This window comes from Variovorax sp. V35, from assembly GCF_041154465.1.
GTDB lineage: Bacteria > Pseudomonadota > Gammaproteobacteria > Burkholderiales > Burkholderiaceae_C > Variovorax > Variovorax boronicumulans.
Map to the genome: position 1 here is coordinate 5,855,168 of NZ_AP028666.1, position 449,705 is coordinate 6,304,872.

Consider the following 449,705-nt stretch of genomic DNA (forward strand, 5'->3'; position numbering starts at 1 on the left):
CACCAGCTGCTCGGAGAGCGCCTGCACCTGCGGCTGCGTGCTGACCGTGTGCAGGGTCTGCGCCAGCAGCGCCATCGCGTTGAGCGGCTGGCGCAGGTCGTGGTTGGCCGAGGCGAAGAAACGCATGCGTGCCGCCACGGCTTCCTCGGCGGTCTGGCGGGCCGAACGGCTGCGCTCGTTTTCGGCGCTCAGCGCGGTCACCAGTTCGGCATTGCGTCGACGCTGCGCCTGGATCTCGTGCAGCGCGCGCGAGAGCTCCCGGGAACTCAGCAGCGTGTAGACGCCGATCAGCGTCACGATCATTGCCATGGCCAAGTGGTAGCTGCCGCCGAACCAGATGTCGCGCAGCACCAGCGGACCGAGGATGAGGCCCACATAGACGATGGCCGACCGCTCCATCGTCGAGAGCCGGATGGCGCCGCCGAGCGAGACGGTGACCATCGTGATGTGAAGGATGGCCTCGGCCTGCGCCGGCCCGTCGTTCTGCAGCAGGACGCACAGAACGCCCCACGACAAGGCCAGGCTCTGGCTGCTGGCCATGAGGGGCAGCGCCATCGCCGCGAGGTTCGACCGAAGGCCCGGCCGCAGCGCCCATGCCACCCAGATGCCGCCCCGCACGGCCACGAGGAAGCAGTAGACGGCGAACCACGCCTGCATGCGCGCGCCGTCCGCGCCCGTCGCGTATTCGCGGTAGCACAGGTACCCGCCAAGCGCGGCCAGCATCCACGCCCACGGCGTGGTGCGGATCATCTGCTCGACCTGCTGCAGCTGGAGGTCCGAGAAGCGCAGGCACGCGGCAATGAGGCCGCGCACACCGGGGTCGCGCGGCGCTTTCAGCGGGGATGCGAGAGCGGCAGGCACCGAAGGCTTCATCGCGACTCCAGCAGCAGCCCCGCGCGCCGCGCCTGGACCAGCAGGTGGGTGCGGTTGCGCGCGTCCATCGTGTCGAGCAGCGCCGTGATGTGGAGCTTGACCGTGCGCTCCGCGATCGCCAGCTCGGCGGCGATCTGCTTGTTCTGGCGGCCTTGCGCCACCAGCAGCAGCACTTCGAGCTGGCGCGGCGTGAGGCTCGCCACCGGCAGGCCGGTGCGCGAGACCAGCACGTCGAAAGACTCGCCACCCGCGGCCACCTCGTCCAGCGCCGCTGCGATGTGCGCCACCGAGCGCGACTTGCCGATGAAGCCGGCCGCACCCGCGGCGCGTGCGCGGGCGGCGAGTGCAGGTTCTTCGTCGCCCGAGATCATCAGGCGCGACACGAGGGGATGCCGGGCGCCGAAGAGACGCAGGCCCTCGAGGCCGTCTTCACCGCCCAGGCGGTAGTCGATCAGCACGATGTCGGGCGCGCATTGCGAGGCGCGCGCCACGCCTTCGGCCAGCGAGAGCGCGGTCTGCACTTCGAAGTCGGGGCGGGCGTGCGTCAGCGCATGGGCAAAGCCGACACCGAACAGCGGGTGATCGTCGACAAGCAGGAGTTTCATGGTGCCGTGATCCTCGGGTGCGGGCCCGGCCCGCGCCCTCTCCTCGTAGGGCGCCATTGTTGTCCACGCCGGCGCGTCGGTGCCACGCCGGCTTTCGCGAAGCCTCAGTTGCAACGGCCCGCCGCGCGCAGCAGCGCATTGCAGGCTGGCGCGGGGCTGGTCGCCGGCCGCGTGGCGGAGCGGCGCGCGGACGCGGGGGCGTCGCTCTGGCGCATCTCCTGGCAGATGGCATCGCTGACCACCCGGCCCACGACCGACACCGAACCCTCCACGTAGCAGCTGTAGACCCGTCCGCCGTCGGTGCGGGCCTGGAAGGTCGTCTGCACACCGCTGTCGGCCCGGTTCGAGATCGTGAACGCCTGCGGCGGCAGGCCCAGCGCCCGCGAGGTGTTCGTGACGATGGCGTCGTCGGTCACGGCGTGCGAAGCGCAGCCACCCGCCAGAACGGCAGCCGTGAGAAGCCAGGGCAGGCAGAAGAGCGTGCGTGAAGAGGTCATGCAGGGAGCCTATCGGGACACCTTGCAGCGGCCCATAGCACCTTCGGGCAGGTGCCCGAAGGTGCTATGGGCCGCACGCGCAGCCGTCCCTACGATCCGCCCCTCTTGAACGGACAAGCAAGCACAAAAGGCGCCGGGCCCCGGCGCCAGCAGACGAGGAGGAACACGGACATGACGAAGACGAGCAGCTACGGACGGTGGATGGTGTGCGCAGGGGCGCTGGCCCTGCTGGCGGCCTGCGGCGGCGGTGGTGGCGGATCAGGCGGCGGCGCGTTGCCACCCCTGGGCATCTTTCCGCCCGCGCCCCCACCGGTGGCAGTGACCCATCGCCTGGAGGTCGGCATCACCGGCAACGGCCGCGTCGGATCGCAGCCCGCAGGCATCGACTGCCCCGATCGCTGCAGTGCGGATTTCAGCGCGGGCACCGAGGTCATCCTCGCAGCCACGCCGGCCGCAGGACAGGTGCTCGGCAACTGGGGCGGCGCCTGCAGCGGCAGCGCCGGCACCTGCACCGTGCGGATGGACGCGGCACTCGGCGTGACGGCCACTTTCGTGGCCGCACCGCCCGTGATCGGCTGGGGCGATGCAGCGGCGCTGTCGGCCGGCGGCGCCAGCCTGCCGAAGACCGCGATCGATGCGCAGGGGCGCGCGCTGGTCGTGTGGCGCCAGGTCGAAGGCAACTCGCAGGTGGACCGCCTATGGGGCAGCCGCTACCTGCCCGGCAGCGGCTGGACCGCACCGCAGCGCCTCGAGGCCAACGCCGGCGGCGTGCGCGACATCCGCATCGCCATCGACAAGCCCAGCGGCCGCGCCGTCGTGCTGTGGACCCAGCTGAGCTCCGTGACCGGCTACGACCTGTGGGCGCTGCCCGTCGACCCGGCGGGCGGTTGGGGCAGCCCCGCGCTGCTGGAAACCGGCACCGGCATCGTCGGCAACGCCAGCGTGGGCATCGACGCCAACGGCAACGCCGTCGCCGTGTGGTCGCAGATCGGCCCGGCCACGCGCTTCAGCATCTACGCCAACCGCTACACCCCGGCCGGCGGCTGGGGCACCGCCGCGCTCATCGAGACCAACGAGGTCGTGGGCAGCGTCGACGGCGACCCGGCGGTCGTGGTCGCCGCCTCCGGCGAATCGGTCGCGGTGTGGAAGCGCTCCGACGGCAGCAGCGCCTCGCTCTGGACCAACCGCGCCAACGCAAGCGGCACCTGGACCACGGCCACCGAACTCGTGCCCGACACCGGCACCGGCCACTCGATCGGTGCCCACGACCTGGCGATCGACGCCGCCGGCAACGCCCTGCTCGCCTGGGGCCAGGCCGACCTGCCCGGCGGCAGCAACCTGTGGGAAAGCGCCGTGTGGTTCAAGCACTTCTCGGCGGGCGCATGGCAGAGCGGCACTGCACGGGTGGGCGCACCGTTCGTCGCCACGCAGGCGTTGTTGAGCACGCCCGTGCTGCGCATGAATGCGGCGGGTGCGGCGGTCGTGAGTTGGGGGCGGCTGGACAACGCGCTCATGGCGGCGACGGCGGCGCCGGGGGCTGCATTCGGCGCGGACCGTGTGGTGCGGGCGGCGGCCTCGCAGGCGTTGGCGAGCTTGCCTGCATTGGGTGTGGACGATGCGACCAATGCGTTGGTGGGTACGCAACCGGCAAACTCATCTTGTGTGAGTCTCTCGGGGGCCGGGCTTGGTGCCGATGAGGGGTACGTCACAAGGGTCCACCTCCTCACATCGCAGGCGAGCGACTTCAACTGCGGCCATCAATTCGCACGTCACTGCAGGGTTTGACTGCCCGCCCTTTGCAATTCGATTGATGTCTTGCAGGACGGCTTCAACAGCAGTCTCCCAAGCCGCCCAGGCCTGCTGAATCGGCTTGCTCGTCGTAACGGGGATCGTTGCCATGCAGCGATGGTGGCACTTCCTGGTCTCACGTTCTGTGCGCTACCCCACATAAGGACCGGACGCGCAGCCGCAGATCACCGTCGGCGAATGCAGTGAATCAACGCGCTGTTGCCGCAGGTCGCCAGTGATGTGGCAGGAGCTCGGCGATCTGACTATCGCGCTGCATCGGCAGTCGAGTCAGGACGTCCTTGAGATAGGCATAGGGGTCGTGTCCGCTGAGCTTGGCCGACTGGATCAAGCTCATGACTGCTGCGGCGCGTTGGCCGGCGCGCAGGCTCCCGGCGAACAGCCAGTTGCCTCTGCCCACGGCGATGGGCCGGATCTGGTTCTCTGCCCAGTTGTTGTCCGCAGGCAAGCTCCCGTCGTCCAGGTAGCGCGTCAGCGCAGCCCAGCGCTTCAGGCTGTAGTTCAGCGCTTTGGCTGTTCCTGAGCCTTCCGGAACCTTCTGCCGCTGGGCGATCATCCAGGCATGCAGCGCCTGCGCGATCGGTCGTCCCCGCGCTTGGCGGATCCGTCGCCGTTCATCAGCATGGAGGTCCCTCACCTCGCGCTCGATCTCGTAGAGCCGGGCGAAGTACTGGATGCCAGCCTCTGCGATCTGGCTCTTGTTGGCCGTGTGCAGCTCGACGAACTTGCGCCGGGCATGGGCCAGGCAGCCAGCTTCGACGACGCCCTCGGCCAGCAGGGTCTTGTAGCCCGAGTAGTCATCACACACGAGTGCACCGCGCCATTCGCCCAGGAAGTCCCGCGCATGCTGGCCAGCCCGACTGTCGGCGAAGTCGTAGACCACCGCCTTCATGCCTTCGAAGGCGCCTGGCGTGTAGGCCCACAGGTAGGCACGGTGCGTCTTGCCTGTCCCTGGCTTGAGCATGGCCACGGGGGTCTCGTCGGCGTGCAGCACGCGGTGGGTAAGGATGGCTTGCTTGAGCGCATCGACCAGCGGTTGCAGACGTACGCCACAGGCGCCGACCCACGCGCCGAGCGTCGAACGCGGGATGGCGAGGCCGGCGCGCCCGAAGATGGCTTCCTGCCGGTAAAGCGGAAGGTGGTCGGCGTACTTGGCCACCATCACCTGCGCCAGGAGGCCGGCCGTGGGGATGCCCTTGTCGATCACCTGGGCCGGCACCGGCGCCTGCATCAGCGTCTGGCACTTCGCGCAGGCCCACTTACCGCGGACATGCCGCTCAACGGTGAACACGCCGGGAACGTAGTCGAGCTTCTCGGCCACGTCTTCGCCGATGCGTTTGAGCTCGCAGCCGCACGCACAGGTGGTCGACGCGGGCTCGTGGCGGACATCGACGCGCGGCAGGTGGGCGGGCAGCGGCATGCGGCGCGGCTGCTGCTTGTCCTCCGGCTTGGCTGGTGGGGAGCGAAGCTGCTTCAGCTCTTCTTCGATGGCCGCCAGGTCAGCGTCAAGCGTCTCCTCCAGAAGACTGGCCTGCGCCGCATCGAGCTTCTCGCTGCTCTTGCCAAAGCGCAGACGCTTGTACTGTGCGAGCTCGTGGGTGAGTTGGTCGACCTTGGTGGACTTGAAGGCGATCTCGCGCGTGAGCGTCTCGATCGATTGGTCCTTGGCCTCGAGCTGGCGCTGTTGCTCGGCGAAGCCATCGATGAGCCGGAGGGTCACCTCGTACAGTTGCTCTGCACGCAGGCCCTTCAGTTGTTCGGCATCCACCATGAATACGTAGAGTGCCGCGCGATCGTGCGACTGTCATCGGCGTTTGCCGCAATTGCACGGCTGCCGCGCGATCACACCACGGTGATGATGCCTGCTGAACCTACGCGCTGCCAGGGCAGCCCAAGCACGAGCGCATCAAGCTGCTCACGCGTCATCGCCATCTGCGTGCCCAGGCTCGCGTTGGCCCATAGGAATCGACCCTGGTTCAATCGACGTGCGCACAGCCAGAGACCAATGCCATCGTGCACGAGGACCTTCATGCGGTTGGCCCGCCGGTTGGCGAACAGGTAGGCGTGGTGCGGGTGCGCGGCCCCGAAGACCTTCACGACACGCGCCAGCGCCGTCTCCGTCCCGGCTCGCATGTCGATCGGCTCGGTGGCCAGCCACACGGCGTCAATGCGGATCAACGCAGCCATTCGCGCAGCCAGGCTGCGCACGACGAAGCCGACTCCACCGGCCAGTACACGACTGCGGTGGCGCTGCCTCTCTTCAGTTCAACGCGGATGTCGCGCATGGGCACCTCGGCTTCGGGCTGCACATCGAGTGCGATGAAACCGGGCATCGGCAAGGTCGGAGCTTCGGCCGCCTTCGACGCGGCCGCCTTCCGATCGTCGGCACGCCACCGGTGCACCACGTTCGCGTTCAGGTTGTACAACCTCGCGATCGCTGCGGCAGAGGCATCCGGTTGCCGGCACGCCTCCAGGACCTCGGCCTTGAGTTGCACGCTGTGCTTGCGACGGGTGGCCCGCTTAACCACACCATCTATCGTGTCCACATCATTCATCGCGGACACGATGCCTGTCGGCTCTCACGCGATCAAGATGACTTCACTGCGCGCTTACGTTGGTGGCGTGGGCGCAGGGGAATGGGGTGGGGACGAGCGATCTCTATGCGGCCCGGCACACGTCGGCGGATGGCTGGGGGACGCCTGTGGCTCAGGAGGGCACAGACGAGATTGCGACTTCGCCGGATCTGGCGATGAATGAAGTGGGGAATGCGGTGTTGGCTTGGCAGCAGTTTGAGGCTGCGGCTGGGACGCGCATTCTGGTGCGGTGGTATGAGTCGGGGAGGTAGGGTGGGTGAGGGGGCAAGTGGCTTGCCCCAAATCACGAGCCCGCATGAATAGAGGCTAATGGCAGAAAGCGCCTACAAGATATCTAGGCCTCATGCGGGTTGCGCGGGCGTTTTTCTTTCTCCTCCGATCATTCGCAGCAATAACGAGCTTTCGGGCCCGCAGTCGAGCATCTCGTCAATTCGTCTCGCCCCCACACATCGAGTGACCATCAGGCGGAGACGCCAAAACGTGTCATACCAACTCATATATGCGCGCTCCATCGAAGGCGGGCAATCGTCGGCACCATCAGTGCGTCGCACCCGAACTCGCTCAATCGCACAATTGAGTCCGTATGCCGCTTTGCAGCGTGAGTTGCCGCTCGAGCCATTTTTCCGGCCGGCAACTTGCGGCAGACAGCCACTCACAGCCCACGCCAACACGTGTGGGTCGACTTCGCCCGTGACCCGATACAGACGCAGCCGTCCGAGCGGCATGCGTCAAGTTTCAATCAAGCAATTTCGCTGCCATGAAGTCCTCAATCGGCCGTCTTCATGTGACTGACTATGTGCTGCGCCCGGTCGACAACTCTGCCTGCTTGAGCACGAGCTGTGCTGCTTCCTCTGAAAGGTCCGGCGGATAGCCGTACATCGCCAGCAACCGACGAACCTTGCGCCGCAGATCGGCCCGTACGCTCTCCCGCTGGGTCCAATCAAGCCGAGGCATCTTCTTCACCATTTCCGCCAGCTCTCGAGCCATCAAGCGAAGCTGGTCTGACCTCATAACCTCTTTGGCGGATCCGTTTTCCGCCAAAGCATCGTAGAACGCCGTCTCCTCGTCGCTCAGGCCAAGGTCTTGCCCATGTCGCTTTGCTTCGCGGACCCACTTCGCCAGTTCTAGCAACTGCGCGATCATTTGGGCTGTCGTGATCTGCTTGTTCGTGTAGCTGAGCATCGCTTTCTCTAGCGCCACACGGAACTTCTGCGCTTGCACGAGATTGGACCGTTCACTGAGCTTAATCTGGTCGGCCAGCAGTTTGCGCAGCGTTTCCAGCGCCAAGTTCTTCTGCTCCAGGGCAGACACCCGTTCCAGAAACTCGTCGCTGAGAATGTCCAGCCGCGCTGTGTCGAGCCCGGCGGCGGCGAACAGGTCGATCACCTCGCCCGCATTCACCGCACCGCCGATCACCTGCCGGACAGCGGCATCGATGTCGGCAGATCCATCGCTTCGTCCATCTGCTGGTCCGCGCTCGTCGGTGAGCCGCTTGCGGATCATCGCCACCACGCGCTGGAAGAACGCCAAGTGCGGCGCGACTTCCCGTGTTTCCTCCCGTGGCACGGCCAATGCGAACGCCGTCGCCAGCCGCTTTACCATGTCGCCAAACCGCTGCCAGCCAGTTTCGTCGCCCACGTTGTGCTTCATGTCCAGCACGTGGTCGATGGCACCCAGGTACACACGCAACACGTCCGCGGGCGCTACGTGTAACGCCGCCACATAGTTGAAGTCGTGGAAGAAGGCGCGCAGTTGCTCAAAGGCCGACTGCATGGCCGGGATCGCCTCGTCCTGTAGTTCCTGAACCGGCTTATCTGTCTCACCCGTCGCGTTCGCGTAGGTCGCCAGCGCGTCCGCTAGCGGGTCGGCAAGTCCGATCAGGTCCACGACCAAGCCGCCGGGCTTCTCACCGTACACGCGGTTCACGCGCGCAATGGCCTGCATCAGATTGTGCCCGGCCAGGGGTTTGTCTAAGTACATCGTGTGCGCGCTGGGCACATCGAAACCGGTGAGCCACATGTCCACGACGATCGCCAGCCGGAAATCGTCGACCGGGTCCTTGAACCGGTCCGCCAATAGCTTGCGTTGCGCCTTACTCCGCGCGTGTAGCGCCATGTACTCTGGGTCGTCCGATCCGCTGGACATGATGACCTTCATCGCACCCTTCGCGTCGTCCTCGTCGTGCCACGCCGGATGCAATTTGCGGATCTCGTCGTACAGCCGAGCGGCGATATCGCGGCTCATTGTTACGAGCATCGCCTTACCTTCCATCGCGGCGCGGCGCTCGTCCCAATGATCGGCAACGAACCTCGCTACGCGCTCCAGCCGCTCTGGTGCGCCATACAGCTCCTCCAGCGGAATGCGAATGCTCTCTGGCGTCTCCTGCCCGTTCTCGTCGCGGGTCGCGTACTGCGCGATTCTTGCCTCCGCCTGCTTTGCGCCTGCTTCGTCGATCGAGAGCTTTACGATACGCGGCTCGTAGTAAATCGGCACTGTCGCGCCGTCAGCCACCGCTTGACGAATGTCGTAGACGTCGGCGTACTCGCCAAACACATTCCGGGTGACACGGTCGCCAGCCGTCAATGGGGTGCCGGTGAAACCGACGAAGGTCGCGTTGGGGAGTGCCTCGCGCATCCACCGCGCCCCGCCTTCGACGAAGCCGTACTGGCTGCGGTGCGCTTCGTCCGCCATCGCGACGACATTCGCCCGCTCACTGATCGTGCCGTGCGCCTCGGTGAACTTATGGATCGTCGTGAACACCACCCCGCCGCTGGCCCGGTCTAGCAGTTGCCGTAGGTGCTCACGGCTGTCAGCCTGTACCGGGTGTTGCCGCAGCAGCGCGCGGCCCATCGCGAAAGTGTCGAAGAGCTGGTCGTCCAGGTCGTTGCGGTCGGTGACGATCAACACCGTCGGATTGGCCATCTCCGCCGCGCGTACCAGCGTGCCGGCCAGCATCAGCATCGTCAGGCTCTTGCCGCTGCCTTGCGTGTGCCAGACGACTCCGCCCTTGCCTGCCGCATCGTCACTGCGGTCCGGCGACTTGATCGCTCCAACCACGCTAGCCCGTGCCTTACGCATTGCGCGGAACTGGTGATATCCCGCCACCTTCTTGACGATATTCCCACGCTCGTCCTCTTCGAACGCTACGCAAGACCGCAGATAGTCCAATAGCGCCACTGGATTCAGCAGCTCGCGGATCAATGCCTCCAGAGTCGGCTCGCCGCCATTTGCAGGTCGCCACGGCGTGAAGCGCTGCCGACCACTGGTGATGCTCCCCACCCGGGTTAGCAGCCCATCGCTGGCGACCAGCAGTAGGTTTGGCACGAACAGATCGGGCGCCATAGTCTTGTACCGCTCGAGCTGGTCAATTGCGGTGTCCAACGTTGCCGCAGTGTTGGCCGGATCCTTCAGCTCGATCACGACCAGCGGCAAGCCGTTGACATACAAAACCAAGTCCGGCCGAATGGTCTTGCCGTTTGTCCCTGCGACGGTGAGCTGCCGCACGACCAAGAAGTCGTTGTTTGCGGGGTTATCAAAGTCGATCAACCGCATCCGCCCGCCGCGCGTCTCTCCCGTGACGGTGTCCTTGTACTCGACGGGCACGCCACTGGTGAGCAGATCGTGAAACCAGCGGTTGTTCTCTATGAGCGTGGGGTGAGGCGGTCGTCTGGCCTCCAACGAAACTTCCGCGCTGATCGAGTGCGGCAGACTTGGATTAATACTTTGCACGCGGTCAACGAGTCGACGCGGAAGAACACCACTGCTGATGTCTGGGCGCTCACGATTGTCGAAGTCGAGGCCTAGCGTCAGTTCGCAATGAATCCCCATTTTTTCGAATATTCGGGCAGATTCCTCCTCGATGAAGCGCTCGGAAATACTAATCATCGCCGACACCCCCCTGGCTCCCGACCACCGCGACTTCGCAGTGGGCGAACTCGTGAGCGTGGAGAGTTGCCGCTGACATCAGAGGAAGAGAGTCACCAACTACTTCTAGGTGGCACATACCCGCCGCTCGCTTCTTAAAGAACGCGATACGGGTGTGATGTCCCGAGTCGTCATCGCAAGCATAGAAATATGGAGACAAATCAAGACACCGTGAACGTACTTTTGCGAGTACGCGGTCGTAGGATCCAACTTTCCCCGCTTGCATCACAACTTTTTGCGCATCTGCATCCAATTCCAAGTCGCTGACATGGCGTGCTGTCGAGTGGCCGTTTAACCTGTCCACTTCCGCTGAAGGTGGAGATCCTGGTGTCATTTTAATTAGACGAACAAGCTGCGTATCAGCTAGGAAAAGGCAGTCCACTAGTGCGTCGTGCAGTATGGGCCGACTCTCCTCGACCAAGTGGGTTGCTTGCATGTCCGAGAGCGTGCCCAAATGCGAGAATCCATTGCGCACCGAATTTAGACGACGCAGTTCAGCGGGAAGTCCAATCGGAATCAAGTCAGCCAAGACTGCCCGTACGCCGGAGCCTCGCCAGCTTTCAAGTATTCCTTCTATCATGCCAATACGAATGGAAATCTTGTCGCTCCGCAAATCCTTGTGTTTGATAGCGCGCCTCGAAGCCGACTCGATCACCTGTACGGGAGGTACGCCTACCCCAACTATTTTGGCCTCAGCAATTACCATAGCGGAGAGTAAATTGATCAACCCCTCCCACGTGTCGCGCATACGTGTCAATCGACGCAGAGGATCGCGCGGTCCGGAGATGGCTTGTTGATAGGGGATTGCGAGGGGCGAAGGAAACTGACTGCAGATCGTTTCGTCATCTTGTTCCAAGAGTTGAGATTTGCACTCCGCTATTGTTTTATCGACCACGTCTGACCTAAGGCGCAGAACTTCGGCCGGATGAAACTCATGCTCACCAACCCTGACATATCCTTCGAATGCATCTAAGCACCATTGGCGGTAACGATCCGCGTCGCGCGTCTCACGCCACTGGAGCAATGCTTCGGCTGGACTCTTGGAATCCGGTTCGGCGTGGTCTCTCGCAGACGAATCGCTCATGGGCGTACCTTCACCGCGCCAGTCATTAATCGCGGGAGCAGATAGCTTCTCATATCTTTGAGTGAGAAAGACTCTCGTGCATTCGCTTCAATAAGATCGAACAAACTCGCCGTGAAGTTCTCGAATGCTTGCACTACGACGACGGAAGGCAGAATGGCTGGTATCGGACGGAACGCACCTTTACTGATTTCGGGAAAGGTCGTGCCGCTCGCTCGTGATTTGATTTCTCCGAGCATGGATCTGGTCCAGTGAAGCACGTAATGTGGGGGAAGCGGTCCATTGCATGTCATCGCAATGAACCCCTGGTTCACTGCCACGGGCACTTTAGCTAGAGCGGTGTATCCGACCGGCGCACGCGACGACAACAGCACCGTGTTCTTTTGCAAAACGCCGGAACTGATGCATGCAGCCCCCGCGTTGGTAATGCGTCGGTTGGTTTCGAGCAGCACTGGGTCTTGCAGACCCGAGAGATCTTTCGGCGTCGCCCAGAAGTGAATGCCTCCGTCCCAATACTCGGCGACTTTCGTACTTGGCGTGCCCCCACCCTTAACCGTCACGAGATCCCCAATCGGTCGTATCTCCCACCCCTGCGGCACCAGTCCGAGCGGTGAGTCGACTAGGCGATCAGGAAGGGCGGCGAAAGCAGCGGGGGGCATGCCCGGGAAACTGGTCTGCCCGGCGGCCTTGACCTTGACCGGCTCGAAGTCTACAAACCACGCCTTGAACGTGGCCCGCGCCAACTCCTCCAATGACCGACACGTTCGATGGTTCTGCCCGATCTTGTCGTCTAGCGAGCGCAGCGTGTACCCAATCCCTTCCTGAATCTTTCGATCCGGCAAGACGATCTGAAGCCGGCTCAGCATGTCATTATTCAAGCTGGCTCGCGTTGATAACGATGAGAACCCGCTCATCTCACCGCGAAACAGTGGACTGCGAAGGTAATAGGCCGCGTACTCGGGAACGATCTGCTGGGTACTCTTTGGCCTCAGCCTCTTCGTAAAGCCATTGAACGTAGCGCCTTCGTAGTCTCGCAATGCGACGCTACTCATCCCCAGGTCTTCCTGCGTTTCACTCGTCCTGGTGAGGAAAACATCGCCGCGCCGAACATCGGATAGTTCTCGTTCCGTCTCGCTTGATCGCACAAGGCTTCCAAGCTGCTCGGGCAAGAAGTAGTTGTCGAGTACGTCCTTAAAAGTAACGAACGGAAAGCCCGACCCGAATTCGGACGCTGGCTTCGACAAGCCGGACCGGATGTCGAAAACATCCGTCAGAGCGAAGCTTGGCCAAGCCGGTCGACCGTCAGTCCGCATCGCTTACCTCTGAAAGCCGTTGCCGTATGACATTCGCCAACCGGGCCCCCTCCGCCAGCTGTTGCTCCAGCTCCGCCACTAGCCGTGGGTACTTCTCGGCGAACGGCTCTGCATCGACCTCTTGCTCCTCCGTGCCGACGTAGCGGCCAGGAGTGAGGACGTGGCCGTGCTTGGCAATTTCGTCGAGCTTCGCGGGCTTGGCGAAGCCGGGGGTCGGCGCAAACGACCACACGCCGTGCTCGTCCTCGTCCCACCACTCTGGGGAGGGCTCGCCGCGCCAGCGGCGGTAGGCGTAGACGATGCGACCAACGTCGGATGCGGGCAGCGGGTCGCCCGTGCCAGGGACGCTCTCGGCATCTTCGGTGCCAGCGAGCACGCGCAGCACGCGGGTCTCCATCGTCCCAAGCTTGCGGGCATCGATAAAGAGAGTTTCGCCCGCACGGCCCCCGGGGCGGTTCGGCGTGCCACGACGGATGTTGTGGCCGGTCTTGTCGCGGGTGAGAAACCACAAGCACACCGGAATCCCGGTGGTGAAGAAGAGCTGCGCGGGCAGCGCGACGATGCAATCAACAAGGTCGGCCTCGATGATCTTGCGGCGGATCTCGCCTTCGCCGCCGGTGTTGCTCGACAAGCTGCCGTTCGCCATCACGAACCCGGCCGCGCCCCCACCCTTGCCGTTCGGATAGGCGAGGTGGTGAATGAAGTGCTGGATCCAAGCGTAGTTAGCGTTGCCGACCGGCGGGTCGCCGTATGCCCAGCGCCTGTCGCCACGCAACAGTTGGCCGGACCAGTCGCTCACATTGAACGGAGGGTTGGCGAGAACAAAGTCGGCCTTCAGGTCGGGGTGCTGGTTGCGCAGGAACGTGTCAGCGGGCTGATCGCCAAGCTTGGCCTCGATGCCGTGGATGGCAAGGTTCATGTGCGCCAAGCGCCATGTTGTGGGGTTGCTCTCCTGCCCAAAGATGGATACGTCGGTGCGCTGGCCGCCGTGCGCTTCGACGAATTTCTCCGATTGGACGAACATGCCGCCGCTGCCGCAAGCAGGGTCGTAGATGCGGCCTTCGTAGGGCTCCAGCATTTCAACCAGCACGCGCACCACGCTGCGAGGCGTGTAGAACTCACCGCCCAGCTTACCCTCGGCAGAGGCGAACTTTCCGAGGAAGTACTCGTAGACTCGGCCCAACATGTCGCGGGCTCGTCCGCGACTGCCCTTGAACCCGATGTCAGCGATGAGATTGATCAACCCGGCCATCTTGACCGGCTCAATGCCGCGGCGAGCGTAGTCGCGGGGGAGCTTACCCTTGAGATTGGCGTTGTCCCGCTCCACCGCGAGGATGGCGTCGTCGATCAGCGTGGCGATGTCGGGGCGCGTCGCCTGGTTCTGGATGTTCGACCATCGCGCCTCTGGCGGCACCCAGAACACCCGCTCAGCAGTGTACTCGTCGCGGGATTCGAGAAGGCGCTCGAGCTGTTCGCCTTTGATTCCGTCGTTCGTTAGTTCGGCCCGCAGATCGTCGCGACGGCCCTCGAAACTGTCGGAGATGTACTTGAGAAAGAGCAAGCCCAGGACGACATGCTTGTATTCCGCTGCATCGACTTGACCGCGGAGGGTGTCAGCGGCCTTCCAGAGTGTGTCTGCGTAGTTCAGGTCGCTGGTGATCGCTTCGTCTTTGGTCATCGTTCTTCAGTGGTTGCCATCGGCTGCGATCTTAGCGGTGCATCGAGTGCGTCCCGCAACCACTGACCCCGCTGCCGGCAAATAGCTGGTAGCGACGCCCGCACCGCCATGAGAAACTTATGACGCCAGAGGAACTGGCCGAACGCGCAAGCCTGCATGTGAACTACATCGGCTCGCTGGAGCGAGGCGAGCGCAACGTCTCGGTGTTCAACATCTGGCTGATCGCCAATAGCCTCGGCCTAACCTCCCCGAACTACTTGCTGATCCGTCCCTGCCACGCGCGAAGGCCAAGCGACCGCAGGCTAGTACGGCCCCTCACGACGCGCCATCCGCTAAGCTCGCATCGGTCGAGAGGATGATTGACTGGAACAAGCACAGCACATTGACTCCACGTCGATCACGTCAGAGACATCCAAGCCGTCGGCATGGCCGACTCAACTGGTCGAATAACTATGAAGGACAACCGCCATCAAACGGCGGTCACTCTATGAGCGTTCCGACTTACGACAAGTTCATCGAACCCGTCCTTCGATTCCTCGCGCAGCATCCTGAAGGAAGCCCCGCACGCGATGCCCATGAAGCGGCGGCTGACGCCCTGCACATCTCGAGCGAAGCCCGACAGGAATTGCTTCCCAGCGGGACGCAGCCCATCTACAAAAATCGCGCCGGGTGGGCTCACGACCGCTTAAAGCGGGCGGGGCTGTCCAGTAGCCCGCGCCGCGGATTCTGGCAACTGACAGATCAAGGTATTGCATTCGTCCATCAGCATTCGGCCCCGCTATCGGCAACCGACGTGGAGCGCTTGGCGATTGGATTCATGGATGTCCGGCTGAAACCCAGTTCTGGCGAATCATTGGCATCGCCCGAGCTGACGCAGCCAACTTCGGAGGGATCGGCGACAGCAAGCCCAGATGACAGACTGGGGCAAGCGTTGGCCGAGCTACGCCACTCAGTAGCGGCCGAAGTCCTGGAGTCCTTGGCCTCCGTCTCGCCCACATACTTCGAATCCATAGTCCTCGACCTCCTCCACCGAATGGGCTACGGCGCGAGCCGATCGGACCTACAGCGCGTGGGAGGTTCAGGTGACGGAGGAATCGACGGCATCATTTCGCTGGACAAGCTCGGGCTTGAAAAGGTGTATGTCCAAGCGAAGCGCTGGCAGAACACCGTGGGGCGACCCGAGATTCAGGCCTTCTACGGGGCACTGGCTGGTCAACGAGCCAACAAGGGCGTATTTATCACGACCTCCAGCTACACCACCCAGGCCATCGAATTCGCGAAGTCGGTCGAACGGATCGTCCTTGTCGACGGACCACGGCTTGCTGAACTGATGATCGATCACGAGGTTGGTGTGTCTGCCCGGACCGTCAAAGTCCCGAAGCTCGACAGCGACTACTTCGACGAGGAGTCGACTTAGCTCCCTTTTGCCTTCACCTCCTCTTATCCCGCCACACTGTCGACGGATAGGTACATCGATAGGCAAGGATATCGAACTGCCCGAGCGTCGATGAGAGTGACTGGCGGAGAGTGTGTCCGCAAACTATCCAGCATCCACGCGGATTTTTAGAATTCGCTCCATCATTTCCACCATCTTTGCCATCAAAAGCGAAGCCTCTGCTTGAGGTCGCCCTTGAGCAGCCCTATACTTGGGGTGACGGTCAAGCGCAGCAAACTGTAGAGGCCCCTGAGAGGGGGCAGCCCTCACGGGTGGGATCCTCGAAGCTGGGGACTGTCACCAATTTTCAAATGCCGCACTTAGATGCGGCATTTTTCCTTTCAGGTCATCCAGATTCGACAGGAACTTGACGCCGTAGCCAAAGCAGTGATTCTTCCGGCGGTACACCTGGCCTCGGAGGCGCGTCATGTAGCTCGGGTCTGAAATTCCGAATCGGCTGAGCTTGATCGCGTAGTACACGCTCGTAGCCACGGCATCGGCTACCTGCAACCCCGCAAGCTGCGTGTGCGCAACGGCTCGAATTTTCTCCGTGATGACTGCGGGCCAGTGAATCTGAATACTGGCGCTCATCTGGGACTGCGTGCGCAACAGTTCGATGTACTCCCTCAAGTCCGCATACGACATCGAAGCTCGGTCAGAGAAGATCAGCTCCACGCTGCCATCGCCTTGGCCTTCCACCCTGTGGTCTCGACAGAGCCATGACACTCGCTCAAGGAGAAGCCGGGTCAGGTAGCGATAGAGCAAGCACTTGTTTGCTTGGTAATGCTCTGGGTTGGGAATGTCGGGCTTGTAGCTGATGATGCTGACGGTTCGAAACCCAATCTTCGAGATTTCATCGAGAAGCACAAGCCGGTGTTCGTGCCTCATCTCGCTGAAATGAAAGGGCTTTTTCGCCTCCCACTTGATGCGTTCTCTTGCCCTCTTCAGCGCGGCGATCGTCTCGAGGTCCTTCGGCCGGCGAAACACTACAGCACTCAATACGAACCAGCGCGAGCTTCCAGTTCCATCTTCTCGGAATGTGAAGCCCTCATCCCCTGACTCGTCAATGTACGCAACGAAACTTGAGGTCATCGGTTGCTGATTGCTCACTCAATGTTCACTGCACGTCAAAGCCGTAGGGCGAGTCGAGCGACATGATGCGTTGCGCAGCCGATGCGTCAAGTACCTGATAATTGTCAAGCCCCGGGTAGAAACCGAGTGACCGCCAAGCACGAAGCTTCAAGATGTCGACGTCTTCGAGCGTCATCTCATTTGCCAGATGAGTGAAGTGCTGCGCCAACTTCGCACTCTTGTGCTTAGCTCCCTCGACTGCTGCAAGGCGCATATTTTCCAGCGCATCGTTCAATGTCGGATCATCATTGCGCGGACCATGGTAAGGCATCGAGACGATAAGCAACTTCTCAATTTCGGCCCCACCCTCCAGGCGCTCCGGCCAGATCAGATAGGCATGTATCGAGCGGCGGCCGATGCCCGACTCGCGCTCAGACAGAATGAGCAAAGGCTGAAGGCCCAACTTAAAAATCCGGATGGTGTTGATCGTCACAGGCATCGTGTCGTCTCCTCGGTTGTGCTCGCATCATAGAGACACCAACTGCGAGCGTCACGAAACCATGGACTGCGCTGCACAGTCTGGGCGCTACGATTGCGAGATAACCGAGGAGAGAGACGATGGCGATTGAATGGCTGCAAACAGTGCAGGCGGGAGGCCGCTACCTAGTCGACAACCCCACCATCATTGCAGCGGCGATCGCCGGGATCGTAGCGATCGTTGCGACTCGCACCACGCTCCATGGAGTGAAGCTCTCACTCGCGGCAAGCGAGGCGAAAACCAAAGCAGAACTCGCTCACTCAGTCGACCAAGAAAACCGCAACCGTGAGCACTCACGCACTGAAGCTGCTCGTGAACGCGAACTCGATGCAGCCAAGGATCGGCATGGCCGGCTAGTTGCCATGCGTCGAGAAGTTTATCTCCATGCAGTCAGTCAGATGGTGAAATTTCAAGGAGCTATCGGAGCGCTTGCAAGTAAGGATATTGCCTCCTCGGACGTTCTAGCCACCATCACCGACCTTTCGCTATCTATCCAGCGCGTTACCCTTGTGGCCGAACAAGAAACCGCCGTTTTGGCCCGCGAGACATTCAATGTCTACATGCGCATTTTTATGTCCGCAATGACGAAAGTCATTCCCATCGGCGGCACTATCGCGGCTATCAAAACTATCGAGACATTGCGCACACAATCGCTACAGCGAGGTGAAACATATCTCGAGGCTATGCGGCAGTTCAATTTAGCCCAACGCAAGGACTTCGACGCGCTTGCAGCGATCCAGGCGCAGCACAAGATGACGCTCGACGAAGTCAGCTCTTTCGGAGAGCAATTGCAGCACCTCTTCCAGCAGCGGAGTAGCGCCGAGCTTGCCTACGGCGATTTTGTTAGGCGAAGTCTCCGAGAAGATGTATCAGATCGATTGGACCGACTCGCCGTAGCCATACGGACAGAGCTAGAGCTTCCAAGCGACCTTGACGTCTTTCGAGCACAGTCGCAAAAGACCCACGATGAGGTCGAAGCGGCCATGCTGGAGTTCAAAGCCGCTCTGGCAGCGCACATGGTCCCCCACTAGTCAACCCGAGGCACCCAACGGACGAAATCGTCCTTGAGAAGTGGGTCAGATAGTTTCTAGGGGCTCTCCAACTGATATTTACGAAAGAGAACGTGATGACTAAACAGCCATCTAAGGCGGTGACCGTGCTCAGAGACGAAGGCCTCGTTGAGGTCGGGAAAGAGTACGCCGAACTCGTCATTGACACGTTTATGAGCGACGGATTTCTGAAGGACGTGCCGGTGGTTGGAACCCTAGTTGCCCTCTGGAAGGGCGGGCAAACCGTCAGCGACCAGATCTTTTTGCGAAAAATTGACGCCTTCTTGCAGGGCTTCGACGGGCAGGAAAAGGAAAAGATCAAGGCGATGGTAGATCGACTGAACACTGATGAAAGTTTTAGGGGGCGAGTCGGTGACGTACTGATCGACCTGCTGAACAAGATGTCGGTCGAGAAGCAGCCGCGCATGCTGGCCATGGCATTTCGAGCCTATGCAGATGCTGAGATCACAGGGTTAGAGCTCCGCCGTCTCGCCGTTGCCATCGAACGATTTCCTTCATTCGAACTAGGATCACTGCGCCCCTTCTATGAAGCTGAAATCCCGGAAAAAGTGAAGGCTGACAAGTCCTTTCTCTTAGCCCTGAGCGCCGCCGGGCTTGCAATGAACAACGGCGGTTTTGATGGGGGCGTCTCGTTGCCGACTCCCACATTTGATCTTTTCATGCAGCTTGGGCTTGACACGATCTGACGGGTTCGACGCCGCGACGATGCACTCTTCTGTCGTAGCGGGCCTGAGCCTGGAAAGTCGGAGGAACTGAGATCGTTTGCCGCACATCATTTCCTTCGGCAGAGCTATGTGCCATCGTCGTATTCACTGCTGCGGACGCGGGGGATGCTTGATACAAGCCCCGTGCTGGCTTGCCAAGCGGGCCGTTTTGGCCGCGCGAGATCCGTGATGCGACGGACCACTCCTATTATTTTCGATAGTGGCGCAGCGGACACTCGCCACCGATCATCTGTGCATGTGGAAGCCCAAGAAGCCCATTGTGATCGACGGCACAGCGTTGACCGCCAAGGAGGCGTGGTTTCAAGAGTTTGCTAGCGAGTTCTATGAACGGTGCGAGGGCGAGGCAGAAAGCGACGAATGGGTCGCAGGGTTGGCAGCCAGGCTCTACCCGTCGAACAGCGGTCGCCCTCGACGCGAGGCCGCTAAAGTCGCATTCCTCACCTTGAGCTACGAGCTCTCACGCAAAGAGCGTGCGCAGTTGCTCTCTTGGCACCTGTCGCGCGACGACTAGAAGGTCGACGGCGTTAGGAAGCCCGCTTACGCAGCAGCCCTGCCATATGTGCGGCTGCGGCCCAGGCCAGCCACCAGGCGGCGCTCGGACCCGGCGACTGCCTGCTTGACCTGCGCCGGCTGCTCGACTCCGCCGAGCGCGTGAAATCGGGCGTCGTTTCGAGCCGTGCTTGATCCGTACTCAGCGCGACAGATGTGTCTCAATCACGAATACCCGAGTGACAGTTTTGTCTTCTTTGACCGAGGCGAAATTGCTAAGTAGTCTGCGGGCGCGCGTGGGCGCGAATGCCTCGCATGAGAGCGAGCGCCAATCCGGAAAACTAGCCTGACCGCGTGGGCCTGGGATCGGAATACTCGGTCCACATGAGCCGCCCGAAGACCCGATGGACCGAAGACCAGTTGAATCTGGTCCGCGAGCTCTACCCCCTGGGCCGCATCGATGAAATCTCCCAGCGCACCGGACGAAGTCGGCAGGCCGTCAAGCACATCGCCATCGTCCTTGGACTGAGTGGTCGATACCACTGGCGCGGCACACCGAGCCCCGTGGGGGCAGAGGTGCACCGTCAAGGCGTGAACTCCTATGTGATGGTGAAGGTCGTTAATGACCACGGTGCCGCGGTCTGGGTACGAAAACACCATCTCGTCTGGAAAGACCACACAGGCTCGCTTCCACCCAAAGGCACGCGCCTCGTGTTCAAGGACGGGGACCGTCGCAACTGCGCTTACGAAAACCTCGAACTCATCACAGACCCCGAGGCCGCAATTCGCATGACCGAGCACCGGTCATATCCGCCTGCACTGCAGGAAACCATCCGCCTTCTTGGCGACCTTAGGAAAGTGCTCTATGACCGTGAAAAGCATGGCTGATCTTCGCAGCGAGTTGTTCGAAGTGATGCACGAACTGAGGACCTCCGCGACACCCGACCTAGCCAAGGTGCGCGCGTACTGTGAGGTCGCGACCGTCACGGTGAACGCGATCCGTACGCAGGTCGCCTACGCAAGCATCATCAAGGGCGATCTTGAGCTGCCGTTTATGGAAGAGCCGCCCAGCGAACCCGATCGAGGAGCAGGATCGCCAGCAGAACCGAATCCGCTCGCCGCGGGCCCATCGCAAGACCATCCTTGGCGCCGAGTTCATCGCATCGGCCGAACCTGAAAGCGACCTCGCAACCAAATTGCGGCCGAATCAATGATGTCACTCGAGGCGGCAGGTTGAACCGCCCAATCGCGAAGTAGCATCCGCCCATGTGGAAGCCCGCCAGCCCCATCGTGATCGCCGGTCGCGCCCTGACCGACCGGGAGGCATGGTGGCACGAATTTCGAGAAGAGCTGCGCGCACAGTGCAACGGCAAGCTCGACGGCGATTGGTTCACCATGGCCTGCAACGTCGTCCACGCCATCGCCCTCAATGATGACCCTCGACATATCGCCAGGCTGGCGCATGCTGTCTTTGGGCTCCAAAGGTCGAAACCCAGCAGTGCGGCGAGCAGAGCACATATGCGCCGACCACGGTCGAATCAGTGCAGGGGCGCCTCTCGGCCTCGACGATAGAAGTCGCTCGTTGTGAGCCATCTTCTACTCCTCGGCAGACCTGGGCCTCGGGCATACTGGAGCACCGCCGAGAGCGACGCTGCCAAGCGTGCAGGCGACATCTTGAATGCACTCGCGAGAACGTGCGCATGAAATTGAGTTGGTCATATCGGTTGCCGAAAGAGCGCCAGATCGGCACCAGAGCCCCAGTCGCCTCTGCCGATACGGTGCTCGTCGCCTTTCACTACGACAAGGCGGATTTTTTCGAGAGCACGCTCGTTGCATTCGAGCGCATGACCGGTGAGGAGCGCTGGCGCACCACCATCCCCCATGTGATCAATGAGCCTGTGCTGGCACAAGATGGCTCCGTGTACGTCAGCAGCTTCTCCGGAACGGTCCACGCCTTCGACAGCAACGGAAAGAAACTTTGGGACTGCCGATGCGGTGATCGCAACATGGGCAAGCCCTGCCTCGTCGCAGGCGATCGCCTCGCAGTCGCGGAAACGGGTGGCGGTGCGTCGAAGACGTGGTGCCTCGATCTGCGCACGGGCTCGATCGCCTGGGCTTTCGAGAACCATGGGCACAGCTATGGCCTTTCCACGAACAACGGCCGCCTCGTCCATGCCACGGTGCTCGCAGAGGGCGCAGGGGTTCGCCTGCATTGCGTGGAGACGTCAAGCGGCCGTTCGCTATGGGCCGCCGACAGCGCAGAGTGGCTGTTTCAGCCGATTGTGCAAGACCGGGCCGTCCTCATCGGTGCGAGGGGATCTCTGCGAGCCTATTCATTGCAGTCGGGCGATCTGCTGGCACGGTTGAACCTTGAGGATCAGGAGGCGATCGATAGTCAGATGCTGAGCGCGGGCGATCGCATCTACTTCGGCACAGATTCCGGACGTGTTGGTTGCGCTTCGTTGCAGAGCGAACGATCTTTCTTCAAGGTCAAGCACTCGCTCCAGAGCGTGTGGTTCGCTGCCTTCGAAGGCAGCATTCGTGGACGGCCGACCATGGCCGGGAACGCCGTGGCTGTGCTCTCGCAGGAAGAGGGCATTGTCCTTCTCGATCCGGCCGCAGGGAATCGGCTCTCCGCACTCAAGATGAGCAAGGGCAACGGTGGTGGTCTGCTGTACCACCGCGATTGGCTTTACGGATCGTTGGGGGCGGAAGTCCGAGCTTTTGGTCCTGGGTGAGGCTGATGCGCCCGCCCAGGCTGCCCGCGTCGCATTCGGCCCGGGTCGGGCGCTAACGCGAGCTTTGAAATTGCAGCATCGCCAGGCTCCTGACCTGCACGATGTACGGCATCAGCGCTCGCCGCACCATCGACGCGGGCGCGCTGCAGGTACTCGGGTGCCAGGTTCTTGACGCCTGCGCCCACGGCCATCCCCGTGGCTCGCGCCCGGGCGAGCGTTTGCGCGTGGCCGCCGTGACGCCTCCCAGCACCGCATCGCGAACGCCGGAGCCCGACTTGACGTAGCGCGTGAATTAATACGTTAGACTTACTTCGCGATTCCCATCTCTCTATCCTCCCTCCTCCGGGGATCGCCTTGCCCGCCTTCGTGCGGGCTTTTTCTTGACTCAGGCACTGTGGCAACCGGGTTCCGTGGGCTCCCACAAATGGGGTATTGGGTCTACAAGACCTTCCACTAGATTTGGCCATTCCTAGTTGGAGGAGATAAGGATGAGGGTCAATCACCTCTTTGCGCTCGCAGTCTTGCTTTGGGTCGGCTCGCCGGGTCACGCATCCCCCTCAAGTGACACTTCCATTGCGTCGCCTCACGGCTGCGAAGTCATGGCGAAAGATTTGGAAGGAATGAACAGCCTTCCGAATACCCTGGAGGTAAACACCGAGCGTGCGGCGAAGTTGTACGCATACGCCCACCGAGGCTGCGGAAAAGCCACCGAGGCCCACAAGAAAGAATTTCTAGACTCGTATCGCCAACTTTCAGCAGAGTGCAAGCGAGCCAGAGGCAGAAACTGCGACCCTTTGAATGCTCTTGAACGCCCAACGGTTCAGGCGAGCGGGGCCAATTCCGTGCCCCCGGATAACAGCAGAAACCGCCTCAAGGCCGGGAGCCCTGCGACAAATGCCAGTAGCGGCGCGCGCCCTATCTGGCCGTCCGACATGGAACCCGGCAACGTCTATTTCGTTGTTGAAACCGGAACCGGACAAGAAGAGTATGCGCCAATCATGGTTTCTGCCCTTAGCGGACAAGAGGCGGTGGCGCGGGTACAAGCTGCTCGGGCGAAGGACCGCTCTATGACCGCTGGTAGCTACAAACTCCTCGCAGGCCGCGAGTGCATCGGTCCGGCATGGGGCGCCGTGGTCCAAATACACAGCGCTTGGTGGGGCGGCGCCTGCGCCAACACCCCGGCTGCAGCCATCGAAGGGGCTTACATCGCTTGTCGGCAGCGATCCCCCCAAGGCCAGGACTGTGGGCAATCTCAAGTCGACATCGTGCTGGTGCTGAGCGGCAGCACCTCCTGGAATCCAGCAATCTATCAGATGGGCAATTCCGAGTTCGGAGGATTTGGCTCCTACGCTGCGCAGACCTATATGTCTCAGTACACGACTCGTCCCGTTAAAAACATGCAACAAGCTCTCTCCGGTTTCGATAAGGCGTGTGACGATAGGCGGCCCTGCTACAAGACCTCATCGAACATGCGCTGCTTACACGAGACGCCGACTTCGGAGAGCGTGGAGAAATGCATGGACAGGAAGCTAACACCAGCTGGGCTGAGTGGATCAATCCGCAACCGCATGCGCTAAGGGAATACTGGTTCCCCCTGGACACGCCCTCAATTGAGAGGGGTGCCGCAGGCGCGCTCATGAACTATTCTGCAGCCGGCAGCGCACGGTCGATTCACATGCCGCCAAGCAGGCGCTCCACTTCGTCGTCCCGCTAGTCACCAAACCAGAGGAGCACCCATAAACCGACGGAGCCATATGTGACGAGCATGACCATTGTTTCGCCTTGAAGAGCAACGCGCGCGCGCCGCAAACGAATGCGAATCATCATTTCAACCCCCCATCTCCTCGGATGCTCCCCTCGTCGAAGATTGCGCGAGGCCCGCCCATTCGTCAATCCGAAGATAGTTCATACATCGGGCGGCGACTCAGCGTGCCGCAGGTCGCCAAGGCGGTTGGAGACGGCCCGCGCTCGACTCCTACGGCGCGCAAAGCGCCCGGTCGGCCTCCACCTGCGCCTTCAATGCCTTCACTTCGCTGTCTCGCCGTGCGACGATGCTGCGAGCTTCCTCCTGAAGGTCTGCAGATCGAGCAAGTAGCTCTCCTGCTTCGCCAAAAAGGCTGTCGACGGCGCCGGGTCGATCTCCTGAATCTCCCGCGCCAGCGGCGTGGGCTGCGGCCTCTTCGCGATCACGGGCGGCGAAGGCTGTGAAGGCGTCGCGCAGCCCTGCAGCGAGCTGGCCATTGCTGCGCTCAGCAGCAATACGAGCAGCGGTTTCTTGAGCGAGTGCATGGGTGAGTCCCTGTTGTGCGGCCGCGTGCGCAGCCATCTTTTCGGACGAGCGTAGCGCATCGGTCAGCGCCACGCGGTAGCGAGCCGAATCTTCCTGGGCGCGTTCGCGCTTTTCGCTTGCAAGGTCAGCGCGCGCATCGGCCGCGCGCGTGCGCTCAATGCCGGCCGTTGCCAGCGCGGCCACGAGCCCCAGGCCGAGCACCCAGAGCAGCGGGGTCTTGAGGTCGGGAAGCAGGCTCATACCGTCCTCCGTTCAGCGCACACCCGGCACTGGATGCGCGTCGCCACTCCAAGGAACACGCGATTGCAGTCGCCGCAGACGTTCCAGCAGGCGGCCTTGTCGAGGTCCTCGGGCCAATCGCGCGGCTGCGCGGCACCAGGGCTCACGACGCCGCGCACGTCTCGGCCTCGTCAGCCCGCCGGTTGGCCAGGCCCTGCACGAACTTGAACCGAGGCGAGCCGTCCGCGTTCTTGCCGTCGCGAACGAAAGACCAGACCAACTGGCCGTCATCCCCGCGCGCAATGCGCTGGCAGCCGCGGGCCCACTCGCCGCGGTTCCAAGCCTGCATCGCCCCGCTGCCGCAGGTCGCGGCTGACCCGAGGTTCCATGCGTGGCTCGTGGCCATGTCGAAGACCGTCTGCGGCGGCGGGCGGCGGAAGCACGGCGCCAGGCGCTGCTGCACGGCGACGACAGCGGCCCTCTCTTCGCCCTCGCACTGCTCATCGGTCCAGCGCTGGCCGACGATGATCGGCGTCGTGGTGACGTGGCGCGTGAGACCATTGCAGACGGTCGGCAGGCCGCCGGCCAGCGCATCGGCGTACACCACCAGCACGCGAGCCTTGCCGCTCTCCCACTTCTGCAGGAAGCCCATGAGGTACGGACTGCCCGCCACCAGAGTGGCGCCCGCGACGACGATAGTGCTGATGACCTTGGTCTTGGCGCTCATTTGATCGTCGTCCCCGCTTTGAATGCGGTCCACAGACTCAGCACTGCAGCCGCGGCGCCGACGATGTAGCCCAAAGGCTTCGCGAACTTGCCAATCCAGTTCAGCACCTTGAAGGCACCCTTCAGGTTGGAGAAGGCCTCCACCAGGTCTGACGTGTTCGCTTCGATGCGCTTCGTGGCCGCTGTGTTGTCGGCCAGTTCGGACTTGAACGTATCGAAGCCCTCCTCCAGATTGCCGACGCGCCCGCTGAGCTCGCCGAACTCGGATGCCGTGGGATCGTTGGTGACGATGTCGCTGAGATCTCTTTTCATGCCGTCCTTTCAGGCGTTAAAAAACCCGCCGAAGCGGGTTGGGGGCGGGTGAATGCTGGCGGTCTATGCAAGGACAACAGCAGAGGCGAGCAATTGCACGTCCCATTCGATGGTTGTGGCTGCCGCTCCAGTGACGGTTATCGTCAGGCAGCCCAAAGTCGTGTTTGCAGTGACGGCGACAGCCCAGCCGCTGGCGCCGGCAGCCGCCGCCAGCGTGGTTACTACTGGTGTCCCCACGATAGAAGTTGCCGCAGCGTTCGTGCCTCGAACTGCCCCCCCCCTCCACCTTGAAGTGAGCCGTATCAGTGCTCCCCGATTTTTTTGCGGTGACCAGGGCAGAGAACGTCATCGCAGAATTGTTCTGAAGCGTGACCTGGTTTGATGTGCTGGGCGAGCCGGTGAAAGCGAAGGCAACCGTTGGCGTTGCGTCCACGGTGTTGGCCTGCAGTCCATGGTTCTCGCGCTGATGCTTGCCAAGCGTGGAGCTTGTGCCAAATACATCCGCCATGTGAATGCCGCGCGTGGACCCATATGCACCGCCAACACGAGAGCGATTGCCTGTGGCCTGGCAGGACAGCCCGCCAACGTTGACTGCGTAGTCGCCGGATGCGGTGTTGCTGGTGCCGCCTAGGATCTGCCCGAAGTCCGCAGAAACGACGTTGCCAGCGCCGCCTGCGATGACGCCATACTGGTTGTTGGCGCCGACCGGAAACTGAGCCAGTTTTGTACGTAGTGCCGAAGTAAAAGTGAGCCAGGTGTTCAACCTACCCTGCTGTTTATTTAAGCGGCGGGGTTCGAGGAGTGATCACCATGGACATGATTGGCAAGATCCGACGGCTGCACGCGAGGGACAAGCTGTCGGAGCGAGAGATTGCGCGCAGGACGGGGCTGTCTCGCAACACGGTGTCGAAGTGGCTGCGCGCACCAGTGAAGGAGGCGCCGAAGTACCGGCGCGAGCCGCGCCCGAACAAGCTCAGCCCGTTTGAGGAAGCACTCAAGCAGGCATTGACAGCCGATGCCAGGCGGCCCAAGCACGAACGACGCACGGCACGCGCGTTGCACGCCGAGATCAAGGCTGCGGGCTACAACGGCGGCTACTCAGCCATCACTGACTTCGTGCGGACGTGGCGCCAGGGTGAGGGGCAGACAGTCAACGTCACGGCGTTCGTACCGCTGAACTTCGAGCTGGGCGAAGCCTTCCAGTTCGATTGGAGCGAAGAAGGCCTGGTTGTCGGCGGCATCTATTACCGCATGCAGGTGTCGCACCTGAAGCTGTGTGCGAGCCGTGCGTTCTGGCTGGTGGCGTACCCGAGCCAAGGCCACGAGATGCTGTTCGACGCCCATACGAGATCGTTCGCAGCGCTGGGCGGTGTGGCGCGCCGCGGGATCTACGACAACATGCGCACCGCAGTGGACAAGGTTCACAAGGGCAAGGGCCGCACCGTCAATGCCCGCTTCGCCGTGATGTGCGCGCACTACCTGTACGACCCCGACTTCTGCAACGTGGCCTCGGGCTGGGAGAAGGGGCGTGTGGAGAAGAACGTGCAGGACAGCCGTCGGCGCATCTGGATCGAGGCGGCCCGGCGTCGCTTCGGCTCCTTCGTCGAACTCAATGCCTGGCTGGCGGAGCGCTGCCGGGCGCTGTGGAACGAGGTCCGGCATCCCGAGCACAGCCAGTTCAGCGTGGCCGAGATGCTCGAGCACGAGCGTCCCCACCTGATGCCCATGCCTGAGCCCTTCGATGGCTACGTAGAGAAGCCAGCGCGGGTGTCGAGCACCTGCCTGGTGTCGGTGGCACGCAATCGCTACTCGGTGCCATGCGAGCTGGCCGGGCAGATGGTCAGCACGCGGCTGTACCCGGGCAACGTCGTGGTGGTCGCAGAAGACGCGGCGGTGGCGCGCCACGAGCGCCTGAGCGCCTCTGGGGGCACTCGCTACGACTGGCAGCACTACATTCCGCTCATCCAGCGCAAGCCTGGTGCATTGAGGAACGGTGCGCCCTTCGCAGACATGCCCGAAGCGCTGCAGCAACTGCGCCGCGGCTTGCTGCGCCAGGCCGGTGGAGATCGCGTGATGGCCCAGGTGTTGGCCATCGTGCCGACGGCGGGGCTGGACGCGGTGATCGTGGCGGTCGAGTTGGCGCTGGAGAGCGGTCCGCCGTCAGGACGGGTCAGCGTGGAGCACGTCGTCAATGTGCTCGGCCGGCTCACCGCGCCGGCAACACCGCAGAGTGCCGAGACAGCGCTGCAGATCGTCACGCCGCCGCTGGCCAACACGGCACGCTACGACAGCCTGCGTGGACAGGAGGTGGACCATCCGTGATGTGACCGTCGAACTCAAGGCACTGCGCCTGCACGGCATGGCCAGTGCCTGGTGCGATCTGGCGGAGCAAGGAACTGCGTCCGGCCTGGATGCCTCGCGCTGGCTGGTCGAACATCTGCTGCAGGCTGAGACCACGGACCGGTCGATGCGTTCAGTGCAGCACCAGATGAGCTCGGCGCGCTTCCCCGTGCACCGGGATCTGGCGGGCTTCGACTTCGACGCGTCGGTGGTCGACCAGAAGCTGGTTCACCTGCTCGCAATGCTGGAGTTCACCGAGGCCGCGCACAACGTTGTCTTGGTCGGTGGTCCGGGCACAGGCAAGACCCATCTGGCAACGGCTCTGGGCGTGTCGGGCATCACGCGCCACGGCAAGCGCGTGCGGTTCTACTCGACGGTCGATCTGGTCAATGCACTGGAGCAGGAGAAGGCCCAAGGCAAGGCCGGTCGTATCGCGCTGAGCCTGCTGCGAATGGATCTGGTGATCCTGGACGAGCTGGGCTACCTGCCGTTCAGTCAGGCCGGCGGCGCGCTGTTGTTCCACCTGCTGTCCAAGCTGTACGAGCACACCAGCGTGGTGATCACAACCAACCTGGACTTCGCCGAATGGTCGACGGTGTTCGGCGACGCCAAGATGACGACCGCGTTGCTCGACCGCCTCACGCACCACTGTCACATCGTGGAGACGGGCAACGAGAGCCATCGATTCCTGCACAGCAGCGCCACGGCGAAGAAGCGCATCAAGGCCAGGGAGCAGACCCGCAAGACAGGCGCCAAGGCCGATCCAACAGACGCCGCTGATTGACCGCCGCCGCGCGTGGCAAGGCGCTACGGGCTACGCCCTTCGCGCCTTATGAGTTCGATCACAGAAGCGAAAGGAGGTCACAGAACAAGGCAAGACATACACTTATCCACAGCCGACCATTGCTGCGTCGGCTTCCACCCCTGGCTCACGATTCAAGCGGCGCGGTGGCTCAGTTCTACTTCGGCGCGGACACTCAGTGGGATCGTTGAAAAACTCAGTCGATCTCGCCCTGAGGCGCGGCGGTCATTCTTTCGCCTTGTCGATCGCCTTGGCGAGCCAGTCCATCCCGAGCCGGCGAAGTTTTGCCCATCGTTCAGGAGTTAAACGCACCGAGCCATTCACCTTTTTTTCTTCTGCGGGTAGTGGCGGCCGCCCCATCCGGGCCTGCGTTTCAAGTTCTCGTTTCATCATGAACTTAATGTAATGAAAAAAGCCCCCTGGAAGGAGACTTTTTGTAATGAATTAAGTATCGAAAACCCTATGCCGTTTTGATAGACACCACGCTCCCCGATTTCGGGATCGCGTCGCAGTAGTCGGCCCATGCCTGCATCATCTTCAGGCGCTTGGCGAGCATGTCGCCACGACGATAGGCAGCCTCCACCGCTGAATCGATGGTGTGCGCAAGTGCCATCTCGGCCATGTCACCGGGGAACGAGGTCTTCTCCGATGCCCAGTCCCGGAAAGTGCTGCGGCAGCCGTGAGGCACACAGATCCTGCCCTTCGAGTCCGTGTAGCCCATGCGGCGCATGCAGACACTCAGAGACATATCGCTGAGCGGCTGGAGAGGCTTGCGGCCCGGGAAAACGAGTTCAGGGCCGTCGATGCGGGGCAGAGCCTCCAGGAGCTGCATTGCCTGCTTCGACAGCGGCACGCGGTGTTCCTTCTTCGCCTTCATCCGCTCGGGCGGAATGATCCACAGCTTCGCGTCAAGGTCGATCTCTGCCCACCGAGCCCCACGCACTTCGCCCGACCTGGTGGCGGTCAGCACGGCCAGCTCAAGGGCCCTAGCACTCATTCCCTCTACCCCACGCAGATCGCGCATGAAGGCCCCTGTCTGCTCAAGCTGCAACGCGGGGTGATGTACGACCTTCTTGATCTTCCGCGGCCGGCCAAGCAGCTGGTCGAGGTGGCCACGCCAGCGGGCTGGGTTCTCGCCCTTGCGGTAGCCGCGCACGGTAGCCCAGTCGAGCACGGTTTCAATTCGGCCACGCAGGCGCGAAGCGGTTTCGGTCTTGGTGGTCCAGATAGCCTCCAGCACCATCAGCACATGGGACAGCTCGATGTCCTGCACCAGCATCTTGCCGAGGGTCGGTTTGGCGTAGAGGTCGAGCGTGCTGCTCCATTGCGCCCGATGCTTGGCGTTCTTCCACTCGCTGGATTTGGCCTTCAGGTAGGCGTCGACGCACTGTTCGAAGGTCCGAGCCTTGGCGCTGGCCGCCGCAACGGCGCTACGGGCGGCCTGCCGGGCCTGGATGGGGTCTTCCCCTGCGTGGATCTGATCGCGTGCAGCCCTGGCACGCTCCCGGGCCTTCGCGAGGGTCACATCGGGAAAGCCTCCGAGCCCCATATCGCGGATCTTGCCGGCCACGGTCGCGCGTAGCACCCATGACCGAGCCCCGGCGTCGTTGATCTTCAGCTTGAGGCCCGCCACGCCGCCGACAGCGTGCGTGCCGGGCTTTGTCAGGCGGCTCACCTGTAGGGCGCCTAGCTCTGCTGCTTTTTTAGGCATATCGTCCTTTCCACCATCTATGCCACTATAAATGACGGCACTGGGCAGGACGAAGCAGAACCGCCCGGAACGAATATTTCAGGCTTCTCAGAGGGGGAAGTGGGAATTTCGGGACAAAGCGGACCGTTGCGGAACGCTCAAAATGCGGAGAGTGTGAGATTCGAACTCACGGACGCTTTCACGTCGGCAGTTTTCAAGACTGCTGGTTTAAACCACTCACCCAACTCTCCGGAACCGTCGATTTTATGCCGACGGCGCAGCCTTATTCGTCATCGGGCAGGAACAGCGTCTGCAGATCGCTCAGGAAGTCGAGTCCGCGCTCGGTGGGCCACACGCGGAACAGGTCGCGCGCGACGAGCCCCTTGCGCTCGGCCTCTTCCAGGCCGCGCTGGATCGACGTCATCGCCAGGCCCGTGCGCTCGCTGAACTGGGGCAGCGTGAAGCCCTGCTTCAGCCGCAAGGCATTGAGCATGAACTCGAACGGCAGGTCGGCCAGCGCCACTTCGTCGCTCTGCGACACGGCCATGCCGGCGCGCGCGTTCTCCATGTACAGGCGCGGTTCGCGATAGCGCACCTGCCGCACGATGCGGTGCGCGAAGCTCAGCTTGCTGTGCGCGCCGGCGCCAATGCCGAGGTAGTCGCCGAACTGCCAGTAGTTGAGGTTGTGCGCGCATTGATGCCCGTCGCGGGCATAGGCCGAAACCTCGTAGCGCGACATGCCGCTCGCGCCCGTGCGCTCGGTGATGCGGTCGAGCATGGCGTAGGCGATGTCGTCCTCGGGCAGCGTGGGCGGGAACTTGGCGAACCAGGTGTTGGGCTCGATGGTGAGGTGGTAGATCGAGATGTGCGGCGGCGCCAGCGCCAGGGCCTGGGTCAGGTCGGCGTCGAGGCTTTCCATGGACTGGCCCGGCAGGGCGTACATCAGGTCTAAATTGAAGGTGTCGAAGGCGCTTGCGGCCTCTTCCACGGCGGCGATGGCCTGGGCGCGGTCGTGCACGCGGCCCAGCGCCGTCAGGTGCTCGTCGTTGAAGCTCTGCACGCCCACCGACAAGCGCGTGACGCCGGCCGCGCGGTAGGCGCGGAAGCGATTGCGCTCGAAGGTGCCGGGGTTGGCCTCGAGCGTGATCTCGCACTCGGGCGCGAGCTTGAGGCGCGCGCGCACGTCGCCGAGCAGCCGGTCGATGGCCTGTGGCGAGAACAGGCTGGGCGTGCCGCCGCCGATGAAGATGGTGTGGACGGTACGGCCCCAGATCAGCGGCAGCGCGGCGTCGAGGTCGGCAATCAGCGCGTCGATGTAGGTGGCTTCGGGAAGGCCGTCGATGTCGGCCTCGCTGGTGGCGCGCCACTCGTGCGAGTTGAAGTCGCAGTACGGGCACTTGCGCAGGCACCACGGCAGGTGGATGTACAGCGACAGCGGCGGCAGCGCGGCGAGTTGCAGCGGGCCGGGGCGCATCCAGTGCAGCACGTCATTGGCCTGGGGGGCGCCGCCGGCTTGGGCGGGCTGGATCGGGAAGACGGTGGCCATGGGTCAGAACCAGCGCTCGCGCATCAGGACGAGCATGGCCTGCGCGGCGCGGCCGCGGTGGCTGTTGGCGTTCTTCACGTCGGGCGGCAGCTGGGCGAAGGTCTTGCCGAAGGTCGGCAGGTACATGACCGGGTCGAAGCCGAAGCCGTTGTCGCCGATGGGCGCGGGCGCGATCTCGCCGACCACGCGGCCGACGGCGATGAGCGGCTCGGGGTCGTCGTGGCGACGCAGCGCGACCAGCGTGCTGACGAGCGCGGCGCGGCGGTTGACCACGCCGTCGAGCTGTTCGAGCAGTGCCTTCACATTGTTGGCGTCGCCCTTGGCGTAGCCGAACTGCGTGGCGTAGTACGCGGTGTCGACCCCCGGCAGGCCGCCGAAGGCATCGACACACAGGCCGGCGTCGTCAGCAATGGCGGGCAGGCCGGTGGCGGCGCTGGCGTGGCGCGCCTTGGTGAGCGCGTTCTCGACGAAGGTGCGGAAGGGTTCTTCAGCCTCGCCCACGCCCAGTGCCGACTGCGGCACCAGGGTGACGGACAGCTCGGCAAACAGCTGCTGGAGTTCGGCGAGCTTGCCCGCGTTGTTGGAAGCCAGAACCAGTTTCATGGAAAGTCAAAGATGGCTGTGGCGCCCGATGAATGAACGGGCGCCAGTAGCTAGTGGTTGTGGTCGTCGTTCGTTCAGTTCGAAAGCAGGGCCTGCTGCTGCAGGCTCACGAGTTCACCGATGCCCTTCTCGGCCAGGCCGAGCAGCAGGTTCATTTCGTCGCGCGTGAAGGCCACGCCTTCGGCCGTGCCCTGCACTTCGACGAAGTGGCCGGCGCCGGTCATGACGACGTTCATGTCGGTGTCGCAGGCCGAGTCTTCGGTGTACTCGAGGTCGAGCAGCGGCGTGCCGTCGACGATGCCCACCGAGATGGCGGCCACCTGGCCCTTGATGGGCGAGGTCTTGAGCGCGCCGGAGGCCAGCAGCTTGTCGACAGCGTCCTGTGCGGCCACGAAGGCGCCGGTGATGGCCGCGGTGCGCGTGCCGCCGTCGGCCTGCAGCACGTCGCAGTCGAGGTGGATGGTGCGTTCGCCCAGAGCGGCGAGGTCGAACACGGCGCGCATCGAGCGGCCGATGAGGCGCTGGATTTCCTGCGTGCGGCCGGTCTGCTTGCCCTTGGCGGCTTCACGGCTGCTGCGGGTGTGGGTGGCGCGCGGCAGCATGCCGTATTCAGCGGTCACCCAGCCTTCGCCGCTGCCCTTCTTGTGTGGCGGCACTTTTTCTTCGACCGAGGCGGTGCACAGCACGCGGGTCTGGCCGAACTCGATGAGCACGGAGCCTTCGGCGTGGATGGTGAAGCCGCGGGTGATGCGCACGGGGCGCAGCTGGTCGGCGGCGCGGCCGCCGCTTCGTGTGAAAGCAGTCATGTGTCTGGAGGAAACCGAAAAAGAAAAAGAAAAACCGCGAGACCCGATCAAGAGATCAGGTCTTGCGGGCGGCGGAGCGGCGGATGGCTTCGTTGATCTCGGCAATGGAACGCTCGATGGCGTCTTCGTCGAGGTCGTCGATCTCGCTGTCGGACGGCATGCCGGCCTGGATGGTCGAGGCGAACACGCCGTCGTCGATGGTTTCGGTGGACACGCCGCGGTCGTCGCCGGGCGTCTCGGGCATTTCCCACTCGAGCGCGATCAGCGTCACGTTGTCGCTGTGGGCACCGCCCTTGCGCAGCGCCATCTCGGCGAGGTCGGGCGCGGCGTCGGACACGGGCTTGCCGGACGAGAGGGTGTGCACGATGACGGCGTCGTCGAGCACGCCCCAGACGCCGTCGGAGCACAGCATAAGGCGGTCGCCGCGCTGCAGCGGCAGCGGCGCCGACACGTCGAACAGCGGCGTGGTGGGCGAGCCGAGGCAGGTCAGCAGCAGGTTGCGGTTGACGGGCGCGTCGGTGGCACCGTGGGGCTTGGGGCGCTCGGCGTGCGAGTGATCGCGGGTGCGGGTCAGCAGGCGGCCGTCGCGCACGACGTACAGGCGCGAGTCGCCGCAATGCAGCCAGGTGGCGGTGGCGTTCTGCAGCACGGCCGCGACGACGGTGGTGCGGGGCGTGTCGAGCATCGCCTTGTGGCTCGCGTACCGCATGATCTGCTGGTGCGCCGACATGGCCGATTCGGCCAGAAAGGCCTTCACGTCCTTCACGGTGGGGCGCGCCTCGCGCTGGTACAGCGCGGCGATGGTCTGCAGCGCCAGCTGGGCCGCCACTTCGCCTTCAGGATGGCCGCCCATGCCGTCGGCGAGCACGAACAGACCCGACTCCCGCGTGTAGCAATAGCCCATGCGGTCTTCGTTCTTGAGACGGCCGCCCTTGCGGCTGACCTGGAACACGGAGAACTTCATGTCGATCAGGCCGGTCGGGTGGTGGGCGCGGCGGCGCGCGGCAGGCTCTTCTTGTCGAAGGAGCGGATGTTGTCGATCGACAGGCGCACCTTTTCGCCGACCGTGAGCTTGGTGTAGCGGCGCTCGCCTTCGCGGCTGAGTTCCTTTTGCAACGCGAACACCGACTGCGGGCGCGAAAGCGGGTCGAGCGACATGCACCACTCGACCACCTCGATAAGGTTGTCGGAGTACACGCCGCGCAGGCGCGAGAGCGACAGGCTCAGGCGGTCTTTCTCGATGCGCCGGGGTGCGTCGTTGGGCGGGTAGCCCTGCATGCAGGCGTAGATGCAGGCGCCGATGGCGTAGATGTCGGTCCAGGGGCCCATCGACGAATCGCGTCGGTACATCTCGGGCGCGGCGAAGCCGGGGGTGTACATGGGGCGGATGAAGATGCCCTCTTTGCTGAGCACTTCGCGCGCGGCGCCGAAGTCGATCAGCACGGCGCGGTCGTCGTCGGTGACGAAGATGTTGGCGGGCTTGATGTCCAGGTGCAGCATCTTGTACTGGTGGACGATGCGCAGGCCGCGCAGGATTTCGTCGAACAGCGAACGGATGGTCGATTCGCGGAACACCTTCTGCCGCTTCAGGTCGCGCGCCGTGACCACGAAATCCTGCAGGGTCGCGCCCTCCAGGTAGTTCATGACCATGTAGACGGTCTCGTTTTCGCGGAAGAAATTGAGCACGCTGACCACCGACGCATGCGAAATCTGCGCGAGCGAGCGGCCTTCTTCGAAGAAACTCTTGAGCCCCAGGCGGTACAGCGACAGCTTCTCGGGCGGCACCTGCGGCGCCAGCTCGCCGGGGCCCCGCGTGGCGAGCGACGAAGGCAGGTATTCCTTGACGGCGACCTGCTGGCCGTTCGGGTCGATCGCGAGGTAGACCACGCCGAAACCGCCCGCGGAAAGCCGGCGAACGACGCGATATCCGCCAATGACCGTATCGGGCAACAGGGGCGTAGGCTTGACCTTTGACATAATCCGGGAGTTTCGCCCGAAGGCGATGGTGCGGCAAGCGAACGCTGTACCGACGCCTCGGTGCTTGCAAGCAAAACCACAGTGAGGCGCAATGCCAGTTTACAGCATGACCGGCTACGCCAGCGGCCAGAACGGCCCCGCAGGCAGCCACTCCGAAGCCGATGCACGGCCCTCCGCCGCGGGCCGGCTCGGGGTCGAAATCCGCTCGGTCAACAGCCGCTTTCTCGACCTCACCTTCAAGCTCCCCGAGGAGCTGCGCCAGCATGAGACTGCGCTGCGCGAGCTGCTCACGGGCAAGCTCAAGCGCGGCAAGGTCGAGGTGCGCGCAGCCATCGAGAACACGTCCCAGGCGGGCGTGGTCGAGCCCTCCGTCAAGCTGCTTCAGCGGCTGAACGGCGTGCAGGACGGCATCCGTGCCTGGCTGCCCGGTGCCCGCGAGCTCAGCGTGGCCGACGTGCTGCGGCTGGCCGGCGGCGACGGCGCCACGCGCGGCGACTGGGGCCCCGACCTGCTCGACGTGGCAGGCAAGGCGCTCGAGGCGCTGATGTCGGCCCGCCAGCGCGAAGGCGCCCGGCTGGCCAAGATGCTCGAGGCCCACCTGGCCCAGCTGCGCACCCTGGTGCAGCAGGCCGGCCCGCTGGTGCCCCAGCTGGTCGAACAGCAGCGCAACCGCTTCCTGGAGCGCTGGCAGGAGGCCATGGGCCTGACCGCCGGCACGGGTGGCACGCTGCCCGAAGCCGCCCAGGACCGCGCCCTGACCGAAGCCACGGCCTTCGCGATCCGCATCGACGTGGCGGAAGAGCTCACGCGGCTGAATTCGCACCTCGACGAGATCGAGCGGCTGCTCAAGAAGGGCGGCGACATCGGCAAGCGGCTGGATTTCCTGATCCAGGAGCTGCACCGCGAAGCCAACACCCTGGGCTCCAAATCGGCGGCCCTGGAACTCACGCGCATCGGTGTGGACATGAAGGTCCTCATAGAGCAGATGCGCGAGCAGGTGCAGAACATCGAATGACGACGAGCCTACCCATGGACTACCCCGGCAATATCTTCGTGGTCGCCGCACCCAGCGGCGCTGGCAAATCGAGCCTGGTCAAGGCGCTCATGGAGCTCGACTCGGCCGTCCAGCCCTCGGTCTCCCACACCACGCGCCCCCCGCGCGGGCAGGAAAAGCACGGCCGGGAGTACTTTTTCGCCTCCCCGACCGAGTTCGACGCCCTGATTGCGGCCGACGGTTTCGTGGAATGGGCCCATGTGCACGGCCACCGCTACGGCACGTCGAAAAAAGCGGTCGAGGAGCGGGTGGCCCTGGGCACCGACGTGATCCTCGAAATCGACTTCCAGGGCGCGCTGCAGATCCGCAAGACCTTTGCGAACGCGGTCATGATCTTCATCCTCCCGCCCAGCTGGGAAGAGTTGCGCTCCCGCCTCGAGCGGCGCGGCGAGGACAGTGCGGCGGTGATCGAATTGCGCCTGAAGAACGCGGCCGAAGAGATGGCCCAGGCCGGAAAATTCGATTTCGTTATAATCAACGAGTTATTTGAGCGCGCGCTTTTCGATCTCAAGGCGATCGTCCACGCGCAGCGGCTGCGGTATTCCGCACAGCGCAGAGCCCGTGCCGATACGTTCGCCGCACTGAACATCCCTTGAAATCCCCGCTCACCGACCGAAAGAATTCATCATGGCCCGCATCACCGTCGAAGATTGTCTCGTTCAGATCCCGAACCGCTTCCAGCTCGTTCTCGCCGCCACGTACCGTGCGCGCATGCTGAGCCAAGGCCACGCACCCAAGATCGAGAGCAAGAACAAGCCCGCCGTCACGGCCCTGCGCGAAATCGCCGAAGGCAAGATCGGCATCGAGATGCTCAAGAAAGTGCCGGGCTGATCTTCTGACGCAGCCCTGCAACGAAAAGGCACCGCATTGCGGTGCTTTTTTTACGTCTGGACGCGTCCACAGAGCGGTCACGCTAAAGTGGTAGCCATGAGCGCGGTCGCCAAACCTCCGTCCCCCACGCCGAAACCGAGTCCGGCGGCGCTGAACGCGGCCGCCGCGAGTTTTGCCGCGCTGACGGCCCGCCTCGACTACCTGAGCCCCGAAGACACCGAGCTGGTGCGCCGGGCCTACCGCTTCGCCGACGAGGCCCACCTCGGGCAGTTGCGCAACAGCGGCGAGCCGTACATCACCCACCCCATCGCCGTGGCGGCGCAGTGCGCCGAATGGAAGCTCGACGCCCAGGCGCTCATGGCCGCGCTGCTGCACGATGCCATCGAGGACTGCGGGGTCACCAAGCCGGAACTCATCGAGCGCTTCGGCGCCCCGGTTGCCGAGCTGGTCGACGGGCTCACCAAGCTCGACAAGCTGCAGTTCAACACGCGCGAAGAGAACCAGGCCGAGTCCTTCCGCAAGATGCTGCTGGCCATGGCGCGCGATGTGCGCGTCATCCTGGTCAAGCTGGCCGACCGCACGCACAACATGCGCACGCTGGCCGATGCGCCGCGCGAAAAGTGGGCCCGCATCTCGCGCGAAACGCTCGAGATCTACGCCCCCATCGCGCACCGGCTGGGCCTGAACCAGACCTACCGCGAGTTGCAGGACCTGTCGTTCCGCCACCTCAAGCCCTGGCGCTACGCCACGCTGGCCAAGGCCGTGGCCAAGGCGCGCGGACGACGACGCGACCTGATCCAGAAGGTGCAGAAAGAGGTCGAGACGGCCTTCTCCGCCGCCGGCATGACGCTGCGCATCGCGGGCCGCGAGAAAACGCTCTATTCCATCTACCGCAAGATGGAAGAAAAACACCTGAGCTTCGCGCAGGTCACCGACATCTACGGCTTCCGGCTCATCGTGCCGAACGTGATCGCCTGCTACACCGGCCTGGGCATCCTGCACCAGATGTACAAGCCGCTGCCGGGCAAGTTCAAGGACCACATCGCGATCGCCAAGCTCAACGGCTACCAGTCGCTGCACACCACGCTGGTGGGCCCTGCGGGCGTGAGCGTGGAGTTCCAGCTGCGCACCGAGGCCATGCACGTCGTGGCCGAATCGGGCGTCGCCGCGCATTGGCTCTACAAGGCCGCCGAACCCAACGCTGCGAGCAACGACCGGCTGGGCACCAAGTGGCTGCAGTCGCTGCTCGACATCCAGGACGAAACCCGCGACGCCGCCGAGTTCTGGGACCACGTCAAGGTCGACCTGTTCCCCGACGCCGTCTACGTCTTCACGCCCAAGAGCCAGATCATGGCGCTGCCGCGCGGCGCCACGGTGGTCGACTTCGCGTACGCGATCCACAGCAACATCGGCGACCACACCTCGGCCGCGCGCATCAACGGCGACCAGGTGCCGCTGCGCACCGAGCTGAAGAACGGCGACGTGGTCGAGGTGATCACCGCGCCCGTGTCTACGCCCAACCCCGCGTGGCTGGGCTTCGTGCGTACCGGCCGGGCACGCTCCAAGATCCGTCACTACCTGAAGACGCTGGCGCATGCCGAGTCCGAAGGCCTGGGCGAGAAGCTGCTGGCGCAGGCGCTGCGCGCCGAAGGCCTGAGCAAGCTGCCCGAGGAAGACGACGAACACCAGGCGCTGTGGGAGAAACTGCTGCGCTTCACCGGCAACCGCACCCGCGCCGAACTGCTGACCGACATCGGCCTGGGCAAGCGCATCGCGAGCATCGTCGCTAAGCGGCTCATGGCGCTATTGGCCGAGATCGGCGAGCGCCCCGACGCCCTCCTCCTGAGCCGCGAGCGCTTCACCTCGCACGAGGCCGTGTCGCAAGGCGCGGTGACGCTCGACGGCAGCGAGAACTCTTCCGTGCGCTTTGCACAATGCTGCCGGCCCATTCCCGGCGACCAGATCGTCGGGTACCTCGGGCACGGCGAAGGGCTGGTGGTGCACACCGACGACTGTGGCGTGGGCCAGCGCCTGCGCAACAAGGACAGCGAGCGCTTCTTCGCGGTCGAATGGGCTGACGAGCCCACGCGTGCCTTCGAGACCGGCGTGGTCATCACCGTGCGCAACGACAAGGGCGTGCTGGCCCGCGTGGCGGCCACGCTGGCCGATGCCGAGGCCGACATCACGCACGTGGAAATGGCCGACGAGACCCCGCAGGACTCGACCGACCTGCGCTTCGTGATCGCGGTGCGCGACCGCACGCACCTCGATGCCGTGCTGCGCGCCGCGCGCCGGACCGCGTCGGTGCTGACCGCGGCGCGGACGATTCCTGCGCCCTGACCTTCTTCGTCAGTTCGCCGGCGTGCGCGGCGCCGGATAGCTCACCGACAAGATCTCCACCTCGTGCGCCCCGCCGGGCGTCACGAGCTTCACCACGTCGCCTTCGCGCGCCTTGAGCAGCGCACGCGCGATCGGCGAGATCCAGCTGACCTCCGACTTGGCGCTCTCGGCCTCGTCGATGCCGAGGATCGTGACGCTGCGCTCCTCGCCGGTCTCGTCGACATAGCGGACGGTGGCGCCGAAGAAGACCTGGTCGCGGCCGTGGTGCACCGACGGGTCGGTGATCTCCGCGATCTCGAGCCGCTTGCCGAGGAAGCGGATGCGCCGGTCGATCTCGCGCAGGCGCTTCTTGCCGTAGAGGTAGTCGCCGTTCTCGGAGCGGTCGCCGTTCTTCGCGGCCCAATGCACGGCCTCGACGACCTTGGGGCGCTCCTCGTCCATCAGCTGCAGCAGTTCGTCGCGCAGGCGCGCGTAGCCTTCGGGCGTGATGTAGTTCTTGCTGCCTGCCGGCAGCGCGGGTGCGGCGCCGCCTGCGCCGTCATCGTCGTCGTCCGCATCGGCGTCCGACTCCTTGGTGAATGCCTTGTTCAATGCAGAGCCCTTCAAATCGGAAATACTGGGCGCCCTTGCCGCGCCCTACAAGCCGGTGAGTTTGCCGCAACCGCCATGCCCAGGAGACAGGAGCCCCCGTGATCGCCATCGGACATTTCCCCTGCCGTCGCCTCCATGCCTCGGCGGGGCTTCATTTGTACGCTCTCGCGGTCCTTGCTGCCGTACTGGGTTTTCTTCCCTTCGACACCCACGCCAGGACGCAGACCTGCTTCGTCGTGAGCATCCACAGCGGCGACACCCTCACCGCCCGCTGCGGCGACGCGGCCAGCGCGTGGCGTCGCGTGCGCCTGCAGGGCATCGAGGCGCCGCAACCCGGGCAGCCCTTCGCCGAGCAGGCCCGGCAGAAGATGCACGACATGGTCCGCCTGAAGCCAGCGGACGTCGACTGCGACGCTTCCACATCCCATGCCCGCGAGCGCATCTGCCGCGTGATGGTGACGCCGGACTCGGCACCCCATGGCCCCCGAACGCTCGACGCAGGCCTGGCACTGCTGACCGTCGGATTGGCACGCTGGCAGCCTGCGCAGGCGCAACGCCTGTCGCCTCAGGAGCGCGGGCAGTATGAATTCGCGGAGGAAGAAGCCAGGGCCAAGCGGGCCGGCCTCTGGAAGGACGTACAACCGACGCGTCCTTGATGCGGACACGGCGCAATGACCGACCAAAGAAAAAGGGTTAGCTCGAAAAACGAGCTAACCCTTGAAGAGTGGTGCGGCTGGCAGGAATTGAACCCACGACCCCTTGGTTCGTAGCCAAGTACTCTATCCAACTGAGCTACAGCCGCACAGCTTTCGATTATAGCGTGTTTTTTCGCCCATCCCAACCTTTGTGATCGAAAGCTGAAAATACGGACAACGGCAGCCCGCAATGGGGCCTGTTGCAACACATCCGGCCCATGCCGTTTCAAAGAGGCCCTTCCGACCCGGTACACTCCGCCCCGCCCGGAATAAGCCTGGGCCGCCGTAGGCAACACGGCGCCATACCATCCAAGGAATACTGAATGAACCGCATCGAACTGGTCGAGAAGATCGCCACCACCCACAACCTGAGCAAGGCCGAGGCCGCACGCGTCCTCGAAACGATCACCAGCAGCGTCGTCGCTGCCGTGAAGAAGGGCGATTCGGTCCAGCTGGTCGGCTTCGGTACTTTCAAGCAAGTCGCACGCGCTGCACGCTCGGGCTTCAACCCCCAGGCCGGCACCAAGATCAAGATCGCCGCCACCAAGGTGCCGAAGTTCGTCGCCGGCGCTGCTTTCAAGGCCGCCATCGACCCCAAGGCCGCCAAGCGCAAGGCTGAGAAGGCTGCTGCTGCACCCGCTGCCAAGAAGGCCGCCGCTCCGAAGAAGGCAGCTGTCACCAAGGCTGCTGTCACGAAGGCAGTCGTCGCCAAGGCTCCCGCCAAGAAGGCCGTCGCCAAGAAGAAGTAAGACGCATGGTGCGACGCTGCGCAGGCCCGGCCTGGCAGCTGTCCGTATCGACGTCAAAAAAGCCGCCCTCGGGCGGCTTTTTTTGTGGGCGCCTGCCGCGCAGCGAAACCCTCTGTGCGAGGGCCCCAAACGAAAATAGCCTGGAAGAGAAACTCTTCCAGGCTATTCGAGAGATGGTGCGGCTGGCAGGAATTGAACCCACGACCCCTTGGTTCGTAGCCAAGTACTCTATCCAACTGAGCTACAGCCGCGCAGCCTTGAATTCTACCCCGCCGAAAGCGCTGTTCCGGCGAGGCCTTCAAAAAAGCTTCACGGCCTTGCGATGCGACGGCCTCAGGCCACCGGTTCGCCGCCCTCCTGCGCCTTGCGCCCCATCAGCCTTGCGGCCACGCGCTTCACCAGCAGGTAGAACAGCGGCACGAAGAAGATGCCCAGCGCCGTCGCCGCGAGCACGCCGCCGAACACGCCGGTGCCGATCGCGACCTGGCTGCCCGAGCCCGCGCCGGTGGCCACGGCCAGCGGGATCACGCCCGCCAGGAAGGCCAGCGAGGTCATCAGGATCGGCCGCAGCCGCAGGCGCGCGCCTTCGGCCACCGCTTCGAGCAGCGGCACGCCACGGCGCAGCGCCGCCTCCGCGAACTCGATGATCAGGATCGCGTTCTTGGCCGACAACCCGATGGTCGCGAGCAGCCCGACCTGGAAGTAGATGTCGTTCGACAACCCGCGCAGCGCCGCCGCGATCACCGCGCCGAGCACGCCCAGCGGAATCACCAGCATCACCGACACCGGCACCGACCAGCTCTCGTACAGCGCAGCCAGGCATAGGAACACAACAAGGATCGACAGCGCGAACAGCAACGGCGCCTGCCCGCCCGACAGCCGCTCCTGGTACGACAGGCCGCTCCAGGCCTGGCCCGTGCCGCTCTGCTTCTTCGCGAGGGTCTCGATGGCCGCCATGGCCGTGCCCGAGCTCGTGCCCTGCGCGGCCGCGCCCTGGATCTGCACCGCGGGCAGGCCGTTGTAGCGCTCCAGCTGCGAGGCGCCCTGCGACCAGCGCGTGGTGGCAAAGGCCGAGAACGGCGTCATCGCGCCCGTGCTGCCGCGCACGAACCACCGGCCGATGTCGTCCGGCGCCGAGCGGTACGGTGCATCGGCCTGCACGTACACGCGCTTCACGCGGCCGCGGTCGATGAAGTCGTTGACGTAGCTGCCGCCCCAAGCAATGCCCAGCGTGGTGTTCACGTCGTCCAGCGACAGCCGCAGCGCCGAGGCCTTTAGCTGGTCGATGTCGACCTGCAACTGCGGCGTGCCCGCCACGCTGTTGGCGCGCACCGACTGCAGGCGCGGGTCCTTGTTGGCCTCGCGCACCAGCTTTTCGCGTGCCTGCAACAGCCGCTCGGCGCCCATGCCCGAGGTGTCCTGCAGCCAGAACTCGAAGCCGTTCGATTCGCCCAGCCCTTCGATGGGCGGCGGCACCATGCCGAAGACCTCGGCGTCGCGCTGCTGCTTGGCCAGCGCCTTGCCGGCACGCTCGACGATGGCGTGCGCACGCTTGTCGGCGCTGGCGCGTTCGGACCAGTCCTTCAGCGAGACAAACGTCATGCCCATGTTCTGCCCCGAGCCGCTGTAGCTCCAGCCGGTGAGCGTGAAGATGGTGTCGGTCGTGTCCTTCTCGGTCTCGAGAAAGTGCTTTTCGATAGTGCGGTTCACTTCGTCGGTGCGGCCCGAAGTGGCGCCGGCCGGCAGCGTCGCGATCACCATCACGCTGCCCTGGTCCTCTTCCGGCAGGAAACCGCCGGGCAGGCTCAGGTACAGCAGGCCCATGCCGGCCACGATGGCGACATACACCGCCGTGAAGCGCAGCGGCTTGCGCAGGATGCGGCCCAGCACGCCCACGTAGCGGCCCTGCGCAGCATCGAAGCGGCGGTTGAAGGCGCCCAGAAAGCCGCGCGTGCGCGGCGGCACGCCGGCCTTCAGGAAGCGCGCGCACAGCGCTGGGATGAGCACGATGGCCACCACCACGGACAGCACCATCGACGCGATGATGGTCACCGAGAACTGCCGGTAGATCACCCCCACCGAGCCGCCGAAGAAGGCCATGGGCAGGAACACCGCCGACACCACCACCGCGATGCCGACCAGCGCGCCGGTGATCTCCTTCATCGATTTGATCGTAGCGGCCTTCGCATCGAGCCCCTCTTCGTGCATGACGCGCTCGACGTTCTCCACCACCACGATGGCGTCGTCCACCAGCAGGCCGATGGCCAGCACCATGCCGAACAGCGTGAGCACGTTGATCGAATAGCCGAAGGCCGCCAGCACGCCGAAGGTGCCCAGCAGCACCACCGGCACGGTGATCGCGGGGATCACCGTGGCGCGCCAGTTCTGCAGGAAGAGGAACATCACGACCACCACCAGCGCGATGGCCTCCAGCAGCGTCCGGATGACCGACTGGATCGAGATCTTGACGAAGCGCGTCGTGTCTTCCGCGTAGGCCACGCGCAGGCCGGCGGGCAGCGAGCGTTCGAGCTCGGCGATGCGCGCCTTCACCGCGCGGGCGGTGGTCAGCGCGTTGGCGCCGGGCGCCAGCATCACGGCCGAGCCCGCGGCCGGGTGGCCGTTCAGGCGCGTGGTCTCGGCATACGACTCGCTGCCGATCTCCACGCGTGCCACGTCACCCAGCCGCACCACGGCGCCGTCGGCCTGCGTCTTGAGCACGATGGCTTTGAACTGGTCGGGCGTCTGCAGCCGCGACATCGCGGTGACGGTGGCGTTCAGGTGCTGCGTCGGCGCCGACGGCCGCGCGCCGATCTCGCCCACCGACACCTGCGTGTTCTGCGCGGTGATGGCGGCCGTGACGTCGGACGGCATCAGCTGGTAGCTGGCCAGCCGGTGCGGGTCGAGCCAGATGCGCATCGCGTACGCCGCACCGAAGGCCTGCACCGAGCCCACGCCGTCGACGCGGCTGATCGGGTCGCGCAGGTTGCTGGCCATCCAGTCGGCGATGTCGGTGTCGGTGCGCTGGCCGGTCTCGTCGTAGAGCGCCACGATCAGCAGGAAGTTGTTCTGCGACTTGGCGACCGTCACGCCCTGCTGCTGCACCGCCTGCGGCAGCCGGCTGGTGGCCTGGCTGACCTTGTTCTGCACCTGCACCTGCGCGGTGTCGGGGTCGATGCCCTGGCGGAAGGTGACGTTGATCTCGGCCCAGCCGGCGGCGCTGCTGGTCGACTTGAAATACATCAGGCCGTCGATGCCCTTGAGCTGCTGCTCGAGCACCTGCGTGACGCTGTTTTCCACCGCCTGCGCCGAGGCGCCGGGGTAGTTGGCCGACACGACCACGGTCGGGGGTGCGATGTCCGGGTACTGCGACACCGGCAGCGTGCGAATGGCCACGCCGCCGGCCAGCATGATGAGGATGGCAATGACCCAGGCGAAGACGGGCCGCTGGATGAAAAAATGAGCGATCACGGGAGGTTGTCGCTTCTGATCAATCGGCCGGCGAAGGCGCAGCAGCGGACGATGCACCCGCCGTGGACACCGGCACCGGCTTCACTTTTTCGCCCGGGCGTGCGCGCTGCAGGCCGTCGACCACCAGGCGGTCGCCCTCGCGCAGGCCCCGGGTCACGACCCAGTGCTCGCCCTCGGTGCTGCGCACCTCGAGCGCGCGCAGCTCGACCTTGTTGTCGGCCGCCACCACCAGCGCGGTCGGCTCGCCCTTCTCGTTGCGGGCCACGCCGCGCTGCGGCGCCAGGATGGCCTGGCGCTCCACGCCGGACTCGACCTGCGCGCGCACGTACATGCCCGGCAGCAGCAGACCTTGCGGGTTCGGGAACTCCGCGCGCAACGTGACCGAACCGGTGGCCTCGTCGACGGCCACTTCGGAGAACTTCAGCGTGCCGGCATGCGGGTAAGGCAGGCCGTCCTCCATGCGCAGGCGGACCTGGGTGCTGGCCGGCGCCATGTCGCCCGAGATGAAGCGGCGCTTGAGCCTCGTCAGTTCCAGGCTCGACTGCACCACGTCGACGTAGATCGGGTCGAGCCGCTGGATCGTGGCCAGCGCCATCGCCTGGCCCGGCGCCACGAGCGCGCCCTCGGTCACGCCCGAGCGGCCGATGCGCCCCGCGATGGGCGCGGTGATGCGCGTGAAGTCGAGGTTGATGCGCGCCGCCTTCACAGCCGCCTGCGCGGCCTTCACGCCGGCTTGCGCCTGCACCAGCGCAGCCTGCGCTTCTTCGTGCTCCTGCCTGCTCACGGCATTGGCCTTGACCAGTTCGCCAAAGCGATCGGCCTTGCCGCGCAGGCTGGCGATGGTGGCCTGCGACGTGGCCAGCGTGGCCTGCGCCTGCTCGTGCGCGGCCTCGAACGGGCCGGGCTCGATCTCGTACAGCACCTGGCCCGCGCGGACCATGCCGCCCTCTTCGAACAGCCGCTTGCGCACGATGCCGTTGACCTGGGGCCGCACCTCGGAGACGCGGTAGGCGGCCGTGCGGCCCGCGAGCTCGGTGTGCACAGCCACGTCGCTGGCGTGCAGCGCCACCACGCCGACTTCGGGCGGCGCGTCATCGGTGGTGGGGGCCTGCTTGGCGCCGCATGCAGCGAGCGCGAGCAGGGACATCGGAAGCAGGAGCTTGAAAAGCGGGGTCATGGCCATCGGGAATCGCAGTGCGGCGTGCGCAGGGATCACCCGGCTCGTTACATTTGCACTCAAATGGTGCATTCTGCCTTCGATGTTGCGTTGCAACCTGAAGGAATCCTGTGTTTGCCGTAGGTGAAATCGGCGGCGGCCGCTAACCTCGCTCGCGCCCTCGCGGCTGCAAAGAAAAAGGCCGCGCAATGCGGCCTTCATCGGAGTGTCTACAGAGGGGGAATGTGTGGTGGTAGGCCGTGAGTGGCTTGAACACTCGACCAACGGATTATGAGTCCGAGATGAATGAATCTTGTCGTATCTCGTCGCACGATAGAATCGACATAAGCTATTGATTTATATGAATTCTTCGTGCGAGAGCGTGCAGTGCCATCCACCACCATAGATCGAAATTCTGGCAATATTCTGGCAACGAAAAATGAGGGTAGCGAAGCCTTAGACGCGAGGCCCGCGCCTGTCGCTAGCGTGGGCCGCTTTCTCAATGAGTTGTCTCCCGGCACGTTTAAAACGCTCCAGAAGGTTCAGCCGAGCGGCGCACTCCAGGCACGCAAGAACAGCAGCAGCGCCATCTTGTTCTTCTGGCGCTACAGCATCGGAACCAAGAGCGAGCGAGTCCCAATCGGGCTCTACGACCCTTCGGCACCGCCAAAGAGCCTGACCGCGACCGCCAAGGGGTTCTCCGTGGCCGCTGCGATCCGCGCCGCCGAAGCGCTGGCGCTCGAACACCACGACCACAGACGGGACGGTGGCCGCCCTGCCCTACTGGAAGCCAAGCGCAAGGCCGACGAGGCGGCAGCCAGGCGCGCCACCAAGGCCGGCAAACACACACTGGAAAACCTGCTTGATCACTACGCCGACCATCTGGAACGGCTGGGGCGGCGCTCACACAGCGACGTGCGTTCGATCTTCCAACTCCACGTCAAAGGTCCATGGCCCGATGTGGCGAGACTGCCGGCCAAGGAAGTCACCGGCGAGCAGATCGGGGACATGATGCGGCGCGTGGCAGACGCCGGTAAGGGCCGCACGGCCAACAAGCTACGCAGCTACGTTCGTGCGGCGTATCAGACCGCGCGGGCCTCACGGTCAAAAGCGTCGGTCCCCGTCCACTTCAAGGACTACGAGATCACGCACAACCCCGCAATGGACACGGAGCCAGACGAAAGCCACAACCGCGCAAAAAAGCAACCTCTGCTCGAAGACGATATGCGCAGGTACTGGCGGCAGATCGACTCCACGCAGGACTTCAAGGGGGCTGTGCTCAGGCTGCACGTATTGACCGGTGGACAGCGCATTGAGCAGTTGGTGAACTTGCGCACCGAGGATGCTGGGACCGACGAGATTCTGCTGTTCGACGGCAAGGGCCGGCCTGGCAAAGGTGCGCGCCACAACCCGGTTCCACTTATTCCGGCCGCCGCAAAAGCGTTGGCGGCCTGCGAGCCGAACGGTGTCTATGCCATCTCATCGGACGGCGGAGAAACACATCTCGCAGCCACCACGCTCAGCCGATGGGCGAAGGACGCGGCGGCAGCAGTCGGCATTAAGGACTTCCAGGCCAAACGCATTCGCTCAGGTGTCGAGACGCTGTTGGCCAAGGCCGGGGTGAGCGTGGAGATACGCGGCCGACTGCAGTCGCATGGTATCTCTGGCGTGCAGGCGCGGCACTACGACGGCCACGACTACATGCCCGAAAAGTTGAAGGCTCTTGAGAAGCTTTTTTCCCTTTTGAATCAGGGAAAGTAAGACGGATCAACGCTGCGTGTCCTGCGGTTGTACTCACAAGTCGGCAATACTGGCTTCTGGCTCACCAAAGATCATTTCATGAACGCAGAAAATACCTCAGAGAGCAACCTGGCCACGACGCCAAGCGAGATCGACAGTTCGAGTCCGGCAATCACCACGCCGCTCGAGCGGCCAGATTGGGGATTCTGGCGTCGTCGGTCCTACTGCCGCATTTGGCAAGCAGTCTTGCTTTCGCTCAATGTCGAGCCCTCCAGCGCGAATAGAGAACAACTGGAGCTGGCAGAGCCCGAAAAATTCGTCGAGTTCAAAAAGCGTCGCGAAATTTTGATCGTCAATCGCGGCTACCACGACCTCCTTCCGACGATGGACCACGAAAGGGCAGGAAAAAAGGCGGGGGAGAAATACGTCGAGCTTGCGGACGTACTGAAGCTTGCCAAGCACCAACGATGGTCAGCAATCGAACCGTTTGAGCGTGGAATGTCATCCGAGTACGACGAAACTATCGAACTCCGCTCCATCATTCACGAGGTCGACGAAGAAGAGTTTGACGTGCACAGCATGCCCCGCAAGGGAGATCGATACACCATGGTGCGCATGGGCGCTGTACTTACTCTCCTTGAAGAGATTTTGAGATCAGACCCGAACTGCGCAGACGAGTATCTGGGAGGGGACGGTCTGAACCAATCCGCCGTCGGCAACAAGATGACCGAGATCATCAAGAGTGCCTCAGGAGGCGCATATCTTGGGAAAAATTTTGGCGACGGCAATAGAAAGTCCGTGGGTTTCGCACTGCTTGCACTGAAGCAGTTCCACACTATCGCGCCCGTCCGAACTGGAAAGTTGAAGCGGTGAAAGTGGATAGTTGAGGCTTCCTCGGTGGAAACTTCAACTGAACTGTGGATACTTTTCCGAAAAGTGGCAAGTTGATCTTCAGAGGTGCGCGGCCATATTCCAATGAATCCATCGCGATGCTGATGGGTTCGACGGGACTCATCGAAAGGTTCAGCAACTACTTTCATGAGGAGCCCGCAGTGGCACAAGAACTCCAAGCCCTTCTTCGCAAAAAGAAGGTTCTCGAACTCACAGGGCTGTCCAACAGCACCTTCTACGCTCGTATTCGAGATGGCTCGATCAAGCCAGGTGTGCCGGTTGGTCCGCGTATCAAGGCGTGGCCGGCCGAAGAAATCCACGCGTTCATCGATAGTTGCATCGCAGCTCGCAATGCGACCTCGTCAACCGATATGGAAGCGAGGAAGGCATGAAGATCGACGGTCGAACTGAATTGAACCGCTGCTCATTGAAGGCACTCTTTCTCGGCGCCGACGCAGAGCGTCATCTACGCAAAGTCTACGAGGATGCTGGCGTGCCCAATCTTCCAACAGAGAAGACTAGGCAACGGATACCTCCACTGCTGGATTACGGAAACATCCACATCACGGACGCGACAGAGAGTGACTTTTACGAGGGAATCGATTTGTTGGCCCTAGCGGGGTATTGCCGAGACAGCATCGCTGTGTCACGGCGCGAAGGAGCCGCGCCGGTGCAATCGCTATATGACACTCACGGCGTTGTGTATTCGTACTATTGGCAGCAGAGCCTGCACGTCGTAGGTCTTTCCTGCATGCGCGCCGATGGTCGATTGGAACGTCGTACTCTCATCTGTCGGGAACCGCTCTGCGAAGTGCTGTTCTACGCGCCAGTTGAGCTTCTTGCTGCAGCGAACGCCAATCAAAAGGCTTGGGTTTCAGAATTGCATGAGGACGAAGGCGAAGAGTTTGACCTTCTTCTGGACGAGGAAGTTGAAGACGCGAATCAATCTGGTGCTGTGGAACCGGCGCCATTAGCGCGATTGCTATCTCAACGCCGACCAGTGTCGCGCAAAAAAGTTCGCCCCAGTGCGTCTTTCGCGGTCAAGAAGAAACCGGTCGCAAAACGCCCCAAGGTTGCGACCTTGCGCTTAGTCAAACCGAGCGATCAAAGTCTGTAAATACAGATCGACGATCACCATCGCTGATCCGCACTTTCTCGGAGAGTGCGGAAGAAGCTGGCAATGAAACTCTAGCCAAGTAGAGCACCAACGCCAGCCCCTACTCCACTAGGCGAACCTCGCTCGCCAGAGCATTTGCGGAAACTGCAAATGTCTTTGGGCCAGCAGGCTTCCGCTCGCCTTCCCTTCTCTCGAAAAAAAAGAAAAGCCAAGTACGCACACGGGTGGAAGAGGTGGAGCTTTTTTTCATAACTCTTTGAAGAAGAACAAGCACGCTGGTGCAGCAGAAATCAATTTCTTGAGAAATCTTCCACCTCTTCAACCGTCTCCATTCTCTATCTGCTCCGGGCAATCGACCCAGATAAACACACATTGAACACTAATCATGAAAACCCCGTCCAATCTTGCGCTACGCAAACAGCGTTCAGAGCAACTATCGCGTTCGCGCCTCAAGCCCGATACGAAGCAGATGCGCGAGTTCATCAGACTCTTTCACCCATTGGCCGACGTGCTGGTCTGGTTCCAGACCTATAGCAAATCGGTTGATCTGGTCAAGAAAAGTAAGAGCTTTTGCTCGACGATTGATCGCAAACTGCGCGATCGTCTTCTCTCCGAGAACACCCAAGGCATGAACATCAGCGTTGCGGTCAACCACATAGAGGGCGGCAGCCGGAAGGCCGAAAACGTGTCCAAGATCAACGCAGGGTTCATCGACCGCGATGGCTCTGGCGTGTCCCTCGAAGAACTGTTGGATCTTCCGCTGCCACCGAACTTGGTGGTGCAGACTTCGCCCAAACATTTCCATGCTTACTGGTTGCTCTCGGACTGCCCGTTGGAATGTTTTTCAGCGGTGCAGTCCGCGTTGGCGGCGCGCTTTGGTACGGATGCCAACGTCACCGATGCAGGCCGCGTGATGCGCCTGCCTGGCACCGTCAACTGGAAATATGAGAAACCGTATCTAGCTCGAATTGTTCACCGGCTCAAGCGCAAGCCCGTCGCATTGGCCAAGCTCGCCAAACTGCTGGAGCTCGATGTCAAGCCTCCGGCTTCAGTTGAGACTGTCGTAGTTACTCGTCGGCCGGCACCCAATCTCGCCGAAGTCATCCCCGGGCAGGTGCGCTTCGCTTTGGAGCGCATTGGTGCTGACGACCGAGTAACGTGGCTCCGCGTAGGTATGGCCATCCACAGCGAATTCCCCGACGAGCAGGGCCTGTTACTCTGGACAGATTGGTCCGAAGCGAGCGGCAAGTACGATGAAGCCGATCAGCGACGGACATGGGCGACTTTTAAGCCCGGTGCCGGCATCAACATTGCAACGTTGTTCTGGTTGGCCGGCGAGCATGGCAAGACCGGCAGCATGGATGTCATGCGCTTGGGAAAGCTTTTTGTCTCGAACTACGCTGACAAGCTTCGCTACGACACCGCGACCGGCCACTGGTACTTGTTCAACGGCGTGGTGTGGGCCGTGGACAAGCAGGCGCCGATGCGACTGGCCAAGGCCCTGGTAGAAGACCTGAGCGCGGGTGATGGCCGCAAAGAAGAAGGGCTTAGTGCACATCGCAACCCAAGTGGTTTGAGCAGCATCCAGCGCATGGCCGAGTTGGAAGAGCACATGGCGGTCAACGAGAAGATGTTTGACTGCGATCGCGATCTGTTGTCCGTCAAGAACGGGGTCATCAACTTGGTGACGGGCGAGTTCCGGCAAGCTCGGCCTGAGGAGTTCTTGCGTCGCCAAGCCAATGTTGTGTATGAGCCGCGAGCCGAGTGCCCGCAATGGAAGGATTTCATCAGCAAGGTCACACGCGGCGACCGCGAGCTTGCGCGATTTCTGCGGTTGGCCGTGGGCTACACGCTGTTCGGGCACGCCAAGGCGCAGGTCTTTTTTGTGCTCGATGGATCGGGCGGCAATGGCAAGGGCGTGTTCCTGCACGTTCTCGCCGGGCTGCTCGGCCAGTACGGTGCAGAACTGGCGCCCAATTTGGTGACGTCCGCGTACAGCAGCAACCCCAACGCGTCGTCCTCGGCCCTGATGACGCTTAAGGGCATTCGGCTGGGCATCGTGACCGAGTTACCGAGAAAACGCGGCTTTGACACGGCTTTCGTAAAGCAGTTCGCTGGGGGCGACTCTCTCACGGCGCGTCCGAACTACGGCGAGATGATCACCTTCAAGCCCGAGGGCAAGTTGTGGATCAGCACCAATGACATGCCGGAGATTTCGTCCAACGACGTGGCTATGTGGCGCAGGCTCGTGCCGATCCCGTTCAAAGCGAACTTCCCGGTTGGCAGCCGCGACGAGCATCTGGAGGACAAGCTGGTGGCCGAATGGCCTGGCATTTTGAATTGGGCGCTGGCTGGCGCTCGCGAGTACGCGAAGGCCGGCGTGCTTGGAACCTGCGATGCAGTTGAGCAGCACAAGGGCCGTTTGCGCCGCGATGCGGATGTATTTGGAAGTTGGCTATCTGAACACTGCGTGCGCAGCCGAAACGCGGTGGTCGCGTCGAGCGCGCTGTACGGCAGCTATGGCACCTTCGCAAAGAAGCTAGGGCGCGAACCGATGGGCATGCCGGCGTTCGGAAAGCGCATGGTTAAAGAGGGCTATCAGCGTAAGAGCACGAAGCACTACAACGGTTTCGTTGGGCTGAATCTGAAGGAGGTAGCCAAGTAGTGTTTGGCCGGGCGGCGTGGATACCAATCGCAATCCAAAAGGTCGCCCGGCAAGTCCGCAGGTTCTGGCACGACCGTCAAGCCACGTGGCGCAAGCCCGGGCCCACGCGGCAGCAGGGCTGTGACGCGCTACGGGTGCGCGGATTGTTTCTGGCCGAGGCGTTTGACGACGACGAGCTACCGATGCAGCCGCTGCCGGTGTCGGCGCAAGCGAAAAAACATCGATAGCCCGCGGCATTCGCTCTTTGTCAGCTATTGCGACGCCTCTCGAAGTCCTCAAGAATCTCTGCCCGCTTCAGTTGCTCACGCGCTTCGTTCTTGCGATTGCGCCGGAGCACGCGCACCGCAAGGCAGGTGTATTCGTGAAAGACAAACATGAACTTGTTGTTCTTGGTGTAGATGATGCAGTCTCCGTCCGACAAGACCTCGGAATATGCGTTCTGCTCAAGGTCTCGAAACGGATTGCTTTCATGCCATGCTTCGTAGCTGAATTCGATCGTCTGCATGACCTGCTTGTTGAAGAAGTCGAACAGCATGACGTGCGTGCTCGACTGGAAGACGGTGCCGAACTTCTTGAAGTATTGGCCTTTTCCCAAGAAAGTCATGTACTCCAGCAACTCGGTGCCAGAGAGTGGCATCGTCAGATGAACGTCGCCGTCATCGGCGTGCTCTGCCGTTTGCAGCATCTCGATGAATCTCCCTGACCGCCTGTCGTCGGCGGTCACCACGTCGATCAAGGCTTGCGCCGCAAACTCAGGGTCTTTCGACTGGCTTCTGGCAATGATGGCCAGTACATGATCCATGTGGCTCTTGCGCCCGTTGCAGCGTCTGCATGCGTAGAAGTCGCCTTCGCCGTTGTTGCGTGCGTGCCGAAGCACAGTGTTGGGGACCATGTGCTCGACCGAGCGCGCGTTGGGCAGATTCTCGACTTTGAGCATCAGAACGCCGCAGTATGGACAGAGAGTGTTGTAGATCATCGGGACTGCCGAAAACGGCTTAGCTCTGCACTTTCCCTGGCACGTATGCCTGGGCGTCCGAAATCTTGCTTTGCCCGTCAAACACGAACGCGATGCTGTACCTGGCTCGCGTGACGCCCACATACATCTTGGCTAGGCCCTTCTCGATGTGGGTCAAGCTGCCGCTGCTAAGCCATTTTTTTGCAAGTCCATGAGGAAAGATGAGTGCCCGATCGAAGGTCATTCCCTTGGATTCGCCGAAATTGAGTGCGGGGAGTCCATTGCACTGAGTCTTGCGATCCAGACGAAGAACTTGCGGCGAATAGGCCTCAACGTATTGATCGACATGAGCAGACGGGACGAGAAAGATCCCATCGTGCCCAGTGTTCTTACTATTGAGTGACGTCGTCTTGGGTTCGGCGGGATAGAAGCTATCACCCAGATCGGCGATGTGCTGATGGCACCGGTGCGTGTGTTGCTCATACGTGAGTTGTGCCAGGCCAGCCTTGCTCCATTGCCTAAACTTTCCAATGATCTTGACGCCCGAAAAAGCGGAGTTCTGTTTGCCGTGATTGGTCTTGAAGGTCGCCTGTCTATGATCACCCACCAGAGTCAATCGGATTCCGGCCTTTAGCATCCGCTCAAGTAGATCGAGGTCGTAGCCGGCCATATCTTGGATTTCGTCCACAAAAATGTGGTCGAAGCGCATTGCTAGTCGACGCATGACCGCACCATCAGTTGCTCGATCACACTCACAGATAAATTTCGCAAGCTTGTCCGAATAGATCAACTGATCCTTCGTAAAGTAGTGGGCGCCAATCTGCGAAGCAGGTACAAACTGGACGGAACGCCCCTCCACCCACATGAGCCCTTCAATCCGATGAGGATGCAATGCACGTCCGTAGGGGCGTGCCATCTCGTGTAGCAGGAAGCCAAACCAGGTCGTCACTTCGATGTTTGAAGGGATAACTGGCCCGTGTGCATACAGCTTGTGTTCGATCTCGTACTCGTTGTTGCGCGTGTAGGTCACAAGGACGGCCCGCGAGTTGGGCTCCTCAATGGCCTGACTCACGATGCGGGTGGTCTTTCCGCCGCCGGCCGCGCAGATGACGATACGGCTATGCGATGGCATTTGCAATGTATTCGGGCACGACCCATGGCTCGTTCGTGCTGAAGAATTTCAACGCGCCGTCTGCCTTGTGTTCCTTCATGTAGGCAAGCAGTTCGTCGTCTGAAGCAAAGGTCTTCCCAAGAATTTTCTGAATTGCAGCCCGGCCGTTGGCTTTCAGAAGCTGAGGCTCCAGCGTTGGAAAGGCTTCGTCGCTATCGAAGTGAATGGATATGCCGGGCTTCCCGGCGTAGTCGGCGTACTTGGTTGTCAGCGCTGCCACCTTGCCATCGTTGTCCGTCACGACGGAAACTGTCCGGTTCAGTCGAGTCGCTATCTCCAAGAAGCGCTTGAAGGCAAGTGAGTTCACAGAAATGACATCGATCCCTGCCTCCAACGGCATTTTTCCGTGCTTCTTCCTAAATGCTGCCGATACGATCAGTTCGTCGGAAGGGCCTTCCACGAGGATTGACCGTTTAGCCAAGATCAGGCGCAACGTGTCATGACCTGGCAGTCGCATGAAGTAGTCTTGTGTTCCAGTTTTCAGCTCTGTAAGGCGCATGGACGCCCCGCGGTGGAAAAGTAAAACGGACTCCACGCCGAGCTTGTTGAGTACAAAGCTGCTGTGGCTCGTCATGAGCATTTGCCGGTTGCCACGATGACTGGAAATGTGACTGACGAGTGCGTTCAGGTTTGAGAAGGAGAGATGATTTTCTGGCTCCTCGACCAAGACCAAGTGCGAATCGGCCGACGATTCCATTGCTAACTTGATCTTGATGGCGTTCTGCTCGCCTTTTCCGACCAAGGGCAAAGGAAGATCGTCGAGGTGAGGCATCACGCCAGACTCCCACGTTGCGCGCGAAGAATTGTCGAGAGAGACGGACAGTGTCTTTTCCGAGATGTCCCCCTTCTTCTTCGCCAGAGTTTCGTTGATACCCTTGACCTTGACGTCTTCCAGGAAGGCATCCTTCATCATTCGATAGGACAACGCGAGATCGACTTTCTCAGCTTTACTCAGGCTGTCTCGAAGAATGTCCACTACATAGCGGCTGGCCGCCACGTTGTTGCGGATTGTGCTGGCATCAATAAAAGCCGGCTTGATCGGAATCGCTCGCGCCGTGATCTCATTGTCCGCAAAGCTACGCCACCTCACAACGTAGTATTCGATAGGAAGGGTGCGAATAAGCTTCGGGTCTGCGACGTATGCTTTGAACTCCTCTGCATAGTCCTTGTTGAATTCGATGGAGAGAGCTACACCCGGTAAGTCTTCTCCGAGGCTGTTGGCGATGCCTTTGAGCTTCGCCAGAGCTGGGTCGTCGTGAAGGTACAGTTCAATCCGTATGGCAGGAGGCGGAACCGCTGTTTGTGCGATCAACGCTTCGACGTAACCAGTCACTGTGTCGGCATTGAAAAGGTGCGGATGCAGTTCCGTCTGGATAGGTCTTCCGTTTAGCTGGCCGCTCAATGCCAGATGAATCGCCTCCAACAGGGTGGATTTCCCACATTCGTTGTTTCCGACAATGATATTGAGATCAGGGTTGAGCGTCACGTCTGCCGATTTAAGGCAGCGATAGTTTTCGACAAGTACACGCGAGATGAACAACGTTCCCTCCCTTTTGATGTTTCGTGATCCCGAAAGTTATCATAGAGCGATGGCGTATGCCGGCAAAGTGCGCGAGCGAGCGGTCCTTGCATTCGGACATACTCACTGCACGACAATATCTATATGGCGACTCAGCAGACCGAGCGCGCAGGAGTGATCCGCGCGATGGAGATCTTTAACAGATATGGCTGGCTTTTCCGCGAGCAGTTTGTGCACGACTATGGGATCGATGCCCACGTCGAAATGATCGAGGAGGGGCAAACATATCCAAATGGAAAGCTATTTGCTCTGCAAATCAAGTCGGGAACGAGCTTCTTCGAGGAGGTGACCGCAACCGGCATCGTGTACAGGGCTGCAGAGAAGCATGTGCGTTATTGGCTGAACCACAGCATGCCGGTGCTGCTCCTGTTGTTCAATCCAGACACTGATCAACTGCACTGGCAGCAGGTCAACACGGAGACAGTCGAAAGCACTGGCAAGGGCTGGAAGATCGTCGTGCCTCAGTCGAATGTTCTTGATCCGGCACGAGTGCCTCGAGAATTTTCAAAGATGTGGCAACCAGAGCCATACATCAGGCGGCTCAATCGACTACGCGTGGACAAACAGTGGATGAAGCTGCTTGCTGAAGATAAGGAAGTCGTTCTGGAATTCGACGACTGGGTCAACAAGTCACTTCCGCGCTTCAAGGTCGCGATCACAGGTGGCGGTCAATCTCTGATGTGGCCTACTGTTTACGCCCCTGGTCGGCGCATCGAAGATGTCCTGAAGCACTACATCTCCTGGGCTGACTACGAGAGCGATGAAGAGCCGTACCGCGAATACCAAGAATCAATCTGGAGTGCCGAGTGCTACATGGGCCACGATCGAGAGACCGGCACGACCTACTACAGCATGCCATTTGAGGAGTGGTATGAGCGACCAAGCGGTCCATTGTTCGCCGTACCAAACGAAGGTGAGGTCAACTCCTATCGGCTGATTCTCTCGCTCAACGATTTCGGAAAAGCATTTCTCGAACTCGACAGATTTCTCGAGCAGGCTTCACCGCTAGAGGTTGGCACATTCACGATCGACGATCTTTTGACTTCTCTCAAGTCTTGACCAGAGCGCACTTTGTCGGCGCCTTTGATCCCGGCGTGTATCGGCATCTTCCGTGTCAGAAGCGAGTCAATTGGGGTGGCGTGCAGCGAGGAACGCTAAAGGACAAGCCTGCATGCTCTAGCAAAGGGAAAACTGTTCTTCGTCGACTGCCAGGGGCGAGGTGATTCCGATCTTTTCGTCGTCGAAATACCTGATGATCAGTTGCTGTGTTGGTGAAACGCTGTTGTCTAGAACGAATTGATGAGGATGTGCCCCAGCATTTCGACCGGCTCTGAGAGCGTAGATGACGCAGCGATGCCGTGATCTTGAGAGCGATGGCATGGCCGGCTGTGCTGGCTAATTTGAGAGTACCGGTAACTCTCAATTTCAGACCATGCCTCAACTTCCAACCTCGTCGAAGAAGTCACCCATCGCCACCGCTACCAAGCCTCGCAGGCCCTACAACCGTAGCCCGTATCGCGAGAAGACGGTGGCGGTGCGTGTGCCCGAGTCGATGCTTCCTCAAGTTCGCAAGATGCTGAGCCGGCGCCGAGACCAGACGGCGCGCCACGTCAACGTTGAAGTCAAGGGAAAGCCGAAGCTGAGTCCAAAGCGCAAGCTCATGGGTAACGTCACGGCTCAGCGCAAGGATCGGCGGTGACTGCGGCGTACGTGCGCCTCCCAGCTCTCCTCCGTGTGCGAAATGTCCGGCCACCGTCCGTAAGTGGAGGGCCTGGTCATGGACAGCGCACGTGACCGCCAGACCAGCCACATCATCGATGCGGAGCAACTGTGGGACATGGAGGTCATCGATAGAGGTGGCTTCGTTTGCCCCGACTGTGCGGTCGATGTGTTCCCGGCGTCGTACCTCAAGGACATCAACAAGCGGCGGCCGTATTTCAAGATCGGCAAGGGCAGTGCTCATGCTCACGGCTGCGGCATCGCGGGTTTCTTGAGCGCGAAAACACCGACCGCTCGCAAGCGCGGCATGACGCGTGCTTCCGGCGGGCTGCCGATTCCCTTCCCCTCGCGATTGGTCATGGACTCTGTGGTCGAGACTGTTCTTGCGACCGCGCCGCACCGTGCCATGCAGTCGATGGCTGCAAAGCTCAGACGTTCGCCGCCTGACCTTCCGCACGGAGTCCCCATTTATCACGGCCACACGGTCACGACACTGCGACCGATCTGCCGAATCTTCATGGAGTTCCCAAATGACCGAAAGCAATTGGCGATCCGAATCCCCGGAGTGGCAGGTCGTACGTATGGCACGGCATTCAGACAACTTGGCTTCGCTGGTGTTCGTGCTCAACCTGTGCCAACTGGCTTGTTCTATGCTCCTTTGAGCTGGGACTTTGCGACCAAGGGTTCTGGCTACGAAGAGTGGACACTCAACGCCGGTGCGTGGCCGAAAGGGGCCAAGCGGCCTACTGCGCAATACCGCGTGCGCCTCAACTGGTCGAACTGGACCAGCTTGCAGCGCGCGACGCTGCGACACGAGCTTCAGCGTGCGCGAAAGGAGGTCGTTGGAAAGAAAGGTCTCCGCGAGAAGGCCTGGCTGTTCTTCGTCGGCAGCCAAGATCGGGCCGATCCTGGTCTTTTCGTCGTCGACCGGTACCCGCTGATCAGTTGCCGCGTCGGAGAGATGCGGTGGCCTAAGAAATCGAGGACGAGCTAGCAGAGCGGAAGGCCGGGTGTTCGCCTTTACCCATTGCCAACTGGAGGCTGCGAACGGCAGTTCGTGGCACAAACAGAGAGCCGAGCGCAATGCGTTGAGGCCACCTATTCGGAGGCCGAAGACCGCGCAAGCCAGAATTTGGCACTGAAATTGTTCAGCCCTCGAGTATAGGAATCAGCTTTCGCCTGGAACGTTTGCGGGATCGCCGCTCCGTCACCGCCCTCGCGGAAATATTCTCTGACTGAATGGAGACCCAATTTCATAAGGTGGTTCCATTCGTTATACAGCTTCTCCTGTCGATCCCGCTCCTGTTTGGCGGCGCTCGGCTTCCGGCTTAGTTGAGGCAAGGTGTAGTCAGGCCGAGAGTTGACATCGTGGACAAAAGTTATGCTGCCGTATGCCCACTTTTCCTCCACTGATCGGCGCCAGCTGTAGTTCACCCGAACTGTCACCCGTTCGCTGAAGCGGGAGGGCGCAATGATCAGGTCGTCGACGTAGAAGTACTGCCCTTCTTTCTCTTCCGTTGCTACGAGATCCTTCATCCGCTGGACGGCATCCACCAGATCACTGCCGGCGCGACGAGCGCGATATCCCGTCTCCGCACGCTTTTTTTCTGCCTTCGCCTTGCCGTGCTCTGCCAGCGCCGTCTCGTACTGCTGAAGCCGGAAAACGACGTGCTGTCCACAATTCTCGAGTCGGAGTCCCCGTAAGGCATACGGCCGCTCTTCACGCAGGCTCTGCTCGATGAGTTTTCTCAGCGCCTCGGTGTCAACTGCTCTCAAGGCTTCCTGCTCGGCGCGCGGAATGTTGATCTCACCCATATCTTCTCCCTCCTTGGTCATTGAATTGAGGCGATTGCAGGCCCGATTTCCTGGCCGGCGGTGATCACGGTCTTCAGCATGTAGCTCGGAAAGCTCACTTGCAATCCATGTCGACGGAGGCTGGCCACCTCGCAGACGGCGCTAGCTTGATGTCTAACGCGGTCTGGTGACTGCCAAGATGCCAAGCAAAGAATGCTCAGCTTTCCGTACCTCCGTGCGTTTCTCGTTCCACTTGGTTGCAATCCCGATGGACCCGGCTCCAAGAGCTGCAAGTGCCGTGGCAGCTGGAATCGCAACGCCTAGCAACGGGGACAAGCTAGGCAGCAAGAATGCCGTAGCGGCCACTGCCAACCCTCCGCCCGCTTTAAGGTAGATTTCTTGCATTGCCGCTGCATACTTTTTCTCAAGTTCGCTCATCGCTTTCTGTTGAGTCTGAACCAAGCTGGCGATTCCGTGGTTCACCTCGCGGACTACCTCGCTCAAATTCGCAGTACCCACGCTCGACAGTTGCGTCGTACATTTATTGAGTTCCTCTCGGAACCAGTGATGCTCATTATTTCGGACGACTTCGACCAAGCTGGCGATGGGTATGTTTGCGAGCCATGAAAGGCTGTCGTCTTGGGCTGCTCGCAAGGTCTGCAACGCTTGCTCAGTAAGAACTTCTTTTCTGCGAAGTTCAACTGCCGATGCGTTCGCCGAACGCTCGAAGTAATGCCAATCCACAGGGCGTGAAAGAAGAGGTTGAGCGCCAAACTCATTGGCGTTCTCCATCAAATGGAACTGGGGTGCTAAGCGCTCTGAGATGTTCAGAAGTACGGCTACGCTGGGCGTGAGCTTCTTCAACTGATCTACATCCTCTGCAGCTCGAATACCTTCCACGCTTTCGACGTATGCCTTGAAGGCTTCGTCGGGCGTCCAAATCCTTTCTGGGTCTGCCCCCGAGGGTACGAACAAGCGATTGGCGAATGCTGCGCGCATGAACCCTTCACCTTGGCTCTTCGCATAGTCAAAAAGTTCCTCGATGCTGGAAACTTGCCCGTCGCAAATAGGACTCACCACGCGAAGAATCAGATTCTCAATGCCCTTTTTTGTATGGGCGTCCGAGTGCTCCAACTGCTTCTCGAAGCTTGGGAAAAGATAGATTGGAGGGACGGGCAATCCCGCGTCTACTAGCGGGGCTAGCTGCAGCACATCATGTAGCGCAATCGCCAACTGAAGATGAAGTGCATTGAGGCGGAGGTCCTCCGCAAGAAATGGATAGATAGGATCTGGAATCAACTGCGTGTCGGCATAGAGTGCGGTGATGCGTACCGCACTCAAACTCGAACTACTGAAGCTACGCTGACCGCCGCTGACCAGCCGCATTCCCCCAAGAGCCTTCGCACGCGAGAAAGTATCTCTTGCATAAGCTCGATAGAACTGCCCAAGCTCTTCGACCGCCGCGTTGGCGTTCCGCTCCATCTCAGCTGGCGCGTGGCGCAGATAGTCCAGCATGATGTCTTTGAGTTGCGCGGTGTGTCCAACATCCTTTATGGCTCTACCTGTGAGGCCGACAAACAGCTGCGTGAACAAGCGAAAAAGTTCCGCCTGTGATTCGGAAATCGACATGGTTTGCGGAGCAAGGGCTGCTTCTCTGGGCATGGTGAAACGAAGCGCGAGTGCTGTAACTCGGGCAAACGAGATGACCTCATCGGGAAGGGCGCGTGCGTCAACAATGCCCAATCCGGTCATAGGCGCAGCCAGAAGATGCGCAGCCAAGTGCGCATGCTCAGGCAGAACATGCAGCCGACCTGCTTCTAGAGCCTGCCTTACCGTCAATAGTTTTTGAGCCGTAGAGATATCGGGGTTTTCGGATGCCATGTGAGCCCTGTCAGATTGTGCTGGATGACGTTCTTTGGTGGTGCGTTGCTCTCTGTTGCGGCAGATAGATGTGGTTCCACATGCGCGAGGCCGATATCAATCAGGAGGCTACGGCCTGCCCGAGTATCTCAGCGCGCTGCAGTCGGCCTAGCTCAACGAGTCGGCCACCCTGTCCTGGCGCCGCTACTACAACAACGGCAGTCACGCCGGCTTCGTCTTGTACGTGAGCGACTCCGCTCAGAAGCAGGAGGACATTGATGCGATACGCACGGCGCTCAAGGAAAGCAAGAGGCCGGGCAATTTCCGAAACCTGTTCCTCTATTCGCCCAACAGCAAGAAGGACGGCATCCAGCTGATCCCCATAAGCGAGGTGGCTGCGAAAGACAAGTTCTTCAACATCAAGGCCGTCAGCCGCGACGACATGCTGGCCGCGCACCGCATCCCGCCGCAGCTTCTGGGCATCGTGCCCAGCAACACCGGCGGCTTCGGCGCCGTGCTACCGGCAGCCCTGGTGTTCGCGCGCAACGAGATCAAGCCTCTGCAAGAGCGCTTTCGCGAGATCAACGAATGGCTCGGCGATGAGGTGGTTAGCTTTGCGAGCTATGAGGTGCCAGTAGACCCGGCTTCGGGAGCTTGATCCGAGGAGCCTAGCACTCCCAATCGACCATCGGTCGTCGGAGTTTTCGCAGTCGCGTAGTTCATGGCGGCAAGAATGGTCTCGCCTACTTCGGGCGAGCTCAAGAGCCTTGAGAGTTCGCGTTCGAGACCGGCCCTATTCTCGCAATGCATTACATCGCCACCGAGGGCAATCGTGCACGGATAACCATGGGGATCTTGTTTCCACCGCGCGATCTGCCAAGAGCGTGTTGGTTCACTTTTGCTCTGAACTAGGAGTGCGGGAACACGCTTGTTGGACATGAGTGCGGCGATGCCTGCCCCCAGCGTGTCGGTCGTGGCATCCAGAACTGAGCCACGCACGATTGCGATTTTTTGGTCAGTCGAGTCGCTGATCTGTTCGTTCAGTTCTTTGAAAACGGCAGTTACTTCGGCCCGGTTGAGCTCAGCACGTTTTGCAGCAGCAATGCCCTTCTGAAGTGAAGATGAAAAGTCAGCCATTTTCGGTCGTCCTTCTTTGAATTTGTCCCATGATTGGAAGATGGTCAAAGCAGCTCTTCGCGGATTTGACTAGGGCGGTGTAAGCGGGGATGTCGAGTACTCGGGTGTTTCTTTCCACTAGTTGCCAACCGGTGTTTCCCAAGAACGAGGAGGAGAAAATCATCTGATCAAAGGTGCGCCATTGAGTGGACTCTCCTGCGTTGTGAAAGTAGCTTCCATGGTCACCGATCGAGTCAGCCGCCTCCTCGATTGCTGAAGAAAAATGGCGCCAAAATGGGTTGTAGAGAAGATGCTTTCTTCGTTCAGCTAGGGCTCGATCACGCGTCGCCATGAGATTGTCGGCGATCGATGCATCGAAAGGCTCGTCGTTGTAGTCCCCTAGCAAGATGATCTTCGCATCGGCCTGTGATCTCCGAATGGCATCGATGTGGTCTCGCAGCCGAGTCCCCAGGACTTCGCGACCAGGGTCGCGTTGAGGCAGGTTCAATCGGCTAGGCCAATGTGAGAGGAAAATATGAAAGAGCTCATCGTCATCTCGAATAGCGATGGTTAAGCGATGGCCAACACGGACTGTGCGTTCACCTCGGGTCGAGGTAATGTTCTCCGCATCCTCTGCAATTGAAATCTTGTCGGCCCTATACACAACGCACATGTCGAATGCACTTCGACCGGCACGACCGGAGACGCGGTGAACTCGGTAGCCCGTGGAAAGGCATTTCTCCTCGATGCGATCTATGTCGTTGGGCGACACTTCACAGAGGGCAATGAAATCAACTGGAGCGGTCACCGTCAGTATTTGAATTATTGACACCGCCGTTTGCCACTCCTCGGGATTTGACCTGTCTTTTTTTCGGGTGGGAGATAGACCGGTGTTCCACCACACTAGCGAAACGTGCATATAAATTCTCTTGGGGGCTGTTCTGCTCAGCCAAGGCCAAGTTCTTCGGCTGTGAAGTTCGGCGCGTGAACGCGAGCTGCTTTCTCGCATTCATCGATCGCGATCCGCAGGATGACGATGGTTTCGCTCGCCCTGTGCCCCCAAGTCTTGAGCCACGCGTCGCGGAGGTCCTGGTTGGATGTGTGCCAGACGGCACCTGTCGCTTCCATGTCGCCGACGATGTTGACTAGTTCGCCGACTGCGCGGCCAAGGCGGCTCGCGCAGTAGTTGGGAAGGGGCAGCAGCTGTGCGAGCACATCAACATCGATGCCTCGCAGATCGTTGCGCCAAGACACGGGCAGTGGTATTTCGAATTGGTTCGCGCGGGCAAATGACCCGCGGCCGTGTTCCATTACGGTGCTGATCTGCTTGGCACCGAAGTAAATGCTCCGCAGGCGTCCCAGATTTCGAGCCGCGACAAGACCAGCTCGAGCCTCGGCGTCTTCGGCGGCCTTCTTGGCCGACGCGCGCGACAGCTTGAGCGCGACCACAACTGCGCCCCACGTGCCGACCACCGCGAGTGTGTCGAGCACGAACTTAAAGATCTCCATCCGCCCCATGGTGTTCCTCCTGTTGGAGTGGCGAGTATGTGCGCAGCGGCCAGGGGCCGGCAGACGCGTTCAGCCAGCCCCGCAGCTCAACGTGCCTTCATACGAGCCGTCGGGAATGGTTGCGGCTGAGGCCAATGACGCAAGGCCAATCAGTGCCGCTGCGAGAAGACCAGCGCGCACACGAAGGAATGGTTGGTTTTTATTCATTTTTCAATCGTTCTCGTCTTCAATTTTCTTGGCCGCTTGGAGCACAAGGCCTCGCCAACCAGGAAGGTCAGCGTCAACCTGATATCGCTCACTCACTATTTTTTTGGCCTGGCGCTCAACCTCCGGGTCAAGCACCGTGCCGAGCATTCGTTTCGCTGGGCGATTCTTCCCACTTCCAATGGCCGAGGCTTGGGCACGCTGCTCGAAAACTGCCTTCAATGCGCGCAGCTTCTGGCTGCTTTCTTCTTGGTGCTGCTCGTGTTCGACCTTCAGCTTTTGCAGAAGACTTTCAGTGTTCGACTCAAGCTGTGCTCGCTCCTCAGCAGTCAACCGTCTGTCAGTCGTCGTGTACGCCGCAGCACGTTGCTTCGAGGTCCAGCCAAACAGTTTTCCGCAGCACTGCGAACCGTAGAGCTTCAGGCCTTCGTCAGCTTGAATCACGTGGATGGCGCGATAGACACCGTGGTTGCACCCAGGAGCTTGGCAGCGAATACGTTGCTCTTTCTCAACCTCCACCACGGCCAGGAGAGTTGGTTCAGGCACGGGTTGAGCCCTCCCGCAAAGCTGTCAGATAGGTCTTGGCGACCCGTACACGAAAAAAACTCACGCTCTCCCCCCGTCCCGACGAAAACAAAAGGCTGTAAGCTAGTGTAAACAGGCGTAAGGGCGCCAGGAGGGAAAAATGTTCAGGTTGTTGGTGATAGCCGCCTTGCTCTTCGGTGCCTGGAAAGGGTACGAGCACTACCAGGCCAAAAATCTCGCTGAGCGCACACCTGCCTCAGCCCCATTCAGCCTCACCTCCACGAGTCAGCCCTCGGCTTCCTTCTCGTGCGACGGTCGAACGTACTGTTCACAAATGACCTCTTGCCAGGAAGCCACCTACTTCTTGAAGAACTGTACAGGCGTGAAGATGGACGGCAACAATGACGGCGTGCCCTGTGAACAACAATGGTGCCGGTAGAAATGAAGGCCATGCGAAAACTAACAGTTAGCCTGGCGCTCGCAGGACTGAACAGTGTGGCCTTGGCAGACGCCCCACAGTTTCAGATGTTCGCCTCGGACTTGAATAACGTTCTGAGCTGCAAATACACCAAGACCACGCCTCCTGATGAGCTCGGCGGTGCTCTCTACATGTGTATCGCGGGCAAGGCCGAAACCGCCAAAGTCTTTATCAACAAGGACGAGAGAACCGGCAAGGTCTTGAATCTCAAAATCATGTGGAATGATTGGTTCAAGGACCTGGGCTACGGCATTCACCCCGATAAAAAGGAAGCAATCGATTTCATCACTCTGCTGGGAAAACGCCTTTCTCCGGCTGTCACACCTCAGATGCTCAAGGCCTTCGAAGGCAAAACCCCTGCCACTTTCACCACAGATGCCTGGGTGGTGAAGTACACCTACAACCGAGGGCCGGCGATTGACGAGCGGTTGCTCGTCTTCACGCCGAAGTAGACCGTTGTTGATATCGTTGTAACTCCAGAGAAGGCAACTGAGCTCAACGCCGCCGGAGGAGACCGATTCATGACGATAGCAAGGAAGACTCCGGCCACCACAGCAGTTGTCGCCGCCCTCAAAGAAAAAGCCATGTCCTATCGTCTACGAGTTGGCGTCCTGACCACCGCTTGCGCCCTCTTCAGCCAGGCATACGCACAAGAGGCCTGCAGCTCATTTGACGGCCAAATTGTGCAGCCCGTGCGCGCCAACGTCCTTTGGAAGCGCCTCGCGAGTATCCCCAACGTCAAGGGTGAGTACGAGACCACCGCAGCCTATGAGGCACGTGTGGCAAACGCCCTAGGCGACTTGGCAGGGCAAGTCATTGTTGACGTCCCGATTGATTCGAAGTTCATGCTCTACGACGCCGATGCCAACCGACTCGATGTTCAAAGTTATGCCTTCTCCAATGGGACCACAAAGTACAGCGGCGTCTTCGGTTACGGCACACCGTTCGACGGGAAAATCAAGTACGGGATGAGCGACAACAAGGATGTCGTCTACCCCTCCGAAGAAGTCCGGCTCGGTAGCTACATCGGTGTCACGGCACTGGGCGCCAAGGTGCGAGTGTCGAAGATTCGCCGCACCACCAAAGCCATTTTCGAGCGTGAGGCTCGATGGAATGAAGGGCTCTTTGCCAACCCCAAGGCGGTCATGTCATTTGACAACATCACGCCGGCGACCGCTCGACAGATGAAGGCCACCGCCAAGGCTGCAATCGTCTATTCACCCAAGGCGCCCTACTTCGCGAAAGGCAAGTTTCCCTGGGGTGAGCCAACAATTGAAGGTCCGATGGACATTGACGAGACCATCGAGGTGGCTATTGGCACCATTCAATGCGCACTCCTTCTAGACGGCACTGGAAAGGTCTACGCCGCAGCCGCGACCGTGAGTACCGGGCATCCTCGAATAATTGAGGCCCAGAAGGAGCTACTTGGCCTTAGCGGCTACGCCGGAAGAATCGCAGCAGCAGTGCGCCCCAACATCACCTTCCCTGAGGCGGATGGCATTCAAGGCAACCCAGCAGTGGAGCTTGAAGCTCTTCTCGCACCAGACGGCACCATCACGAGCTCTCGAATCGCCAAGTCCAGTGGCAACGATGCATGGGACACAGCCGCTCTGCGCGGTCTTCAAAGAACAGCCAGACTTCCTCGCGATGTCGATGGAAAAGTTCCCTCGACGTTGACGCTCAGCCTTCGCCCAAAGCGCTGACCGGCAACTCGCTCAGTTCTTGTTTGTGTTGGTCAAGATTGCGATTTCCGACATCATGGAAGCCTTCGAGTTGGGCCTCATTGAGCATTTTCCTGAGCGTCCGGCGACCTACTTGACGCTGGAATCCCAGTCAGAACGACAACGCTGTGGGTTGCCCCACGCCGCTAGCTAGCGCCGACAACGGGCGCGCAAGGAAACCACGCCTTTGCCGAGGGCGAAAATACCTGACAAAATTTAGCTGACGCCAGCAGGCGTTGGCAGGGCGGCCGCTGAGATTTTTCATCTCGGTGCGGCTGGCCGGTCCAGGTCCAGCACTCTCCTGGACTTTTCTCTCCAAATCTCCCTCGTCTTTGACGATCCGTCGCCGGTACGCGCTCCGCAGCCAATGCGGGTTCGCTACCGGCTTTTTTGCGTCTGCCGCTGGGTATCGAGAAGCCACACTTTTCGATACTCAGCCGCGCGCGCTTCTTTTCCTGAGAACTTTTATGGAAAAACCACAAGGTTCGCCCGCGTCCGTCTTGAAAAACGGGCAAGAAACTCAGAATTCCACCCTGTCCGCCACAGCATCCGAATCGACTCACGTCGACAGCGCCGCCAAGCTGTCGAATCCGATCGATGACACGCCGTCGGTGCTCGCCAATGGCTACATGGCGGCATCGCAATCGAGTGCTACAGCGGCCGCCTATGCGCTCGACGAGAAAATGTTCCGTGCGGCCGGGGGAACGATACCGGCGAGCCCGTTGCAGATCGTGGAATTCTTGGCCGCGTTCGCTGGGAAATTGGCCGTGGCAACCTTGGAACGGCGGCTTATCGGTATCCACCATGCGCATGTCGAGCGCGGCTTGGTTTCGCCGGTGCATCACCCCGTAGTGAAGAAGACCATGGCCGGCATCAAGCGCACATTTGGCGTGCGCCAACGCCGCGTCCGGCCGATCCTAAAAGACGACTTGGTGGCGATGATGGTGATGTCCGACCGCCAAAGGCCAAAGAAAGCCGCGCGCGACAAGGCGCTGCTATTGATCGGATTCGCAGGCGCGTTCCGCCGCAGCGAGTTAGTTGCCATCAAGCGCGAACACGTGACCGAGCACAGCAACGGCTTTGAGATTCTGCTTGTTCGTTCCAAGACTGATCAGAGCGGGGTAGGACGAACCGTCTTCATTCCGCAAGCCAACGGTGATCGCTGCCCCGTGTTGGCGCTCCAAGAATGGCTGACCATCTCCGGCATCGGCACCGGCCACATCTTTCGCGGCGTCGACCGTCACGACCGCGTCGCCAATGAGCCTCTGACGGCGCAGTCGGTGGCGTTGATCGTCAAGAACGCGATCGAGAGAGTTGGTGGCCCCAGGGCCGACGTATCCGGCCACTCGATGCGCGCTGGCTACTGCACACAAGCGGCAATTGCCGGGCTCCAGCCGTTCCAGATCAGGGAACAGACCGGCCACACATCCGACGCCACGCTCGCGCGATACATCCGGCCCGTGGCGAAGCGCAAGATTCCGTCGTTACTGTAGCCAGGCATACCGGTCGGTCTGCGGTCAGCTGATGATGGGTCGCCAGGTTGGGACGTGACTGCTTTGCAAACCTTCGACGGTCTCGAAAAGGCCCACTGCGGTCGCGCGGGTCTCGTCGGCCAATGCCCGCTTGGCAGCGCTTGCCGACATCCCTCGGTCTCGCGCGAATGGGTACTATCGGCCAGAAGCAGACATACGAGGACGCAGGATGGTTCAGGTGAAATATCCCGAGATGCGGAGGGAACTCGAAATGGTTGTGGAGGGGCTTGCCGATCCCGCATACCAACGCCGGGTTTGGGTCGACGGGCAACCTGAGGACGGCGTGGAGCACGACGAATTCGGACTTGCGGTGCATTTCCTGTTCGACGACAGCTCCCTCGCCCAGGATGCTCTCTCGACAATCGGTTGGATTCTGAAGGACGCCTCAGAGGCCGAATCTGTCACTGCGCTGGTACGCGCTATCGATGTTGTGCTCAATCGCTACGGAACGAATCTCTCAGACGCCGAGTACATCGAGGTTCCGGAATGGCGCTTCGTGGTTGTTGCCGCCAAAGCTACGATGGCCGTATTGGCGGGCCGCTAACCCAGCACGCCTTTCAGATTGCCGCCGCTGAGGTGGCGCTTAACAACAGCGGTGCGGTCAGCTAGCTTTTTGGACCAAGCCTGCCCGCTCTTGGCCTGAACGCCGCCATCGGAGCGAGGTCAACTTAGGGCCCACAGGCGACTTCCACAGTCCTGAAATCGGCGAACCGAAGCTGCCATTCGAAGTCGCAGATAGGCGAGCAGCGCAGTCTGCCTACGCCGTACATATACGACACTTGCCAGTGTGGGAAACGAGCTGAGCAGCCCATGATCGGGCGGTCGGTGGAAGCTGCGACATGATTGCAATGTTTCATGGGGCCACGGGTGGCGAAGACGATGCGAACTGAGCAAGAAATCTTTGACGAGTTGGCCGGCCTCTGCGCCTCGCCCGGCTACGCGCATGCCATCGCCTATCTCTGCTCCCGCGACAACATGATCCGGTACTCGGGCGAGATGAAGGCCGAGGATATGCAGCACCTCTTCTCGAAGAGCCGGCTGATCCGTACCGAGACATCGACCCTCATCGGGCTGATGCTCAAGAACTCGATTGACTACACGCTCCCGGCACCCCCGGTCCTTGAAAAGTACATCGAAGCCACGGAAGCTCTGCTGGAGGAGATCCATCACACGATGACGGCGTCGTTTTGGCAGGACATTGATCCTGCCAAGATTGCCGAACCAGGTTTCAATCCCTTCACCAACGGCGCCGCGCTGCGCGAACCGATCTTCTATGGCGGGGAGTCCGCCTACAGCTTTCAGTACCGTGATTTCTCGCCTGCCAAGTACGCGAATGATGACCCTTGGCTCCTTGCCAACAAGGGCTTCTCAGTACAGGTTGCCCGCAACGTCGTCCTTGCCGTGTCGCGATTGCAGGATGAAAAGTCGATCCGAATTATGCGCGCCATGCACGGAACGCCCCAAGAGACATGGACCTTCCTGCCCGGGAATGCGTTCTCGGTGCAAGAGGTCGCCGACTTCGGGCACATCGATCCGACAATCGTCGATAAGGTCCTATCGGCATTTGCCGTCCCGCCGGGCGCACACAACGAGCAGTTCAAGGCGCTGCACGATTTCAATGTTGCCAACGCCAGCCCACTCATCCGCATGCCGGATGGCAACTTCCTACTCTTCCACATCTACAGCCTCGTGGAAGCGCTGTATGAAGCGCCGTTCTACTGGATGGGTGCTGACAAGGCCTATGTCAGCACCGCCATGCAGAACCGCGGCGTCTTCACCGAGCAGTTTGCGGTCGAGCGCCTGCGGCAGGTCTTCGGCTCGGAGAACGTGCTTGCCAACATCGACATCTATGAGTCAAAGGACACCAAACTCGCTGAAATTGACGTGCTGGTGCTGTTCGGCAATCGTGCCCTGGTCCTGCAGGCCAAATCCAAACGCCTGACGCTTGAGGCCCGGCGCGGTAATGACCTCCAGATCAAAGACGACTTCAAGAAGAGCATTCAGGATTCCAGCGATCAAGCCTATCGCTGCGCAAAGCTGATCGAGGAAGGCAAGTGCACACTCAAAGACGCCGCCGGCAATGCCGTGACGCTACCGACAGGCCTCAAGCGAATCTACGTGATCTGCCTGATCTCAGATCACTACCCGGCCTTGAGCTTCCAGGCCCGACAGTTCCTGAAGTTCGCGGCGACCGACACGATCTCGCCGCCTTTCGTCATGGACGTTTTCGCGCTCGACGCGATGACCGAAATGCTCAGCTCCCCGCTGCATTTCTTGAGCTATGTAGATCGCCGGACCGGGTACACCGACAAGCTGATGGCGTCGCACGAGCTGACGATTTTGTCCTACCACCTCAAGCAGAATCTTTGGGTGGACGACGAGCATGACATGGTCATGCTGGAGGACGACATCTCCGCCGACCTCGATCTGGCGATGTTGGTTCGGCGTGAGGGCATCCCAGGCAAGGGCACCCCTGAAGGCATCTTGACGCGGTTCAGCGCGACGGCCCTGGGACGCATGGTCAAGGCAATTGGAGCCCGGCCTGATCCCGCAACTATCGACCTTGGCTTCACGCTGCTGACGCTCGGCGAGGACACCGTGCTTGAGGTCAGCGCGGGCATCGATCAGCTTGCCAAGCAGGGCATCGCTGATGGCAAGAATCACGATGTCACCGTAGGGCTGGGCAGTGGTGGCACCGGCCTAACGATTCACTGCAACGACGACCCGATAGAAGTTGCCGGACCGACGCTGCAAAGGCACTGCCATGCCAGGAAGTACACCGAGCATGCCCAGACCTGGTTCGGGGTGTGTGTGCGGCCAAGCGATCAGGCGCTGCGCTTCGGGCTCAATCTGGACTTCCCATGGGAGCAAGACGACGCCATGGACGCGCTGACGAAGAACATGGGCAAGCCGGGCAACTTGAGGGCCTTGCTCCGCGAAGCCGCCAAGGCGCGAGTCAAGGTCGGCCGCAATGCCCCCTGTCCTTGCGGCAGCGGCAAGAAGTACAAGAAGTGCTGCTTTGGCTGACGCTACTGGTCACCAGCCACCGAGTGTTCTTCAGGCAGTCAAGTTTCGCTGGGATCTGATTGATCGTCGCGATCCCTGGCGGAGCACAGTTCGGTATGTCCGAGTAGCGTTAAGGACCGACAGGGGTAATGCCAAGGTTCGAAGGGGCCAGTAGCCGCAAGGGAAACGAATGTCAAAGAATTCGTCGCGTAAGCGAAAGAAGCAGCGAACGGGCCGACCGCGGGAGCTACGGCAGGACGAGCTAGTTAGTTCTGATGCTCCTGATGTCGAGTTCGAGAGGCGACGGGACGCGCTGCGGGAGTTCCTGTGCCGGTTCAATGCTCTCGATGTACTGGTCTCCATTGGGGTGTCGGAACTGTGGCTGCCCAATCGGTCGAGCCAGGTCAAACATCTGCTTGCTTTGAACATCGCCCTGGCGACGCCAGAGCCAGCGTTCGCCCGGGATGTACGACTCGCGACCTACGAACAGTTTTGCGAGTTCCACGCCGAGCTTCAGCGGCTTCTGCCGAGGTTCCCGATGATGGAGGACTTCGTCACGGAGGCCGATTGGGGCGAGGTGTGCGTGGAGGCGGTTCAAGGCTTCGCTCCGGCCTTCTTCGGCGGCAGCGTCGAGCGAATACCCGACTTCATCGAGGCATTCCGGGTTCTGCGCGGTGACGATCCCCAGGCGCTCGATGACATGCATCTTGCACTGGCAATTCAGGCACACATCATTCGTGGAGTAGATGCAGATGCTGTGGGTCACAGGGAGCACATCGACCCTGGTCACTTGGAAACGCCATCGGCCGAGTTCTGGGGTGCATGCAGTTCGGCACTGCTGTCGACTGCGGATGCGCCATTCGTTTCATTCGACACTGCCAGCCCGTCCTTGATAGCGGCAGAACTTGGCTTTCTGCGTCAGCCCCGGAGCTTCGCAGAGTTTAGCAATGCCGTCATGACGGGCTCAGTCGTGCCCCTGCTTGCCGTCAGAGTCGGCTCGCGGCATGTGCCGATTTCACTCAGAAGCGGCCCAAGCGTCGTTGTGGATCACTGGGATGCGGCCCCGCCGGCAGCTTCTCCAGCACGGGCACTGAACCTGAGTCGCAGGGTCGCTCGATTCGTGTCTCTAAGGCTCCGGGACCGCGAGTTGATGGTTGGGCCTTTGGAGCTCCCATTTCAGATCGACGGTCGGGACTGGTTCGTCGCCGCGGCATTAATGTGCGGCGACAGGATCCAACTCGTCGTTCCGGTTCAGCCGCAGGACCTTCCAGCAGTCGGGCACATTGAGCGCCGCGTGAAGCGGCTTGCGAGTCAGCCGAAGCGCTGGGGGTTGCGGCTCCGAGATCACGGTCAGGTCGTGGAGTTTCGCGGCGCAGACGGATCTCGCCCAGGGGCTGGGCACTTCGACGTCTTGGCGGTCCTGGCTAAGGTTGGAACCGCACCCTATCGTATGGTCTCGCCAGGTAAGAAAGTTCGGGTGCTGGGGTTGCCAGAATTCGTCACGATCTTCGACTCGCTGGAGGACGTCGATGAGTTGCGACGCTTCTGGGGCTACGTCGACGGGCTCAATCCAATCGTCGGAGGCATGAGCGGCGTCACAGACCACTTTGCGTCGTTCCGTGACACCGACGAACTGTTGATCGGTGGCGCGACGCAGCCTACCTTCATCAGCTTGGATCCGCATTGGAATTCGAGCTGGCGCTTTAAGAGCCTGTCCGAGTTCTGGGAGAGTGCGCCTCGCCACTTCCCCGATGGCAAGGCCACCTGGGTGATCGATGAGATGAGCGATGGTCTCACGGTGCTGAGGGCCAAGGGCCCGCTAGCCCTGGCCTGGTCTGGTAGCGCGGGTACGTGCACTGTACAGGCCATTCTCGAGGTCAGTGACGACGTGGATCCGGCCAATGGCCGCCTTGTCGAACTCTTCGTGCATTGCCTGGCGGATGCGACAACGCAGCGAAGCGCTCTCATCGACAAGAGCGAACCCTTCCTTCGCGATCACATCGTCGTTCGTTGCCATGCCGACCCCGACACGTTGGTGGAAGCGGATCAAGAGCCAAGGTCTGAAGTTGCGTCGCGTCCGTTGCTTAACGGCTGGAAGATTGAGCCCGCAAGCCGCAGTGACGGCTTAGTGGTCTCTGTGCGCGTCAATCTTGCGCGCCTCAGGACCAAGCTCGACCAGGCGAACGACGCATCCTTTGAAGCGGAGAGCCTTGAGAGTCTGATGATCGGAATCTGCGGTCTACTGGGCGTTCAACCGTCGCCGGAAGTGTTGGGCCGAGTCCGGGGGACAGCGTCGAGGCAACCGAGATTCAGGATGCAAACGTCACGTCGCACTGTCGACGTCCCGGCGCATGCCGACCCCGACCTGCCAAAGCCTCAGCAATACAAGCTGGCGCGGCGCGACCTTGCTTTAGTGCTCAAAGACCAGGGAGTTGGGGCTCCGTCCAGGCATGAACTGGAGCCGGCGAAGCTGGTTATCAACGGCGCGCGGGATGCGCTTCGCAAGCTCGTTCACACGCGCATCGCTCGTTTCGACCGAAGCAAGCTGCTTCTCTTCTGCATCGCGCAGCATGACCAGGTAACTGCGAAGTATCAGCACGAAGTGACGAGGCTTCAGCTGAGCATGAAGCACCAGGTCTCGTTCGATCGAAAAGAACTGCTTGCGAAAGCGCACGAGGAGCTGACCACTGCTGGGAGGAACTACCGATACCTGTTGGAGTGCTGCTTCAGTTTGCAAGCCTTAGGAAATGCCACCGTGCGATCGAATGATGTCGTGCAGCTGATAGCCGACGTCGATTGGTTGGCAGTGTTGTATGGCGCAAGCGATACATTGCACAACGACATCGACGTGGGCGGACTCGAAGTGGATGACCAATTCATTCCCACTGTGTTCTTCTCCGAGGGGCGCGAGGAGCAGGAGCGGCTCTTCCTTGAAGAGTTTGCAGCCGCAAAGCTAGGGATCGACCTTAACGAAGGTGACGAGGTGATCTCTGAACAGGAGGATGGCGTCAACTTGGAAGCGATCAACGAAGCCTTTGTCGCCGACGCTGGCTTTTCGCTCTCACATCTTGTCCAAACCTTGGAAGTGCTGTCACGCTGGTACTCCGTAGGTGGCGCGGAAGATCTCCAGTTCTCCTACCAAGCGTCCCCCGCAGCTGTTGCGAGAAAACTTGTTGAGAGGCTCCCAGAAGTCACCACGGGCATGGCCGAGCGCATCGTTGATTTCCTGACTCTGGACCCGGCTGGGATACGAAAGTTGGCAGGCAAGGACACCGACGAGCCGGATGTGCCGACCTGGGAGCACAACAAGCGAGTCCATCGGTACCTCATCCGACCTCTGGTGGAGGTTCAAGAAGACTTGCTGGCCTGGGGTGCCGCGACGGTCAAGCGGAGTTCGGCCATCTGGCTGGGAACCCTCACCAATGGGTACCTGCCTGCCGACTTCGCATGGCCGAACGTCATATCCCAAGTCAGAGGCATCAAGGCCAAGCTCGAAGCGAAGCTCGAAGTTAGGGCTTTTGAAGTTTGCTTGCGAACGACGCCGTTTGCTATCCATGGCATTGACTTCAAGCGGCGCTTTCCGAAAGAAGGGTTCGATGATGTCGGTGACTTCGACGTCTTGGCCTACTGGCCAGCACGCAATCTTTGGCTCGGCGTGGAGTGCAAGTACAACCAGCCACCGTTCTGTCTGAAGGACGGGCGAAGGCTGCGAGAGCGGATCTTCGGTGCTGGCAAGGACCACGGCCAGTTCCAGAAGATCGAAAGACGGCGTGTCTTTCTTTCCCAGAACGTGGCGCAGCTTCGCGAGCTTCTGAAGTGGCCGGAAGGTGCGGCAGGGCTCAAGCCGAGGTTCTTAGAGGTGTATGTCAGTCGAGACATCTACTGGTGGATGAGAAATCCGCCATACGTTGTGCCGACAGAGTTTGTGCGAGTCGACGCGCTCGAAAACTGGCTCCGCTCACGCGTTGGTGCGGCAGCAGACTTAGGGCGTGTAGACGGGATGTGAGGCCCTGATGGATTCCAAAAGATTGGCCGCTCCGATCTCTGCCAGCTACCGGTTGGACTGCCCCCAAGCAGCCGGTCGCGAACGACTCTTGATGGCCGTCTACGGTCGTTTCGATGGGTCTGCGACTATCTGCTTAAGGTGCTCCCGGTAGCCGTTGCGTAGGTCTTTGGGGATGTACACGTACTTCAACAGCTCTTCAAGCATGTCTGGGTACAAATGCAGCGGCGAGTTTGCGGCATTTAGATTGTGTTGCAACCTCACAGTCGGCCGCCGGCGGCTGCCGAAGAAGGCGTTTTGCCAAAGGAGCGCGCTCCTGGACGGATGCTTCGCGTTGTCGATGACTTTCTCCAAGTACCCACCATGGAGACGGAACTCATGCGGAGGGCATTCCGTGCTTCCCCTCAACATCGCGTGGGCCTCTCTTAGCAACCGCTGCTCAACTAGCGGCAAGACCTTTCCGAAAACATCAAGCACTTGGCAATACCTACGGATGTCCCATACCGTCATGTCGAGTTCAAGAATGGGGTACCCGACGACGAAGTAGGACACGTCCAGGTAGCGGTACTCGCCATAGGCGGCGATGTGCTCCAGGAACTCTCGGCTTTGCGGCCGCAGGACAGGCTTCCACGGCAGCTTCTCGACGAGGCGCAAGGCAGCACTGATGTCATGGCGCACATCTGCTGCTGGGACGCGATTCACGAGAAGGATGTACTTCAGGTACTTCTCTAGCGCCTGTTGCGCAGACCACATTGCCTGAGGCATGAGCTCCGCGCGATAGGCAAGCCTGGCGGCAATGTAGTCACCATCCGCGATGTCTCGGAACGAGCGCGTAGCGAAATCGTTGATCCTGCGGTCCAGCTGGTCTTGCTTGTCCATCGCGCACCTTAAGGCGGTTTTTCATCCGTGCGGGCCTGCTCTTTGACGGTCCGGCTGAGGGCGAATTCTGCCTCTATGCCGGCCGGCCGCTCATGGCCGACTGTAGCCGGTGGCGCCGCCGTCGTGGGCAGGCCCGAAGAAGCTGTCGGATGTCATTGCGAGGCAAAGAGGCGTACTCAATTTTGGTGATGCGAACTTCCGCTCAATTCGATCAGAATTTTCTATACCTTTCGAAAGATCACCATGCAACGATTCTTCCTGAGCATATTGGCGACCGCGCTCTTGGCCGGTTGTGCAAGCGCACCCTCCTTGACGTCTGTACCGTTGCCACCGGACGTCGCGATCTCGACCCCTGACAACACGCTCCCGGCGGAGCGTCGTGCCTTCTCCGGTAAGTGGGCGGGAAAGTGGCGCGGACTCGCAGGCGGACAGCAACAAGAGACAGTGCTCATCGTGGAGAACCTGACGGCAGACGGAGCCACGGTTGTCTATGCACAAGGTGACCACAGCCGGTTCCCCGCGTTCTTTCGGCGCACCCAGGCGCGTTTCGTCGGCACCAAGCTGAATTTCTCTTTCGAGCAAAGGACACCCGTTTCCTTCAGCTATGAACTCCAGCCAGACGGGACGTTGAAGGCTGAATCACTGTCCAGAGGATTCACGGCGGTCTCCACCTTGAATCGCGTCAACTCATAGGCTGGTCAGCACGCACTCAATGCCGAACGTTCAACGCAGTTCGGACCAGATCGACTTGCCTCGAGCAATCGATCTTGATCATCAACGCTGCTACCTGCTTGCGCACGGTATGGATGGAGACGCCGTTGCTCTCGGCATAGTTACTTACCGAAAGCCCCGAGGCCAGCGCGTGCAAGACCCGCGCCTCGGCCAGCGTGATGCCGAGAGGCTGCATGAGCCGCTCGGGCGACGCCACTGCTTGCTGTCCAGCGCGTCGAAGTCGAATGAAAACCAATGGCTCGCGGCCCATGCGAAGCAAAGGGTTCGCGCACACTAGTTCTAGATGAACTGGTAGACCGGTGCGGCTGTCTCGGAAAACAAGCTGCTGCACCTTATCGGTGACGCCTGCCGAAAGCAAGCTCGCCTGCAACTGCGCACGATCTTTCGGATCGGGATGAGAAATTCGACCACCCGTAACGATAACGCTGCCGCGCGAGTCGAAAAGCTCCTTTGCCGCTGGCGATGCATGCACGATCTGTCCCGAACTGTGTGCCAAGCAACTGGCTTCAGCCAGGGCGTCAAAGGCGTGATCAGTGGTTGCCAACCATGAGGCCGCGTGAGCGCGCCGCCGTTCAACGGCTTGTTGGAGCGCCTGGGTATAGGTGCGAATTCTTTCACCGGCAAGGAAAGACGACAGTCCATCCCATGCGGACTCCCGCTGAAACCCCAAACTGGTCCGTCGATCAGGGCTGTTTTCGATAATGAACGAGTAGAGCTGCCTCATGCGGTGTTTGCACATGAAGTCGACGTAATAAGCGCTGCGTTGCCGTCTTTGTTCTGGAAGAAGGATCTGCGTGTCGAGCCAAGTACCCGGAGGCTTGACTACGCTCGGTAGCGTCATCACATCTTCGGTATGAAAATGCCCCGCATAGTCTCGGACCGCTGCCGCGTCCGCACCCGACTGCTGTACGTCGACGACACTTTCGCCATTGAAGACGATGAGTACGGCTGCATCGCTTCCGACCAACCGATTGGCCGTCGAAAGAACAGAGTTCCAGGAGGGCGATTGCTCCGAGAGGCCGCGAACCGCTTCCAGTGCTCTGCGCAATTCCATATCGGGTTGCATGCGAACTTCCCTCCTACACGGGAATGATGCCTCAAGCTGATCATTTGATGGACGCGTATTTCGGCACGTTCTGCGATATGAAGTGCGGGGACCTCACCTGATGATCGTTTCAGCGAGTGTATTCCCGCGACCGGCAGAATCCGTCGCGAGAACCCGTCATTCGACCGCGGGGTCGAGGTCTGGCGGTTCGCCCCGGGTTAGCGCGCCGTGCGATACCTGAACTCGAACTTGGATTCCTCTCCTAGGACAAATGCCCTCCAACAATCAGTCGCTTTGTCTCATGCAAAGGAGAGATCGCTGCGCTAGTGTTGATCATGGGCCGCACGCAGCCGCCCTGTCACCCAAAGGCTGCCAACGGAAGGACATGGCGATGAAGTCAATCACGATCCTCGCACTGGCGTTGGCTGGCAACGCTTTTGCCGGTGACGCCGCATACAAATGCGTCGGCGCGGATGGGAGTGCTTTCTACCGTAGCCGTCCCTGTCCAGGTACCAGCATTTCAATCGCGCCCGTCATCGGAGGTGCGGGGGGGTACGCAGTCGTGCCTGGGCCAGTGCGCCAGGAAGAGGTTGCGCGATCGCAGGCCTGCCAATCGGCTCAGGAGAAATGGAATCGAACGCTCAGTCACGCCAGCAGCCGAGGTCATCAGATTCCATCTGACTACGCGAACAAAGCACAGGCCAACATTGCGGCGCTGTGCTACTGATCGGCTGAGCACTTGCTGTCGTACTCATGGACAACGAGGCGCGGCGATGAAGAAGTTTTTCAAGCAGCTTTTTGTTTGGATTGAGGCTGCAGATTCACCGATTATTCTTGTTGCGGAGGCGAGGAACCGAGAGGCTTCCTACTTTCCCACGCCCCTCCGAACGTCGGACGTTTCTGCCAAAGAAGTTAGGCACAAACGCCCACTGCTCGCGACTGACGACGATGGGATGCTTCAGACATGGCGGTCGCGAGTCCTGTGGTCCCAAATTGGATAGAGCTCACAAAATGGCGCATCTCAGCCTCACAGAAGCGTTCGCCCGATACGGAGCCACCCTAAAGAATCCAATGTGGTCGGTCTCTGCTTGGACGATGCAGGGAGAACTAGTGCTGAGCCAATGGGCACACCACTACCGGAGGGGGCCGGAGAATTCGGCCGAGTACTGGGGCCGCACTACGCGCTGGGAGGGGCCTGGCAAGAACGAATTCAAGGCCAATCTCGAAAGAGCGAAGGCACAAGGAAGTCGGGTCCGACTTGTGATCGTAAGCACAAAGGAGGTCGCGCGAGTTGAGGCCGGCGAGGACGCGAGCAAGTTGAAGAAGGAATTTGACGTTCGGCCTGATTTGGTCGGAGAAGTGGCAGAGCTAGATGGGGACGACTATGTCATCCGCTTCCGCCGGACGTGATCTCTTCTAGGGCCTTGATGCAGCGAGCTCTAATGGGTCGTTCGACACGGACGGCCCATCGGCGGGCCTGGTCCGACTATTGGCCGCCGGCCAACTCCGACGTTAGTTGCTACAGACACCATACTTATTATGCTGTCGCCGTTAGTGCTGCTTAGGTGAGAAGAGATTTCCCGCTCATTCATTTTGATGAGACTGCACAGCCGACCGGAGGCGTTAGGCAGCCCGCCTCATCATGTTCACGATGTCCCAACCTCGCACGGCATTGGATGGATATTGAGAAAGGGCTTTCTCCATGTTTGATGCTTCCATCAATTCTTCTTTGAACACCCTCATGTATTCGAGGTATCCGTCGACGGTCGCAGCATGCTTGCGAGACGACCTGATTCTTCGATCCCACATAGGAAACAGGGTGGGTGCCGAGAAATGCAAGTACTTCGACATGGCAACAGGTCCGAAGGGCGGAAAAAGCACTGAAGCTATATTGCGCAGGGAGCCTTCAAGCTCTTCAAGATTCGCTTTCTGAAGTTCAAGTGACTGAACGGCAGCGAACTCGGAATCAACGGTTTTCGTCAAGCGCTCGATATCTTCAAGTGAGAAGGCCGACCATTTGGTTCCACCACCCGCGTGCTTGACGCTCATGAGCGTTTGAGGCATCCACGAGTAGATGCACATGACCTTTTTCGGGATGTCTCTAGAGAAGGTCCTCCAGTCCGCCAATTCTTGAATGACTTCGTAGGTGTGCCCATACCAAGGGTTGTATTCAGCAGTAGTCATCGTGACGTTGGATTCTCAGAGCTTGGCGCCGCAGGTCGTGCAGAACTTCGCCGTCGTGGGGACGTGGGCGCCACACGCCGAGCAGGCCTTTGAGTTCGCTGCGTCCATGTATGTGGTGCGCATGTGTGCCAGCTGCACTACACACGGAATCGTGATGCGATAGGCTGGACTTGCCAATCCAGCGGCCGACCAAAGGCCCCCCAGCATGATTCCGACCGGCCCAGCAAAGGCCGAGATGGACGGAACCAGCGCCGGTGCAGCGAACACGAGCGTCCGGCCAAGGGCCTGTTGTGCCAATCCTCCAGCTACCATGGCCCCGATTGCGGCTGCGGAGACTGCCGCGAGAGCCGGGCCCGCGGCTGCAATTGCTCGCTCTGTCGCCCCCACCGCTTTAAGTGCAGCTTCCCGGTCCGTCTTGCTCAGGGTGTCGAGGCTCTTTCGGAAGAGTGTCAACAGAATCGCTCGCTCCACCGACTGAACGTCCGCTTCCGTGTGCACACCGGCTCCAATTTGCTTTGCGACGTCGTGGACCAACTCGCGGTAGGTAATCGTGGCGTCTCGGTTGCTATTGGACGCAGCGCTCCAGAGACTCCGAAAAGCATTGGCTACGGAGTTTCCCCCATAGAGCAATACTTCCTTTCCGATGAGCACTCTCTCGGGGCTCGTGAAACTCCCTCGCTTTGCTGCAGCGACGAGCTTGGAGCAAACATCGCTGTCCAGGGACACCCGACCTTCGCCGCTATCAGTGATGTAATCCGTGAGCACGGAGAGGTCTTCAACTCGGGCAACCTCGAGCAGCGGATAGAGGCTGTTCGGCTCTTTGAGAAGGACGGAGTATTCAGACATCGCTGCCTCTGGTATCGGTTCGTTGGGATGCTGAGCGTTCTTGTTTCGCTCCAAGGTGAGCCTCCTGCTCGCTGAGGAATCTAGATTTTGGTGAAGACGTGGCTACCACTGAGGCAACAACGAGAGCAAGACCACGAGCTTCAGGAGGAAGGTCACGCAGTGGCATCGCCAAGCTGACGTTCGCGATTACGGATGCTGCCTGGCGCACCGCTGAGCGCCCCACATCGGTCATGCCGGCAATGGCCTGAGCATCTCGAATGATGTCGACCGGCTTGCACGCGTAGTCTGGGCTGGCCACGGTCTTGTCGACGTAGTCATGGAACTGGCTGCGACCATGCAGCGAGCTTTGGTAGGTATGGAAGGCCGTGAATAGACGCGTCCAGTCATCTGCCGTCATCAGCAAAAACGCAGGGGGAATGCTGAGTTCCTCTGCCAATCGACACACGCTTTCGAGCACCGGATTCGGCGGAGCATCCGCCTCCATGTACTTCCCCAGGGCCGCACGAGACACGCCGGCGCTGTGACTCAGCATCTGCCAAGAGCGCGACTTGTGGTCCCCATCGGGGTCCGCCGCAGAGAACGGAACAACCCGCCGCAAAGCCCGTTGAAACTGAGCGACGGTGCGCTCGAACAAGGGACTGGACCGCTTTTTCTTCGGTGCTCTCTTGCCACCATCTTGTAGTTCAAGGTCAGGAGATCGGGCTGTCATGGTTTTCGTTTCTTGTGGACATGCATGCCGCTGAAAGGCGCGCACCTACTCCTGTTTCTATTTTCCGGGACGCACGATGCGAGTGTAGAGGGCGAGTGCCGCAACGCTCGCAGCCCCGGCGACAAAGCAGATTGCGAAAGCAGCGAGTTGTTCAAGCGGGTTCTGGTTGACCATCTGGACTCCACAAGCGTTTCAGGCAGATTTGCGAAAAGGCATGCTGTCGTTTGATGCGGGATCGCCGCCATCGCGGTGATCAAGGTCCTTCGCATCAGGGACGACGATAGGTGCGCGAGCTGCGGTAAGGCCCAAAGCAGCAGACTCGAGCACCTGTGTGGCAAAGGTGTGCCGCTCATGGCTGGCGTACATGTCTCGAAGAGTCGGCGTCGGGAACAGCATGGGTAGTTGCTCGACGAGCGCGGCTTGCTCCAGCTCCGTCAGCAGATACGCATCACTGACCTCGGAGATGAGGGGCAGCACGATTTCCAGCATTTCGGCGGCATCGTCCTTCACAACATGTCCCATCGCCCATCGTGCGCCTGAGCCAAGCGCAGTGGAAAGACTCAGACTGCCGACGAGACCGCCGACCACGGCGCCGACGACATTCCCCGCACCAGGCAACACCGATCCGTAAGCCGCGCCCACCGCCGCACCGGTCACCCAGCCCACCGATCCGCCGGTGACCTGGGCGCCGTTGCACACCAGGCTCTTGCCCGCTTGGGCCCAGGAGCCGCGCTTGGTAAAGGCCGCCCGGTAGATGTCCGGCACGGTCGTCACGACAGTCGTGGCCATCGCTGCAGCTCCGGTGTGCGAGAGCACCTTTGTGCACTGAGTCACCGCGGCACCACCGAGCATGGGTGTTCGGGAGCTCGCGCGCGCGATTGCCTCAACCATCGTGCGGCCCTTTCCTGTTTTCGCCAAAGCCTTGACGCCGTGGCGAATGCCGATTCGGGCCTTACGCCAAAGGGTCGTTCGCACAAGCTGGGCGGCGACTACATAGGAGGCCATGGCGGCGGAGCCGCTGTCCATCGCCGTCCGGGTCATCGAGCGCAGCGCCTCCTTTTCCGACGCCCCGCTCCAGCGGACTTGGGCGTAGTCGATGCAAGCCGCAAAGCCTGCGACGCACAGGCACACGACCGCCCCCGAGGTGACGTCAAATCGAAGGGAGTCGATGGTGCCCGCCTTCGCGGTGTTCGCCACCTGTTCGTATGTGTACGAGCTACCGCGAATCATGTTCTCCGCTTCTTTTGGATCACTGACCCCAGGCACCTTTCCCGAGAGGATCTGCTTGCGCATGAGGTCACGCGCTTCGAGAACTTGGTCCCGAGGGACTTCCAGCTGCTGCGTGCCGTAGCGATAGGTGCCACGTTCGTCAAACGCCGACAGAACAGTTCGCCTCGCAGAGTCAAAGCACTTCGACTGGATGGCTATGCCGTCGACAACTCGGTCGGGGCCGTTGAGCTGGTTGGTATGACCCACTTGCTCAGCCGCGTGCCCTGCACGCCGGTCCTGCAGCGTATTGAGGTCTTCGAATGCAAAGCCGGTCCCTCCTTTTGTTCCGAACTTGTGCAATTGCGTCTGAGACATGGATAGCCCCATTGCGCTAGGTCCATTTGCCTTTGTGGCTGTAGTGCTCGCCTCTTCATTACGCATCTCATCTCCTTTGAGCCAATCAGGCCCTGTGAAAGTGAGCGAATTATGAAAAGAGGCTAGGCGCTCGCCAATAGCAATTGAATTTCAAGTCCATCGGATTGGACTTGCATTCAAATAATTCTCTCAGTCCATCTAAGTAGACTGCGCCATCTTCCGTTTCAATCCTCAATTTGGTAATTGATGTGGAGTGTCTTGGAAGCAGTTTTACTTGCGTAGTCCACCAAAATGGACTTCGATGCTATTGAAGGGGGCCTGAAGGGGGATAGACTCCATCCACGCTTGAAATCTTCTGCAACACAAAATGTGGGGACGACTCCTTCTAGACCGGAGGGACAAGCTCAAGTGCGGCGCAGGGCGTGCCGTTACAAAAACCGACGATTCACAAGGATGGAGAAGGTATGAACTTTAGCGAAGACCACGATCAGACTTGGGCACTGCTGCGCGACATCGCGGAGCCCGACGATTTGGCCGTGCTGGTGGACTACATCACAGACAAAGGCGAGGGTCGGGCTGCGCTTGACTCCGACGTCAAGACTATGCTCGTCACGGCGAAGAAGAACAGGTATTACGCCGAACACGTTCGTAGCAAGATTGACGACGAAATTCGCGAGTTCGGCGGCAATTCTCTCGCCAACGCTTTCCGTAGCCTGAAGGGAAATGGGCCCATTTCCTACAAGGAGGTTGCGACCGATGTTGCGAAGCGACTTAAGGCGCCGATCACTGAAAGTATGAGCGTCGTTGAGATCGAGACGGCAATCTTGCAGAAAATCTTGAGAGATTCCATTGACAAGATGACTGAGGAAGAGCGTAAAGCGTTGCTTGAAGCGCTGAACGTAACGGACTTCTCGCTTGCAGGCCCCGCTCTAACAGCGATGCTGTTGAAAGCTGGTCAACTGGGGGGCTTCAAGACGTTTCAGCTGGCCATGATTGTTGCCAACGCTGTGGCCAAGGCTGTGACAGGATCCGGTCTAAAGTTTGCCGCAGGGCCCGTGATCAACAAGACGCTATCCATCGCCATGGGGCCTATTGGCTGGGTGATCACAGGTCTTTGGACAGCTTTCGACCTTGCCAGTCCTGCACTTCGCGTCACTCTGCCTTGCGTGGTCCAAGTGGCTTACATCCGCCAGAAAGCGATTGCAGCGCTCATGGAGAACCGCTGTGCCAAATGTGATCAGGACAACGCACCTCAAGCTAAATTCTGTGGTGCGTGCGGCAGCGAGCTGAACGGACCGGCGCACGCAAGGGCGGCATGACGGACTTCAGCTCTCTTGCGCTCAGGCGTTGTGAGGCTTGACGCTTGACGATTGGAGCACTGCACTCAGCCTTTCGAAGCTCAACTCTTTGGGCGCGGTTGCCGAGTGAGCGCTGATGGCGGTTGCAACAAACTGGTCAACGGGCTTTGTGCCAGCTTTGTGCAATGAAACGACAACAGATCGAGGAGCGCATGACTCAAGCGGAAGAAGTGGGCGGTGTGATGCTCAAGGCCAGCGAAATCGAGCGCTTGCTCGAAAAAGCTGGCGCTAGCGGAAATGGCATTGCGCAGATGCTTGCATCGAGGGAAGGGAAATGGCCTGTGGCGGTGGAATCCAACATCGGCAAGGTCATGACCGTGAGAAACCGGGCTGCGCACAACCCTCAAAACCTCACAGATCGAGACATTCGCGAGTTCCATGCCACAGCGAATATCGTCGTGGGCGCACTGAAAGCCCCCCGCGCAGAGGCTGCACGGCCCCTCGAAGGATTGTTGGAGGAGTACGCGCGCACTCGCCCATCTGTGAGTGTGGCGGGAGCAGCCGCCGCACGGCCGCGAGCCAAATCTTGGGACGTTGAGGGCCAACACGTTCTTGTTCGAGGTGCAGTCAAGATCGTAGAGATGTGCGGCAGTGACAACAAGTTGGTCAAAACTGCGGGGTACGCCAGTGTTGTCGCCATAGCTGGCGTGGTTGTCGGCGCCGCCAAGCTCTGGTGGAACGACGAACTCTAGATCGTCTCCCCGGGCATTTCCCCCTTCTTGATACGTTTGGACGGTGGCAAACGCATGTCAGGCGACCAAGATGTTGGCGGCGCGTAGTCGTCATCTCGGTCTCGCTGGGGCCAGATGCCTCTCAGCTCCAGTTTTTTCCGGGCCAGCACTTGGCGCTGTCGAAAAATCGTTCTCGACGGCCTTTGACGTCTTAATCACCGACTTATGTGAAAAATTCCACTCTCCTCGCATCTTCAATTGATATTTCAAGAATTTATCGAATGCGAGTCTCAATCTGACGTTTTTTAAATTGATTTCATTTCAACGAAATTCATGATAAAATGAAGAAAATAGCCGGATTTTATCGAAATCCACTGTTTTCGGCTTGAAATAGCGTGATTTGAGCGGTTTTTTGATGGTTTTTGACCGGTTTTCGAGTCTGCGGTCAATTACGCCGGCTCGGAGCGACAGCCTGGTCGTCGGCGGCTTTCTACCGTCGCTTTTCACTTTCCCTGATCGTTTCTGACCGCTTCGTCGGCCGCCTTGTCGTGGCCGACGCCAGCGCGTCTGACGTCCCCGTTTCTCACTCATTCCCGGAGCTTTTATGACCGACACCTCGTCCGGTGGCGCAGCCGTGCCTGAAGCATTGGTTGCTGCGCCCCTTGTCCTGCCCTTTACCGTGCCTGAGCACCCCAGCAATGTGGCATTTCGCCAGGCCCAAGCAGCCCGAATGCTTCAGACCCTTGGCATGAATCTGCATCGCCTGGTCGATGGGGATGCTTTTCAGCGGGCGGCACGTCATGTCCAGAACTTCTTTGCCCCTGAGCTTGGCATCGCCAACGCCCGCACTTGCTCGTTCGATATCCCACACTTCTTGCTCGCTGCCGACCATCCTGCCGAGCCCTTGATTGACTCGGTGTCGTTCACCGCCGAGATCGCGGCCTTGACCGTGCCGGAGCCCGATGGTGAGTGCGCCGTGGCTCGCAATCTCGCCTGGCTGGCGGAACTGCTTCATCTGACCCCGGTCGAGCGCAAGCTCTTGCTTTGGGCGTACTGCGCCGAAACGCAGCACCCAGCCATGCTCAATCGGGTGCTCGGATACGTGCCGTGCGAGAACTGGGCCGATGTCATCGAAGCACTGTCGATCCTGCTGGAAGAGCCGGTCATCGCGGTCGCCGAATCTCTGGTCTTGCCGTGCCGGCTGCAGGCCATGCGCTTGATCCTGACCGAGACGCAGCGAGCGCCCTCAAGTTTGTGTCAGTGCCTGGAGCCCAGCGACACGTTGATCGAAGTGCTGGAGACGGTCCACCGATCGAAGAATGCATTGCTCTTCGACCTGCTGGAGCCGCGGTTGCCGCATTGGTCGTTACAGCCGCAGAACGATGTGCCGGATGCAGCGCTCCTCGAGTGGCACGAGCAGCCGGTGGCCGATGCGTTCATCGCCAGCTTGAGTGGGCGCCCACTAAGCGCAGCGAACCTCTCGGCAGCCTTCACCTGGCTCACCGGCTGGCAGGTGCCGGATGCGCAGTGCGAGCCGCTGGCTGGCCATCTGCCGTTCGACGCCATTGAGCGGACGGTCCAACGCTGCTTCGTCGAACACGGCCAACGCAATGAGCCGGTGACGGTGCTGGCATTGATGCAGGCGTTGTATGCCGCTGCCAGCTAGTGCGCCATCCGGCTTCCCGAACAAGCGGTCTTTCAGGCCGCTTTTTTTATGTCTCGACGTGTCCATACGGTCTGCAGATCGAAGGCCGGCATACGTCCATTCCGATTACTTCATCACCGCCATCGAAAGAAAAATCATGTGCAATCTCCTGGACCCCAACGTTCGCAAACACCGTTGCACGCCAGCGGCACCGCAGAACGTTCAACCGCTGTTCGCGCTCGGCCGAACACTGGCAACGCCAGGCGCTCTGGAACTGCTGGAAAAACATGCAATCGGCCCCGCATGCTTGCTGGTGCGACATCAGAGCGGCGATTGGGGTGACGTCTGCACGGACGATGCGGCGAGCAACGTGCTGGCACTGGCCGACGGTGGCCGCATCTTCTCCGTATACCGGCTGCTCGATGCCGCGACGCTGGAACGTATGACCGGGCAAGAACGGCGGCGCACGCCGACCGTGTGGTGCATCACCGAGGCCGACCGGTCCAGCACGACGCTGCTCTGCCCCGACGAGTACTGACGTGGCGCGTTCGACGAACAACGGATTTCGCGTTCAGCGGTACCACGCTGCGCTCACTGTCGGAAGCGTGCTGACGACCAGGAGCCGGCGTCTCGAACCGGTTTCGGTTCACATTCGTCAGAGTGAGATGGATAGTGCTTGTGCGTTGCATTGCCTCGCAATGGCGCTGGTGATCCTCGACGTGGCGAAGCGCAGTGCGCTGCTTTCCATGGCTCACCGGAAGTACGGCGTGGCGGCAGACCTCTATGCGGTGCTGGGCGATAGCTGGCTCGAAGGGGCGTACGCGCAAGACGTCGTGGACGCGCTTGAAGCGATGGAGTTGCCGCTCACTGTCCGGTCAGCGGACGGCTTCGACCGCGGCGTCGATCTGTTCGCCGTCGAGTCGCTCATGAAAGGACAACTGACGTTGCTGGCGTACGAGAGTTTCAAGGACGGCCGATACCGTCACTTTGTGCTGGGTGTTGGATGCGGCGGCCTGATGCTCGGCCAGAAATTCACGGTCGATTCGTTGCTGGTACTGGACCCCTCGGCCGATGCTCCGCCGTTTTCGTGCGGAAACGGGATGCTGAAGATCGACAGACCAATCGACTTTAAGCGCAGGCGCAAGTCGGTGGAGTGGCGTTACGAAAGTGCCGGTCACAGCGAGCCGGTGAGGCTGATGTCTGCCATCTCAGTGGTGAGCAACGGCGGAGTCTTCGGTGGCGAAAAGACTGCGAGCTGAGTGTGGCTGAAGTCGAAAAGCCGTCTCGACGGCTCCGATGAACGTGAAGCCTCTTACCGGAGGCGTCGTGTCGAAGACGTTCTTTTTTGTCCTGCGGCGCGACGGATCGGCGCAGCGGGGTCCGCCCAGTGCGGCTTCAGGTTCGTTCGAATTGGAGCAAGCAGCTCAGACAGAGTGATCTTGAGGACAAAGCAAATGATCGAAAGCGTCATCAGTGACGGATTCGCGACACCCCGCTCGATTCGGCTGATCAATGTCCGATCCACCTCTGATTTGTCCGCCAGCTCTTCTTGAGACAGCTGACGGTCAATTCGCAGAGTCTTGAGGTGCTTTCCCAGTTGCAGTGACACCGGATTGGTCTCGCGCTCAAGGCGTGCGGCGGCGGTGCTACGCGATTTTGAGCCGGATTGCGGTGGTGGAGCGGACGGCGTCGCCGAGCGGGAAGCGGTTGTCATCCGTGGCGAATCTGCCCGGACGTAGCACGAACAACCACGCAGTATGCGCGTCGATGCATATACTGCGCATGAATATGTAAATCAAAGCTACTCGCTCGCTGAGAGCGGGCGACTTGAAAGTCAACTGGAGGAGAACTCGAATGACCGCTCTCGTGCATTGCCGCGCGTGTGGCGAGCCGCTGCACGCCCTGGCCATGGCATGTCCCCGCTGCGGTGCTCCGCAGCCGAACGTCGCCGGCGGCGCTGCCTCGAAACCGGCCGGCAGCCCGGTTCTGGCCATCGTCTCGTGCGTGCTCGGCGTTCTGACGCTTTTGGGCCTCCTGAGTGACGGTAGTCCGGCCGATCGCGACGAGCTGCTCGGCGCCCTCGGTTTCTCACTCGGCGCCACCGTTTGTGGCGCTCTGAGCATCTATCACCAGAAACCCGGCCGCACCGCCGCCGTGGTTGGTCTCGTGACGGCAGGCATCAGTCTGCTGGTCTGTCTCGCCAATCTTTAACAACTGAAGAGGAGAACTTCGATGACTACGTTCGTGCATTGCCGCGGCTGCGGCGCACAGATTCATGAAACGGCGCCGACGTGCCCCAAATGTGGCGCACCGCAAGTCGTAGCTGCTGCGACCGGAGCGACCGTGGCTGCACCGTTGGCCGGTACGCCAGGCGCATATTCCCTGGTGCCGTGGTACCGCCGCCGTTGGTTCGTGATCACGTCATTTCTGACGATCCCTGCGGTCACCGGCTTGATCGCGCTGACCGGCTCGATGCACTACGACGCCAAGGGATCCGTGAAGACGTTCCCCAAGAATTTCAAGACCGGCATCATCATCACGTCGGTGTACTACCTGTACACGCTGACGACGCCGATCGGATCGACGCAGCAGATCCTGTGCTTCTTGATGACGCTGGTCATCTCGCTGGTCATGGGGTTCAAGCGATGAACACGCTCGAGAGCTGGAGGCGCTTCGTAGCGCCATTGGTACTGGCAGGTACAGCCATGCTCGTTGGCTGTACTGACGATTCTCTACCTACCTGCTCGGACCCAACAGCTCAGAATTTGCTCAAGAAGATTCTGGTCAATTCGGTCGCGAAAGGGTTGGACCTTTCTACGCGCGAGCCTGGTTGGTTGGAAAAGGTCGAGAGAGCAACGGAGGTCAAGTTGACGATGGTCCGGACGACCGGAACCGATGAGGAGTACCGCAAGCGCAGTTGCGCAGCTCAACTCCAGATGATTGTGCCGAGCGGCACCGAAGTCTCGTCAGTCGAGTACACGATTCAGCAAACCGACGACAGGAAGGACCTGCTAGTCGAGATGCGGGGGCATGACTACCTCGTGCTGTCTCTCGGAGTAATGACCGGTGATGCGGCGTTCAAGCGAGCGATCGCTAACATGCCCGTCCAGAAGCAGACGGCCACGACTGGCGCCGCGCCTCCTGCTCCGTCGACCCCATCGACGCCTGCTGCCGCTGCGCCATCGGCTCCCGCGCCAACAGCGACAGGGCCAACGAAGACGGTCGCGGATGCCACGCTGATCTGGCTCAACTGCGAGGACTTGTGTCATCTCCAGTACAAGACGGCGCAAGGCGAGTTGAAGTCGGCGCTCTGTACTGAAGCTCTGATTTGCCGCACGTGGGCGGAGAGTCCACCCGAGTTCAACAAGCGGATTGGATCGCGCGCGACATTGACGCTCGGCAGTCAGTTCGTGCCAGAAGGCGGTGTGACGCTAGACAGCCTGCACGGGATTGAGTGGAAATCGTGACCGCCGACGCGAGACGGCGTGGCGATGCGCGCTAGCAGAGGGGGCGTCAGCCGCATTGGACTCCGCGACGGCGTCTGAAGTCCGAGATGTTGCGAGAATACGTGCAGAAGCAATGCCAACGACACCGACCGCTTGAAGTCAGCACGTATGCCTGATGCCCTTGTCAAGACAGCCCACCGCTCGGCGATTCAGCTCGAAATTCTTGAGGTGCTTGAGCGCGCGGCACGCATGTACGCTGAACAGGGTGATCCGAACAGCGATCTTCGCGATGCACCGGAATACTTGATCAACGTCAATCTTGCGCAGGGCTTGGTCGCTGCGTTTCCGACGTTGAGATTCCGACTGGAACATCCGGCGGCCATGTATGAGAACTCGGCTCGGCAGACGGTGGATGCTCGGACTGCGATCGGCAAGGACACCGCTCGCTTCGACGTCGTGTTGCTGAACAAGCAGACGGGAATTCCGCGGTACATCATTGAGGTGAAGCGCGGCACCAAGATCATCGGTGACGCGCAGCGCATCATCTCGATGGCGGCTCTGAACTCTGGCCGTAAGCGCTGGCGTCACGGCTACTTGGTGACGATTCTTCGACGTTCGGAAACAGAGGTCGCGCGGATCGTCAAAGAGCTTGCCGAGGAGATTGAGGCAATCCGATCCACAAAGAGCGCAGAGCTGCCGGATCATCAGCAGGTCATTGTGAAGTGCATTCACAAACGGATCGGGGATTCGCGCCAAGAGCCCAAGACCAAGGCGATCTATGGCGTTGTGTTCCAGGTCTCGCTGGTTGATCGGACCGTCACAGAAGCTGCTGAGGAAGCAGAGTTCGACGCTTGAGATATTGGCCTGCACAATGCGGGCATGCCAAATATCGCATCCATCCTGAAAGCCGAAATCTCCCGCGTAGCTCGCAAGGAGGTTCGCACCGAGATTGAAACGCTCAAGAAGGCATCGGCACAGCACCGTAGCTCGATAGCCGCGCTGCGCCGTCAAATCGACAGCTTGGAGAAAGAGCTTCGGCGGGTCAGCAAGGGCTCGGCGCGAGTGCGGTCCACACCGGATACGACGGAGCCGGCCGAGCAGGGGACGGCACGCCGTTTCAGCGCCGGTCGGTTGGCCGCGCATCGCAGCAAGCTCGGACTGTCTGCTGCGGCCTACGGCAAGCTGGTGGGCGTCTCGGGTCAGACGATTTACCACTGGGAACAGGGCAAGGCTCGACCACGCGCTGCTCAGCTCGAATCTCTGGCTTCGGTTCGGAGCTTGGGCAAGCGGGACGTAGCGCAGCAGCTTCAGGAATAGAAGGCGCAGCCTTCCTTCAGGCGCATCGCAACTCCAATGCCCGGCGTCGACGCAGAGCTTCGATTTCTATGGTGATCCAAATGGCTTTCCATCGGGGACCGCTTCATTCATGACGCATCAGCGCATCGTCCTTTCATTGCTGAGCGTCGTCTTGTCCGCCCCGGCCACTTGTCTGGCTCAACTGAAGCTCGTGCGACCCGTCGATAGCACGCCACCGCTTGCCACGACGCTGGATTCGTCTGCGCCCCTGGGCTCTAGAGCGAATCCCGTGCGGTCGGCCGGACCGATAGGTGAGCGTGACTACCTGCTGCGACTGCGTTGCCCAGAAGGCGATGCGCCGACTTTCGAGCGCCGGAGCAGCCTCGGGCCCGGGCCGTACGGCAACACTCTGGACGACTACACCGTCTCATGCGCGTCAGGGCGCAGGACCAGCGTGATCATGGACATGTACCACCGACACCGCGAGCTAAGTGCCGCGTCGGGTTTCACCGTGCTGCCTGAGCATCCGGCTCGCCTGGCTAAGGGCTGTCCCCCGGAAGTACCGGGAGTTGCACCCGGCCAGTACGTCTTCAACACACTCGAGGTCGAACGCACGGCCCGTGCCATCAGCTTGAGCACGAATCTGAACGGCATCGGTGTCCGAGACAGTGCCTTAACCCGATTCGTTGTCGGTGCCGATGGGCAGGTTGATCCGGGCACGGTCCAGTTTCCCTATCCACCGGTCGCCCCCGCGCTGGACACAGCCATCAGAGATCAGTTGGCGATCGCACGCTTTGAGCCGGCGGTGCATTCGGGCGACTGCGCCGTCCCGCAGAGGGTTGAGTTGCGGTTCACGTCCTCCGCGTCCAAGTAAGTCCTAGGGACGCGGTGTTGGACTCAGAGCGGCATGGGCTTCATTGCGCAACAGCCGGTGCGGTGAGCCGTGCTGCTCCCGGTCGGCGACAAGGGTCGCCGAATTCCATCACTCCGGGGTCGCAGCAATGAGGGCATTCGCTACCGCCAGGTCCAGCGGAGCTTGTCTTTCGAGCCAATCATCCATCTATGATTCCAACGAGCCGTGTCGGTCCGGAAAGTAGCATGCCGTCGGCGGCACTCGGCCACAACCTGCCGTTCACGTGAAGGTTGATTTCCTTCTCTCCCCCGGCTGTGACCAATGCCAACACCAGCGCTCTACTCAAAATACGCAACCAGTTCCGCCTCCTTCTGGAGGCAGCATCGGTGGCCGCTTGTCTTCGTGCTCGTGGTTCTATCGTTCACTCCTGCCGTATTGGAGCGCCTGGCCCCGTCTGTTGGTTCTGCGCCGGGTAGGGTGCTTTTCGTTTTCATGTTGGCGTACTTCGCCGCCGTCATGCCACTCCTAGTGTTTCGTCGCCCTCTGCCAGTCAAACCCTGGCCCAACGGCGTGGCACTTTGGGCTTGGGCCCGCTCGACAATTTGCACCGCGTGGATTGCGCTCTGCATTTGGTTCATTTGGTCCGCATTCGACCGCTAAGCAAGACATTCGCGTTCTGAAGGGCGGCTTTCGGGAAGGCCCAACGTCCGGAATGGGCCCCTTCGCGAAGGCAGAGTCACCGGCTACAGTCGGCCAAGACCGGACCTTCGTCATGGCCGTCTACTCTCTCGTCATAAGCATCATTTACCTATGAAGCCGTACGCAGAAAATCGAGGACGCAGACCGGATTTCTTCGTGAAGTACCGCCTTTATCCGGCATCCGAAGGTGGGCGGAAAGTCACGTTTCAACATCTTCGCTGCGATTTCATGTACGCAGGCGACGATCCACAGAAGGATGGAATTTTCATGATCCATCCGGAGTTCCTTGATGAACACAACGTACCAATTGGAGAGGATGTGATCGTCCCCCTGACAGGTAGGGCATCAATGTGGATCTTGAGCCCCGAGATGCGCTCTGAGGTCCACAGAGCCCGAGCCGCCGTGGGGGTGCGCGGCCACTTCATGGAGGGCGCGAGAAAAGTCGCGGACGTGGAGATCGACGCCATCGCAGCCCTCCATGAAGACCCTTCCACATAAACTTGGCGAAGGCTTCAGTCGGCCAGAACCAGTCCTTCGTCACCGAGCTCTGATTCACCGCACAGCGGACGTTCGCAGCGCCGTCGCAAGACGCTGGATGGTATTTGGCCCGCTCCTGCAGGCGCGTTCTTCAGTAGGAGCCCGGAGGCGGAATGTGCTTCAAGCGTCGGGTCGTGGTCAGGCTGATGAATCGGGCGCGCGCGACACCGAGCCGCGCGCGCCCGGCGCCGACCACGCCGCCAACGGTCGATTTGACTGCGTCCGCGGTCGGCGACTCTCCCGGGTACGAGGGTGACAGGCCGCACTTTCGCATCAGCCGGTTCACCTGATGAATGCGGGCCACCTCGCGCGTGACTGCGGTGTAGAAGGTCACCCCGATCGAGATCGACAGGCGATTGCCAGCGGTGGTTCGGTCAACCAAGGATCTCGTCATGTGGGGCGAGGTGCTCGGGAAGTACACGGCATCCCCCGGGTGTGCATCGAACTCCTGTCCGCGCGGCAGGAAGGATTCATCGAAGCGCACTTTCTTGAGCGACTGCGTGACGATGAAGTCCTCCACGGCATCGGCCGGCACGATGCTGCGATCACGGTGATCCCATACGTTGAGGAGCTTGTGCCCATGCAACTGCAGCCAGAAGTTGTTCTCGCGATCGATGTGAAAGGGCGTGACGGAAGGCGGGGCAGAGAAGAAGACGAATCCATTCACCCTGAAGATGTTCGGTTGCTCGCGCTCCACGAGGGAGCGCATGGAGTTCACCACCAGCATCAGGAGCGCTTGATAGCGGGGGATGACCTCGATGTTGTAGAAGGCAACCGACGAACCCGGCTCTTCCATGCGTTGGAAGAATTCCTCGATGCTGCGCCCGTCGGGATGCCGGTTGTCGTGCGCGAGCGAGGACGAGACCGTTCTGTCCGGACTCATGAACCTGCATTGGTCCGTCTTCGAGAGTTCAATCCCGAGCTTCACAAGTTCGGGCACTTGAAACAACGGGTGCTCGTGAAAGTTGTGGTGCATCGGCGTGATCCTCTGGGTAGAGAAGTTCCCGGGATCGTCCATCCACACACGGTATGTCGTTTCCGAGGTCCCGACAGAACTCATGCTGGTTGCGTGCATCGCACCCTCCAGATCGCTTTCGGACTCCCGCCCCCTTGAATGGGGTCGGGGTGAAGTCCGGGGGCAAAAGCAGTACTTTCAGGATCGATATTGGGGTGAAATTCTGAATACTTCCTGACTACAGGGCGACGTCTCCTTGAGACCAGCCTCAACGAAGGACGTTGGGGTCTTTGTGCTGGAGGATCAGTGAGTGCAGTCGAGCGGCTCGATCTCCATCTTGGGCACCTGAGCGAAGGTCTTGGGGGCGCACGGACCGGTGCGCGGGCCTTCGTGGTTACTGCACGGGTCTGATGCTCCCCCTGTCGAGCAGGACCGTGGCGCCCATGTCCTGCGAGTGCCGCACACCTGACCGCGGACGTTGCGCCTACTGCATTTCGCCGTCTGAACGACCTGGCTCAGAACCTTCTCCAAAACAGCGAGCGTGATGCAGCCGTGGAGGTGAGACCATCTTCGTATTGACTGCCCAGGGGAGGGTAAGGCAAGCTCAACCGAGGGGGCGTTCGCGGAGAAGATGAAGGGGAAAAATGTTGTCTGCTATTCGCTCATTGGGTGTGCGCGTCTCTTTGTGGTCGCGCGAGACTTTCGACATGCTGGTGGCACTCGCCTTTGTCGGCGCGTGGCTCGTGCTCTGGTTCGGCGAGTAGGCGAGGCGTCCTGTGACATGCCAACGTCACAGCCCCTTGACCGATGGTTCCACGATCAGCCCCGAATCTCTGCCTAGTAATCGCACCCCGGCTGGATCGCCAGGGCTGGTGTTGCCGTCAAACCGCTTTGGGGCCCATTTCGGCCGCTCCGTTTAAGTGACCGCTTTTGGGAAGGCTTGGTGTCTGCCATGGGCCCCTTTGCGACATTCGCATCGCTCCAGAGCGGTCATCTGAGTGCTTGCTCACCACCACACAGCTTCGTCGTCGTTCCCCACAGTAAGCTCCACTCGTTGAACACAATCTTTTGGGGGGAACACAGAAAGTGCGAAAGGGAACTCGTCGCAAACCAGTAACGGGATTGAACCTGTTCCAAAAGGCCGAAATCCGTCGAGCCTGGCAGGCCGATCATGTCAAGGCCAGCATTCATGCGCTGATCGGCGACGATGTTCAGGCTCTCGTGCAACAAGCCGGGGCAATCATCTACGGGGTGGTCTCCGCATGCGAGGACGCTGGGATTGATGGGGATGACGCCGATTTGTGTGCCGTGCACGACGCTGCGAAAACGCTAGTGGGGCTGTCGGCTGAGAACGAAATCCAGGGGGCGGCAAGGGTGCTGATCGTCGACGGCTTGGCGGCATGCGAACGGCTGCAACCGAGGCTGAGCCCCGCGTCTATTCAGCGCGCTGCCGGGGAAGTCCTGAAGGTCAACGAAGAACAGGAAGACTGCGCATAGCCAGAACCATCCCCACAAGTGCCAACGCGAGCAAGTTGCCGACGGTCCGGACTGGCGACGAAACGTGCGGCACAGTGCGGTTGAATGCAGCAGCATCCGGATCAAATCTGGCAACAATCTGGCAACGGATCGGCCATGAAAAAAGTCCGCTATCTTTTGAATAGCGGACTTCTCAGCATTAATGCGGCTTCGGTGGTAGGCCGTGATGGGCTTGAACCATCGACCAACGGATTATGAGTCCGCTGCTCTAACCAACTGAGCTAACGGCCCACGCGGGCCCGATTCTATGCGCCGCGCGCGGCCGCTTACTTGCGGTGGCTCAGCGCGTTGCTCACCAGCCGCGACGTGATGTCGACGATCTGGATCATGCGGTCGTACGGCATGCGGGTCGGGCCGATCACGCCCAGCGTGCCGACCACCTGGCCGTCCACCTCGTAATTGGCGCTGACGATCGACAGCTCCTCGAAGGGCACGACCTGGCTTTCGCCACCGATGAAGATGCGCACGCCCTCGGCCTTGCTCGACACGTCGAGCAGCCGCATCAGCTGCGCCTTCTCCTCGAAGAGATCGAAGGCGCGCCGCAGCTGCCCCATGTCACTGGAGAAATCGGTCACCGACAACAGGTTGCGCTCGCCGGAAATCACGACGTCGTCGGCCTGGGCATCGGTGAGCACTTCGGAACTGACCTGCACCGCGGCCTGCATCAGCGCGGCGATTTCACCGCGCAGCTTCTCGACCTCGGACTGCAGGCGGTCGCGCACCTGCTCGATCGTCAGGCCCGCGAAGTGCGCGTTGATGTAGTTCGAGGCCTCGACCAGCTGCGACTGCGAGTAGTCGGATTCCGGGAAGATCACGCGGTTCTGCACGTCGCCGTCGGGCGACACGATGATCACCAGCAGCCGCCGCTCCGACAGACGCAAAAATTCGATCTGCTTGAACACCGAGACGCGCCGGGGCGCCATCACGACGCCCACGAACTGCGACAGGTTCGACAACAGGTGCGCGGCATTGGCGATCACCTTCTGCGGCTGGTCGGCCGCCAGGCTTGGCGTGCTCATCTGCTCGCGCTGCGCGGTCAGCATGGTGTCGACGAAGAGCCGGTAGCCGCGCGTGGTCGGCACGCGCCCGGCTGAGGTGTGGGGGCTGGCAATGAGCCCCAGCGCCTCGAGGTCGGACATGACGTTGCGGATGGTCGCGGGAGACAGGTCCAGCCCCGCCGAACGCGAGAGCGTGCGTGATCCGACGGGTTGCCCATCGGCGATGTAACGCTCGACCAGCGTCTTCAACAGCAACTTGGCACGGTCGTCCAGCATTGCAAGATTTTAGTGTTGTAATTTGTGAGCTATGACCTCACGCTTTCGTCACGTCGCCCTGATCGGCAAATACCAGGCTTCCGGCGCCCGGGCGCAAGCCGATGCGCGCGACGGCGTGATGGAGGGCATCGGCGCCTTCCTCGAATCGCAGGGTTGCACGGTGTTCGTGGAGCGTTCGTCCTGCGAGGACACCGACGCCCCGCCGCACCCGCGCTACCAGGCGCTGTCGGTCGAGGAAATCGGCCAACGCTGCGACCTCGGCCTCGTGGTCGGCGGTGACGGCACCATGCTCGGCATCGGCCGGCAGCTCGCGTGCTACGGCATCCCGCTCATCGGCATCAACCGCGGCCGGCTGGGCTTCATCACCGACATCCCGCTGGACAACTACCAGGCCACGCTGATCCCGATGCTGGCCGGCGAATACGAAGAAGACCACCGCAGCCTGATGCACGCGCAGGTGCTCCGCGACGAGGCCGTGGTGTTCGACGCGCTCGCGATGAACGACGTGGTGGTCAACCGCGGCGCCACCTCGGGCATGGTCGAGATGCGCGTGTCGGTGGGCCGCCATTTCGTGGCCAACCAGCGCGCCGACGGGCTGATCATCGCGTCGCCCACGGGCTCGACGGCCTACGCGCTGTCGGCCGGCGGGCCGCTGCTGCATCCGGCGGTGCCGGGCTGGGTGATGGTGCCGATCGCGCCGCACACGCTGTCCAACCGCCCCGTGCTGCTGCCCGACGCCGACGAGATCGTGATCGAGCTGGTGAGCGGTCGCGACGCCAGCGCCAACTTCGACATGCAGTCGCTCGCCTCGCTCGCCATCGACGACCGCGTGGTGGTGCGCCGCTCCGACTTCCGGGTGCGCTTCCTGCACCCGCGCGGCTGGAGCTACTTCGACACGCTGCGGAAAAAACTCCATTGGAACGAAGGGGGCTCCTGAATGAAGGACCACGCCCCCAGCTTGAGGACGAACTGAGATGGCTTTGCGACGCATCGCACTGCGCGACTTCGTGATCGTGCGGTCCCTTGAACTCGACCTGTCCGCCGGCTTCACGGTGCTGACCGGGGAAACCGGCGCCGGCAAGTCCATCCTGATCGACGCGCTGCAGCTGGCGCTGGGCAACCGCGCCGACGCCGGTGCCGTGCGCGAAGGCGCCGAGCGGCTCGACGTGAGCGCCGAGTTCGACGCCGATCCGGCCCTGGCCGGCTGGCTCGACGAAGGCGGTTTCGAGGCCGGCGACGGCCTGCTGCTGCGCCGCACGGTCGACCTGCAGGGGCGCAGCCGCGGCTGGATCAACGGCAGCCCCGCCACCGCCACGCAGCTGCGCGAACTGGGCGACCGCCTGCTCGACATCCACGGCCAGCACGCCTGGCAGAGCCTGACCCGCCCCGAGGCCGTGCGCGGCCTGCTCGACGCCTACGCCGGCGCGCGCACCGACGCGCTCGACGCCGCCTGGCAGAGCTGGCGCCAGGCGCTCTCGGCGCTCGAGCACGCACGCTCGGCGCAAGACTCGCTGCAACGCGAGCGTGAGCGGCTGCAGTGGCAGATTTCCGAAGTCGCCAAGCTCGCGCCGGGTGCCGACGAGTGGGATGAGCTCTCCGCCCACCACTCGCGCATCTCGAACGCGCAGGCCCTCATCGACGCCGCCCAGGGCGCGAGCCAGGCGCTCGAAGACGACGACAACGGCGCCCTCGCCGCCCTCACGCGCGCCGCGACGCTGCTGCAGAACTGCGAGCACATCGAGCCTGAATTCCGCACGCTCGGCGAGGTGCTGGCCTCCTGCGTGGCGCAGGCTTCGGACGCGGCCCACTCGCTGCACGGCTACCTGCGCGACACCGACACCGATCCCAAGACCCTCGCCGAACTCGACGAGCGCATGGGCCTGTGGATGTCGCTCGCGCGCCGCTACAAGCGCACGCCCGCCGAGCTGCCCGCGCTGCTGGCCGGCTGGCAGGCGGAGCTGCAGGCGCTCGACGCACAAAGCGACCTCGAAGGCCTGGAGCGTGCCGAGCAGAACACCCAGCAGGCCTACATGAAGGAAGCCAAGGCGCTCGGCAAGATCCGCAAGCAGGCCGCACCGCGCCTGGCCCAGGCCGTCACGCAGGCGATGCAGGGCCTGGGCATGCAGGGCGGGCGCTTCGACGTCGAACTGCAGCCGCTGGCACAGCCCGGCCGCGCCGGCCTCGAAGAAATCTCGTTCCTGGTGGCCGGCCACGCCGGCAGCACGCCGCGCGCCATCGGCAAGGTGGCCTCGGGCGGTGAGCTCTCGCGCATCGCACTGGCCATTGCCGTGACGACCAGCGAACTGGGCGCCGCGCAGACGCTGATCTTCGACGAGGTCGATGCAGGCGTGGGCGGCGCCGTCGCCGAGACCGTGGGCCGCCTCATGAAGCAGCTCGGCCGCGACCGCCAGGTGCTCGCCGTGACCCATCTGCCGCAGGTGGCGGCCTGCGCCGACCACCACCTCGTGGTCGCCAAGCGCCAGACGACGGCGGCCGGCACGGACGGCCCGCGCACCGAAAGCGGCGTGTCGCGCCTCGCCGCCGACGACCGCGCGCGCGAAATCGCCCGCATGCTGGGCGGTGAAAAGGTGTCGGCCACCTCACTGGCCCATGCGCGCGAAATGCTGGGCCACAAGACGCCGGCGACCGCCCCATGAACATGAACCTCGACCTCGTCCTCATCACCGGCATGTCGGGCTCCGGCAAGTCGGTGGCGCTGCACGCGCTGGAAGACGCCGGCTACTACTGCGTCGACAACCTGCCACCCGAACTGCTCACGGCCTTCATCGCCCTGCAGCACGAGCAGCAGGCCACGCGCGTGGCGATCGCGATGGACGTGCGCAGCGGCGTGTCGCTGCCGATCGTGCCGCAACAGCTCGAGGCACTGCGCGCCGACGGCGTCTCGCTGCGCTCGCTGTTCCTCGACGCGACCACCGATGCGCTCCTGCGCCGCTATTCGGAAACGCGCCGACGCCACCCGCTCTCGCGCCAGGAAAGCCGCACCGACGTGCCCGAGCAGCACCGCGTGCTGGTGCAGGCCATCGAACTCGAACGCGAGCTGCTGGCCGACCTGCGCGACGGTGCCGACGTGATCGACACCAGCCTCATCCGCCCCGCGCAGCTCCAGAGCTACATCAAGGGGCTGATCTCGGCGCCGCAGAACGCGCTGACGCTGGTGTTCGAATCGTTCGCCTTCAAGCGCGGCGTGCCGCTCGATGCCGACTATGTGTTCGACGTGCGCATGCTGCCCAACCCGCACTACGTGCCGGCGCTGCGCGCACTCACGGGGCGCGACGAGCCGGTGATCGAATGGCTGCGCGAGCACGACGACGTGGCGCGCATGTTCGACGACATCGAGCAGTTCCTGACGCACTGGCTCGACGCACTGGCGCGCGACCACCGCAGCTACGTGACGGTGGCCATCGGCTGCACGGGCGGGCAGCACCGGTCGGTGTTCCTGGTCGAGCAGCTGGCGCGCGCCTTCGGTGCCCGCTGGGGCGCGCTCAAGCGCCACCGCGAACTCGACGCCTGACGACGAAGGCCGTTCAGGCCTCGGCGGTTTCCAGCAGCTTGCGCATCGGGGCGGGCAGCCCCAGCCGGCTCCACTCCTGCGCCTCGACCCAGCGCGCGCCCTCGCCTTGCGGCTGGACGCCCTGGAGCAGCACGGGGTGCAGGTGCAGGTCCTTGTGGGTGAGCACGTGCACGAAGGGTGGCAGTTCCTGCGTGTCGTGCGCCGCACCCGACGGCAGGGCCGCGAGCAGGTCGTCGTGGCTGTCGAATACCGGCAGGCAATGCAGCCCCGCCCAGATGCCCTTGGCGGGCCGCTTCTCCAGCCACACGCGCCCTTGCGCGTCGCGCGCCAGCAGCACCCACAGCGACTGGGCGCTGCGCTTGAGCTTGCGCGTCTTCACCGGATAGCGCTCGGGCGCGCCCTGGCGCAGGCCCACGCAGCTGGCGTTCACCGGGCAGATCATGCAGCTGGGCTTGCGCGGCAGGCAGACCGTGGCGCCCAGGTCCATCAGGCCCTGCGTGTAGTGCGCCACCGCCTCGCGCTGGCCGTCCGGCGGCAGCAGCTGCGTGGCAAGGTCCCACAGCGCGCGCTCCTGCGCCGATGACGACATGTCGCCGTCGAAGCCGAGCACGCGCGTCAACACGCGCTTCACATTGCCGTCGAGGATGGCCACGCGCTCGCCGAAACAGAAAGCTGCAATCGCGGCGGCCGTGGAGCGCCCGATGCCGGGCAGGGTCACGAGTTCGGCGGCGGTGTGCGGAAAGGCGCCGCCGAAGCGCGCGACCACCTCCTGCGCGCAGCGGTGCATGTTGCGCGCGCGGCTGTAGTAGCCCAGCCCGCTCCACAGGCCGAACACCTCGTCCTCGGTGCCGGCGGCCAGCGCCGCCACGTCGGGGAAGCGTTCGAGAAAGCGCGCGAAGTAGCCGAGCACGGTCGTGACCTGGGTCTGCTGGAGCATCACCTCCGAGAGCCAGACGCGGTACGGATCGCGCGTGTTCTGCCACGGAAGTTCGCTGCGCCCATGGCTGCGCTGCCAGCGCACGATCTGTGCGGCGAAATCGGGGGGCAGCGACAGAGATGGGGAAACGGCCGCCCGCGCGGCGTTGCGCTCAGGCCGCACGCAGTTGCTCGCCCGCGATGGCGGCGGCCGCGGCAGGCGGCTGGCTGCCGTGCTGCGCGATCAGCGAGGTGAACTCGTGCAGCCGCTCCTGCAACGCGGCCAGGTGGCTTTCCTGCGCGGCGATCTCGGCCAGCCGGTCGTCGAGGCTGCCCGCGGCGTTCTGGATGCGTTCGATCGCCTCGATGCGCTTGCTGAAATTGCGGCGGCGCTCCTTGAGCTGCGCATCGATCTGCGCGCTCGCGCCCTTGCTCCAGCGCTCGACCTCGGTCATGGCGGCTTCGTTGACAAGCCGCAGCCGGCTGGCCAGCGCGCGCACGAGCTTGTCGCAGAAGTCGGCCTGCGCGAGCTTGATCAGGTTGCCCACGCCCAGGTAGTGGATGTGGCTGCGCTCGATCTGGCCCAGCTCCTGCTCGAAGCCGCTCAGGTCGGGCTCGGCCGGCGCCTGCAGCGTGAAGCCCTGCTCGGCGTTGAGCTGGCGGAAGGTGGCGTGCAGCATCGACTGGATCTCGGCCGTCGTCGCCTGCACTTCGCGCAGGTTGTTGCGCAGCGCATCGAAGGTTTCGCCGTACACCTTGCGCACGTTGAACTTGACGCCGGGGCGCTTGAGCGCCGCGGCCAGCTTGACCATGTCGGCCTTGAGCGCCGTGCGCCCGAGCACCGCGTACACCTCGCGCAGCAGCTTGCCCTGCACCGAGCGCAGCGCCAGGATGCGGGTGTTGCTACCCTCGAATTCGGCGTGTTCCTGGTCGATGCGCGCACGCATGTGGCGGATCACCGACACGTTCTTGCCGCGCAGGCCCTGCAGTTCGAGCGCCTGTTCCGACAGGTCGCGTTGGCGCACCTTCAGCAGGCGCTCGGCCTCGGTGCGCAGCGCGGTCATGCCGGCGTCGACCGCCAACCGCAGCATGGTCTCGCGCTTGCCGAGCACGCCTTCGCCGAGCAGCGCCTCGAGCGCCGGCAGCCGGCTGGCGTCGAGCAGGGCCGCGTCGTGGCCGATCTTGGCCTGCAGGCCCTTCTGCGCCGACACCGGCAGCACCTGCGCCAGCGGCACCTCGAGCAGCCGGGCCGCGCCTTCGCGCTGGCGCTCGATCTGTTGCGCGATCTGCGCCGGGGTGCTCAGCGTGTCCCACAGCGTGTCGATCTTGTTGAGCACCACGAAGCGCGTGTCGTGGCTGTCGTCGCCGGTGATCAGGTGCTCGCGCCAGATGGACAGGTCGGAACGGGTCACGCCGGTTTCGGCGCCCAGGATGAAGACGACGGCATGCGCCTGCGGGATCAGGCTCACGGTGAGTTCGGGCTCGGCACCGATCGCGTTCAGGCCGGGCGTGTCGAGGATCACGAGGCCCTGCTCGAGCAGCGGGTGCGGCATGTTCAGCACCGCATGGCGCCAGCGCGGAATCTCGACGCGGCCTTCGGCGTCCTGCACCGGGTTGTCATCGGGCGTCTCTGGGTTCCAGAAGCCGAGCGCGCGGGCTTCGTCCTTGCTCACCCAGCGGACTTCGGCCACCTTGCCCATGGCCCGGGCCAGTTGCTCGGCGTCACCCACCTCGATGGGCAACTCGGTCCAGCGCGTGAGCCGCTCGCGCCAGTGGGCGAGCGAATGCGGCTCCAGACGGGTTTCGATGGGCAGCAGGCGCAGCTTGGGCGCCAGGGCGGCGTCGTAGCCCAGCTCGGTCGGGCACATCGTGGTGCGCCCGGCGCTGGCCGGCATGATCCGCCGCCCGTAGCCGGCGAAGAAGATCGCATTGATCAGCTCCGACTTGCCGCGCGAGAACTCGGCCACGAAGGCCACCATGACCTTGCTGGTGCGGATCTGGTCTTCGAGGGCGCGCAGCCGTTCGGCCACGGCCTGGTCGAGCAGCTCGTTGTCGGTCAGCCAACGGGACAGCCACTGAAGGCGGCGGGCGAAGTTGCTCCGCCAGGCGCCGTGCTGATCGAGCTGTTGGTTGAAAGAGCGGCTCAAGGGGAAGATGTAAGTAAGAATTTACAAATATAACATCGCCACATGGCGAACGGGGTACCAACAGGAGTTTGCCCCGAAGCAGCCGCCACCGGGCGCGCCCTCCCTAGGATTTCTGGCAATAGGGGCAGTAATAAGTAGAACGCTGCCCCTGTTTCAGCTGCCGGATCGGCGTGCCGCACACACGGCACGGCTCGCCCGCGCGGCCGTAGACGGTCGCTTCGAGCTGGAAGTAGCCGCTTTGCCCGTCCACGTTCGAGAAGTCGCGCAGGGTGCTGCCGCCCTTCTCCACCGCCCGCGCCAGGATGTCGCGCACCGCCGCATGCAGCTTCGCCGCGCGCGGCCGGCTGATGCGCGCCGCCGACAGGGTCGGCCGGATGCCGGCCATGAACAGCGCCTCCGACGCGTAGATGTTGCCCACGCCCACCACCACGTCGCCCGCGAGCAGCACCTGCTTGATGGCCGAGCGGCGTTTCTTCAGCCCGGCATGGAAGGCGTCGAGGTCGAAGGCATCGCCCAACGGCTCCATGCCCAGTCCGCCGAGCAGCTTGAGGGCCCAGGGCGCCTCTTCATCGTCCACGTAGACCACGGCGCCGAAGCGGCGCGGGTCGTTCAGCCGCAGCGTGCCAAGCTCGGTGACGAGGTCGAAGTGGTCGTGCACGCCGGGCTCCGGCAGGTGGATGTCGAAACGCAGGCTGCCCGACATGCCCAGGTGCAGCAGCAGCAACCCGCGGTCCAAGTCGATCAGCAGGTACTTGCCGCGACGGCGCACCTCGCGCACGCGGCGCCCGACGAGCGCCTGCGGCACCACCATCAGCGCCCAGCGCAGCGGCTTGCCGATGCGCACGGACTCGATGCGCGCACCGGCGATGCGGTCGGCAAAGCCGCGCCGGGTGACTTCGACTTCGGGTAGTTCAGGCATGAAAAGTAAAACTCCGGCAGCGACGAAGCCCCATGCGGCACTCGTTCAAATGGCTGGATTATTATGGTCAGATGAACCCATCGCCCCGCCGTCACCGCCTTGCGGCGGCCGCGTCTCTCGTGCTGCTTGCCTACACAACGCACGCACAATCTCTTGAACCCACCGCCGCCGGCAACCCGCCTCCCGCCATCGAGCGCACGGCACCGCCGAAGCCGCCGGTGCGCCCCCGGACGACCCCTGCGGCCGCCAAGCCGGCCGCCGAAGCCGCGCAGCCGTCGGCGCTGACGGCCGACCTGTTCTACGAAATCCTCATGGGCGAGATCACCGCCCGCTCGGGCGACCCCGGCTCCGGCTATTCGCTGGTGCTCGACGCCGCCCGGCGCCTGCGCGACGGCAAGCTGTTCCAGCGCGCGGTCGAAATCGCGCTGCAGTCGCGCTCCGGCGACGCCGCGATCTCCGCGGCGCGCGCCTGGCAGGAAGCCTTGCCCAATTCACGCGATGCCCGGCGCATCGAGCTGCAGATCCTGATCGCGCTGAACCGCATCAGCGAAACCGTCGAACCGCTGCGCGCCGAAGTGGCCGCCACCTCGCAGATCGAACGGCCCCTGTTGATGGCGGTGATCGCGCGCACCTACGGCCGCGCCGCCGACAAGAAGCTCGCCGCCTCGGTGGTCGAGCAAGCGCTGGTCGACGAGCTCAAGAGCCCTACGACCGGCGGACTGGCCTGGGCCACCGTGGGCCGGCTGCGCCTGAACGCCGGCGACCCCTCGGGGGCGCTGGACGCCGCGCGCAAGGGGCAAGCCATCGACCCGTCGTCCGAGGCACCCTCGGCGCTGGCGCTCGAGCTCATCGACCCGGGCCAGCCGCTGGCCGAGCCGATCGTCACGCGCTACCTCGCGAACAACCCCAAGGCCTCGCCCGACCTGCGCATCGCCTATGCGCGCACGCTGGTCGAGAACCGCCGCTTCAGCGACGCCAGCACGCAGCTGCAGACCCTGACCGCCGCACGCCCCGAGCTGGCGGAGCCCTGGCTGCTGCTCGGCAGCCTGCAGATGCAGGCCCGACAGGAAGCGGCGGCCGAAACCTCGCTCAAGCGCTACGTCGACCTGATGACCGCGCCGGGCCAGAGCCAGGACGCCGGTGACGTCGCGGACCGCAAGCGCGGGCTGACGCAGGCGTATCTCGTGCTCTCGCAGCTGGCCGAGCGGCGCAAGGATTTCCAGGCGGCCGACCGCTGGATCACGCGCATCGACAGCACTGACAACCAGAGCGCCATCCAGGGCCGCCGCGCCAGCCTGCTCGCCAAGCAGGGCAAGCTGCCCCAGGCCCGCGAGCTGCTACGCGCGCTGCCCGAGCGCACGGCGGAGGAGCGCAAGCAGAAACTGCTGGCCGAAACCCAGCTGCTGCGCGAAGCCAAGCAATACCAGGCCGCCTACGACCTGCTGGCCCAGGCCTCGGCCGCCGCGCCGGACGACGGCGACCTCGTCTACGACCAGGCCATGATGGCCGAGAAGCTCAATCGCCTGGACGACATGGAGCGGCTGCTGCGCCGCCTCATGACGCTCAAGCCCGAGAGCCAGAACGCGTACAACGCGCTGGGCTACTCCTTTGCCGATCGCAAGATCCGGCTCGACGAGGCCCGCACGCTCATCCAGAAGGCGGTGCAGCTCGCGCCCGAAGACCCGTTCATCGCCGACAGCCTGGGCTGGGTCGAGTTCCGGCTCGGCAACACGGCGGAGGCGATCCGCATCCTCGAGGCGGCCTACAAGTCGCGGCCCGACCCCGAGATCGGCGCGCATTTCGGCGAAGTCCTGTGGTCGGTCGGCCAGAAGGACCGCGCGGTCGCGATCTGGAAAGAATCGCTGCTGACCGACGCCGAAAACGAGACGCTGCAGGAAACCCTCAAGCGCCTGCGCGTCAAACCCTGAATGGCATCGATCACGCACACGGCTCCCGCGCGGGGCGATGGGTCCTTCACCCGCCGCGCGGCGCTGGGCACGGGCGGCGGTGCACTGCTGCTGTGGCTCGCGGGCTGCGCCCAGCTCTCGGGCGGCCCGACAGCCGCGCCCGGGCGATCGGCCAGCTGGAGCGGGCGCATGTCGCTGCGCATCGACAGCGAACCGGTCCAGACCTTTGCCGCCCTGTTCGAGCTGCGCGGCTCGGCCGAAACCGGCGACCTGACGCTGACCACGCCCATCGGCAGCACGCTCGCGCAACTGCACTGGGCGCCGGGTGAAGCCCTGCTGAAGAACGGCAGCGAGACCCGCCGCTACGACTCCGTCGACGCGCTGATCGAAGCCGCCACCGGCGCCGCCATTCCGGTGGGCGCCCTGTTCGGCTGGCTCGACGGCCGCGCCGACCCCGTGCCCGGCTGGCGCGCCGACCTGGGCCAGCTGTCGAACGGCCGCCTGCAGGCCACGCGCGAATCTCCGGCGCCCCGGGCAGACCTGCGCATCGTGTTCGAACGCTCATGAAGGCGATCTACGACCTTCCCGCGCCGGCCAAGCTGAACCTGTTCCTGCACATCACCGGGCGGCGCGACGACGGCTATCACCTGCTGCAGTCGGTCTTCATGCTGATCGACTGGTGCGACACGCTGCACGTCGAGCTGCGCAACGATGGCCAACTGAGCCGCGAAGACCTCACCACGCCGCTGCCGGCCGACGACCTCGTGCTGCGCGCCGCCCGTGCGCTGCAGGCGCATGCCGCGCCCGGCCAGGGCGCGCACATCGGCATCGCCAAGCACGTGCCGGCGCAGGCGGGCATGGGCGGAGGGTCGTCGGACGCGGCCACCTGCCTGCTCGCGCTCAACCGCCTCTGGAACCTGAACCTGCCGCTGTCGCGCCTGGCGCAGATCGGGCTGAAGCTGGGTGCGGATGTGCCTTTCTTCCTCGGCGGACGCAACGCCTGGGTCGAGGGCATCGGCGAGGAAATCACCCCCGTGAACCTGCCGCCGGCACGCTTCGTGGTGGCCAAGCCACCCGAGGGACTCGATACCCGATTAATTTTTTCTGCGGATGATTTGGAACGGGCAACTCCTGTTGCTATAATCTCAGGCTTTGCTGCAGATAGCGAACAGCTAGAAGCCACAAACCTCGGTAACGGGGTTTACGACTTCGGTCACAACGACCTGCAGCCGGTTGCCCAACGGCTTTGCCCCGCAGTCACCGACGCCATCGAATGGCTCGGACTGCAAGGATTGAAGGCCCGGATGACCGGCTCCGGAAGTTCGGTGTTCGCGAAGATGCCGCAATTGCCGCAGGAAGCGGAACTGCTCGAAGCCCCCCGGGGATGGCAGGTTCGACAATGCGACAATCTGGCAGTTCATCCACTCTGGGGATGGGCAGCCTGAAGAGATAATCGGAACGCTCTGCGGTTCGATGCGACATATATCGGTGGATGGTGCAAACCATCAACCTGTGTAGGGGAGTCGCCAAGCTGGTTAAGGCACTGGATTTTGATTCCAGCATGCAAAGGTTCGAATCCTTTCTCCCCTGCCAAATCTCTCAAACTGCGGCCTGATGGCCGCAGTGCTTCTTTTGCAGTCCACCGGCTGCAATAATCGGCGGCCCACACAGGCCGCCACGACTCGAAACCTTTGGCGGCTTTCCCGCAAGCCCATTTGCACTGCCCGGACGCGCTCATGCAGGCCAATCACCCTGATTTCTTGGTTTTCACCGGCAACGCCAATCCCGGCCTTGCTGCAGAAATCGCGCACAACCTCGGCACCTCGCTGGGCGCCGCACGCGTCGGTCGCTTCTCCGATGGCGAAGTCACCGTCGAGATCAACCAGAACGTCCGTGCCCGCGACGTGTTCGTGGTGCAGTCGACCTGCGCGCCGACCAACGAAAACCTGATGGAACTGCTGATCATGGTCGACGCGCTCAAGCGCGCCTCGGCCGAGCGGATCAGCGCCGTGATTCCCTACTTCGGCTACGCCCGCCAGGACCGCCGCCCGCGCTCGAGCCGCGTGCCGATCTCGGCCAAGGTGGTCGCCAACCTGCTGGAAACCGTGGGCGTCGAGCGCGTGCTCACCATGGATCTGCACGCCGACCAGATCCAGGGCTTCTTCGACATTCCGGTCGACAACATCTACGCCTCGCCCGTGCTGCTGGGCGACCTGCGCCAGAAGAACTACGAAGACCTGATCGTGGTCTCGCCCGACGTCGGCGGCGTGGTCCGCGCCCGTGCGCTGGCCAAGCAACTGAACTGCGACCTCGCCATCATCGACAAGCGCCGCCCGAAGGCCAACGTCAGCGAAGTCATGAACGTGATCGGCGAAATCGACGGCCGCAACTGCGTGATCATGGACGACATGATCGACACCGCCGGCACGCTGGTCAAGGCAGCCGAAGTGCTGAAGGAACGCGGCGCCAAGAGCGTGTACGCCTACTGCACGCACCCGATCTTCTCGGGCCCGGCCATCGAGCGCCTCTCCAAGGGCACGGCCCTGGACGAAGTGGTCGTCACCAACACCATCCCTCTTTCCGACGCGGCCGTCGCGTGCGGAAAGATCCGCCAGCTCTCCGTGGCACCGCTGATCGCCGAAACGATCCAGCGCATTGCCAAGGGCGAGTCGGTGATGAGTTTGTTCTCGGACCAGGACAACCTGTTCTGAGCTGAGAGCGAAAAAGCAGGCCTCCTTCGGAGGCCTTTTTGAACCAGAGTCGCACTGGTCGCGGTGGACTCTCACAGGAGCTAGTTATGAAATTCGTCGCTTATGAGCGCGCAAAGCAGGGCACGGGTGCGAGCCGCCGTCTCCGCATCACGGGCAAGACCCCGGGCATCGTCTACGGTGGTGACACCCAGCCGCAACTGATCGAAATCGATCACAACGCGCTGTGGCACGCCCTGAAGAAGGAAGCCTTCCACTCGTCGATCCTCGAAATGGACCTCGCCGGCGCCGTCACCAAGGTGCTGCTGCGCGACGTGCAGTACCACCCGTTCCGCCAGCTGGTGCAACACATCGACTTCCAACGCGTCGATGCCAAGACCCGCATGAACATGAAGGTGCCGCTTCACTTCAAGGGTGAAGAAGAGTCCGACGCCGTCAAGCTGGATCACAACCTCGTGAACCACGTGATGACCGAACTGGAAATCAACTGCCTGCCCAGCGATCTGCCTGAATTCATCGAGATCGACCTCTCGGGCCTGAAGAAGAACGCCACGCTGCACGTCAACGACATCAAGCTGCCCAAGGGCGTGAAGTTCGTGAGCCACGGCAAGACCAACCCCGTCATCGTGTCGGCCGTGCCGCCGCTGGTCTCGGAAGAGCCCGCACCGGCCGCCGAAGGCGCAGCCGCTGAAGGCGCTGCTGCTGCCGCTGGCAAGCCCGCCGCCAAGACGGCCAAGAAGAAGTAATCCTCTTTCTTTCCGTCCACGAACAGAAGGCCCGCCCCGTGCGGGCCTTTTGCTTTGTGGGGCGGCGAGATAATTCCCGCCATGATCAAGCTGTTTGTCGGTCTCGGAAACCCGGGCCCTGAGTACGAAGCCACGCGCCACAACGCGGGCTTCTGGTGGATCGACGCCCTCGCGCGCGACTGGAAACTCAACCTCGTGCCCGAGCGCGGCTACCACGGCCTTGCGGCACGCGCGAACATCGGCGGCCAGAGCATCTGGCTGCTGGAGCCGCAGACCTTCATGAACCTGTCGGGCAAGTCGGTGGCCGCGCTGGCGCGCTTCTTCAAGATCGCGCCCGAGGAAATCCTCGTGGTGCACGACGAACTCGACGTGGTGCCCGGCCAGGCCAAGCTCAAGTTCGGCGGCAGCCATGCGGGCCACAACGGCCTGCGCGACATCCACGCGCAACTCGGCACCGGCGACTACTGGCGCCTGCGGCTGGGCATCGGCCATCCCGGCGTGAAGTCGGAGGTGGTCAACTGGGTGCTCAAGAAGCCGCTCAAGGAGCAGCGCGAAGCGATCGAAGACGCCATCGTGCGCACCCTGCATGCCGCCCCCGCGCTGGTGGCCGGCGAGATGGAAAAAGCCACGCTGATGATTCACACGAGCAAACCGCCGCGGCCCAAGCCGCCGAGGCGGGAGCCCGGCGACGGAGGCACGACGCCTGCCGCCACCTAGCCGGCCACGGGAGTGCAGGGAGGGAGAGCAAACAAGAAATGAGAAAAAGAAGAACGACGACGAAGAACAAGAAGACCGCAGGAACAGCGGCAATCGCTATATTTTCAATAGCACTGTCCGCCGCCTCCATGGGCGCTTCAGCCCAGACCTGGCGATGCGGCAACACCTATTCCGACCAGCCGTGCGAAGGTGGGCGGACCGTGAAGGTGGACGACCAGCGCAGCGATGCGGACCGCAAGGCGTCGGAAGACGCCACGCGCCGCAACGAACACAGCGCGGGTCGGCTGGCACGCCACCGGGAGTCGCAGGCGCGGGAGGCGCTCGGCCGGCGCAGTCCCACGACCTTCGATGCGGGGCGCTTCGCCACGAACGCGCAACCGCTCACGCCCGCCGAACAGGCCGCCCAGGCCCGTCAGCGCAAGCACACGGCCGAGCCCCGCCCGACGAGCGCGCGCTTCAACAGTCCTTCGACCGGCGACGAGGCACCGAAGGACACAGGCAAGAAGAAAAAGAAGAAGAAACCCGGCTCAGGCGGCGCCGGCTGACGACGGCGAGGCGGCAGCCGAAGCTGGCGCTGCCGCCTTGTCCGCCGTGAGGCGCACGTACTTCTGCATCAGCGTCTCGCGGGTCTCCACATGGTCCGGGTTCACCGGGATGCAGGCCACCGGGCAGATCTGCACGCACTGCGGCTCGTCGAAGTGGCCGACGCACTCGGTGCACTTGTGCGGATCGATCTCGTAGAACTCGGCGCCCATGTAGATCGCATCGTTCGGGCACTCGGGCTCGCAGACATCGCAGTTGATGCATTCGTCGGTGATCATGAGGGCCATCCTGCGATTATCGACGGAGCGGGCGAACACCCCGCCACGGGCCTTGCGGAGCCCCCGCCAGCGTCAGGGCGGTCCGGCGAGGAGCGACAAAGTTTACAGCCAGGGCACGGTTGTTGCACCAGTCAGTTATGCTGCGGCCCGCCCCATGAGTCTGTTTCTATTCAAGCGCATCGCCACGCTGATCGGCACCCTGATCGGCGCCTCGGTCATCGTTTTCCTGGTCCTCGAGATCCTGCCCGGCAATGCCGCGCAGATGCTCATGGGCCCCGACGCCTCGCCCGACGCCGTCGCCGCCCTGGCCACCAAGCTCGGCTTGGACCAGCCCGCGTGGACGCGCTACTGGCACTGGATCGGCGGCCTGCTCACCGGCAACCTCGGTGACAGCTATGCCTACAGCTCGCCCGTCATCGACCTGATCCTGGAGCGCCTGGCGCTCACCGTGCCACTGGCCGTGATGGCCATGGCCCTCACCGTCGTCATCGCCCTGCTCGTGGGCGTGACGGCCGCGGCGCGCCACAACAAGCTCGGCGACGTCGGCCTCATGGGCATGGCCCAGGTCGGCATCGCCATTCCCAACTTCTGGTTCGCGATCCTGCTGATCCTCGTGTTCTCGGTGCAACTGCAGTGGTTCTCCGCGGGCGGCTTCGAGGGCTGGGGTGAAGGCATCTTCGCGGGGCTCAAGTCCCTGCTGCTGCCCGCGCTATCGCTCGCGGTGGTGCAGGCCGCGATCCTCGCTCGCATCACGCGCTCGGCGGTGCTCGAGGTGATGCGCGAAGACTTCGTTCGCACCGCGCGCGCCAAGGGCGTGTCGCAGCGCATGGTGCTGTGGACCCACGTGCTGCGCAACGCGATGATCCCCGTCATCACCGTCATGGGCATGCAATTCTCCGAGCTGCTGGCCGGCACCATCGTGGTGGAGAACGTGTTCTACCTGCCCGGGCTCGGTCGCCTGATCTTCCAGGCCATCAGCAACCGCGACCTGATCGTGGTGCGCAACTGCGTGATGCTGCTCGCGGCCATGGTCGTCATCGTGAACTTCGTGGTCGACGTGCTGTACGCCGTCATCGACCCGCGCATCAAGGCGAGCGACGTATGAGCACGACCACCGTTCCCAGCGCCGTCGTGCTCAAGGTGCCGGGCTTCTGGCGCCGCGCCCTGCACCACCGCAGCTTCGCGATCGGCGGCGTGCTGAGCCTGCTGCTGTTGATCGCTGCCGCGCTCTCCCTGGTCTGGACACCCTGGTCGCCCTACGCGATGGACATGGCAAACAAGATGCAGGGCCCTTCGGCCACGCACTGGCTCGGCACCGATGCCTTCGGGCGCGATGTGGCCTCGCTGCTGCTGGTGGGTGCACGTGCGTCCATCCTGGTGGGCGTGATTGCCGTCGGCATCGGCCTCGTGGTCGGCACGGCGCTGGGCCTGCTCGCTGCTGCGAGGCGCGGCTGGGTCGAGGAAGCGGTGATGCGCCTGTCGGACTTCACGCTGGCCTTCCCCGCGATCCTCTCGGCCATCATGATGACCGCCGTGTTCGGCGCCGGCATCGTCAACGCCATCATCGCGATCGGCATCTACAACATCCCGACGTTTGCACGCATCACACGCGCTTCAGCCAACGCGATCTGGTCGCGCGAGTACGTCGCCGCCGCGCGCGCCTGCGGCAAGGGCAGCTTCGCGATCACGATGCAGCACGTGCTGCCGAACATCTCCGCCGTGCTGATCGTGCAGATCACCATCCGCTTCGCCATCGCGATCCTGGCCGAAGCTGCGCTGTCGTACCTCGGCCTCGGCACGCAACCGCCGCAACCTTCATGGGGCCGCATGCTCAGCGAAGCCCAGACCCTCATGTTCCAGCAACCGCTGCTCGCGGTGTTCCCCGGCATGGCCATCGCCCTGGCGGTGCTCGGCCTGAACCTGATGGGCGACGGCCTGCGCGACCTGCTCGATCCGCGCCTGGCGCGCGCGAGGTAAACAAGCACGCCATGGCGCTTCTCGAAGTCAACGACCTCCACATCGGCCTGCAGACCCAGCGCGGCCCGGCCGAAGCCGTGCGCGGCATTTCCTTCTCGCTGGAGCGCGGCGAAACGCTGGGCATCGTCGGCGAATCGGGCTGCGGCAAGTCGATCACCGTGATGTCGCTCATGGGCCTGCTGCCCGCGACCGCGAAGGTCACGGGCAGCATCCGCTTCGACGGCACCGAGCTGGTCGGGCACGACGAAAAGGACATGTGCCAGATCCGCGGCAACCGCATCGGCATGATCTTCCAGGAGCCGATGACGGCGCTGAACCCGGTGCACACCATCGCGCGCCAGGTCGGTGAGCCGCTGCGGCTGCACCGCGGCCTGTCGAAAGCCGAGGCGCGCAAGGAAGTGCTCGCGCTGCTCGACCGCGTCGGCATTCCCGATGCGGCCTCGCGCCTCGATGCCTACCCGCACCAGTTCTCCGGCGGGCAGCGCCAGCGCATCGGCATCGCGATGGCGCTGGCCTGCGGGCCCGACCTGCTGATCGCCGACGAGCCCACCACCGCGCTCGATGTGACGATCCAGAAGCAGATCCTGGAGCTCATCCAGGGCCTCGTGGCCGAGCGCGGCATGGCGCTGATCCTGATCTCGCACGACCTCGGCGTGATCTCGCAGACGGTCTCGAAGATGCTCGTGATGTACGGCGGCAGCGTGGTCGAGAGCGGCCCCACCGACGCCGTGTTCGCCAAGCGCGCCCACCCCTACACGCAAGGCCTGTTCGCCGCGCGCCCCGCCATCGGTGCGCCGCGCGGTCTGCGCCTGGCCACCATCCGCGGCAACGTGCCCGAGCTGGTCGACCTGCCGCCGGGCTGCCCGTTCGCGGGCCGCTGCGCGTACACGGTCGACGCCTGCCACACCACGCGGCCGTCCGCCACGGTGCTGCCGCCGGACCATGCGGTGCGCTGCATGCGTCTCGAAGAAATTGCAGCCGCGCAGGCTGTTGCGCCATGAATCCATCGACCCCGTTGCTGCAGGTGACCGACCTCGTGCGGCACTACGCCCTGCCGCGCGAAAAACTCTTCGGCCCGCCGCCCACCGTGAAGGCGCTCAACGGCGTGAGCTTCAGTGTGCAGGCCGGCAAGAGCGTGGGCATCGTCGGCGAATCGGGATCGGGCAAGTCGACCATCGCGCGCCTCGTGATGGCGCTGGACACGCCCACCTCGGGCAGCGTCGCACTCGAAGGCCGAAACCTGCACACGCTGTCGAAGGCCGAGCTACGCACCGCGCGGCGCGACTTCCAGATGGTGTTCCAGGACCCGTACGGTTCGCTCGACCCGCGCCAGACCGTCGCCCGCATCGTCGCCGAGCCGCTCGAAGCACTGGCCGAAACACGCCGCGCCGAGCAGCGCGAACGCGCCGCCGAAGCGCTCGCCGCCGTGGGCCTGCGCACCACCGACCTCGACAAGTACCCGCACGAGTTCTCCGGCGGACAGCGCCAGCGCATCGCGATCGCACGCGCGCTCATCACGCGGCCCAAGCTCATCGTCGCCGACGAGCCCGTGAGCGCGCTCGATGTGTCCGTGCAGGCCCAGGTGCTCAACCTCATGCAGGACCTGCAGCAGCAGTTCGGCATCAGCTACCTACTCATCAGCCACGACCTCGCCGTGGTCAACCACCTGTGCGACGAGGTGTGCGTGGTGTTCAAGGGCCAGATCGTGGAGCAGGGGCCGCCGGCCGAGCTGTTCCATCACGCGCAGCATCCGTACACCCGCACCCTGCTGTCGGCGGTGCTGCACACGCCGCCCGGCGGCACGCTGCGCGCGGCCTGAAGTCGCCGGGGCGCGGCCTCGGACACATCGGTCATGAGCATCTGGTGGCGCAAGCGGTTGGCTTCGCGCAAGATCGCTCGCCCATCCGGGAACGTCCCGAGGAAAAACCGCCCGCGCCGGCGCGCACCGGAGGGCCTGCTGCGAGAGAATGATCCGCTGCACGTGGCATCTTTCGTGCTGTGTGTCTTTCTTTCGTGGCGCTGCGCTTCCCCCTGGGGCACGGTGCGCGCCGAAGCAGTCATTCGACACTGACCGTTTTCCGGAGATCACCCCGTATGTTGAACCGTCGCACGCTCCTTACCACCGCCGGCGCCACCGTCGCCCTGGCCACCCCGCTGGCCGGCATGGCGCAGGGCCGCAAGGACGCCATCGTGATCGGCATGGCCCTGGAGCCGCCGGGCCTGGACCCGACCACCGGCGCCGCCGCCGCCATCGCCGAGGTCGTGCAATACAACATCCTGGAAACGCTGACCAAGATCAACGTCGACGGCAGCGTCACGCCGCTGCTGGCCGAGAGCTGGGAAATCTCGCCCGACCTGAAGACCTACACCTTCAAGCTGCGCAAGGGCGTCAAGTTCCAGAACGGCGAGCCCTTCAACGCGTCCACCGTCAAGTTCGCGTTCGACCGCGCCGGCGGCGAGAAGAGCACCAACAAGGACAAGCGCACCTTCGCCAACCTCGCCACGCAGGTGGTCGACGAGCACACGGTCGTGGTCATCAACAAGGAGATCGACCCCGACCTGCCCTTCGTGCTGGGCCAGGCCACGGCCGCCATCGTCGAGCCCAAGAGCGCCGAGGGCAATGCCACCAAGCCGATCGGCACCGGCCCCTACAAGCTGGACAACTGGGCCAAGGGCTCGTCGATCACGCTGAGCAAGTGGGAGGGCTTCCGCGCCCCCGCCGTCGCCAAGATCAACAAGGTCACCTTCCGCTTCATCTCGGACACCGCCGCGCAGGCCGCCGCCGTGCTCTCGGGCGACGTGGACGTGTTCACGCGCATCGGCACGCGCGCCGTGCCGCAGTTCCGCAACAACCCGCAGTTCCAGACCATCCTGGCCGGTTCACGCGCCAAGACCATCCTCTCGATCAACAACAAGAAGAAGCCCCTGGACGACGTGCGCGTGCGCCGCGCCATCCTCGCGGCCATCGACCGCAAGGCCTTCATCGAGGGCGCGGCCGACGGCCTGGGCGTGCCGATCGGCAGCCACTACGTGCCGGGTGCCGCGGGCTACATCGACACCACGGGCATCAACCCCTTCGACATCGAGAAGGCCAAGAAGCTGCTGGCCGAAGCCGGCGTGAAGACCCCGCTCGAACTGCGCATGACCCTGCCCCCGCCGCCGTACGCGCGCCAGGGCGGCGAAGTCATCGTGGCCCAGCTCGCCAAGATCGGCATCAACGTGAAGATCCAGAACGTCGAGTGGGCGCAGTGGCTCAGCGGCACCTACACCAACAAGGACTACGACCTGTCGATCATTTCGCACGTCGAGCCCTTCGACCTGGGCAACTACGCCAAGCCCGACTACTACTGGGGCTACCAGTCGAAGGCCTTCGACACGCTGTTCGACAAGATCAAGTCCACCGGCAACGCGGCGGAGCGCAACAAGCTGCTGGGCGAGGCGCAGAAGCTGCTGGCCACCGACGCGGCCAACGGCTTCCTCTACCAGCCGCAGTTCCCGACCGTGGCCAAGAAGAACGTCAAGGGCCTCTGGAAAGAGAACCCGATCTTCGTGAACGACCTGTCGGCCCTGTCGTGGGGATGAGCCCCGCAGTGCCTGACCCTTCCCTGCCTTCGTTGAGCGACCTGTCGGCGCAGGAGCTCTCCGCGGCCTACCGCGAGAAGCGCCTGTCGCCGGTCGAGGTGACGCGCGCCGTCATCGCGCGCATCGAGCACTGCGAGCCCCGGCTGCAGGCCACGTGGCTGTTCCGGCCCGAAGCCGCGCTGGAGCAGGCGCGTGCATCGGAGCAGCGCTGGCAGCGCGGCGACGCGCGCGGTCCGCTCGACGGCGTGCCGACCACGATCAAGGAAAACATCGCCACGCGCGGCGACCCGCTGCCCGCGGGCACCGCCGCCGTCGACCTCATGCCCGCCGCCGCCGACGCCCCGCCGGCCGCGCGCCTGAAGGAGGCCGGCGCGGTCATCGTCAGCAAGACCACCATGCCCGACTACGGCATGCTGTCGTCGGGGCTGTCGAGCTTCCACACGCTGGCGCGCAACCCCTGGGACCTGAGCCGCACGCCAGGCGGCTCCAGTGCTGGCGCCGGAGCCGCGGCGGCGGCGGGCTACGGCCCGCTGCACCTGGGCACCGACATCGGCGGCTCGCTGCGGCTGCCCGCCAGCTGGTGCGGCATCTTCACGCTCAAGCCCAGCCTGGGACGCATCCCGATCGACCCGCCCTACATGGGCCGCGCCGCCGGCCCCATGACGCGCACCGTCGGCGACGCCGCGCTCATGATGCAGGCGCTGGCCCGGCCCGACGCGCGCGACAGCATGAGCCTGCCCGCGCAGGACATCGACTGGGCCGCGTTCGACGTCGCGCCCGACCACCTGCGCGGCCTGCGCATCGGCCTGCTGCTGGACGCCGGCTGCGGCCTTGCAGTGGAACCCGAGATCCAGGCCGCGGTCGAGCAGGCGGCACGCCTGTTCGAAAAGGCCGGCGCCACCGTCGAGCCCATGCAGCCCTTCATGTCGCAGGCCCTGCTCGACGGCATGGACCACCTGTGGCGCATGCGCTCGCTGGTGGACCTGAAGGCCCTGCGCCCCGACCAGCGCGCCAAGGTGCTGCCCTACATCCGCGAATGGGCCGAGAGCGCCGCCGAGTTCAGCGGCGAGCATGTGTTCCGCAGCTTCAGCCAGTTCCATGCCACGCGCGTCACCACGGTGAACGCCTGCGCGCGCTTCGACTACGTGATCTCGCCGGTGTCGCCCAACATGCCCGCAGCGGCCGAGGCGCCCTCGCCCACCAACGACCCGCTGCGCCCGCTGGAGCACATCGGCTTCACCGTGCCGTTCAACATGTCGGAGCAGCCGGCGGCGTCGGTGAACTGCGGGTACTCGGCCGGCGGCCTGCCGATCGGGCTGCAGATCGCGGGACAGCGCTTCGACGACCTCGGCGTGCTGCGCGTGGCGCGTGCGTTCGAGCAGATCCGGGAAGTGCAGCGGCCCTGGCCGCAGGTCTGAGCGCGGCCTTCATCAGGCCAGCTGCAACGACAGCATCTCCCGCGCCCGCGTCACGAACGCGGTCTCGCCCCGCCGCGCGGGCAGCCATTGGAACGCCACGCGCGGCAGCGCCGGCAGCCCGTGGGGCGGCGCGAGCCGCGCGATGCCCTCCCCGATCGCCGATTCGTTGAGGCAAGCCACGCCCAGGCCCGCGGCCAGGGCCGACTGCAGGCCCGCCACGCCTGACGCCACGTGCGCCAGCACGTAGGGCACGCGGCGGCGGCGCAGCAGGGACACGGTGAACTGGTGCAGCGAGCAGGTGTCGGGCAGCGCCAGCAATCGCACCGGCTCGCCGCGCACCACGCGCAGGCCGGCCGCACCGAGCCACGCCAGCGATTCGCGCCGCAGCACCGCACCGCTGCCGGCCGCGGCCGCATTCGCCCCCGCGATGTTCATCGCCAGCCCCACGTCGAAATCGCCGTGCGCATAGGCGGTGCGCAGCGCGTCGCTCTTCAGGATGGTCACGTGCAACCGCACCTGCGGATAGCGCTCGCCGAGCCGGCCCAGCAGGCGGGTGAGGTCGCCGGGGCGGAAGTAGTCGGTCACGGCCAGCCGCAGCTCGCCCTGCAGGGTTTCGCCGCGCAGGTCGCGAAAGGCCTCGTCGCTCAGCGCGAGGATGCGCCGCGCATGCCCCAGCAGCCGCAGGCCCGCCTCGGTGGGCGCCACGCCGGCCTTGCTGCGGGTCAGCAGCGACTGGCCGGCGCGCTCCTCGAGCTTGCGGATCTGCTCGCTCACCGACGATTGCGACAGGTACACGCGCGGCGCCGCCGCCGTGAGGCTGCCGGCGTCGGCCACCGCCACCAGGGTGCGCAACTGTTCGAGGTCGAAGCCTTGCATGGCGCCTGCCTATCCATTCGCTGATCCGATGGATTCCATCATATCTTCCCGCTTTTCCGATGATTAGCGAAATCCCACAATCACCCCATCGACCACCCGTTCTTCAACGCAAAAGGAGTCCACCATGCCCCACATCGTCGTCCACCTCTCCGGCCAGCCTGACGCTGCCCTCACCCGCAAGACCGTCGACACGGTCGCCGAGCTCACGCAGAGCGTGCTGGGCAAGGCACTGCCGGTCATCGCCGTCACGGTGCAGTACATCGCCGCCGACAGCTGGTTCATCGGCGGCCAATCGCTGGCCGAACTCGGCAAGTCGGCCTTCCACCTGGACATCAGCGTGACCGACGAGACCAACACCAAGGCCGAGAAGGCGCGCTACCTGCGCGAGGTGCACGCGGCCATGGCCCGGCTGCGGCCCGACCTGCACGAGGTCTCGTACATCCACGTGATCGATGCGCGCGGCGCAGCCTACGGCTACGGCGGCAAGACGCAGGAGTACCGGCACCAGCAAGCGGGTGTCTGAGAAGACTTCTTGAAAGACGCCGGGGGCATGGCACCATGGCGCCATGCCCTCCCACGGAACCCCGCACGCCGCCGACAGCCTCGGCAATCCGCTCACGCTCGACGACGCCGCCAGCCTCGCGTTGGTCGACGACTTCGTCATGGGCTTTCTCTCGACCGAGGCACGCGCCGTGAACCTGCTGGCGCTGGCCGAGCGCGATGCCAGCCCGATCGTGCAGGCCTACTGCGCGACGCTGCACCTGTTCGCCGAATCGCGCGAGGCCGCGGCCAACGCGCGGCCCTTCCTCGACAAGGCCCGCGCCGGTGCGGCGCGCGCCACGCCGCGCGAGCAGCGCTACATCGCCGCCGTCCAGGCCTGGGCCGACGGCGACATCGCGCACGCCATCGCGCTGCATGCCGAGCAGGCGCGCGAGCATCCGCGCGACCTGGTGTCGGTGAAGCTGGGCCAGTACCACTGCTTCAACACCGGCGACTGCCCCGGCATGCTGCGGCTCGCGCTCGCGGCGCTGCCGGCCACAGCCGAGGTGCCCTACGTGCACGGCATGGCGGCCTTCGGCTACGAGCAGTGCCACCTGCTGCGCGAAGCCGAGGCCAGCGCGCGCCGCGCCATCGGCCTGTGCCGCAAGGAGCCCTGGGCGCACCATGCGCTGGCGCACGTGATGCTCACCGAAGGCCGGCTGGCCGAGGGGCTGGCGTTCATGCAAAGCGTGAGCGACACCTGGACCGGGCTCAACTCCTTCATGGTCACGCACAACTGGTGGCACGTGGCGCTGTTCCTCATCGACCTGGGCCGCGACGCCGAGGCGCTCGCGGTGTACGACGAGCACGCCTGGGGCGTGGTGAAGGACTACTCGCAGGACCAGATCGGCGCCGTGTCGCTGCTCGCGCGGCTCGAGCTGGCGGGCATCGACGTCGGTGCGCGCTGGGACGACGTGGCCGACCACCTGCGGCAGCGCCAGGCCGACCATGTGCTGCCCTTTCTCGACCTGCAGTACCTCTACGGCCTGGCGCGCGCCGGCCGGCCCGAAGCCGAAGTGCTGCTGCACAACATCGAGGCCTTCGCGCCCGTCGCACCGACGTCCACGCGCGCCGCGTGGCAGCGCGTGTGCGTGCCGGCCGCGCGCGGCCTCGTGGCCCATGCGCGCGGCGACGTGGCGGGCGCGGTCGAGGGCCTGGGCGTCGCGCTGCCGCGCATGATCGAGATCGGCGGCAGCCATGCGCAGCGCGATCTGTTCGAGCAGCTGTACCTCGACGCGCTGGTGCGCACCGGCACCGAGTCCGCGCTCGCGGGCGCGCAGGGCCTGCTGCAGCAGCAGCTCAACGGCCAGCCCGAATCGCTGCGGCTGCGGCGGCAGGCCGACGCGGTCTACGCGCAACTGGGACTCGGGCAGATCACGGCGCGCTGAGCGGCGCACGGCACCACCCATGCCTTCCGGTCATGGGGCGTGCCGCAAAAGGAATTAACGGCTGCGCGGGAGCGACTCCTAAACTGGCCGCTCCTCCCGCTCTCCTCCCGTTCGCCCATGCAGCGCTCCCTCGTCACGCTGGCCGTTCTCGCGGCCCTCGCCTCGCCCTTCCACACCACCGCCGCTGAAGCCACTGTCGAGCTCGACCTGCTGCTGCGCGGCGGCACCATCTACACGGGCGACAGCGACACGCCGGTGGTCGGCGACGTCGGCATCGCGGGCGACCGCATCGTGTTCGCGGGCCGCGCCATGCCGGCGCAGTTCAGCGCACGTCGCACCATCGACGCCACCGGCCTCGTGGTGGCGCCCGGCTTCATCGACGCCCACACGCACGCCGACGCCGACCTGCTCTCGAGCGACGCGCGCAAGCGCCTGAACATTCCCTTCCTCACGCAGGGCGTGACCACGGCCGTGATCGGCAACGACGGCTTCGGCGGCTACGACATCGCGGCGCAGACGCAGAAGCTGCGCGCCGTGCCGGTTGGCACCAACGTCGCGATGTACGCGGGCTTCGGGCCGCTGCGCATCAGCCAGCTCGGCGAGGCCAACCGCGCCCCCACGCCCGCGCAGATGGACACCATGAAACAGCACCTGAGCCGCGCGATGTGCGACGGCGCGCTCGGGCTGTCGACGGGCCTGTTCTACCCGCCGCAGAATTTCTCGAAGACCGAGGAGGTCATCGAACTGGCCAAGGTAGCGGCCGCGCACGGCGGCCTGTACGACAGCCACATCCGCGACGAGGCCATGTACAACATCGGCCTCAAAGGCTCGATCGACGAGGTGATCCGCATCGGCCACGAGGCCAAGCTGCCGGTGCACGTGGCGCACATCAAGGCGTTGGGCGTGGCGGTGCAGGGCCAGAGCGGCGACATCATCCGGCGCATCGAGAAGGAGCGCGCCGCGGGCCTGGACATCACGGCCGACCACTACCCCTGGACCGCGTCGAGCACGCGCTTCTCGGCCGCGCTGCTGCCGCCCTGGGCCAACGAAGGCGGCCGCGCGGCCACGCTGCAGCGCTTCGACGACGCGGCGCAGCAGGAGCGCCTGCGCAAGGACATGCGCGAGAACCTGCGCCTGCGCGGCGGGCCCGAGGCCATCCTGTTCTCGGCCGGCAGCACGACGTACGTGGGCAAGACGCTGGCCGACGTGGCCAAGGCCTCGAACGCCGACCCGATCGACGCCGCCATCGCCGTGCTGCGCGACGGCGACCTGATGATCGCCTCGTTCAACATGAGCGACGACGACGTGCGCGCCTTCATGAAGCGGCCCTGGGTCATGACCTCGTCCGACTCGTCGCTGGGCCATCCGCGCGCCTACGGCACCTTCGCGCGCAAGTACGACCAGTACGTGGTGAAGGAGCGCACGATCTCGCTGGCGCAGTTCATCCGCAGCAGCAGCGCGTACACGGCCGACACGCTGGGCCTCGTGCAGCGCGGCCACCTGCGCCCCGGCTACCACGCCGACGTGGTGGTGTTCGATCCGAAGCGCTTTGCGGCCAAGGCCACCTACACGCAGCCGACGCTGCTGTCCGAAGGCGTGGTCACGGTGCTGGTGAACGGCCGCCTCGCGGTGGACGGCGGCCAGCCCACGGGCGTGGGCGCCGGCGTGCCGCTGCTGCGCACGCCGAAGGCGGGCAGCTGCCCGGCTTGAACTGGAAGATCAGTCTTTCTTGAGGTGCCGCCGCTGGTCGTAGGTCGGCTGCGGCGGCAGGTCGGCGAGGTGGCGCGTGTCGGCCCACTCGACGATCTCGATGGCGTCCGGCGCGGCCGGGTCGGCGATGCGGATGCGGTTGAAGCCCGCGTTCGGGATCTCGCTCTGGCGCGGGCCGCTGAGGCTCAGGCCGCGGGCGGTGCGCCAAACCATGTCGAGCACGCCGCCGTGCGTGACGACGATCAGGCGCTGGCCACGATGTGCAGCGGCGACGGCGCCGAGCGCGCCGATCACGCGTGCATGGAACTCGCGCGCGCTCTCGCCCTGCGGCATGGCGTGGTCTTCGCGGAACTCCAGCCACTCTTCCCAGGCGCGCGGATGCTGGCTCTGGATCTCGTCGGCCCGCATGCCCTCGACCACGCCGAAGTGCTGCTCGCGCAGCGCCACCGAAGTGACGACCGGCAGCGCGAGCTGCTGCGCCGCGGGCGCCGCGGTCTGCTGGGCGCGCATGAGGTCGCTGCTGATGAGGTGCTGTACCGTCTCGCCCGCGAGCCGCAGGCCGAGGCGGCGCGCCTGCTCGTGGCCGATGTCGTTGAGCGGGACGTCCGCGTGGCCCTGGAAGCGCAGCTCGCGGTTCCAGGCGGTTTCGCCGTGGCGGATCAGGATGAGGTCGGTGGGGGCGGAGTCGGGGGTGGTGGTGGACATTGCATGCATTGTCCCCCGAGTGCATGACACGGCGGCTTCGTGCCAACCCGCTGTTGCACGGTCGCCACCGCGTACGGGCCGTGCGCCGGGCGCGTCCGATCGCGCAAAATCGGCCCATGCCCCATCTTGTCCTGCTGCCCGGCCTTGCCTGCGACGAACGCCTCTGGGAGGCCCAGTTGCCCGCACTTCCCGCCGCCTTCGGCGCCCGCGTGAGCGACGTCCAGACGCGCCACGACACCATCGAAGGCATGGCCAGCGCCGTGCTGCGCGAGCACGACGGCCCGCTGGTGCTGTGCGGTGCCTCGATGGGCGGCATGGTCGCGATGGAAGCGGCGCGCCAGGCGCCCGAGCGCATCGCCGGGTTGATGCTGCTGGGCACCAGCGCGCGGCCCGAGACGCCCGACATGTTCGCGCTGCGCGAAGGCGCCATCGAATGGTTCGAGCGCGGCGAGGTGCGCGAGATCATCGAGCCCAACGTCGCCTTCGCCTTCCATCCCGCGCAGGCCGCCAACCCGGCGCTGGTGCGGCGCTACCTGGACATCGTGCTCGGTGCCGGCGCGGCCCAGCTCATCCGCCAGAACCACGCCGTGATGCGCCGCCCCGACGCGCGCACGCACCTGGCCCTGCTGCGCGCGCCGGTGCTGCTGATGTGCGGCGACGACGACCGCCTCGCGCCACCCGAATGCACCCGCGAGATGGCGGCGCTGCTGCCGCGCGCCCAGGTGGTGTGGGTGCCGCAGTGCGGCCACATGCTGACGATGGAGAAGCCTGCGTTCGTCAACACGGCGCTCAACGCCTGGCTGGGCAAGCACTTCCCCAGCGCTTGAGAACCCCGGTCAGTGCAACTGGCCGCCCGTTTCCGCGACGTCCTGCTTCACGGCCAGCGCGGTCTTCACGGTGATGCGCAACGCATCGACCAGCGTCTCGAGCGACATGCTCGGCGCGCCCGGAAAGCGCGCCGCCTGCGCCGGCAGGTAGGGAATGTGGATGAAGCCGCCGCGCGCGCCCTTCGCCGCCGCGTGCGTCGCGAGGCGGTGCATCAGCCCGTAGAAGAGGTGGTTGCACACGAAGGTGCCCGCGCTGTTCGACACCGAGGCCGGCACACCGCCCGCGCGCAGTTCGCGCACGATGGCCTTCACGGGCAGGCTCGAGAAGTAGGCCACGGGCGCGCCGGGCACCACGGGCACGTCGATCGGCTGGCGGCCGAGGTTGTCGGGCACACGCGCGTCGTCGACGTTGATGGCGATGCGCTCCGGCGTGAACTCGGCGCGGCCGCCGGCCTGGCCGATGCAGATCACCAGCGTCGGCTGGAGCTCGTCCATCGCGCGGTCGAGCGCGGTGAGCGCCTCGCCGAAGACGCAGGGCACGAGGCGCGCATGCACGGTGGCGCGGCCGCACTTCCAGCCATCGAGCGTGCGCACCGCCTCCCATGATGGATTGAGCAGCTCCTGCTCGAAGGGCTCGAAGCCCGTCAGCAGGACGTTGGGAGAAGCGCGCTTCGCCGGCATCCTGTTCAGGCCATCGCGCGAACGTCGATGCCTTCCTGCTGCAGCCGTTCGCGGATGCGCCGCGCGAAAGCCAGCGCGTGTGCGCCGTCGCCGTGCAGGCACACGCTCTGGGCGTTGACTGGCACGGTGCTGCCGTCGATGGCGACCACGCGGTGGTCGCGCACCAGCGACAGGGTCTGCGCGAGCGACTGCTCCTCGCTCTCGATGAGCGCGCCGGGCTGGCTGCGCGGCACGAGGCTGCCGTCGGGCATGTAGCCGCGGTCGGCGAACACCTCTTCCACAGGCTGCAGGCCGGCACGGCGGGCCGCGTCGATCATGTTGCTGCCGGCCAGGCCGAAGAACTTGAGCGAAGGGTCGAAGCGGCGCACCGCCTCGCACAGCGCCTCGGCGAGTTCGGGCTCTTTCACCGCCTGGTTGTAGAGCTGGCCGTGCGGCTTCACGTGCGCGAGCCGGCCGCCCTCGGCCTTGACGATCGCGGCCAGCGCGCCGACCTGGTAGAGCACGTTCGCCACGATCTCCTCGGGCGGCAGGTGCATGGTGCTGCGGCCGAAGTTCTCGCGGTCGGGAAAGCTCGGGTGCGCGCCGATCGCCACGCCGTGCGCCATGGCCCAGCGCACGCACTGCTGCATGGTCCTGGCGTCGCCCGCGTGCCAGCCGCAGGCGATGTTGGCGGAGCTCACGAGGCCGAGCAGCGCTTCGTCGCTGCCGGCGCCTTCGCCGAGGTCGGCGTTCAGGTCGATCTGCATGGGATGTTCTCCGTCTCGTGGGGCAGGTGCGAAAACGACCTGCGCGAGCCGACAGTCTAGGCCGCGCCGGGCCAGCCCGCAGCGGCGAGCCCTTGCGCCACCTGCGCCAGGTAGCGCTGCTGCCCGGCCCAGGCCGCAAGCGCATGCGTCAGGTCGGTGCGCACCAGCCGCAGCCGGCCACCCAGCGGCGCCTGCGCGAGCTTCCAGAGGTCGGCGCGGATCACCACGCCGATGCGCGGGTAGCCGCCGGTGGTCTGCGCGTCGCCCATGAGGATGATCGGCTGACCCGAAGGCGGCACCTGGATCGTGCCGGGAATCACGCCCGAGGACAGCATGTCGCCGCCCGCCTTGCGCTGCAGCTCCGCGCCGGCGAGCCGGCTGCCCATGCGGTTGCTCTGCGGCGTGATGCGCCAGCGCTCGCTCCACAGCAGCGCCTGTGCGTCGGGCGTGAACAGGTCGAACTCGGGGCCGGGCAGCACGCGCAGCGCGAAGGCGCCGTCGGGCTCGGCCGTGCCCCAATCGGGCGCGCGCAGGCCGAAGGAACGGCGCGCGTTCTGGTCGGCACCGAGGCGCGAAGCGCCCAGCGCGAGCCGGTCGCCCTTGCGCAGCGCGCGGCCCTCGTGGCCGCCGAAGCCGGCCTTGAGGTCGGTGCTGCGCGAGCCGAGCACGGGTGCCACGTCGATGCCGCCGGCCACCGCGAGCCAGCTGCGCAGGCCGGCCTTCGGCGTGCCGGGCGCGTTGGCACCGGCCAGGCGCAAGGTCTGGCCAGCACGCACCGGCACGCTCCAGCAGGGCCACAGCGGCACGCCGTCGAGCGTGGCGCCGAAGTCGTCGCCGGTGAGCGCGATGCGGGTGTCGACTTCGAACTGCAGCTCGCAGCCACCCATGGTGAATTCGATGCCCGCCGCCGCGTCGGCGTTGCCGGCCAGCCGGTTCGCCAGCGTGAGCGCGAGCATGTCGAGCGCACCGCCCGGGCAGATGCCGAGCTGGCGCAGGCCGGGCCGCCCGAGGTCCTGCACCGAGGCATGCACGCCGGGTTTGCGCACGAGGATCATGTCTGCAGGCTTTCGACGACGAAGCGCACGCGGTCGCCCGGACGCAGCAAGGTGGGCGACTCGGTCGAAGGATCGAACAGCTCGAGCGGCGTGCGCCCGATGAGCTGCCAGCCGCCCGGCGACACCAACGGATAGATGCCGGTCTGCTCGCCGCCGATGCCGACCGAGCGCGCGGGCACGGCGGTGCGCGGTTCGGCGCGGCGCGGTGTCGCGAGTTCGGGCGGCAGCCCGCCCATGAAGGCGAAGCCCGGCAGGAAGCCGAGCAGGTAGACCACGTAGTCGCCGCCGCTGTGGCGACGCACCACCTCGGCCGCCGACAGCCCGGTGTGGGCCGCCACGTCGGCGAGGTCGGGGCCGTGCTCGCCGCCGTAGGCCACGGGAATCTCGATGCGCCGCCCTTCGGCGGCATGGGCCGCGAGCCCCGGCCAGGCCTGGAGCACGCGCGCCGCGAGTTCCTCGAACGCCACGGCGGTCGGGTCGAAGGTCAGCGTGAGGTTGTTCATGCCCGGCAGCGCCTCGCCGACGCCGGGCCAGGCCAGCACCTCGGCGGCCAGCGCCCAGATGCGCTGCTGCTGCGCCAGCGTGGCGGGCGCGGGCAGGTCGCACACCAGCGCCGCATCGCCCAGCGGATGCAGGCGGGGCAAGGGGGTGGCGCTCACCTCAGCGCGAAGCCTGGGAGCGGGCTCATTCCCTACCGAGGCTGCGGACCTTGGCGGTCAGCTGCTGCTCGACGTTCGGCGAGACGAACTTGTTGACCTCGCCGCCGAGCATGGCGATCTCGCGCACGAAGGTGCTGGAGATGAACTGGTACTTGTCGCTCGGGGTCAGGAACACGGTCTCGACGTCGGGCATCAGCGAGCGGTTCATGCCGGCGAGCTGGAACTCGTAGTCGAAGTCGGTCACGGCGCGCAGGCCGCGCACCATGGCCTTGCCGCCGCGCGCGACGACGAAGTCGCGCAGCAGGCCCGAGAAGCTCTCGACCGTCACCTGGTCGCTGTAGGGCTTCACGGCCTCGCGGGCCATGTCCATGCGCTCGGAGAGCGTGAACAGCGCCTTCTTGTGGTGGCCCGCCGCGACGGCGACGATCACCTTGGAGAAGAGTTGGGTTGCACGCCGCACCACGTCCTCGTGACCGAGGGTGATGGGGTCGAAAGTGCCGGGATAAACCGCGATCACGTTGCTGGCCATGGTTGCTTCTTCCTCATGCTGCCGGTGCGGCTTGTCCGGCGGATTATGCAGGCACGGACACGGCGCGGCGCAGCAGATGGGCATGCACGGCGCCGGCCTTCAGGTAGCGGAATTCGGCCAGGCCCAGCGCGGCGAGCTCCTCGGTGGCCCAGCGGCGCGGCGCCTCGAGGTAGATCGCGCCGTCGGCGTGCAGCGCGCGCGCGGCGGCGCGCAGGGCCGGCTCGTACAGCGCGAGGTTGTCGAAGGGCGGATCGAGAAACACCGCCTGCAGGCTGCCCGCCGCCGCACGCTCGAGCGCGGTGACGCCGTTGCCGCGCTCCACGCGCACGGCCTCGGCCGAGAGCTTGGCCTTGGCGGCCTGCAGCTGGGCGACCAGCGCGGCGTCCTGCTCGCACAGCAGCACGTGGGCCGCGCCGCGCGAGGCGGCTTCGAGGCCCAGCGCCCCAGTGCCCGCGAAGGCATCGATGCAGTGCCAGCCCGGCAATGCACCACCGCCCACGCCGGCCAGGCTCGCAAGCCAGTTGAACAGCGTTTCGCGCACGCGGTCGGGCGTGGGGCGCAGGCCGGGCTTGTCGGCCACGGCCAGGCGGGTGCGCTTCCATTCGCCGCCGATGATGCGGACCTCGCTGGGCCGCGACGGGCGCTTGGCGGCGGGGGCGCGCGAGACGGGCGCGGCGGCGTTCTTCTTCGAGGGCTTCTGGGGCATGCGGCGAGCTTAACGCCGCAGCTGGCCCCCCTTCACTCAGTAGCCCATGAACGCGCGGCGCGCCAGCAGCGCGGCCAGCACGAGCATCGTGCCGCCGATGAGCGCATCGAGCATCTGCCAGGCGCGCGGCCGCGCGAACACCGGCGCCAGCAGCCGCGCGCCGAAGCCCAGTGCGGTGAACCACAGCACGCTGGCCAGCGTCGACCCGACCACGAACCAGGCCTTGAGCAGGCCCGGGTACTGCGCCCCGGCCGTGCCCACGAGCAGCACGGTGTCCAGGTAAACGTGCGGGTTCAGCAGCGTGAAGCCGGCGGCCTGCGCGACCACCGCAGCGCGCGAGCGCGAGGCGCCCTGCGACACCGTCTGCAGCGCGCCCGGCTGGCGCGAGCGCCACAGCGCGCGCAGGCCGTAGCCGCAGAGAAAGGCCGCGCCGAAGCCCGCGAGCAGCGTCGCCAGCATCGGCCGCCCCTTCAGCGCCTGCGCCATGCCGGCCACGCCGGCGGCGACCAGCACCGCGTCGCAGACGGCGCAGAACAGCACCACCGCGCTCACGTGCTCGCGGCGCAAGCCCTGGCGCAGCACGTAGGCGTTCTGCGCGCCGATGGCGACGATGAGCACCAGGCTCATGAAGAGCCCGTTGAGGAAAGCGGTGGAGGCGTGAACGGCGGTCATGGTCCGAGCTTGCCGTCCGCCCGGCATTCAATCAAACTAAACTTTCTAACGCTGATTCAGTTTTACTTCATTCACCACCATGCTCGACTACGCCGCCCTGCACGCCCTTGCCGCCGTGGTGCGCGAAGGCAGTTTCGAGCGCGCTGCCCGCGCGCTGCACGTCACGCCCTCGGCGGTGTCGCAGCGCGTGAAGCTGCTCGAGGAGCGCACCGGCGGCGCGCTGCTGGTGCGCGGCCAGCCCTGCGTGGCGACCGAGGCCGGCCTGCAGCTGTGCCGGCACGTCGAGCGCGTGGGCATGCTGGAGCACGAGCTGCGCGAGGCCCTGCCCGCGCTGGGCATGGGCAGCGGCGAGGCGCACGAGCGGGTCACGGTGCGGGTGGCGGTCAACGCCGACAGCCTGGCGACCTGGTTCATGGCGGGCGCCGCGGCCTTCGCAGCGCAGGCGCCCGACGCGCTGCTCGACCTCACGGCCGACGACCAGGACCACACGGCCGAGCGGCTGCGCAGCGGCGCCGTGCTGGCGGCCGTGACCGCGCTGGCCCAGCCGGTCACCGGCTGCAACAGCGAGGCGCTGGGCACGGTGCACTACGTGGCCGCCGCGAGCCCCGGTTTCGTGGAACGCTATTTCGCCAAGGGCGTGGGCGCGCGCACGCTGGCCGCCGCGCCGAACCTGGTGTTCGACCGCAAGGACCGGCTGCAGGCGCGCTGGGTGCGCCGCATTTGCCACCGCAACGTGGAGACGCCGCGCCACTGGGTGCCCTCGCCCGCCGCCTTCGTGGAGGCGGCCTGCCGCGGCATCGGCTGGGGCATGCACCCGACCAGCATGGTGGCCGATGCGCTGCGCGACGGCACGCTGGTCGAACTGGTGCCCGGCGCGACGCTGCCGGTGCCGTTGTACTGGCAGCACGCCCGCGCGGCGCCGCGCCTGCTGGCGCAGCTCGGCGCCGCGGTGCGCGAGGCCGCGCGCAGCGGGCCGCACGCGCTGGCCTGAGCTTTTCTTTTTCTCTTGCTTACTGCGCCGCAGCGGCCTGCTTGCCGCCCACCACCACCGTCACCATGCGCTGCGGCTGCAGCTTGCGGGCGAACGCGGCCTGGATGTCGGCGGCCGTGACCGCGTTCATGCGCGCGGTCCAGGTGTCGAGGTAGTCCAGCGGCAGGCCGTACCAGGCGATGTTGGCGACGTTGCCGATCAGCTTGCGATTGCTGTCCAGGAGCAGCGGGAAACCGCCGATCAGGTTGTCCTTGGCGGCCTTGAGCTCCTTCTCGGTCGGGCCTTCGGCCACGAACTTCGCGAGCACGTCGCGCGAGACCTTCGTCGCCGCCTCGGCCTGGTCGGGCCGGGTCTGGAAGCCGATGCGGAAGGCGCCCGCGTCGAGCCCCGGCGCAAAGCCGCTGTACACGCTGTAGGCCAGGCCGCGCTTCTCGCGCACCTCTTCGGTCAGCCGCGAGACAAAGCCGCCGCCGCCGAGCACGTAGTTGCCGAGCGTGAGCGCGAAGTGGTCCGGGTCCTGACGCGGGTAGCCGGGCTGGCCGATGAAGACATGGGCCTGCGCCGAGTCGAACGCGATGCGCTCGTCCTTCGGCGCCGTGAGCGCCACCACCGGCGCGATGGCCGGCAGCGGTGCGCAGGCGGCGGGGCTGGGCAGGCGCGACAGCAGCGTGGTCGCGAGCGCCTCGGCCTCGGCGCGCGTGACCGCGCCCACGATGCTGAGCTTGGCGCGGCACGGCAGGATCAGCTGCTCGTAGCGCTGGCGCATGGCGGCGGTGTCGATGCGCGCCAGCGTGGCTTCGGTCACTTCCTGGCCGTAGGGGTGCGTGCCGTACACAGCCTGCGCGAAGGCGCGGCCGACCACGGTGGCTGGCTTGGTGTTGGCTTCCTTGATGGCGGCGTTGATGCGCTCGCGCTCGCGCGGCCAGATGTCGTCGGGGAACGAGGGCTCGCCGATCTCGCGCGCGGCCAGGGCCACGGCCTTGGTCAGCAGCGCCGGGTCGGACAGCGTGCGCAGCGTGTAGCTGGTGCGGTCGGTGCCGGCGCTCACGTCGAAGCTGGCGCCCAGGTCGGCCCAGGCCTCGCCCAACGCATTCTGGTCGAGCGCAGGCTCGCCGTTGCGCCCGGCACGCACGCCCTTCTCGACCATCGCGGCGCTGGTGCTGGCCAGCCCGGCCTGCGCGGCCGGGTCGCGCCGGCTGCCAGCGTCGAAGTCGATCTGCACGTCGACGATCGGCAATGCGTTGGTCGACACCAGGTACACCTTGGCGCCGTTGGCCAGCGTCCAGTGCTGGATGGGCAGCGCGGCCTGCGCGCTGCCCATGCCGAACAGCGCGGTGATGCCCGCCAGGAGGGCGGTGCTTGCAATCTTTTGGAGGTTCTTCATGGAGGGATCCGGTGCCTTTCAGCGCATCTCGCCCGCAGGGGCTGCGAAGCCGCGGCCGCGCTTGGGTTCGGGCGGCAGGGGCCGCAGCGTGGCGACCGTGAGCTGGTCATCGCCGAAGTACTTGGCGGCCACGGCCTGCACCTGCGCCGCCGTCACGGCCTGCAGCCGGGCGACGATGCGCTCGCTGGCGTCCAGCGGCAGGCCCTGGATCCAGTTGCTGCCGAGTTCGCGCGCCTGCGCCATCACCGAATCGCGCTTGTAGGTTTCGCTCGCCACCCACTGCGTCTTGACGCGGGCCAGCTCGGCTTCGCCGACACCCTCTTTCGCCACGCGCGCCACCTGGGCACGCAGCGCGGCCTCGACCGTCTCGGCGGTCTTGCCGGCGGCCGGCACGCCGTCGAGCATGAACAGCTGCGGACCGCGGCCGATGAAGCCCGCGTACGCGCCGGCCGAATCGGCCACGCGGCCGGGGCCCTGCGTGAGCGCGCGGTCGAGCCGCGCGCCGGCATAGCCGTCGAGCACGGCCGAGAGCACCACCAGCGCCCAGGCGTCGCTGTTGGCGTCGTCGATGTTCGTGAGCTGCGGCACGCGGAAGGCGAGCGACACGTACGCCTGCTCGGCCGGGGCCTTGAACTCGAGGCGGCGGATGCCGCGCTGCGCGGGCTCGGTGCGCGGCTTGCGCTCCGGCACGGCGCGCGCGGGAATGCCGCCGTAGTACTTCTCGGCCAGCGCGCGCACGCGCGCCACGTCGACATCGCCGGCCACCACGAGCACGGCGTTGGCCGGCACGTACCAGCGCTGGAAGAAGGCGCGCGCGTCGGCCGGCGTCATCGATTCGAGGTCGCTCATCCAGCCCACCACCGGACGGCGGTAGGGCGACGAGGTGAAGACGGCCGCGTTCTGCTGCTCGCCGAGCAGGGCGCGCGGCTGGTCGTCGGTGCGCAGGCGGCGCTCTTCCTTGACCACCTCGATCTCGCGCTTGAACTCGTCGTCGGGCCACTGGTTGTTGGCGAAGCGGTCCGATTCGAGCTTCATCACCTGCTCGAGGCTGCCGACCGGGATCTGCTGGTAGTAGCCGGTGGCGTCGCGCATGGTGAAGGCGTTTTCCTGGCCGCCCAGCGCCGCCACGCGGCGCGAGAACTCGCCGGCCGGCACGCTCTTCGTGCCCTTGAACAGCATGTGCTCCAGCACGTGCGCCACGCCCGAGGTGCCGTCGACCTCGTCCATGGAGCCGACCCGCACCCACACCATCTGCACCGCGGTCGGCGAGCGCCGGTCGGTCTGCACGATCACGGTCATGCCGTTGGCGAGGGTGAATTGCTGGGGGCCCAGGGCCGCGGCGGCAGGGGTCGACGCGGCGGGAGCGGGGGTGGACTGGGCCTGCGCGGGCACGGTCCACAGCGCCGAAAGCGCCAGGGCCAGCACCGCACCAGACGCAGCGCGGCGTGGCGAGAGGTGTTTCATAGAATGGGTCGGATTGTAAAAAGCTCCCGATGTTCAGTTTCTTCAAGAAAAAACCACCTGCCGATGCCCCGGTGACACCGGCCCCGCCGCCGACCGCCGAACCCGCGCCGCCCCCGGCCGCGGAACCCGCACCGGCACGCTCGGTGTTCTCGCCGTCGAGCTGGTTCGGGTCGAAGCCTGCGGCGGAAGCACCTGCGCCCCCACCTGCACCCGCACCGACCCCCGAGCCGACACCGGCCGCGCCCGTGGTGGCGCCGGCGCCCGCGCCAGTTCCGGTCGCTGCACCAGCGCCGATCCCTGCGCCAGCGCCCGCCCCCGTTCCTGCACCCGCTCCTGTCATTGCGCCACCGCCGCCCCCTCCGGCGCCCGTGCCCGCACCGCCTCCCGCGCCGGTCGCTGTTGTCGCCGAACCGGCCCCCATCGCCACCGAGCGCAAGAGCTGGTTCGACAAGCTCAAGACCGGCCTGCGCAAGACCGGCACCGGCATCCAGGCCGTGTTCGTCAACGCGCAGATCGACGACGCGCTGTATGAAGAACTCGAATCGGCGCTGCTCATGGCCGACACCGGCGTCAAGGCCACCGAGTTCCTGCTCGACGACCTGAAGGTGCGCGTCAAGCGCCAGATGGCCACCGACGCATCGCAGGTCAAGCGCCTGCTGGCCGACGCCGTCACCGACCTGCTCAAGCCGCTTGAGAAGCCACTGGTCATCGGCGAATACACGCCCACCGTGATCATGGTGGCTGGCGTCAACGGCGCGGGCAAGACAACCTCCATCGGCAAGCTCACCAAGCACCTGGCCACCGAAGGCGCCTCGGTGCTGCTGGCCGCGGCCGACACCTTCCGGGCGGCGGCGCGCGAGCAGTTGCTGGTCTGGGCCGACCGCAACACCGTCGAGATCGTGAGCAACGAAGGCGGCGACCCCTCGGCCGTGAGCTTCGACGCGGTGAACGCCGGCAAGGCGCGCGGCAAGGACGTGGTGCTGGTCGACACGGCCGGGCGCCTGCCGACGCAGCTGCACCTGATGGACGAGCTCAAGAAGATCAAGCGCGTCGTCACCAAGGCCGACGCCACCGCACCGCACGAGGTGCTGCTGGTGATCGACGGCAACACCGGCCAGAACGCGCTGGCGCAGGTCAAGGCCTTCGACGAGACGCTGGGCCTCACGGGCCTCATCGTCACCAAGCTCGACGGCACCGCCAAGGGCGGCGTGCTGTGCGCCATTGCGCGCGAACGGCCCATTCCGGTGTACTTCATCGGCGTGGGCGAAAAGCTCGAGGACCTCGAGACCTTCAACGCGCGCGAGTTCGCGCAGGCATTGCTCGGCTGAGGCTTTCGCTTCGGATAAAAAAACGGCCCCCGGCTTCCGCCGGGGGCCGTCAGCTCCCTGTCTTTCTTATTTCTCCCTTGTATTCCCCCTGCGTGTGGCCTGTGCGGCGTCGCGCCTCGTGTGCGAAGGCACCGGTGGTCGACGCCTGCAACGCCCCCTGATTTCGCTTCCCTGAAACCCGAAATTACGACGGGAGGCGAACGCCCGGCAGTGCCAAAAGTCATTGCATGTGTGGCCAACCGATGGGATCGGCACGCAATGAACTACAACGTATTCACTTTCAGCCGCAGGCTGTGTGCCAAACGCTACGGTGCCGCCGCAAGCCCCGCCATGGCCTGCAGCAGCGCATCCGGCGCCACGGGCTTGAACAGCACGGGCACACCCGACTCGCGCACGCGCTGCAGGCGGTCGGGCGAGGTCTCGCCGGTGATCAGCAGCAGCGGCAGCTCGGTGCCCAGGTGCCGACTCAGGCGCAGGCCCACGTCGAGGCCGTCGACGCCGTCGGCCAGGCGGTAGTCGCACATCAGCAGGCCGAAGGGCCGGCCTTCGGCGCGGGCCTGGTGCAGCGCCTCGGCCGCGGCGGCCTCGTCGGCGACGGCGTGCGCATCGATCGCGTGCGAGCGCAGCAGGCCGGTCATGGCTTCGCGGATTTCAAGTTCGTCGTCCATCAGCAGCACGCGACCGGGCAGCGTGGCCGCGCGCCGACGTGCAGCCAGTTCGACACTGCCGGCCGGAAACGGGCCCACGAGCGCACTGACCTGCGGCGGCACGGTCGGCAGCACGACGCGAAAGTGCGTGCCGCGGCCCGGGCGCGAATGCATCTGCACCGGATGGCCCAGCAGCCGCGACAGGCGGCGCACGATCGACAGGCCGATGCCCAGGCCACGCGCGCGGTCGCGGCCCGGGTTATCGATCTGATAGAACTCTTCGAAGATGCGGTGCGACTGCTCGGGCGCGATGCCGATGCCGGTGTCGCGCACCTCGATCCACACGGTGTCGCCGCGGTCGCGCGCCGTGACGGTCACGCCGCCCTGCACGGTGTACTTGAGGGCGTTGTCCATCAGGTTGGACAGCATGCGGTGCAGCAGCTGCGGATCGCTGCGCACCCACAGGCCGCTGGCGCGCACGCGCAGCTGCAGCTCCTTCTGCTCGGCCTGCGCCGAGAAGGTGTGGTTGAGCGGCAGGAACAGCGCGTCGAGCTCCACCGGCTGCGGCGACGGCGTGATGACGCCGGCGTCGAGCCGGGACACATCGAGCATGGTGTCGAGCGACGCGCCCAGGGCGTTCACGGCGCGCATCAGGCGCTCCGCGTTGCGGCTCTCGGGGCGGCCCCGCAGTTCGTTCTCGAGCGCGGCACCGAACAGCGCGATGGCATGCAGGGGCTGGCGCAGGTCGTGGCTGGCGGCGCCGAGGAAGCGGGTCTTTTCTTCGCTGGCGCGCTCGGTGGCGGCGATCTGCTCACCCAGGCGCGCGGCCAGCGCTTCGTTCTCGAAACGCAACATGAGCGAGTCGGTCAGCAGCCGGTGCTGGCGCACGCCGGCGTGCAGCGTGAGCATCAGGTAGGCCGAGCCCGCCGCGGCCAGGAACAGGTGCAGGCCGTCGCCCTGCCAGGCCAGCGCGATGATCATGCCCAGCGACATGGGCAACGTGTAGCCGAACAGCGCGGGCTTGAGCGGCCACAGCGACTGCGCGGCGCGCGCGCAGCTGCCGACAATCACGGCCATCAGCAGCGAGGTCATGGGCAGGTTCTCGTGCGGCACGATGAACCAGGGCACCACCGCCGTGATCATGCTCACCAGCGTGACCATGCGCGAGATCTTGCGCGCCCAGTACGGGCTCTCGGAGGCCGGCTTGTCGGGCGTCCAGCGCGGCGTGAAGAAGACGTAGATGTCGACCGCCACCAGCGCCGCCATCCAGAACAGCAGGCGCGCATCGCTGAGCTGCGAGTAGATGATGCAGCCGAACACGATCACGAAGCCCAGGTGGGTCAGCGTGGAGATGCCGTAGGTGTCGTAGACCGAGCCGACGTGCTCGCGCAGCACGCGCTGGCCCAGCAGCTGGCCGGCGGCGGCGTCGCCGCGGCCCGCCAGCGTGGCGCCGCTCAACGCAGCATGCTGATCAGCTGGGCGCGCGAGCGCATGCCGAACAGCAGCAGGATGGTCGAGACATGGTTCTTCACCGTGCCCTCGCTCAGGTTGGCCAGTTGCGCGATCTCCTTGTTCGCCTTGCCTTCGAGCACCCACTGCAGCACCTGCATCTGGCGCGGCGTGAGTTCCTGCCAGGCGCTGGCGTGCGCGAACTCCGCGTACCCCGACAGCGACTTGGGCAGTGCCGCGGGCGGCAGCGGCTGCGGCGGCGTGCCGTCGGCCTCGAACAGGCCGCAGGCGCGGATGAAGCCCACCATCTCCTTCAGGTCGGCGGACTTGGGCAGGAAGGCACTGGCACCGAGCGCGAGCGCGCCCTGCGCCAGCGTGCTGTTGGCGGTGCCCGAGAGCACCACAACGCGCGCCGCCGGAAAGCGCAGGCGGAACTCGGCCAGGCCGCTGAGCCCGTGCGTGTCGGGCAGCGCGAGGTCGAGCAGCACGAGGCCGATGGCGACCTCATGCGCCGCGTAGAGCGCGAGCGCGTCGGCGATGTTGCCGGCCTCGAACACCGCGATGCGCGCGCCCGAGGTGGCGGCCTGGGCCTGCACCAGCGCACTCACGCCCAGGCGCAGCAGGTCATGGTCGTCCACCACCAGGATCGCGCCGGACACGCCGGCAGGCACACCGGTGTCGGCGAGGGGCGGCGGGGGTGCGGAGGGGGAGTCGAAAGAGGCCACGGATTTGATCTTAGCGGCGCAAGCCCCGCGCGACAGTGCCCTAAGTCATGGCGCCCGGCGCTCGTCCTCCCCCGGGACGACGCCACTTGCCATCGCCCGGCGCCGTGGGCACCATGAGACTCTTGCCGCAACGCACGGCGCCCCGGAGACCTGCCATGACCCACACTGCCGCCGCCCCGCTCGCCACCAGCGAGCGCAAGGTCGACCGCCTGCTCGCCCACTACGAGGAGAGCCACCGCCATCCGACCAACGAGCTGATCCACTTCGTGGCCATTCCCGCGATCATGCTGAGCATCGTCGGGCTGCTGTTCGCGATCCATCCGTGGGTGGCCTACGCCTTCGTGGCGGCCAGCCTCGTGTACTACGCCCTGCTGCGCTCGCCGGCCTTCCTCGTCACCATGCTGGCGCTCACGGTGCTGGCGCTGGTGGCGGTGCATGCGATGGGCACTGCGGTGGCGCCGGTGTCGGCAGCGATCTTCGTGGTGGCGTGGATCTTCCAGTTCGTCGGCCACAAGATCGAAGGCAAGAAGCCGTCGTTCTTCGAGGACATCCAGTACCTCTGGGTCGGTCCGCTGTTCGTGCTGTCGAAGTTGTTCGTCAAGCTCGGCATTCGCTGGTAGCCCCGCAGGCCCGGTCACGCCGGTGCGCAGCGTCCGCGCGCGAGGGCTCCTTCAAGGCGATGCGAGCGGCTCGGCCTCATAGGCCCGGTGCAGCAGTTCCACGAAAGCCGGCGCTGCCGGCAACACCACGTCGCCGATGCGGTGCACCGCCACGCCCGGCGTCCACGAGTTCATGACCACGGCGCCGGCCAGCGCAGGCAGGTCGGCCATCCGCAACACCTGGCTGCGCTGCGGGACACCGAGGCGTTCGAGCTGCCGGCGCACGATGCCCATCGTGGTGCCAGTCAGGATCTCGGCTTCGGGCCACACCACCGCCTCGCCGTCCCAGAAGGCCAGGTTCCAGATCGACGCCTCGCCGAGCCGGCCGTGCCGGTCGAGAAAGGCCGCGTCGCCGAAACCCTGCGCGACGGCCTGGCGCAGCAGCTGGGTCTTGGCGCCTTCGCCGACGTGCTTCACGGCCGGCAGGAAGCGCTCGTGTTCGATCGCGGCCAGGCTCAACGGGCCGGCGGGGCCGCTGGAAGGCGGGCCGATGCGGGCCAGCACCTCGGGCACCGCGTCGGCCGCGGTGAACTCGCCGGCCGGGGAGTAGACGGTGGCGGTCAGCGACAGGTCCGCCGGGCCGGCCGCGAGCGCCGCCCGCAGGTGGGCGCGCACCGTGTCGTCGGGCAGCGCCTGGCCGAACAGCGTCTGCGAGGCGAAGCGCAGCCGTGCCAGGTGGAGGTCGAGGCCCCTCACCCGGCCGTCGCGCACCTGCATGGCCGTGAAGTGGGCGTGGCCGGCGAAGGCGAGCGGGGCCAGGTCCGCGGCAGGCACCGGCTGGCCGTTGCGCTGTACGACGAAGGAAGGAGAAGGGACGCTGGCGGACATGGTTTCGTGGCTCCTGGAAGGGATGGATCATCAAGTTCCTGAACTATCCCGCGTTGACTTTCCTAAGAGAAACGAATAGTTTTTGGAAAATCATCAAAAACTATTTGAAGATCGATGCGCCCCAGACTGCTCCCCGGCACCCGCGCCCTGCGCACCTTCGAGGCCGCCGGGCGGCACCTGAACTTCACGCGGGCGGCCGAAGAAGTCGGGCTGACACCGGCGGCCGTGAGCCACCAGATCAAGGAGATCGAGGAGCAGCTCGGCATGGTGCTGTTCACGCGCACCAGCCGCAGCATCCGCCTCACGCCGGCCGGCGCCGTGTGGTTCGAGGCCACCGCCGACGCCCTCGACACCCTGCGCCGCGCCGCCGGCCGCGCCCGGCGCATGGCGCGCGGGGCGGCGACGCTGCGGCTGTCGACCAGCGCCCGTTTCGCGACCAACTGGCTGCTGCCGCGGTTGCCGCAGTTCCGCGCCGCCAACCCGGGGCTGGAACTGGGTTTCGATATTTCCGACACGCTGCGGGATTTCGACGCTGACGACATCGACGTGGCGATCCGCTTCGGCACCGGGCAGGACCCAGGCACGCGCGCACAGCGGCTGTTCGACACCGTCATCGTGCCGGTCTGCAGCCCCAGGCTGCTCGCCAGCGGGCCCCCGCTGGCAACGCCGCGTGACCTGCTCCAGCACACGCTGTGCTACGTCGACTGGAAGACCGACGGCATGGTCTGGCCGAACTGGCCGATGTGGATGGCCGCGGCCGGGATCGAGGGCTTCGACGACAGCCGCTGCATCGGCTTCGCCGACTCGAGCGACGTGGTGCGCGCCGTCACCGAGAGCGGCATGGTCGGCCTGGCCGACCTGGAGATGATCGCCGCCGACCTCGCCCAGGGCCGGCTGGTGCGGCTGTTCGACATCGGCGTGCCCATGGCGGCGGGCTACGCCTACCACCTGGTCTACCCGGAAGGCAGCGCCCAGGACCCGCGCATCCTGGCGTTCCAGGACTGGCTGCTCGGGCAAGCGGCACGGACTTGAAAAACGCCAAACGGCATACAAATATCCAACAAATCGCGACAAAAGCTATCGCAACGATAGAAACCCAAGGGAACCCTTGGCTTAGCACTCCCTCTAACCGAGTGCTAATATGGCCAACACAAAGGAGTTTCCCCTGATGACAACGCTGTCTGGAGTCTCTGCCAACCAGCTGGCCGTCGCCAACCCATGGTCGATGGTCCCCCCGCTGGGCAACCTGGATGCCTACATTTCGGCCGCCAACCGCCTGCCGCTGCTCACGCTCGAAGAAGAGCAGGGCTTCGCACGCAAGTTGCGCGACCAGAACGACCTCGAAGCTGCCGGTGCGCTGATCCTGTCGCACCTGCGCCTGGTCGTCTCCATTTCCCGCCAGTACCTGGGCTATGGGCTGCCGCACGGCGACCTGATCCAGGAAGGCAACGTCGGCCTCATGAAGGCCGTGAAGCGTTTCGACCCCGACCAGGGCGTGCGGCTGGTGAGCTACGCCATGCACTGGATCAAGGCCGAGATCCACGAATACATCCTGAAGAACTGGCGCATGGTCAAGGTCGCGACGACCAAGGCCCAGCGCAAGCTGTTCTTCAATCTGCGTTCGATGAAGCAGAGTTTCAAGGCCGACTCGGCCGCGGCCGACAACGGCACGCACCGGGAAACGCTGAGCCCCAACGAGGTCTCGCAGATGGCCACGCGCCTGAACGTGAAGCCCGAGGAAGTGCTCGAAATGGAAACCCGCCTGTCGGGCGGCGACGTGCTGCTCGATCCGGGTCCGTCCGATGACGGCGACGAAGGCTTCGGCCCCATCGCCTACCTGGCCGACGCCACGCAGGAACCGACCGCTTTGCTCGAATCGCAGCAGCGCGACCGCCTGTCGAGCGACGGCATCGCCACCGCCCTGGAGGCGCTGGACGACCGCAGCCGCCGCATCGTCGAAGAGCGCTGGCTCAAGGTCAACGACGACGGTTCGGGCGGCATGACGCTGCACGACCTGGCCGCGGTGTACGGCGTGAGCGCCGAGCGCATCCGCCAGATCGAAGTGGCGGCGATGAAGAAGATGAAGAAGGCACTGGCCGAGTACGCGTAAGCGTCACGACCGCCCTCCTCCACGAAAAAGCCCGGCAGTGCCGGGCTTTTTTTCGTTCAGGGGCGCTTCAGGGCGTCGACTTGGTCAGCGTGCGCAACGCCCGCTTCGCGATGTAGCGGGTCTCGGCAACTGGCGATTCGGCCACCCAGCGCGTGCACAGCGTCTCGACCCACTCGGGCTGCGTCTTGCTGGCGTCGTTGAGCCAGTTGGCGACCGAGTTCTGCACGTAGCGATGCGCGTCGGCGCGCAACGGCTCCAGCAGCGGCAGCGCCAGCCAGGGCTCGGCCTTCAGCGTCTCGATCTGCGCGCACCACACGCCGCGCGGGCGCGTGAGTTCACTGGCGAAGCGGCGCACGTTCGGATCGGCATCGGTCACCCAGGGCTGCAGCAGCGCCAGCGCCTCGTCGAGCGAGTCGATGACGCTGTCGCGCACCGCCATCCAGGCGAACTCGCGCACGCCGAAATGCGGGTCGGCGGCAAAGCGGCGCACGGCGTCGAGCTGGGCCGCCAGCGGCAGGCCCGACAGCGTGATCCACTGCACCGCCCAGCAGCGCGCCACGTCGCTGGCGTGCGTGGCCAGCCGGTGCGCCACGGCATCGCGCTCGGCGTGTTCGGCCGTCATGTCGTACAGCGCCCGCGCGATGTGGCTGTGGCGCTGCATGGGCTTGAAGGCAGCCAGCATGGCGAGCGTGTCGTCCAGCCGTTCGTGCGCCGCATCGAGGCCGACGTGGCCCGCCACGCTGCGTGCGAGCAGCGGCAGTTCGAGCGCAAGAAATTCGTTGAGGTTGACGGTCTCGAGCAGCCCGCCGTTCAGCGCGCCCAGCACCTCGGGCGGAATGAGTGCGATGCGGAAGGCGCCCTTGCGCGACTTCAGGTGCGCGACCGATGCGGCGTCCATGCCCGGGGCACCCGGCTCAGGACGCGAGCAGCGTCTTCAGGTCCGACACCATGGCCGGCACGCCCGCGCCGTAGCGCGCGTAGAGACGCAGCCGGCCCTGCGGGTCGTAGATGTAGCTGGCGGCCGAATGGTCCATGGCGTAGCTGGTCGGCGTCTTGCCCTCGACCTTCTTGTAGTAAACCTTGAAGTCTTTCGCGACGGCAGCGAGCTGCTCGGGCGTGGGGATGAGCGCCACGAAGCTCGGGTCGAACGCGCCCATGTAGGCCTTGAGCACCTCGGGCGTGTCGCGCGCCGGATCGACGGTGACGAACAGCACCTGCAGCTTGCTGCCGTCGGCGCCCAGCTGCTGCTTGACCTGCGCCATCTCGGTCATGGTGGTCGGGCAGACGTCGGGGCACTGCACGTAGCCGAAGAACAGCACCACCGCCTTGCCCTTGAAGTCGGCCAGCGTGCGCACCTTGCCGTCGGCGTTGGTGAGCGAGAAGTCTTTGGCGTAGTCGGCGCCCGTGATGTCGACCGCCTGGAAGCTCTGCTTCGGCTGCTCGCTGCAGGCCGAAAGGCCCAGGCCCAGCGTGGCCGAGGCGGCCACCCAGCCGGCCGTGGCGGCGATCGATTTCAGGGCATTGCGCTTGTTCATGGGCAGGTGAGGTCCGGTCAGCGGAGGTAATGGTCGACGAGCAACGCCGCGAACAGCACGCTCAGGTGGATGAGCGAAAACCGGAAGGTCTTGCGCGCCAGCGTGTCGGAGTAGTTGCGCCACAGCGCGAAGGCGTAGCCGGTGAAGCCGATGCTCACGCCGATGGCGACCACGAGGTAGAGCCAGCCGCTCATGCCGTAGATGAAGGGCATCAGGCAGGCCGCGAACAGGATGAAGGTGTACAGCAGCACCTGCAGCCGCGTGAACTCGTTGCCGTGCGTCACGGGCAGCATCGGCAGGCCGGCCTTGCGGTAGTCCTCGACGCGGTACAGCGCCAGCGCCCAGAAGTGCGGCGGGGTCCACAGGAAGATGATGAGGAACAGGATCAGCGCCTCGGGGCCGACGTCGCCCGTCATGGCGGCCCAGCCCAGCACCGGCGGCATGGCGCCCGAGGCGCCGCCGATCACGATGTTCTGCGGCGTCAGCGGCTTCAGGATGACGGTGTAGATCACCGCGTAGCCGACGAAGGTGGCAAAGGTGAGCCACATGGTCAGCGGATTGACCGTGAACCACAGCAGCGCCGAGCCGGCCGCGCACAGCAGCGCCGAGAACACCAGCGCCTGCATGTCGCTGAGCTGCCCGCGCGCCGTGGGGCGCCAGGCGGTGCGCTTCATCTTGGCGTCGATGCCCTTCTCGACCAGGCAGTTGAACGCAGCGGCGGCGCCAGCCACCAGCCAGATGCCGATGCACGCCAGCACGCCGCGCTGCACGTCGGCCCACGACGGCAGGCCGGGCACGGCCAGCACCATGCCGATGAGCGCGCAGAACACGATCAGCTGCACCACGCGCGGCTTGGTGAGCGCGTAGAACTGGCGCAGCACGTTGGCGGTGCTGGCGTGCTGAACAGGAATCGGGGTGCTCACGCGGTGGCTTTCTTCGGTTGGGGGGTGCCGCGCGCATTGTCGGCGGCGCGCGGAATCGGTGCAGCGGCGGCGCTTTCGCGGCGGCTCTCGCACAGCGCCCAGGTCAGGACCACGGCCAGCGCCGCGGCGCCGCCGGTGTGGAGCACGGCGGCGGCCAGCGGCCAGCCGAGCAGCACGTTGCCCAGGCCCGTGGCCAGCTGCAACAGCGCCAGGCCGGCCAGCCAGTGCGCCTGCGCGCGCAGTGCCTCGAGGCGACGCAGGCGCCAGGCCAGCAGGCCCAGCGCCACGAACACGGCATACGCCATGAGGCGGTGCACGTAGTGGATGGCGGTGAGGGCGGAAAAATCGAGCGGCTGGCCGTCGCCGGTCACGCCGAGGTGGCGCCAGATCTCGAAGCCCTGCGCGAAGTTCATCGGCGGCCACCAGCTGTCCTGGCAGGTCGGGAACTGCGTGCAGGCCAGCACCGCGTAGTTGGTGCTGACCCAGCCGCCGAGCGCGATCTGCAGCACCAGCAGCAGCGCCGTGGCGATCAGCCCATTGCGCAGGGCGGGCGACACGGCCGTGGGCAGGCGCTGCGCGGCCACCTGGCGGTAGCGCACGGCCTGGATGCACAGCAGCGCGAGCAGCACGATGGCGCCCATCAGGTGCATCGTGACGATGGCGGGGAACAGCTTCCAGGTGACGGTCATGGCGCCGAAGGCCCCTTGCAGACAGACCCAGACCAGTGTGGCTGCGGGCCACCAGGCGCTGAGCACGACGTGGTGGTGCGCGCTGTCGACCGGCGGCGCGGGCTGGCGCCGCTGGCGGCGGCGCACGATCCAGGTGGCGCCGGCCAGCGTGAGGATCAGCACCCCGACGCCGGTCGCGAGGTAGCGGTGGACCATCTCGATCCAGGCCTTGCTGTGCGTCACGGGGCCGGTCGGCTGGGCCGCCTGCGCCATGGCGATCTCGTGGCGCGCGCCGGCCGGGCTGGCGTTGCCGTAGCAGCCGGGCCAGTCGGGGCAGCCCAGGCCCGAATCGGTGAGCCGCGTGAAGGCGCCGAACAGCGTGAGGTCGAAGGTGAGGAACAGCGTGAGCACGGTCAGCGCATGCAACCGCCGCGCGGGGCCGGAGCCGGCGTTGCGGCGCCACACCCAGACCAGCGGTCCGAGCGCGAGCAGCACGCCGGCGCCCATCATCCAGGCGATCGGCGTGAGGTCGTAGAGGGAGCTCGTGTCCATGAGGCGGTGGTTGTTCGCGCGGGCTCAGCGGCCCGCTTCGTCCCACGACGACGAGGCGCGCAGCAGGCGGTCGATGTCGCGCTTGGCGCGGCTCGCGCCGGCGGCGTCCATGCGGGCCGGGAAACGCATCATCCAGTTGCCCATCGGATCGACCACGTAGAGGTGCTCGGACAGCGCGTGCCCTTGCACGGGCGCAAGCCAGCGGGCGAGTTGGTCGGCCGGCACGCGCAGCACGGTCGCGCCGTGCAGGCCGTTGGTCAGGCGCTCGGGCACGGGTGCCGCGTCGCTCACGAGCCAGACACGGTCGAGGCGGTCTTTCTCGCGGCCCAGGCTCTCGCGCAGCTGGCGCTGCAGGTACAGCTGCTGCTCGCACAGCGCGTCGCAGGCGGCGTCGGCCACCGCCACCAGCAGCCACTGGCCCTTGAGCGTGGCCAACTCCACCGGCGCGCCGCTGCGGTCGGTTGCCGTGAGGCGGGGCATCTCGTGCTGCGGATCGATCAGCTCGCCGTACACGCTGCGCCCCTCGGGCCGGATCACGTAGTAGGTGAAGTACGAGGCGATCACGGGTGCCGCGCACATCAGCAGCACGGCGATCATCTTCCAGCGCCCGTGGACGGTGCGGCGGTTCTCGGCCTCGTCCAGCGCCTGGCCCGGCGACGGCATCGAGTGCACGGTCAGGCCCAGCGGCTCGTCAGAGGCCGCGGCCATCGCGTGCGCGGCGCCGCGCGCGCCGGAAGGGGGAGATGAATTGGAACCAGACATAGAGGATGACAACGAGGGCCGACAGGCCGAACCACTGGAATGCGTAACCGTAGTGCCTCTCCAGGCCCAACGCCGGGGCCGGCCAGTCGCGCTGCAGGCCCTCGGACGCCGGCCCGCTCTGCTGCAGCGACACGTCGGTGCGCAGCGGCAGTTGGGTCTCGGCGCGGAATGCCTCCAGGTCGAGATTTTGCCGGATGGGGGAAGACCCCTGAATGCCCGGTGCCGGAGCGCTGGCGCCAGCAGCCGAGGGGGCCGGCGCAGCAGCCGATGCCGCGGGCGCCGGTGCGGCCGCAGTCTTCGCGCCGAGTTCGAACAGGTGGCTCGGCGGCGGCTCGATCAGCGCCGTGAGCTCGACGATGCCGGGCGGCGTCTCGACCACACCGAGCTGCGTGCGGTCGACGAAATTGCGCTGCACCCAGCCGCGCTGGACCATCACGGCCTGCTCGCTGCCTTCGAGCGCGAACGGTGTCAGCACGTAGAAGCCCGGCGTGCCGTGCATCTGGCGGTTGTCCAGGTAGACCGTCTGCGCCGTGAGCCACAGGCCGCGCAGGCGCACCGGCCGGTGCATTTCACCGGCTGCTTCGCCCAGCGCCAGGAACTCGGCCTGGAACAGCGGGGCTTTCTGCTTTTGCGCATCGATGCGGGCTTGCAGCGCTTCTTTCTGCGCGGCGCGCGACAGCTGCCAGCGGCCCAGCGACACGGTGGCGGCCAGCGCCAGCACGGCCGCCAGCGTCACGACCAGGAAACGGCCCCGGCCCACGCGGCGGCGCGGCGTGGCAGAGGAAACGAGAGGCTCGGAAGGCTCGAGGGTCACTGGAGCGGACGGGGCGTGCGGCCGATAATGCGGGTCATGAAATATTTCGTCGCCCTGATCTTTCTGGGCATCTTCGCGAGCCTCGCTTTCGCGCTCTACTTCATGCTGAAGGACGGTCGCGACGGGCAGAACAAGCGCGGCGGCATGGCCCGCGCCCTCACCTTTCGGATCGGCCTGTCGGTCTTTTTGTTCCTGTGCATGCTGCTGGCCTGGAAACTCGGCTACATCCAGCCCACCGGGCTCCCGCTCGGGAAGTAACAGATGGTGCTCGTTCCACGAGAACCATGAAAAAGGCGCCTTACGGCGCCTTTTTTCTGGAATGCCGTGAGGTTCTTCGCTCAAAGCCAATAGACCAGCACGTACAGGCCCAGCCAGACCACGTCCACGAAGTGCCAGTACCACGCAGCGCCTTCGAAGCCGAAGTGGCGCTCAGCCGTGAAGTGGCCCTTCTGCAGGCGCAGCGTGATGAACAGCAGCATCAGCATGCCGATGAACACGTGCAGGCCGTGGAAGCCGGTCAGCATGAAGAAGGTCGAACCGTAGGTGCCCGAGCTGAGCTTCAGGTTCAGTTCGGTGTACAGGTGGAAGTACTCGTAGCCCTGCACGCCCAAGAAGATCACGCCCAGCAGCACGGTGAGCCACATGAAGCGGATGCACTGGGCGCGGTGGTCGGCGCGCAGCGCGTGGTGGGCGATGGTCAGCGTCACGCCCGAGCTCAGCAGCAGCGCGGTGTTGATGGTCGGCAGCCAGAACGGGCCGACGGTCTGGAAGGGCTCGATGATGCCGGCCGGCGAACCGGTCACGCCGGCGGCGACGCTGGGCCACACGGCCTTGAAGTCGGGCCAGAGGATCGCGTTGTCCAGGCTGCCGAGCGTCGGCAGCGCGTGGGTGCGGGCCCACCACAGCGCCGTGAAGAAGGCGCCGAAGAACATCACTTCCGAGAAGATGAACCAGCTCATGCTCCAGCGGTACGAGAGGTCGATCTTGTGGCCGTACTGGCCGCTCTCGCTCTCGCCGACGGCAGCGCGGAACCACACGAAGAGCGTGCCGAGCCAGATCACCATGCCCAGCAGCAGCGACCAGGCGCCCCACTGGTGGCTGTTGATCCATTGCCCCGCGCCGAGGATCACGAAGAACAAGCCGATCGCGGACACGACCGGGTAGGCCGAGGGTCCGGGCACGAAGTAGTAGGGCGTGGTGCCGTGGGTGGTTGAACTCATATCAGCTCCTGGCTTTCTTTCTTCTCTCGATTCAATGATTCTGGAGATCGTGGTTTTTTTGTCTTCGGCTCAGCAGGCAGCGCTCAGGCGGCCGCGACCACATGCCGCACCAGCAGCACCAGCCCGACCACGAAGACGATCACTGCGGCAAACGCCACCACGATGACGTGCAGCGGATTGAGCTTGCCCAGGTCTTCCTTGTAGGCGCTGTTGCGGCGCACCCCGAAGAACGACCAGCCCACCGCCTTCATCGTGTCCCACAGCGTGGGCTTGCGGCGCGGGGCTTCGGGCGGCAACGACGAGGTCACGAGCGCGGCTCATCGGCGACAACATGCGAAACGGCGGCCACCGGGGCCGGAGGCGTCTTGCCGCCCACCTCGAAGAAGGTGTACGACAGTGTGATGGTCTTGACGTCCTTCGAGATCTTCGGATCGATCACGAAGGCGACCGGCCACTGCTTCTTCTCGCCCGCGTCGAGCGTGTACTGGTTGAAGCAGAAGCACTCGAGCTTGTTGAAGTGCGCCGCTGCCTGCTGCGGTGCGTAGCTCGGGATGGCCTGTGCGGCCATGCGGCGGTTCTGCGTGTTCTGGAACTCGTACATCACCGTGTTCAGTTGGCCCGGGTGCACTTCGATGAAGCGCTCGGCCGGCTTGAAGTCCCAGAGGCCACCGCGCACGTTGGAGTCGAACTCGACCTTGATCGTACGGGTCATGTCGACCTGCGTGTTGTCCGGCACGCGCACGTTCTTGGCGCCGCTGGCGCCGCCCGGCACCTGGAGCTCGGAGAGCGCGAGGATGTTGATGCCGGTCATCTCGCAGATGGCGCGGTACATCGGCACCAGCGCATAGCCGAAGGCGAACATGCCGCAGGTCACGACGGCCAGCTTGCCGACCATGCGGACATTGGCGCGGCGGATGCGTTGACCGAGGCTCATGCTGTTGCTTCCGTTCGGGGGGTGCGATGCGGCGCGGTCAGCGACCGCTGAACCAGACCATGCGGACGATGAAGCCGATGAAGAAGATCACCGCGATGGAGGCCAGCGTGAGCCCCATGCGTCGGTTGTTCTTTCTTTGTTCAGGCGTCGTCATCGTCGTGCGGTCGTTGTGCTTGTCCGGCGTGCGCGGGTGATCAGCCGATCACCTTGGTGGCGGTCACGTCGAGCTTGGGCGGGTTCTCGAAGGTGTGGAACGGGGCCGGCGACGGCACTTCCCACTCGAGGCCTTCGGCCGCTTCCCAGGGCTTCTGGGCCGCTGCTTCACCCTTGCCGCGCATCGAAGGCAGCACGATGAACAGGAAGAAGTAGACCTGAGCGAAGCCGAAGAAGAACGCACCCACCGAGGCGATGGCGTTGAAGTCGGCGAACTGCATGGGGTAGTCGGCGTAGCGACGCGGCATGCCGGCCAGACCCAGGAAGTGCATCGGGAAGAAGGTGACGTTGAACGAGATCAGCGACCACCAGAAGTGGACCTTGCCGCGCGTTTCGTTGTACATCACGCCGGTCCACTTGGGCGCCCAGTAGTAGAAGCCCGAGAACATGGCGAACAGCGAGCCGGCCACCAGCACGTAGTGGAAGTGGGCCACCACGTAATACGTGTCCTGCAGCTGCGTGTCGATCGGTGCGACCGCGAGGATCAGGCCGGTGAAGCCGCCCATCGTGAACACGAAGATGAAGCCGACCGCGAACAGCATGGGCGTCTCGAAGGTCATCGAGCCCTGCCACATCGTGGCGATCCAGTTGAAGATCTTCACGGCCGTGGGCACGGCGATCAGCATGGTCGCGTACATGAAGAACAGCTGGCCCGTGAGCGGCATGCCGGTCGTGAACATGTGGTGGGCCCACACGATGAACGACAGGATGGCGATCGACGAGGTGGCGTACACCATCGAGGCGTAACCGAAGAGCTTCTTGCGGGCGAAGGCCGGGACCACCTGGCTGATGATGCCGAAGGCCGGCAAGATCATGATGTAGACCTCGGGGTGGCCGAAGAACCAGAAGATGTGCTGGTACATCACCGGGTCGCCGCCGCCGGCGGGGTTGAAGAAGCTGGTGCCGAAGTGGCGGTCGGTCAGCGTCATTGTGATGGCGCCTGCGAGCACGGGCATCACGGCGATCAGCAGATAGGCGGTGATGAGCCAGGTCCAGCAGAACATCGGCATCTTCATCAGCGTCATGCCGGGGGCGCGCATGTTGAGGATGGTGACGATGATGTTGATCGAACCCATGATCGACGAGGCGCCCATGATGTGCATCGCGAAGATGCCGGCGTCCATCGAGGGGCCCATCTGCAGCGTGAGCGGGGCGTACAGCGTCCAGCCGGCCGCGGGCGCGCCGCCGGGCATGAAGAACGAACCCGCCAGCATGATGGCCGCCGGGATCAGCAGCCAGAAGCTGAAGTTGTTCATGCGCGCGAACGCCATGTCGGACGCGCCGATCTGCAGCGGGATCATCCAGTTCGCGAAGCCCACGAAGGCCGGCATGATCGCGCCGAACACCATGATCAGGCCGTGCATGGTGGTGAACTGGTTGAACAGCTCGGGGTTCACCAGCTGCAGGCCGGGCTGGAACAGCTCGGCGCGGATCAGCAGGGCGAGCACGCCGCCGATCATCAGCATCGTGAAGCTGAACAGCAGGTAGAGCGTGCCGATGTCCTTGTGGTTGGTCGCGAACACCCAGCGGCGCCAGCCGGTGGGCGCGTGGTGATCGTGATGCTCGTCGTGTGCGTGGCCGCCGGGGGCGTGACCGTGGGGGTCGAGGACTGCGCTCATGTCGTTGTTCCTTGCAATTTCTTCTTCGCGGGGCGCCGTCAGATCACTTGCCGCGCAGGGCCAGCACTTCAGCCGGTTGCACCAGCTGGCCCGTCTTGTTCGACCAGCTGTTCTTGGTGTACGTGGCCACGGCCGCGAGGTCGGTGTCGCTCAGCTGCTTCCAGGCAGGCATGGCACCGTTGTTCTGGCCATTGAGCAGCACCAGCAGCTGCACCTTGTGGTCGGAATCGGTCACCTTGGCTGCGCCGTCGAGCGGCTTGATCGGGCCTGCGCCCTTGCCGTTGGCCTGGTGGCAGGCCGCGCAGTTGGCGGCGTAGACCTTCTCGCCGCGTGCCAGCATGTCGGGCAGCGTCCAGACCTTGGTCGGGTCGTCGAGCTTGGCGGCGGCTTCCTTGCGCTTGGTGGCGACCCAGGCGGTGTAGTCGGCAGCCGACAGCACCTTCACGTGGATCGGCATGTAGGCGTGTTCCTTGCCACACAGTTCCTGGCACTGGCCGTAGTAGTCGCCCACGGTCTCGGCGCGGAACCAGGTGTCGCGCACGAAGCCGGGAATGGCGTCCTGCTTGAGGCCCAGCTGCGGCACGGCGAAGGCGTGGATCACGTCGTTCGCGGTGGTGATGATGCGGACCTTCTTCTGCACCGGCACGACCATCGGGTTGTCGACCTTGAGCAGGTAGTCGTCGGGCATGGCGCCCTTGGCACCGGCGTCGGACATGGCGCGCTGCGAGCTGTCCAGCGTGGAGATGAAGGCCAGGCCCTCACCTTCGCCGTTCAGGTAGTCGTAGCCCCACTTCCACTGGTAGCCCGTGGTCTTGATCGTGAGGTCGGCGTTCGTGGTGTCCTTCTGGGCCACGAGCACCTTGGTGGCGGGCAGCGCCATCACGATCACGATGAGGAAGGGCACGATGGTCCAGATGACCTCGACCACCACCGATTCATGGAAGTTCGCGGCCTTGTGGCCCACCGACTTGCGGTGCTTCCAGATGGAATAGAACATCACCGCGAACACGGCGACGAAGATGACCGTGCAGATGATCATCATGATCGTGTGGAGCAGATGCTGCTCCTGCGCGATCTTGGTCACGCCGACCGGAAGATTCAGCTGGCGCACCGCGGGGCCGCCGGGCAGATCGTTGACTGCGTGCGCCGCGTTGCTGAACGCCGCGCCGGCCGCCAGCAACAGATTCGCCGGCCTGTACTTATTGCGCCAAATGCTCTTCATCGTGTTCACGTTTCTTCAATTTTTCGAAAACCCAACCGTGCAGCACCGCGCGAGCCCCCTCAGGCGCCACGCAACGCCATGCGAATCTCGCGCGCCAGTGCGGCTCGCAACTCCGGGCGTACATAGCGCCCCACCCTGACCGATCGACCTTGCCCCGAGACCTCGATCAGCGAACGATCGCCGGTCTGCGGTTCGATCCGCACCTGGTGCGGAAGAAATTCCGTGCGTTCGTAGTGCCCACCGTTCTCGAGCTCCACGACGAGGCGCCCGCCCTGCAGCGCGATCCGTTCGCCATCGGTGGCATGCCGCGCGTACATCATGAACGCAAAGCCCACCGCGGCCAGTTCGAGCCAGGCGAATGGCAATACCAGCGGCGCACCGTGCAGCCAGAACACCATGCCCGTTCCCAGAGATACCACGCACAGCGAGGCGTAGAGCCAGCCCAGCTGGCTCGGCGTCACCGAGCAATTGCGTTTCAGGAACCAGTGGATGTTCTGGCCTGAGACGGTGGCAAAACGAAACACGGAATTCGACACGGGCGAGTTCAGCAAATCGGTGCGTCGATGGTGGCCAAACCCCTCGTACAAACAGGATCCGACACCCCTCGATCACGGGACAATACCCGCGAGTTTCACGCAACGGCGGATTGTAGCGGGTAGAGCGCGAGCCCCGCGCACCGAATGAGGGCTGCCGGGTCGCTCAGGCGCCAGGGCGGCCGCGCTGGAGCATCGATCGCATCTCGCGCAGCGAGACCGCACTCTCGGGCGACAGCGCGACGCGCGGCGTCGGCTTGAAGGCGTGACCGTAGATGACCTCGAAGGTCAGCGCGATGCGGCCCTCGCCTTCCGCGGCCGGCGCCAGTTCGGGCAGGGCCTGCTTGAGCGCGCGGTGCCAGGCCTTGCCGCGCAGTGCGGGAAAGCGCGCCGGATGCAGGTTGCGCCCCAAGGTGCGCAGCTCGGCCAGGGCGGCCTCGGGGGTGGCCCAGGTGAGCACGATGCGCTCCATGTCCATCACCGGCTCGGCGAAGCCGGCATGCACGAGCATGTCGCCCCAGTCGTGCATGTCGGTGTATTCATGGCCGGCGGCGGGCCAGCCGAGCCGGGCGTGCAGGGCGCGCAGCTCGCGCACGGTGTCCGGGCCCAGGCAGGAGAACATCAGGAAGCCGTTGGTCGCGACCAGCCGGTGCCACTGCGCGATCAGCGCCTCGGGGTCGGCCGCCATGTGCAGCGACATGTTGGCCCAGAGCAGGTCGACGCCGTCTTCGGGCGTTGCGTCGAAGCGGGCCTTGCCGCCCTGCCAGCGGCGCGCGCTCCACCAGGGCGCGGTCAGCGCCTCGCCGGTCCGGTCGGCCAATGCGGGTTCGGATTCGATGACGAAGGCTTCGGCGTCGCGGTAGCGGCGGGCCAGCAGCGCGTGGGCTTCGAGGCCGCCGCGCAGCGGCGACCAGTCGGCCCAGGTGCGGGGCTGGGCCTTGATCCATTGCAGCCGGTCTTCCATCCGGCGGCCGATTTCCTCGTGCAGCCAGGGCGAGCCCTCGGCGGGCGCGAGCCGGCGCCAGCGGTCGGCCGCCGTGGGATCGATGGTCGGCGGTCTTCTTGCGGGGTCGGTGGCCATGGGGCCGTGAGTATATTGAGGCATGTACAACCGCCGGGCCCTGAGGCCTTTCACCTCGCTGCTCGCGCGGCTGCCCAGCCAGTGCGAGGTCTGCCGCGCCTGGCCGGCGCAGCGCGTGTGCGACGCCTGCGTGGCCCGCTTCGCGCCGCCGACCCCGCGCTGCGGCGGCTGCGCACTGCCGATGCCCGAGGGCGTGGCGCGCTGCGGCGAATGCATCCAACACCCGCCGCCGCTCGACGCCTGCCTCACCGCCTGCACCTACGCGTGGCCGTGGCCCGACTGCATCGCCCAGTTCAAGTTTCGCGGCGAGGCGGGCTGGGCCGGCCCGCTGGCCACCCTGCTGCGCAGCGCGCCGTGGGTGGAGCCAGCGCTGGAACAGTGCGACCTCGTGCTGCCGATGCCGCTGGCGCCCGGACGCCTGGCCGAGCGCGGCTTCAACCAGGCGCACGAGCTCGCGCGCCGGCTGGCACCGGCCAAGACCGACGCCACCCTGCTGCTGCGCACGCGCGACACGCCCGCGCAGAGCGGCCTGCCGCGCGCCGACCGGCTGCGCAACCTGCGCGGCGCCTTCGCCGTGGAACCGCTGCGCGCCGACGGCCTGCGGGGGCGGCGCGTGGTGCTGGTGGACGACGTGATGACCAGTGGCGCCTCGCTGTTCGCCGCGGCCGCCACCTTGCGCCTGGCGGGTGCGGCGCACATCACCGGCGTGGTGCTGGCGCGGACCGACCCGCCGCGCTGAAGCCATCGACGGCGCCCGCGACAATCGGCGCATGTTCCATATCGTCCTGGTCCACCCCGAAATTCCGCCGAACACCGGCAACGTGATCCGGCTCGCGGCCAACACCGGCTGCACGCTGCACCTGGTGGAGCCGCTCGGCTTTTCGATGGACGACCGCCTGCTGCGCCGCGCCGGGCTCGACTACCACGAGTACGCCGAGGTCAAGCGCCACGCCGACTGGGCCGCGCTGCTGGCCACGCAGCAGCCGCCGGCCGAGCGCATGTTCGCGCTGACCACGCGCGGCACCCGCGCCGTGCACGACGTGCGCTTCCAGCCCGGCGACTGGCTGGTGTTCGGCTCGGAAACCGCCGGCCTGCCGCCGCCGATCCGCGACGGCTTTGCCGAGGCGCAGCGCCTGCGGCTGCCGATGCGTGCCGGCCAGCGCAGCCTGAATCTGTCGAACGCGGTGGCGGTCACGGTGTTCGAGGCCTGGCGGCAAAACGGTTTCGCCTGACAGCCCTTCGCGCGGCAGGGGCACATCCGATCGGTGCTGCGCGGCGTATGGGAAGGCATGCCGGTGATTCGCACCGGCATCCGCCCCCTCAACGCTGACTGCCAAGGAGTCCCACCATGCACACCACCCTGCGCCTGATCACGATCGCCGCCCTCGCCTGCGCCGGCGGCGCCCATGCTTTCCAGGGCGAGCAGAACCCGCTGCCGCCCGCGCCCTTCCAGTCGTCGCTGACGCGCGCCCAGGTCCAGCAGCAAGCCCTGCAGCCGCTGCAGATCAGCAACGGCGGCACCGGCGTGGCCCGCCCGACCGCGGGCAACGTCGACCGCGCGGCGGTGCGCGCGAGCGCCGTCGGCATCACCCGGCAGGGCGCGGCCACCTACGGCGAGGTCACCGACCGCCGGATGTAAGTAGAGAGAAGAAGAAAAAGTCCGCTCAGGGAAAACGGCGCACCACCGACTCGGCGACGCACGCCGGCTTGGCGGCGCCTTCGAGTTCGATGGTGGTTTCCCAGGTCATCTGCAGGCCGTCGTTGGGAATCGGCTCGGCGCTCAGCAGCTTCATGCGCGCGCGCAGGCGCTGGCCCACCGGCACCGGCGACATGAAGCGCACGCGGTTCAGGCCGTAGTTCACGCCCATGCGCGACTCGACCACGTCGATGGCCGTCTCGAAGAACTTCGGCAGCAACGACAAGGTGAGAAACCCGTGCGCGATCGGCGCGCCGAAGGGGCCAGACTTGGCCCGCTCCACATCGACGTGGATCCACTGGTGGTCGCCCGTCGCCTCGGCGAACTGGTTGACCTGCTGCTGCGTCACGCTGATCCAGTCGCTCACGGCGACTTCCTGGCCGACGCAGGCGGCGAGATCCTGAAGGGTCTGGAATGTCTTTTTGGTCATGCGGGGCATTCTGGTGCCAAGGGCACAAGGCTGGCTGTCGGACTTGCGACAACCGGGGATCAGGGAAATCCGGGGTCAGTTCAGGCGTCGAGCCATTCGCAGATCGGCGCCCACTGGTCTAGGTCGCGCTGCACGCGGCCCGGCGCGATGTCGAACAGCGTGAGCCCGCGCGCGGCCAGCTGAACATAGTTCTGCGTGTCGCGCAGCTCGCCCAGCACGGGCACGCCCAGCCCGGCGATGAACTCGTGCAGCCGGTCGGCCGCCAGCGTGCGGGCGTTCACGCGCATGCCGACCAGGCCGATGCGGGTCTTCTCGGCGCGGCGGCTTTCCAGCAGGCGGTCGAGGAAATCGCGCGTGGCGTAGATGTCGAAGATGCTCGGCTGCAGCGGCACGATCACGCGGTCGGCCAGCGCCAGCACCTCCTTGAAACGCCAGCCGTGCAGGCCGGCGGGCGTGTCGAGCACCGCATGCGTGGTGCCGCGCGGCGGGCGCACCACGGTGCTGTCGCCGGTGGCTTCCCAGGTGACGATGGGGCGGGCCTGCGGCGGGCGCAGGCCGAGCCACAGCCGCGAGGACTGCTGGCGGTCCACGTCGCCGAGCATCACGGCATGGCCGCGGCTCGCGAAGTAGCCCGCGATGTTCGTTGCAATCGTCGACTTGCCCACGCCTCCCTTGGGATTGGCGACCAGAACCACCGGCATGAGGATCTCCTCCAGAACGGGAACAGGGCTGGATGGTAGTCGCCCCGGGTTGCGCGTCGGCGACGGCGGGCCGTCTGCGTTATGTTCGCCACATGACGACAACAACATCCACGGAGAACCCCGCCAGCATCTATGTGCTGGCGGCCCACCCCCACTGGCGCGACTCGCGCGTGAACCGCCGGCTGTTCGCCGCGGCGCAGCGCGTGCCCGGCGCCGAGGTGAACGACCTGTACGGCAGCTACCCCGATTTCGCCATCGACGTCGAGGTCGAACGCGAGCGGCTGGCGCGCGCGGACCTGGTGGTACTGCTGCACCCGATCCAGTGGTACTCGATGCCGCCCCTGCAAAAGCTCTGGGTCGACGACGTGCTGGGCTACGGCTGGGCCTACGGCCCCGGCGGCACCGCGCTGCAGGGCAAGGACTGCTGGCTGGTCGCCACCACCGGCGGCCCCGAGCCGAGCTACCACCCGCAAAGCTACAACCGCTACTTCTTCGACGCCTTCCTGCCGCCCTACGAGCAGACCGCCGCGCTGTGCGGCATGCGCTTCCTGCCGCCGCTGCTGCTGCATGGCGCCCGCCGCGCCAGCGAGGCCGAGGTGGCCGCGCATGTCGAGGTGTTCGTGCAACGCCTGGAAAGCTACCCGGTGTGGCCGGAGATGGACGAGCTCGACGCCTGCATCGCCTGCCCGGTGCCCGAGACCGACCGCCCCGCCGAATCCGACGACGTGGGCCAGGTGATGGCCGGCGCGTTCCACAGCGCGATGACGCACGGCCTGGCCGTCGCCAACGGCAGCAACAGCACCCACAAGGCGGCCTGAGCATGGAACACGCACCCGCCTGGCTGACCAGCAGCCTGATCTACCTGAGCGCCGCCGTGCTGGTGGTGCCGCTGTCCAAGGCCCTGGGCCTGGGCTCGATCATCGGCTACCTCGTGGCCGGCATCGCCATCGGCCCCTGGGGCCTGGGCCTCGTGTCCAGCGTCGAAGACGTGCTGCATTTCGCCGAGTTCGGCGTGGTGCTGATGCTGTTCCTCGTGGGCCTCGAGCTCGAGCCCAAGCGCCTGTGGAGCCTGCGCCGCCCGATCTTCGGCTGGGGGTCGGCGCAGGTGCTCAGCTGCGCGGCGGTGCTGTTCGCCGTCGGCTGGGCCGTGGGCGCGCCGTGGCGCGTGGCGCTGGTGGCCGCCCTCGGGCTGGCGCTGTCGTCCACCGCCATCGCGCTGCAGGTGTTCGGCGAACGCAACCTGCTGAAGACGCCCAGCGGCCAGGCCGGCTTCTCGATCCTGCTGTTCCAGGACGTGGCGGCGATCCCGATCCTTGCGCTGCTGCCGCTGCTGGCCGGTGCCACGGCGGCCGAGCAGGCCGTGAGCGGCCTGGACCGCGCGCTCGAGGCGCTGAAGATCGTCGGCGTGATCGCCGGCATCATCCTCGGCGGCCGGCTGCTGCTGCGCCCGATCCTGCGCTGGATCGCGCGCAGCGACACGCCCGAGATCTTCACCGCCGCCGCGCTGCTGCTGGTGGTGGCCATCGCGGCGCTGATGCAGTTCGTCGGGCTGTCGATGGCGCTGGGTGCCTTCCTTGCCGGCGTGCTGCTGGCCGAAAGCGAGTACCGGCGCGAGCTCGAGACCGATATCGAGCCCTTCAAGGGCCTGCTGCTCGGGCTGTTCTTCATCGCGGTGGGCATGTCGATCAACTTCGGCGTGCTGCTGGCCAACCCGGGGGTCATGGCCTTGCTGGTGGTGAGCTTCCTGGTCATCAAGCTGGTGGTGATCTACGCACTGGCCAAGGCCATGGGCCTGGCCTACCAGGAGCGGCCGGTGTTCACGCTGCTGCTGGCGCAGGGCGGCGAGTTCGCCTTCGTGGTGTTCCAGGCCGCCGGGCCCGACGTGCTGCCGCCGCAGACCACCTCGCTGCTGATCGGCGCGGTGGCGCTGTCGATGCTGCTGTCGCCGCTCTTGCTGGTGTTGCTCGACAAGTTCGTGCTGCCGCGCTACAGCCACGCGGGCGGGCCGCAGCTGGAGGAAATCTCGGAGCAGCAGGACGCCAAGGTGCTGATCTGCGGCTTCGGCCGCTACGGCCAGATCGTCGGTCGCCTGCTGATGTCGCAGGGCCTGCGCGTGACGGTGCTCGACCACGACGCCGACACCGTCGAAGGCCTGCGCCAGTTCGGCTTCCGGGTGTTCTACGGCGACGCCACGCGGCTGGACCTGCTACGCACCGCCGGCGCGGGCACGGCGCGCGCCATCGTGGTGGCGGTGGACGACATCGAGCAGTCGCTGGACATCGTCGACCTGGTGCGCGAGAACTTCCCGCAGGCGCGCATCATTGCGCGCGCACGCAACGTGACCCACCTGTTCCAGCTGCGCGACCGCGGCGTGCAGGACATCGAGCGCGAGGTGTTCGAGTCGTCGCTGCGCAGCGCGCGCTCGGCGCTGGAGGCGCTGGGCTGGCCGGCGGCCGAGGCGCGCGAGGCGTCGATGCGTTTCCGCCAGCGAAACCTCAAGCTCAGCGACGAGATCTACCCGCACTACAAGGACCGCGCCAAGCTGATCGCCGCCAACAAGGCGGGCCGCCAGCAGTTCGAGGAACAGATGGCCCGCGAGCGCGAGGAGCGCAAGCTGCGCTCGGGCCAGGACTGGGACCGGCTCGGCGAAGACGAACCAGCGGGCGAAGCGAAGGCGCCCTGAGGCCCGGGGTCAGACCGGCACGGTCAGGTACACGCCTTCGCGGCCGATCACCGGTGCGCGGGTCGGCATGAAGATCGTGCAGCCGTCGCAGGGCGAGCGGATCTCGCGCCCGGCCTGCACCGCGATCAGTTCACCTTGGTCGAAGGTCTCGAAACCGAGCACGGGCCGCACGAAGGCGAAGTCGTCCGATGTGACCATGTGGACCTCGAGCAGCCGGAAGCGGCGCGCGGCCACCGGCACGCGCGGCACCGGGTCGACGAGCCCGAGGTGCGCCAGAAAGCGCAGCGATACGTCGGTCGCCAGGTCGGCCGCCGACTGCGCGAAGTGCTGGCCGCACTCGACCACCACCGCGCCGCCGTCGATGCCCGGCTCGCCGTGCCGGCCGTACGCCGTGACGCCCGTGCCGGGCGCGGCGCCCACGGGCATCACGAGGTGCACCGCCGGACCGCCGACGGCCTGCGCCAACCCTGCATTGCGTTCGAACTCCGGGTAGACCCAGAAGGGCTGCACGGGCGCGCGCGTGGAATGGATGTCCAGCACGTAGTCGGCCGCGTCGAGCACCGGCCGCAGCTCGCGCGCGCGGCGCAGCTCGGGGCTGTCCCCGGTGCCGTCGAGCAGCTCGGGCGACCAGATGCGGTTCAGGTTGTGCACCAGCTGGCGGTTCTCGTAGGGCCGGCCGATGTCGAAGGCCTCGTAGGCCTCGACGTTCGCGAAGCTCACGGTGAGCGTGCCGATCTTCGGGCGCACGCCGCTGTCGAGCAGGTGCGTGGCCGCGACCATGCCGCAGATCTCGTTGCCGTGCGTGAGCGCGTTGACGAGCACGTGCGGGCCCGGCTTGCCGGACGCGAAGCGGTGCACGTAGTCGATGCCGGTGTTGCCCTGGCGGTAGGCCGAGAGGTCGCGCGGCAGCACCTCCAGCGGGGCGGTATCCGGTGCGAAAGCCTGCAGTGTCTGCGTCATGAAACCAGCCGTCCGCTCACTCGCCGCGGATGCCGGCGCGCTTGACCATCTCGCCATACAGCGCGAGCCGCTCCGACATCATGGCCGTGAACTGCGCGGGCGACTGCGCCTCGGGCGCGAGCGAGCCGCGCGCCAGCAGCGCCTCGACCATCGTCGGCTGCTCGGCCACCGTGCGCACGGCCTTGTGCAGCGCGGCGATGACCTCGGGCGGCGTCTTCGCGGGTGCGGCCAGGCCAATCCACGAGGTGGTGTTCAGCACCGGGTAGCCCAGTTCGGTGAAGGTCGGCACGTCGGGCAGCGCCGCGACGCGCGTGGGCGAGGCCACGGCCAGCGCGCGCAGCTTGCCGGCCTGGATGTGCGGCAGGAAGGGCGCGAGGTTGTCCAGGCCGAACTGCACTTCGTTGGAGATCAGCGCGGTCACCAGCGGGCCGCCGCCGCGGTAGGGCACGTGCGTGGCGTTGAGCTGCAGCTGCGACTTCATCAGCTCCACGTTGAGCTGGCCCATGCTGCCCGGCCCGGCGCTGCAGAAGTTGAGCTCGCCCGGGCGCGACTTCACCAGCGCCACGAACTCCTTGAAGGTCTTGGCGGGCACGGCCGGGTTCACCAGCAGCACGTTGATGGAGCGCGCGAGCTGGCTGATCGACAGGAAATCCTTGATCGGGTCGTAGCCCGGGTTGGCCTGCGTCAGCGGGTTGGCCAGGTGCGAGCTCTGCGACGACACCACGAGCGTGTAGCCGTCGGGCTTGGCGCGCGCCACCTGGGCGCTGGCGATGGAGCCGCCGGCGCCGGCGCGGTTGTCGATGACCACCGGCGTGCCCAGCGCCTTCGACAGCGGCTCGGCGTACAGACGCGCGATCAGGTCGACCGAGCCGCCGGCCGGGAACGGCACCACCAGCGTGACCGGGCGGGCCGGAAAGGCCTGGGCGCGAGCGGACAGGGGCAGCAGCGCCGCCGTCAGGCCGGCGCCGAGGATCTCGCGCCGGCGCAGGGCGGGCACGGCGGGGGTGGTGGAACGCATGGCAAGGTCTTTCTGCAGAAGAAGCGGGCAATCGGGCGGACAGGTCCGGCCGAAATCGTGCATTCATTTTTGCAAGGAGGTCCAATTTTTGCAATACTCGTTGCAAACATGAGGTTTCTCCGATGCCGCACGCAGACACCCCCGCCGCCCCCAGCCTGAACCAGCGCATCTCGGGCTATGGCAAGAAGCTCACGAAAAGCGAGCGACGCCTCATCGAGGAATTGCAGGCGCACCACCCGCAGGGGCTGCTCGAATCTGCAACGAGCCTTGCAAGAAAGGTGGGCACCAGCGCCTCGACCGTGGTGCGGCTGCTCGCCAAGCTGGGCTACGAGAGCTACGCCCAGGCGCAGATGGAGGCGCGTGCCGAAGTCACCGCCCTGCTCGCCTCGCCCGCCACGCGCGCCGACGCGGTCATCGGCGACGACACCTCCGTGCGCAGCTGCCTGGACAACGCGCTGCTGCACGACCAGCACAACCTGGCCGCCACCTTCGCGGCGCTCGACGTGGGCGCGTTCGAGGCGGCGGTGAAGCTGCTCACGCAGCGCAAGGTGCGCGTGCACGTGCTCGGCCAGCGCAACGGCCTGCCGCTGGCCAGTCACCTCGCGCTGAACCTGAACCTGTGCCTGCCCGACGTGCGGCTGCTGGGCGGCGCGGGCGCGCTGCCGCTGGAAGACCAGCTGCTGCGCATCGACGACAACGACCTGCTGCTCACCCTCACCTTCCGCCGCCACTCGCTCGCGATCGCGCGCACGGCGGCCTACTTCCGCGAGCAGGGTGCGAAGGTCGTCATGGTCACCGACAGCCCCACGGCGCCCGCGGCGGCCTCGGCCGATCACCTGCTGCTGGTGCGCACCTCCAGCGCCTCGCCCTTCGATTCGTACACGGCGGCGCTGTCGGTCTGCAATGCCTTGATCACCGCGGTGGCGCAGCGGCGCAAGAAGGAGCTGGCCGCCGTGTTCGAACGCGGCGCGGCGCTGTGGGAGCCGCACTGGAACGAGGCGGCGCCGCGCGCCGCCTGAGCCTCAGGCCACCGGGGTTCCGAGCCCCAGCAGGCGCACCGCGTTGTCCTTGAGGATGCCGGGCATCACCTCGGGCTTGAAGCCGGCGGCCTCGAAGTCCTTCATCCAGCGGTCGGGCGTGATCAGCGGGTAGTCGCTGCCGAACAGCACGCGGTCCTTCAGCAGCGTGTTGGCGTACTGCACCAGCTGCTTCGGAAAGTACTTGGGGCTCCAGCCCGACAGGTCGATCCACACGTTGGGCTTGTGCGTGGCCACGCTGAGCGCCTCGTCCTGCCAGGGGAAGCTGGGGTGGGCCATGACGATCTGCATGTCGGGGAAGTCGATGGCCACGTCGTCCAGGTGCATCGGGTTGCTGTACTCCAGCCGCAGGCCGCCGCCGCAGCGCATGCCCGAGCCGATGCCGCTGTGGCCGGTGTGGAAGATGGCCGGCAGCTTGTACTCGGCGATCACCTCGTAGATCGGCCAGGCCATGCGGTCGTAGGGGTGGTAGCCCTGCACGGTCGGGTGGAACTTGAAGCCCTTCACGCCGTGCTCCTCGATGAGCCGGCGCGCCTCGCGCGCGCCCATCTTTCCCTTGTGCGGATCGACGCTGCCGAAGGCAATCATGATGTCGCTGTTCTGCTGCGCCGCCTCGGCGATCTCCTCGTTCGGGATGCGGCGGCGGCCCATGTTCGACTCGGCGTCGACCATGAACATCACCAGCCCGATCTTCCTTTCACGGTAGTACGCCACGCTCTCGGCGATGGTGGGGCGGCGGTTCGAGCCGAAGAACTTGTCGGCCGCGCGGTCGTATTCCTCGCCGTAGTTGTCGAAAGGGTTCCAGCAGCTCACTTCGGCGTGGGTGTGGATGTCGATCGCGATCAGGTTCCGTGGGTCCATGTCGTTGTCTCCGGTTCGGGTAAGTCCCTAGGTTTCGGGAGGCTCCAATGCCTTGAATTGATTATTTCTCATAACCATAATCCAACGCAACCCCGCACACCATCATGACCAATCCAGACCTCCACCTCGACATCCGCGACGACGTCGCCATCGTTCGTCTCACGCGCGGCGCCAAGCGCAACGCGCTGTCCGACGGCCTGATCCTCGCGCTGCGCGACACCTTCGAGACGCTGCCCGCCACGGTGCGCGCGGCCGTGCTCGACGGCGAGGGCCCGCATTTCTGCGCCGGCCTGGACCTGAGCGAGCTCAAGGAGCGCGACGCCGGCCAGGGCATGCAGCACTCGCGCCTCTGGCACAGCGCGCTCGACCTGATCCAGCACGGCCCGGTGCCGGTGGTGGCGGCGCTGCACGGTGCGGTGGTCGGCGGCGGGCTCGAGCTGGCCAGCGCCTGCCACATCCGCGTGGCCGACCGCTCCACCTTCTACGCGCTGCCCGAAGGCTCGCGCGGCATCTTCGTGGGCGGCGGCGGCTCGGTGCGCATCCCCAAGCTGATCGGCGTGGCCCGCATGACCGACATGATGATGACCGGCCGCGTCTACAACGCCGAAGACGGCGAGCGCGCCAACTTCGCGCAGTACCTGGTCGACGAGGGCACCGCCTTCGACAAGGCCTTGGAGCTTGCCAAGCGCATCGCCACCAACGCGCCGCTCACCAACTACGCGCTGATGCACGCGCTGCCGCGCATCTCCGAGCAGTCGGCCGACCACGGCTTCTTCACCGAGGCGCTGATGTCGGGCATCGTCCAGGCCGCGCCCGAGGCCAAGGAACGCGTGCGCGACTTCCTCGAAGGCCGCGGCGCCAAGGTGAGCAAGGGATGACCGCCGTCCGCTACCGCCCGCTGGCCTTCGGCGTGACGCGCGCGGTGCTGCGCGACGGCGCGCCGGGCACGCGCTACCTCACGGCCGAGACGCCGCTGCAGGCCTACCGCGAACGCATGACCGACCGGCTCGCGCACTGGGCGCAGGTGGCGCCCGATCGCACCTTCATCGCACGCCGCGAGCGCCTGCCCGACGGCCGCACCGGCGACTGGCTGCGCGTGAGCTATGCGCAGGCGCTGGAAGAAGCGCGCGGTATCGGACAAGCCCTGCTCGATCGCGGCCTGAACGCCGAGCGCCCGGTCGTGATCCTCAGCGAGAACGGCATCGAGCATGCGCTGCTCGCGCTGGGCTGCCTCTACGCCGGCGTGCCCTACTGCCCCGTGTCGCCGCCCTATGCGATCGTGAGCCAGGACTACGACAAGCTGCGCCACGTCATCGACACGCTCACGCCCGGCCTGGTGTTCGCGGCCGACGCCGCGCGCTTCGCCAAGGCCATCGCGGCCACCGTGCCGGCCGGCACCGAGGTCGTGCTCGCCGAAGGCACGCTCGAAGGCCGCGCCACCACGCGCTTCGACGTGCTCGCCGCCACGCCGGCCACGCCCGCCATCGATGCGGCGATGCAGGCCACCGGCCCCGACACCATCACCAAGTTTCTTTTCACCTCGGGCTCGACCAAGATGCCCAAGGCGGTGATCAACACGCACCGCATGTGGTGCGCCAACCAGCAGCAGCTGCGCCAGTCGATTCCCGCGCTGGGCGACGAGCCGCCCGTGCTGGTCGACTGGCTGCCCTGGAACCACACCTTCGGCGGCAACCACAACGTGGGCATCGTGCTGGACAACGGCGGCACGCTGTTCATCGACGACGGCAAGCCCACGCCCACCGGCATGGCCGAGACGCTGCGCAACCTGCGCGAGATCGCGCCCACCATCTACTTCAACGTGCCCACCGGCTTCGAGGCGATTGCCAACGCGATGGAAAGCGACGCCGTGCTGCGCCGCAACCTGCTGTCGCGCGTGAAGATGTTCTTCTACTCGGGCGCCGCGCTCGCGCAGCCCGTGTGGGACAGCCTGCACCGCACGCAGGAATCGGAAGTCGGCGAGCGCATCGTGATGGGCACCGGCCTGGGCATGACCGAGTCGGGCCCCTTCGCGCTGTACGTGACCGGCCCCGACGTGAAGTCGGGCGACGTGGGCCTGCCGGCCGCCGGCATCGAGCTCAAGCTGATCGAGGTCGACGGCAAGACCGAGGTGCGCTACCGCGGCCCCAACATCACGCCCGGCTACTGGCGCGCGCCCGAAGCCACCGCCGAGGCCTTCGACGACGAAGGCTTCTTCTCCACCGGCGACGCGGTGAAGTGGATCGACGACCGCGACATCCACCGCGGCCTGCGCTTCGACGGCCGCATCGCCGAAGACTTCAAGCTCGCCACCGGCACCTTCGTGAGCGTGGGCCCGCTGCGCGCAAAGATCATCGCAGCCGGCTCGCCCTATGTGCAGGACGCGGTGCTCACGGGCATCAACCTGAAGGAAGTCGGCGCGCTGATCTTCACTACGCAGAAGGTGCGCCAGCTCTGCGATTTGCCCGGCGACGCCCCGCTGCAGCAGGTGCTCGAAAGCGCGCCGGTGCAGGCGCATTTCCAGCAGGTGGTGGACACGCTCGCGGCCGGCGCCACCGGCAGCGCCAACCGCATCGCGCGGCTGCATCTGATGGCCGAACCGCCCTCGATCGACAAGGGCGAAGTGACCGACAAGGGCTCGATCAACCAGCGCGCCGTGCTCAAGCACCGCGCCGCACTGGCCGATGCGCTGCACGCCGACACGCTGCCTTTCACGCTCAAGCCCCGCTAACCCAATCAGGAGACAACCCATGAAGATCGAAGGACAAGCCGCACTCGTCACCGGCGGCGCCTCGGGCCTCGGCGAGGCCACCGCGCGCGAACTCGCGCGCCTGGGCGCCAAGGTCGCGGTGCTCGACCGCAACGCAGCCCTCGCCGAAAAGGTGGCGGCCGAGATCGGCGGCGTCGCCTGCGTCTGCGACATCACCGACACCGACAGCGTGAACGCCGCGCTCGACAAGGCGCAGGCCGTACACGGCCCCGCGCGCATCCTGATGAACGTGGCCGGCATCGGCAGCGCCAAGCGCATCGTCGGCAAGGACGGCAACCCCGCGCCGCTCGAAGACTTCGTGCGCGTGGTCAACATCAACCTCATCGGCGGCTACAACATGGCGCGCCTGTTCGCGGCGCGCTGCGCCAAGCTCGACGCGCTCGACAACGGCGAAAAGGGCGTGATGCTCTTCACCGCCTCGGTCGCGGCCTTCGACGGCCAGGTGGGCCAGCAGGCCTACAGCGCCTCGAAGGGCGGCCTCGTCGGCATGACCCTGCCGATGGCGCGCGACCTCGCGCAGCACGCCATCCGCGTGTGCACCGTGGCGCCCGGCCTCTTCGCCACGCCGCTGCTGCTGGAGCTGCCCGAGCCGGTACAGCACTCGCTGGCCGCTTCGATCCCGTTCCCGCCGCGCCTGGGCAAGCCGTCTGAATTTGCCGAGCTGGCCTGCCACATCGTCACCAACGGCCACCTCAATGGCGAAGTGATTCGCCTCGACGGCGCCTTGCGCATGGCGCCGCGCTGATTCCCGCCCCCGCAGACAACCAGGAGACAAGACCATGACCACCCGACGCCAATTCACGGCGGCGCTCGGCGGCACCGCCGCGCTCGCCGCATTGCATCCCCTTGCCGCACTCGCCCAGGCAGTGCAGCAGCAGGTAAAGATCTACTACGGCTTCCCGGCCGGCAGCGCGGGCGACAGCGTGGCTCGCCGCGTGGCCGACAAGCTGGGCAACACGCCCTTCACCGCCACCAACCCGGTGGTCGAGAACAAGCCCGGCGCGGGCGGTCGCATCGCGCTCGACACGCTCAAGACCTCGCCGGCCGACGGTTCGGTGCTGTGTCTCGCGCAGGCCTCGGCGCTGTCGATCTACCCGCACATCTACACCAAGCTCAGCTACGCCATCCCCGACTTCGCGCCCATCTCCATCGGCGCCGTCATGACGCACGGCCTGGCCGTCGGACCGATGGTGCCGGCCAGCGTGAAGACGCTGAAGGACTACATCGCCTGGGCCAAGGCCAACCCCGGCCAGGCCAGCTACGGCTCGCCGGGCGCGGGCTCCACGCCCCACTTTCTGGGCGCGCTGCTGGGCCTGAGCACCGGCACCGACCTGCGCCACGTGCCCTACCGCGGTTCGCTGCCCGGCATCAACGACGTGGTGGGCGGCCAGATCGCCTCGTGCCTGACGCCCGCCGGCGACTGCCTGCCGTTCGCCAAGGCCGGCAAGCTGCGCGTGCTCGCCACCTCGGGCGCGCAGCGCCCCGCCTACCTGCCCGACGTGCCGACCTTCACCGAGCAGGGCTTCCCCGAGATCGTGGCCGACGAGTGGTTCGGCTTCTTCGCACCGGCGAAGACGCCGGCCGCGACCATCGCCGTCGCGAGCACCGCGATCCAGGCCGCGCTGAAGGACAAGGCCGTGGCCGACGGTCTGCTGTCGGTGGGCCTGATCGCGCACGGCTCCTCGCCCGAGGAGATGAAGAAATCGCTGCAGTCCGAGTACGAACGCTGGGGCCCGCTGGTCAAGAAGATCGGTTTCACCGCCGAGTCCTGAACCCGATGCACTACCAGCCCCGCCCCGAAGACGTCCGCTTCCTGTTGAACGCGGTGCTCGATGCGCCCACGCGCCTGCGCGCACTCGCGCCCTTCGCAGAGGTCGACGAGCCGCTGCAGTCGCAGGTGCTCGAAGAAGCCGCACGCTTCGTCGGCGAGGTGATCGCGCCGCTGAACCGCGAGGGCGACGAGGTGGGTTGTCGCTTCGATGGCGGCGAGGTCGTCACGCCACCGGGCTTTCGCGCGGCCTACCAGGCCTTCGTGGACGGTGGCTGGCCGGCGCTGTCGGCCGCCACCGAAGACGGCGGCCAGGGCCTGCCCGCGGTGCTCGAAGCCATCCTCTACGAATGGCTCAGCGCCGCGAACCACGGCTTCACCATGGCGCCGGGGCTGCTGCACGGCGCGTACGCCTGCCTCAAGCACCACGGCAGCGACGAATTGAAGGCGCGCTACCTGCAGAAGATCGCGACCGGCGAATGGCTCGCGACCATGTGCCTGACCGAAGCGCATGCCGGCAGCGACCTCGGCCAGGTGCGCACGCGCGCCACGGCGCAGGCCGACGGCAGCGTGCGCGTGAACGGCGGCAAGATCTTCATTTCGGGCGGCGAGCACGACCTCACGCCGAACATCGTGCACCTCGTGCTGTGCCGCCTGCCCGATGCACCGGCGGGGCCCAAGGGCCTGTCGCTGGCGCTGGTGCCGAAGCGGCTGCCCGACGGTGCGCGCAATGCGGTGCACTGCGAGCGCATCGAAGAAAAGATGGGCCTGCACGGCAGCCCGACCTGCACGATGCGCTTCGACGACGCCACCGGCTGGCTGGTCGGCGAGCCCGGTCGCGGGCTGGCCGCGATGTTCGTGATGATGAATGCGGCGCGCCTGCACGTGGCGCTGCAGGGCATCGGCCTGCTCGACGCCGCCTGGCAGAAGGCCGACGCCTATGCGGCCGAGCGCCGCCAGATGCGCGCGCCCGGCGCCGTGCCCGCCAGCCGCGGCAGCGAGGCGGCCGACCTGATCGCCGAGCATCCGGCCGTGCGCCGCATCCTCGACACCCAGCGCGCCTGGATCGAGGGCTCGCGCGCGCTGGCCTACCGCAGCGCGCTGATGCTCGACATCGCCACGCACGACAGCGACCCCAAGGCCCGCGAACGCGCGCAGCGCTGGTGCTCGCTCGTCACGCCGGTGCTCAAGGCCGCCTGCACGCAGCAGGCCTTCCACGGCGCGAGCGACTGCCTGCAGGTGTTCGGCGGCCACGGCTACGTGCGCGAATGGGGCGTCGAGCAGGTGGTGCGCGACGCGCGCGTGACCATGATCTACGAGGGCACCAACGAGATCCAGGCCATCGACCTGCTGGTGCGCAAGGTGCTGCCCGACGGCGGCGCGGCGCTGTCGGCCGTGCTGCTCGAGTTGCGCGACACGCTCGACGCCTCGCGCGAGGCCGATGCCGACGTGCAGCGCCGGCTGGCGCAGCTGCGTTACCTGGGCACCACGGTGGCGATGGCGGCGCACGCCAACCCCGTGCTGCCTTACGAGGTGGCGGACGACTTCCTGCGCGTGACGATCCTCACGCTGATGGCGTGGGCCTGGGCCCGCATCGAAGTGGCCGCGCCCGACGATGCGGATCGCCTTCGCGCCGCGGCGACCTTCCGGCGCTGGGTGCTGCCCGAATTCGAGATGCGCCTGGGCATCGTCAAGCGGGCTTGTGAGGGTGTCGCACTGGCGCATTCCGCACAAGAGGCGTCACGCTAGTTGTTCGAGAAAGCAACGCGCGGTTACGCTCGCCGCATGCCTCCTCCCGCGAAAACACCGTCCGCCAAAACCGAATCCGCCGCCCTGCCGTCCCCCCGCACGGACCGGCTCGACGCCCGCGTGCTCGAAGGGCTGGTCGGCTACAACGCCCGGCGCGCCTGGCTGATCGTGAGCACCGTGTTCGCCGACCGCATGGCGCCCTACGGCCTCAAGCAGATCGACTTCTCGGTGCTCTCGCTGCTGGCGCACAACCCGGGCGCCACCTCGCGGCAGCTGTGCAACACGCTGGACATCCTGCCGCCCAACCTCGTGAGCCTGGTGGCCACGCTGGACGGCCGCGGCCTCATCGAACGCCGTCCGCATCCGCACGACGGGCGCGCCGTCGGCCTGCACCTCACGCCGGCCGGCGAGACGCTGATCCGCGAGGCCGAGCAGGCCGTGGTGCAACTGGAAACCGAAGCCAGCAGCCGCCTGAGCACGCGCGAGCGCGAGACGCTCATCAAGCTGCTGCAGAAGATCTATCTCTGAGACCGGAGCGCGGCGACGCTGCGGCTACAGGCCGCGTTCCACCATGTCGATGAGGCGCTGCCCCAGCGCGTGCGTGGCCGTTGCGTCGACCCCGCGCAGCGGGCCGTCGATGATGAGCAACGCCAGCCCGTGCACCGCCGACCACGCGAGGTATTCGGCGCCCGGGCGCCGCGCCGGGTCGAGCAGGCCCGCGTCCACGAGCCGGTCGACGGCCGCGCCCAGCAACTCGAACGGGTTCATGCCGCTGGCGCCCGCGCCGTCGGGACCGACGTCGCCCTGCGCGTCTTCCGACACCACGAAGGCCGTGCGAAACAGCCCCGGCTGCGCCTGCGCAAAGCGCAGATAAGCGGTGCCGATGGCGCGCACCTGGGCGCGCGCGAAGTCGGCGGGCGGCTGGTCGCAGGGCAGCACGGCGAGTTCGCCCTCCATCGCCTTGGCCGCCTCCGACAGCGCCGCGGCGCGCACCGCCAGCAGCAGGTCGTGCCGGCTCGCGAAGTGGCGGTAGGCCGCATTCGGCACCACGCCCACGCGGCGCGTGGCCTCGCGCAGCACCACGGCACTGGGGCCCCCGTCCCGCGCCAGTTCGATGCCCGCATCCAGCAACGCACGGCGCAGATCGCCGTGGCGGTAGGTGCTGCGCGCGGGCGGCAGGCTTTCGGGAACGTTGTTGAGCTTCATCGCGACTCCATGTGGACACTGTCCATTATCTCTGCTATTCTTTGTGTACGGTGTACACAAAGTAATTCCATTGTTTTCGCGCAGACCCGTTGTGCCCGTGAACCAACCAAAAGGAAACGCCATGAAAGTCCAGTCTTACCTGTCCTTCGAAGGCCGTTGCGACGAAGCCATCGCCTTCTACAAGAAGGCGCTCGGCGCCGAGGTCGTGCAGCTGATGCGCTACAGCGAGGCGCCGGCCACCGGCGGCCCCGAGGGCGACCCCGAAGCCGGCTGCGCCGGCGGCATGCCCGGCCCTGACAAAGTGATGCATTCGGTCTTGCGCATCGGCCAGACCGAGCTCATGCTGTCCGACGGACGCTGCTCCGGCCAGGCCGAGTTCAAGGGAATCATGCTGTCGCTGTCGGCCGACAGCGACGCCGACGCCCGCAAGTGGTTCGACGCACTGGCCGATGGCGGCCAGGTGATGCAACCGCTGATCCCGACCTTCTTCACCACCAGCTTCGGCATGCTCAGCGACCGCTTCGGCGTGGGCTGGCTGCTGGTGGCGGACCCGGCCGCCGCGTGATGCGCGGGGGCTCGTTCTTCACTCTTCCCACACGCTTTTCTTCATCATGCTCAAGACCATCGTCCTCGCCGTCCTCGCGCTGATTGCCGCGCTGCTCATCTACGGCGCCACGCGGCCCGACAGCTTTCGCGTCGAGCGCACCACGCGCATCGACGCGCCGGCCGAAAAAATCTTTCCGCTGATCGACGACTTCCACCGCTGGGGCGCGTGGTCGCCCTACGAGAAGCTCGACCCGGCCATGAAGCGCAGCTACGGCGGCGCCGCCAGCGGCAAGGGCGCCACCTACGCCTGGGAAGGCAACAGCAAGGCGGGTGCGGGCACGATGGAAATCACCGAGTCGCAGCCGGCGTCGAAGGTTGCGATCAAGCTCGATTTCGTGAAGCCCTTCGAAGGCCACAACACGGCCGAGTTCACGCTGCAGCCGCAGGGCGGCGCCACGCAGGTCACCTGGGCGATGTACGGCCCGAGCCCCTACATGGCCAAGCTCATGGGCATCTTCTTCGACATGGATCAGATGATCGGCAAGGACTTCGAGGCGGGCCTGGCCAATCTGAAGAGCGCCACCGAGAAGTAGACGCCTCTTTCCTCCATCGACTCACCTCCATCACTCAAGGAACTCTCATGTCCCCCATCAACGCTTACCTCACGTTCGACGGCAACGCCGCCGAGGCCATGCGCTTTTACGAGAAGACGCTGCGCGGCACCATGCAGATGATGATGACCGTCGGCGAAGCCCCCGACACCGACCAGATGCCGGCCGAGGCCAAGAAGCGGATCATGCATGCGTCGCTCACTTACGGCGACGGCATCCTCATGGCCTCCGACACCATGCCGGGCCAGCCCTTCGAAGGCATGAAGGGCTTCGGCGTGGCGCTCACGCTCGACACCGTGGCCGAGGCGCGGCGCATCTTCGACGCCTTCGCCGACGGCGGCACGGTCGGCATGCCGTTCGAGAAGACCTTCTGGGTCGAAGGCTTCGGCATGGTGACCGACCGCTTCGGCACGCCCTGGCTCATCAACGGCGGCAAGGCGCTGGTCTGAGCACGGAGCCGCCTCTCTCTACTTTTTCCCTTCTTCGCAGGAAGCACCTTCCATGACCGAAACCCTCGACAACCGAAAGCGCTGGCTCGCCCTGATGGTGCTGTGCCTGGGCGTGCTGATGATCGTGCTGGACACCACGATCGTGAACGTGGCGTTGCCTTCGATCCGCACCGACCTCGGCTTTTCCGAGACGTCTTTGGTCTGGGTGGTGAACGCCTACATGCTGACCTTCGGCGGCTTCCTGCTGCTGGGCGGGCGGCTGGGCGACCTGTACGGCCACCGCCGCGTGTTCCTCGCGGGCCTGGTGCTGTTCACGCTGGCCTCGCTGGCCTGCGGGGTCTCGACCTCGCAGGGCCTGCTGGTGGCAGCGCGCGCGGTGCAGGGCCTGGGCGGCGCGGTGGTGTCGGCCGTGGCGCTCTCGCTGATCATGAACCTGTTCACCGAGCCGGCCGACCGCGCCAAGGCGATGGGCGTGTACGGCTTCGTGTGCGCGGGCGGCGGCAGCATCGGCGTGCTGCTGGGCGGCCTGCTCACCAGCACGCTGAGCTGGCACTGGATCTTCCTGGTCAACCTGCCGATCGGCGTGGCGGTGTATGCGCTGTGCGTGGCGCTGCTGCCCAACGCACGCGGCCATGCGCACGGCGAGAAGCTCGACGTGGCCGGCGCCATCACCGTCACCTCGTCGCTGATGCTCGCGGTGTACGGCGTGGTCAACGGCAATGAAGCGGGCTGGGGCTCCACGCAGACGATGGGCCTGCTCGGCGCGGCCGTGGTGCTGCTGGCCGTCTTCATCGCCATCGAGTCGCGCGTGCAGCATCCGCTGATGCCGCTCGGTTTGTTCAAGCTGCGCAGCGTGTCGGTGGCCAACGTGGTGGGCGTGCTGTGGGCCGCGGCCATGTTCGCGTGGTTCTTCATCTCGGCGCTGTACATGCAGCTGGTGCTGCAGTACACGCCGATGCAGATCGGGCTGGCCTTCCTGCCGGCCAACGTGATCATGGCGGTGTTCTCGCTCGGCCTCTCCGCAAAGATCGTGATGCGCTTCGGCATCCGCAAGCCGCTGGCGGCGGGGCTGTGGCTCGCGGCCCTCGGGCTGGCGCTGTTCGCGCGCGCGCCGGTCAACGGCAGCTTTGTGCTCGACGTGCTGCCCGGCATGGTGCTGCTGGGCCTGGGCGCGGGCATGGCCTTCAACCCGGTGCTGCTGGCGGCCATGAGCGAGGTCGACCCGGCCGACTCGGGCCTGGCCTCGGGCGTGGTCAACACCGCCTTCATGATGGGCGGCGCCCTGGGCCTGGCCGTGCTGGCCAGCGCCGCGGCGGCACGCACCACCGCCATGGCCACCGCCGGCGCGCAGACGCCGCTGGCGCTCACCGGTGGCTACAACCTGGCATTCCTGGTCGGCGCCGTGTTCGCGGCGGCGGCGGGTCTGATCGGGGTCCTGCTGCTTCGCCCGGCTGCGCCGGGACACACCCACAACAACAACGAAGCAGCGTCGGCCCCGGGCGCGGCGGGCAAGACAGCGTCGCCGTGAACGCGACGGCGCCATGCAGCCCCCGCTTTTTCTTTTTTTAACGTTTCTATCCCCTATTCAGGAGAACAGACATGGCTCGTTATGTAGACGGATTCATCGTCGCCATTCCCACCAAGAACGTCGAGGCCTACCGCAAGCTCGCACGCAAGGCCGGCAAGGTCTGGATGGAGTACGGCGCGCTCGAGTACGTGGAGTGCATCGCCGACGACGTGAAGCCCGGCAAGCTCACGTCGTTCCCTCAAAGCGTGAAGCTCAAGGCCGACGAGACCGTGGCCTTCTCGTGGATCACCTACAAGTCGCGCAAGCACCGCGACACGATCAACAAGAAGGTCATGGCCGACCCGCGCCTGGAGGCCATGATGGACATGAAGAACCTGCCGTTCGACGGCAAACGCATGATCTTCGGCGGCTTCAAGTCGATCGTGGAACTTTGACTCGCCCCCAGGCTTCGCGCACTGCGTGTCGCTTCTCCAACCCCCTACCGGGGGCAACACCTGAGGCCCGGCAAAGCCGGTTCCTCGGTGTTTCACGAAGGGGCCTGGCCTGCGGCCGGCCTCAGGCCAGGAAGCCGTCGTAGACGAGCTTCAGGCCCGTGAGCAGCATGCCCAGGTACACGAAGCGATAAAACCACGTCGCATCGATGCGGCGTGCGATGCGGATGCCGATCCACACGCCCAGCGGTGCGATCGGCATCAGCACGAGCGAGGTGGCCAGCGTGCGAAAGTCGAGCAGGCCGAGCCACGCGTAGGGAATCCACTTGCTGAGATTCACCACGAAGAAGAAGTGGGCCATGGTCGCCGTGAATACCACGGGCTTGAGCTTCAACGGGATCACGTAGGCGTTGATCGGCGGCCCGCCCGCATGCGCGATGAAGCTGGTGAAGCCCGACACGGTCGTCAGCACCGCGCCCACCGCGCGCGACGGCAGCGGGTCGTTGGGCTTGGGCGGGAACAGCAGGCGCTGCGCCAAAAACACCAGCGTGAACACGCCCACGATGCCCGCCACCGTGTGGGCCGACAGCACGCGAAACAGCAGCGTGCCGATCACCGTGCCGACCAGCCCGAACGGAACCAGGAACTTGAGCAGCGAGCGGTCGAAGTCGCGCCGGAACGCGGCCAGGCCGAGCAGGTCCATGAGCAGCAGCAGCGGCATCAGGATCGCCGCCGCCTGCGGCACGGTGACGGCCAGCGCCATCATCGGCACGGCCAGCGACCCGAATCCGGCGCCGAAGCCGCTCTTGCTGATGCCGAGCAGCAGCACGGCGGGGACGGCGACCGCGTAGAACGACGGGTCGGTGATGAGGGGAAAAACCATGGGGAAACCAGCAGCGCAGAAAAAAGCCCGCCAGGGGCAGGCGGGCCGTCCGGGAGCGTAGCAGGAAGCCCGGTTTCCTGCCGACGGCCCACCCCGGCCACGCCTCACGGGAGAACCCGCTTGACAGCGTTTTCGAGATTTATGACATTTATGATCATAAATACCCGAAACGCAGATGCCCCCTTCCCAACCCAAGCCTTCGCTCACGCGCGACAAGCGCGTGAAGCGTTCCGACCAGGTGGTCGACAACATCAAGCGCTGGGTCGTGCAGACCCAGCAGCAGGTCGGCAACAAGCTGCCGCAGGAGAAAGAGCTGATCGAGCAGCTCGGCGTGTCGCGCGGCACGGTGCGCGAGGCGCTGGCCGCGCTGCAGGTGCAGGGGCTGGTCGCAATCAGCACCGGTCCTAACGGCGGCGCCACGCTCACGCAGGCCTCGTACGAGCAGTGCCTGCAGGCGGTGTCGAACTTCCTGTACTTCCAGCCGGTCGACATCACGATGCTGTACGCGCTGCGGCGCGTGGTCGAGCCCGAGCTGGCCGCCAACGTGGCCACGCGCCTCACCGAGGCCGACCTGGCCGCGCTGGAGGCGCTGATCGGCCACAGCCACCCGGCGCACGGCGGCAGCGCCGACTGGAACGAGCGCCGCGAGGCCGACCTGCTGTTCCATGACCGGCTGGCCGAGGCCTGCAGCAGCCCCTTCCTGGCGCTGGTGTGCCGCCTGCTCAACGACGTGATCCGCCGCGTGATCATCGTGCGCAACGCGCTCACCGAGTTCGACCAGTTCGACGAGGAGATCGTCGACAGCCACACCGAACTGCTCGACGCGCTGCGCGCCCGCGACCCCACGCGTGCGCGCGAGGTCATGCGCGTGCACATGGAACACGCCGAAGCCCTGGCCCTGGAGGCCGAATCCCGCGTCGACCGCGGCAGCCTGCTCATGAAGAAACCGACCGGCTGACGCCCGCGCGGCGCACGCTGATCCGCGTCGCCGCCGCCCTCTTCTCCTGCTCTCTCTTGCCTTCACCCCGGTCGCGCCGGGGTGCGGGGTTTCCTTTGCCTGAACTTTCCCGAAGACCTCCCATGACTGCATCCCCCGCCCTCTGGCAGCGCAGCGCCACCGACCTCGCCGACGCCGTGCGCCGCCGCGAGCTGTCCTGCCGCGAAGTGACGACCAGCGTGCTCGCGCGCATCGCCGAACTCAACCCGCGCCTCAATGCCCTGGCCGAAGTGCTGGCCGACGAAGCCCTGGCCAGCGCCGACGCCGCGGACGCGCGCACCCTGCGCGGCGAAGCGCTGGGCCCGCTGCACGGCGTGCCGGTCAGCATCAAGGTCAACGTCGACCAGGCCGGCCACGCCACCACCAACGGCGTGATCCCGTTGAAGGACCACATCGCCCGCGAAGACGCGCCGGTGGTGGCGCACTGGCGCAGCGCGGGCGCCGTCATCGTGGGGCGCAGCAACACCGCGACCTACTCGTCGCGCTGGTTCACCGACAACGGCGTGCACGGCCGCACACTGAACCCGTGGGACGCAGCCATCACCCCCGGCGGCTCCAGCGGCGGCGCGGCTTCGGCGGTGGCCAGCGGCATGGGCGCGCTGGCGCACGGCAACGACATCGGCGGCTCCATCCGCTACCCCGCGTACGCCTGCGGCGTGGCCGGCCTGCGCCCCACGGCCGGCCGCGTGCCGGCCTTCAACCCGAGCGCGACGAGCGAGCGCGGCATCACGCCGCAGCTCATGTCGGTGCAGGGGCCGCTGGCGCGCAGCATCGCCGACCTGCGACTGGGCTACGAGGCCATGGCGCGCCCCGACGCGCGCGACCCGAACTGGGTGCCGGTGCCGCACGAGCTGCCGCGCCCCACCGGCCCGATCCGCGTGGCGCTGTTCAAGCGCGCGCCGGGCATCCCGGTCGACCCGTCCGTCACGCAGGCGCTGGACGACGCCGCGCGCTGGCTGCAGCAGGCGGGCTACGCGGTCGACGAAGCCGAGCTGCCCTGCTTCGGCGAAGCCGCCGCCTTGTGGCGCACGCTGATCGTGGACGACACGCGCCGCAACATCATCGCGGGCGTCGAGCAGCACGGCGACGACCTCATGCGGCGCAGCCAGCGCTACCTGCTCGAAGGCATGGCCGAGACCGACCGCGACGGTTTTCTGGACGCGCTCGCGCGGCGCCAGGCGCTGCTGCGCAGCTGGTCGGTGTTCATGCAGACCCATCCGCTGGTGCTGATGCCCGTGTCGTGGCAGCGCCCCTGCCCGCAGGACGAAGACGTCGCCAGCCTGGAACGCGCCCGCGCCCTCATCGACGCCCAGAGCCCGTTGCTCGCGACCGCCGCGCTGGGCATGCCGGGCCTCGCGGTGCCCACCGGCATGGCCGGCGGCGCGCCCATGGGCGTGCAGCTGCTGGCCTGGCGCTTCCGCGAAGACCTGCTGCTGGAGGCCGGCCAGGCGATCGAGGACGCGGCCCGCTTCATGCCGCTGGTCGCGCAGTGATCTTTCTTTTTCTGTTCTTCCAACGATTCCAACCACCCGGAGACTTTCGATGACCCCCTTCACTTTCCCCACCGGCGCTGCGCTCTCGCGGCGCGGCCTCATCCGCGCGGCAGCGGCCACGGGCCTGGGCGGCCTGCTGCCGTACGGCGCGAACGCGCAGCCGGCGGTCAACCGCCTGATCGTGCCCTTCCCGGCCGGCGGCCCGGCCGACTTCATGGGCCGGCTGCTGTCCGAAAAGCTCAAGGACGAACTCGGCCGCCCCGTCATGGTCGACAACCGCCCCGGCGCCGGCACGCGCCTGGCGGCCGAGGTGCTGAAGAACAGCCCCGCCGACGGCACCACCATGCTGCTGGCGCCGGTCGACCCGATGTTCATCGGCCCCGCCATCTACGCCAACATGCGCTTCAACCCGGCCACCGACTTCAAGCCCGTGACCGACGTGAGCGGCATCCAGTTCGGCCTGGCCGTGAGCGCCGCCTCGCCGGTGAAAACGCTGGCCCAGTTCGTCCAGGCCGCCAAGGCGAACCCCGACCAGGGCTCGATCGGCATCACCACCGTGGGTTCGCTGCTGCACTTCCTGGCCATGGACTTCGTGGCCCTGTCGCGCAGCGGCGCCACCCTGGTGCCCTACCGCGGCGGCGCGGCCATGGTCACCGAGCTGATCGGCGGCCAGGTCGCCTCGGGCATGGACGCCACCACCACCCTCACCGAGTACCACCGCGCGGGCAAGCTGCGCGTGCTGGCGGTGGCCGGCGACAAGCGCGCCGACGGCCTGCCCGACGTGCCGACCTTCGCCGAGTCGGGCTACCCGACGCTCGTGGCCTCGTCGCGCTACGTGCTGTACGCCCACGCCAACACCGCGCCTGCCACGCTGGCGCAGTGGAACCGGGCCGTGCGCAAGGTGCTGGCCCTGCCCGACGTGCGCGAAAAGCTCGGCCGCGTGGGCTACGACCTGCTGCCCGGCGCCTCGACCGAAGAGGTGGTGCGCTACACCGACGCGCTGGCCGCGCGCTGGCTGCCGGTGATCAAGGCCTCGGGCTACAAGGGCGACTGAGGCCCCGCGGCCGCGACCCAACCGCCGAAAAGTGTGCGTAAACGCACCGACCGGCGGCGGCGGGGCTCTCACACTGGCATGGCAACCGCCGCAGTCCGCGGCGGCCTTCTTCCTTTTTTCTTCCACTCAAGGATTCGCCATGAACACCCAGGCTGCCCCGATCGCCTCCGCCGCTTCGGCGTCTTCCTCCTCGTCGTTCCTTGCCACGCCCGCGGCCCGCGACGACGCCGGCAAGCTGGTGCTGCGCGTGTCGGTCGGCGTGCTGATGCTGCTGCACGGCATCTTCAAGCTCTCGGCCGGCGTCGGCTTCATCGGCGGCATGCTGGCCAAGGCCGGCCTGCCGGGCGGGCTGGCGTACCTCGTGTTCGTGGGCGAGATCGTCGCGCCGCTCCTGATGATCGCGGGCCTGTGGACGCGCGCCGCCGCCGCCGTGGTGGTGATCAACATGCTCTTCGCCTTCGGTCTCGTGCACATGGCCGACCTGTTCGCGCTGACCAAGCAGGGCGGCTGGGCGCTGGAACTGCAGGGCCTGTACCTGTTCGGCGCGCTGAGCGTGGCGCTGATGGGCGCGGGCCGCTACAGCGTGGCGGGCCCGAACGGCCGCTGGAACTGAGCGGACCGGGTCAGTCGCCGCGCACCTGCGACACCATCAGCGCCAGGCGCTCGGCATCGGCCACCACCAGCGCCTTGCCGTCCTTGCGCAGCACGCCGCCGCGCACCAGCGTGTTGAGTTCGCGGGTCACCTGCTCGCGGTTGGTGCTGATCTGGCTGGCCAGCGCCGCGTGCTTGGGTGCGGGCTCCAGCCGGGCCTCGTTGCCGTCGATGCCGGCCTCGCGCGCCAGGCGCAGCAGCTCGGCATGCAGGCGGTTCTGCACGCCCAGCGTGCTCAGGTCGATCACCCGCTCCGACAGCTGCCGCACCAGCGCGGCCAGCCGCTGCATCACGCGCTCGGCCACCAGCGGCTCTTCGCGCAGCAGCGCCAGGAAGGCCGCACGGTCCAGGCTGGCGACCACGCAGGGTTCGAGCGTGACCACGTCGGCCGAACGCGGCCCGCCGTCCAAGGCGGCGATGTCGCCGAAATGCGCGCCGGCCTCCGAATCGCGGAACGTCACCTGCCGGCCGTTGGCCGCGTAGGTCGTCACCCGCACGCGGCCCGACACCAGCAGGAACACCTCCCCCTGCAGGTCGGCGCGCAGCATCAGCGGCTTGCCGGCCGCCACGCTGTGCCACAGGCACTGGCGCGCCAGATGGTCGAAGCGGTCGTCGGAGAGGCCTTCGAGCAGCGCGATGCGGCGCAGCGCGAGGCTGGAGCGGGGGGTGGGTTCGGGTAGGGCCATGCCGGTGGTCATCGAGGCGCGCGCATTATGCTCGGGTGCCGCTTCGAACCCGTTCATGGACAGACGTTCCCCTCCTTCCCCTTTTTTGCTGAGAACGCCGACACGGCGCAACCTCCGCTGGGCGAGCGGGCTGGTGCTGATGGCCTACATCACGGCGCACCTGCTGAACCATTCGCTGGGCATCGTCTCCTTCGCCGCGGCCGAGACCGTGCTGCGCGGCGTGCAGAAGTTCTGGCACAGCCTGCCCGGCACGCTGCTGCTGTACGGCGCCGCCGTCACCCATCTCGCGCTGGCCGTGGCCGCCCTGTGGGAACGCCGCACCCTTCGCATGCCGCCGCTCGAGGCCCTGCGCGTGCTGCTGGGCTTTGCACTGCCGCTGCTGCTGGCCACGCACCTCACCGCCATGCGCGGCGCCTGGCTGGCCTACGGCATCGAGGGCTCGTACGTGCGCGTGGTCTGGGGCCTGTGGGACCTGGCCGGCGCGGGCGCGCAACTGAGCATGATGCTCGCCGCCTGGGCCCACGGCTGCCTCGGCCTGCACTTCGCGCTGCGCGTGCGCCCGCTCTACCGGCGCCTGTTCGCGCCGCTGCTCGCCGTGGCCGTGCTGCTGCCGGTGACCGCCGCGATCGGCTTCGTGTCGATGGGGCGCGAGTTCCAGTGGACCGGCGTGCCGCCCGTCGTGCTGCCGACACCCGAACAGGGCCACGCGCTCAACACCGCCGAGACCGACCTCAAGCTCTACTACGCCTTGGCGCTGCTGGCCCTGCTCGCAGCCTACGCGGCGCGCAGCAGCCTGGCCCGGCGCGCGCGCGGCGCCACCGTCGCGCTGCGCTACCCCGACCGCACCGTGCACGTGCCGCCCGGCTGGAGCGTGCTCGAAGCCAGCCGCTCGCACGGCATCGCGCACGTGTCGATCTGCGGCGGGCGCGCGCGCTGCTCCACCTGCCGCGTGCGCGTGGGCGGTGCGCCCGAACACATCGGCACGCCAGGCCGTGACGAGCAGCGCACGCTGGAGCGCGTGCGCGCCCCGCACGACGTGCGGCTGGCCTGCCAGCTGCGCCCGCGCGGCAGCATCGAGGTGACGCCGCTGTTCGCGCCGCTGCCGCGCGAAGGCCGGCCCGCGCCGGTCGGACGCTTCGGGCACGAGCGCGACGTGGCGATTTTGTTCGTCGACCTGCGGCGCTGGTCGGGCCTGTCGGAGCGGCAGTGGCCCTTCGACCTGGCCTACGTGCTCGACCGCTACTTCGCCATCGTGGGCGCCGCCGTGCGCGAGAGCGGCGGCGTGCCCAACCAGTTCATCGGCGACAGCGTGATGGCCATCTTCGGCCTCGAGAGCGACCTGCCCACCGCCTGCCGGCAGGCCCTGCACGCCACCCAACTCATCGGCGAACGCATGGACGCATGGAACGTCGACTTCCAGGCCCAGTTCGGCCAGCACCTGGACTTCGGCATGGGCCTGCACGCCGGGCGCGCGGCCGTCGGCGAGGTCGGCTACCTCGAGACCACCACCTTCACCGCCATCGGCGAAGTGGTCAACACCGCGAGCCGGCTGCAGGACCATTCGAAGACCGCCTCGGCGCGGCTCGTGGTCTCGCAGTTCGCTGCACAACAGGCCGGCGCCGAAGCAGCGCTGGGCCCCGTCGACACGCTGAACGTGCGCGGGCGCTCCGAACCACTGGCCGTGATGTATTCACGCGCCTGGAAAGCGGCCTGAGCATCACCTGCTGGATTCGGTGCGCAAACGCACAGCGCCTTCCGTGATGCGGTTTCACACTGCAGCTTGTGGCAACGACGACTGTCCGCCGCCCACAGACTCAAGGGAAATCTCACCATGAACAGCAAGCAACTCCTCGCCATTTCCGCCACCGCCTTCGCCCTGCTGGGCACCGTGGGCGCGGCCCACGCCGAAACGTATGAAGGCGTGCACGCCATCACCTCGGCCGCCAGCCGTGCCGACGTGCGCACCCAGGCCGTCGCCGCCGCGCGCAATGGCAACGAGTACTCGGACGCTGCCGCCGAAGGCACTGTCGCCGTGACCTCCACGCTCGACCGCCAGGCCGTGCGCGACCAGGCCGTGGCCGCTGCCCACAACCCGCTGCAAAGCCTGGACCGCCGCGCCTTCTACCGCGACGAAGTGCCCTCTGCCTACAAGAAGCCGACCGTGAGCTTCACGCGCCAGGCCGGCCTGTAATCACGACGCCACCTGCACCCGCGCCGCGCGCGGGCCTGCGGCCTCGGCGATCGTGAAGCGCACCGGCAGGAAGCGCTCGATCACTGCGCAGTTCGTGCGCGTGTGCGGTGTCACTTCGCTGCAGGTGAACGCGCCCGACTGCCCCGGTTGCCGGAACACCGCCAGCGCCAGCAGCAGCGCCAGCTGATCGGCCAAGTGCGGCCCCACGGCCGCATCTTCATGCTTCTGGAACGCGCGCACCTCCTTCACGAGGCCATGCGCCACCTGCTCCGCGCTCAGCGTCTTCTCGCCGAAGGCCGTGAACACCTCGGTGAGGTGTTCGTAGGCCAGCGTCACCAGCAGCGCATTGCCCGGGCCCTCGTTCTGGCGCGTCGGCATCGTGCGCAGTTGCTCGGCTTCCACCGACCAGCCCATCGCCGCCCCCACCGTTTCTAGTTCGCGCGCCGCCACATGGCGCGGCAAGCCGGGCGCCAGGCACTCCGCATGGCCCGCGCGCAGCTCACCACGCGACAGCAGGTCGAAGGCCTGCAGCCGCGCGCCTTCCGCCGCCGGCACGATCGTCGCGTCCACCTCGCCGCCACCGGCCGGATAGAAGCCGCAACGGCGCAGCACGAGCTGCAGGTCGCCGCCGAGGCGACGCACCAGCGGCGCGAACGCACGCTCCAGGAAGTGGAACGGCGGCGCCATCGGGTTGTGCGTGCCACCGCTCAGCCGCAGCCGGCTCACCTGGCCCGCGGGCTGCAGCAGCAGCGGCGGCAGCACCGTCTGCAGCACCAGCATGCAGCTGCCCGCACCGGCGATCGCAAAGCGGTAGTCGCCCGCGCGCACCGGCCCCGGCACGAAGCGCAGCGACTGCGAGCCCAGCTCGGCACCATCGACCTGCGCGCCGCTGATCTCCGCCGCCGCGTGCACGCACGCCAGGTGCTGGCGCATCAGGCCCGGCTTGGCCCGGCCGGCGCGGATCTTCGCGATGGCCAGCGGCCGGCCCGTGACCATCGACAGCGCGAGGCCGGTGCGCAGGATCTGGCCACCGCCTTCGCCTTGGGAGCCGTCGAGTTCGACGGCATCGAGTGCTCGTTGTTCTTCTTGTGCTTCCGTCATCGGGAAAGTCTTTCTTTCTTGTTCAGTCGCTTGTCGTTGTTCTTGTTCGAGGCGTTCCGAGCCGGCAAGCGCGACAGCGCACCGCCGTGCTGTGGATGCTGCCGAGCGCCACCTCGTACCACCACTTCTGCTGCTTGGCCGTCCACACCTCTTGCACACCACAGTCGCGGCAGGTGAACGCCTTGTCGACGTAGAAGGTGGGCAGCGGGCCGTATGTGTTGTTGTGCGCGGCCAGCAAGGCCGTGTCGGCAGCGACCATGCCTTCGGCGCGCAGCAGGCGCGCATCGGCGTGGCGCTGCTGCAATGCCACGGCACGCGCTGCGCGTTCGAGGCGGTGCGCCTTGATTTCGGCGCGGCGTTGTTTGTTGCTTTTCATTTTTCTATTTGGAGTACTCGGCTTTCCTACGCAGAGGACCCAAAGCTCTAAGCCCCAACCTTCGCGAAGCCGTAAGCGTCATCCCGTCGCGCACGAAGCTCATTCAACGCATCACCTATATCAAGGCCCATGAGTATGTTGATGTCATGCAGGCAGTAGTGCAGGCAGGTCGCCACAGACAGGAGCGTGCCACTCAGATCGAAATCGGTCGGACCGGAAACTATCTCAACGAGATTCCCCTCCGCATCCATCGGCAACCAGTCCGTCAGCGAACTAGAACTAGCATGAACAAATCCGCTATAGAGCGCGTAGAGGGAGCGATACATTTCAGCGAGACTCGCCTCTCGTGACCACTCCCAAATCTGCATTTCCCTTGCGCCAAGAGATGCGACCTCCGCGTTGACCACATCGAGTTGAGCAGCCGCGTCAACAAGCTCTTCCGGAGAGAACGATGACTTCAGGTCCGTTGTTACAGCACGGAGTGCGCGGCGTTGGAAGAAAAGATGCTCCTGCGCATAGACCTGCATCAAGTTTGGATTCATGCAGATCGCTTGAAGCTTGAACGTCGCCTCAATGCACGCTCGAGCCAAGATTTTCACCTCAGCCGAAAGGCCTGCACGGGCCAGTTCAACGCAACCTTGAGCATTGGTCTGCATCCGCTCACTGAGACCCGCCACCATGACGTGCTGGCCATTTTCAGAATCGCCTTCGAGTTCGTTCAAGGTCGAATTGAGGAGATTCAAAAAATCACAGACCAGGTCAAGTGCGACTCCGTGCTTAAGCGAAATCTCCTCCTTCGTCATGATCATCCTTTCACGCAGACAACCTGCTTGAGCGTGTAAACCACCTCCACCAGGTCCTTCTGCGCCTCCATCACCGCGTCGATGTCCTTGTAGGCCATCGGGATCTCGTCGATCACGTCGGCGTCCTTGCGGCATTCGACGCCTTCGGTCGCGGCGATCTGGTCGGCGACGGTGAAGAGCTTCTTGGCCTTCGTCCGGCTCATCTTCCGGCCCGCGCCGTGGCTGCAGCTCATGAAGCTCTCGGGGTTGCCCTTGCCGCGCACGATGTAGCTCTTGGCGCCCATGCTGCCGGGGATGATCCCCAGTTCACCGAGCTTCGCGCTCACCGCGCCCTTGCGCGTCACGAGCACGTCCTGCCCGAAGTGCGTCTCGCGGCTCACGTAGTTGTGGTGGCAGTTCACCGCTTCCACGTGCGCCTCGAAGGGCTTGGCGATGACCTTGCGCGCGGCCGCGACCACGCGCTGCATCATCACTTCGCGGTTCGCCCGTGCGAACTTCTGGGCCCAGCCCACCGCGCGCACGTAGTCGCCGAAGTACTGGGCGCCTTCCTCGAAGTACGCCAGGTCCTGATCGGGCAGGTTGCGCTGGTGCAGCTGCGCGTCCTTCTTCGCGAGTTCGATGAAGTGCGTCCCGATGGCATTGCCCACGCCGCGCGAACCCGAGTGCAGCATGAACCACACGGCGCCCGCTTCATCGAGGCACACCTCGATGAAGTGGTTGCCGGTACCCAGCGTTCCCAGGTGCTTGTGGTTGTTCGTGTTCCTGATGCGCGGGTGGTCCTCGCAGATCAGGTCGAACTCACCCACCAGCTTCGCCCAGGCGGCGTCGGTTTCGTCGGGCGGCGTTTCCCATGAACCCTTGTCGCGGCCCATGCGCTTGGGGTTGCTTCCGTGCGGCACGGCCTTCTCGATCGCCGAACGCAGCGGGCCCAGGTTGTCCGGCAGGTCGCGTGCGTTGAGCGTGGTCTTGCAGGCCATCATTCCGCAGCCGATGTCCACGCCGACGGCGGCGGGGATGATGGCCTTGAAGGTCGGGATCACCGAGCCCACGGTCGCGCCGATGCCGTAGTGCACGTCGGGCATGGCCGCGATGTGCTTGAACACGATGGGCAGGCGCGCGGCGTTCTCGAGCTGCTTCTGCGCCTCGTCTTCCACGGGCACGCCGTTCGTCCACATCTTCACGGGAACGCCGTTGGCGACTTCATGCAGTTTGTAGTTCGTCATTTTTTTCTTTCTCTTTGTCTATCTCTTATTCGGTTTCTACTTCCAAGAAGCCCATGGCCCCTTCTTGAATGCCGCGATGAGTCCTTCGTACGTGCGGAGCGGGAAATCGTGCTCCACCCAAAGTTCGCGGTACTTCACAAGCCCCAGCTCCACATAGATGCGCTCCAGGATCGCATGGATGTTGCGCACCAGGTCCACGCGTTGGAGGGTCCCGCGGTCGATCACTTCGTAGTTGTCCATGGCTGTCATTTCCCAGCTGGCCCAATCGCGGTAGCGGCGCAACTCGAAAGCCAGTTCGTCCTTCTCGCCCGTCACCACCAGGTGAACCTCGCCGGGCTCGTCCATGAAGACCGCAGAGGCCTGCTGTGCGCCCTTCACAAGGTCGAGTCCCATGCGGGCGAGGTCGCCCAACGAATCGTGCAGGTACGACACCGCGAAGGCCACGGGCCCGGCATCGGCACGAAAGCTCAACGTGGCCCAGCCGGTACCGCTCAGCACGTAGCCGATCCGTTCCTGGGTGCGATCTTCTTTCAACATATCTTCTTTCTTCTCAGCAACTTCGTTCACATGACTGGTGGACACGGCGGGATTCGAACCCGCATCAATACGGTGACCATGGTGTTTGAGTCCGATGGCCCAGTCGACGATTGGAAACGCGCGCCAGTGACAGACCCGTCATCGGAGCCAGCACCTGCATCCTCAACCTTGCTCGTCAACCGACTTGCCCGCCGTACCTGGTCTTACCCAGGCTGCCGGCAATCAAAACATTTTTGGCAGTGGCGCTCCCTTCTGTGCCTGCGTGCCCGTGTCTCTTTCTTTTCTCTACCGCTCAGGACCCGTTCGGCCGCAGCGTCACGAGTCCGTTGAGCACCTGGTCCAGGCCGCCGACCACCGAGATCTTGTCGATGCGCTCGGCCACGCGTTCCAGCGTCTCGAGTTCCTTCATGCGCAAGGCGACGGGGTTGCCCTCCATCACCTTGGCGGTGTTCAACAGCGAGCGCGTGGCCGCGGTTTCCTCGCGGCGGCGGATCACGTTGGCCTGGGCCGACTTCTCGGCCTCCACCACCTGCGCGAGGATGGTCTTCATCTCGCCCGGCAGAATGATGTCCTTCACGCCCACGCTCTCCAGCACCAGGCCTGAACCTTCGAGCCGCTCGCGCACCTGCGCCAGCACCGTCTGGTCGATGGCCGACTTGTTCTCCAGCAGGGCGTCGAGCGTCTGCTCGCCCACCGCCGCGCGCAGGCCGAACTGCAGCTCGCGGTACACATGCTCGGCCGGCTTGGGCATCTGCGCCAGGGCCTGGCGCACATCGGCAAAGCGCCACACCGCCGACAGGTTCAGCCGCAGCCCCACCTTGTCGCGGGTCAGGATTTCCTGGCCGCTCACTTCGGCGATCTGCGAGCGCAGGTCCACGCTGGTCACGGCCACCTGCCGGTTGAAGCGCCAGAAGCCGTGGTTGCCCGGCGGCAGCAGCGCCTGCATCTGGCCTTCGAGGGTCAGCACGCCGGCATGGAACTCGGGCACCTGCACCAGCAGCACGCCTTCGAGCCCCTGCACCGCACGCGGACGCAGCGCCACGCTCTGCAGCTTGGCCAGCAGCTCGGCCGGCAGGCGTGCATCGGCGGCCACGTCGATCACGTCAACGCGCTGCTCGCGCAGGCCGCGCCAGTAGAGCTTGCGGGTGGCGGGCGGCAGCACCTGCACCAGCACGCCGTCTTCATGGCGCAGGCCGACCTCGGTCTCGCCCAGCGACACCTGCACGAACTCGCGCTGCACCAGCTGCGGCTCGCGCGCCAGGAAGTAGTCGGCCAGCTCGTGGTCGAAGGCCGGCTCGGCCAGCGAGAAGCGCTCGAGCTGCACGGTGTCGAAGCCCGTGAACACGCGGTACTTGCCGGCGGCGTACAGGCCCTCGAAATCGCCGTTGCGCAGCAGCAGCACGCGTTCGTTCTTCTTGACGGTGAATTGGGTGAATCCCAGCATTTTTTCTTCCTCTCTCTTCTTCTTCGTTGCGGTTGTCGTTCGTTGTTCGTCTGCCTTGCAGATCAGGTATCGGGGCCCACGAAGGGCAGGCGGCGGGCACCGTGGTTTGCGAGGTCAGCAACGCAGCGGTCGACGGGTCGGTGCGGTGGCTGCGCCATCGCCTCCTTCTGCGTCGATGGCTGCATGCGGTTCCTTGCAGAACGCGCAATGCGCAAGCCGCCTGCACTGGCACGGTGTCGCTCGGCCGGGCCCTGCCCTGCGCCTCGCTCCGGTGTGCCGGGGCGGTGGGGCTTTCGCCCCCATCAAAGCGGCGGTGCGAACACCGCCGAAGGTTGTTTGCGGGAATCGAACCCGCCACGCCGTGTGGTTAGCACGGTGCTCCACCATGAGCAGACTGGAACAAGTCCAGTGACCAACGCAGTTCAACAGCGGCATACCGCGGACCCAAGAACAGGTCTGGCCTGCGGCACCGGGCCGCTGTGATGCGGCACCTGGGAGCGGATGAACTGCATCCGGACAGGTTCTCTATTGCAGCGAGCGTGCCAACTTGCGCGCACGCCGGCAGAAAACCGGACGACGGCGACGCAAGTCGTTGACCGGCAAGGGAAATTTCTTCTTCGCCCGGTGTGACACGGCGCCGATCCCTTGCTAGCATTCAGATAATTTCTAGAATTTCAGCTAGTCTTTTATCCATGAATCCCATCGTCGTCATCGGTTTCCTCGGCACCCAGCTCGATGCCGGCCAGGGCGCGGGCCGCTGGAACAAGTGGCGCCCCACGGTCTCGCTCGCGCAGCACGACGACATGGTGGTGGCGCGCATCGAGCTGCTGCACACGCGCAAGCACACGGCGCTGGCCGAGCTGGTGAAGGCCGACATCGCCGCCGTGTCGCCCGAGACCACGGTCAACCTCGTGCCCTTCGACCTCGAAGACCCGTGGGACTTCGGCGAGGTCTACACGCGCCTGTACGACTGGGCGCGCGCCTACCCCTTCCAGCCCGAGCGCGAGCAGTACTGGACGCACATCACCACGGGCACGCACGTGGCGCAGATCTGCATGTTCCTGCTGTCGGAATCGCGCGTGGTGCCGGGCGTGCTGGCCCAGACCTCGCCGCCGCGCAAGCAGCGCCAGGGCGACGCCGGCAAGGTCGCGCTGATCGACCTCGACCTGTCGCGCTACGACCCGATCGCGCGCCGCTTCGACGCCGACCAGCGCGACGCGGTCGCCTTCCTGAAGAGCGGCATCGCCACGCGCAACGCGCGCTTCAACGCACTCATCGACGAGATCGAGCGCGTGGCCGTGCGCTCGCGCGCGCCGATCCTGCTGGTGGGGCCGACGGGCGCGGGCAAGTCGTTCCTGGCGCGCCGCATGTTCGAGCTGAAGCAGGCGCGCCACCAGGTGACGGGGCCGTTCGTCGAAGTGAACTGCGCCACGCTGCGTGGCGACGGCGCGGCGTCCACGCTGTTCGGGCACAAGAAGGGCTCGTTCACCGGCGCGGCGAGCGACCGCGCGGGCTTGCTGCGCACCGCGCACCAGGGCGCGCTGTTTCTCGACGAGATCGGCGAGCTGGGCCTGGACGAACAGGCGATGCTGCTCAAGGCCATCGAGGAAAAGCGCTTCTTCCCCGTGGGCGCCGACAAGGAAGTGGAGAGCGACTTCCAGCTCATTGCCGGCACCCACCGCGACCTGCGTCGCGACGTGGCGCAGGGGCGCTTTCGCGAAGACCTGTTCGCGCGCATCAACCTCTGGACCTACGACCTGCCCGGCCTCGCACAGCGGCCCGAGGACATCGAGCCCAACCTCGACCACCTGCTGGCCCTGCACGCGGCCGAGAACCACCGCGTGGTGCGATTCAACGCCGAGGCGCGCACGGCCTACCTGCGCTTTGCGCAAAGCAGCGAGGCGATCTGGCGCGGCAACTTCCGCGACCTGTCGGCCAGTGTGACGCGGCTCGCGACGCTGGCCGATGGCGGGCGCATCGCCGTCGCGCTGGTCGAGGCGGAGATCGCGCGGCTGCGCTGGCTGTGGAAGCACGAGGGCACGGGTGCTTCAGTGGCGGCGGACGATGAGGTCGACCTGGAAGCCCTGCTCGGCGAAGAGACGTTCGCGGCGCTCGACCTGTTCGACCGCCTGCAGCTCGAGGCGGTGGTGCGCGTGTGCCGGCCGGCGCGCAGCTTGTCGGAGGCGGGGCGCCAGCTGTTCCAGGCCTCGCGGACGCAGCGCAGCGTGGTGAACGATGCGGACCGGCTGCGCAAGTACCTGGCCAAGATGGGGCTGGACTGGGCGCGCGTTTCAGCCGATGCGCGCCCCTGAGGGCGTGGGCTATCCTCCGCCCGATGCCCATCTCCGCATTCGCCGTGAAGGTTCCCTCGGCTGAAACCATCGCCGCAGACCTTCGCCGCCGCTTCGACCCCACCGTGGCGCTCGGCGTGCCCGCCCACATCACGCTGCTCGTGCCCTTCATGGACCCCGCACTGATCACCAACGAGGTGCTCGACCGTGCGCGGCGCGTGCTGCAACGTACGGCGTCGTTCACCTTTGTGCTCGGCAAGGTCGGGCGCTTTCCCGAGACCGCCTACCTGGCACCGGAGCCCGCGGCGCCGTTCATCGAGATGACGCGTGCGCTGGTGAAGGAGTTTCCCGAGTTCCCGCCGTACGACGGCCTGCATGACGACATCATTCCGCATCTGTCGGTGGCGCATGGCAACGCGCAGCATGCGGAAGAAGCGGCCATCGAGTTGCAGGCGCGGCTGCTTGCGTCGGGACCGGTGCAGGCGCGCTGCACGGAGGTCGTGCTCATCGAGAACGCGTCGGGGCGCTGGATGGACATGCATGTCTTCCCCCTCACCGACCCCGCGACGATCCTTCGCCCATGACCGAGATCTACATCAGCACCGACGTCGAAACCGACGGCCCCATTCCCGGCCCGCACTCGATGCTCAGCTTCGGCTCGGCCGCCTATACGGCCGACAAGCAACTGGTGTCCACCTTCAGCGCCAACCTGCACACGCTGCCCGGCGCCGAGGCCGACCCGAAGACGGCTGCCTGGTGGCAGACCCAGCCCGAGGCCTGGGCCGCGTGCCGCACCGACCTGCAGGACCCGACGCACGCCATGAAGAACTACGTCGCGTGGCTCAAGGGACTGAAGGCGCGACCGGTGTTCGTGGCGTACCCGGCGGGCTTCGACTTCCTGTTCGTCTACTGGTACCTGATGCGCTTCGCCGGCGAGAGCCCGTTCAGCCATTCGGCGCTCGACATGAAGAGCTTCGCGATGGCCCTGCTGAAGATCGGCTACCGCGACAGTACCAAGCGCGCGATGCCGCGCCGCTGGTTCGACGCCGGGCTGCCGCACACGCACGTGGCGCTGGACGACGCCATCGAGCAAGGCGCCCTCTTTTGCAACATGCTCGCCGAAAGCCGGCGGGCCGGCGGACCGCAGGCATGACCACCACCGCACCTGCTCGCCGCTGGTGGATGTCGCTCGCCGCCCTGCCCCTCTTCCTGCTCGGCGGCTGCGTGCAGTCGATGTTCTATTACCCCGACCGCGTCCGCTACGAAACGCCCGACGCGCTGGGCCTGCGCTACGAAAACGTGCGCTTCACCAGCGCCGACGGCACGCGCCTGAGCGGCTGGTTCATTCCCGCCGCAGACCGAGCCGACCCGAAGGCGGCCAAGGGCACCGTGGTGCACTTCCACGGCAACGCGCAGAACATGAGCAGCCACTGGCGCTTCGTGGCGTGGCTGCCCGCGCAGGACTACAACGTCTTCGTGTTCGACTACCGCGGCTATGGCGAATCGGACGGCGAGCCCGAACCCCGCGGCGTGTTCGAGGATTCGAACGCCGCGCTCGACCATGTGCGCGCCCGCGCGGATGTCGATGCGTCACGGCTGTTCGTCTTCGGGCAGAGCCTGGGCGGAACGAACGCGATCGCGGCCGTGGGCTCGGGCAACCGGGCCGGCGTGAAGGCGGTGGCGATCGAGTCGACCTTCTACTCGTACCGTTCGATCGCCAACGACAAGCTGCCGGGCGCCGGCCTGCTGGTGCGCGACGATTACGCGGCCTCGAAGTTCGTCGCGGCCATCGCACCGATTCCGCTGCTGCTGATCCATGGCACGGCCGACGCGGTGATTCCGCACGGCCACTCGCAGCGCCTGCTGGCCGATGCGAAAGAACCCAAGCAGCTGATCGAGGTGCCGGGCGCCGGCCACCTCGAGCCGATGGCCGCGCCGCGCTTTGGCGCCACCTACCGGCAAGCCCTCACCACCTTCTTCGACAGCGCTCCGGCGCTGCCTGCCCGCCCATGAAACACTTCGACGAAGCCGCCACCGCCGCACCCCTGGGTTTCGAGCAGCTGGTGCCCGCGCTGCGCGCCGCCTTCGCGGCCGAGGCGCAGGTGCCGCCGCGCCACGTGCACAGCATCGAGACCAGCGGCGACGCGGCCACGCGCGGCACGGTGCTGATCATGCCGGCGTGGAGCGACGCGGGCTTCCTGGGCATCAAGACGATCAACATCTTTCCGGGCAACGGCGCGCGCGGCCTGCCGGGGCTGCACGCGACCTACGTGCTGTACGACGCGCGCACCGGCGTGCCGCTGGCGATGATGGACGGCAACGAGATCACGGCCCGCCGCACGGCGGCCGCCTCGGCGCTGGGCGCCTCGTTCCTGGCCCGCGCCGACGCGCGCAAGCTGCTGGTGCTCGGCACCGGCCGCATCGCGCGCATGCTGCCCGCCGCGCACGCGAGCGTGCGCCCCATCGACGAGGTGTGGGTGTGGAACCACCGGCCCGAGGGCTCCGAGGCGCTGGCCGAGCAATGGCGTGCCGAAGGATGGAATGCACAAGCGGCCGGCACCGACCTCGAAGCGGCCGTGCGCAATGCCGACATCGTGAGCTGCGCCACGCTGGCGACCACGCCGCTGGTGCGCGGCGAATGGCTCGCGCCGGGCGCGCACCTGGACCTGATCGGCAGCTTCACGCCCGCGATGCGCGAAGCCGATGTGCACTGTTTCGATGGCACGCGCACCTTCATCGACACGCCCGAGGCGCTGCAGAAGGCCGGCGACCTGCTCGATGCGATCGCGGCCGGCACGCTGCGCGCCGACACGGTGCAAGGCACGCTCGCCGAGCTGTGCCGCGGCACGCGACCCGGGCGCACGGGCGATGCCGAGCGCACGGTGTTCAAGGCCGTGGGCAGCGCGCTCGAAGACCTGAGCGCGGCCACGCTGGTGTGGCAGGCCCGCGCAAACCCCTGAGGTCCGCGCCGCCCATCGCCAGCGTCAGAACGTCACGTTCGCCGACAGCCAGATCGTGCGTCCGGCCGGCGTGGTGCCCGCCACCGACGCGCCACCCTGGAAGTACTCGTTGACCCAGGCCGAGGTGCCCGCCAGGTTCACCTGCTGGAACTTGCGGAAGTCCTTGTTGAACAGGTTGTTGATGTTGGCGTTCAGGCGCACGTTCTTCGACACCTGGTAGGAGCCGCCCAGGTGGAACAGGTGGTAGGCCTTGATGTCGCCCACCGCGCGGTAGATCGCCAGGTTGTTGCCCGTGAGCCGCGCCGGATCGCCGGTGAAGCGCGGGCTCTTGCCGCGGTATTCGCCGCGCAGCCAGAAGCGCCACTTGGCGTCGGGGTTCCAGTCGAGCTGCGCGTGCAGCAGGTGGCGCGCGGTGTCGGCCAGCTTGCCGTTCTTCACGCCGCCCTCGATCACTTCGCTGTCGGTCCAGGTGTAGCCCGCCTTCAGGCCCCAGGCCTTGGTCAGCTGCACGCGGCTGCTCAGCTCCATGCCCCAGGTCTTGGCCTGGTCGACGTTGACCGAGTAGTTCGCGGTGGGGTCGACCACGCAACTGGAGATGCGCGCCACGCTGCAGTCGCCGCCGCTGGCGATCTTGTCCTTCACCTTGTTGTGGAACAGGGTCGCCGAGGCGGTCAGGCCCTTCTGGTTGTTGAACAGCGCCGACAGCTCGGTGCTGGTGCTGGTCTCGGGCTTGAGGTTCGGGTTGCCGATGTTGAGCGTCGCGCCCTGGCCGCTCACGCCGCTGATGCCGTCGATCAGCTGGTTCAGGCGCGGCGCGCGAAAGCCCTTGCTGACGCCGCCCTTGAAGGTCCACTGCGGCGTGGCGTCCCAGACCAGGTAGCCGCGCGGGCTCACGTGGCCGCCGAAGGCGCTGTGGTGGTCGTAGCGCCCGCCCAGCGTGGCGGTGAGGCCGGGCGCGAGGCGCCATTCGTCTTCGGCGAACAGCGCCCACATGGTCTGGCTCTGCGAACGCGGCAGTAGGCCGTCGACCAGCTTGGCGTCCCACCACTGGCCGCCGACGGTGAGCACGTGGGCATCGCCCACGGGCGCGACGAGCTTGCTGTCGAGCACGAGGTTGGTGGTCTTGAGTTCGCGTTCGCGGCCACGGTCGGCTTCGTTCAGCCAGTACACGGTGCGGCGGGCCGCGGCATTGCGCGGAATGGCGCCGCCGGGAATCGTGCGGCCGACGGTCTCGGTGGTGGTGTGCATCAGGCTGCTTTCCACCGTGCCGAAGCCCAGGCGCCCGGTGTGGCCGATGGCGACCTGGTCGCGGTTGAAGCGCAGCGCGTCCAGGTAGCCCGGCGGGTTGTTGCCGGTGCGGTTGGGCGCGGCGGCGTCGCGCGTGCCCAGCCGGCCGTCTTCGTTGTCGTACCAGCTGCGGCCCGATTCGACGTCGAGCCAGATGTCGTGCTGGCGGTTGGGCGTGAGCATCAGGCGCCCGCCCACGCTGTGCTGGCGGCTTTCGGCGGGCGCCGGGTTGCGGGCCGTCGCGGGCTGCGCCTGGCCAGGGGCCAGCACCCAGTCGGCGGCTTCGCGGCGGTAGATGTTGCCGCGCAGGGTCAGGCCCAGCAGGTCGGTGGCCACGGGGCCGCTGAGGTAGACGCTGGAGCGCGTCTGCGAACCCCACTCGCTGTCCTGCGGGATGCCGGTTTCCATCGTGACCTGGCCGCCCCATTCGCGCGCCACCTTGCGCGTGATGATGTTGACCACGCCGCCCATGGCGTCGGAGCCATACAGCGTCGACATCGGGCCGCGGATGACCTCGATGCGCTCGATGGCCGCCAGCGGCGGCATGAAGCTGGTGTGCGCGGCGCCGAAGCCGTTGGGCGTCACATCGCCGGCCACGTTCTGGCGGCGGCCGTCGATGAGGATCAGCGTGTAGTCGCTGGGCATGCCGCGGATCGAGATGTCCAGGCCCCCGGTCTTGCCGGTGGCGCCGCCCACGTCGATGCCTTCGACGTTCTGCAGCGCCTCGGCCAGGTCGCGGAACTGGCGCGTTTCCAGCTCCTGGCGCGTGATCACCGAAATGGACGCGGGCGCGTCCTTGAGTTCCTGCTCGAAGCCGGTCGCGCTGACGACGACCTCGCGCAGTTGTTGTTCAGCGGGCGTCTGGGCGAACAGGGCGGGAGAAAAAAGAGATGCGGCGGCCAGCGCCAGCACCGACGGACGCGGCCGACGGCCGCAACGCGAAAACAACATGCAAAAACTCCACGGGAAACGGCAGGAAAAACAGGGCCGCTCTCGGGATGCGTTGTTGTTGCGTACCAACTGATCAGCATCAATTCTATTGAGAATGAAAACAAATATTATTTGCATCCAGAACCATCGAAGGGACATTGCGAGAGGCCGATGGCGCTTCGTGTAGGCCCTGCTTCCGGCCACCCAGACAAACCCCATGTCAGCCGAAAGTTCATCTTGAATTCGGGGGCGGATACGTCATCTGGCGAATGGCAGCCCGCGAAGGGCGCTGTTACTCTGGAACAAGAAAAAAGAGAGGTCCGCCATGCTCACCATCCTTCAGAAAGCCGTGATCCTCGGGAAGGCCGGCGTCGATGTCCCGGCCCGTCCGGTCGACGACCTGTCGACGCCGATGGCCACCGGCTCGCCGGTCAAGGCGGAAGGCGTGTCGCAGAAGGCGCACGAATGGGCGCGGGCCGTTGAGACCCTGTACGTCAGCTACGTTGCGGCGCGCGCCGCGAAGAGCCTGCGCGACGCCGAAGAGGCGCGGCAGTCGGCCATGCTGCGGCAACTGTCGGCCGCGGTGCAGGCCTGAGCACCATGGGACTGTTCGATTTCCTGAAGAAGAAAAAGCAGCCGGAAGTGGACATGCCGTCGACGCTCGAGGCCGGCATGGCCTCGCAGGCGGAAGACTTCATAGGCGCCTTCTCGCAACCCGGCGCGCCCATCGACAGCGCGGCGCTCGACTACTCCGAAGCCTCGCTGGTCCTGGTCGACCAGGTGCTCGAAGACTTCTTCCAGCAGCAGGCGCCCTTGCCCGACGACCTGCACTTCCTGGCGTCGGCCTATGTGTTCGAAACCGCACGCCGCGAGTTCGGCGGACGCTACCTGCGCGGCGACGACGACAACCCCTTCGTCCTCGTGATCGGACCCGACAGCGCACAGGTCGGCGTCTGCGCGATGGCCAAGGTGCGCGGGCGCGCCGTCAACGGGCCGGAAGACAGCCTGGCGTTCTTCTACGCCGGCATCGCGCCCGTGGTGCAGCGCGGCGTGAGCGCCACGCTGGTCTGACACAGCGGCAGCAGCGGGCGCCTCACAGCCCGCTGCCGCCCCCTGCCACCTCCCCTTCAATCGAATTGCGTGGCAACCTGCCGCTGGGTGCCCAACCCTTCGATGCCCAGCGTGACGACATCGCCGCGCTTCAGGTAGACCGGCGGCTTGAACCCCATGCCCACGCCGGGCGGAGTTCCGGTGGAAATGATGTCCCCCGGGCGCAGGCTCATGAACTGCGAGAGGTAGGCAATCAGGTAACGCACGCCGTAGACCATGGTGGCCGTGGAGCCGCACTGGCGCCGCACGCCGTTGACCTCGAGCCACATGTCCAGTTGCTGCGGGTCGGGCACTTCATCGGGTGTCACGAGCCAGGGCCCGATCGGTCCGAAGGTGTCGGCCGACTTGCCCTTGGTCCACTGGCCCTGGCGTTCGCTTTGAAAGGCGCGTTCCGACACGTCGTTGATCAGGCAGTAGCCCGCGACGTGGTCCATCGCATCCGCTTCGCTGACGTACTTCGCGGTCTTGCCGATCACCACGCCCAGCTCCACCTCCCAATCGGTCTTGGTGGAACCACGCGGAATCTCCAGCACGTCGTTCGGTCCGCCGATCGCCGAGGTGGCCTTCAAAAAAACGATGGGCTCGGGCGGCACCGTGGCGCCCGTCTCGGCCGCGTGGTCCGAGTAGTTGAGCCCGATGCAGATGAACTTGCCCGAGCCGGCCACGCAGGCGCCGATCCGCGGGGAGCCGTCCACCAGCGGGAGGCTCTGCGGGTCCAGCGCGGCGAGGCGCGCCAGGCCGGAAGGCAGCAGCACCTCGTGTGCGATGTCGTTCACGTGCATGGAGAGGTCGCGCAAGCGGCCTTCTGCGTCGAGCATCGCCGGCTTTTCCTGGCCGACGGCCCCGTAACGCAACAGCTTCATTCGTCATTCCTTGGTGGTTGGTTGGCTGGCTATCTGGCGGCGCTGCCGCGTGCCTTGCCGAGCTCGGAGAACAGTTCCTGGGTCAGTGCCGGATCGATCTGTTTGACATGCTTGTCCGTGACCGGCGCGAGCTTCTCGCGCAGGCGCTCGCGCTCGGCGGCGGGGAATTCGGTCAACACCATGCCCTGGCCCTTCAGGAACTCGGCGGCCCTGGCGTTGACGTCGCGGTTGGCGGCGCGCTGGAAGGGCTGCGTCTCCCGGGCCGCATCGAGAAGGATCTTGCGTTCGTCGTCCGACAGCTGCTCCCACCGCTTCTTGCTGAACAGCAGCACGACAGGGTTGAACACATGCCGCGTGTTGGAGCCGTACTTCTGGATCTCGTAGTACTTCGAGGCTTCCACCAGCGAGTACGGATTTTCCTGGCCGTCCACGGCCTTCTGCTCCAGCGCGGTGTAGACCTCGGGCAGCGGCAGCGGCGACGGGTTGGCGCCCAGCGCGCGGAAGGCATCGATCATCACGGGGATCTGCATCACGCGCAGCTTCAGGCCCTGCAGGTCTTCCATCTTCGCCACCGGCCGCCGGCTGTTGGTGACGTTGCGAAAGCCGTGCTCGAAGTACGTGAGGCCGATCAACCCCTTCTCGGGCAGCTTGTCCAGCAGCTTGCGGCCGACCGGACCATCGAGCACGAAGTCGGCTTCCTTCTCGTTGTTGAACAGGAACGGCAGGTCGAACAGCGAGAACTCCCGGGCCATACCCGACAGCAAACCCGGGATCGCCATCGTCATTTCCACCGTGCCGCCCTGCAGCGAGGCGATGACCGAGGCATCGCCGCCGAGCACGCCCGAAGGAAAGAGCTTCACCTTCATCTTGCCGCCGCTCTTCTTCTCGACGATCTCCGAGAAGCGCTGCGCCCCCATGCCCTGCGGATGCTCCTTCTGGTTCACGAAGGCGAACTTGAAGGTGCGCTCCTGGATGTTCTGCGCAGCGGCGAGGCCGGCCGCCAGGAACGCGCTCAGGACGAGGCAGGTGGCGGCCAGGCGATGCGGCAATTTCTTGGGCATGGGCATCTCGGTGAGAAGGTGTGGCGACCCGCGCGCGATCAGACCGCGACGCGTTCGAACTGGACGCTGCGGCAGTCCATCTCGTACTCGAGATCGACCACGGGCGGGCGGTTGTAGTGCCAGGTCAGCCCGTGCCGCGCCGCACCGCGCTTGACGATCTCGTCGGCGATGAAGGGGTGGATGTCGTGCACCGTGTACAGCTGCGAGCCCGTGGTGCTGGCCCAGGTGAAGCCCAGCGATGCCAGGCGGCGCTCCATTTCGTCGAGCACCCACTGCGCCTTCTTCAGGATGGCGGGCGGCGAGGTGTCGCCCAGGCGCACGGCATGGTCGCGGTAGTGCCCCTTGCCTTCCGGCGCTTCGGCGCTGCCGGCCACCACGAACGATGCCGCCGCCTCGGCGTCGGGCACGGTGTAGCTGAAGGCATGGAACGAGGGCTCCGACGGCGGCGACAGCGCGGGGCACACGTTGCTTCGCGCCACCGGATTCAGGTCGCCGATGAAGATCCCCCACTCCTTCAACGTGCCCACGTAGAGGTTGTTGAACTCGACGAAGCCCTGTTCGGTGAACGGTGCCGGGGACCGCAGTTCGCACGCGCAGAAGGCGGCCAGCGGACGCGAGGCCTCCTCCAGGATTTCCTTGATGCGACGAAAACCCTGCTTCAGGGGCAGGGGCTCCAGGAAGCGCACGCGCTCGATGCGAAACCCAGGTTCGGCGGCCACGCCAGCCGAGTACTGCTGGACGCCCGGAATGAACCGATAGCCGCCTGGGAGGGAGAGTTGGAGTGCCGACACGTGATTTCCTTTTTTGGAGAGCGAGAGAAAGAGAGAGAAAGAGCGCTGGTGCTCAGGGAATCTGGCTCCAGCGCTGGTTGGCCCCGCCATGGCAGGCGTAGGTGGACAGCGCCGTGCCCTGCGTGGTGGTCGAGCCGGGCACATCGAGGCACGCACCCGAAGACACCCGGTTGCGCAGCGTCGCCCCGACCACGCTCCACTGCGTGGCCGCGCCCGCCGTGCACGCCAGCTGCACCACCGGGCCGCCGCCGGCATTGGTGTTGCCCTGCGCCAGGCACAGGCCGCTGTGCTTCGCGACGAACTGGCTGTAGCCGCCGCTGCTGTTGACGGTGAAGGTCTCGTTGGCGCCGTTGCCGCAGGCCCACTGCACCACCGTGGCGCCGCTGGCCGTCGAGCCGCCCGACACGTTGACGCACAGGTTGTTGACCTCCGAGCGGATGCGCGTGTCGATCGCCGGAGCGGTGTCGAACGACTTCACGTACTCGCCGAGTGCCAGCAGGTCGGCCGCCGGCAGGCCCGATGCATTGCCGTGGCCGCCCGCGAGCACGTCCTGCAGCGTGGCCTTCTGGCCGTTGTGGAAGAAGCTCGGGTTGCTCCAGGTGCCGTAGAGCGTCGGGGTGTCGAAGCCCACGCCGGCCAGCGGCTGGTTGCTGCCCTTGCCCGACGAGAGCTGGATCGTGCCCACGTCGTGCCGCAGACCGTCGCGCAGGCTGCCGGCCGTGTGGCAGGTCGCGCACTGGGCCGTGTTGAACACGGTCTGGCCGCGCACCGCGTCCACACTGAGGTTGCCGTCCGCCGCGCGGGCCGGGCTGCGCATGTACTTGTTCAGCGAGTTCAGGTAGGCCGCGAGATCGTCGAGCTGCGCGTTGCGGCCGGCCTTGGGCACGCCGAGCGGGTCGCCCGTGGCCGAGAAGTCGGCGTTCGTCAGGAAGCCGGTGCCGCCGAATTCGTTGCGGATGTCGTGCTCGAAGTCCTGCACCTCGTCGAAGTTGGCGGTCCAGTGCAGCTTGCCGTGGCCCGTGCCGCGCCGTCCCTGCAGGCTGATGGTGCGGCGCAGGCCCTCGCCGCGCTGGGTGAAATCCCACACCATGCCGTCGTCGCTGCCATCGGCATGGCAACTCGCGCAGGACATGTAGTTGTTCATGCTCATGCGCCGGTCGGACGCGTTGTAGAACACCTGCTTGCCGCGCAATGCCGCGGCGGCCATCGGCTCCTGCGCGACCGTGGTGATGTTCTGCAGGAAGGCCGGGGCGGCCGACTCCGAGGACAGCACCTGCGCCACGTCGTGCACCGACACTGAGCGCGCCAGGAAGTTGTTGACGTACAGCCGCTTGCGCGCCGCATCGAGGTACAGGCCGTGCGGCGCGCTGCTGGCGTTGATCTCGCCGCGCACCGAGCGGTTGTAGGCATCGACGATGGCGATGCGGTTGCCTTCCATCTGCGCCACGAAGATGTAGTCGCCGGCCGGCGAGTACAGCGCGGCGCGCGCGGGGGCGCGGTCGTTGAAGTCGAGCTGTTCGCTGAACATTTCCGCGGCCGTCTGCAGGTTCACTTGCGACAGGATGGAGCGCACGGTCTTGTCGTGCTCCAGGGGCAAGCCGTCGCGGAAGGTGCCGCGCACGATGTTGTCCTTCTTCGAAGGCAGCAGCGCACGCGCGCCGTCGGGCGAGATCACCACCTGGCTCAGGTAGTTGGGCACGCCGCGCGAGGCGGCCTCGGTGTCGACCGTGGTCGTGTCGACCGCCAGGGCGATGGTGGTGGCGCTGCTGAAGCTCTGCAGGTTCACCTTGTGCAGTTGCCCGCCCGTCATCTTCGACTTGAAGCGCGTCACGTAGGCCGATTGCGAACCCGCGTCGACCGCGATGCCGCGCACGCTGCCTTCCAGGGCGAGCGTGCCCGTGGCGGCGCCGGTGGTCGGGTCGAAGCTGACCAGGGCCGACTTGCTCTCCAGCGTCAGCAGGCCCTTGGTGCCATTGGGCGTGAAGACGACGCCGTACGGGCCACTGCCGTAGGCCAGCGGCACCGTCGTCGACAGCGTGCCGTCGGCCGCGTTGAGCGCCACCAGCTTGTCCTCGCCCTGCACCGTGACCCAGATGCGGCCGTCCGGCCCCACGGCAAGCGTCCTCGGCTCATCGCCCACGCGCACTTCCCAGCGCTTGGCGAAGGTCTGCGCGTCGATGGCGGCCACCGTGCCGCTGTCGGGGTTCACCGAGTACACCGCGTTCGCATCGCCCGCGATGTTGGTCGTGTGCGTCGGCGCCGCCGCCGTGACGGGCGCGATCACCGTGAGGTTGTAGGTGTAGAAGGTCTCCTGGCCGTTCGCGGCCTTCACCGTCAGCGTCACGGTGTAGTGGCCGGGGCTGCTGTAGGTGTGTGTGACGCCGGGTTGCGAGGCGTACGCGCTCTGCGTGCCGTCGCCGAAGTTCCAGCGGAACTGTGCGCCGGTGGCACCCAGCGTGGCCGGGTTGAAGTTCAGCTGGCCGTTGACGATCTTCGGTGCGCCCACGATGCCGGGATCGCCGATCACGGCCTGCGCCCGCAGCGCCGCCACATCGGTGTCGCCGAGCACGCGGCCGTACACGCGCACTTCGGCCAGTGTGCCCTTGAAGAGTGCGGCGTTGCCCTGGATCTGCCCCAGCAGCTGGAACTTGGTCGACAGGCCCTTGGTGCCCGTCGGGCCGGTCGAGGTGGTCTTCACGCCATCGACGTACACCGCTTGCGCGCCCGAGGCCGCGTCGCGCGTGAGCACCACGTGGTGCCAGTTGCCGTCGTTCACGGCGCTTTGCGAGCGCGTGCCGGCGTGGTCGCCCACCGACAGCTTGATGTTGCCGGTGCTGTCGAGCCAGCCCCAGAACACGTCGTCGACGCCCGGCGACTGGTCCCGCCCGAAGATGCCGGGCGCGGTCCACGAGTTCGCAGCGCCGGCCTGCGTGGTCTTCATGTAGAAGCTCAGCGAGGCGGTGCCGCCCAGCGTGGTGGACACGCTGTCGTTCTTCAGCTGCACGCCCGCGGTGCGGTTCGCGAAGTTCAGGCCGATGCTCTCGAAGGCATCGCCGGTGGCGGGCGTGCCGTTGTTGGCGCTGATCTGGTCGCCCAGGTTGCCGGTCAGCGCCCAGTGGTGCATCAGGTTGATGTCGTTGGCGTTGCCGGTGTTGAAGGTGGAGCGGTAGTCGGCCGCAATGGCATTGCCCGCATAGTCCTTCAGACCATTGGCGGGCAGGAACACCTCGTAGGCGGTGCCCGGCTGCAGCGGCTGCGCGGGGTGGAAATTGACGATGCCCAGTTGCACGCTGTAGGTGCCCGCCAGCGTGTTGCCGCCCACCGGGCGCACGATGAAGGTGTTGCTGTTCACGCTCTCGGGCCGGATGCTGTCGGTCATGCCCAGGCCGATGCGCGAGGTGAGGGCCTGCTGCTTCGCACCGTTCACGGGCGAGACCTGCTTCACTTCGGGTTTGGTGGTGTCGGGGTCCACCGCATGCACGATGAAGCCGCTGCCCGAGCCGTGGTCGTTGCCGACGTAGATCAGGTTGCCGAACGGCGACACTTGGCCATGGTCGGAGCTCGAGAAATCGGGATGCGTCGTTGCGAACAGTCCGCCGCGCCCGACTTCGACGTGGTTGAGCGGGTTGCTCACATCGACCTTGTGGATGTAGTTCTGCGCGCCCTGGAACACGAAGTTGTCCTGCGTGCTGCAGTACAGCTGCTGGTTGATCACCAGCCGGTTGTCCTCGGCCACGAAGCGCGAGCGGTCGCTCAGGTCGTAGCCGTACATCTTGCCGCCGTTCTCCTGCGCCGAGGCGTAGACCTTCTTGCCGTCGAAGCAGGTGGAGTAGTAGCTGGCGGTGGACCCGGAGACGGTGTCGAGCACCTTGGGATTCAGCGGGTCCGAGATGTCCAGGCTGGCGAAGCCGCTGGTGTTGGTCATGGACGTCAGCACCATGTGGTTGCCCATGGTGAAGATCGGCCCCACGCGAAAGCCGCCGAGCTCGCCGGTCGGTATCGGGTTGGGCTTGCCGGCGCCACGGTTCGCGAGCACTGCGTTCGCGGGGTCCGTGGCGTCGATGACGAACACGCCCTGCTCCGCCGCCGCCACGTACAGGTAGGGCGCCTGCCACCACAGCTGCCAGCTCACGTTGTTGTAGTCGCCCTTGTTGACGTTGGGCAGCACCAGCTTCTTCACCTGCTTGACGTCGTTGATGTCGGTGAAGTCCCAGAACTCCACGCCGAAGACGCTGGGCACGGCGACGTACTGCTTGCCGCCGATGGTGGCGATGCCGATGGAATGCGGCTCCCTCAGTTCCTTGGTGCGGCCGTCCGGCTCGTAGATGCGCTTGACGAGCCGCAGGTTGCGCGGATCGGAGACGTCGTAGAGCAGGAAGCCACCGGGGCCCAGCCCGCCGTCGGGCGTGAACGTCGTCAGGAAGTAGCCGTTGATCATGAGGCCCACGTTCTGGCCGTAGTGGTACTTGGTGTACCCGGCGGTGGGGTGCGTCACGCTGCCCCCGGGGATCTTCGGCACGTCGGCGCCGGTGCCTGCGCCGACGCCGGTGTCGACCTCCTCCTTGATCATCGAGATGGGCTTGAACAGCTCGGCCTGCGTGTAGGTCAGGTTGCCCAGTCCGGGGCCCTGCAGCGGCAAGGGATCGGCCACCAGGTCAGCGGCCGCGGAGGCCATGCTGGTGGCGGCCTTCCTGATCGTGTCGAGGGGGTTCACCCCGGTGATCGCCGCATGCGTCAGCAACGCACAGCCGAACAGAAAACCTACCGCAAGAACTTTCTTGGTGCTCATTTTCATCCTCGCAAATTCGATCGGACGCCATCTTTCGGTGGGAAAAGATTCGACCGGAATCTAGCAGCGGATGCGTGCGCGAACGGCATTGAATTTCGAAGGGAGAGTTCGAATATTTAGATCATTGCTCAGGGTAAATGGTGATGTTTTGGCATAGGTTGTGCTTCAAAGTTCGGGCCTGAAAAAAGTGAATTCATTGCCCACCGATCGCCCATGAAGGAACACCCCATGTCTCACGCCGGTCTTGTTGTCCAGCGCCAGCCCCGCCTGTCCAAGCGCAGCCTGCTGGGCGCTTCGCTGCTCGCGATGCTGTGTGCCGCACTGCCTCACCCCAGCGCCCACGCGCAGGGCCCGCGCAACTTCGCCACGCTGGCGATGGTGGCCGAGCCGCAGACGCTCGACCCGATGGCCTCCACGGCCGACCTGGTCGGAACCATCATGCAGCACGTGTACGAGACGCTGTACACCTTCGATGCCAAGTGGAACGTGGTGCCGATGCTGGCCGAAGGCATGCCCAAGATCTCGGCCGACGGCAAGACCTACGCGATCACGCTGCGCAAGGGCGTGGCGCTGCACAACGGGCGCGAACTCACGGCCGACGACGTGGTCGCCAGCCTGCAGCGCTGGATGGACCAGTCGCCGCGCGGCAAGGCCGTGGGCAAGGAAATCGAGAGCCTCAAGGCCAAGGGCCCGCTCAGCGTGGAGATCGTGCTGAAGGCGCCGTACGCGCCGCTGCTGTCGCAGCTGGCTTTGCCCAGCAATGGCACCGCCGCGATGATGGCCAAGGAATCGATGGCCGCGCCGCTGAAGGACTTCGTCGGCACCGGCCCCTACAAGTTCAAGGAGCGCCGCCCCGACCAGTTCGTGCTGCTCTCGCGCTTCGACAAGTACGCCGCGCGCAAAGAGCCCGCGAGCGGCTATGGCGGCAAGCGCGAAGCGGTCATCGAAGAACTGCGCTTCGTGCCCGTGCCCAACGCCAGCACGCGCGTCGAAGGTGCACTCGCGGGCCAGTACGACTTTGCCGACCTGCTGCCGGTGGAAGCGCTGCCGCGCCTGGAGAAGGCCAGTGGCAAGACGCTGCCGATCATCACGCCCGCTTTCGGTTTTCCGCTGGTGGTCTTCAACACCAAGGAAGGTCCGCTCGCCAGCCAGGCCGTGCGCCAAGCCCTGCAGACGGCGATGGGCCAGGGCGAGATGCTCGCGGCCGGCTTCGGCGACACGCGCTTCTTCACCGCGGAAGCAAACCACTTTCCCAAGAGTTCGCCGTTCTACTCGGCCGCGGGCGCCGACCAGTACAACCAGCGCAACGCCACCAAGGCGAAAGACGCCGCGGCCAAGGCCGGCTACAAGGGCGAGCCGATCCGCGTGCTCACCAGCCGCCAGTACGACTTCCACTACAACATGTCGCTCTTGATGGCCGAGCAGCTCAAGCGCGCCGGCTTCAAGGTCGACCTCAACGTGGTCGACTGGGCCACGCTCACCCAGCGCCGCAACGACCCGCGGCTGTGGGAAATCTTCATCACCCATTCGGGGCTGTTCCCCGAGCCCATGCTGTCTCCACCTCAACTGGGCGACGGTGCACCAGGCTGGTGGGACTCACCCGCCAAGAAGGCCTCGCTCAGTGCCTTCAACACCGAGAGCGATCCTGCCAAGCGTGGCGCGCTGTGGGGCAAGGTGCAGCAGGTGGTGTACGACGAGGTGCCGTACATCAGCGTCGGCAAGTTCAACGCCCTCTCGGCCAAGAGCCTGGCGCTGGACAACTACCAACCCACGAACTGGCCCTTCTTCTGGAATGTGAAGATCAAGTAGGAGGCGCGCTTGTTCCGTTTCATTGCCTCGCGCTTCGCCGGCATGCTCATCGTGCTGGCGCTGGTGGCCGTGCTGGTCTTCGTACTCACACGCGCCGCCTCGGGCGACCCCATCTCCGTGCTGCTGGGCGACCAGGCCACCGCCGCCGACATCGCCCGCGTGCAGAAGGACTACGGCCTGGACAAGCCCCTGCCCGTGCAGTTCGGCTACTGGCTGCGCGAAGTGCTGCAGGGCAACCTGGGCACCTCGATCTTCCTGCAGCGCCCGGTCACGCAGGCGCTGTGGGAGCGCGCAGAACCCACCACCTTGCTCGCGCTGCTGGCCGTGGCCATCGCAGCGCTCATCGGCGTGCCCTGTGGCATCGTCTCGGCGGTGTTCCGCGGCCGCGTGGTCGACCAGTTCTTCACCGGCATCGCGATGCTGGGCGCCAGCATTCCCAGCTTCTGGCTGGGCATCGTGCTGATCCAGATCTTCGCGGTGTCCTTCGGGTGGTTCCCGGTGTCGGGGTACGGTGCGCCCGATGCGCCCTTCGCCGAACGGCTGCACGCGCTGGTGCTGCCCGCCACCGTGCTGGGCCTGCTGAACTCCGCGCTCATCATCCGCTTCACACGCGCCTCGATGCTCGACGTGCTGGGCGAAGACTACGTGCGCACCGCGCGCTCCAAGGGCCTGAGCGAGAAGGTCGTCGTCTTGAAGCACGCACTGCGCAACGCGCTGGTGCCCATCGTCACGGTGATCGGCCTGACCGTTGCACTCATGATCGGTGGCGCCGTCATCACCGAGACCGTGTTCGGCCTGCCCGGCGTGGGCAATTTGGTGGTCAACGCCGTGCTGCGACGCGACTACCCGGTCATTCAAGGCGCGCTGCTCGTGATTGCCGCGATCTACGTGCTCATCAATTTCTCGATCGACCTGCTGTACGCCGTCGTCGATCCGCGCGTGAAGGTCTGAACGATGCGCATGCCTCGAATGCTCCGCCAGCTGATGCACCGCCGCATCGTGATGGTCTCCGCCCTGGTGCTGCTGGTGATTGCCGTGCTCGCGGTCGGTGCGCCGCTGTTCGCGTCGGCCGACCCCAACGACACGGCCGTGCTCCAGCGCCTGAAGGCGCCCAGCGCCGAACACCTGCTGGGCACCGACGAACTCGGGCGCGACATGTATTCACGCATCGTGCATGGCGCGCGCTACTCGCTGGCCATCGCCGCACTCACCGCGCTGGGTGCCGTCATCGCCGGCACCGTGCTGGGTTTGATGGCAGGCTTCTTCCGCCGGCTCGACGCACCCTTGATGCGCGTGGTTGACGCCATGATGTCCTTCCCCGACATCCTGCTGGCCATCGCGCTGGTGGCCATCCTCGGGCCGTCGCTGATGAACACCGTGCTCGCGCTGGTGCTGGTCTACACACCCCGCGTGGCGCGGGTGGTGCGGGCTTCGACCTTGGTCGTGCGCGAACTTCTCTTCGTCGAAGCCGTACGGGCCCTGGGCGTGCGCACCTCGCGCATCCTGTGGCGCCACATCCTGCCGAACCTGATGTCGCCGATCCTCGTGCAGGTGTCGTTCATCTTTGCCTACGCCATCCTGGCCGAGGCGGGGCTGTCGTTCCTCGGTGTCGGCGTGCCGCCTGAGATCCCCACCTGGGGCACCATGGTTGCGGGCAGCCAGCAGTACGCGCACCAGGCCTTCTGGGTCGTGCTGTTCCCGGGCCTGGCGATCATCTTCACGGCGCTGTCGCTGCAATTGCTCGGTGATGGCGTGCGCGACCTGCTCGATCCGAAGCTCAAGAAGACCTCGTGATGACGAACGCGAACAACACCCCACGCCTCACGGTCACCAACCTGAGCACGAGCTTCCCTACTGAGGACGGATTGATCCGCTCGGTGGCCGATGTAAGTTTCTCGATCCAGCCCGGCAAGACCACCGCGCTGGTCGGCGAATCGGGCTCGGGCAAGTCGGTCACCAGCCTCACGCTGATGCGCCTCTTGCCCAAGACCGCCAACGCGCAGGTCAGCGGCTCGGCCTCTTTCGTCACCCGCGAAGGCAAGACACTCGACCTGCTGCAGATCGGCGAGCGCGAGATGCGCTCCCTGCGCGGCAACCAGCTGTCGATGATCTTCCAGGAGCCCATGACCAGCCTGAACCCGGTCTTCACCATCGGCGAGCAGATTGCCGAGAGCGTGCGCCTGCACAAGGGGCTCGACCGCAAGGCGGCCTTGGCCCATGCGCTGCGCATGCTGGAGCTGGTCGAGATCCCGGCCGCGGCCCAACGCATCCACGAGTACCCGCACCAGCTGTCGGGCGGCATGCGCCAGCGCGTGATGATCGCGCTGGCCATGGCCTGCGACCCGACGCTCTTGATCGCCGACGAGCCCACCACTGCGCTGGACGTGACCATCCAGGCGCAGATCCTCGAACTCATGCGCCGGCTGCAGGCCGAGACGGGCATGAGCATCCTGTTCATCACGCACAACCTGGGCGTGGTGGCGCACCATGCCGACGACGTGGTGGTCATGTACTCGGGCCGCGTGGTCGAGCGCGCGCCGGTGCGGCCTCTGTTCGCGCAGCCCGAGCACCCGTACACGCAGGGCTTGTTGGCCTGCCTGCCGGGCAAGGCGCGGGTTCCTGGGCAACCCAAGCCCAAGCGCTTGTTCGCCATTCGCGGGCAGGTGTCGAGCCCATTGGCCCCGCCGCCGGGCTGCGCCTTCGAGCCGCGCTGCGACCAGGCGCTGCCCGAATGCCGCAGCGCCATGCCGCCGCTGATCGACATCCGCCAGGACCGCCAGGCGCGCTGCGTGCGCGTGCAGCCCGACCAACCGCTCGCGAGGGTCGCATGACCGCTGTTTCTGTTTCTTCTTCTCCTTCTTCCTCGCCCCTCATCGAAGTCCGCGGCCTCAAGAAATACTTCGGCAGCAGCGAGCGCCCGGTGCGCGCAGTCGACGACGTGTCCTTCGTGATCCACCCCGGCGAGACGCTGGGCCTGGTCGGTGAGTCGGGCTCGGGCAAGAGCACCATCGGACGCACCGTGCTGCGCCTGGTCGAGCGCACCGAGGGCCAGGTGCTGTACCGCGGCGACGACATCGGCGATCTTTCGGGCGAGCGCATGCGCAAGCTGCGCAGCAAGCTGCAGATCATCTTCCAGGACCCGTACGCCAGCCTGAACCCGAAGATGCGCATCAGCGCCATCCTGGGCGAGGCGCTGTCCACGCACGGGCTGCACAAGGGCGCCGCGGCGCGTGACAAGCGCATCGCCGAACTGCTCGAAACCGTGGGCCTGCGCCCTGAGCATGCCAGCCGCTTTCCGCACGAGTTCTCGGGCGGCCAGCGTCAGCGCATCGGCGTGGCACGCGCGCTGGCCGTGGAGCCCGAGTTCATCGTGGCCGACGAGCCGCTGTCGGCGCTCGACGTGTCGATTCAATCGCAGGTCATCAACCTGTTGGCCGACCTGCGCGAGCGCCTGGGCCTGACCATGCTCTTCATCTCGCACGACCTCGACGTGGTCGAGTACCTGTGCGACCGCGTGGTGGTGCTGTACCTGGGCAAGGTGATGGAAGTGGCCACCACCGAGGAGCTGTTCGCGAACCCCTCACACCCCTACACGCAGGCCTTGCTGGCCGCGAGCCCGAAGCCCGACCCTGAGATGGCCACCGAGCGCATCGCACTGAAGGGCGACATTCCCAGCCCGATCTCGCCGCCCTCGGGCTGTGTGTTCCGCACGCGCTGCCCGCATGCCATCGAGGCCTGCGCGCAGACGGTACCGCCGCTCGAGGAGATTTCCGCAGGACACTACAGCGCCTGCATCCGCAAAGAACTGCTCTCCAACACCGCCGTTGCACGACCATGACCGACATTTCTTCCTCGACTCACGACTTCATCGACCCGCTGCTGAGCGACCGTTTCAAGGGCTACCCGCGCACCCAGCCGCCGCGCCTGCGCAGCGAAGTCGGCGCCGCCGGCTGGAACGTGCTGGCCGGCGACCTGCCGCTGCCGCTGGCCGTGCTCAAGCGCGAAGCGCTCGAACACAACCTCCAATGGATGCAGGCACGCGTGCGCGAATGGGGCATCGACCTGGCGCCGCACGGAAAGACGACGATGTCGCCGCAGCTGTTCCAGCGCCAGCTCGACGCCGGCGCCTGGGGCCTGACCTTTGCCACCGTCACGCAGCTGGCCGTGGGCGTGGCCGCTGGCGCGCGCCGCACGCTGATCGCCAACCAGGTCGTGAGCGACGAAGACCTCGCGGGCATCCAGCTGCTGCTGGCCGACCATGCGGACCTGCGCGTCGTGTTCCTGGTCGATTCGATCGCACAGCTGGCGCTGATCGAAGACTGGTCGAAGCGCCATCCTGCGAGCGTGCCTTTCGAGGTCATGCTCGAGATCGGCATCGACGGCGGACGCACCGGTTGCCGTACGCATGCGGAGGCAGTCGCCGTGGCCAGCGCGGTGCGTGCCAGCAGCGCCGCGAAGCTGGTAGGCATCGAGAGCTACGAAGGCCTGAATGCCACCGGGTCCACCGAGCAGGACACCGCCTTCGCCAAGGCCCTGATGGACCGGATCGAAGCCGTGGCCCGCCACTGCGACACGCACCAGCTGTTCGAAACCGACGAGGTGCTGGTCTCGGCCGGTGGCTCGGCGATCTTCGACCTCGTGGCGGGGCGACTCAAGCCTGCGCTGGGCTCGCCGGTGCGCGGCCTGCTGCGCTCGGGCTGCTACGTCACGCACGACCACGGCTTCTACAAGCGCATGGTGAATGTGGCGGATGAGCGCATGGGTTGCGAGTGCGGCGAAGGGCTGACGCCTGCGATGGAGGTCTGGGCCAACGTGCAGTCGCGGCCCGAGCCCGGCCTGGCGATTCTCTCGGTGGGCAAGCGCGACATCTCTTTCGACATGTCCATGCCCATCCCCATTGCGCACGCGGCACGCGGTGCATTGCAGTCGCACGCTGTGCCCACCAGCTGGAAAGTCACGGCACTGAATGATCAGCATGCCTACCTGCGCTGGGACGCGAGCGACGAAGCGCAGGCACCGGTCGTCGGCGACCGTGTCGGCCTGGGCATCTCGCACCCCTGCACGACCTTCGACAAGTGGCATTGGATGCCCGTGGTCGAGAACGACTACCGCGTGAGCGATGCGGTCGTGATTCATTTCTGAGCCAGGCGACGCATTCCCCCATGAACACACAGAAGAACAGCGCGACGCTGCTCGAAGGCGGCCTCGTGGTCGACGGCTCGGGCGGCCCTTCGTGTCCCGGTGACGTGCTGCTGCAAGGCGACCGCATCGTGGCGCTCGGCGAAGGCCTGCGCGCGCGGCTGCCCGAAGGGCTAAACATCGCGGACGTCGACGTGGTCGACTGCCGCGGCAAGGTGATCGCGCCCGGCTTCATCGACGCACACACGCACGACGATGCCATCGTGTTGCGCGACCCGCTGTGCCTGCCCAAGGTGTCGCAGGGCATCACCACCGTGGTTACGGGCAACTGCGGCATCTCGCTGGCGCCGTACCGCACGCCGCAATCGAAGCCGCCGCTCACGCTGTTGGGCGCGGACTCGTTCAAGCACGCAACCATGGCCGAGTACCGCGCCGCCGTCGATGCGACGCAGCCCGCACTCAACGTGGCTGCGCTCGTGGGCCACACCACGCTGCGCTTCGCGGCGATGCAGGCACTCGACCGGCCCGCGAACGGCGATGAACTGGCGCACATGGCCGCGTTGCTCGACGACTGCATGGCCGCGGGCGCGCACGGCCTGTCGTCGGGGCTGTTTTACGAAGAAGCGTTTGCAGCACCGGCCGAAGAGGTCACCGCGCTTGCGCGCGTCGTGGCACGCCATGGCGGCGTCTACGCCACACACCTGCGCAGCGAGATGCAGCAGATCATCGAGGCGATGCACGAGGCCGGTGACTCGGCGTTCGAGGCCGGCGTGCCCTTGATCATCTCGCACCACAAATGCGCAAGCCCGGCCAACTGGGGCCGCACCAAGGAGACGCTGCCGCTGATCGACGCCCTGTCGCAGCGCCAGGAGATCGCGATGGACGTGTACCCCTACGTGGCCGGCTCCACCGTATTGCGCGAGGACATGGTGGACGGCGTCATCGACGTGCTGCTGACCTGGTCCGAGCCCCACCCGGAGATGACCGGGCGCCTCATCGCCGACATCGCGCGCGAGTGGGGCACAACGGAGAAAGAGGCCAGCCTGCGCCTGAAGCCCGGCGGTGCGTGCTATTTCCTGATGCAGGAAGAAGACGTGGAGCGCGTCATCGCACATCCGCGCAGCATGATCGGCAGCGACGGCCTGCCGCACGACCGGCATCCGCACCCGCGGCTGTGGGGTGCGTTCCCGCGCGTGTTCGCGCGCTACTGGCGCCAGCGCAAGCTCTTCACGCTGGAGCAGGCGGTGCACAAGATGACGGGCATGACCGCGCGCAACCTGCGCATCGCGGATCGCGGCCTTCTGCGCGTCGGCGCGATGGCCGACGTGGTGGTGTTCGACCCCGAGACCATCACCGACACCGCCACCTACGACAAGCCGCTGGGCGTGAGCGAAGGGATCGAACGCGTGTTCGTGAACGGCGTGCTCGCGTACCGCGGTGCGAACGAGGCGCGCGTGCTCGCGCGCGCAGGGCGCATGCTGACACGGCAGCCACGCGCCGCGAACTGAGCGTCGCCGCGCCCCTTCCCTGCCATCCCGTAGAGTGCACGCATGATCGAATCCACCACCCTTCGGTACTTCTACGAGGTCGCGGCCTTCGGCTCCGTGCGCGTGGCGGCGGAAAAGCTCTTCGTCGCCCAGAGCGCCGTGAGCCGGCAGATCGCGCTGCTGGAAGACGAACTGGGCGTGCCCGTCTTCGAGCGCCACGCACGGGGCATGGCGCTGACCGCGGCCGGCGAACTGCTGCTGCGCTATGCGCAGGACAACAAGACGCAGCTGGCCGACCTGAAGGGCCAGATCCACGAGTACGAGACGCTGGCCAAAGGCCACGTGCGGGTGGGGTGCGTGGAAGGCATCCTGCACGGCCTGCTCACCAGCTTCATGCCGAGCTTCATCCGCACGCACCCGGGCATCACCTTCTCGCTCGATCTCATGGGCTCGCATGCGGTGGGCGAGTCGGTGGCGGAGCACAAGTACGACCTGGGCATTCTGTTCGGCGCCTCGCCGCGCCCCGACCTCATCGAGCTGCAGAAGATCGAGCAGCCGCTGTGCGTGATCGCTTCGACACAGCATCCCCTGGCACAACAGCGCAGCTGCACGCTCGCGGAAGTCGCCGACGCGCCCCTGGCGCTGCCCGACCGCTCCTTCGGCCTGCGCCAGCTGGTCGACCGCGTCAGCTCCAAAGGCAAGTTCAAGCTGAACATCGCGGTCGAGACGAATTCGCTGTCCTTCGCGAGCCGGCTGGTCGCGGAGTCGGACCTCATCACCTTCCAGCCGAGCGACGTGGTCGCACCGCTGATCGAGGCCGGCAAGGTGGTGGCCATTCCGCTCACCGATGCGTCGCTGCGCTCGGCACGCGCCACGCTGGTCGCGAGCTATTCCCGGCGGCTGTCGCTCGCGGCGAATCACCTGTCGCAGTCGCTGATCGCCTACATGCAGGGGTGGCAACGTCCCGTGAAGCCGGGGCGCGCCACCGCCGCTCGCACGCCCGCCAGGGGAAAGCCGGAGTAGTCCCCGCGCGCGGGATCGTCGGCATCGAAAGGTTCAACCCGGCAGCGTGACCGTGATCATCTTGATCTCGGTCATCGCCTCCAGCGTGTGCATGCCGCCCAGCCGGCCGATGCCGCTCTTCTTGCCGCAGCCACCGCCAAAGGGCAGGTGGATTTCCCACCAGGTGGTGCCCGCATTGATGTTGACGATGCCTGCGGGAATCGCCTTGGCCAGGGCGATGCCGCGGCCGATGTCTTGTGTGAAGACGCCCACCGAGAGGCCGTAGTCGTTCTGCAGGGCCAACGCCAGGGCCTGGGCTTCGTCCTGGAAGGCGATGACCGGCACGACGGGGCCGAAGGTTTCTTCCCGGCACAGCCGCATGGCGGGCGTGACGTCGCGCACCACGGTGGGCTCGAAGAAGAGGTCGCTGCCCAGGTCCGGCCGCGCGCGGCCACCGCACAGCACGCGCGCACCCTGTTCAACGGCATCGTCCACATGCGCGCGCACCTTGGCCGCCACCTGGGCGTTGTTGAGCGGCCCCATGGTCGTCGCGGGATGCAAGGGGTTGCCCAGCACCTGCTCGGCGGCCCGGGCGACCAGCTTGTCGCAGAGGCGGTCGACCACGCTGGCATGGGCCAGCACGCACCCCGTCGCCGCGCACACCTGCCCCGCATTGAAGAACGCGCCGCCCGCCGCCGCAGCGGCTGCCGCATCGAGGTCGGCGTCCTCGAAAACGATCACGGGCCCGTTGCCTCCGAGCTCGAGCAGCAGGGGCTTTCCGGCACCTCGCTCGGCGATGCGCTGGCCCGTCGCGGTGCTGCCGGTGAAGGCGATGGCGGTCACGTCCGGGTGCACAACCACCGCATCGCCCACGGTCGCGCCCTCGCCGATCACCAGGTTGAGAACGCCTGCGGGCAGGCCGGCCTTTTCGATGACTGCCATCAGCGCGCAGGCCACGAGCGCGGTGGACGGCGCTGGCACCCAGACGAGGGTGTTGCCGGTGGCGATGCCGGGGGCGAGGTACTCCACCGGAATGTTGACCGGGAAGTTCCAGGGCGTGATGACGCCATACACGCCGCGCGGCTGCCGCAGCGTCATGACGAGCTTGCCCGGGTCTTCCGCCGGCAGCGTCTTGCCGCCCATCTGCTTGACGAGTTCGGCGGCAAGCCGGAAGCCGTCGGCGGCCTTGGCGACCTCGCCCAGCGCCTCGGCCAGGACCTTGCCCTGCTCGCACGACAGCGTGTGTGCGAGGGCCTCGCGCGCGGCATCGATCCCGGCCGCGATCGCCATGCACATCGCCGCGCGCTCGAACACAGGCGTGGCGGCCCACGCGTTGGCAGCGGCCTTGGCGGCGGCGACCGCCTCGTCCGCCGTCTCGCGGCCCGAACGGGGCACCGTGGCGAGGGTGTCGCCGTTGGCCGGGTTGACCACTGGCAGGGTGTCGACGGTGGTCGACCAGCACCCGCCGATGTGGTTGCCCGTTTCGACTTCGGACATGCAATGGTTGCGCATGGCCTAGCCGTACGAATACGCGATCGACGCGGCATGGCGCTGGCCGTCACTGCCGCCGGCACGCGCGTCCACGCTGGACGCGGACGGCCTGTACCCGGCCGGCGCCGGGGCCGCGACGCCCACATGGCGCTCGGTCTGTGCATCGAAGCAATGGGTCGACGCGGCCTCGCGGACCTGCAGGTGCACGAGGTCGCCGGGCTTGAGGGCCACGCGATCGTGCACGGACACGCACCAGGGCGTCTCGCTGCCCGCCACGGTGCCGTAGATCTGCGTCTTGTCGCCCGTCGACTCCGTGAGGATCACGCGCAGCGCCAGGCCCTCGGGGGCCAACTGCAGATGCTCGGGCCGCAGCCCCAGCAGCACGTGCTGTCCATCGGCCAGCAGGGGCGTGCACCCGGACGTGGGCAGGTCCCAGCTCTGGCCGTCGGGCAGCGCGAGCCAGGTGCGGCCGTGTGCGCGATGCACCTGCCCCTGCGTGAAGTTCATGGCGGGCGAGCCGATGAAGCCCGCCACGAAGCGGTTGACCGGGCGGTCGTAGAGCTCGAGCGGCGCACCGACCTGCTCCACCCGGCCGGCACGCATCACGACGATGCGGTCGGCCATGGTCATGGCTTCCACCTGGTCGTGCGTGACGTAGACCATGGTGTTGCCCAGGCGCTGGTGCAGGGCCTTGATCTCGGCGCGCATCTGCACGCGCAGCTGCGCATCCAGGTTGGACAGCGGCTCGTCGAAGAGGAACAGCGCGGGCTCGCGCACCACGGCGCGGCCCATGGCCACGCGCTGGCGCTGTCCGCCCGAGAGCGCGCGCGGCAGGCGGTCCAGGTACGGCGTGAGGTTGAGCAGGCTGGCGGCCTTCTCGATGCGCGGGCGGAAGTCGCTTTCGGCTTCGCCGCGCGTGCGCGGGCCGAAGGCGATGTTCTCGTAGACCGACAGGTGCGGGTAAAGCGCATAGCTCTGGAACACCATCGAGATGTTGCGCTTTTGCGGCGACAGGTCGTTGGCGCGCGCGCCGCCGATGCGCAGCTCGCCGCCGCTGATGGGCTCCAGCCCCGCGATCATGCGCAGCAGCGTCGACTTGCCGCAGCCCGAAGGGCCGACGAGCACGACGAACTCGCCGTGGGCAATGTCCAGGTCGATGCCGTGCACGACGGGCACGCCGGCGAAATCCTTGCGCAGTTGCTTGAGTTGAACCTGAGCCATGGGGTCTCCTTGTCTTTATGGAAGTGAGTCGCCGGCTCAGTAGTCTTCGACCGTGATCTCGCGGGCCATCGGCAGGATGCCCGCCATCAGGCCCGCGTCCACCGGCAATGCCACGCCCGTGATGACGCGCGCGGCGGGCGACGCCAGGAAGAGCACGGCATCGGCCACGTCGTCCGGTGTCGCGAAGTCTCCCAGCGGGTACCACTTCTTCAGCTGCTCGAACACCTGCGGGTTCTTGTCGGCCCGCGCCTGCCAGGCGGGCGTCTTGACGGTGCCCGGCAGCACGATGTTGGCGCGGATGCCGTAGGCGCCCAGCTCCATGGCGAGCGAGCGGGTGTAGCTGACCAAAGCAGCCTTGGCCGCGCTGTAGGCCGGGTGGCCGAGCGTGGTCAGCGCGTTGACCGAGCCGATGAGCACCAGCTGCCCGCTGCGGCGCTCGACCATGGCGTGGCGCACCGCCTCCACGCAATGGAACGCGCCGTTGAGGTTGAGCTGGATGTCGGCCTGCCAGTCCTGCGGCGTGGTCTTGCGCACCGTCGGCCCGCGCGCGGCGCCCACGTTCGACACCAGCACATCCACCGGGCCGACAGCCGCAACGGCCGTGGCCACCTTGTCGCACAGGCCAGCGCAGTCGGTGACGTCCGCCACCAAAGGATGCAGCCGCGCCAGGTCGTCGGCACTCACGCCCTGCCCGGCCAACACGGCCGCCAGGCCTTCCAGTGCGCCCGCGTCGTGGTCCAGCGCGATCAGCCGGTCACCGGCCTGCAGCACGCGGCGGCACAGGGCCTGGCCGATGCCGCCCGCGGCGCCCGTGACCAGCGTCACGCGCCGGGACGGCGCGTGGGGATGAACCGAAGACGAAGTCGAAATTGATGTGTCCACGCAATGCGCCCTGTGAATTGCCAATACCTCTCCCGACCGGGCGGCAATGAATTACCGCGCGCAATTCGAGCTCGAATTTTGAAGCGTACAGGACGCCACCAGAATTTGTCCTTCAATATTTCGCAGGCAGGGTTCTGTTTTTTAGAAATCGAGGGTTAGCTCTATCTATGGCGCCATTCGACCGACTCGTAAGATAAAAAGCGAAAGCATTGATCGCAGCAGATCCCGACGTGTATTCAATTAATTTTCAATCACTTCACGAGGAATTAAATATGAAAAAACAAAATGCAACTCTATTGGCAGGCGCAATTCTTCTGGGTCTTTCCTCCCTCACGGCTCAGGCGGGAAATATCCGCATCGCCATGTCCAGCTACAGCGACAACACGCGCCCCTGGCTGGAGGCGCTGGCCCGGGACTACGAAAAGGCCAACCCGGGAGACAAGGTCAAGGTCGAGGTGGGAAGCTGGGAGAACATGCAGCAGAAACTGCAGGCGGAAATCGCCAGCAACAACCCGCCCGACCTGGCCCACGTCGCGACCCGCTGGGTCGGCGATTTCGTGAACGACGGCCTGGTGGAGCCGGTCGACAATTACGCCAATGCGGCGTTCAAGGACCAATTCATTCCGGCCTTCCTGAAAGCCGGCAATATCAACGGAAAGCCTTACGCCCTGCCTATTGCAGCCAGCGTGCGCGCCATGTTCTATAACAAGGACATGCTGAGCAAGGCGGGCTTTCCCAATGGCCCCAAGACCTGGGACGACGTGATTGCCGCCGCGAAAAAGATCAAGGCCACGGGGGCCTACGGCTATGGCATCCAGGGCAAGGACCTGGATACCGACACTTATTTCTACTACGCGCTGTGGAGCATGGGCGGCGACGTGCTCGATGCGGGCAACAAGGCCGCCTTCAATTCGCCGACCGGCGTGAAAGCCGCCACGCTCTACAAAAGCATGATCGACCAGGGCCTGACCGAGCCCGGCGTGGCCGGCAACACGCGCTACGACCTGCACAACCTGTTCAAGCAGGGGCGATTGGGCATGGTCATTTCGCTGCCGCCGCTGGCCAAGGAAATCGCCAAGGACGCGCCGCAACTGAAATACGGCATCACCGGCGTGCCCAATGGCGGCAAGGACATCACCTTCGGCGTGACCGATTCGATCATGATGTTCAAGACCTCGAAGAACAAGGAAACCGCCCAGAAATTCCTGAACTTCATGTTCTCGAAAACCGCGCGGCTGAAGTTCGACCAGGGCGAAGGCTTCATGCCGGTGACGCGCGAGGTGGCCAACGACCCCGTGTTCAAGGACGACCCGGTGCTCTCCGAGTTCGTGACCCTGCTGCCCAACGCGCGCTTCGCCCCGCTGGTCGCCGGCTGGGAAGACTCGGCGCAGGCCGTCACCAACGCGCTGCAGGCCATCTACCAGGGCAAGGCGGAACCGAAGGCGGCGCTGGACAAGGCCGCGGCCGAAGCCAACACCAAGCTCAACAAGAAATAAGCGAGCAAGCCCCGGGGCGCAGCCGCCGGGCTGCGCCGCCTTCCCGCGTGTCGCACCACGCCCAACCACGCCCATCCGATCGAATTGCCCTATGCAGAATCCTGTTCGAGGCCCTGCCCTGGCTTGGGGGCTGATTGCGCCGAGCCTGTTGCTCACCCTCTTCATCCTGGCCTATCCGCTGTCCACCCTGGTGTTCCAGTCGGTGCACGACATCTCGCGCTTCGGCCTGTTGCGGGCCTTCAACGGCCTGGACAACTTTCGCACCGTGTTCACCGATCCGGTGTTCGCCCATGTGGTGTGGCGCACGGTGCAATGGACGGTGTGCGTGGTCGGTGGCGCGGTGCTGTGCGCTGTGCCGATCGCACTCATCCTGCAGCAGGATTTCTATGGCCGGGGCGTGGCGCGCACTATCGTGATGCTGCCCTGGGCGGTGTCGCTGACCATGACGGCCATCGTCTGGACCTGGTCCTTCAACGGCCAGTACGGCATGGTCAATGCGAGCCTCGCGATGGTCGGGATCATCCGGGAGCCGATCAACTGGCTGGCCGATGGGCAGCTGGCTTTCTGGGTCGAGGTGGGCGTGGGCATCCTGGTGTCCATCCCCTTCACCGTCACCATCTTCCTGGGCGGGCTGTCGTCGGTGTCGCAGGACATCTACGAAGCAGCCGGCATCGAAGGCGCATCGCGCTGGCAGCAGTTTCGCCGGCTCACGCTGCCGCTGCTCAAGCCCTTCATCCACATGGCGATCGTGCTGAACGTGATCTACGTCTTCAACTCGTTCCCCATCATCTGGATCATGACGCAGGGCGGGCCGGACAACGCCACGCACATCCTCGTCACCTGGCTGTACCAGCTGGGCTTCCGCCTGGGCCGCCCCGGCGAGGCAGCCGCCATTTCGCTCGTGATGCTGGCCTTGCTGCTGGCCTTCACCGTGTTCTACCTGCGCCTGCAGAAGCGCCAGTCCGCGAAGGCCGCCGCATGATCCGCCCCGACAAACTCGTGCGCAGCCTCTGGTGCTGGCTGCTGCTCGCGCCGCTGGTGGCCGTGGTCGTCTTTCCGCTCGCGGTGATGTTCTTCACGGCGCTCAAGCCGGCGTCCGAGATCTACGTCTATCCGGCGCGCTGGCTGCCGCAGCAGTGGCAGTGGAGCAACTTCTCCGCCATGTGGACCCAGACCGGGTTCGGGCGCGCGCTGCTGAACAGCCTGCTGGTGTCGCTCTGCGCCACGGTGCTGACGATTGCCGTCAGCGTGCCTTCCGCCTATGCGCTGGCGCGCCTGAAGTTTCGCGGCCAGGGCGGCTACCGGCAGTTCCTGCTCATCACGCAGATGATCTCGCCCGTGCTGCTGGTGGTGGGCCTGTTCAAGATGGCGGCCAGCCTGCCCTGGTTCGAGGGCGGCAACATGACCGACTCGCGCCTGTCCGTGGTGGTGGCCTATGGTGCCTTCGGCATTGCCTTTGCCGTCTGGATGATGACCTCCTACTTCGAGACCATTCCGCGCGACCTGGAGGAGTCGGCCTGGCTCGAAGGCTCGGGCCCGGTGCGCACGGTCTGCAAGGTGTTCCTGCCGCTGGCCTTGCCGGCCATGGCGGTCACGGCGCTGGTCACCTTCGTCAATGCCTGGAACGAGTTCGCCGTGGTCTACACGCTGATCCGCTCCACGGAGAAGCAGACGCTGACCGTGCTCGTCACCAACATGGTCGCGGGCCAGTACGTGGTGCAGTGGGAGCTGGTGATGGCCGCGGCGATCTGCGCCGTGGTTCCGGTCGCCATTTTGTTTGCGTGGATGCAGCGCTACATGGTGCAAGGCCTGACCGCGGGCTCGGTCAAATAGCGACCGCAGCGGCATCACAGCCCGCTGCTACCCGCTGCGCCCGCCCCCTTCGAATAATGCGGCGACGGCCGGCGCGCACCCTGCGCCGACCGGTTTCGCTACACCTCATCCGAAGGAGACAAACCCGATGGCTCGCAAGATCCTGATGCTCTGCGGCGACTACGCCGAAGACTACGAAACCATGGTGCCGTTCCAGACCCTGCTGGCCGTCGGCCACACCGTGCATGCGGTGGCGCCCGACAAGAAGGCCGGCGACTGGGTGCACACCGCCATCCACGACTTCGAGGGCGCGCAGACCTACAGCGAGAAGCCGGGCCACCGCTTCACGCTGAACGCAACCTTCGACGAGGTGCGCCCCGAGGCCTACGACGCGCTCGTGATCCCCGGCGGCCGCGCGCCCGAGTACCTGCGCATGCACAGCCGCGTGGTCGAGATCGCGCGCCACTTCCTCGCGACCGACAAGCCGGTGGCCGCCGTCTGCCACGGCGCGCAGCTGCTCGCGGCCACGGGCCTCATCAAGGGCCGCAAGGTGTCGGCCTACCCGGCCTGCCAGGTCGAGGTGGAACTGGCCGGCGCCGAGTACATGGGCATCCCGGTCGACCAGGCGGTGACCGACCGCAACCTCGTCACCGCACCGGCCTGGCCGGCGCATCCGGCGTGGCTGTCGCAGTTCCTGGTGGTGCTGGGCACCCGCATCGAACACTGATCGGACGGAAGTGCGTGGGCGGCGCTACAGTGCCGCGTCGCCCCGATTCATTCAGCCTCTCAAGGAGATGGCCCATGTGCGAAGTCTTCATCAGCGCCGATCCGCAAAGCTACGACGCGCGCACGCGCTCGGTGCGGCTGCACGGCGTGGTCACCAGCATCCGGCTCGAGAACCTGTTCTGGCAGGTGCTCGAAGAGATCGCGCAGCGCGACGGCATGGCCGTGGTGCAGCTCATCGAGCGGCTGTACGACGAGCTGGTGGCGGCGCGCGGCGAGGTCGGCAACTTCGCGTCGTTCCTGCGCGTGTGCGCGCTGCGCTACGAGGCGATGGTGGCGCAGGGACGGATTCCGGCCGACACGTCGGTCGCGATCCGCTCGCTCGATGCGAACGCCGTGCTGCATGAACTGCCGCAGGGTTGGGGGCGGCCGTCGCCTGCACAGCCGTCGGGCGAGGCCCGCGTGCACACGCTCCACACCGCCGCGCGGCGGCATGCGTAGACGCCGCCCTTGCGCGCCCCTTCACGAGATCACCAGCGCATCTTCACGCCGACGCTCGCGTTCACCCCGCTCTTGATGCGCGAGTCGCCGCCGGAGCCCGACCACAGCTTGCCCAGCTCCACATACACGCTCGTGTTCTCGGCCACCTGCAGCGTGGCCCCCGCCGCCAGCTCGGTGCTGCTGCCGCCGGTGCGCGTCGCGATGTCGGTGAAGCCGGCCGGGCCGACGAAGCGGGTGACGTCGGTGCCGCGGCTGCTGCGGTGGAAATTGACCCGCACATAAGGCTGCAGCACCCCGGCGCTGGTGACGAACTCGCCCTTCACGCGCACGCCGGCGCGTGCCCGCCAGCCGTTGTGGCTGTTCTGCTGCACGAGCGCGCCGGAGATGCCCGTGTCGCCCAGGCTCACGCGCTGGTGCACCAGCTGCACCTGCGGCTCGAGGGTCCAGTTCTGCGCAATGGGAATCGACTGCCCCACCTCGATGGACGCCAGCAGGCTGTTGCCCTTGCCGCCCCGGGAGAAGCCCAGCGTGGGCCTGGCGGTGTAGCGGTGGCGCCCGGCCTGCAGCACGCCGTCGACGTACACGCCGCTGGCGTGCTTCCAGGTGGCATAGGCGCCCAGGTATTCGCTCTTCTGGTTGTTGGTGCCCACGCCGAGGTTCGCCAGGCCGCTGGCAAAGCCGTTCACGCGCATGTCGCCGTCGAGCTGGCCGACGTACACGCCCGCGTGCCAGTCGGGGTTGGCCCACAGGTCGGTGCCGGCCTGGAAGCCCGTGAGGCGCCCCTTGCTCGTGGGGCTCACGGTGCCGCCCTGCGCGATGGTGCGGTCGGTGCTGATGATGCGGCCCCAGGCCTCGCGGTAGCCCTGCGTGGGCTTGGCCGGGTTTGCGCCCGCTACAAGGTCCTCACCCATGCGCAGGCGCCTGTTGCCGAGCATCGCGAAGCTGGACTGGCGCAGCTGCTCGGGCAGCGCGGCGTACAGCGGCACTTCGGCGCGGTAGGTGGGCACGGCGAGCACGGGCACGACGCCGGTGCCGCCAGTGCCCGAGCCGCCACCGCCAGCAGGCGGCGTGACGGGCGGGACAGGCGTCACGGGTGTCACGGGTGTCACGGGTGCAGCGGTCGAGCGCAGGTACCAGTTCTCGCCCGCGCCGGCGGCATCGGCCGCATGCAGCCGGTACTCGTAGGCGCCCGCATCCACGTGCGTGCCGGTCAGCACGAACGCGCTCTTGGTCGTCTGCGCGGTGGTGGTCGCGCCGTTGAGGGCGCTGATCACCTCGATGCCGTTGCCCGTGGTGAGCGCGCCCAGGCCGCCCAGGTTGGTGATCTGCACATTCGTCGTGCCGCTGGCGACGGCGGTGGCGCCGCTCAGGATGAGCCGGTCGCTCGCGCTCGCGCTGCCGCCCAGCGCGGTCCCCAGCCGCAGCGTGCCGCCGTTGCCCACCCACGGGCCGTTGACGGTGAGCGTGGTGCCCGGCACCGCGCCCACCAGCGAGACGGTGCCGCTGTGGGCCATCGATGCGAGGGTCTGGCTGTTGCCCGCCAGGTCGAGCGTCGCGCCGGTGGCCACGGTGAAGGGACTCGCGCTGCTGAGCACGTTGACAGCGCCCGCGCGCAGGGTGCCCGCCGCGACGTTGGTGGCGCCCGAGTGGGTGTCGGCACCGCTCAGCGTCAGCACGCCCGCGCCGATCTTCACGAGATCGCTGGCGCCGGAGATCGCGCCGGTCCACGTCAGGGCGTTCCCGTTGGTGTCGATGGTGCCCGTGCCGCCCAGCAGCAAGGCGTTGCTGACGCTGAGGCCGCCGGCGCCCGCGATGACGCTGGCGGTGGCGCCCGCGCCGATCGAAATCGCGCCCGTCATCGACGAGCCGGTGTTCAGCGTGAGGCTGTTGGTGCCGCCCGTGAATGCGACCGCCGCGGCGCGCGTGACGCCGTCGCCGCCCAGGCCGCCCGAGATGGTTCCGCCGTTGGTCAGCGCGAGGTTCGCGCCCGTCACCCCGACGCCGCCCACGCCGCTGGCACCGCTCGGTCCGCCGTTGCTGTTCGCCCCGCCGACGCCGCCCGCCCCACCGGCGATGGTGCCGGTGTTGGTGAGGGTTGCGCCCGCGCCGGTCGACGCGAGGCCCGCCCCGCCGTCGCCGCCGCCGCCCGGTGAACCGGTGCCGCCCGCACCGCCGCCGGCCGCGCCGCCCGCGCCCCCGGCACCGCCCGTGATCGCGCCGGAGTTGCTGACCGTGACCGCGACGCCCGCCAACGTCGCGCCGATGCCCCCTGCGCCGCCGCCGCCGCCCGAGGCGTTGGAACGGGCGGGCGCCAATTCGGCCCCGCCGGCGCCGCCCGCCCCGCCCGTGAGGGGACCGGTGTTGGTGAAGCTGAGCCCCGGGTTGGTCGCGTTCAGGTAGAACCCGCCGCCCCCGCTGCCACCGCCGCCGCCCTGCGAGAAGGCGTCGCCGCCCTTGCCGCCGGCGGCGCCCGTGGAAGATCCCGTGGCCGTGTAGCTGCCGAGCGGGCCGCTGAGGATCGAACCGTAGCCGCCGGCACCGCCGCCGCCCGCGGCCCAGTACCCGTTGCCGCCCGCGCCACCGATGCCGCCGGTGTAGCTGTCGGACGAATTGGCCACGTTGTTGGCGATCGACATGCCCTGGAAGCCACCGCCGCCGCCCCCGCCGTAGCCGTTGCCGTTGGCCGCGTCACCGGTCTGCGCCTGGCCCGCGCCGCCGGCGTCGCCCTGGAACGCACCAGGACCGGTGGGCGTGCTGGCCGCGCCGGCCGCGCCGCCGGTGCCCGGCGTGGCACCACCGAAGCCGCCGATGCTGGCGTTGGCGCCCGCCGTGACGCCGCCCGGCGTGGACGATCCGCCCGCGCCGCCGAAGGCGTTGACCGTGGTGTCGTTGAGCCCGCCGCTGCCGCCCGTGCCGTCGCTGCCGCCGGCGCCCCCGTTCAGCGACGTGTCCCCGACCGGCTGGCCGCCCGCGCCGCCGGCCGCGAGCACCGGCACGACGCAGACCCACAGTGCTGCCGTTGCCGCCGCTGCAGCCACCGCGCGCACGCCGCCCCCGCTGCACGATCGCGCGTGGCCGCGCGCGATTTCCGGCGCGGCCACCCAGGTGCCGGCGGTGGGACTCCACAGGGTTCGGAAGATCTTGTTCATGACTCAACTCCCTCTTCGTTCACTGACTGAGCAGGTGGACCTCCGTGTGCAGCAGCAATGGCTTGCTCCTCCCCACGGCGACGATTTCGGATTTACAAGTCAAAAATGTAAGAACGGGTGCCGGTTACGCGTATCCCTGCAAGGGGCTACCCTGAAACGGGAGCGGCCGCCCCATGCGGGGCCACTCCGCCTCTGTCAGGCCCTTCGGTAGACGGTCTACCCTGTCGCGTATCCATACGTAACATGTGACTTTTGGACAGCACAATCTCTCGCCCTGGGCGCGACGCCCAAAAGAAAAGGCACCCTCGCGGGTGCCTTGTTCGTTGCGGATGCGCCCGGGGCGCGCGCTGTCAGTCCAGCGACACGTTCGCCTTGCGGATCACGTCGGTGAAGCGCTTCGTTTCCGTCGCCACGAACTGGTCGAACTGCGGGCGCGTGGTGGGGAACGGCTCGTAGCCGAAGCTCTTGAACTTCTCCAGCACGTCGGGTTCGGCCAGGCCCTTCTCGATGTCGCGCTTGATCTTGTCGGTCACCGAAGCCGGCAGGCCCTTCGGCACGGCGATGGCGTTCCAGCCGATGACCTCGAAGCCCTTCGGGCCGCCCGATTCGCTCACGGTGGGCACGTCGGGGAAAGCGGCCACGCGCTGGGGCGCTGCCGCTGCCAGGAAGCGCAGCTTGTTGGCGCGTTGCAGCGGGCCGGCGGTGGCGCTGCTGCCCAGTGCAAAGGCCAGCTCGCCGGTGGCGACCGAGGTGTACAGCTGCGTGGTCTCCTTGTAGATCACGTGCTCCATCTGCGTGCCGGTGGCCGACTCGAACAGCTCCGAGCCCAGGTGCACCGGGTTGCCGACCGACCATGAGCCGTAGTCGAGCTTGCCGGGGTTGGCCTTGGCGTCGGCGATGAGGTCGCCCACGGTCTTGTACTTGCTGTTGGTCGCGACGGTGAAGAAGAAGTAGGTCTTGAACAGCGGCAGCAGTGCGTCGAAGTCCTTCGATGCGTCGTAGGGCAGCTTCTTGAACAGCGCCGGGTACGCGGCCAGGTGCACGTTGTCCAGCACGATGATGTCGTGGCCGTCTTTCGCACCGCGCTTGAAGGCGTCGATGGCGATGAAGCCGTTGCCGCCCGGGCGGTTCTCGACCACCACCGGCTGGCCCCAGGCGCGCGAGAGCTTGTCGGCCACGAGGCGGGCCACGCCGTCCGGACCACCGCCGACCGGGAACGGCGTGATGATGCGCACGGGCTTGGTCGGGAAGGCTGCAGGTTGTTGCTGTGCCGAAGCGGTCAGCGGCAGCAGGCCGCCGGCGGTCAGGGCCAGCACGGCCGCTGCGATGGCGCGGCGCGAAAGCGACGAACGGAAAAAGGACATGAGGGAAGTCTCCGGTTTGATGAATCGTTGATGGGTGGGAAGCGGTGCGTCGCCGCTCAGTCGACCGACGCGCCCGAGGCCTTGACGATGCCGGCCCACAGCGCGCTTTCCTTCGCGATGAGCGCGGCATAGTCGGCCGGCCCGCCGAGCAGCGGCACGGCGCCTTCCACGTCCAGGCGCGACTGGAACTCGGCGCCACCCGCCACCTGCAGCATCTGCGCCGACAGCGTCTTCACGAACGCGTCGGGCGTGCCGCGCGGCGCGAGGATGCCGTAGGTGAGCGTGCTCTCGAAGCCCGCGAGTTCGCGCAGGCCCGACTCGGCCACGGTGGGCACGTCGGGCAGCGACGGCAGGCGCTTGGCGCCCGTGACGGCAATGGCGCGCAGGCGCCCGCCCTTGACCAGCGCGAGCGCGGGCGGGATGACGCTGAACATCATCTGCACCTGGCCGCCCGCGAGGTCGGTGAGCGCGGGGTTGGTGCCCTTGTAGGGAATGTGATTGATCTTCGTGCCGGTGCGCTGCGCGAAGAGCTCGCCCGTGAGATGGCCGCCCGTGCCGCTGCCGCTCGAGGCGTAGTCGAGCAGGCCGGGACGCACCTTGGCCTCCTTGACGAGGTCGGCCACGCTGCGCACCTTCGAAGCCGCGGGCACCACGAGCACGAGCGCGGACGACGCGAACATGGCCACGGGCACGAGGTCCTTGCGGGCGTCGAACTTCAGGCCCTTGTACAGCGTCGGGTTGATCGACACGGTGCCCGTGTGGCCCAGCAGCAGCGTGTTGCCGTCGGGCGTGCTGCGCACCACCTGCTCGGTGCCGAGGTTGCCGCCCGCGCCGGGCTTGTTGTCGACGATGACGCCGGACTTGCGCACCTCGCCCAGGCCCTTGGCCATCTGGCGAGCGAACACGTCGTTGCCGCCGCCGGCCGCGAAGGGCACGACGATGCGGATCGGCTTGGCATCGCTCTGCTGCGCATGCGCCGGCAGGCCCGCTGCTGCCAGCAGGCCCAGCAGCAGCTCGCGTCGGGCGAGCGTCATCAGACGCGTTCCAGGATCACGGCAATGCCCTGCCCCACGCCGATGCACATCGTGCACAGCGCGTAGCGGCCGCCGCCCTTGTGCAGCTGGTTCACCGCGGTGGTGGCCAGGCGTGCGCCGCTGGCGCCGAGCGGGTGGCCCAGTGCGATGGCGCCGCCGTTGATGTTCACGCGCGCGTCGTCGTCCTTCAGGCCCAGCAGGCGCAGCACGGCGAGGCCTTGCGCGGCGAAGGCTTCGTTGAGTTCGATGACGTCGATCTGGTCGAGCGTGAGGCCGGTGAGCGCCAGCACCTTCTGCGTGGCGGGCGCCGGGCCGATGCCCATGATGCGCGGCGCGACGCCGGCCGTTGCCATGCCGACCACTCGGGCGCGCGGCGTGAGACCGTGCTTGGCGGCGCTGGCTTCGTCGGCCAGCAGCAGCGCGCAGGCGCCGTCGTTCACGCCGCTGGCATTGCCGGCGGTGACGGTGCCGTCGGGGCGCACGATGGGCTTGAGCTTGGCCAGCGCCTCCAGCGTGGTGTCACGCGGATGCTCGTCCTTGTTGACGATGAGGGCGTCGCCCTTCTTCTGGGGCACGCTCACGGGCACGATCTCGGCGTCGAAGAAGCCGGACTTCTGCGAGGCCACGGCGCGCAGTTGCGAGTTGAGCGCCATCAGGTCTTGCGCTTCGCGCTCGATCTTGTAGTCGGTCGCCACGTTCTCGGCCGTCTCGGGCATCGAGTCGACGCCGTACTGCGCCTTCATGAGCTTGTTGACGAAACGCCAGCCGATGGTGGTGTCGTACACCGCGTTGTTGCGGCTGAAGGCGCTCTCGGCCTTGGGCATGACGAAGGGCGCGCGGCTCATGCTTTCGACGCCGCCGGCGATCATCAGGCCGGCTTCACCGGCGCGGATGGCGCGAGCCGCGGTGCCCAGTGCATCGAGGCCCGAACCGCACAGGCGGTTGATGGTGCCGCCGCCCACTTCGATCGGCAGGCCCGCGAGCAGCGCCGACATGCGTGCGACGTTGCGGTTGTCTTCGCCGGCCTGGTTGGCGCAACCGTAGAGCACGTCGCTCACGGCCTGCCAGTCGACGTTCTTGTTGCGCTCGATGAGGGCGCGCAGCGGCACGGCGCCGAGGTCGTCGGTGCGCACGCTGCTGAGCGAACCGCCGTAGCGGCCGAAGGGGGTGCGGACGGCGTCGCAGATGAAGGCTTGGGTGGTCATGTGAGTTGTCTCTCTCTGATGGCTTGGATGGGATCAGGCGGCGATCGGAAGGCCGACCAGCGTCTCGAGTTCTTCGCGGCTCAGGCCCTCGACGGTGTCGACGAGCTTCAGGCCCTGCGGCGTGCACTCGAGCGTGGCGAGGTCGGAGTACACGCGCTTGACGCAGCCGATGCCGGTGAGCGGATAGGTGCACTGCTGCACCAGCTTGCTCGCGCCCTGCTTGGTGAGCAGATCCATCATGACCCACGTCTGCTTGGCGCCGATGGCCAGGTCCATCGCGCCGCCGACCGCGGGAATGGCGTCTTTCTCGCCCGTGTGCCAGTTGGCGAGATCGCCGGTGGCCGACACCTGGAACGCGCCGAGCACGCAGATGTCGAGGTGGCCGCCGCGCATCATCGCGAAGCTGTCCGAGTGGTGAAAGAACGAGCCGCCCGGCAGCAGCGTGACGGGCTGCTTGCCCGCGTTGATGAGGTCGTAGTCTTCTTCGCCGGCCTCGGGCGCGGGGCCCATGCCGAGGATGCCGTTCTCGCTTTGCAGGATGACCTCGCGGCCCTGCGGCAGGTGGTTGGCCACCAGCGTGGGCTGGCCGATGCCGAGGTTGACGACAGCGCCGTCGAAGATGTCCTGTGCGACGCGGGCTGCCAACTGATCTTTGGTGCGACGGGTGTATGCCATGGTCATGCTGCCTTCTTGAAGCCACCCGCTTGCGTGGCGACACGTTCGATGCGCACCACCTGGTGCACGAAGATGCCCGGGGTCACGATGCTCTCGGGGTCGAGGGTGCCGAGTTCGGCGATGTCGTGCACGGTGGCGACGGTCTTCTTCGCCGCCATGGCCATCACCGGGCCGAAGTTGCGCGCGGCCTTGCGGTAGACCAGGTTGCCCCAGCGGTCGCCGCGCTCGGCCTTGATGAGCGCCACGTCGCCGTGGATGGGGTACTCGAGCACGTACTGCACGCCGTCGATCTCGCGCGTTTCGCGGTTGCCGGCCAGTTGCGTGCCGTAGCCCGTGGGGCAGTAGAAGGCGCCGATGCCGGCACCCGCCGCGCGGATGCGCTCGGCCAGGTTGCCCTGGGGCACGAGCTCGAGCTCGATCTTGCCGCTGCGGTACAGGCCGTCGAACACCTGGCTGTCGGCCTGGCGCGGAAAGCTGCAGATGATCTTGCGCACGCGGCCGGCCTTGAGCAGCGCCGCCAGGCCCGTCTCTCCGTTGCCTGCGTTGTTGTTGACGACCGTGAGGTCCTTGGCGCCCTGCTCGACGAGGCCGTCGATGAGTTCGCCTGGAATGCCGGCGGTGCCGAAACCGCCGATGAGCACCGTGGCGCCGTCTTGGATGCCTGCCAGGGCATCGGCGACCGAGCGCGCGATCTTGTTGATCATGAAGCCTGTCTCCGGGAGTGAAGAAAGAAACCGAACGGTCCGAACACCCTGCCGAATTCACGAATCCTCGTGAATCGCAATTTGTTCGTCTAAAGAACTTTTGTTCGTATAATGAATTTTAGAGAGGATCGCTCGCCATGGCAACCCACCCCGTTTCCGTCACTTCCACCGCCGACACGCCCGCCCCCGGCGACAGCTACGTGCAGTCTTTTGCGCGCGGCCTGCAGGTGATCCGCTCGTTCAGCGCGAGCGCGCCGCACCAGACCCTGAGCGAGGTGGCGGCCAGCAGCGGACTCACACGCGCGGGGGCGCGGCGCATTCTTCTCACGCTGCAGACGTTGGGCTATGTGGTGACCGACGGCAAGCTCTTCACGCTCACGCCGCGCATCCTCGACCTGGGCTTTGCCTACCTGTCGTCGATGCCGATCTGGAACCGCGCCGAGCCCGTGATGGAGGCGCTGGTGCAGCAGGTGCAGGAGTCCTGTTCGGCCGCCGTGCTCGACGCGACCGACATCGTCTATGTGCTGCGCGTGCCGACGCAGAAGATCATGCGCATCAGCCTGGGCGTGGGCTCGCGGCTGCCGGCGTACTGCACCTCGCTGGGCCGCCTGCTGCTGGCCGATCTCAGTGACGACGAGGTGCGCGCGCGCCTCGAGGCCTCGAACCTCGAAGCACTGACCAAGCACACCGTGACCGACATCGACGCGCTCATGGCCAAGGTGGCCCAGGCGCGCAAGCAGCAGTGGTGCCTGGTGAACCAGGAACTGGAAGAAGGCCTGATCTCCGTGGCCGCGCCCATCGTGAACCGGCAGGGCCGCATGGTGGCCGCGCTGAACATCAGCGGACAGGCGAACCGCACGAGCGCGAAGGTGATGCAGGAGACGATGCTGCCGGCGCTGATCGATGCGGCACGGCAGGTGTCGGCGCTGCTGTAGCCGCAGCGCGATCGCTCCGGCGCTGGCTCAGGCCTCCGAACGGATGCCTTTCATGAGGATCACGCCGCCCAGCCGCGTGGTGTCAGCGCGCATGCGCTTGGCCAGCGTGTCGGGCGAACCGGGCTGCGCCTGCCAGCCGGTCTTGAGCAGCTCGCCGCTCACCTCGGGCGAACTGATCACCTCGACCAGCGCGGCGTTCAGCCGGGCCACGGCGGCCGGCTTCATGCTCGCGGGCGCGGCAAGCGCGGTCCAGATCTCGAGGTCGGCGCCGCGCACGTCGGCGTCGCGGATCGTCGGCAGCTCGTTGACCAGCGGGCTGCGTTCGGGCGAGGTCACGCCAATGGCCTTGAGCTTGCCCGACTTCACGTGCGGCATCGCCAGGCCCGGCGGCAGCAGCGCCAGTTGGATCTCGCCCGCGAGGATGCCGGCGATCACCTGCGGGTTGCCGGTGTAGGGCTTGTGCTGCGCGGTGATGGCCGCGCGGCTCTTGAGCAGCTCCATGCCCAGGTGGCCCACGGTGCCCACGCCCGGCGTGCCGTACTTGCCGGCGCCGCCCAGGTTGCGCACCCACAGCAGCAGGTCGGCCGCAGACTTGCCCGTGGCGCTGCCCGACACCACCAGCACCAGCGGCGCGGTGCCGATCAGGCCGATGGGGGCGAAGTCTTTCTCGGGGTCGAAGTCGAGCGAGGGGTTCAGCAGCTTGGCGATCGTGAGGTTCCCGTTGATCAGCGCGCCGACGGTGTGGTCGTCCGTGGCCTTGGCCACTTCGGCAGCCACGAGGTTGCCGCTGGCGCCGGGCTTGTTCTCCACCGTCACCGGCTGGCGCAGGAGCTTCGAGAGCGGCTCCGCGATGGCGCGCGCCGCCAGGTCGGGCGAGGCACCGGCCGGAAAGCCCACGAGGATGCGCACGGGCTTGGTTGGCCAGGCGGCATCGCCGCCTGCCGCGCGCTGGGCCCACGAGGCCGGCGTGAACAGCGAGGTGGCAATGGCTGCAGCGCCGCCTTCGAGCAGGCGGCGTTTGGTGATCTTCAAAACGGACTCCGGAGGGTTGGAAAAATCAGGGTAAACACGTGCATTTTGCTTACGAGACGTTACATGATGATGCTGCAGCGCACAAGTTCGGCACAACTGTGAATAGGGCCATCGCAGGGCTCCGTCAGCTTGGTATCCAGAGGTGACGGGCGCATTTACAATGCCTGCCGCATTCCCCTTCCCCACCAACGAGGTCTTGTCCGCAATGCCCAAGAGCCCCCGGCCTCGCGCCCGCTTCAGCTTCCCCCCCACCGTGCGCGCCCTGTTCCTGGCCGTTGCGGCCTGCGGCGCCGCGCTTCCCGCGCTGGCCGCGACCGAGCACGAAGAGGTCGACCGCCTGATGCAGTCCGGCAAGCTCGACGAGGCCATGACCAAGGCCGAGGCCTTCCTCAAGGACAAGCCGCGCGATCCGCAGATGCGCTTCCTGAAGGGCGTGATCCAGCTTGACACCGGCAAGCGCGCCGAGGCCATCGCCGCCTTCACCCAGCTCACGCAGGACGCGCCCGAGCTGCCCGAGCCGTTCAACAACCTCGCCGTCATCTACGCGAGCCAGAACCAGTTCGACAAGGCCCGCAACGCCCTCGAAAGCGCCATTCGCACCAACCCCAGCTACGCCACCGCCCAGGAAAACCTCGGCGACGTGTACGCGCGGCTGGCCAGCCAGGCCTACAGCAAGGCGCTGCAGCTCGACCAGAACAACACCGCGGTGCAGCCCAAGCTGGCCGTGATCCGCACGCTCTTCACCGCTCCGCCGGCGGCCGGCTCGAAGGGCTCGACGCTGGTGGCTTCGGCCACGACGACGCCTGCACCCGCACCGGCTGCGAAGGCTCCCGCCCCGGCACCTGCGCCCGCACCGGTCGCCAAGGCACCTGCTCCGGCACCCGTGCCCGCTCCTGCGCCCGTCGCCAAGGCCCCGCCTGCGCCCGCGCCGGCACCCGCTGTCGCGCCCGTCGCGCCGCCCGTCAAGGTGGCCGCAGCGCCCGCGCCGGTCGCCAAGACGCCTGAACCGGCACCGGCACCAGCGCCTGCTGCAGCCCCGGCGTCCACCGCCGAGATCGAATCCGTTGTGCGCGGCTGGGCCTCGGCCTGGGCCAGCCAGGACATGGACCGCTACCTCGCCGCCTACGGCAGCGACTTCGTGCCCGCCGGCGGCCAGAGCCGCAAGGCCTGGGAAGAAGACCGCCGCGCGCGCATCGTCGGCAAGTCCAGCATCAGCGTGAACCTCGAGAACCTCGCGATCAAGGTCGACGGACAGACCGCCACCGCCAAGTTCCGCCAGATCTACCGCGCCGACAACCTCAACATCGCGAGCCGTAAGACGCTCGAGCTGCAACGCTCCGGCAACCAGTGGCACATTCGCAAGGAAAGCGTCGGCGGCTAGTGGCAGACATCGTCCGGCACGGCCGGCTTCAGACCCTCCCGTTCCCGCTGCGGAGCGGGAAGCTGCTCGCGGCCTTGACGGCCGCTTCTGCGCTCCTGCTGGCCACGCCCAGCGCCGCGCTCGCAGCCAACAACAGCAACAGCTCCAGCAGCAAGTCGGCCAACACCAAGACCAGCGGCACCAAGGCCGCCAAGGCGGGCGGCAGCCGGGCGTCCGCCAAGGAAGCCCGAGGCGCCAAAGCCGGCAGCGGCGCCAGCAAGACGCAGTTGCAAGCCAAGGGCAAGCGGTCCGCCGTCGCGGCAGACAACGCGGGCGCCACGCGCCCGGCCCGCAAGACCGCCAGAACCGCCGCGCCGCTGCAGGAAGCCAGCGGCGCCGAGGCCCGCCTGATCGGCGTCTACGAACTGTTCGGCCGCGGCAAGACCCGCGAGGCCTTGGCCAAGGCCCAGACCCTCGTGCGCGACCACCCGAACTTCCAGCTCGCGCAGCTCGTGTACGGCGACCTGCTCGCAGCGCAGGTGCCGCCGTCGAACGCCATGCCCGACACCGCTGGCATCGCGCGCCTGCGCGGCAACCCGGCCATGGTCGAGCTGCACGAGGAATCGCGCCGCCGCCTGCAGGCCCTGCGCGAACGCCCGCCCGCCGGCACCGTGCCCTCGCAGTTCCTCACCCTCTCGACCCGCAGCCGCTTCGCCATTGCCGTCGACGCCTCGCGCTCGCGGCTGTACCTGTTCGAGAACTCCGACAAGGGCCTGAAGCTCGTTGCCGACTACTACATCTCCGTCGGCAAGTCGGGCACCGACAAGGCCGTCGAAGGCGACGCGCGCACCCCGCTGGGCGTGTACTACATCACCAGCAGCCTCGACCCGCGCTCGCTGAAAGACTTCTACGGCGCCGGCGCCCTGCCCATCAACTACCCCAACCCGTACGACGTGCGGCGCGGCAAGACCGGCAGCGGCATCTGGCTGCACGGCACCCCGCCCCAGCAGTTCGCGCGGGCGCCGCTGGCCAGCGACGGTTGCGTCGTCATGGCCAACCCCGACCTCAAGCAGCTGCTGCGCAAGGTCCAGATCGGCGCCACCCCCGTCGTCACCGCGCGCAGCCTGCAATGGATTTCGCAGCCGCAGGCCGAAAAAGAAACAAAGAAATTCGCCGATTCAATTACCGCCTGGAAAGACGCGCGCGCCAGCGGTAATGAAGCGCAATTGAAAAAATTCTATTTGCCGGATTTCCAGCGCGCCAGCCGGAAACCCGTCGACGCCGATGCGGTACTCCGCGACGAATTGACTTACGCACAAGGTAAACGAGTGCAAATCAAGGACACGTCGTACCTGCACTGGCGCGACACCGAGGACACCATGGTCGCCACCTTCGGCGAGGTGTTCGAGGGCGAGAAGAACGGCCGCACCCGCCGCCAGTACTGGCTCCGCCAGGGCGGCGAGTGGAAGCTCTTCCACGAAGAAATCCTCGGCTGAGCCCACATCACCGAAGGGGTCTCGGCCCCAAAAGTGTGATTTATTGCCCAAACGGAGCCGCCTTGTCGAGTGTTACAAATTGCACTCCTAGGTACCGCGCTACGTAACACGTAACGGGCATGTTCCCGTAACGCTCAACTTCCGGACGTTCCCACGCCCGTAACGTGCTCCCCTCGTCCATGCAAGGCTGCATGCGGTTTACAGAGGGAAACGAACATCTCCAGACTGTGAATAAGTGACCTTTTCTGCCCTGTTGTGGTGGCCGAACGAGGCTGGCCGCCTTCCTGCTTTACCCCTCCGAGTAGCACATCCGGGACTCGATCCGGTGTGTTTCTCCTGTTGATACACGGAGTTACGCTGTATAACATCCACCGTGCCAGCCTTTGTTAACACTTCCTTTCAGGAGATCACCATGCTTAGTTCTATTACTCGTTTTCTGCGCGATGAAGAAGGTGCTACTGCAATTGAATATGGAATTATTGCGGGGCTGATTTCGGTTGTCATGATTACGGCGATTACCGGCACCGACGGGATTGGCAAGAAAGTCGAAGCCCTCTGGATCGATATCAAGGCAGCCCTCCCAGCAGCCTGACGACCAGACAAAGCAATGACATCGGTGTATTTGATGTGGTTGCTCTTCGTCATCGTCTATGACCTGAGGCAGCGCCGCGTCCCCAACTGGCTTGTGCTTGCAGGCGCTTTTTCAGCGCTTGCAACACTCGCGTTGGGCGTGGGGCCGCCCGGGCAAGATTGGCCCATGGCTCTGCTTGGTGGAGCAATCGGCTTCGGTTTTCTGCTTGTTTTCTACGCTTTCGGTCTGATGGGGGCAGGCGATGTGAAGTTCGCTGGTGCTCTCGGTCTGTGGGTAGGCCCGTGGGCCCTGATGCCAATCTGGATCATCGGCAGCCTGCTTGGTGGCCTGCATGCCGTGCTGTGGCTTGGCCTTCGGCGTTGGCCCATTTCCCAGCGGGCTTCGCTCATGCTTTTCGGGCCGTCGCAAATCCCCACCGACTCAACACCCACTCGGGTGCGCTTCATTCCTTATGCGGCCTACCTTGCACTGGCCGCTGCGATATGGATGGTTTGGGGTCGACAGAGCGGGTAAGCACTTCCCGCCACCACGAGTTGTTCATTGATAGCTCCTTGATTGCCCTGAAACGCCACCATGATCAACCTCACCAAAATCATCGCTGCCATCCTCGTGCTTCTGGCGCTTGCGCTCGGAGGCTACGCGTGGATGCTCAGCCGCAAGGCCCCTCCGCCCGCCATGCCAACACCGTCGGCCGCGGCAAACCCAAGTAAGACTCCTCAGGCACAGACCTTCCCCGTCGTGGTTGCCGCGAAGGCCTTGCCCGCAGGGCAACCTATTCCCCTGGATGCACTGCGCGTCGAACGCCTGCCGATCAACCCCGCAGGCGCCTTCCAGGAAACGGCACCACTCGCCGGTCGGGTCCCCGTGATCGACCTCGGTGAGGGCTCCCCGCTTCTGCAGGGCCAACTGGTGTCCGGGCTTGCATTGCGCGTGACCGAAGGTGAACGTGCTATCGCGGTCAAGGCCGATGAGACAACGGGAGTTGGCAACCGGGTCCAGCCCGGCGACTTCGTCGATGTCTTCCTGATGCTCAAGTCCGATGGCAAAGACATCGATCGCAGCCAAGCCCGCCTGCTGCTGTCTCGCAAGCGCGTCCTCGCTTACGGCACCGCGTCCGTAGACGGACTGCCCTCCAAGACGGACAAGAATGCCGGCGCACAGGCGCAGCGCCCCGAAGCAGTCAGAACTGCCGTGCTTGCCGTGCCCGTGGAGGACATCAACCGGCTGACTCTCGCCGAAAACAGCGGTCGCCTGCTGTTGGCGCTTCGCAATCCCACCGACATGTCCGAGCCCGACCCGAAGCTGTTCGCCGACCTGCCTCCAGCTCTCCAGCCCGTGCTGCCCAAGGGTGGAGATTCGCGCCGCACTCCCCTCGAAGGCCTGGACCGCGCGCAGGCGGGGGTGACCACGGCCGATTTCGTCACCGGTGGCAAGCCCGGCGCAGTGCGGTCACCGGCCTCGGTGGGCGCGACGCGCCCGACGGCTCGCGCCGCAAGCCCCGGCGGCGGGCTCAAGGTCGAAGTCATCCGCGGCGACCGCAGCGAAACCATCAACTACTGACCCGATCAGCCATGCGCGCCAAGCCCATGCATGCCTTGCAGGAAACGAACACCATGACGCTCGCCCCTCGCGCGAACACACACGGCCCGGCGCATCCCTTGCGCCTGGCAATCGCGGGGCTGTGCCTGCTGACACCGAGCGTCTGGCCCGTCGCCTCCGCAGCGGCAGACGTCGATGCAGGCGGCTCGTCACGCCCTGCGCTGCAACTGCGGATGGACGCAGGGGCACAACGCGAACTGCTGATTGCCAAGGGCATCGACCGCATGGCCATCGCCGACGAAACGGTCGCCGGCGTCGCCGTGACGCGGCAGTCACCGAACTCGCCCGCAGCCCGGCTGATCGTGACAGGCAAGGCAGGGGGCAAGACCACGCTCATGGTCTGGGAAAAGGGTCAGTCGAACGCGACGGTCTACGCGCTTGAAGTGCGGCGGCGCGCCCCCACCGTGACCGGCTCACTCAACAGCATGGATGCTCATCAGGAGGCCCGCGATGCAGCCATGGCCAGCACGGGGGAAAAACCCACCCTGATCGATCGTTCGATCGTGAACGTGCGAAGCAACACGGTGCAGGTCGAGGTCAAGATCGTCGAGTTCAATCGCAGCGTGCTCAAGCAGGCCGGTCTCAACATCTTCAGCACCCGAGCCAACTCCAATGGCTTCAGCTTCGGCGTGTTCACGCCCGCGTCTCTCAAGACGGTGTCATTTGCACCCACGGGTGGACTCAGCGGTGAATACAACAACCCGCTCGCACAGGCTTTCAGCCTCCTGTTCAACTTCGGCAAAGCGGGCATCGGCCTCAATGTCGGCTTTCTCGAAGGCAACGGCATGGCTCGCGTCCTCGCAGAACCTACGCTCGTGGCGCTGTCGGGCCAGAGCGCAAGTTTTCTCGCGGGTGGCGAATTGCCGGTTCCGGCACCGCAGGGCCTGGGCACCACGAGCATCGAATACAAGCCCTTCGGCATCGGCCTGACCCTCACTCCCACCGTGCTGTCCAACGACCGCATCGTGCTCAAGGTCGCGCCCGAAGCAAGCGACCTCGACTACACCAACTCACTCAGCGTCGGCGGTGTTGCCGTTCCCGCCATCAGCACGCGCCGCGCCGACACGACCGTTGAACTCGGCGACGGCGAGAGCTTCATCATCGGCGGCTTGGTCAGCCGCACGACCACCTCGAATGCAGACAAGGTCCCGCTGCTCGGCGACATCCCCGTCCTGGGTACGTTCTTCAAGCAGACCAAGTACCAGATGAGCGAGAAGGAACTGGTCATTCTGGTCACGCCGCATCTCGTGAAACCCATCGCGCGTGGCACGGAGCTTGGCCCTTATCTGCCAGGCGGTGCAGAACAACGCGACGGCCCCGTCTGGCGCGCTCATCTGCTGGGACCGGCATCGGGAACGGCTGTCCCGGGCTTCTCGCGCTGATACGCCTGCGGTGAACGACACCATGAATGCCCCCCGCGACAGCCTTCCCGAGATCGGGGCAGAGACCTACCTCTTCGCCTCGCCGCACGGCAAGCACATCACGTGGCTGACCGATGCACTCGGACGGCAGGGAACGGTGGTAATGCTGTCCCCCGACGCCAACTCGCTCGATGAGAGAATTGCACTGCTGGGGCCGGCAGCAATCTTCATCGATTTTTCCGGCGACCACGCCGGCACAGCGAGCGAACTCCATCAGCGGCTGAAGCGCGACTGGCCTGCCCTGCCGGTGCTGGCCGCAGGTGTCTCCGTCGAACCCGCGTCGATGCTTGCTGCGCTTCGCGCCGGCGTGGACGATTTCATCGACATGAGCGCTCCGGCGACAGACGCGGTCACCACGCTGCGCAAGTTGCTCGATCGCCGTGGCAGTGGGCCACAGGACGGCACACGCGGATACACACTCGCACTGCTTGGCGCCCGCTCTGGCATCGGCGTGACGACGCTCGCCACCAGCCTGTCGCTGTTGCTGAACGACCAGTTGTCCCAAGCTGCCAAGCAGGCAGGGCCTCGCAACTCGCGCCAAGGGGTTGCACTGCTCGATCTCGGCCTGCCGTCCCGAGACGGCCTCCTCTATCTCGACACCCAGAGCAGCTTCAGCTTTGTCGATGGCGTTCGCAACCTGCGCCGCCTCGACCAGACACTGCTGCAGACCGCGTTGGCTCATCACGCAAGTGGCGTGGCGGTGCTTCCCCTGCCGACCAGCCTCGCGCAGGTACGCGAGATTTCGCACGCGGACTCTGTGGCGTTGATCAAGCGGCTCTGCGACTTCTTTGACTTCCAGGTGGCCGACCTGGGCGGCTTCTCGACCATCGATTTCGTTGCCCAGACGGTGAAGGCCACCCAACGAAGCCTGGTGGTGTGCGATCAAAGCATCGGCGCCATCGTCTCCACGGCAAACATGCTGAAGGAGCTGCGTGCAAGAGGCGTGGAGACCGAGCGGCTTTCGCTTGTGGTCAACAAGTTCGACCACCAGGTCGGGCTGCCCGCCAAGGACATCGCCGCCCGGCTCGAACTCCCACTGCACCATGTGTTGCCCGCCCGCGGCACACAACTGATGGCCGCCGCCAGCCGCGGCGAAATGCTGGTTCGCACTGCACGCAATGACGCGTATTCGCAGGCCGTCGCCAGCCTGGCCCGCGGCTTGAAGCAGGAATACATGCCCGATCCGGGCCACGCCCCGACCAGGGAGTCCGGTTGGGCGGCGCGGATATCGCAGCTCGTCGGGCTCCGGAAGAGCTCTAGTGAAGGTTGAATCTCTCATGTCCACCGACCTCGAATTTGCCGACGACGATCAGACGTTCATCAACTCCCAACAGTTCCAGGACATCAAGAGTTGGACGCACGACCATCTCCTGAGTCGCATCGAAGAACTCGGAGCAGAGTTCGGTCGCTGGTCGCGGGCATCCATCCAGCAGTTCGTCGAACTGGAGGTCGACAGCTTCGTGCGCCTGCGCCGCGTGCCGATCAACGACCGCGAGATGCAGCTCATCGCCGATGCACTGACGAAGGAGCTGGCAGGCTTCGGCCCGCTGGAAGACTTGCTCAACGACCCGGCCGTCGAGGACATCCTGATCAACGGCTACCAGAATGTGTACGTGTCCCGCCACGGCATGCTGGAGCGCGAAACCGTTCGCTTTGCCGACTCGGAGCATGTGATGCGCATCGTGCGCCGCATCCTCGCGCCGCTTGGCCGCCGGCTCGACGAGTCCAACCCGATGGTCGATGCGCGCTTGCCGGACGGTGGCCGCATCAACGTGATCATCGAGCCTTTGGCGATCGATGGCTTGTCGGTGTCGATCCGAAAATTCAGGAAAGAACCGCTCACACCGGCCGACCTCGTGAAGCTCGGCACCTTCGACGCCGGCATGGCGCAACTCCTGGAGATTGCCGTCCGCGCCCGTTGCAACATCCTCGTGAGCGGCGGCACCAGTTCCGGCAAGACCTCGCTGCTCAACGCACTCGCGAGCTTCATCCCAGCGAGAGAGCGCGTCATCACCATCGAAGACACGGCCGAACTCTCTCTTGGAACGAGCCATGTCGTGCGCCTCGAAAGCCGTCCGGGTGGCTTCGACGGTGCCGGTGTGGTGTCCATCCGCGATCTGCTGCGCAACAGCCTGCGCATGCGTCCCGACCGGATCATCGTGGGTGAGGTCCGCGGCGCCGAAGTGATCGAGATGATGCAGGCGATGAACACGGGTCACGAAGGCTCGATGGGCACGATCCACGCCAGTTCCCCGCGCGAGTGCCTGTACCGCCTCGAGATGCTGGCGGGCTTCGCTGGCTATCAGGGCAGCGAGGTCAGCTTGCGGCGACAGATCGCCAATGCCATCGATTTCATCGTCCAGATTGGTCGGCTGTCGAATGGCCAGCGGCGCATCATCTCCCTGAGCGAAGTCACCGGCGTCAATGACAACGTCGTGGCGATGCAGGAGCTCTACCGTTACGAGCCGATCGCATCGCCCGACGGCGAGGAGCGCGATCGTTGGGTTTCGCTGGGCATTGCCCCGCACTCTCCAAAGATCGCACGGTTCCGGCAGTCGCTTGCGCGAGCACAGCAAGGGGACCAGCGTGCGTGAAGGCCTGCTGATCCTCGCCTGCATCGCGCTGCTCTTCGCCGCGGCGGGGCTGCTGCTGTGGCAATGGGCAAAAAAGCGCCAGGCACGGCAAGCAGCAGAGCGTCATCTGAACCATCAGATCCAGGCCAGCACCGCGGCCCCCATACCGGTCGCTGCGCCATTGCGGGACTCGCCTGGCGCAGGTCTCACGACGGGTGTCATGACCGACCCCTGGCTGGAGGCGGAGGCCAACGCAGCAACGGCTGCTGCGCCCTCTGGACTGATTGAAAAAGCGTTGCCTGGCTGGTTGGTGGGTGTGATCTCCCCCCGGATGGTCATCTTGGGCATTTCAGTCATCGCTCTTCTTGCCAGCGCGGCAGGGCTCTTCGGCGGCTGGATCGCGGGACTGAGCGCCCTCGGCATGTTGGTGCTTTTGGCAACCTTTGCAGTCTGGCTGCTGTTGCAGAAATCTCGCCAGAAGCTGATCGGCCAGTTGCCCGCCTACATCGACGCGATGGTCCGGCTGATCACCATCGGCAACTCCACGCAAGCGGCTTTTCAACTGGCCATCGCCACCACCCAGGCACCTCTGCGAGGTCACCTGGAGCGCTCTGCGTCGCTGGTGCGGGCGGGCATGGACCTCGACCGCGCCCTGCATCAAACCGCAAGCAACGTCCGCATCGAGGAGATGTACCTGCTGGCCTCCATCCTCGGATTGGGCGTGCGCTACGGAGGCCGCTCCGACCTTCTGCTGGAGCGGGTGGCGAACTTCATGCGGGACCGTGAACAAGCGGAAGATGAACTCTCTGCCATGTCATCGGAAACCAGGCTTTCCGCCTGGATTCTCGGTCTGCTCCCTGTGGGCGTGGCGACCTTCTTCATCCTGACCAATCCCAGCTATTTCATGGGCATGTGGAACGATGGTACGGGTCGCAACACGATCCTCCTCGCAGCTGGCTTTCAACTGTTTGGAGCAGCACTCCTGTATCGATTGGCGAGGCTGACATGACGTTCACATCCAACCAGTTGGCGATCTTGAGTCTTGCATTGCTGGCTTTAGGGCTGATGGCGGGAGCCGGCGCACTGATTGCATCCGAGCTTCGACGAGCACGCAGCGGGCAGGTCATCGGGAGGGCCATCGACCAAGCGGGAAAGACGTCTGGCCCTTCGGTGGTTTCCACCGAGGCAGAAGAGTTGTTCAGTGCACCCAAGCCCGACATCGACCTCCCATTTCACTGGCTCGACTCGCGTTTCGGCCGGGCACTGGTGGCAGACGAAGACCGAGACCTCATCGATCAATGCGGTCTTTCCTCCAAACGAGCCCAGTTGATCTTTCTCGTGACACGGGTTTTTCTCGCATTCATTCTTCCCATCCTCGTGCATGTGCTGTGGAGCGCGGGGCATACACAGCGCACGGTCATCATGGGTCTCGCATTGGCCTTCGTCATCGGCTTCATGACACCCAAATGGGTTCTCGGTCGCTTCGCCGCCATGCGGTGCGAGCGCGTGAACCAGGAACTGCCGCTGTTCATCGATCTGCTCCGACTCCTCCAGGGTGTCGGCTTGAGCCTTGACCAAAGCCTTCAGATCATGGCCAGCGACTTTTCGCATGTGCTGCGCGTGCTCGGTTATGAACTGAACCTGGCCAACAACCAATACAGCCGAGGCCGCAGCCGCGAGCATTCGCTGCATCGCCTAGCGACCTTGCACAAGAACGAGAACCTTCGCGGACTCGTGTCCCTGCTGGTGCAAGTGGACAAGCACGGCGGTGCCGTGCAGGAACCCCTGCGAATCTTCAGCGATCGGCTGCGCGAGCATCGGCGCTCGGAAATGAAAGAGCGCATTGGAAAGATCACAGTCAAGATGACCGCGGTCATGGTGACCACGCTTTTGCCGGCGCTGATGATCGTCACGGGCGGACCGGCCTTCCTCGCGATCTATCGTTCATTGGGAGCCGCCGCCAAATGAAGAAGCCCGACCGTTGCGTGTCCTCGCAACCCCTGCGCCACACACGCCCGCGCCTTTTTGTGATCGCCGTCATGGCGCTTGCCGTCTCCGGGTGCGCGGGGTTGAAGGACCAATATGCCGCCAGCGCGGATGCACAACAGCGCGCAGCGGCCGAAGTCGCTGCCGATGCCAAGGCCGGCACGACCGTCGATACGCAGGCCACTTATCTGAAGCTTGTGGACCAGATGCAGAAGGAAGATCTGTGGTTTGCCTCGCTCGCGCACATCGACGCACTCGAGCAACGTTGGGGGGTGTCGCCGGAGTCCACGCGCGTACGCGCTGATGCGCTGCGCCAGACAGGTCAGGCCGCCCCCGCGGAAACTGCCTACAAGCGCTTGCTTGGAACATCGCTGGAAAGCGCAGGCTACCGCGGCCTGGGACTTCTCGCAGGCTCGCGCGGAAACTATGCAGAGGCGGTCCAACTGCTCACACAGGCCCAACGTCGCAGCCCGACCGATGCGCTTCTTTTGAGCGACCTGGGCTACGCGAACCTGCGCGCCGGTCGACTCGAAGACGCACGCCTTCCGCTCATGCAGGCGTTGCAATTGCGCCCGGACAGCACGCAAGCACAGGCCAATGTTGCTCTCTATCTGGAAGCGACCAACCAGCAAGATCAGGCACGCGCCTTGATGGACGCGAACCGCATGTCCGAAGCAACGCGGCGTGCCGTGCGCGAAGCAGCATTGCAGATCCGCACACCGGGTGGATCTGTCGAGCCCGCAGCCCTCCTCGGCCCTGCTTCAACGCCTGTCGCGGCATCGGGATCTCCCCGCACCGAAACCACGGCCGCACCCTTGGCGCTCAAACGAGCGCGCTGGTCCGGCGCAAACAACCCGCCTGACGCTGCTGGCCGGTTGAATACGGCAGCCACCTCGACCACCGAGATGCCTCTTTCACTGAACTCGACCTCACGAGGTACGCCATGAACTTCCCATCTGCCGACCGCGACGCCTCCCGACTCATCGGGACGATGGCTGCGGCCTTCTTCTTCGTGAGCACATCTGCATTTGCGCAAGGGAGCGCAGTGGATTCGAAGGCAGCGACGACCACCGCCTCGAGCACGGCGAAGACGCCCGGGGCTGCAACAGTTGGCGCTCAACCCACGCAAGATCAGTCCACTTCGCAGGCCCAGATGGCCGAGCCCGAAGAATTCGATCCGTCGTCGATGCAGATCGGCGATGCGACACAAGGCCTTCTTGCATGGCAGCGAAGCGGGGAGATTGCATCACCCACACCTCGCACCATTGCAGGTAGCGTCGCCGGCCGAAGCTATGAGCGTTACATCAAGAGTTTCGAGCATTCGATCCCCGAGCGCCTCGGCTCGACGGTGACGAACGGCGCCAGCGGCGCGAACTCGAAGGCTCGATAGGCAACAGCGTTTTCTTGCCACGCAGGGAAAGCATCGCGATGAAAAACCGCAATCTGACTCAATCCCGACATGCCCAGAATGGCGTGTACGCGATCGAGTTCGCGTTCGTTTTTCTGATCCTCTTCGCGTTGCTCTATGCCGTGTTCTGCTACGGCCTCCTGTTGACGATGCGGATGAGCTTGCAAAACGCTGCGGAAGAAGGCGCTCGGGCCGGGCTGCGATATCAGAGCAATCTGGACAGCCGAAAGACCGAAGCCAGCGCCGTTGCGATTCAACGCAGCAACTGGTTGCCTCCTGCCCTGAAAGCGAATCGGGCTGTCGCTGCAACCATCTGCGTTGCCGGAGGGGACGATTGCCCACCAGCACCGCCTGCTTGTGGTCCCACCTGGAGCAGCCGCTGCCAGGTGGTCGTGACTGTGTCGGTCAGCGGCATCGACACGTTGTTTCCCGCACTCCCCAGCTTTGCAATGCCCAGTCAGATCGCGGGCAAAGCCAGCATGTTGCTCGACGGAAGGCCGCTATGAGATCCGTCCTCCAGAAATCGAAGCAGATGCCCCTTCGCCTGCAACGAGGCGTCGCTGCAATCGAGTTCGCGCTGGTCTTCAGCGTTCTGTTCCTGGGCATCTATGGCCTCGTGACGTTCTGCGGCGTGCTCTATGTCCAGCAGGTGGTCTCTCGCGCAGCGGAGGACGGGGCAAGAGCCGCTCAGATTCTGGGCAGCAACATTTCCACGGCAGATTTGCAGGCGAACGTACGGACAGCGATCTATCGATCGCTGGCTTTGTCGGCCATCACCCCCACCGCCGCAGGTGGAACTCCTTCGGCCAGGGAGACCTGGATTCGAGCGCGCATGGCGGACACCCCACCTGCAGTCAACCTTCTGCCCGCAGAGGTCGAGATCAAGGTGAGCTACCCCTACCGCGCCAATCCACTGGTGCCGCCACTTCCTTTGACCGCAAGCTGGATGCCTGATCGCCTGTCCGGCAAGGCCACTGCATCCAGATAGATCCTCCTCTTAGGGGTAAAGCAATGCAGTCATCCATCCGAGGATCCGCCCGACGCCAAGTCGGGTCGGTGGTCATCAATGCGGCCATCGCCCTCAGCCTGCTAATCATCGCTCTCGTCGGCACCGAACTGGGCTATCTCTTCTTTCTGAAGCGTGAGCTTCAGAAAACGGTGGACCTCGCAGCACTGGCAGGCGCCCAGGCACTAAAGCCTTCTGAATGCGGTGTTGCTCAGCGCGCCGCGCAGGACAACGCTGTAAAGAACTTTCCCGCCGGCATCACCCCTTTGGCCGCCACCGAAGTGGTCTGCGGTAACTGGGATCCAGTCTTCAATGCACCACCACTTCATTTCGTAGCACCGACTTCGGGCGAGAAGCTGAACGCTGTTCGCATCTCTATCACGCGAAATCCCACGCTCCTTCCATTCTCTTTCACTGGCACCACCAACAGAACGATCGCGGTCACAGCACTCGCTCATCAGTCCGTCCCGCAAGCGATGCTCAGCATCCGAAGCACGCTTCTCACCCTAGAAACCGATAAATCCCCGCTATTGAATGCAGTCTTTGGAAAGCTCCTCGGAGGAAGCGTGACCCTCGACGCTGCAGGATGGCAAGGCTTGGTCACGACCCAGATCAATCTCTTGTCATTTCTCGATGCACTTGCGCTTCAAGTCGGTCTCCAAGCTGGGCAGTATGAGCAGGTTCTAAACACAGAGGTCACGGCAGGCAAGTTGCTGGGAGTGCTCGCAACCGTTCTTGAGAAAAATGGTGCTCTTGCAGGGGCGGCGCTCAGCGGTTTCAACGACATGGTGAGATTGACCACCGAGATCTCAGATGTGAAGTTGACCGTCGCAGAAATTCTCGGCATTGCCACGGGCACTCCTAGCAGCGCCTTGGACCTGGGCTTGCAGGCATTCCAATTGACTCAGGCTTTCGTGCAACTCGCGAACAGTCAGCACGCCGTCGCTCTTGGTACGACCTCGAATCTTCTCGGTCTCGCCAACGTTCGAACCACTATCAAGGTCATCGAACCGCCGCAGACCTCAGCCATCGGCAATCCAGCACTCGCAGCATTGGCCCCTCTTGGTCCCGATGGAATCCGTGTTCGCACCGCCCAAGTTCGCGCGCTGATATCCGTAGATTTCACGACTGCCCTCAACGGAATACTGGACTTGGTCAATGCGGTCTTTGATCTAACTCTTCCCGTCACCAATCTGCTTAACAGCCTTCTTCATCTTGACCTCGTTGGCGCTTTGGGCAACGTTCTCTGTATCGATTGCGAAGGTAAAGCGACCGATTTGCGTCTGGTGCCATCACCGTTTCGTATCGACATCAACGTTGATGTCGCGGCGGGAAAGGCACACGTAGACAACTACAGCTGCGCAAACAATGGAAGCAAGACACTCTCAGTCATAACCGACACAGCCGCTATCAATCTACGCGTGGGCAAGATTGGCGACAGCGCAGAGAATGCAGTTCTTAAGGCCTTCGAGAAAAAGGATCCTCCGAATGTCGAGCCAATTCCTCTTGTTGATATTGGTTCCATGACATTCAAGAGAACATGTATCGTGTTTTGCAGCTACTCTTGGAAGAAAGGAAATAGCTGGGTCAGCAACGACAAGAAGAACACGGCAGATCGCGACGCATTCGCGGGCGGAGGCCTTGGTCTAATGACCAATACCCCACTCTTGGGGTCAAACAAAACGCTCGGTTTTTCTGCCCCTGCGGACTCTGGATTGCCCAACATATCTGCAACGCAAATTCCCACCCCCTACAAACCGGTTGTCGCCGAAGACCTCGTTAGCAGTCTCAGCCAGACCTTGGCCAATATCGACATTCACGTCTACAAGCCCTCGGTCGATAGCGCTCTCGGTGGCCTACTGGTTATTGTCGGGAACACCATAGATGCGGTGGTGAACTTACTCCGCCAAGCCATTTCCACAGCGCTTTCCCCCATCCTCGATCCATTGGTCAACGCCCTGATCACCGCCTTGGGCATTGACCTCGCTAAAACAGAGGTGGGTGCGCGACTCACATGTCAGGGTGGCGCGCAACTGGTTTATTGAATCGTTTTATGAGTGCCTCCAACTTCGACGAACTCGACCTCTTTGTCTGGGAAGGCAAAGCCGACATCCTCGACCGCATTGCGCGGTGCATGGCGAGCTTCGACGTGGAAGTCATCCGGGCCGACGGCCTGCCGCCTCCCCAACAGGACCGCGGTGTCGCACTGCGTCCTTCCGTCGCGATCATCAGCGTCACCGTCATCGATGGCGGCGGGCTTCCTCATGCCACGGAGCTGCTGCAAGGCATGCCCGTGATCTGGGTCGCGGCGGCCTCGCGCGAGCGCGATTCGCGCACGTATCCGCCCGAGTACCTGCACGTCCTGCCCTACGACTTCACCTGCGCCGAACTGCGCACGATGGTGGCGAAGCTGGTGCGCCAGCTGCGTGCGCGCGATGTCGCGCCGCAGGCGCCCGACGTGCTGGTGGCGCATTCCGATGCAATGAAAGGGCTGCTCGCCGAAGTGGGCGCCTTTGCGGACTGCAACCATCCGGTGCTGGTGCGCGGCGAGACCGGCGTGGGCAAGGAGCGGATTGCGCAGCAACTTCACATCGGGCACCAGCAGTACGGCAAGGGCGCGTTCGTGGCGGTGAACTGCGGCGCGATTCCCGACGGGCTGTTCGAGTCGCTGTTCTTCGGCCACACGAAGGGCTCGTTCACGGGCGCGGTGCACGCGCACCGCGGGTACTTCGAGCAGGCCACGGGCGGCACGTTGTTTCTCGATGAGATCGGTGACTTGCCGCGCTATCAGCAGGTGAAGCTGCTGCGCGTGCTCGAAGACAGCGCGGTCACGCGGTTGGGCGCGACATCGCCGATCCGCGTCGACTTCCGGCTCGTGGCGGCGACGAACCGCAACCTGCGCGAGATGGTGGCGAGCGGCGAGTTTCGGGCCGACCTGTTCTACCGGCTCGCGGTCATCGAGTTGCATGTGCCGAGCCTCGAGGAGCGCGGCGAGATCGACAAGATCGCGATCTTCAAGGCGCTGCTGGCGAACGTGCTCGGCGACGAGCTCGAGGCCCTGGGTGAAACGCCGCACTGGCTCAGCGATGCGGTGGCCGAAACCTACTTCCCCGGCAACGTGCGGCAGCTGCGCAATCTCGCGGAGCGCGTGGGCGTGATCGCGCGGCAGTTGCACAGCTGGGACCAGAACCTGATCCAGCGCGCGATCGCGCTCACGCGCGGCACGCCGGCACCGGCTGCGCTGGCCACTGATCGCAACGGCATGGGGGTCGCGCTCGATGCGAACGGCGACCGCAAGGGCTGGAACAGCAGCGAGCGCAACCGCATCATCGCGGCGCTCGAGATCAACGACTGGAAGCGCCAGGACACGGCGCAGCACCTGGGCATCAGCCGCAAGGTGCTGTGGGAAAAGATGCGCAAGTACCAGATCCTCGACGGCGAGCCTGGCATCCCAGAAGAGACTTAGCTCGCCCCCAGGCTGCGCGGCACTTCGTGTCCGCTTCTCCTTCCCCCTACCGGGGGCAACACCTGAGGCCCGGCAAAGCCGGTTCCTCGGTGTTTCGCGAAGGGGCTTCGCTGCGCTTGCCTCGTCGGCTAGTTGGTTCCGAGGCGCGTTGACCGGCGCAGCGGCGGGTTCGCAATCGATGCGCCCGGTGCGCGGTCGACCAACGGTTCGCTCGCGCAGGTCGTGTTGCTCGAGATGCACAGCGCGCCCAGCAGGCCGTCTTCGGTCAGGACGTTCCGGCTCGGGGGGCCGAAGATGCGGTCGATCCAGTTGTTGGCGCCGATGGGGTCGATGCGCAGTTCGCCGGTGGTGCGCGCCAGGCGCAGTTCCGAAATGCGCAAATCGAACACGCCGTCGATGTAGTCGAACAGCAGGGTGTAGTAGTCGAGCTGCGCATCGAGCACCTGGGGCAGGGTCTCGCGGCCGAACTCCATGAGGCGGCGGCGGCCGCGGAAGGCCTGGCCCGAGGTGCTGACGGCTTCCATCAACTGGCGCTCGCGTTCGCGGCCGGCCACGGTGCGAGACCATGACGATGCGGTGAGCTCCATCAGGTTGAGCTTCACGCCCTCCATCTTGGCTTCCTGATTCGCCACTTCGGCCAGGGCGCCCTTGAGCTTGAGCTGGCGGTCGAAGCCGTTGCCGAAGTTCCAGTTCAGTTCAAACGCGGCGCGCGTGGGGTCTTGCGGCGATACGCCGCGCGGGTCCTTGCTCTTCACGACGACGGCGTCGAGCGTGGGGTACAGGCTGGCTTCGGTCTGGTCGACCAGCGCACGCGCACGCGCCACGCGGCCCTGGGCTTCGGCCAGTTCGGTGCTGCGTGCTTCGGCGCGGCGCAGTGCTTCTTCCTGCGAGCCGATGCGCCAGTGCGCCGGCGCGGCGAGCACGGGCAGCGATTCGGGCGCGGGCGAGAACTTGAAGTAGTTGCGGAACTTGGCCAGCGCCTCGTCGCGCTGGGCCTCGAAGTCGGACTCGCGCGCGGCGACGAGAGCACGGCGCGAGGCGGCCATGTTGAGGTCGTTGTCGCCGCTCACGCCGAGCGCCACGCGGCGCGCCTCGGCCTTCGACAGGTCGGCCACGACTTCGGTGGCGCGGTGCGCGATCTGCTTCTTCAAATCGAAGCGCTGCACCTGCAGGTAGGCGGTGAGCGCGTCGAGCACCACTTTCTGCGAGGTGGTCACGACGGCTTCGTCGTCGGCCTGGTTGCCGAATTCGGCGGCGCGCTGCGCCGCGCTCATGGCGCCGCCGTCGATCAGGCTCACGCGCGCTTCGGCGGTGAGCACGGTGTAGTTCTCGCTCTTCGCGTCCTTGGCGCCGCTGCTGTAGGTGCCCGACGACGTGCCGACCTTGAAGCGCGGGTAGCGCGCCATGCGGGCCGCGTCGACGCCGAAGCTGCTGGTGTTGGCCGCGGCCTGCGCAGTCAGCACTTCGGGGTATTCCTGCGACAGCGCGATGAGCGCCTGCTTCACGCGCTGCGCATAGCTCGCAGCGCCGAGGGACGGCGGCGACAGGCGGCGCGACAGTGCCAGCGCTGCAGGTGGCCCCTCCTGCTCCGGCGACGGTTGGGCATACGCGGTGGGCGGCAGCGCCATGCTGACGCACAAGGTCGCGCAGAGCACACCCGGGGCGATGCGCGCGCGCCGGCCCGGCAACACGGGCTTGCTCATGGTTCGCGGAAGGCTTCGCGCCGCAGTTTGAGCACAGGCCGCAGGATGTACCAGATGAACGGATCGGTCCCCACACGCAGGTCGACTTCGGACTCCATGCCGGCGGTGATGCGGTTTTCCGGCCGCCCCACGTGCGACTGCGACATGCTGATGAGCAGCCGGTAGTACGGCGCGCCGCTGGCAATGGCGGCATCGCGATCGGCGTCGGCCGCCACGAGCTTGACCTTGCCGTCGACGGCGCCGTAGCGCAGGTAGTCGTAGGCGGTGATCTTCACGCGCGCCTCCTGCCCCACTTCGACAAAGCCGCGGTCGTTCGGGTTGAGGCGCGCCTCGACCATGATCTCGTCCTCGTCGGGCACGACCTCCAGGATGGATTCGCCGGGCTTCACGACCCAGCCGGCGCTAGAGCTGCGCAGGCCCTTCACGATGCCGTCGGCCGGCGCCTTCACCACCGTGCGCGAGCGCTGGGTGCGGGCGCGCGCGAGGTCTTCGCTCAGGCTGGCGAACTGGCGTTCGACGGTGGCCAGTTCGTCCGATGCGCGCCGGCGAAAGCGGCCCTCGGCCTCGGCCATCTTGGCCTGCGCCTCGGTGATGGCGGCCTGCGCCGAGATCACGCCCTGGCGCGCCACGGCGAGTTCGCTGCGCACGCCTTCGGCCTGGCGGCGCTTCTCGAGCACCTCGACCTGGCCGACGAGTTTTTCGCTCAGCAGCTGTTCGGAGATCTCCAGCTCTTTCTGCATCAGCGCGAGCCGGTCGTTCAGGCCCTTGGCCTTGGCCTGCTGTTCGAGCTGCTTGCTGCGCGCCTGCTCCAGACCCGACACGGCGCCGGCCATGACGCCGCGCTGCTCGAGCGCGCGCGCCTGGTAGGCACCGACCTCGCCTTCGAGCACGGCTTCGTCGATGTCGGCATCGAACGAATCGCGCTTGAGCGGCTGGCCGCGGCTCTCGGCAATGAGCCGCACGCGCGTGGCCTGCGTGGCAGCGTAGCGCGCGGTGAGCTCCTCGAAGTTCAGGCCACTGCCGCCCAGGTCGATCTCGACCAGCGACTGGCCCTGTTTGACCTTGTCGCCTTCTTTCACGAGCACGTTGCTGACGATGCCGCCTTCCAGATGCTGGATCGACTTCACGCGGTCGGAGGGGATCACGCGGCCCGGTGCGACGACGACGGTTTCCATCGGAAAGCCGAGCCCCACCGCCGCCAGCACCGCGACCGCGCCGCCGATGATCCACTGGCGCCGCCGGCCTTGCGGCGTGGTCTGCGCCGCCTGTTTCTCGCTCTCGCCCTGAAGCACCTGCGGCAAGTCTGGTTTCAAAATCCCGTTCCCCTGTCTCTGTCTGTCAGTCGGTCGATCCGTGGCAACCACGAATCACGCATCGCGTGGCCTGCTTGCTCACGCCATCGAGCGCGAGGCGGCCGGGACGCCTGCATTGCTGTTGCTGCTGCCGCTGCCGTCGTCGGTGGTGTCGCCCAGCGCCACGAGCGGCTTCTTCACGCCGAAGAGCTTGGGCACCATGACGGCGGCGGAGCCGATTTCCACGTTGCCCTGGCCGGTGACGTGATAGACGGCGGAGGCCGCCGACACGATGCGCAGCGAGTGCGTGACCACGACCACGGTGCGCACCTTGGCCACCGCGAGCATGGTCGCGAGCAGGTTGCGCTCGCTTTGAAAGTCGAGGTCGTTGCTGGGCTCGTCGAGCACCAGCACCGAGGGCTTGCGCAGGAAGCTCATGGCCAGCGCGAGCTTGCGCCGCTCGCCCACCGAGAAGCCGGTGCCGCCCTCGCCCACCACGGTGCGGTAGCCGTCGGGCAGGCGCGAGATGAAGTCGTGCGCGCCCGAGAGCTTGCAGGCCGCCACGATCTGCTCGTCGCTCTGGCCCGGCGCGCCGCGGCGCATGGTGTCGACCAGCGGACCGCCGAACCAGTACACCTCTTGCGAGAGGTAGCTGATCCAGCGCGACAGCTCTTCGCGGCCGAACTGCGACAGGTCGTACTCGCCGATGCTCACCACGCCATGCGTGGGCGTGTACAGGCCCGACAGCAGCTTCACGAGCGTCGACTTGCCCGCGCCGTTGCGCCCGACGATCACATGCAGGCCGCCAGGGCCGATGTCGAGGTCGACGTTTTCCAGCACGGGCTGCGGTGCGTCTTCGGTGAAGCTGAAGCTCACGTCTTTCAGCGTGACGCGGCCCAGCGGCTGCGGCAGCGCCATGCCGGTGGGCGCCTTCTCGACCGGCTCACCGAGCACGGTTTCCAGGCGCTTGGCGGCTTCCTTGGCGGTGGCCAATGCGCGCCAGTTCGACACCAGCCCGGCCACCGGCTGCAGCGCCTTCAGCGCGAGCATGTTGGAAGCAACGAGGCCGCCCACCGTCATCCACTGCTGCATGACGGCGATGGCGCCGACGGTGACGACGATCACCGAGAACACGGTGAGCAGCACGGTGGTGCCGTCGCGCGCGGTTTCGATCTGGCCGTTCTTGCCGAAGCTCTCACTGAGCCAGGCGTTGTAGGTCTGCTGCCAGACCTCGATGGTCGGGCCGTCGTTCGACTGCGCCTTGAGCGTCTCGCGCGCATGGCAGATCTCGGAGGTGATGCGATCGAGCCCGCGCCCGCGCAGCACTTCTTCGACGCGGCCGGCGCGCACTTCGTCGGCCCACCACCAGGCCAGGAACGCCATGATGGCCAGGAAGGCCGCCACCACGGGCAGCACCGGCAGCGCGACGATGCCGATCACGATCAGCGCGAAGATCGCCATCGGCAGGTCGAAGATCGATTGCGCGAGTCCGCCGGTGACGGTGCCGCGCACCGCGCCCACGTCGCGAAAGAACAGCTGCCAGGACGAAGCCGGCCGCGCCTCGAGCGCGCGCAGCGGGCGCCCGAGCATGGAGTGCAGCAGCGCGCCCGACACGCCGTGGTCGACGGTGGCGCCCGCGTTGCGCAGCAGGCGCGAGCGGCGCGTGCGCAGCCAGAACTCGATGCACAGGAAGAACAGGATGCCGCTCACCAGCGCGGCGAGCGTGGAGACGCCGCTGCGCGAGAGCACGCGGTCATACACCTGCAGCAGGAAGATCGAAGGCAGCAGCCCGAACAGGCTGATCGGCAGCGACAGCCAGGCCGCGCTCTTGACGAGCGGGTAGGCCGCGCGAAACGCATCGTTCAGCGCACCGGCATACGGACTGGCGCCGGGGACTTCCGGCCTGTCGGCAACCAGCTGGCTGGGCAAGAGGAACTTGATCATGGAAAAAGACCGATCCGTCGGGCAACGACGCCTGCATCATTATCAACTGTTACCCGACTGTTACAAGGCAAAAATTCGCCTCTGACGCCTCTCAGCATCGGTGGGTGCGAACCTGCGCCGGACCGGTCGTTTCCGTACCGCGCGTTCCTTGCTGCGCGGCGTTTTCCCTGAGCGTGCAATTCATCGTTTTGTGGGTATGGCTGTGGGTCGCGGTGCGGCCGGATGAGCCCGGCAGGCCTTCGGCAAAAACGAGGGCGATGTTGGCGCACAGCAGCATCAGCAGCACCCAGGCGCACAGCAGCTGCAGCCAGCCCAGCCACCAGCGCCGCGGGGGTACCTCGCGTTCGGATTCATAGGGGATGTGGACCAGTGCGTTCCATCTCATGGCAGTGCTTTCAGGACCCGGGCCAGCCGGGAAAGACCGACACCGGCGGAGCTCTTGGCCAGCACCCAGTCGCCTGGTTGCAGCAGCCCGCCGAGTGCGGTGGAGAGGTCGGACACATCGACAAACCAATGGGAGCGGACCTTGGTGCGGATGCGCGTGTGAAGCGCCCGCATCAAGGGTCCGCACAGGAGCACGCGGTCAGGTTGCGACGCCAGCAACTCGGCCTCCAGATCGAGGTGATGGCGTTGCGCCGCGGGCCCCAGCTCCTGCATGTCGCCCAGGATGGCCACCCGGCGCGCAGGCTCGCAGGGGGCTTGTGACAGCAACTCAAGCGCCGCCCGCATCGAACTCGGGTTGGCGTCGTAGGTTTCATCGATCAGCTTGAAGCTTCCGCCGCCGATGTGAATGGTGTGCAGCGCACCGCGTCCGCCCGGCGGCTCGAAGTGCGCAAAGGGTTCGACCGCCGCGGCCAGCGGCAGGCGCAGCGCCTGCAGCGCGGCCAGCGCGGCCACGGCGCTGGCGCCCATATGGCGGCCCGGCGCGTTCAGGCGCAGCTGGAAGGGCTCGCCGGCCACCTCGGCCTGCACCTCGCCGTGGTCGAAGGCGAGCAGGCGCACGTCGGCGTCCTTGTGCTCGCCGTAGGTCACGATCTGCAGCTGGTGCGCCATGGCCGCTTCGGCGAAGGTGGCGAACTCGGGCATGTCGCGGTTGAGCACCACGCGGTCGCCCGCGGCCATGGCCTGGAACATGCGGCAATCGAGCCGCGCGGCGGCCTCCGACGGGCCGCGGTGCTTCTGCGACGCGGCCGACAGCCCCGTCACCACGATGAGCGAAGGCCGCATCAGCTGCGCCGAGGCCGGCATGTGCGAGGTACCCATTTCGAGCACCCAGTAGGCGGCATGGCGCGGCATGCAGGTGAGGTTCCACGCGATGCCCGAGGGCAGGCTGATGTTGCCTTCGGGCTGCGCCACCTCGCCCCACACAGTGAGCGCGCCGGCCAGCATGGCGGCCACGGTGCTGCTGCCCGCGCCGCTGCCCAGCACGCCGCACACGCGGCCGGTGAACTCGGTGCGTGCGTGGTCGCCCAGCTCGAGCACGGCCTGCAGCACGTTGGCCACCTGCAGCACGGGCACGCGCTTGTCCAGGTGCGGCTTGGGGTCGGTGCACAGCACGGCCGCGGCCGGCTGCAGCACGCCCTTGAGCGTGACGGCGGCCAGCGGCGTCTTCGAGGGCCGGGCCTGGTGTTCGAACACGACGCGGCCCTTGCGCATGAAGGTGCGCTGGGTCACGCCGGTGGCGCGCCAGCCGTCCTCGGGCTTGACCACCCATTCGCCGCCGGTGACGCGGGCCATCTCGCTGGCCGTCCAGACCGCGCCGTCGTCGCGCACGCCACCACCACCGCCGCCGGGGCCGGCGCCGCCAGGCTGGCTGCGCCGGTCGAGCAGGTAGCGGTGGTAGGCCGCGAAGCCCGTCACGTACTGCTCGACGTCGTCGATGCGCACGCGGAACGAGTGGTGCCGCACGAAGAAGGCGCCGACGACCGTGGACGGCCGGCGGAAGTACATCGCCATCTCGGGCCAGAAGAAGCCGTTGAGCAGGTAGTGCGCGCGGTAGTCGAGCGCGCGGTAGAACTTCTCGGTGTCCAGCTCGTCGAGCAGGTGCCGCATGGCGGGCATGCTCTCCAGCCGCTGCAGCATCTGCTGCGCCGCCAGCATGAGGCTGAGCAGCGTGGGAAAGGTGGTCTTGCGGTCGAGCACGAAGTCCAGGTAGCCCGCCACGTTCTGCAGCCCGAAACGGAAGTAGCGCTCCTGCGGGCTCCACTGCGTGAGCTCGTTCACGCAGCCGCTGAGCCAGTGGTCGTGCGACTGCCAGTGCTGGCTGGCAATGAAGTGGTCGAAGGCCTTCTCGACCGCGGCCAGCCAGCGCGGATCGCGCGTGAAGCCGTACAGGCGCATGAGGCCGAAGGCCGCCTCGCCGTCGTAGAAGATGACGCGCGAGGCTTGCTTGAGCGACAGGTCGGCCGCGTGCAGCACGTGGTCGAAGCGCCCGCTGGCCGGGTCCTGCAGCGCCACGATGCCCAGCGCGAGCTTCTCCAGCAGCGGCAGCCAGTGGCGCGTTTCCATCAGCTCGCAGTAGCGCACGAACATGCGCACGCAGGCCGCATTGCCGCCCAGGCGGATCTCGCCGCCGGTGTCGACGAGGTAGGCCACCTCGCGGCCGTCGGGCAGCGTGTAGTCGCGGATCAGCGCGTCGGTGAGGTGGTCGATGGCGCGGTCGATGGCCGCGCGCAGCGTGTCGTCGCGCGTGAGCTCCCAGGCCTCGAGCATGGCGTGCACGGTGCCCGCGTGGCGCATCGCGTCGTAGGTCGGGATGCGGCGGTCGAAGCACGGGAAGTAGCCGTACACGAACAGGCCGTCGCTTTGCATCTGGCGCGCCAGGTACGACGAGCCGCTGCGCACCAGCTCGAGCACGGCCTGCGGGTTGAGCGCCGGCAGCTGGCGGCGGCCCGCGTCGAGCCCCGTGCCCACGAGCTTGTGCACCACGCCGTCGGGCTGGCAGAACACGCCCACCGTGGCCAGCAGGTACACGGTGCGCTCCGACGACTCTTCCAGCGGCAAGGTGCGCTCGAAGCGGGCCTGCGCGTAGACGTCGAAGTTGCGCACGTTCACCACCGAGTGCGCGATGGTCGAATCGCCGCACAGCATGGCGTTGGCGTTGAGTTCCTGCTCGGTGAAGGCGAAGCCGAAGTCCTGGTCGAAGGCCAGGCCGAGCCGGAAGTAGTTGCGCTTGACCGCGGTGAGCTGGGTCTTGAACTGCGTCCAGTCCATGGGACTGGCGCCCTCGACCCAGTCGATGCGCAGCCAGGGCGAGACGATGCCGCGCTCGCGCACCCATCGCTCGACGAGGTCGGCGCCTTCGCGCCAGGCGGTCTCGAAGTCGTCGGCCCGCGCATGCACGACGTGCGCACGCTGGGAGCCGTCGCTCACCGAGAAGAAGAGCGTGAAGGCCGGGTACGGGGCAGGCAACGCCGCGCACACGGACACCAGGCGCTCGTGGCAGGCGTGGAGCTGGTCTGAGAAGGACATCATTCGGCCCCGGTCGAATGCGGGCGAAGGCCGGTCGCGTCCGTCATCTGCTCTCGCTTGAATGACGTGATCGCGGACCGGAAACCGCCCGTGAAATCATCGCGTGCTCCCGATTCAGCGGTAGCTGAACTCGGCGCGACGATTGAGCTGATGGCCCTCCTCGGTGGTGGCAAGCGATGCGGGCTTTTCAATGCCCCAGCTGACGGCTTCGATGCGTTCGCCCGGCACGCCCATCTGCGTGAGCATGCGCTGCACGGCCTCGGCGCGGCGCTGGCCGAGCGCGAGGTTGTACTCGCGGCCGCCGCGCAGGTCGGTGTGGCCTTCGATCACGACCCGGCTCGCCGGCCGGTTGCGCATGTAGCCCGCGTGCGCCTCGACGATGCTGCGGTCGCCCGTCCTGACGTCGTATCGGTCGAAGTCGAAGTAGACGATCTTGGCCGGTGTGTTCGGCGGCGGCGGCGGGGGTGCCGGCTCCACCTTGGGCACTTCGCGCACGCTCTTGTTGGAGTAGTAGTAGGTCGCGTCGTCGCGACCGCCCTTGGGAGGCACACCGCAGGCAGCGAGGCTTGCGCCCATTGCCACGAGGGCCAGTATCCGGAAATTCTTGTTCATGACGGTCCTTTCGCGGGACGGGCCGCTGACGGCCCGTCCCTGTCTGCTTGCTATCGAGGTTTCCCTTCCTCCTTCTTCGTGTCCTTGGATCAGCCCAGCAGGCCGTGCAGGATGTTCGTCACGGGTGCCAGGGCACCGCCGGCCGGGCTCTGGTCGAGCAGGCTGGTGATCGGGGTGAGCACGTTGTCGAGCACCGGGGCCACCGTGTGTTCGACCGTGTCCAGCACACCGGTCACGACCGTGGCCACCGGGGCTGCCGGCGTGCCGGCGAGGATGTCGGTCACCGGTTCGACTGCGTTGGTCACGGTTTCGACCACCGTCGAGACCACCGAGCCGGCCGAGCCGTCGAGGATGCTCGTCACCGGTTCCAGGATGCCGGCCACCGGTTCGGCACCGCCCGTCAGGCCGCCGAGCAGGCCGCCCACGAGGCCGTCGGCACCGAGCAGGCTGCCGACCAGGCCGTCGTCACCGAGGACGCCGCCGAGCAGACCGCCTTCGCCGCCGCCGAGCACGCCGCCCAGGAGGCCGCCGTCACCGCCGAGGACCCCACCGAGCAGGCCGTCGTCGCCCAGCACGCCGTCGAGCAGGCCGCCAGCATCGCCACCGGTCACGCCGCCGAGGACACCGCCCAGCAGGCCGTCGTCGCCCAGCACGCCGTCGAGCAGGCCGCCAGCGTCGCCACCAGTCACGCCGCCGAGCACACCGCCCAGCAGGCCGTCGTCACCGAGGATGCCGCCGAGCAAGCCGCCGTCACCGCCGAGGACGCCGCCCAGAAGGCCGTCGTCACCCAGCACGCCGCCGAGCAGGCCGCCGTCACCGCCGAGGACGCCACCCAGGAGGCCGTCGTCACCCAGCACACCGCCGAGCAGACCACCGTCGCCGCCGAGGACGCCGCCCAGCAGGCCGTCGTCACCCAACACGCCGCCAAGCAGACCGCCGTCGCCGCCGAGGACGCCGCCCAGGAGGCCGTCGTCACCCAACACGCCGCCGAGCAGGCCGCCGTCGCCACCGAGGACGCCACCCAGGAGGCCGTCATCACCCAGCACACCGCCGAGCAGACCACCATCGCCACCGAGGACACCACCCAGGAGGCCGTCGTCGCCCAGCACGCCACCGAGCAGGCCGCCGTCGCCGCCGAGCAAGCCGCCCAGCAAACCGTCGTCACCCAGCACGCCGCCGAGCAGACCACCTTCTCCGCCGAGGACGCCACCCAGGAGGCCGTCGTCACCCAGCACGCCACCAAGCAGACCGCCGTCGCCGCCGAGCAAGCCGCCCAGCAAACCGTCGTCACCCAGCACGCCACCGAGCAGACCGCCTTCGCCGCCGAGGACGCCACCCAGGAGGCCGCCCTCGCCGAGCACGCCGCCCAGCAGACCGCCTTCGCCGCCGAGCAAGCCGCCCAGCAGGCCGTCATCACCCAGCACGCCGCCGAGCAGGCCACCGTCGCCGCCGAGGACGCCGCCCAGCAGGCCGCCGTCGCCACCCAGCACGCCACCCAGCAGGCCATCGCCACCGATCAGGTTGGCCACGCCGTCGGTCACGAAGTCGACCTGCGTGTCCACCGCGTTCAGCAGGCCGTTCGTCGCGCCGGCGCCGAGCAGCTGGTCGACCACCGGGCTGACCAGGCCGCCCACGCCGTCCGTCACGTCGTCGACGAGGCTGTCGGCCGGGTCGAGCACGTTCGGGTCGTTCGGCGTGAAGCTGGAACCGAGCACCGGGGCCAGCAGGCCGTCGACCGTGTCGGTCAGGCTGTCGGTCAGTTGCGAGACCGGGGCCAGCACGTCGCCCAGGCCGAGGTCGCCGAGCACGCCGTTGTTCAGGCCGTTGACCAGGCCGGCCACCACGCTGTCGGCCGGGTCGAGCAGGGCCGCGCCGGTGCCAGGGGTGCCGCCGCCGCCGATGCCGCCGAGCACGCCGCCCAGCAGACCGCCGATGAGGCCTTCTTCGCCGAGCAGGCCGCCCACGGGGCCGTCATTGCCCAGGAGACCACCGACGATGCCGTCCGGTCCGAGCAGGCCGCCGGCGCCATCGCCGCCGAGCAGGCCACCCAGCGGGCCGTTGTCGCCCAGCAAGCCGCCGAGCAGGCCGTCGTCACCGAGCAGGCCACCGATGGGGCCGGTGCCGCCGAGCAGACCGCCGACCAGGCCGTTGTCGCCGAGCACGCCGCCCAGCACGCCGTCCTCGCCGAGCAGGCCGCCGATGGGGCCGGCATCGCCGAGCAGGCCACCGAGCAGGCCGTCGTCACCCAGCAGGCCGCCCACCGGGCCGTCGCTGCCGAGCACACCGCCCAGCAGGCCGTCGTCGCTCAACAGGCCGCCGACGAGGCCGTCGTTGCCGAGCAGGCCGCCGATGGGGCCGCCTTCGCCGATGACACCGCCGAGCAGGCCGCCCAGCAGGCCGTCGTCGCCGCCGAGCAGGCCGCCCAGCGGGCTGTCGGCGAGCAGGCCGGAGATCGCGCCGTCCTGGCCAAGCAGGTTGTCGATGAGGCCGCCCTGGCCGAGCAGTTCGCCGGTGAGGCCTTCCGAGCCGGCCAGGCCGGCCAGCACGCCGTCGCCGCCGAGCAGGCCGCCCACGAGGCCGTCGTCACCCAGCAGGCCGCCCAGTGCGCTGTCGTCGCCGAGCAGGCCACCCAGCAGGCCCTCTGCACCGAGCAGGCCGCCGGTGAGGTTGCCGAGGGCGCCGTCGCCGAGCAGGCCGCCGACCAGGCCGTCTTCGCCGAGCACGGTGTCGAGCAGGCCGCCGACGGCGGTGTCTTCACCCAGCAGGCCGCCGACCAGGCCGTCCGGTGCCAGCAGGCCACCGACCAGGCCGTCTTCGGCCAGCACGCCAGCCACGAGGCTGCCTTCGCCGAGCACGTTCTCGAGCAGGCCGCCGAGCGCGCCGTCGTCGCCCAGCAGCTGGTCGGTGACGCCGCCCAGGCCGAGGGCGTCGGTGAGGCCGCTGACGATGCCGTTGTCGCCGACGAGGTTCTCGAGCCCGTTGTTGAGCGCGTCGGTCACGTAGTCGACCTGGCCGAGCAGGCCGTCCAGGATGGCACCGGCAGCGCCGGCACCAAGCAGCGGATCGAGCACCGGGCTGAGCGCTTCGCCGAGCGGGTCGGTGATGCTGCCGACGGTGTCGTCGATCGGGTCGAGCTGGTTCGGGTTGTTGGCCTGGAACTCTTCGCCGAGCAGCGGAGCGAGCACGTCGTCGACGACGTCGGTCAGGTCATCCACCACCCCGGCCACCGGGGTCAGCGAGCCACCAAGGCCGAGCGCGTCATCCAGGCCGTCGACCACGCCACCCACGATGCCGTCGGCTGGGTCGAGGAGGTGGTCGGCGTCTGCGTCGGAGTCGGAATCGCTGTCCGAGTCGGAGTCGCTATCCGAGTCCGAATCAGAGTCGCTGTCCGAGTCAGAGTCTGAATCCGAGTCACTGTCCGAGTCGGAATCAGAGTCGCTATCCGAGTCGGAGTCGCTGTCCGAATCCGAATCCGAGTCAGAGTCCGAATCAGAGTCGCTGTCCGAATCCGAGTCGCTATCGCTATCGCTATCGCTATCGCTATCGCTGTCGGAGTCGGAGTCGCTGTCCGAGTCGGAGTCAGAGTCCGAATCGCTGTCCGAGTCCGAATCGGAATCCGAGTCGCTATCCGAATCCGAGTCAGAGTCGCTGTCCGAATCCGAGTCGCTGTCAGAGTCCGAGTCGGAATCCGAGTCCGAGTCCGAGTCCGAGTCCGAATCAGCGTCCGCGTCGGACTCACCGCCCGGGCCGCCCACGAACAGCGGGAAGCCGGTGGTGCCACCGTCGCCGCCACCACCGCTCAGTGCAGCACCCAGCGCCGCGGCGCCCAGGGCGCCCAGCGCGAATTCACCGAGGCCGATGCCGCTGCCGGCCGCGGTCTTCTTGGTCACTGCCAGGGCGGCCGCATCGGCGTCGCTGTCCGGCGGGGTCACTTGCAGGTCGCCCGAGGCGACGTCCACATTCACTTGTTCGAGGCCGCCGGGCAGCTTGGTCGAGCCGATGGTCGCATCGGTGCCGCCGGTGAAGACGCCGGCCAGCGGCGCCTTGTTGGAGGCCGATCCGGGGAACAGCACATTGGCCTGGCCGCCGTCCGGCACGATCACGCGGTCGCCGGCCATCAGGGTCTGATTGCCGTCCACCGGAATGCGGACACCCTCGCGCATCACTGCAACGCCGGGCGTAGCATTGGACAATGTGCCCACGCTGGGCGACGCCACGGCCGCAGGCGCGGCGGAGGCGCCGGCGCTGATGCCCGGCGTGCCGAGCGGCGTGACGGTGGCTTGGGCGAGAACCACGGGCGCGCCAGTGGCGGCGAGCCCTTCGGTCGAAACGGTCGATGCTTGTGGAGCGGTCATGGCAGCCTCTGTGACAAAAGATGCATCTACAGGGGCAACTTGCGTGCCGCTTTTCCGCCGCCGTGCCAACGCCGCGCCATCGGCGCTTCAAGTGATTGATTTGTATGGATATTTTTCTGAAAACCGCGCAGCACACCGACTTCCGAAACAGCCCGTAAGGAGGTCAATTCGCGATTCGTTACGTAACGATGTAACGCCTCGTACCCGGAACGCCGGGCGTGTCACGCGCACTTTCCACAGCCTTGGCGCCCACGCCGCGCCACCCGCTTTTTCTCTTCTCTTCTTCTCTCTTCTATATATGTTCAATCCCTCCCAGGAAGACGTGCGCCGCTTCTTCTGCGACGTGTACGCCAAGCACCGGCAGGGCCTGCCGATGGAGCCGCTGGAGACCATCGCGGCCGGCTGGATCGACGAGCACCCCGAGTACCACGAGGACCTGCTCGACGCCGACGCGGCGGTGGCGCGGGTCTACGACGGATCGAACGGCCGCGAGAACCCGTTCCTGCATCTGTCGATGCACCTGTCGATCAGCGAGCAGTGCTCCATCGACCAGCCGCGCGGCATCCGCCAGGCCGTCGAGCTGCTGGCCGCGCGCCGCGGCTCGCTGCTGCATGCGCACCACGAGGCGATGGATTGCCTGGGCCAGATGATGTGGGAGAGCCAGCGCGCGGGGCGTCCCCCAGATGGCGATGGCTACGTAGCGTGCGTGCAGCGCCGGGCAACCAAGGACTGAGCGATCAGCCGGCGGCGCGCGGCGTTCCCTTTCGCGCCGGCAACGCCCCCTGCGCCTTCGCCGCTTCGCGCAGCAGCCCCGCCATCGCGGCGCGCAGCGGCGACGGCTCGGCCTCGCTGCGCTGCAGGAGGCCGACCGGCTCCTCGGTGCCGGTGGTGTCGATCGGCAGCCGCACCAGGCGGCCATCGGCCAGCTCGCTGCGCGCGGCACCCAGCGGCGTGATCCACACCGCGTCCGACACCGCCACCAGTGCGCGCGCCACCGCCACGTCCAGCGTCTGCAGGGCATTGCGCGGCAGCGCCAGGCCGCGCGCCGACAGGAAGCTCTCGGTGTTGTGGCGCGGGATCGTGCCCTCGCCGTACACGACCAGCGGATAGTCGAGCACCGCCTGCACCGGCGCCGGCTTGAGCGCGAGCGGGTGGCCGGCGCGCACGGCGAACACCAGCGGCTCGGTGTGCAGCAGCTCGAAGCTCAGGCCGCCCATGAGGCGCGGGTCGCTCATGCGGCCCACCACGAGGTCGAGCTCGCCGGCGCGCAGCTCGTCGAGCAGCACCGCGTTGGCCGCGCTCTTCACCAATATCTGCACCGCCGGCCAGCCCTCGCGCAGCCGCGCCAGCGCCACCGGCAGCAGCGCGGGCGCCACGCTGGGCAAGGCGCCGATGCGCAGGCGCTCGACGCGCCCGCCCGCCGTCGGCGCCACGGCCTGGGCGCTGGCGTCCATCGCTTCGAGCACGCGCAAGGCATGGGCCAGCAGCTGTTCGCCAGCCGGCGTGAGGCCCTGCACGCCGCGGCGACCGGCCTGGCTGCGTTCCACCAGGCGGGTGCCGACCACGGCCTCGAGCTCCGACAGCGTCTTGGACACCGCCGGCTGGCTCAGCGCCAGCCGCTCGGCCGCGCGCGCGAGGTGGCGCTCCTGCGCGACCGCGACGAAGGCGCGCAGGTGCCTCAACTGCACGTTGCGCACGAAATCCTGGCGAAGCTCGGCGGGAGACTTTTTCAATGCCTTCTGGTTATTGAAACTGAAACAATCTTCAATTTACATCATTGATTGCGACTTCTACAGTGCGGGCTTCGGATTCGTCCCACGACAGGAGACAACGTACATGACCAAGACCAGCGGCGTTCAGCCCACCCTCACCCCGCGCGACTGGGACGCCCATCCCAGCTACATCTACCCCGGCTACAAGTCGACCGGCAAGCGCGGCCCGCAGAAGCCGCTCATTCCGCTGAAGGCCTCGCTCGGCGAGCTGCAGCAGCCGGTGTACGGCCACGACAGCATCGGCGAGTTCGACCACGACCTCACGCGCAACGCGCGCGTCAACGGCGAGCCGCTGGGCGAACGCATGATCCTCACGGGCCAGGTGCTCGACGAGCGCCGCCGCCCGGTGGCCAACACGCTGGTCGAGCTGTGGCAGGCCAACGCCTCGGGCCGCTACGTGCACAAGGTCGACCAGCACGACGCCCCGCTGGACCCCAACTTCCTGGGCGCGGGCCGCTGCCTGACCGACAGCGAAGGCCGCTACCGCTTCCTCACCATCAAGCCCGGCGCCTACCCCTGGGGCAACCACCCGAACGCCTGGCGCCCGCAGCACATCCACCTGTCGCTGTTCGGCCAGAGCTTCGCCAGCCGCCTCGTGACGCAGATGTACTTCCCCGGCGACCCGCTGCTGCAGTACGACCCGATGGTCACCGGCACGCCCGAGCGCTACCGCAACCGCCTCATTGCCGACTTCAGCCTCGACATCACCGAGGAAGGCTATGCCCTGGGCTACCAGTTCGACATGGTGCTGCGCGGCGCCGATGAAACGCCGTTCGAGAACCGCTGAAAGGAATTCCCCATGCCATTGATGACCGCACAGGAAGCCGACTTCGGCCAGACGCCCTCGCAGACCGTGGGCCCCTACTTCGCCTACGGCCTCACCGCCACGCAGTACGGCTACAACTTCAACCAGCCCTTCGACGCCGTGCTGGCGCTGGACACCGCCAGCGGCCAGCGCATCCGCCTCGAAGGCCGCGTGATCGACGGCGACGGCAACCCGATCAACGACGCGCTGGTCGAGATCAGCCAGCCCGACGGCGAAGGCCGCTACCCGCAGACGCCCGACGAGGCGCGCGCCCTGGGCTTTCGCGCCTTCGGCCGTGTCGGCACGGGCACCGACGCGCAGAACCGCTTCGTGTTCCACACCGTCAAGCCCGGCGCCGAAACGCCCGGCGAAGCCCCGCACATCAACGTGATCGTGCTCATGCGCGGCCTGCTGCTGCATGCCTTCACGCGCGTGTACTTCAGCGACGAGGCCGAGGCCAACGCGAAGGACGCCGTGCTGCAGAGCGTGCCGGCCGATCGCCGCCACACGCTGATCGCCGAGCGCGTGGAGCAAGGCGGCGCGGTGACGTACCGCTTCGACATCCGCATGCAGGGCGCGGACGAGACGGCCTTCTTCGACGTCTGACCCCCGGGAAAATCCGGACGAAAAAAAGCCCGCTGATGCGGGCTTTTTCTTTGGGGCAGCGGGTCGATGCCCGTCTGTCTGGCTTACTGAGGCGCGTGATGCAGGCGCGATTCAGGCACGACCTTCAGTTCGCCGGGCAGCGTGCTGATGTAGGTGGCCAGCGTCTTCAGCTCGGCGTTGGTGAACTTCTTGGGTTCGACCTGCGCGGCCATCACAGCGTTCGAACGGCCCAGGTGGGGGTTGTTCTTCACACGGTACGACTTCAGCGCCACGAACAGGTAGTCGGCGTGCTGGCCGGCCAGCTTGGGCACGGTGCCGTCGTTCGGCGTGTTGAAGTTGGCGCCGTGGCACTTGGTGCAGCTGTTGTCCTTGTCGCGCGCGATGAGCGCCTGGACGTTCTCGGACGCGGCCTTGGCCGGTGTGGCCGCAGGCGCGTCGCCTTCCTTCACGCCCAGCTGGCTGTAGTAGGCCGAGAGATCGGCGATGTCCTGTTCGGTGAGGCTGTCGGCGATGGCACGCATCGTCGGGTGCTTGCGGTCACCGCCCTTGTATGCGGTGAGCGCGGCCGAGATGTAGGTGGCGCTCTGGCCCGCGATCATCGGGACCTTGTGGATCTCGGGGAAGCTCGCCTGGTAGCCGATGATGCCGTGGCAACCCACGCACATCTGGACCTTCTTGGCTCCGTCCTGGGCCTTGCCAGTGACTTGTTGGGCTTGGGCCGAGACCGTCACGCAAGCGACAGCAAGGGCAAACATCGTGGTCAACAACTTGTTCATTTTGCGCGCACAATCTCGTGGAGATACAGTTTTTCGAATCAACATTCGATTATATGCAAGGGTCCCACGGGAACCTCGCGCGGGCTGCACAAGAGACTGCGCAATGCAGATCGAGTGTGTTCTTTTCTCCACCCTGCCTCCGCTCCACTCATGAAATTCAAGGGCTCAGACAACTACGTCGCCACTCAGGACCTGATGCTGGCGGTCAATGCGGCCATCACACTCCAGCGCCCCCTGCTCGTCAAGGGCGAGCCCGGCACCGGCAAGACCATGCTGGCCGAGGAAGTGGCGCAAGCGCTCGACATGCCGCTGCTGCAGTGGCATATCAAGTCGACCACCAAGGCGCAACAGGGCCTGTATGAATACGACGCCGTGAGCCGCCTGCGCGACTCGCAGCTGGCCGACGTGGACGGCGGCCAGCGTGTGAAGGACATCCAGAACTACATCATCAAGGGCGTGCTGTGGCAGGCCTTCACGGCCGACAAGCCGGTCGCGCTGCTGATCGACGAGATCGACAAGGCCGACATCGAATTCCCGAACGACCTGCTGCGCGAAATCGACCGCATGGAGTTCTACTGCTACGAGACGCGCGAACTCATCCGCGCCAAGCACCGTCCGCTGGTGTTCATCACCTCGAACAACGAGAAGGAACTGCCCGACGCCTTCCTGCGCCGCTGCTTCTTCCACTACATCAAGTTCCCCGATGCCGAGACGATGAAGCACATCGTCGCCGTGCACTTCCCGGGCCTGAAGCAGGAGCTGCTCACGTCTGCGATGAAGACCTTCTACGACGTGCGCAACCTGCCCGGCCTGAAGAAGAAGCCCTCGACCTCCGAGCTGCTCGACTGGCTCAAGCTGCTGGTGGCCGAAGACATTCCGCTCGAAGCCCTGCAGAGCAAGGACGACAAGGTCGCCGTGCCGCCGCTGGTGGGCGCGCTGCTCAAGAACGAGCAGGACGTGACCCTGTTCGAGAAGCTCGTCTTCATGCAACGCAACAACCGCTAGGCCATGAGCCGGCAACCGCATTCCACCAAACAGCTGATGAAGCTGGGCATCGCCCAGGCGGTGCTGTTCGTGGTGGGCGCGCTGATCGGGCGCGGGATCGGGCTCTTGCTCGGGCTCGACGCCTTCGGCACCGACAGCAAGTACGGCACGCGCGAGATCGTCGGCATTGCGCTGATCGGCCTGGGCGGCGGCGCCGGTGCGCAGGCCGCGCGCGCGTGGTACGTGCACAAGTACGGCGACCCGCGCGGCTGAGCCCCAGATCCATCGAGACCCGCACGGAGACACGGAGAGTTTGCACATGGCGTTCGTCGAACCCGTCACGCTGAAGGCCCGCGGCCTCGCGCTGGTGCCGCTGGCACTCACCCACGAAGACGGCCTGCGCGCTGCGGCCGCCGATGGCGAGCTGTGGAAGCTGCGCGTCACCTCCGTGCCCGAGCCGCAGGACACGCGCGCCTACATCGAGACCGCCCTCAAGACGGCCGACCGCTTCGCCTTCGCCGTCACCGACGAAGCCACCGGCACCGTGCTGGGCAGCACGAGCTTTCACGACATCCTGCCGGGCGTGAAGCGCGTCGAGATCGGCTACACCTGGTACGCCGAGCGCTGCCAGCGCACCCACGTCAACACCACCTGCAAGCTCCTGATGCTCACGCACGCGTTCGACACGCTGGGCTGCAACGTGGTGGGCTGGCGCACCGACAACTTCAACTTCGCCTCGCAGCGCGCCATCGAGCGCCTGGGTGCGAAGAAAGACGGCGTGATCCGCGGCCACGTGATGCGCCGCGACGGCACCATCCGCGACACCGTCATGTACAGCCTGCGCGCGGGCGAATGGCCCGAGGTGAAGGCCCAGCTGCAGTACCTGCTCGACAAGCCGCGCGACTGACGACGACACACAAGGAGCGCTCCATGCTCATCGACTTCTTCTACACCCTGCGTTCGGCCAAGCTGCCGGTGTCGGTCAAGGAATACCTCACGCTGCTCGAGGCGCTCAAGTCCGACGTGGTGGGCCCGAACTCCGACGGCGCCTACGGCATCGACGACTTCTACTACCTCTCGCGCACCGCGCTCGTGAAGGACGAGAAGCACTACGACAAGTTCGACCGCGCCTTCGCCGCCTACTTCAAGGGCGTGGAGATGCTCACCGACTTCACGAAGGAAGTGCCGCTCGACTGGCTCAAGAAGACGCTGGAGCGCGAGTTCACGGCCGAAGAAAAAGCCAAGATCGAGAAGATGGGCTGGGACGAGCTCATGGAAACGCTCAAGAAGCGCTTCGAAGAGCAGAAGGAACGCCACGAAGGCGGCAGCAAGTGGATCGGCACCGGCGGCACTTCGCCCTTCGGCAACGGCGGCTACAACCCGCAGGGCATCCGCATCGGCGGCGCCGGCAAGAACCGCAGCGCCGTGAAGGTGTGGGACCAGCGCGCCTACAAGGACTACGACGACACGCAGGAACTGGGCACGCGCAACATCAAGGTCGCGCTGCGCCGGCTGCGCAAGTTCGCGCGCGAAGGCCACGAGGAAGAGCTCGACCTGGACAACACCATCCACTCGACCGCCGCCAACGCCGGCTACCTCGACATCAAGATGCGGCCCGAGCGCCACAACAACGTCAAGGTGCTGCTCCTGATGGACGTGGGCGGCACGATGGACGAGCACATCCAGCGCGTCGAAGAGCTGTTCTCGGCCGTGAAGACCGAGTTCAAGCACCTGGAGTTCTACTACTTCCACAACTGCGTCTACGACTTCATGTGGAAGAACAACAAGCGCCGCTTCTCCGAGAAGTTCGCGACCTGGGACATCCTGCGCAAGTACAACAAGGACTACAAGCTGATCTTCGTGGGCGACGCCACGATGAGTCCTTACGAAATCTTGCAACCTGGCGGCAGCGTCGAATACAACAACGAAGAGGCCGGCGCCGAGTGGATCCAGCGCCTCACGCACACCTTCCCCAAGTTCGCCTGGATCAACCCCGAGCCCCAGGGCGTGTGGCAGTACCGCCAGAGCATCGCGGTGATGCAGCAGCTCATGTCCAACCGCATGTACCCGCTCACGCTGCGCGGCCTCGAAGAGGCGATGCGCATGCTGTCCAAGTAACCCGCGGCCCCGCACAAGTGGGGGGCAGCCGCCACACGGGTGCTGTCAGAATGCCCCCATGGTCAGGGTGGCATCCGTTCTTTCGCCGGCGTTGTGGCCGGCTTTGCTTTTTTCCGGCGTCCTGCTTTTGCAAGGCTGCAGCCTGCTGCCTAAAAAAGAGGCGGCGGACACGGGTGCGTCCACCGTCGGCGTGGTGCGCAGTGCCGACGCCGACAGCCACGGCGACAGCGCCAAGGACGACGACAAGGCCAAGGCCGACGGCCGGCGCAACGCCTTCACCGTCGACGTGCGCGGCCCCGAGACCGAGCGCGACTACCTGGCGCGCCACCTCGAAATCCAGCGCTACCGCGAGCTCGACGACCTGGGCGTGACCGAGGTCTCGCGCCTCATGGTCGCGGCCGAGGCCAATGCGCGCGAGCTGCTGGGCACGCTGGGCTACTTCACGCCCACGCTCACGCTCGAACTCAACGAAACGCCCGACAGCACCGAGGCCCCGCGCGAGGTCGTCATCACCGTGGCACCCGGCGAGCGAACGAAAGTGTCGACCGTGCAGATCCGCTACGCCGGCCAGATCGCCAACGACCCCACCGCCGAAGCGCAGCGCGACGCCATCCGCACCGGCTGGGCGCTGCGCGCCGGCGAGCCCTTCACGCAAGGCGCGTGGGACGACGCCAAGACCACCGCGCTGCGCAGCCTCACGGCCAAGCGCTTTCCCACCGGCAGCGTGGAAATCAGCCGCGCCGAGATCGACGCCGACCGCCACGAGGCCCGGCTCGGCGTGACCTACCAGTCGGGCCCGGCCTACAAGTTCGGCCCGCTGGTGCTGCGCGGCGTGGAGCGCTACGACGCCGACGCCGCGCGCCGCATCGCGCGCCTGCCCACCGGCACCGACTACGACCAGCAGAAGCTGCTCGACGCCCAGCAGCGCCTGGCCAGCAGCGGCTACTACGACTCCGTGTTCCTCACGCTCGACACCGACAGCAACACACCGCTGGCCGCGCCCGTGATCGCGCAGCTGCGCGAGGCGCCGCTGCAGAAGGTCGTGATGGGCGTGGGCTTCACCACCGACAACGGCCCGCGCCTGTCGATCGACCACACCCACAACCGCATGCCGCTGCTCGGCTGGCGCGCGGTGTCGCGGCTCTCTCTCGACAACGACATCCAGTCGCTGGGCACCGAGTGGAACGCCGTGCCCGACGACCGGGGCTGGCGCTGGTTCGCCGGCGGCGAACTCAAGAGCGAACAGTCGGGCAGCTACGTGGTCGACAGCGGCCGACTGCGCGGCGGGCGCAACAAGTCGAGCGACCACATCGATCGCAGCTACTTCCTGCAGTACGACTACGCCCACAACCGCGGCACCGACGCGCCGCCCTCGGCCTCGGCCGTCACCGCCAACTGGGGCTGGACTGGGCGCTACTTCGACGACAACTCGGCGCCCTCGCGCGGCTACGGCCTGGCGCTCGAAATGGCCGCGGGCTACACGCTCACCGGCCAGCAGGTGCCCTTCACCCGCACCTACGCGCGCTTTCTCGGCGTGCTGCCGCTGGGCGCGGCCGAGGACAGGAACGCCCGCGCGCGCCGCAGCCGGCTGCAGATGCGCCTGGAGGCCGGCGCCGTCGCCGCCAAGGACAGCGCGCAGATCCCGTCCACGCTGATGTTCCTCACCGGTGGCGACACCACCGTGCGCGGCTACAGCTACAAGCAGATCGGCACCGTGCGCGCCGATGGCAAGACCGTGTCGGGCCGCTACCTCGGCGTGGCCAGCCTCGAGTGGCAGCGCCCCTTCGTCTACAAGGACAAGCTCACCGAATGGGAGAGCGTGGTGTTCGTGGATGCCGGCGCCGTGGCCGACAAGCCCGGCGAGCTCAAGCCCAAGGTGGGCGTGGGCGTCGGCGCGCGCTGGCGCAGCCCCGTCGGCCCGGTGCAGGCCGACCTGGCCTACGGCGTCGACTCGAAGAAATTCCGCCTGCACTTCCGTCTCGGCTTCACCTTCTGACCCGCTTCATGCCGTCCACGCCCACCACAGCCACGCCCCGTCCCCGCTCGCGCACCCGCCGCGTGCTGCGCGCGCTGGGCTGGACGCTGGTGGGCCTGCTGCTCGTCGTGCTGCTGCTCGCCGCAGGCACCTGGTGGTGGCTCGGCTCGAACACATCACTGGCCTTCGCGCTCGCGCAGGCCGCGCAGCGCCTGCCCGCGGGCCAGACGCTCGAAAGCCGCGACGTGACCGGCTCGCTGCGCACCGGCGGGCGCATCGGCTGGCTCAAGTGGCAAAGCGAGAGCCTCGCGGTCGAGGTGAACGACGCCACGCTCGGCTGGCAGCTTGCCCCGCTGTTCCAGCGCAAGGTGCAGCTCGGCGAGATCCACGCGGCGAGCCTGTCGATCGAACGCCGCGGCCCGCACAGCGACACGCCGACCGAGCCGCTCACGCAGGTCGCGCTGCCCGTCGAGGTGGCCGAGGTGCCCTTCCGCATCGACGAGGTGCGCTGGGCCGGACCGCCCGCGCTGGAAGCCAAAGGCCTCGCGGGCCGCTACAGCTACCTGGCCGCGCAGCACGCGCTGGACATCGAAGGCGTCGACATCGCCGACGGTCACTACAGCGCCCGCGTGCGGCTGCAGGGCCCGGCGCCGATAGCGCTCGACGCGACGCTCGACGGCCGCGTGAAGGCCCCGCTCGCCGAAGACCGCCACATCGAGGTGCAGGCCAAGGCTTCCGTGAAAGGCACGCTGGCCGGCCCCGAGGCGCGCCTGCAGGTCGCCGCCGACCTGCAGCCCACCGAGCCCGACGCCGAAGCGCCCATGGCCGCCCAGCTGCGCGCGCAGATCGCGCCCTGGTTGCCGCAGCCCGTGGTCGACGCCAAGGCCGACCTGCGCAACGTCGATGCCGCCAGCCTCTGGCCCGGCGCGCCCCGGACCCGGCTCACCGGCACCGTCGAACTCGCGCCCGACGCCGCCACCGGCCCCGCCGCTTGGAAGGCCTCAGCCGACATCCGCAACGCCGTCGCCGGCCCGTGGGACGAACAGAAGCTGCCGGTCGAGCAGGTCCAGGCCCAGGTCGGCTTCGACGGCACGACCTGGACCGTGCCCGAAGCCACCGTGCGCGCGGGCGGCGGCCGCATCGACGCCGAAGGCAGCTGGAGCCCCGCGCCCTCGCCCTGGCAGGTGCGCGCCACCGTGCGCGGCGTGCGGCCCGGCGCGCTGTACAGCGAGCTGTCGGGCGCGCCCGTCGGCGGACAGATCAGCGCGCGGCAGGCCGAAGATTCCGACACCCTCGTCTTCGACGTGGCCCTCCGCGCCGAAGGCAACGGCGGCGCCGGCAGCAAGGCGCTGCCCGGCTTCGGCCTGGACCGTGCACTGGCGCAGGGCCAGTGGAAGGACCAGGTGCTCGACCTGCGCACGCTGCGCGTCGAAGCGATGCGCGCCAGCATCGACGGCAAGCTGCAGGTGCGCGTGGCCGACCAGGCCGCCAGCGGCAAGCTCGCCCTCTCGCTGCCGGGCGGCAGCGCGCAACTCGACGGGCGCATCGCGCCCACCACCGGCGGCGGCGACCTCCAGGCACGCATCGACGACGCCGAAGCGATGCAGCGCTGGGTGCAAGGCCTGCCGGGCCTGTCAGCCGTGTTCGCGAACGCCAGCGCCAAGGGCAGCGCCCGGCTCGACGCCAGCTGGCAAGGCGGCTGGCAGACCGTGCAGCGCCGCATCGAGAACCCCGGCGCTCCAGCCGCGCGCGGCAACGCCGAGCCCAGCCTCAAGGCCGCGCTCGCCGTGCCGCGCCTCGACCTGACCCTGCCCGCGGCCCAGCCCGGCGGCACGGCCACCAGCGTGCAACTGCGCGCGCTGCAGGCCGACCTCGCCGGCAGCATTGCCCAGGCCACGCTGACGCTCAAGGGTGAAGCCACCACCGGCACGCAGAAGCTGGCACTCGACACCCGCGCCAGCGGCGGCCTCGCCAGCGCCAACCAGTGGCGCGCCACCCTCGCCAGCCTGCGACTTCAAGCGCAGGACACCGCCACCGCGCGCCCCGGCCAAGGGCCCTGGGTGCTCGAACTGGGCCGCGAAGTCACGGCCACCGTGCGCGCCGCCGACAACCGCCTCGACGTCGAAGCCTCCGCCGCCGACGCCACCCTGCGCGGCCCGCTGCCCGGCACCGTGCGCATCGACTGGCAGCCGCTGCGCTTCAACCAGAGCGGCGCCGCGCCCAACCGCGTGTTCCGCCTGCAGTCCAAGGGCCAGATGCAGGGCCTGCCGATGGCCTGGGCCGGCGCGTTCGGCGCCAACGCCACGCTGAGCGAACTCGGCATCAGCGGCGACCTGCTGTTCAACGGCGACTGGGACATCGACGCCGGCGACACCCTGCGCGCCAAGGCCCGCCTTGCGCGCCAGAGCGGCGACATCCGCGTGCAGGCCGGCGAGGCCGCGCTCGTCACCCGCATCACCAGCACCGGGACCGGCACCGCGAGCGAACGCACCATGAGCTCGGCCAGCGGCAAGAACGAGGTCAACGGCATCGACGTCACCGCCACCCCGGCCGGCCTGCGCCGCGCCGAACTGCAGCTCGACGCGCAAGGCGACGCCGTGCGCGCCACCCTGGCCTGGGACAGCGAACGCGCCGGCCGCCTCGACGCCGAACTCGGCACCCGCATGCAGCAGCGCAGCGGCGGCTGGCAATGGGCCCCCGACGCGCCCCTGAACGGCACGCTGCGCGCCGCGCTGCCCAACCTGGGCGTGTGGTCCATGCTCGCGCCGCCCGGCTGGCGCATCGCCGGCACGCTCGACGCCAACGCCACCCTCTCGGGCAGCCGCACCGCGCCGCGCTGGAACGGCACGCTCGGCGCCGACCAGCTCGCGCTGCGCGCCCCGGTCGAAGGCCTCGACCTGCGCGACGGCCGCCTGCGCGCCTCGCTCACCGGCGACCGCCTGGAGATCACCGAGTTCACGCTCAAGGGCGGCGCCGGCAGCAACGCGCGCATCGGCGGCCAGAGCGGCAACCGCAGCACCGCCGCCAGCGAAGCGCGCACCGACGGCGGCTCGCTCACCGCGCGCGGCGACCTCAGCTGGGGCAGCAACAACAGCACGACCAGCACCGGCATCCGCATGGCCCTGCAGGCCGAGCTGCGCGCCCTGCGCGTGCTGGTGCGCACCGACCGCCAGGTGTCGCTGTCGGGCAACCTGCAGGCGCGGCTGGACGACGGCCAGTTCAACGTGCGCGGCAAGCTCAAGACCGACCGCGCCGTCATCATCCTGCCCGACGAGACCGCGCCCAGCCTAGGCAGCGACGTCGTCGTGCGCTCGGCCGCCAAGGACAAGGCCGCCGCCGAGGCCGCGCAGCGCGAGTCCGCCAAGGCCGACGCCCAGGCGGCCAAGGCCGCCAAGCCCCAGACCGCCAAGCCGCCCGACATCGTCGTCACCTTCGACCTCGGCGACGACTTCGCCGTGCAGGGCCGCGGCATCACCACCCGGCTCGAGGGCGAACTCGAAATCCGCAGCACCCGCCTGGACGCCCCGCCGCGCATCACCGGCGAGGTGAAGACCGTCAAGGGCCAGTACCGCGCCTACGGCCAGCAGCTCGACGTCGAGACCGGCATCGCGCGCTTCAACGGCCCCTTCGACAACCCCGCGCTCGACATCCTGGCCATCCGCCCGAACATCGCGCAGCGCGCCGGCGTGCAGATCACCGGCTCCGCGCAGTCGCCGCGCGTGAAGCTCTATGCGGAGCCCGCGCTGTCCGACGCCGAAACGCTGTCGTGGGTCATCCTGGGCCGCGCCTCGGCCACCAGCGGCGGCGAGTCGGCCCTCTTGCAGCAGGCCGCCCTGTCGCTGCTCGGCAAGATCGGCGGCACCACCACCGGCGGCAGCCTGGCCAGCCGCTTCGGCCTGGACGAACTCGGCTTCAAGGGCCCCGGCAACGGCGGCGACCTGCGCGAGTCGGCCGTGACGCTGGGCAAGCGGTTGTCCAAAGATTTCTACATCACCTACGAACGCAGCCTGGGCGGCACCTTCGGCACCCTCTTCATCTTCTACGACCTGACCAAGCGCCTCACGCTGCGGGGCCAGGCGGGGCAGACGAGCGGGGTGGACCTGATCTACACGGTGAAGTACGACTGAGGGCCGGGACGCCTCAAGCTGGTAAAGTGCGGGCCGCGCCGTAGCAGCAGCGGCGGCGCACACCGTCTTCGTAGTTCAATGGATAGAACGGGGTCCTCCTAAGACTCAGATACAGGTTCGATTCCTGTCGAAGGCACCAGCAAGCCGTTACTCTTCAACCGCTCTCAGGCGGAGCACCACGGCCAGAGCCACACCATCGGTTCACGAGCACATGCGCGGATCAGGCAGTTCATGCCACCCGGTGAGGCACCGGGGGCAACTGCATCACGCAACCACCGGACGAGATCCCTCTGGCCTGACGCCCATCTCGCCGCACTCACGTGTACGGATCAGGCGCCAGGGGACGTTGCCGCCCTTCCGTCAAGTCGGCGACAGAGGAAGCTGGACCGTGACAATCGCCCGGGGACGGGTGTCCAAATTCACGACCGAGCCGACAGATGACAGGACGCCTGTCTTCTGATTGATGCTGTAAGCCGAAATGGAGTCGTCGTTCCAGTTCGCCGTCACAAGGAACCTACCCGATGCGTTGAAGGCAATGTCCAGCGGCGCATTGTCCGTTGCCAGTGGTGCATCCGGGAGCGGGGAGAGTACGCCCGAGCCTGGTGCGACGGCATAGCCCGAGAGAGTGCGCCCCAACCCGTCCGGGATGTAGGCGAACTTGCCAGCAGGATGCACTCGCACCCGGCTCGACGTACCGTTCGGAGTCAAGGGCGCCCCGATCTGCGCAAGATCTCCGGTGGCTGAGTCGATGGCGAAAGTCGTGACCTTGGTGCCCGTGACGTACATCGTCTCCCCCGCAGCGTCGAGAGTGACGAACGTTGGCGAAGAACCTGCAGGGACAGACGTCGCCCCGGCAGCGAGCACAGCGCCAGAGCCCTGATCGATCGCATACTTAGTGATCGTGTTGTCGATCTGGCTCGCGATATAGACGAACTTGCCACCAGGATGAACAGTGACTCCTACGGGGCTGGTCACCGTAGAAAACGGCGAGCCGGCAATTGCCGTCAGCGCGCCAGAGCCTTGATCAACGGCGAAAACCGAGACGGTGTTGTCCAATGCGTTGGCTGCGTAGACAACGTTGCCGGCCGGATCCACAGCGATCGATTGCGGATAGCGGCCTGTGGGCAAGTCGGTACCTACCTGCGCCAGCGCACCAGTCGTCTGGTTGATCGCATAGATAGAGATGGTGCCGTCTCCCGTGTTCGCCACGTAGAGGAATCTCTTGCTCGGGTGCACCGCGATTGAAAATGGCGAGGCCCCTGCCGCCACGGTCCCGACAGACGAGAGCGCACCGGTCGACACGTCGATCTTGTAGATGCCGATGTTGTCGCTGAAGGACTGCGCCACATAGGCAAATTCGGGCGCGCCCGCGCAGGACACCCGCACCGAAGTGACGTTGGCGGAAACGTTGGAGCCTGTGCCATTCGAGACCCTGCAGTTCTGTCCCGAAGGCTGTGCGCCCACCGTCACGGAATAGCTGCTGCCGCCGGCGATGGCCGTCGCGAAAGTGAAAGCGCCATTGCTGCCGACGGACAGTGCATCGCCGTCTGAATTGAGCAGCGTGAGGGACGCGCCTGACTCAAGTCCGGTCACCGTACCTCCCACCGTGTATGTAGCGCCCGGTGGCGGCAGTGGGAATACACCACCACCGCCCCCCCCTCCTCCGCCACCCCCGCAGGAAACCAGCCCCAAGAGAACGACCAAAGGCGCGGCGACCCGGCTCCAAAATCTAGACAGTCTCATGGCATCAATTCAATTGAAATATTTGGTCACCGCATCTTATCGGCAGCACCCATCGATCTATAAAAAAGAAAAAACGGCATCAATGAAATTGATATTTTTGTTTTCAATGCAGGCCCATTGAGCCACCCCGGCCTTCCAAACACGTTTGGCTATTGAAGACAGGGCGCAGTCGCACTTCGCTTGATCAGACGGCGCCGGCCAATGTGTACGCCCCGCCCCGCGCAGCGACGAGATTTCAATCGACGACCCGACGGCGCGATGGACTACTTTTGGATGCACCACGTAACGGCATGCTGTCCTTCGTAGCAAGAGACAAGCAACAGGGGGCAAGCGATGAACAAGACCGAGGCCTTGGCGGCCATGGTGGAAGTGGCACGGATCGGGCGAGGCATGACGCCCGCCGATGCACTCACGCAGCTGGGCGAGCTGATCGCGCAGGAGTCGCCGGACGATCCGGCGCATGACGTGAAGGTCGAGAAGCTGCTGCGCCTCGGTGCCTGCATCTGGTCGCTGCGGCGCGGGGTGTTCCTGCCCGAGCCGCCCGCGCGCAGCGACGAAGCGGAGGCTGCGCCGGTGCAGCGGCCCCGCGAGATCGCGCCCATCGGCACGGTGCCCGCGCGCGCATCGCACCCCGTCTCCCACCACCCGGTGATCCCGGCCCTGAGCACGTCGGTGCACTACGGGCTCGCGTCGGCCTTCACACCACCCGAAACTCCTCCACCACAAAGGCCGTGATCTCCGCCAGGAAGGTCTTGGCGTGCGCCATGGTGCGCTGGCCTTCGGGCGAGGCGAACGCGGCGTTCAGCGTGTCGGTGTTCTCGAACCACAGTTCCACGATGCCGTCGATCGGCAGCTCGGCGTAGCCGCAGGGCGTGCCCTTCTCGAACTCGCGCGCGACGACCACGTTCTGGCGGTAGCCGGCCACGCCGGGCATGCGGCGCACGTGGTCGGCGTGCACCTTCCATTCGCGGCGGAAGTCTTCTTCCGACTGCGCGACCGGACGGCGCAGGGTCGAGATGCGCTTGAGCATCGCCGGCCCCGCCGACGATGCAGGCGACGGCGGCGCGATGACCTCGATCTGCTCGACCGTCACGATGTGCAGCCCGCCCAGGAAGTGCTGCTCGTCGGCGCGGATCTGGGCCGCCAGCTCACCGGTGTTGAAGGCCGCATCGGCCTGCGTCGCCGCATCGAACTGCAGCTGCGAGAAACCATCGAAGTCCCACGGTCCGCGTGCGAAGTCGATGCCGCGCTGCAGCCGGTCGGTCACGCGGTTCTGGCGGTAGGCGCGCAGCGTGGGCAGCCGCGCGACGAGCGGGCCGTGGCGTTCGCGCCAGTGGCGGCTGAAGGCCTCGTCGGTCCAGCCGGGCTGCTTGCGGATCAGGCCCATGCGCAGGGTCGTCGTCGTGGGGTCGGTCATCGGTCGGTCTCCTTGTGGGGTTGCGCGTTCTGCGCTTCGGCGCGCGCACGGGCCAGGCCGGGCGCACGCTTGGCGAGCCACACGCCGTGGCGCACGGGCCAGCGCTGGTACTGCGGATCGGCGCCGAGCGCGGCGGCCGCGTGGTGCGGCCAGTAGGGGTCGAACAGGGCTTCGCGGCCGAGCGCGACGAGGTCGGCCTGCCCGGCGGCGAGCACGGCTTCGGCCTGTTGCGCATCGACGATCATCCCGACGGCCTGCGTGACCACGCCGGCCTCGCGCCGGATGCGTTCAGAGAACGGCACCTGGAAGCCCAGGCCGCGCGGCACGGGCAGCGCGCGCGTCTCTTCGGTGAGGCCGCCCGAGGAGCAGTCGATCACGTCGACGCCGCAGCGCTTCAGCTCGCGCGCGAGCACCACGGAGTCGTCGAGGTTCCAGCCGTCGAGCGTGCCGTCCACGGCCGAGAGGCGGCAGAACAGCGGCTTGCCGGCGGGCCATGCGGCGCGCACGCGCTGCGCGATTTCCAGCGCGAGCGACATGCGGTTCTCGCGGCTGCCGCCGAGCGCGTCGTCGCGGTGGTTGGCGTTGGGCGACAGGAAGCTCGCCACCAGGTAGCCGTGGCCGAAGTGCAGCTCGACCACGTCGAAGCCGGCCTGGTCGGCGCGCACGGTGGCATCGACAAAACGCTGCACGACCTCGGCCATGTCCTGCGCATCGAGCGCGCGCGGCGCCGACCAGCCGGGGCCGGCCGCGAGCGCGCTGGGGCCCAGGCGCTCCCAGGGTTCGTCGTCGGCCGCCATGCGCGCCGGGTCGATGGCCGCCCCGCCCTCCCACAGCGGCTCGCTGCCGGCCTTGCGGCCCGCGTGCGCCAGCTGCACGCCGATGGCGCTGCCTTGCGCGTGGACGAAATCGACCACGGCCTTCAGCGGCGCGATCTGGCTGTCGTTCCACAGGCCGAGGTCGGCGGTGCCGATGCGCCCGCGCGGATCGACGGCGGTGCTCTCGGTGAGGATCAGGCCCGCGCCGCCGAGCGCGAACTTGCCCAGGTGCACCAGGTGCCACGGCGTGGCATGGCCGCGCTCGGCGGCGTGCTGGCACATGGGCGAGATGACGATGCGGTTGGCCAGCGTGAGCTCGCGCAGCTGCACGGGCTGGAACAGCAGGGGAAGAGATGAATCAGGCATGTGAAGGAATCAAGGGGCCGGCGCAGCCACCGGCCGCGTGCCGAGCCAGGTGCCGGTCATCACCGCGGCAAAGCCGAACAGGTGCCACCACGTGAGCACTTCGCCCAGCAGCAGCGCCGCGAACAGCACGCCGAACACCGGCACCCAGTAGAGAAAGACGGCCGTGCGCGCCACGCCGATGACGGAGATCGCACGATTCCAGATGAGGTTGCCCGCGGCAGTGGCCGCGATGCCCGAGAACAGCACGAGCGCCCACGGCCACAGGCCGGGAAAGAGCTGCGCCGCCCCGAGCCGCGACGGCCCGAGCAGGGTGTGCGCCACGAGCATGAACGTGCCGATGAGATAGATGACCCAGCTGATCGACAGCGGATCGATCTGCCGCGCCAGCCGCTGCACGCCCACGCCGCCGACCGCGAAGCTCACCACCGACAGCGCGAGCATCAGGTCGCCGATGCCGGCGCTCGACAGCCCCGCACCCGGGTGGCTCAGCACCACCGCCGCCACGCCCGCGAAGCCCAGCGCCACGCCCACCATGCGGCGCGCCGTCAAGCGCTCGCCGAAGACCAGCGCGGCCATCAGCGCCGACACCAGCGGGCTCAGCGCCATGATGAGTGCGCCGTTGGTGGCGGTGGAGCGCAGCAGCCCCTGCGCGAACAGGATCTGGTTGCCATAGACCATGAGGAAGGCGCAGCCCGCCATCACCGCGAGCTGCCGCGCCGTGAGCTTGGGCACGCCGCCGCGCCGCCACAGCACGATGGCGCTGAGCGCGATGCACGCCACGCCCATGCGCAGCGCCGCCAGCGGCAGCGTCTCGAAGGAGGCGGTGAGCGCCTTCACGGCCGAGACGTTCACGCCCCACACCAGCATCGCGAGCAGCATCCAGCCCTGCACGGACGCGGGCGTGGCGCCGTGCGAGGGCGCGGGTTGGTTCACCTTAGCTTTCGAGGGCGTTCCACATTTCGATGTCGCGCTCGGCCGTCCAGATGCGCGGGTGCACGTGGCCCGTCGCCTCGTCGTAGGCACGGGTCACGTCGAAGGGCATGCAGTGGTCAAAGATCACCCAGTGGCCGTAGGTCGGGCGCAGCGCGGCCACGGTTTCCTTGTAGATCACGTTGAGCGACTTGCCCTCGGCCACGCCGTTGTTCACCAGCGTGTAGACGTCGGAGATGAAGGCGCGCGTGGAGGCAATCGCCTTGCGCACGTCGGCGGCGTTTTCCAGTGCGGCGCCGCGGCCGGGCACCAGCTTCTCGAAGCCGAAGCCGGCCAGGCGGTCCAGCGTGGTGGGCCAGTCGCGGAAGTAGCAGTCGCCCGCGTAGGCGGTGCTCTGGTATTCGACGAGGTCGCCCGCGAAGCAGATCTTCTGGTCTTCGAGGTAGGCAATGGTGTCGCCCTTGGTGTGGCCGCGGCCCACTTGCGCGATCTTCACTTCGAGCTTCTTGCCCAGCCACACGCTCATGGTGCCGTCGAAGGTCATGGTGGGCCAGGTGAGGCCAGCGGGCACCGACTCGACATTGCGGAACAGGCGCGGGAAGCGGCCGATCTCGCTGGCCTTGTCCTGCTCGCCGCGCTCGACGATCAGGTCGTAGGTGTCGCGGCTGGCCAGGATCTGCTCGGCGCCTTCCTTGAAGTACGCCGACGCGCCCAGCACGCGCACCGCGTGGTAGTGGCTCAGCAGCACGTACTTGATGGGCAGCGGCGTGACTTCGCGGATGCGGCGGATCACGTCCTGCGCCATCGCGGGCGTGGCCTGGGTGTCGACCACCATCACGGCCTCGTCGCCGATGAAGACGCCGGTGTTGGGGTCGCCCTCGGCGGTGTAGGCGTAGGCGTTCTCCGAGAGACGGGTGAACGAGACCTTCTTTTCTTCGAGGTCGGCCTGGCTGGCGAATTTCTTGGTGGTCATTGGGGTTCCTTTGATGTGAGCGATGAATTCAATGCGTGCCGAGGTACGCGGACTTCACCTTGGGGTTGTCGAGCAGCTCGCGGCCGGAGCCTTCGAGCGTGATGCAGCCGGTTTCGAGCACGTAGGCGCGGTCGGCCACGCCCAGCGCCTGCTTGGCCATCTGTTCCACCAGCAGGATCGTGAGACCCGAGCTGCGCAGCTGGCGGATGGCGTCGAAGATGTCCTTGATGATGAGCGGCGCCAGGCCCAGCGAGGGCTCGTCGAGCAGCAGCAGGCGCGGCTCGCTCATGAGCGCGCGGGCAATCGCGAGCATCTGCTGCTCGCCGCCCGACAGCGTGCCGGACAGTTGATGCGCGCGTTCTTTCAAGCGTGGGAAGCGCGCGAACTCGCGCTCGATGGCGCGCTCCACGAAGGCCTTGTCGTTGCGGCGCGAGTAGGCGCCCAGCATCAGGTTCTCGCGCACGGTCTGGTCGGGGAACACGCCGCGCCCCTCGGGCGACAGCGCCACGCCCAGGCCCACGCGCTGGTGCGCGGGCACGTGCGTGCAGTCGTTGCCGTCGATGAGCACGCGGCCTTCGGCCACGGGCTCCAGCCCGACGATGCTCTTGAGCAGCGTGCTCTTGCCGGCGCCGTTGGCGCCGATGATGGTGACGACCTCGCCCGCGCGCACTTCCAGGCTCACGCCCTTGACGGCCTCGATGGCGCCGTACGAGACCTTCACCGATTCGATTTTCAACATGATGGTTTCGGTCCTCTGGCTCAGGCGGGCACGGCGGCCATGTCTTCTTCGTCGTCCACGCCCAGGTAGGCCTCGACCACGCGCGGGTTCGATTGCACCTCGGCGGGCTTGCCTTCGGCGATCTTCACGCCGTAGTCGAGCACGATCACGTGGTCGGAGATCGACATCACCAGGTCCATGTGGTGCTCCACCATCAGGATGGACACGCCGCATTGGCCGATGCGCACCAGCAGTTCGCCGAGCTCGGCGGTTTCCTGCGGGTTGAGGCCGGCGGCGGGCTCGTCGAGCAGCAGCAGCTGCGGCTCGGTGGCCAGCGCGCGTGCCAGTTCCACACGGCGCTGCAGGCCGTAGGGCAGGCTGCCGGCGGGCCAGTGCGCCAGGTGGCCCAGGCCCACGAGGTCGAGCAGCTGCAGCGCGCGCTCGCGCGTGGCGCGCTCCTGCTTGCCGGCCGTGGGCCAGGCCACGAGCGACGACAGGAAGCCGTTGCTCATGCGGCTGTGCCGGCCCAGCATCACGTTGTCGAGCACCGAGAGGTCGGCGAACAGGCGCAGGTTCTGGAAGGTGCGGCCCATGCCCAGGCAGCAGATGGTGTGCGCCGGCTGGCCCACGATGTTGCGGCCCAGGAAGCGGATCACGCCCGCGTCGGGTTCGACCACGCCGGTGAGCATGTTGATCATGGTGCTCTTGCCGGCGCCGTTCGGTCCGATGAGCGCATGGATGTGGCCGCGCTGCAGGCGGAACGACACGTCCTGCGCGGGCTTCACGCCGCCGTACGACTTGGTCACGCCCTGCACCACCAGCAGCTCGCCTTCGCCGCCGGGACCGATCTGCCCCGGCACGCCGTTGCCGCCCGCCCCTTCGCCGCGGTGGCGCGACTTGAGGAACCACTTGTTGAACAGGCCCACCACGCCGCCCGGCATGACGTACAGCGCGAACAGCAGCAGGAAGCCGTACAGGAAGTGCTGCGCCGAGGGCCAGCGCGCGAGCAGCGCGTCGGTCGCCGTGAGCAGCACCGCGCCCACGATGGGGCCGTACATCGAGCCCGCGCCGCCGAACAGCACCAGGAGCAGGATGAAGATCGACAGGTGGAAGGTGATGAAGTCGGAGTTGATGTACTGGTTTTGCTGCGCCACGAGCGCGCCCGCGATGCCGCAGGTGACGGCCGCGACCACGAAGGCCATGACCTTGGCGCGGTACACGCGCACGCCCACCGACGACGAGGCGATCTCGTCCGCCTGCAGCGACAGCAGCGCGCGGCCGAAGCGGCCCTGCAGCAGGTTGCGCAGCAGCAGGTGCAGCGCGGCGCTGAGCACGATGCCCAGGATCACCCATTGCACGCTGCTCAGCGGCTGGCCGTTCCAGGTCAGCGGGCGGATGCCGTAGATGCCCTGCGCGCCGCCGAACACGTCGGTCCATTCGCCCACGAGCTTCTCGACCACGATGCCGAAGGCCAGCGTGACCATTGCGAGGTACGGGCCCTTCACGCGCAGCGAGGGCAGCGCGATGAGCACGCCGCACACGCCGGAGACGACGGCCGCGAGCACCAGCGCCAGCCACGGGCTCAGCTCGGTGCGCGAGGTGATGAGTGCGACCGCGTAGGCACCGGCCGCAAACAGGCCGGCCTGGCCCAGCGATTTCTGTCCTGCGTAGCCGACCAGCACGTTCATGCCGGCGGCGCACAGGTAGTAGACGCACATCATGAAGGCGATGCGCAGGTAGTAGTCGTTGCCGGACAGCGAGACCAGGCCGCACAGCACGGCCGCCACCAGCACCACGGCGGCGGGATGGGCGAAGCGCTTCATACCTTCTCCACCGTCGAGCGGCCGAACAGGCCCGTGGGCCGGAAGGCCAGCACCAGGATCACGAGCGCGAACACCGCGACCTCGCGCCACTGCGCCTGCCAGAGGTTCACCATCGACTCGAGCACGCCGAGAAGAAAGCCGCCGATGACGCAGCCGCGCGGGTTGCTCAGCCCACCGATCATGGCGCCCGAGAAGCCCTTGAGCCCCACGGTCAGCCCCATGAAGAGCGAGGCCTGCGCGATGGGCGCGAGCAGGAAGCCCGACAGTCCCGCCAGCGCCGAGCTGACGACGAAGGCGCCGATCATCATGGCGTTGGTGTTAATGCCCATGAGGCTGGCGACGTTGCCGTTCTGCGCCACGGCGCGCATGGCCTTGCCGATCATGGTGCGGTTCATCACGCGGTCGAAGCCGATCATCACGACCACGGCCACGCCCAGCGTGAGCAGTTCCTGCGGGCGCACGCCCACGCCGAACATGCGGATCACGGTGTCGCCCACGGGCGCGGGCACCACCACGGGCTTCGGACCCCAGATGGCCAGGCCCACGCTCTGCAAAATCACGCCGAAGCCCAGCGTGCTCATGACCCAGGCCATGCCCGGGCGGCCCGCGAACGGACGCACGCCGAGCACGTAGAGCAGCCAGCCCAACAGGCCCATCACGCCGAGCGCGGCGACCAACGCAAACAGCTGCGCGCCCGCGCCGGGCACGGCGTCGCCGAAGGTGGTGGAACTGAGCGGCTTGCCCAGCACGAGGAACAACGCGCTCATGCCGATGAACGCACCGGCCGAGACGAACTCGCCGTGCGAGAAGTTCAGCGTCTTGGTCGTCGTGAACGTGATGCTGAATCCCAGCGCCACCAGCGCATAGGCACCGCCGACGGCGAGCCCGCTGATGAGCGCCTGCAGGAGCGCTTCAACCATGGTGTGTATCTCCGTTGCGGAACGGGGCCGTGCCCCGTTCCTTTTGTGTCTCAGACGTTTATTGCTTGAAGTCGGCCGGCTTGAGCGCACCGATCAGCGCGTCGCTGTAGGGCAGCAGCTTGCCGTCCTTCCAGCGGATCCAGACCAGGTCCTTGGCCGTGAGGGCTTCGTGGTTGGTCTTGCTGAAGGGCTTCTCGTAGGTCTTGAGCACGCCCTGCACCGGCGTCTTCAGGTCTTCGAGCGCGGCACGCACGGCGGCGCCGTCGGTGCTGTTGGCCTGCTTCATGGCCTGGGCCAGCAGCAGCACCGAGTCGTAGCCGTGCAGCGCGAACGAGAACGAGCCCGGCGCCTTCAGCTTGCTGCCGATGCGGTCGAACAGCTTCTGCTGCACGGGCGTGCGCGTCTCGCTCACGGTGCGCATGAAGATCGGCTTCTCGGCCAGCGCCTTGCCAGCCGCGTCGTAGAAGGTGATGTTGTCGGCCGCCCACGAGGTGAGCGTCAGCGGGAAGTAGTTGATCTTCTCCATGCTGCGCACCAGCTGCGCGATCGGCGTGCCCTGCGCCCACACCACGACGGTGTCGACGTTGGCGGCCTTCATCTTGGACAGCTGCGAGGTCATGTCGGTGTCGCCGACGCCGAAGCGCTCGGTGGCCGCGATCTTGATGTCCTGCAGCTTGGCGATTTCTTCCATGTCCTTCAGGCCGCCCTGGCCGTAGCCGGTGGTCTCGGCCATGAGGCCCACGACCTTGGAGCCGGCCGTGTTGCGCTTCACGTAGGCCATGAGCGCGGCGACCTGCTCGCGGTCGACCATCGAGACGCGGAACATGTAGTTGTCGGCGCCGGCACTCATCGGCTTGGTGATGTCGGTGCCAGAGCCCACGTTGCCCAGCACCGGAATCTTCTTCTGGTTGGCGATGTGCTTCCAGGCCATGGCGTTGCCCGAGTTGGTGGGGCCGAACACGGCGACGACCTTCTCGTTGTCGACCAGGTCGCTCATGTTCTGGATCGACTTCGGCGGCGCCGAGACGTCGTCGCGCGTGACCAGTGTGAACTTCCGTCCGAGCGCGCCGCCGGCGGCGTTCAGGTCGGCAATGGCCGCTTCCATGCCCAGCACCGCGGCCTGGCCGCTCTGCGCCGAAGGCGAAGCCGAGAGGTCGCCGTTGTAGCCGAGCTTGATGTCTTGCGCGTAGGCGCCGGCACTGAACGCAGCGAAGGCGGCGGTCGCGAGCAGGGTCTTGTACAGACGGATCGTTTTCATTCTTTGTCTCCTAAGGGTTGACGGACGGGGAACGGGAAATCGAAAAGGAAGAGGCGCGGCTCAGACGGCGAGGAAGCCGCCGTCCACCGGCAGCGTGATGCCGGTGACGTAGCGCGACATGTCGCTGGCCAGGAAGATCACCGGGCCCACCAGGTCTTCGGTCTGGCCGACGCGGCCCAGCGGGATGCGCGTCATGAACGACTCGAGGCGCTGCGGGTTCTCACGCGTGGCGGCGGTCATGGGCGTCTCGATCACGCCGGGTGCGAGTGCGTTCACGCGCACGCCGGCGGGCGCCAGCTCCTGCGCCAGCGACTGCGTGAGCATCTTGATGGCGCCCTTCGAGGGCGAGTAGCCCAGGCTCGCGGCCTGCCCTGCATAGGCGGCGATGGAGGCGATGTTGATGATCGAGCCCTTCGTCTGCTTGAGCACGGGGATGAAGGCCAGCGTGGTGTTGAAGGTGCCGTGCACGTTCACGTCGATGGTCTTCTTCCAGTTCGCCGCGGCGTTCGGGCTGCTGGTGGTCTCGCGGATGATGATGCCGGCGTTGTTCACCAGCAGGTCGACGTGGCCGACCTCTTGCGCCACGCGCGCCGCCAGCGCCTGGCAGGCCTCGGGCGCGGTGACGTCGAGCACGAACGACCAGGCCTCGCCGCCTTCGCTGCGCACCAGTTGTGCGGTCTCGGCCACGGTGGCTTCGTTCATGTCGGTGACGACGACGCGCGCGCCCGCCTGGGCCAGGCCGAGCGCGAGCGCGCGGCCGTTGCCCTGGCCGGCGCCGGTGATCAGCGCGAGGCGGCCTTCGAGCAGGCGCGGTGCGACATGAGGAGGAAAGGGCATGGTCGGCTCCTTGGGTTGACTATCGGAACGGGGTCAGGCGCCGCGCGGCACGGCCACGGCTTCGCGCTGCTCGACGTGCAGGGGCACGGCGGCCTCGGCCTGCGCGACCTGCAGGCCCGCGACATAGCCGAAGGTGAGCGCCGGGCCGAGCGTGATGCCCGCGCCGGGGTAGTTGCCGCCCATCACGCTGGCCGCGTCGTTGCCGACGGCGTACAGGCCCTTGATCGGCTGGCGGTCGGCGTCGAGCACGCGGGTCTTCTCGTCGGTGACGAGGCCGGCGAAGGTGCCGATGTCGCCGATGACCAGCTTGATGGCGTAGTACGGGCCGTTTTCCAGCGGCGCCACGCAGGGGTTGGGCGTGACGTTGGCGTCGCCCTGGTAGCGGTTGTAGGCCTTGCTGCCCTTGCCGAAGGCGGGGTCGTCGCCGGTGCGCGCGCCCTGGTTGAACTCCTGCACGGTGGCTTCGAGCGCGGCGGGGGCGATGCCGATTTCCTTGGCCAGCTCGCCGATGCTCGCGCCGCGCTTGAGGTAGCCGGTCTTCAGGTGGCGACCGATGGGCAGCGGCGCGGGCGCGACGCAGCCCAGGCCGTAGTCGCGCAGCGCCTTGTGGTCGCACAGCAACCAGGCCGTGACCTCGGGCTCGCCCTCGCAGGCCTTGACCATCGCCTGCACGAAGTCGTGGTACGAGTTGCCTTCGTTGGCGAAGCGCTTGCCCTTGGGCGTGACCGCGATCACGCCCGGCTTGGCGCGGTCGATGAAGTGCGGCATGACGCCCTTGCTGCCGTCGGGGCGCGTGGTGACCGAGGCCGGCACCCAGGCCGCCGCGTGCGGGATGGTGCCGTCGACGCGGCCGCCCACGGCTTCGGCCAGGCGCAGGCCGTCGCCGGTGTTCGTGGAAGGCGACGGCGAGTAATGCTCCTTGCCCGTCGGTGCGTGCGGGAACAGCTGCTTGCGGCGCTCCACGTCGTACGGGAAACCGCCGCAGGCCAGCACCACGCCACGCCTGGCGGTGATGCGCACCGTCTTGCCTTCGTGCTGCACCACGGCGCCCGAGACGCCGTCGTACTCGACCACGAGCTTCTTCACGGGCGACGAGAGCCACACGGGAATGTCCAGGTCCATCGCGGCCTTGGCCAGCCGGCCGGCCAGCGCGTTGCCGTTGGTCAGCGTCATGCCGCGGCCGTGGCGCACCACGTCCAGGAAGTGCCGGGTCAGGCGCTTGGTCACGTACCAGAACGAGGTCGGCGACTTGAAGGCCCGCATGAAGTGTTTGATCTCGGGGCCCGAGCCCAACATCATCCCGAACACCGTGAGCTCGGGCAGCGGCGGCGCCAGGTGCTTGATGCGCGCACCGAGCTCGCGGCCGTCGAACGGGCGCGTGACCATCGAGCGCCCGCCGGGCTGGCCGCCGGGCGCTTCGGCGTGGTAGTCGGGGAAGACGGCCGGCATGTCGAACTGCACGCAGGTCTGGCGCGTGAAGAAGTCGATGGCCTTGGGGCCCATGTCGAGGAAGGCACCCACGCGCGCCGCATCGAAGTGCGTCGTGGTCTCGTGCTTCATGTAGTCGAGCGCCGCGCCGGGCGGCTCATGGATGCCCTGCTCCGTGGCCAGGCGCGTGCCCGGAATCCACAGCCAGCCACCCGAGCGCGCGGTGGTGCCGCCGAAGCGCGGCTCTTTCTCGACCACCAGCACCTTCAAACCCTGCGACGCCGCCGTGACGGCGGTGGCCATGCCCGACGCGCCGCTGCCGACGACGAGGACATCGCATTCCCACGTGTTCTGTTCCATCTCTGCCTCTGTTCGCTCTCGTGTTGTGTGTACGACTTAAGTTGCGGCGGAGTGTAGGCAGCGATGTTGATATGGTCAAGTCGTTTAGTTACTATCAGATGATCAGTCATCGTCGATTGAACACGACAATATCAGTAGAAACCCTGATGGCTATACTCGCTCCCACTCTCAACCCCCACGCCGGGCGCCCCATGGAAAAGCCAAGACGTGGCATTCAATCCGTCGAAATCGGAACGCAATTGCTGGTCGCGCTCGGCCGGCACGTGGCGCCCATGGCGCTGCGCGATCTCGGCAAGGCCGCGGGCGTGCCGGTCGGCAAGGCGCACCCCTACCTGGTGAGTTTTCTGAAGGTCGGCTTCGTGGTGCAGGACGGCACCGGCCGCTACGAGCTGGGCCCGCTGGCCCTGCAGCTGGGCCTGGCCAAGCTGCAGCGGCTCGACCCGATCAAGGAAGCGTCGCCCCTCATCGAGGCGCTCGCCTCCGAGACCGAACAGAGCATCGCGGTCGCGGTCTGGGGCAACTTCGGGCCGACCGTGGTGCGGCTGGAAGAACCGATCCACCCGCTGCACGTGAACCTGCGCACCGGCACCGTGATGTCGCTGGCCTACACGGCCACGGGCCGGCTGTTCGCGGCCTACCTGCCGCCGAAGGTGGTGGAAAAAATGATGCTCGAAGACCTGGCGCGCACGCGCCCGGCCGACGGGCGCGGCGCCAGCGAAGAGCTGTCGAAGTCGCAGATCGAGGCGCTGCTGGTCGAGACGCGGTTGCACGGCATCTCGCGCACGCTGGGCCAGCCGATTCCGGGCATCGACGCCTTCTGCGCGCCGGTGTTCGACTCGACCAACAACCTGGTGCTGGGCATCACGGCCATGGGCCCCGAGGCCACCTTCGACAGCGACTGGAACGGCCGCGTGGCCGTGCCGCTGAAGGCCTGCGCACTCGAAATCTCGCGCCGCCTGGGCTTCGTGCCCACCGACGAAGCGGGCTGAACCGCCGGCCCGTGCCGTGTAGGCAGGCGCTCACGCGCTTGGTTTGCCTTATCCCGCACGCGCGGGCCGCAGACGCGGCCACCGTAGAGGCCTACCTACCTCACGGAGACCGGTCATGAAAAGCATCATCCTTTGGCTCTGCGGCGTCCCGCTGATCGTGATCATCGGGCTGAAGGTGTTCGGCATTCTCTGACCGGCCACGAGCCACGACGAACGATCCCGCTTCCTCCTCACGGCGCTTCTTGCGTCGTTACAGCGCCCCTCCCGGGGCGCTTTTTTTGCGGATCGATCCGGTCAGTGCCGCTCAGTGGGTATCGCGGCGCAGCTGCTGCACGTCTTCATGCAGCGAATGCGCCCAGCTGCGGCGTTCGCGGCTGTACGAAGGCTGCGGCTCGCCGAAGCGCACGATGGCCAAGAGCGGCGGCGCGCGCAGCGTGTTCCACACCGAGGCCAGCAGGTTGTCGTCGTCGATGTAGCGCGGCGCCTGGCTGGTTTCGCCGGTGGCGGCATCAGCAAAGCGCAGCGCGGCCGGGATCACCGGCGCACCCGAGGAAATCGCGGCCTGCAGCAGGTTGGCGTGGAACGGCAGCAGCCCGCGCCCATCGCTCGTGGTGCCTTCGGGGAACACGCCGATCAGGTCGCCGCCGCGCAGCGCCTCGGTCATGTGATGCACCACGCGCATGGCATCGCGCCGGCGTTCGCGCTCGATGTAGAGCGTGCCCGAGCCCGTGGAGAGCGTGCCGATCACCGGCCACTGCTTGACGTCCGACTTCGACACGAAGCGCACATGGCGCGCCGCATGGATGGCGGTGATGTCGAGCCATGAGAGGTGGTTGCAGATGAGCAGCGCGGGCCCGTGCGCGGGCGGCTCGCCCTGCACGCGCAGCGTGACGCCCATGATCTGCAGCATGCGCGCCGACCAGACCTGCACGCGCGCGTTGCGCTCGTCCTGCGGCAGGCGGGGGAAGGTGAAGCGGATCGTCCACCAGCCCGACAGCGCATGCGAGGCCGCATGCAGCAGGCGCCAGCCGGCCTTCAACGAGTGCAGCATCTGGACGCGGGCCCTCTTCTTCTTTTTGATGGCGTGCCGTGTGGCGGGCGGCTGTCGCTCAGCCGTGCACGACGCGACCGGCCACCAGCGTGTGGCGCGCGCGCCCTTGCATCGGGTAGCTGGAGAACGGCGTGTGCTTGCCCTGGCTGCGCAGCGCCTCGGGCACCACCTGCCATTCGAGCGACGGATCGGCGATGCACAGGTCGGCCACGCCGCCCTCGGCGATGCGGCCGATGCCGCTGGCCGCGTCGGCCGCGTTCAGCAGGCGCGCCGGCGCCGAGGTGACCACCTCGATGGCGCGCGCCAGGCCCGCGCCGCTGCGCTCGCCCCACTGCAGCGCGAGCGGCAGCAGCAGTTCGAGGCCGGTGGCGCCGGGCTCGGCTTCGGCAAAAGGCAGGGTCTTGGCGTCGGCCTCGACCGGCGTGTGATCGGACACCAGCGCGTCGATGGTGCCGTCGGCCAGCGCGGCCGAGAGCGCGTCGCGGTCGCCTTGCTGGCGCAGCGGCGGGTTCAGGCGCGCGCGGCTGTCGAAGAAGCCGATGTCGGTGTCGGCCAGGTGCAGCGAGTTGATGCTGACGTCGCAGGTGATCGGCAGGCCCTGCGCCTTGGCCTCGCGCACCAGCGCCACGCCGCGGGCGCTGGAGATGCGGCACAGGTGCACGCGCGCGCCGGTGCTCTTCATGAGCTCGATGATGGTGAAGATGGCGATCGTCTCGGCCGCCACCGGCACGCCGCCCAGGCCCAGCCGCGTGGCGAGCGCGCCGCTGGCGGCCACGCCCTTGCCGAGGTCGCGGTCCTGCGGGCGCAGCCACACGGTGTAGCCGAAGGTGCTGGCGTACGACAGCGCGCGCTGCAGCACCTGCGTGTCGGCCAGCGGCACGTCGGCCTGGCCGAAGCCGATGCAGCCGGCCTCGGTGAGCTCGGCCATTTCGGTGAGCACGCCGCCGGCCAGGTTGCGCGTGAGCGCGCCGAGCGGGAACAGGCGCGCGCACTGCAGCTTTTCGGCGCGGAACTTGAGCATCTCGACCAGGCCGGGCTCGTCGAGCACGGGGTCGGTGTCGGGCGGGCACACGAGGCTGGTCACGCCGCCCGCGATGGCCGCGGCCATTTCGCTTTCGAGCATGCCTTCGTGCTCGTAGCCCGGCTCGCGCAGGCGCGCGGCGAGGTCGACGAGGCCGGGGGTGACGATGCAGCCCGTGGCGTCGAGGGTGCGCTCGGGCTTGAAACCCGCCGGTGCGCGTCCGATGCCGGCGATCTTGCCGTCGGCGATGGCGATGTCGGTGGGCTTGTCGGTGCCCGAGGCGGGGTCGACCACGCGGCCGTTGGTGATGAGGATGTTCATGCTTCGTTACCGGCGACGATGCTCATCACGGCCATGCGGACCGCGATGCCGAAAGTGACCTGCGGAAGGATCACGCTCTGCTTGCCGTCGACCACGGCGGAGTCGATCTCCACGCCGCGGTTGATCGGGCCCGGGTGCATCACGATGGCGTCGGGCTTGGCCAGCTGCAGTTTTTCCTGCGTGAGGCCGAAGGTCTTGAAGAACTCCTGCGACGAGGGCAGCAGCGCGCCGCTCATGCGCTCGTTCTGCAGGCGCAGCATGATGACGACGTCGCAGTCCTTGATGCCTTCTTCGAGCGTGTGGCACACGCGCACGCCCATGCCGGCCATGTCGGCGGGCACCAGCGTCTTGGGGCCGACCACGCGCACTTCGGCGCAGCCGAGCGTGGTGAGCGCATGGATGTCGGAGCGCGCCACGCGCGAGTGCAGCACGTCGCCGACGATCGCGACCGTGAGGTTCGAGAAGTCTTTCTTGTAGTGGCGGATCGTGTACATGTCGAGCAGCCCCTGCGTCGGGTGCGCGTGGCGGCCGTCGCCGGCGTTCACCACGTGCACGTGCGGCGCGACGTGCTGCGCGATCAGGTACGGCGCGCCCGACTCGCTGTGGCGCACCACGAACAGGTCGGCGGCCATGGCGCTCAGGTTGGCGATGGTGTCCAGCAGCGACTCGCCCTTGGTGGCCGAGGAGCGCGCGATGTCGAGATTGATGACGTCGGCGCTCAGGCGCTTGGCCGCGATCTCGAAGGTGGTGCGGGTACGCGTGCTGTTCTCGAAGAACAGGTTGAACACGCTCTTGCCGCGCAGCAGCGGCACCTTCTTCACCTCGCGGTCGCTCACGCTCGTGAAGTTGGCGGCCGTGTCGAGGATGTGCGTGACGATGTCCTTGGGCAGGCCCTCGATCGACAGCAGGTGGATCAGCTCGCCGTTCTTGTTGAGCTGCGGATTTCGCTTGTAGAGCATTACTTGTTGTCCTCCACCTTGAGGCTGAAGGCGCCGTCGTCGGCGCGTGCGAGAGCGAGCAGTTGGGTGTCGGGCAGCTTGAGCGTCGTTGCCGCGAAGTCGGCGGCCACGGGCAGTTCGCGACCACCGCGGTCGACCAGCACGGCCAGGCGCACGCAGGCGGGACGCCCGAAGTCGAACAACTCGTTGAGCACCGCGCGAATCGTGCGGCCGGTGTAGAGCACGTCGTCGAGCAGCAGCACGTCGGCGCCGTTCACGTCGAAGGGCAGCGCGGTCTGCGCGCTGGCCGAGAGGCCGCGGCGCGCGAAGTCGTCGCGGTGCATGGCCGACGAGATGACGCCGGGGGCGCCGGGCAGGCCCAGGTCTTTCTGCAGGCGCTCGACCAGCCAGGCGCCGCCGGAGGTGATGCCCACCAGTTTCGTCTCGGGGCGCATCAGCGCCTTCACGCCGGACAGCAGCGTCGTGTAGAGCACTTCGGCATCGGGGATTGAACTCACGGGAGACTCCTCAAAAACTGTTCCAGGATGATGCAGGCCGACGCCGCGTCGGCATCGCGGGCGCCGGAGGCCAGCGCCTCGGTGGTGCTGTAGCGCTCGTCCACCTCGAACACCTGGAGATTGAAACGGCCGCGCAACTGGCGCGCGAACTTCTGGGCGCGGCGGGTGTTCTCGTGCGGGGCGCCGTCGGGGTGATAAGGCACGCCGACCACCAGCGCGTCGGGCTGCCATTCCTTGATGCGCGCCTCGACCTGGGCAAAACGGGCGTCGGCGCCCTCGGCCTTGATGGTGGCCTGCGGGGTCGCCGTGCGCAGCAGCCGGTTGCCGCTGGCCACGCCGGTGCGCTTGGCGCCGAAGTCGAAGGCCAGGAAGCTCTGGAAATGCGCGGGAACGGGAACGGAAGCAGGGGCGGATGCAGGCGCGTCGGACATGACGTCGCTCATGCGTGGCCCGCGTCGGGAGACAAGGTCCAGGCTTCGAGCCCCAGGAGCATCAGCGCCTTGTCGTACCGCTTTTCCACCGGCGTATCGAAGATCACGGCCGGGTCGGCCAGCACGGTGAGCCAGCTGTTCTCGGCCAGTTCGGACTCCAGCTGGCCCTCGCCCCAGGCCGAATAGCCCAGCGAGACCAGCACCTTGCGCGGGCCGGCGCCGGTGGCCAAGGCCTCCAGCACGTCCTTGGAGGTGGTCATTTCGAGCCCGCCGGGGATGGTCATGGTCGAGGCGTAGACCGATTCCTCGGGCTTCTCGGCCTGGGTGAACACCGGCTCGTGCAGCACGAAGCCGCGCTCGGTCTGCACCGGGCCACCCTGGAAAACGGGGGCGTCGCCCAGCTCGGGGCGGGCCAGGTGCAGCTCGATCTTCTCGAACAGCACCTTGAGGTTGATGTCGCTGGGTTTGTTGATCACCAGCCCGAGCGCGCCGCGCTCGCTGTGTTCGCAGAGGTAAACGACGCTGCGGTTGAAAGTTTTGTCTTCCATCCCCGGCATCGCGATCAGAAAGTGATGCGTCAGGTTCATCGGGGCAGAATCGGCAGCCATATGCCCCCGATTTTACTGGCCGTCGACAAGACCTATCCCAAAGGGCTCATGTGGTTTCGCCGGGACCTGCGGGTAGACGACAACGCGGCGCTGTACCGGGCGCTGCGGGCCTGCCGGCAGGTGGTGTGCGTTTTCGTGTTCGACCGGGCGATCCTGGACGCCCTGCCCCGCGCGGACCGGCGGGTCGAATTCATCCGCGAATCGCTGGTGGAGCTCGAAGCCGAGCTGCGCGGCCTGGGCAGCGGGCTCATCGTGCGGCACGCGGTGGCCGCCGAGGAGATTCCGGCGCTGGCCCACACGCTCGACGTGCAGGCGGTGTTCGCCAACCGCGACGACGAGCCCGAGGCCCTGGCGCGCGACGCCCGGGTGCTCGGCGCGCTGGCCAACACGGGCATCAGCTTCCACACCTTCAAGGACAGCACGGTCTTCGACCGCGACGAGGTCATGACCAAGGCCGGCCTGCCCTACACGGTGTTCACGCCGTACAAGCGGGCCTGGCTGGCGAAGGTGGATTCGTTCTTCCTGAAGCCGTACCCGGTGCGCAGCCACGCCGACGCGCTCGCCCCGCCGCCCCCGGCCCTGGGCGGGGCGGTACCCACGCTGGGTGAGATCGGCTTCGAAAGCACCAACCTCCAGACGCTGGAGATTCCCACCGGCACGCGCGGCGCGGGCGCGCTGTTCGAAGACTTTTTCGAGCGCATCGACCGCTACGACGAGGCGCGCAACTTTCCGGCCGTGCGCGGCCCCAGCTACATGGGCGTGCACCTGCGCTTCGGCACGGTGTCGATCCGGCAACTGGCCAGCGTGGCGCACCAGCTGGCGCTGCAGGGCAACACCGGCGCCGCGACCTGGCTCAGCGAGCTGGTCTGGCGCGACTTCTACTTCCAGATCCTGGCGCACTTCCCGCACGTGCACGCGAACGGCGAATCGAAGAGCTTCCGCCCCGAGTACGACAAGATCCAGTGGCACCACGGCAAGCACGCCGACCAGCTGTTCGACGCCTGGTGCGAAGGCCGCACCGGCTACCCGCTGGTCGATGCGGCGATGCTGCAGATCCGGCAGAGCGGCTACATGCACAACCGGCTGCGCATGGTGGTGGCGAGCTTCCTGTGCAAGGACCTGGGGCTGGACTGGCGGCGCGGCGAGCGCTACTTCGCGCTGCACCTGAACGACTTCGAGCTGGCCTCGAACAACGGCGGCTGGCAGTGGGCCAGCTCGACCGGCTGCGACGCCCAGCCCTACTTCCGCATCTTCAACCCCGTGACGCAGAGCGAACGCTTCGACCCCGAAGGCAAGTTCATCCGCCGCTACCTGCCGCAGCTCGCGGGCCTGTCGAACGTGGCGATCCACGCGCCGTGGATGGCGTCGCCGGTCGAGCTGGAGGCAGCGGGCGTCAGGCTGGGCGAAAACTACCCGAAGCCGGTGGTGGACCACGCCGAGGCGCGGGAGAAGACGATGCAGCGCTATGCGGCGGCGCGGGCCAAGGCCCTGCAAAAGCCGTAACCCAAGAAAAAAGGGCCCCGAGGGGCCCTTTTCTTTTTCGCGCCGATTGCCGGCGCCGCCGAGGCCGGTCAGGCTACCGCCAGCGCGGCCGGCTCGCTCGTGTAGGCACGCACCAGGCGCAGCAGTTCCTCTTCCGAGTACGGCTTGCCCAGGTAGTGGTTCACGCCCAGGTCGCGGGCGTACTCGCGGTGCTTCTCGGCGATGCGCGAGGTGATCATGATGATCGGCAGCTCGGCCAGAGCCACGTCGGCGCGGATGTTGCGGGCCAGGTCGAAGCCGTCCATGCGCGGCATCTCGATGTCCGACAGCACCACGGCCGGGCGCTCCTGCTGCAGGCGCTCGAGCGCCTGCAGGCCGTCGGCCGCAAGCGACACGCGGTAGCCTTCGCGCTGCAGCAGGCGCTGCGTGACGCGGCGCACGGTGATGGAGTCGTCCACCACCAGCACGAGCGGGATCTGCGGCACCACCGGAGCAAAGGCGGCCGGCGTCTGCGGCGCGCCGGTGTCCACCGAAGCGGCATGCGTCGGCGCGGCCAGCGCGGCGGTCTGGCGCGCACGCGCCTGGTCGCCGTGCACCGCGGCCAGCGCCACCGGGTTGTAGATCAGCGCCACCGCGCCCGAAGCCAGCACCGAGATGCCGGCCAAACCGGGCAGCCGCGCGAGCTGCGGGCCGAGGTTCTTCACCACGACTTCCTGGTTGCCCAGCACTTCGTCCACGTGCAGGGCCACGCGCTGCGCCGCGCTTCGCACGATCACCAGCGTGTTGTTCTTGGTGGCGGCGTGCTCGCTGCGGATGGAGTGCTGCAGCAGCGCGCCGGCCCAGTAGAACGGCACCTGCTCGGTGCCGAAGGCGAAGCTGTGGTTCAGGTAGGCGGCTTCGAGGTCGGCACCGCTCACGCGCTGCACCAGTTCCACGAGGTTCGACGGCACGCCGATCGACACCTCGCCCGCGCGCAGCATCACCACGTGCGTCACGGCGGTGGTCAGCGGCAGCACCAGCTTGAAGGTCGTGCCCTGGCCCGGCGTGCTGTGCGTTTCGATGCGGCCGCCGAGCGCGGCGATCTGCGCGCGCACCACGTCCATGCCGATGCCGCGGCCGGCCAGTTCGGACACCTGTCCTGCCGTGGAGAAGCCGGGCTTGAAGATCAGCTCGGTGGCCTCTTCGGGCGACAGGTCCTGGTCGGGGCCGAGCAGGCCGAGGGCGCGGGCGCGTTCGGCGATGCGCTTCTGGTCGAGGCCTGCGCCGTCGTCGCGGAAGCTCACCGACACGTCGTTGCCTTCGTGGTGCAGGTCGATGACGATGAGGCCGCTGGCGTCCTTGCCAGCCTTCTCGCGCGCCGCCACATCCTCGATGCCGTGCGCCACGCAGTTGCGCAGCAGGTGTTCGAAGGCGGGCGTCATGCGGTCGAGCACGCCGCGGTCCATTTCGATGGAGCCGCCGACGATGTCCAGGCGCACCTGCTTGCCGGTGTCCTTCGAGGCCTGGCGCACCACGCGGTACAGGCGGTCGGAGATGCCTTCGAACTCCACCATGCGCGTGCGCAGCAGGCCGCGCTGCAGTTCGCGCGTCTGGCGCGCCTGTACGCTCAGGTCGTCTTCCGTGGCCTGCACGGTCTTTTGCAAGGTGCGCTGCACGGTGGCCACGTCGTTCACCGACTCGGCCATCATGCGCGTGAGTTCCTGCACGCGGGTGAAGCGGTCGAACTCGAGCGGGTCGAAGCTCTGCTGCGAATCCTTGGCTTGCGCCAAACGAGACTGCATCTGGCTTTCGGCCTGCACCTCGATGTCGCGCAGCTGCTGGCGCAGGCGGTCGAGGTTGCCCGTGAGGTCGGCGAGCGAGCCGCGCAGCTGGCCGAGTTCGGCCTCGAGGCGCGAACGCGTGATGATGACCTCGCCGGTCTGCGCGACCAGGCGGTCGAGCAGCTGGGTGCGGATGCGCACCGCCTGGCCCGAGGCCGCGCGCAGCGGCGCGAGCAGGGCCGGCGCGGGGCGCGGCAGCAGGGACGACGGGGCTTCCACGGCGGATTCGGCGGAAGCCGCTTCGGCCTGGTCGTCGTTCGCCGACTCGCGCACCTCGGGCGCCGCCTGCACGCGCTGGATGGCGGGTGCGGTCGGGCTGGCGGTGGCGATCAGCTGGGCCACTTCGACCTGGGCGGCGTCGTCGGCCGCGCGCAGGGCGTCGAAGGTGTGTTGCAGCGTGTCCAGGCGCGTGAGCAGCTTCTCGATGTCGGCCCGCTCCGCCCCCTGGGAGCCCAGCAGTTCGATCTCGGACTCCATGCGGTGCGCGCGCTCGCCCAGGCGCATGGCGCCGGCCAGCCGTGCGCTGCCCTTGAGCGTGTGCAGCGTGCGCAGCACCGAGGCGCGCGGCGCGGCGTCGTCGGGGTGGTGCGACCACTGGCGCAGCGCCTCGCCCAGCTGGGGCATCAGTTCGGCAGCCTCTTCCTCGAAGATCGGGAACAGGTCGACGTCGACCGCATCGGCCAGGTCGATGGCGTCTTCGTTGTCGTCCAGTACCACGTCGGCAAAGGCGTCGTTGGCGACGACCTGCTTGGGCAGCAGCGTCTCGAAGCGGGCCGCGGCGATCTCCGGTGGCATCGGCGCGGCGGCAATCTCGCGCAGCGCCTGCAGCGTGGCTTCGGACGGGTCACGCAGGAAGCCGACGGCGAACTGGTGCAGCAGGCGACGCAGCTCGTCGGCCGCGGCGACCAGCACGACGCCCTGTTCGCGTGTGCCGCTGCCCTGCATCTGCAGATGCTGCAGCGCCGATTCGAGCAGGCGGGCCATGCCCGACAGGCTGTGGAAGCCGACGGTGGCCGAGCTGCCGGCCAGCGAATGCGCCAGCGCGATGGTCGAGTCGGGCAGGCGCTCGTGGGTTTCGAGCGCCCATTCGCCGACATCGGTCGCCAGCTGGCGGGACCATTCGTCGGCTTCGTTGAGGTAGACGTTGTACAGCGCGATGCCGATGCGCAGCGGGCCGATCACCTTGACCTGGTCTTCGGCGCTCGGCGCGATGGAAGACTCGGGTTCAGGAATGGCCTCGGCCAGCACGGGCTCAGGCTCCGACACGGGCTCCGGTTCGGCCACGACGGCGGCTGGCAGCTCTTCGACGACAGCAGGGACCTCGGGGGCGACTTCGATGGCCGCCGACACAGGTTCCGGCTCCGGCTGCAGTTCAACCGGCACTTCCAATGCGGGCAGTTCTTCGGCGGCCTCGATGACTTCGACAGGTGCCACCGTCTCGGCGACAGGCTCCGCAGCCGCCAGCGGCAGCGGCTCCGGCGCCCATTCGAGATCGGGCAGGCCCGATGCGGTCGGCACCGTCGCTTCGATTTCCGGCACGGGCTCGGGCTCGGCGTGCGACACGGCGGGCTCGGCCGGTGCATGCGTCTTCGGGGGTGCGAGGAAATCGAAATCGTCGCCGCTGGGCAGCACGTCGAGCGGCGCGGGCGCTGTGCTCTGCTTGCCTTCGAAGTCGAGGAAGTCGGTGGAGGCGAAATCGTCGTCGGGCTCGGGTGTGACAGGCTTGGTCGGTGCGTGTGGCGCTTCTTGCGCCTGCTGCCAATCGGAGAAGTCCAACGTGGCGTCAGGGGCGGCGACATCTTGCGGCGTCAGCGACAGGTCGGGGAGCTCAGGCAGCTCCGGCAGTGCGAGCGGCGCCGGATCGGCGGCGATGTGGCGCGCGGCCACCGCGAGCGCTTCGGCGTCGGCCACGCGCACCGGTGCGGGCACGGGCTCGCCGGCCAGCAGCGCGTTGGCCACGCGGCTGAACGGTGCCGAGTGCCAGCTGCCTGCATCGCCGGCGGCGATGGCTTCGACCCACTGGCTGAAATCGCGCAGCATGCGCTCGGTGCTCGACAGCAGCTCGGGCGTGGCATCGCGCTGGTCGGCCAGCCAGGTGTTGAGCACCTGCTCGAGCGACCAGGCGGCGTCGCCGAAGTCGGTGAGGCCGACCATGCGCGAGCTGCCCTTGAGCGTGTGGAACGCGCGGCGCAGGATGGTGAGTTCTTCGGTGTCGCCGGGACGGTTGCCGAGCGCGGCGATGGCGGCCAGGCCGTTGCCCACCACTTCGCGGGCTTCGTCCAGGAAGATGTTCTGCAGGTCGTCTTCTTCGAGCTCGGTGACCTCGGTGTCGGGCAGCGCCGACGGGCCCGTGATCTTGGTGGTCCAGCTCTCGGCCTTGCGGCTGAATTCCTCCAGCGGCGACGGCTTGGTCTTGCGATTGGGCGTCGCCAACGCGGCGAGCTTGGAGGCGATCTGCGCGTCGACCTCCTCGATGCTGAGCACGGGCTCGGCGGCCGGTGCGGCGGCGCCTTCGGCCGGGGCCGCGGCATCGATGGCCTGGCGGCCCATCAGCGGCTTGAGTTCGCCCGCTTCGGCATCGAACACGAACAGGCGCTTGGCCAGTGCGGGCTGGTAGCCCAGCATGTCGATGAGGAAACCGAGCGCGCCCAGGTTGTTGCCGAGCGCGTCGAAGGTGGCCATTTCCTCGACGGGCGAGCGGTTGACCTGCAGCATCTGCTCGACGTCGTCGCGCATGCGCTGCACGGTGTGCGCGGCCTGTTCGAGCCCCAGCACCGAGAACACGCCGCGCATCTGCATGAGCTGCGTGGGCACGGTGCGCAGCAGCGGCTTTTCGGCCGGGCGGCGGAAATACTGGTCGAGCGACTTCTCGAGTTCGCTCAGGTGGCTGCGCAGCTCGTCGACCACGGTGCCCATGGTCTGGCGGTCGCTGACGCGGCGGTACAGGTCCTCCATCCACGGCTCGAGCGGCTCGGAACGGCCGCCGTCGCGCACGCGTTCGATGCGGCCGGCCAGCTGCAGCGTGCGGGCCGTGAGTTGCGGGTCGCTGGGGTCGAGGTCTTCGAGCGCGGCTTCGAGGTAGAGCACCGAGGTGGCGACTTCCATCGCCAGTTCGGTGTCGGGCGGCTGGCCGGAACGCACCGAGGCGTCCACGGCGTGCGTCAGCGCCTGCACCATCGGCTGGCTCGGCGGGTGCAGCTTCAGCAGCGATTCGCCGAGCTGCGCGAAGGTGTCGGCCACCTGCCGCGTGCGCGTGATGTCGCCGCCCGAGAGCGCCGACCACATCTCCTTGGCGGTCTCGATGCGCTTGCGCGCCTGCGAGAGCACCAGCGGGTCGAAGCGGCCGAACTGCACCACGGTGTAGTCGACGCGCGGTTCCTGCGTCACGCCCCAGGCGCTGCGCACGGTGCGCAGCGTGGCGGCGTCGTCCTGCGCGCCGGGCACGGCCTGGGCGCAGAAGAACAGCAGGTCCTGGCCGAGGCGGTCGGATACGACGCTGTCGCCGCGCGCCAACGTGGCGTACTGCAGCAGCACGCGCGAGGCGGCGCGCTTGACGTAGGTGTCGGCGGGAATCAGGCCCAGCGCGAGGGCTTCGAAGAAGCCCGCGGCCAGCGTCCAGAAGCTCGCGACGCGCGGCAGCAGCGCACCGCGCCCGAGCCCCAGGCACAGCGCATGCAGCCGTCGCGCGGCCTGCGCGTCGCCGCTCTTGACCAGCTGCAGCACCTCGCGGTCGAGCCGCGAACGCACGGCCGGGTCATAAGCGAGCGCCGCTTGCGTGAGGGCCGGCTTGACCTCGACCCAGCGCCAGGCGGTGCTCCACAGGTCCGCCGGATGGACGCGCTCATTGCCGCCCAGCTCCAGCACGTCGCGGTACTGCGGAAACAGCGCCACCGACGACACGGCCTTGCCGGCCAGCAGTGCGCTGAGGAAATCGGTGACGGCGAAGCCGGCACGCTCGATCTTGTGCACGGCACTCTCGGTGCAGCGCTGCGGTTCGGCGATGAAGCCCTGCACCGCGAATTCGATGGTGCCCAGCACCAGCGCAGGCGAGCTGTGGCCGACCATCTGCAGCGCGCCGACGGCCTGGTGCAGTTGCTGGCGGGCCATCTGCAGCGGGCCGCTCTCGGGCTCCGTGGCACTGCCCACGTCGCGCACGAAACGCCGCAGCGACTTGCCGACACCGTCGAGGGATTTCTGGATTTCTCCCAGCACCCAGGCCAGCGGCCCGAGGTCTTCGGTGGCCGGCATGTTGCCGGCGAGGGGGGCCGTGGCAGGGGTTTGAATCGACACGTGGTTGCTCGCCGTTCTTATCTATCTGTTGTCACGCGATCTTGAAACGAGCGACCGAGCGACGCAGTTCTTCGGCCATCTGCGAGAGCTCGCGCACCTGCTGGGCCGTGGTCCGCGTGCCTTCTCCGGTCTGTTCCGTCACGGCAAAAATGTGCTGGATGTTGGCGGCCACCACGTTGGCCGAATCGGCCTCGCGGGAGGCGGACTGCGAAATCTGCTCGATGAGGTCAGCGAGTCGGCGCGACACGCGGTCGATCTCGGACAGCGCGGTACCCGCGTTGTCGGACAGCTTGGCCCCTTCGACCACACCCTGCGTGGAGCGCTCCATGGCGCCCACCGCATCCTGCGTGTCGGTCTGAATCGCCTTCACCAGCGCCGAGATCTGGCGCGTGGCGTCTGCGGAGCGTTCGGCCAGTCGCTGAACTTCTTCCGCCACCACCGAGAAGCCTCGGCCGGCTTCACCGGCGGATGCCGCTTGAATGGCGGCGTTCAGGGCCAGCACGTTGGTCTGTTCGGTAATGTCCGAGATCAGCTCGGTGATTTCGCCAATCTCTTGCGACGATTCGCCCAGGCGCTTGATCCGCTTGGAAGTTTCCTGGATCTGGTCGCGGATCGAGTTCATACCGCCGATGGCGTTCTGCACGGCCTGCAGGCCCGACGATGCGGCTTGCAGCGACTGGCGCGCCACCGTGGCGGACTCTTGCGCTTGCGAGGACACGCCGTTGATTCGCTCGGCCATGGTCAGCACCGACTGGCCGGTTTCGCGAATTTCGCGCAGCTGCTCGGTCGAGGCGGCGAGCAGTTCAGTCGAGGTGTTTTCCACCTGCGACGTCGTCTGCGCCACGCGGGTTGCCGTGTTCTGCACGTTGCCCACCAGCAAACGCAGTTCTTCCACCGTGTAGTTCACCGAGTCGGCGATGGCGCCGGTGATGTCCTCGGTCACGGTCGCTTCCTGCGTCAGGTCGCCTTCGGCCACTGTCTGCAGTTCGTTCATCAGCCGAAGAATGGCGGCCTGGTTGGCGTTGTTCACGCGGCCGGCTTCTTCAGACGCCTGCTCGGCAGCCAGACGCTCGCGTTCGGCGACGGCGGCACGTTCGCGGCCTTCGCGCACCTGCACGAAACCGATGGCGCCGGCCAGAGCCAGGGCGGCCAGCGACAGCACGAACAGCAGCACGATGGTGCCGGCGCCCAGGCCGGTGCGTGCCGAGAGCTTCTCTTGCAGTTCGCCCAGCGACTTACGCAGCGGCTCGCTGTCGGTCAGGATGGACGCCTGTGCTTCGCGCGCGGCCACCAGGCCTTGCAGGTTGCCCAGAATGGCCGAGGCCTGTGTGCGCATCTGCTCGTAGGTCTTCAGGATGGCTTCGAGCTGCTGGCGCGTCTGCGGGTCTTTCGAGCCGGGGAAGCGCTGTTGCGCGTTGCCGTCGAGAAGGCCGCGGGTGGTTTCCTGGAAGGTGTTCAGGTCCTTGCCCAGCAGGAACACGGCGTCGGGGTTCACACCCTCGACCGTGAAGAACTCGTTGGTCGACTTGCCGATGCGCTGCGTCAGCATCACGAGCTGGCCGGCGGCCGAGATCTCGGGCAGCGTGGCGTTCTGCTGCATCTTCAGCGACGCGACGGTTTCCGTCATTTCGAGCAGCGTGGACGACTGCTGGTTGATGTCGCGCAAGGCGGCACCCACCTGCGTCAGGATCTGGCGCTGGGCCAGCACGGCCTTGGCGCTGGTGTCGGCGCGGGCGACCAGCGGGTTGATCTTGTTCATCTCCTCGTCGTACTGGTTGCCGACGGCTTCCAGGCGCAAGGCGTCGTCGCCGTTGGTCAGGCCCTGCACGCGGCGCGAGAGGTCGTCGGCGCTGTCCTTCACTTCGACGAACGCCGAGGCGCTGCCGACGAGGGCCTGCGAGATCGACTTGGCCAGGCGCTGCGACTGCATCAGCGACTGGCCGGTGGCCGCCACCTGCTGCGCCAGGCGTTCCGCGCGAAGGATGGCGGAGCCGGCCACCAGCAACAGCGCCAGCACCACGATGGCCAGCATGATGGCCAGCACGCGCTGCTGCTTGGCGGGGTTGGCGCCCATGCCGCCGCCCGCGGCGGGGGCCAGCGGAACCGCTTCGAGCGTGGCCGCGTTGGCAGCCTCGACGGACGCCGGATCGCCCAGCGCGTCGATGCCGCCGAAGCCGGTGTCGGCTGTGGCGGCGGATGCGCCCTCGCCCTTCTTGGCGAGGCGGATCGTTTTTTCGTCCGGAACCTGAACCGTGTCGACATCGTCGAGCGATATCGAACCGGAGCCGTCGACGCGGGCCTTGTCGTTCCCGTTGGTCGCGGGGAGTAATTTCTTGAACTTGTCGGCGATCGAGCTCACGGTCGGTCCTTCAGGTGGTTGCCAGTGCCATGTGCCGAAGCACTACGCACCAATACTCAAAAACTGGGGTTGCTGCGAAAGCGCCTGCAGGTTGACTTCCTGCCAGCGCTCTCCTGCTGCGTCGGTGTACAGATGCCCGTGCCAGGCCGGGGCCTCTGCGCCCGGGGCGTCGGCGGCCGTGAAGGCCTCCGCACCCCGCAACCCCGCCAGTCGATCGACCAGCAATGCGCAGTTGACTTCGAGCAGCTCGTTGAATGCCACGAGCCGCGATTGGATGCGTGCCGCCTCGGTGGCGGCGGGGGCGCCCGGCGCACCGGACGCAAACGCCGACAGCTGCACGACGCCGTACAGGCCGCCGCGCAGGTTGGCGACGCCGAGGAACCAGGGCTCCGTGTAGGGCACGGGCTGGGGCGGCGTCCAGGGAAAGATTTCGCCGGCGTGCGCCAGCGGAAAGAGGTACTTGCCCTCACCCGCCTCGACCGCCAGCCAGCTCGCGGCCACGCCCGTGGTGCGCGCGGCCTGGAGGCGGCTCGCAAGCCGGGACTGGAAGGCGCGCAGCGCGTCGCGATTCGCCATGGAGTGCGCAGGTACCCGCTCAGGCGAGCGCGCTGATCTTGGACATCAGATCGGCCGCGTTGACCGGCTTCACGATGTAGTCGCGTGCGCCCTGGCGCATGCCCCAGACACGATCGGTTTCCTGGTTCTTGCTGGTGCACAGGATGATCGGAATGGCGGCGTACTTCGGGTCGCGGGCGATGGCGCGCGTGAGCTGGAAGCCGTTCTGGCCGGGCATGACCACGTCCATGAGGATCAGGTCGGGGTGGTCTTCCTCGAGGCGGCGCATCGCGTCGTCGGCGTTTTCGGCCGTCTTCACGGAGAAACCGTTCTTCTGGAGGAGGTCGGTCAGGAACACCAGTTCCGTCTTGGAGTCGTCGACGACGAGGATTTTTCGAATGGGCATTACTGCACTTCCTGTTGAACAATGCCAAACTGCTGCACGGCCTGCAGCAGCTGGTCTTTGGTGAATGGCTTGGTGAGATAGTCCTGGGACCCGACCATGCGGCCGCGGGCCTTGTCGAATACGCCATCTTTCGAAGACAGCATGACGACCGGGACATTGGAGAAATGCGCGTTGCGCTTGATGATGGCGCAGGTCTGATAGCCGTCGAGGCGAGGCATCAGGATGTCGCAGAAAATCAGGTGAGGCTTGTGGTCGTTAACCTTGGAGAGCGCGTCGAAGCCGTCTTCCGCGAGAAGAACCTCGTGCCCACCCTGCTTCAGAAAAATCTCGGCACTGCGCCGGATGGTGTTGCTGTCATCGATGACCAGCACCTTGTAACCAGATCCATTCGGGCCCATTGCAAACGCTCCTGCTCATGAGACTTGGATGCCCGCCGCGCCGAACATCGACGCAGATCGCGTAGCCCTATGCCATGCTTGTCAGATCTCAACCATTTCGAAGTCTTCCTTGCGCGCACCGCACTCAGGACAGGTCCAGTTCATCGGCACATCGGCCCAGGCCGTGCCTGCCGCGATGCCGTCTTCCGGTACACCAACCGCTTCGTCATAGATCCACCCACAAATCAGGCACATCCAAGTTTTCGTGTTCATCGGAGCTTAAAGTCCTTGTTCATTAAATGCAACGAGTGTATCTATGCGTATCTCACTGGCAGACCGTAAACGTCGCGCCTATGCCACCATCCAGGGGATTTCGCTAGGCGTATGACCATCTACTTACATCCAGACGAGAACGCCCGCAAACCGGGCAATCTTAACGACCCCTCGCAGGACGACGAGGCGCTGAGCGAACGCGACCTGAATCCCCCCTGCGTGCTGGTGTTCAATGCCAGCGATCCGAGCGGCGCGGGCGGCCTGGGCGCGGACGCGTTGGCCATGGGATCGGTGGGCGCTCACATCCTGCCGGTGGTGACGGGCGCCTACGCGCGCGACACGGCCGAGATCTTCGACCACTTCGCCTTCGAGGAAGAGGCCGTGGCCGAGCAGGCCCGCGCCATCCTGGAAGACGTCGAAGTCCAGCTGATCAAGGTCGGCTTTGCCGGCACCCCCGAGGCGCTGAGCACCATCGCCGAGACCGCCGCCGACTACCCGGACGTGCCCGTGGTGGCCTACATGCCCAACCTGTCGTGGTGGGACGAGAACCTGATCGAGGCCTATCTCGACGCTTTTCGCGACCTCGTCCTGCCCCAGACCACGGTGTTGGTTGGAAACCACAGCACCCTGTGGCGCTGGCTGCTGCCCGACTGGAGCGGCGAGCGCCCGCCCGGCGCGCGCGACATCGCCAAGGCCGCCGGCGAGTTCGGCGTGCCCTACACCCTGGTCACCGGCATGGTCTTGCCCGACCAGTTCATCGACAACGTGCTGGCCTCGCCGCAGTCGGTGCTGGCCAGCGAAAAGTACGAACGGCTCGAAGCCGTCTTCGCCGGCGCCGGCGACACGCTCTCGGCCGCGCTCGCCGCCCTGCTCGCCAGCGGCACCGACCTCGTGGCCGCCACGACCGAAGCGCTCGCTTACATGGACCGCTGCCTCGACGCGGGCTTTCGCCCCGGCATGGGCCACGTGCTGCCCGACCGCCTGTTCTGGGCCGAGCCCGAGGACGACGAAGACGATGACGACGCGCCCGACACCCCTCCCGATTTCGCTTTACCCCCGCACGACACGCGACACTGATGACTGACCAGAACGACATTCTTTTCGAGCGCGCCCGCGCCGTGATCCCCGGCGGCGTGAACTCGCCCGTGCGCGCCTTCAAGGCCGTCGGCGGCACGCCCCGTTTCATCCAGCGCGCGCAAGGCGCCTATTTCTGGGACGCCAACGACAAGCGCTACATCGACTACATCGGCTCCTGGGGTCCGATGATCCTGGGCCACGGCCACCCCGCCGTGGTCGAGGCGGTGCAGAAGGCCGTGCTCGAAGGCTTCTCGTACGGCGCGCCGACCGAGCGCGAGATCGAGCTGGCCGAAGCCATCCTGGCCCTGGTGCCGTCGATGGAGATGGTGCGCCTCGTGAGCTCGGGCACCGAAGCCGCCATGAGCGCGCTGCGCCTGGCGCGCGGCGCCACCGGCCGCAAGACCATCGTCAAGTTCGAAGGCTGCTACCACGGCCACGCCGACGCGCTGCTGGTGAAGGCCGGCTCGGGCCTGGCCACCTTCGGCAACCCGACCTCGGCCGGCGTGCCGCCCGAGGTGGTGCAGCACACGCTGGTGCTCGAGTACAACAACCTGCAGCAGCTCGAGGAAGCCTTCGCGCTGCACGGCCAGGACATCGCCTGCCTGATGATCGAGGCGATCGCCGGCAACATGAACTTCGTGCGCGCCACGCCCGCCTTCGCCAAGCGCTGCCGCGAGCTGTGCACGCAGCACGGCGCGCTGCTGATCTTCGACGAGGTGATGACCGGCTTCCGTGTCGGCCTGCACGGTGCGCAAGGCGTGCTGGGCATCACGCCCGACCTCACGGTGCTCGGCAAGGTGATCGGCGGCGGCATGCCGCTGGCGGCCTTCGGCGGCCCGCGCGCCATCATGGAGCAGCTCGCGCCGCTGGGCCCGGTCTACCAGGCCGGCACGCTGTCGGGCAACCCGGTGGCCACCGCCTGCGGCCTGGCCACGTTGAAGGAAATCTCGAAGCCCGGCTTCTACGAAGCGCTGGCCAAGAAGACCCGCACGCTGGTCGACGGCCTGAAGGCCGCCGCGGCCGCCGAGGGCCAGCCCTTCAACGCCGACAGCGAAGGCGGCATGTTCGGCTTCTTCCTGATGAACGAGCTGCCGCAGAACTACGCGACGGTGATGACCACCGACAACACGCAGTTCAATGCGCTGTTCCACGGCCTGCTCGACCGCGGCGTGTACATCGCGCCGGCACTCTATGAAGCAGGCTTCGTGAGCGCCGCGCACAGCGAGGACGACATCGCGGCCACCATCGAGGCGGCGCGCGACATCTTCCGCAAGCGCTGACGCGCGCCCTCCCCGCTCAGGCGGGGTCGACCGCCGCCACCGGCCCGGCCTCGGCTTCGAGCACCTCGGCCGCGGCCAGGCACAGGTCTTCGCGGAAGCGGTCGCTCACGAGTTGCACGCCCGTGGGCAGCCCGTGGCGCAGCCCCATCGGCACCGACAACCCCGGCAAGCCCAGGATCGCGGTGGACAGCAGCGGGCTCTGCGCATCCAGAATCTCCCGCATCGCGGCGCTGCCGCGCTGGTCGGCGTCGACCGGGAACGGATGGCGCCACGACACCGGCATCAACAGCAGCGGATGGCGCTGCAGGAACAGCGCCCATTCGCGCATCAGCCCAGTGCGCGCGGCCAGGGCACGCATGTAGCTCACCGTGTCGAACTGCGGCGCGTGCGCATCCATGGCGCGGTAGGCCTGGCGGATGGTGTCGTCGCCGTCGCGCATGAGCGCCTCTTCCACCAACAGCCGGCTGTCGGCCATCGTCAATGACAGCCAGAGGTCGGCCGTCTCGCGCAGGCGCGGCGGCTGCGCAGGCTCGACGCGGTAGCCGGCACTCTCCAGGCGGCGCGCGGCGCGCTGCAACGCGTCAGCCACTTCGGGGTCGCAGGCGTAGCCGGGCAGCTCGGTGCACAACGCCACGCTGACGGGACTGCCCGACGTGGCCGACTCCAGCGGCGCGGGCGCCCACCACGGGTCGCGCACATCGCGCTGCGCCATCGCGGCAAAGGCCAGCCGCAGGTCGCGCACGCTGCGCGCCAGCGGCCCCTGTACCGACGTGAGCTGGACCACCATCGGCCGCTCGCCCGCGCCCGAGGGGTTGAAGGCCGGCACGCGCCCGAAGCTCGGGCGCAGGCCGTACACGCCGCAGGCGTAGGCCGGGTAGCGGATCGATCCGCCCTGGTCGTTGCCGTGCGCGATGGCGCCGATGCCCACTGCCACCGCCGCCGCCGCGCCTCCGCTCGAACCGCCCGGCGTGACGTCGGCGTTGTACGGATTCAACGTGCGCCCGTGGGCCGCGTTGTCGGTGAACCAGCGCATCGAGAACGCGGGCGTGTTGGTGCGGCCGACCACGATCGCGCCGGCGCGCTGCAGGTTCGCCACCACGGGGCTGTCGTCCGTGGCCACGACGCTGCGGTAAGCCTCCACGCCGTTGGTGGTGGCGTGCCCACGCTGGTCGACGTTGACCTTGATCGTGACCGGCACGCCGTGCAGCGGTCCGGTCGCTTCGCCGTTCGCCAGTGCCGCGTCGGCCTGCGCCGCCGCGCCCAGCGCCTCGTCGGCGCAGCCGTCGACCACCGCGTTCACCCGCGGGTTGACGGCCTCCAGCCGCGCCAGGCTGCTGCGCACCGCCTCGACGCACGAGACCTCGCGCGCCTTGATGCGCTGCGCCAGGTCGGCGGCTTCCAGTTGCCAGAGTTGCATGCGTTGTCTCCTTGAGAAAAATGAAATCGATCGATCGATCGGTCGGACGTGCGTCAGTCGCCCTTGACGCCCGCGCGCCGCACGGCGTCGGCCCAGCGCGGCTTCTCGCGCTTCATCAGCGCGCTGAGTTCCTCGGGGCTCGAGGGCAGCGCCTCGATCGACAGCGCGGCGTTGGCGCGCACCACGGCCGGGTCGGCGAGCGCGGCGCGCAACGCGGTGTTGAGCCGGTCGACCGTCTTGCGCGGCGTGCCCGCCGGCGCCATCAGCGCGCCCCAGGCCACCACCTCGAAACCGGGCACGCCGCTCTCGGCCACCGTCGCCACCTCGGGCAGCACGCCGGCGCGCTTCGCGCTGGTCACGGCAATCGCCTTGACCCGGCCCTGCTGGATGAACGGCAGCACCGCCGAGATGTTCTCGATGGTCACGTCGAGCTGGCCGTTGACCATGTCGCCGACCGCCTGGGTGCCGGTCTTGTAGGGCACCTGCACCATCGTCAGCCCGGTCTCGGCCTTCAGCAGTTCGCCGGTCAGGTGGCCCGCGCTGCCGATGCCGGGCGAGCCGACCGAGAGCTTGCCCGGGTGCTCGCGGCCATAGGCGACCAGCTCTCGCAGGTTGCGCACCGGCAGGTCCTTGCGCACGATCAGCACGTAGGCGTTGCTCGAGATCAGGCCGACCGGCACCAGGTCTTTCTCGGGTGCGTAGGGCAGCTTCGAGAAGAAGGCCGGGTTGATGCTCAGCGTGACGAGGTTGCCGTAGCCGACCGTGTAGCCGTCCGGCGCGGAGGTGGCCAGCGCCTGCGTGCCGACGATGCCGCCGGCGCTGGGGCGGTTGTCCACCGCCAGGGCCTGGCCCAGTTCGCGCCCCATGGCGTCGGCCACCGGCCGCACCGCGACGTCCACGCCCGACCCGGCGGCGTAGGGCACGATGAATTTCAACGGGCGCTCGGGAAACTGGGCCGAGGCGCCCAGGGCAACAGCGGCCAGTCCGGCCAGGACAGTGCGGCGGGTCCACGCGAATGACAGTGCAGGCACGAAGGTATCTCCTGTGAGAGTCCCGCCGCTCACCATGAGACGACCGGTGCGCAAAGTCTAGAAATCGGCCGCGCGCCGGAAAAGACAATCGCTTGTCGCGATGACAACCTGCGTTTGTCTGGGGATCACCCGGTGGCACCGGGCGGCAGAATGCGCCGCATGAAGGACCACCAGCTCAAGGCCTGGCTGCGGCTGGCCGACACCGGCAGCATCCGCGCCGCCGCGCGCAGCCTGCACCTGAGCCAGGCCGCCGTGACCAAGGCGATCCGCGAACTCGAGGCCGAGGTCGACGCTCAACTGGTGCTGCGCAGCTCGCGCGGCATCGAGTTCACCGAGTGCGGCCGCCAGCTCACCGTGCGCGCGCGGCTCGCACACCAGCAGCTCGAACTCGCGCGCCAGGACATCCGCATCCTGCAGGGCAGCCAGCACGGGCGCGTGGCCGTGGCGGTGACGCCGATGGTGTTCCTGGGCGTGCTGCCCGAGGTGGTGCGCGCGTTTCGCAAGGCGATGCCGCATGCGCAGCTCAAGCTCTTCGACGGCCTGATCCCCCAGGTGCTGCCGCTGCTGCGCGAAGGCACGATCGACTTCGCGGTGGCGGGCCCGGTGGCCGCGGCGCTCGACGCCGACTTCGCGTTCGAGCGGCTCGACATGATCGAGATGGCGGTGCTCTGCCGGCGCGGCCATCCGCTGAACCGCGCCACCCGATGGGAAGAAGTGGCGGGCGCCGAATGGCTGATGCACCTGGCGCCCGGCAGCCAGCACACCTTTTTGCTGGAGCAGTACGCCGCGCAGGGCCTGCCGCTGCCGGAGCACCGCATCGAGGTGGCGTCGTTCGGCGTGAGCTGGGGCCTGCTGACCCGCAGCGACGCGCTGATGGTCGGGCCGGCCGGCATGCTCACGATGCCGCCGTATGCCGACCTGGTGGAGCGCGTGCCGCTCGCGATGCCGGTGCCGCCGCTGGAACTGGGCATCGTCTCGCCGCGCGGCAAGCCGCTGTCGCTGGCGGCGCTGCGGCTGGCCGAGCTGTTTCGCAAGTACCTGGCGCGGCCCGCCTGAGCGATGTCATCGTTTTCGTGATCGCCGCGTGTATATTGCGCCGGCGTTCGCGGGGCCGTGCCCACGCACGCAGACCCAAGGGAAGCCGTCATCGCAGCCACCATCGAAGCCGCGAGACAGACCAATTTCAGGATGCCCCGCCCATGACCCCCTTGCGCATGCTGCCGCTGCTGAGTGTCCTTCTTTTGCCGGGCCTCGCGCTGGCGCAGTCCTTCGAGCCGAAGAACATCTGGGTCAACCCCGGCTTCTACTCGGCCCACTTCGACAGCGGCAAGGGCCTGGAAAACGCCAACCCGGGCCTGGGCTTCGAGTACCCGCTGAACGACACCTACCGCGTCACGGCCGGCACCTTCCACAACAGCAACCGGCGGCAGTCGCACTACGTCGGCCTGTACATCCTGCCCTTCGAGTTCTACGGCGTGAAGTTCGGCGCGGTGGTGGGCGGCTTCGACGGCTACCCCGACTACCGCAACGGCAACTGGTTCCCCGCCATCATTCCGACCGCCGCCATCGAGGGCAAGAACTGGGGCCTGAACATCGCCTACGTGCCGACGATCAGGAACCGGCTGTACGGCGCGATCAGCTTCCAGCTGAAGTACCGCTTCGGCACGCACGAGTAACGGCAACAAAAAAGCCAGGGCCGCGTGAGCGACCCTGGCCTTGTTCGGGCAGGCCCCGCAGGGCCGCAGGCTCAGTGCCGGAAGTGGCGCACGCCCGAGAACACCATCACCACGCCGCGCTCGTCGGCCGCGTCGATCACTTCCTGGTCGCGCATCGAGCCGCCCGGCTGGATGACGCAGCCCGCGCCCGCGTCCACCACCACATCGAGGCCGTCGCGGAACGGGAAGAAGGCGTCGCTCGCCACCGCCGTGTCCTTGAGCGACAGGCCCGCATGCTCGGCCTTGATGCTGGCGATGCGCGCGGAGTCGAGGCGGCTCATCTGGCCGGCGCCCACGCCCATCGTCATGCCGTCGGCGCAGAACACGATCGCGTTGCTCTTGACGTACTTCGCGACCTTCCAGGCGAACAGCAGGTCTTGCAGCTGCTGCGGCGTGGGCTGCTTCTTGCTGACCACCTTGAGGTCGGCCAGGGCCAGCTCGTGGTTGTCGGCGGTCTGGATCAGGAGGCCCGAGCCGACGCGCTTGACGTCCATCGCGTTGCGGCCGTTGTCCCAGTCGGTGGCGCCACCCTGGGGCAGTGCGATCTCGAGCACGCGCACATTGAGCTTGGCCTTGGTGGCCTGGAACACTTCGAGTGCCTCGGGCGTGTAGCCCGGCGCCATCAGCACTTCGACGAACTGCTTGTTGACGGCCTGCGCAGTGGCCAGGTCGACCGGACGGTTGAAGGCAATGATGCCGCCGAAGGCCGAGGTCGGATCGGTCTTGAAGGCCTTGCTGTAGGCCTCGAGCGCGTCGGCGCCCACGGCCACGCCGCAGGGGTTGGCGTGCTTCACGATCACGCAGGCGGGCACGTCGAAGCTCTTCACGCATTCCCACGCCGCATCGGCGTCGGCGATGTTGTTGTAGCTGAGCTCCTTGCCCTGCAGCTGCTTGGCCGACACGAGCGAACCGGGCGCCGGGTACAGGTCGCGGTAGAACGCGGCCTGCTGGTGCGGGTTCTCGCCGTAGCGCAGGTCCTGCACCTTCACGAAGCGGCCGTTGCTCTGCGCGGGGAACAGCGAGCGCGTGGGCGCAGGCTGGCCGATGCTGGCGTCGAAGTCGATGGCCGAGAGGTAGTCGCTGATCGCGCCGTCGTAGTCGGCGATGCGGTTGAACGCGGCCACCGAGAACGCGAACTTGGTCTTGTCGCTGAGCTTGCCGTCGGCCTGGAGCTCGGCCAGCGCCACGGCGTACTGCGAGGCGTCGGTGAGCACGCCCACGTCCTTCCAGTTCTTGGCCGCGCTGCGCACCATGGCCGGGCCGCCGATGTCGATGTTCTCGATGGCGTCCTCAAGCGTGCAGCCGGGCTTGGCCACGGTGGCTTCGAACGGGTACAGGTTGACCACCAGCAGGTCGATGGTGTCGATGCCGTGCTCTTTGATGGCGGCGACGTGCGCGGGCAGGTCGCGGCGCGCCAGCAGGCCGCCGTGGATCTTCGGGTGCAGCGTCTTCACGCGGCCGTCGAGCATTTCGGGAAAGCCGGTGTGGTCGGCGACCTCGGTCACCGGCAGGCCGGCGTCGGCCAGCAGCTTGGCGGTGCCGCCGGTGGACAGCAGCTTGACGCCCAGGCCATGCAGGGCCTGCGCGAATTCAAGGATGCCGGTCTTGTCGGAAACGGAAAGGAGTGCGGTCTGAGCCATGGGATATGCCGTGGAGTTATTTCAAAAGTTTGTGCTCGACCAATTTCTTGCGGAGCGTGTTGCGGTTCAGGCCCAGCCATTGGGCGGCCCGGGACTGGTTGCCTTCGGCGCGCGTCATGACGACGTCGAGCAGGGGTTTCTCGACCACGCGCACGAGCATCTCGTACATGCCGTCGGGTTCGGTGCCCCGCAGATCGCGAAAGTAGCTGTCCAGACTGCTGCGAACGCAGTCCTCGATGTGTTTCTTGCTCATTGCTTGCTTCTTCTCTTTTTGTCTTCGCTCAATCGACGGCGCAGGCCGTCTCCTCTTCTCCCGCCGGCTCCTCGTCTGCCGTCGGGGCGGGCATGCGGTCCATGCGGTCCGCAAGCCCCTGGAAATAGTCGTCGACCGCGCGCAGCTGGCCGGCGCAGTCTTCGATGGCGTTCATCCGTGCGCGGAACGCCTCGCCGTCGGGCAGCGCGCGCACATACCAGCCGATGTGCTTGCGCGCCGTGCGCACGCCGCTGAATTCGCCGTACAGCGCGTAGTGCTCCACCAGGTGGTCGAGCAGCAGCCGGCGCACCTCCGCCACCAGCGGCGGCGCCAGGTGGGTGCCGGTGTCCAGGAAGTGCGCGATCTCCCGGAAGATCCACGGCCGGCCCTGCGCGGCGCGGCCGATCATCACGGCGTCGGCGCCCGTGGCCGCGAGCACGTCGCGCGCCTTCTCGGGCGAACGGATGTCGCCGTTGGCCACCACCGGCACGCGCACCGCGGCCTTCACGGCGGCGATGGTGTCGTACTCGGCGTGGCCCTTGTAGCCCTGCTCGCGCGTGCGCCCGTGCACCGTGAGCATCTGCACGCCGGCCGATTCGAAGTCGCGTGCGAGCTTCACCGCGTTGCGGTGGTCTTCGCTCCAGCCGGTGCGCATCTTGAGCGTGACCGGCACGTTGAAGGGTTGCGCCGCGTCGACCACGGCCTGCACGATTTCCAGCGCCAGCGGCTCGTCGCGCATGAGCGCCGAGCCGGCCCACTTGTTGCAGACCTTCTTGGCCGGGCAGCCCATGTTGATGTCGATGATCTGCGCGCCGCGCTCGATGTTGTAGACCGCGGCCTCGGCCATCATGGCTGCGTCGGTGCCGGCAATCTGCACCGCAATGGGGCCCGGCTCGCCGTCGTGGTTGGCGCGCCGCGAGGTCTTCAGCGTGTTCCAGAGTTCCTTGCGCGAGGTGACCATCTCGCTGACCGCATAGCCCGCGCCGAGTTCGCGGCACAGCATGCGGAAGGGCCGGTCCGTCACGCCGGCCATGGGCGCGACGAACAGCCGGTTTTCCAGCGTGTGGGTGCCGATCTGCAAGGTCATGGGAAGGAGTGCTGTGCGGGTCGGCTGCTGAAAAATGAGGCACGATTGTAGCCACGTGGCATTTCAGCGACTGAAACGATTTACGCCTTTTTGCGCTTGCGACACAGGCGTAAACACCAGTATTTCGCGGGGCCTTCTCCCACGCGCTTGCGACGTGAGCGCTGCCTATACTTCGCCGACCTTATGCAAGCCTGGCTCGACGCACTCCTGGCGCTCCTCGCGCTCCCCCAGTACGGACTTTCGACGCTGTTCATCGCGGCCTTCGTGTCGGCCACGCTGCTGCCGGTGGGCTCCGAACCGATCTTGTTCGGCCTGCTGAAACTCAACCCCGAGATGTTCTGGCAGGCCATCGCCGTGGCCACCGTGGGCAACACGCTGGGCGGCGCGGTCGACTGGTGGATGGGCTACGGCGCGCACAAGGTGGCCGACAAGTACTCGCACTCGAAACACCACCTGCGCGTGCTCGGCTGGCTCGAGCGGCTGGGCCCGAAGGCCTGCCTGCTGAGCTGGCTGCCGATCGTGGGCGACCCGCTGTGCGCGGTCGCCGGCTGGCTCAAGCTGCCGTTCTGGCCCTGCGTGGGCTACATGGCGATCGGCAAGTTCCTGCGTTATGTGACGATGACCTACGCGCTCCTTTACGTCTTCCCGTCATGAAGCGCGCGTTCGAAAAAACTCAGCTCAGCAGTTCGTAGGGGCCGCCGCGCTCCAGCGCGCGCTTATAGGCCGGGCGCGTATGGATGCGCTCCAGGTAGGCCATGAGCTTGGGCCGCCGCGCATCGAGCCCGCCGCGCGCCTGCGAGGCTTCGACCACGAAACTCATCTGGATGTCGGCGCCCGTGAATTCATTGCCCGCGAACCACTCGCTGCGGCCAAGTTCGGCCTCCATGAAATTCAGATGGCCTGTGATGTTCGGATGAATGAAGGCCGACTTCGCCTTCGCCGCGATGGCCTTGGCGATCGGCTTGGCGAAGAAGGGCATCTTGCTCGTCTCGATGCGGTCGAACACCAGCTTGAGCAGCAGCGGCGACATCGCCGTGCCTTCGGCGAAGTGCAGCCAGTAGCGGTAGCGCAAAGCCTCGGGCGAACCCGGCGCGGGCGCGAGCCGGCCCTGGCCGTAGCGTTCGATGAGCGACTCGATGATCGCGCCCGATTCCGCCAGCGTCGCGCCGTCGTCGGTCGTCACCACCGGCGACTTGCCCAGCGGATGCACGGCCTTCAGCGAAGCGGGCGCCAACATGGTCTTGGGATCGCGCTGGTAGTGGACGATCTCGTAGGGCAGCTCGAGCTCTTCGAGCAGCCAGAGCACACGTTGCGAGCGCGAGTTGTTCAGGTGATGGACGGTGAGCATGATGGCGAATGAAGGCCTTCCGGCGGAGGATGCAGCGGGCGCGCAGTCTAACCAACGCACGCGGGTTCCGGGCGCCCGCTGCGACAGCGTGACCGCCTACGGCAAACCGTGGACCGGCTTCCTACACTGACCCGGATGGCTCCTCACTTCACGCGGCGCCGCCGCACCTCGCTACTCATCACCGGACTCTGGCTCGGCCTTGCGGCCTGCCAGGCCTGGGCACTCACGCCCGAGGAGGTGTTCCGCAAGGTCGCGCCCGCCGTCTGGACCGTGAAAGGCGAGCGCGGCAACAACCAGACCGCCATCGGCAGCGCGGTGGCTGTGACCCCGGGCGCGCTGGCCACGGCCTGCCACGTGGTCGACGGCGCCGTCGCCGTCACCGCGGTGCAGGGCCCGACCACGCTGCGCATCGCCCGCATCGTGCGCGACCCCGATCCGTCGCGCGACCTGTGCGTGCTCACGAGCGAAACGCCGCTGCAGCTGCCCGCCGTGCAGATCGTCCCCGCCGCCGAGTTGCGCGTCGGCCAGCGCGTGTTCGCCGTCGGCAGCCCGCATGGCCTCGAACGCACGCTGAGCGAGGGCCTGATCTCGGCGCTGCGTCCGCGCGCGCCCGGGCAACTGCCGATCGTGCAGACCTCGGCGCCCGTGTCTTCAGGCTCCAGCGGCGGCGGGTTGTTCGACACCGAGGGCCGGCTGGTCGGCGTGACCGACAGCGTGGCGCCCGGCGGCGCGAACCTTGGCTTTGCCTATCCGGCGCAATGGGTGATGGAACTGCCGCAGCGCGTGACCACGGAGCTGGCGACATGGCGCGATTTGCTGAAAAGCACCGGCGTGGTGTTCGGCCCCAACGGGGAACCCGCGCCGTCCGGCCACGCCGAGCTGTCGGACCTGCAGGCCCTGCCACCCATCGGCGCCGACCCGACACCGGTGCACAACGCCTACCGCCAGTTCCTGCTGCAGGCCCGGCCCCGCATCTTCCTGATCACGAGCGACCAGAAATTCGGCACCGCCACCAACTCGGCCGCGCTGACCGAGCATCTCAAAGGCTGCACCGAACGCAAGGTGACGTGTGCGGCCTATGCGGTGGACGACACGGTGGTGTGGGGCAAGCAGAAAACCAACTGATCGACGAGGCAAGCGACAGCGAAGCCCCTTCGCGAAACACCGAGGATCCGGCTTCGCCGGGCCTCAGGTGTTGCCCCCGGTAGGGGGTTGGCGTAGCGACACGAAGTGCGCGCAGCCTGGGGGCGAGCTCAATTACGAACTGAACAGGAAGTTCATCACGTCGCCATCCTTGACGACGTATTCCTTGCCTTCCGACCGCATCTTCCCCGCGTCCTTCGCGCCCTGCTCGCCCTTGAAGGCGATGTAGTCGTCGAACGCGATGGTCTGGGCGCGGATGTAGCCCTTCTCGAAGTCGCCGTGGATCACGCCGGCAGCTTGGGGGCCGGTGTCGCCGATGTGGATGGTCCAGGCGCGCACTTCCTTCACGCCGGCGGTGAAGTAGGTCTGCAGGCCCAGCAGCTTGAAGGCGGCGCGGATCAGGCGGTTCAGGCCCGGTTCTTCCTGGCCGATTTCGGCGAGGAACATCTTCTTGTCTTCGTCGTCCATCTCGGCAAGGTCGGCTTCGATCTTGGCGCAGATGGCGACCACGGGCGCGCCCTGCTTGGCGGCGTACTCGCGCAGGCGGTCCAGGTAGGGGTTGTTCTCGAAGCCGTCTTCCGACACGTTGCCCACGAACATGGCGGGCTTGGCGGTGATGAGCGTGAAGCTCTTCACCAGCGGCATCTCTTCCTTGGTGAACTCGAGCGCGCGCACGGGCGTGTTCTCGTTCAGCGCGGCCTGGCAGCGTTCGAGCAGGCCGACGAGCTTCTGCGCGTCCTTGTCGCCCGATCGGGCCACCTTGGTGTGGCGGTGCAGCGCCTTCTCGACCGTGGCCAGGTCGGCCAGGCAGAGTTCGGTCTGGATCACCTCGATGTCGGAGATCGGGTCGACCTTGCCGGCCACGTGGATCACGTTCTCGTCGTCGAAGCAGCGCACCACGTTGACGGTGGCGTCGGTCTCGCGGATGTGCGCCAGGAACTTGTTGCCCAGGCCTTCACCGGTGCTGGCACCGGCCACCAGGCCGGCGATGTCGACGAACTCGACGATGGCGGGCACCACGCGCTCGGGCTTGACGATCTCGCTCAGCTGGTCGAGCCGCGGATCGGGCACTTCCACCACGCCCACGTTGGGCTCGATGGTGCAGAACGGATAGTTTTCCGCTGCGATGCCGGCCTTGGTCAACGCATTGAAAAGGGTGGATTTACCGACGTTGGGCAGGCCGACGATGCCGCATTGCAAACTCATGGGAGGTCCTCTTGGGTAACCCCCGATTTTAGGCTGACCGGGTTCTCCCCCTGGCCAGGCTCCCTTCCCGCCACGCCGGCGCGCCCTTTTTCCAAGGCGCTCGACTCCGCCCGAAAGCCCTCTGGCAGCGGCTTCGAGGGCTGAAAGGCTCAGGGTTTGACCCGACTGGCAAACGTTTGCGCAAACGTTTCCCTCGATTAACATCGGGGCCCCCGGCACAGACCGGCGTTCCGCTCTGACCCCTCATTTCAGGAGACATCCACCATGAAGTTCACCCGCCGTACCCTGCAAAGCGCTGCCGCATTGACCTTGCTGGGCGCCATCGCCGGAACGCCCGCCTTCGCGCAGGACAAGCCGAAGGTCGCGCTGGTCATGAAGTCGCTGGCCAACGAGTTCTTCCGCACCATGGAAGACGGCGCCAAGGCGCACCAGAAGGCCAACGCCGCGCAGTACACGCTGGTGGCCAACGGCATCAAGGACGAGACCGACACCGCCGCCCAGATCAAGATGGTCGAGCAGATGGTGGCGCAGAAGATCAACGCGCTGGTCATCGCGCCCGCCGATTCGAAGGCGCTGGTGCCGGTGATCAAGGCGGCCATCGACAAGGGCATCCTGGTCGTGAACATCGACAACCGGCTGGACGCCGACGCCCTGAAGGAAAAGGGCATCCAGGTGCCCTTCGTCGGCCCCGACAACCGCGCCGGCGCCAAGCTGGTGGGCGATGCGCTGGCCAAGGAGCTGAAGTCGGGCGACAAGGTCGGCATCATCGAAGGCGTGTCGACCACCTTCAATGCACAGCAGCGCACGCTGGGCTATCAGGACGCCATGAAGGCCGGCGGCATGACCGTGGTCGGCGTGCAGTCGGGCCAGTGGGAAATCGACAAGGGCAACACCGTGGCCGCCGGCATGATGCGCGAGCACCCCGACCTGAAGGCCCTGCTGGCCGGCAACGACAGCATGGCGCTGGGCGCCGTCGCCGCCGTCAAGGCCGCGGGCAAGACCGGCAAGGTGCTGGTGGTGGGCTACGACAACATCGGCGCCATCAAGCCGATGCTGAAGGACGGCCGCGTGCTCGCCACCGCCGACCAGTTCGCCGCCAAGCAGGCCGTGTTCGGCATCGAGACCGCGCTGAAGGCCATCGCCGACAAGAAGAAGCAATCGGAAATGCCGGCCGAAGTGAAGACCGACGTGGTGCTGGTCACCAAGTCGTCCAAGTAAGCCGCTCCGCTCCCCCTAAAAAGAAGAAGACCTCGTTTTGACTGCCGCACCCGACGCCGCCATGAATCCGCCCTTACCCACCGCCGTGCTCGCCCTGAGCACGGTCGGCAAGGACTACGCGGCGCCGGTGCTCGACGACGTCTCCCTCGAGCTGCGCGCCGGCGAGGTGCTGGCGCTCACGGGCGAGAACGGCGCGGGCAAGAGCACGCTGTCGAAGATCGTCTGCGGGCTGGTGCAGCCCACGCGCGGCGGCATGCTGCTCGATGGCCAGCCCTTCGCGCCAGCCTCGCGCCGCGATGCCGAGCGCCTGGGCGTGCGCATGGTCATGCAGGAACTCGGCCTCGTCACCACGCTGTCGGTGGCCGAGAACCTGCTGCTCGACCGCCTGCCGCACAAGAGCGGCTGGATCCGCCGCGCCACGCTGTACGAGCTGGCCGAGCGCCAGCTCGCCAAGATCGGCCTGGACGGCATCGACCCGGCCACGCCGGTGGCGCGGCTGGGCATCGGCCAGCAGCAGATGGTGGAAATTGCGCGCAACCTGCAGGACGACACGCGCGTGCTGGTGCTCGACGAGCCCACCGCCATGCTCACGCCGCGCGAAACCGCCCACCTGTTCGAGCAGATCGAACTGCTGAAGCTGCGCGGCGTGGCGATCGTCTACGTGTCGCACCGCCTCGAAGAATTGCAGCGCATCGCCGACCGCGTGGCGGTGCTGCGCGACGGCAAGCTGGTCGACGTGCGCGCCATGGCCGGCGTGCGCGAATCCGAACTGGTGCAGCGCATGGTCGGGCGCGCGGTGCACGAGCACGAAGGCCGCGCGCGCCGCGTGGCGGGCCCGGTCCTGCTGAGCGCGCGCGGCATCGGCCGGGCGCAGGTGGTGCGCGACGTCGATCTCGAACTGCGCGCGGGCGAAGTCATGGGCCTGGCCGGCCTGGTCGGCTCGGGCCGCACCGAGCTCGTGCGGCTGCTGTTCGGCGCCGACCGCGCCGACCGCGGCGAGGTCGTGCTGCACGACGGCACCCCGGCCGCGCAGCCCGTGCGGCATGCGCGCAAGGGCTGGCGCTCGCCGATGCAGGCCATCCGCGCGGGCATCGGCCTCGTCACCGAAGACCGCAAGTCGCAGGGCCTGCTGCTCACGCAGCCGATCCGCGTCAATGCCACGCTGAGCGACCTCGGCGCGATCTCGCATGCCGGCTGGCTGCGCCGCGCCAAGGAGCGCCAGATTGCGCGCCGGCTGGTGGAGCTGCTGCGCATCCGCTCGCGCAGCATCGAACAACCCGTATCGACGCTCAGCGGCGGCAACCAGCAGAAGGTGGTGTTCGCACGCTGGCTGCACCGCGAATGCAAGGTGCTGCTGCTGGACGAACCCACGCGCGGCGTGGACGTGGGCGCGCGCGCCGACCTGTACGCCGAACTCGACCGCATGACCGACGCCGGCAAGGCGCTCCTGATGGTGTCCAGTGACCTGCGCGAGCTGATGGCCATGTGCGACCGCATCGGCGTGATGAGCGCCGGCCGGCTGGTCGCTGTGTTCGAACGCGGCGAGTGGAGCGAACAGTCGCTGCTCGCCGCCGCCTTCAGCGACGCCACGGGCCGCGTGCCCGGCTCCCCGGCGGATTCCGCCCCTTCTTCCGCAGCCTCCGCCCCGACTTCCGCCGACGCCTGACGACCATGAACGCAGCCTCTCCCTCTTCTCCTGCTTCCGCCGCCGCCGGCAAGCCGCCGTCCGCGCTCAAGGGCCAGCTCGGCACCTACCTGGGCCTGACCGTCGTGCTGCTGGGCATGATTGCGCTCTTCGGCTCGATGAGCGAATACTTCCTCACGCGCGAGACCTTCATCTCCATCGCCAACGAAATCCCGGCGCTGGCCGTCATGGCGGTGGGCATGACCTTCGTGCTGATCATCGCGGGCATCGACCTGTCGGTGGGCTCGGTGCTCGCGCTGAGCGCGGCCGTCACGGCCGCCGCCATCCTCGAATGGAAGCTCTCGGTGCCGCTGGCCGCCCTGCTCGGTCTGGCCACCGGGCTGGTCTGCGGCACGGTGACGGGCGCGGTGTCGGTCGCGTGGCGGCTGCCGAGCTTCATCGTCTCGCTGGGCATGCTCGAAGCCGTGCGCGGCGGCGCCTACCTGGTCACCGACTCGCGCACGCAGTACGTGGGCGACGCCATCTCGGGCCTGGCCGCGCCGTGGATCGGCGGCATCTCGGCCGCCTTCGTGCTCGCCGTGGTGCTCGTCGCCGTGGGGCAGCTGGTGCTCACGCGTTCCGTGTTCGGCCGCCATGTCGTGGGCATCGGCACCAACGAGGAAGCCATGCGCCTGGCGGGCATCGACCCGCGGCCGATCCGCATCATCGTGTTCGCCGTCACGGGCCTCTTGGCCGGGCTCGCGGGCCTGATGCAGTCGGCCCGCCTCGAAGCGGCCGACCCGAACGCGGGCGTGGGCATCGAGCTGCAGGTGATCGCGGCCGTGGTCATCGGCGGCACCAGCCTCATGGGCGGGCGCGGCTCGGTGGTCAACACCTTCTTCGGCGTGCTGATCATCGCCGTGCTCGAGGCCGGCCTGGCGCAGGTGGGCGCGAGCGAACCGAGCAAGCGCATCATCACGGGCGCGGTGATCGTGGTGGCCGTCATCATCGACACCCTGCGCCAGCGCCGGGCCGATCGTCGACTGGCCTGAGCCTCCACAGGAACAAGGACAACCATGGCCACCATCAAGGACGTCGCACTCCAGGCGGGCGTTTCCGTCACCACCGTGTCGCACGTCGTCAACGACACGCGCCACGTGAGCGCCAAGGTGCGCGAGCGCGTCGAGCTTGCCATTCGCGAACTGGGCTACGTGCCCAACGCGATGGCGCGCAGCCTCAAGAGCAACACCACCTCGACGCTGGGCATGCTGATTCCCAACAGCTCGAACCCCTACTTCGCCGAGATCGTGCGCATCGTGGAAGACCGCTGCTTCGGCGCCGGCTACACGCTGGTGCTGTGCAACACCGACGACGAGCCCCGGCGCCAGAGCGTGTACCTGCAGGTGCTGGCGGAGCGCCGCATCGACGGGCTCATCGTGGTGTCGACCGGCGCCGACGAAGACGACTCGCTCGCCACCCAGCTGCGCGGCCTGCGCATTCCCACCGTGCTGGTCGACCGCGAGATCGCCGACCCCGCCTGCGACCTGGTGGAAACCGCCCACATGCAGGGCGGCCTGCTCGCGGTGCGGCACCTGCTGTCGCTGGGCCACAAGCGCATCGCCTGCATCGGCGGGCCGGTGGGCGTGACGTCGAGCGAGCAGCGCATCGAAGGCTGGCGCATGGCGCTGGCGGAGACCGGCTCGGCACCCAACGCCGACGCGCTGCTGTGGCGCGGCGGCTTCACCAGCCAGGGCGGCTACGAGGCGATGCACGCCATCCTGCGCACCGAGCAGAAGCCCTCGGCCGTGTTCGTGTGCAACGACCTGATGGCCATCGGCGCGCTGCGCGCCGCGCATGAAAGCGGCGTGCGCGTGCCCGACGAACTGTCCATCGTGGGCTTCGACGACATCGAACTGTCGGCCTACACCAGCCCGCCGCTCACCACCGTGGCCCAGCCCAAGGAGCGCATCGGCGCGCTGGCGGTCGACATGCTGCTGGAGCGCATGGGCGGCAAGCGCCGCGACGCACGCAAGGTCGTGCTGCAGCCCGAGCTGCGCGTGCGCGCCTCGACCGCGCGCCACGCGGGCTTTCGCGAAGCCGGCGTGACGCCTGCCCCTTCCACCACCGCCACACCTTCCAAGTCCCGCACCTCGTGAGCCTTCAGCCTCTTTCTTCCTCCAAGCCGCCGCGCATCGTGGTGCTCGGCAGCCTGAACATGGACATCGTGCTGCGCGTGCCGCACGCGCCGGCCGCAGGCGAAACCCTGCTGGGCCGCTCGATCGACGCCATCCCCGGCGGCAAGGGCGCCAACCAGGCCGTGAGCTGCGCGCGCGAAGGCGCGCAGGTGCAGATGATCGGCTGCGTGGGCGACGACGCGCATGGCGCGGCCCTGCGCGATGCGCTCGCGCGCGACGGCATCGACACCGCCGCGCTGCGCACCGTGGCGGGCGAACCGACCGGCACGGCGCTGATCCTCGTGGAAGACAGCGGCCAGAACCGCATCGTGATGATTCCCGGCGCCAACGCGCGCGTCGCCATCGACGAGGCCTCGCTGACGCAGCGGGTGCAGGGCGCGGCCTTCCTCGTCGCGCAGTTCGAGACCCCGATGGACCAGGTGACACGCGCCATCAATGCCGCGCACGACGCGGGCTGCGCGGTGATGCTCAACCCCTCGCCGGTGCAGGCCATCGCCGAGGCGCTCTGGCCCCGCATCGACACGCTGGTGGTCAACGAGATCGAGGCGCAGACCCTGTCGGGCCAGAACGCCGACAGCCCCGAAGAGGCAGCGCAGGCCGGCCAGGCGCTGCGCGCGCGCGGCATCGCCCGCGTGGTCGTGACGCTGGGTTCGCGCGGCGCCGTGGCCATCGACGCCGACGGCGCGCGCCACCATCCCGCGCCGAAGGTGCAGGCCGTCGACACCACCGCCGCCGGCGACACCTTCCTGGGCGCGCTTGCCGTGGCGCTAGGCGAAGGCCAATCGTTCGACGAGGCCGTGCGCCTGGGCATCCGCGCCGCCGCGCTGTGCATCCAGCAGCCCGGCGCCCAACCCTCCATTCCGCTGCGCGACGCCGTGCTGCGCAGCCCCCTGCCCCCCGACTGGATCACGCTGTGAAACGCTCTCCCCTGCTGCACGCCGAACTCTCCCACGTGATCGCCTCGATGGGCCACGGCGACATGCTGGTGATCGGCGACGCCGGCCTGCCCATTCCCGACGGCCCGCGCCGCATCGACCTGGCCGTGGCGCGGGGTGTGCCGGGGATCAGCGATGTGCTCAAGGCGGTGCTGTCGGAGATGCAGGTGGAAAGCGCACTCATGGCGCGCGAAGCGCTGGAGCACTTGCCTGCCGGCACGCTGCCCGCGTGGTGCGAAGGCCAGCTGAGCGTGGTGCCGCAGGTCATCTCGCACGAAGAACTGAAGCGCGTGAGCGCGCGCGCCAAGGCCGTGGTGCGCACGGGCGAATGCACGCCCTACGCGAACATCATCCTGGTCGCGGGCGTCGCATTCTGAATGGGCCTCGACGCCTCGGTCCGCTGCAACTGCTGGGAACGTGGCCTGACCCGGCCGACGCCCCTGGCATCGCGCATCGCCATCGACAAAGAGGGCTACCCCGCGCTGAAGGACGAGGACGACCCGGACTTCGGCGTGTTCTGGGAGTGGCTTCAGACATGCTGCGTCCACCCGAGCATGGAACAAGCCTGCGAGCACCTCGCGAACTGGTACGGCTATCGGGAGTTTCAGCACGCATTGCACCAGGCAGGCGGTGCCGAGCGCTTTCCGACGCTGTTCGACAACCTGCCAGAGGCGAATGGCGGTCTGGCACCCGCCGCCGTGGCACCGCGCATGCTCGCGGAGCTGTCGGATTTCGAACAGTCCGCGCGCTTCGGCCAACGCTTCGTGCTGTTGGACTCGACCTCGGGCGATGAACTGCGCAGTGCCTCGGCGTCGCACCAGTTTGTGCTGACGTCCGAACTGCGTCTGGGCGTCGATGCCGAGGGCTTCTTCGTCGTGTCGGGAGACGCCGACGTGCTGTTTCGCAGCAAGCGCTTCACGCAGGCCCTGCTGGCGCCTGAAGGCTCAGACCCGGTCAGGTCGGGCCCTGCGCTTTTGACTGATCTGGATTCAGGCAGGAGCTTTCGCTGCGCGCTTGCGATGCCCGGACCCGACATTGCCTGGCCCGACGGTCGCATGCAGAACGATGCGGGTCAGTGTCGCTCCAGCTACCCGACGGCGGTTCATTTCGAGATGCGCGACCGCACGAGTGCCGACTTCAACTACATCGTCGAGCCGCTTCAGGTCTTGTGCAGCGCAGCCATCGAAACGGGAAATCCGATTCGCTGGTCGTAGAGACCACGGCGCTTACTCGAACCTGTAGTTCGCGCCCACCACCTGCCCCACCTTGAGCATGTGCTCCACGCCCTGCACCACGATGCAGTTCATGCCGAAGGTGATGCCGCCGTCCACGCGCGCGTCGGCGCGGTAGGTGCGCAGCATGTCGCCCACCTCGGGGCTGCTGAGCGCGGTGGCCGGGTCGATGTCGGGAATGGGGCAGCGCGTGCAGGGCTTGACCGGGCGCAGCTCGGCTTCGCCCTCGCCGGTGGTGACGTGCAGCGCGTCGACCCGGTCTTCGTCGTGCGACTCGATGCCGGCCAGCACGATGTTCGGGCGGAAGCGCTCGATGCCGACCGGGCCGTGGCCGGCCGCCGCCAGACGCTCGTTGAGTTCGGCGATCGAGCCTTCGCTGGCCACCAGCAGCGGGAAGCCGTCGGCGAACTGGTTCAGCGCCTCGACGCCGTCGGTCCACTTCAGGCTCGACAGGCGCTGGTGCTCGGGGTCGAAGCGCACCAGGCGCAGCGTCTGCGGCTTGCCGGGCTCCGAGAGGAAATCGCTGAACCACTGGGCGGCGATGTCGCCCATGTCGTAGGCCGCGACTTCGTCCTTCCACACGCGCACGCGCACCGGCTGCTCGACGCGGTCGAAGGCCAGGTGCAGCGCCAGCATGCCGGGCGCGCGCAGCACGACCTCGGTGTGCTTCATCTGCGGCTGGACGAGCGCCATGCGCGGCAGTTGCCGCTGGGTAACGAACTCGCCCTGCGCATCGACCACCATCCAGGCGCGGTCGAACTCCAGGCCGGTTTCGGTGAGCAGCATCTCGTCGAGCTCGACGCCGGCGCACGACTTGACGGGGTACACGAACAGGCGGGCGATGGTGGCCTGGAGATCGAAAGCGGGCGGCTGCGACACGGTGGGGTTCCTTTGAAATCGCTGGCCATTCTCCCGCATGAACGGGTATCGGCGCCCGTGCGCGAGGCAACTCCTACAATCATCCGATGGCTCTTTCTCCCGAAGTTTGTATCCGCGGCGCCGGCATCGTCGGCCGCACGCTGGCGCTGCTGCTGGCGCGCGAACGCGTGCGTGTCGCGCTGGTGGTGCCGCCGGCCCCTGCGGGCAAGGAAGACATCCGGGCGTACGCGCTCAACGCGGCGTCCCGCACCATGCTCGAATCGCTGCGCGCCTGGCCCGACACGGCCCATGCCACGCCGGTGCACGAGATGCAGGTCCACGGCGACGACGGCGGCCGCGTGCAGTTCAGCGCCGCGCGCCAGAAGGTCGAGGCGCTGGCCTGGATCGTCGACGTGCCCGCGCTCGAACAGCAGCTGGCCGACGCGGTGCGCTTCCAGCCCCTGATCGACGTGGTGACCGAGCCCGTGGTCGCGCCGCTCACGGTGGTCTGCGAAGGCAAGGCCAGCGCCTCGCGCGCCGCGCTGGGCGTGAGCTACGAGGTCACGCGCTACCCGCAGCACGCCATTGCCGCGCGGCTCGAGGCCGCGCACACGCACGACGGCATCGCACGCCAGTGGTTCAACGACCGCGGCGAGGTGTTCGCCCTGCTGCCGCTGGGCGGCGTGCACGGCAAGACGCTGGCGCTGGTGTGGTCGGTCGACCAGCTGCGCGTGCCCGAGCTGGTCGCGCAAAGCGTCGACGAATTCAGCGCCGCCGTGAGCGAAGCCAGCCACGGCGAGCTGGGCTCGCTGCGGCTCACGAGCGAACGCGCCGTGTGGCCGCTGTCGCGCGCCATCGCCGACCGCTGGTCCGGCACGATGCCCGGCCAGCCCACCCAGTCCTGGGTGCTCGCGGGCGACGCCGCGCACACGGTGCATCCGCTGGCGGGCCAGGGCCTGAACCTCGGCCTGGCCGATGCGGCCGCGCTGGCCGACGTGATCCGCACCCGCGACTACTGGCGCAGCGTGGGCGACGCCCGGCTGCTGCGCCGCTACGAACGCGCCCGCCGCGCCGACGTGCTGCAGATGAGCCTGGCCACCGACGGATTGCAGCAACTTTTCTCGCACAACCTGGGTCCATTGCCTGCGTTGCGCAACTGGGGCATGCGCGGTTTCGACCGCACGCGCTTCGTGAAGCACTGGATCACCGCACAAGCCATGGGCCTGAAGTCCTGACGCCCCGCGCCCACCAGCCCTCCACCTTTTTCCCGAAACCTTCCCGATGACCTTCGTCCGCCACCTTCTCGTCGCCGCCTGCGCGCTGCTCACGCTCTCCACCGCCGGCGCGGGCGAGGCCGAGATCCGCAAGAACCTGCCGACGCACATCCCGCAGCTGCCGCCCATCGAGGAAGTCACCAAGACGCCCGTGCCGGGCCTGTACGAAGTGCGCGTCAACGGCAGCCAGATCCTGTACACCGACGAGCAAGGCGGCTACCTGCTGCAGGGCAGCCTGATCGACGCCAAGACCCGCCGCAACCTCACCGAGGAGCGCGTCGAGAAGCTCACCGCCGTCGCCTTCGACAAGCTGCCGCTGAAGGACGCGATCAAGATCGTGCGCGGCAACGGCAAGCGCAAGGTCGCGGTCTTCGAAGACCCGAACTGCGGCTACTGCAAGCGCTTCGAGAAGGACATGAAGAAGGTCGACAACGTGACTGTCTACATGTTCCTGTACCCCGTGCTCGGCCCCGATTCGACCGCCAAGTCGCGCGACATCTGGTGCAGCAAGGACCCGGGCAAGGCCTGGGCCGACTGGATGGAAGGCAACGTCAAGCCCGCCGCCGCAGCCACCAGCTGCAACGTGACGGCGCTGGAGCGCAACGTGGAGTTCGGCCGCAAGTACAACATCACCGGCACGCCCACGCTGATCTTCACCGACGGCAGCCGCGTCCCGGGCGCGATTCCCGCCGAGCAGGTCGAGAAGCAGCTCGCCGCCGCCAACTGATCCGATGGCGACGACCTCCGCTTCCCGGCGCGCAGCCGCGGCTGCAACCGCCACGCCCGCTGTGCATTGCCGCGTCGAGTGCGCCGACCTGCATGCGCGCCTGTTCGCAGTCACGCTGACCATCGCCGCGCCGGCCGCGCAGCAGCGCGTGGCGCTGCCGGTGTGGATTCCGGGCAGCTACCTCGTGCGCGAGTTCGCCAAGAACCTGCAGGGCCTGCGCGCCACGCAGGGCCGCCGCAAGCCGGTGCTGACGCAGCTGGACAAGTGCAGCTGGCAGATCGATTGCGTGCCGGGCCAACCGCTGGTGCTGCACTACCAGGTGTGCGCCTACGACAACTCGGTGCGCACCGCCTGGCTCGACGCCACGCGCGGCTTCTTCAACGGCACCAGCGTGTGCCTCCGCGTCGAAGGCCAGACCGAGGCGCCGCATGCGCTGGAGATCGTGCCGCCCACGCTGCCGGCCGACGCCGCGCGCTGGTCGTGCGCCACCGCGCTCGTGCCGACGAAGGCCGACAAGCACGGCTTCGGCAGCTACCGCGCCGCCGGGTACGACGAACTGGCCGACAGCCCGGTCGAGATGGGCGCCTTCTGGAGCGCCGAGTTCGACGCCTGCGGCGTGCCGCACCGCTTCGTGATCGCGGGCGCCGCGGCCTCGTTCGATGGCGATCGCCTCATTGCCGACACCAAGGCCATCTGCGAAGCCGAGATCCGCTTCTGGCACGGCGACAAGGCCGGAAAGCGCGGCGGCCCCAAGCTGCCGATCGACCGCTACGTGTTCATGCTCAATGCCGTGGACGACGGCTACGGCGGGCTCGAGCACCGCCATTCCACCGCGCTCATCTGCAACCGCCGCGACCTGCCGCTGCGCGGCGAAAAGAAGAAGCAGCCCGAGGGCTACACCACGCTGCTGGGCCTCATCAGCCACGAGTACTTCCACACCTGGAACGTCAAGCGCATGCGCCCGGCGGAGTTCGCCAGCTACGACTACAGCCGCGAGAACTACACGCAGCTGCTGTGGTTCTTCGAAGGCTTCACGAGCTACTACGACGACCTGCTGCTGCGCCGCGCCGGCCGCATCGACGACGCCGCGTACCTGCGCCTGCTCAACAAGACCATCAACCAGGTGCTGCAGACGCCCGGCCGGCTGGTGCAGCCGGTGGCCGACGCGAGCTTCGACGCCTGGGTCAAGTACTACCGCCAGGACGAACAGACGCCCAACAGCACCGTCAGCTACTACACCAAGGGTGCGCTGGTGGCGCTGTGCTTCGACCTCACGCTGCGCCAGGAAGGCAAGGGCACGCTCGACGACGTGATGCGCCACCTCTGGACGCACAGCAACGGCGGCCCGATCAGCGAGGCCGACATCGCCGCCGCGCTCGAAGCGGTGGGCGGGCGCTCGTACGCCCCGGAACTCGCACGCTGGGTGCATTCGACCGACGAACTCCCGCTGGCCGACCTGCTGCGCGCGCACGGCGTGGCCACGCTCGACGACCCCTCGCAACCCGCGCAGGCGCTCGGCCTGCGCGTGGCCGAGAGCGGCGGCAGCGTGCAGATCAAGGTGGTGCTGCGCGGCGGCGCCGCCGAAAAGGCCGGTTTCTCGGCCAACGACGAATGGATCGGCATCGAACTGCCGGCCGTCGGTGGTCGCAAGGGCGCGTCGCAACCCGCGCAGGCCTGGCGCCTCACCAAGCTCGACGACCTGGCGCTGTACCTTGGCGATGCCAGCAAGTGCACCGCCCTCGTCGCGCGCGACCGCCGGCTGCTGCGCCTGCCGCTCACGCTGCCGACGGGCTCGACCACATGGCGGCTGTTCTCGCACGACGCGGCCAAGATCACGGCCTGGCTCGCAGCCAAGCCGTAATTTCTTCTCAGGCCGAGTGATCGACGGCCGCCGCCAGCGGCGGCCGCACGAACAGCATCGGCTGCGGCTCGCCCACCAGCACGCAGGGCTTGCCGGTGCGGCGGCAGTGGTCCTGCACGCGCCAGTAGGCGCCGTGGCTCACGCAGCCGGTCTGGCAGATCACGAGGTCGGCGGCGCGCAAGCCCGCCTCGAGCGCCGCGGGGTCGTCGGCCTCGTCGCCGCCGTCGTGGTGCAGGTAATGGCCGCCGGCAATCTCCACGAGCTGGCGCGCCAGCGAAGGCGCCTCGGGCGTCGCTTCCGAACGGCCGACGCACAGCACCGACTTGGCCCGCAGGTCGGCCGGCACCTGCGGCCCCGGCGGCAAGGCATGGTGACGCCGGCCACCCGGCGCCAGCAGCGCATGCAGGCGCTGGGGCAAGGCGCTGCCCTTGGCGGCGCGCGCCGCCAGTTCCTCGCGCACGATGGCAATCGCCGAGTCGCGCGCCACCAGTGCACCGCGCAGCCGCACGATCTGCGCCTCGAGCCGCTCGACCCGGGCGGCCTGCTCCACCAGCAGGCGCGAGCAACGCTCCTGCACCCGGGCATAGGCCCGCAGCAACACGGCATGTTCTTGCATCGGGAAGTCCATGGCGGCCATTCTAGATGAGAACAATTCTCAAATGAAACGCCCGCGCGTCAGCGGGCCCGAAGCCTGGCTGGGTATAGTGGGACGCGTTTTTTTCCCCACCTCCCCCGGAGACAGCGACACCATGAGCTACGAAAACATCGACGTGCGGACCGAAGCAGGCAAGGTCGGCATCATCACCCTCAACCGTCCCAAGGCCCTCAATGCGCTGAACGACGCGCTGATGACAGAGCTGGGCCAGGCGCTCAAGGCCTTCGACGCCGACGACGCCATCGGCTGCATCATCCTCACGGGCAGCGAGCGCGCCTTCGCGGCCGGCGCCGACATCGCGGCGATGGCCAAGTACAGCTTCATCGACACCTACAAGGGCGACTACATCACGCGCAACTGGGAAACCATCCGCTCGATCCGCAAGCCGGTGATCGCGGCCGTGAGCGGCTTCGCACTGGGCGGCGGCTGCGAGCTGGCGATGATGTGCGACTTCATCATCGCGGCCGACAACGCCAAGTTCGGCCAGCCCGAGATCAAGATCGGCGTGATCCCCGGCGCCGGCGGCACGCAGCGCCTGCCGCGCGCGGTGGGCAAGAGCAAGGCCATGGACATGGCGCTCACCGCCCGCATGATGGACGCCGCCGAAGCCGAGCGCGCGGGCCTCGTGAGCCGCGTGGTGCCCTACGAGAAGCTGGCCGACGAAGCGCTGGGCGCCGCGCTGATCATTGCGGGCTTCTCGCAGATCGCCGTGATGGCGGCCAAGGAATCGGTCAACCGCGCCTTCGAGAGCGGCCTGAGCGACGGTGTGATGTTCGAACGCCGCCTGTTCCACGCGCTGTTCGCCACGCAGGACCAGAAGGAAGGCATGGACGCCTTCCTGGCCAAGCGCCAGCCGGATTTCAAGAACGCCTGATCCACCTGATCGTCGCGGGCCCGGCGACTGCGACAGTCGCCGTCAGCGGGCTCGCGACAGCGCCGTGCGCAGCGCCTCCAGCGCCTGCGCCGGCGGCGTGCCGATGGAGGCGGGGCCGCCCGGCTGCGGCGTCCACCGCACCTGGTCGCCCGCGATCTCGAGCACGGCCAGCAATACGCCGTCGCGCCGCAGTTCGATGCGCGCCTCGACCGGCGCACTCAATTCCCCGCCCGCCACGGTGGCCGCGCGTGCCACGGTGTTCACCAGTGCCGCGAGGCCTTCGGTGTCGCCGCGCGCCTGGCGCGTGGTGGCGCCGGCGCGCGTGATGTCGAGGGCGGTCCAGCGGTCCAATGCGGTGAAGCCGCCGGCCGCGACGGCCTTGGCGGCGGCCGACGCAGGGGCCGGCGCGGCTTGCACCGGTGCGGCCCGACGCTGCATGCCGGCGACATTCGCGCTGGCACCGCCTTGCGCGGCGAGCGATGGCGCCGTGTCTGCGGACTCGCGCTGCATCGGCGCTGGCGCTGCAGGCGCTGCAGGTGCTACGGCCGGCGCCGACGGTGCGGCTGCGTAGGGCATCGGACTCTGGCCGACATCGGCCATGGGCGGCGCGGCCGGCATGGGCGCAGATGCGATGGCCGGTGCGGCGGGTGCAGGCGCAGGCATGGGCGCCGGGGCTTGCACCACCGGGGCCGCGGGCGCTGCCTTTTCCATCGTCCGTGCTTCGTCCTTCTGGACCGACGCCGCAGCAGCAGGGGCTTCGCGCCGACGCGACGCTTCACGCGTTGTTTCCTGTACGTCGCGCTGCTTCAGGGTTTCCTTCGCATCGCGCGCCGCTTCGCTGCGCTGCGCAGCGGGCGGTGTCATGTCCGCCGTTGCGGACGGCTCGGCGGCAGGCGCAGGTGCTGCGGCCACTGCCGGCGCTTCGGCGGATTGCGCAGGCGGTGCCGACGCGGGCGCGGGCGCTCCGGCCACTTGCGCCTCGCCATCGAGCCGCGCGTCGGGCACCGGTTCGCGATGCCACAGCACGGTGACGAAAGTCGCCACGAGCACGGTCGCGAAGGCCGCATTCCAGGGCATGCGCGAGCGGGGGCTGCCGCCGCCGAACAGGCGGCGCCACCACGGCGCGGCCTGAACCGCAGGGCCGGCCGCCGGCGCGGAGGCCGCGGCGAGGTTGTGCGCCATCTTCAGGATCGCCTCGCGCGTGTGGGCCGCGGGCACGGCGTCGCGATCGGGCGCGTGGTCCAGCGCGCGACGCAGCCGCGCGTCGTGCAGGTCGTCGTCGTCCATGCCGGTGCTCATGCCCGCTGCTCCAGCACCGACAGGTAGCGTTCCATGCAGCCGCGCAGCTTCTGCAGCCCGTAGCGCAGACGGCTGCGCACGGTCTCGAAGCCGATCTCCAGCCGGGCCGCAAGCGCGTCGACGGTGAGGCCGTCTTCATGGTGCAAGAGAAAAGCGGCGCGTTGCTCGGCCGGCAGTTCGTCGAGACAGGTCAGCAGCCGACGGCCGGCGGCGCGCCAGAACGCCAGCTCTTCGGCCGACGGATGCGCCGACAAGTCGGTGGCCCCGTGCACGCCGCGGTCAAGCGCGGGCACGGCGTCGCCATCGTCGTCGGTCGCATGGCCATCGAGCGTCACCTCGCGCCCGCTCACGCGCAGGCGGTCCATCGCGAGGTTGTGCGCGATGGTGAAGGCCCAGGTGCGCCAGGTAGCGCCCTGCGGCGAGAAGCTGTCGCGCGCCGAGATGATCCGCACCCAGGTGTCCTGGAACACCTCGTCGGCCTGCGCGGCCAGCCGCGCGCCGAGCAGGCGCTTGACGAAGCGGAACAGGCCGCCTTCGTGGCGCGCATAAAGCACGTCGAAGGCGGCGGCGTCGCCGTGGGCGTAGGCCAGCATCAACTGATCGTCGGGCATGGCGTCGCGCTCGGTGGCGGTGCGGGCAGCAGCAGAAGGGGCGCGTGGCAGCGCAGACATCGCAGGATTGTCACCCGAGCTTGTACGGCGCACGGAGGCGATCGGGGTTAGGTCGAAACGCGATCCGACGCATTCGATCGCAGAAAAATCGACCTGAAAACGCCGGGAGTTGAACTGGGCCCAAAGCCTGGGCTATAATTTTGGGCTCGGTGCTGAATTGCACTGACGGCTCTTTAGCTCAGTCGGTTAGAGCGATGGAATCATAATCCACAGGTCCGCGGTTCGAGTCCGTGAAGAGCCACCAACACAGCCTCCCCGCCCCGGCGGAATGGCTCAAAAAGCCCTAAGTTTTCAACGACTTAGGGCTTTTTTCGTTCAGGCCTGCAATGGGGTCTCGCCCACCGGCACCCGGTCCAGCCGGAACGCCTCGGGCTCGCAGTGCACCAGGCGCCAGCCGTGGGCGCCGTGCAGCTGCAGTTCGTCCATCACGTCCGTCAGGGTGCCGATGAGTTCGTTGCCCCAGAACCTGCGCGCGCCGCGCACGGGGTTGAGCATCTGCCGCAGCCGCGGAATCGACAGCACGCGTTCGGCGTTGAAGAAGAACTCCAGCGCGAGGTCGAAGGTGACCGGGTCGACGCGCTGCGTGCGGCCCGCGAAGCTCACGCTGCGGTCCATCGGCTGGAAGCTGTAGGCGCCCCACACGAGCGGCGTTGGCATCGCGCACGCCAGGCCGCGCGTTCGGAGCGACAGCAGGATGGTGCGGTAGAAGTCGTCGAACGCCGGTGCCGCTACGGGCGGGCGCCCCCGCAGGTGCCGCGTGGGCGCGGGCGCCTCCTGCGCCAGTGGAACGATCTTCGTCCCCATCAACGACAGCACGTCCGGCGCCTCTTCGCTCGCCGCCTCGGGCACGTCGGCCAGGAACAGCAGGTTCAGGCGGTCGCCCAGCGTCGCCAGTTCGTCGATGCTGGTGAACACCAGTGGCGCCACGCCCAGCGCGCGCAGCACGCGCCGCGCGTACTCGCGCTCGCGCAGCGCATGGCCGAGCACGCCGATGCGGCGGGCGGGGCGCGCCAGGGGCTCCGAGGGTGCGGCGAAGAAGCGGCTCATGCGCGAGCGGCCTCGCGGTTCGCCGTGGCGCCAACGGCTGCAGGGCAATGCTTTCGGGGGCTCGGGCCGCGGTTCGCGACCCCGGTGATCAGGACCGGCATGGGTGCTCGAAATTCTCAAAAGAATGAATGAAGCCGCGTCCGCTGCGCCCGCGCTTCATGCCGCATGCGATGCGGCACAAGGCAGCGGGCCCACTGAGGCAACCCGGCGCTCACCCATCCTAGGAAGGCCCGCCCGGCCCGTACATAGGACTGTTCCGAAAAGCCGCGCCTTTCGCGCGCCTCAGAGCACCTTTGCGCCGCGCAGCCAGTCCAGCAGCATGGCCGAGTCGGCGCGCATGCGCAGGTCGGCCTTCGTCTTCTTCGTTGCCATGTGATTCCTAGTGCTTGCTGAATGAAAAACGGGACCGCAGCGGCACGCGCACGCGCGGCGCCAGCTCATACGGTTTGTTGACCGATGACTTTAGGAAGACGGTCCCGTTCCATCCATCGGACGAGTCCGAAAGCGGGTGCGACAAACATAGGCACAGGGCGAAACTGTGAACAAAGCCCCCAGGAGTTCGTACAAAGCACAAGGCCCTCGCGAGTCAGCGACTCGCAAGGGCCTTGAAGAAGACAGCGCCGCAGCGCGAAGCGGTCAGCGTCCGAGGTCTTTGGCGGACACGCCGCCGATGCCCCAGTTTTCCTTGGGCATGTCGTGCAGCCACACGCGCACGTTCTCCTTCGGCGCGTCGACGGCCTCGACGATGGCGCGGGTCACTTTCTCGATCAGCGCGCGCTTCTGTTCTTCGGTGCGGCCTTCGATGAGGTAGATCTGTGCAAAGGGCATTCGTGTACTCCGGTTCAGTAGTTCAGTGCTTGATGCAGATCAGACGAAGCGCAGGCCCACGCTGCCCATGCCCTGCACCTTCAGCGTGACGGCATCGCCGGCCTGCACGGCCACGGCCTCGGTGATGCCGCCCGACAGGATCAGCGTGCCCGCCGGAATCTCCTCGCCGCGCGCGCCCAGGTGGTTGGCCAGCATCGCAATCGCCGCGGCCGGGTGGCCGAGCACCGCGGCGCCCGCGCCGAAGGCCACGGGCTGGCCGTTCTTCTCGAGCACGATGCCCACGGTGCGCAGGTCGACCTCGCTCGCGGGCACGGCGCGCCCGCCCACCACGAAGCGCGAGGCGGAGGTGTTGTCGGCCACCACGCTCTTCAAGTCGAACTTGAAGTCGCGGTAGCGGCTGTCGATCACCTCGATGCCCGGCAGCACGAAGTCGGTGGCCGCGAGCACGGCGCCGATGTGGCAGCCCGGGCCGCTGAGCGCGCGCTTGGTGACGAACGCGATCTCGGGCTCGACCTTCGGGTGGATGAGCTCGCTCACCTTGCATTCGCCGCCTTCGGGCAACGCGTAGTTGTCGGCCATGAAGCCGAAGACCGGCGTGGTCACGCCCATCTGCTTCATCTTGGCGTGCGAGGTGAGCCCGGCCTTCAGCCCGATGATGCGGTGGCCGCGCGCGAGCTTGCGGCGGCGGATCTCGTTCTGGATGGCGTAGGCGTCGTCCCAGTCCATGTCGGGATGTTCGTCGGTGATCTTGGGCGTGTCGCGCGCTTCCAGTTCGCAGGTCTCCAGGTGCTCGGCGAGCGCGGCGATGGTGTTCTTGTCGAGCTTCATGCCGCGACTCCTTCCTGTTGCTGCTGCACGGCCTGACGCGCGCGGGCCAGCGTGATGGCCGTGTCCTCGATCATGTCTTCCTGCCCGCCGACCATGCCGCGCCGCCCCAGCTCCACCAGGATCTCGCGCGCGGGCACGCCGTACTTCTTCTCGGCGCGCTTGGCGAACAGAAGGAAGCTCGAGTACACGCCCGCATAGCCCAGCGTGAGCGAGTCGCGGTCGACGCGGATCATGTGGTCCATGATCGGCACCACACGGTCCTCGGCCACGTCCTGGATGCGGAACACATCGACACCGGTCTCGATGCCCATGCGGTCGCACACCGCCACGAACACCTCCATCGGCGTGTTGCCCGCGCCCGCGCCCAGGCCTGCGGCGGCAGCGTCGATGCGGTTGGCACCGGCGGCGACGGCTGCGACCGAGTTGGCCACGCCCATCGCGAGGTTGTGGTGGCCGTGAAAGCCCAGCTCGGTGTCGGCCTGGAGCGCCGCGCGCACCGCGCCGATGCGCGCCGTGACGTCGTCCGGCAGCATGTGGCCCGCCGAGTCGGTCACGTAGATGCAGTTGGCGCCGTAGCCTTCCATGAGCAATGCCTGGTGCACCAGCGTCTCGGGCGAGGCCATGTGGGCCATCATGAGAAAGCCCACCGTGTCCATGCCGAGCCGGCGCGCCATGGTGATGTGCTGCTCGGACACGTCGGCCTCGGTGCAGTGCGTGGCCACGCGCACGGTGTGCACGCCCAGGCCGTGCGCCATGCGCAGGTGGTCCACGGTGCCGATGCCCGGAATCAGCAGCGCCGACACCTTGGCCTGCTTCATCAGCGGGATCACGGCGCCCAGGTACGCCTCGTCGGAATGCGCGGGAAAGCCGTAGTTGACCGAGCTGCCGCCCAGGCCGTCGCCGTGCGTCACTTCGATCAGCGGCACGCCCGCTTCGTCGAGCCCGCTGGCGATGTGCATCATCTGTTCGAGCGTCATCAGGTGGCGCTTGGGGTGCATGCCGTCGCGCAGCGTCATGTCGTGCAGGGTGACGCGACGGCCCTTCAGATTCGTGTTCGTCGTGGTGGTCATGGGGGTGCTCCTAGGCCACGGCGGGCTCGGGTTGCGGGAGGCTGGCGAGCATCGCTTCGGCGAACATTTCGGCCGTGCGCGCCGCGGCGGCTGTCATGATGTCGAGGTTGCCGGCGTACTTGGGCAGGTAGTCGCCCAGGCCCTCGACCTCCAGGTAGATCGACACGCGGTGGCCGTCGAACACCGGTCCGTTCACGAGCTTGTAGCCCGGCACGTACTTGCGCACCTCGGCGATCATTTCGTGCACCGAGGCCGTGATGCGCGCCTCGTCGGGTGGGCCTTCGGTGAGGCAATGCACCGTGTCGCGCATGATCAGCGGCGGCTCGGCCGGGTTGACGATGATGATCGCCTTGCCCTTGGCCGCGCCACCCACGCGCTCGACCGCACCGGCCGTGGTGCGCGTGAACTCGTCGATGTTCTTGCGCGTGCCCGGGCCGACCGAACGGCTCGACACGGTGGCCACGATCTCGCCGTAGGCCACCGGCTGCACGCGCGACACGGCCGCCACCATCGGGATGGTGGCCTGCCCGCCGCAGGTGACCATGTTGACGTTGGCCGGCCGCGCGCCACCCGCCATGAGCAGGCTCTTGAGGTTGACCGGCGGCACGCAGAACGGGCCGATGGCCGCGGGCGTGAGGTCGATCATGAGCACACCGAGTGCGTTGAGCTTGGCGCTGTTCTCGGCGTGCACGTAGGCGCTGGTGGCGTCGAACGCGATCTGCACGCCGTCGGCCTGCACATGTGGCAGCAGGCCGTCCACGCCCTCGGCCGTGGTCTTCAGGCCCATCTCGCGGGCGCGCTTCAGGCCGTCGGACTCGGGGTCGATGCCCACCATCCACACGGGTTCGAGCACCGGGCTGCGCTGCAGCTTGGCGAGCAGGTCGGTGCCGATGTTGCCGGGGCCGATCAGCGCGCACTTGATCTTCGTTGGGGTCGTCATGGGGTTGTCTCCTTCAGTGGAAGCGCACCGAGCAGCCGCCGAGGCCGCCGATCGAGACGCGGAAGTTGTCGCCGGCCTTGGCGGGGAACATCGCGGCGAGCGCGCCCGACAGAATCACCTCGCCCGCCTTGAGCCCGATGCCCAGCGCACCGAGCGTGTTGGCCAGCCACGCGACCGCGTTCACCGGCGAGCCGAGCGCAGCGGCGCCCGCGCCGGTGGCGATGATTTCGCCGTTCTTCTCCAGCACCATGCCGCAGGTCGCCAGGTCGATGCGGCGCGGATCGACCGCGTGGTCGCCGAGCACGAACACGCCGCACGAGGCGTTGTCGGCCACGGTGTCGGCGATCTGGATCTTCCAGTCGCGGATGCGCGAGTCGACGATCTCGAAGCAGGGCATCACGCACTCGGTGGCAGCCAGCACGTCGGCGTTGCCAATGCCGGGGCCCATGAGGTCGCGCTTGAGCAGGAAGGCGATCTCGCCCTCGGCCTTGGGCTGGATGAGCGTGGTGCTGTCGATCGACTCGCCCTCGCCGACGACCATGCCGTCGAGCAGGTAGCCGAAGTCGGGCTGGAACACGCCCAGCATGTTCATCACGGCGCGCGAGGTGACGCCGATCTTCTTGCCGACGACGCGCTCGCCGGCGTCGAGGCGGCGCGCGATCATGCGCTGCTGGATGCCGTAGGCGTCGGCGATGGTGATGCCTGCGTGCCGGCTGGTGAGCGGCTCCACGACGCTGCGCTCGCGCAGCGCGTCGTAGAGCTCGTCGCCGAGCCGCTGGATGAGGGTGGGGTCCATGGTGGGTTCTGTCCTTTGCTCTGTCTCGGGTGAATCAATCAATCGGTCGATCGGCTTCGTCCAGGAAGTCGCCGACCAGGCGGGCGAAGCGCGCGCTGTGCTCGATCTGCGTCCAGTGGCCGCAGCGGCCGAACACATGCAGCTGGCTGCGGGGAATCCACTGGCTCAGCGTGAGCGAGGTGGCCAGCGGGATCACCTGGTCTTCGCGGCCGTGGATCAGCAGCGTCTCGTGCGGCAGTGCACGAATGTCGGCTTCCGGGCTCGCCATGGCATCGACCCAGCGCTGGCGCGGCGCCGGGAACATCGCGCCGAAGGTCTCCTGGAAACCGGGCCGCATGCTGGCCTCGTAGCGCAGCTGCGCGAGCTCGTCGGTGACGAGGGCGCGGTCGAACGCGAACACGTCCATGATCCGGCGCATGTTCGCGAACGAGGGCGTGTAGCCCCACACCGCGTCGAGCCCCGGCGTGATCGCGAAGGGCACGCCCACGCTGCCCATGAGCACCAGCCGGCGCACGCGGTGCGGCGCGCGGATGGCCAGGGCCAATGCCAGCGCACCGCCGAAGGAGTTGCCCACCACGTCGGCGCGTTCGATGTCGAGCGCGTCGAGCAGGTCGAGCGCCTGCTGCACCCACGCGTCCATGGTGTAGGCCGCGCCGGGCACGCGCTCGGTGAAGCCGAAGCCGGCCATGTCGGGCGCGATCACGCGGCGCGTTTGCGCGAGCACCGGCAGCACCAGCCGCCAGTTGGCCCACGCACTCACGCCCGGGCCCGAGCCGTGGATGAAGAGCACCGGCGCGCCCTCGCCCAGGTCGTGGACGTTGGTGTGGAAGGCACCCGTGCGGATGCTGTTCGCGATTTCGGGGTTGCTCACCGCGGGGCCCTCACAGCTTGATGCAGACGTTGCGAAGTTCTGTGTAGAACTCCAGCGAGTGCACGCCACCTTCCCGGCCGATGCCCGACGACTTGGCACCGCCGAACGCGGTGCGCAAATCGCGCAGGAACCAGCTGTTGACCCAGCAGATGCCGACCTGCACCTGTTTGGCCACGCGGTGGGCGCGGCCCAGGTTCTCGGTCCACACGGTGGTCGCCAGGCCGTAGTCGGTGGCGTTGGCCAGCGCAATGGCTTCTTCCTCGGTGTCGAAGGGCGCGATGTGGCAGCAGGGGCCGAAGATTTCCTCGCGGATCACCGAGGCCGTCTCGGGCAGGCCGGTCCAGATGGTGGGCTGCACCCAGTGGCCCTCGGCCAGCGCGCCGGGCATCGAGGGCACGCCGCCGCCGGTGACGACGGTGGCGCCTTCCTTCACGGCCTTCGCGTAGTACGACAGCACCTTCTGCTGGTGCTCGCGCGAGATCAGCGGGCCGATGCCCACGCCGGCTTCTTCCGACGGGCCCGGCTTGAGCGCCTCGGCCTTGGCCTTGAGCGCCGCGACGAAGCGGTCGAAGATCGGCCGCTGCACGTAGACGCGCTCGGTGCCCAGGCAGACCTGGCCGCAGTTCTCGAAGGCCGAGCGCGTGATGCCGGCCACGGCCTTGTCGAAATCGGCGTCGGCGAACACGATGCCGGCGTTCTTGCCACCGAGTTCGAAGGACACGGGCCGCACGCCCTTGGCGGCCGCGCCCATGATGGCCTCGCCGGTGCGCGTCTCGCCCGTGAAGGTGATGCCGTCCACGCCCGGGTGCGTGGTGAGGAATTCGCCGGCCGAGTCGGGCCCGAAGCCATGCACCACGTTGTAGACGCCCGGCGGGATGCCGACCGCGTTCATCACCTCGCCCAGCAGCGTGGCGGTGGCCGGCGTTTCTTCCGAGGGCTTGACCACCACCGTGTTGCCGCAGGCCAGCGCGGGCCCGACCTTCCAGGTCATGAGCAGCAGCGGCAGGTTCCACGGGCACACGACGCCGATCACGCCCAGCGGCGAGCGCACCGCGTAGTTCAGCGCCTGCCCACCGTCAGGCGTGGTCATCTCGAAGCTCTCGGTGGGCACGTTCTTCACGATGTCGGCAAACACCTTGAAGTTGGCCGCGCCGCGCGGGATGTCGACGTGCGAGGCCAGCGCGTGCGGCTTGCCGGTGTCGGCCATCTCGGCCGCCAGGAAGTCGTCGAAGCGCCGGTTGATCTCGTCGGCCACGGCGTGCAGCAGCTCCGTGCGGCGCGCGACGCTCATGCGGCCCCACTCGCCGTTCAGTGCCGCACGTGCGGCGCGCACGGCCGCATCGACCTCGCTGCGGCCGGCCTCGTGCACCTTGCCGATGACGCGGTTGTCCACCGGCGCGCGGTTGTCGAAGGTCTTCGTCGTGGCGACGAACTCGCCGCCAATGAAGTTCATGAACTGTTTCATCGCACCGTCTCCTTCAGGTCACCACGCTCAGGAAGTTCTCGTTGAGCTTGCGGTCGTGATAGAAGATCGCGCGCCCGAGTTCGTCGTCGGTCCACACCAGCGGCGGCTTGTCGGGGTAGAAGATGTAGCCGCCCGAGAACACCTCGTTGCGGTTGCCGCTCGGGTCGAAGAAGTAGATGGTTTCGCCGCGCGTGATGCCGTGGCGCGTGGGGCCGATGTCCAGCGACACGCGCTTCTTGGTGATGATGTCGGCCGCCTTGAGCACCTCGCCCCAGTTGTCGAGCAGGAACGAGGCGTGGTGGAACTTGTTCCTCTCGGGATGGCGGATGAACGCGATGTCGTGCGGCTTGGTCGAGCAGGTGAGGAAGGCCGCGATGTACATGCGCTCGGGGCCGGCCACCACGCTCTCGGCGAGCTGGAAGCCCAGCACCTCGGTGAACAGCTTCATGGTGCCGTCGAGGTCGTCGCCATACAGCAGGCAGTGGTCGAAGCGCGAAGGCGCCATGCCCTTGAGGTCGTCGGGGTAGACCTCGGGGTTTTCATACGGCATGCCGTTGCCGACTTTTTCTTTCTCGGCGAAGAGCTCGATGGCATGGCCGGTGGGCACGGTGAAGCGAAAGCGTTGGCCGGTGCGCAGGTGCTCGCCGGCTTCGATCCACTGCATGTCGGTGGCCAGGCCGCTGGCCTTCAGGTCGGCGGCGAGTTGGTCGAGCGTGGCGGGCGAGTCGACGCGAAAGCCCATGAAGTCCATGCCGGCCTCGTCGGCTTCGCGCAGCACGACGCTGTGGTGGTCGTGCTCGTCCCAGGCCTTGAGGTAGATGCGGCCCTGCGCATCGCGCCCGGTTTCGATCAGGCCCAGCACGTCGCGGTAGTGCGTGAGGGCGGCCCCGAGGTCGAGCACGCGCAGTTGCACGTGTCCGGGGCGAATGACGCCAGTGAGTGCCATGGAAGTCTCCTTTGGTGGGTGAGGGAAAGGTTCAGGTGGGGGAACGGGGAACGGCGGGCTGCGACGCGGCCAGGCGCCGCTCGATGCAGCGCGCCAGCCTCTCGACGGCGCGCAGGGCCAGGTCGCTCTGCGGGTACGCGCGGCAGGCCAGCACGTAGCCCTGGGCTTCTTCTTCGGCGCTGACGTGGCAGCGGCTCATGCGCTCGCGGCGCACGGCGCCCGACTCGATGCGCACCTTGCACACACCGCAGCCGCCGCCGCGGCAGCCGACCGGGATGCCCTTGCGGCCGAGCTGCTCCATGCCGCCGAGCAGGGTCTGGTCGGCGCGGCACACGTAGTGCTCACTGGTGTTGCCGATGGCGACGGAAAAGCGCATGACCGAGTTCACGTCACAGTGCCTTGAACAGCGGGCTGCGCGGCGCGGCAGAAGCGGCATCGGCGGCGGTGAAGAATTTCTCGGTGTAGATGTCGCGCTCGAACAGGCGCCCCTGCATCAGCGTGGCGATGCAGGCCTCGGTCATCGGCGGCGGTCCGCACAGGTAGGCCTTGTGGCCGCGGAAGTCGTTCGCGAAGTGGGCCTTCAGCGCCTCGTGCGCAAAGCCGCGCGCCCCATGCCAGTCGCTGTCGGCCGGCAGGTCGGACAGCACGGGCACGTAGGTGAAGTTGGGGTGCCGCTCGGCGAGCTGCTCGAAGAGCGCGCGGTAGTACAGCTCCTCGGTGTTGCGCGCGCCCTGCACCAGCGTGATCGGCAAGGTGCAGCCTTCGGCCAGCAGGTCGAGCACCATCGACTTCGGACTCGACAGGCCCGAGCCGCCGGCCACGAAGATCATCGGCAGGCCGGCCGACTTGCGCACGAAGAAGCGGCCGTTGGGTGCGGTGAAGCGCAGCCGCTGGCCCACCTGCAGTTCGTCGTGCAGCCAGCCCGTGGCTCGGCCGTTGGGCACGCGGCGGATGTGCAGCTCGACGAGGTGGTCGTCGGGTGCGTTGGCGATCGAGAAGGCGCGTGCGCCCTCCACGCCCGGCACGTGCAGCATCACGTACTGGCCGGCCTGGAACGGCGCCGGCCGGTCGGTGCGCAGCCACAGGCCGCGGATGGTGGGCGTGAGCATGCGGGCCTCGACCAGCTCGGCGTCGAAGTCTTCCAGAGGCAGGAACTGCGCGTCGGGGTCTTCGTCGATCTCGGCCTCGATGACCAGGTCGGCCTGCGCCATCGCGCAGCACGCGAGGATCTTGCCGTCGTCGCGCTCGAAGTCCATGAGCGCGAAGTTGGACGCGTCGCCATGCTCGCACTCGCCTTCGAGCACCTGCACCTTGCAGGTGCCGCACACGCCGTGGCCGCAGGCGTGCGGCAGCCACACGCCGGCGCGCAGGCAGGCGTCGAGCACGGTCTGTCCGTCGCGCGCCGCCACGGCCTGGCCGAGCGGCTCGATCATGATCTGGAAGCTCATGGCAAGGCCCTCCGGTACTCAGCTGAACGAGCCGCCGATGCCCGTGAGCCCGGGCGTGCGAAAGCGCAGCGCCGACTTGTGGACCAGGCCGTTGTCGGCCAGCGACTTCGCCGCGTCGGGCGCGAAGGGCTTGCCGGAGTCGAACCATTCGACCTTCGACCAGTCGACCTTTTCGAAGTCGGGGTGGCTGCCGTACACGCCGGGCAGCACGTCGCTGACGAGCGCGCCGAAGGGCATGGCCGCGGGCAGCGGCAGGCACACGGGGGCACAGAAGAGCAGGTGGTCTTCCCAGCCGATGTAGAGCAGGCGGTTGCCGTGGAAGCGGTCTTCGCTGTCCATGACGGTGCCGGTGTAGCCGGGGGCGAGTGCAACAACAGACATGTCGGTCTCCTTGTTTCGGGGTGAGCGCCGCCCACGCCGTGCGTGGGGCACGGCGGGAGCGCGGGGGTCGATGAGGGGTGGTGGGGCCTGGGTGCTCAGGCCACCTTGGGCTCGGCCGCCGACAGGTCCTGCCCTGTCCAGCGTTCCCAGTTGGCCTTGTCGGGCGAGGTGTTGAACTCGCCGTTGTCGGCGCCGACGTTGATGTGGTAGTAGTCCAGCACGGCCGCCAGCGGGTTGAAGCCTTCCACCGTCGGGTCGGTGCCCTCGGGGAAGCAGTTGCCCTGGTAGATCTGGTGCACCGGCAGCCAGGCCTGCACGTACTTCTCGGGCTCGCCGTCGAACACGTCCTTGCAGCCGTCGGAGCAGAAGTGGTACTTCATGCCGTGGTAGCTGCTCTCGCGGTAGCAGATCTTGGTGGGATCGTCGGGCTCGGTGAAGGCCATCGGGATCTGGCAGGTCTGGCACAGCATGGGCAGCGTGTTGTTGAACCAGCGCTTGCCCTGCTTCTCCTGCTCGGCCAGCCACTCGAAGCGCGGGCGATACAGGCTGTCGAAGGTCTCGGGGTACTTCTCGGCCAGCCAGGTCATCTCGTCGGGCTTGGGTGCCCAGACGTTGAAGTTGGCGGCGTGGCCGTAGTTGTTGAAGATGGCCCAGGCCTCGTGCGAGATGCGGCTCTTTTCCTTCGAGGCGACCTCGTGGTACTTGGGCATGCGGATGCCGTAGCGCGCGAGGTCTTCGAACAGCGCGCCGCCGTTCTTCTCGAAGTACATCTCCCAGGCCTCGGACCAGCTCATGACGCGCTTGGGCAGCATGTAGTCCATCATCATCGCGACCAGCGTGAGCAGGCGGTAGCCGCGCCAGAACCACTTGTCGACCCACTTCTGCACGATGGGCACGTTGTCCGGGTCCTGCTCGAGGATGAACTTCACCACCTCCAGGCCCAGCGTCATGTGGCGCGACTCGTCGCTCTGCGCCGAGAAGCCGAAGGTGACGGTGGCCATGTCGCCGTTGTAGGCGGCGCCGCTCATGAAAGGCATGAACAGCAGGTTGGTCAGCACGTACTCGAAGGAGAACGAGATGGCGGTGATGAACTCGAAGGGCCCCGCGCTCATCGCGTCCTCGAAGTAGCTCTTGGGCACCGACAGGTACCACACGCGGTCGTGCATGTGCTGCGGGTCGTGCAGGCCGTGGAAGTACTTGTTGAAGTGACTGATGGTGTGGAACTGCGTCTGCGCATGGCGCAGCTCGTCGATCGACTGCATCTGGCAGGCCACGCGCGCGCCCACGCCGCGCAGCGAACGCCCGGCCATGGCATAGCCGCGGTGCGCCGCGTACTCCAGCGGCGAGACGCCGGTGAGGAACAGCTTGAGCGTGTTCAGGTAGCGCGGGTCGCTGATGTTGAACTGGCCGTTGTTCTGCTGGAACGCATCGATGATCGCGTAGAGCTTCTTTTCCTTCTCGCCCTGGAACTTCCAGTAGGCGTCCATCGTGAGGCGGAACGGGTCTTCCCACTGATCCCAGTCGTGGATCTTGATGCCCTCGAACTTGTCGAAGGGAAACACGTCGTCCATCGACTGGTAGGTGGTCTCCCAGCCGAGGCCGCGCGTCATCATGGCGTAGCGTTCCTTCAGGCCGAGGCGCGGGGTCGTGGAGGTCTTTGCTGCTGCTTGGGTGGTCATGGCGTTGTCCTTGGTCGTGATCCGGTGAGGCCTGTGCTCAGGCGCCCCAATGGAGGGTGAATTCGTCGTCGGTCTCTTCGATGCTTCCGGACAGCGAGATCAGGCTCAGGTGCAGTTCCTGCAGGTCCCAGCGGCGCCCGACCAGGGCTTCGACGCTCTCGCGGCGGATCACGAGGCGGCCGGGCGCATCGATCTTCACCATCGCGGGGTACTCGGTGACGGTGGCCCCGGGGTTGTCGGCCACGATGGCCTCGACGATGGCGCGCGCGGCCTCGCCGGTCTGCAGCGCGATGAAGACGGGCGGTCGGGACACTTCGGCGGTGGCGGTGGTCATGGGAGGGTCTCCTTGGTTCGATCGATTCGGTCGTCAGGCGGCGGCGCCCGTGCGCACCAGCCGGGCCACGCGCGCATCGAGCGCGGCGTGCAGCGTCTTGAGCACCTCGGCGCCCTGCGCACCGAGCGCAAGCGCGGCCAGCGGCGCCAGCGCCTGCACGGCCTGGTCACGCCAGCTCGCGTACCACTGCGCGAGCAGCTCGGCGTTGGCGGGCGACTCGTCGGCGGCGGTCTTCAGCGTGGCGTCGACCCAGCGCACGTTCTCGTCGAACCACTCGTTCATGAACTCGGTCAGCATCGCCAGCGCGTTGCCGGTGGCGGCGCTGTGCGCGTTCACGTAGTGGCGGTAGACCAGCGGGTACAGCAGGCCGTCGAGCACGAGGTTCTGCGCCACGAACACCTCGAACCAGTCCTTGGTGACGAAGAGGTTTTCCATCAGGCGGCGCACGCCCTGCCAGGCCGGGTGCGCGAGCCAGGCCTCTTTGCCGGCGTCCAGCGCGCGGCCCGAGTTGGCGTCGATCTGCAGGCCGACGCGCGAGAGGTACTGCGCGATGCCCAGGCGGTCCATGGCCGCGTAGATGAAGGGCTGCGTGATGGCCGTGCCGTAGCCATAGCCGCAGCAGTAGCTGTGGTTCATGTTGGCGCCCCACTCGTAGTGGCGCAGCGGCACCAGCACCTGCTGCAGCGACTCGCGCACGCCCGCATCGGCCTGGGCCAGCAGCTGGCGCTTCTCGGCGAACTCGAACTGGCGGTCGGCGCCTTCCCCCTGGCGCGCGCGGGTCATGGTGTACACGCCGTAGTAGTAGTGGCGCGGGTCCTTGAAGCTGTACCAGTCGGCCATCACGAGCGCCGTGCGGCGCTTGTCGTACAGCGCATGCTGCGGGTCCCACAGCGGCCGGTAGTGGAAGTTGGCGGTGGGCTGCATGTCCAGCGTGGCCTCCTGGTAGCGCGAGGCCGGCTTGTCGCCGAGCCGCCGCGCCACATGCGAGAAGGTCTGGCGGATCGGCCGGATGTCCGAGGTCTTGATGTCGACTTGCACGGGGTGTCTCCTTGGTTGTCGCGGGAAAAAAATGCGGGGTCGTCAGTGGTCGATGCCGGGTGCGCCGAAGCGCCACTTCATGCGCTCGAAGTCCAGCCGCGCGCCCTCTTCGGTGCTCAGGTGGCGCACCGCGTGGCGCGCGCAGAACTCGCGGAACTGGTCGAACTGCAGCACCAGCTCCACGGCCAGTTCGGGGTCGCCGATGGCGAACTCGAACTCCACGAAGCGGGCGTTGCGCGTGCCGGTGACGCGCACGAAACACGGCTGGCCGGTCATCTGTCCGGCGCTGCCGCTGCGGGGGTCGGGCTGCATCGAGGGCATCACTTGTTCAATCCATCAACAGGTGGACGGCACCAGCGCCGCCCGGCCTGATAAGGGCAACGGACGTGCCAGCGTGGCTAAGTGATTGATTTGCATGGGCCCGCTGCGCCTGCGGGCCCGAAGCACCGGGAAGTCCCGGATGCTGGTTTGATCATTTGCTGCGGTGCAGCTTGATCAAATGGTGAAAACCGGAAAACGCCGGCCGGCGTCCGCTCAGGACGTCGGCAGGCCTTCCTTCTTGAGCCGGTAGGCCAGCTGCGGGCGCGTGATGCCCAACAGGCGCGCGGCCTGCGACAGGTTGCCCTTGGCGCGCTGCATCGCGGTCTGCATGAGGCGCTGCTCGAGCGATGCGATGTCGATGTTCTGCTCGAGCACGCGCTGGCACAGCGCGTCGAGCTCGCTCGCGTCGGCGCCCGAAGCCGAGGCCCCCGTGGCGACCTTGCCGCTGGCGTCGAGCTGGTTGTCGGGCGGCGCGCCCGGCGGCTGCATCCACAGGTGGCAGGCCTCGATGTCGCCGTGGTCGGGCGCCAGCAGCACGGCGCGCTCGATCACGTTCTCGAGCTCGCGGATGTTGCCGGGCCAGGCGTGCTTGTGCACGTCGAGCGCGGCCTTGTCGGTGAGGCCGCGCAGCTTCTTGCCGTACAGCGCGCTGTACTTCTCGACGAAGCGCGCCACCAGCGCCGGGATGTCGGCGGTGCGCTCGCGCAGCGGCGGAATCTGGATCGGGAAGGTGTTGAGCCGGTAGAACAGGTCGGTGCGGAACTTGCCCGCCTGCATGGCCTGCTGCAGGTTGACGTTGGTGGCGGCCACGATGCGAACGTCGACCTTCGTCGGCTGCTCGGCGCCCAGGCGCTCGACCTCGCCGGTCTGCAGCACGCGCAGCAGCTTGACCTGCGCGGCCAGCGGCAGGTCGCCCACCTCGTCCAGGAACAGGGTGCCACCGTGGGCGCGCTCGAAGCGCCCGGCGCGCGCATGGTGGGCGCCGGTGTAGGCGCCCTTTTCCACGCCGAACAGCTCGGCCTCGATCAGGTCGGCCGGGATCGCCGCGCAGTTGACGGCAATGAAGGGCTGCTTGCCGCGCGGCCCGTTGTCATGCAGCCAGCGAGCGAACACTTCCTTGCCGACGCCGGTCTCGCCGAGCAGCAGCACGGTGATGGCACTGTCGACCGCGCTGCGCATGAGCTCGAAGGCGGCACGGAAACCCGGCGACACGCCGACCAGCTTCTGGTCGTACTCGCGGCGCGGTTGCAGGCGGCGCAGGTGCTGCAGGCCGAGGTTGAAATCGATGAGCTTCTCGGCCACATGGTGCTGGCGGAAGTACTCCAGGTAGTGCTCGTCGTTCCACGCCTCGGCGGCCTGGCCGACGATGCGGCAGCGGCTGTCGCCCATGCTGGTGCATTCGACTTCCTTGAACACCACCAGCCGCCCCATGAAGGCGGTGGTGTAGCCCGAGGCATAGCCGATCTGCGACCAGCACTGCGGGTCTTCCCCGTAGCCGAAGTCGGCCACGTGGGCTTCGCATTCCCAGGAGTTCTCCCAGAGGAATTCGCCGTAGAAATGCTTGGTGGCCACGTCGAGGTCGACCTGCACTTTCTGCACCGAGACGATGCCCTCGATGGAATGCAGGCGCGGCCCGAGCATGAAGGCGTCTTCGGCGCGCATGCCGGCAAGGCGCTCGCGCACGGCCACCTCGCCGTCGCGCAGGCCGGAAGCAAAACCCATGCGCACCAGCAGGCCGCGCGCGCGCTCGACGCCCAGCGAGTCGAGCAGTTCGCGGCGCAGTTCGGCGAAGGCCCGGGCATGCATGAGCAGCATGCGCTGCTCGTCCAGCCAGATGTGGCCCGAGCCGGCGCTGAAGCGCAGGAGAGAAAGAAGTTCTCCCACCATGTCCCCTTTACTTGTCTGGAATCCGTTCCTCCTACATTCTCCTGCAAGGACGGACGACAAGGCTGCTCAATCAACAGGCAACGTGGTGCGAAGCCGCGCCAATGCTCGCTCTGCGGGTCCGCCTCCTCAAGCAACCCACAGAGTTATGCACAGAAAGAACGAACAACTGTCATCAAGTTGACTTGGCCGCGACGTAGCCCTTGAACTGCTCGCGCAGCTTGGTCTTCAGCAGCTTGCCGGTGGCTGTATGCGGCAGGCTGTCGACGAAAGCCACGTCGTCGGGCAGCCACCACTTGGCCACGCGCTGTGAAAGAAAAGTGAGCAGTTCCTCGCCCGTGACCTCTGCGCCTGCACGCTTCACGACGATCAGCAGGGGCCGCTCCTGCCACTTCGGATGCGCGATGCCGATCACCGCCGCCTCGGCCACGGCCGGGTGCGCGCTGGCGGCGTTCTCCAGATCGATCGACGAGATCCACTCGCCGCCCGACTTGATGACGTCCTTGGCGCGGTCGACCAGCTGCACATACCCGTCGGCATCGATGTTGGCCACGTCGCCGGTCGGGAAGAAGCCCTCGGCATCGAGCACGTCGCCGCCTTCGCTGCGGAAGTAACCGCTCGCAATCCACGGACCGCGCACATGCAGGTGACCGAAGGCCACGCCGTCGTGCGGCAGGCGCTGCCCGTTCTCGTCGACGATCTTGAGCTCCACGCCCCACACGCCGCGGCCCTGGCGCATCTTGACGGTCGTCTGCTCATCTTTCGGGAGCGCGAGGTGCTTGGGCAGCAGGTTGCCGATCACGCCGATGGGGCTGGTCTCGGTCATGCCCCAGCCTTGCACGAAGTCGGCGCCGAAGTCGCGCTCGAAGCGCTCGATCATGGCGCGCGGCGTGGCGGCGCCACCCACGCCGATGCGCTTCAAGCCGATGGCGCGGGTGTCGATCTCGGGGTGGGCGTCGAAGTACTGGAACAGCATGAGCCACACGGTGGGCACCGCCTGCGAGAAGCTCACCTTCTCGTCGCGCATGAGCTCGTACAGGCTCTGGCCATCCAGGTGCGGGCCGGGCATGACGAGCTTGGCGCCCACCATCGGCGCCGAGTACGGCATGCCCCAGGCGTTGGCATGGAACATGGGCACGGCCAGCAGCAGCGTCATCTGCGAGCACACGCCGAAGGTGTCGGGCGCGCATTCCATCAGCGAATGCAGCACGGTCGAGCGATGGCTGTACAGCACGCCCTTGGGGTTGCCCGTGGTGCCGGACGTGTAGCAAAGCGACGAGGCGGTGCGCTCGTCGAACTCGGGCCAGGTGTAGTCCTCGCTCTGCGCGCCGATGAGCTCGTCGTAGCACAGCAGGTTCGGCACATCGATGGCCGGCATGTGCGCGCGGTCGGTCATGGCGACGAAGGCGCGCACGCTCTTGAGCTTGGGGGCGAGCTTCTCGACCAGCGGCGCGAAGCTGGTGTCGAAGAACAGCACCTTGTCCTCGGCGTGGTTGACGATGTAGTCGATCTGCTCCGGAAAAAGCCGCGGGTTCACCGTGTGCAGCACCGCGCCCGAACCCGACACGCCGTAGTACAGCGCCAGGTGCCGGTAAGTGTTCCACGCCAGCGTGCCCACGCGGTCGCCGGGCGCCACGCCCAGCGCCTTCATCGCATTGGCCACCTGCTTGGAACGCCGCTGCACCTCGCGGTAGTTGGTGCGGTGCACCGGGCCTTCGACGGTGCGCCCGACGATCTCGACGTGGGGGTGGAAAGTGGCCGCGTGGTCGATCAGCGACGAGATCAGCAGCGGGCGGTCCTGCATCAGTCCGAACATGGTGTGTGTCTCCTGTGGTTCTTTTGAGCGTGCTTCTTGCGAAGGCTACTTCACGGCGATCGAATCACCCATGGGCTCGAACTCCTTGCCATTGAACTGCACCAGCTGCAGCGTGTTGAACGGAAAGTAGTCGGTGGCAGAGGTGTTCAGCGCAATGCCCGGCAGCAGCATGCCGGTCCGCATGTTCTTCAGCGTGGTGGCCTGCTTGAGCACGTTCTCGCGCGTGAGGTTGTCGCCCGAGGCCTTGAGCACGGTCTCCATGGCCTGCGCCACGCCGTAGCCGTACACGCCGGCGGCGTTGTTCACGTCTTCGTTGGGGGCGTACTTCTTCATGAAGGCCAGGAACTCCTGCGTGGCCGGGTCGTTGGCCCAGCGCGGCTGCGCGGCGTCCTTGAAGAAGGCCATGGCCATGATGCCCTTCGACTTCTCCAGGCCCGCGGGCTCCAGCGTCATCTTCACGTAGGCCGACACGTAGGTGAGGTACTGCTGCTTGGGCTTCCAGCCGATGTCCCAGGCCTTGCGGATGGCCTGCGCGGCGAAGCGCGCGGTGGCGAAGTTGACGAACACGTCGGCGCCCGACGACTGCAGCTTGATGATCTGCGAATCGACCGTCGGGTCGGCCACCTCGAACGAGGCCTCGGCCACCACCATCGAGGCCTTGTCGCCCAGGCCCTTCTTCAGGCCCTTGAGCAGGTCCTTGCCGAAGTCGTCGTTCTGGTAGAGCACGGCGATCTTCGCGTTGGGCATCGTCTTCAGGATGTTCTTCGCGTAGAGGCTGCCCTCGCCCTCGTAGCTGGGCATGTAGGGCGTGGTCCAGGGGTAGGTCTTGGGGTCGTTGAAGCGGTCGGCGCCCACGCCCAGGAACAGGTGCGGCACCTTCTTGGCGTTCATGTAGCGCTGGATCGCGGCATTCGATGCCGAGCCCAGGTTGCCGTACACCGCGAGCACTTCGTCCTGCTCGACCAGCTTGCGCACCACCTCGGTGGTGCGCGGCGGCGTGTACTGGTCGTCGTAGCTGATGAGCGTGACCTTGCGGCCGTTGATGCCGCCCTTGTCGTTGACCATCTTGAAGTAGGCCTCGTTGACCTTGCCCACGATGCCGTACGACGACACCGGGCCGCTGTAGGGCATGGCCATGCCGAGCTTGATCTCGGTGTCGGAGGCGCCGGTGTCGTACTTCTTCTGCGCGAGGGCCGCGCCGGCGGTGAACAGGAGGGCCGCGCCGCCCAGGGCGGCGGCCAGTCGAACGATGGAGGTCATGGAAGCTTCAGTGGAAAAACGAAAAGGGGGAAGACATCAAGAACGAGGCGCTCAGTCGCCGAGCACCTTGCCGAAGGGCTCGTAGCGCGTGCCGTTGAAACGCACCAGCTGCATGCGCTCGATCGGATAGAAGTCGGTCGGCGAGGTCTTCACCTCGATGCCCGGGTAGAGCATGGGCGGGCTGTACTGCAGGTTGGCCGCCACCTTCATGATGTTGGCGCGCGTGAGGTCGTCGCCCGCCTTGCGCAGCACCTGCTCCAGCGTCTGCGCCGACGAATAGCCCAGCACGTTGAGCGAATCGCTCAGGTCGCCCGAGGGGTAGTACTTGCTGAACCAGGTTTTGTAGTCCTCGTACTCCTTGGAACCCTTCCACATGTCGTCGGCCGGGTCGCGCAGGTAGGTGGCCGAGATCACGCCCACCGCGTTCTCGGGGCCGGCCGGCTTGATCACCGCCGACACCGACACCGACACGCTCGACAGGTATTGCGTGGGCTTCCAGCCGATGTCGGCCGCCTTGCGGATCGCCTGCGCCGCGAACTTGGGCGTGGTGATGCTGAAGAAGGTGTCGGCGCCCGAGGCCTTCAGGTTGACCATCTGGCTGTCGATGGTCGGGTCGGTCACCTCGTAGGTCGACTGCGCCACGATCATCGTCTTGGCCTTGTCGCCCAGCGCTTCGAGGAAGCCCTTCAGGAAGTCCTTGCCGAAGTCGTCGTTCTGCATGAGCACGGCGATCTTCGCGTTGGGCTTGGTGGAGAGAATGTGCTGCGCGTAGATCTTGCCTTCGGTCTGGTACGTGGGCTGCCAGCCCATGGTCCACGGGAAGGCCTTCGGGTCGCCGAAGCGCGTGGCACCCGTTGCCACGAACAGCTGCGGCACCTTCTTGGCGTTCATGTAGCGCTGGATCGCCAGGTTGTGCGCCGTGCCCAGCGGGCCGAAGAGCACCAGCACCTCGTCCTGCTCGACCAGCTTGCGCGCCTGCTCCACCGTCTTGGAGGGGTTGTAGGCATCGTCCAGCGAGATGAACGTGACCTTGCGGCCGTTGATGCCGCCCTCGGCATTGAGCTTGGCGAAGTAGCCCGCCGCCGCCTTGCCGATGGTGCCGTAGGCCGACACCGGGCCCGAGTACGGGACGATGTGGCCGATCTTGATCTCGGTGTCGCTCGCGCCCGGGTCGTAGCGCTTCTGGGCCTGCGCCGTGAAGGCCGTGGCGAGGCCGAGCGTGGCCGCCAGGCCGGCGCCCAGCAGGCGGCGGCGCGTGCCGGGGCGGGCGGAAATGAGGGAACGTGTCATGGTGTTGTCTCCGTCGTTCTCGTGAAAAAGAAGCTGCGGCCGCGGGCCTCTTGCCGGCCTCGTATCGGTCTCTTGCGGACCTCGTGCGGCGTTCGGGCTGGATGGTAGGCAGCGCCCCCTGCGCGTCACATCGTCGGAACGGACGATTGAGAGCGGCTGAGGGTTGCCCCTAGCATGGACCTCGACACGGAGACACACCCACCGCCGCGCAACGCGGCGGGCACCGAAGGCAAGCACCGCATGGACCTCACGCTCAATCCCCGCTACGAAGCCTTTCGCGACGAGCTGCGCGCGTTCCTGGCCACGCACGGCCACCGCTCGGCCTTCGCGCGCACCGCCGAGCGCCCCGACGCCGACGCCCTCGCGTGGCAGCGCCTGCTGCTGGACCACGGCTACGCGGGCCGCACCGTGCCGCGTGAGTACGGGGGCCACGGCGCAGCGCCCGACGTGATGGCGTCGCACCTCATCACCGAGGAGTTCGCGCGCGCCGGCGTGGCGCCGCCGCTGGGCAACCAGGGCATCTCGATGCTGGTGCCCACCCTGCTCGAGCTGGGCACCGAGGCGCAGCGGCGCGAATGGATCGGCCCCACCCTGCGCGGCGAGGTGGTCTGGTGCCAGGGCTACTCCGAGCCCGGCGCGGGCTCCGACCTGGCCTCTCTGCAGACGCGCGCCACCGAAGACGGTGGCGACTTCGTCATCAACGGCCAGAAGATCTGGACCTCGACCGCGCACGTGGCCGACATGATCTTCTGCCTCGTGCGCACCGAGCCCGGCGCCGCGAAGCACGCGGGCATCAGCTACCTGCTGTTCTCGATGAAGACGCCCGGCATCGAGGTGCGCCCGCTGAAGACCATGACGGGCCACGCCGAGTTCAACGAGGTCTTCTTCACCGACGTGCGCGTGCCGCAGCACCAGATCGTGGGCCAGCGCGGCGACGGCTGGAAAGTGGCCAACGCCACGCTCAAGCACGAGCGCGGCTCGCTGGGCAACCCCAACCTCACGACCCAGCGCTACCAGGAACTCGCCACGCTGATGCAGGCCGAGACGGTGGACGGCACGCGCCTCATCGACCAGCCCGTGCTGCGCGACCGCCTGATGCGGCTGCAGGGCCAGGTGCTGGCGCAGAAGTGCCACGGCCTGCGGCTGCTCACGGCCGCGGCCACCGGCGAAGACCCGGGCCTGGCCGCGCTGGTCGTGAAGCTGCAGGGCTGTGAACTGCGCCACCAGCTGGCCGCGCTCGCCATCGACGCGCTGGGCGAACTGGGCCTGCTGATGCCCGGCAGCGCGCACCTGCGCGCACAGGCGCTCTGGCAGGAGCGCTACATGTTCGACCTGGGTTTGATCATCGGCGGCGGCACCGCGCAGATCCAGAAAAACATCATCGCGGAACGCGGGCTCGACATGCCGCGCGAACCGCGCCTCGCCTGATCGGTTGAAAGAAAGCACGCCATGGAATTCGCCCTCTCCGCCGACCAGAAGCTGCTGCAGGACAGCCTGCGCCGCGCGCTCGAACGCGCCTGTCCGCTCGACCGCGTGCGCCGCGTCGCGGCCGACGACCTGCCGCTGGACCGCGAGGTCTGGCGCACGCTGTGCGAGGTCGGCGTGCCGGCCCTGCTCGTGCCCGAGGCCTTCGGCGGGCTCGGCCTGTCGCTGCTCGACGCCGCGCTGGCCGCAGAGGAATTGGGCCGCCATGTCGCGCCCACGCCCTTCCTCGGCACCGCCGTGCTCGCACCGCTCGCGCTGCGCGAAGCCGGCAGCGCCGCGCAACAGGATGAATGGATGCCGCGCCTGGCGGCCGGCGAATGCATCGCCGGCGTGGCCATCGCCGAGGCCGTGGCCGGCGCGCGCGATGGCGCGGGCGTGACGGCCAATGCCAACGGTACGCTCGACGGCAGCGCGCTCTTCGTGCTCGACGCGGGCGCCGCCGATGTGTTCATCGTCGCCGACCGCGCGGGCGGCCTGCACCTCGTGCGCGCCAATGCACAAGGCCTCACACGCGGCGCACTGCGCAGCATCGACGCCACGCGCCCGCTCGGTGAGCTGCACTTCGCGCAGGTGAAGGCCGAGCGGCTTCCCAACGCCAGCCCCGCCACGCTCGCGCGCCTGCGCAGCGCGGGCTGGGCCCTGCTCGCCGCCGACACGCTCGGCGCGGGCGAAGCCATGATCGGCCAGGCCGTGGCCTACGCCAAGGAGCGCCGCCAGTTCGGCCGCGTGATCGGCTCCTTCCAGGCCGTGAAGCACCTGTGCGCCGAGATGGCCGCCGCGCTGGAACCCGGCCGCGCGCTCGTCTGGTACGCGGCGCATGCCTTCGACGCATTGCCCGAAGAAGCCGCGCTGCTCGCCGCGCACGCCAAGTCACACCTGAGCGAAACCGGCACCTTCGTCGCCCGCACCGCCACCGAGGTGCACGGCGGCATGGGCATCACCGACCTGCTGGGCCTGCACTACTGGTTCAAGCGCATCGGCTTCAACCGCCAGTTGCTCGGCGGACCCGAGCGCGTGCGCCATCTCGCCGCCGAGATGCAGGGCCTCGTCGCCGCATGACCTCCCAACAAATGACCACACCATCCGCCGCCCCCCGCATGCTCGAAGGCCTGCGCATCGTCGACCTCACCACGGTGATCTTCGGCCCCTACTGCACGCAGATCCTCGCGGACCTCGGCGCCGAGGTGGTCAAGGTCGAGCCGCCCGAGGGCGACAGCATCCGCATCATCGGCACGCCGCCCGTCACGCCGCTGATGAGCCCCGTGCACCTGCGGCTGAACCGCGGCAAGCGCTCGGTCGACTGGGACCTGAAGCGCGAGGACGGCCGCACCGCGATGCGCCGCCTCATCGAGACCAGCGACATCTTCATCCACAACGTGCGCAGCGACGCCATCGCGCGTGCGGGCCTCTCGTACGACGACGTGCGCGCCATCCGCCCCGACATCGTCTACGTGCACTGCACCGGCTTCGACCAGCGCGGGCCGTACGCCGCGCTGCAGGCCTACGACGACATCATCCAGGCGGCTTCGGGCATCGCCTCGCTGCCGCCCAAGGTCGACGGCAACCCGCAGCCGCGCTACGTGCCGATGACCATGGCCGACAAGGTCTCGGGCCTGCATGCGGCGTATGCCGTGCTCGCCGCCGTGGTGCACCGGCTGCGCACCGGCGAGGGCCAGCAGGTGGAGGTGCCGATGTTCGAGTCGCTCGCCAGCTTCAACCTCGTGGAGCACCTGTGCGACAAGACCTTCGTGCCACCCACCGGCCCCGCGCTGTACCCGCGCCAGATCGACCCCATGCGCCAGCCCATGCGCACGCGCGACGGCTACATCGCCATTGCGCCCTACCTGGACGACCGCTGGCTGCGCTTCTTCGAGGCCACCGGCCACCCCGAAGTGCTCGAGGCGCCCGAGCTGGCCGACAAGGCGCTGCGGCGCAAGCACATGAGCCGCATGTACGAGGCCGCCGCCGCGATCCTGCCCGAGCGCACCACGGCCGAGTGGCTCGACATCCTGAAGAAGGCCAACGTGCCCGCGATGCGCGTGAACGACATCGCCGACCTGCCCGACGACCCGCAGCTGCAGGCCGCCGGCCTTTTCCGACAGCGCACGCATCCGACCGAAGGCGCGTATCTTGAGGTGCGCCCACCGGTGCGCTTCTCGGGCTATGCCTACGCCGACCTGTCGCACGCCGCGACACCCGGCCAGCACAGCGCCGAAGTGGCACGCGAGCTGGGCGTGACCCTCATGAACGAACGAAAGAACGCCGCATGACCATGACTGTCTACGACGCCGTCGCGAGCCGCCGCTCGGTGCGCGAATTTCTCGACCGCCCCGTGCCGGCCGACACCATTCGCCGCGTGCTGCAGGCCGCGCTGCGCGCGCCCTCGGGCGGCAACCTGCAACCGTGGCACCTGCACGTGGTGGGCGGCGAGCGGCTCGATGAGCTCAAGGCCCTCATGCGCACCCGCGTGCAGGAAACGCCCGGCGGCGAGGGCAGCGAGTACGACATCTACCCGCGCGAGCTGGTCGCCCCCTACCGCGACCGCCGCTTTGCCGTGGGCGAGGCGATGTACGCGCGCCTGGGCATTCCGCGCGAGGACAAGGCCGCGCGTTTGAAATGGTTTGCGCGCAACTTCCAGTTCTTCGGCGCGCCGCTCGCGCTCTTCTGCACGGTGGATCGCCGCATGGGCCCGCCGCAGTGGTCCGACCTGGGGATGATGTTGCAGAACGTCATGCTGCTGCTGCGCGCCGAGGGCCTGGACAGCTGCCCGCAGGAATGCTGGGCCATCTACCCGCAGACCATCGGCCGCTTCATCGACCTGCCGCCCGAACGCATGCTCTTCACCGGCATGGCCATCGGCTACGCCGACCGCGACAAGCCCCTCGACGCCCTGGAGACCGAGCGCGCACCGCTGGACGACGTGGCCGAGTTCATCGGCATCTAGGAAGGCAATCACCCATGGACGATTGGGAAAGCGCCTGGGCGCCGATGGTGGCGCGCGTGGGCGAAGACTTTGCGAACGGCGTGATCCGCTGGGGCGCCGACGTGATCGAGGCCGGCGCCGTGCGCCGCTATGTCGAGGTGCTGGAGTTCGACTGCCCGCTGCATCACGGGCCCGACGCCGTCGCGCCATCGACCAGCCTCGCGAGCCTCACGCTGCCGCCCATGTGGGCCCCGGGCCAGCCACCCGTGTTCACCAGCGACGCGCGCAACGCCGAACCCGAACGCAGCCCGCTCAAGGGCACGCGCCCCGAAGGCATGCCGCCCACCACCGCCTACATGGCGACCGACTACGAGGTCGACTACCTGCAGCCCGCGCGCCTGGGCGACCGGCTGGGCCGGCGCGGCAACCGGCTCGTGCGCTGCGAACCCAAGGCAACAAAGGTGGGAAAAGGCGCCTTCACGACGTGGGAGTACGACATCGTGAACCAGCGCGAGGAGGTCGTGGCGCGCTGCCGCTTCGGCATGTACCACTACCTGCCGCACTAGCGAACAGCCCCCGATTCAGTGCGGCTTCCCGCACTGGCGCGCTGCCACCCGTGCACAGGGCACTGGGTGCTTCCCGCAGCGAAATCAAGGAGGAGGCCGCAGGCCGGGGGACATTCGCGGAGGGAAGTACCCGGTGGCCTGGGCACGCGCCCTGAACAACGAAAGCAGAGCAACAAGATGAACTGGCAAGAACAACGCCACTGGAACGAAGTCAACGAGGGCGACACCTTGAACCCCGTGCCCTTCCCCCTCACCGTCTACCGCCTCGTGATGGCCGCCGGCGCCAACCGCGACTTCAACGCCATCCACCACAACACCGAACACGCCCAATCGACCGGCGCCCCCGAGATGTACGCCAACGTGATGCTGCTGCAGGGCATGTGGGAGCGCGCGATTCGCGAGTACATCGGCACGGCCGGCGTGCTGCATGCCATCCGCGGCTTTCGCATGAAGTCGTTCAACACCGCGGGCGACACCGTCACCGTGCGCGGCCAGGTTGAACGCAAGTGGATCGACGACAGCGCCGATGCCGCGCACCGCCACCGCCTCGACCTGCGCCTGTGGAGCGAGAACCGCCACGGCGTGTCCGTCGGCCCCGGCATTGCTGTCGTGAGCCTGCCGCCCTGACATCGCACCCAGACAGAAAAACCATCGGAGACAAGACAGACATGCACAGCAGCAGATTCACCCGCCGCCACGCCCTCGCGCTGGCAGCCGCCCTGGCCACAGGCAGCGCCTTCGCGCAACAGCCAACGACCACCTGGCCCGACAAACCCATCCGCATGATCGTGCCCTACGCCGCAGGCGGCGGCACCGACGTGTTCGCGCGCATCGTCGCCGAGGGTCTGGGCAAGCGGCTCGGCCAGAGCGTCATCGTCGACAACCGCCCCGGCGGCAACGGGCAGATCGGCATCACCGCCGTGCAGCGCGCACCGGCCGACGGCTACACCGTGCTGTTCTCGCTCACCTCCATCATCCAGAACCCGCTGCTGTACCCCAACGCCGGCTTCGATCCGTTCAAGGACTTCGTGCCCGTGTCGGAAGCGGGGCGCCTGCCCATCGTCTTCACCGTGAGCAACAAGCTCGGCGTCGACACCCTCGACGGCTTCGTCAAGCTCGCGCGCGCCGCGCCCGGCAAGTACTCGTACGGCTCCTACGGCAACGGATCGAGCGCCCACCTGTACGCCGAAGTGCTGCAGGACGCCGCGGGCATCCAACTGCTGCACGTGCCCTACAAGGGCGAGGCGCCGGCCATCACCGACCTGCTCGGCGGCACCGTCGATGCCGTGTTCGTCTCGGCCAAGGGCGTGGGGCCGCACGTCGCGGCCGGCAAGGTCAAGTCGATCGCCGTGGTCGGCACCGCACGCGCCCCGCTCGCGGCCGGCGTGCCCACCTTCAAGGAGCAGGGCTTCGCCGGCATGGAGTCGGTCGGCTGGTTCGGCATCTACCTGCCCGCGGGCACGCCGCAGCCCATCGCGCAGCGCCTCTCGACCGAAGTGGCACAGGTGGTGCAAAGCCCCGAGCAGGCCGCGCGCATCGAAGGCCTGGGCGTGATCCCGGTCGGCAGCACGCCCGCGCAGCTCACCGCCACCATGCGCGCGGACCATGCACGGTGGAAGCAGGTGATCCAGGCCAAGAACATCAAGCTCGATTGAGACCGCACGCCACATGACACGTCTTTCTTCCTCCACGCTCGGCCTCGGGCTCGCGTTGGCTGCCTTGTTCGCCCTGCCCGCCGCCGCGCAACAGCCACCGGCCGACTACCCCTCGCAACCCGTCACGCTCGTCGTGCCCTTCCCCGCCGGCGGCATCACCGACAACATCGCGCGGCTGGTCGCGCAGGAACTCGGCACCGCCTGGGGCAAGCCCGTGGTCGTCGACAACCGCGTGGGCGCCAGCGGCACCATCGGCGCCGCCGCCGTCGCACGCGCCCCGAAAGACGGCCACACCGCCCTCTTCACCATCACCACCCACGTGCAGATGCCCGCGCTGCAGCGCAAGCTCTCGTACGACGCGGTGAAAGACTTCGCGGCCGTGTCGCAGATCGGCATCTCGACCTCGGCCCTGGTCGTGACGCCCGACGTGCCCGCCAAGACGCTGGCCGAACTCGTCACGCTGCTCAAGGCCGAGCCCGGCAAGTATTCGTACGGCTCGACCGGCGTCGCGACCACCTCGCACATCTACGGCGAGCTGTTCAAGAAAGAGGCCGGCGTCGACATGCCGCACGTGCCCTACAAGGGCGCCGCACCCATGGTGACCGACCTGCTCGGCGGCCACATCCGCGTGGCCGTGCTCGACACCGGCACCGCCTTGCCCTACCTGCAAAGCGGCAAGCTGCGCGCGCTGGCGGCACTGGGCACGCAGCGCTCGGCCACGCTGCCGCAGGTGCCGACCTTCCAGCAGGCGGGCTATGCGGGCTTCGAGCCCTATGCGTGGATTGCGCTGTTCCTGCCGGCCGGCACGCCGCAGCCGCGCGTGGACAAGATGTCGAAGGCCGTCGCGGTCATCATTGCCAAGCCCGAGGTGCAAAAGAAGATGCGCGACATGAACATCGAGCCCGTGGGCAGCACGGCGGCCGAGTTTGCCGTGGTGCTGCGCCAGGACGCCGACACCTGGAAGCGGGTGATCGACAAGACCGGCATCCGCCTGGAGGACTGACCGATGACGCTCCCTCCCCTTTTTCGCGGCGCCCTCGAAGGCGTCAAGGTGCTCGACCTGTCGTCGGTGGTGCTCGGCCCGCTGGCCAGCCAGATGCTCGCCGACATGGGCGCCGACGTCATCAAGGTCGAGGCGCCGCAGGGCGACCTGGCCCGCTCGGTCGGGCCCGCGCGCCACAAAGGCATGTCGTCGCTGTACCTGTCGTGCAACCGGAACAAGCGCAGCCTCGTGCTCGACCTGAAGCAACCCGCCGCGCGCGAGGTGCTCGACACGCTGGTGCGCGGCAGCGACGTGCTCGTGCACTCGGTGCGCACCGACGCAGCGGCGCGCATCGGCATCGACGCGGCGCGGCTGCTGGAACTCAACCCGCGGCTGGTGAGCGCGCACGTCAAGGGCTTCTCGGACGAGGGCCCCTATGCGGGCCTGCCGGCCTTCGACGACATCATCCAGGCTGCGTCGGGCCTGGCGCAGCTGCAATCGATCTACACCGGCGAGCCGCGCTACATGCCCGCGCTCGTGGCCGACAAGACCACCGCGCTGTATGCGGCGTACGCCATCGTCACCGCGCTGTTCCACCGCGAACGCAGCGGCCAGGGGCAGGCGGTCGACGTGCCGATGTTCGAGACCATGACCGCCTTCAACATGGTGGAGCACCTGTGGGGCCACACCTTCCAGCCGCCCATCGACGACATGGTGTACGGCTCCATCCGCTCCGGCGTGCGCAAGCCCTTTCGCACGGCCGACGGCTACATCGCGCTGGTGCCCTACACCGACGCGCAGTGGCTGCGCTTCTTCGAAGTGGTGGGCCGGCCCGAGCTGCGCGAGGACGAACGCTTTGCCACGCTGGCCGCGCGCGTACGCAACCACACCGTGGTGTTCGGCGAACTCGAACGCGCCACCGGCGCGCGCACCACGGCCGAATGGGTCGCAGCTTTCCGCCAGGCCGACATCCCGGCGATGCCGATCCAGACACTGCAGCAGCTGCCCGACGATCCGCAGCTGAAAGCCAGCGGCCTGTGGCACGACGCCGAGCACCCGACCGAAGGCACGCTGCGCTTTCCCGGCGTGCCGTTCACGCTCTCGGCCACGCCGGGCGGCGTGCAGCGGCTCGCGCCGTCGCTGGGGGAGCACACGGACGAGGTGCTGGGGGAGTTCGGGTTCGAACGCGCGGCGGTCGATGCGCTGGTGACCGCCGGCGTGGTGGCGCGGGCCTGAGGTCTATTCAAGCTTCAGGTTCATGTCCTTGATGAGCCGCGACCACAGCAGGTTCTCGCGCCTTACCGCTGCCATCAACTCCCCCGGCCCTTCGCCCGAAGGCTCCAGCCCCAGCCCGATCATGCGTTCCTGCAGATCAGGCTGCGCCACGGCCTGGCGCACCGCGCCGGCGAGCTTGTCGATGGCCGGTTGCGGCGTGCCGGTGGGCGCGAAGAAGCCCCAGAAGCCGCCGTGCTCGTAGCCCTTGAAGCCCTGCTCCGTGAAGGTGGGAATCTGCGGCGCGAGCGGCATGCGGCGCGTACCGAACACGCCCAGCAATTTCGCGCGGCCCGACTTCGCGTGCGGCAGCGCCTCGCCCATGGTGACGAAGCCGCCCTGCACCTGGCCGCCGAGGATGTCGATCATCAGCGGCGCGCCGCCCTTGTAGGGCACGTGCGTCATCTGCAGGCCCTCGTCGCGCATCAACTTCTCGCCGTAGAGGTGGCCCGACGAGCCCTGCCCCGCCGAGCCGAAGCTCAGCTTGCCGGGCTGCGCCTTGGCCATGGCGACGAACTCGCGCATGCTCTTGGCCGGCACGCCCTCGCCCACCGCGAACACGAGCAGGCCGTAGTTCGACAGCGACACGGGCGCGAAGTCCTTGAACACGTCGTAGCCGGGCTTGGCCATCAGCAGCGGCGCGAGCACGAAGGAGTTGACGGCGAACAGCAGCGTGTGGCCGTCGGCCGGCGCCTTGGCCACGAAGGACGCGGCGATGGCGCCGTTGGCGCCGGGCTTGGGGTCGATGAGCACCGGCTGGCCCAGCGGCTTGGCGATGCGTTCGCCGATGGTGCGCGCGATGCCGTCGACCAGCCCGCCGGCGGCCGACGACACGATCACCTTGATCGGCTGGGTCGGGTAGGCGTCGGCCGCCTGCGCCTTCGGCAAGGCACCGAGCGCGGGGGCCAGCAGTCCGCTCGCGCCCCATTGCGCGAATCGACGTCGTTGCAGCATGAAGAGGTCTCCTGTTGGTTTTCTTGACGATGAAAGTCGTTCAGCCCGCCGCGCCCCACACGGCCAGCGCATCGAGCGCCTCGACGGTGCGGCCGTCCACCCGCAGCGGGTTGACTTCGAGCGAGACCAGTTCGGGGCCGAGCGCGAGCGCCGCGTTGCCGATGGCGGCCACGGCCTCGGCGATGGCGTCGCGGTCAGCCGCGGGCGCGCCGCGCCAGCCGTCGAGCAGGCGCGCACCGCGCAGCTCGGCCAGCATGTCCTTCACCTCGGCGGGTGTCACGGGCAGCAGGCGCAGGCTGGTGTCGCGCAGCGCCTCGACCCAGATGCCGCCGAGCCCCACGGCCAGCGCCGGGCCCCACTGCGGATCGCGCACGGTGCCGACGAACAGCTCGAGCCCGCCCTGGCGCATCGGCGCGACCAGGATGCCGTCGATCTCGGCCTCGGGCCGCGCGGCGCGCACGCGCGCATCCATCGCCTGCCAGGCGGCACGCACCGCGTCGGCGCCCTGCAGGTTCAGCGCCACGCCGCCGACCTCGGTCTTGTGCGCGATCTGCGCCGAGGCGATCTTCAGCACGACCGGGCCGCCGAGCTCCTGCGCGAAGCGTGCCGCCTCGTCGGCGCTGCGCGACAGCCGCACGGGCACCACCGGCACACCGCGCTGCGAGAGCCAGTCGAGCGTCTCGCGCTCCGATCGCAGAGGCGACGCGGGCGGCGTGGCCGATACCGCGGTGGCCATGACTTGCGCGCCCTGACGCCGGCGCAGCGTTTCCGACCAGCGGCGCACCGCACCCGCCGCGCTCATCGCGTGGTGGATGCCGCAGGCGATGTGGCGGATGCCGGTCTCGGCGATGAGCTCGCGCGACCGCTCGCTCACCTGCATCACGTAGTGGCTGCAGACGATGGCGGGCACCGGGCTGGCGGCCAGGCCGCGCGCCACCTGCGCCAGCACGGCGCGGTTCAGCGGCGTGTCGTTGGCCGGCGCGTTGGGCACGTCGGCCACGACGATGGCGGCGCCCAGCGCGGGGTCGCGCACCAGCGCTTCGAGCGCGTTGCCGAACAGCTCGGGCTGCAGCATGGCCGCGCCGGTCACGTCCAGCGGGTTCTGCGGCGTGCCGTAGCCCGGCAGCACCTCGCGCAGCGCGGCCTCGGTGGCGGGCGCGAGCGGCGTGAGCGCCAGGCCTTCTTCTTCGGCGCGCTCGGCAAAGATCTCGCACATGCCGCCCGACATCGACACCGCCGCCAGCCCGCCGGCCGCGAAGGGCCCGGTCATGCTGGCGAAGGCGGCGGTGAACACCAGGTCTTCGATGGAACGCACGCGCATCAGGCCCAGGCGCTGGCACATGGCGTCGAACACGCGGTCGTCGCCCACCAGCGAGCCGGTGTGGGCCTGCGCGGCCTGCGCCGTGATCTCGCTGCTGCCCATCTTCAGCACCACGATGGGCTTGGCCACGGCCAGCGCGCGCTCGGCCGCGGCGGCAAAGCGCTGCGGGTCGCGCACGGTCTCGGCGAACACGGCGATGGAACGCGTGTGCTCGTCGTCCACCAGGTAGTCGATGACCTCGGCGATGTCGATGTCCGACTCGTTGCCGGTCGAGACCATGCGGCTCAGGCCGATGCCGTGCACCTGCGCCATGAACGACAGCTGCCCCGCCAGCGCACCGCTTTGCGACACGATGCCCAGCGTGCCCGCCGGCAGCGGCTCGCGCAGCGAGGCGGTCCACACGGCCGAGCGGTCGACGTAGTTGACGAAGCCCAGGCAGTTCGGCCCGAGGATGCGCAGGCCGCGCGATCGCGCCTTGGCCGTGAGCTGGCGCTGGCGCTCACGGCCTTCCTCGCCGGCTTCGGCGAAGCCCGAACTCAGCAGCACGGCGTTGCCGATGCCCGCGCGCTGCAGGTCGGCCAGCGCGTCGTCGAGCGCGTCGGCCGGCACCATGAGCAGCGCCGTGTCGACCGGCTCGCCGATGGCCTCGGCCGAGGTGGCGGCCGCGATGCCGTGGAAGCTGCCGCCGCGCCGGTTGACCGGGTAGAGCTGGCCCGCGTAGCCCAGCGTGCGCAGGCTGGCGAGCGCCGCGTTGGACCACACCGAGCGCTCGGTGGCGCCGACGAAGGCGATGGCCTTGGGGTGGAGGAAGCAGTGAAGAGAAGAAGAAGAGGAAGAAGAAGTCATGGCAGCAGGAAGGAAGGTCGGGTTCAGTCGTCGAGCTTGATGCGCAGGTCGCTCACGAAGCGCTTCTCGTCGGCGTAGGTCTTGTGCGCCCAGGCCGTGTAGGCGGGGCTGTCCATGTAGAACCGGACGTAGTCGTTCAGGTCGAGCGTGCGCAAGAACTCGGGGTCGTCCACCGCCTTGCGGAAGGCCTCCTGCAGCGCCTGCACCACCTTCGGGTCCATGCCGCGCGGGCCGGCGATACCCCACGAGCCGTTGGCCACCACGTCGTAGCCGAGTTCCTTCACGGTCGGCACGTTCAGCCGCGTGGGCGAGCGCGCCTCGTTGAAGGTGGCCAGCAGGCGCACGCGCCCACCCGCCACGGCGGCGCCGAAGCCGGCCTCGGAGACCGCGTCCACATGGCCGCCCATGAGGGCGTTGTACAGCTCGGCCGCGCCCTTGAAGGGAATGAAGTTGAACTTCACGCCGGCCAGCGCGGCCAGCCGCTCCATCGACACGTGCGAGGTGCCGCCGCGCCCAGTGGTGCCGTACGACACCTCGCCCGGCTTGGCCTTGGCCGCGGCCAGCAGCGCGTTCAGGTCTTTCCACGGCGCGTCCTGGCGCACCGTGATGCCCAGCGTGGCGGCCGTCACGTTGGCCACGTAGGTGAAGTCGGTGGCCGGGTCGTAGCTCACCTTCTGCAGATGCGGCAGCCGGTACAGCGAACTCAGCATGAGCGACAGCGTGTAGCCGTCGGGCGCGGCCTTGCGCGCCATGGTGGTCGGCGCCAGCGTGGCGGCCACGCCGGGCTGGTTGAGGATCACGATCTGCTGCTTCAGCTCGCGCGAAGCCGCCAGGGCCAACGCGCGCGCCTGCACGTCGGTGGCGCCGCCCGCGGGGTACGGCACCAGCAGCGTGATCGGCTGCTTGCCGAACAGGCCCTGGGCGCGCGCCAGGAAGGGCAGCGCGGTGCCCGCGGCGGCGAGTGCGGCGCCGTGGATCAGGCGGCGGCGCGCCGGGTCGGTCGGGAAGGAATGCATGGCTTGTCTCCGGTCGGTCGAACAGTCGAATCGTTCGTTCTGCGGCGATGGTCGCGCGCAGCCCTGTGCCGGTCACCGTCGCTTCGGACGACTTTGGCCGCTGCAGCGCTTTCGATCCCGTCGCTTCCGACGATGCCGGCGCGGCGCGTCCCTTCCATACTCGGCGCACAACAACGAACCGACCGACGGAGACCGCAGTCCATGGACCTCACCCAGCCCCTGCACAAGGCCCTGCAGGAACGCCCCGGCGCCACCGCCCTCGTGTGCGGCGAGCGCCGCAGCACCTTCGCCCAGTTCGTCGACCGCGTGGCGCGGCTGGCGGCCGTGCTGCAGTCGCTGGGCCTGCAACCCGGCGACCGCGTGGGCCTGCTGGCGCTGAACTCCGACCGCTACGTGGAGTACCTCTACGCCACCTGGTGGGCGGGCGGCGTGATCAACCCCGTCAACATCCGCTGGAGCGCGCGCGAGGTCGCGTACTCGCTGGACGACTGCGACACGCGCATCCTGCTGTCCGACGCGCACTTCGGCGCCGTGGCGCAGCAGCAGCGCGAGCTCTCGCGTTCGCTGAAGACGCTGGTGCATTTCGGCGACGGCCCCGCGCCCGACGGCATGGCCGACGCTGAAGCCCTCATGGCGCAGGCGCAGGCGCAGCCCGTGCCAGACGCGCGGCGCGGCGGCGCCGACCTGGCCGCCGTGATGTACACCGGCGGCACCACCGGCCTGCCCAAGGGCGTGATGCTCACGCACGGCAACCTCTACACCGGCCAGCTCTCGGCCAACATGGCCGCCACGCGCCCCGCTGAAGCCGTGGGCCTGAACATGGCGCCCATGTTCCACGTGGGCGGCACCGGCCTCACGCTGCAGCTGATGATGCGGCTGTGCACGCAGGTCATCATCCCGGCCTTCGACGAAGTGAAGGTGCTCGAGGCGATCCAGAACGAGCGCGCCAGCGAGACCTTCATGGTGCCCACCATGCTCAAGCGCCTCATCGAGCACCCGCGCTTCGACGAGTTCGACACCACCCCGCTACAGCTGGTGCTGTACGGCGCCGCGCCCATCGACGACGCGCTGCTGCTGCAGGCCATCGACAAGCTGCCGCGCGCGGGCTTCTGCCAGCTCTACGGCATGACCGAGCTGTCGCCCGTGGTCACCGTGCTGCCCACCTGGTGCCACCACCCCGACCAGCCGGCCGCGCGCCGCCGCTCGGCCGGGCGGCCCGTGCCCATCGCCGAAGTGCGCATCGTCGATGCCGAGGGCCACCCCGTGCCCCACGGCACCGTCGGCGAGATCGCCGCGCGCGGGCCGATGGTGATGGCCGGCTACTGGAACAAGCCCGAGCAGACCGCCGAAGTGTTGCGCGATGGCTGGATGCACACCGGCGACGGCGGCGTGATGGACGCCGACGGCTTCGTCTACGTGGTCGACCGGCTCAAGGACATGATCGTGAGCGGCGGCGAGAACATCTACTCGGCCGAGGTCGAGAACGCCATCACCCAGCTGCCGCAGGTCTCGATGTGCGCCGTGGTCGGCGTGCCCGACGACCAGTGGGGCGAGCGCGTGCATGCCGTGGTCGTGCTGCGCGCCAGAGAAAGCCTGAGCGCCGAGGCGCTGGTGGCGCACTGCAAGACGCTGATCGCCGGCTACAAGTGCCCGCGCAGCGTGGAGTTTCGCGAAGAGATTCCGCTGTCGCCGGCGGGGAAGATGCTCAAGTACAAGCTGCGCGAGCCGCACTGGGAAGGGCGCGCGCGCAAGGTGGGGTGACGCGCCGGCGAGTGTGTCTGGGTGTGTACGGGTGTGTTTCACCTGCTTGGGGTATGGTGGCGGGCCGCCACCTGCACCCACTGCGACATGCACCGCCGCCTCCTCGCTCTCGCCCTGCCCTGCTTTCTGCTCCTTGGCCTGTCGCCCGCCTTTGCGAACGGCAGCCTGCAGTGCGACGGCCGGCCGTACGCGGTCGAGATCCAGTTCAGCCTCTCGACCGGCCAGCTGACCGAGCTGATCGTGGCGAACACCGCCTCCGGTGCCGACGAGACCGAGCGCTTCAGCCTGCAGCAGCGCTTCGTCGACCATCGCCGCCAGTTCATGCGCGCGCGCGGCACCGGCCTGGACCGTCCGCAGGTGGCCGTGGCGCTGCGCGTGGCCGGCGCGACCGGCACGCTCAGCTACCGCGGCACGCAGTACGAGCTGCGCTGCAACTGGACCGCGCTGGGTTGACCCACCCTGTCGTGCGTTCACGCTTCGCATGCCGCAAGACCGCACCCTTCTCTATGCCGGACGCGGGTTCGAGGTGGCGCATGTGCGCCTGCACGCGCCACAGGGGCTCGCGTGGAGCGACCTGTACACCGTGGCCTCGCCGCGCGTGGTCTTCCCCATCGGGCGCACGCGGCTCGACGTGCGCTCGGGCGAGCACACCTGGCTGACCGACGCGCTCACCGCCATCCGCTTCGGCGATGCCACCGCCTACCGGCTGCGGCCCGAGACCGCGACCGTGCGGCACAGCCTCGTGGTCAGCGGCCACGCATCGGTGAGCCCGGCTCAGGGTGCAAGCGCTGTGGGCCTGAGCGTCTGCCTGCTGACGCCGCAGACGCTGTACCGCATGCATGCGGCACGGCGCCAGCTGCCTGACACCGACAGCGCACAGGCCGCGGCCCTGGTGGCCGCGCTCGTCGCCGAACTGGGCAGCGCGCCGCACCAGGCGCCCTGGCATGGCGCCGTCGCGCGTGCACGGCAACTGCTGCTGTCCGAAGGTTGCGGCCCGGGCGCGCGGCCTGCTCTCTCGCTGGACGAACTGGCCGAGGCCGTGTCGCGCTCGCCCTTTCACCTGGCGCGGCGCTTTCGCCAGCAGACCGGCCTGAGCCTGCACCAGTACCGCCAGCACCTGCGGCTGGCCTCGGCGATGGAGCGGCTGGCCGACGGCGAACGCGACCTAGCCGGCCTCGCGCACGACCTGGGCTACTGCAGCCAGAGCCACCTGGGCGCCGTGTTCCGGCGCGGCGTGGGCGTCACGCTCGGCGAGGCCCGCCGCGTGCTCGGGCCGGCCGGCGCAGGCGCACGAATCTGATAGCTTTCGCGCCGGCCGGGCCACAGACTGGCCCGATGACGACATCGCCTCGCACCCTTTGGACCGGCGCGCTCGCCGCGCTGGCCGCCGCCCTCATCGGCAGCGCCTGGCAGCTGCTGTCGCGCCACGGCGTGACCGCCACCGCGCTCGGGCCGATGGACCTCGCGCTGCTGCGCTACGGCATTCCCGCGCTGCTGCTCAGCCCGCTGTGGCTGCGCGGCAGGCTCGTGCCGCCGGGTGCATCGCGCGGCGCGCTCGTGCTGCTCGTCGTCGGCAGCGGCCTGCCCTTCGGCCTGCTGGTGCTGGCTGGCGCGCAATGGGCGCCCGCCAGCCACATGGGGATCTTCATGGCCGGCAGCCTGCCGCTGTTCACCGCGCTGGGCGCGTGGGTCTACCGGGGCGAGCGCGTGCACGGTCTGCGCCTGCTCGGGCTGGCCGGCATCGCCGTCGGCATGGCCGTGTTCGCGGCGGGCAGCTTCGGCGAGGGCCTGCGCCAGCAGCACTGGCGCGGCGACCTGCTCTTTCTGCTGGCGGCCCTGCTGTGGACCGTCTACTCCCTGGCCTTCGGCCGCTGCGGCATGAGCGCGTGGCAGGGCGCGGCCTTCGTCAACGGTGCGTCGACCCTGCTGCTGTTGCCGCTGCTGTGGCTCGCCGGCCCGCCGCGCCTGTTCGCCGCGCCATGGACCGACATCGCGATGCAGGCCGCAGGGCAAGGCGTGGTCGCCGGCCTGCTGGGGCTGGTGGTCTACGGCGTCGCGATCACGCGGCTGGGCGCCGCACGCGCCGCGCTGTCGTCCGCGCTCGTGCCCGTGCTGACCACACTCGGCGCGGCGTGGTGGATGAACGAGCCCGTCACGCGCCCCGCGTTGCTGGCGCTGTCGTTCGTGGTGCCCGGCGTCGTGCTCGCGAGCGGCGCGCTGCGGTGGCGGGTGGCCGCGCCACGCGACAGCGAACGGCAGACCCCGGGGCAGAATGCGGCGGCGTCCCTGCCCACTTCCGAAAGCACTCGCCCATGAAGAAAAAGATGAATCGCCTTCGCACCGCCGCGCTCGTGGCCGCCTCGTTCGCGTCGCTCTTCACCCTCAGTGGCGCGAGCTGGGCGCAGCGACCGGAGCCGCAACAACAACAGCCGCAGGTACAGCAGCAGCCACTGCAACGCAGCGTCGTGCGCGTGCCCACGCCCTTCGTCGAGAACGGCGCGCCCGTCACGCTCGAGATGGTCATCTACAAGCCCGACGGCGCCGGCCCGTTCCCCACGGTCGTGTTCAACCACGGCTCCACCGGCATCGGCAACGACCCGGCCTTGTTCAAGCAGACCTGGGCCCCCGAGCGAACCGCCCGCTGGTTCACGCAGCGCGGCTGGCTCATCGCCTATCCACAGCGGCGCGGACGCGGCCAGTCGGACGGCCTGTACGACGAAGGCTTCACCGCCAAGCGCGAGCACTACAGCTGCGAGCCCGCCATCGCCCTGGCCGGCTTCGACCGCGCCGTGGCCGACCTCGACGCCGCCATCGCGTGGCTGCAGCGCGACCCCGACGTCGACACCCGCCGCATGGAAATCGCAGGCCACTCGCGCGGCGGCATCCTTGCCGTGGCCTACGCGGGCCTGCACCCCGACATGTTCCAGGGCGTCATCAACTTCGTCGGCGGCTGGATGGGCGACAAGTGCCCCGGCAACGCCGCCGACGCCATCAACCCCGCCACCTTCCGCCGCGGCGCGGCCTTTGCCAAGCCCACGCTGTGGCTCTACGGCGAGAACGACCCGTTCTACGCGATGTCGCACAGCCGCAAGAACTTCGAAGCCTTTCGCGACGCAGGCGGCAAGGGGCGCTTCGAGAGCTTCACGCTGGAGGCCGGCATGAACGGGCACGGGCTGATTGCGCAGCAGGGGCTGTGGGGGAAGACGGTCGAGGCGTATCTGGCGGCACCGTGAAGTAGTGCGCCAGCGGTGATCGGGAGCGCCTGCGCTGCGGCCATGTCCGTGGCTATACTGCGCCGATCACGTCCACACAGGGCGTGATCGGGATTGGCGTCCCGATGAAATCACTGCGACGTAAAAGCCGCAGCCACCCCGCAGGGTCTGCGGCTTTGTCGTTCGTGCCTCCTTCCTGTTTAGGCGGCTCGATGGGCGGGCGCGAGCCCGGCCGGTTTCACGCAAGTGGTTTCCCGGTACGCCAACCCGTCGAGCTGCCGCCCTCAATTGGCGTTGGGTGCGTCGGTTTCAGCAAATCGAAACCCTTGGAGGCCATTCATGGCTGCATCTGCATCTCCCCGCGCATGCGCGCACGCGTCTTCGCTTTCTCCATCTTCCGAAACCGCCAGTGCCGAATCGCTCGCGCTGCAGGCGTGTGATGACGTCGACAGTCTTCATGCAGTGCAACGGGCCTACGCGTGTATTGAGAAGCTCATCGTTCCGCAGCGTGTGGGGGATACGGAAGAGGTCTTTCCGACGCGTACGGAGTTGGGGGCGTTGGTGCGGTTGGTGAATGAGGAACTGCAGCGGCGAATCGAGGCCGCCGATGTCACGACGCAGTCGCTGCGTGCGGCCCTTGGTGAAGGCGGCGTGCAATGAGCGCCTCGCACGATTCATCCCTCTTCGAATCGGCTCGAAACGGAGGCTGAAAGACCCAGCGGCGCGCCGACGGGCCGGGGATAGCCCACTTCGCTCAGGATTTCGTCGAAGTTCAGACGCAGCAGTTCGACAAGCTTGTCGATATCCCGCAGTTTCATGGTCCCGTTCGCTATCAAGTTTTGTGCACGCTGCTCTGACGTGCCGAGCGCACTCGCCACGTCGCCGAGGGTGAAACCGGCAGCAGCAAGCTCTCTTCGAAGAATGGCGAGTAAATGCGGCGTTCCGTGCATCGCTGGACTGGCAGTAGTGATGCCCGCGCTCGAATCGCGCGGAGCTGTTCCGCGCGATTGTTCCGAGCATGGCGATGATCGCGGCGTGTTATCCGGGAGGTAGCGCCTCCTGCCACTCCGGGTATCCCGGTATCGCGGACCCGCGCAGGGCCTTTTTGCTTCATCCTGCCCGGCTTCACCTGCCGGAATTTCGGGACGGAGGCGGAGGGCAAAATGCGCCTGAGCGACCGCCCGTCGATGCTGTGAACTTGTTGCAAGCGACTTGGCCGCACCTCTTCGCGCCGTCATCGGGCGATCCGTGCAAACGACATGCAGGGACATCTACGAAATGAAAGACATGAAAACGCCTCTGCGACGGCAGTTGAGTGGCGATCTGCTCCTGGCAATGAAGGCGAAAGATTCCGTCGCAATCTCGGCATTGCGATCCGTTCTTTCCGCGTTGGACAACGCTTCGGCCGTTCCGGCAAGCACTGTCCCCGTTCCAGTCTTCGGTCTGAATGGCGACGTTCCCAGAAGAGAGCTTTCGGACATGGATTGCCAGGAGATCATCGGCGCCGAGATAGGCGCCTGGTCTTTGGCGGCCCAAGAGCATGAGCGCCTTGGGAATGGCGATGAAGCGGCCCTCTTGCGTGCGCAGAAAGCTGCGATCGAGCGCTACATGGGAACCGGTGAGCGCACCCCACGGGCCCTTTCAACCGATCGTGACGGAAACGCCGCTGCTGGTGAGCGGTGAGGTCAGGCGCCGGACGTGAGTGAAGCGAGGCGGGCCGCGTCAATCAGCACTGCGAAACCTCTTCAGGCTTGCCTGCACGACGCCGCCTCCATATCACGGCGTCCGCCAAGTAGTGATGGAAGTTCAAGACGAAGTGCGCAATAAGAACCGTCGGAAGCCCCAGCCAAAGAAGGCTCTCTCCCACATGATCGGCGGCCACGAACAAGGCAGCTCCCCCGATGGAACACGTCAGAAAAAATGTCGCTGGCGATTTCAGAACCTCAACCAACGACTTGCGTCGCACCGAAGCACTGTCTGATTCTTCGCTGCTTTGTCCCGTCATGACTTCGGTCCGCCGTTGGCGATAGACGAATATCAGGTACTGGATGTTGTGCCAGACGTTGACCACCAACCAGCCCACCGTGATGTCGCTGATCCAGACATAGCCAACCAACGAAATCACCAGGTGCGAGAGCACGAAGCTGTTGAAGGGCTCATTCGCCGGCTTCTCGCTCCTGGCCTGCATCATCAGGCGAGCGAACCAGAACAATGCGCCGGCGATGGCCGCGATGCCCACTGCAAAGGTCAACTCCTGCGGAACGGGAGGAAACCAGATGGGGTACCCCAGGAAGCTTTGGGGCGCCTGCGCGCTGCGATGCAGGTACCCCCACGCGGGAAACAAATAGACCAGCAAATAGGGCAGCTTCCGGAAAGGCACCTGAAGCCGCCGGTCATGACGTCTGGCGATTCCATAGCTTTGGCGGGCAACATGGAACGTCTGAAGCACGAAATACAGGGCAAGCAACCCGGCCGCTTCATAGGCCAGCGCAATGACCGTCAAAGCCGCCAATATCAAGAGAGGTGCGACAACGATCAGGACCCAGCGCAGGCGAAGGTGCGAATAGATCGCGCCGATGCGCGTGTAGGTCGCAACCAGATGAGGATTCGCCAGCAGCCATACATTGATATAGAGAATGGCCAGCATCATCGGCGCGGACCACGATGCCAGCGCGCCGGCCGTCAGCGCTGCGAACAGGTTGCCAAAGATGAGCCAATGCTCCTGGCGCATCGCGGTGTTGGTGCCGCTCCCAGCCGCAAGCTGCGCCTGGGCGGTCATGTCGCCGCAACCGGCATGGGCGGAGGACGTGGCGACCCGAGGGGCGCTGGTTTGGGCGGCACCGAGAACACGGAGCGAGGTCGCAGATAACGTCCGAGGTCGGCACGCATGCTTTCGTATGCCGCATTCCGCGCTGCCGTGAATCTCGACTCGAGGCTCGCACGGCTCACGACGCCGGACAGACCCGCCGGGGGAAGTTGCTGGTGCGGATCGAAGTATTCAATGACCTCGCAGGGGTAGCAATGGCCGTCCGCGTCGTACTGGCTGAGGACCTTCACCTTGTAGACCACCCCGCCCTCCTTGGCCGGATCCACGGGAAAACTGAAAGCCAGAATGAGCTCGGGGGCCTTCGGAGGAGCCTCGCCTTCAATGGGCTGGAAGCCAGCGCTCTGGTAAGCGCGAACAATGTTCTCCTTGAGGCTGGGCAAACGGAGGCCAACGAAGGCGTTGCCGAACAAGGTCTTTTCCCCTTCCCATTGCCGCTTGTAGTCGAACCGAAACGCAGGGTCGATATGTTCGCGCCCGGCAGACTCGATCGTCGCGTACGCGTTGTCGATCGCCGGCAAGAGCCGCGCGCTCAGGTCGTACTGAGCCATCCACGGAAGCGCCTTGACCTCTGGCGCGTTTTTTATCTCGAAGAATCTCAAGTAGCATGGATTGCACTTCTTCTTTCCATCGAGCAGCTCCTCGGCAGATACGAGAACTGTCGGCACGAACCGCCACTTTGGATCGGCATTGAATTTGAACTCGAAGATCGTCGACTTGTTCTTCTGCTGGCCCACAGCCACAAGAGAGAAGTCCGACTTCTGGAACGCCTTGTTCACCATCGACCTGAATTCCGCCCCGCTGATATTTCGGTAGGCGGCGACCGGAAGAGCGGGCCTTGCGCTCTTGTAGCTGAGATCCAGAACGCTTCGATACAGCTCCGGCTGGGCGAATGCGGTCAGCCCGACCAGCAAGAAGCATCCGCCAAGCAAAGCTTTGCGAATGCCGGAAGTAAATGCCATGTGTGCTCCCTGTAACAGCGCCCGTGTGTGCGTGGACTCGCCATTGGCGCAAATTGTTTTTTTGACGAATGTCCAATACCGGCCGATAACGCGGCCCCGAATCGTCGCATGGAACCTCTCTGCGAGATAGGCACGGCCTTGGTTAAACGCCTCAGACAAGCATCCATCGGCACGATGGAATTCGGCGTTTAGCGAAAAAGTTCCGAGACCCATTGGGGGCTCAAACATCTGTTGCCCGCAAACGACGGCTTCCGCCTACAGAGCGCCCCCTCCATTTGTGTCCCCAAATTGAGCACAATCCCCCCATGCCAAACATCGCCTCCATCCTCAAAGCCGAAATCTCCCGTGTCGCTCGCAAGGAAGTGCGAGCGGAGATCGAAACCCTCAAGAAAGCCTCCGTCGCACACCGCGCATCGATTGCCGACTTGCGCCGTCAGGTGAGCGCGCTTGAAAAGGAATTGCGCAAGGTCGCCAAGGGCTCCGCGCGCCAGGCGCCGGCCGCCGCCGGTGCTGCGGGCGATGACGCCGACGCGGGCGGTCCCAAGCGCCGCTTCAGCGCCAACCGGCTGGCCGCGCACCGCGCCAAGCTCGGGCTGTCCGCGGCGATTTATGGGCAGCTGGTCGGCGTGTCGGGCCAGACGATCTATCACTGGGAACAAGGCAAGGCGCGCCCGCGCGCGGCGCAGCTGGAGCGACTGGCCACGGTGCGGGAACTGGGGGCGCGCGAGATCGCAGAGCGGCTGGAAGCACAGTAAGTAGGTCACGGGCCACGCACCATGAAACTCGGCTACACCATCGTCTACGTTCCCGACGTCGCCCAGTCGCTGAAGTTCTTCGCGCAAGCCTTCGGCCTGCCCACGCGCTTCCTGCACGAATCGGGCACTTATGGTGAGCTCGAAACTGGCGAGACCACGCTGGCGTTCGCCGCGCACGCGCTCGGCGATTCCAACTTTCCGGGCGGGCATGTCGCCGCCTCGGAATCCGCGCAACCGCTGGGCATGGAGCTGGGCCTCGTGACGCCCGATGTGCCCGCCGCGCACAGCCGCGCGCTCGCGGCCGGCGCCACGCAGCTGTCGGCACCGGTGACCAAGCCCTGGGGACAAGTCGTCTCGTACGTGCGCTGCCCCGACGGCACGCTGGTCGAGCTGTGCTCGCCCATCGGCGGCTGACGGGCGCCCTGCCCGGCTAGCTGGTCAGCCGGCGCCTACCGGACATAGCTACCGATCCACGTGCCGGCCTTCGTGATGTAGCCACGGACGCCCTCACGCACGACCTCCAGCACCTGCGGATCGAACGACAGATCGATGTCGTCGTACATGGGGTCGATGACCACCTCGCCCGCGGCATCGATGCATCCCCATTTATTGTTCGTGTGCAGAAAAACGGCGAATCCTGCGTAGCAGAAGCTCGACAGGTCGTCGAAGACGGGGTCGATTGCCACATTCCCGGCCGTGTCGATGAAGCCCCATTTCTCCCCGATGCGGACTTTGGCCAGTCCGTTCTTGGCGAAGCCGGCAGCCTCCACATAGCGGGCCGGAATTCGGGGTTCACCGCTCGCGTCCATGTAGCCATGGCGATGGTTGCCTCCCTTGAAGGTCGCCAGCCCGCACGCATCGAACTCATCGAATGTCTTGAATGCCGGGCGCAGCACTTCCTTGCCGGTGACGTCGATGAATCCTGTGAAGTCGGCGCGCCTGGCCTTGGCGAGACCATTGACGGCGAATGCACCGATCCCGTCGTAGAGGGTCGGAACCACCAGTTCCCCTCGGACATCGATGCATCCGCAGGTGCCTTCCGGGGTCCGGATCATCGCGAGGCCCGAGTCGTCGAACGAGCGGGCGTATTCAAAAACCGACGCGAAGACCTTGCGGCCCTTGGCGTCCACAAAGCCGTTCTGAAACAGCTGTTCCCGGTCGAGGATCACCTTGGCGATGCCCTGGCTGGAAAAATCCTCGGCCTGATGGAACGACGGGCCGACCACGGTGCGACCCGTTCGATCGATGAACCCAATGCCGGTTTCGCTTTCGAGATCCAGCCGCGCAACCGCAAGTCCGTTCGTGGCAAAAGGCCCGACGTCATGGAACTGCGGAGGAACAACGACCTCCCCTCCGAGATCGATAAATCCGAAGAGGCCGCTCGTGGCGGATCTGATGAGAAGCATGGACTCTTTCGCTGTGCCGAAGGACAGTCGAAATGATACGGAGGCTTCTCAGGCGCAGATTTCTAGTCGATCAACGCCACCGCCCGCCGCGCAAACCCCGCGGCCTGCGCGCCCACCTGCACCGCATCGGCCGCCGCCGCGCTGCCGCTCTTCGCGCGCGCGGCGATGCCCTCGAGGATCACGGCAAAACGGAACAGCGAGAACGCCAGGTGGAAGTTCGTCACCGGCTCGGCGCAGCCGCCGGCCTGCTGGTAGTGGGCGATGTACTCGGCCTGCGTGGGAATGCCTTCGGCCGCGAGGTCGATGCCCTGCATGCCCTCGAACTCGTCGGCGCCGGTGTGCCAGGCCATGCAGTTGTAGGCCACGTCGGCCAGCGGGTGGCCCAGGGTGGACAGCTCCCAGTCGAGCACGGCGATCACGCGCGGCTCGGTGGGGTGGAACATGAGGTTGCCGAAACGGAAATCGCCGTGCGCGATGGTGGTCTGGTCGCCCGGCGGCAGGTTGACGGGCAGCCAGGCGATGAGGCGCTCGATGTTGGCGTCTTCGCGCGTGCGCGAGGCCTCCCACTGCCGGGTCCAGCGCGCGATCTGGCGCTGGAAGAAGTTGCCGGGGCGGCCGTAGTCGGTGAGGCCGACGGCGGCAAGGTCGACCGCGTGCAGGCGCGCCAGGGTCTCGGCCATGGCGAAGTAGTAGGCGCGGCGCTCGGCGGGCGCGATGCCGGGCAGCGCGTAGTTCGACAGCACGCGGCCTTCGAGCTTCTCCATGACGTAGAAGGGCGTGCCCACCACGGTGCGGTCGTCGCAGTACAGCACGGTGCGCGGCACGGGCACGTCGGTGGCGGCCAGGGCGCGCAGCACGCGGTACTCGCGGTCGACGGCGTGGGCCGAAGGCAGCAGCTCGCCGGGCGGCTGCTTGCGCAGCACCAGCGCGCGGTTGTCGAAGTCGACGAAGAAGGTGGGGTTCGACTGCCCGCCGCCGATGCGCGCCAGGCGCATCGGGCCTTCGAGCTCGGGCAGCGCCTGCCGCAGGTGGCGCTGCAGGCGGTCGGCGTCGAACTCGATGCCTGCGGTGGTGGCGTCTGCGGCTGCGCTCATGGCCGGCGGAACACGGGCTCGCGTTTCTCCAGGAAGGCTTTCACGCCTTCGGCGAAGTCGGGCCGGTCGATCAGCTCGCGCTGGCGCTCGGCCTCGTGGCGCATCTGACCGACGAGCGACTGGCTGGCGGCCGATTCGTACACGGCGCGGATCTCGTGCGCCGCATGCGCGGGCAGGCGCGCGAGCCGCTGCGCGACGGCCACGGCCTGGGCGCGCAGTTCGGCGTCGTCCACGCAGGCCCACACGAGGCCCCATTGCGCGGCCTGCTCGCCCGACAGGCGCTCGCCGAGCAGCGACATGCCGACGGCGCGCGCGCGGCCCACGAGCCGCTCGAGGAACCAGGTGGTGCCCAGGTCGGGCACGATGCCCAGGCGCGGCATGAAGGGCAGGTAGAAGTAGGCCGATCGCGCCACCAGCACGACGTCGGCGGCCAGTGCCACGCCCACGCCGGCGCCCGCGGCGGGGCCGTTGATGGCGCTCACCACGGGGAAGGGCATGCTGCGCAGGTCTTCGATGAGGCGGTTCGACATCGCCTCCATCGCGTCGGCCGTGCGCTGGCCCAGGCTGCCGGGCGCGCTGGCGTCCATGCTGCCGAGGTCGGCGCCCACGCAGAACGATTTGCCGACGCCGGTGAGCACCACGGCGCGCACCTCGCCTTCGTCGCGCAGCTGTGCGAGCCGCTGGCGCAAGGCCTCCTGCAGCGGCTGGGTGAGCGGGTTGAGCCGCTTGGGAATGTTGAAGCTGAGGATGGCAACGTCGCCGTCGCGCTCGTACAGAAGGGGGTCCTGGTCGTCAGGCTGGCTCATGGGTGGGCTCCGAAGGGCGTGAGTAGGCAAAGGGGGTTCACTTCATGTTCAGCGCGGGCCCGACCGGGTCGAGGTCCACGCCGTTGAAGCGCACAGGTTGCATCGATGCATAGGCGTGCAGGTCGGCGGCCGAATTGGCCATGGCCACGCCGGGCAGCAGCATCGAGATGCGTGGGCTCTTGAGGGTGCTGGCGGCCACGCGCACGCTCTCGCGCGTGGGGTTGGCGCCGGCCTCGCGCAGCACGTGGGCCATGAGCTGCGCCACGATGTAGCCCGACACGCCGCTGCCGTTGCTCGGGTCGACGCCGCTGGCGTGGGTCTTGAGCAGCTCGAGGTACTCGAGCACCTCGGGGTCGCGGCTCCAGCGCGGGCTCATGGGCTCCTTGTAGACGGCGAGCGCGACCACGCCCTTGGCCTTGTCGGCGCCCGCGGGCTCGAAGGCCATCTTCACGGAGGCGGCGGCAAAGTTGAGGTAGCGGTCGGGCGTCCAGCCCACGTCGGCGACCTTGCGGATGGCCTGCGCGGCGGTGCGCGCGGTGGCGGCCATCACGAGCACGTCGGCACCCGACGACTTGAGCTGCACCACCTGCGAATCGACGGTGGGGTCGGTCACCTCGAAGGTGGCCTGCGCCACGATCTTCGCCTTGCCCTGCTTCGACAGGCCTTCCTGCAGGCCCTTGAGCACTTCGCGCCCGAGGTCGTCGTTCTGCATGAGCACGGCGATCTTGGCGTCGGGGCGGTTCTCGATGATGTGGCGCGCGAACACGCGGCCCTCGCCCTGGTAGCTGCCGAGAAAGGGCACGGTCCACGGGTACTTGGCGGCATCGTCGAACTGCGAGGCGCCCGACTGCACGAACAGCTGCGGCACTTTCCTGGCGTTCATGTAGCGCTGGATCGCCATGTTGGGCGCGGTGCCCAGGTTGCCGAAGATGGCGAGCACCTGGTCTTCCTCGACGAGGCGGCGCGCCACCTCGACGGTCTTGGGCGGCGAGTACTGGTCGTCGTAGATCAACAGGCGCACCTTGCGCCCGTGGATGCCGCCTTGCTCGTTGAGCTTCTTGAAGTAGGCCTCGGCCACCTTGCCGACCACCGAGTAGCCCGACACGGGCCCCGACAGCGGCATGGGCATGCCCAGCACGATCTCGGCGTCGCTCACGCCGGCTTCGGGCTTCTTCTGGGCCAGGGCCGGCAGGCTGATGCAGAGCGTGGCAAGGCCGGCCACCAGGGCGGTGCGGCGGGAAAGCGGATGAACCATGTCGCGTGTCTCCTTCTGTGTTGCTGAGTGGCCGGATGGCCTGCGTCGTCAGTCGTCGTCGGAAAGCGGTTCAGGCGGTGGTGGCCCGGTTCGGCCCCATGTAGCCGAAGAGGTGGCCCGCCACCTTGCGCATCTGGATCTCTTCCGAGCCCTCGGTGATGCGGTAGCGGCGGTGGTGGCGGTAGATGTGTTCGAAGGGCTTGTGGCGCGAATAGCCGATGCCGCCGTGCACCTGCATCGCGCGGTCGGCGGCCTCGCACACGAGGCGGTTGGCCCAGTAGTTGCACATCGAGACCTTGTCGGACAGCTGCTTCTCGACCTGCGGCTTGGGCATCTGGTCCATCTGCCACGCAGTCTTTCGGATGAGCAGGCGCAGCATCTCGACCTGCGTGGCCAGCTCGACCAGCGGAAACTGGATGCCCTGGTTGCGCGCCAGTTCCTCGCCGAAGGGCTTGCGCTCGCGCGCGTACGTCACGCTCTCGCGCACGCAGTAGTCGGCGGCGCCCAGGCTCGACGCGGCCTGGCGGATGCGGTTCTCGTGCACGAAGTGCTGGGCAATGGCCAGGCCGCCATCGAGCGGGCCGAGCACGGCGTCTTCGGGCACCCACACGTTCGTGAAGCTCACGCGCGGGTGGTCGGTGGGCATGTTGAAGGTCCAGAGGTACTCCTCGATCTTCACGCCCTCGGCCTTCGCGGGCACGAGCAAGGCGCTGATGCCGCGCGCGTCGCCGTCGCGCCCACTGGTGCGCGCGAACAGCACGCAGTGGGTCGCCGTGTGCATGCCGGTGGTCCACATCTTTTCGCCGTCGATGCGAAAGCCGGCGCGGCCGTGGCGTGCCTCGGGCACGGCGCGCGTTTCCATGTGGGTGGCGTCGGAGCCGTGCTGCGGCTCGGTGAGGCCGAAGGTCAGGCGCACGCGCTCGTCGAGCATGCCCTGGATGAGTTCGTCGCACTGCGCGGGTGAGCCGAAGTCGCGAATGGCGAGCACGAAGGGGTTGTTGGCGACGATCGAATGCTCGTTCTGCAGGTCGTTGTGCAGGCCCAGGCCGCGCGCGGCAAAGTGCTCGCGGATCACGGCCATCCAGAGGTTGCTGCCGTCGCGCCCGCCGAATTCGGCGGGCAGTGCAAAGCGCAGGTGGCCCGCGCGGTCGGCGCGGTGGCGCGCCTCGGCCAGCAGCGCTTCCCACTCGGGGCGCGGCAGGCCGCCGTTCTCGAAGTCGGTGCGGGCCCATTCGCGGCGGTGGTCGAAGAAGCGTTCGTTGTCGTCCTGCGCCTGCAGCGGCGCGATCTCGCGGTCGATGAAGGCGTCGAGTTCGGCGAGGTAATCGACGAGGTCGCGGGGCAGGTCGAAGTCCATGGCTCAGTCTTTCTTCTTCGTGCCGGCGGCATAGCCGGGCTGGTCGATGGCGAGCTTGTCGCGCGTGTTCTGGCGCAGGTGGTCGATCAGGCCGGGGGTGGCGGCGTCGAGTTCGCCCGAGGCGATGCGGGTACAGAGCAGGCGGTTGGCTTCGGCCAGGTCGGCGGGTGCGCCGGGGCCCAGCAGTGCGACCAGCCGCGCCAGTTCACTTGCTTGCGCCGTGGGGCCGAGTTTCACTTCGCGCCGCACGATGTCGAGCGTGTTCGCCGCCACGCGCGCGTGGAATGCGACCTGCCCTTCGGTGGCCGGCACCACCTGCTCGCGCAGGAAGGCGGCAACGGCCTCGAGCAGTTCGGCGACGTCGGGGCGGTCCTGCATCAGGCGGCCTCCTCCTCGGGGGCGAGCAGCGCCAGCAGGTCCGACTCGGCCTCCGACGCACGGCGGCCGATGGCGGCCTTCTCGACATCGCGCTCGCGGCCGCTGAGCCAGGCATGCACCATGGCTTCGCAGACGATGCCCCACTTGAGCGTGCCCAGCACTTCCCACCAGCGCACGCGCCCGGCATCGACCTGCCCGCCTTCGGCCGTGTAGCCCTCGAAGAGTTTCTCGCGCGTGCCGAAGCCGCCCACGGGCAGCACGCCGTGGCCGAAGCGCCAGGAGCGCACGCACATCCAGCCGAGGTCTTCCATCGGATCGCCGAAATGCGCGAGCTCCCAGTCGAGCACGGCGCGCAGGCCCTCCTCGCCGACCATCAGGTTGCCGTTGCGGAAGTCGCCGTGCACGAGCACCGGCGCGGGCACGTCGGCCGGCGCGTTTTCGCGCAGCCAGCGGAACGCGAGTTCGAACACGGGGCGCGCGGTGCCGTGGCTGCGGTGCAGGCCGATCTGGAAGTCGAGCTCCGCGCGTGCGGCGGCCGTGCGCAGCGGCGGCAGCTGGTGCGCGGGCAGGCGGTGGATGCACGCCATGGCGGCGCCGCACTGGCGCGCCAGCACGCGGCGCGCGCCGGCCAGGCGCTCATCGCGCACGATGCGGCGGCCCAAGGTCTCGCCCTCGATGCGGTCCATGACGAAACCTTCGCCGAGCCCGTCGGCCGGCTGCAGCACATGGCGCACGCCGGGCACGGGCACGCCGCCTGCGCGTGCGGCCTCGATGAGCTGCGCTTCCGCCGCCAGGCCCGCGGTGCCCAGGGCGCGCGCGCCGCTGGCATCGGCCGCGCGGCGCAGCACCAGCGGATGGGCTTTGCCCGCGCCGGTGGTCGTCACATCGAAAGCCCAGGTCTGCTGGCTGGCGCCGCCCGAGAGCCGGCGCACGGCCTGCACCACATGGCCGCCGGGCACGAGCCGCCCGGCCAGCCGCTGCAGTGCGTTCGCGATCAGCGTCGCGTCATCGTGCACGGGCGAAGCGTGCCTGGAGCTTGCGCAACAGCCCGACCACGCCGCCGGGCATCGCGAACATGAAGGCGATCAGCACCACGCCGTACACCGCCCAGGGCGCGGCCTTGGAGACCTTCTCGGCCAGCGAGGGCACGAACATGATGAAGATGGCGCCGAAGATCGCGCCGTACAGCGTGCCCACGCCGCCCACCACGATGCCCACCAGCAGCGAGATCGACAGGAAGAGCGTGAACGAATCGGGCGCCACGAACTGCACCGCAATGGCCGACAGCGCACCGCCCACGCCGGTGTACGCGGCCGACACGCCGAAGGTCATGGCCTTGTAGTGGCTGTTGTCCACGCCCATCGCCTCGGAGGCCATGGCGTGGTCGCGGATGGCGCGCATGGCCCGGCCGCTGCCGCTTTGCAGCAGGTTGTGGGCAATGAAGAACATCACGACCGCGACGAACAGCGAGAACAGGTAGAGCCACTGGTCTTCGTTGAGCGGCAGGCCGAAGGGCGCGGCGGGCTTCATGAGCACGATGCCCTGCACGCCGCCGGTCCAGGCCTCGAGGTGCTTGTACTTGAGCAGCTGCGGCATCGCCACGCCGAGCGCGAAGGTGGCCAGCGCCAGGTACAACCCTTCGAGCTTGAGCGCGGGCCGCCCGAACAGGTAGCCGACGATCAGGCACACCACGGCCGCCGCCGGCACCGTGAGCCAGTACGGCACGCCCGCGTGCTCCATGAGGATGCCGGTGGTGTAGGCCCCAATGGCATAGAAGGCGCCGTGGCCCAGCGAGATCTGCCCGTTGTAGCCCGTGAGGATGTTCAGGCCCAGCAGCGCAATGGCATACGAGATCACCATCGTCGCCTGGAACAGCTGGTAGCCACGCGCCACGAAGGTGATGCCGATGGCCAGCACGATCAGCAGGCCGACCCACATGAGCGGGGAGCGCGAGGGCTTGGCGGCGCGTGCGTTGGCCGGCGCGCCGAGCGGTGCCATGGCCGTCGGCAAGGAAGAGGCTTGAGGGGAGTTCATGCGATCAGACCCGGGTGACCAACTTGCGGCCCATGAGGCCGGAAGGCTTGACGATGAGCACGCCGACGATCAGCACCAGCGCCACCGACAGCTTGAGTTCGGTGCCCACCACGTAGGTGCCGATGAGGTTCTCGAGCACGCCGACGATGAAGCCGCCGAGCACCGCGCCCACGGGGCTGTCGATGCCGCCGATGAGCGCGCCGGCAAAGGCGTAGAGCAGCACGCCGGTCATCATGTGCGGGTCGAGAAAGACCACGGGCGCGACCATCATCCCGGCCACCGCGCCGATGGCGCCGGCCAAGCCCCAGCCCAGCATGAGCATGCGACCGACGTTGATGCCCACCAGCCGCGACGAGGCCGCGTTCTGCGCCGCGGCGCGCATCGCCAGGCCCAGCGGCGTGAAGCGGAAGAACGCGAACAGCAGCAGCACCACCAGCAGCGTGACGCCGATGGCGCCCATCTCGTGCGCCGACATCATGGCGCTGCCGAACCACGCGTCCGACGGGAACGGGCTCGGGAACTGCTTGATGGTGTAGCCGAAGAGCCAGCCCGCCAGGCTGTGGAAGATCACCAGCAGGCCGATGAACACCACCACCACCGACAGCGCCGGCTTGTCGTGCATGGGCCGGATGACGGTGAACTCCACCACGGCCGCGAGCACGAAGGACAGCGCCACGGTCGCCACGAAGGCGGCCCAGTACGGCAGGCCGGCCTGCATGAGGCTCCAGGCGATGAAGGTCGAGAACATCGCCATCTCGCCCTGCGCGAAGTTGATGTGGTGCGTGGCCTGGTAGATCATCACCAGCGCCAGCGCAACGCTGGCGTAGATGCCGCCGGTGGCCAGGCCCGCCAGCAGTTGGTGCAGGAATGCATTCATCGGTGTGTGGCCCTTATTCGCCCAGATACGCTTTGCGCACGGCGTCGTTGCGGCGGATGTCGGCGGCCGTGCCCGAGAGCACGATGCGGCCGGTTTCCAGGAGGTAGGCCGAGTCGGCCAGGTCGAGCGCGAGCTTGGCGTTCTGTTCCACCAGCAGGATCGACACGCGCTCTTCCTTGTTGATGCGCCGCATGATCGAGAAGATGTCCTTCACGATGAGCGGCGCGAGCCCGAACGAAGGCTCGTCGAGCAGCAGCAGGCGCGGCTTGCCCATGAGCGCGCGGCCGATGGCCAGCATCTGCTGCTCGCCGCCCGACAGCGTGCCGGCCTGCTGGGCGCGGCGCTCTCGCAGGCGCGGGAAGTAGTCGAACACGCGCTCCATGTCGGCGTCGATGCCGTCCCTGCTCGCGCGAGCGTACGCACCCAGGCGCAGGTTCTCCTCGGTCGTGAGGCCCAGGAAGGTGCCGCGCCCGTCGGGCACGTGGCCCACGCCGGCCTTGGCGATCTGCTCGGTGGAGCGGCCGTCGATGCGCTGGCCGGCCAGCATGATGCGGCCTTCGGTGCTCACCATCATCTGGCACAGCGCGCGCAGCGTGGTGGTCTTGCCGGCGCCGTTGGCGCCCAGCAGCGCCACGACCTGGCCGGTGGGAATGTCGAGGTCGATGCCCTGCAGCACGCGCGTCGGGCCGTACGCCGCATGCAGCCCGCGCACCTCGAGGATGTTCGTCGTCATGCCATCGCCTCCGCTTCTGCTTCCTCGCCCAGGTAGGCGCGGATCACCTCGGGGTGCGCGCGCACCTTGGCCGGCGTGCCCTCGGCGATCTTCTTGCCGAAGTTCAGCGCCACCACCTTGTCCGACACGCCCATCACGAGGCTCATGTGGTGTTCGACCAGCAGCACCGTCACGTTCAGGCGGTCGCGGATGTCGCGGATCAGCGTGCCCAGGCTTTCGAGTTCTTCGTGGTTCAGGCCGCAGGCCGGCTCGTCGAGCAGCAGCAGCTGCGGCTCGGCCGCCAGTGCGCGTGCCAGCTCGACGCGCTTTTGCGTGCCGAACGGCAGGTCGGCCACTTCGCGTTCGGCCACGGCCTCGAGGTCGAGAAAGTGGATCAGCTGGTCGGCCCGCGCCCGCGCCTGCGACTCGATGGCCGCCACGCCGGGCAGCCGGAAGGCGTTGCGCAGGAAACCCGCGTGGTGCTTGCTGTGGCAGCCCACCAGCACGTTGTCGCGCACGGTCATCGTGCGAAACAGCGCCAGGTTCTGGAAGGTGCGCCCGATGCCCAGGCCCGCCATGCGGTGGCGCGGCAGGCGCGTGAGCGGATGGCCGTCGAACTCGATGCGGCCGGCGCTGCACTCGTACAGGCGCGAGAGACAGTTGAACAGCGTGCTCTTGCCCGCCCCGTTCGGCCCGATGAGGCCGCAGATCTGGCCCCGCCGCACGTCGAACGAGACGCCGTCGAGCGCCACGATGCCGCCGAAGCGCACCGACACCGCGTCGATGCGCAACAGGGGGGTGTTCTCTTTGTCTCCGCGATCGGTGTCATGAATCATGCGTCGATCTCTTTTTTTGAGGGAACGGAAAAGGTCAGCGCCGCCCCCGCGGGCGCTGCCAGGTGGCGGCGCAAGGGCCGCCCGGCTTCGTCAGAGCCGCTCTACGATCGTGACGTTGGCCATGCCGCCGCCTTCGCACATGGTCTGCAGGCCGTAGCGCTTGCCGCGCTGGCCCAGGGCGTTGACCAGCGTGGTCATCAGCTTGGTGCCCGAGGCGCCCAGCGGGTGGCCCAGCGCAATGGCGCCGCCGTTCACGTTGATGCGGGCCGGGTCGGCGCCCAGCGCCTTCAGCCAGGCGATGGGCACGGGCGCGAAGGCTTCGTTGACTTCGTACAGGTCGATGTCCTCGATCTTCATGCCGGCTTTTTGCAGCGCGCGCTGCGTGGCGGGCAGCGGGGCCTCGAGCATGATGACCGGGTCGTGGCCCAGCACGCTCATGTGGTGGATGCGCGCCAGCGGCTTCACGCCCAGCGTCTTCAGGCCGCGCTCGTTCACGACCATGAGGCCGCTGGCGCCGTCGCAGATCTGGCTGGCGGTGGCCGCCGTGCAGCGCCCGCCTTCGGCGATGAGCTTGACGCCGGCGATGCTCTCCAGCGTGGCGTCGTAGCGGATGCCTTCGTCGGTGGTGTGCAGCTCGCCGGTCTCGGTGCCGTCGGCCATGCGCACGGCCACGGGCACGATCTCGCGCTCGAAGTGACCGGCCTTGGTGGCGGCAATGGCACGGTGGTGGCTTTCGAGCGCGTAGCGGTCGAGCGCGTCTTTCTCGATGCCGTAGTTGCGCGCGATCATCTCGGCGCCGGTGAACTGGCTGAACTGGATGCCGGGGTAGCGCTTTTCCATGCCGGGGCTCACGTAGAAGCCCAGGTTGTTCTTCAGCGGCAGCGTGGTGGGCAGGCCCATGGGCACGCGGCTCATGCTCTCGACGCCGGCGGCGATGACGATGTCCATCGTGCCCGACATCACGGCCTGTGCCGCGAAATGCAGCGCCTGCTGCGACGAGCCGCACTGGCGGTCGACCGAGGTGGCGGGCACCGACTCGGGCAGGCGCGAGGCCAGCACCGCGTTGCGCGCCACGTTGGAGGCCTGCTCGCCGGCCTGGCCGACGCAGCCCATGATGACGTCCTCGATCAGGGCGGGGTCGGCGTCGGTGCGCTCCACGAGGGCGTTGAGCACCTGTGCGGCCAGGTCGGCCGGGTGCCATCCGGCAAGGCGGCCGTTGCGGCGGCCGCCGGCGGTGCGCGCGGCGGCGACGATATAGGCTTCGGGCATGTGAAATCTCCGGTGATGGGTTCGGTTCGACAGTCCAGCGCATTGTTGGCGCCGCGCCGCCGCACAGCGTCGTCGGAACCGACGATTTTGGGCGGCGGCGCCTTGCGCCCCTACGCTCTCAGGCCTTGGCGAGGCGCTTGGCCATGCTCCAGCGGTGCACCTCCGACGGGCCGTCATAGATCCGGAAGGCCCGCATGTCGCGGAAGATGCGCGCGGCCACGGTCTCGTCCGATACGCCGCTCGCGCCCAGGATCTGCACCGAGCGGTCGACCACGCGCCACTCGGCCTCCGAGCACAGCACCTTGGCCACGCTCGACTCGTGGCGGCCCTTGCCGCCCTGGTCGAGCACCCACGCGCAATGCCAGATGGTCAGGCGCGAGACGTGCAGGTCCATCTCGTTGTCGGCCAGCATGAAGCCCACGCCCTCGTGCTCCACCAGCGCATGGCCGAAGGCCTGGCGGCGGCGCGCGTAGTCGGCAGCAAGCTCGTGCACGCGGCGCGCGGCGCCGAGCCAGCGCATGCAGTGCGTGAGGCGCGCGGGCGCCAGCCGCACCTGCGCGTAGCGAAAGCCCTCGCCGATGGCGCCCAGCACGTCGGTGGCCGGCACGCGCAGGCCGTCGAAGCGCACCACGCCGTGGCCGCCGGTGAAGCAGCTGTCGAGTGCGTCGATCTGCCGTTCGATCACGATCTCGGGCTGATCCATGTCGGCCAGGAACATGGTCGACGAGCCGTCTTCCATGCGCGCCATGATGATCGCGAAGCCCGCGCCGGTGGCGCCGGTGATGAACCACTTGCGCCCGGTGATCACGTAATGGTCGCCGTCGCGCACGGCCACGGTCTGCATCATCGACGGGTCGGAGCCGGCGCCGGGCGGCGGCTCGGTCATGCAGAAGCACGAGCGCACGTGGCCGTCGATGAGCGGCTGCAGCCAGCGCGCCTTCTGCGCCGGCGTGGCCACCACTTCCATCAGGTGCACGTTGCCTTCGTCGGGCGCGTGGATGTTGAGCGCCACCGGGCCGAGCGGCGAGTAGCCCGCCTCCTCGAACACGATGGCCTTGTCGACGTGCGACAGGCCCAGCCCGCCGTGTTCCTTCGACGCGTGCGGCGTGAGCAGGCCGGCGCTGCGTGCGCGCGCCACCAGCTCGTCGCGCAGCGCCTCGGCGGGGCCGTGCGAATCCTGCCGGGGGTCGGATTCGAGCGGAATCACCTCCTCGGCGATGAAGCGGCGCGTTCGTTCCTGCAGGTCGAGCTGGGCCGGGGTGAGGCTGAAGTCCATGGTGGGACGCTCCTTCTTTCTCTCAGTGGATTCAAGGACGGATTGAAGACAATGCGGCGCATGGTGCCGACGCGGGCGCGGGTTTCGAGTCGTGAGCGGGACAAGCCTGCCGGATTCGTCCGTTCCGACGATGCCGCGGCCCGGCCTGCGCCCAACACTGACACGCCATGAATACATCTGCATCTGACGACGACATCCTGTTGCTCACCCGCCCGCAGGACGGCTGCGCCTGCCTCACGCTGAACCGCCCGCAGGCCATGAACGCCCTGTCGCTCGCACTGCGGCGCGCGCTGGTGCGCACGCTCGACACGCTCGCGCAGGACGACAGCGTGCGCGTGCTCGTCCTCACCGGCGCAGGCCGCGCCTTCTGCGCCGGCCTGGACCTGCGCGAGATCGACCCGGGCGCCATCACCGGCGACGCCGGCACCGACGTGGCCACCGCGCTCGCGAACTTTCCGCGCCCGGTGATCGGCGCCGTGAACGGCGCGGCCATCACCGGCGGCCTCGAGGTGGCGCTGGCCTGCGACCTGCTGATCGCCTCGAGCGAGGCGCGCTTTGCCGACACCCACGCGCGCATCGGCGTGATCCCGGGCTGGGGGCTGTCGCAGCGGCTGTCACGGCTCATCGGCATCGCGCGTGCGAAGGAGATGGCCTTCAGCGGCAACTTCGTCGGTGCCGAGCAGGCCGAGCGCTGGGGGCTGGTCAACCGCGTAACCACGCCCGAACAGCTGATGCCCGAGGCGCTGGCCCTGGCCGCCGACATCGCGAGCGCGCTGCCCGAGATGCTGCCGGTCTACAAGCGCCTGATCGACGACGGCCATGCGCGCAGCTTTGCCGAAGGCATGGCGCTGGAGCAGGCCGCCACGCGCGACTGGGCCGCGTCGCTCACGCCCGAGGTGCTGCGCGCGCGGCGCGAGGCGGTGCAGGCGCGGGGGCGTGCGCAGAAGGGCTGACGCCCCGCCGCCCCGGCCTCAGCGCGGTGCCATCCGGATCGCGCCGTCCAGCCGCACGCTCTCGCCGTTGAAGTAGCCGTTGGTGATCATCAGTTCGGCCAGCGTCGCGTACTCGGCCGGGTTGCCCAGGCGCTTGGGGAAGGGCACCGAGGCGGCCAGCGCGGCCTTCACGTTGTCGGGCGCGCCCTGCAGCAGCGGCGTGTTGAAGATGCCCGGCAGGATGGTGTTCACGCGGATGCCCTCGCCCATGAGGTCGCGCGCGATGGGCAGCGTCATGCCGACCACGCCGGCCTTCGAGGCGGTGTAGGCGGCCTGGCCCATCTGGCCGTCTTGTGCCGCGACCGAGGCGGTGTTGACGATGGCGCCGCGCTCGCCGTCTTCCAGTGCATCGAGCGTGAGCATGCCGGCCGCCGACTTGGCGATGCAGCGGAAGGTGCCCACGAGGTTGATCTGGATGATGCGGTCGAAGTTGGCGAGCGGAAAGTGCTTGATCTCGCCCGAGGCCTTGTCGCGGCTCGCGGTCTTCACCGCGTTGCCGGTGCCGGCGCAGTTGACCAGCACGCGCTCCTGGCCGTGCGCGGCGCGGGCCTTGGCGAAGGCCGCGTCGACCTGCTCTTCCGACGTGACATCGACCTTGCAGAACACGCCGCCCAGCTCCTTGGCCAGGGCCTCGCCTTGCTCCACGTTGAGGTCGAACAGCGCGACCTTCACGCCGTGGCTGGCCAGGCGGCGCGCGGTGGCGGCTCCGAGGCCCGAGGCGCCGCCCGTGACGACGGCGGCAATGCTGGAATCGAGTTGCATCTCTTGTTGTCCTTGGATAGAGAGAGGAAGGAAGAAAGAAAACCGAAAACGCCTGCCGTTCAGACCGGGTAGTAGCGCAGCTTGCGCGCCGCCATCTCACGCATGCGCGCCGTGGGCACATACGGCGCGCCGAGCGCCGCATGTTTGTCGCACAGCGCGACCACGCGGTCCAGCCCCAGCCAGTCGGCGTACTTGAGCGCGCCGCCCGCATAGGCCGGAAAGCCCACGCCGAGCAGCAGCGCCATGTCGAGCTCGGCCGGCGTGGCGACCACGCCGTCTTCGAGCGCGTGCGCGGCCTCGACCACCATCGGCAGCATCATGCGTTCGACGATCTCCGCGTCGGCGAAGTCGCGCCGCCCCTGCGGCTGCAGCGTGGCGACCAGCGCATGCGCCTCGGGCGCGGCCGACTTGCGCGGGCGGCCCGTGGGGTCGTTCTCGTAGCGGTAGAAGCCCGCGCCGTTCTTCTGGCCGTAGCGCTTGTTCGCCACCATCAGCTTCACGGCATTGCGCTCCAGGGTCGGCATGCGCTGCGGGTAGCCCGCGGCGATCACGTCGCCCACGTGCACGCCCACGTCCATGCCCACCACGTCCTGCAGGTAGGCCGGGCCCATGGGCCAGCCGAAGGCTTCCATCGCGCGGTCGACCGCCTCGAAGTCGGCGCCATCGGCCACCAGCTGCGCGAAGGCATTGATGTACGGCGTGAGGATGCGGTTGACCAAAAATCCCGGGCAGTCCTTCACCACGATGGGCGTCTTGCCCATGGCCACGGCATAGCCCACGGCGGTGGACACGGCGGCATTGCTGGTCTTCGCGCCCTGGATCACTTCCACCAGCTGCATCACCGGCACGGGGTTGAAGAAGTGCATGCCGACAAAGTCCTCGGGCCGCGCAAGCGGCTGGGCGATGTCGTCGATGCGCAGGCTCGAGGTGTTCGAGGCGATCACGGTGCCGGGCTTGACGCTGCGCTCCAGCGCGGCCAGCACCTTGCGCTTGACCTCGAGGTTCTCGACCACGGCCTCGACCACGCAGTCCACCGTGTCGAAGCCGGCCTCGTCGAGCTGCGGCACGATCGACGCTTGAATGGCATCGGCTTTTGCCTGCGCGAGTCGGCCGTTCTTCACCTGCTTGGCGAGCTGCTTGCCGGCCTCGGCCATGCCCAGGTCGAGCTGCGGCTGCGCGATGTCCTTCATGCGCACCGGCGTGCCGCGCAGCGCGCTGGTGTAGGCGATGCCGCCGCCCATGATGCCGGCGCCGAGCACGGCCGCCTGCTTCACGGGTCGCCCTTCGCGCGCATGGCGCTTGTAGAGCTTCTTGAGCGCCTGGTCGTTGAGAAAGGCCTGCACCAGCGAGGCGGCGGCCTGCGTCTTCGCGACGCGGCCGAAGGCGGTCGACTCGAGGTCGAGCGCGCCCGCACGGTCGCGGCCGGCGGCCTCGGCCATCATCTCGAGCGCGATGAGGGCGGCGGGCTGGTGCTTGCCGCTGCGCGCCGCCACCTGCGTGCGCGCGGTCTCGACCAGCGCACCAGCCTCTTGTTTCGACAGCGCCAGCGGCGCGCGCTTGCGCTGCTGCGCCGCCTGCCAGTCGATCTCGCCGCGCACCGCGCGCTGCAACAGTGCGAGCGCGCGCTCGCGCAGGGCCTCGGGCGCGGCGACCTCGTCGGTCACGCCCGCGGCCAGCGCGGCCGGCGCCTTGGCCGGCTTGCCGCTCGCCACCCAGTCGATGGCCGTGGCCAGGCCTGCCAGGCGCGACAGCCGCACCGTGCCGCCGAAGCCGGGGAACAGGCCGAGCTTCACCTCGGGCACGCCGACCTGGGCCGTGTCGGCCATCACGCGCAGCGGCGCGAGCATCGCCAGCTCCAGCCCGCCGCCGAGCGCGAAGCCGTTGATGGCGACCACGCTGGGCACGGCCAGGTCTTCGAAGGCGTTGAACAGCTCGTTGCTGGCGCGCACGCCGCGCGCGATGTCGGCCTCGGCCTGCTGGAAGGTGGCGCCGAACTCGGTGATGTCGGCACCGACGATGAACACGTCTTTCGCGCTCGTCACCAGCACGCCGCGCACATCGGGCGAGGCCGCGATGCGCTCGGTGGCCTGGCGGAACTCGTCGACGGTGCGCGCGTCGAGCTTGTTGATGGCCTCGCCGCGCCGGTCGAAGCGCAGCTCCACCAGACCGTCCTGCAACGGCAGGACTTCGATACTTTCGCCTTGGAACAAAGGGGGTCTCCTCGCGGCCGGCGACGCGCCAGCCTGTGGGAAAAAGTTTAGGGACGCGCCCTGCGCGCAGGCATCGTCCGAAGCGACGATTACAGGCGGCCGCGCGCCTGCAGGTAGTCGCGCACCGCCTCGGCGGCGGGGTCGCCGACCACGGCGAACTCGTCGGTGAAGAAGATCGGCGAGGCCGCCAGGTCGATGAAGCGACGCTCGTCCGTGAGCAGCTCGGCGCTCGCGCGGCGGGCTTCTTCGCGCCGCGCGCCGGTGCGCGCCTCGAGGCTGTCCCACCACAGCTCGGCCACGCCGTCGAAGGGCGCGGGGCTGCTGCGCGGCACGGCCAGCGGCTGCACCAGCGCATCGTCGAGCGTGTGCGACTGCACGTAGCGGCGCAGGCCCAGCACCTCCGCGCGTTCGGCGACGAGCGGCGCATGCACGTGTCGCCAGTGGTGCTGGAACTGCGCGCGGTCCAGGTGCGGCAAGCGCCGCAGGCAGAAGACGAGCTTGATCATCGGCGCACCCGGATCAGCCCTTCCTGCGCGACCGAGGCCACGAGCCGGCCGGTGCGGTCGAACAGCGCGCCACGGCAAAAGCCCCGCGCATGCTCGGCCGAGGGCGAGTCGGCGTCGTACAGCAGCCAGTCGTCGCAGCGGAAGTCGCGGTGGAACCACATCGCGTGGTCCAGGCTCACGCCCTGCACGCCGGGTTGCTGAAACGCCAGGCCGTGCGGCTGCATCGCCACGCCCATGAAGCTGTAGTCGGAGGCATAGGCCTGCATGGCCTGGTGCAGCAGCGGATCGTCGGGCAGCGCGTCGGCGGTGCGCAGCCAGAGCTGGCTGTGCGGTGGGCGCGGGCCGGCCGTGACCGGGTCGCGCGGATCGACGTAGCGGAACTCGATGGGCCCCTCGACGCGCACGCGCGAGCCGGCGCGCGGCGTGAGGTCTTCGGGCGGCGGCGCCTCGGGCATCGCGCACTGGTGCGACACGCCTTCCTCGCGCCGGTGGAACGAGGCCGACATGTGGAAGATCGGCTCGCCGTGCTGGATGGCGACCACGCGCCGCGTGGTGAAGCTCGCGCCATCGCGGATGCGGTCCACGTCGTAGACGATGGGTGCGGCCTTGTCGCCTGCGCGCAGGAAGTAGCCATGCAGCGAATGCGCCGCATGCCCGTCGACCGTGCGGGCCGCGGCCATCAGCGCCTGCCCGAGCACCTGGCCGCCGAAGACGGCGGGCGCACCGATGTCGGTGCTGGTGCCGCGAAACAGGTTCTTCTCGAGCTGCTCGAGCTGCAGCTGCGCGACCAGCGACTGCAGCGCTTGCGCGCGGCCTGTACTCACGCGGCGTGCTCCGCGGGATAGAACTGCGTGTTCGATTGCGCGCGCTGGCGCAGTGCGGCCGTAGGCTTGAAGCGCTCGCCGTGGCGCTCGGCCAGCGCGTCGCAGCGCGCGACGAAAGCCGAGAGGCCGACAGTCTCGATGTACGAGAGCGTGCCGCCGGTCCAGTCGGGGTAGCCCAGCGCAAGCACGGCGCCGAGGTCGGCCTCGACCGGCTGCTTCAGCACGTCTTCTTCGAGGCAACGCACTGCTTCGAGCGCGAGCAGCGACAGCAGGCGTTCGCCGACGGCGCGTGCGTCGGGTTGCGACGCAGTGGCTTGTTCCGCCGTTGCATCGGCGGTCAACGGACTCTCGCCCAACCCGGCCTGCCGCGCAGCGTTCGCGATCAGCGCAGGCGACACGCCCTCGCTCAACAGCGCCGCACCTTCACTGCGGTACAGCTGACGCAGCCGTTCGACATACGCAGCGTTGACCGCACCCAAGTCGCCCTTGCGCCGCAGCGCCGCGCCCCGGCTCACGAACAGCGTGCGCATCAGGTTGCGCGCCACCGGCCCGGCCAGCAAGGGGCCGAAGCACTGCGCCTCGACCGCCAGGCCCGCGTCCATCGGCAGCTGCGTGCCTTCGTACACGGCCGACAGGATGGCCAGCGGCGCCGGCAGCTGGTCGTGCGTGTCGCGCCGCACCTGCGCCAGCGTGGCGCCGAAGCTGGCCCCCGCATGCGGTGCGAGCGCACCCGCGCCGCCCGGCACCTGGAAGCCCTTCACGTCCCACGGCTGCTGGCCGGCGTCGGGATGGTCGAGCACCCAGCGACGGGCCACGGCCACGAGCTGGTCGGCCGGCGCGAGCGCATCGACCATGCCCAGCGCCAGCGCTTCGGCCGGCGCCACGTGCCGGCCCGACAGCAGCAGCGGCAGCGCGCGCGCAATGCCGATGAGGCGCGGCAGCCGTTGCGTGCCGCCGCCCACGGGCAGCAGGCCGACCGTGACCTCAGGCAGCCCGACCACCGCGCGCGGCTCGTCGAGCAGCACGCGGTGATGGCAGGCCAGTGCGAGCTCGAACCCGCCGCCCAGCGCCACGCCGTTGATGGCCACCGCCACGGGCTTGCCGCAGCGCTCTAGCTCGCGCAGCGCGCGCCCGCCGGGTGCGATCGCCTCGATGGCCTCGGCCGCGCCGCCGCCCGTGGCATGAAAGCCCACGAGGTCCTTCAGGTCGGCCCCGGCCATGAAGCCGCTGGCCTTGCCCGAAGTGATGACGGCGCCGCGCACGTCGGCGCGCTGCGCGATCTGCGCCACGGCCTCGCGCAGTTCGGCCGTGAAGCCGGGCGTGAACACGTTCATCGGCCGCTCGGGCACGTCGAGGGTGAGGAGCGCGACGCCGTCGGCATCGACCTCGAATCGGATGTGGGAAGGCATAGGAAAAAAGGAAAGAGAAGACGTGCTGCTCAGACGCGTTCGATCACCAGCGCGGTCGACTGCCCCGCCGCGGCGCACAGCGTGACCAGGCCCAGGCGCGCGTCACGCCGCTCCAGTTCGTCGAGCAGCGTGCCCGTGAGGATCGCGCCGGTCGCGCCCAGCGGGTGGCCCAGCGCGATGGCGCCGCCGTTCACGTTGATGCGCGCGGGGTCGATGTCGAAGTGCCGCGCATAGCGCATCGGCACCACCGAGAAGGCCTCGTTCACTTCGAACAGGTCGATGTCGCCGATGCTCAGGCCGCAGCGCGCCAGCAGGCGTTCGGTGGCGGGCATCGGGCCGCCCAGGCTCAGCAGCGGCTCGTCGGCGCACGAGGCGCTGCCGACGATGCGCGCGCGCGGCTTCAAGCCGTTGCGCGTGCCGTAGTCGCGGTTGCCCATGAGCACCGCGCAGGCGCCGTCGACGATGCCGCTCGAGTTGCCGCCCGTGTGGATCGGCGCGATGTGCGACAGCTGCGGATAGCGCTGCAGCAGGATGGCTTCGTAGCCCTGCGCGGCCACGCCGGCGAAGGCGGGCTTGAGCTTGGCGAGGTCGGCCATCGTGGTGCCGGGGCGGTTGGCCTCGTCTTTCGCAAGCACGGTGCGGCCGAGCCGGTCGCGCACGGGCACGAGCGAGCGGTCGAAGCGGCCCTCGGCCTGCGCCACGGCGGCGCGGCGCTGGCTTTCGACGGCGTAGGCATCGACCGCCTCGCGGTCCACGCCGTCGAGCATGGCCATGAGGTCGGCCGCCACGCCGTTGGGGATGTAGGGGTAGCGCTGGCCCACGGCGGGGTCGGTGTAGACCGCGCCGCCGTCGCTGCCGATGGTCACGCGCGACATCGACTCCACGCCGCCGCCGATCACCGCGTCGGCCTGGCCCGAGGCCACGAGGCCGAAGCCCATCTTCAGCGTGTCGAGCGCCGAGGTGCAGAAGCGGTTGAGCTGGAAGCCCACCACGCTGTCGCCGTAGCCCGCCGACAGCAGCGCGACGCGCGCGATGTCGGCGCCCTGCTCGCCCACCGGCATCACCACGCCCAGGCCCACGTCCTCGATCTGCGCGGGGTCGAGTGCATGGCGTTCGCGCAGCGCCTGCAACACCTGCGTGGCCAGCTGCACCGGCGTGATGGGGTGCAGCGCACCGTCGGCGCGGCCCTTGCCGCGCGGCGTGCGCACGTGGTCGTAGATGAAAACGTCGTCGGTCATGGGCAGGGCGCCGCCCGGGTGCGCAAGGCCACCGGATGCAGGGGAATTCAGTTTGTCTGCGGCCAGTTTAGGAAGCAGAATCGGTTGCCGGAATCGTCGGAAGCGACGGAATTTCCAGGCACTCACTCCCCCTTCGCGATGCCTGCTCCAGCCCCCGTTCCCCCTTCTTCGCTCCGGATTCTCGAGACCAAGCTGAACCCGCCGGCCTTCGTGGCCACGCAGGTGCCGCGCACCGCCATCAGCGAAGAGATCGCCGCCGCCACCGTCAAGCTCGTGCTGGTGCGCGCGCCCGCCGGCTTCGGCAAGACCACCGCCATGGCGCAGATCCGCGAGCGCATGGACGCGCAGGGCATCGCCACCGCCTGGCTCACGCTCGACCGCGCCGACAACGACGTCTCGCGCTTTCTCAACTGCCTGGCCGAGGCCGTGCAGCGCATCGGCGTGGACGAGCCCGCAAGCCACGCGCCCTTCGACGCCGTGGCCGCGCTGGCCGCGCACGACTCGCCCTTCACGCTGTTCCTCGACGACTTCGAGGTGGTTCAGGAGCCCGCCGTGCTGGGCCTCGTGCGCGAGCTGGTCGAACACCTGCCGCGGCGCGGGCAGATCGTGATCGGCTCGCGCAGCCTGCCCGACCTCGGGCTGGGCCGGCTGCGCGCGCGCGGCCAGCTCATCGAGATCGACACCGACCGCCTGCGCTTCACGCTGGAAGAAACCAGCGCCTTCATCGGCCTGCGCCAGGCGCACACGCCGCACGCCGCCGCGCAGCCGCCGCAGGCGCTGCCGGCCGACCTGCTCTCGCAGCTGCACCGCAAGACCGAAGGCTGGGTGGCGGCCATCTGGCTGGCGTCGATGGCGTTGGAGCGGCACGGCATCGAGACCGGCTTCATCGAACGCTTCTCGGGCTCCGACCGCGCCGTGGCCGACTACCTGGCCGAAGACGTGCTCGCGCACCAGCCACCCGAGATCCACGACTTTCTGCTGCGCACCAGCATCCTGCGCCAGCTCGACGCCTCGGTGTGCCAGGCGCTCAACCCGCGCGGCGACAGCGCCGTCATCCTCGAGCAGCTGGCCGCGGCCAACCTGTTCCTCACACCCGTGAGCGGCGACGCCGGCGGCGAAGTGCGCGCGTGGCGCTACCACAGCCTCTTTGCCGACTTCCTGCGCGCGCAGCTGGCGCGCGAGCGGCCGGGCGAGCTCGCGCGGCTGCACCTCGCGGCTTCGGGCTGGTACGAGTCGCACGGCCGGCCCGTGCCCGCCATCGACCATGCCATCGAAGGCGGCGACCACCCGCACGCGCTCACGCTGCTCGACAGCTACGCCGAGCAGTTCCTCGAGCAGGGCCGCATGCGCATGCTGGCGCGCTGGTTCTCGGCCATCCCCGAACACCAGCTGCGCGAGCACCCGTTCCTGCAACTCATCGCGCTGTGGGCCACCTGCTTCACGCACGGCCCGTGGGACGCGATGCGGCTGCTCGAACAGTCGGGCTGCCTCGACAGCCCCATTCCCGAGGTGCGCGCCAACGCCCACACGCTCATTCCGCTGCTGCTGGCCATGGAAGACCAGCACGACGCCGCGTATGAAGCCGGCCGCGAAAGCCTCGCGCGCCTGCCCACCGGGCTGGCCTTTGCCGAGGGCGTGCTGCTCAACGCGATGGCCCACATCCTCGCGGTGCGCGGCGACCAGCGCGAGGCGCAGCGCCTGCTCGAGGCCGCGCGGCGCGAGCAGGGCAACAGCACCTTCAACCGCATGTACACCGAGTCGCTGGCGGGCCTGTTCGACCTCACCGAAGGCCGTCTTCGCCAGGCCACCGCGCGGCTGCGCATGGCGGTCGACTCCACGCATGCCGTGTCGTACAACCACAGCCACGGCAACGCCTGGGCCGGTGTGCTGTACGCGGGCGCCGTGTACGAGACCAACCAGCTGGTGCAGGCCGAGCACCTGCTGAACGTGTACCTGCCGCTGGCGCGCGACGTGGGCCTGCCCGACCACATGATCCTGAGCCACGTCATGCGCTCGCGCATCGCCTTCCACGCGGGCGACATCGACGCCGCGTTCCAGGCCCTGACCGAACTCGAGTACCTGGGCCACCACCGCCAGCTGCCGCGCGTGGTGGCGGGCGCCAAGCTGGAGCGCGCCCACATGCTGCTGCTGCAGGGCAACGGCCCCGCCTCGCGCGACGAGCTGCAGCGCGCCGACGACCCCGAGCTGTGGGAGCGCGAGCGCCGCCAGCGCCTGCCCGCGCACGACCTCGACTACCTCGCGCTCGCGCGGGCGCGCTGGGACATCGCCTTCGGCGACGCGCGCGCGGCCCTCACCGTGCTCGACGCCGAGCTGCACGCCGCCGTGGCCGCCAACCGCAACCGCCGCGCGCTCAAGCTGCGCGTGCTGCGTGCGCTGGCGCTGCAGCGCGCGGGCGACCTCGCCACCGCCATCGAGGAGATCGGCGCCGTGCTGCAGGCCGCGAGCCAGGAAGGCTTCGTGCGGCTGATCCTCGACGAAGGCCCGGCCGTGGGCACGCTGGTGCACCGCTATGCCGCAGCGATGCAGCAAGAAGCGGGTGCCGTGGCGCCCGTGCTGCGCAGCGACCCGATATTGGCCGACTACCTGCAGCGGCTGCTGCAGGTGCTGGGCCCGCCGCCGTCGCCGATCGACGCCGAGGCGCCTTCGGGCGACGCCACCAAGGAGCCGCTCACGCGCAAGGAAATCCGCGTGCTGCAGCTCCTGGCCGAGGGCTACTCGAACAATGCGATGGGCGAGAAGCTGTTCGTGTCCGAAAGCACGGTGCGCACGCACCTGCGCAACATCCACATGAAGCTGGGCGCGAAGCGGCGCACGGAGGCGGTGGCGATTGCGCGCAAGCTCGGCGTGATCCGCTAGCCCGAAAAAAAGGGCCCGCCCGCCGACACATGGCAGACGGGCCCCAACCTTCGCCTTTCGTCAGAACGACACGTTCAGATTCGCCTTCACCGACTGGTCGCGCGCCTTGCCGCCGAACTGCCCGCCATACGACACGCCGAAGGTCGCACGCGGCGAGAACGCGAAGTCCATGCCGAGTTGCAGCACCGCCGCGTTCTTCGCGACCGCCACACCCGCGATGTCCGAGAAGCCGGTGGCGCCCGGCAATGCGACGCTGGTGAAGGGCGTCAGGTCGCCGTAGGCACGGCGCCAGCCGACCATGCCCTTGAGCGTGGCGTCGACGCTGCCCAGGCGCACCGCGGTCGATGCGCGCAGGCCCAGCGTCGACAGGCCGACGTTCGCGCTGCCGCTGCGCGCCTGCAGCGCCGCCCACGTGCCGCGCTCCGAGAACGCGTCGGTGTGCAGCGTGACGTGCGCGAGGTTCGCGAAGGGCTCCAGTGCCACCTCGCCGGCCGCCAGGCTGTAGCCCACTTCGCCGAAGACCTGCGTGGTCGATACGTCGTGGTTGCTCTTGAGCGAATCCGACAAGCCTGCCACGCGCGCCTGGCGCGTGGTGTCCACGTCGTGCCGCGCATAGGCCGCGCCGGCGCGCAGGGCCCACGCACCGAGCGTGGTGCCGCCGTACAGGCCCAGGTGGTAGCTGGTGGCATCGCCCGAGGACGAACGCGCGTCCACGTCGACCTTGCTGCGGCTGTAGCCGCCGGTCACGCCCAGGCGCGCGTTGTCGCCCACGCGGGTGTCGCCGCCCATCAGCAGGCCGTCGACCGAACGATCGAACCGCGCGGCGTTGCCGTCGCCGCGCGCACGGCCGGTCGAGTGCAGGGCCTGGCTCCAGAAGACGCTGTCGCGTGTCGTCGGGTCGACGCTGTGCGAGCGGCCGGCGCCGTCATTCACCTTGACCGGCGCCGTGGATGCGCCCGCCGTGCCGGCCGAGGCACGCAGGCGCTCCATCGCGGCCTCGCGCACGAAGCGGCTGTCCTCGATGAGCGCGGTCTTCGCGGAGGCATGCACTTCGCCCGACAGGCTGTCGAAGGCCGCGCGTGCGGCCGGCACGCTCTCCAGCTGCAGCGCGGCGGCCAGCGCCGGGCTCCATGCGGCGGCGCCATCGAGGTTCGCCCCTATCGCGCGCTGGTTGCCCGACTGCGCGACCGACGCGAACGACACGCTGTTGCGCATGGCCTCGGTGTAGACCTGCGTCGCGGTGTAGCCCAGCTTCGGCGAGAGAAAGAGGTAGTCCTTGGCCACGCTGAAATCGGCGAAGGTGCCGCTCACGCCGCCCTCGGCGTTCAGCAGCGTGTATCGCGCGCCCAGAACGTAGCCGCCGAGCACGCGGACCGTGCCACCGTCGAGCGTGGCGTGGCCGCTGACGTCGAGCCTGTCGGCCTGTGCGTCGGTGCCGCTCAGTTCGGCCTCGAAAGTCGAGCCCGGCGCGAAGCGTGCATTGCCGGCCACGTGCAGCGTGCCGATGGAGTTGCCCGGTGCCACGACACCGCCGGTGGCGACGGTCGTGCTGCCGACCGTGCCGGTGCCCTGCAAACGCCCGCCCGACAGCACAGCCATCGTGCCGCCCAGCGTGCCGTTGACCGACAGCATGCCCTGCGCCACCGAGGTCTTGCCCGTGAAGCCGCCGGAGTCGCCAGTGAGCTCGAAGCGGCCCGCGCCCGCCTTGACGAGGCCGCCGCTGCCGCTGAAGCGGCCCGCGAACTGCGTCGAACGGTCGTTGCCGCCGGTGGTCAGCGTGCCGGTGCCCACGGCGACGTCGCCCGCGCCGGCCAGCGAGCCGATGGTGGCGTCGAAGCCGTTGAGGTCGAGCCTGGCCTTGCCGGCCACCGTGAACTCACTGGCGTTCGACAGGCCGGTGGCCGAGCCCGCGCGCAGCGTGCCGCCCTGGACCCAGGTCGCGCCGCTGTAGCTGTTGGCGCCGCTCAAGGTGGTGACGCCTTCGCCGGTCGTGCCGCCCGTGGTGCGCAGGTCGCCCGCGCCGGTGATGTTGTAGGTGAAGTCGTAGGCGTCGCCGCGGTCGATGGCGAAGCTGGCGCCCGCGTCGATGGCCACGTGGCTGGTGATGGAACCGGTGGTACCGCCCTCGCCCAGCGCGAGCTCGCCGGCCTGGACGTGCGTGTCGCCCGAGTAGGTGTTGGTGCCCGTGAGCACCAGCCGCCCGGCACCGGCCTTCACGAGGCTGCCGCGGTAGTCGGCATCGGTGCGGGTGCGCAGGTAGGCCACGTGATCCGGGTCAGGCGTTGCTTCCTCCACAAGCCTTTCCACGATGGAGGTGAAGCTCTCGCGGATCTTCGCAGCATTGAGGAAAAAATCCCTCATGACACTACCCGGTTTCAAGAATGGGAGAGTCACCTCGAAGTCCGCGAGTGCGACCTTCGCGATGGGGTTGGCATTCACGGCCGCCAACGCTGCGGTGTAGTCGTTGCCGGCAATGGCTGCATCCAGCACGGCCTGAAGCAACCCCCGCGCAGCATCGGCTGCCGGTTTCAAACTCTCAGCGGTGACCGGGCTCTTCGTCCAGGCACTGAGGTGCGCAATCTCGGCCGCTTCTTCCTTCTTTCGCTGGATCAGCCCTGCTTCGGAGATGTCATTGCGCCACGTGTCGGACGTGCCGCCGGGCATGTCGATGACCGTGCGCTTGAGCAGTTGCCCCGGCCCCTTCATCGCGTTCTCGAGGTTGATGAGGCCCCAGCCTATTTCTTCATCGGGCGCCATCTGCCGCGTGCCGTCGAACTTCGTGGCGGTGGTGAGCAGCACTTGCAAGGCTTGCTCGTTGGTCATGTACGGGTAGCGCTCCATGACGATGCCCAGCGCGCCTGTGGCATGGGGCGCTGCCATGGACGTTCCGCTGAAGGAGCCGTACGCGCCGTCGAGCGTCGTGCTCAGGATGTCCCCTCCGGGCGCCGCCACACACCAGTACTTGGCCACGCCGCACTGGTTGAATTTTTGATAGTAGCCCCCCTCGCCGACATGCCCGACACCGGTCACCGTCAGCCAGTGCCCCTCGACCTCGGGCCGGAAGTACGGCAATGCACCTCGCACACTCGGTTGCGGCTGAAATTGATTGTCGGAAACGAACACCTGGATAAGCCCTTCCCTCCCGTCGGCGGTGGTCTTGGTGGCGTCGATCGCGGCATCGAGCCAGGATGACTGCGTCAGGAATTCGGCGTAGGCTTTCCTTACTCCAGAAATATCGGCGGAATTCTGCGACGAGTGGGGATTGCCCCAGCTGTTGTTGACGACCCGCACACCCGCGTCGCGCATGCCCTGGTAGAGATTCCGAAAATTCTCGTTCGACGCATTGGGAGAGGCCTTCGGGTCGAGTCCAGGCAACGAATACAGACCATCGGGCGCATTGGTGTTGCCCACGACCACGCTGGCATTGAACGCCACGCCGTGCATGTTGTTCTTGATGTCCTGCCCATCCCGGCTGGCGCCCACGGTGCCGGCCACGTGGGTGCCGTGAAAACCGGTACCCGACGCTGGACCATTGAGCCTGGAACCATCCGCCGCGAACTCGCTGTACGCCCCGTTGGACGTCGCCGTCACCAGCGCCGTGAAGCGCGTGAGCGGCAGCTCGCGCGTGTGGCGCACGTCGAAGCCCGAATCGATGACGCCCAGCTTCACGCCCTTGCCCGTGAACCCCGCCGCGTAGGCGTACTCGGTCTTCATCGCCCCGAGCCCCCAGTCGGCCAGGAACTCCTTCGTGCGCCAGCTGGCCGGGTCGCCGATCATGCCGGGGTCGCCCGGATAGGCCTGTGCACCGGCCGCGGAGGCCAGCATCGAACCCAGCACGCACACGGCGGCGCGGGCCACGGCCCTGCGCTTGAACTTCGGTGATCTCGTCATGACGGAACGAACCCTCTCTGTCTTGGAATGGAATGAAAAGACCGTCGCCCTGCCGGTGAAGCCACGTCGTGAAGACGTCGCGCACGGGCCGGTTAACGGTCGTTAAATTCTGGAAAGAGGGGTCGTTCTTTGTGATCTCGTCGGTGCTTGTTCCGATACTTTGGAATCCAGACGCTGAAGTTTTTCCCTAGGTTGCAGCGCTTCAGGCCGCCAGCCGCTGCCGCTTGTCCTGCGCGTCGCGCCCCGCGATGTGCTCCCGCGCGCGTTTCCAGTCCTCGTCCTGCCATTGCGACATGCGCGAGAAATTCCCGCCCGTGGCCTGGAACTGCGCGCCGTCGATGGCGATGGTCTGGCCGTTGACGTACTCCGAGCCCGGGCCCAGCAGGTAGGCCGCGAGGTTGGCCAGCTCGGGCATGCGGCCGTTGCGCTCCATCGGGTTGCGCTCGGCCTTGTGCTCGCCGCCGCCGGGATTCAGCCGCGCACTCATGCCTTCGGTGGGGAACAGGCCCGGCGCGATGGCGTTGAAGCGGATGCCGCGCCCGGCCCACTCGACCGCGAGCGACTGCGTCATGGCGTGCAGCCCGGCCTTCGACATGGCCGAGGGCACGGTGAAGGGCGAGCCGTTCCACACCCAGGTGGTGAGGATCGACAGCACCGACGCGGCCTTGCCTTCGGCCAGCCAGCGCTTGCCGCATTCGAGCGTCATGCAGAAGCTGCCGCGAAAGACGATGCTCGAGATGGCGTCGAAGGCGCGCGGCGACAGGTCTTCGGTGCGGCTCACGAAGTTGCCCGCGGCGTTGTTGACCAGGCCGTCGAGCGCGCCGCCGTCGGCCCAGATTTCGTCGAGCATCTCGGTGATCTGCGTGTCATGGCGAATGTCGCAGGTCTTGGGCGTCACGCGCCCGCCGTGCCGGTGCATCAGCTCGGCCGCGGTTTCTTCGAGCACCGGCGCGCGGCGCCCGCAGATGTAGACGTGGGCGCCGAGCAGCAGCAGCGCCTCGCTCATCACGCGGCCCAGGCCGCTGCCGCCGCCGGTCACGAGGTAGCGGCGGCCGGCCAGCAGGCCGGGCTTGAACATCAGGTCGTCGAGGGTCATGAAAATCCTTGTGTGCGGTCCGTTGAAATTCGGGATGAAGCTCAGCGCCCCGTGTAGACGGGCGCGCGCTTCTCGAGGAAGGCGTTCATGCCTTCGCGGAAATCGCGGGTCTGGGTGCACAGCACCTGGTTGCGGTCTTCCATGGCGACGACCGCTTCCATGCTGCCGGCGTCCACGGCAATACCGAGCGCCTCCTTGGTCAGGCGCAGCGCCACGGGCGTCGCGTTGAGCATGTCGTCGGCCAGCGCCTGCGCCTCGGCCTGCAGCGCGGGCAGCGCGTCGACGCGGCTCACGAGGCCCAGCGCGCAGGCGCGCTGCGCGTCCATGAAGCGGCCGGTGAGCATGTACTCGGCGGCGACCGAGCTGCCGACCATGCGCGGCAGGAAGTAGCTCACGCCCACGTCGCAGGCCGACAGGCCGATGCGGATGAAGGCGGCGTTCATGCGCGCGTCGGGCGTGGCCAGGCGCACGTCGGACGCCAGCGCGAGCGCAAAGCCGCCGCCGCTGGCCGCGCCCTGCACCACGCTGACGATGGGCTGCGGGCAGCGCCGCATGGCCAGCATGATGTCGCGGATGCCCTTCTGCTGTTCGAGCATGTCGGCCACCCCGAGGTCTTCGCCGCCCACCTGCTCCTTCAGGTCGAGCCCGGCGCAGAAGGCGCGGCCCGCGCCCTGCAGCACGACCACGCGCTCGGGGCTGCGCGCGCTGAGGCCTTCGAAGTACTCGCGCAGCGCGCGCACCAGCGCCGGGTCGAGCGCGTTCAAGCGTTCGGGGCGGTTCAGCGTGAGCCAGGCGACCTCGCCGCGCCGCTCGACCTGGAGCACCTCGTTCATCGCCGTCACAGCGCGCGCGAGATCACTTCTTTCATGATCTCGTTGGTGCCGCCGTAGATGCGCTGCACGCGCCCGTCGGCGTACATGCGCGCGACCATGTACTCGGTCATGAAGCCGTAGCCACCGAACAGCTGCAGGCATTCGTCGACCACGCGGCCCTGCGTCTCGGAGGCCCAGAGCTTGGCCATGGAGGCGGTGGCGGTGTCGAGCTTGCCGGCCACGAGGTCTTCCACGCAGCGGTCGATGAAGGCGCGGCCCACCTTGATCTGCGTGGCGATCTCGGCCAGCTTGAACTTGGTGTTCTGGAACTCGGCGATCGGCTTGCCGAAGGCCTTGCGGTCGCGCACGTAGTCGAGCGTGGCCTGGTAGGCGCCTTCCATGGTGGCCAGCGCGTTCACGCCGATGATGGTGCGCTCGTACGGCAGGTCGCTCATGAGCTGGAAGAAGCCCTGCCCCTCCTGGCCGCCGAGCAGCGCGTCGGCCGGCACGTGCACGTCGTCGAAGAAGAGCTCCGAGGTGTCCTGCGCCTTCATGCCGATCTTGTCGAGCACGCGGCCCACGCGGTAGCCCTCGCAGCCCTCGGTCTCGACGATGAGGATCGAGGTGCCCTTGGCGCCCTGCGTCGGGTCGGTCTTGGCCACGACCAGCACCACGCCCGCGAGAAAGCCGTTGGTGATGAAGGTCTTGGAGCCGCGGATGCGGTAGCTGCCGTCGAGCTGCTTCTCGGCGCGCGTGCGCACGCCCTGCAGGTCGGAGCCGGCGCCAGGCTCGGTCATGGCGATGGCGCCGACCAGCTCGCCGCGCGCCATGCGCGGCAGGTAGCGTTGCTTCTGTTCCTCGGTGCCGTGGTTCAGGAAGTAATGCGCCACGATGGTGTGCACCGAGCTGGCCATGCCGCTGAGCGCGCGGCGCGCCTTCTCCTCGTAGAACACGGCCTCGTGGCGGAAGTCGCCGCCCGCGCCGCCGTAGGCCTCGGGGATGTCGGCGCACAGCAGGCCGAGCGCGCCGGCCTTGCGCCAGACCTCGTGGCCGACGTGGCCGCGCTTGCGCGCTTCTTCGTCGTGCGGAACGACTTCGGTCTCGACGAAACGCACGACGTTGTCGCGGTACAGCTCCAGTTCTTCGTCGCTCCACGAGCGGCGGAAATCGATGGGCATGGGGTGTCCTTCAGTGTCTTGGAATTGGGGGAATGGGGTCAGCCGACGCGGCGCTCTTTACCGGCCCAGAAGGGTTCGCGAAGCTGGAACTTCTGCAGCTTGCCGGCGGCCGACAGCGGCAGCGCATCGCGGAACTCCACGCTGCGTGGGCACTTGTAGTTGGCGATCTGGTCGCGGCAATGCGCGATGACGTCGTCGGCGGTGAGCGGCATGCCTTCGCGCAGAACGATCACCGCGTGCACGCGCTCGCCCCACTTGTCGTCGGGCACGCCGATGACGGCGGACATCAGCACCTGCGGCATCTGGGCGATGGCGTTCTCGACCTCGGCCGAGTACACGTTCTCGCCGCCGCTCACGATCATGTCCTTCATGCGGTCGACCACGAACAGCAGGCCGTGCTCGTCCATGTAGCCGCCGTCGCCGGTGTGCATCCAGCCGCCGCGCAGCGCGGCCTCGGTCTCGGCGGGCTTGTTCCAGTAGCCCTTCATGACCATCGGGCCGCGCGCGACGATCTCGCCGACCTGGCCGGGGGGCAGCTCGTTGTCCTCGCCGTCGACGATGCGGATCTCGGCCACGGGCACCGGCGTGCCGGCCGCGCGCAGCAGGCGGTTGCGGTCGGGCCCGGGCAGGTGGAAGTGCGGCATCAGCACGGCCACGGTGGGCGACAGCTCGGTCATGCCGTAGGCCTGCGAGAAACTCGTGGCGGGCAGCGCGGCCATGGCCTGCTCGAGCAGCGCCACGTCGATGGGCGCGGCGCCGTACAGCAGCATCTGCAGGCTCGACAGGTCGAACTCGGCAAAGCGCGGGTGCTCGATCACGCGCTTGATCATGGTGGGCACCAGGAACATCTCGGTGGCGCGCGCGGCCTGGATGGCCTGCAGGATCGCCACCTCGTCGAACATCGGCACCACGTGCTGCGGCACCAGCCGCAGGATGCTCTGCAACGACAGCCCGCATCCGGCCACGTGGAACATGGGCACGGCGATGACCACGGCGGCGTTGCGCGTCTCGCGCGGCACCGCGGCCACCGAGCTCAGCGCGTTGATGTAGAGGCTGCCGTGCGTGAGCATCACGCCCTTGGGCCGGCCGGTAGTACCGCCGGTGTACATGATGGCGGCCAGCTCGTCGGCGCTGTGCGGCGCGTCGTCGATGGGCTGCGCGCCGGCCAGCAGTGCCTCGTAGCCGACCATGCCCTCGGGCACGGGGCCGTCGCCGCAGTACACCACGGTGCGCAGCGAGGTCGAGAGCTTGCGCAGCTCGCCGGCCATGGGCGCGAACAGGTCGTCCACCAGCAGGATGCGCGTGTCGCAGTCGTCCAGCGAGTAGGCGACCTCCTTCGGATTCCAGCGGATGTTCACCGGGTTGATGACGCCGCCGCCCCACCAGGTGCCGAAGAAGAACTCGACGAAGCGGTGCGAGTTCAGGCTCATCATGCCGACGCGGTCGCCGCGCGCCATGCCGAGCTGCTGCAGAACGGCGCCCAGGCGCGCCACGCGGTCGGTGAGGGTCGCGAAGTCCAGGCGGTGGCTGCCGCAGACCACGGCGGTCTCGCGGGCCTTCTCGCGGCGGCCCTTGTGCAGGGGCTGGGTGAGGAACATGGTGTCGTCTCCTTGGTGGTTTTTTCGTCAGGCAACCCGGCGTGCGTGGCCGGCCCAGTGCGGCTCGCGCAGGCGGTACTTCATGACCTTGCCGGCGCCCGAGATCGGCAGCGCGTCGACGAACGCGACGCTGCGCGGGCACTTGTAGCCCGCGATCAAATCGCGGCAGTGGACGATGAGCGCGTCGGCATCGGCTTCGGCGCCGGGCTTGCGCACCACCACCGCATGCACGGCCTCGCCCCAGCGCTCGTCGGGCACGCCGATGACGGCGGCGGCGGCCACGGCGGGGTGGCGCGCGAGCGCGCCCTCGACCTCGGCGCAGTAGATGTTCTCGCCGCCGCTCACGATCATGTCCTTGTAGCGGTCGACGATGAAGACGAAGCCGTCGTCGTCCATGCGGGCGGCGTCGCCGGTGTGCATCCAGCCGCCCTGCAGCGCAGCGGCCGTCTGCTCGGGCAGGTTCCAGTAGCCCTGCATCACGCACGGGCTGCGCACCGTGAGTTCGCCCACCGTGCCGCGCGGCACCTCGCGGCCGTCGCCGTCGCACACGCGCAGGTCGATGCCCGAGAGCGCCTGCCCGGCCGAGGCCAGCTTGCCGAGCTTGCGGCCTTCGGGCGAGTGGTAGTGGCGCGTGAGGTAGCTCACGCCGGCCGACAGCTCGGTCATGCCGTAGCCCTGCGCGAACTCGGCCTGCGGGAAGGTGGCGAAGGCGCGCTCCAGCAGCGCCTCGGTGATGGGCGAGGCGCCGTAGCCGACGAAGCGCACGCTCGACAGGTCGGCCTGCGCGGTGCGCGGGTCGTCCACCAGCATCTGCAGCATCGCGGGCACGGCCATGAGGTTGGTGGCGCGGTCGCGCTCGATGGCGGCGAGCATGCCGTCCACCGAGAAGCCCGGCAGGATGATCTGCGCGCAGCCCATGAGCACGCCGCGCAGCAAGAACGACAGCCCCGCCAGGTGAAAGAGCGGCGCCACCTGCAACAGCCGTGCGCTGTCGTCGAAGAAGGCGCCGAGCATCGACACCTGCGCGTTGATCACCAGCGCCGCGTGGCTGAGCATCACGCCCTTGGGCCGGCCGGTGGTGCCGCCGGTGTAGAACACGCCCGCCAGGTCGTCGCCGCCGCGCAGCGCGTCGGGCACGGGCTCGCGCTCCCGGACCAGCGCTTCGTATTCCGTCATGCCCGTGGGCGCCTGGCGCTCGCCCATGTAGACCCAGGTGGTGACGGCGCGCGCGGCGGCGCGCAGTTCGTCCGCCGTCGCCAGGAACTGGTCGTCCACGAACAGGATGTGCGTCGCGCAGTCGTCGAGCGAGTGCGCCATCTCGGCCACGCTCCAGCGCGTGTTGACCGGGTTGACCACGCCGCCGGCCCACCACACGGCCAGGTAGTACTCCAGCGTGCGGTCGGCGTTCAGCGCGAGCACGCCCACGCGGTCGCCGGGCTGCACGCCCAGGCGGCGCAGCCCGCCCGCCAGGCGCGCGACGCGCTCGCCGAGTTCGCCGTACGTGCGCGTGCGGCCCTGGAACACGGTGGCGACGGCGCGCGGGCTGCACTGCATGGCGCGGTGCAGGGCCTGCGTGAGGTACAGCGGCGGTGGCGTGGTGGGCATGGACAAGGCTCCTGTCGGTGCGGTGCGGAAATGCCATGCATGCGCGAACGCGCATGCCCGGAAAACAAGGACGTCAGCGTGCTTCGGCCACGGGCGCTGCCGCGCCCCAGCGCTTGAGCAGCGCGGGCCCGTCGTCGGGCGACACGGCCGGCGGCACGACCGGCGCGGTGCGGCTGAAGCGCGGCGCGGGCGCGGGCTGCACCACGCCGCCCACGGTGGCGAAGGTGCCGCGCGCCACGTTGTGCGGGTGCTGCGGGGCCTCGTCCCAGTCGAGCACGGGCGCGAAGCAGGCGTCGCTGCCTTCGAGCAGCACGCACCACTCGTCGCGCGTGCGGGTGCGGAACACGTCGGCCAGGCGCAGCTTGAGCAGCGGCCAGCGGTCGGCGTCCATCTGGGCGTCGAAGGCGGGGTCATCGACCAGGCCGCAGCGCTCGCGCAGCAGCGCGTAGAACTGCGGCTCGATGGAGCCGATGGCCACGTACTTGCCGTCGGCGCAGGCGTAGGTGTCGTAGAAGTGGGCGCCGCCGTCGAGCAGGTTCTCGCCGCGCTGGTTGCTCCACTGGCCGGCCGACTTGAAGCCGTACATCATGGCCGACAGCAACGCAGCGCCGTCGGTCATGGCGGCGTCGACCACCTGGCCCTGGCCCGAGGCCTTGACCTCGTGCAGCGCGGCCAGCAGGCCGAAGGCCAGCAGCATGGCGCCGCCGCCGAAGTCGCCCACGTAGTTCAGCGGCGGCACGGGCGCCTCGCCCGAGCGGCCGATGGCGTGCAGCGCGCCGCTGATGGCGATGTAGTTGATGTCGTGGCCGGCCGCGTGCGCCAGCGGGCCGTGCTGGCCCCAGCCGGTCATGCGGCCGTAGATCAGGCGCGGGTTGCGCGCCAGGCATTCGGCCGGGCCCAGGCCCAGGCGTTCCATCACGCCGGGGCGGAAGCCCTCGATGAGGATGTCGGCGCGCGCGATGGCGTCGAGCACCGGCGCGGCGGCGTCGGGGGCGCGCAGGTCGACCTCCCAGGTGCTGCGCCCGCGCGCCAGGATGTCGTGGGAGTCGCGCCGCGTGCCGGGGCGCGTGATGCGCAGCACCTCCGCGCCCATGTCGGCGAACAGCATCGCGCAAAAGGGGCCGGGGCCGATGCCGGCCATCTCGACGACCCGAAGTCCTTTCAGGGGTCCTGCCATGTGTGTCTCCTCTGGCGCGCACCCGGCGGCCTGTTGTGTGAAGGCATCTTGGCGCGCGGGCGCCGGCGTCGCATCGTCGGAAGCGACGAAAGCGCGGAAAGACGTTTCAGCGTCCCGTGAAGACGGGCGCGCGCTTGGCCGCGAAGGCGGCGGCGGCCTCGCGGAAATCCTCGGTTTTCAGCGCCAGCACCTGGGCGCGGTTCTCCACCTCGAGCGCGGCATCGAGGCTCGGCGCCTCGAGGTTGGCCCACATGAGCTGCTTGGTGTGGCGCGTGGCGTAGGGGCTGTTGCGCAGCACGTCGGCGGCCAGGGCGAGCGCGCGCGGCAGCAGGGCCTCGTCGTCGACCAGCGCGGCGACGAGGCCGATGCGCTCGGCCTCGTCGGCCGGCACGGGGCGGCCCGTGAGCATGAGCTCGAAGGCGCGCGAGGCGCCCACCAGCCGCGGCAGGTGGTAGCTGATGCCGCACTCGCCGGCCGTGAGGCCGATGCGCACCGCGCCCACATGGAACGACGCCGAGCGCGCGGCCACGCGGATGTCGGCGCCCAGCGTGAGCGCAAAGCCCGCGCCCACGGCCACGCCGTTGACGGCGGCGATCACCACCTTGTCGAGCGCGCGCAGCCGCCGCACCATGCCGGCGAACAGCTCCTGCCCCGCCATCAGGTCGGCCACCGAGGGCTCGCCGTCGAGCGGCTGGTCGTCGCGGCGCGTGAGCGGCGTCGTGAGGTCCCAGCCGGCGCAGAAGCCGCGCCCGGCGCCGGTGAGCACCAGCACGCGCACGCCGTCGTCCTGCGCCAGTGCGTCGAGCGCGGCGCACAGGCGCCGCACGGTGGGCTGGCTCAGTGCGTTGAGGCGCGCCGGGCGGTTCAGCGTGAGCAGTGCGATGCCGGCGCGGCTGCGGTCGATGAGGATGTCGTCTGCTTCGCTGTCGGGCATGGCTGTCTCTTTCTTGTTCAGCGACCGGTCCAGCGCGGCGCGCGTTTTTCGATGAAGGCGCGCGGGCCTTCCTTGAAGTCTTCGCTCGCGGCCACGCGTTCGAAGGCATCGCGCGTGAGGGCGCGCAGCGCGGCCTCGTCGAGCCCGCTGTTCGCCTCGCGCGCCACGCGCAGGCTCTGGCGCACCGCCACCGGGCCGTTGCGTGCGATCTCGGCGGCCAGCGCCAGCGCGGCTTCGCGCAGCCCGTCGACGTCGGCCACGAGGCGGTTGACGAGGCCAAAGCCGTGCGCGCGCTCGGCATCGAGCTGCCCCGCCGTGAGGATGAGTTCGAGCGCGATGTTCGGTGGAATGGCGCGCGGCAGCCGGTACAGCCCGCCCGCCGCGGCGATCAGCCCGCGCAGCACCTCGGGCAGGCCGAACGCGGCCTGCCGCACGGCCACGACGAGGTCGCAGGCCAGCACGAGCTCGGTGCCGCCGGCCAGCGCCTTGCCGTTGACGGCGGCGATCCACGGCTTGCTGCGCTCGCGGTACACGAAGCCCGCGAAGCCGCCGCGCTCGGTGCGCAGCGCGCTGCCGCGGCCGGCCGACACTTCCTTCAGGTCGGCGCCCGCGCAGAAGGCCTCGCGGCCCGCGCCGGTGAGCACCACGGCGCGGATGTCGTCGTCGGCCTCGGTGGCATCGACGGCGGCTTCGAGCCCCGTGGCCACATCGCCGTTGACCGCGTTGCGCGCCTCGGGGCGGTCGATGGTGACGAGGGCGACGTGGCCCGGCAAACGTTCGACGGTGACTGCGCTCATGACACGCTCCAGTTCAAGAGATCGTCCGCACCGGCCGTCACCGTGCCGCTGCCACCGACGGGGCTGCGGTCCAGGTCGGTCAGCACCTTCAGCGAGGCCGTGTCCGTGGCCTCGACACGCGCCATGAGCCGTTCGCCGGCCGGCGTGCGCGCGATCACGATGCCCTGCGAAGGCTGGCCGTCGCGGCCGTAGACCACGGTGAAGGTCTCCAGCGTGGCGACGCCCGCGTACTGCAGCACCAGCGGCGGCACCGGGCCGCGCCGCGCATCGGCGGCGGCCTGCACGTCGTAGTCGGGCTTCGGAAGCCCTTGCGGCGGCGGGCTGGAGCCCAGCACCAGCGCATGGTGCTTGGTGACGTACTCGCCCTGCCCGTAGAGCAGTGCGGCCTTGCCCTTCGGCGCGGCGCGCAGCGCGCGCACCAGGCCGGCGGCGGCATGCGTCATGTAGTCGTTGAGCGGCGCGCCGAAGAAGCTCAGGCCGCCGGTGGAGGTCATGCGCGCCTCGGGTGCCAGGCCCAGCGTGCGGCGCGCCATCTTGGGCACGATGGGGAAGCAGCTGTACAGCTCCAGCATCTCGAAGGCCGAGGCGTCGCCGCCGACCTGCGCGAGCACGGTTTCCATCACCAGGTCCTGCGCGTGCGAGCGGTGGTACTGGTCGCGCTGCAGGTAGTCGCGCGGCTCGCGCGCGGCGGCGCCGTCCCACACGTAGACCCAGCGGTCTTCGGGAATGCCGAGTTCGCGCGCATGGCCCACGCTGGTGAGCAGCACGGCCGCGCCCATGTTGACCAGCGGATTGGCCACCATGTGCTTGGTGTACGGCCAGGCGATGAGGCGGTTGGCCGCGTCGACGCGCGCGATGTCTTCGGGCGTGAAGGGCTTGCGCAGCCAGGCATAGGGGTTGGCGGCGGCCACCTCGGAGTAGCGCGCCCACAGGCGCGACGACTCGTCCTGCGCCTGGCGCGGCGTCTGGCCCCAGTGGGCGAGCGCGGCGTTCTCGTAGAACGGGTAGATGGTGGTCGGCATGGCCGCGCCAAGCTGGATCGCCACGGGGTGGCAGATGTCGGTGCCGCGCACCAGCTTCACGCTGTCGTCGCGCGGGGTCCAGTCCAGCGGCGTGCCGAGCTTGGCGGCAGCGTCCACCGTGTAGCGCGCCTCGGCGCCGGTGATGGCCGCCACCTTGCTCTCGCCGCGCGCGATGCGCAGCGCGGCTTCGTGGATGTAGCGCACCGGCGCTTCGCCGCCGGTGACGCCGTAGACGCTGCGCGCCGGGTTGCAGCCCAGCCGTGCGTTGAGCAGCGCGGGCGCGTCGGTGTAGGGCCACGAGTACTCGCAGACGACGTCGAGCGAATCGAGGCCGGCCAGCAGCGCGGCGGCGCCGCTGTCCTGTGCGGCGGCGCGCATGGCGCGCGCCATCAGCTCGATGGGTTCGAGGCCTTCGGCGGGCTCCTTGGTACGGTGCGTGATCTCGCCGACGCCGACGATGACCGGCGTGCGGTCGTCCAGTGCTGTCATGGGGTTAGTGCTGTGAGAGGGGTTGTTGTTGCTGCAGCTGCGCCACGCGGCGCAGATGCCACGCGGACGGGCCGAACTGGCCTTCGATGAGGGTGGCGCGGCGCACGTAGTGGCCCACGGCAAGCTCTTCGGTCATGCCCATGCCGCCGTGCAGCTGCACCGCGCCCTGCCCCACGGCGCGGCAGGCCTTGGCGACCGCGACCTTGGCGGACGACACGGCACGTGCGCGCGACGCCGCGTCGGGGCCCGCAGCCAATGCCTCGCCCACGCTGGCGGTGAGCGCGTCGGCCTGCTCGAGCGCCATGTGCATGTCGGCGAGCCGGTGCTGCAGCACCTGGAAGCTGGAGATCGGCACGCCGAACTGCTTGCGCTGGCGCACGTAGTCGAGCGTGTCGCGCATCAGCCGGCGCAGGATGCCGATGGACTCGGCGCAGACCGCGAGCGTGGCTTCGTCGAGCGCCTGCTCGATCTGCGGCAACGCTGCGCCTTCCTCGCCGAGCAAGGCATCGGCGTTCAGGCGCACCGCGTCGAAGGCGATGTCGGCGGCGCGGCCGCCGTCGCGCGTCCGGTAGGCGCGCAGCTGCACGCCGGGTGCGTCCTTGGGCACGACGAGCAACGACAGGCCCTTGTCGCTGCGTGCCGTGACGATGACATGGCTGGCCCACGGCGCGACCTGCACCACGGCCTTGCGGCCGTCGAGCCGCAGCCGGCCGTCGGCCTCGCGCACGAGCGTCGTGCGCACGTCGTCGCGCGCGTGGCGGCTGTGCGGCTCGTCGTGTGCGAAGGCCAGCACGGCCTGCCCGGCGACGACGCGTGCGAGCAGCGCATCGGCCTGCGCGCCCGGGTGGCGCTGCAGCAGGCCGGCGCCGATCACCAGCGTGGACAAGTAGGGCTCAGCCGCGAGCGCGCCGCCCAGCGTGGGCAGCAGCGCGAGGTGCGCGGCCAGGCCGAGGCCCAGCCCGCCCTGCGCTTCGGGCAAGGCCGCGCCCAGCAAGCCGAGGTCACTTGCCAGGCCTTGCCAGAACGGCGGCGGTGCATCGTCGGCAGCGGCCAACGCATGCAGGCGCTGCTCGAAGCCGTGCTGGTCGTCGAGGTAGCGCGCGAGGCTGTCGCGCAGCATCGCGAGGGTGTCGTCTTGGTCGGTGAGGGTGGTCATGGCAAACGGGCCTCAGCGTGATTGCAGCAACTGCGCCGCGATGATGTTGCGCTGCACTTCGTTGGAGCCGGCGTAGATCGACGCAGCGCGGTCGTTGAGGTAGGCCGACATCGAGAACACCGCCTCCTCGGGCACGGCCAGCGCGCCCTGCAGGCTGTCGTCCAGCGGCAAATCGGCCGCCGCGTAGTGCGCGGCAATCTCCACGCCGAGTTCGGTCAGGCGCTGGCGCAGCTCGGAGCCCATCACCTTGCCCATCGAGGGCCGGATGCCGTGCGGCTCGCCGCGGGCCTGGGCGCGCAGCGACTGCAGCTCGGTGGCCTCGACCGCATCGATGGCGCAACCCATCTCGGCCAGGCGCAGCGCCATTTCGCGCGCCTCGTCGGCGGCGGTGTCGCCCGCGGCGGCGAAGGCACTGTCTGCGGCGGCGCGCAGCCGGCGCAGGCGCGCGCGCAGCATCGGCGCCCAGGCCCCGCCGCGCTCGTGCTGCAGCAGGTACTTGGCCACCGTCCAGCCCTGGTTCTCCTCGCCGATGAGGCCACTGGCGGGCACGCGCACGTCGTCGAAGAACACCTGGTTGAGCTCGTGGTCGCCCGAGATGCTGATGATCGGTCGGATCGTCAGGCCGGCCTGGGGAATGTCGAAGCACAGGAAGCTGATGCCCTGCTGCGCCTTGCCGCCCGAGGCGGTGCGCACGAGGCAGAACATGCGGTTGGCGTACTGCGCGTGGGTGGTCCAGATCTTGGTGCCGTTGATGACGTAGTCGTCGCCGTCACGCACCGCCTTGCACTGCAGCGACGCCAGGTCGGAGCCCGACTGTGGCTCGGAGTAGCCCTGGCACCAATAATCTTCGCCCGAACGGATGCCCGGCAGCCAGGCCTGCTTCTGCGCCTCGGTGCCGAAGGCGATGATCACCGGCGCGACCATGCCGGGGCCCATGGGCGCGCGCGGCGGCGCGTCGGCCGCGGCCAGCTCGCTGGCGAAGAGGTAGTGCTGCATCGGCGTCCAGCCGGTGCCGCCGTGTTCCACCGGCCAGTGCGGCACGCTCCAGCCGCGTTGGGCCAGCACGCGGTGCCAGCGGTTGCCGTCGGCGTAGTCGGTGAAGATGCCGGAGCAGCGACGCCCTGCGGCGCGCAGCTCAGGCGTCAGCTCGCGCGCGAGAAAGTCGCGAACCTCGTCGCGAAACGCGGTCTCCGCCGCGCTGAGGGTCCAGGCCATGGTGTTGTCTCACAGGGTTCACACCCGGCAAGTGTGCGGCGCGCGGGCCGGCGCGGCATCGTCGGATCGGACGAACGTGGGCGCCCCACCGCGGCGGTGAGCGCTTTTTTCTTCAGTTGAGGCCCATGCCGGGCCGAACGTTCAGGCCGCGACCGCTTCGCGCGCCGGCACCGCTTGCGTCCCGACGGGCATGTGCTGCGCCCAGTCGATGATCTCGAGCGTGCCGTCGGCATGCTCGGCCAGCGCGGTGAGGCTTTCCACCCAGTCGCCGTCGTTGCAGTACAGGATGCCGTCGATGTCGCGCATCTCGGCGTGGTGGATGTGGCCGCACACCACGCCCTGCGCGCCGCGGTTGCGGGCCTCGCGGGCCACGGCGTTCTCGAAGTCGCCCACGTAGCTCACGGCGCGCTTGACCTTGCCCTTGAGGTACTTCGAGAGCGACCAGTACGGCAGCCCCATGCGCGCGCGCAGCGAGTTGAGGTGGCGATTCAGCTTGAGCGTGAACTCGTAGAGCGAGTCGCCCACGTAGGCCAGCCACTTGGCGCACTGGATCACGCCATCGAACAGGTCGCCGTGGATGATCCACAGCTTGCGGCCGTCGGCGGTCTCGTGAATCCACTCGTCGGCCACGTCGATGCCGCCGAAGTTGTGGTTGAGGTACTTGCGGGCGAACTCGTCGTGGTTGCCCGGGATGAAGATCACGCGCGTGCCCTTGCGCGCCTTGCGCAGCAGCTTCTGGATCACGTCGTTGTGCGCCTGCGGCCAGTACCAGTGGCGCTTGAGCTGCCAGCCGTCGATGATGTCGCCGACCAGGAACAGCGTCTCGCACTCGGTGTGCTTGAGAAAGTCGAGCAGCGCCCGGGCCTGGCAGCCGGGCGTGCCCAGGTGCAGGTCGGAGATCCAGAGGGTGCGATAGCGCAGCGCCGGACGCGCCGCATCGTCGTCCTCCGGCTCGGGAGGCTGGATCGCGGTGTCGCGCCAGGCGCGAAGGAAAGCGTCGTCGCGTTGCATGGTCCGGCAGGTTCGCAGCCGCGCGTGACCGCGCGATGGCGACTCCGTGACATCCCGGTGACGCGTGGCACCGGGGCAACGCCACAATCGGACGATGCGCTCTGGCCAGATCATCATTCTCGTGTCCCCCGTGTTCTTTTTGCTGATCGCGATCGAGTTCGCGGTCGGCCGCGCGCGCGCCCGGCGCGGCACCGGGCAGGACACCTACCGCCTGGCCGACGCCGTGAACAGCATCGGGCTGGGCATGCTGAGCCAGATCAGCGCGGTGCTCACGGGGCTCTTGCGCATCGGCATCTACACCGCCGTGTATTCGGCGGTGGCGCTCTTTCCGCAAGAGGCGGCGCGCGAGTTCTGGACCACCTGGTACGGCTGGCTGCTGGCGCTGGTGTTCTACGACTTCTGCTACTACTGGCTGCACCGCATGGGCCACGAGTCGGCCGTGCTGTGGGCCGCGCACGTGGTGCACCACCAGAGCCAGCACTACAACCTGTCGACCGCGCTGCGCCAGACCTCGAGCGGCGCGCTGCTGGGCTGGCTCTTCTACCTGCCGATGGCCGTGGCCGGCGTGCCGCCGCTGGTGTTCGTCGTGGTGGCGCTCATCGACCTGCTCTACCAGTTCTGGGTCCACACCGAACAGGTCGGCAAGCTCGGCTGGTTCGACCGCTGGTTCTGCTCGCCCTCGAACCACCGCGTGCACCACGCGGTGAACGACACGTATCTGGACCGCAACTACGGCGGCGTGCTGATCGTGTGGGACCGCCTCTTCGGTACCTTCCGCGAGGAGGACGAGCGCTGCGTGTACGGCACGCGCGGCGAGCTGAAAAGCTGGGACCCGCTGTGGGCCAACGCCGAGGTCTACTGGGCACTCGCCAGGGATTCATGGCATGCGCGCCGCTGGTCCGACAAGCTGCGCGTGTGGTTCAAGCCGCCCGGCTGGCGCCCGGCCGACGTGGCGGCGCGCTACCCGAAGCCGGCCTTCGACATCGCGAAGGTGACGCGCTACGAGCCCGTGGTGAGCCGCGGCGTGCAATGGTTCGCGGGCCTGCAGTTCCTCGCGCTGCTGGCCGGCGTGACGGTGTTCCTCTGGTACTCCGACGCCGTGCCGCTGCCGCAGGCCGCCGTCTGGCTGGCCGCGCTGACGGCCGGGCTGTGGGCCGTCGGTGCGGTGCTGCAGGGCCGGCTCTCGGTCACCGAGGTGCTGCTGGTCGAGGCCGCCGCGCTGGCCACGGCGAGCGCGGCCTTGGGCATCGGCTGGCTGCACCTCCTCTTCAAGCCATTGGCCCTGACCATCGCCATTGCCTTCGCAGCCCGCCGCGCGCAACGCCAGCCCGACGGCCTCACGCGCTTCGATGCACTGCTGCTGACCGGCCTGGCCTTCTCGCTCGCGGGCGACGTGCTGCTGATGGGGCCGGCGAACCTCTTCGTGCCTGGGCTCGTGTGCTTCCTGCTCGCGCACCTGGCGTACATCGCGCTGTTCCGCATCGGCGTCGGGCTGTTTCCGCGCCCCCGCGCGCTGGCGGCCACGCTGCTGATCGGCGCAGGCATGTACGCCTTCTTGTGGCAGGGCGGCCTGCCGGTGGCGCTGCGCATCCCGGTCGGGTTCTACGTGGTGGTGATCGCCTGCATGGCGGCGCAGGCCATCGGGCGGGCGGCAGTGCTGCGTTCCAGCGACCCGCCCGCGCTGTGGGTGGCGGTGGGCGCCTGCTTCTTCATGCTGAGCGATGCGCTGCTGGCGATCAACCGCTTCGTGTCGCCGCTGCCGCTGGCGTCGCTGTGGGTGCTGGCGACGTACTACACGGCGCAAATGCTGATCGTGCGGCACGTCCGGCGGCCGACGGCCTGACTTTCTCCCTCCCACAGAGGGGAAGGAGCAGGCCCTCGACCTAGTCAGCGCAGCGCTGAATCTCCACCGTCGAGTGCCGGATCTCCTCGTGCATCGAGAAGCACGCCCGCACCTGGTCGGCCGTGAGCGTGGCCGAATGCGTCACCACCGTGAGTGCGCAGGCGTACGCATCGCGGCCGACGCGCCAGACGTGCAGGTCGGCCACGCGGGTTTCGGAATCGGCCAGCATCGTCTCGACGCCTTCGCGGATTTCGGCGGTGACGGGGTGGTCCATCTCGCGGTCGAGCAGGACCTTGCCGGTTTCCTTCAGCAGGCCCTTGGCCCAGATGGCGACGAGCACGGCGCCGACGATGCCCATGGCCGGGTCGAGCCAGGACCAGCCGTAGAACCAGCCGCCCAGCAACGCCGCGATGGCGAGCACCGAGGTGGCGGCGTCGGCCACCACGTGCAGGTAGGCGGAGCGCAGGTTGAGGTCGTGGCCGTGTGCGTGGTCGTGGCCGTGGTGGTGGTCATGCGCGTGCCCGTGGTCATGGCCGTGATGGTCGTGCGAATGCCCCAGCAGCCGCGCGCAGACCAGGTTCACCGCCAGCCCCAGCACCGCGATCGAGATGGCCTCGGGGTAGTGGATGGCCACGGGCGACCACAGCCGCTCCAGCGAGCCGACCACCATGAGCGCGGCGACGCCGAGCAGCAGCAGCGCGCTCGCGAAGCCGCCGAGCACCTCGATCTTCCAGGTGCCGAAGGCAAAGCGCGGGTCGCGGGCGTAGCGCCGCGCGGCGGCGTAGGCAAAGGCGCTCAGGCCGATGGCCAGCGCGTGCGAGCTCATGTGCCAGCCGTCGGCCAAAAGCGCCATGGAGTTGAACCACCAGCCGGCGCCGATCTCGACCACCATCATCGCGGCGGTGATCCACATCACGAGGCGGGTGCTGCGTTCGGCGGCGGCATTGCCGGCGCCGAAATGGTGGTCGTGCTGCCAGGCGCTCAGGTCGTGGGTGTGCATGGTTTTCTCTTCAGGCGCCGAACAGGTCCGGGCCGTCGGCGCGGCCCGAGGGCGGCACCACGCCCAGGTGGCGGTAGGCCGCGAGCGTGGCGATGCGCCCGCGCGGCGTGCGTTGCAGGTAGCCCTGCTGGATGAGGTAGGGCTCGATCACGTCCTCGATGGTGTCGCGCTCCTCGCCGATGCTGGCGGCCACGTTGTCCAGGCCGACCGGGCCGCCGTCGAAGCGGTGGATGACGGCCTCGAGCAGCTTGCGGTCCATGAGGTCGAAGCCCTGCGGGTCGACGTCGAGCATGGCCAGCGCCTTGTGCGCGATGTCTTCGGTGATGCGGCCGTTGCCCTTGACCTCGGCGTAGTCGCGCACGCGGCGCAGCAGGCGGTTGGCGATGCGGGGCGTGCCGCGCGAGCGGCGCGCGATCTCGAAGCCGCCGGCGGCGTCGGTCTCGACCTTGAGCAGGCCCGCGCTGCGGCGCACGATGAGCGCCAGCTCTTCGGGCGTGTAGAACTCCAGCCGCGCGACGATGCCGAAGCGGTCGCGCAGCGGGTTGGTCAGCATGCCGGCGCGGGTGGTGGCGCCCACCAGCGTGAAGGGCTGCAGGTCGAGCTTGATGCTGCGCGCCGCGGGGCCCTCGCCGATCATGATGTCGATCTGGTAGTCCTCCAGCGCGGGGTACAAAATTTCCTCGACGACCGGGCTCAGGCGGTGGATCTCGTCGATGAAGAGCACGTCGTTGGGCTCGAGGTTGGTCAGCAGCGCCGCCAGGTCCTTGGGCTTTTCGAGCACGGGGCCCGAGGTCTGGCGCAGGTTGACGCCCAGTTCGGCCGCGATGATGTGCGACAGCGTGGTCTTGCCCAGGCCCGGCGGGCCGAACAGCAGCACGTGGTCGAGCGCCTCTTTGCGCTTGCGCGCCGCGCCGATGAAGATCTCGAGCTGCTCGCGCACCTTGGCCTGGCCGACGTACTCGTCGAGCAGCTTGGGCCGCAGCGCCCGCTCGATCGCCTCCTCGTTGGGCGAGGCGGGGGCGGCGGACACCACGCGTTGCGGGGCGGGGGCGAAATCGTCGGTCTGGATGGTCATTGGGGGTGGGTCTTCGGGGGCAAGTTTAGTCCCGGCGCTGCGCCGGGCCGCCCCCAGCGAGCGAGCGCCCCCTCGGGGGGCCGCGAGAGCGCGAAGTGCCGAGCGTGGGGGCCATGTTTCACACTGGCAGAATGCCTGCAGAACATAACAAGAGAGGGAAGTCAGAACGTGTCCATCTACGAACTGAAACCGCGTTTCCAGGCCTTGCTGCGACCGCTCGTGGTCCGGCTGCATGCGATGGGCGTGACGGCCAACCAGGTGACGCTGGCGGCCTGCGTGGTGTCGGTCGGGCTCGGGCTCTGGCTGTTCTTCGCCGCGCCCTCGCTGGCGGCCTTCGGCCTGATCCCCGCCTGGATGTTCCTGCGCATGGCCTTCAACGCCATCGACGGCATGCTGGCACGCGAGCACCACCAGCAAAGCCGGCTGGGCGCCTTCCTCAACGAACTCACCGACGTGGTCTCCGACGCCGCGCTCTACCTGCCTTTCGCGCTGGTGGCGCCGTTCGCGCCGTTCTGGGTCGGCACGGTCATCGTGCTGGCCGGGCTGAGCGAATTCGCCGGCGCGCTGGGCCCGACGGTGGGCGCCTCGCGCCGCTACGACGGGCCGATGGGCAAGAGCGACCGGGCCTTCGTGTTCGGCGCGCTCGGGTTGTATGTCGCCCTCGGCGGGCCGCTGCCGGGCTGGACCGCCCTGCTGATGCCGCTCGTGGCCGCGCTGGTGGCCTGGACGGTCGTCAACCGCATCCGCCGCGCCTTGGCCGAGGCTGAAGCGCCGGCCGTCTGAAACACCCCCATACAAATAAATAAAGAAGAACCTTCTTCATGACCCTTTCCACACCCCGCGTCGCCGCCGAACATCACTTCCGCACGCACGACGGCGAATCGCTGTTCTACCGCCACTGGCCGGCCACGGGCGCCGCGCGGCGCGGCGCCGTGCTGCTGTTCCACCGCGGCCACGAGCACGGCGCGCGCATGGCGCACCTGGTGGACGAGCTGAACCTGCCCGACTTCGACTTCTTCGCCTGGGACGCGCGCGGCCACGGCCTGTCGCCGGGCCAGCGCGGCTACAGCCCCAGCTTCGGCACCTCGGTGCGCGACGTGCAGACCTTCGTGCAGCACATCGCCGCCGCCCACGGCGTGCCCGAGCACGACATCCACGTGGTGGCGCAGAGCGTGGGCGCGGTGCTGATCGCCACCTGGGCGCACGACTACGCACCCAAGGTGCGCGGCCTCACGCTGGCCTCGCCGGCCTTCAAGGTCAAGCTCTACGTGCCGTTCGCGCGGCCAGGGCTGGCGCTCATGCACAAGCTGCGCGGGCTGTTCTTCGTGAACAGCTACGTGAAGCCGAAGTTCCTCACGCACGACCCCGCGCGCATCGAGAGCTACAAGAACGACCCGCTGATCTCGCGCCCGATCGCCGTCAACATCCTGCTGGGCCTGTACGAGGCGGCCGACCGCGTGGTGGCCGACGCCAACGCGATCACGCTGCCGGTGCAGCTGCTCATCTCGGGCGCCGACTGGGTGGTGCACCACAAGCCGCAGCACCAGTTCTTCGATCGGCTGGGCAGCGCCGTGAAGACGAAGACGGTGCTGCCGGGCTTCTTCCACGACACGCTGGGCGAGAAGGACCGGGCGCCCGCGGTGGCGTCGATCCGTGAATTCATCCTGCAACGCTTCGACGAACCGGCCGTGCCGGTCGACCTGCGCGAGGCGCACCTGCGCGGCAACACGGCCGACGAATCGCGCGCGCTGGCCGAACCGCTCTCGCCCCTGTCGCCGCGCGGCGCCTACTGGGCGATCACGCGCGGCGGGCTGCGCGTGGGCGGCGCGCTGTCCAGCGGCATCGCGCTGGGCCACGCCACGGGCTTCGACTCGGGCAGCACGCTCGACTACGTCTACCGCAACCAGCCGCAGGGCAAGGGCGCGCTGGGCCGCTCGGTCGACCGCACCTACCTCGACTCCATCGGCTGGCGCGGCATCCGCCAGCGCAAGATCCACGTCGAGGAGCTGCTGCGCATCGCGATGGAGCGGCTGGTCGAGATGCACCGCGAAGTGCGGCTCATGGACATCGCGGCCGGCCACGGCCGCTACGTGCTCGACGCGGTGCTGGCCAGCCCGGTGAAGGCCAGCTCGATCCTGCTGCGCGACTACAGCGACATCAACGTGCGCGACGGCACGGCCCTCATCGCCGAAAAGGGCCTGGAAGACGTCGCCCAGTTCGTGCAGGCCGACGCCTTCGACCGCATCAGCCTGGCGAGCGTGACGCCGCGGCCCACGCTGGCCGTGGTGTCGGGCCTGTACGAGCTGTTCCCCGACAACGAGATGGTGCGCCGCTCGCTCGCGGGCGTGGGCGACGCGGTGGAAGACCGGGGCTACCTGGTCTACACCGGCCAGCCCTGGCACCCGCAGCTCGAAATGATCGCCCGCGCGCTCACCAGCCACCGCCAGGGCGAAGCCTGGGTGATGCGCCGGCGCACGCAGGCCGAGATGGACCAGCTGGTCGAGGAGGCGGGCTTCCGCAAGATCGACCAGCGGGTGGACGAGTGGGGCATCTTCACGGTGTCGCTGGCGGTGCGCGTCGCGCAATGACCGCCCGGCGCGCGCCCCGGCCGTGGAAACGCGCCGCCGCGTGGCTGGTGTTTCTGGGGCCGCTGTTCTACGCGACCTACGGCTTCGCCAACTGGTGGGCCACCACGCGCGCCAGCGTGCCCTCGATGGCCTTCGACTGGGAGCGGCAGGTGCCCTTCTGGGCCTGGACGATCTTTCCGTACTGGACCATCAACGTCTTCTACGCGCTGTCGCTGTTCCTGGCGCGCGACCGCCACACGCTCGACCGGCATGCGCTGCGGCTGGTGAGCGCCACGCTCATCGCCTGCACCTGCTTCATCCTCTGGCCGCTGCACTTCAGCTTCGGCCAGCCGCCGGTGGAGGGCGCGCCGGCCTTCCTGTTCAACGCGCTGCGCGGCTTCGACCAGCCCTACAACCAGGCGCCCTCGCTGCACATCGCGCTGGCCGTGATCCTGTGGGACTGGTACCGGCGCTTCATCCGGCCGCTGTGGGCGCGGCTCGTGCTGCATGTGTGGGCCTTCGCGATCTGCGCCTCGGTGCTCACGACCTGGCAGCACCACTTCATCGACATCCCGACCGGCGCGCTGCTGGGCATCTTCTGCGTCTGGCTGTGGCCGATGGCACGCCAGGTGTCGATGCTGCGCGCATGGCGCCTGGCGCGCGATCCGCAGCGGCTGAAGCTCGCGGGCTTCTATGCCGTGGGCGCGGCGCTGTGCCTGGGCGCAGCACTGGCGACCGGCGGCGTGGCGCTGTGGCTGGCGTGGCTGGCGGCGGCGCTCGCGCTGGTGGCGCTCAACTACCTCGGCTTCGGCGCGCGCGGCTTCCAGATGGACGGCCACGGCCGCATGGGCTGGGCGGCGCGCTGGCTGTTCGCGCCCTACCGCCTGGCCGCGGCCTTCAATGTGTGGCTCTGGACGCGCAAGCTGCCGGCCTCGGTCGAGGTGGTGCCCGGCCTGCGCCTGGGCCGTCGCCCCACGCAGGCCGAATGGCTCGCCGCCGGCCAGCCCCGGCTCGTGAGCCTGTGCGCCGAGCTGCAACTGCCGGCCGGCGTGCCGCCCGCCCGTGCGCGCTGCGTGCCGCTGCTCGACCTCGTGGTGCCGCCGCCCGTGCGCCTGCGCCGCGCCGCGGCCGTCATCGAAGGCCAGCGCCGCGCGGCGGCGGCCGACGGTTCGGCCGTGTGGGTCTGCTGCGCGCTGGGCTTCTCGCGCAGCGCCGCCGCCGTGATCGCCTGGCTGGGCCGCGACCACGGCCTGGCGCAGGCCGAAGACGCCGTGCGCCGCGCCCGCCCGCAGATCGTGCTGCACGCCGCCTGGCGTGCAGCGCTCGCCCCCATCCCTGACTCAGCCCCTTCGCGCCATGACTGACAACGAACGCGCCACCTGCACCACCCTGGCCGGCCTGCTGCGCGCGGCGGCCGTGCTCGCCTTCCTGGGCCTCGCGCTCACCTGCATCTCTGCGCTGGTGCTGGCGCTCACGCTCCGTGGGCTCTCCAACACCGCCATCCTGGCCTTTGCCGCGGTGATGGTGCTGGGCGTGCTCGAACGCTACTTCGCCTTCCGGCTGCGGCTGGACCAGGCGCTGTTCGAAGGCCTGGCCAACGGCCAGATCGCTTCGCTGGGCGCGATGGACAACGCCCTGTCGGTGCTCGGGCTGCGCGACCCGCCGCCGCAGCCCAACGCCCGCGCGCTCGCCGACCGCGTGCAGGGAACCCGCCAACTGATGCAGCGCCACGCCATCGTGATCGCCTGCCAGAACGCGCTCTTCCTGCTCGCCCTCATGACACAGGAACTCGCTTGAACAACGACAACGGCAACAACAAGAACGACAGCAGCAACAGCGACGGCAACGACAGCGCCCGTCCCGGCGCCATCGTGCGCCGCGGGCTCGCGGTGGTGGCGGGCCAGCTCATCATCGGCGCGGCCGGCCTCCTGACCGGCGTGCGCGCCATCTGGTCGGGCACCACGCCCAAGGCCGAGCAGACGCTGTACTTCGCCAACCACACCAGCCACGGCGACTTCGTGCTGCTGTGGGCCACGCTGCCCTCCGACCTGCGCGCGCTCACGCGGCCCGTGGCCGGCCAGGACTACTGGGAGGCCTCGAAGCTGCGCAACTTCATCGGCAAGGACGTGTTCAACGCGCTCATGATCCGCCGCGACGGCTCGGGCCAGGGCGGCAACCCGGTCGACCAGATGAAGGAGGCGCTGGAAGGCGGCGACTCGCTCATCATGTTCCCCGAGGGCACGCGCAACACGGGAGACGACATCCTGCTGCCGCTGAAAAGCGGCCTCTTCCACCTGGCGCGCGCCTGCCCCACCGTGCGGCTGGTGCCGGTGTGGATCGAGAACCTCAAGCGCGTGCTGCCCAAGGGCACGCTGGTGCCGATCCCGCTGGCCTGCACGGTGCGCTTCGGCGCGCCGATCCAGCTCGAGGAAGGCGAAGACAAGGTGGCCTTCCTTGCCCGCGCACGCACGGCCATGCTCGACCTGCGCCCGGAGTACGACCGCATCGAACAAAACGGAGGGACCGCCTCGTGATCGAAATGTCCCCCTTCGCCTGGACCACCTTCAAGCTCTTCGGCGGCGTCTTCGGCGTGCTCGTGCTGGCCTCGGCCATCGGCGCGCTGCTCAAGTGGCGCGTGGCGCACGGCCAGCCGCACTCGGTGATCGACAACCTCAACTCGCGCGTCAACGCGTGGTGGGTGATGGTGGCGGTGATCGGCCTGGCCTTCGCCTTCGGCAAGGGCGGCGTGATCGTGCTGTTCTACCTGATCTCGTTCTATGCGCTGCGCGAGTTCATCAGCCTGGCCTACACGCGGCGCGGCGACCACGGCGCGATCGCGCTGGCTTTTTTCGTGGCGCTGCCGGGCCAGTACTTTCTGATCTGGATCGACTGGTACGGGCTGTATTCGATCTACATCCCGGTCTACGCCTTCCTGCTGCTGCCCATCCTGGCGGCCGTGGGCGGCGACACGCAGCGCTTCCTGGAGCGCACCTCGAAGATCCAGTGGGGCCTGATGGTGTGCGTGTTCTGCATCAGCCACGTGCCGGCGCTGCTCACGCTGCAGATCCCGGGCTTCGAGGGCCGCAACCTGCTGCTGATCGCCTTCCTGGTCATCGTGGTACAGGGCAGCGACGTGCTGCAGTATGTGTGGGGCAAGCTCTTCGGCAAGCGCAAAGTGGCGCCCGAGCTGTCGCCCTCCAAGACCTGGGAAGGCCTGATCGGCGGTGTGGCCAGCGCCACCGCCATGGGCGCGGCGCTGTATTGGGCCACGCCCTTCAACCCGTGGCAGGCGGCGCTCATGGCCTTCATGATCTGCCTCTTGGGCTTCTTCGGCGGGCTGGTGATGTCGGCCATCAAGCGCGACCGCGGCGTGAAGGACTGGGGCTCCATGATCGAAGGCCACGGCGGCATGCTCGACCGGCTCGACTCGGTGATCTTCGCGGCGCCGATCTACTTCCACGCACTGCGCTACTGGTGGGTGCCGTGAGCCCGGCGGCGAAGAAGACAGCGGCCAAAGTGGACCGCATCGTCGACGACACGCCGCTGGAATGCGCCGACGCCGCCGCGCTGCTGCGTTGGTACAAGAAACACCATGCGAGCCACGCCGGCGTCTGGCTGCGCATTGCGAAAAAAGCCAGCGGCATCGCCTCCGTCGACCACCCCGAGGCGCTGGAGATCGCGCTGTGCTTCGGCTGGATCGACGGCCAGCGCAAGAGCCAGGACGCGCAGTTCTTCCTGCAGCGCTTCACGCCGCGCACCGCGCGCAGCATCTGGTCGAAGATCAACCGCGACAAGGCGCTGAAGCTCATCGACGACGGCCGCATGCAGCCCGGCGGCCTGGCCGAGGTGGAGCGCGCCCGCGCCGACGGCCGCTGGGAGGCGGCCTACGACGCCCCGAGCGTGGCCACCGTGCCGCCCGACCTGCAGGCCGCGCTCGACGCCAACCGCAAGGCCAAGGCCTTCTTCGCCACGCTCGATGCGCGCAACCGCTTCGCCGTGCTGTTCCGCACCCAGGGCGCGAAGAAGCCCGAGACGCGCGCCCGGCGCATCGCGCAGTTCGTCGAGATGCTCGCCAAGGGCGAGAAGATCCATCCCTGAGCCCGCGCGCCGCTCACTGCGGCCCGGTGCCCGTCGCGATGACCGCGAGCTGGTCGGGGTCCACGATGCGGATGCGCTTGTAGCTCATGTCGATCACGCCTTCCGCGACCAGCCGCCCCAGCTCCTTGTTGATGGTCTGGCGCGACAGCCCGAGCATCGCCGCGAGGTCGTTCTGCGACAGCCGCACCGGCAGGCTCGCCGCCGCCTCCACCTGCATGCCGTAGAAATGGATCACGCTCATCAGCGTGGCGGCCACGCGCCCGCGCACCGAGTTCAGCATCTGGTTCTGCAGCAGCACCACGCTCAGCCGCTGGCGCTTCAGGCCCAGCCGGGCCACGCCGCGCCACAGCGCGGGCTCGGCGTCGAGCACCGCGATCACGGCGTCGCTGGGCAGGTGGACGATCACCGAGTCTTCGTGCGCGTGGTAGTCGTAGGGCAGCGGCACGTCCTCGAGCAGGCGCACCAGCGGCGCCACCTGGCCGGGCCCGAGCAGCGCGTTGACGTACTTGCGCCCCTGCGGGCTCATGCTGCTGATTTCCAGGCAACCTGACACCACCGCCAGCAGCTCGCGCTTGTGGCGGTCGCGCGCCAGCACCTGCGTGCGGCGGCGGTAGCGCACCAGCCGCGCCGACTTCATGAGCTCGGCGCGGCGCGCGTCGGGCCATTGGGAAAACAGCTCGTTCCAGCGCAGCGCGCGGTCGAGCAGCTCGGCGCTGTCTTCGGCGTCGGGAGGGGTGGTTGCAGGTGGTCGGGTCAGCGGGTTCTCCCTGCCCTGGTGTTCACGAATCTGTCAAAGCGTTGACAGATTCGGGGGCCCTTCATTTCTATCGTAAGCCCCGGACATCGACAAGCACACAGGCGGCACCGCCCTGCACCCGCAGGCGACCGGCCACACCGGAGACAACCCAAATGAAGAAGACAGCCACCGCGGCCCTCGCGCTCGCGGCCTGCGCCCTTGCGTCCGCGCAAAGCACCGTGAGCGTCTACGGCACGCTCGACCTGTACGTGGCGCACGCCAGGTCGGGCCCCGCCTCCTCCACGCGGCTGGAGGACGGCGGCCAGACCGCCTCGCGCATCGGCTTTCGCGGCACCGAGGACCTGGGCGGCGGCCTGGGCGCGCACTTCACGCTGGAGAGCGGCTTTGCGCCCGACACCGGCAACGGCACGCTGCCCGGCCCCGCGATGTCGTTCAGCCGGCAGTCCTTCGTCGGCTTCTCGGCGCCGTGGGGGCAGATCGACGCGGGCCGCATGTACACGCCGATGTTCTATGCGCTGTTCAAGGCCGACCCCTACGGCCTGAACTCGGTGTTCTCGCCTATCAACCTGGTGGCGGCCACCGACGCGCAACCGGGCCTCACGCCCTTCGCGGCCCGCGCCAGCAACATGGTGCGCTACCGCACGCCGGCCAGCATGGAGTTCTTCGCCGACCTGGCCTACGCGCCCGGCGAATCGAGCGCGCCGAGCCACCAGAGCGGCAACGTCTACGGCGGCAACATCGGCTGGGCGCGCAAGCCCTACTACATCGCCTACGCCTTCCAGCGCGCGCGCTCGGGCTCGGCGGCGGCGCCCGTGGCCTCGCCCGCCACCACGACCTACCAGGCGCTGACCGGCTCCTACGAGCTGCCCTCCATCGGCCTGCAGCTGTACGCCAGCTACGTGCGCAACGCCTCGAGCCTGCCCCACGTGCCAACCGCGAAGCTCGTGAACCTGGGCGCCACCTACAACGTGACGCCGGCCTCGAACCTGATCTTCGGCGCCACGCAGCGCAAGGTGGCCGAGAGCGAACGCTCGCAGCTGGCCTGGACGCTGGGCTACGACTACTACCTGAGCAAACGCACCGTGGTCTATGCGCGCTGGCTGCGCCTGCTGAACCGGCACGGCGCCTCGGCCTCGCTCGCGACCATCGCCGTCACGCCGAACAGCGGCAACGACGTGCGCGTGCTGGCCACCGGCATCCGCCACAACTTCTGACTTCCGAACCCTCCGCCATGCCCATGGACCTCTTTTCTTCGCAAGCCGAATCCCTCTCGGCGCTGTTCGCGCCGCGTGCCATCGCGGTGGTCGGCGCCTCGTCCAACGCGCAGAAGATCGGCGGCATTCCCGTCGACTACCAGCGCCGCTTCGGCTTCGAGGGCGCGCTGTACCCGGTCAACCCGAACGCCGACCGCATCCAGGACCTGCCGGCCTACCCCAGCCTGCGCGCCATCGGCCAGCCGGTGGACCTGGCCATCCTCGCGGTGCCGTCGGCGCTGGTCGACGGTGCGCTCGACGACGCCATCGCGGCGGGCGTGAAGGGCGTGGTGCTGTTCTCCTCGGGCTTTGCCGAAGTGGGCGCCGAGGGCGCCGCGGCGCAGGCGCGGCTGGGCGACAAGGCGCGTGCCGCCGGCGTGCGGCTGGTCGGCCCCAACTGCCTGGGCTTCATGAACATCGCGCGCCACGTGTACGCCACCTTCTCGCCGGCGCCCGGCGTGGGCCGCGTGATGCCGGGGCGCATCGGGCTGGTGAGCCAGTCGGGCGCGTTCGGCGCCTATGCCTACGCGATGGCGCGGGCGCGCGGCGTCGGCCTGTCGCTGTGGGCCACCACCGGCAACGAGGCCGACGTGCAGGTCGCCGACTGCCTGGCCTGGCTCGCGCAGGACCCCGACACCGACGTGATCATGGCCTACATGGAAGGCTGCCGCGACGGCCCCCGCCTGCGCGCCGCGCTGGCCCTGGCGCAGGCCAACGGCAAGCCGGTGGTGATGGTCAAGGTCGGGCGCACCGCGCTGGGCGCCGAGGCCGCGGCCTCGCACACCGCAGCGCTGGCGGGCGACGACGCGGTGTACGACGCCGTGTTCCGCCAGTACGGCGTGCTGCGCGCGCGCAACCTCACGGAGTTCTTCGACCTGGCCCACAGCGCGGCCGTGGCGGGCCGCCCGCGCGACCGCTCGATCGGCCTGTTCACGCTCTCGGGCGGCGTCGGCGCGCTGATGGCCGACGAGGCCTCGGCCCAGGGCCTGGATGCCCGGCCGCTGAGCGAGGCCGCGCAGGACACGCTGCGCCGCTGGGTGCCCTTCGCGGCGCCGCGCAACCCGGTCGACATCACGGGGCAGGTCACCAACGACATGACGCTGATCGATCGCACGGCGCGCGTGATGCTGGACGACCAGGGCTTCGCCTCGTGGATGGGCTTCCTGGCCGCCGCGGGCGCATCGGACGCGTTCTGGCCCGTGCTGCGCTCGTTGGTGAGCTCGCTGCGCGAGGCCTATCCCGACACGCTGCTGGCGGTGAGCACGCTGCTGACGCCGCAGCGCCGCGCCGAACTCGAGGCCATGCGCTGCCTGGTGTTCGCCGACCCGTCGGATGGCATCCGCACGATCGCCGCGCTGGCGGGGCTGAAGCCTGCGGCGGCGGCGGCTGCGGCACCCGCGTCGATCCAGGCGCCGTTGACGCTCGCGCCCGGCACCCTGTCCGAGCCCGATGCGCTCGCGCTGCTGGCCGACGCCGGCGTGCCCGTGGTCGCGCACCGCGTGGTGCGCAGCGCCGACGAAGCCGCGGCCGCCGCCGAGGCGCTCGGCGAGGCGGTGGTGGTGAAGATCGTCAGCGCCGACATCCCGCACAAGTCGGACGTCGGCGGCGTGGCGCTCGGGCTGCGCGGCGCGGCGCAGGCGCGCGCGGCCTTCGAGCGCACGCGCGACCTCGCGCGCACCGCGCGGCCCGAGGCGCGACTCGACGGCGCGCTGGTGGCGCGCATGCTGACCGGCGGCGTCGAATGCATCGCGGGCGTGCACCGCGACCCGGTGTTCGGGCCGGTGCTGATGTTCGGCCTGGGCGGCATCCACGTCGAGACGCTGCGCGACGTGTCGCTGCGCGCGCTGCCGATCACGCGCGACGACGCGCTGGCCATGGTGCGCGAACTGCGCGCCTTCGCGATCCTGAACGGCGCGCGCGGCCGGCCGCCGGTCGACCTCGATTCGATCGCCGACGCGCTGTGCGCGCTGGCCGACTTCGCGCAGCGCGCAGGCGACTCGCTCGACAGCGCCGAGATCAACCCGCTGATCGCGCGCCCGCAGGCCGAAGGCGGCTGCGTGGCGGTCGACGCGCTGGTCGTCGGCCGCGCGCCCTGAAGCACAACAACCACCGGAGACATCGCATGACGACGACATCGAAGAACGGACTCGGGCACGCACTCGGCGCGGGCGCGGCACTGGTGCTCGCGGCAGGCGCGGCGGCTACGGAAGCGCCCTTCCCTTCCAAGCCCGTGCGCATCATCGTGCAGTACCAGGCGGGCGGCTCGACCGACATCCTCGCGCGGCTCGTGGCCGAGGGGCTGTCCAAGCGGCTGGGCCAGCCGGTGGTGGTCGAGAACCGCAGCGGCGCGGGCGGCATCATCGGCACCGACTACGTGGCCAAGAGCCCGCCCGACGGCCACACGCTGCTGCTCACGGTGCCGGGCCCCGTCACGGCGAACCTGGTGCTCTACAGCAAGCTGCCCTACGACCCGCGCACCGACCTGCGCATGGTGTCGGACATCGCCACCACGCGCACCGTGCTGGCGGTGCACCCTTCGGTGCCGGCGACCGACTTCAAGAGCCTGATCGCCACCGTGAAGGCCGCGCCCGGCAAGTACTCGATGGGCTCGTGGGGCCCGGGCACGCAGCCGCACCAGGTGCAGGTCTACATGGACAAGGCCTACGGCCTGCAGACGATGCACGTGCCCTACAAGGGCGAGAGCCCGATGGCGATCGACCTGATCGGCGGCGTGATCCAGATGACCGTGGGCTCGGTTACCACGCTGCAGCCGTACATCAAGGCCGGCAAGCTGCGCCCGCTGGCCGTGGCCGGCCCCCGGCGCGCCCGCGCGCTGCCCGACGTGCCCACCTTCGCCGAGCAGGGCTACGCCGACGAGGTCTACGCCATGACCGGCCCGACCTCGCTGATGGCGCCGGCCAGGACGCCCGACGCCATCGTCGAGCGCCTGGGCCGCGAGGTCAGCGCGGTGGTGCGCCAGCCCGAGGTGAGCCGGCGCATCGAGGAGCTCGGCGCCGAGCCCGTGGGCAACCTGCCGCCCGAGGCCGCCGCGGCCTACAAGGCCTTCCTGCCCGTGACGCTGAAGCTCACGCAGGCCACGGGCGTGAAGCTCGACTGAACCGCCTTCCCTTCTCCTTTTTTCGAACCCCGAGGTCTTTCCCATGAACGCTCCCGCTCCCGTGCCCGACATCGCCGCCGCCCGCAAGGCGCTCGCCCGTTCCATCGGCCTGGCCGCCTTCGTCTACGGCTACCCGCTCACCGAGACCTACCGCACCTGCGCCCTGCAGACCGCGCCGCGCGCCGAACGCCGCAGCGGCGCCTCGGCCGGCTCCGACGTGCGCGCGCCGCTGAACACGCTGCACCACGCGCCGCGCCCGTCCACCCACGAAGACCGCGACGTGGTCACGCCCGCCAACGACCTGCTCTACACCATGGCCTGGCTGCACCTGGCGCACGGGCCGATGCTGCTCACCGTGCCCGCGTCGGCGCGGCATCCGGGGCGCTACTTCGTGCTGCCGCTGTACGACGCCTACACCGAGAACTTCGAGAACCTGGGCCCGCGCAACTGCAACCCCGAGGGCGAGACGGTCGTGCTCGTGGGCCCCGGCGGCACCGTGCCGGAATCGCTCGCCGGCCACCGCGTGGTGCGCTGCCCGACCGACCTGGTCTGGCTCATCGGCCGCATCCTGGTGGGTGATGAAAGCGACTGGCCGGCCGCGCGCGCGCTGCAGTCGGAGATCCAGCTCCAACCCGCACCCGGCACCGTGCTGCAGGGCCGCCCGGCCGCCATCGAACAGTGGGCTGGCCCGCACGAAGACGCCATGGCCGCCGCCTTCGAGCACGGCGAACCGGCCGCAGACGTGGCGCCGCGCTTCTTCACCAACGTGTGCCACGCGCTGGCCGAGGCGCCGGGCCGCGTGGAAGACCGCGCGCTCGTGGCGTGGTTCGGCCAGGGCGGGCTGCTGGCGAATGCCGCGTTCTCGTGGGACGCGCTCGAAGCACCGCTGCGCGAAGGCCTCATCGAAGGCTTCGCCGAGGGCGTGCAGCTGGTCGGCGCCGTGGGCCGCAACCGCCGGCCCAAGCCCTGGTCGATGACGCCGGCCACCGGCCGCTACGGCAACGAATTCCTCGGCCGCGCGCGCACCGCCTACCTGGGCCTGGGCGCGCTGGCCACCAGCGAGGCGGTGTACGCCGCCGCACACCACGATGCCACGCAGGAGCCGCTGGACGGCCAGCGCCGCTACACGATGCGCTTCGAGGCCGGCGACCTGCCGCCCGCGGACGCCTTCTGGTCGGTCACGCTGTACGACACCGACCGCTTCCTCTACCCCAACGACATCCGCCGCCACGCCATCGGCGACCGCACGCCCGGGCTGAAGCGCAACGCCGACGGCAGCCTCGAACTGGTGGTGAGCCACGCGCGCCCCGCCGATGCCGCCAACTGGCTGCCCGCGCCGGCCGGGCGCTTCTACCTGATCCTGCGCATGTACTACCCGCGCGAAGGCGTGCAGAGCTGGCGCATCCCGGCGCTGCAGGCACAACAGGGCTGAGCACGATGCAACCGCACACCGACGCCACCCTGCAAGCCCTGGCCGAAGAGGCCGTGGTCTACGCCTACCCGCTGTACGAGATGTGCCGCATGCGCGCGGCCACCTCGCCGCAGCGCACCGACGCCGCCGGCGAGGCGCCCAAGCCGCTGCGCTGGTGCAACGTGTTCACGCACGCGCGCCAGCTGCTGGGCGCGGGCAAGAGCCGCGTCGTCACGCCGAACAACGACACGCTCTACACCAACGCCTGGCTCGACCTGGGCGAGGGCCCGCTCGTGATCGACGTGCCCGACACCGCCGGGCGCTACTACGTGCTGGGCCTGCTCGACTTCTTCACCAACCCCTTCGCCCACCTGGGCCAGCGCCTCACGGGCACGGCGGCGCGCGCCTTCGTGCTCACGCCGCCGGGATGGCGCGGCACGCTGCCCGCGGCCTTCGACGCACCGGGCGCGCGCATCGAGGCGCCCACGCGCTGGTTGTGGATCATCGGGCGCCTGCTGGTCGACGGCCCACAGGACGTGCCCGCCGTCAACGCGCTGCAGGACGGTTTTCTCGTGCGCACGCTGGCCGACTGGGAAGCCGGCCGCCGCTCGGCGCCGCGCGCCTTCGACCCGGCCTGCGATCCGAAGGCGCCGCTCACGGCCGCGCACTTCGCCGCGCAGGTGAATGCGGCGCTGCGCGACAACGCACCGCCGGCTGGTGATGCCGCGCAGCTCGCGCGCTATGCATCGCTCGGCATCGGGCCCGGCGCGGGTGCGCTCGACGACGGCCAGCGCGCCGCGCTGCAGGCCGCGCTCGACACCGTGCTGCCCCGGCTGCGCGAGGCGCAGTCGGGCCGCACCACGGCCTCGGGCTGGGTGCAGATGCCGCTCGTGGAAGGCTCCTTCGGCGACGACCACCTGGCGCGCGCGCTGATCGCGCTCAAGTACATCGGCATGCTCGAAAGCCGCGAGGCCACCTACCCGATGGCCTGGCACGACGCCGCAGGCGAGCCGCTCACCGGCCAGCGCCGCTACACGCTGCGCTTCGCGCCCGACGCACTGCCACCGGTCGATGCCTTCTGGTCACTCACGATGTACGACACGCGCGACTACATGCTGGTGGACAACCCCATCGACCGCTACGCCGTCGGCGACCGCACGCCGGGGCTGCGGCGCGACGCGGACGGCGGGCTCACGCTGCACATCCAGCATGCGCGCCCCGAAGGCGAGGCCGCGCGCGCCAACTGGCTGCCCGCGCCCGAAGGCCGCTTCTACCTGTGCCTGCGCGCCTACGTGCCGCGCGCCGAACTGCTCGACGGCCGCTACCAGCTGCCGCCCCTCACCGTCACCAAGGATTCCGCATGAGCGCCACCGCTGAAAAACCAAAAGCAACCGAAGAAGAAAAACCCTTCCTCATCGTCGGCACCGGCACCGAGACCGTCGCGCCGGGCCTGCACATCCTGCGCGGGCAGGGCCAATCGTTCGTGGCCGAGACCAACGTGGGCCTGGTCGTGATCGACGCCGGCCCGGGCGGCTCGGTGACGCAGGGCATGATCGACGCGCTGCGCCAGCTCAGCGACGCGCCGGTGCATGCGCTGTGCTTCAGCCACGGCCACATCGGCTACAACGCCGGCGTGCCGATGTGGCTGGCCCATGCCGCCGCGCGCGGCGATGCGCCGCCGCGCATCATTGCGCACCGCAACGTGCCGCGCCGTCTGGCGCGTTACCGCGAGACGCTGGCCCTGCAGCACCGCATGGCCGAGATCCAGTTCAACCGCCCCGCCGGCTTCTTCGACCACCGGCTGGTGACGCACCCGCCCACCGAGACCTTCGACGACGTGCTGCAGATCGGCAGCGGCGAGCGCCGCATCGAGCTGCGCTGGGCGCCCTCGGAAACCGACGACGCGATCGCGCTGTGGAGCCCGGCGCAGCGCGTGCTGTACGGCGGCGCGGCGCTGATCGACTCCATTCCCAACATCGGCACGCCCTTTCGCACGATGCGCGACACGGTGCGCTGGGCCGACACGCTGGAAGCGCTGGCGGCGTTGAAGCCGCGCAAGGCGGTGCGCGAATTCGGCGCCACGCTCGAGGGCGAAGACCAGGTGCAGCACGTGCTCCTGCACACGGCCCGCGCGCTGCGCTGGGTGCGCGCCGAGGTGGTGCGGCTCATGAACGAGGGGCTCAACGAGCGCGACATCCTGGCGCGCATCCGCTTTCCCGACGAGCTGTTCGCGGTCGAGTGGATGAAGCCCACCTACGGCGACCCGGGCTACATCGTGCGCGACATCTACCGCTCGGAGAACGGCTGGTGGGACCGCAACCCGACCTCGCTGCACCCGGCCGCGCCCGAGGCCATCGGCCGCGCGGTGGCCGACGCCATCACCGACAAGCGCGGCGTGATCGACCAGGCACGTGCGCTGGCGGCGGGCAGGCAGTGGCAGCTCGCGCTGCACGTGATCGACCTGCTGGCCACCGCCGAGGGCGAGGCCAGCGAGATCGCCGAGGCGCGCTCGCTCAAGGCCGAATGGCTGCGCGAGCGGGCCCGCGAAGTGCCCAGTTACGTCTCGCGCAACCTGTATCGCGTGGGCGCGGACATGATCGAACAAGGCACGCAGGCGCGCTTCGGCATCCGCTGAGGCCTTTCCATCGGAGACACGGACCATGACAACCACAACACCATTCCGCTTCGGCCTGCGCCTGCTGGCCGCCTGCTCCCTGGCCGCACTGGCAACGGCCAGCCACGCACAACAGGCCGACAGCTACCCCGACAAGCCCGTGACGCTGGTGGTGCCCACCGCGGCGGCCGGCGGCACCGACACCATCGCGCGCCTGATCGGCGACGGCCTTGGCAAGATCCTGAAGCAGCCCTTTGTGGTCGACAACCGCCCGGGCGCCAACGGCATCCTCGGCAGCGAGGTGGTGGCGCGTTCCACGCCCGACGGCTACCGGCTGCTGTTCACCTACGCCGCGACGATGGTGGTGAACCCCAGCCTCTACAAGAAACTGCCCTACGACCCGCTGAAGGACTTCATGCCCATCGCCCAGGTCGGGCGCGGCGGCAACCTGCTGCTGGTGCGCAAGGACCTGCCGGTGAAGACGATCCAGGAGTTCGTCGCCTACGCCAAGGCCCGCCCCGACAAGCTCAGCTACTGCTCGTGGGGCAACGGCTCGGGCGGCCACCTGGCGATGGAAAGCCTCAAGAAGCAGGCCGGCCTCGTGATGACGCACGTGCCCTACAAGGGCAGCGGCCCCTGCGTGCAGGACCTCGTGGGCGGCCAGGTCGATGCGGCGTTCGCCGACATCTCGTCGACCGTGGAGATCGTGCGCGCCGGGCGCATCCGCGCGCTGGCCAACAGCGGCCCCTCGCGCATCCCGATGCTGCCCGACGTGCCGACCATGACCGAGAGCGGCTACCCCTTCACCACCTACGCCTGGTACGGCCTGCTGGCGCCCGCCAAGACGCCGCCGGCCGTCGTGAAGAAGCTCAACGAGGCCGTGAACCAGGTGCTGCGCGACCCCGCGGTGGTGCGTCGCATGTACGAGCTGAACTTCAACGACCTGCCACAGAACACGCCCGAGCAGTTCACCGCCACCATCCGCAGCGACCTGCGCGACTGGGGCGCGCTGGTGAAGGACATCGGCCTGACGCTCGAATGAACGCCTGAGCGACCCTGACCAAGGGTAAGCAACATGGTCGGCCGGCGGCGCTTCCCACACACTGCGCCGTGACAGGCACGGTTTCTGCTCATCGGCTGCGCGATGGCGACCGCGCCAGCGCGCACCATGACCGAGCTTCTTCACTTCAGCCGACAACTCACCGCCGAAGCCCAGGCGCAGGCCTCGGGCGTGGGCGCCTGGGACCAGCACTACGAGCAGCTGTCCAACGGCCGCTTCGAGGGGCTGGCCGAAGACCTGCACCTGGACTTCGTGCAGGTCTTCCACGAGCGCGCCAACCAGACCGTGCTGCAGCGCGGCCGGGGCCGCCCCGGCGCCATCGCCTTCGCGCTCACCGAGACGGCCGCCCCGGGCAGCTGGTACTGCGGCCACGACCTGGGCGGGCGCCAGCTCAGCGCGCTGCCGCCGCGGGGCGAGTTCGAGCTGCTGGCCGGCGCCGGCATGGACCTGATGGCCGTGTGCGTCGACACCGAACCGCTGGCGAAGCTGGCCACCACCCTGTTCGGCCCCGACTTCGAGCTGCGCATGCCGGCGCCCGCGCCGGTGCAGCACCCCGGCTTCGACGAAACCGCCTTCACCCGCCTGCTGGGCGCCGCCCTGTCGCTGGCGCGCGACAACCTCGCGCAGCTCGAACAGCCGGCCGCGCGCCACATGCTGTCGCTGTCGCTGGCCGACGCGGTGCTGCAGTGCATGGGCTCGAAGGCCTTCGAGGCCCGGCTGCCCGCCAGCACAGCGGCGCGCCGCCACATCGTGGCCAAGGCGCGCGAGTACATGCAGGCGCACGCCGACGAGCCCATCAGCGTGCCCGACCTGTGCGCGGCCACCGGCGTGTCGCGCCGCTCGCTGCAGTACGCCTTCGAGGACGTGCTGCACCTGAGCCCCGTCACCTACCTGCGCGTGATGCGCCTGAACCGCGTGCGCTGCGAGATGCAGGCCTGCCGCGAGGACACCATCGGCGACATCGCCGCGCGCTGGGGCTTCTGGCACCTGTCGCGCTTTGCCATCGACTACGCGCGCCTGTTCGGCGAGCTGCCGTCCGCCACGCGCGCGCGGTGGTTTGCCAAATCTTGATAACGCCCGCGCCAGCAGCGCTCTTACCTTCGCGGTTGTCCACCACCACACGCGAAGAAGGATGCAGCCATGCGCAGCAGCTACCACCGAACGCCCGGCCGCGGCGCCGCACGGCGTCTCCTGGGCACCGCCCTGGCCTCTGCCCTGGCGCTCGCCCTCGGCCCCCTGAGCACTGAGCCGGCCCGGGCCCACGGCGGCGCGGCCCACATGGTGCCGCTGAAGAAGACGGTGGAAGACTTCGGCGGCACGCTGCGCTGGGACAGCTTTGCCAACGTGTTCACCGTGGCGCGCAACGGCACGCTGGTGCGCCTGAAGCCCGGCTCGAAGACGGCGCTGGTCAACGGCCAGCCGATGCAGCTCGATGTGCCCGTCGTCATGCGCAAGGGCGCGGCCTACGTGCCGCACGACTTCGTGAACCAGGTGTTCCAGTCCAGCCTGGACAAGACCTTCGTGGTCGAGCGCGTGCCCAACCCTCTGAACCCGCTCACCGAGGCCGAGATCCAGGCCACGCTCGAGGTGCTGAAGGCCTCGGGGCGCCACAAGGCCGGCCTGCGCTTCACCGAGATCAGCGTGAAGCGCCCGCCCAAGGACGAGGTCTGGAACTTCGCGCTCACCGGCCAGCCCGTGCGCGCGCCGCGCCAGGCGGCCTTCGTGGCGCTGGACGGCAAGAAGGTCATCGAGGGCACGGTCGATCTCGCGGCGCGCACGCTCACCGCATGGAAGCCGATCGAGGGTGCGCACGGCATGGTGCTGCTGGACGACTTCGCGACCGTGCAGAGCGCCATCGAGGCCAGCCCCGACTACGCCAAGGCCCTCGCCACGCGCGGCATCGCCGACGTGAAGAAGGTGGTGGCCACGCCGCTCACCGTGGGCTACTTCGATGGCAAGGATTCACTGCGCCAGGAAGACCGCCTGCTGAAGGTGGTGAGCTACCTGGACGTGGGCGACGGCAACTACTGGGCGCATCCCATCGAGGGCCTGGTGGCGGTGGTCGACCTGGAGCAGAAGAAGGTCATCAAGATCGAGGACGGCGGCCTGGTGCCCGTGCCGCTCAAGCCCACGCCCTACGACGGGCGCGACCGCGCGGCCACGCCCGCGCCCAAGCCGCTGGAGATCACCGAGCCCGAAGGCAAGAACTACACGATCACCGGCCACACGATGCACTGGCGCAACTGGGACTTCCATGTGCGGCTCGACTCGCGCGTGGGCCTGGTGCTCTCCACCGTCACCTACAACGACAAGGGCACGAAGCGCAAGGTGATGTACGAAGGCTCGCTGGGCGGCATGATCGTGCCCTACGGCGACCCCGACACCGGCTGGTACTTCAAGGCCTACCTCGACTCGGGCGAGTACGGCATGGGCACGCTCACCTCGCCCATCGAACCGAACAAGGACGCGCCGCAGAACGCCGTGCTGCTGGACGCCACGCTGGCCGACTACACCGGCGCGCCCACCAAGGTGCCGCGCGCCATCGCCGTCTTCGAGCGCTATGCCGACCCCGAGTTCAAACACCAGGAAATGGGCAAGCCCAACATCAGCACCGAACGGCGCGAGCTGGTGGTGCGCTGGATCAGCACGGTGGGCAACTACGACTACCTGTTCGACTGGGTGTTCGCCGAGAACGGCACCATCGGCATCCACGCCGGCGCCACCGGCATCGAAGCGGTGAAGGGCGTGAAGTCGCGCACCATGCAGGACCCCACGGCCGCCGAGGACACGCGCTACGGCACGCTGCTGGACCACCACATCGTCGGCACCACGCACCAGCACATCTACAACTTCCGCCTCGACCTGGATGTGGACGGCGAGCAGAACACGCTCACCGAGGTCGACCCCGTGGTGCTGCCCAACACGCGCGGCGGCCCGCGCACCAGCACCATGCAGACGGTGCAGCGCACGGTGCGCACCGAGCAGCAGGCGGCGCAGAAGTTCGACCCGTCGACCATCCGCCTGCTGAGCAACCCGTCGCGCAACAACAAGGTCGGCAACCCCGTGTCCTACCAGCTGGTGCCGTACGCGGGCGGCACGCACCCGATTGCCAAGGGCGCCAACTTCGCGAAGGACGAGTGGATCAACCACCGCCTGAGCTTCATGGACCGCCAGCTCTGGGTGACGCGTTACGACCCCGAGGAGCTGTTCCCCGAAGGCAAGTACCCGAACCGCTCGAACAAGGACACGGGCCTGGGCCAGTTCACGGCCGACAACCAGGAGATCGTGAACACCGACAACGTGGTGTGGCTCACGACCGGCACCACGCACGTCGCGCGCGCCGAGGAGTGGCCGATCATGCCGACCGAGTGGGTGCATGCGCTGCTCAAGCCCTGGAACTTCTTCGACGAGACGCCGACGCTGGGGCTGAACCGGCCTGCCGCGAAATGACTGCCGCGAACGACGAGGCCATCGGCCGCTACGAAGACCTGATGACGCTGGCGCCCGCGCTGCAGGCGCCGACCTACCGCCAGATGGACCGGCTCTACGCGACGCGCGCGATCCGGCGCGGCACGCACGTGCATCCGCTGCCCGAGGGCACGCCGATCGATGCGCAGCGCTTCGGCATCGACGGCTTCATGGCGCGCAACCACACGGCCGGCCTGCTGGTGATCAAGGACGGCCATGTCGTGCTCGAGCGCTACGCCATGGGCAACGACGCGGCGACGAAGTGGCTGTCGTTCTCGGTCGCGAAGTCGCTGACCTCCACGCTGGTCGGCGCGGCCGTGAAAGATGGCCACATCGCCAGCCTCGACGACCCGGTGGTGCGCTACCTGCCCGCGCTGCGCGGCTCGGCGTACGACGACGTGACGGTGAAGCAGGTGCTGCAGATGAGCTCGGGCGTGGCCTGGAACGAGGACTACCTCGACGCCGGCTCCGACCGGCGCCAGCTGATGCGCGTGCAGCTCACGCGCGAGAAGGGCGCGGTGCTGAAGTTCATGGCACAGCGCCCGCGCGTGGCACCGGCTGGCACGCGCTTCAACTACAGCACCGGCGAGACCTGCCTGGTCGGCGAGATCCTGGCCAGCGCGATCCGCCGGCCGATCAGCGACTACCTCTCGCAAAAAATCTGGGCGCCCTTCGGCATGGAGGCCGATGCCTACTGGCAGCTCGATGCGGTCGATGGCCAGGAGTTCACCGGCAGCGGCGTGAACGCCACGCTGCGCGACTTCGGGCGCTTCGGCCTGTTCGTGCTCGGCGGCGGCGTGGCCGGCGGCCAGCAGGTGCTGCCCGACGGCTGGGTGGCCGATGCCACGCGCGTCGATGCAACCAGCCACCTCGGGCCCGGCACGCTCGCGGGCTTCGAGCCGATGGGGTACGGCTACCAGTGGTGGACCTTCCCGACCGGCGCGAAGGCGCTGCCCGAACTCGACGGCGGCCTGTTCGCCGCGCTCGGCATCTTCGGCCAGCAGGTCTACATCCATCCGAAGGAACGGCTCGTGGTCGCGATCCACAGCACGTGGCCGGCGCCGATCCATCCGCCGAGCCTGGTCGAGACCGATGCGCTGCTCGGCGCACTGACCGCCGCGCTGCGCACCTGAACAGAGCGTGGCGCACGCCACGCCCTGCACTGCGTCAGGAAAAGATCACCTGCGCGTCGGTGTACTCCTTCAGCCCTTCTTCCGCGAACTCCACGCCGAGCCCCGAGGCCTTCACGCCGCCGAAGGGCGCGTTGGGCTGGATGGCGCCGTGCTTGTTGATCCACACCGAGCCGCACTCCAGGCGCGAGGCGATGCGCTTGGCATGCTCGATGTCCTTGGACCACACGGAACCGCCGAGGCCGTTCTCGCTGTCGTTGGCGGCGCGGATGGCCTCTTCGACGTCGGTGTAGCGGATGACGGGCAGCGCGGGCCCGAACTGTTCTTCGTCGACCAGCGCATCGCCGTTCTTCAGGCCCGCGACGATGGTCGCGGGGAAGAACAGGCCCTCGCCCGGCTCGCCGCCGGTGAGCACCTGGCCCTTCTTCTTCGCGTCGGCCACGAGCCGTGCGACCTTGTCGAACTGCATGCGGTTCTGCACCGGGCCGAGCACGTTCTTCTCGTCCATGCCGTCGCCCATCGGCACCTGCTTCGCAAAGGCCGCGAGGTGCTCGCACACCTCGTCGTGGATGCTGGCGTGCACGTACAGGCGCTTCATGGCCGCGCAGGTCTGGCCGTTGTTGAGGAAGGCGCCCCAGAACAGGCCTTCGGCAATGGCCTTGGGGTCGGCGTCGGGCAGCACGATGCCGGCGTCGTTGCCGCCGAGTTCGAGCGTGAGCCGCTTCATGGTGCTGGCGGCCGACTGCATCACCTTCTTGCCGGTGGCGCAGGAGCCGGTGAACACGATCTTGCGGATGACCGGGTCGCTCGCCATGTCGGCGCCGAGGTTGGAGGTGCGGTCGTCGCAGCTCACGCTGTTGACGACGCCTTCGGGCAGCACCTCGTTGAGCAGCTCGACAAAGCGCAGCGTGGTCAGCGGCGTGTAGGGCGAGGGCTTGATGACGACCGTGTTGCCCGTGCGCAGCGCCGGCAGCACGTGCCACACGGCGATCAGCACCGGGAAGTTCCACGGCGTGATCGAGCCGACCACGCCCACGGGCTTGCGGAAGATCTCGACGTGGCCCTGCGCGTTGTCCTGCAGCACGCGCGGCGGCAGCGACAGCGCCGCGGTGGCGCCGGCCCAGGCCGCGGCGCCGCCCAGCTCCCAGCGCGAACCCAGGCCGTTGAGCGGCTTGCCCTGCTCCAGCGTGAGCAGGCGCGCCAGCTCTTCGGCGTGCGCGCCGATCTTCTCGGTGACGGCGCGGCAGGCGGCGGCCAGTTCGTCGTCGGACTTTCGCGACCAGCTCGTAAAGGCTTTCTGCGCGGCGGCCACGGCGGCGGCGAGGTCGTCGCGCGAACCGTTCGGCGCGGTGCCGATCACCTGGCCATTGGCGGGGTTGCGCACTTCGAAGGAGGCCGTGCCTGGCACCGCGCGACCGCCGATCGTCATTCTTGTCTCTTGCATTGCTTTGTCCTTATGGGTTGACGCTGGAACGCGCCGCCGCAGGGCGGGCGCGCCCGATCAATGTAGGAAAAGCAGGGGCCGGCGTCTTGGAGCCAGGCGTCAGCGAATGGACTCAGGCGTCAGTCAGTGCGCCAGGGGTCCAAGTGCCAGGCGCCCCGGCGGCACGCCGTAGCGCTTGCGGAACTCGCGGTAGAAGAACGACAGGTCGTTGAAGCCGCAGTCGTAGGCGACCACCGCGATGGCCGGCGCGGGGCCGCCCTGCCGGGCCGCCGCGTCGAGCGCGGCGCGCGCCGCCGCCAGCCGGGTGTCGAGGATGTGGCGGCTCGGCGAAACGCCCAAGGCCTCGAAGGCGCGTTGCAGCAGCCGCGGCGACACGCCCAGGTGGCGCGCCAGTTCGCCCGCGTGGAAGGCCGGGTCGTGGAACTGCAGCGCCACATGGTCCATCGCGCGGCGCAGCACGCCCTCGCCCGCGTTGCGCGACAGCAGCGCAGGCGCCTGCCGCGCGCGCTCGACCAGCACCGAGCCGAACACGCCGAGAAAGGCCTCGACCAGGTGCGCGTCGTCGGACTGTCCGCTGTCGAGCAGGCGCGCGAGGATGGCGCGCATCGCGAAGCCCAGCGCGTCGCCGCGTCGCACGCACACGCCGCCCTGCAGCGTGGGGCCGAAGCGCGCGAGCATGTCGGCGCGCGGCAGGTGCACCGACACCTGCTGCGAGCTGGCGCCGTCGTAGACGAATTCCGAAGGCCGCGCCGAATCGATCAGCACGATGTCGCCGGCCTGCACCGCGATCTGCTGCGCGCCCTGGCACATGAGCGCGCCGCCATGGTCCTGGAACACGAGGAAGAAATGCTCGCGGTCGTCGCGCCGGATGGCCTGCGCATCGCGGTGCACGCGCTGCAGGTTCTGGCCGATGAGCGCCACGTCGACACCGCCGGCGCGCCGCACCTCGATGCCGCCCGAGACGGTCTGCTGGCGCGGCATGGGCACGGGCGTGAAGTTGCCGCACACGGCCTGCAGGCGCGGGCCGACGAGCTCGAACGGCATCTCGGCGCGCATCCGCGGGGTCAGCGGGCCGCCGCTCAGGTGCGCGGGCGAATCGAAGAAAGAAGCGCTCACAGAGGGTGTCTCCTTGCAGGGCGCCGGGCCAGCGCTCAGTCCTCGTCCATGACCCGCGAGCGGCCGAACCAGAAGCCGAGCACCAGGCCGACCGTGCCGGCACCGATGCCGCCCCACAGGCTCAGGAAAGTGTAGACGTTGTAGCGCCCCGGATGCTGCGCGAGCGCACTCGCCAGTGCGGGTTCATTGAGGCCGCCGAGCCCGCGCGCGGCGGCGTAGTCGAAGCCCGCGGCGCCCAGGAAATGCGGTGCCACGAGGATCGGCAGCGCCGTGAAGAACGGAAACCACGCGCCGCGCATCCGGCGCCAGCGCATGAAGATCGCCGCGACGAGCAGCACCGCGCCGACCGCGACGGTGCCGAGCGCGAAGGGCTGGCGCGCGAGCGGCAGCAGCCAGGGCCAGATCCACGGCAGCGGGTACAGCGGCCATTCGGCGCGCGGCGCCAACCCACCCGGCCGCGCGACGACCGACCAGCCCAGCGTGTCGAGGCCGCTGAACACCAGCGCCGACACGCAGGCCACGGCCGCGACGAGCAGGCACACGCTGCGAAACGGCGAGGCGCTGCCTTGCAGGAAGCCGGGCGACGGCTCGGGCGGCAACGCCGGCGACCGGGGCCAGCCCGACTGCCAGTGCCGCACGACGATCGACGTCGGCACCGGCGGTGGCGCCACGTCGCCGCGCACCAGCCAGTCGATGAACAGGATGCCGACCGCGAACGCCATGACCGCCGTGAGCCACGCGCAGACGCCCGGCATGTCGACGAAGCCGGCCGGCGTCAGCATCGGCAGCTGGCCGTAGGCCACGCCCGCGAAGCCGTAGAGCCAGATGATCGGCACCGACAAGGCCATGGCCGTGTGCATCAGCACGGCGTCGGTCTCGGCCGACTCGTGGCGCAGCGCCTGCGCGCGCGACCACGCCTCGCGCCAACTCACTTCGCCAGGGCTTTCAGTGCCATCTTGATGCCGTCGCTCACGCTCGCGTCCTTCGGCAGCGCCTTCAGCGCGAGCGCGGCTTCCTTGTCGCTGTAGCCCAGCGCCACCAGCGCCTGCAGGATGTCGGCCTGCGCGTCGGACGCGGCATGCGCCGGCAGGCCGATGTCGGCGCCCAGCTTGCCCTTGAGCTCCAGCAGCAGCCGCTCGGCGGTCTTCTTGCCGATGCCCGGGATCTTCACGAGCCGGCCCAGCTCCTGCGTGGTGATGGCCTGCGCCAGCTCGCCCACGCTCATGCCCGAGAGCAGGCCCAGCGCGGTGCGCGGGCCCACGCCGGTGATCTTGATGAGCTGGCGAAACGCCGCCCGCTCCTCGGCGGTGCCGAAGCCGTAGAGAATCTGCGCGTCCTCGCGCACGACGAAGTGCGTGAGCAGCGACACCTTCGCGCCGACGTTGGGCAGGTTGTAGAACGTGCTCATCGGCACGTCGACCTCGTAGCCGACGCCGTTGCAGTCCACCACCACCTGCGGGGGGTTGCGCTCTGCGAGCGTGCCGGTCAGTTTGCCTATCATGGGTGCCCTTTTTCCTTGAAATGTCCGGCGTGATTCTGCGACACACCT

The 449,705-nt window shown here is 67.1% G+C and carries 416 protein-coding genes, 7 tRNA genes and 2 pseudogenes (2 of these 425 running past the window's edge); 208 read left to right on the forward strand and 217 right to left on the reverse strand.

Translation table 11 applies throughout. The annotated features are described in order from the left end of the window. The 3 genes from ACAM42_RS26905 to ACAM42_RS26915 form a co-directional block, all read right to left on the reverse strand. Positions 1–873: the beginning of an ATP-binding protein gene (locus ACAM42_RS26905; RefSeq protein ID WP_369629961.1), read on the reverse strand. It extends 987 nt beyond the left edge of the window; 873 of the gene's 1,860 nt are visible here — the first part of the coding sequence; it begins with the start codon at positions 871–873; its stop codon lies beyond the left edge, outside the window. Next, positions 870–1,478, reverse strand: coding sequence for a response regulator transcription factor (locus tag ACAM42_RS26910; protein ID WP_369629962.1), 609 nt, complete (start codon positions 1,476–1,478; stop codon positions 870–872). Before ACAM42_RS26910 ends, ACAM42_RS26905 begins: the two co-directional genes overlap by 4 nt. Positions 1,479–1,582: 104 nt before the next feature. Next, entirely contained in the window at positions 1,583–1,975 is a 393-nt protein-coding gene (locus tag ACAM42_RS26915; protein ID WP_369629963.1) for a hypothetical protein, read from the reverse strand. Between the two features lie 171 nt (positions 1,976–2,146). On the opposite strand from ACAM42_RS26915, the gene ACAM42_RS26920 reads away from it, so the two are divergent. Next, entirely contained in the window at positions 2,147–3,760 is a 1,614-nt protein-coding gene (locus ACAM42_RS26920) for a hypothetical protein (protein WP_369629964.1), read from the forward strand. A gap of 211 nt (positions 3,761–3,971) precedes the next feature. Here ACAM42_RS26920 and ACAM42_RS26925 read toward each other — a convergent pair whose 3' ends face one another. From ACAM42_RS26925 to ACAM42_RS26955, 7 genes are all read right to left on the reverse strand, one after another. Continuing rightward, positions 3,972–5,552: an IS66 family transposase gene (locus ACAM42_RS26925; RefSeq protein ID WP_369629536.1), complete on the reverse strand. Its 1,581-nt coding sequence runs from the start codon at positions 5,550–5,552 to the stop codon at positions 3,972–3,974. A gap of 71 nt (positions 5,553–5,623) precedes the next feature. After that, positions 5,624–5,968, reverse strand: a complete 345-nt coding sequence (tnpB, locus tag ACAM42_RS26930) for an IS66 family insertion sequence element accessory protein TnpB (RefSeq protein WP_369629537.1) — start codon at positions 5,966–5,968, stop codon at positions 5,624–5,626. Further along, positions 5,956–6,336, reverse strand: coding sequence for a transposase (locus ACAM42_RS26935; protein ID WP_369629538.1), 381 nt, complete (start codon positions 6,334–6,336; stop codon positions 5,956–5,958). The genes tnpB and ACAM42_RS26935 overlap by 13 nt, the downstream gene beginning before the upstream one ends. Before the next feature lie 831 nt (positions 6,337–7,167). Next, positions 7,168–10,260 carry a type I restriction endonuclease subunit R gene (locus tag ACAM42_RS26940; RefSeq protein WP_369632807.1) on the reverse strand — a complete coding sequence of 1,031 codons (3,093 nt, stop codon included), beginning with the start codon at positions 10,258–10,260 and terminating at the stop codon, positions 7,168–7,170. Then, entirely contained in the window at positions 10,253–11,383 is a 1,131-nt protein-coding gene (locus tag ACAM42_RS26945; RefSeq protein ID WP_369629965.1) for a hypothetical protein, read from the reverse strand. Before ACAM42_RS26945 ends, ACAM42_RS26940 begins: the two co-directional genes overlap by 8 nt. Further along, positions 11,380–12,693 (reverse strand): restriction endonuclease subunit S, encoded by a 1,314-nt coding sequence (locus ACAM42_RS26950; RefSeq protein WP_369629966.1) that lies wholly within the window; start codon positions 12,691–12,693, stop codon positions 11,380–11,382. The genes ACAM42_RS26945 and ACAM42_RS26950 overlap by 4 nt, the downstream gene beginning before the upstream one ends. After that, positions 12,683–14,371: an N-6 DNA methylase gene (locus ACAM42_RS26955; RefSeq protein ID WP_369629967.1), complete on the reverse strand. Its 1,689-nt coding sequence runs from the start codon at positions 14,369–14,371 to the stop codon at positions 12,683–12,685. Before ACAM42_RS26955 ends, ACAM42_RS26950 begins: the two co-directional genes overlap by 11 nt. A gap of 119 nt (positions 14,372–14,490) precedes the next feature. On the opposite strand from ACAM42_RS26955, the gene ACAM42_RS26960 reads away from it, so the two are divergent. Both ACAM42_RS26960 and ACAM42_RS26965 read left to right on the forward strand, forming a co-directional pair. Continuing rightward, entirely contained in the window at positions 14,491–14,730 is a 240-nt protein-coding gene (locus ACAM42_RS26960) for a helix-turn-helix domain-containing protein (protein WP_369629968.1), read from the forward strand. A 128-nt stretch (positions 14,731–14,858) separates the two neighbouring features. Continuing rightward, complete coding sequence (locus ACAM42_RS26965; RefSeq protein WP_369629969.1) at positions 14,859–15,788, forward strand: restriction endonuclease; 930 nt, start codon at positions 14,859–14,861, stop codon at positions 15,786–15,788. A gap of 315 nt (positions 15,789–16,103) precedes the next feature. Here ACAM42_RS26965 and ACAM42_RS26970 read toward each other — a convergent pair whose 3' ends face one another. Both ACAM42_RS26970 and ACAM42_RS26975 read right to left on the reverse strand, forming a co-directional pair. Further along, complete coding sequence (locus ACAM42_RS26970) at positions 16,104–16,916, reverse strand: DUF3800 domain-containing protein (protein WP_369629970.1); 813 nt, start codon at positions 16,914–16,916, stop codon at positions 16,104–16,106. A gap of 7 nt (positions 16,917–16,923) precedes the next feature. Beyond that, complete coding sequence (locus tag ACAM42_RS26975) at positions 16,924–17,376, reverse strand: hypothetical protein (RefSeq protein WP_369629971.1); 453 nt, start codon at positions 17,374–17,376, stop codon at positions 16,924–16,926. 119 nt (positions 17,377–17,495) lie between these two features. On the opposite strand from ACAM42_RS26975, the gene ACAM42_RS26980 reads away from it, so the two are divergent. The 7 genes from ACAM42_RS26980 (at position 17,496) to ACAM42_RS27010 (ending at position 24,014) form a co-directional block, all read left to right on the forward strand. Then, complete coding sequence (locus ACAM42_RS26980) at positions 17,496–18,446, forward strand: hypothetical protein (protein ID WP_369629972.1); 951 nt, start codon at positions 17,496–17,498, stop codon at positions 18,444–18,446. 95 nt (positions 18,447–18,541) lie between these two features. Further along, positions 18,542–19,171, forward strand: coding sequence for a hypothetical protein (locus tag ACAM42_RS26985; protein WP_369629973.1), 630 nt, complete (start codon positions 18,542–18,544; stop codon positions 19,169–19,171). Between the two features lie 274 nt (positions 19,172–19,445). After that, positions 19,446–19,721 (forward strand): hypothetical protein, encoded by a 276-nt coding sequence (locus ACAM42_RS26990; protein ID WP_369629974.1) that lies wholly within the window; start codon positions 19,446–19,448, stop codon positions 19,719–19,721. A 362-nt stretch (positions 19,722–20,083) separates the two neighbouring features. Beyond that, positions 20,084–20,587, forward strand: coding sequence for an HNH endonuclease (locus ACAM42_RS26995; RefSeq protein ID WP_369629975.1), 504 nt, complete (start codon positions 20,084–20,086; stop codon positions 20,585–20,587). After that, positions 20,565–20,876 carry a hypothetical protein gene (locus ACAM42_RS27000; protein WP_369629976.1) on the forward strand — a complete coding sequence of 104 codons (312 nt, stop codon included), beginning with the start codon at positions 20,565–20,567 and terminating at the stop codon, positions 20,874–20,876. Before ACAM42_RS26995 ends, ACAM42_RS27000 begins: the two co-directional genes overlap by 23 nt. A 523-nt stretch (positions 20,877–21,399) precedes the next feature. After that, the gene (locus tag ACAM42_RS27005) at positions 21,400–22,437 is read left to right on the forward strand and encodes a PQQ-binding-like beta-propeller repeat protein (protein WP_369629977.1); all 1,038 of its coding nucleotides are present in this window, start codon (positions 21,400–21,402) and stop codon (positions 22,435–22,437) included. Between the two features lie 599 nt (positions 22,438–23,036). Further along, positions 23,037–24,014: a hypothetical protein gene (locus tag ACAM42_RS27010; protein ID WP_369629978.1), complete on the forward strand. Its 978-nt coding sequence runs from the start codon at positions 23,037–23,039 to the stop codon at positions 24,012–24,014. 398 nt (positions 24,015–24,412) lie between these two features. On the opposite strand, the gene ACAM42_RS27015 is transcribed toward ACAM42_RS27010, so the two are convergent. From ACAM42_RS27015 to ACAM42_RS27030, 4 genes are all read right to left on the reverse strand, one after another. Beyond that, on the reverse strand, positions 24,413–24,967 hold the full coding sequence (locus tag ACAM42_RS27015) for a hypothetical protein (protein WP_369629979.1): 555 nt from the start codon (positions 24,965–24,967) through the stop codon (positions 24,413–24,415). Positions 24,968–25,109: 142 nt separating this feature from the next. Beyond that, positions 25,110–25,673, reverse strand: a complete 564-nt coding sequence (locus ACAM42_RS27020; protein WP_369629980.1) for a lysozyme — start codon at positions 25,671–25,673, stop codon at positions 25,110–25,112. Next, positions 25,670–25,984, reverse strand: a complete 315-nt coding sequence (locus tag ACAM42_RS27025; RefSeq protein WP_369629981.1) for a hypothetical protein — start codon at positions 25,982–25,984, stop codon at positions 25,670–25,672. Before ACAM42_RS27025 ends, ACAM42_RS27020 begins: the two co-directional genes overlap by 4 nt. Before the next feature lie 16 nt (positions 25,985–26,000). Next, complete coding sequence (locus ACAM42_RS27030; RefSeq protein WP_369629982.1) at positions 26,001–26,747, reverse strand: hypothetical protein; 747 nt, start codon at positions 26,745–26,747, stop codon at positions 26,001–26,003. Positions 26,748–26,794: 47 nt separating this feature from the next. Between ACAM42_RS27030 and istA the strand changes: the two genes are divergently transcribed. Both istA and istB read left to right on the forward strand, forming a co-directional pair. Continuing rightward, entirely contained in the window at positions 26,795–28,306 is a 1,512-nt protein-coding gene (gene istA, locus ACAM42_RS27035; protein ID WP_369629983.1) for an IS21 family transposase, read from the forward strand. After that, positions 28,299–29,108, forward strand: coding sequence for an IS21-like element helper ATPase IstB (gene istB / locus ACAM42_RS27040; protein ID WP_119558754.1), 810 nt, complete (start codon positions 28,299–28,301; stop codon positions 29,106–29,108). Before istA ends, istB begins: the two co-directional genes overlap by 8 nt. Positions 29,109–29,351: 243 nt before the next feature. On the opposite strand, the gene ACAM42_RS27045 is transcribed toward istB, so the two are convergent. From ACAM42_RS27045 to ACAM42_RS27080, 8 genes are all read right to left on the reverse strand, one after another. Further along, positions 29,352–29,516 (reverse strand): hypothetical protein, encoded by a 165-nt coding sequence (locus ACAM42_RS27045; protein WP_369629984.1) that lies wholly within the window; start codon positions 29,514–29,516, stop codon positions 29,352–29,354. A 70-nt stretch (positions 29,517–29,586) separates the two neighbouring features. After that, a complete protein-coding gene (locus ACAM42_RS27050) occupies positions 29,587–30,801 on the reverse strand; it encodes a tyrosine-type recombinase/integrase (protein ID WP_369629985.1) in 1,215 nt (404 codons plus the stop codon). A 181-nt stretch (positions 30,802–30,982) separates the two neighbouring features. After that, positions 30,983–31,067 (reverse strand) — tRNA-Ser (locus ACAM42_RS27055). Positions 31,068–31,099: 32 nt separating this feature from the next. Next, a complete protein-coding gene (gene hemW / locus ACAM42_RS27060; RefSeq protein ID WP_369629986.1) occupies positions 31,100–32,362 on the reverse strand; it encodes a radical SAM family heme chaperone HemW in 1,263 nt (420 codons plus the stop codon). 3 nt (positions 32,363–32,365) lie between these two features. Next, a complete protein-coding gene (locus ACAM42_RS27065; RefSeq protein ID WP_369629987.1) occupies positions 32,366–32,965 on the reverse strand; it encodes a non-canonical purine NTP pyrophosphatase in 600 nt (199 codons plus the stop codon). A 74-nt stretch (positions 32,966–33,039) separates the two neighbouring features. After that, positions 33,040–33,771: a ribonuclease PH gene (gene rph / locus ACAM42_RS27070; RefSeq protein WP_369629988.1), complete on the reverse strand. Its 732-nt coding sequence runs from the start codon at positions 33,769–33,771 to the stop codon at positions 33,040–33,042. Between the two features lie 55 nt (positions 33,772–33,826). Beyond that, complete coding sequence (locus ACAM42_RS27075; RefSeq protein ID WP_062476311.1) at positions 33,827–34,735, reverse strand: PP2C family serine/threonine-protein phosphatase; 909 nt, start codon at positions 34,733–34,735, stop codon at positions 33,827–33,829. A 5-nt stretch (positions 34,736–34,740) separates the two neighbouring features. Further along, a complete protein-coding gene (locus ACAM42_RS27080) occupies positions 34,741–35,748 on the reverse strand; it encodes a serine/threonine-protein kinase (protein ID WP_056573330.1) in 1,008 nt (335 codons plus the stop codon). Between the two features lie 91 nt (positions 35,749–35,839). Here ACAM42_RS27080 and ACAM42_RS27085 point away from each other — a divergent pair, with 91 nt between their 5' ends. The 4 genes from ACAM42_RS27085 to ACAM42_RS27100 all read left to right on the forward strand — a co-directional run bounded on the left by ACAM42_RS27085 (position 35,840) and on the right by ACAM42_RS27100 (position 39,973). Beyond that, the gene (locus ACAM42_RS27085; protein WP_369629989.1) at positions 35,840–36,763 is read left to right on the forward strand and encodes a YicC/YloC family endoribonuclease; all 924 of its coding nucleotides are present in this window, start codon (positions 35,840–35,842) and stop codon (positions 36,761–36,763) included. 14 nt (positions 36,764–36,777) lie between these two features. Beyond that, complete coding sequence (gene gmk / locus ACAM42_RS27090; protein WP_056573336.1) at positions 36,778–37,398, forward strand: guanylate kinase; 621 nt, start codon at positions 36,778–36,780, stop codon at positions 37,396–37,398. A gap of 31 nt (positions 37,399–37,429) precedes the next feature. Then, complete coding sequence (gene rpoZ, locus ACAM42_RS27095; RefSeq protein ID WP_013543330.1) at positions 37,430–37,633, forward strand: DNA-directed RNA polymerase subunit omega; 204 nt, start codon at positions 37,430–37,432, stop codon at positions 37,631–37,633. A gap of 96 nt (positions 37,634–37,729) precedes the next feature. Beyond that, positions 37,730–39,973, forward strand: a complete 2,244-nt coding sequence (locus ACAM42_RS27100; protein ID WP_369629990.1) for a bifunctional (p)ppGpp synthetase/guanosine-3',5'-bis(diphosphate) 3'-pyrophosphohydrolase — start codon at positions 37,730–37,732, stop codon at positions 39,971–39,973. A 9-nt stretch (positions 39,974–39,982) separates the two neighbouring features. Here ACAM42_RS27100 and greB read toward each other — a convergent pair whose 3' ends face one another. Continuing rightward, positions 39,983–40,564, reverse strand: a complete 582-nt coding sequence (greB, locus tag ACAM42_RS27105) for a transcription elongation factor GreB (RefSeq protein ID WP_307587260.1) — start codon at positions 40,562–40,564, stop codon at positions 39,983–39,985. Positions 40,565–40,662: 98 nt separating this feature from the next. Between greB and ACAM42_RS27110 the strand changes: the two genes are divergently transcribed. Then, positions 40,663–41,220 carry a thermonuclease family protein gene (locus tag ACAM42_RS27110; RefSeq protein WP_369629991.1) on the forward strand — a complete coding sequence of 186 codons (558 nt, stop codon included), beginning with the start codon at positions 40,663–40,665 and terminating at the stop codon, positions 41,218–41,220. Positions 41,221–41,289: 69 nt separating this feature from the next. Here ACAM42_RS27110 and ACAM42_RS27115 read toward each other — a convergent pair. After that, positions 41,290–41,366: transfer RNA gene (locus ACAM42_RS27115), tRNA-Arg, on the reverse strand. Between the two features lie 216 nt (positions 41,367–41,582). Between ACAM42_RS27115 and ACAM42_RS27120 the strand changes: the two genes are divergently transcribed. Beyond that, a complete protein-coding gene (locus tag ACAM42_RS27120; RefSeq protein WP_062476298.1) occupies positions 41,583–42,008 on the forward strand; it encodes an HU family DNA-binding protein in 426 nt (141 codons plus the stop codon). Between the two features lie 174 nt (positions 42,009–42,182). On the opposite strand, the gene ACAM42_RS27125 is transcribed toward ACAM42_RS27120, so the two are convergent. The 3 genes from ACAM42_RS27125 to ACAM42_RS27135 form a co-directional block, all read right to left on the reverse strand. Next, positions 42,183–42,259 (reverse strand) — tRNA-Arg (locus ACAM42_RS27125). Between the two features lie 82 nt (positions 42,260–42,341). Beyond that, the gene (locus tag ACAM42_RS27130) at positions 42,342–45,476 is read right to left on the reverse strand and encodes an efflux RND transporter permease subunit (RefSeq protein WP_369629992.1); all 3,135 of its coding nucleotides are present in this window, start codon (positions 45,474–45,476) and stop codon (positions 42,342–42,344) included. A gap of 19 nt (positions 45,477–45,495) precedes the next feature. Then, positions 45,496–46,653, reverse strand: coding sequence for an efflux RND transporter periplasmic adaptor subunit (locus ACAM42_RS27135; RefSeq protein WP_369629993.1), 1,158 nt, complete (start codon positions 46,651–46,653; stop codon positions 45,496–45,498). 366 nt (positions 46,654–47,019) lie between these two features. Here ACAM42_RS27135 and ACAM42_RS27140 point away from each other — a divergent pair, with 366 nt between their 5' ends. The 5 genes from ACAM42_RS27140 (at position 47,020) to ACAM42_RS27160 (ending at position 53,045) form a co-directional block, all read left to right on the forward strand. Continuing rightward, positions 47,020–48,393, forward strand: coding sequence for an integrase (locus ACAM42_RS27140; RefSeq protein ID WP_369629994.1), 1,374 nt, complete (start codon positions 47,020–47,022; stop codon positions 48,391–48,393). A 78-nt stretch (positions 48,394–48,471) separates the two neighbouring features. Further along, positions 48,472–49,245, forward strand: a complete 774-nt coding sequence (locus ACAM42_RS27145) for a hypothetical protein (protein WP_369629995.1) — start codon at positions 48,472–48,474, stop codon at positions 49,243–49,245. Positions 49,246–49,424: 179 nt separating this feature from the next. Then, positions 49,425–49,655: a helix-turn-helix transcriptional regulator gene (locus ACAM42_RS27150; protein ID WP_369629996.1), complete on the forward strand. Its 231-nt coding sequence runs from the start codon at positions 49,425–49,427 to the stop codon at positions 49,653–49,655. Beyond that, complete coding sequence (locus ACAM42_RS27155; protein WP_369629997.1) at positions 49,652–50,380, forward strand: hypothetical protein; 729 nt, start codon at positions 49,652–49,654, stop codon at positions 50,378–50,380. The genes ACAM42_RS27150 and ACAM42_RS27155 overlap by 4 nt, the downstream gene beginning before the upstream one ends. Positions 50,381–50,765: 385 nt before the next feature. Then, the gene (locus tag ACAM42_RS27160) at positions 50,766–53,045 is read left to right on the forward strand and encodes a phage/plasmid primase, P4 family (protein ID WP_369629998.1); all 2,280 of its coding nucleotides are present in this window, start codon (positions 50,766–50,768) and stop codon (positions 53,043–53,045) included. A gap of 247 nt (positions 53,046–53,292) precedes the next feature. Here the strand turns inward: ACAM42_RS27160 and ACAM42_RS27165 are convergent, their stop codons facing one another. Genes ACAM42_RS27165 through ACAM42_RS27175 form a run of 3 tightly spaced genes read right to left on the reverse strand, consistent with a single transcriptional unit; the run spans position 53,293 to position 56,711 of the window. Beyond that, entirely contained in the window at positions 53,293–54,021 is a 729-nt protein-coding gene (locus ACAM42_RS27165; protein WP_369629999.1) for a hypothetical protein, read from the reverse strand. A 19-nt stretch (positions 54,022–54,040) separates the two neighbouring features. Further along, entirely contained in the window at positions 54,041–55,132 is a 1,092-nt protein-coding gene (locus ACAM42_RS27170) for a UvrD-helicase domain-containing protein (RefSeq protein ID WP_369630000.1), read from the reverse strand. Continuing rightward, the gene (locus ACAM42_RS27175; RefSeq protein WP_369630001.1) at positions 55,119–56,711 is read right to left on the reverse strand and encodes an ATP-dependent endonuclease; all 1,593 of its coding nucleotides are present in this window, start codon (positions 56,709–56,711) and stop codon (positions 55,119–55,121) included. Before ACAM42_RS27175 ends, ACAM42_RS27170 begins: the two co-directional genes overlap by 14 nt. A 123-nt stretch (positions 56,712–56,834) precedes the next feature. On the opposite strand from ACAM42_RS27175, the gene ACAM42_RS27180 reads away from it, so the two are divergent. The 3 genes from ACAM42_RS27180 (at position 56,835) to ACAM42_RS27190 (ending at position 59,463) form a co-directional block, all read left to right on the forward strand. Then, a complete protein-coding gene (locus tag ACAM42_RS27180) occupies positions 56,835–57,809 on the forward strand; it encodes a DUF4365 domain-containing protein (protein WP_369630002.1) in 975 nt (324 codons plus the stop codon). 373 nt (positions 57,810–58,182) lie between these two features. Continuing rightward, complete coding sequence (locus tag ACAM42_RS27185) at positions 58,183–58,449, forward strand: hypothetical protein (RefSeq protein WP_369630003.1); 267 nt, start codon at positions 58,183–58,185, stop codon at positions 58,447–58,449. Positions 58,450–58,527: 78 nt separating this feature from the next. Next, positions 58,528–59,463 (forward strand): hypothetical protein, encoded by a 936-nt coding sequence (locus ACAM42_RS27190; RefSeq protein ID WP_369630004.1) that lies wholly within the window; start codon positions 58,528–58,530, stop codon positions 59,461–59,463. A gap of 104 nt (positions 59,464–59,567) precedes the next feature. On the opposite strand, the gene ACAM42_RS27195 is transcribed toward ACAM42_RS27190, so the two are convergent. Together ACAM42_RS27195 and ACAM42_RS27200 are read right to left on the reverse strand one after the other, a co-directional pair. Next, the gene (locus ACAM42_RS27195; RefSeq protein WP_369630005.1) at positions 59,568–60,284 is read right to left on the reverse strand and encodes a hypothetical protein; all 717 of its coding nucleotides are present in this window, start codon (positions 60,282–60,284) and stop codon (positions 59,568–59,570) included. A gap of 153 nt (positions 60,285–60,437) precedes the next feature. Next, entirely contained in the window at positions 60,438–62,144 is a 1,707-nt protein-coding gene (locus ACAM42_RS27200; RefSeq protein WP_369630006.1) for a hypothetical protein, read from the reverse strand. 92 nt (positions 62,145–62,236) lie between these two features. Between ACAM42_RS27200 and ACAM42_RS27205 the strand changes: the two are divergent. Next, positions 62,237–62,781, forward strand: a pseudogene (locus tag ACAM42_RS27205) (phage portal protein); the annotation flags it as partial. Here ACAM42_RS27205 and ACAM42_RS27210 read toward each other — a convergent pair. The 4 genes from ACAM42_RS27210 to ACAM42_RS27225 form a co-directional block, all read right to left on the reverse strand. Next, a complete protein-coding gene (locus tag ACAM42_RS27210) occupies positions 62,745–63,260 on the reverse strand; it encodes a hypothetical protein (protein ID WP_369630007.1) in 516 nt (171 codons plus the stop codon). The pseudogene ACAM42_RS27205 and the gene ACAM42_RS27210 overlap by 37 nt on opposite strands. Continuing rightward, positions 63,253–64,158, reverse strand: coding sequence for an endonuclease/exonuclease/phosphatase family protein (locus tag ACAM42_RS27215; protein WP_369630008.1), 906 nt, complete (start codon positions 64,156–64,158; stop codon positions 63,253–63,255). Before ACAM42_RS27215 ends, ACAM42_RS27210 begins: the two co-directional genes overlap by 8 nt. A 26-nt stretch (positions 64,159–64,184) precedes the next feature. Then, entirely contained in the window at positions 64,185–64,757 is a 573-nt protein-coding gene (locus ACAM42_RS27220) for a hypothetical protein (RefSeq protein WP_369630009.1), read from the reverse strand. Positions 64,758–64,958: 201 nt separating this feature from the next. Further along, positions 64,959–65,498 carry a hypothetical protein gene (locus tag ACAM42_RS27225; protein WP_369630010.1) on the reverse strand — a complete coding sequence of 180 codons (540 nt, stop codon included), beginning with the start codon at positions 65,496–65,498 and terminating at the stop codon, positions 64,959–64,961. A gap of 313 nt (positions 65,499–65,811) precedes the next feature. On the opposite strand from ACAM42_RS27225, the gene ACAM42_RS27230 reads away from it, so the two are divergent. The 7 genes from ACAM42_RS27230 to ACAM42_RS27260 all read left to right on the forward strand — a co-directional run bounded on the left by ACAM42_RS27230 (position 65,812) and on the right by ACAM42_RS27260 (position 76,220). Then, positions 65,812–65,916 carry an excalibur calcium-binding domain-containing protein gene (locus ACAM42_RS27230; protein WP_369632808.1) on the forward strand — a complete coding sequence of 35 codons (105 nt, stop codon included), beginning with the start codon at positions 65,812–65,814 and terminating at the stop codon, positions 65,914–65,916. A 2-nt stretch (positions 65,917–65,918) separates the two neighbouring features. Next, positions 65,919–66,407, forward strand: coding sequence for a hypothetical protein (locus tag ACAM42_RS27235; protein WP_369630011.1), 489 nt, complete (start codon positions 65,919–65,921; stop codon positions 66,405–66,407). A 69-nt stretch (positions 66,408–66,476) separates the two neighbouring features. Next, positions 66,477–67,658 carry an energy transducer TonB gene (locus ACAM42_RS27240; RefSeq protein ID WP_369630012.1) on the forward strand — a complete coding sequence of 394 codons (1,182 nt, stop codon included), beginning with the start codon at positions 66,477–66,479 and terminating at the stop codon, positions 67,656–67,658. Positions 67,659–68,143: 485 nt separating this feature from the next. After that, on the forward strand, positions 68,144–69,169 hold the full coding sequence (locus ACAM42_RS27245; RefSeq protein ID WP_369630013.1) for a site-specific integrase: 1,026 nt from the start codon (positions 68,144–68,146) through the stop codon (positions 69,167–69,169). A gap of 217 nt (positions 69,170–69,386) precedes the next feature. After that, positions 69,387–69,752: a hypothetical protein gene (locus tag ACAM42_RS27250; protein WP_369630014.1), complete on the forward strand. Its 366-nt coding sequence runs from the start codon at positions 69,387–69,389 to the stop codon at positions 69,750–69,752. Positions 69,753–70,075: 323 nt separating this feature from the next. Continuing rightward, complete coding sequence (locus ACAM42_RS27255; protein WP_369630015.1) at positions 70,076–72,235, forward strand: SEC-C metal-binding domain-containing protein; 2,160 nt, start codon at positions 70,076–70,078, stop codon at positions 72,233–72,235. A gap of 169 nt (positions 72,236–72,404) precedes the next feature. Continuing rightward, complete coding sequence (locus ACAM42_RS27260) at positions 72,405–76,220, forward strand: hypothetical protein (protein WP_369630016.1); 3,816 nt, start codon at positions 72,405–72,407, stop codon at positions 76,218–76,220. Positions 76,221–76,319: 99 nt separating this feature from the next. Here ACAM42_RS27260 and ACAM42_RS27265 read toward each other — a convergent pair whose 3' ends face one another. Beyond that, positions 76,320–77,096: a HEPN domain-containing protein gene (locus ACAM42_RS27265; protein ID WP_369630017.1), complete on the reverse strand. Its 777-nt coding sequence runs from the start codon at positions 77,094–77,096 to the stop codon at positions 76,320–76,322. A gap of 243 nt (positions 77,097–77,339) precedes the next feature. Between ACAM42_RS27265 and ACAM42_RS27270 the strand changes: the two genes are divergently transcribed. Then, positions 77,340–77,789, forward strand: a complete 450-nt coding sequence (locus tag ACAM42_RS27270) for a hypothetical protein (RefSeq protein WP_369630018.1) — start codon at positions 77,340–77,342, stop codon at positions 77,787–77,789. Positions 77,790–77,805: 16 nt separating this feature from the next. Here ACAM42_RS27270 and ACAM42_RS27275 read toward each other — a convergent pair whose 3' ends face one another. Beyond that, complete coding sequence (locus ACAM42_RS27275) at positions 77,806–78,894, reverse strand: helix-turn-helix transcriptional regulator (protein ID WP_369630019.1); 1,089 nt, start codon at positions 78,892–78,894, stop codon at positions 77,806–77,808. 370 nt (positions 78,895–79,264) lie between these two features. Between ACAM42_RS27275 and ACAM42_RS27280 the strand changes: the two genes are divergently transcribed. Next, entirely contained in the window at positions 79,265–79,600 is a 336-nt protein-coding gene (locus ACAM42_RS27280; RefSeq protein WP_369630020.1) for a hypothetical protein, read from the forward strand. Between the two features lie 896 nt (positions 79,601–80,496). Here ACAM42_RS27280 and ACAM42_RS27285 read toward each other — a convergent pair. The 4 genes from ACAM42_RS27285 to ACAM42_RS27300 all read right to left on the reverse strand — a co-directional run bounded on the left by ACAM42_RS27285 (position 80,497) and on the right by ACAM42_RS27300 (position 84,196). Continuing rightward, entirely contained in the window at positions 80,497–81,057 is a 561-nt protein-coding gene (locus tag ACAM42_RS27285; protein WP_369630021.1) for a hypothetical protein, read from the reverse strand. A 15-nt stretch (positions 81,058–81,072) separates the two neighbouring features. Next, positions 81,073–81,903: a zinc-ribbon domain-containing protein gene (locus ACAM42_RS27290; protein WP_369630022.1), complete on the reverse strand. Its 831-nt coding sequence runs from the start codon at positions 81,901–81,903 to the stop codon at positions 81,073–81,075. Continuing rightward, positions 81,896–82,612 carry a hypothetical protein gene (locus tag ACAM42_RS27295; RefSeq protein WP_369630023.1) on the reverse strand — a complete coding sequence of 239 codons (717 nt, stop codon included), beginning with the start codon at positions 82,610–82,612 and terminating at the stop codon, positions 81,896–81,898. Before ACAM42_RS27295 ends, ACAM42_RS27290 begins: the two co-directional genes overlap by 8 nt. A gap of 192 nt (positions 82,613–82,804) precedes the next feature. Beyond that, the gene (locus ACAM42_RS27300; protein WP_369630024.1) at positions 82,805–84,196 is read right to left on the reverse strand and encodes a hypothetical protein; all 1,392 of its coding nucleotides are present in this window, start codon (positions 84,194–84,196) and stop codon (positions 82,805–82,807) included. Between the two features lie 464 nt (positions 84,197–84,660). Here ACAM42_RS27300 and ACAM42_RS27305 point away from each other — a divergent pair, with 464 nt between their 5' ends. From ACAM42_RS27305 to ACAM42_RS27325, 5 genes are all read left to right on the forward strand, one after another. Beyond that, entirely contained in the window at positions 84,661–85,515 is an 855-nt protein-coding gene (locus ACAM42_RS27305) for a ubiquinol-cytochrome C chaperone family protein (protein ID WP_369630025.1), read from the forward strand. A 164-nt stretch (positions 85,516–85,679) separates the two neighbouring features. Then, positions 85,680–86,246 (forward strand): hypothetical protein, encoded by a 567-nt coding sequence (locus ACAM42_RS27310; protein WP_369630026.1) that lies wholly within the window; start codon positions 85,680–85,682, stop codon positions 86,244–86,246. Positions 86,247–86,829: 583 nt separating this feature from the next. After that, positions 86,830–87,891 carry a hypothetical protein gene (locus ACAM42_RS27315; RefSeq protein ID WP_369630027.1) on the forward strand — a complete coding sequence of 354 codons (1,062 nt, stop codon included), beginning with the start codon at positions 86,830–86,832 and terminating at the stop codon, positions 87,889–87,891. Positions 87,892–88,027: 136 nt separating this feature from the next. After that, complete coding sequence (locus tag ACAM42_RS27320; RefSeq protein WP_369630028.1) at positions 88,028–88,408, forward strand: type I restriction endonuclease subunit M; 381 nt, start codon at positions 88,028–88,030, stop codon at positions 88,406–88,408. 160 nt (positions 88,409–88,568) lie between these two features. After that, a complete protein-coding gene (locus ACAM42_RS27325) occupies positions 88,569–89,129 on the forward strand; it encodes a hypothetical protein (RefSeq protein ID WP_369630029.1) in 561 nt (186 codons plus the stop codon). A gap of 53 nt (positions 89,130–89,182) precedes the next feature. Here ACAM42_RS27325 and ACAM42_RS27330 read toward each other — a convergent pair whose 3' ends face one another. Next, on the reverse strand, positions 89,183–89,584 hold the full coding sequence (locus ACAM42_RS27330; protein ID WP_369630030.1) for a helix-turn-helix domain-containing protein: 402 nt from the start codon (positions 89,582–89,584) through the stop codon (positions 89,183–89,185). 140 nt (positions 89,585–89,724) lie between these two features. On the opposite strand from ACAM42_RS27330, the gene ACAM42_RS27335 reads away from it, so the two are divergent. The 7 genes from ACAM42_RS27335 to ACAM42_RS27365 all read left to right on the forward strand — a co-directional run bounded on the left by ACAM42_RS27335 (position 89,725) and on the right by ACAM42_RS27365 (position 94,662). Further along, positions 89,725–90,081, forward strand: coding sequence for a hypothetical protein (locus ACAM42_RS27335; protein ID WP_369630031.1), 357 nt, complete (start codon positions 89,725–89,727; stop codon positions 90,079–90,081). Positions 90,082–90,102: 21 nt separating this feature from the next. Then, the gene (locus ACAM42_RS27340; RefSeq protein WP_369630032.1) at positions 90,103–90,519 is read left to right on the forward strand and encodes a hypothetical protein; all 417 of its coding nucleotides are present in this window, start codon (positions 90,103–90,105) and stop codon (positions 90,517–90,519) included. Between the two features lie 116 nt (positions 90,520–90,635). Further along, positions 90,636–91,337, forward strand: coding sequence for a hypothetical protein (locus ACAM42_RS27345; RefSeq protein WP_369630033.1), 702 nt, complete (start codon positions 90,636–90,638; stop codon positions 91,335–91,337). A gap of 147 nt (positions 91,338–91,484) precedes the next feature. After that, the gene (locus ACAM42_RS27350; protein WP_369630034.1) at positions 91,485–92,171 is read left to right on the forward strand and encodes a hypothetical protein; all 687 of its coding nucleotides are present in this window, start codon (positions 91,485–91,487) and stop codon (positions 92,169–92,171) included. A 24-nt stretch (positions 92,172–92,195) separates the two neighbouring features. Further along, the gene (locus ACAM42_RS27355) at positions 92,196–92,633 is read left to right on the forward strand and encodes a helix-turn-helix domain-containing protein (RefSeq protein WP_369630035.1); all 438 of its coding nucleotides are present in this window, start codon (positions 92,196–92,198) and stop codon (positions 92,631–92,633) included. A 109-nt stretch (positions 92,634–92,742) separates the two neighbouring features. Continuing rightward, a complete protein-coding gene (locus tag ACAM42_RS27360) occupies positions 92,743–93,486 on the forward strand; it encodes a hypothetical protein (protein ID WP_369630036.1) in 744 nt (247 codons plus the stop codon). Positions 93,487–94,320: 834 nt separating this feature from the next. Then, entirely contained in the window at positions 94,321–94,662 is a 342-nt protein-coding gene (locus ACAM42_RS27365; protein ID WP_369630037.1) for a hypothetical protein, read from the forward strand. 130 nt (positions 94,663–94,792) lie between these two features. Here ACAM42_RS27365 and ACAM42_RS27370 read toward each other — a convergent pair whose 3' ends face one another. Beyond that, the gene (locus ACAM42_RS27370; RefSeq protein WP_255221068.1) at positions 94,793–95,677 is read right to left on the reverse strand and encodes a cupin domain-containing protein; all 885 of its coding nucleotides are present in this window, start codon (positions 95,675–95,677) and stop codon (positions 94,793–94,795) included. A 285-nt stretch (positions 95,678–95,962) separates the two neighbouring features. Here ACAM42_RS27370 and ACAM42_RS27375 point away from each other — a divergent pair. Together ACAM42_RS27375 and ACAM42_RS27380 are read left to right on the forward strand one after the other, a co-directional pair. Then, a pseudogene (locus ACAM42_RS27375) lies at positions 95,963–96,105 on the forward strand (IS701 family transposase); the annotation flags it as partial. A 673-nt stretch (positions 96,106–96,778) separates the two neighbouring features. Next, positions 96,779–97,153 carry a hypothetical protein gene (locus tag ACAM42_RS27380; RefSeq protein WP_369630038.1) on the forward strand — a complete coding sequence of 125 codons (375 nt, stop codon included), beginning with the start codon at positions 96,779–96,781 and terminating at the stop codon, positions 97,151–97,153. Between the two features lie 193 nt (positions 97,154–97,346). Here ACAM42_RS27380 and ACAM42_RS27385 read toward each other — a convergent pair. Continuing rightward, positions 97,347–97,423: transfer RNA gene (locus ACAM42_RS27385), tRNA-Ile, on the reverse strand. A gap of 35 nt (positions 97,424–97,458) precedes the next feature. Beyond that, entirely contained in the window at positions 97,459–98,466 is a 1,008-nt protein-coding gene (gene hrcA / locus ACAM42_RS27390; protein WP_062476292.1) for a heat-inducible transcriptional repressor HrcA, read from the reverse strand. A gap of 31 nt (positions 98,467–98,497) precedes the next feature. Here hrcA and ACAM42_RS27395 point away from each other — a divergent pair, with 31 nt between their 5' ends. Genes ACAM42_RS27395 through rapZ form a run of 3 tightly spaced genes read left to right on the forward strand, consistent with a single transcriptional unit; the run spans position 98,498 to position 101,998 of the window. After that, positions 98,498–99,403 carry an NAD kinase gene (locus ACAM42_RS27395; protein WP_369630039.1) on the forward strand — a complete coding sequence of 302 codons (906 nt, stop codon included), beginning with the start codon at positions 98,498–98,500 and terminating at the stop codon, positions 99,401–99,403. A gap of 37 nt (positions 99,404–99,440) precedes the next feature. Beyond that, on the forward strand, positions 99,441–101,123 hold the full coding sequence (recN, locus tag ACAM42_RS27400) for a DNA repair protein RecN (RefSeq protein WP_139702595.1): 1,683 nt from the start codon (positions 99,441–99,443) through the stop codon (positions 101,121–101,123). 2 nt (positions 101,124–101,125) lie between these two features. Beyond that, positions 101,126–101,998: an RNase adapter RapZ gene (gene rapZ / locus ACAM42_RS27405; protein WP_062476353.1), complete on the forward strand. Its 873-nt coding sequence runs from the start codon at positions 101,126–101,128 to the stop codon at positions 101,996–101,998. Between the two features lie 13 nt (positions 101,999–102,011). Here the strand turns inward: rapZ and mutY are convergent, their stop codons facing one another. The 3 genes from mutY to mutM all read right to left on the reverse strand — a co-directional run bounded on the left by mutY (position 102,012) and on the right by mutM (position 105,979). Then, complete coding sequence (mutY, locus tag ACAM42_RS27410) at positions 102,012–103,046, reverse strand: A/G-specific adenine glycosylase (protein ID WP_369632809.1); 1,035 nt, start codon at positions 103,044–103,046, stop codon at positions 102,012–102,014. Positions 103,047–103,086: 40 nt separating this feature from the next. Beyond that, positions 103,087–105,060 carry a dynamin family protein gene (locus ACAM42_RS27415; RefSeq protein ID WP_369630040.1) on the reverse strand — a complete coding sequence of 658 codons (1,974 nt, stop codon included), beginning with the start codon at positions 105,058–105,060 and terminating at the stop codon, positions 103,087–103,089. Between the two features lie 103 nt (positions 105,061–105,163). Next, positions 105,164–105,979 carry a bifunctional DNA-formamidopyrimidine glycosylase/DNA-(apurinic or apyrimidinic site) lyase gene (gene mutM, locus ACAM42_RS27420; RefSeq protein WP_369630041.1) on the reverse strand — a complete coding sequence of 272 codons (816 nt, stop codon included), beginning with the start codon at positions 105,977–105,979 and terminating at the stop codon, positions 105,164–105,166. A gap of 71 nt (positions 105,980–106,050) precedes the next feature. Between mutM and ACAM42_RS27425 the strand changes: the two genes are divergently transcribed. The 8 genes from ACAM42_RS27425 to ACAM42_RS27460 all read left to right on the forward strand — a co-directional run bounded on the left by ACAM42_RS27425 (position 106,051) and on the right by ACAM42_RS27460 (position 112,602). Further along, positions 106,051–107,907: a tetratricopeptide repeat protein gene (locus tag ACAM42_RS27425; RefSeq protein ID WP_369630042.1), complete on the forward strand. Its 1,857-nt coding sequence runs from the start codon at positions 106,051–106,053 to the stop codon at positions 107,905–107,907. After that, positions 107,908–108,453 carry a lipoprotein insertase outer membrane protein LolB gene (locus tag ACAM42_RS27430; protein WP_369630043.1) on the forward strand — a complete coding sequence of 182 codons (546 nt, stop codon included), beginning with the start codon at positions 107,908–107,910 and terminating at the stop codon, positions 108,451–108,453. It begins immediately after the preceding gene. After that, positions 108,450–109,331: a 4-(cytidine 5'-diphospho)-2-C-methyl-D-erythritol kinase gene (gene ispE / locus ACAM42_RS27435; protein ID WP_070061996.1), complete on the forward strand. Its 882-nt coding sequence runs from the start codon at positions 108,450–108,452 to the stop codon at positions 109,329–109,331. The genes ACAM42_RS27430 and ispE overlap by 4 nt, the downstream gene beginning before the upstream one ends. 71 nt (positions 109,332–109,402) lie before the next feature. Continuing rightward, positions 109,403–109,479 (forward strand) — tRNA-Gln (locus tag ACAM42_RS27440). Between the two features lie 143 nt (positions 109,480–109,622). Further along, entirely contained in the window at positions 109,623–110,597 is a 975-nt protein-coding gene (locus tag ACAM42_RS27445) for a ribose-phosphate pyrophosphokinase (protein ID WP_062476346.1), read from the forward strand. An 86-nt stretch (positions 110,598–110,683) separates the two neighbouring features. Further along, complete coding sequence (locus ACAM42_RS27450) at positions 110,684–111,340, forward strand: 50S ribosomal protein L25/general stress protein Ctc (RefSeq protein ID WP_062476274.1); 657 nt, start codon at positions 110,684–110,686, stop codon at positions 111,338–111,340. A gap of 81 nt (positions 111,341–111,421) precedes the next feature. Next, positions 111,422–112,057 (forward strand): aminoacyl-tRNA hydrolase, encoded by a 636-nt coding sequence (gene pth, locus ACAM42_RS27455; RefSeq protein WP_056573407.1) that lies wholly within the window; start codon positions 111,422–111,424, stop codon positions 112,055–112,057. 38 nt (positions 112,058–112,095) lie between these two features. Then, positions 112,096–112,602 (forward strand): hypothetical protein, encoded by a 507-nt coding sequence (locus ACAM42_RS27460; protein ID WP_369630044.1) that lies wholly within the window; start codon positions 112,096–112,098, stop codon positions 112,600–112,602. On the opposite strand, the gene ACAM42_RS27465 is transcribed toward ACAM42_RS27460, so the two are convergent. Next, positions 112,585–112,887, reverse strand: a complete 303-nt coding sequence (locus tag ACAM42_RS27465) for a YfhL family 4Fe-4S dicluster ferredoxin (protein ID WP_369630045.1) — start codon at positions 112,885–112,887, stop codon at positions 112,585–112,587. The two genes, ACAM42_RS27460 and ACAM42_RS27465, sit on opposite strands and share 18 nt — an antisense overlap. 145 nt (positions 112,888–113,032) lie before the next feature. Between ACAM42_RS27465 and ACAM42_RS27470 the strand changes: the two genes are divergently transcribed. Genes ACAM42_RS27470 through ACAM42_RS27500 form a run of 7 tightly spaced genes read left to right on the forward strand, consistent with a single transcriptional unit; the run spans position 113,033 to position 119,855 of the window. Then, positions 113,033–113,983 (forward strand): ABC transporter permease, encoded by a 951-nt coding sequence (locus tag ACAM42_RS27470; RefSeq protein WP_095746670.1) that lies wholly within the window; start codon positions 113,033–113,035, stop codon positions 113,981–113,983. Then, positions 113,980–114,855, forward strand: a complete 876-nt coding sequence (locus ACAM42_RS27475) for an ABC transporter permease (protein WP_369630046.1) — start codon at positions 113,980–113,982, stop codon at positions 114,853–114,855. Before ACAM42_RS27470 ends, ACAM42_RS27475 begins: the two co-directional genes overlap by 4 nt. A gap of 11 nt (positions 114,856–114,866) precedes the next feature. Then, positions 114,867–115,856 carry an ABC transporter ATP-binding protein gene (locus tag ACAM42_RS27480; RefSeq protein ID WP_369630047.1) on the forward strand — a complete coding sequence of 330 codons (990 nt, stop codon included), beginning with the start codon at positions 114,867–114,869 and terminating at the stop codon, positions 115,854–115,856. Then, on the forward strand, positions 115,853–116,674 hold the full coding sequence (locus tag ACAM42_RS27485) for an ATP-binding cassette domain-containing protein (RefSeq protein ID WP_369630048.1): 822 nt from the start codon (positions 115,853–115,855) through the stop codon (positions 116,672–116,674). Before ACAM42_RS27480 ends, ACAM42_RS27485 begins: the two co-directional genes overlap by 4 nt. Positions 116,675–116,707: 33 nt before the next feature. Continuing rightward, positions 116,708–116,926, forward strand: a complete 219-nt coding sequence (locus tag ACAM42_RS27490; RefSeq protein ID WP_139706419.1) for a hypothetical protein — start codon at positions 116,708–116,710, stop codon at positions 116,924–116,926. Between the two features lie 23 nt (positions 116,927–116,949). Then, positions 116,950–118,437: an ABC transporter substrate-binding protein gene (locus ACAM42_RS27495; protein WP_070061989.1), complete on the forward strand. Its 1,488-nt coding sequence runs from the start codon at positions 116,950–116,952 to the stop codon at positions 118,435–118,437. Positions 118,438–118,445: 8 nt separating this feature from the next. Beyond that, positions 118,446–119,855, forward strand: a complete 1,410-nt coding sequence (locus ACAM42_RS27500; RefSeq protein WP_240531194.1) for an amidase — start codon at positions 118,446–118,448, stop codon at positions 119,853–119,855. Between the two features lie 12 nt (positions 119,856–119,867). Here the strand turns inward: ACAM42_RS27500 and ACAM42_RS27505 are convergent, their stop codons facing one another. Continuing rightward, a complete protein-coding gene (locus ACAM42_RS27505) occupies positions 119,868–120,731 on the reverse strand; it encodes a LysR family transcriptional regulator (protein ID WP_369630049.1) in 864 nt (287 codons plus the stop codon). 124 nt (positions 120,732–120,855) lie between these two features. On the opposite strand from ACAM42_RS27505, the gene ACAM42_RS27510 reads away from it, so the two are divergent. From ACAM42_RS27510 to ACAM42_RS27520, 3 genes are all read left to right on the forward strand, one after another. Beyond that, positions 120,856–121,254, forward strand: a complete 399-nt coding sequence (locus ACAM42_RS27510) for a 4-oxalocrotonate tautomerase family protein (RefSeq protein ID WP_369630050.1) — start codon at positions 120,856–120,858, stop codon at positions 121,252–121,254. 43 nt (positions 121,255–121,297) lie between these two features. Continuing rightward, a complete protein-coding gene (locus ACAM42_RS27515) occupies positions 121,298–122,659 on the forward strand; it encodes a tetratricopeptide repeat protein (protein WP_369630051.1) in 1,362 nt (453 codons plus the stop codon). Between the two features lie 117 nt (positions 122,660–122,776). Beyond that, positions 122,777–124,369, forward strand: a complete 1,593-nt coding sequence (locus tag ACAM42_RS27520; RefSeq protein WP_369630052.1) for an amidohydrolase family protein — start codon at positions 122,777–122,779, stop codon at positions 124,367–124,369. 9 nt (positions 124,370–124,378) lie between these two features. Here the strand turns inward: ACAM42_RS27520 and ACAM42_RS27525 are convergent, their stop codons facing one another. Next, on the reverse strand, positions 124,379–125,074 hold the full coding sequence (locus ACAM42_RS27525; RefSeq protein WP_159275440.1) for a histidine phosphatase family protein: 696 nt from the start codon (positions 125,072–125,074) through the stop codon (positions 124,379–124,381). Positions 125,075–125,190: 116 nt separating this feature from the next. On the opposite strand from ACAM42_RS27525, the gene ACAM42_RS27530 reads away from it, so the two are divergent. Further along, entirely contained in the window at positions 125,191–125,901 is a 711-nt protein-coding gene (locus ACAM42_RS27530) for an alpha/beta fold hydrolase (protein WP_369630053.1), read from the forward strand. Positions 125,902–125,910: 9 nt separating this feature from the next. Here the strand turns inward: ACAM42_RS27530 and pcp are convergent, their stop codons facing one another. Genes pcp through ACAM42_RS27565 form a run of 7 tightly spaced genes read right to left on the reverse strand, consistent with a single transcriptional unit; the run spans position 125,911 to position 130,949 of the window. After that, entirely contained in the window at positions 125,911–126,582 is a 672-nt protein-coding gene (gene pcp / locus ACAM42_RS27535; RefSeq protein ID WP_369630054.1) for a pyroglutamyl-peptidase I, read from the reverse strand. 5 nt (positions 126,583–126,587) lie between these two features. Next, the gene (pxpA, locus tag ACAM42_RS27540) at positions 126,588–127,328 is read right to left on the reverse strand and encodes a 5-oxoprolinase subunit PxpA (RefSeq protein WP_070061982.1); all 741 of its coding nucleotides are present in this window, start codon (positions 127,326–127,328) and stop codon (positions 126,588–126,590) included. Positions 127,329–127,384: 56 nt separating this feature from the next. After that, the gene (locus ACAM42_RS27545) at positions 127,385–128,383 is read right to left on the reverse strand and encodes a biotin-dependent carboxyltransferase family protein (protein WP_369630055.1); all 999 of its coding nucleotides are present in this window, start codon (positions 128,381–128,383) and stop codon (positions 127,385–127,387) included. Next, positions 128,380–129,027 carry a 5-oxoprolinase subunit PxpB gene (pxpB, locus tag ACAM42_RS27550; protein WP_369632810.1) on the reverse strand — a complete coding sequence of 216 codons (648 nt, stop codon included), beginning with the start codon at positions 129,025–129,027 and terminating at the stop codon, positions 128,380–128,382. Before pxpB ends, ACAM42_RS27545 begins: the two co-directional genes overlap by 4 nt. A 40-nt stretch (positions 129,028–129,067) precedes the next feature. Next, positions 129,068–129,571: a pantetheine-phosphate adenylyltransferase gene (gene coaD / locus ACAM42_RS27555; RefSeq protein ID WP_062481439.1), complete on the reverse strand. Its 504-nt coding sequence runs from the start codon at positions 129,569–129,571 to the stop codon at positions 129,068–129,070. A gap of 43 nt (positions 129,572–129,614) precedes the next feature. Further along, complete coding sequence (locus ACAM42_RS27560; RefSeq protein ID WP_369630056.1) at positions 129,615–130,277, reverse strand: RsmD family RNA methyltransferase; 663 nt, start codon at positions 130,275–130,277, stop codon at positions 129,615–129,617. A 36-nt stretch (positions 130,278–130,313) separates the two neighbouring features. Beyond that, positions 130,314–130,949 (reverse strand): LysE/ArgO family amino acid transporter, encoded by a 636-nt coding sequence (locus ACAM42_RS27565; protein ID WP_095746682.1) that lies wholly within the window; start codon positions 130,947–130,949, stop codon positions 130,314–130,316. A 79-nt stretch (positions 130,950–131,028) separates the two neighbouring features. Between ACAM42_RS27565 and ACAM42_RS27570 the strand changes: the two genes are divergently transcribed. Continuing rightward, positions 131,029–131,940, forward strand: a complete 912-nt coding sequence (locus ACAM42_RS27570; RefSeq protein ID WP_070061978.1) for a LysR family transcriptional regulator ArgP — start codon at positions 131,029–131,031, stop codon at positions 131,938–131,940. Positions 131,941–131,959: 19 nt separating this feature from the next. Here the strand turns inward: ACAM42_RS27570 and ACAM42_RS27575 are convergent, their stop codons facing one another. Together ACAM42_RS27575 and ACAM42_RS27580 are read right to left on the reverse strand one after the other, a co-directional pair. Further along, complete coding sequence (locus ACAM42_RS27575; protein WP_369630057.1) at positions 131,960–133,324, reverse strand: M16 family metallopeptidase; 1,365 nt, start codon at positions 133,322–133,324, stop codon at positions 131,960–131,962. An 18-nt stretch (positions 133,325–133,342) separates the two neighbouring features. Then, positions 133,343–134,788, reverse strand: coding sequence for a M16 family metallopeptidase (locus tag ACAM42_RS27580; protein WP_369630058.1), 1,446 nt, complete (start codon positions 134,786–134,788; stop codon positions 133,343–133,345). A 29-nt stretch (positions 134,789–134,817) separates the two neighbouring features. Here ACAM42_RS27580 and ftsY point away from each other — a divergent pair, with 29 nt between their 5' ends. Further along, complete coding sequence (ftsY, locus tag ACAM42_RS27585) at positions 134,818–136,116, forward strand: signal recognition particle-docking protein FtsY (RefSeq protein ID WP_369630059.1); 1,299 nt, start codon at positions 134,818–134,820, stop codon at positions 136,114–136,116. Between the two features lie 305 nt (positions 136,117–136,421). Here ftsY and ACAM42_RS27590 read toward each other — a convergent pair whose 3' ends face one another. Next, entirely contained in the window at positions 136,422–138,221 is a 1,800-nt protein-coding gene (locus tag ACAM42_RS27590; RefSeq protein ID WP_369630060.1) for an ATP-binding protein, read from the reverse strand. After that, positions 138,218–138,937, reverse strand: a complete 720-nt coding sequence (locus tag ACAM42_RS27595) for a response regulator transcription factor (protein WP_307637523.1) — start codon at positions 138,935–138,937, stop codon at positions 138,218–138,220. Before ACAM42_RS27595 ends, ACAM42_RS27590 begins: the two co-directional genes overlap by 4 nt. 155 nt (positions 138,938–139,092) lie before the next feature. Between ACAM42_RS27595 and ACAM42_RS27600 the strand changes: the two genes are divergently transcribed. Beyond that, complete coding sequence (locus tag ACAM42_RS27600; protein ID WP_144004491.1) at positions 139,093–139,557, forward strand: DUF962 domain-containing protein; 465 nt, start codon at positions 139,093–139,095, stop codon at positions 139,555–139,557. Positions 139,558–139,608: 51 nt separating this feature from the next. Here the strand turns inward: ACAM42_RS27600 and ACAM42_RS27605 are convergent, their stop codons facing one another. Continuing rightward, on the reverse strand, positions 139,609–140,424 hold the full coding sequence (locus tag ACAM42_RS27605) for an aminotransferase class IV family protein (RefSeq protein ID WP_369630061.1): 816 nt from the start codon (positions 140,422–140,424) through the stop codon (positions 139,609–139,611). A gap of 114 nt (positions 140,425–140,538) precedes the next feature. Between ACAM42_RS27605 and ACAM42_RS27610 the strand changes: the two genes are divergently transcribed. Both ACAM42_RS27610 and rpoH read left to right on the forward strand, forming a co-directional pair. Beyond that, complete coding sequence (locus ACAM42_RS27610) at positions 140,539–141,456, forward strand: LysR substrate-binding domain-containing protein (RefSeq protein ID WP_369630062.1); 918 nt, start codon at positions 140,539–140,541, stop codon at positions 141,454–141,456. A 136-nt stretch (positions 141,457–141,592) separates the two neighbouring features. Then, on the forward strand, positions 141,593–142,534 hold the full coding sequence (gene rpoH / locus ACAM42_RS27615; RefSeq protein WP_369630063.1) for an RNA polymerase sigma factor RpoH: 942 nt from the start codon (positions 141,593–141,595) through the stop codon (positions 142,532–142,534). Between the two features lie 67 nt (positions 142,535–142,601). Here the strand turns inward: rpoH and ACAM42_RS27620 are convergent, their stop codons facing one another. Genes ACAM42_RS27620 through ACAM42_RS27645 form a run of 6 tightly spaced genes read right to left on the reverse strand, consistent with a single transcriptional unit; the run spans position 142,602 to position 147,734 of the window. Then, a complete protein-coding gene (locus ACAM42_RS27620) occupies positions 142,602–143,432 on the reverse strand; it encodes a DNA alkylation repair protein (RefSeq protein ID WP_159275429.1) in 831 nt (276 codons plus the stop codon). 16 nt (positions 143,433–143,448) lie between these two features. Next, positions 143,449–144,069, reverse strand: a complete 621-nt coding sequence (locus ACAM42_RS27625; RefSeq protein ID WP_369630064.1) for an SCO family protein — start codon at positions 144,067–144,069, stop codon at positions 143,449–143,451. A 17-nt stretch (positions 144,070–144,086) separates the two neighbouring features. Continuing rightward, positions 144,087–144,992 (reverse strand): heme o synthase, encoded by a 906-nt coding sequence (gene cyoE / locus ACAM42_RS27630; RefSeq protein WP_159272988.1) that lies wholly within the window; start codon positions 144,990–144,992, stop codon positions 144,087–144,089. Further along, complete coding sequence (locus ACAM42_RS27635; protein WP_369630065.1) at positions 144,989–146,212, reverse strand: heme A synthase; 1,224 nt, start codon at positions 146,210–146,212, stop codon at positions 144,989–144,991. The genes cyoE and ACAM42_RS27635 overlap by 4 nt, the downstream gene beginning before the upstream one ends. A gap of 24 nt (positions 146,213–146,236) precedes the next feature. Next, positions 146,237–146,920, reverse strand: coding sequence for a hypothetical protein (locus ACAM42_RS27640; protein WP_159275428.1), 684 nt, complete (start codon positions 146,918–146,920; stop codon positions 146,237–146,239). Continuing rightward, on the reverse strand, positions 146,904–147,734 hold the full coding sequence (locus tag ACAM42_RS27645) for an SURF1 family protein (protein ID WP_369632811.1): 831 nt from the start codon (positions 147,732–147,734) through the stop codon (positions 146,904–146,906). The genes ACAM42_RS27640 and ACAM42_RS27645 overlap by 17 nt, the downstream gene beginning before the upstream one ends. Before the next feature lie 81 nt (positions 147,735–147,815). Between ACAM42_RS27645 and ACAM42_RS27650 the strand changes: the two genes are divergently transcribed. Then, positions 147,816–148,046, forward strand: a complete 231-nt coding sequence (locus ACAM42_RS27650) for a twin transmembrane helix small protein (protein WP_062481367.1) — start codon at positions 147,816–147,818, stop codon at positions 148,044–148,046. An 80-nt stretch (positions 148,047–148,126) separates the two neighbouring features. On the opposite strand, the gene ACAM42_RS27655 is transcribed toward ACAM42_RS27650, so the two are convergent. The 8 genes from ACAM42_RS27655 to ACAM42_RS27690 all read right to left on the reverse strand — a co-directional run bounded on the left by ACAM42_RS27655 (position 148,127) and on the right by ACAM42_RS27690 (position 154,610). Continuing rightward, on the reverse strand, positions 148,127–149,008 hold the full coding sequence (locus tag ACAM42_RS27655) for a cytochrome c oxidase subunit 3 (protein ID WP_062481365.1): 882 nt from the start codon (positions 149,006–149,008) through the stop codon (positions 148,127–148,129). A gap of 83 nt (positions 149,009–149,091) precedes the next feature. Then, complete coding sequence (locus tag ACAM42_RS27660; protein ID WP_082818316.1) at positions 149,092–149,259, reverse strand: DUF2970 domain-containing protein; 168 nt, start codon at positions 149,257–149,259, stop codon at positions 149,092–149,094. A gap of 53 nt (positions 149,260–149,312) precedes the next feature. Then, positions 149,313–149,942: a cytochrome c oxidase assembly protein gene (locus ACAM42_RS27665; protein ID WP_095950886.1), complete on the reverse strand. Its 630-nt coding sequence runs from the start codon at positions 149,940–149,942 to the stop codon at positions 149,313–149,315. Between the two features lie 37 nt (positions 149,943–149,979). Beyond that, positions 149,980–150,096, reverse strand: a complete 117-nt coding sequence (locus tag ACAM42_RS27670; RefSeq protein WP_217493469.1) for a cytochrome oxidase small assembly protein — start codon at positions 150,094–150,096, stop codon at positions 149,980–149,982. 40 nt (positions 150,097–150,136) lie between these two features. Further along, positions 150,137–151,774, reverse strand: a complete 1,638-nt coding sequence (gene ctaD / locus ACAM42_RS27675; RefSeq protein ID WP_369630066.1) for a cytochrome c oxidase subunit I — start codon at positions 151,772–151,774, stop codon at positions 150,137–150,139. A gap of 43 nt (positions 151,775–151,817) precedes the next feature. Then, entirely contained in the window at positions 151,818–152,996 is a 1,179-nt protein-coding gene (gene coxB / locus ACAM42_RS27680) for a cytochrome c oxidase subunit II (protein WP_062481354.1), read from the reverse strand. Between the two features lie 59 nt (positions 152,997–153,055). Beyond that, positions 153,056–153,532 (reverse strand): DUF2244 domain-containing protein, encoded by a 477-nt coding sequence (locus ACAM42_RS27685; protein WP_056578078.1) that lies wholly within the window; start codon positions 153,530–153,532, stop codon positions 153,056–153,058. Between the two features lie 163 nt (positions 153,533–153,695). Continuing rightward, the gene (locus tag ACAM42_RS27690) at positions 153,696–154,610 is read right to left on the reverse strand and encodes a trans-aconitate 2-methyltransferase (protein WP_062481352.1); all 915 of its coding nucleotides are present in this window, start codon (positions 154,608–154,610) and stop codon (positions 153,696–153,698) included. Positions 154,611–154,632: 22 nt separating this feature from the next. Here ACAM42_RS27690 and ACAM42_RS27695 point away from each other — a divergent pair, with 22 nt between their 5' ends. From ACAM42_RS27695 to ACAM42_RS27705, 3 genes are all read left to right on the forward strand, one after another. After that, positions 154,633–155,349 (forward strand): ComF family protein, encoded by a 717-nt coding sequence (locus tag ACAM42_RS27695; protein WP_369630067.1) that lies wholly within the window; start codon positions 154,633–154,635, stop codon positions 155,347–155,349. 31 nt (positions 155,350–155,380) lie between these two features. Beyond that, positions 155,381–155,842: a tRNA (uridine(34)/cytosine(34)/5-carboxymethylaminomethyluridine(34)-2'-O)-methyltransferase TrmL gene (trmL, locus tag ACAM42_RS27700; RefSeq protein WP_095746695.1), complete on the forward strand. Its 462-nt coding sequence runs from the start codon at positions 155,381–155,383 to the stop codon at positions 155,840–155,842. A gap of 116 nt (positions 155,843–155,958) precedes the next feature. After that, complete coding sequence (locus ACAM42_RS27705) at positions 155,959–156,249, forward strand: DUF4148 domain-containing protein (protein WP_095746696.1); 291 nt, start codon at positions 155,959–155,961, stop codon at positions 156,247–156,249. Between the two features lie 25 nt (positions 156,250–156,274). Here ACAM42_RS27705 and ACAM42_RS27710 read toward each other — a convergent pair whose 3' ends face one another. Next, positions 156,275–156,745, reverse strand: coding sequence for a MaoC family dehydratase (locus ACAM42_RS27710; RefSeq protein WP_099792714.1), 471 nt, complete (start codon positions 156,743–156,745; stop codon positions 156,275–156,277). Positions 156,746–156,816: 71 nt separating this feature from the next. Further along, a complete protein-coding gene (locus ACAM42_RS27715) occupies positions 156,817–157,437 on the reverse strand; it encodes an AAA family ATPase (protein ID WP_369630068.1) in 621 nt (206 codons plus the stop codon). Positions 157,438–157,529: 92 nt separating this feature from the next. Here ACAM42_RS27715 and ACAM42_RS27720 point away from each other — a divergent pair, with 92 nt between their 5' ends. Continuing rightward, entirely contained in the window at positions 157,530–158,255 is a 726-nt protein-coding gene (locus ACAM42_RS27720) for an NAD(P)H-dependent oxidoreductase (RefSeq protein ID WP_369630069.1), read from the forward strand. A gap of 2 nt (positions 158,256–158,257) precedes the next feature. Beyond that, the gene (gene kefC, locus ACAM42_RS27725) at positions 158,258–160,120 is read left to right on the forward strand and encodes a glutathione-regulated potassium-efflux system protein KefC (protein WP_070061960.1); all 1,863 of its coding nucleotides are present in this window, start codon (positions 158,258–158,260) and stop codon (positions 160,118–160,120) included. A gap of 9 nt (positions 160,121–160,129) precedes the next feature. Here kefC and ACAM42_RS27730 read toward each other — a convergent pair whose 3' ends face one another. Both ACAM42_RS27730 and ACAM42_RS27735 read right to left on the reverse strand, forming a co-directional pair. Next, positions 160,130–161,080, reverse strand: coding sequence for a succinylglutamate desuccinylase/aspartoacylase family protein (locus ACAM42_RS27730; RefSeq protein ID WP_369630070.1), 951 nt, complete (start codon positions 161,078–161,080; stop codon positions 160,130–160,132). 16 nt (positions 161,081–161,096) lie between these two features. Continuing rightward, entirely contained in the window at positions 161,097–162,098 is a 1,002-nt protein-coding gene (locus ACAM42_RS27735) for a tripartite tricarboxylate transporter substrate binding protein (protein WP_070061958.1), read from the reverse strand. A gap of 122 nt (positions 162,099–162,220) precedes the next feature. Between ACAM42_RS27735 and ACAM42_RS27740 the strand changes: the two genes are divergently transcribed. Next, complete coding sequence (locus ACAM42_RS27740) at positions 162,221–163,117, forward strand: MurR/RpiR family transcriptional regulator (RefSeq protein WP_369630071.1); 897 nt, start codon at positions 162,221–162,223, stop codon at positions 163,115–163,117. 3 nt (positions 163,118–163,120) lie between these two features. Here the strand turns inward: ACAM42_RS27740 and ACAM42_RS27745 are convergent, their stop codons facing one another. Then, positions 163,121–163,996 carry an amidohydrolase family protein gene (locus tag ACAM42_RS27745; protein WP_369630072.1) on the reverse strand — a complete coding sequence of 292 codons (876 nt, stop codon included), beginning with the start codon at positions 163,994–163,996 and terminating at the stop codon, positions 163,121–163,123. Positions 163,997–164,100: 104 nt separating this feature from the next. On the opposite strand from ACAM42_RS27745, the gene ACAM42_RS27750 reads away from it, so the two are divergent. The 6 genes from ACAM42_RS27750 to ACAM42_RS27775 are packed head-to-tail and all read left to right on the forward strand — an operon-like array spanning position 164,101 to position 170,808. Beyond that, positions 164,101–164,874, forward strand: coding sequence for a crotonase/enoyl-CoA hydratase family protein (locus ACAM42_RS27750; RefSeq protein ID WP_095746702.1), 774 nt, complete (start codon positions 164,101–164,103; stop codon positions 164,872–164,874). Then, positions 164,871–166,724 (forward strand): feruloyl-CoA synthase, encoded by a 1,854-nt coding sequence (locus tag ACAM42_RS27755; RefSeq protein WP_369630073.1) that lies wholly within the window; start codon positions 164,871–164,873, stop codon positions 166,722–166,724. Before ACAM42_RS27750 ends, ACAM42_RS27755 begins: the two co-directional genes overlap by 4 nt. 19 nt (positions 166,725–166,743) lie before the next feature. Beyond that, positions 166,744–167,508 (forward strand): SDR family NAD(P)-dependent oxidoreductase, encoded by a 765-nt coding sequence (locus ACAM42_RS27760; RefSeq protein WP_354342252.1) that lies wholly within the window; start codon positions 166,744–166,746, stop codon positions 167,506–167,508. A 34-nt stretch (positions 167,509–167,542) separates the two neighbouring features. Further along, positions 167,543–168,535: a Bug family tripartite tricarboxylate transporter substrate binding protein gene (locus ACAM42_RS27765; protein ID WP_062479517.1), complete on the forward strand. Its 993-nt coding sequence runs from the start codon at positions 167,543–167,545 to the stop codon at positions 168,533–168,535. 5 nt (positions 168,536–168,540) lie between these two features. Then, positions 168,541–170,280: an acyl-CoA dehydrogenase family protein gene (locus tag ACAM42_RS27770; RefSeq protein ID WP_369630074.1), complete on the forward strand. Its 1,740-nt coding sequence runs from the start codon at positions 168,541–168,543 to the stop codon at positions 170,278–170,280. 36 nt (positions 170,281–170,316) lie between these two features. Then, positions 170,317–170,808, forward strand: coding sequence for a MarR family winged helix-turn-helix transcriptional regulator (locus tag ACAM42_RS27775; RefSeq protein WP_070061951.1), 492 nt, complete (start codon positions 170,317–170,319; stop codon positions 170,806–170,808). A gap of 24 nt (positions 170,809–170,832) precedes the next feature. Here ACAM42_RS27775 and ACAM42_RS27780 read toward each other — a convergent pair whose 3' ends face one another. Next, entirely contained in the window at positions 170,833–171,486 is a 654-nt protein-coding gene (locus tag ACAM42_RS27780; RefSeq protein WP_062479525.1) for a TetR/AcrR family transcriptional regulator, read from the reverse strand. Between the two features lie 121 nt (positions 171,487–171,607). Between ACAM42_RS27780 and ACAM42_RS27785 the strand changes: the two genes are divergently transcribed. The 5 genes from ACAM42_RS27785 to ACAM42_RS27805 all read left to right on the forward strand — a co-directional run bounded on the left by ACAM42_RS27785 (position 171,608) and on the right by ACAM42_RS27805 (position 175,054). Further along, complete coding sequence (locus ACAM42_RS27785; protein ID WP_095951004.1) at positions 171,608–172,051, forward strand: VOC family protein; 444 nt, start codon at positions 171,608–171,610, stop codon at positions 172,049–172,051. Positions 172,052–172,097: 46 nt separating this feature from the next. Beyond that, entirely contained in the window at positions 172,098–172,625 is a 528-nt protein-coding gene (locus ACAM42_RS27790; protein WP_369630075.1) for an SRPBCC family protein, read from the forward strand. 47 nt (positions 172,626–172,672) lie between these two features. Then, positions 172,673–173,092 (forward strand): VOC family protein, encoded by a 420-nt coding sequence (locus tag ACAM42_RS27795; protein ID WP_095746708.1) that lies wholly within the window; start codon positions 172,673–172,675, stop codon positions 173,090–173,092. Positions 173,093–173,144: 52 nt separating this feature from the next. Continuing rightward, a complete protein-coding gene (locus tag ACAM42_RS27800; RefSeq protein WP_369630076.1) occupies positions 173,145–174,620 on the forward strand; it encodes a DHA2 family efflux MFS transporter permease subunit in 1,476 nt (491 codons plus the stop codon). Between the two features lie 71 nt (positions 174,621–174,691). Continuing rightward, the gene (locus ACAM42_RS27805; protein ID WP_062479540.1) at positions 174,692–175,054 is read left to right on the forward strand and encodes a DUF1428 domain-containing protein; all 363 of its coding nucleotides are present in this window, start codon (positions 174,692–174,694) and stop codon (positions 175,052–175,054) included. A 121-nt stretch (positions 175,055–175,175) separates the two neighbouring features. Here ACAM42_RS27805 and ACAM42_RS27810 read toward each other — a convergent pair whose 3' ends face one another. Then, the gene (locus ACAM42_RS27810; RefSeq protein ID WP_369630077.1) at positions 175,176–175,934 is read right to left on the reverse strand and encodes a sulfite exporter TauE/SafE family protein; all 759 of its coding nucleotides are present in this window, start codon (positions 175,932–175,934) and stop codon (positions 175,176–175,178) included. A gap of 175 nt (positions 175,935–176,109) precedes the next feature. Here ACAM42_RS27810 and ACAM42_RS27815 point away from each other — a divergent pair, with 175 nt between their 5' ends. The 4 genes from ACAM42_RS27815 (at position 176,110) to ACAM42_RS27830 (ending at position 180,091) form a co-directional block, all read left to right on the forward strand. Then, positions 176,110–176,892, forward strand: a complete 783-nt coding sequence (locus ACAM42_RS27815; protein WP_369630078.1) for a FadR/GntR family transcriptional regulator — start codon at positions 176,110–176,112, stop codon at positions 176,890–176,892. A gap of 122 nt (positions 176,893–177,014) precedes the next feature. Then, on the forward strand, positions 177,015–178,424 hold the full coding sequence (locus ACAM42_RS27820) for an amidase family protein (protein WP_369630079.1): 1,410 nt from the start codon (positions 177,015–177,017) through the stop codon (positions 178,422–178,424). Between the two features lie 49 nt (positions 178,425–178,473). Continuing rightward, positions 178,474–179,478: a tripartite tricarboxylate transporter substrate-binding protein gene (locus ACAM42_RS27825; RefSeq protein ID WP_139699961.1), complete on the forward strand. Its 1,005-nt coding sequence runs from the start codon at positions 178,474–178,476 to the stop codon at positions 179,476–179,478. Between the two features lie 139 nt (positions 179,479–179,617). After that, positions 179,618–180,091 carry a DoxX family protein gene (locus ACAM42_RS27830; RefSeq protein ID WP_070061943.1) on the forward strand — a complete coding sequence of 158 codons (474 nt, stop codon included), beginning with the start codon at positions 179,618–179,620 and terminating at the stop codon, positions 180,089–180,091. Positions 180,092–180,101: 10 nt separating this feature from the next. Here ACAM42_RS27830 and ACAM42_RS27835 read toward each other — a convergent pair whose 3' ends face one another. Next, positions 180,102–180,827 carry a Crp/Fnr family transcriptional regulator gene (locus ACAM42_RS27835; protein WP_139700373.1) on the reverse strand — a complete coding sequence of 242 codons (726 nt, stop codon included), beginning with the start codon at positions 180,825–180,827 and terminating at the stop codon, positions 180,102–180,104. Between the two features lie 43 nt (positions 180,828–180,870). On the opposite strand from ACAM42_RS27835, the gene ACAM42_RS27840 reads away from it, so the two are divergent. Further along, complete coding sequence (locus ACAM42_RS27840; protein ID WP_369630080.1) at positions 180,871–182,529, forward strand: adenylate/guanylate cyclase domain-containing protein; 1,659 nt, start codon at positions 180,871–180,873, stop codon at positions 182,527–182,529. Positions 182,530–182,646: 117 nt separating this feature from the next. Continuing rightward, positions 182,647–183,006, forward strand: a complete 360-nt coding sequence (locus ACAM42_RS27845) for an alpha/beta hydrolase (RefSeq protein ID WP_369630081.1) — start codon at positions 182,647–182,649, stop codon at positions 183,004–183,006. On the opposite strand, the gene rtcA is transcribed toward ACAM42_RS27845, so the two are convergent. The 6 genes from rtcA to ACAM42_RS27875 form a co-directional block, all read right to left on the reverse strand. Beyond that, complete coding sequence (gene rtcA / locus ACAM42_RS27850; protein WP_369630082.1) at positions 183,007–184,107, reverse strand: RNA 3'-terminal phosphate cyclase; 1,101 nt, start codon at positions 184,105–184,107, stop codon at positions 183,007–183,009. 22 nt (positions 184,108–184,129) lie between these two features. After that, positions 184,130–184,483 (reverse strand): zinc-ribbon domain-containing protein, encoded by a 354-nt coding sequence (locus ACAM42_RS27855; protein ID WP_369630083.1) that lies wholly within the window; start codon positions 184,481–184,483, stop codon positions 184,130–184,132. A 47-nt stretch (positions 184,484–184,530) separates the two neighbouring features. Further along, on the reverse strand, positions 184,531–185,286 hold the full coding sequence (locus ACAM42_RS27860; RefSeq protein WP_369630084.1) for a DUF5677 domain-containing protein: 756 nt from the start codon (positions 185,284–185,286) through the stop codon (positions 184,531–184,533). A 2-nt stretch (positions 185,287–185,288) separates the two neighbouring features. Beyond that, positions 185,289–186,509: an RtcB family protein gene (locus ACAM42_RS27865; RefSeq protein WP_369630085.1), complete on the reverse strand. Its 1,221-nt coding sequence runs from the start codon at positions 186,507–186,509 to the stop codon at positions 185,289–185,291. Positions 186,510–186,545: 36 nt separating this feature from the next. Continuing rightward, on the reverse strand, positions 186,546–187,091 hold the full coding sequence (locus ACAM42_RS27870) for a hypothetical protein (protein WP_369630086.1): 546 nt from the start codon (positions 187,089–187,091) through the stop codon (positions 186,546–186,548). A 247-nt stretch (positions 187,092–187,338) separates the two neighbouring features. Continuing rightward, positions 187,339–188,490: a slipin family protein gene (locus ACAM42_RS27875; RefSeq protein ID WP_095950994.1), complete on the reverse strand. Its 1,152-nt coding sequence runs from the start codon at positions 188,488–188,490 to the stop codon at positions 187,339–187,341. 692 nt (positions 188,491–189,182) lie between these two features. Here ACAM42_RS27875 and rtcR point away from each other — a divergent pair. Genes rtcR through ACAM42_RS27900 form a run of 5 tightly spaced genes read left to right on the forward strand, consistent with a single transcriptional unit; the run spans position 189,183 to position 193,741 of the window. Then, positions 189,183–190,802 (forward strand): RNA repair transcriptional activator RtcR, encoded by a 1,620-nt coding sequence (rtcR, locus tag ACAM42_RS27880; protein ID WP_369630087.1) that lies wholly within the window; start codon positions 189,183–189,185, stop codon positions 190,800–190,802. 23 nt (positions 190,803–190,825) lie between these two features. Further along, the gene (locus ACAM42_RS27885) at positions 190,826–191,365 is read left to right on the forward strand and encodes a 2'-5' RNA ligase family protein (RefSeq protein WP_369630088.1); all 540 of its coding nucleotides are present in this window, start codon (positions 190,826–190,828) and stop codon (positions 191,363–191,365) included. After that, entirely contained in the window at positions 191,362–191,934 is a 573-nt protein-coding gene (locus ACAM42_RS27890; RefSeq protein WP_159272961.1) for an exonuclease, read from the forward strand. Before ACAM42_RS27885 ends, ACAM42_RS27890 begins: the two co-directional genes overlap by 4 nt. Continuing rightward, a complete protein-coding gene (locus ACAM42_RS27895) occupies positions 191,931–192,794 on the forward strand; it encodes an alpha/beta hydrolase (protein WP_369630089.1) in 864 nt (287 codons plus the stop codon). The genes ACAM42_RS27890 and ACAM42_RS27895 overlap by 4 nt, the downstream gene beginning before the upstream one ends. Then, the gene (locus ACAM42_RS27900) at positions 192,791–193,741 is read left to right on the forward strand and encodes an ornithine cyclodeaminase family protein (protein ID WP_369630090.1); all 951 of its coding nucleotides are present in this window, start codon (positions 192,791–192,793) and stop codon (positions 193,739–193,741) included. The genes ACAM42_RS27895 and ACAM42_RS27900 overlap by 4 nt, the downstream gene beginning before the upstream one ends. Positions 193,742–193,765: 24 nt before the next feature. Here ACAM42_RS27900 and ACAM42_RS27905 read toward each other — a convergent pair whose 3' ends face one another. After that, on the reverse strand, positions 193,766–195,979 hold the full coding sequence (locus ACAM42_RS27905; protein ID WP_369630091.1) for a TonB-dependent receptor: 2,214 nt from the start codon (positions 195,977–195,979) through the stop codon (positions 193,766–193,768). A 304-nt stretch (positions 195,980–196,283) separates the two neighbouring features. Here ACAM42_RS27905 and ACAM42_RS27910 point away from each other — a divergent pair, with 304 nt between their 5' ends. Both ACAM42_RS27910 and ACAM42_RS27915 read left to right on the forward strand, forming a co-directional pair. Next, on the forward strand, positions 196,284–196,553 hold the full coding sequence (locus ACAM42_RS27910) for a hypothetical protein (protein WP_369630092.1): 270 nt from the start codon (positions 196,284–196,286) through the stop codon (positions 196,551–196,553). 5 nt (positions 196,554–196,558) lie between these two features. After that, on the forward strand, positions 196,559–197,029 hold the full coding sequence (locus tag ACAM42_RS27915) for a hypothetical protein (protein WP_062479847.1): 471 nt from the start codon (positions 196,559–196,561) through the stop codon (positions 197,027–197,029). Positions 197,030–197,085: 56 nt separating this feature from the next. On the opposite strand, the gene ACAM42_RS27920 is transcribed toward ACAM42_RS27915, so the two are convergent. From ACAM42_RS27920 to ACAM42_RS27935, 4 genes are read right to left on the reverse strand one after another with little or no spacing between them, the layout of a single operon-like run. After that, complete coding sequence (locus ACAM42_RS27920; RefSeq protein ID WP_369630093.1) at positions 197,086–197,931, reverse strand: fumarylacetoacetate hydrolase family protein; 846 nt, start codon at positions 197,929–197,931, stop codon at positions 197,086–197,088. 29 nt (positions 197,932–197,960) lie between these two features. Beyond that, positions 197,961–198,992 carry a TRAP transporter substrate-binding protein gene (locus tag ACAM42_RS27925; protein ID WP_159272954.1) on the reverse strand — a complete coding sequence of 344 codons (1,032 nt, stop codon included), beginning with the start codon at positions 198,990–198,992 and terminating at the stop codon, positions 197,961–197,963. 38 nt (positions 198,993–199,030) lie between these two features. Continuing rightward, complete coding sequence (locus tag ACAM42_RS27930) at positions 199,031–199,783, reverse strand: hypothetical protein (protein WP_062479841.1); 753 nt, start codon at positions 199,781–199,783, stop codon at positions 199,031–199,033. Positions 199,784–199,835: 52 nt separating this feature from the next. Beyond that, positions 199,836–204,578 carry an RICIN domain-containing protein gene (locus ACAM42_RS27935; RefSeq protein WP_369630094.1) on the reverse strand — a complete coding sequence of 1,581 codons (4,743 nt, stop codon included), beginning with the start codon at positions 204,576–204,578 and terminating at the stop codon, positions 199,836–199,838. Between the two features lie 222 nt (positions 204,579–204,800). Between ACAM42_RS27935 and ACAM42_RS27940 the strand changes: the two genes are divergently transcribed. Genes ACAM42_RS27940 through ACAM42_RS27975 form a run of 8 tightly spaced genes read left to right on the forward strand, consistent with a single transcriptional unit; the run spans position 204,801 to position 214,030 of the window. Next, positions 204,801–206,381 carry an ABC transporter substrate-binding protein gene (locus ACAM42_RS27940; RefSeq protein ID WP_369630095.1) on the forward strand — a complete coding sequence of 527 codons (1,581 nt, stop codon included), beginning with the start codon at positions 204,801–204,803 and terminating at the stop codon, positions 206,379–206,381. A gap of 9 nt (positions 206,382–206,390) precedes the next feature. Then, complete coding sequence (locus tag ACAM42_RS27945) at positions 206,391–207,332, forward strand: ABC transporter permease (protein WP_095746728.1); 942 nt, start codon at positions 206,391–206,393, stop codon at positions 207,330–207,332. A 3-nt stretch (positions 207,333–207,335) separates the two neighbouring features. After that, on the forward strand, positions 207,336–208,175 hold the full coding sequence (locus tag ACAM42_RS27950) for an ABC transporter permease (RefSeq protein WP_095951032.1): 840 nt from the start codon (positions 207,336–207,338) through the stop codon (positions 208,173–208,175). Continuing rightward, a complete protein-coding gene (locus tag ACAM42_RS27955) occupies positions 208,175–209,212 on the forward strand; it encodes an ABC transporter ATP-binding protein (protein WP_369630096.1) in 1,038 nt (345 codons plus the stop codon). Before ACAM42_RS27950 ends, ACAM42_RS27955 begins: the two co-directional genes overlap by 1 nt. After that, on the forward strand, positions 209,209–210,219 hold the full coding sequence (locus ACAM42_RS27960) for an ABC transporter ATP-binding protein (RefSeq protein ID WP_369630097.1): 1,011 nt from the start codon (positions 209,209–209,211) through the stop codon (positions 210,217–210,219). Before ACAM42_RS27955 ends, ACAM42_RS27960 begins: the two co-directional genes overlap by 4 nt. Then, positions 210,216–211,523, forward strand: coding sequence for an alanine racemase (locus tag ACAM42_RS27965; protein ID WP_369630098.1), 1,308 nt, complete (start codon positions 210,216–210,218; stop codon positions 211,521–211,523). Before ACAM42_RS27960 ends, ACAM42_RS27965 begins: the two co-directional genes overlap by 4 nt. 20 nt (positions 211,524–211,543) lie before the next feature. Continuing rightward, positions 211,544–213,028 carry an amidohydrolase family protein gene (locus ACAM42_RS27970; RefSeq protein ID WP_369630099.1) on the forward strand — a complete coding sequence of 495 codons (1,485 nt, stop codon included), beginning with the start codon at positions 211,544–211,546 and terminating at the stop codon, positions 213,026–213,028. A 42-nt stretch (positions 213,029–213,070) separates the two neighbouring features. Beyond that, the gene (locus tag ACAM42_RS27975) at positions 213,071–214,030 is read left to right on the forward strand and encodes a LysR family transcriptional regulator (RefSeq protein WP_062481526.1); all 960 of its coding nucleotides are present in this window, start codon (positions 213,071–213,073) and stop codon (positions 214,028–214,030) included. Positions 214,031–214,063: 33 nt separating this feature from the next. On the opposite strand, the gene ACAM42_RS27980 is transcribed toward ACAM42_RS27975, so the two are convergent. From ACAM42_RS27980 to ACAM42_RS27990, 3 genes are read right to left on the reverse strand one after another with little or no spacing between them, the layout of a single operon-like run. Then, entirely contained in the window at positions 214,064–215,506 is a 1,443-nt protein-coding gene (locus ACAM42_RS27980) for an aldehyde dehydrogenase (protein WP_369630100.1), read from the reverse strand. A gap of 18 nt (positions 215,507–215,524) precedes the next feature. Next, entirely contained in the window at positions 215,525–216,721 is a 1,197-nt protein-coding gene (locus ACAM42_RS27985; protein ID WP_369630101.1) for an ABC transporter ATP-binding protein, read from the reverse strand. A 36-nt stretch (positions 216,722–216,757) separates the two neighbouring features. Beyond that, positions 216,758–217,591: an SDR family oxidoreductase gene (locus tag ACAM42_RS27990; RefSeq protein WP_369632812.1), complete on the reverse strand. Its 834-nt coding sequence runs from the start codon at positions 217,589–217,591 to the stop codon at positions 216,758–216,760. A 221-nt stretch (positions 217,592–217,812) separates the two neighbouring features. Between ACAM42_RS27990 and ACAM42_RS27995 the strand changes: the two genes are divergently transcribed. The 5 genes from ACAM42_RS27995 to ACAM42_RS28015 all read left to right on the forward strand — a co-directional run bounded on the left by ACAM42_RS27995 (position 217,813) and on the right by ACAM42_RS28015 (position 222,135). Beyond that, the gene (locus ACAM42_RS27995; RefSeq protein ID WP_369630102.1) at positions 217,813–219,099 is read left to right on the forward strand and encodes a sugar ABC transporter substrate-binding protein; all 1,287 of its coding nucleotides are present in this window, start codon (positions 217,813–217,815) and stop codon (positions 219,097–219,099) included. A 91-nt stretch (positions 219,100–219,190) separates the two neighbouring features. Beyond that, positions 219,191–220,081 (forward strand): carbohydrate ABC transporter permease, encoded by an 891-nt coding sequence (locus tag ACAM42_RS28000; RefSeq protein ID WP_062481532.1) that lies wholly within the window; start codon positions 219,191–219,193, stop codon positions 220,079–220,081. Next, a complete protein-coding gene (locus ACAM42_RS28005) occupies positions 220,078–220,932 on the forward strand; it encodes a carbohydrate ABC transporter permease (RefSeq protein WP_070062655.1) in 855 nt (284 codons plus the stop codon). The genes ACAM42_RS28000 and ACAM42_RS28005 overlap by 4 nt, the downstream gene beginning before the upstream one ends. A 127-nt stretch (positions 220,933–221,059) precedes the next feature. Then, positions 221,060–221,638, forward strand: coding sequence for a DJ-1/PfpI family protein (locus ACAM42_RS28010; protein ID WP_159272943.1), 579 nt, complete (start codon positions 221,060–221,062; stop codon positions 221,636–221,638). A 74-nt stretch (positions 221,639–221,712) separates the two neighbouring features. Next, positions 221,713–222,135 (forward strand): ribbon-helix-helix domain-containing protein, encoded by a 423-nt coding sequence (locus tag ACAM42_RS28015; protein ID WP_369630103.1) that lies wholly within the window; start codon positions 221,713–221,715, stop codon positions 222,133–222,135. Between the two features lie 29 nt (positions 222,136–222,164). Here ACAM42_RS28015 and ACAM42_RS28020 read toward each other — a convergent pair whose 3' ends face one another. The 6 genes from ACAM42_RS28020 to ACAM42_RS28045 form a co-directional block, all read right to left on the reverse strand. Continuing rightward, the gene (locus tag ACAM42_RS28020; RefSeq protein WP_369630104.1) at positions 222,165–225,284 is read right to left on the reverse strand and encodes an autotransporter outer membrane beta-barrel domain-containing protein; all 3,120 of its coding nucleotides are present in this window, start codon (positions 225,282–225,284) and stop codon (positions 222,165–222,167) included. A 350-nt stretch (positions 225,285–225,634) separates the two neighbouring features. Then, a complete protein-coding gene (locus ACAM42_RS28025; protein ID WP_095948087.1) occupies positions 225,635–226,648 on the reverse strand; it encodes a tripartite tricarboxylate transporter substrate binding protein in 1,014 nt (337 codons plus the stop codon). Positions 226,649–226,704: 56 nt separating this feature from the next. Beyond that, positions 226,705–227,682 (reverse strand): Bug family tripartite tricarboxylate transporter substrate binding protein, encoded by a 978-nt coding sequence (locus ACAM42_RS28030; RefSeq protein WP_369630105.1) that lies wholly within the window; start codon positions 227,680–227,682, stop codon positions 226,705–226,707. Next, the gene (pcaF, locus tag ACAM42_RS28035; RefSeq protein ID WP_062482451.1) at positions 227,682–228,887 is read right to left on the reverse strand and encodes a 3-oxoadipyl-CoA thiolase; all 1,206 of its coding nucleotides are present in this window, start codon (positions 228,885–228,887) and stop codon (positions 227,682–227,684) included. The genes ACAM42_RS28030 and pcaF overlap by 1 nt, the downstream gene beginning before the upstream one ends. Positions 228,888–228,920: 33 nt before the next feature. After that, a complete protein-coding gene (locus ACAM42_RS28040) occupies positions 228,921–229,568 on the reverse strand; it encodes a 3-oxoacid CoA-transferase subunit B (protein ID WP_062482449.1) in 648 nt (215 codons plus the stop codon). Beyond that, complete coding sequence (locus ACAM42_RS28045) at positions 229,565–230,266, reverse strand: 3-oxoacid CoA-transferase subunit A (protein ID WP_369630106.1); 702 nt, start codon at positions 230,264–230,266, stop codon at positions 229,565–229,567. Before ACAM42_RS28045 ends, ACAM42_RS28040 begins: the two co-directional genes overlap by 4 nt. A 137-nt stretch (positions 230,267–230,403) precedes the next feature. Here ACAM42_RS28045 and ACAM42_RS28050 point away from each other — a divergent pair, with 137 nt between their 5' ends. Then, complete coding sequence (locus ACAM42_RS28050; RefSeq protein ID WP_369630107.1) at positions 230,404–231,201, forward strand: IclR family transcriptional regulator C-terminal domain-containing protein; 798 nt, start codon at positions 230,404–230,406, stop codon at positions 231,199–231,201. A 27-nt stretch (positions 231,202–231,228) separates the two neighbouring features. On the opposite strand, the gene ACAM42_RS28055 is transcribed toward ACAM42_RS28050, so the two are convergent. Beyond that, positions 231,229–232,233: a Bug family tripartite tricarboxylate transporter substrate binding protein gene (locus tag ACAM42_RS28055; protein ID WP_369630108.1), complete on the reverse strand. Its 1,005-nt coding sequence runs from the start codon at positions 232,231–232,233 to the stop codon at positions 231,229–231,231. A 205-nt stretch (positions 232,234–232,438) separates the two neighbouring features. Between ACAM42_RS28055 and ACAM42_RS28060 the strand changes: the two genes are divergently transcribed. The 16 genes from ACAM42_RS28060 to ACAM42_RS28135 all read left to right on the forward strand — a co-directional run bounded on the left by ACAM42_RS28060 (position 232,439) and on the right by ACAM42_RS28135 (position 249,140). Continuing rightward, on the forward strand, positions 232,439–233,614 hold the full coding sequence (locus ACAM42_RS28060) for a tetratricopeptide repeat protein (protein WP_369630109.1): 1,176 nt from the start codon (positions 232,439–232,441) through the stop codon (positions 233,612–233,614). A 74-nt stretch (positions 233,615–233,688) separates the two neighbouring features. Then, entirely contained in the window at positions 233,689–235,089 is a 1,401-nt protein-coding gene (locus ACAM42_RS28065; protein ID WP_369630110.1) for a murein L,D-transpeptidase family protein, read from the forward strand. Positions 235,090–235,501: 412 nt separating this feature from the next. Continuing rightward, complete coding sequence (locus tag ACAM42_RS28070) at positions 235,502–235,681, forward strand: Flp family type IVb pilin (RefSeq protein WP_082818239.1); 180 nt, start codon at positions 235,502–235,504, stop codon at positions 235,679–235,681. 15 nt (positions 235,682–235,696) lie between these two features. Continuing rightward, a complete protein-coding gene (locus ACAM42_RS28075) occupies positions 235,697–236,194 on the forward strand; it encodes a prepilin peptidase (RefSeq protein ID WP_369630111.1) in 498 nt (165 codons plus the stop codon). A gap of 60 nt (positions 236,195–236,254) precedes the next feature. Continuing rightward, a complete protein-coding gene (gene cpaB, locus ACAM42_RS28080) occupies positions 236,255–237,241 on the forward strand; it encodes a Flp pilus assembly protein CpaB (RefSeq protein WP_369630112.1) in 987 nt (328 codons plus the stop codon). Between the two features lie 11 nt (positions 237,242–237,252). Beyond that, positions 237,253–238,662 (forward strand): type II and III secretion system protein family protein, encoded by a 1,410-nt coding sequence (locus ACAM42_RS28085; protein WP_369630113.1) that lies wholly within the window; start codon positions 237,253–237,255, stop codon positions 238,660–238,662. Between the two features lie 10 nt (positions 238,663–238,672). Further along, complete coding sequence (locus ACAM42_RS28090; RefSeq protein WP_369630114.1) at positions 238,673–239,971, forward strand: CpaE family protein; 1,299 nt, start codon at positions 238,673–238,675, stop codon at positions 239,969–239,971. A 7-nt stretch (positions 239,972–239,978) separates the two neighbouring features. After that, positions 239,979–241,295 (forward strand): CpaF family protein, encoded by a 1,317-nt coding sequence (locus ACAM42_RS28095; protein ID WP_062479689.1) that lies wholly within the window; start codon positions 239,979–239,981, stop codon positions 241,293–241,295. Further along, positions 241,288–242,283 (forward strand): type II secretion system F family protein, encoded by a 996-nt coding sequence (locus ACAM42_RS28100; RefSeq protein WP_369630115.1) that lies wholly within the window; start codon positions 241,288–241,290, stop codon positions 242,281–242,283. The genes ACAM42_RS28095 and ACAM42_RS28100 overlap by 8 nt, the downstream gene beginning before the upstream one ends. Next, positions 242,280–243,242: a type II secretion system F family protein gene (locus tag ACAM42_RS28105; RefSeq protein ID WP_369630116.1), complete on the forward strand. Its 963-nt coding sequence runs from the start codon at positions 242,280–242,282 to the stop codon at positions 243,240–243,242. The genes ACAM42_RS28100 and ACAM42_RS28105 overlap by 4 nt, the downstream gene beginning before the upstream one ends. After that, positions 243,239–244,207: a tetratricopeptide repeat protein gene (locus ACAM42_RS28110; RefSeq protein WP_369630117.1), complete on the forward strand. Its 969-nt coding sequence runs from the start codon at positions 243,239–243,241 to the stop codon at positions 244,205–244,207. The genes ACAM42_RS28105 and ACAM42_RS28110 overlap by 4 nt, the downstream gene beginning before the upstream one ends. Next, positions 244,204–244,650: a DUF3613 domain-containing protein gene (locus tag ACAM42_RS28115; RefSeq protein ID WP_369630118.1), complete on the forward strand. Its 447-nt coding sequence runs from the start codon at positions 244,204–244,206 to the stop codon at positions 244,648–244,650. Before ACAM42_RS28110 ends, ACAM42_RS28115 begins: the two co-directional genes overlap by 4 nt. Before the next feature lie 38 nt (positions 244,651–244,688). Beyond that, positions 244,689–245,174, forward strand: coding sequence for a TadE/TadG family type IV pilus assembly protein (locus ACAM42_RS28120; protein WP_307696976.1), 486 nt, complete (start codon positions 244,689–244,691; stop codon positions 245,172–245,174). Continuing rightward, complete coding sequence (locus ACAM42_RS28125) at positions 245,171–245,656, forward strand: TadE/TadG family type IV pilus assembly protein (protein WP_307696975.1); 486 nt, start codon at positions 245,171–245,173, stop codon at positions 245,654–245,656. Before ACAM42_RS28120 ends, ACAM42_RS28125 begins: the two co-directional genes overlap by 4 nt. A gap of 23 nt (positions 245,657–245,679) precedes the next feature. After that, positions 245,680–247,719, forward strand: a complete 2,040-nt coding sequence (locus tag ACAM42_RS28130) for a TadG family pilus assembly protein (RefSeq protein ID WP_369630119.1) — start codon at positions 245,680–245,682, stop codon at positions 247,717–247,719. A gap of 8 nt (positions 247,720–247,727) precedes the next feature. Continuing rightward, positions 247,728–249,140, forward strand: coding sequence for a sigma 54-interacting transcriptional regulator (locus ACAM42_RS28135; RefSeq protein WP_369630120.1), 1,413 nt, complete (start codon positions 247,728–247,730; stop codon positions 249,138–249,140). A gap of 128 nt (positions 249,141–249,268) precedes the next feature. Here the strand turns inward: ACAM42_RS28135 and ACAM42_RS28140 are convergent, their stop codons facing one another. The 7 genes from ACAM42_RS28140 to ACAM42_RS28170 form a co-directional block, all read right to left on the reverse strand. Next, positions 249,269–250,843: a TolC family protein gene (locus tag ACAM42_RS28140; RefSeq protein ID WP_095948074.1), complete on the reverse strand. Its 1,575-nt coding sequence runs from the start codon at positions 250,841–250,843 to the stop codon at positions 249,269–249,271. After that, positions 250,840–252,156 (reverse strand): HlyD family type I secretion periplasmic adaptor subunit, encoded by a 1,317-nt coding sequence (locus ACAM42_RS28145; protein ID WP_369630121.1) that lies wholly within the window; start codon positions 252,154–252,156, stop codon positions 250,840–250,842. The genes ACAM42_RS28140 and ACAM42_RS28145 overlap by 4 nt, the downstream gene beginning before the upstream one ends. Before the next feature lie 78 nt (positions 252,157–252,234). After that, positions 252,235–254,079 carry a peptidase domain-containing ABC transporter gene (locus tag ACAM42_RS28150; protein ID WP_369630122.1) on the reverse strand — a complete coding sequence of 615 codons (1,845 nt, stop codon included), beginning with the start codon at positions 254,077–254,079 and terminating at the stop codon, positions 252,235–252,237. 91 nt (positions 254,080–254,170) lie between these two features. Then, positions 254,171–254,464, reverse strand: coding sequence for a hypothetical protein (locus tag ACAM42_RS28155; RefSeq protein WP_369630123.1), 294 nt, complete (start codon positions 254,462–254,464; stop codon positions 254,171–254,173). Continuing rightward, complete coding sequence (locus tag ACAM42_RS28160; protein ID WP_369630124.1) at positions 254,461–257,550, reverse strand: Mur ligase family protein; 3,090 nt, start codon at positions 257,548–257,550, stop codon at positions 254,461–254,463. The genes ACAM42_RS28155 and ACAM42_RS28160 overlap by 4 nt, the downstream gene beginning before the upstream one ends. A 114-nt stretch (positions 257,551–257,664) precedes the next feature. Next, a complete protein-coding gene (locus ACAM42_RS28165; protein ID WP_062479666.1) occupies positions 257,665–258,162 on the reverse strand; it encodes an OmpA family protein in 498 nt (165 codons plus the stop codon). A gap of 89 nt (positions 258,163–258,251) precedes the next feature. After that, positions 258,252–262,517 (reverse strand): hypothetical protein, encoded by a 4,266-nt coding sequence (locus tag ACAM42_RS28170; protein ID WP_369630125.1) that lies wholly within the window; start codon positions 262,515–262,517, stop codon positions 258,252–258,254. 298 nt (positions 262,518–262,815) lie between these two features. Here ACAM42_RS28170 and ACAM42_RS28175 point away from each other — a divergent pair, with 298 nt between their 5' ends. Then, a complete protein-coding gene (locus ACAM42_RS28175) occupies positions 262,816–263,250 on the forward strand; it encodes a DUF1841 family protein (protein ID WP_070062687.1) in 435 nt (144 codons plus the stop codon). A 4-nt stretch (positions 263,251–263,254) separates the two neighbouring features. Here ACAM42_RS28175 and ACAM42_RS28180 read toward each other — a convergent pair whose 3' ends face one another. Further along, the gene (locus tag ACAM42_RS28180) at positions 263,255–264,250 is read right to left on the reverse strand and encodes a LysR substrate-binding domain-containing protein (RefSeq protein ID WP_369630126.1); all 996 of its coding nucleotides are present in this window, start codon (positions 264,248–264,250) and stop codon (positions 263,255–263,257) included. 103 nt (positions 264,251–264,353) lie between these two features. Between ACAM42_RS28180 and pcaH the strand changes: the two genes are divergently transcribed. Both pcaH and pcaG read left to right on the forward strand, forming a co-directional pair. Continuing rightward, positions 264,354–265,076 carry a protocatechuate 3,4-dioxygenase subunit beta gene (gene pcaH, locus ACAM42_RS28185; protein WP_062482599.1) on the forward strand — a complete coding sequence of 241 codons (723 nt, stop codon included), beginning with the start codon at positions 264,354–264,356 and terminating at the stop codon, positions 265,074–265,076. 12 nt (positions 265,077–265,088) lie between these two features. Beyond that, positions 265,089–265,700, forward strand: a complete 612-nt coding sequence (pcaG, locus tag ACAM42_RS28190) for a protocatechuate 3,4-dioxygenase subunit alpha (protein WP_159279303.1) — start codon at positions 265,089–265,091, stop codon at positions 265,698–265,700. 83 nt (positions 265,701–265,783) lie between these two features. Here the strand turns inward: pcaG and ACAM42_RS28195 are convergent, their stop codons facing one another. Next, positions 265,784–266,476 (reverse strand): cytochrome c, encoded by a 693-nt coding sequence (locus tag ACAM42_RS28195; protein WP_095746763.1) that lies wholly within the window; start codon positions 266,474–266,476, stop codon positions 265,784–265,786. A gap of 150 nt (positions 266,477–266,626) precedes the next feature. On the opposite strand from ACAM42_RS28195, the gene ACAM42_RS28200 reads away from it, so the two are divergent. The 7 genes from ACAM42_RS28200 (at position 266,627) to ACAM42_RS28230 (ending at position 275,819) form a co-directional block, all read left to right on the forward strand. Next, positions 266,627–267,481 (forward strand): MoxR family ATPase, encoded by an 855-nt coding sequence (locus tag ACAM42_RS28200; RefSeq protein ID WP_307696966.1) that lies wholly within the window; start codon positions 266,627–266,629, stop codon positions 267,479–267,481. Positions 267,482–267,484: 3 nt separating this feature from the next. Beyond that, positions 267,485–267,733, forward strand: a complete 249-nt coding sequence (locus tag ACAM42_RS28205; protein WP_369630127.1) for a hypothetical protein — start codon at positions 267,485–267,487, stop codon at positions 267,731–267,733. 46 nt (positions 267,734–267,779) lie between these two features. Next, complete coding sequence (locus ACAM42_RS28210) at positions 267,780–268,367, forward strand: GNAT family N-acetyltransferase (protein ID WP_369630128.1); 588 nt, start codon at positions 267,780–267,782, stop codon at positions 268,365–268,367. Positions 268,368–268,390: 23 nt separating this feature from the next. Then, complete coding sequence (locus tag ACAM42_RS28215; RefSeq protein WP_062482585.1) at positions 268,391–269,578, forward strand: VWA domain-containing protein; 1,188 nt, start codon at positions 268,391–268,393, stop codon at positions 269,576–269,578. Between the two features lie 58 nt (positions 269,579–269,636). Continuing rightward, a complete protein-coding gene (locus tag ACAM42_RS28220; protein ID WP_369630129.1) occupies positions 269,637–271,574 on the forward strand; it encodes an autotransporter assembly complex family protein in 1,938 nt (645 codons plus the stop codon). An 8-nt stretch (positions 271,575–271,582) separates the two neighbouring features. Next, positions 271,583–275,680 carry a translocation/assembly module TamB domain-containing protein gene (locus tag ACAM42_RS28225; protein WP_369630130.1) on the forward strand — a complete coding sequence of 1,366 codons (4,098 nt, stop codon included), beginning with the start codon at positions 271,583–271,585 and terminating at the stop codon, positions 275,678–275,680. 64 nt (positions 275,681–275,744) lie between these two features. Beyond that, positions 275,745–275,819, forward strand: a tRNA-Arg gene (locus tag ACAM42_RS28230). 221 nt (positions 275,820–276,040) lie between these two features. On the opposite strand, the gene ACAM42_RS28235 is transcribed toward ACAM42_RS28230, so the two are convergent. Beyond that, entirely contained in the window at positions 276,041–277,273 is a 1,233-nt protein-coding gene (locus ACAM42_RS28235) for a beta-propeller fold lactonase family protein (RefSeq protein WP_172438309.1), read from the reverse strand. A gap of 483 nt (positions 277,274–277,756) precedes the next feature. On the opposite strand from ACAM42_RS28235, the gene ACAM42_RS28240 reads away from it, so the two are divergent. After that, positions 277,757–278,158 carry a hypothetical protein gene (locus ACAM42_RS28240; RefSeq protein ID WP_369630131.1) on the forward strand — a complete coding sequence of 134 codons (402 nt, stop codon included), beginning with the start codon at positions 277,757–277,759 and terminating at the stop codon, positions 278,156–278,158. On the opposite strand, the gene ACAM42_RS28245 is transcribed toward ACAM42_RS28240, so the two are convergent. Genes ACAM42_RS28245 through ACAM42_RS28290 form a run of 10 tightly spaced genes read right to left on the reverse strand, consistent with a single transcriptional unit; the run spans position 278,121 to position 289,268 of the window. Then, a complete protein-coding gene (locus ACAM42_RS28245; RefSeq protein ID WP_369630132.1) occupies positions 278,121–278,840 on the reverse strand; it encodes an EthD domain-containing protein in 720 nt (239 codons plus the stop codon). The genes ACAM42_RS28240 and ACAM42_RS28245 overlap by 38 nt on opposite strands. Then, positions 278,837–280,021, reverse strand: coding sequence for an NADH:flavin oxidoreductase/NADH oxidase (locus tag ACAM42_RS28250; RefSeq protein ID WP_369630133.1), 1,185 nt, complete (start codon positions 280,019–280,021; stop codon positions 278,837–278,839). The genes ACAM42_RS28245 and ACAM42_RS28250 overlap by 4 nt, the downstream gene beginning before the upstream one ends. 9 nt (positions 280,022–280,030) lie before the next feature. Beyond that, entirely contained in the window at positions 280,031–280,954 is a 924-nt protein-coding gene (locus tag ACAM42_RS28255; protein WP_369630134.1) for a DMT family transporter, read from the reverse strand. A gap of 1 nt (position 280,955) precedes the next feature. Then, positions 280,956–281,924: an MBL fold metallo-hydrolase gene (locus tag ACAM42_RS28260; RefSeq protein WP_095746773.1), complete on the reverse strand. Its 969-nt coding sequence runs from the start codon at positions 281,922–281,924 to the stop codon at positions 280,956–280,958. Between the two features lie 28 nt (positions 281,925–281,952). Next, a complete protein-coding gene (locus ACAM42_RS28265) occupies positions 281,953–282,663 on the reverse strand; it encodes an ABC transporter ATP-binding protein (RefSeq protein ID WP_369630135.1) in 711 nt (236 codons plus the stop codon). A 20-nt stretch (positions 282,664–282,683) separates the two neighbouring features. Continuing rightward, positions 282,684–284,465 (reverse strand): ATP-binding cassette domain-containing protein, encoded by a 1,782-nt coding sequence (locus tag ACAM42_RS28270; protein WP_369630136.1) that lies wholly within the window; start codon positions 284,463–284,465, stop codon positions 282,684–282,686. Continuing rightward, a complete protein-coding gene (locus tag ACAM42_RS28275) occupies positions 284,462–285,385 on the reverse strand; it encodes a branched-chain amino acid ABC transporter permease (protein ID WP_062469725.1) in 924 nt (307 codons plus the stop codon). Before ACAM42_RS28275 ends, ACAM42_RS28270 begins: the two co-directional genes overlap by 4 nt. A 58-nt stretch (positions 285,386–285,443) precedes the next feature. Then, positions 285,444–286,643, reverse strand: coding sequence for an ABC transporter substrate-binding protein (locus ACAM42_RS28280; RefSeq protein WP_062469728.1), 1,200 nt, complete (start codon positions 286,641–286,643; stop codon positions 285,444–285,446). A 60-nt stretch (positions 286,644–286,703) separates the two neighbouring features. Then, positions 286,704–287,480 carry an SDR family NAD(P)-dependent oxidoreductase gene (locus ACAM42_RS28285; RefSeq protein ID WP_369630137.1) on the reverse strand — a complete coding sequence of 259 codons (777 nt, stop codon included), beginning with the start codon at positions 287,478–287,480 and terminating at the stop codon, positions 286,704–286,706. A 33-nt stretch (positions 287,481–287,513) separates the two neighbouring features. Next, on the reverse strand, positions 287,514–289,268 hold the full coding sequence (locus ACAM42_RS28290) for an FAD-dependent oxidoreductase (protein ID WP_369630138.1): 1,755 nt from the start codon (positions 289,266–289,268) through the stop codon (positions 287,514–287,516). Positions 289,269–289,459: 191 nt separating this feature from the next. On the opposite strand from ACAM42_RS28290, the gene ACAM42_RS28295 reads away from it, so the two are divergent. Beyond that, positions 289,460–290,257 carry an IclR family transcriptional regulator gene (locus tag ACAM42_RS28295; RefSeq protein ID WP_070062752.1) on the forward strand — a complete coding sequence of 266 codons (798 nt, stop codon included), beginning with the start codon at positions 289,460–289,462 and terminating at the stop codon, positions 290,255–290,257. A 304-nt stretch (positions 290,258–290,561) separates the two neighbouring features. Here ACAM42_RS28295 and ACAM42_RS28300 read toward each other — a convergent pair whose 3' ends face one another. The 6 genes from ACAM42_RS28300 to ACAM42_RS28325 are packed head-to-tail and all read right to left on the reverse strand — an operon-like array spanning position 290,562 to position 295,145. Beyond that, positions 290,562–291,308, reverse strand: a complete 747-nt coding sequence (locus tag ACAM42_RS28300) for a lysophospholipid acyltransferase family protein (RefSeq protein ID WP_369630139.1) — start codon at positions 291,306–291,308, stop codon at positions 290,562–290,564. A 58-nt stretch (positions 291,309–291,366) separates the two neighbouring features. Then, positions 291,367–292,650, reverse strand: coding sequence for a dihydroorotase (locus ACAM42_RS28305; protein ID WP_095746780.1), 1,284 nt, complete (start codon positions 292,648–292,650; stop codon positions 291,367–291,369). Further along, positions 292,647–293,609, reverse strand: coding sequence for an aspartate carbamoyltransferase catalytic subunit (locus ACAM42_RS28310; protein ID WP_056577783.1), 963 nt, complete (start codon positions 293,607–293,609; stop codon positions 292,647–292,649). Before ACAM42_RS28310 ends, ACAM42_RS28305 begins: the two co-directional genes overlap by 4 nt. Continuing rightward, entirely contained in the window at positions 293,609–294,106 is a 498-nt protein-coding gene (pyrR, locus tag ACAM42_RS28315) for a bifunctional pyr operon transcriptional regulator/uracil phosphoribosyltransferase PyrR (RefSeq protein WP_369630140.1), read from the reverse strand. Before pyrR ends, ACAM42_RS28310 begins: the two co-directional genes overlap by 1 nt. Beyond that, positions 294,103–294,537, reverse strand: coding sequence for a Holliday junction resolvase RuvX (gene ruvX / locus ACAM42_RS28320; protein WP_159279476.1), 435 nt, complete (start codon positions 294,535–294,537; stop codon positions 294,103–294,105). The genes pyrR and ruvX overlap by 4 nt, the downstream gene beginning before the upstream one ends. 8 nt (positions 294,538–294,545) lie before the next feature. Then, positions 294,546–295,145, reverse strand: a complete 600-nt coding sequence (locus ACAM42_RS28325) for a YqgE/AlgH family protein (protein ID WP_095948042.1) — start codon at positions 295,143–295,145, stop codon at positions 294,546–294,548. Between ACAM42_RS28325 and ACAM42_RS28330 the strand changes: the two genes are divergently transcribed. Further along, positions 295,146–296,648 (forward strand): deoxyribodipyrimidine photo-lyase, encoded by a 1,503-nt coding sequence (locus ACAM42_RS28330; protein ID WP_369630141.1) that lies wholly within the window; start codon positions 295,146–295,148, stop codon positions 296,646–296,648. It begins immediately after the preceding gene. Positions 296,649–296,716: 68 nt separating this feature from the next. Here the strand turns inward: ACAM42_RS28330 and ACAM42_RS28335 are convergent, their stop codons facing one another. From ACAM42_RS28335 to ACAM42_RS28360, 6 genes are all read right to left on the reverse strand, one after another. Beyond that, positions 296,717–302,737, reverse strand: a complete 6,021-nt coding sequence (locus tag ACAM42_RS28335; RefSeq protein WP_369630142.1) for an Hpt domain-containing protein — start codon at positions 302,735–302,737, stop codon at positions 296,717–296,719. A gap of 31 nt (positions 302,738–302,768) precedes the next feature. Further along, the gene (locus ACAM42_RS28340) at positions 302,769–305,096 is read right to left on the reverse strand and encodes a methyl-accepting chemotaxis protein (protein ID WP_095948039.1); all 2,328 of its coding nucleotides are present in this window, start codon (positions 305,094–305,096) and stop codon (positions 302,769–302,771) included. 42 nt (positions 305,097–305,138) lie between these two features. Continuing rightward, positions 305,139–305,672 carry a chemotaxis protein CheW gene (locus ACAM42_RS28345; protein ID WP_062479111.1) on the reverse strand — a complete coding sequence of 178 codons (534 nt, stop codon included), beginning with the start codon at positions 305,670–305,672 and terminating at the stop codon, positions 305,139–305,141. 19 nt (positions 305,673–305,691) lie between these two features. Then, positions 305,692–306,057 (reverse strand): PleD family two-component system response regulator, encoded by a 366-nt coding sequence (locus ACAM42_RS28350; RefSeq protein ID WP_062479114.1) that lies wholly within the window; start codon positions 306,055–306,057, stop codon positions 305,692–305,694. Further along, positions 306,057–306,455: a PleD family two-component system response regulator gene (locus ACAM42_RS28355; protein WP_021012487.1), complete on the reverse strand. Its 399-nt coding sequence runs from the start codon at positions 306,453–306,455 to the stop codon at positions 306,057–306,059. Before ACAM42_RS28355 ends, ACAM42_RS28350 begins: the two co-directional genes overlap by 1 nt. Positions 306,456–306,536: 81 nt before the next feature. Beyond that, positions 306,537–306,707 carry a rubredoxin gene (locus tag ACAM42_RS28360; RefSeq protein WP_007838397.1) on the reverse strand — a complete coding sequence of 57 codons (171 nt, stop codon included), beginning with the start codon at positions 306,705–306,707 and terminating at the stop codon, positions 306,537–306,539. 111 nt (positions 306,708–306,818) lie between these two features. Here ACAM42_RS28360 and ACAM42_RS28365 point away from each other — a divergent pair, with 111 nt between their 5' ends. After that, positions 306,819–307,784 carry a bifunctional hydroxymethylpyrimidine kinase/phosphomethylpyrimidine kinase gene (locus tag ACAM42_RS28365; RefSeq protein WP_062479115.1) on the forward strand — a complete coding sequence of 322 codons (966 nt, stop codon included), beginning with the start codon at positions 306,819–306,821 and terminating at the stop codon, positions 307,782–307,784. Continuing rightward, on the forward strand, positions 307,784–309,064 hold the full coding sequence (hemL, locus tag ACAM42_RS28370; RefSeq protein WP_369630143.1) for a glutamate-1-semialdehyde 2,1-aminomutase: 1,281 nt from the start codon (positions 307,784–307,786) through the stop codon (positions 309,062–309,064). The genes ACAM42_RS28365 and hemL overlap by 1 nt, the downstream gene beginning before the upstream one ends. Before the next feature lie 16 nt (positions 309,065–309,080). On the opposite strand, the gene ACAM42_RS28375 is transcribed toward hemL, so the two are convergent. Both ACAM42_RS28375 and ACAM42_RS28380 read right to left on the reverse strand, forming a co-directional pair. Next, positions 309,081–310,481 carry an amidase family protein gene (locus ACAM42_RS28375; RefSeq protein WP_369630144.1) on the reverse strand — a complete coding sequence of 467 codons (1,401 nt, stop codon included), beginning with the start codon at positions 310,479–310,481 and terminating at the stop codon, positions 309,081–309,083. 53 nt (positions 310,482–310,534) lie between these two features. Then, a complete protein-coding gene (locus ACAM42_RS28380; RefSeq protein ID WP_369630145.1) occupies positions 310,535–311,512 on the reverse strand; it encodes a Bug family tripartite tricarboxylate transporter substrate binding protein in 978 nt (325 codons plus the stop codon). 159 nt (positions 311,513–311,671) lie between these two features. On the opposite strand from ACAM42_RS28380, the gene ACAM42_RS28385 reads away from it, so the two are divergent. Then, positions 311,672–312,568, forward strand: coding sequence for a LysR substrate-binding domain-containing protein (locus tag ACAM42_RS28385; RefSeq protein ID WP_062479122.1), 897 nt, complete (start codon positions 311,672–311,674; stop codon positions 312,566–312,568). 143 nt (positions 312,569–312,711) lie between these two features. Then, the gene (locus ACAM42_RS28390; RefSeq protein WP_369630146.1) at positions 312,712–313,188 is read left to right on the forward strand and encodes a hypothetical protein; all 477 of its coding nucleotides are present in this window, start codon (positions 312,712–312,714) and stop codon (positions 313,186–313,188) included. Positions 313,189–313,259: 71 nt separating this feature from the next. Here the strand turns inward: ACAM42_RS28390 and purH are convergent, their stop codons facing one another. Genes purH through dusB form a run of 3 tightly spaced genes read right to left on the reverse strand, consistent with a single transcriptional unit; the run spans position 313,260 to position 316,207 of the window. Beyond that, entirely contained in the window at positions 313,260–314,867 is a 1,608-nt protein-coding gene (gene purH / locus ACAM42_RS28395; protein ID WP_369630147.1) for a bifunctional phosphoribosylaminoimidazolecarboxamide formyltransferase/IMP cyclohydrolase, read from the reverse strand. Positions 314,868–314,883: 16 nt separating this feature from the next. Further along, positions 314,884–315,120 (reverse strand): Fis family transcriptional regulator, encoded by a 237-nt coding sequence (locus ACAM42_RS28400; protein ID WP_056577757.1) that lies wholly within the window; start codon positions 315,118–315,120, stop codon positions 314,884–314,886. Positions 315,121–315,148: 28 nt separating this feature from the next. Continuing rightward, positions 315,149–316,207, reverse strand: a complete 1,059-nt coding sequence (gene dusB, locus ACAM42_RS28405) for a tRNA dihydrouridine synthase DusB (protein ID WP_070062764.1) — start codon at positions 316,205–316,207, stop codon at positions 315,149–315,151. 183 nt (positions 316,208–316,390) lie between these two features. Between dusB and ACAM42_RS28410 the strand changes: the two genes are divergently transcribed. Continuing rightward, positions 316,391–316,861 (forward strand): YqaA family protein, encoded by a 471-nt coding sequence (locus ACAM42_RS28410; RefSeq protein WP_062479132.1) that lies wholly within the window; start codon positions 316,391–316,393, stop codon positions 316,859–316,861. Positions 316,862–316,880: 19 nt separating this feature from the next. Here ACAM42_RS28410 and ACAM42_RS28415 read toward each other — a convergent pair whose 3' ends face one another. Next, entirely contained in the window at positions 316,881–317,555 is a 675-nt protein-coding gene (locus ACAM42_RS28415) for a glutathione S-transferase (protein ID WP_062479135.1), read from the reverse strand. A 135-nt stretch (positions 317,556–317,690) separates the two neighbouring features. On the opposite strand from ACAM42_RS28415, the gene ACAM42_RS28420 reads away from it, so the two are divergent. Continuing rightward, positions 317,691–318,680 (forward strand): trypsin-like peptidase domain-containing protein, encoded by a 990-nt coding sequence (locus ACAM42_RS28420; RefSeq protein ID WP_369630148.1) that lies wholly within the window; start codon positions 317,691–317,693, stop codon positions 318,678–318,680. 132 nt (positions 318,681–318,812) lie between these two features. On the opposite strand, the gene ychF is transcribed toward ACAM42_RS28420, so the two are convergent. Then, complete coding sequence (gene ychF / locus ACAM42_RS28425) at positions 318,813–319,904, reverse strand: redox-regulated ATPase YchF (RefSeq protein ID WP_095948031.1); 1,092 nt, start codon at positions 319,902–319,904, stop codon at positions 318,813–318,815. A 264-nt stretch (positions 319,905–320,168) separates the two neighbouring features. Here ychF and ACAM42_RS28430 point away from each other — a divergent pair, with 264 nt between their 5' ends. The 7 genes from ACAM42_RS28430 (at position 320,169) to ACAM42_RS28460 (ending at position 327,090) form a co-directional block, all read left to right on the forward strand. Beyond that, positions 320,169–321,122 carry a sugar ABC transporter substrate-binding protein gene (locus ACAM42_RS28430; RefSeq protein WP_062479141.1) on the forward strand — a complete coding sequence of 318 codons (954 nt, stop codon included), beginning with the start codon at positions 320,169–320,171 and terminating at the stop codon, positions 321,120–321,122. A 61-nt stretch (positions 321,123–321,183) separates the two neighbouring features. Beyond that, positions 321,184–322,788: a sugar ABC transporter ATP-binding protein gene (locus ACAM42_RS28435; protein ID WP_369630149.1), complete on the forward strand. Its 1,605-nt coding sequence runs from the start codon at positions 321,184–321,186 to the stop codon at positions 322,786–322,788. Between the two features lie 5 nt (positions 322,789–322,793). Next, positions 322,794–323,798 (forward strand): ABC transporter permease, encoded by a 1,005-nt coding sequence (locus tag ACAM42_RS28440; RefSeq protein ID WP_369630150.1) that lies wholly within the window; start codon positions 322,794–322,796, stop codon positions 323,796–323,798. 24 nt (positions 323,799–323,822) lie between these two features. Further along, positions 323,823–324,902: a LacI family DNA-binding transcriptional regulator gene (locus ACAM42_RS28445; protein ID WP_369630151.1), complete on the forward strand. Its 1,080-nt coding sequence runs from the start codon at positions 323,823–323,825 to the stop codon at positions 324,900–324,902. Then, positions 324,899–325,858 (forward strand): ribokinase, encoded by a 960-nt coding sequence (gene rbsK, locus ACAM42_RS28450; RefSeq protein WP_369630152.1) that lies wholly within the window; start codon positions 324,899–324,901, stop codon positions 325,856–325,858. Before ACAM42_RS28445 ends, rbsK begins: the two co-directional genes overlap by 4 nt. After that, entirely contained in the window at positions 325,855–326,253 is a 399-nt protein-coding gene (rbsD, locus tag ACAM42_RS28455) for a D-ribose pyranase (RefSeq protein ID WP_341887092.1), read from the forward strand. The genes rbsK and rbsD overlap by 4 nt, the downstream gene beginning before the upstream one ends. Next, positions 326,254–327,090, forward strand: coding sequence for a hypothetical protein (locus tag ACAM42_RS28460; protein ID WP_369630153.1), 837 nt, complete (start codon positions 326,254–326,256; stop codon positions 327,088–327,090). It begins immediately after the preceding gene. Between the two features lie 12 nt (positions 327,091–327,102). On the opposite strand, the gene ACAM42_RS28465 is transcribed toward ACAM42_RS28460, so the two are convergent. Beyond that, a complete protein-coding gene (locus ACAM42_RS28465) occupies positions 327,103–327,987 on the reverse strand; it encodes an MOSC domain-containing protein (RefSeq protein WP_369630154.1) in 885 nt (294 codons plus the stop codon). A gap of 86 nt (positions 327,988–328,073) precedes the next feature. Here ACAM42_RS28465 and ACAM42_RS28470 point away from each other — a divergent pair, with 86 nt between their 5' ends. The 3 genes from ACAM42_RS28470 to ACAM42_RS28480 are packed head-to-tail and all read left to right on the forward strand — an operon-like array spanning position 328,074 to position 331,828. Continuing rightward, complete coding sequence (locus ACAM42_RS28470) at positions 328,074–329,201, forward strand: FAD-dependent monooxygenase (protein ID WP_369630155.1); 1,128 nt, start codon at positions 328,074–328,076, stop codon at positions 329,199–329,201. A 46-nt stretch (positions 329,202–329,247) separates the two neighbouring features. After that, positions 329,248–329,967 carry a DsbC family protein gene (locus ACAM42_RS28475; protein WP_070062774.1) on the forward strand — a complete coding sequence of 240 codons (720 nt, stop codon included), beginning with the start codon at positions 329,248–329,250 and terminating at the stop codon, positions 329,965–329,967. A gap of 4 nt (positions 329,968–329,971) precedes the next feature. Then, a complete protein-coding gene (locus ACAM42_RS28480; protein WP_369630156.1) occupies positions 329,972–331,828 on the forward strand; it encodes a M61 family metallopeptidase in 1,857 nt (618 codons plus the stop codon). A gap of 7 nt (positions 331,829–331,835) precedes the next feature. Here ACAM42_RS28480 and ACAM42_RS28485 read toward each other — a convergent pair whose 3' ends face one another. Next, positions 331,836–332,465: a DUF2325 domain-containing protein gene (locus tag ACAM42_RS28485; RefSeq protein WP_369630157.1), complete on the reverse strand. Its 630-nt coding sequence runs from the start codon at positions 332,463–332,465 to the stop codon at positions 331,836–331,838. A gap of 112 nt (positions 332,466–332,577) precedes the next feature. Between ACAM42_RS28485 and ACAM42_RS28490 the strand changes: the two genes are divergently transcribed. Then, positions 332,578–333,357, forward strand: a complete 780-nt coding sequence (locus ACAM42_RS28490) for an enoyl-CoA hydratase (protein WP_159272885.1) — start codon at positions 332,578–332,580, stop codon at positions 333,355–333,357. A 42-nt stretch (positions 333,358–333,399) separates the two neighbouring features. On the opposite strand, the gene ACAM42_RS28495 is transcribed toward ACAM42_RS28490, so the two are convergent. Further along, positions 333,400–334,656: a hypothetical protein gene (locus ACAM42_RS28495; RefSeq protein ID WP_369630158.1), complete on the reverse strand. Its 1,257-nt coding sequence runs from the start codon at positions 334,654–334,656 to the stop codon at positions 333,400–333,402. Next, a complete protein-coding gene (locus tag ACAM42_RS28500; protein WP_095948024.1) occupies positions 334,653–335,327 on the reverse strand; it encodes a sigma-70 family RNA polymerase sigma factor in 675 nt (224 codons plus the stop codon). Before ACAM42_RS28500 ends, ACAM42_RS28495 begins: the two co-directional genes overlap by 4 nt. Before the next feature lie 167 nt (positions 335,328–335,494). On the opposite strand from ACAM42_RS28500, the gene ACAM42_RS28505 reads away from it, so the two are divergent. Then, a tRNA-Met gene (locus tag ACAM42_RS28505) sits at positions 335,495–335,571 on the forward strand. Positions 335,572–335,642: 71 nt separating this feature from the next. Here the strand turns inward: ACAM42_RS28505 and ACAM42_RS28510 are convergent. The 20 genes from ACAM42_RS28510 to ACAM42_RS28605 all read right to left on the reverse strand — a co-directional run bounded on the left by ACAM42_RS28510 (position 335,643) and on the right by ACAM42_RS28605 (position 355,569). Then, positions 335,643–336,374, reverse strand: coding sequence for a hypothetical protein (locus ACAM42_RS28510; protein WP_369630159.1), 732 nt, complete (start codon positions 336,372–336,374; stop codon positions 335,643–335,645). Positions 336,375–337,010: 636 nt separating this feature from the next. Beyond that, entirely contained in the window at positions 337,011–337,202 is a 192-nt protein-coding gene (locus ACAM42_RS28515; RefSeq protein ID WP_062475127.1) for a 2-hydroxymuconate tautomerase, read from the reverse strand. A 39-nt stretch (positions 337,203–337,241) separates the two neighbouring features. Beyond that, positions 337,242–338,030 (reverse strand): 2-oxo-3-hexenedioate decarboxylase, encoded by a 789-nt coding sequence (gene dmpH, locus ACAM42_RS28520; RefSeq protein ID WP_369630160.1) that lies wholly within the window; start codon positions 338,028–338,030, stop codon positions 337,242–337,244. Beyond that, on the reverse strand, positions 338,027–339,100 hold the full coding sequence (dmpG, locus tag ACAM42_RS28525; protein ID WP_369630161.1) for a 4-hydroxy-2-oxovalerate aldolase: 1,074 nt from the start codon (positions 339,098–339,100) through the stop codon (positions 338,027–338,029). Before dmpG ends, dmpH begins: the two co-directional genes overlap by 4 nt. 10 nt (positions 339,101–339,110) lie before the next feature. Beyond that, entirely contained in the window at positions 339,111–340,040 is a 930-nt protein-coding gene (locus tag ACAM42_RS28530) for an acetaldehyde dehydrogenase (acetylating) (protein ID WP_159279339.1), read from the reverse strand. A 13-nt stretch (positions 340,041–340,053) separates the two neighbouring features. Then, positions 340,054–340,836 (reverse strand): 2-oxopent-4-enoate hydratase, encoded by a 783-nt coding sequence (dmpE, locus tag ACAM42_RS28535; protein WP_369630162.1) that lies wholly within the window; start codon positions 340,834–340,836, stop codon positions 340,054–340,056. Positions 340,837–340,870: 34 nt separating this feature from the next. Beyond that, complete coding sequence (locus tag ACAM42_RS28540) at positions 340,871–341,707, reverse strand: alpha/beta fold hydrolase (protein ID WP_369630163.1); 837 nt, start codon at positions 341,705–341,707, stop codon at positions 340,871–340,873. 10 nt (positions 341,708–341,717) lie between these two features. Further along, positions 341,718–343,172: a 2-hydroxymuconic semialdehyde dehydrogenase gene (locus ACAM42_RS28545; RefSeq protein WP_369630164.1), complete on the reverse strand. Its 1,455-nt coding sequence runs from the start codon at positions 343,170–343,172 to the stop codon at positions 341,718–341,720. 13 nt (positions 343,173–343,185) lie between these two features. After that, the gene (locus ACAM42_RS28550; RefSeq protein ID WP_369630165.1) at positions 343,186–344,118 is read right to left on the reverse strand and encodes a catechol 2,3-dioxygenase; all 933 of its coding nucleotides are present in this window, start codon (positions 344,116–344,118) and stop codon (positions 343,186–343,188) included. A 31-nt stretch (positions 344,119–344,149) separates the two neighbouring features. Beyond that, positions 344,150–344,494 (reverse strand): 2Fe-2S iron-sulfur cluster binding domain-containing protein, encoded by a 345-nt coding sequence (locus ACAM42_RS28555; protein ID WP_369630166.1) that lies wholly within the window; start codon positions 344,492–344,494, stop codon positions 344,150–344,152. 13 nt (positions 344,495–344,507) lie between these two features. Further along, positions 344,508–345,566 (reverse strand): NADH:ubiquinone reductase (Na(+)-transporting) subunit F, encoded by a 1,059-nt coding sequence (locus ACAM42_RS28560; protein WP_369630167.1) that lies wholly within the window; start codon positions 345,564–345,566, stop codon positions 344,508–344,510. Between the two features lie 18 nt (positions 345,567–345,584). Continuing rightward, complete coding sequence (locus tag ACAM42_RS28565; protein WP_159272872.1) at positions 345,585–345,947, reverse strand: phenol hydroxylase subunit P4; 363 nt, start codon at positions 345,945–345,947, stop codon at positions 345,585–345,587. 95 nt (positions 345,948–346,042) lie between these two features. Further along, a complete protein-coding gene (locus ACAM42_RS28570) occupies positions 346,043–347,626 on the reverse strand; it encodes an aromatic/alkene/methane monooxygenase hydroxylase/oxygenase subunit alpha (RefSeq protein WP_369630168.1) in 1,584 nt (527 codons plus the stop codon). Between the two features lie 37 nt (positions 347,627–347,663). After that, positions 347,664–347,960, reverse strand: a complete 297-nt coding sequence (locus ACAM42_RS28575) for an MmoB/DmpM family protein (RefSeq protein ID WP_174250302.1) — start codon at positions 347,958–347,960, stop codon at positions 347,664–347,666. Positions 347,961–347,993: 33 nt separating this feature from the next. Then, the gene (locus ACAM42_RS28580) at positions 347,994–348,998 is read right to left on the reverse strand and encodes an aromatic/alkene monooxygenase hydroxylase subunit beta (RefSeq protein WP_095746811.1); all 1,005 of its coding nucleotides are present in this window, start codon (positions 348,996–348,998) and stop codon (positions 347,994–347,996) included. Between the two features lie 42 nt (positions 348,999–349,040). After that, positions 349,041–349,310 (reverse strand): phenol hydroxylase subunit, encoded by a 270-nt coding sequence (locus ACAM42_RS28585; RefSeq protein ID WP_083259316.1) that lies wholly within the window; start codon positions 349,308–349,310, stop codon positions 349,041–349,043. A 222-nt stretch (positions 349,311–349,532) separates the two neighbouring features. Beyond that, entirely contained in the window at positions 349,533–351,206 is a 1,674-nt protein-coding gene (locus ACAM42_RS28590) for a sigma 54-interacting transcriptional regulator (RefSeq protein ID WP_369630169.1), read from the reverse strand. Positions 351,207–351,378: 172 nt separating this feature from the next. Continuing rightward, positions 351,379–353,019 (reverse strand): 3-(methylthio)propionyl-CoA ligase, encoded by a 1,641-nt coding sequence (locus ACAM42_RS28595; protein WP_095746812.1) that lies wholly within the window; start codon positions 353,017–353,019, stop codon positions 351,379–351,381. Between the two features lie 45 nt (positions 353,020–353,064). Then, positions 353,065–354,279 carry an ABC transporter substrate-binding protein gene (locus ACAM42_RS28600; protein ID WP_369630170.1) on the reverse strand — a complete coding sequence of 405 codons (1,215 nt, stop codon included), beginning with the start codon at positions 354,277–354,279 and terminating at the stop codon, positions 353,065–353,067. Positions 354,280–354,330: 51 nt separating this feature from the next. Further along, entirely contained in the window at positions 354,331–355,569 is a 1,239-nt protein-coding gene (locus tag ACAM42_RS28605; RefSeq protein ID WP_307696468.1) for an ABC transporter substrate-binding protein, read from the reverse strand. Between the two features lie 174 nt (positions 355,570–355,743). On the opposite strand from ACAM42_RS28605, the gene ACAM42_RS28610 reads away from it, so the two are divergent. The 9 genes from ACAM42_RS28610 to ACAM42_RS28650 all read left to right on the forward strand — a co-directional run bounded on the left by ACAM42_RS28610 (position 355,744) and on the right by ACAM42_RS28650 (position 364,416). Further along, positions 355,744–356,997, forward strand: a complete 1,254-nt coding sequence (locus ACAM42_RS28610; RefSeq protein WP_369630171.1) for an acyl-CoA dehydrogenase family protein — start codon at positions 355,744–355,746, stop codon at positions 356,995–356,997. Positions 356,998–357,018: 21 nt separating this feature from the next. Further along, a complete protein-coding gene (locus tag ACAM42_RS28615) occupies positions 357,019–358,113 on the forward strand; it encodes an acyl-CoA dehydrogenase family protein (RefSeq protein WP_369630172.1) in 1,095 nt (364 codons plus the stop codon). Positions 358,114–358,124: 11 nt separating this feature from the next. After that, complete coding sequence (locus ACAM42_RS28620; protein ID WP_369630173.1) at positions 358,125–359,324, forward strand: CaiB/BaiF CoA transferase family protein; 1,200 nt, start codon at positions 358,125–358,127, stop codon at positions 359,322–359,324. Positions 359,325–359,326: 2 nt separating this feature from the next. Further along, positions 359,327–359,998, forward strand: coding sequence for a nitroreductase (locus ACAM42_RS28625; RefSeq protein ID WP_139704416.1), 672 nt, complete (start codon positions 359,327–359,329; stop codon positions 359,996–359,998). Positions 359,999–360,012: 14 nt separating this feature from the next. Continuing rightward, entirely contained in the window at positions 360,013–360,543 is a 531-nt protein-coding gene (locus ACAM42_RS28630; protein ID WP_369630174.1) for a hypothetical protein, read from the forward strand. Positions 360,544–360,720: 177 nt separating this feature from the next. Further along, a complete protein-coding gene (locus ACAM42_RS28635; RefSeq protein ID WP_369630175.1) occupies positions 360,721–361,170 on the forward strand; it encodes a hypothetical protein in 450 nt (149 codons plus the stop codon). A 41-nt stretch (positions 361,171–361,211) separates the two neighbouring features. Further along, positions 361,212–362,198, forward strand: coding sequence for a Bug family tripartite tricarboxylate transporter substrate binding protein (locus ACAM42_RS28640; RefSeq protein ID WP_369630176.1), 987 nt, complete (start codon positions 361,212–361,214; stop codon positions 362,196–362,198). Positions 362,199–362,211: 13 nt separating this feature from the next. Next, positions 362,212–363,201 (forward strand): Bug family tripartite tricarboxylate transporter substrate binding protein, encoded by a 990-nt coding sequence (locus tag ACAM42_RS28645; protein WP_369630177.1) that lies wholly within the window; start codon positions 362,212–362,214, stop codon positions 363,199–363,201. A gap of 3 nt (positions 363,202–363,204) precedes the next feature. Continuing rightward, positions 363,205–364,416, forward strand: coding sequence for a CaiB/BaiF CoA transferase family protein (locus tag ACAM42_RS28650; protein ID WP_369630178.1), 1,212 nt, complete (start codon positions 363,205–363,207; stop codon positions 364,414–364,416). 3 nt (positions 364,417–364,419) lie between these two features. Here the strand turns inward: ACAM42_RS28650 and ACAM42_RS28655 are convergent, their stop codons facing one another. From ACAM42_RS28655 to ACAM42_RS28665, 3 genes are read right to left on the reverse strand one after another with little or no spacing between them, the layout of a single operon-like run. Continuing rightward, a complete protein-coding gene (locus ACAM42_RS28655) occupies positions 364,420–365,406 on the reverse strand; it encodes a tripartite tricarboxylate transporter substrate binding protein (RefSeq protein ID WP_139704328.1) in 987 nt (328 codons plus the stop codon). Between the two features lie 40 nt (positions 365,407–365,446). Next, the gene (locus ACAM42_RS28660) at positions 365,447–367,573 is read right to left on the reverse strand and encodes an acetate--CoA ligase family protein (protein WP_369630179.1); all 2,127 of its coding nucleotides are present in this window, start codon (positions 367,571–367,573) and stop codon (positions 365,447–365,449) included. Positions 367,574–367,596: 23 nt separating this feature from the next. Beyond that, positions 367,597–368,589, reverse strand: a complete 993-nt coding sequence (locus ACAM42_RS28665) for a tripartite tricarboxylate transporter substrate binding protein (RefSeq protein WP_062475192.1) — start codon at positions 368,587–368,589, stop codon at positions 367,597–367,599. Between the two features lie 201 nt (positions 368,590–368,790). Here ACAM42_RS28665 and ACAM42_RS28670 point away from each other — a divergent pair, with 201 nt between their 5' ends. The 6 genes from ACAM42_RS28670 (at position 368,791) to ACAM42_RS28695 (ending at position 374,222) form a co-directional block, all read left to right on the forward strand. Continuing rightward, on the forward strand, positions 368,791–370,350 hold the full coding sequence (locus tag ACAM42_RS28670; RefSeq protein WP_369630180.1) for a long-chain-fatty-acid--CoA ligase: 1,560 nt from the start codon (positions 368,791–368,793) through the stop codon (positions 370,348–370,350). 87 nt (positions 370,351–370,437) lie between these two features. After that, on the forward strand, positions 370,438–370,803 hold the full coding sequence (locus ACAM42_RS28675; protein WP_354344656.1) for a hypothetical protein: 366 nt from the start codon (positions 370,438–370,440) through the stop codon (positions 370,801–370,803). A gap of 28 nt (positions 370,804–370,831) precedes the next feature. Next, the gene (locus ACAM42_RS28680; protein WP_369630181.1) at positions 370,832–371,650 is read left to right on the forward strand and encodes a helix-turn-helix transcriptional regulator; all 819 of its coding nucleotides are present in this window, start codon (positions 370,832–370,834) and stop codon (positions 371,648–371,650) included. Positions 371,651–371,685: 35 nt separating this feature from the next. Continuing rightward, a complete protein-coding gene (locus tag ACAM42_RS28685; protein WP_369630182.1) occupies positions 371,686–372,666 on the forward strand; it encodes a DMT family transporter in 981 nt (326 codons plus the stop codon). A gap of 8 nt (positions 372,667–372,674) precedes the next feature. Next, positions 372,675–373,583 (forward strand): alpha/beta hydrolase family protein, encoded by a 909-nt coding sequence (locus ACAM42_RS28690; RefSeq protein WP_369630183.1) that lies wholly within the window; start codon positions 372,675–372,677, stop codon positions 373,581–373,583. Between the two features lie 318 nt (positions 373,584–373,901). Further along, positions 373,902–374,222, forward strand: coding sequence for a hypothetical protein (locus tag ACAM42_RS28695; protein WP_369630184.1), 321 nt, complete (start codon positions 373,902–373,904; stop codon positions 374,220–374,222). A 14-nt stretch (positions 374,223–374,236) separates the two neighbouring features. Here the strand turns inward: ACAM42_RS28695 and ACAM42_RS28700 are convergent, their stop codons facing one another. Next, positions 374,237–374,512 (reverse strand): helix-turn-helix domain-containing protein, encoded by a 276-nt coding sequence (locus tag ACAM42_RS28700; RefSeq protein ID WP_369630185.1) that lies wholly within the window; start codon positions 374,510–374,512, stop codon positions 374,237–374,239. A 337-nt stretch (positions 374,513–374,849) separates the two neighbouring features. Between ACAM42_RS28700 and ACAM42_RS28705 the strand changes: the two genes are divergently transcribed. Then, positions 374,850–375,245, forward strand: a complete 396-nt coding sequence (locus ACAM42_RS28705) for a hypothetical protein (protein WP_307696449.1) — start codon at positions 374,850–374,852, stop codon at positions 375,243–375,245. A 43-nt stretch (positions 375,246–375,288) separates the two neighbouring features. Here ACAM42_RS28705 and ACAM42_RS28710 read toward each other — a convergent pair whose 3' ends face one another. Then, entirely contained in the window at positions 375,289–376,341 is a 1,053-nt protein-coding gene (locus ACAM42_RS28710; protein ID WP_369630186.1) for a hypothetical protein, read from the reverse strand. Further along, on the reverse strand, positions 376,338–377,348 hold the full coding sequence (locus ACAM42_RS28715) for a hypothetical protein (RefSeq protein WP_369630187.1): 1,011 nt from the start codon (positions 377,346–377,348) through the stop codon (positions 376,338–376,340). Before ACAM42_RS28715 ends, ACAM42_RS28710 begins: the two co-directional genes overlap by 4 nt. A gap of 305 nt (positions 377,349–377,653) precedes the next feature. Here ACAM42_RS28715 and ACAM42_RS28720 point away from each other — a divergent pair, with 305 nt between their 5' ends. Further along, positions 377,654–378,103 carry a DNA-binding transcriptional regulator gene (locus ACAM42_RS28720; protein WP_070062806.1) on the forward strand — a complete coding sequence of 150 codons (450 nt, stop codon included), beginning with the start codon at positions 377,654–377,656 and terminating at the stop codon, positions 378,101–378,103. Positions 378,104–378,124: 21 nt separating this feature from the next. Further along, the gene (locus tag ACAM42_RS28725; protein WP_369630188.1) at positions 378,125–378,517 is read left to right on the forward strand and encodes a VOC family protein; all 393 of its coding nucleotides are present in this window, start codon (positions 378,125–378,127) and stop codon (positions 378,515–378,517) included. A gap of 35 nt (positions 378,518–378,552) precedes the next feature. Here the strand turns inward: ACAM42_RS28725 and ACAM42_RS28730 are convergent, their stop codons facing one another. From ACAM42_RS28730 to ACAM42_RS28790, 13 genes are all read right to left on the reverse strand, one after another. Further along, a complete protein-coding gene (locus ACAM42_RS28730) occupies positions 378,553–379,509 on the reverse strand; it encodes a WG repeat-containing protein (protein ID WP_369630189.1) in 957 nt (318 codons plus the stop codon). 62 nt (positions 379,510–379,571) lie between these two features. Continuing rightward, entirely contained in the window at positions 379,572–380,603 is a 1,032-nt protein-coding gene (locus ACAM42_RS28735; protein WP_369630190.1) for a phosphotransferase, read from the reverse strand. Beyond that, complete coding sequence (locus tag ACAM42_RS28740) at positions 380,600–381,409, reverse strand: enoyl-CoA hydratase-related protein (RefSeq protein WP_070062810.1); 810 nt, start codon at positions 381,407–381,409, stop codon at positions 380,600–380,602. Before ACAM42_RS28740 ends, ACAM42_RS28735 begins: the two co-directional genes overlap by 4 nt. A 37-nt stretch (positions 381,410–381,446) precedes the next feature. Further along, complete coding sequence (locus tag ACAM42_RS28745; RefSeq protein WP_307584369.1) at positions 381,447–382,664, reverse strand: ABC transporter substrate-binding protein; 1,218 nt, start codon at positions 382,662–382,664, stop codon at positions 381,447–381,449. 70 nt (positions 382,665–382,734) lie between these two features. Further along, on the reverse strand, positions 382,735–384,021 hold the full coding sequence (locus tag ACAM42_RS28750) for an acyl-CoA dehydrogenase family protein (protein WP_369630191.1): 1,287 nt from the start codon (positions 384,019–384,021) through the stop codon (positions 382,735–382,737). A 3-nt stretch (positions 384,022–384,024) separates the two neighbouring features. Next, a complete protein-coding gene (locus tag ACAM42_RS28755) occupies positions 384,025–384,399 on the reverse strand; it encodes a DUF6285 domain-containing protein (RefSeq protein ID WP_369630192.1) in 375 nt (124 codons plus the stop codon). Then, complete coding sequence (locus ACAM42_RS28760) at positions 384,399–385,415, reverse strand: phosphotransferase family protein (RefSeq protein WP_369630193.1); 1,017 nt, start codon at positions 385,413–385,415, stop codon at positions 384,399–384,401. Before ACAM42_RS28760 ends, ACAM42_RS28755 begins: the two co-directional genes overlap by 1 nt. Continuing rightward, a complete protein-coding gene (locus ACAM42_RS28765) occupies positions 385,405–386,337 on the reverse strand; it encodes a branched-chain amino acid ABC transporter permease (protein ID WP_307696475.1) in 933 nt (310 codons plus the stop codon). The genes ACAM42_RS28760 and ACAM42_RS28765 overlap by 11 nt, the downstream gene beginning before the upstream one ends. A 100-nt stretch (positions 386,338–386,437) precedes the next feature. After that, positions 386,438–387,310: a branched-chain amino acid ABC transporter permease gene (locus ACAM42_RS28770; RefSeq protein ID WP_056577629.1), complete on the reverse strand. Its 873-nt coding sequence runs from the start codon at positions 387,308–387,310 to the stop codon at positions 386,438–386,440. Positions 387,311–387,323: 13 nt separating this feature from the next. After that, positions 387,324–388,043, reverse strand: coding sequence for an ABC transporter ATP-binding protein (locus tag ACAM42_RS28775; protein ID WP_007834335.1), 720 nt, complete (start codon positions 388,041–388,043; stop codon positions 387,324–387,326). Further along, complete coding sequence (locus ACAM42_RS28780; protein WP_369630194.1) at positions 388,040–388,858, reverse strand: ABC transporter ATP-binding protein; 819 nt, start codon at positions 388,856–388,858, stop codon at positions 388,040–388,042. Before ACAM42_RS28780 ends, ACAM42_RS28775 begins: the two co-directional genes overlap by 4 nt. 90 nt (positions 388,859–388,948) lie before the next feature. Next, complete coding sequence (locus ACAM42_RS28785) at positions 388,949–390,127, reverse strand: acetyl-CoA C-acetyltransferase (protein WP_062478155.1); 1,179 nt, start codon at positions 390,125–390,127, stop codon at positions 388,949–388,951. Between the two features lie 118 nt (positions 390,128–390,245). Beyond that, complete coding sequence (locus tag ACAM42_RS28790) at positions 390,246–391,403, reverse strand: acyl-CoA dehydrogenase family protein (protein WP_369630195.1); 1,158 nt, start codon at positions 391,401–391,403, stop codon at positions 390,246–390,248. Between the two features lie 167 nt (positions 391,404–391,570). Here ACAM42_RS28790 and ACAM42_RS28795 point away from each other — a divergent pair, with 167 nt between their 5' ends. Beyond that, positions 391,571–392,356, forward strand: coding sequence for an enoyl-CoA hydratase (locus tag ACAM42_RS28795; protein WP_369630196.1), 786 nt, complete (start codon positions 391,571–391,573; stop codon positions 392,354–392,356). Between the two features lie 18 nt (positions 392,357–392,374). Here ACAM42_RS28795 and ACAM42_RS28800 read toward each other — a convergent pair whose 3' ends face one another. The 6 genes from ACAM42_RS28800 to ACAM42_RS28825 form a co-directional block, all read right to left on the reverse strand. Further along, the gene (locus tag ACAM42_RS28800) at positions 392,375–393,157 is read right to left on the reverse strand and encodes an SDR family NAD(P)-dependent oxidoreductase (RefSeq protein WP_062478161.1); all 783 of its coding nucleotides are present in this window, start codon (positions 393,155–393,157) and stop codon (positions 392,375–392,377) included. A 59-nt stretch (positions 393,158–393,216) separates the two neighbouring features. Then, complete coding sequence (gene fadB / locus ACAM42_RS28805) at positions 393,217–395,367, reverse strand: fatty acid oxidation complex subunit alpha FadB (RefSeq protein WP_369630197.1); 2,151 nt, start codon at positions 395,365–395,367, stop codon at positions 393,217–393,219. Between the two features lie 89 nt (positions 395,368–395,456). Then, positions 395,457–395,873 (reverse strand): EthD domain-containing protein, encoded by a 417-nt coding sequence (locus ACAM42_RS28810; RefSeq protein WP_307584358.1) that lies wholly within the window; start codon positions 395,871–395,873, stop codon positions 395,457–395,459. Continuing rightward, on the reverse strand, positions 395,870–396,697 hold the full coding sequence (locus ACAM42_RS28815) for an acyl-CoA thioesterase (protein ID WP_369630198.1): 828 nt from the start codon (positions 396,695–396,697) through the stop codon (positions 395,870–395,872). Before ACAM42_RS28815 ends, ACAM42_RS28810 begins: the two co-directional genes overlap by 4 nt. Further along, a complete protein-coding gene (locus ACAM42_RS28820; RefSeq protein WP_369630199.1) occupies positions 396,694–398,106 on the reverse strand; it encodes an enoyl-CoA hydratase-related protein in 1,413 nt (470 codons plus the stop codon). The genes ACAM42_RS28815 and ACAM42_RS28820 overlap by 4 nt, the downstream gene beginning before the upstream one ends. A gap of 29 nt (positions 398,107–398,135) precedes the next feature. Continuing rightward, entirely contained in the window at positions 398,136–399,344 is a 1,209-nt protein-coding gene (locus ACAM42_RS28825; protein WP_307638052.1) for an acetyl-CoA C-acetyltransferase, read from the reverse strand. A gap of 138 nt (positions 399,345–399,482) precedes the next feature. On the opposite strand from ACAM42_RS28825, the gene ACAM42_RS28830 reads away from it, so the two are divergent. After that, positions 399,483–402,221, forward strand: coding sequence for a LuxR C-terminal-related transcriptional regulator (locus ACAM42_RS28830; protein WP_369630200.1), 2,739 nt, complete (start codon positions 399,483–399,485; stop codon positions 402,219–402,221). Positions 402,222–402,281: 60 nt separating this feature from the next. Here the strand turns inward: ACAM42_RS28830 and ACAM42_RS28835 are convergent, their stop codons facing one another. From ACAM42_RS28835 to ACAM42_RS28895, 13 genes are all read right to left on the reverse strand, one after another. Next, positions 402,282–406,112: an autotransporter domain-containing protein gene (locus tag ACAM42_RS28835; RefSeq protein WP_369630201.1), complete on the reverse strand. Its 3,831-nt coding sequence runs from the start codon at positions 406,110–406,112 to the stop codon at positions 402,282–402,284. A 202-nt stretch (positions 406,113–406,314) separates the two neighbouring features. Next, positions 406,315–407,208: an SDR family oxidoreductase gene (locus tag ACAM42_RS28840; protein ID WP_369630202.1), complete on the reverse strand. Its 894-nt coding sequence runs from the start codon at positions 407,206–407,208 to the stop codon at positions 406,315–406,317. A 41-nt stretch (positions 407,209–407,249) separates the two neighbouring features. Then, positions 407,250–408,041, reverse strand: a complete 792-nt coding sequence (locus ACAM42_RS28845; protein ID WP_369630203.1) for an enoyl-CoA hydratase/isomerase family protein — start codon at positions 408,039–408,041, stop codon at positions 407,250–407,252. 5 nt (positions 408,042–408,046) lie between these two features. After that, a complete protein-coding gene (locus ACAM42_RS28850) occupies positions 408,047–409,198 on the reverse strand; it encodes an acyl-CoA dehydrogenase family protein (protein ID WP_369630204.1) in 1,152 nt (383 codons plus the stop codon). Between the two features lie 38 nt (positions 409,199–409,236). Continuing rightward, a complete protein-coding gene (locus ACAM42_RS28855; protein WP_369630205.1) occupies positions 409,237–410,796 on the reverse strand; it encodes a long-chain-fatty-acid--CoA ligase in 1,560 nt (519 codons plus the stop codon). 27 nt (positions 410,797–410,823) lie between these two features. Continuing rightward, entirely contained in the window at positions 410,824–412,401 is a 1,578-nt protein-coding gene (locus ACAM42_RS28860; RefSeq protein WP_369630206.1) for a long-chain fatty acid--CoA ligase, read from the reverse strand. A gap of 73 nt (positions 412,402–412,474) precedes the next feature. Beyond that, on the reverse strand, positions 412,475–413,578 hold the full coding sequence (locus ACAM42_RS28865) for a CaiB/BaiF CoA transferase family protein (RefSeq protein WP_369630207.1): 1,104 nt from the start codon (positions 413,576–413,578) through the stop codon (positions 412,475–412,477). 106 nt (positions 413,579–413,684) lie between these two features. Then, positions 413,685–414,512 (reverse strand): enoyl-CoA hydratase/isomerase family protein, encoded by an 828-nt coding sequence (locus ACAM42_RS28870; RefSeq protein WP_369630208.1) that lies wholly within the window; start codon positions 414,510–414,512, stop codon positions 413,685–413,687. A gap of 17 nt (positions 414,513–414,529) precedes the next feature. Next, a complete protein-coding gene (locus ACAM42_RS28875; RefSeq protein ID WP_369630209.1) occupies positions 414,530–415,309 on the reverse strand; it encodes an enoyl-CoA hydratase-related protein in 780 nt (259 codons plus the stop codon). Beyond that, positions 415,306–416,820 (reverse strand): acetyl-CoA acetyltransferase, encoded by a 1,515-nt coding sequence (locus ACAM42_RS28880; protein ID WP_369630210.1) that lies wholly within the window; start codon positions 416,818–416,820, stop codon positions 415,306–415,308. The genes ACAM42_RS28875 and ACAM42_RS28880 overlap by 4 nt, the downstream gene beginning before the upstream one ends. 4 nt (positions 416,821–416,824) lie before the next feature. Further along, the gene (locus tag ACAM42_RS28885; protein WP_369630211.1) at positions 416,825–417,976 is read right to left on the reverse strand and encodes an acyl-CoA dehydrogenase family protein; all 1,152 of its coding nucleotides are present in this window, start codon (positions 417,974–417,976) and stop codon (positions 416,825–416,827) included. A gap of 12 nt (positions 417,977–417,988) precedes the next feature. After that, positions 417,989–419,191, reverse strand: a complete 1,203-nt coding sequence (locus tag ACAM42_RS28890) for an acyl-CoA dehydrogenase family protein (RefSeq protein WP_369630212.1) — start codon at positions 419,189–419,191, stop codon at positions 417,989–417,991. Positions 419,192–419,332: 141 nt separating this feature from the next. Continuing rightward, positions 419,333–420,202, reverse strand: a complete 870-nt coding sequence (locus ACAM42_RS28895) for a UDP-2,3-diacylglucosamine diphosphatase (protein WP_062482079.1) — start codon at positions 420,200–420,202, stop codon at positions 419,333–419,335. Positions 420,203–420,296: 94 nt separating this feature from the next. Between ACAM42_RS28895 and ACAM42_RS28900 the strand changes: the two genes are divergently transcribed. After that, on the forward strand, positions 420,297–422,045 hold the full coding sequence (locus ACAM42_RS28900) for a lysoplasmalogenase family protein (RefSeq protein WP_369630213.1): 1,749 nt from the start codon (positions 420,297–420,299) through the stop codon (positions 422,043–422,045). Positions 422,046–422,085: 40 nt separating this feature from the next. Here ACAM42_RS28900 and dmeF read toward each other — a convergent pair whose 3' ends face one another. Further along, positions 422,086–423,045, reverse strand: coding sequence for a CDF family Co(II)/Ni(II) efflux transporter DmeF (gene dmeF / locus ACAM42_RS28905; RefSeq protein WP_369630214.1), 960 nt, complete (start codon positions 423,043–423,045; stop codon positions 422,086–422,088). 10 nt (positions 423,046–423,055) lie between these two features. Beyond that, positions 423,056–424,120 (reverse strand): Holliday junction branch migration DNA helicase RuvB, encoded by a 1,065-nt coding sequence (gene ruvB, locus ACAM42_RS28910; protein WP_062482092.1) that lies wholly within the window; start codon positions 424,118–424,120, stop codon positions 423,056–423,058. A 168-nt stretch (positions 424,121–424,288) separates the two neighbouring features. Here ruvB and ACAM42_RS28915 point away from each other — a divergent pair, with 168 nt between their 5' ends. The 7 genes from ACAM42_RS28915 to ACAM42_RS28945 all read left to right on the forward strand — a co-directional run bounded on the left by ACAM42_RS28915 (position 424,289) and on the right by ACAM42_RS28945 (position 430,785). Continuing rightward, positions 424,289–424,903 carry a CDP-alcohol phosphatidyltransferase family protein gene (locus tag ACAM42_RS28915; protein ID WP_062482095.1) on the forward strand — a complete coding sequence of 205 codons (615 nt, stop codon included), beginning with the start codon at positions 424,289–424,291 and terminating at the stop codon, positions 424,901–424,903. A gap of 38 nt (positions 424,904–424,941) precedes the next feature. Continuing rightward, a complete protein-coding gene (locus ACAM42_RS28920) occupies positions 424,942–426,708 on the forward strand; it encodes a bifunctional alpha/beta hydrolase/class I SAM-dependent methyltransferase (protein WP_062482098.1) in 1,767 nt (588 codons plus the stop codon). Then, complete coding sequence (locus ACAM42_RS28925; RefSeq protein WP_369630215.1) at positions 426,705–428,051, forward strand: phosphatase PAP2/dual specificity phosphatase family protein; 1,347 nt, start codon at positions 426,705–426,707, stop codon at positions 428,049–428,051. The genes ACAM42_RS28920 and ACAM42_RS28925 overlap by 4 nt, the downstream gene beginning before the upstream one ends. Continuing rightward, positions 428,044–428,484, forward strand: coding sequence for a hypothetical protein (locus tag ACAM42_RS28930; RefSeq protein WP_070062860.1), 441 nt, complete (start codon positions 428,044–428,046; stop codon positions 428,482–428,484). The genes ACAM42_RS28925 and ACAM42_RS28930 overlap by 8 nt, the downstream gene beginning before the upstream one ends. A gap of 71 nt (positions 428,485–428,555) precedes the next feature. Next, on the forward strand, positions 428,556–429,221 hold the full coding sequence (locus tag ACAM42_RS28935; protein WP_095747742.1) for a 1-acyl-sn-glycerol-3-phosphate acyltransferase: 666 nt from the start codon (positions 428,556–428,558) through the stop codon (positions 429,219–429,221). 5 nt (positions 429,222–429,226) lie between these two features. Further along, positions 429,227–430,174, forward strand: a complete 948-nt coding sequence (locus ACAM42_RS28940; protein WP_172438312.1) for a phosphatidate cytidylyltransferase — start codon at positions 429,227–429,229, stop codon at positions 430,172–430,174. Positions 430,175–430,212: 38 nt separating this feature from the next. Continuing rightward, on the forward strand, positions 430,213–430,785 hold the full coding sequence (locus ACAM42_RS28945) for a YdeI family protein (protein ID WP_369632813.1): 573 nt from the start codon (positions 430,213–430,215) through the stop codon (positions 430,783–430,785). A 13-nt stretch (positions 430,786–430,798) separates the two neighbouring features. On the opposite strand, the gene ACAM42_RS28950 is transcribed toward ACAM42_RS28945, so the two are convergent. Further along, a complete protein-coding gene (locus ACAM42_RS28950) occupies positions 430,799–431,422 on the reverse strand; it encodes a Crp/Fnr family transcriptional regulator (RefSeq protein WP_223301435.1) in 624 nt (207 codons plus the stop codon). Positions 431,423–431,694: 272 nt separating this feature from the next. On the opposite strand from ACAM42_RS28950, the gene ACAM42_RS28955 reads away from it, so the two are divergent. The 10 genes from ACAM42_RS28955 (at position 431,695) to ACAM42_RS29000 (ending at position 445,599) form a co-directional block, all read left to right on the forward strand. Further along, positions 431,695–432,756 (forward strand): porin, encoded by a 1,062-nt coding sequence (locus tag ACAM42_RS28955; protein WP_095947960.1) that lies wholly within the window; start codon positions 431,695–431,697, stop codon positions 432,754–432,756. A gap of 23 nt (positions 432,757–432,779) precedes the next feature. Further along, positions 432,780–434,891: an acetate--CoA ligase family protein gene (locus ACAM42_RS28960; protein WP_369632814.1), complete on the forward strand. Its 2,112-nt coding sequence runs from the start codon at positions 432,780–432,782 to the stop codon at positions 434,889–434,891. A gap of 26 nt (positions 434,892–434,917) precedes the next feature. Beyond that, positions 434,918–435,913, forward strand: a complete 996-nt coding sequence (locus ACAM42_RS28965) for a Bug family tripartite tricarboxylate transporter substrate binding protein (protein ID WP_369630216.1) — start codon at positions 434,918–434,920, stop codon at positions 435,911–435,913. 43 nt (positions 435,914–435,956) lie between these two features. After that, entirely contained in the window at positions 435,957–437,345 is a 1,389-nt protein-coding gene (locus ACAM42_RS28970; protein WP_369630217.1) for a DUF1254 domain-containing protein, read from the forward strand. Between the two features lie 5 nt (positions 437,346–437,350). Next, positions 437,351–438,688: a DUF1254 domain-containing protein gene (locus ACAM42_RS28975; protein ID WP_369630218.1), complete on the forward strand. Its 1,338-nt coding sequence runs from the start codon at positions 437,351–437,353 to the stop codon at positions 438,686–438,688. Continuing rightward, entirely contained in the window at positions 438,685–439,959 is a 1,275-nt protein-coding gene (locus tag ACAM42_RS28980; RefSeq protein WP_369630219.1) for an alkyl sulfatase dimerization domain-containing protein, read from the forward strand. Before ACAM42_RS28975 ends, ACAM42_RS28980 begins: the two co-directional genes overlap by 4 nt. Before the next feature lie 25 nt (positions 439,960–439,984). Next, positions 439,985–440,980, forward strand: a complete 996-nt coding sequence (locus ACAM42_RS28985; RefSeq protein WP_369630220.1) for a Bug family tripartite tricarboxylate transporter substrate binding protein — start codon at positions 439,985–439,987, stop codon at positions 440,978–440,980. Positions 440,981–441,106: 126 nt separating this feature from the next. After that, the gene (locus ACAM42_RS28990; protein WP_095746874.1) at positions 441,107–442,069 is read left to right on the forward strand and encodes a helix-turn-helix domain-containing protein; all 963 of its coding nucleotides are present in this window, start codon (positions 441,107–441,109) and stop codon (positions 442,067–442,069) included. A 69-nt stretch (positions 442,070–442,138) separates the two neighbouring features. After that, a complete protein-coding gene (tynA, locus tag ACAM42_RS28995) occupies positions 442,139–444,448 on the forward strand; it encodes a primary-amine oxidase (RefSeq protein ID WP_369630221.1) in 2,310 nt (769 codons plus the stop codon). Continuing rightward, positions 444,445–445,599: a serine hydrolase domain-containing protein gene (locus ACAM42_RS29000; RefSeq protein ID WP_369630222.1), complete on the forward strand. Its 1,155-nt coding sequence runs from the start codon at positions 444,445–444,447 to the stop codon at positions 445,597–445,599. Before tynA ends, ACAM42_RS29000 begins: the two co-directional genes overlap by 4 nt. Before the next feature lie 34 nt (positions 445,600–445,633). On the opposite strand, the gene ACAM42_RS29005 is transcribed toward ACAM42_RS29000, so the two are convergent. From ACAM42_RS29005 to ruvA, 4 genes are all read right to left on the reverse strand, one after another. Next, positions 445,634–447,040: an aldehyde dehydrogenase family protein gene (locus ACAM42_RS29005; RefSeq protein WP_369630223.1), complete on the reverse strand. Its 1,407-nt coding sequence runs from the start codon at positions 447,038–447,040 to the stop codon at positions 445,634–445,636. 123 nt (positions 447,041–447,163) lie between these two features. Next, positions 447,164–448,156: a helix-turn-helix domain-containing protein gene (locus ACAM42_RS29010; protein ID WP_159272810.1), complete on the reverse strand. Its 993-nt coding sequence runs from the start codon at positions 448,154–448,156 to the stop codon at positions 447,164–447,166. A gap of 35 nt (positions 448,157–448,191) precedes the next feature. Then, positions 448,192–449,088, reverse strand: coding sequence for a hypothetical protein (locus ACAM42_RS29015; protein WP_095947950.1), 897 nt, complete (start codon positions 449,086–449,088; stop codon positions 448,192–448,194). Further along, positions 449,085–449,657 carry a Holliday junction branch migration protein RuvA gene (gene ruvA / locus ACAM42_RS29020; RefSeq protein ID WP_056577514.1) on the reverse strand — a complete coding sequence of 191 codons (573 nt, stop codon included), beginning with the start codon at positions 449,655–449,657 and terminating at the stop codon, positions 449,085–449,087. Before ruvA ends, ACAM42_RS29015 begins: the two co-directional genes overlap by 4 nt. A gap of 20 nt (positions 449,658–449,677) precedes the next feature. On the opposite strand from ruvA, the gene ACAM42_RS29025 reads away from it, so the two are divergent. Further along, positions 449,678–449,705: the 5' end (the start) of a PhoH family protein gene (locus tag ACAM42_RS29025; RefSeq protein WP_172438305.1), read on the forward strand. The gene runs 923 nt beyond the window's last position; only the first 28 of its 951 coding nucleotides appear in the window; it begins with the start codon at positions 449,678–449,680; its stop codon lies beyond the right edge, outside the window.

What these genes read in the sequence shown, in the direction of transcription:
- ACAM42_RS27230 (WP_369632808.1), top strand. Translation starts at nt 65,812, where the DNA reads ATGACCTCTTGCCAGGAAGCCACCTACTTCTTGAAGAACTGTACAGGC.
- ACAM42_RS28245 (WP_369630132.1), bottom strand. Translation starts at nt 278,840, where the DNA reads ATGACCGACCCCACGACGACGACCCTGCGCATGGGCCTGATCCGCAAG.
- ACAM42_RS28490 (WP_159272885.1), top strand. Translation starts at nt 332,578, where the DNA reads ATGAGCTACGAAAACATCGACGTGCGGACCGAAGCAGGCAAGGTCGGC.
- ACAM42_RS26975 (WP_369629971.1), bottom strand. Translation starts at nt 17,376, where the DNA reads ATGCCTGTGACGATCAACACCATCCGGATTTTTAAGTTGGGCCTTCAG.
- ACAM42_RS28155 (WP_369630123.1), bottom strand. Translation starts at nt 254,464, where the DNA reads ATGAGATGGAACGCACTGGTCCACATCCCCTATGAATCCGAACGCGAG.
- ACAM42_RS27560 (WP_369630056.1), bottom strand. Translation starts at nt 130,277, where the DNA reads ATGCCCCAGAAGCCCTCGAAGAAGAACGCCGCCGCGCCCGTCTCGCGC.
- ACAM42_RS28005 (WP_070062655.1), top strand. Translation starts at nt 220,078, where the DNA reads ATGATCCGCCCCGACAAACTCGTGCGCAGCCTCTGGTGCTGGCTGCTG.
- ACAM42_RS27825 (WP_139699961.1), top strand. Translation starts at nt 178,474, where the DNA reads ATGACCCCCTTCACTTTCCCCACCGGCGCTGCGCTCTCGCGGCGCGGC.
- ACAM42_RS27935 (WP_369630094.1), bottom strand. Translation starts at nt 204,578, where the DNA reads ATGAAAATGAGCACCAAGAAAGTTCTTGCGGTAGGTTTTCTGTTCGGC.
- ACAM42_RS27965 (WP_369630098.1), top strand. Translation starts at nt 210,216, where the DNA reads ATGACCGACATTTCTTCCTCGACTCACGACTTCATCGACCCGCTGCTG.
- ACAM42_RS28985 (WP_369630220.1), top strand. Translation starts at nt 439,985, where the DNA reads ATGACAACCACAACACCATTCCGCTTCGGCCTGCGCCTGCTGGCCGCC.
- ACAM42_RS28275 (WP_062469725.1), bottom strand. Translation starts at nt 285,385, where the DNA reads ATGGTTGAAGCGCTCCTGCAGGCGCTCATCAGCGGGCTCGCCGTCGGC.
- ACAM42_RS27210 (WP_369630007.1), bottom strand. Translation starts at nt 63,260, where the DNA reads ATGGCTGACTTTTCATCTTCACTTCAGAAGGGCATTGCTGCTGCAAAA.
- ACAM42_RS27790 (WP_369630075.1), top strand. Translation starts at nt 172,098, where the DNA reads ATGCTCAAGACCATCGTCCTCGCCGTCCTCGCGCTGATTGCCGCGCTG.
- ACAM42_RS28680 (WP_369630181.1), top strand. Translation starts at nt 370,832, where the DNA reads ATGCCGCAAGACCGCACCCTTCTCTATGCCGGACGCGGGTTCGAGGTG.
- cpaB (WP_369630112.1), top strand. Translation starts at nt 236,255, where the DNA reads ATGATCAACCTCACCAAAATCATCGCTGCCATCCTCGTGCTTCTGGCG.
- ACAM42_RS28850 (WP_369630204.1), bottom strand. Translation starts at nt 409,198, where the DNA reads ATGCCCATCGATTTCCGCCGCTCGTGGAGCGACGAAGAACTGGAGCTG.
- ACAM42_RS28920 (WP_062482098.1), top strand. Translation starts at nt 424,942, where the DNA reads ATGACCCTTTCCACACCCCGCGTCGCCGCCGAACATCACTTCCGCACG.
- ACAM42_RS28695 (WP_369630184.1), top strand. Translation starts at nt 373,902, where the DNA reads ATGGCTGCATCTGCATCTCCCCGCGCATGCGCGCACGCGTCTTCGCTT.
- ACAM42_RS28775 (WP_007834335.1), bottom strand. Translation starts at nt 388,043, where the DNA reads ATGACGACGAACATCCTCGAGGTGCGCGGGCTGCATGCGGCGTACGGC.
- ACAM42_RS27485 (WP_369630048.1), top strand. Translation starts at nt 115,853, where the DNA reads ATGAATCCATCGACCCCGTTGCTGCAGGTGACCGACCTCGTGCGGCAC.
- ACAM42_RS28110 (WP_369630117.1), top strand. Translation starts at nt 243,239, where the DNA reads ATGAAGAAGCCCGACCGTTGCGTGTCCTCGCAACCCCTGCGCCACACA.
- ACAM42_RS27490 (WP_139706419.1), top strand. Translation starts at nt 116,708, where the DNA reads ATGAGCATCTGGTGGCGCAAGCGGTTGGCTTCGCGCAAGATCGCTCGC.
- ACAM42_RS28595 (WP_095746812.1), bottom strand. Translation starts at nt 353,019, where the DNA reads ATGTTCGGACTGATGCAGGACCGCCCGCTGCTGATCTCGTCGCTGATC.
- ACAM42_RS28410 (WP_062479132.1), top strand. Translation starts at nt 316,391, where the DNA reads ATGCAAGCCTGGCTCGACGCACTCCTGGCGCTCCTCGCGCTCCCCCAG.
- ACAM42_RS28795 (WP_369630196.1), top strand. Translation starts at nt 391,571, where the DNA reads ATGAATACATCTGCATCTGACGACGACATCCTGTTGCTCACCCGCCCG.
- ACAM42_RS28890 (WP_369630212.1), bottom strand. Translation starts at nt 419,191, where the DNA reads ATGGCCTGGACCCTCAGCGCGGCGGAGACCGCGTTTCGCGACGAGGTT.
- pcp (WP_369630054.1), bottom strand. Translation starts at nt 126,582, where the DNA reads ATGCCGGCGAAGCGCGCTTCTCCCAACGTCCTGCTGACGGGCTTCGAG.
- ACAM42_RS28735 (WP_369630190.1), bottom strand. Translation starts at nt 380,603, where the DNA reads ATGAGCGCAGCCGCAGACGCCACCACCGCAGGCATCGAGTTCGACGCC.
- ACAM42_RS27885 (WP_369630088.1), top strand. Translation starts at nt 190,826, where the DNA reads ATGCCCATCTCCGCATTCGCCGTGAAGGTTCCCTCGGCTGAAACCATC.
- ACAM42_RS27295 (WP_369630023.1), bottom strand. Translation starts at nt 82,612, where the DNA reads ATGACAGCCCGATCTCCTGACCTTGAACTACAAGATGGTGGCAAGAGA.
- ACAM42_RS28955 (WP_095947960.1), top strand. Translation starts at nt 431,695, where the DNA reads ATGAAGAAGACAGCCACCGCGGCCCTCGCGCTCGCGGCCTGCGCCCTT.
- ACAM42_RS28780 (WP_369630194.1), bottom strand. Translation starts at nt 388,858, where the DNA reads ATGATTCATGACACCGATCGCGGAGACAAAGAGAACACCCCCCTGTTG.
- ACAM42_RS27170 (WP_369630000.1), bottom strand. Translation starts at nt 55,132, where the DNA reads ATGCCATCGCATAGCCGTATCGTCATCTGCGCGGCCGGCGGCGGAAAG.
- ACAM42_RS27215 (WP_369630008.1), bottom strand. Translation starts at nt 64,158, where the DNA reads ATGCACGTTTCGCTAGTGTGGTGGAACACCGGTCTATCTCCCACCCGA.
- ACAM42_RS28875 (WP_369630209.1), bottom strand. Translation starts at nt 415,309, where the DNA reads ATGAGCGCAGTCACCGTCGAACGTTTGCCGGGCCACGTCGCCCTCGTC.
- ACAM42_RS27575 (WP_369630057.1), bottom strand. Translation starts at nt 133,324, where the DNA reads ATGAAGAACCTCCAAAAGATTGCAAGCACCGCCCTCCTGGCGGGCATC.
- ACAM42_RS27975 (WP_062481526.1), top strand. Translation starts at nt 213,071, where the DNA reads ATGATCGAATCCACCACCCTTCGGTACTTCTACGAGGTCGCGGCCTTC.
- ACAM42_RS26950 (WP_369629966.1), bottom strand. Translation starts at nt 12,693, where the DNA reads ATGCGGACTGACGGTCGACCGGCTTGGCCAAGCTTCGCTCTGACGGAT.
- dusB (WP_070062764.1), bottom strand. Translation starts at nt 316,207, where the DNA reads ATGACCTTGCAGATCGGCACCCACACGCTGGAAAACCGGCTGTTCGTC.
- ACAM42_RS28250 (WP_369630133.1), bottom strand. Translation starts at nt 280,021, where the DNA reads ATGCCTGATTCATCTCTTCCCCTGCTGTTCCAGCCCGTGCAGCTGCGC.
- ACAM42_RS28130 (WP_369630119.1), top strand. Translation starts at nt 245,680, where the DNA reads ATGCAGTCATCCATCCGAGGATCCGCCCGACGCCAAGTCGGGTCGGTG.
- ACAM42_RS28550 (WP_369630165.1), bottom strand. Translation starts at nt 344,118, where the DNA reads ATGGCACTCACTGGCGTCATTCGCCCCGGACACGTGCAACTGCGCGTG.
- ACAM42_RS27335 (WP_369630031.1), top strand. Translation starts at nt 89,725, where the DNA reads ATGACCGCTCTCGTGCATTGCCGCGCGTGTGGCGAGCCGCTGCACGCC.
- ACAM42_RS27715 (WP_369630068.1), bottom strand. Translation starts at nt 157,437, where the DNA reads ATGCCGGTGGTTCTGGTCGCCAATCCCAAGGGAGGCGTGGGCAAGTCG.
- ACAM42_RS28280 (WP_062469728.1), bottom strand. Translation starts at nt 286,643, where the DNA reads ATGAAAACGATCCGTCTGTACAAGACCCTGCTCGCGACCGCCGCCTTC.
- ftsY (WP_369630059.1), top strand. Translation starts at nt 134,818, where the DNA reads ATGTTCAGTTTCTTCAAGAAAAAACCACCTGCCGATGCCCCGGTGACA.
- ACAM42_RS27080 (WP_056573330.1), bottom strand. Translation starts at nt 35,748, where the DNA reads ATGTCAAAGGTCAAGCCTACGCCCCTGTTGCCCGATACGGTCATTGGC.
- ACAM42_RS28655 (WP_139704328.1), bottom strand. Translation starts at nt 365,406, where the DNA reads ATGCTGCAACGACGTCGATTCGCGCAATGGGGCGCGAGCGGACTGCTG.
- ACAM42_RS27515 (WP_369630051.1), top strand. Translation starts at nt 121,298, where the DNA reads ATGCCCTCCCACGGAACCCCGCACGCCGCCGACAGCCTCGGCAATCCG.
- ACAM42_RS27145 (WP_369629995.1), top strand. Translation starts at nt 48,472, where the DNA reads ATGAACGCAGAAAATACCTCAGAGAGCAACCTGGCCACGACGCCAAGC.
- ACAM42_RS27285 (WP_369630021.1), bottom strand. Translation starts at nt 81,057, where the DNA reads ATGACTACTGCTGAATACAACCCTTGGTATGGGCACACCTACGAAGTC.
- ACAM42_RS27950 (WP_095951032.1), top strand. Translation starts at nt 207,336, where the DNA reads ATGCGCATGCCTCGAATGCTCCGCCAGCTGATGCACCGCCGCATCGTG.
- ACAM42_RS28105 (WP_369630116.1), top strand. Translation starts at nt 242,280, where the DNA reads ATGACGTTCACATCCAACCAGTTGGCGATCTTGAGTCTTGCATTGCTG.
- ACAM42_RS28660 (WP_369630179.1), bottom strand. Translation starts at nt 367,573, where the DNA reads ATGACTTCTTCTTCCTCTTCTTCTTCTCTTCACTGCTTCCTCCACCCC.
- ACAM42_RS28930 (WP_070062860.1), top strand. Translation starts at nt 428,044, where the DNA reads ATGACTGACAACGAACGCGCCACCTGCACCACCCTGGCCGGCCTGCTG.
- ACAM42_RS27520 (WP_369630052.1), top strand. Translation starts at nt 122,777, where the DNA reads ATGCAGCGCTCCCTCGTCACGCTGGCCGTTCTCGCGGCCCTCGCCTCG.
- ACAM42_RS27620 (WP_159275429.1), bottom strand. Translation starts at nt 143,432, where the DNA reads ATGGACGCCGCATCGGTCGCGCACCTGAAGTCGCGCAAGGGCGCCTTC.
- hrcA (WP_062476292.1), bottom strand. Translation starts at nt 98,466, where the DNA reads ATGCTGGACGACCGTGCCAAGTTGCTGTTGAAGACGCTGGTCGAGCGT.
- ACAM42_RS28870 (WP_369630208.1), bottom strand. Translation starts at nt 414,512, where the DNA reads ATGCCCGACAGCGAAGCAGACGACATCCTCATCGACCGCAGCCGCGCC.
- ACAM42_RS27245 (WP_369630013.1), top strand. Translation starts at nt 68,144, where the DNA reads ATGGAAAAACCACAAGGTTCGCCCGCGTCCGTCTTGAAAAACGGGCAA.
- ACAM42_RS28590 (WP_369630169.1), bottom strand. Translation starts at nt 351,206, where the DNA reads ATGGTGGGAGAACTTCTTTCTCTCCTGCGCTTCAGCGCCGGCTCGGGC.
- ACAM42_RS28785 (WP_062478155.1), bottom strand. Translation starts at nt 390,127, where the DNA reads ATGCCCGAAGCCTATATCGTCGCCGCCGCGCGCACCGCCGGCGGCCGC.
- ACAM42_RS27190 (WP_369630004.1), top strand. Translation starts at nt 58,528, where the DNA reads ATGGACAGCGCACGTGACCGCCAGACCAGCCACATCATCGATGCGGAG.
- ACAM42_RS28960 (WP_369632814.1), top strand. Translation starts at nt 432,780, where the DNA reads ATGGACCTCTTTTCTTCGCAAGCCGAATCCCTCTCGGCGCTGTTCGCG.
- ACAM42_RS28770 (WP_056577629.1), bottom strand. Translation starts at nt 387,310, where the DNA reads ATGAATGCATTCCTGCACCAACTGCTGGCGGGCCTGGCCACCGGCGGC.
- ACAM42_RS27510 (WP_369630050.1), top strand. Translation starts at nt 120,856, where the DNA reads ATGCCCCACATCGTCGTCCACCTCTCCGGCCAGCCTGACGCTGCCCTC.
- kefC (WP_070061960.1), top strand. Translation starts at nt 158,258, where the DNA reads ATGGAACACGCACCCGCCTGGCTGACCAGCAGCCTGATCTACCTGAGC.
- ACAM42_RS28750 (WP_369630191.1), bottom strand. Translation starts at nt 384,021, where the DNA reads ATGGACTTCGACCTGCCCCGCGACCTCGTCGATTACCTCGCCGAACTC.
- ACAM42_RS27085 (WP_369629989.1), top strand. Translation starts at nt 35,840, where the DNA reads ATGCCAGTTTACAGCATGACCGGCTACGCCAGCGGCCAGAACGGCCCC.
- ACAM42_RS28175 (WP_070062687.1), top strand. Translation starts at nt 262,816, where the DNA reads ATGTTCAATCCCTCCCAGGAAGACGTGCGCCGCTTCTTCTGCGACGTG.
- ACAM42_RS27840 (WP_369630080.1), top strand. Translation starts at nt 180,871, where the DNA reads ATGGACAGACGTTCCCCTCCTTCCCCTTTTTTGCTGAGAACGCCGACA.
- ACAM42_RS27740 (WP_369630071.1), top strand. Translation starts at nt 162,221, where the DNA reads ATGCCGCACGCAGACACCCCCGCCGCCCCCAGCCTGAACCAGCGCATC.
- ACAM42_RS28895 (WP_062482079.1), bottom strand. Translation starts at nt 420,202, where the DNA reads ATGCAACGCGACGACGCTTTCCTTCGCGCCTGGCGCGACACCGCGATC.
- ACAM42_RS26910 (WP_369629962.1), bottom strand. Translation starts at nt 1,478, where the DNA reads ATGAAACTCCTGCTTGTCGACGATCACCCGCTGTTCGGTGTCGGCTTT.
- pxpA (WP_070061982.1), bottom strand. Translation starts at nt 127,328, where the DNA reads ATGCAGATCGACCTGAACGCCGACCTCGGCGAAGGCGCCGGCAGCGAC.
- ACAM42_RS28045 (WP_369630106.1), bottom strand. Translation starts at nt 230,266, where the DNA reads ATGATCAACAAGATCGCGCGCTCGGTCGCCGATGCCCTGGCAGGCATC.
- ACAM42_RS27735 (WP_070061958.1), bottom strand. Translation starts at nt 162,098, where the DNA reads ATGCGTTCCACCACCCCCGCCGTGCCCGCCCTGCGCCGGCGCGAGATC.
- ACAM42_RS28310 (WP_056577783.1), bottom strand. Translation starts at nt 293,609, where the DNA reads ATGCTCTACAAGCGAAATCCGCAGCTCAACAAGAACGGCGAGCTGATC.
- ACAM42_RS27200 (WP_369630006.1), bottom strand. Translation starts at nt 62,144, where the DNA reads ATGGCATCCGAAAACCCCGATATCTCTACGGCTCAAAAACTATTGACG.
- ACAM42_RS27370 (WP_255221068.1), bottom strand. Translation starts at nt 95,677, where the DNA reads ATGCACCACAACTTTCACGAGCACCCGTTGTTTCAAGTGCCCGAACTT.
- ACAM42_RS27185 (WP_369630003.1), top strand. Translation starts at nt 58,183, where the DNA reads ATGCCTCAACTTCCAACCTCGTCGAAGAAGTCACCCATCGCCACCGCT.
- ACAM42_RS27290 (WP_369630022.1), bottom strand. Translation starts at nt 81,903, where the DNA reads ATGTCTGAATACTCCGTCCTTCTCAAAGAGCCGAACAGCCTCTATCCG.
- ACAM42_RS28120 (WP_307696976.1), top strand. Translation starts at nt 244,689, where the DNA reads ATGAAAAACCGCAATCTGACTCAATCCCGACATGCCCAGAATGGCGTG.
- recN (WP_139702595.1), top strand. Translation starts at nt 99,441, where the DNA reads ATGGCTTTGCGACGCATCGCACTGCGCGACTTCGTGATCGTGCGGTCC.
- ACAM42_RS27350 (WP_369630034.1), top strand. Translation starts at nt 91,485, where the DNA reads ATGCCTGATGCCCTTGTCAAGACAGCCCACCGCTCGGCGATTCAGCTC.
- ACAM42_RS28545 (WP_369630164.1), bottom strand. Translation starts at nt 343,172, where the DNA reads ATGAAACAGTTCATGAACTTCATTGGCGGCGAGTTCGTCGCCACGACG.
- ACAM42_RS28220 (WP_369630129.1), top strand. Translation starts at nt 269,637, where the DNA reads ATGGTCAGGGTGGCATCCGTTCTTTCGCCGGCGTTGTGGCCGGCTTTG.
- ACAM42_RS27745 (WP_369630072.1), bottom strand. Translation starts at nt 163,996, where the DNA reads ATGGACCCACGGAACCTGATCGCGATCGACATCCACACCCACGCCGAA.
- ACAM42_RS27235 (WP_369630011.1), top strand. Translation starts at nt 65,919, where the DNA reads ATGAAGGCCATGCGAAAACTAACAGTTAGCCTGGCGCTCGCAGGACTG.
- ACAM42_RS27900 (WP_369630090.1), top strand. Translation starts at nt 192,791, where the DNA reads ATGAAACACTTCGACGAAGCCGCCACCGCCGCACCCCTGGGTTTCGAG.
- ACAM42_RS27985 (WP_369630101.1), bottom strand. Translation starts at nt 216,721, where the DNA reads ATGGCTCAGGTTCAACTCAAGCAACTGCGCAAGGATTTCGCCGGCGTG.
- ACAM42_RS27640 (WP_159275428.1), bottom strand. Translation starts at nt 146,920, where the DNA reads ATGGCCGCGGCCTCTGACGAGCCGCTGGGCCTGACCGTGCACTCGATG.
- ACAM42_RS27340 (WP_369630032.1), top strand. Translation starts at nt 90,103, where the DNA reads ATGACTACGTTCGTGCATTGCCGCGGCTGCGGCGCACAGATTCATGAA.
- ACAM42_RS28125 (WP_307696975.1), top strand. Translation starts at nt 245,171, where the DNA reads ATGAGATCCGTCCTCCAGAAATCGAAGCAGATGCCCCTTCGCCTGCAA.
- ACAM42_RS26965 (WP_369629969.1), top strand. Translation starts at nt 14,859, where the DNA reads ATGAGCGTTCCGACTTACGACAAGTTCATCGAACCCGTCCTTCGATTC.
- ACAM42_RS28685 (WP_369630182.1), top strand. Translation starts at nt 371,686, where the DNA reads ATGACGACATCGCCTCGCACCCTTTGGACCGGCGCGCTCGCCGCGCTG.
- ACAM42_RS27690 (WP_062481352.1), bottom strand. Translation starts at nt 154,610, where the DNA reads ATGGCCACCGACCCCGCAAGAAGACCGCCGACCATCGATCCCACGGCG.
- dmpG (WP_369630161.1), bottom strand. Translation starts at nt 339,100, where the DNA reads ATGACCACCACGACGAACACGAATCTGAAGGGCCGTCGCGTCACCCTG.
- ACAM42_RS28820 (WP_369630199.1), bottom strand. Translation starts at nt 398,106, where the DNA reads ATGCCTTCCCACATCCGATTCGAGGTCGATGCCGACGGCGTCGCGCTC.
- ACAM42_RS26945 (WP_369629965.1), bottom strand. Translation starts at nt 11,383, where the DNA reads ATGAGCGATTCGTCTGCGAGAGACCACGCCGAACCGGATTCCAAGAGT.
- ACAM42_RS28970 (WP_369630217.1), top strand. Translation starts at nt 435,957, where the DNA reads ATGAACGCTCCCGCTCCCGTGCCCGACATCGCCGCCGCCCGCAAGGCG.
- ACAM42_RS28640 (WP_369630176.1), top strand. Translation starts at nt 361,212, where the DNA reads ATGCACAGCAGCAGATTCACCCGCCGCCACGCCCTCGCGCTGGCAGCC.
- ACAM42_RS26935 (WP_369629538.1), bottom strand. Translation starts at nt 6,336, where the DNA reads ATGAATGATGTGGACACGATAGATGGTGTGGTTAAGCGGGCCACCCGT.
- ACAM42_RS27755 (WP_369630073.1), top strand. Translation starts at nt 164,871, where the DNA reads ATGACCGCCGTCCGCTACCGCCCGCTGGCCTTCGGCGTGACGCGCGCG.
- ACAM42_RS28000 (WP_062481532.1), top strand. Translation starts at nt 219,191, where the DNA reads ATGCAGAATCCTGTTCGAGGCCCTGCCCTGGCTTGGGGGCTGATTGCG.
- ACAM42_RS27275 (WP_369630019.1), bottom strand. Translation starts at nt 78,894, where the DNA reads ATGCAACCCGATATGGAATTGCGCAGAGCACTGGAAGCGGTTCGCGGC.
- ACAM42_RS28115 (WP_369630118.1), top strand. Translation starts at nt 244,204, where the DNA reads ATGAACTTCCCATCTGCCGACCGCGACGCCTCCCGACTCATCGGGACG.
- ACAM42_RS27830 (WP_070061943.1), top strand. Translation starts at nt 179,618, where the DNA reads ATGAACACCCAGGCTGCCCCGATCGCCTCCGCCGCTTCGGCGTCTTCC.
- ACAM42_RS26925 (WP_369629536.1), bottom strand. Translation starts at nt 5,552, where the DNA reads ATGGTGGATGCCGAACAACTGAAGGGCCTGCGTGCAGAGCAACTGTAC.
- pcaG (WP_159279303.1), top strand. Translation starts at nt 265,089, where the DNA reads ATGCCATTGATGACCGCACAGGAAGCCGACTTCGGCCAGACGCCCTCG.
- ACAM42_RS27650 (WP_062481367.1), top strand. Translation starts at nt 147,816, where the DNA reads ATGCGGGTCATGAAATATTTCGTCGCCCTGATCTTTCTGGGCATCTTC.
- ACAM42_RS28470 (WP_369630155.1), top strand. Translation starts at nt 328,074, where the DNA reads ATGGCTCTTTCTCCCGAAGTTTGTATCCGCGGCGCCGGCATCGTCGGC.
- ACAM42_RS27875 (WP_095950994.1), bottom strand. Translation starts at nt 188,490, where the DNA reads ATGCTGGGATTCACCCAATTCACCGTCAAGAAGAACGAACGCGTGCTG.
- ACAM42_RS28030 (WP_369630105.1), bottom strand. Translation starts at nt 227,682, where the DNA reads ATGACGCTCGCCCGACGCGAGCTGCTGCTGGGCCTGCTGGCAGCAGCG.
- ACAM42_RS27075 (WP_062476311.1), bottom strand. Translation starts at nt 34,735, where the DNA reads ATGAAGTTCTCCGTGTTCCAGGTCAGCCGCAAGGGCGGCCGTCTCAAG.
- ACAM42_RS28070 (WP_082818239.1), top strand. Translation starts at nt 235,502, where the DNA reads ATGCTTAGTTCTATTACTCGTTTTCTGCGCGATGAAGAAGGTGCTACT.
- ACAM42_RS28530 (WP_159279339.1), bottom strand. Translation starts at nt 340,040, where the DNA reads ATGACGACCCCAACGAAGATCAAGTGCGCGCTGATCGGCCCCGGCAAC.
- ACAM42_RS27480 (WP_369630047.1), top strand. Translation starts at nt 114,867, where the DNA reads ATGGCGCTTCTCGAAGTCAACGACCTCCACATCGGCCTGCAGACCCAG.
- ACAM42_RS28965 (WP_369630216.1), top strand. Translation starts at nt 434,918, where the DNA reads ATGACGACGACATCGAAGAACGGACTCGGGCACGCACTCGGCGCGGGC.
- ACAM42_RS28650 (WP_369630178.1), top strand. Translation starts at nt 363,205, where the DNA reads ATGACGCTCCCTCCCCTTTTTCGCGGCGCCCTCGAAGGCGTCAAGGTG.
- ACAM42_RS28485 (WP_369630157.1), bottom strand. Translation starts at nt 332,465, where the DNA reads ATGGCCGCCATGGACTTCCCGATGCAAGAACATGCCGTGTTGCTGCGG.
- ACAM42_RS28860 (WP_369630206.1), bottom strand. Translation starts at nt 412,401, where the DNA reads ATGCCCACCACGCCACCGCCGCTGTACCTCACGCAGGCCCTGCACCGC.
- ACAM42_RS28050 (WP_369630107.1), top strand. Translation starts at nt 230,404, where the DNA reads ATGGCAACCCACCCCGTTTCCGTCACTTCCACCGCCGACACGCCCGCC.
- ACAM42_RS27220 (WP_369630009.1), bottom strand. Translation starts at nt 64,757, where the DNA reads ATGGGGCGGATGGAGATCTTTAAGTTCGTGCTCGACACACTCGCGGTG.
- ACAM42_RS28010 (WP_159272943.1), top strand. Translation starts at nt 221,060, where the DNA reads ATGGCTCGCAAGATCCTGATGCTCTGCGGCGACTACGCCGAAGACTAC.
- ACAM42_RS28095 (WP_062479689.1), top strand. Translation starts at nt 239,979, where the DNA reads ATGTCCACCGACCTCGAATTTGCCGACGACGATCAGACGTTCATCAAC.
- ACAM42_RS27430 (WP_369630043.1), top strand. Translation starts at nt 107,908, where the DNA reads ATGGCATCGATCACGCACACGGCTCCCGCGCGGGGCGATGGGTCCTTC.
- ACAM42_RS28880 (WP_369630210.1), bottom strand. Translation starts at nt 416,820, where the DNA reads ATGACAGCACTGGACGACCGCACGCCGGTCATCGTCGGCGTCGGCGAG.
- ACAM42_RS27460 (WP_369630044.1), top strand. Translation starts at nt 112,096, where the DNA reads ATGAGAAAAAGAAGAACGACGACGAAGAACAAGAAGACCGCAGGAACA.
- ACAM42_RS27910 (WP_369630092.1), top strand. Translation starts at nt 196,284, where the DNA reads ATGCTCACCATCCTTCAGAAAGCCGTGATCCTCGGGAAGGCCGGCGTC.
- ACAM42_RS28690 (WP_369630183.1), top strand. Translation starts at nt 372,675, where the DNA reads ATGAATCGCCTTCGCACCGCCGCGCTCGTGGCCGCCTCGTTCGCGTCG.
- ACAM42_RS26990 (WP_369629974.1), top strand. Translation starts at nt 19,446, where the DNA reads ATGTGGAAGCCCAAGAAGCCCATTGTGATCGACGGCACAGCGTTGACC.
- ACAM42_RS28140 (WP_095948074.1), bottom strand. Translation starts at nt 250,843, where the DNA reads ATGAGCAAGCCCGTGTTGCCGGGCCGGCGCGCGCGCATCGCCCCGGGT.
- ACAM42_RS28330 (WP_369630141.1), top strand. Translation starts at nt 295,146, where the DNA reads ATGCCCCCGATTTTACTGGCCGTCGACAAGACCTATCCCAAAGGGCTC.
- ACAM42_RS28975 (WP_369630218.1), top strand. Translation starts at nt 437,351, where the DNA reads ATGCAACCGCACACCGACGCCACCCTGCAAGCCCTGGCCGAAGAGGCC.
- ispE (WP_070061996.1), top strand. Translation starts at nt 108,450, where the DNA reads ATGAAGGCGATCTACGACCTTCCCGCGCCGGCCAAGCTGAACCTGTTC.
- ACAM42_RS28865 (WP_369630207.1), bottom strand. Translation starts at nt 413,578, where the DNA reads ATGGCAGGACCCCTGAAAGGACTTCGGGTCGTCGAGATGGCCGGCATC.
- ACAM42_RS28375 (WP_369630144.1), bottom strand. Translation starts at nt 310,481, where the DNA reads ATGCAACTCTGGCAACTGGAAGCCGCCGACCTGGCGCAGCGCATCAAG.
- ACAM42_RS27155 (WP_369629997.1), top strand. Translation starts at nt 49,652, where the DNA reads ATGAAGATCGACGGTCGAACTGAATTGAACCGCTGCTCATTGAAGGCA.
- trmL (WP_095746695.1), top strand. Translation starts at nt 155,381, where the DNA reads ATGTTCCATATCGTCCTGGTCCACCCCGAAATTCCGCCGAACACCGGC.
- ACAM42_RS28925 (WP_369630215.1), top strand. Translation starts at nt 426,705, where the DNA reads ATGACCGCCCGGCGCGCGCCCCGGCCGTGGAAACGCGCCGCCGCGTGG.
- ACAM42_RS28725 (WP_369630188.1), top strand. Translation starts at nt 378,125, where the DNA reads ATGAAACTCGGCTACACCATCGTCTACGTTCCCGACGTCGCCCAGTCG.
- ACAM42_RS28290 (WP_369630138.1), bottom strand. Translation starts at nt 289,268, where the DNA reads ATGGAACAGAACACGTGGGAATGCGATGTCCTCGTCGTCGGCAGCGGC.
- ACAM42_RS28615 (WP_369630172.1), top strand. Translation starts at nt 357,019, where the DNA reads ATGGAATTCGCCCTCTCCGCCGACCAGAAGCTGCTGCAGGACAGCCTG.
- tnpB (WP_369629537.1), bottom strand. Translation starts at nt 5,968, where the DNA reads ATGGCTGCGTTGATCCGCATTGACGCCGTGTGGCTGGCCACCGAGCCG.
- ACAM42_RS28705 (WP_307696449.1), top strand. Translation starts at nt 374,850, where the DNA reads ATGAAAACGCCTCTGCGACGGCAGTTGAGTGGCGATCTGCTCCTGGCA.
- ACAM42_RS28135 (WP_369630120.1), top strand. Translation starts at nt 247,728, where the DNA reads ATGAGTGCCTCCAACTTCGACGAACTCGACCTCTTTGTCTGGGAAGGC.
- ACAM42_RS27325 (WP_369630029.1), top strand. Translation starts at nt 88,569, where the DNA reads ATGGCGCTGGTGATCCTCGACGTGGCGAAGCGCAGTGCGCTGCTTTCC.
- ACAM42_RS26995 (WP_369629975.1), top strand. Translation starts at nt 20,084, where the DNA reads ATGAGCCGCCCGAAGACCCGATGGACCGAAGACCAGTTGAATCTGGTC.
- ACAM42_RS27315 (WP_369630027.1), top strand. Translation starts at nt 86,830, where the DNA reads ATGACCGACACCTCGTCCGGTGGCGCAGCCGTGCCTGAAGCATTGGTT.
- ACAM42_RS27065 (WP_369629987.1), bottom strand. Translation starts at nt 32,965, where the DNA reads ATGAAACTGGTTCTGGCTTCCAACAACGCGGGCAAGCTCGCCGAACTC.
- ACAM42_RS27355 (WP_369630035.1), top strand. Translation starts at nt 92,196, where the DNA reads ATGCCAAATATCGCATCCATCCTGAAAGCCGAAATCTCCCGCGTAGCT.
- ACAM42_RS27450 (WP_062476274.1), top strand. Translation starts at nt 110,684, where the DNA reads ATGAAATTCGTCGCTTATGAGCGCGCAAAGCAGGGCACGGGTGCGAGC.
- ACAM42_RS27710 (WP_099792714.1), bottom strand. Translation starts at nt 156,745, where the DNA reads ATGCCCCGCATGACCAAAAAGACATTCCAGACCCTTCAGGATCTCGCC.
- ACAM42_RS27465 (WP_369630045.1), bottom strand. Translation starts at nt 112,887, where the DNA reads ATGGCCCTCATGATCACCGACGAATGCATCAACTGCGATGTCTGCGAG.
- ACAM42_RS28390 (WP_369630146.1), top strand. Translation starts at nt 312,712, where the DNA reads ATGACCCCCTTGCGCATGCTGCCGCTGCTGAGTGTCCTTCTTTTGCCG.
- ACAM42_RS28420 (WP_369630148.1), top strand. Translation starts at nt 317,691, where the DNA reads ATGGCTCCTCACTTCACGCGGCGCCGCCGCACCTCGCTACTCATCACC.
- hemW (WP_369629986.1), bottom strand. Translation starts at nt 32,362, where the DNA reads ATGGCCACCGTCTTCCCGATCCAGCCCGCCCAAGCCGGCGGCGCCCCC.
- ACAM42_RS28500 (WP_095948024.1), bottom strand. Translation starts at nt 335,327, where the DNA reads ATGTCTGCGCTGCCACGCGCCCCTTCTGCTGCTGCCCGCACCGCCACC.
- ACAM42_RS26940 (WP_369632807.1), bottom strand. Translation starts at nt 10,260, where the DNA reads ATGATTAGTATTTCCGAGCGCTTCATCGAGGAGGAATCTGCCCGAATA.
- ACAM42_RS28445 (WP_369630151.1), top strand. Translation starts at nt 323,823, where the DNA reads ATGGCCACCATCAAGGACGTCGCACTCCAGGCGGGCGTTTCCGTCACC.
- ACAM42_RS28435 (WP_369630149.1), top strand. Translation starts at nt 321,184, where the DNA reads ATGAATCCGCCCTTACCCACCGCCGTGCTCGCCCTGAGCACGGTCGGC.
- ACAM42_RS27445 (WP_062476346.1), top strand. Translation starts at nt 109,623, where the DNA reads ATGCAGGCCAATCACCCTGATTTCTTGGTTTTCACCGGCAACGCCAAT.
- ACAM42_RS27635 (WP_369630065.1), bottom strand. Translation starts at nt 146,212, where the DNA reads ATGGACACGAGCTCCCTCTACGACCTCACGCCGATCGCCTGGATGATG.
- ACAM42_RS27860 (WP_369630084.1), bottom strand. Translation starts at nt 185,286, where the DNA reads ATGACGAAGGAGGAGATTTCGCTTAAGCACGGAGTCGCACTTGACCTG.
- ACAM42_RS27475 (WP_369630046.1), top strand. Translation starts at nt 113,980, where the DNA reads ATGAGCACGACCACCGTTCCCAGCGCCGTCGTGCTCAAGGTGCCGGGC.
- ACAM42_RS28210 (WP_369630128.1), top strand. Translation starts at nt 267,780, where the DNA reads ATGGCGTTCGTCGAACCCGTCACGCTGAAGGCCCGCGGCCTCGCGCTG.
- ACAM42_RS28200 (WP_307696966.1), top strand. Translation starts at nt 266,627, where the DNA reads ATGAAATTCAAGGGCTCAGACAACTACGTCGCCACTCAGGACCTGATG.
- ACAM42_RS27660 (WP_082818316.1), bottom strand. Translation starts at nt 149,259, where the DNA reads ATGAAGGCGGTGGGCTGGTCGTTCTTCGGGGTGCGCCGCAACAGCGCC.
- ruvB (WP_062482092.1), bottom strand. Translation starts at nt 424,120, where the DNA reads ATGACCATCCAGACCGACGATTTCGCCCCCGCCCCGCAACGCGTGGTG.
- ACAM42_RS28170 (WP_369630125.1), bottom strand. Translation starts at nt 262,517, where the DNA reads ATGACCGCTCCACAAGCATCGACCGTTTCGACCGAAGGGCTCGCCGCC.
- ACAM42_RS27845 (WP_369630081.1), top strand. Translation starts at nt 182,647, where the DNA reads ATGAACAGCAAGCAACTCCTCGCCATTTCCGCCACCGCCTTCGCCCTG.
- rpoH (WP_369630063.1), top strand. Translation starts at nt 141,593, where the DNA reads ATGACAACGCTGTCTGGAGTCTCTGCCAACCAGCTGGCCGTCGCCAAC.
- rtcR (WP_369630087.1), top strand. Translation starts at nt 189,183, where the DNA reads ATGAATCCCATCGTCGTCATCGGTTTCCTCGGCACCCAGCTCGATGCC.
- ACAM42_RS27800 (WP_369630076.1), top strand. Translation starts at nt 173,145, where the DNA reads ATGACCGAAACCCTCGACAACCGAAAGCGCTGGCTCGCCCTGATGGTG.
- ACAM42_RS27005 (WP_369629977.1), top strand. Translation starts at nt 21,400, where the DNA reads ATGAAATTGAGTTGGTCATATCGGTTGCCGAAAGAGCGCCAGATCGGC.
- ACAM42_RS26980 (WP_369629972.1), top strand. Translation starts at nt 17,496, where the DNA reads ATGGCGATTGAATGGCTGCAAACAGTGCAGGCGGGAGGCCGCTACCTA.
- ACAM42_RS27470 (WP_095746670.1), top strand. Translation starts at nt 113,033, where the DNA reads ATGAGTCTGTTTCTATTCAAGCGCATCGCCACGCTGATCGGCACCCTG.
- ACAM42_RS27695 (WP_369630067.1), top strand. Translation starts at nt 154,633, where the DNA reads ATGTACAACCGCCGGGCCCTGAGGCCTTTCACCTCGCTGCTCGCGCGG.
- ACAM42_RS27785 (WP_095951004.1), top strand. Translation starts at nt 171,608, where the DNA reads ATGAAAGTCCAGTCTTACCTGTCCTTCGAAGGCCGTTGCGACGAAGCC.
- ACAM42_RS27280 (WP_369630020.1), top strand. Translation starts at nt 79,265, where the DNA reads ATGAAGTCAATCACGATCCTCGCACTGGCGTTGGCTGGCAACGCTTTT.
- ACAM42_RS27100 (WP_369629990.1), top strand. Translation starts at nt 37,730, where the DNA reads ATGAGCGCGGTCGCCAAACCTCCGTCCCCCACGCCGAAACCGAGTCCG.
- ACAM42_RS27865 (WP_369630085.1), bottom strand. Translation starts at nt 186,509, where the DNA reads ATGACGAACTACAAACTGCATGAAGTCGCCAACGGCGTTCCCGTGAAG.
- ACAM42_RS28620 (WP_369630173.1), top strand. Translation starts at nt 358,125, where the DNA reads ATGACCACACCATCCGCCGCCCCCCGCATGCTCGAAGGCCTGCGCATC.
- ACAM42_RS28565 (WP_159272872.1), bottom strand. Translation starts at nt 345,947, where the DNA reads ATGTCTGTTGTTGCACTCGCCCCCGGCTACACCGGCACCGTCATGGAC.
- ACAM42_RS28940 (WP_172438312.1), top strand. Translation starts at nt 429,227, where the DNA reads ATGTCCCCCTTCGCCTGGACCACCTTCAAGCTCTTCGGCGGCGTCTTC.
- ACAM42_RS27320 (WP_369630028.1), top strand. Translation starts at nt 88,028, where the DNA reads ATGTGCAATCTCCTGGACCCCAACGTTCGCAAACACCGTTGCACGCCA.
- ACAM42_RS27795 (WP_095746708.1), top strand. Translation starts at nt 172,673, where the DNA reads ATGTCCCCCATCAACGCTTACCTCACGTTCGACGGCAACGCCGCCGAG.
- ychF (WP_095948031.1), bottom strand. Translation starts at nt 319,904, where the DNA reads ATGAGTTTGCAATGCGGCATCGTCGGCCTGCCCAACGTCGGTAAATCC.
- ACAM42_RS28515 (WP_062475127.1), bottom strand. Translation starts at nt 337,202, where the DNA reads ATGCCCTTTGCACAGATCTACCTCATCGAAGGCCGCACCGAAGAACAG.
- ACAM42_RS27970 (WP_369630099.1), top strand. Translation starts at nt 211,544, where the DNA reads ATGAACACACAGAAGAACAGCGCGACGCTGCTCGAAGGCGGCCTCGTG.
- ACAM42_RS28260 (WP_095746773.1), bottom strand. Translation starts at nt 281,924, where the DNA reads ATGACCACCAAGAAATTCGCCAGCCAGGCCGACCTCGAAGAAAAGAAG.
- ACAM42_RS27610 (WP_369630062.1), top strand. Translation starts at nt 140,539, where the DNA reads ATGCGCCCCAGACTGCTCCCCGGCACCCGCGCCCTGCGCACCTTCGAG.
- ACAM42_RS27960 (WP_369630097.1), top strand. Translation starts at nt 209,209, where the DNA reads ATGACCGCTGTTTCTGTTTCTTCTTCTCCTTCTTCCTCGCCCCTCATC.
- dmpH (WP_369630160.1), bottom strand. Translation starts at nt 338,030, where the DNA reads ATGAAGCTCGACAAGAACACCATCGCCGCGCTCGCCGAGCACCTGGAG.
- ACAM42_RS28980 (WP_369630219.1), top strand. Translation starts at nt 438,685, where the DNA reads ATGAGCGCCACCGCTGAAAAACCAAAAGCAACCGAAGAAGAAAAACCC.
- ACAM42_RS28225 (WP_369630130.1), top strand. Translation starts at nt 271,583, where the DNA reads ATGCCGTCCACGCCCACCACAGCCACGCCCCGTCCCCGCTCGCGCACC.
- ACAM42_RS28460 (WP_369630153.1), top strand. Translation starts at nt 326,254, where the DNA reads ATGGGCCTCGACGCCTCGGTCCGCTGCAACTGCTGGGAACGTGGCCTG.
- ACAM42_RS28150 (WP_369630122.1), bottom strand. Translation starts at nt 254,079, where the DNA reads ATGATCAAGTTCCTCTTGCCCAGCCAGCTGGTTGCCGACAGGCCGGAA.
- ACAM42_RS28845 (WP_369630203.1), bottom strand. Translation starts at nt 408,041, where the DNA reads ATGAACGAGGTGCTCCAGGTCGAGCGGCGCGGCGAGGTCGCCTGGCTC.
- ACAM42_RS28715 (WP_369630187.1), bottom strand. Translation starts at nt 377,348, where the DNA reads ATGGCATTTACTTCCGGCATTCGCAAAGCTTTGCTTGGCGGATGCTTC.
- ACAM42_RS28740 (WP_070062810.1), bottom strand. Translation starts at nt 381,409, where the DNA reads ATGAGCCAGCCTGACGACCAGGACCCCCTTCTGTACGAGCGCGACGGC.
- ACAM42_RS27815 (WP_369630078.1), top strand. Translation starts at nt 176,110, where the DNA reads ATGCCCCCTTCCCAACCCAAGCCTTCGCTCACGCGCGACAAGCGCGTG.
- ACAM42_RS28855 (WP_369630205.1), bottom strand. Translation starts at nt 410,796, where the DNA reads ATGTTCCTCACCCAGCCCCTGCACAAGGGCCGCCGCGAGAAGGCCCGC.
- ACAM42_RS28365 (WP_062479115.1), top strand. Translation starts at nt 306,819, where the DNA reads ATGACCATCTACTTACATCCAGACGAGAACGCCCGCAAACCGGGCAAT.
- purH (WP_369630147.1), bottom strand. Translation starts at nt 314,867, where the DNA reads ATGGCTCAGACCGCACTCCTTTCCGTTTCCGACAAGACCGGCATCCTT.
- ACAM42_RS27330 (WP_369630030.1), bottom strand. Translation starts at nt 89,584, where the DNA reads ATGACAACCGCTTCCCGCTCGGCGACGCCGTCCGCTCCACCACCGCAA.
- ACAM42_RS27020 (WP_369629980.1), bottom strand. Translation starts at nt 25,673, where the DNA reads ATGAGCGCCAAGACCAAGGTCATCAGCACTATCGTCGTCGCGGGCGCC.
- ACAM42_RS28385 (WP_062479122.1), top strand. Translation starts at nt 311,672, where the DNA reads ATGAAGGACCACCAGCTCAAGGCCTGGCTGCGGCTGGCCGACACCGGC.
- ACAM42_RS27765 (WP_062479517.1), top strand. Translation starts at nt 167,543, where the DNA reads ATGACCACCCGACGCCAATTCACGGCGGCGCTCGGCGGCACCGCCGCG.
- ACAM42_RS28165 (WP_062479666.1), bottom strand. Translation starts at nt 258,162, where the DNA reads ATGAACAAGAATTTCCGGATACTGGCCCTCGTGGCAATGGGCGCAAGC.
- ACAM42_RS28075 (WP_369630111.1), top strand. Translation starts at nt 235,697, where the DNA reads ATGACATCGGTGTATTTGATGTGGTTGCTCTTCGTCATCGTCTATGAC.
- ACAM42_RS27895 (WP_369630089.1), top strand. Translation starts at nt 191,931, where the DNA reads ATGACCACCACCGCACCTGCTCGCCGCTGGTGGATGTCGCTCGCCGCC.
- ACAM42_RS27000 (WP_369629976.1), top strand. Translation starts at nt 20,565, where the DNA reads ATGACCGTGAAAAGCATGGCTGATCTTCGCAGCGAGTTGTTCGAAGTG.
- ACAM42_RS27580 (WP_369630058.1), bottom strand. Translation starts at nt 134,788, where the DNA reads ATGAAACACCTCTCGCCACGCCGCGCTGCGTCTGGTGCGGTGCTGGCC.
- ACAM42_RS28495 (WP_369630158.1), bottom strand. Translation starts at nt 334,656, where the DNA reads ATGAGCACCGGCATGGACGACGACGACCTGCACGACGCGCGGCTGCGT.
- ACAM42_RS27730 (WP_369630070.1), bottom strand. Translation starts at nt 161,080, where the DNA reads ATGACGCAGACACTGCAGGCTTTCGCACCGGATACCGCCCCGCTGGAG.
- ACAM42_RS27570 (WP_070061978.1), top strand. Translation starts at nt 131,029, where the DNA reads ATGCTCGACTACGCCGCCCTGCACGCCCTTGCCGCCGTGGTGCGCGAA.
- ACAM42_RS27925 (WP_159272954.1), bottom strand. Translation starts at nt 198,992, where the DNA reads ATGCCCAAGAAATTGCCGCATCGCCTGGCCGCCACCTGCCTCGTCCTG.
- ACAM42_RS28730 (WP_369630189.1), bottom strand. Translation starts at nt 379,509, where the DNA reads ATGCTTCTCATCAGATCCGCCACGAGCGGCCTCTTCGGATTTATCGAT.
- ACAM42_RS27360 (WP_369630036.1), top strand. Translation starts at nt 92,743, where the DNA reads ATGACGCATCAGCGCATCGTCCTTTCATTGCTGAGCGTCGTCTTGTCC.
- coxB (WP_062481354.1), bottom strand. Translation starts at nt 152,996, where the DNA reads ATGAAGAGCATTTGGCGCAATAAGTACAGGCCGGCGAATCTGTTGCTG.
- ruvA (WP_056577514.1), bottom strand. Translation starts at nt 449,657, where the DNA reads ATGATAGGCAAACTGACCGGCACGCTCGCAGAGCGCAACCCCCCGCAG.
- ACAM42_RS27760 (WP_354342252.1), top strand. Translation starts at nt 166,744, where the DNA reads ATGAAGATCGAAGGACAAGCCGCACTCGTCACCGGCGGCGCCTCGGGC.
- ACAM42_RS28240 (WP_369630131.1), top strand. Translation starts at nt 277,757, where the DNA reads ATGAACAAGACCGAGGCCTTGGCGGCCATGGTGGAAGTGGCACGGATC.
- ACAM42_RS27195 (WP_369630005.1), bottom strand. Translation starts at nt 60,284, where the DNA reads ATGGGTGAGATCAACATTCCGCGCGCCGAGCAGGAAGCCTTGAGAGCA.
- ACAM42_RS27010 (WP_369629978.1), top strand. Translation starts at nt 23,037, where the DNA reads ATGGCGAAAGATTTGGAAGGAATGAACAGCCTTCCGAATACCCTGGAG.
- ACAM42_RS28625 (WP_139704416.1), top strand. Translation starts at nt 359,327, where the DNA reads ATGACTGTCTACGACGCCGTCGCGAGCCGCCGCTCGGTGCGCGAATTT.
- dmpE (WP_369630162.1), bottom strand. Translation starts at nt 340,836, where the DNA reads ATGGACCCCACCCTCATCCAGCGGCTCGGCGACGAGCTCTACGACGCG.
- ACAM42_RS26915 (WP_369629963.1), bottom strand. Translation starts at nt 1,975, where the DNA reads ATGACCTCTTCACGCACGCTCTTCTGCCTGCCCTGGCTTCTCACGGCT.
- ACAM42_RS28635 (WP_369630175.1), top strand. Translation starts at nt 360,721, where the DNA reads ATGAACTGGCAAGAACAACGCCACTGGAACGAAGTCAACGAGGGCGAC.
- ACAM42_RS28300 (WP_369630139.1), bottom strand. Translation starts at nt 291,308, where the DNA reads ATGCTGCACTCGTTGAAGGCCGGCTGGCGCCTGCTGCATGCGGCCTCG.
- ACAM42_RS28710 (WP_369630186.1), bottom strand. Translation starts at nt 376,341, where the DNA reads ATGACCGCCCAGGCGCAGCTTGCGGCTGGGAGCGGCACCAACACCGCG.
- ACAM42_RS27905 (WP_369630091.1), bottom strand. Translation starts at nt 195,979, where the DNA reads ATGTTGTTTTCGCGTTGCGGCCGTCGGCCGCGTCCGTCGGTGCTGGCG.
- ACAM42_RS27025 (WP_369629981.1), bottom strand. Translation starts at nt 25,984, where the DNA reads ATGAAAAGAGATCTCAGCGACATCGTCACCAACGATCCCACGGCATCC.
- ACAM42_RS27310 (WP_369630026.1), top strand. Translation starts at nt 85,680, where the DNA reads ATGAAACGACAACAGATCGAGGAGCGCATGACTCAAGCGGAAGAAGTG.
- mutM (WP_369630041.1), bottom strand. Translation starts at nt 105,979, where the DNA reads ATGCCTGAACTACCCGAAGTCGAAGTCACCCGGCGCGGCTTTGCCGAC.
- ACAM42_RS28950 (WP_223301435.1), bottom strand. Translation starts at nt 431,422, where the DNA reads ATGAAGTCGGCGCGGCTGGTGCGCTACCGCCGCCGCACGCAGGTGCTG.
- ACAM42_RS27425 (WP_369630042.1), top strand. Translation starts at nt 106,051, where the DNA reads ATGAACCCATCGCCCCGCCGTCACCGCCTTGCGGCGGCCGCGTCTCTC.
- ACAM42_RS27565 (WP_095746682.1), bottom strand. Translation starts at nt 130,949, where the DNA reads ATGACCGCCGTTCACGCCTCCACCGCTTTCCTCAACGGGCTCTTCATG.
- ACAM42_RS28195 (WP_095746763.1), bottom strand. Translation starts at nt 266,476, where the DNA reads ATGAACAAGTTGTTGACCACGATGTTTGCCCTTGCTGTCGCTTGCGTG.
- ACAM42_RS27270 (WP_369630018.1), top strand. Translation starts at nt 77,340, where the DNA reads ATGCAACGATTCTTCCTGAGCATATTGGCGACCGCGCTCTTGGCCGGT.
- ACAM42_RS28755 (WP_369630192.1), bottom strand. Translation starts at nt 384,399, where the DNA reads ATGCAGGACCGCCCCGACGTCGCCGAACTGCTCGAGGCCGTTGCCGCC.
- ACAM42_RS28885 (WP_369630211.1), bottom strand. Translation starts at nt 417,976, where the DNA reads ATGACCACCCTCACCGACCAAGACGACACCCTCGCGATGCTGCGCGAC.
- ACAM42_RS28215 (WP_062482585.1), top strand. Translation starts at nt 268,391, where the DNA reads ATGCTCATCGACTTCTTCTACACCCTGCGTTCGGCCAAGCTGCCGGTG.
- ACAM42_RS27625 (WP_369630064.1), bottom strand. Translation starts at nt 144,069, where the DNA reads ATGAACAAGCGCAATGCCCTGAAATCGATCGCCGCCACGGCCGGCTGG.
- ACAM42_RS28085 (WP_369630113.1), top strand. Translation starts at nt 237,253, where the DNA reads ATGCGCGCCAAGCCCATGCATGCCTTGCAGGAAACGAACACCATGACG.
- ACAM42_RS28350 (WP_062479114.1), bottom strand. Translation starts at nt 306,057, where the DNA reads ATGCCCATTCGAAAAATCCTCGTCGTCGACGACTCCAAGACGGAACTG.
- ACAM42_RS27265 (WP_369630017.1), bottom strand. Translation starts at nt 77,096, where the DNA reads ATGGACAAGCAAGACCAGCTGGACCGCAGGATCAACGATTTCGCTACG.
- ACAM42_RS27780 (WP_062479525.1), bottom strand. Translation starts at nt 171,486, where the DNA reads ATGAAGCTCAACAACGTTCCCGAAAGCCTGCCGCCCGCGCGCAGCACC.
- rpoZ (WP_013543330.1), top strand. Translation starts at nt 37,430, where the DNA reads ATGGCCCGCATCACCGTCGAAGATTGTCTCGTTCAGATCCCGAACCGC.
- ACAM42_RS27705 (WP_095746696.1), top strand. Translation starts at nt 155,959, where the DNA reads ATGCACACCACCCTGCGCCTGATCACGATCGCCGCCCTCGCCTGCGCC.
- pcaH (WP_062482599.1), top strand. Translation starts at nt 264,354, where the DNA reads ATGACCAAGACCAGCGGCGTTCAGCCCACCCTCACCCCGCGCGACTGG.
- ACAM42_RS28665 (WP_062475192.1), bottom strand. Translation starts at nt 368,589, where the DNA reads ATGCATTCCTTCCCGACCGACCCGGCGCGCCGCCGCCTGATCCACGGC.
- ACAM42_RS27890 (WP_159272961.1), top strand. Translation starts at nt 191,362, where the DNA reads ATGACCGAGATCTACATCAGCACCGACGTCGAAACCGACGGCCCCATT.
- ACAM42_RS29000 (WP_369630222.1), top strand. Translation starts at nt 444,445, where the DNA reads ATGACTGCCGCGAACGACGAGGCCATCGGCCGCTACGAAGACCTGATG.
- ACAM42_RS27305 (WP_369630025.1), top strand. Translation starts at nt 84,661, where the DNA reads ATGAACTTTAGCGAAGACCACGATCAGACTTGGGCACTGCTGCGCGAC.
- ACAM42_RS26955 (WP_369629967.1), bottom strand. Translation starts at nt 14,371, where the DNA reads ATGACCAAAGACGAAGCGATCACCAGCGACCTGAACTACGCAGACACA.
- rapZ (WP_062476353.1), top strand. Translation starts at nt 101,126, where the DNA reads ATGAACCTCGACCTCGTCCTCATCACCGGCATGTCGGGCTCCGGCAAG.
- rtcA (WP_369630082.1), bottom strand. Translation starts at nt 184,107, where the DNA reads ATGACGGAAGCACAAGAAGAACAACGAGCACTCGATGCCGTCGAACTC.
- ACAM42_RS28555 (WP_369630166.1), bottom strand. Translation starts at nt 344,494, where the DNA reads ATGCGCTTTTCCGTCGCCATCGGCAACACCAGTGAGCACTACGTGTGC.
- ACAM42_RS27750 (WP_095746702.1), top strand. Translation starts at nt 164,101, where the DNA reads ATGACCAATCCAGACCTCCACCTCGACATCCGCGACGACGTCGCCATC.
- ACAM42_RS28415 (WP_062479135.1), bottom strand. Translation starts at nt 317,555, where the DNA reads ATGCTCACCGTCCATCACCTGAACAACTCGCGCTCGCAACGTGTGCTC.
- ACAM42_RS28020 (WP_369630104.1), bottom strand. Translation starts at nt 225,284, where the DNA reads ATGAACAAGATCTTCCGAACCCTGTGGAGTCCCACCGCCGGCACCTGG.
- ACAM42_RS27300 (WP_369630024.1), bottom strand. Translation starts at nt 84,196, where the DNA reads ATGTCTCAGACGCAATTGCACAAGTTCGGAACAAAAGGAGGGACCGGC.
- coaD (WP_062481439.1), bottom strand. Translation starts at nt 129,571, where the DNA reads ATGGCCAGCAACGTGATCGCGGTTTATCCCGGCACTTTCGACCCCATC.
- ACAM42_RS28440 (WP_369630150.1), top strand. Translation starts at nt 322,794, where the DNA reads ATGAACGCAGCCTCTCCCTCTTCTCCTGCTTCCGCCGCCGCCGGCAAG.
- ACAM42_RS28610 (WP_369630171.1), top strand. Translation starts at nt 355,744, where the DNA reads ATGGACCTCGACACGGAGACACACCCACCGCCGCGCAACGCGGCGGGC.
- tynA (WP_369630221.1), top strand. Translation starts at nt 442,139, where the DNA reads ATGCGCAGCAGCTACCACCGAACGCCCGGCCGCGGCGCCGCACGGCGT.
- ACAM42_RS27810 (WP_369630077.1), bottom strand. Translation starts at nt 175,934, where the DNA reads ATGGTTTTTCCCCTCATCACCGACCCGTCGTTCTACGCGGTCGCCGTC.
- ACAM42_RS27915 (WP_062479847.1), top strand. Translation starts at nt 196,559, where the DNA reads ATGGGACTGTTCGATTTCCTGAAGAAGAAAAAGCAGCCGGAAGTGGAC.
- ACAM42_RS28630 (WP_369630174.1), top strand. Translation starts at nt 360,013, where the DNA reads ATGGACGATTGGGAAAGCGCCTGGGCGCCGATGGTGGCGCGCGTGGGC.
- ACAM42_RS28205 (WP_369630127.1), top strand. Translation starts at nt 267,485, where the DNA reads ATGAGCCGGCAACCGCATTCCACCAAACAGCTGATGAAGCTGGGCATC.
- ACAM42_RS27530 (WP_369630053.1), top strand. Translation starts at nt 125,191, where the DNA reads ATGCCCCATCTTGTCCTGCTGCCCGGCCTTGCCTGCGACGAACGCCTC.
- ACAM42_RS27180 (WP_369630002.1), top strand. Translation starts at nt 56,835, where the DNA reads ATGGCGACTCAGCAGACCGAGCGCGCAGGAGTGATCCGCGCGATGGAG.
- ACAM42_RS28060 (WP_369630109.1), top strand. Translation starts at nt 232,439, where the DNA reads ATGCCCAAGAGCCCCCGGCCTCGCGCCCGCTTCAGCTTCCCCCCCACC.
- ACAM42_RS28360 (WP_007838397.1), bottom strand. Translation starts at nt 306,707, where the DNA reads ATGAACACGAAAACTTGGATGTGCCTGATTTGTGGGTGGATCTATGAC.
- ACAM42_RS27045 (WP_369629984.1), bottom strand. Translation starts at nt 29,516, where the DNA reads ATGAAACGAGAACTTGAAACGCAGGCCCGGATGGGGCGGCCGCCACTA.
- ACAM42_RS27260 (WP_369630016.1), top strand. Translation starts at nt 72,405, where the DNA reads ATGTCAAAGAATTCGTCGCGTAAGCGAAAGAAGCAGCGAACGGGCCGA.
- ACAM42_RS26920 (WP_369629964.1), top strand. Translation starts at nt 2,147, where the DNA reads ATGACGAAGACGAGCAGCTACGGACGGTGGATGGTGTGCGCAGGGGCG.
- ACAM42_RS28025 (WP_095948087.1), bottom strand. Translation starts at nt 226,648, where the DNA reads ATGTCCTTTTTCCGTTCGTCGCTTTCGCGCCGCGCCATCGCAGCGGCC.
- ACAM42_RS28800 (WP_062478161.1), bottom strand. Translation starts at nt 393,157, where the DNA reads ATGCAACTCGATTCCAGCATTGCCGCCGTCGTCACGGGCGGCGCCTCG.
- ctaD (WP_369630066.1), bottom strand. Translation starts at nt 151,774, where the DNA reads ATGAGCGCAGTCCTCGACCCCCACGGTCACGCCCCCGGCGGCCACGCA.
- ACAM42_RS27160 (WP_369629998.1), top strand. Translation starts at nt 50,766, where the DNA reads ATGAAAACCCCGTCCAATCTTGCGCTACGCAAACAGCGTTCAGAGCAA.
- ACAM42_RS28265 (WP_369630135.1), bottom strand. Translation starts at nt 282,663, where the DNA reads ATGTTGAAAATCGAATCGGTGAAGGTCTCGTACGGCGCCATCGAGGCC.
- ACAM42_RS27395 (WP_369630039.1), top strand. Translation starts at nt 98,498, where the DNA reads ATGACCTCACGCTTTCGTCACGTCGCCCTGATCGGCAAATACCAGGCT.
- pcaF (WP_062482451.1), bottom strand. Translation starts at nt 228,887, where the DNA reads ATGACCACCCAAGCCTTCATCTGCGACGCCGTCCGCACCCCCTTCGGC.
- ACAM42_RS28270 (WP_369630136.1), bottom strand. Translation starts at nt 284,465, where the DNA reads ATGAAGCGCTTCGCCCATCCCGCCGCCGTGGTGCTGGTGGCGGCCGTG.
- ACAM42_RS28345 (WP_062479111.1), bottom strand. Translation starts at nt 305,672, where the DNA reads ATGGCGAATCGCGACGCGCTGCGCGCCTTCCAGTCCCGGCTTGCGAGC.
- ACAM42_RS27165 (WP_369629999.1), bottom strand. Translation starts at nt 54,021, where the DNA reads ATGATCTACAACACTCTCTGTCCATACTGCGGCGTTCTGATGCTCAAA.
- ACAM42_RS27835 (WP_139700373.1), bottom strand. Translation starts at nt 180,827, where the DNA reads ATGACCACCGGCATGGCCCTACCCGAACCCACCCCCCGCTCCAGCCTC.
- ruvX (WP_159279476.1), bottom strand. Translation starts at nt 294,537, where the DNA reads ATGTCCGACGCGCCTGCATCCGCCCCTGCTTCCGTTCCCGTTCCCGCG.
- ACAM42_RS28670 (WP_369630180.1), top strand. Translation starts at nt 368,791, where the DNA reads ATGGACCTCACCCAGCCCCTGCACAAGGCCCTGCAGGAACGCCCCGGC.
- ACAM42_RS28430 (WP_062479141.1), top strand. Translation starts at nt 320,169, where the DNA reads ATGAAGTTCACCCGCCGTACCCTGCAAAGCGCTGCCGCATTGACCTTG.
- ACAM42_RS28575 (WP_174250302.1), bottom strand. Translation starts at nt 347,960, where the DNA reads ATGACCACCGCCACCGCCGAAGTGTCCCGACCGCCCGTCTTCATCGCG.
- ACAM42_RS28305 (WP_095746780.1), bottom strand. Translation starts at nt 292,650, where the DNA reads ATGAACATCCTCATCACCAACGGCCGCGTGGTCGACCCCGCCTCGGGC.
- ACAM42_RS28015 (WP_369630103.1), top strand. Translation starts at nt 221,713, where the DNA reads ATGTGCGAAGTCTTCATCAGCGCCGATCCGCAAAGCTACGACGCGCGC.
- ACAM42_RS28790 (WP_369630195.1), bottom strand. Translation starts at nt 391,403, where the DNA reads ATGGACTTCAGCCTCACCCCGGCCCAGCTCGACCTGCAGGAACGAACG.
- ACAM42_RS28560 (WP_369630167.1), bottom strand. Translation starts at nt 345,566, where the DNA reads ATGAGCTTCCAGATCATGATCGAGCCGCTCGGCCAGGCCGTGGCGGCG.
- ACAM42_RS28040 (WP_062482449.1), bottom strand. Translation starts at nt 229,568, where the DNA reads ATGACCATGGCATACACCCGTCGCACCAAAGATCAGTTGGCAGCCCGC.
- ACAM42_RS27655 (WP_062481365.1), bottom strand. Translation starts at nt 149,008, where the DNA reads ATGAGTTCAACCACCCACGGCACCACGCCCTACTACTTCGTGCCCGGA.
- ACAM42_RS27505 (WP_369630049.1), bottom strand. Translation starts at nt 120,731, where the DNA reads ATGCAAGGCTTCGACCTCGAACAGTTGCGCACCCTGGTGGCGGTGGCC.
- ACAM42_RS27775 (WP_070061951.1), top strand. Translation starts at nt 170,317, where the DNA reads ATGCCTCCTCCCGCGAAAACACCGTCCGCCAAAACCGAATCCGCCGCC.
- ACAM42_RS28900 (WP_369630213.1), top strand. Translation starts at nt 420,297, where the DNA reads ATGCGCTCTGGCCAGATCATCATTCTCGTGTCCCCCGTGTTCTTTTTG.
- dmeF (WP_369630214.1), bottom strand. Translation starts at nt 423,045, where the DNA reads ATGCACACCCACGACCTGAGCGCCTGGCAGCACGACCACCATTTCGGC.
- ACAM42_RS28605 (WP_307696468.1), bottom strand. Translation starts at nt 355,569, where the DNA reads ATGACACGTTCCCTCATTTCCGCCCGCCCCGGCACGCGCCGCCGCCTG.
- ACAM42_RS27240 (WP_369630012.1), top strand. Translation starts at nt 66,477, where the DNA reads ATGACGATAGCAAGGAAGACTCCGGCCACCACAGCAGTTGTCGCCGCC.
- ACAM42_RS27855 (WP_369630083.1), bottom strand. Translation starts at nt 184,483, where the DNA reads ATGAAAAGCAACAAACAACGCCGCGCCGAAATCAAGGCGCACCGCCTC.
- hemL (WP_369630143.1), top strand. Translation starts at nt 307,784, where the DNA reads ATGACTGACCAGAACGACATTCTTTTCGAGCGCGCCCGCGCCGTGATC.
- ACAM42_RS28825 (WP_307638052.1), bottom strand. Translation starts at nt 399,344, where the DNA reads ATGACCGACGACGTTTTCATCTACGACCACGTGCGCACGCCGCGCGGC.
- ACAM42_RS27920 (WP_369630093.1), bottom strand. Translation starts at nt 197,931, where the DNA reads ATGAAGCTGTTGCGTTACGGGGCCGTCGGCCAGGAAAAGCCGGCGATG.
- ACAM42_RS27955 (WP_369630096.1), top strand. Translation starts at nt 208,175, where the DNA reads ATGACGAACGCGAACAACACCCCACGCCTCACGGTCACCAACCTGAGC.
- ACAM42_RS27015 (WP_369629979.1), bottom strand. Translation starts at nt 24,967, where the DNA reads ATGAGCCTGCTTCCCGACCTCAAGACCCCGCTGCTCTGGGTGCTCGGC.
- ACAM42_RS28160 (WP_369630124.1), bottom strand. Translation starts at nt 257,550, where the DNA reads ATGTCCTTCTCAGACCAGCTCCACGCCTGCCACGAGCGCCTGGTGTCC.
- ACAM42_RS27665 (WP_095950886.1), bottom strand. Translation starts at nt 149,942, where the DNA reads ATGAGCCTCGGTCAACGCATCCGCCGCGCCAATGTCCGCATGGTCGGC.
- ACAM42_RS27770 (WP_369630074.1), top strand. Translation starts at nt 168,541, where the DNA reads ATGCACTACCAGCCCCGCCCCGAAGACGTCCGCTTCCTGTTGAACGCG.
- ACAM42_RS28510 (WP_369630159.1), bottom strand. Translation starts at nt 336,374, where the DNA reads ATGAGCCGCTTCTTCGCCGCACCCTCGGAGCCCCTGGCGCGCCCCGCC.
- gmk (WP_056573336.1), top strand. Translation starts at nt 36,778, where the DNA reads ATGGACTACCCCGGCAATATCTTCGTGGTCGCCGCACCCAGCGGCGCT.
- ACAM42_RS27940 (WP_369630095.1), top strand. Translation starts at nt 204,801, where the DNA reads ATGTCTCACGCCGGTCTTGTTGTCCAGCGCCAGCCCCGCCTGTCCAAG.
- ACAM42_RS26985 (WP_369629973.1), top strand. Translation starts at nt 18,542, where the DNA reads ATGACTAAACAGCCATCTAAGGCGGTGACCGTGCTCAGAGACGAAGGC.
- ACAM42_RS28645 (WP_369630177.1), top strand. Translation starts at nt 362,212, where the DNA reads ATGACACGTCTTTCTTCCTCCACGCTCGGCCTCGGGCTCGCGTTGGCT.
- ACAM42_RS27120 (WP_062476298.1), top strand. Translation starts at nt 41,583, where the DNA reads ATGAACCGCATCGAACTGGTCGAGAAGATCGCCACCACCCACAACCTG.
- ACAM42_RS27495 (WP_070061989.1), top strand. Translation starts at nt 116,950, where the DNA reads ATGTTGAACCGTCGCACGCTCCTTACCACCGCCGGCGCCACCGTCGCC.
- ACAM42_RS28475 (WP_070062774.1), top strand. Translation starts at nt 329,248, where the DNA reads ATGACCTTCGTCCGCCACCTTCTCGTCGCCGCCTGCGCGCTGCTCACG.
- ACAM42_RS27820 (WP_369630079.1), top strand. Translation starts at nt 177,015, where the DNA reads ATGACTGCATCCCCCGCCCTCTGGCAGCGCAGCGCCACCGACCTCGCC.
- ACAM42_RS28720 (WP_070062806.1), top strand. Translation starts at nt 377,654, where the DNA reads ATGCCAAACATCGCCTCCATCCTCAAAGCCGAAATCTCCCGTGTCGCT.
- ACAM42_RS27525 (WP_159275440.1), bottom strand. Translation starts at nt 125,074, where the DNA reads ATGTCCACCACCACCCCCGACTCCGCCCCCACCGACCTCATCCTGATC.
- ACAM42_RS29005 (WP_369630223.1), bottom strand. Translation starts at nt 447,040, where the DNA reads ATGCAAGAGACAAGAATGACGATCGGCGGTCGCGCGGTGCCAGGCACG.
- ACAM42_RS28830 (WP_369630200.1), top strand. Translation starts at nt 399,483, where the DNA reads ATGCCTGCTCCAGCCCCCGTTCCCCCTTCTTCGCTCCGGATTCTCGAG.
- ACAM42_RS27605 (WP_369630061.1), bottom strand. Translation starts at nt 140,424, where the DNA reads ATGTCCGCCAGCGTCCCTTCTCCTTCCTTCGTCGTACAGCGCAACGGC.
- ACAM42_RS28745 (WP_307584369.1), bottom strand. Translation starts at nt 382,664, where the DNA reads ATGGTTCATCCGCTTTCCCGCCGCACCGCCCTGGTGGCCGGCCTTGCC.
- ACAM42_RS27600 (WP_144004491.1), top strand. Translation starts at nt 139,093, where the DNA reads ATGACCCACACTGCCGCCGCCCCGCTCGCCACCAGCGAGCGCAAGGTC.
- ACAM42_RS28990 (WP_095746874.1), top strand. Translation starts at nt 441,107, where the DNA reads ATGACCGAGCTTCTTCACTTCAGCCGACAACTCACCGCCGAAGCCCAG.
- pth (WP_056573407.1), top strand. Translation starts at nt 111,422, where the DNA reads ATGATCAAGCTGTTTGTCGGTCTCGGAAACCCGGGCCCTGAGTACGAA.
- rph (WP_369629988.1), bottom strand. Translation starts at nt 33,771, where the DNA reads ATGACTGCTTTCACACGAAGCGGCGGCCGCGCCGCCGACCAGCTGCGC.
- ACAM42_RS27670 (WP_217493469.1), bottom strand. Translation starts at nt 150,096, where the DNA reads ATGACGACGCCTGAACAAAGAAAGAACAACCGACGCATGGGGCTCACG.
- ACAM42_RS27135 (WP_369629993.1), bottom strand. Translation starts at nt 46,653, where the DNA reads ATGACCCCGCTTTTCAAGCTCCTGCTTCCGATGTCCCTGCTCGCGCTC.
- ACAM42_RS28675 (WP_354344656.1), top strand. Translation starts at nt 370,438, where the DNA reads ATGCACCGCCGCCTCCTCGCTCTCGCCCTGCCCTGCTTTCTGCTCCTT.
- ACAM42_RS28585 (WP_083259316.1), bottom strand. Translation starts at nt 349,310, where the DNA reads ATGCAGCCCGACCCCCGCAGCGGCAGCGCCGGACAGATGACCGGCCAG.
- ACAM42_RS28810 (WP_307584358.1), bottom strand. Translation starts at nt 395,873, where the DNA reads ATGATCAAGCTCGTCTTCTGCCTGCGGCGCTTGCCGCACCTGGACCGC.
- istA (WP_369629983.1), top strand. Translation starts at nt 26,795, where the DNA reads ATGGACATGATTGGCAAGATCCGACGGCTGCACGCGAGGGACAAGCTG.
- ACAM42_RS28285 (WP_369630137.1), bottom strand. Translation starts at nt 287,480, where the DNA reads ATGCCCTTTCCTCCTCATGTCGCACCGCGCCTGCTCGAAGGCCGCCTC.
- ACAM42_RS28765 (WP_307696475.1), bottom strand. Translation starts at nt 386,337, where the DNA reads ATGTGGGTCGGCCTGCTGATCGTGCTGGCCATCGGCATCACCTTCGTG.
- ACAM42_RS28295 (WP_070062752.1), top strand. Translation starts at nt 289,460, where the DNA reads ATGGAAAAGCCAAGACGTGGCATTCAATCCGTCGAAATCGGAACGCAA.
- ACAM42_RS28835 (WP_369630201.1), bottom strand. Translation starts at nt 406,112, where the DNA reads ATGACGAGATCACCGAAGTTCAAGCGCAGGGCCGTGGCCCGCGCCGCC.
- ACAM42_RS28400 (WP_056577757.1), bottom strand. Translation starts at nt 315,120, where the DNA reads ATGAGCAAGAAACACATCGAGGACTGCGTTCGCAGCAGTCTGGACAGC.
- ACAM42_RS28600 (WP_369630170.1), bottom strand. Translation starts at nt 354,279, where the DNA reads ATGACCTCCATCGTTCGACTGGCCGCCGCCCTGGGCGGCGCGGCCCTC.
- ACAM42_RS27545 (WP_369630055.1), bottom strand. Translation starts at nt 128,383, where the DNA reads ATGATCCTCGTGCGCAAACCCGGCGTGCATGCCTCGGTGCAGGACCTC.
- ACAM42_RS28700 (WP_369630185.1), bottom strand. Translation starts at nt 374,512, where the DNA reads ATGCACGGAACGCCGCATTTACTCGCCATTCTTCGAAGAGAGCTTGCT.
- ACAM42_RS28570 (WP_369630168.1), bottom strand. Translation starts at nt 347,626, where the DNA reads ATGACCACCCAAGCAGCAGCAAAGACCTCCACGACCCCGCGCCTCGGC.
- ACAM42_RS27980 (WP_369630100.1), bottom strand. Translation starts at nt 215,506, where the DNA reads ATGTCCGAAGTCGAAACGGGCAACCACATCGGCGGGTGCTGGTCGACC.
- ACAM42_RS28840 (WP_369630202.1), bottom strand. Translation starts at nt 407,208, where the DNA reads ATGACCCTCGACGACCTGATGTTCAAGCCCGGCCTGCTGGCCGGCCGC.
- ACAM42_RS28325 (WP_095948042.1), bottom strand. Translation starts at nt 295,145, where the DNA reads ATGGCTGCCGATTCTGCCCCGATGAACCTGACGCATCACTTTCTGATC.
- ACAM42_RS26960 (WP_369629968.1), top strand. Translation starts at nt 14,491, where the DNA reads ATGACGCCAGAGGAACTGGCCGAACGCGCAAGCCTGCATGTGAACTAC.
- ACAM42_RS28480 (WP_369630156.1), top strand. Translation starts at nt 329,972, where the DNA reads ATGGCGACGACCTCCGCTTCCCGGCGCGCAGCCGCGGCTGCAACCGCC.
- ACAM42_RS27805 (WP_062479540.1), top strand. Translation starts at nt 174,692, where the DNA reads ATGGCTCGTTATGTAGACGGATTCATCGTCGCCATTCCCACCAAGAAC.
- ACAM42_RS28355 (WP_021012487.1), bottom strand. Translation starts at nt 306,455, where the DNA reads ATGGGCCCGAATGGATCTGGTTACAAGGTGCTGGTCATCGATGACAGC.
- ACAM42_RS27720 (WP_369630069.1), top strand. Translation starts at nt 157,530, where the DNA reads ATGACGACAACAACATCCACGGAGAACCCCGCCAGCATCTATGTGCTG.